Annotated in this window: 421 protein-coding genes, 3 tRNA genes and 2 riboswitches (1 of these 426 running past the window's edge); of the genes, 226 read left to right on the forward strand and 198 right to left on the reverse strand. The window is 52.9% G+C overall.

Features of this window, described 5'->3' with window-relative positions; translation table 11 throughout:
* Positions 1-288: 288 nt before the first annotated feature.
* Together AC3CB2_RS00530 and AC3CB2_RS00535 are read right to left on the reverse strand one after the other, a co-directional pair.
* Positions 289-1,056 carry an adenylate cyclase gene (locus tag AC3CB2_RS00530; RefSeq protein WP_352931573.1) on the reverse strand — a complete coding sequence of 256 codons (768 nt, stop codon included), beginning with the start codon at positions 1,054-1,056 and terminating at the stop codon, positions 289-291.
* A 211-nt stretch (positions 1,057-1,267) separates the two neighbouring features.
* Positions 1,268-1,975, reverse strand: a complete 708-nt coding sequence (locus tag AC3CB2_RS00535; protein WP_352931571.1) for a L,D-transpeptidase — start codon at positions 1,973-1,975, stop codon at positions 1,268-1,270.
* A 427-nt stretch (positions 1,976-2,402) separates the two neighbouring features.
* On the opposite strand from AC3CB2_RS00535, the gene AC3CB2_RS00540 reads away from it, so the two are divergent.
* Complete coding sequence (locus AC3CB2_RS00540) at positions 2,403-3,176, forward strand: protein phosphatase CheZ (protein WP_008552149.1); 774 nt, start codon at positions 2,403-2,405, stop codon at positions 3,174-3,176.
* Positions 3,177-3,336: 160 nt separating this feature from the next.
* Entirely contained in the window at positions 3,337-3,993 is a 657-nt protein-coding gene (locus AC3CB2_RS00545; protein WP_352931569.1) for a DNA-3-methyladenine glycosylase I, read from the forward strand.
* Between the two features lie 59 nt (positions 3,994-4,052).
* Here AC3CB2_RS00545 and AC3CB2_RS00550 read toward each other — a convergent pair whose 3' ends face one another.
* The 6 genes from AC3CB2_RS00550 to hisS form a co-directional block, all read right to left on the reverse strand.
* The gene (locus AC3CB2_RS00550; protein ID WP_352931567.1) at positions 4,053-4,886 is read right to left on the reverse strand and encodes a GNAT family N-acetyltransferase; all 834 of its coding nucleotides are present in this window, start codon (positions 4,884-4,886) and stop codon (positions 4,053-4,055) included.
* A 212-nt stretch (positions 4,887-5,098) separates the two neighbouring features.
* On the reverse strand, positions 5,099-6,445 hold the full coding sequence (locus AC3CB2_RS00555; protein ID WP_352931565.1) for a calcium-binding protein: 1,347 nt from the start codon (positions 6,443-6,445) through the stop codon (positions 5,099-5,101).
* A 314-nt stretch (positions 6,446-6,759) separates the two neighbouring features.
* A complete protein-coding gene (locus tag AC3CB2_RS00560) occupies positions 6,760-11,331 on the reverse strand; it encodes a calcium-binding protein (protein ID WP_352931564.1) in 4,572 nt (1,523 codons plus the stop codon).
* 257 nt (positions 11,332-11,588) lie between these two features.
* Complete coding sequence (gene hisG, locus AC3CB2_RS00565) at positions 11,589-12,554, reverse strand: ATP phosphoribosyltransferase (protein WP_352931563.1); 966 nt, start codon at positions 12,552-12,554, stop codon at positions 11,589-11,591.
* Positions 12,554-13,675 carry an ATP phosphoribosyltransferase regulatory subunit gene (locus tag AC3CB2_RS00570; protein ID WP_425328931.1) on the reverse strand — a complete coding sequence of 374 codons (1,122 nt, stop codon included), beginning with the start codon at positions 13,673-13,675 and terminating at the stop codon, positions 12,554-12,556. The genes hisG and AC3CB2_RS00570 overlap by 1 nt, the downstream gene beginning before the upstream one ends.
* A gap of 1 nt (position 13,676) precedes the next feature.
* Positions 13,677-15,197 (reverse strand): histidine--tRNA ligase, encoded by a 1,521-nt coding sequence (gene hisS / locus AC3CB2_RS00575; RefSeq protein ID WP_352931562.1) that lies wholly within the window; start codon positions 15,195-15,197, stop codon positions 13,677-13,679.
* Positions 15,198-15,457: 260 nt separating this feature from the next.
* Here hisS and AC3CB2_RS00580 point away from each other — a divergent pair, with 260 nt between their 5' ends.
* The 7 genes from AC3CB2_RS00580 to AC3CB2_RS00610 all read left to right on the forward strand — a co-directional run bounded on the left by AC3CB2_RS00580 (position 15,458) and on the right by AC3CB2_RS00610 (position 21,448).
* Positions 15,458-16,606, forward strand: a complete 1,149-nt coding sequence (locus AC3CB2_RS00580) for a glycosyltransferase (protein ID WP_352931561.1) — start codon at positions 15,458-15,460, stop codon at positions 16,604-16,606.
* 84 nt (positions 16,607-16,690) lie between these two features.
* Positions 16,691-18,196 carry a glycosyltransferase family 39 protein gene (locus AC3CB2_RS00585; RefSeq protein WP_352931560.1) on the forward strand — a complete coding sequence of 502 codons (1,506 nt, stop codon included), beginning with the start codon at positions 16,691-16,693 and terminating at the stop codon, positions 18,194-18,196.
* 81 nt (positions 18,197-18,277) lie between these two features.
* A complete protein-coding gene (locus AC3CB2_RS00590; RefSeq protein ID WP_352931559.1) occupies positions 18,278-19,075 on the forward strand; it encodes a ChbG/HpnK family deacetylase in 798 nt (265 codons plus the stop codon).
* A 219-nt stretch (positions 19,076-19,294) separates the two neighbouring features.
* The gene (locus tag AC3CB2_RS00595) at positions 19,295-19,984 is read left to right on the forward strand and encodes a Crp/Fnr family transcriptional regulator (protein WP_008552228.1); all 690 of its coding nucleotides are present in this window, start codon (positions 19,295-19,297) and stop codon (positions 19,982-19,984) included.
* Positions 19,985-20,064: 80 nt separating this feature from the next.
* On the forward strand, positions 20,065-20,478 hold the full coding sequence (locus AC3CB2_RS00600) for a group III truncated hemoglobin (RefSeq protein WP_008552085.1): 414 nt from the start codon (positions 20,065-20,067) through the stop codon (positions 20,476-20,478).
* 59 nt (positions 20,479-20,537) lie between these two features.
* On the forward strand, positions 20,538-20,966 hold the full coding sequence (locus AC3CB2_RS00605) for an acyl-CoA thioesterase (RefSeq protein WP_008552238.1): 429 nt from the start codon (positions 20,538-20,540) through the stop codon (positions 20,964-20,966).
* 32 nt (positions 20,967-20,998) lie between these two features.
* Positions 20,999-21,448 carry a group III truncated hemoglobin gene (locus AC3CB2_RS00610; RefSeq protein ID WP_352931558.1) on the forward strand — a complete coding sequence of 150 codons (450 nt, stop codon included), beginning with the start codon at positions 20,999-21,001 and terminating at the stop codon, positions 21,446-21,448.
* 30 nt (positions 21,449-21,478) lie between these two features.
* Here AC3CB2_RS00610 and AC3CB2_RS00615 read toward each other — a convergent pair whose 3' ends face one another.
* Positions 21,479-21,859 carry a hypothetical protein gene (locus tag AC3CB2_RS00615; RefSeq protein ID WP_008552208.1) on the reverse strand — a complete coding sequence of 127 codons (381 nt, stop codon included), beginning with the start codon at positions 21,857-21,859 and terminating at the stop codon, positions 21,479-21,481.
* A gap of 47 nt (positions 21,860-21,906) precedes the next feature.
* Positions 21,907-22,037, reverse strand: a riboswitch (SAM-I-IV-variant riboswitch).
* 284 nt (positions 22,038-22,321) lie between these two features.
* Here AC3CB2_RS00615 and AC3CB2_RS00620 point away from each other — a divergent pair.
* Positions 22,322-23,566, forward strand: a complete 1,245-nt coding sequence (locus AC3CB2_RS00620; protein ID WP_352931557.1) for a PQQ-dependent sugar dehydrogenase — start codon at positions 22,322-22,324, stop codon at positions 23,564-23,566.
* Positions 23,567-23,626: 60 nt separating this feature from the next.
* On the opposite strand, the gene msrA is transcribed toward AC3CB2_RS00620, so the two are convergent.
* Entirely contained in the window at positions 23,627-24,256 is a 630-nt protein-coding gene (gene msrA, locus AC3CB2_RS00625; protein ID WP_014284252.1) for a peptide-methionine (S)-S-oxide reductase MsrA, read from the reverse strand.
* 199 nt (positions 24,257-24,455) lie between these two features.
* Between msrA and AC3CB2_RS00630 the strand changes: the two genes are divergently transcribed.
* Entirely contained in the window at positions 24,456-25,001 is a 546-nt protein-coding gene (locus AC3CB2_RS00630) for a hypothetical protein (protein ID WP_352931555.1), read from the forward strand.
* 4 nt (positions 25,002-25,005) lie between these two features.
* On the opposite strand, the gene AC3CB2_RS00635 is transcribed toward AC3CB2_RS00630, so the two are convergent.
* A complete protein-coding gene (locus AC3CB2_RS00635; protein ID WP_008552220.1) occupies positions 25,006-25,473 on the reverse strand; it encodes a GNAT family N-acetyltransferase in 468 nt (155 codons plus the stop codon).
* Positions 25,474-25,756: 283 nt separating this feature from the next.
* On the opposite strand from AC3CB2_RS00635, the gene AC3CB2_RS00640 reads away from it, so the two are divergent.
* Positions 25,757-27,145 carry a sugar porter family MFS transporter gene (locus AC3CB2_RS00640; protein ID WP_352931553.1) on the forward strand — a complete coding sequence of 463 codons (1,389 nt, stop codon included), beginning with the start codon at positions 25,757-25,759 and terminating at the stop codon, positions 27,143-27,145.
* A 998-nt stretch (positions 27,146-28,143) separates the two neighbouring features.
* Here AC3CB2_RS00640 and groL read toward each other — a convergent pair.
* From groL to AC3CB2_RS00660, 4 genes are all read right to left on the reverse strand, one after another.
* Complete coding sequence (gene groL, locus AC3CB2_RS00645) at positions 28,144-29,796, reverse strand: chaperonin GroEL (RefSeq protein ID WP_008552213.1); 1,653 nt, start codon at positions 29,794-29,796, stop codon at positions 28,144-28,146.
* A 63-nt stretch (positions 29,797-29,859) separates the two neighbouring features.
* Positions 29,860-30,147 (reverse strand): co-chaperone GroES, encoded by a 288-nt coding sequence (groES, locus tag AC3CB2_RS00650; protein ID WP_008552275.1) that lies wholly within the window; start codon positions 30,145-30,147, stop codon positions 29,860-29,862.
* A 378-nt stretch (positions 30,148-30,525) separates the two neighbouring features.
* Positions 30,526-31,098 (reverse strand): hypothetical protein, encoded by a 573-nt coding sequence (locus AC3CB2_RS00655; protein WP_352931551.1) that lies wholly within the window; start codon positions 31,096-31,098, stop codon positions 30,526-30,528.
* A gap of 174 nt (positions 31,099-31,272) precedes the next feature.
* Entirely contained in the window at positions 31,273-32,679 is a 1,407-nt protein-coding gene (locus AC3CB2_RS00660) for a sigma-54-dependent transcriptional regulator (protein WP_352931549.1), read from the reverse strand.
* Between the two features lie 425 nt (positions 32,680-33,104).
* On the opposite strand from AC3CB2_RS00660, the gene AC3CB2_RS00665 reads away from it, so the two are divergent.
* The gene (locus AC3CB2_RS00665; RefSeq protein ID WP_054784414.1) at positions 33,105-34,532 is read left to right on the forward strand and encodes an EAL domain-containing protein; all 1,428 of its coding nucleotides are present in this window, start codon (positions 33,105-33,107) and stop codon (positions 34,530-34,532) included.
* Between the two features lie 44 nt (positions 34,533-34,576).
* On the opposite strand, the gene AC3CB2_RS00670 is transcribed toward AC3CB2_RS00665, so the two are convergent.
* The 9 genes from AC3CB2_RS00670 to AC3CB2_RS00710 form a co-directional block, all read right to left on the reverse strand.
* Entirely contained in the window at positions 34,577-35,932 is a 1,356-nt protein-coding gene (locus AC3CB2_RS00670) for a M16 family metallopeptidase (protein WP_352931547.1), read from the reverse strand.
* A gap of 13 nt (positions 35,933-35,945) precedes the next feature.
* Positions 35,946-37,355, reverse strand: coding sequence for a M16 family metallopeptidase (locus AC3CB2_RS00675; protein ID WP_352931545.1), 1,410 nt, complete (start codon positions 37,353-37,355; stop codon positions 35,946-35,948).
* A gap of 187 nt (positions 37,356-37,542) precedes the next feature.
* Positions 37,543-38,280 carry a hypothetical protein gene (locus AC3CB2_RS00680; RefSeq protein ID WP_208609042.1) on the reverse strand — a complete coding sequence of 246 codons (738 nt, stop codon included), beginning with the start codon at positions 38,278-38,280 and terminating at the stop codon, positions 37,543-37,545.
* A gap of 198 nt (positions 38,281-38,478) precedes the next feature.
* The gene (lspA, locus tag AC3CB2_RS00685) at positions 38,479-38,985 is read right to left on the reverse strand and encodes a signal peptidase II (RefSeq protein ID WP_352931543.1); all 507 of its coding nucleotides are present in this window, start codon (positions 38,983-38,985) and stop codon (positions 38,479-38,481) included.
* Positions 38,986-39,011: 26 nt separating this feature from the next.
* The gene (gene ileS / locus AC3CB2_RS00690; RefSeq protein WP_352931541.1) at positions 39,012-41,945 is read right to left on the reverse strand and encodes an isoleucine--tRNA ligase; all 2,934 of its coding nucleotides are present in this window, start codon (positions 41,943-41,945) and stop codon (positions 39,012-39,014) included.
* A gap of 338 nt (positions 41,946-42,283) precedes the next feature.
* Entirely contained in the window at positions 42,284-43,258 is a 975-nt protein-coding gene (locus AC3CB2_RS00695) for a DMT family transporter (RefSeq protein ID WP_014284265.1), read from the reverse strand.
* Between the two features lie 163 nt (positions 43,259-43,421).
* Positions 43,422-44,360, reverse strand: coding sequence for a DMT family transporter (locus tag AC3CB2_RS00700; RefSeq protein WP_352931539.1), 939 nt, complete (start codon positions 44,358-44,360; stop codon positions 43,422-43,424).
* A 24-nt stretch (positions 44,361-44,384) separates the two neighbouring features.
* Positions 44,385-45,386 (reverse strand): bifunctional riboflavin kinase/FAD synthetase, encoded by a 1,002-nt coding sequence (locus AC3CB2_RS00705; RefSeq protein ID WP_352931537.1) that lies wholly within the window; start codon positions 45,384-45,386, stop codon positions 44,385-44,387.
* Between the two features lie 233 nt (positions 45,387-45,619).
* Positions 45,620-46,066 carry a MaoC family dehydratase gene (locus AC3CB2_RS00710; protein ID WP_037037988.1) on the reverse strand — a complete coding sequence of 149 codons (447 nt, stop codon included), beginning with the start codon at positions 46,064-46,066 and terminating at the stop codon, positions 45,620-45,622.
* 280 nt (positions 46,067-46,346) lie between these two features.
* Between AC3CB2_RS00710 and AC3CB2_RS00715 the strand changes: the two genes are divergently transcribed.
* Together AC3CB2_RS00715 and AC3CB2_RS00720 are read left to right on the forward strand one after the other, a co-directional pair.
* The gene (locus tag AC3CB2_RS00715) at positions 46,347-46,730 is read left to right on the forward strand and encodes a response regulator (RefSeq protein WP_008552155.1); all 384 of its coding nucleotides are present in this window, start codon (positions 46,347-46,349) and stop codon (positions 46,728-46,730) included.
* Positions 46,731-46,908: 178 nt separating this feature from the next.
* Entirely contained in the window at positions 46,909-47,583 is a 675-nt protein-coding gene (locus AC3CB2_RS00720) for a protein phosphatase CheZ (protein WP_014284269.1), read from the forward strand.
* A 94-nt stretch (positions 47,584-47,677) separates the two neighbouring features.
* On the opposite strand, the gene AC3CB2_RS00725 is transcribed toward AC3CB2_RS00720, so the two are convergent.
* Complete coding sequence (locus AC3CB2_RS00725; protein WP_352931534.1) at positions 47,678-48,532, reverse strand: TIGR01459 family HAD-type hydrolase; 855 nt, start codon at positions 48,530-48,532, stop codon at positions 47,678-47,680.
* Positions 48,533-48,765: 233 nt separating this feature from the next.
* Between AC3CB2_RS00725 and mutL the strand changes: the two genes are divergently transcribed.
* A complete protein-coding gene (gene mutL, locus AC3CB2_RS00730; RefSeq protein WP_352931532.1) occupies positions 48,766-50,727 on the forward strand; it encodes a DNA mismatch repair endonuclease MutL in 1,962 nt (653 codons plus the stop codon).
* A gap of 99 nt (positions 50,728-50,826) precedes the next feature.
* On the opposite strand, the gene AC3CB2_RS00735 is transcribed toward mutL, so the two are convergent.
* The 3 genes from AC3CB2_RS00735 to AC3CB2_RS00745 all read right to left on the reverse strand — a co-directional run bounded on the left by AC3CB2_RS00735 (position 50,827) and on the right by AC3CB2_RS00745 (position 55,601).
* Positions 50,827-52,128: a porin gene (locus AC3CB2_RS00735; RefSeq protein WP_008552090.1), complete on the reverse strand. Its 1,302-nt coding sequence runs from the start codon at positions 52,126-52,128 to the stop codon at positions 50,827-50,829.
* An 870-nt stretch (positions 52,129-52,998) separates the two neighbouring features.
* On the reverse strand, positions 52,999-53,559 hold the full coding sequence (gene rsmD / locus AC3CB2_RS00740) for a 16S rRNA (guanine(966)-N(2))-methyltransferase RsmD (RefSeq protein ID WP_352931530.1): 561 nt from the start codon (positions 53,557-53,559) through the stop codon (positions 52,999-53,001).
* Complete coding sequence (locus AC3CB2_RS00745) at positions 53,556-55,601, reverse strand: pseudouridine synthase (RefSeq protein ID WP_352931528.1); 2,046 nt, start codon at positions 55,599-55,601, stop codon at positions 53,556-53,558. Before AC3CB2_RS00745 ends, rsmD begins: the two co-directional genes overlap by 4 nt.
* Before the next feature lie 602 nt (positions 55,602-56,203).
* Here AC3CB2_RS00745 and AC3CB2_RS00750 point away from each other — a divergent pair.
* Complete coding sequence (locus AC3CB2_RS00750) at positions 56,204-56,647, forward strand: hypothetical protein (RefSeq protein WP_037037981.1); 444 nt, start codon at positions 56,204-56,206, stop codon at positions 56,645-56,647.
* A 170-nt stretch (positions 56,648-56,817) separates the two neighbouring features.
* Here AC3CB2_RS00750 and AC3CB2_RS00755 read toward each other — a convergent pair whose 3' ends face one another.
* Both AC3CB2_RS00755 and AC3CB2_RS00760 read right to left on the reverse strand, forming a co-directional pair.
* Positions 56,818-57,510 carry a hypothetical protein gene (locus AC3CB2_RS00755; protein ID WP_352931526.1) on the reverse strand — a complete coding sequence of 231 codons (693 nt, stop codon included), beginning with the start codon at positions 57,508-57,510 and terminating at the stop codon, positions 56,818-56,820.
* 468 nt (positions 57,511-57,978) lie between these two features.
* On the reverse strand, positions 57,979-58,743 hold the full coding sequence (locus tag AC3CB2_RS00760) for a DUF7003 family protein (protein ID WP_352931524.1): 765 nt from the start codon (positions 58,741-58,743) through the stop codon (positions 57,979-57,981).
* A gap of 294 nt (positions 58,744-59,037) precedes the next feature.
* Here AC3CB2_RS00760 and AC3CB2_RS00765 point away from each other — a divergent pair, with 294 nt between their 5' ends.
* On the forward strand, positions 59,038-59,472 hold the full coding sequence (locus AC3CB2_RS00765) for a nucleoside deaminase (RefSeq protein ID WP_425328936.1): 435 nt from the start codon (positions 59,038-59,040) through the stop codon (positions 59,470-59,472).
* On the forward strand, positions 59,469-60,428 hold the full coding sequence (locus tag AC3CB2_RS00770; RefSeq protein WP_352931520.1) for a hypothetical protein: 960 nt from the start codon (positions 59,469-59,471) through the stop codon (positions 60,426-60,428). The genes AC3CB2_RS00765 and AC3CB2_RS00770 overlap by 4 nt, the downstream gene beginning before the upstream one ends.
* Before the next feature lie 11 nt (positions 60,429-60,439).
* Here the strand turns inward: AC3CB2_RS00770 and yddG are convergent, their stop codons facing one another.
* Complete coding sequence (gene yddG, locus AC3CB2_RS00775) at positions 60,440-61,330, reverse strand: aromatic amino acid exporter YddG (RefSeq protein WP_352931518.1); 891 nt, start codon at positions 61,328-61,330, stop codon at positions 60,440-60,442.
* A 235-nt stretch (positions 61,331-61,565) separates the two neighbouring features.
* Between yddG and AC3CB2_RS00780 the strand changes: the two genes are divergently transcribed.
* From AC3CB2_RS00780 to AC3CB2_RS00790, 3 genes are all read left to right on the forward strand, one after another.
* Positions 61,566-62,315, forward strand: coding sequence for a helix-turn-helix domain-containing protein (locus AC3CB2_RS00780; protein WP_352931516.1), 750 nt, complete (start codon positions 61,566-61,568; stop codon positions 62,313-62,315).
* Between the two features lie 121 nt (positions 62,316-62,436).
* Positions 62,437-63,066, forward strand: coding sequence for a MarC family protein (locus AC3CB2_RS00785; RefSeq protein ID WP_208609044.1), 630 nt, complete (start codon positions 62,437-62,439; stop codon positions 63,064-63,066).
* Between the two features lie 129 nt (positions 63,067-63,195).
* On the forward strand, positions 63,196-64,356 hold the full coding sequence (locus AC3CB2_RS00790) for a PLP-dependent cysteine synthase family protein (RefSeq protein ID WP_352931514.1): 1,161 nt from the start codon (positions 63,196-63,198) through the stop codon (positions 64,354-64,356).
* A 13-nt stretch (positions 64,357-64,369) separates the two neighbouring features.
* On the opposite strand, the gene AC3CB2_RS00795 is transcribed toward AC3CB2_RS00790, so the two are convergent.
* The 7 genes from AC3CB2_RS00795 to AC3CB2_RS00825 all read right to left on the reverse strand — a co-directional run bounded on the left by AC3CB2_RS00795 (position 64,370) and on the right by AC3CB2_RS00825 (position 72,400).
* Positions 64,370-64,990 (reverse strand): hypothetical protein, encoded by a 621-nt coding sequence (locus AC3CB2_RS00795; protein ID WP_352931512.1) that lies wholly within the window; start codon positions 64,988-64,990, stop codon positions 64,370-64,372.
* Between the two features lie 368 nt (positions 64,991-65,358).
* Positions 65,359-65,802, reverse strand: coding sequence for a VOC family protein (locus tag AC3CB2_RS00800; RefSeq protein ID WP_352931510.1), 444 nt, complete (start codon positions 65,800-65,802; stop codon positions 65,359-65,361).
* 491 nt (positions 65,803-66,293) lie between these two features.
* A complete protein-coding gene (locus tag AC3CB2_RS00805) occupies positions 66,294-67,223 on the reverse strand; it encodes a LysR family transcriptional regulator (RefSeq protein ID WP_352931508.1) in 930 nt (309 codons plus the stop codon).
* 570 nt (positions 67,224-67,793) lie between these two features.
* Positions 67,794-68,186, reverse strand: coding sequence for a DUF302 domain-containing protein (locus AC3CB2_RS00810; RefSeq protein ID WP_352931506.1), 393 nt, complete (start codon positions 68,184-68,186; stop codon positions 67,794-67,796).
* Positions 68,187-68,431: 245 nt separating this feature from the next.
* Positions 68,432-70,726, reverse strand: coding sequence for an FdhF/YdeP family oxidoreductase (locus tag AC3CB2_RS00815; protein WP_352931504.1), 2,295 nt, complete (start codon positions 70,724-70,726; stop codon positions 68,432-68,434).
* A 45-nt stretch (positions 70,727-70,771) separates the two neighbouring features.
* Complete coding sequence (fdhD, locus tag AC3CB2_RS00820) at positions 70,772-71,515, reverse strand: formate dehydrogenase accessory sulfurtransferase FdhD (protein WP_352931785.1); 744 nt, start codon at positions 71,513-71,515, stop codon at positions 70,772-70,774.
* A 39-nt stretch (positions 71,516-71,554) separates the two neighbouring features.
* The gene (locus AC3CB2_RS00825) at positions 71,555-72,400 is read right to left on the reverse strand and encodes a patatin-like phospholipase family protein (protein ID WP_352931502.1); all 846 of its coding nucleotides are present in this window, start codon (positions 72,398-72,400) and stop codon (positions 71,555-71,557) included.
* Positions 72,401-72,613: 213 nt separating this feature from the next.
* Here AC3CB2_RS00825 and AC3CB2_RS00830 point away from each other — a divergent pair, with 213 nt between their 5' ends.
* Positions 72,614-73,378, forward strand: coding sequence for a helix-turn-helix transcriptional regulator (locus AC3CB2_RS00830; protein ID WP_008549802.1), 765 nt, complete (start codon positions 72,614-72,616; stop codon positions 73,376-73,378).
* Between the two features lie 319 nt (positions 73,379-73,697).
* On the opposite strand, the gene purD is transcribed toward AC3CB2_RS00830, so the two are convergent.
* Entirely contained in the window at positions 73,698-74,978 is a 1,281-nt protein-coding gene (gene purD, locus AC3CB2_RS00835; protein ID WP_352931500.1) for a phosphoribosylamine--glycine ligase, read from the reverse strand.
* 123 nt (positions 74,979-75,101) lie between these two features.
* On the opposite strand from purD, the gene AC3CB2_RS00840 reads away from it, so the two are divergent.
* The gene (locus AC3CB2_RS00840) at positions 75,102-75,590 is read left to right on the forward strand and encodes a hypothetical protein (protein WP_014284291.1); all 489 of its coding nucleotides are present in this window, start codon (positions 75,102-75,104) and stop codon (positions 75,588-75,590) included.
* A gap of 71 nt (positions 75,591-75,661) precedes the next feature.
* Entirely contained in the window at positions 75,662-76,606 is a 945-nt protein-coding gene (ubiA, locus tag AC3CB2_RS00845) for a 4-hydroxybenzoate octaprenyltransferase (protein WP_352931498.1), read from the forward strand.
* Here the strand turns inward: ubiA and AC3CB2_RS00850 are convergent.
* On the reverse strand, positions 76,603-77,211 hold the full coding sequence (locus tag AC3CB2_RS00850) for a DUF6101 family protein (protein ID WP_352931496.1): 609 nt from the start codon (positions 77,209-77,211) through the stop codon (positions 76,603-76,605). The genes ubiA and AC3CB2_RS00850 overlap by 4 nt on opposite strands.
* Before the next feature lie 317 nt (positions 77,212-77,528).
* On the opposite strand from AC3CB2_RS00850, the gene AC3CB2_RS00855 reads away from it, so the two are divergent.
* The 6 genes from AC3CB2_RS00855 to lpxK are packed head-to-tail and all read left to right on the forward strand — an operon-like array spanning position 77,529 to position 83,020.
* The gene (locus tag AC3CB2_RS00855; protein ID WP_083417059.1) at positions 77,529-78,872 is read left to right on the forward strand and encodes a TldD/PmbA family protein; all 1,344 of its coding nucleotides are present in this window, start codon (positions 77,529-77,531) and stop codon (positions 78,870-78,872) included.
* Positions 78,859-79,653, forward strand: coding sequence for a 3'(2'),5'-bisphosphate nucleotidase CysQ (locus AC3CB2_RS00860; RefSeq protein WP_352931494.1), 795 nt, complete (start codon positions 78,859-78,861; stop codon positions 79,651-79,653). The genes AC3CB2_RS00855 and AC3CB2_RS00860 overlap by 14 nt, the downstream gene beginning before the upstream one ends.
* A 49-nt stretch (positions 79,654-79,702) precedes the next feature.
* Positions 79,703-79,945, forward strand: coding sequence for a DUF4170 domain-containing protein (locus AC3CB2_RS00865; protein ID WP_008550012.1), 243 nt, complete (start codon positions 79,703-79,705; stop codon positions 79,943-79,945).
* A gap of 48 nt (positions 79,946-79,993) precedes the next feature.
* Positions 79,994-80,692 (forward strand): lysophospholipid acyltransferase family protein, encoded by a 699-nt coding sequence (locus AC3CB2_RS00870; RefSeq protein WP_352931492.1) that lies wholly within the window; start codon positions 79,994-79,996, stop codon positions 80,690-80,692.
* A 21-nt stretch (positions 80,693-80,713) separates the two neighbouring features.
* Positions 80,714-82,003 carry a 3-deoxy-D-manno-octulosonic acid transferase gene (locus AC3CB2_RS00875; protein WP_352931490.1) on the forward strand — a complete coding sequence of 430 codons (1,290 nt, stop codon included), beginning with the start codon at positions 80,714-80,716 and terminating at the stop codon, positions 82,001-82,003.
* A 3-nt stretch (positions 82,004-82,006) separates the two neighbouring features.
* Positions 82,007-83,020 (forward strand): tetraacyldisaccharide 4'-kinase, encoded by a 1,014-nt coding sequence (lpxK, locus tag AC3CB2_RS00880; protein ID WP_352931488.1) that lies wholly within the window; start codon positions 82,007-82,009, stop codon positions 83,018-83,020.
* Here the strand turns inward: lpxK and AC3CB2_RS00885 are convergent.
* The 5 genes from AC3CB2_RS00885 to AC3CB2_RS00905 all read right to left on the reverse strand — a co-directional run bounded on the left by AC3CB2_RS00885 (position 83,017) and on the right by AC3CB2_RS00905 (position 89,142).
* Positions 83,017-83,238, reverse strand: a complete 222-nt coding sequence (locus tag AC3CB2_RS00885) for a DUF2093 domain-containing protein (protein ID WP_014284299.1) — start codon at positions 83,236-83,238, stop codon at positions 83,017-83,019. The two genes, lpxK and AC3CB2_RS00885, sit on opposite strands and share 4 nt — an antisense overlap.
* A gap of 167 nt (positions 83,239-83,405) precedes the next feature.
* A complete protein-coding gene (locus tag AC3CB2_RS00890) occupies positions 83,406-84,770 on the reverse strand; it encodes an MATE family efflux transporter (protein WP_041768116.1) in 1,365 nt (454 codons plus the stop codon).
* Between the two features lie 6 nt (positions 84,771-84,776).
* Positions 84,777-85,199, reverse strand: a complete 423-nt coding sequence (locus AC3CB2_RS00895; RefSeq protein WP_075700323.1) for a MerR family transcriptional regulator — start codon at positions 85,197-85,199, stop codon at positions 84,777-84,779.
* A gap of 146 nt (positions 85,200-85,345) precedes the next feature.
* Positions 85,346-87,124: a monovalent cation:proton antiporter-2 (CPA2) family protein gene (locus AC3CB2_RS00900; RefSeq protein ID WP_008549816.1), complete on the reverse strand. Its 1,779-nt coding sequence runs from the start codon at positions 87,122-87,124 to the stop codon at positions 85,346-85,348.
* A gap of 113 nt (positions 87,125-87,237) precedes the next feature.
* Positions 87,238-89,142, reverse strand: a complete 1,905-nt coding sequence (locus AC3CB2_RS00905; protein ID WP_352931486.1) for a monovalent cation:proton antiporter-2 (CPA2) family protein — start codon at positions 89,140-89,142, stop codon at positions 87,238-87,240.
* A gap of 218 nt (positions 89,143-89,360) precedes the next feature.
* Here AC3CB2_RS00905 and AC3CB2_RS00910 point away from each other — a divergent pair, with 218 nt between their 5' ends.
* Complete coding sequence (locus tag AC3CB2_RS00910; protein WP_352931484.1) at positions 89,361-90,110, forward strand: transglutaminase-like domain-containing protein; 750 nt, start codon at positions 89,361-89,363, stop codon at positions 90,108-90,110.
* A gap of 64 nt (positions 90,111-90,174) precedes the next feature.
* On the opposite strand, the gene tldD is transcribed toward AC3CB2_RS00910, so the two are convergent.
* The 3 genes from tldD to AC3CB2_RS00925 all read right to left on the reverse strand — a co-directional run bounded on the left by tldD (position 90,175) and on the right by AC3CB2_RS00925 (position 93,024).
* Positions 90,175-91,599 (reverse strand): metalloprotease TldD, encoded by a 1,425-nt coding sequence (gene tldD, locus AC3CB2_RS00915; RefSeq protein WP_008550088.1) that lies wholly within the window; start codon positions 91,597-91,599, stop codon positions 90,175-90,177.
* 116 nt (positions 91,600-91,715) lie between these two features.
* Entirely contained in the window at positions 91,716-92,399 is a 684-nt protein-coding gene (locus AC3CB2_RS00920; RefSeq protein ID WP_352931482.1) for a LysE family translocator, read from the reverse strand.
* 61 nt (positions 92,400-92,460) lie between these two features.
* Complete coding sequence (locus AC3CB2_RS00925; RefSeq protein WP_488393229.1) at positions 92,461-93,024, reverse strand: LysE family translocator; 564 nt, start codon at positions 93,022-93,024, stop codon at positions 92,461-92,463.
* A 247-nt stretch (positions 93,025-93,271) separates the two neighbouring features.
* On the opposite strand from AC3CB2_RS00925, the gene AC3CB2_RS00930 reads away from it, so the two are divergent.
* Positions 93,272-93,850 carry a DinB family protein gene (locus AC3CB2_RS00930; protein ID WP_352931480.1) on the forward strand — a complete coding sequence of 193 codons (579 nt, stop codon included), beginning with the start codon at positions 93,272-93,274 and terminating at the stop codon, positions 93,848-93,850.
* 91 nt (positions 93,851-93,941) lie between these two features.
* On the opposite strand, the gene AC3CB2_RS00935 is transcribed toward AC3CB2_RS00930, so the two are convergent.
* Complete coding sequence (locus AC3CB2_RS00935; RefSeq protein ID WP_050773929.1) at positions 93,942-94,424, reverse strand: invasion associated locus B family protein; 483 nt, start codon at positions 94,422-94,424, stop codon at positions 93,942-93,944.
* A gap of 593 nt (positions 94,425-95,017) precedes the next feature.
* Here AC3CB2_RS00935 and coxB point away from each other — a divergent pair.
* The 8 genes from coxB to AC3CB2_RS00975 all read left to right on the forward strand — a co-directional run bounded on the left by coxB (position 95,018) and on the right by AC3CB2_RS00975 (position 102,050).
* Positions 95,018-95,941 carry a cytochrome c oxidase subunit II gene (coxB, locus tag AC3CB2_RS00940; RefSeq protein WP_008549512.1) on the forward strand — a complete coding sequence of 308 codons (924 nt, stop codon included), beginning with the start codon at positions 95,018-95,020 and terminating at the stop codon, positions 95,939-95,941.
* Between the two features lie 82 nt (positions 95,942-96,023).
* Positions 96,024-97,616 (forward strand): cytochrome c oxidase subunit I, encoded by a 1,593-nt coding sequence (ctaD, locus tag AC3CB2_RS00945; RefSeq protein WP_008549500.1) that lies wholly within the window; start codon positions 96,024-96,026, stop codon positions 97,614-97,616.
* A 139-nt stretch (positions 97,617-97,755) separates the two neighbouring features.
* A complete protein-coding gene (locus AC3CB2_RS00950) occupies positions 97,756-98,688 on the forward strand; it encodes a heme o synthase (protein WP_008549593.1) in 933 nt (310 codons plus the stop codon).
* Between the two features lie 23 nt (positions 98,689-98,711).
* Positions 98,712-98,867, forward strand: coding sequence for a hypothetical protein (locus AC3CB2_RS00955; protein WP_008549643.1), 156 nt, complete (start codon positions 98,712-98,714; stop codon positions 98,865-98,867).
* 9 nt (positions 98,868-98,876) lie between these two features.
* Entirely contained in the window at positions 98,877-99,500 is a 624-nt protein-coding gene (locus AC3CB2_RS00960; protein ID WP_352931477.1) for a cytochrome c oxidase assembly protein, read from the forward strand.
* A gap of 56 nt (positions 99,501-99,556) precedes the next feature.
* Positions 99,557-100,447, forward strand: a complete 891-nt coding sequence (locus AC3CB2_RS00965; protein WP_014284313.1) for a cytochrome c oxidase subunit 3 — start codon at positions 99,557-99,559, stop codon at positions 100,445-100,447.
* Between the two features lie 147 nt (positions 100,448-100,594).
* Positions 100,595-100,990, forward strand: coding sequence for a DUF983 domain-containing protein (locus AC3CB2_RS00970; RefSeq protein WP_352931475.1), 396 nt, complete (start codon positions 100,595-100,597; stop codon positions 100,988-100,990).
* Positions 100,980-102,050: an SURF1 family protein gene (locus tag AC3CB2_RS00975; RefSeq protein ID WP_352931473.1), complete on the forward strand. Its 1,071-nt coding sequence runs from the start codon at positions 100,980-100,982 to the stop codon at positions 102,048-102,050. Before AC3CB2_RS00970 ends, AC3CB2_RS00975 begins: the two co-directional genes overlap by 11 nt.
* Before the next feature lie 72 nt (positions 102,051-102,122).
* On the opposite strand, the gene AC3CB2_RS00980 is transcribed toward AC3CB2_RS00975, so the two are convergent.
* Both AC3CB2_RS00980 and AC3CB2_RS00985 read right to left on the reverse strand, forming a co-directional pair.
* The gene (locus tag AC3CB2_RS00980) at positions 102,123-102,608 is read right to left on the reverse strand and encodes a peroxiredoxin (RefSeq protein WP_014284316.1); all 486 of its coding nucleotides are present in this window, start codon (positions 102,606-102,608) and stop codon (positions 102,123-102,125) included.
* A 193-nt stretch (positions 102,609-102,801) separates the two neighbouring features.
* Positions 102,802-103,659: a protein-disulfide reductase DsbD domain-containing protein gene (locus tag AC3CB2_RS00985; RefSeq protein ID WP_352931471.1), complete on the reverse strand. Its 858-nt coding sequence runs from the start codon at positions 103,657-103,659 to the stop codon at positions 102,802-102,804.
* Positions 103,660-103,853: 194 nt separating this feature from the next.
* Between AC3CB2_RS00985 and AC3CB2_RS00990 the strand changes: the two genes are divergently transcribed.
* The 6 genes from AC3CB2_RS00990 to AC3CB2_RS01015 all read left to right on the forward strand — a co-directional run bounded on the left by AC3CB2_RS00990 (position 103,854) and on the right by AC3CB2_RS01015 (position 112,275).
* On the forward strand, positions 103,854-104,447 hold the full coding sequence (locus tag AC3CB2_RS00990; RefSeq protein WP_352931469.1) for a YqgE/AlgH family protein: 594 nt from the start codon (positions 103,854-103,856) through the stop codon (positions 104,445-104,447).
* Between the two features lie 190 nt (positions 104,448-104,637).
* Entirely contained in the window at positions 104,638-106,044 is a 1,407-nt protein-coding gene (gene thrC, locus AC3CB2_RS00995) for a threonine synthase (RefSeq protein WP_352931467.1), read from the forward strand.
* A complete protein-coding gene (locus AC3CB2_RS01000; RefSeq protein WP_352931465.1) occupies positions 106,044-107,315 on the forward strand; it encodes a M16 family metallopeptidase in 1,272 nt (423 codons plus the stop codon). Before thrC ends, AC3CB2_RS01000 begins: the two co-directional genes overlap by 1 nt.
* A gap of 64 nt (positions 107,316-107,379) precedes the next feature.
* A complete protein-coding gene (locus tag AC3CB2_RS01005) occupies positions 107,380-108,027 on the forward strand; it encodes a GNAT family N-acetyltransferase (RefSeq protein WP_352931463.1) in 648 nt (215 codons plus the stop codon).
* A gap of 102 nt (positions 108,028-108,129) precedes the next feature.
* Entirely contained in the window at positions 108,130-111,018 is a 2,889-nt protein-coding gene (locus AC3CB2_RS01010) for an EAL domain-containing protein (protein ID WP_352931782.1), read from the forward strand.
* 198 nt (positions 111,019-111,216) lie between these two features.
* Entirely contained in the window at positions 111,217-112,275 is a 1,059-nt protein-coding gene (locus AC3CB2_RS01015; protein ID WP_352931461.1) for a D-alanyl-D-alanine carboxypeptidase family protein, read from the forward strand.
* Positions 112,276-112,290: 15 nt separating this feature from the next.
* Here AC3CB2_RS01015 and AC3CB2_RS01020 read toward each other — a convergent pair whose 3' ends face one another.
* From AC3CB2_RS01020 to ispH, 5 genes are all read right to left on the reverse strand, one after another.
* On the reverse strand, positions 112,291-112,578 hold the full coding sequence (locus AC3CB2_RS01020) for a PilZ domain-containing protein (protein WP_208609051.1): 288 nt from the start codon (positions 112,576-112,578) through the stop codon (positions 112,291-112,293).
* 264 nt (positions 112,579-112,842) lie between these two features.
* Complete coding sequence (locus tag AC3CB2_RS01025; RefSeq protein WP_352931459.1) at positions 112,843-113,772, reverse strand: diacylglycerol/lipid kinase family protein; 930 nt, start codon at positions 113,770-113,772, stop codon at positions 112,843-112,845.
* Between the two features lie 23 nt (positions 113,773-113,795).
* Positions 113,796-114,248, reverse strand: a complete 453-nt coding sequence (gene rnhA, locus AC3CB2_RS01030) for a ribonuclease HI (RefSeq protein WP_041768129.1) — start codon at positions 114,246-114,248, stop codon at positions 113,796-113,798.
* Complete coding sequence (locus AC3CB2_RS01035) at positions 114,245-115,210, reverse strand: homoserine kinase (protein WP_352931456.1); 966 nt, start codon at positions 115,208-115,210, stop codon at positions 114,245-114,247. Before AC3CB2_RS01035 ends, rnhA begins: the two co-directional genes overlap by 4 nt.
* Positions 115,211-115,212: 2 nt before the next feature.
* Positions 115,213-116,208 carry a 4-hydroxy-3-methylbut-2-enyl diphosphate reductase gene (ispH, locus tag AC3CB2_RS01040; RefSeq protein WP_352931454.1) on the reverse strand — a complete coding sequence of 332 codons (996 nt, stop codon included), beginning with the start codon at positions 116,206-116,208 and terminating at the stop codon, positions 115,213-115,215.
* A 210-nt stretch (positions 116,209-116,418) separates the two neighbouring features.
* On the opposite strand from ispH, the gene AC3CB2_RS01045 reads away from it, so the two are divergent.
* The 6 genes from AC3CB2_RS01045 (at position 116,419) to AC3CB2_RS01070 (ending at position 123,477) form a co-directional block, all read left to right on the forward strand.
* Complete coding sequence (locus AC3CB2_RS01045; RefSeq protein ID WP_008549995.1) at positions 116,419-117,006, forward strand: hypothetical protein; 588 nt, start codon at positions 116,419-116,421, stop codon at positions 117,004-117,006.
* A gap of 122 nt (positions 117,007-117,128) precedes the next feature.
* A riboswitch (glycine riboswitch) is annotated at positions 117,129-117,223 on the forward strand.
* 195 nt (positions 117,224-117,418) lie between these two features.
* Positions 117,419-118,561 carry a glycine cleavage system aminomethyltransferase GcvT gene (gene gcvT / locus AC3CB2_RS01050; RefSeq protein WP_352931453.1) on the forward strand — a complete coding sequence of 381 codons (1,143 nt, stop codon included), beginning with the start codon at positions 117,419-117,421 and terminating at the stop codon, positions 118,559-118,561.
* 69 nt (positions 118,562-118,630) lie between these two features.
* Positions 118,631-119,002: a glycine cleavage system protein GcvH gene (gene gcvH, locus AC3CB2_RS01055; RefSeq protein ID WP_008549930.1), complete on the forward strand. Its 372-nt coding sequence runs from the start codon at positions 118,631-118,633 to the stop codon at positions 119,000-119,002.
* 166 nt (positions 119,003-119,168) lie between these two features.
* Positions 119,169-120,518, forward strand: a complete 1,350-nt coding sequence (gene gcvPA / locus AC3CB2_RS01060; RefSeq protein ID WP_008549942.1) for an aminomethyl-transferring glycine dehydrogenase subunit GcvPA — start codon at positions 119,169-119,171, stop codon at positions 120,516-120,518.
* Positions 120,515-122,104, forward strand: coding sequence for an aminomethyl-transferring glycine dehydrogenase subunit GcvPB (gene gcvPB, locus AC3CB2_RS01065; protein WP_008550097.1), 1,590 nt, complete (start codon positions 120,515-120,517; stop codon positions 122,102-122,104). The genes gcvPA and gcvPB overlap by 4 nt, the downstream gene beginning before the upstream one ends.
* 188 nt (positions 122,105-122,292) lie before the next feature.
* Positions 122,293-123,477, forward strand: a complete 1,185-nt coding sequence (locus AC3CB2_RS01070) for a glycosyltransferase family 61 protein (protein WP_352931450.1) — start codon at positions 122,293-122,295, stop codon at positions 123,475-123,477.
* Positions 123,478-123,499: 22 nt separating this feature from the next.
* On the opposite strand, the gene AC3CB2_RS01075 is transcribed toward AC3CB2_RS01070, so the two are convergent.
* A complete protein-coding gene (locus AC3CB2_RS01075; protein WP_352931448.1) occupies positions 123,500-124,429 on the reverse strand; it encodes an alpha-1,2-fucosyltransferase in 930 nt (309 codons plus the stop codon).
* Between the two features lie 212 nt (positions 124,430-124,641).
* Between AC3CB2_RS01075 and AC3CB2_RS01080 the strand changes: the two genes are divergently transcribed.
* Together AC3CB2_RS01080 and tyrS are read left to right on the forward strand one after the other, a co-directional pair.
* A complete protein-coding gene (locus AC3CB2_RS01080; protein ID WP_352931447.1) occupies positions 124,642-125,340 on the forward strand; it encodes an HAD family hydrolase in 699 nt (232 codons plus the stop codon).
* Positions 125,341-125,573: 233 nt separating this feature from the next.
* Positions 125,574-126,845, forward strand: coding sequence for a tyrosine--tRNA ligase (gene tyrS, locus AC3CB2_RS01085; RefSeq protein WP_352931445.1), 1,272 nt, complete (start codon positions 125,574-125,576; stop codon positions 126,843-126,845).
* Between the two features lie 45 nt (positions 126,846-126,890).
* On the opposite strand, the gene AC3CB2_RS01090 is transcribed toward tyrS, so the two are convergent.
* A complete protein-coding gene (locus AC3CB2_RS01090; protein ID WP_352931443.1) occupies positions 126,891-127,298 on the reverse strand; it encodes a cytidine deaminase in 408 nt (135 codons plus the stop codon).
* Between the two features lie 153 nt (positions 127,299-127,451).
* Between AC3CB2_RS01090 and AC3CB2_RS01095 the strand changes: the two genes are divergently transcribed.
* Positions 127,452-128,339, forward strand: a complete 888-nt coding sequence (locus tag AC3CB2_RS01095) for a DUF4261 domain-containing protein (RefSeq protein ID WP_352931441.1) — start codon at positions 127,452-127,454, stop codon at positions 128,337-128,339.
* A 135-nt stretch (positions 128,340-128,474) separates the two neighbouring features.
* On the opposite strand, the gene AC3CB2_RS01100 is transcribed toward AC3CB2_RS01095, so the two are convergent.
* On the reverse strand, positions 128,475-129,572 hold the full coding sequence (locus AC3CB2_RS01100; RefSeq protein WP_008549896.1) for a site-specific DNA-methyltransferase: 1,098 nt from the start codon (positions 129,570-129,572) through the stop codon (positions 128,475-128,477).
* Between the two features lie 428 nt (positions 129,573-130,000).
* Positions 130,001-131,221, reverse strand: a complete 1,221-nt coding sequence (locus tag AC3CB2_RS01105) for a glycerophosphodiester phosphodiesterase family protein (protein WP_352931439.1) — start codon at positions 131,219-131,221, stop codon at positions 130,001-130,003.
* Between the two features lie 325 nt (positions 131,222-131,546).
* Between AC3CB2_RS01105 and AC3CB2_RS01110 the strand changes: the two genes are divergently transcribed.
* Complete coding sequence (locus AC3CB2_RS01110) at positions 131,547-133,025, forward strand: AMP nucleosidase (protein WP_352931780.1); 1,479 nt, start codon at positions 131,547-131,549, stop codon at positions 133,023-133,025.
* Positions 133,026-133,243: 218 nt separating this feature from the next.
* Positions 133,244-133,633 carry a tautomerase family protein gene (locus AC3CB2_RS01115; RefSeq protein WP_352931437.1) on the forward strand — a complete coding sequence of 130 codons (390 nt, stop codon included), beginning with the start codon at positions 133,244-133,246 and terminating at the stop codon, positions 133,631-133,633.
* 48 nt (positions 133,634-133,681) lie between these two features.
* Here the strand turns inward: AC3CB2_RS01115 and mutY are convergent, their stop codons facing one another.
* The gene (gene mutY / locus AC3CB2_RS01120; protein WP_352931435.1) at positions 133,682-134,734 is read right to left on the reverse strand and encodes an A/G-specific adenine glycosylase; all 1,053 of its coding nucleotides are present in this window, start codon (positions 134,732-134,734) and stop codon (positions 133,682-133,684) included.
* Positions 134,735-134,871: 137 nt separating this feature from the next.
* On the opposite strand from mutY, the gene AC3CB2_RS01125 reads away from it, so the two are divergent.
* Positions 134,872-135,408 carry a DUF721 domain-containing protein gene (locus AC3CB2_RS01125; RefSeq protein ID WP_014284340.1) on the forward strand — a complete coding sequence of 179 codons (537 nt, stop codon included), beginning with the start codon at positions 134,872-134,874 and terminating at the stop codon, positions 135,406-135,408.
* Between the two features lie 34 nt (positions 135,409-135,442).
* On the opposite strand, the gene AC3CB2_RS01130 is transcribed toward AC3CB2_RS01125, so the two are convergent.
* Positions 135,443-135,934, reverse strand: a complete 492-nt coding sequence (locus AC3CB2_RS01130; RefSeq protein ID WP_157039167.1) for a hypothetical protein — start codon at positions 135,932-135,934, stop codon at positions 135,443-135,445.
* A 509-nt stretch (positions 135,935-136,443) separates the two neighbouring features.
* Between AC3CB2_RS01130 and AC3CB2_RS01135 the strand changes: the two genes are divergently transcribed.
* From AC3CB2_RS01135 to AC3CB2_RS01165, 7 genes are all read left to right on the forward strand, one after another.
* Positions 136,444-137,085, forward strand: a complete 642-nt coding sequence (locus AC3CB2_RS01135; RefSeq protein WP_008550064.1) for a DsbA family protein — start codon at positions 136,444-136,446, stop codon at positions 137,083-137,085.
* Positions 137,086-137,178: 93 nt separating this feature from the next.
* A complete protein-coding gene (gene smc / locus AC3CB2_RS01140; RefSeq protein ID WP_352931432.1) occupies positions 137,179-140,637 on the forward strand; it encodes a chromosome segregation protein SMC in 3,459 nt (1,152 codons plus the stop codon).
* 196 nt (positions 140,638-140,833) lie between these two features.
* Positions 140,834-141,208 (forward strand): AtpZ/AtpI family protein, encoded by a 375-nt coding sequence (locus tag AC3CB2_RS01145; protein ID WP_008549670.1) that lies wholly within the window; start codon positions 140,834-140,836, stop codon positions 141,206-141,208.
* A gap of 52 nt (positions 141,209-141,260) precedes the next feature.
* Positions 141,261-142,028 carry a F0F1 ATP synthase subunit A gene (locus AC3CB2_RS01150; protein ID WP_008549614.1) on the forward strand — a complete coding sequence of 256 codons (768 nt, stop codon included), beginning with the start codon at positions 141,261-141,263 and terminating at the stop codon, positions 142,026-142,028.
* Positions 142,029-142,101: 73 nt separating this feature from the next.
* Positions 142,102-142,329, forward strand: a complete 228-nt coding sequence (locus AC3CB2_RS01155; protein WP_008549639.1) for a F0F1 ATP synthase subunit C — start codon at positions 142,102-142,104, stop codon at positions 142,327-142,329.
* Positions 142,330-142,429: 100 nt separating this feature from the next.
* On the forward strand, positions 142,430-142,981 hold the full coding sequence (locus AC3CB2_RS01160; RefSeq protein WP_014284344.1) for a F0F1 ATP synthase subunit B: 552 nt from the start codon (positions 142,430-142,432) through the stop codon (positions 142,979-142,981).
* An 11-nt stretch (positions 142,982-142,992) separates the two neighbouring features.
* Positions 142,993-143,478, forward strand: coding sequence for a F0F1 ATP synthase subunit B family protein (locus tag AC3CB2_RS01165; protein WP_008549616.1), 486 nt, complete (start codon positions 142,993-142,995; stop codon positions 143,476-143,478).
* Between the two features lie 103 nt (positions 143,479-143,581).
* Here the strand turns inward: AC3CB2_RS01165 and AC3CB2_RS01170 are convergent, their stop codons facing one another.
* Both AC3CB2_RS01170 and AC3CB2_RS01175 read right to left on the reverse strand, forming a co-directional pair.
* Complete coding sequence (locus AC3CB2_RS01170; protein ID WP_352931429.1) at positions 143,582-144,568, reverse strand: hypothetical protein; 987 nt, start codon at positions 144,566-144,568, stop codon at positions 143,582-143,584.
* 141 nt (positions 144,569-144,709) lie between these two features.
* Positions 144,710-145,375 (reverse strand): helix-turn-helix transcriptional regulator, encoded by a 666-nt coding sequence (locus AC3CB2_RS01175; protein ID WP_352931427.1) that lies wholly within the window; start codon positions 145,373-145,375, stop codon positions 144,710-144,712.
* Positions 145,376-145,452: 77 nt separating this feature from the next.
* Between AC3CB2_RS01175 and AC3CB2_RS01180 the strand changes: the two genes are divergently transcribed.
* Complete coding sequence (locus AC3CB2_RS01180) at positions 145,453-146,085, forward strand: hypothetical protein (RefSeq protein ID WP_352931425.1); 633 nt, start codon at positions 145,453-145,455, stop codon at positions 146,083-146,085.
* A 54-nt stretch (positions 146,086-146,139) separates the two neighbouring features.
* On the opposite strand, the gene AC3CB2_RS01185 is transcribed toward AC3CB2_RS01180, so the two are convergent.
* On the reverse strand, positions 146,140-146,817 hold the full coding sequence (locus tag AC3CB2_RS01185) for an SDR family oxidoreductase (protein WP_054784464.1): 678 nt from the start codon (positions 146,815-146,817) through the stop codon (positions 146,140-146,142).
* 170 nt (positions 146,818-146,987) lie between these two features.
* Here AC3CB2_RS01185 and AC3CB2_RS01190 point away from each other — a divergent pair, with 170 nt between their 5' ends.
* Both AC3CB2_RS01190 and AC3CB2_RS01195 read left to right on the forward strand, forming a co-directional pair.
* The gene (locus AC3CB2_RS01190; protein WP_352931423.1) at positions 146,988-148,469 is read left to right on the forward strand and encodes a ubiquitin-like protein; all 1,482 of its coding nucleotides are present in this window, start codon (positions 146,988-146,990) and stop codon (positions 148,467-148,469) included.
* A gap of 210 nt (positions 148,470-148,679) precedes the next feature.
* Entirely contained in the window at positions 148,680-149,063 is a 384-nt protein-coding gene (locus AC3CB2_RS01195; RefSeq protein WP_352931421.1) for a hypothetical protein, read from the forward strand.
* Positions 149,064-149,388: 325 nt separating this feature from the next.
* Here the strand turns inward: AC3CB2_RS01195 and AC3CB2_RS01200 are convergent, their stop codons facing one another.
* Genes AC3CB2_RS01200 through AC3CB2_RS01210 form a run of 3 tightly spaced genes read right to left on the reverse strand, consistent with a single transcriptional unit; the run spans position 149,389 to position 151,952 of the window.
* On the reverse strand, positions 149,389-150,078 hold the full coding sequence (locus AC3CB2_RS01200; protein WP_352931419.1) for a hypothetical protein: 690 nt from the start codon (positions 150,076-150,078) through the stop codon (positions 149,389-149,391).
* Between the two features lie 39 nt (positions 150,079-150,117).
* Positions 150,118-150,771, reverse strand: coding sequence for a ribonuclease HII (gene rnhB / locus AC3CB2_RS01205; protein WP_352931417.1), 654 nt, complete (start codon positions 150,769-150,771; stop codon positions 150,118-150,120).
* A gap of 53 nt (positions 150,772-150,824) precedes the next feature.
* A complete protein-coding gene (locus tag AC3CB2_RS01210) occupies positions 150,825-151,952 on the reverse strand; it encodes a PA0069 family radical SAM protein (protein WP_425328930.1) in 1,128 nt (375 codons plus the stop codon).
* 113 nt (positions 151,953-152,065) lie between these two features.
* Between AC3CB2_RS01210 and AC3CB2_RS01215 the strand changes: the two genes are divergently transcribed.
* From AC3CB2_RS01215 to AC3CB2_RS01230, 4 genes are all read left to right on the forward strand, one after another.
* The gene (locus AC3CB2_RS01215; protein WP_352931415.1) at positions 152,066-152,659 is read left to right on the forward strand and encodes a glycosyltransferase family protein; all 594 of its coding nucleotides are present in this window, start codon (positions 152,066-152,068) and stop codon (positions 152,657-152,659) included.
* Between the two features lie 23 nt (positions 152,660-152,682).
* Positions 152,683-153,381, forward strand: a complete 699-nt coding sequence (locus AC3CB2_RS01220) for a ceramidase domain-containing protein (protein ID WP_352931413.1) — start codon at positions 152,683-152,685, stop codon at positions 153,379-153,381.
* A 100-nt stretch (positions 153,382-153,481) separates the two neighbouring features.
* Positions 153,482-155,806: an NADP-dependent malic enzyme gene (locus AC3CB2_RS01225; RefSeq protein WP_352931411.1), complete on the forward strand. Its 2,325-nt coding sequence runs from the start codon at positions 153,482-153,484 to the stop codon at positions 155,804-155,806.
* Between the two features lie 120 nt (positions 155,807-155,926).
* A complete protein-coding gene (locus tag AC3CB2_RS01230; RefSeq protein WP_352931409.1) occupies positions 155,927-156,421 on the forward strand; it encodes an Mpo1 family 2-hydroxy fatty acid dioxygenase in 495 nt (164 codons plus the stop codon).
* A 25-nt stretch (positions 156,422-156,446) separates the two neighbouring features.
* Here AC3CB2_RS01230 and AC3CB2_RS01235 read toward each other — a convergent pair whose 3' ends face one another.
* Positions 156,447-156,617 (reverse strand): hypothetical protein, encoded by a 171-nt coding sequence (locus AC3CB2_RS01235; RefSeq protein WP_008549495.1) that lies wholly within the window; start codon positions 156,615-156,617, stop codon positions 156,447-156,449.
* Positions 156,618-156,725: 108 nt separating this feature from the next.
* On the opposite strand from AC3CB2_RS01235, the gene AC3CB2_RS01240 reads away from it, so the two are divergent.
* Positions 156,726-157,637, forward strand: coding sequence for a LysR substrate-binding domain-containing protein (locus tag AC3CB2_RS01240; RefSeq protein ID WP_352931407.1), 912 nt, complete (start codon positions 156,726-156,728; stop codon positions 157,635-157,637).
* Between the two features lie 62 nt (positions 157,638-157,699).
* Here AC3CB2_RS01240 and glyS read toward each other — a convergent pair whose 3' ends face one another.
* Entirely contained in the window at positions 157,700-159,937 is a 2,238-nt protein-coding gene (gene glyS / locus AC3CB2_RS01245; protein ID WP_352931405.1) for a glycine--tRNA ligase subunit beta, read from the reverse strand.
* A 341-nt stretch (positions 159,938-160,278) separates the two neighbouring features.
* On the opposite strand from glyS, the gene AC3CB2_RS01250 reads away from it, so the two are divergent.
* Complete coding sequence (locus tag AC3CB2_RS01250) at positions 160,279-161,313, forward strand: hypothetical protein (RefSeq protein WP_352931403.1); 1,035 nt, start codon at positions 160,279-160,281, stop codon at positions 161,311-161,313.
* Positions 161,314-161,323: 10 nt separating this feature from the next.
* Here the strand turns inward: AC3CB2_RS01250 and AC3CB2_RS01255 are convergent, their stop codons facing one another.
* The 5 genes from AC3CB2_RS01255 to AC3CB2_RS01275 form a co-directional block, all read right to left on the reverse strand.
* Positions 161,324-163,600 carry a glycoside hydrolase family 3 C-terminal domain-containing protein gene (locus tag AC3CB2_RS01255; RefSeq protein WP_352931401.1) on the reverse strand — a complete coding sequence of 759 codons (2,277 nt, stop codon included), beginning with the start codon at positions 163,598-163,600 and terminating at the stop codon, positions 161,324-161,326.
* Between the two features lie 312 nt (positions 163,601-163,912).
* Positions 163,913-164,869, reverse strand: a complete 957-nt coding sequence (locus AC3CB2_RS01260; protein WP_425328929.1) for a glycine--tRNA ligase subunit alpha — start codon at positions 164,867-164,869, stop codon at positions 163,913-163,915.
* Between the two features lie 287 nt (positions 164,870-165,156).
* Positions 165,157-165,357, reverse strand: a complete 201-nt coding sequence (locus tag AC3CB2_RS01265; protein WP_008549797.1) for a hypothetical protein — start codon at positions 165,355-165,357, stop codon at positions 165,157-165,159.
* Between the two features lie 72 nt (positions 165,358-165,429).
* Positions 165,430-166,290 (reverse strand): S49 family peptidase, encoded by an 861-nt coding sequence (locus AC3CB2_RS01270; protein ID WP_352931399.1) that lies wholly within the window; start codon positions 166,288-166,290, stop codon positions 165,430-165,432.
* 195 nt (positions 166,291-166,485) lie between these two features.
* The gene (locus tag AC3CB2_RS01275; protein WP_352931397.1) at positions 166,486-167,481 is read right to left on the reverse strand and encodes a uracil-DNA glycosylase; all 996 of its coding nucleotides are present in this window, start codon (positions 167,479-167,481) and stop codon (positions 166,486-166,488) included.
* 391 nt (positions 167,482-167,872) lie between these two features.
* Between AC3CB2_RS01275 and AC3CB2_RS01280 the strand changes: the two genes are divergently transcribed.
* Positions 167,873-169,552, forward strand: coding sequence for an electron transfer flavoprotein-ubiquinone oxidoreductase (locus AC3CB2_RS01280; protein WP_014284365.1), 1,680 nt, complete (start codon positions 167,873-167,875; stop codon positions 169,550-169,552).
* Positions 169,553-169,636: 84 nt separating this feature from the next.
* Here the strand turns inward: AC3CB2_RS01280 and nadC are convergent, their stop codons facing one another.
* The 4 genes from nadC to AC3CB2_RS01300 form a co-directional block, all read right to left on the reverse strand.
* Positions 169,637-170,500 carry a carboxylating nicotinate-nucleotide diphosphorylase gene (nadC, locus tag AC3CB2_RS01285; RefSeq protein WP_352931395.1) on the reverse strand — a complete coding sequence of 288 codons (864 nt, stop codon included), beginning with the start codon at positions 170,498-170,500 and terminating at the stop codon, positions 169,637-169,639.
* Positions 170,497-172,131, reverse strand: coding sequence for an L-aspartate oxidase (locus AC3CB2_RS01290; RefSeq protein WP_054784479.1), 1,635 nt, complete (start codon positions 172,129-172,131; stop codon positions 170,497-170,499). Before AC3CB2_RS01290 ends, nadC begins: the two co-directional genes overlap by 4 nt.
* Positions 172,132-172,241: 110 nt before the next feature.
* Positions 172,242-173,363 carry a quinolinate synthase NadA gene (gene nadA, locus AC3CB2_RS01295; RefSeq protein ID WP_054784480.1) on the reverse strand — a complete coding sequence of 374 codons (1,122 nt, stop codon included), beginning with the start codon at positions 173,361-173,363 and terminating at the stop codon, positions 172,242-172,244.
* 316 nt (positions 173,364-173,679) lie between these two features.
* Positions 173,680-174,372, reverse strand: coding sequence for a hypothetical protein (locus AC3CB2_RS01300; RefSeq protein ID WP_014284369.1), 693 nt, complete (start codon positions 174,370-174,372; stop codon positions 173,680-173,682).
* A 322-nt stretch (positions 174,373-174,694) separates the two neighbouring features.
* Between AC3CB2_RS01300 and AC3CB2_RS01305 the strand changes: the two genes are divergently transcribed.
* Positions 174,695-175,957, forward strand: coding sequence for an MFS transporter (locus tag AC3CB2_RS01305; RefSeq protein ID WP_352931392.1), 1,263 nt, complete (start codon positions 174,695-174,697; stop codon positions 175,955-175,957).
* Between the two features lie 107 nt (positions 175,958-176,064).
* Entirely contained in the window at positions 176,065-177,084 is a 1,020-nt protein-coding gene (gene acuI / locus AC3CB2_RS01310) for an acrylyl-CoA reductase (NADPH) (RefSeq protein ID WP_352931390.1), read from the forward strand.
* A 165-nt stretch (positions 177,085-177,249) separates the two neighbouring features.
* On the opposite strand, the gene AC3CB2_RS01315 is transcribed toward acuI, so the two are convergent.
* The 5 genes from AC3CB2_RS01315 to ygfZ all read right to left on the reverse strand — a co-directional run bounded on the left by AC3CB2_RS01315 (position 177,250) and on the right by ygfZ (position 182,026).
* Complete coding sequence (locus AC3CB2_RS01315) at positions 177,250-178,413, reverse strand: cell wall hydrolase (RefSeq protein WP_008549839.1); 1,164 nt, start codon at positions 178,411-178,413, stop codon at positions 177,250-177,252.
* Positions 178,414-178,921: 508 nt separating this feature from the next.
* The gene (locus tag AC3CB2_RS01320; RefSeq protein WP_352931387.1) at positions 178,922-179,947 is read right to left on the reverse strand and encodes an NUDIX hydrolase; all 1,026 of its coding nucleotides are present in this window, start codon (positions 179,945-179,947) and stop codon (positions 178,922-178,924) included.
* Between the two features lie 20 nt (positions 179,948-179,967).
* Positions 179,968-180,492, reverse strand: a complete 525-nt coding sequence (locus AC3CB2_RS01325; RefSeq protein WP_352931385.1) for a tyrosine phosphatase family protein — start codon at positions 180,490-180,492, stop codon at positions 179,968-179,970.
* A complete protein-coding gene (locus AC3CB2_RS01330; RefSeq protein ID WP_352931384.1) occupies positions 180,492-181,133 on the reverse strand; it encodes a YfbR-like 5'-deoxynucleotidase in 642 nt (213 codons plus the stop codon). Before AC3CB2_RS01330 ends, AC3CB2_RS01325 begins: the two co-directional genes overlap by 1 nt.
* Before the next feature lie 50 nt (positions 181,134-181,183).
* Positions 181,184-182,026 (reverse strand): CAF17-like 4Fe-4S cluster assembly/insertion protein YgfZ, encoded by an 843-nt coding sequence (ygfZ, locus tag AC3CB2_RS01335; protein WP_352931382.1) that lies wholly within the window; start codon positions 182,024-182,026, stop codon positions 181,184-181,186.
* 323 nt (positions 182,027-182,349) lie between these two features.
* Here ygfZ and AC3CB2_RS01340 point away from each other — a divergent pair, with 323 nt between their 5' ends.
* Both AC3CB2_RS01340 and AC3CB2_RS01345 read left to right on the forward strand, forming a co-directional pair.
* Complete coding sequence (locus AC3CB2_RS01340) at positions 182,350-183,612, forward strand: BtaA family protein (RefSeq protein ID WP_352931380.1); 1,263 nt, start codon at positions 182,350-182,352, stop codon at positions 183,610-183,612.
* Positions 183,613-183,639: 27 nt separating this feature from the next.
* A complete protein-coding gene (locus AC3CB2_RS01345; protein WP_352931378.1) occupies positions 183,640-184,380 on the forward strand; it encodes a class I SAM-dependent methyltransferase in 741 nt (246 codons plus the stop codon).
* 69 nt (positions 184,381-184,449) lie between these two features.
* Here the strand turns inward: AC3CB2_RS01345 and AC3CB2_RS01350 are convergent, their stop codons facing one another.
* Positions 184,450-185,115 (reverse strand): hypothetical protein, encoded by a 666-nt coding sequence (locus AC3CB2_RS01350; protein WP_208998114.1) that lies wholly within the window; start codon positions 185,113-185,115, stop codon positions 184,450-184,452.
* 171 nt (positions 185,116-185,286) lie between these two features.
* On the opposite strand from AC3CB2_RS01350, the gene AC3CB2_RS01355 reads away from it, so the two are divergent.
* Positions 185,287-185,919, forward strand: a complete 633-nt coding sequence (locus AC3CB2_RS01355) for a LysE family translocator (protein WP_352931376.1) — start codon at positions 185,287-185,289, stop codon at positions 185,917-185,919.
* 65 nt (positions 185,920-185,984) lie between these two features.
* On the opposite strand, the gene AC3CB2_RS01360 is transcribed toward AC3CB2_RS01355, so the two are convergent.
* From AC3CB2_RS01360 to AC3CB2_RS01375, 4 genes are all read right to left on the reverse strand, one after another.
* Positions 185,985-186,260 (reverse strand): hypothetical protein, encoded by a 276-nt coding sequence (locus AC3CB2_RS01360; protein ID WP_014284380.1) that lies wholly within the window; start codon positions 186,258-186,260, stop codon positions 185,985-185,987.
* A gap of 263 nt (positions 186,261-186,523) precedes the next feature.
* Positions 186,524-187,003 carry a TIGR02301 family protein gene (locus tag AC3CB2_RS01365; protein WP_352931374.1) on the reverse strand — a complete coding sequence of 160 codons (480 nt, stop codon included), beginning with the start codon at positions 187,001-187,003 and terminating at the stop codon, positions 186,524-186,526.
* A 184-nt stretch (positions 187,004-187,187) separates the two neighbouring features.
* Positions 187,188-187,601 (reverse strand): NUDIX hydrolase, encoded by a 414-nt coding sequence (locus tag AC3CB2_RS01370; RefSeq protein WP_352931372.1) that lies wholly within the window; start codon positions 187,599-187,601, stop codon positions 187,188-187,190.
* Positions 187,598-188,107, reverse strand: a complete 510-nt coding sequence (locus AC3CB2_RS01375; protein ID WP_054784490.1) for a hypothetical protein — start codon at positions 188,105-188,107, stop codon at positions 187,598-187,600. Before AC3CB2_RS01375 ends, AC3CB2_RS01370 begins: the two co-directional genes overlap by 4 nt.
* An 86-nt stretch (positions 188,108-188,193) precedes the next feature.
* Here AC3CB2_RS01375 and AC3CB2_RS01380 point away from each other — a divergent pair, with 86 nt between their 5' ends.
* The gene (locus tag AC3CB2_RS01380) at positions 188,194-188,961 is read left to right on the forward strand and encodes an SOS response-associated peptidase (RefSeq protein ID WP_352931370.1); all 768 of its coding nucleotides are present in this window, start codon (positions 188,194-188,196) and stop codon (positions 188,959-188,961) included.
* A gap of 50 nt (positions 188,962-189,011) precedes the next feature.
* Positions 189,012-189,782, forward strand: coding sequence for a 3-oxoacyl-ACP reductase FabG (gene fabG / locus AC3CB2_RS01385; RefSeq protein WP_352931368.1), 771 nt, complete (start codon positions 189,012-189,014; stop codon positions 189,780-189,782).
* 5 nt (positions 189,783-189,787) lie between these two features.
* Here fabG and AC3CB2_RS01390 read toward each other — a convergent pair whose 3' ends face one another.
* Positions 189,788-191,200 carry an FAD-binding oxidoreductase gene (locus AC3CB2_RS01390; protein ID WP_352931366.1) on the reverse strand — a complete coding sequence of 471 codons (1,413 nt, stop codon included), beginning with the start codon at positions 191,198-191,200 and terminating at the stop codon, positions 189,788-189,790.
* A gap of 174 nt (positions 191,201-191,374) precedes the next feature.
* Here AC3CB2_RS01390 and fabI point away from each other — a divergent pair, with 174 nt between their 5' ends.
* From fabI to AC3CB2_RS01420, 6 genes are all read left to right on the forward strand, one after another.
* Positions 191,375-192,187, forward strand: a complete 813-nt coding sequence (gene fabI / locus AC3CB2_RS01395; RefSeq protein ID WP_008549566.1) for an enoyl-ACP reductase FabI — start codon at positions 191,375-191,377, stop codon at positions 192,185-192,187.
* A 198-nt stretch (positions 192,188-192,385) separates the two neighbouring features.
* Positions 192,386-193,012 (forward strand): histidine phosphatase family protein, encoded by a 627-nt coding sequence (locus tag AC3CB2_RS01400; protein ID WP_014284387.1) that lies wholly within the window; start codon positions 192,386-192,388, stop codon positions 193,010-193,012.
* 180 nt (positions 193,013-193,192) lie between these two features.
* Entirely contained in the window at positions 193,193-194,284 is a 1,092-nt protein-coding gene (aroC, locus tag AC3CB2_RS01405; protein WP_008549804.1) for a chorismate synthase, read from the forward strand.
* A gap of 814 nt (positions 194,285-195,098) precedes the next feature.
* Complete coding sequence (gene ribB / locus AC3CB2_RS01410) at positions 195,099-196,418, forward strand: 3,4-dihydroxy-2-butanone-4-phosphate synthase (RefSeq protein WP_008549825.1); 1,320 nt, start codon at positions 195,099-195,101, stop codon at positions 196,416-196,418.
* A 40-nt stretch (positions 196,419-196,458) separates the two neighbouring features.
* Positions 196,459-197,007: a hypothetical protein gene (locus AC3CB2_RS01415; RefSeq protein ID WP_352931363.1), complete on the forward strand. Its 549-nt coding sequence runs from the start codon at positions 196,459-196,461 to the stop codon at positions 197,005-197,007.
* 155 nt (positions 197,008-197,162) lie between these two features.
* Positions 197,163-197,900, forward strand: coding sequence for a class I SAM-dependent methyltransferase (locus AC3CB2_RS01420; RefSeq protein ID WP_008549847.1), 738 nt, complete (start codon positions 197,163-197,165; stop codon positions 197,898-197,900).
* A 28-nt stretch (positions 197,901-197,928) separates the two neighbouring features.
* Here the strand turns inward: AC3CB2_RS01420 and AC3CB2_RS01425 are convergent, their stop codons facing one another.
* The 3 genes from AC3CB2_RS01425 to AC3CB2_RS01435 all read right to left on the reverse strand — a co-directional run bounded on the left by AC3CB2_RS01425 (position 197,929) and on the right by AC3CB2_RS01435 (position 200,015).
* Positions 197,929-198,219, reverse strand: a complete 291-nt coding sequence (locus AC3CB2_RS01425; protein WP_352931361.1) for a DUF1330 domain-containing protein — start codon at positions 198,217-198,219, stop codon at positions 197,929-197,931.
* 53 nt (positions 198,220-198,272) lie between these two features.
* The gene (locus tag AC3CB2_RS01430; RefSeq protein ID WP_075700524.1) at positions 198,273-198,596 is read right to left on the reverse strand and encodes a hypothetical protein; all 324 of its coding nucleotides are present in this window, start codon (positions 198,594-198,596) and stop codon (positions 198,273-198,275) included.
* A 153-nt stretch (positions 198,597-198,749) separates the two neighbouring features.
* Positions 198,750-200,015: a class I SAM-dependent RNA methyltransferase gene (locus AC3CB2_RS01435; protein ID WP_352931359.1), complete on the reverse strand. Its 1,266-nt coding sequence runs from the start codon at positions 200,013-200,015 to the stop codon at positions 198,750-198,752.
* A gap of 357 nt (positions 200,016-200,372) precedes the next feature.
* Here AC3CB2_RS01435 and AC3CB2_RS01440 point away from each other — a divergent pair, with 357 nt between their 5' ends.
* Entirely contained in the window at positions 200,373-202,439 is a 2,067-nt protein-coding gene (locus tag AC3CB2_RS01440; protein WP_352931357.1) for a methyl-accepting chemotaxis protein, read from the forward strand.
* 64 nt (positions 202,440-202,503) lie between these two features.
* On the opposite strand, the gene AC3CB2_RS01445 is transcribed toward AC3CB2_RS01440, so the two are convergent.
* The 10 genes from AC3CB2_RS01445 to AC3CB2_RS01490 form a co-directional block, all read right to left on the reverse strand.
* Positions 202,504-203,235: a TlyA family RNA methyltransferase gene (locus tag AC3CB2_RS01445; protein ID WP_352931355.1), complete on the reverse strand. Its 732-nt coding sequence runs from the start codon at positions 203,233-203,235 to the stop codon at positions 202,504-202,506.
* Between the two features lie 34 nt (positions 203,236-203,269).
* Complete coding sequence (locus AC3CB2_RS01450; protein ID WP_162097434.1) at positions 203,270-203,416, reverse strand: hypothetical protein; 147 nt, start codon at positions 203,414-203,416, stop codon at positions 203,270-203,272.
* A 50-nt stretch (positions 203,417-203,466) separates the two neighbouring features.
* Positions 203,467-204,069: an SCO family protein gene (locus AC3CB2_RS01455; RefSeq protein WP_008549517.1), complete on the reverse strand. Its 603-nt coding sequence runs from the start codon at positions 204,067-204,069 to the stop codon at positions 203,467-203,469.
* 29 nt (positions 204,070-204,098) lie between these two features.
* Positions 204,099-204,572 carry a copper chaperone PCu(A)C gene (locus tag AC3CB2_RS01460; RefSeq protein WP_208982312.1) on the reverse strand — a complete coding sequence of 158 codons (474 nt, stop codon included), beginning with the start codon at positions 204,570-204,572 and terminating at the stop codon, positions 204,099-204,101.
* An 87-nt stretch (positions 204,573-204,659) separates the two neighbouring features.
* Positions 204,660-205,073, reverse strand: coding sequence for a hypothetical protein (locus tag AC3CB2_RS01465; protein WP_037036970.1), 414 nt, complete (start codon positions 205,071-205,073; stop codon positions 204,660-204,662).
* Between the two features lie 38 nt (positions 205,074-205,111).
* On the reverse strand, positions 205,112-206,467 hold the full coding sequence (locus AC3CB2_RS01470) for an MFS transporter (RefSeq protein ID WP_352931351.1): 1,356 nt from the start codon (positions 206,465-206,467) through the stop codon (positions 205,112-205,114).
* Positions 206,468-206,629: 162 nt separating this feature from the next.
* Entirely contained in the window at positions 206,630-208,531 is a 1,902-nt protein-coding gene (gene dxs, locus AC3CB2_RS01475) for a 1-deoxy-D-xylulose-5-phosphate synthase (protein WP_008549556.1), read from the reverse strand.
* Between the two features lie 782 nt (positions 208,532-209,313).
* Positions 209,314-209,565, reverse strand: coding sequence for an exodeoxyribonuclease VII small subunit (locus AC3CB2_RS01480; protein WP_008549902.1), 252 nt, complete (start codon positions 209,563-209,565; stop codon positions 209,314-209,316).
* Between the two features lie 35 nt (positions 209,566-209,600).
* Entirely contained in the window at positions 209,601-210,521 is a 921-nt protein-coding gene (locus AC3CB2_RS01485; RefSeq protein ID WP_352931774.1) for a histone deacetylase family protein, read from the reverse strand.
* Positions 210,522-211,120: 599 nt separating this feature from the next.
* The gene (locus AC3CB2_RS01490) at positions 211,121-212,110 is read right to left on the reverse strand and encodes an L-threonylcarbamoyladenylate synthase (protein WP_352931349.1); all 990 of its coding nucleotides are present in this window, start codon (positions 212,108-212,110) and stop codon (positions 211,121-211,123) included.
* 324 nt (positions 212,111-212,434) lie between these two features.
* On the opposite strand from AC3CB2_RS01490, the gene AC3CB2_RS01495 reads away from it, so the two are divergent.
* The 5 genes from AC3CB2_RS01495 to AC3CB2_RS01515 all read left to right on the forward strand — a co-directional run bounded on the left by AC3CB2_RS01495 (position 212,435) and on the right by AC3CB2_RS01515 (position 218,277).
* A complete protein-coding gene (locus AC3CB2_RS01495; protein WP_014284402.1) occupies positions 212,435-214,213 on the forward strand; it encodes an acyl-CoA dehydrogenase in 1,779 nt (592 codons plus the stop codon).
* A gap of 71 nt (positions 214,214-214,284) precedes the next feature.
* Positions 214,285-215,022 carry a crotonase/enoyl-CoA hydratase family protein gene (locus tag AC3CB2_RS01500; protein WP_352931346.1) on the forward strand — a complete coding sequence of 246 codons (738 nt, stop codon included), beginning with the start codon at positions 214,285-214,287 and terminating at the stop codon, positions 215,020-215,022.
* A gap of 54 nt (positions 215,023-215,076) precedes the next feature.
* Complete coding sequence (locus tag AC3CB2_RS01505) at positions 215,077-215,943, forward strand: SDR family oxidoreductase (RefSeq protein WP_054783092.1); 867 nt, start codon at positions 215,077-215,079, stop codon at positions 215,941-215,943.
* Between the two features lie 292 nt (positions 215,944-216,235).
* The gene (locus tag AC3CB2_RS01510) at positions 216,236-217,219 is read left to right on the forward strand and encodes an HlyD family secretion protein (protein ID WP_352931344.1); all 984 of its coding nucleotides are present in this window, start codon (positions 216,236-216,238) and stop codon (positions 217,217-217,219) included.
* 8 nt (positions 217,220-217,227) lie between these two features.
* Complete coding sequence (locus AC3CB2_RS01515; protein WP_352931342.1) at positions 217,228-218,277, forward strand: FUSC family protein; 1,050 nt, start codon at positions 217,228-217,230, stop codon at positions 218,275-218,277.
* Positions 218,278-218,394: 117 nt separating this feature from the next.
* Here AC3CB2_RS01515 and AC3CB2_RS01520 read toward each other — a convergent pair whose 3' ends face one another.
* Complete coding sequence (locus AC3CB2_RS01520) at positions 218,395-219,396, reverse strand: DnaJ C-terminal domain-containing protein (RefSeq protein WP_041768919.1); 1,002 nt, start codon at positions 219,394-219,396, stop codon at positions 218,395-218,397.
* A gap of 172 nt (positions 219,397-219,568) precedes the next feature.
* Complete coding sequence (locus AC3CB2_RS01525; RefSeq protein ID WP_352931340.1) at positions 219,569-219,955, reverse strand: RT0821/Lpp0805 family surface protein; 387 nt, start codon at positions 219,953-219,955, stop codon at positions 219,569-219,571.
* A gap of 201 nt (positions 219,956-220,156) precedes the next feature.
* Between AC3CB2_RS01525 and pdxH the strand changes: the two genes are divergently transcribed.
* Entirely contained in the window at positions 220,157-220,783 is a 627-nt protein-coding gene (pdxH, locus tag AC3CB2_RS01530) for a pyridoxamine 5'-phosphate oxidase (protein WP_425328935.1), read from the forward strand.
* A 368-nt stretch (positions 220,784-221,151) separates the two neighbouring features.
* Here pdxH and AC3CB2_RS01535 read toward each other — a convergent pair whose 3' ends face one another.
* Positions 221,152-221,322, reverse strand: coding sequence for a hypothetical protein (locus AC3CB2_RS01535; RefSeq protein ID WP_008549913.1), 171 nt, complete (start codon positions 221,320-221,322; stop codon positions 221,152-221,154).
* A gap of 566 nt (positions 221,323-221,888) precedes the next feature.
* On the opposite strand from AC3CB2_RS01535, the gene AC3CB2_RS01540 reads away from it, so the two are divergent.
* The gene (locus tag AC3CB2_RS01540; RefSeq protein ID WP_352931338.1) at positions 221,889-222,614 is read left to right on the forward strand and encodes an HAD family hydrolase; all 726 of its coding nucleotides are present in this window, start codon (positions 221,889-221,891) and stop codon (positions 222,612-222,614) included.
* Positions 222,615-222,802: 188 nt separating this feature from the next.
* Positions 222,803-223,735 (forward strand): DUF1499 domain-containing protein, encoded by a 933-nt coding sequence (locus AC3CB2_RS01545; RefSeq protein WP_352931336.1) that lies wholly within the window; start codon positions 222,803-222,805, stop codon positions 223,733-223,735.
* A 305-nt stretch (positions 223,736-224,040) separates the two neighbouring features.
* On the opposite strand, the gene AC3CB2_RS01550 is transcribed toward AC3CB2_RS01545, so the two are convergent.
* Together AC3CB2_RS01550 and AC3CB2_RS01555 are read right to left on the reverse strand one after the other, a co-directional pair.
* On the reverse strand, positions 224,041-225,234 hold the full coding sequence (locus AC3CB2_RS01550) for a MalY/PatB family protein (protein WP_352931334.1): 1,194 nt from the start codon (positions 225,232-225,234) through the stop codon (positions 224,041-224,043).
* Between the two features lie 62 nt (positions 225,235-225,296).
* Positions 225,297-226,214 (reverse strand): MBL fold metallo-hydrolase, encoded by a 918-nt coding sequence (locus AC3CB2_RS01555; protein WP_352931332.1) that lies wholly within the window; start codon positions 226,212-226,214, stop codon positions 225,297-225,299.
* Between the two features lie 341 nt (positions 226,215-226,555).
* Between AC3CB2_RS01555 and AC3CB2_RS01560 the strand changes: the two genes are divergently transcribed.
* From AC3CB2_RS01560 to AC3CB2_RS01605, 10 genes are all read left to right on the forward strand, one after another.
* Positions 226,556-227,524: a metal ABC transporter solute-binding protein, Zn/Mn family gene (locus AC3CB2_RS01560; protein WP_352931330.1), complete on the forward strand. Its 969-nt coding sequence runs from the start codon at positions 226,556-226,558 to the stop codon at positions 227,522-227,524.
* 1 nt (position 227,525) lies between these two features.
* Positions 227,526-228,350 (forward strand): metal ABC transporter ATP-binding protein, encoded by an 825-nt coding sequence (locus AC3CB2_RS01565; protein ID WP_054783099.1) that lies wholly within the window; start codon positions 227,526-227,528, stop codon positions 228,348-228,350.
* A 9-nt stretch (positions 228,351-228,359) separates the two neighbouring features.
* The gene (locus AC3CB2_RS01570; RefSeq protein WP_352931328.1) at positions 228,360-229,595 is read left to right on the forward strand and encodes a metal ABC transporter permease; all 1,236 of its coding nucleotides are present in this window, start codon (positions 228,360-228,362) and stop codon (positions 229,593-229,595) included.
* A complete protein-coding gene (locus AC3CB2_RS01575) occupies positions 229,595-230,536 on the forward strand; it encodes a metal ABC transporter permease (protein WP_352931326.1) in 942 nt (313 codons plus the stop codon). Before AC3CB2_RS01570 ends, AC3CB2_RS01575 begins: the two co-directional genes overlap by 1 nt.
* A gap of 303 nt (positions 230,537-230,839) precedes the next feature.
* Positions 230,840-231,967 (forward strand): extracellular solute-binding protein, encoded by a 1,128-nt coding sequence (locus AC3CB2_RS01580; protein ID WP_008549908.1) that lies wholly within the window; start codon positions 230,840-230,842, stop codon positions 231,965-231,967.
* A gap of 177 nt (positions 231,968-232,144) precedes the next feature.
* On the forward strand, positions 232,145-233,230 hold the full coding sequence (locus AC3CB2_RS01585) for an ABC transporter ATP-binding protein (RefSeq protein ID WP_352931324.1): 1,086 nt from the start codon (positions 232,145-232,147) through the stop codon (positions 233,228-233,230).
* Positions 233,223-234,557, forward strand: a complete 1,335-nt coding sequence (locus AC3CB2_RS01590; protein ID WP_352931322.1) for an ABC transporter permease subunit — start codon at positions 233,223-233,225, stop codon at positions 234,555-234,557. Before AC3CB2_RS01585 ends, AC3CB2_RS01590 begins: the two co-directional genes overlap by 8 nt.
* Positions 234,554-235,393 (forward strand): ABC transporter permease, encoded by an 840-nt coding sequence (locus AC3CB2_RS01595; protein ID WP_008549831.1) that lies wholly within the window; start codon positions 234,554-234,556, stop codon positions 235,391-235,393. Before AC3CB2_RS01590 ends, AC3CB2_RS01595 begins: the two co-directional genes overlap by 4 nt.
* Before the next feature lie 23 nt (positions 235,394-235,416).
* On the forward strand, positions 235,417-235,905 hold the full coding sequence (locus AC3CB2_RS01600) for an SRPBCC family protein (RefSeq protein ID WP_352931320.1): 489 nt from the start codon (positions 235,417-235,419) through the stop codon (positions 235,903-235,905).
* A 57-nt stretch (positions 235,906-235,962) separates the two neighbouring features.
* Positions 235,963-236,679, forward strand: coding sequence for a hypothetical protein (locus AC3CB2_RS01605; RefSeq protein WP_352931318.1), 717 nt, complete (start codon positions 235,963-235,965; stop codon positions 236,677-236,679).
* A 21-nt stretch (positions 236,680-236,700) separates the two neighbouring features.
* On the opposite strand, the gene AC3CB2_RS01610 is transcribed toward AC3CB2_RS01605, so the two are convergent.
* Entirely contained in the window at positions 236,701-237,285 is a 585-nt protein-coding gene (locus AC3CB2_RS01610; RefSeq protein ID WP_352931316.1) for a tetratricopeptide repeat protein, read from the reverse strand.
* A gap of 484 nt (positions 237,286-237,769) precedes the next feature.
* On the opposite strand from AC3CB2_RS01610, the gene AC3CB2_RS01615 reads away from it, so the two are divergent.
* From AC3CB2_RS01615 to AC3CB2_RS01650, 8 genes are all read left to right on the forward strand, one after another.
* Positions 237,770-239,137 carry an ATP-binding protein gene (locus tag AC3CB2_RS01615; protein ID WP_352931314.1) on the forward strand — a complete coding sequence of 456 codons (1,368 nt, stop codon included), beginning with the start codon at positions 237,770-237,772 and terminating at the stop codon, positions 239,135-239,137.
* 163 nt (positions 239,138-239,300) lie between these two features.
* The gene (locus AC3CB2_RS01620) at positions 239,301-240,320 is read left to right on the forward strand and encodes a PstS family phosphate ABC transporter substrate-binding protein (protein ID WP_352931312.1); all 1,020 of its coding nucleotides are present in this window, start codon (positions 239,301-239,303) and stop codon (positions 240,318-240,320) included.
* A gap of 198 nt (positions 240,321-240,518) precedes the next feature.
* Entirely contained in the window at positions 240,519-241,907 is a 1,389-nt protein-coding gene (pstC, locus tag AC3CB2_RS01625; protein ID WP_054783106.1) for a phosphate ABC transporter permease subunit PstC, read from the forward strand.
* Positions 241,900-243,747, forward strand: coding sequence for a phosphate ABC transporter permease PstA (gene pstA, locus AC3CB2_RS01630; RefSeq protein ID WP_352931310.1), 1,848 nt, complete (start codon positions 241,900-241,902; stop codon positions 243,745-243,747). Before pstC ends, pstA begins: the two co-directional genes overlap by 8 nt.
* Before the next feature lie 52 nt (positions 243,748-243,799).
* Complete coding sequence (pstB, locus tag AC3CB2_RS01635; RefSeq protein ID WP_050773927.1) at positions 243,800-244,603, forward strand: phosphate ABC transporter ATP-binding protein PstB; 804 nt, start codon at positions 243,800-243,802, stop codon at positions 244,601-244,603.
* Positions 244,604-244,638: 35 nt separating this feature from the next.
* Complete coding sequence (gene phoU / locus AC3CB2_RS01640) at positions 244,639-245,343, forward strand: phosphate signaling complex protein PhoU (protein ID WP_352931308.1); 705 nt, start codon at positions 244,639-244,641, stop codon at positions 245,341-245,343.
* Positions 245,344-245,564: 221 nt separating this feature from the next.
* Complete coding sequence (phoB, locus tag AC3CB2_RS01645) at positions 245,565-246,260, forward strand: phosphate regulon transcriptional regulator PhoB (protein WP_008549923.1); 696 nt, start codon at positions 245,565-245,567, stop codon at positions 246,258-246,260.
* A 77-nt stretch (positions 246,261-246,337) separates the two neighbouring features.
* Positions 246,338-246,808, forward strand: a complete 471-nt coding sequence (locus AC3CB2_RS01650) for a GNAT family N-acetyltransferase (RefSeq protein ID WP_352931306.1) — start codon at positions 246,338-246,340, stop codon at positions 246,806-246,808.
* A 98-nt stretch (positions 246,809-246,906) separates the two neighbouring features.
* Here the strand turns inward: AC3CB2_RS01650 and AC3CB2_RS01655 are convergent, their stop codons facing one another.
* Positions 246,907-247,467, reverse strand: coding sequence for a GcrA family cell cycle regulator (locus tag AC3CB2_RS01655; protein WP_352931304.1), 561 nt, complete (start codon positions 247,465-247,467; stop codon positions 246,907-246,909).
* Between the two features lie 817 nt (positions 247,468-248,284).
* Between AC3CB2_RS01655 and AC3CB2_RS01660 the strand changes: the two genes are divergently transcribed.
* From AC3CB2_RS01660 to AC3CB2_RS01670, 3 genes are all read left to right on the forward strand, one after another.
* Positions 248,285-249,487, forward strand: coding sequence for an aspartate aminotransferase family protein (locus AC3CB2_RS01660; RefSeq protein WP_352931302.1), 1,203 nt, complete (start codon positions 248,285-248,287; stop codon positions 249,485-249,487).
* Positions 249,484-250,422: an ornithine carbamoyltransferase gene (gene argF, locus AC3CB2_RS01665; protein WP_008550068.1), complete on the forward strand. Its 939-nt coding sequence runs from the start codon at positions 249,484-249,486 to the stop codon at positions 250,420-250,422. The genes AC3CB2_RS01660 and argF overlap by 4 nt, the downstream gene beginning before the upstream one ends.
* Positions 250,423-250,544: 122 nt before the next feature.
* The gene (locus AC3CB2_RS01670) at positions 250,545-251,531 is read left to right on the forward strand and encodes an Hsp33 family molecular chaperone (RefSeq protein ID WP_352931300.1); all 987 of its coding nucleotides are present in this window, start codon (positions 250,545-250,547) and stop codon (positions 251,529-251,531) included.
* A 109-nt stretch (positions 251,532-251,640) separates the two neighbouring features.
* Here AC3CB2_RS01670 and AC3CB2_RS01675 read toward each other — a convergent pair whose 3' ends face one another.
* Both AC3CB2_RS01675 and AC3CB2_RS01680 read right to left on the reverse strand, forming a co-directional pair.
* The gene (locus tag AC3CB2_RS01675) at positions 251,641-252,990 is read right to left on the reverse strand and encodes an anti-phage deoxyguanosine triphosphatase (RefSeq protein ID WP_352931298.1); all 1,350 of its coding nucleotides are present in this window, start codon (positions 252,988-252,990) and stop codon (positions 251,641-251,643) included.
* A gap of 53 nt (positions 252,991-253,043) precedes the next feature.
* The gene (locus tag AC3CB2_RS01680) at positions 253,044-253,694 is read right to left on the reverse strand and encodes an alpha/beta family hydrolase (protein ID WP_352931296.1); all 651 of its coding nucleotides are present in this window, start codon (positions 253,692-253,694) and stop codon (positions 253,044-253,046) included.
* Positions 253,695-253,826: 132 nt separating this feature from the next.
* Between AC3CB2_RS01680 and AC3CB2_RS01685 the strand changes: the two genes are divergently transcribed.
* Positions 253,827-254,675 (forward strand): sterol desaturase family protein, encoded by an 849-nt coding sequence (locus AC3CB2_RS01685; protein WP_352931294.1) that lies wholly within the window; start codon positions 253,827-253,829, stop codon positions 254,673-254,675.
* On the opposite strand, the gene AC3CB2_RS01690 is transcribed toward AC3CB2_RS01685, so the two are convergent.
* Positions 254,672-255,544 carry a transporter substrate-binding domain-containing protein gene (locus AC3CB2_RS01690; protein ID WP_352931292.1) on the reverse strand — a complete coding sequence of 291 codons (873 nt, stop codon included), beginning with the start codon at positions 255,542-255,544 and terminating at the stop codon, positions 254,672-254,674. The genes AC3CB2_RS01685 and AC3CB2_RS01690 overlap by 4 nt on opposite strands.
* A 241-nt stretch (positions 255,545-255,785) precedes the next feature.
* Between AC3CB2_RS01690 and AC3CB2_RS01695 the strand changes: the two genes are divergently transcribed.
* Entirely contained in the window at positions 255,786-257,828 is a 2,043-nt protein-coding gene (locus AC3CB2_RS01695) for a glycosyltransferase (RefSeq protein WP_352931290.1), read from the forward strand.
* An 11-nt stretch (positions 257,829-257,839) separates the two neighbouring features.
* On the opposite strand, the gene AC3CB2_RS01700 is transcribed toward AC3CB2_RS01695, so the two are convergent.
* A complete protein-coding gene (locus tag AC3CB2_RS01700; protein WP_352931288.1) occupies positions 257,840-258,286 on the reverse strand; it encodes a DUF1810 domain-containing protein in 447 nt (148 codons plus the stop codon).
* A 253-nt stretch (positions 258,287-258,539) separates the two neighbouring features.
* Between AC3CB2_RS01700 and AC3CB2_RS01705 the strand changes: the two genes are divergently transcribed.
* From AC3CB2_RS01705 to apaG, 4 genes are all read left to right on the forward strand, one after another.
* Entirely contained in the window at positions 258,540-259,358 is an 819-nt protein-coding gene (locus AC3CB2_RS01705; RefSeq protein WP_008549589.1) for an ion transporter, read from the forward strand.
* 360 nt (positions 259,359-259,718) lie between these two features.
* On the forward strand, positions 259,719-260,525 hold the full coding sequence (locus tag AC3CB2_RS01710; protein ID WP_352931286.1) for an ion transporter: 807 nt from the start codon (positions 259,719-259,721) through the stop codon (positions 260,523-260,525).
* Between the two features lie 180 nt (positions 260,526-260,705).
* Positions 260,706-261,332, forward strand: coding sequence for a CDP-alcohol phosphatidyltransferase family protein (locus AC3CB2_RS01715; protein ID WP_008549886.1), 627 nt, complete (start codon positions 260,706-260,708; stop codon positions 261,330-261,332).
* Between the two features lie 108 nt (positions 261,333-261,440).
* Positions 261,441-261,833 (forward strand): Co2+/Mg2+ efflux protein ApaG, encoded by a 393-nt coding sequence (gene apaG, locus AC3CB2_RS01720; protein ID WP_050773922.1) that lies wholly within the window; start codon positions 261,441-261,443, stop codon positions 261,831-261,833.
* A gap of 79 nt (positions 261,834-261,912) precedes the next feature.
* Here apaG and AC3CB2_RS01725 read toward each other — a convergent pair whose 3' ends face one another.
* Positions 261,913-262,326, reverse strand: coding sequence for a tellurite resistance TerB family protein (locus AC3CB2_RS01725; protein ID WP_037037084.1), 414 nt, complete (start codon positions 262,324-262,326; stop codon positions 261,913-261,915).
* Positions 262,327-262,592: 266 nt separating this feature from the next.
* Between AC3CB2_RS01725 and AC3CB2_RS01730 the strand changes: the two genes are divergently transcribed.
* Together AC3CB2_RS01730 and AC3CB2_RS01735 are read left to right on the forward strand one after the other, a co-directional pair.
* Positions 262,593-264,254 (forward strand): lysine--tRNA ligase, encoded by a 1,662-nt coding sequence (locus AC3CB2_RS01730; RefSeq protein ID WP_352931284.1) that lies wholly within the window; start codon positions 262,593-262,595, stop codon positions 264,252-264,254.
* Between the two features lie 33 nt (positions 264,255-264,287).
* Positions 264,288-265,064, forward strand: coding sequence for an SGNH/GDSL hydrolase family protein (locus AC3CB2_RS01735; RefSeq protein ID WP_352931282.1), 777 nt, complete (start codon positions 264,288-264,290; stop codon positions 265,062-265,064).
* Here the strand turns inward: AC3CB2_RS01735 and AC3CB2_RS01740 are convergent.
* Genes AC3CB2_RS01740 through AC3CB2_RS01750 form a run of 3 tightly spaced genes read right to left on the reverse strand, consistent with a single transcriptional unit; the run spans position 265,002 to position 267,767 of the window.
* Positions 265,002-266,174, reverse strand: a complete 1,173-nt coding sequence (locus AC3CB2_RS01740) for a calcium:cation antiporter (protein ID WP_008549892.1) — start codon at positions 266,172-266,174, stop codon at positions 265,002-265,004. The genes AC3CB2_RS01735 and AC3CB2_RS01740 overlap by 63 nt on opposite strands.
* 36 nt (positions 266,175-266,210) lie before the next feature.
* Entirely contained in the window at positions 266,211-267,107 is an 897-nt protein-coding gene (locus tag AC3CB2_RS01745) for a thermonuclease family protein (RefSeq protein ID WP_352931280.1), read from the reverse strand.
* A gap of 15 nt (positions 267,108-267,122) precedes the next feature.
* The gene (locus tag AC3CB2_RS01750; protein WP_352931278.1) at positions 267,123-267,767 is read right to left on the reverse strand and encodes a S24 family peptidase; all 645 of its coding nucleotides are present in this window, start codon (positions 267,765-267,767) and stop codon (positions 267,123-267,125) included.
* Positions 267,768-267,976: 209 nt separating this feature from the next.
* Here AC3CB2_RS01750 and AC3CB2_RS01755 point away from each other — a divergent pair, with 209 nt between their 5' ends.
* Positions 267,977-268,318: a DUF952 domain-containing protein gene (locus AC3CB2_RS01755; protein WP_352931276.1), complete on the forward strand. Its 342-nt coding sequence runs from the start codon at positions 267,977-267,979 to the stop codon at positions 268,316-268,318.
* Positions 268,319-269,422 carry a quinone-dependent dihydroorotate dehydrogenase gene (locus tag AC3CB2_RS01760; protein WP_352931274.1) on the forward strand — a complete coding sequence of 368 codons (1,104 nt, stop codon included), beginning with the start codon at positions 268,319-268,321 and terminating at the stop codon, positions 269,420-269,422.
* A gap of 50 nt (positions 269,423-269,472) precedes the next feature.
* Here the strand turns inward: AC3CB2_RS01760 and AC3CB2_RS01765 are convergent, their stop codons facing one another.
* Positions 269,473-270,819 (reverse strand): MATE family efflux transporter, encoded by a 1,347-nt coding sequence (locus AC3CB2_RS01765; protein ID WP_352931272.1) that lies wholly within the window; start codon positions 270,817-270,819, stop codon positions 269,473-269,475.
* Positions 270,820-271,047: 228 nt separating this feature from the next.
* On the opposite strand from AC3CB2_RS01765, the gene AC3CB2_RS01770 reads away from it, so the two are divergent.
* A complete protein-coding gene (locus AC3CB2_RS01770) occupies positions 271,048-271,887 on the forward strand; it encodes a histone deacetylase family protein (RefSeq protein WP_352931270.1) in 840 nt (279 codons plus the stop codon).
* A gap of 157 nt (positions 271,888-272,044) precedes the next feature.
* Entirely contained in the window at positions 272,045-272,608 is a 564-nt protein-coding gene (locus AC3CB2_RS01775) for a TetR/AcrR family transcriptional regulator (RefSeq protein ID WP_008549477.1), read from the forward strand.
* Between the two features lie 17 nt (positions 272,609-272,625).
* Here the strand turns inward: AC3CB2_RS01775 and AC3CB2_RS01780 are convergent, their stop codons facing one another.
* Positions 272,626-272,898: a DUF6460 domain-containing protein gene (locus tag AC3CB2_RS01780; RefSeq protein WP_008549654.1), complete on the reverse strand. Its 273-nt coding sequence runs from the start codon at positions 272,896-272,898 to the stop codon at positions 272,626-272,628.
* A gap of 286 nt (positions 272,899-273,184) precedes the next feature.
* Here AC3CB2_RS01780 and AC3CB2_RS01785 point away from each other — a divergent pair, with 286 nt between their 5' ends.
* Together AC3CB2_RS01785 and AC3CB2_RS01790 are read left to right on the forward strand one after the other, a co-directional pair.
* A complete protein-coding gene (locus AC3CB2_RS01785; RefSeq protein WP_352931268.1) occupies positions 273,185-274,165 on the forward strand; it encodes an alcohol dehydrogenase catalytic domain-containing protein in 981 nt (326 codons plus the stop codon).
* 74 nt (positions 274,166-274,239) lie between these two features.
* Positions 274,240-276,024, forward strand: coding sequence for a GNAT family N-acetyltransferase (locus tag AC3CB2_RS01790; RefSeq protein WP_352931266.1), 1,785 nt, complete (start codon positions 274,240-274,242; stop codon positions 276,022-276,024).
* 10 nt (positions 276,025-276,034) lie between these two features.
* On the opposite strand, the gene AC3CB2_RS01795 is transcribed toward AC3CB2_RS01790, so the two are convergent.
* The 6 genes from AC3CB2_RS01795 to AC3CB2_RS01820 all read right to left on the reverse strand — a co-directional run bounded on the left by AC3CB2_RS01795 (position 276,035) and on the right by AC3CB2_RS01820 (position 284,093).
* Positions 276,035-276,940, reverse strand: a complete 906-nt coding sequence (locus tag AC3CB2_RS01795; RefSeq protein ID WP_352931264.1) for an AEC family transporter — start codon at positions 276,938-276,940, stop codon at positions 276,035-276,037.
* A 230-nt stretch (positions 276,941-277,170) separates the two neighbouring features.
* Complete coding sequence (locus AC3CB2_RS01800) at positions 277,171-279,384, reverse strand: 3-hydroxyacyl-CoA dehydrogenase NAD-binding domain-containing protein (RefSeq protein ID WP_352931262.1); 2,214 nt, start codon at positions 279,382-279,384, stop codon at positions 277,171-277,173.
* 15 nt (positions 279,385-279,399) lie between these two features.
* Positions 279,400-280,608: an acetyl-CoA C-acetyltransferase gene (locus tag AC3CB2_RS01805; RefSeq protein ID WP_008550053.1), complete on the reverse strand. Its 1,209-nt coding sequence runs from the start codon at positions 280,606-280,608 to the stop codon at positions 279,400-279,402.
* Positions 280,609-280,631: 23 nt separating this feature from the next.
* Positions 280,632-281,270 carry a glutathione S-transferase family protein gene (locus AC3CB2_RS01810; protein ID WP_352931260.1) on the reverse strand — a complete coding sequence of 213 codons (639 nt, stop codon included), beginning with the start codon at positions 281,268-281,270 and terminating at the stop codon, positions 280,632-280,634.
* A 100-nt stretch (positions 281,271-281,370) separates the two neighbouring features.
* Positions 281,371-283,167 (reverse strand): acyl-CoA dehydrogenase C-terminal domain-containing protein, encoded by a 1,797-nt coding sequence (locus AC3CB2_RS01815; RefSeq protein WP_008549911.1) that lies wholly within the window; start codon positions 283,165-283,167, stop codon positions 281,371-281,373.
* 245 nt (positions 283,168-283,412) lie between these two features.
* Positions 283,413-284,093, reverse strand: coding sequence for an ArsR/SmtB family transcription factor (locus AC3CB2_RS01820; protein ID WP_352931258.1), 681 nt, complete (start codon positions 284,091-284,093; stop codon positions 283,413-283,415).
* A 134-nt stretch (positions 284,094-284,227) separates the two neighbouring features.
* Here AC3CB2_RS01820 and AC3CB2_RS01825 point away from each other — a divergent pair, with 134 nt between their 5' ends.
* On the forward strand, positions 284,228-284,548 hold the full coding sequence (locus tag AC3CB2_RS01825; protein WP_352931256.1) for an NIPSNAP family protein: 321 nt from the start codon (positions 284,228-284,230) through the stop codon (positions 284,546-284,548).
* Positions 284,549-284,578: 30 nt separating this feature from the next.
* Complete coding sequence (locus AC3CB2_RS01830; RefSeq protein WP_054783130.1) at positions 284,579-284,887, forward strand: antibiotic biosynthesis monooxygenase family protein; 309 nt, start codon at positions 284,579-284,581, stop codon at positions 284,885-284,887.
* Between the two features lie 142 nt (positions 284,888-285,029).
* On the opposite strand, the gene AC3CB2_RS01835 is transcribed toward AC3CB2_RS01830, so the two are convergent.
* Positions 285,030-285,476, reverse strand: coding sequence for a MerR family transcriptional regulator (locus tag AC3CB2_RS01835; RefSeq protein WP_008549503.1), 447 nt, complete (start codon positions 285,474-285,476; stop codon positions 285,030-285,032).
* Positions 285,477-285,954: 478 nt separating this feature from the next.
* On the opposite strand from AC3CB2_RS01835, the gene AC3CB2_RS01840 reads away from it, so the two are divergent.
* From AC3CB2_RS01840 to AC3CB2_RS01850, 3 genes are all read left to right on the forward strand, one after another.
* Positions 285,955-290,478, forward strand: coding sequence for a peptidoglycan-binding protein (locus AC3CB2_RS01840; RefSeq protein ID WP_352931254.1), 4,524 nt, complete (start codon positions 285,955-285,957; stop codon positions 290,476-290,478).
* A gap of 157 nt (positions 290,479-290,635) precedes the next feature.
* The gene (locus tag AC3CB2_RS01845; protein ID WP_008549954.1) at positions 290,636-291,565 is read left to right on the forward strand and encodes a sulfite exporter TauE/SafE family protein; all 930 of its coding nucleotides are present in this window, start codon (positions 290,636-290,638) and stop codon (positions 291,563-291,565) included.
* Complete coding sequence (locus AC3CB2_RS01850; protein ID WP_352931252.1) at positions 291,562-292,347, forward strand: TIGR02186 family protein; 786 nt, start codon at positions 291,562-291,564, stop codon at positions 292,345-292,347. Before AC3CB2_RS01845 ends, AC3CB2_RS01850 begins: the two co-directional genes overlap by 4 nt.
* A gap of 118 nt (positions 292,348-292,465) precedes the next feature.
* Here AC3CB2_RS01850 and pdeM read toward each other — a convergent pair whose 3' ends face one another.
* Both pdeM and AC3CB2_RS01860 read right to left on the reverse strand, forming a co-directional pair.
* Positions 292,466-293,137, reverse strand: a complete 672-nt coding sequence (gene pdeM, locus AC3CB2_RS01855; RefSeq protein ID WP_014284459.1) for a ligase-associated DNA damage response endonuclease PdeM — start codon at positions 293,135-293,137, stop codon at positions 292,466-292,468.
* A gap of 68 nt (positions 293,138-293,205) precedes the next feature.
* Complete coding sequence (locus AC3CB2_RS01860) at positions 293,206-295,734, reverse strand: ligase-associated DNA damage response DEXH box helicase (RefSeq protein WP_352931250.1); 2,529 nt, start codon at positions 295,732-295,734, stop codon at positions 293,206-293,208.
* A gap of 446 nt (positions 295,735-296,180) precedes the next feature.
* On the opposite strand from AC3CB2_RS01860, the gene AC3CB2_RS01865 reads away from it, so the two are divergent.
* From AC3CB2_RS01865 to AC3CB2_RS01875, 3 genes are all read left to right on the forward strand, one after another.
* Positions 296,181-296,573 (forward strand): DUF6841 family protein, encoded by a 393-nt coding sequence (locus tag AC3CB2_RS01865; protein ID WP_008549914.1) that lies wholly within the window; start codon positions 296,181-296,183, stop codon positions 296,571-296,573.
* A 259-nt stretch (positions 296,574-296,832) separates the two neighbouring features.
* Complete coding sequence (locus AC3CB2_RS01870; RefSeq protein WP_352931248.1) at positions 296,833-297,456, forward strand: 2-hydroxychromene-2-carboxylate isomerase; 624 nt, start codon at positions 296,833-296,835, stop codon at positions 297,454-297,456.
* A gap of 143 nt (positions 297,457-297,599) precedes the next feature.
* Positions 297,600-298,124 (forward strand): hypothetical protein, encoded by a 525-nt coding sequence (locus AC3CB2_RS01875; RefSeq protein ID WP_352931246.1) that lies wholly within the window; start codon positions 297,600-297,602, stop codon positions 298,122-298,124.
* Between the two features lie 59 nt (positions 298,125-298,183).
* Here AC3CB2_RS01875 and AC3CB2_RS01880 read toward each other — a convergent pair whose 3' ends face one another.
* Positions 298,184-299,053: an acyl-CoA thioesterase gene (locus tag AC3CB2_RS01880; RefSeq protein ID WP_352931244.1), complete on the reverse strand. Its 870-nt coding sequence runs from the start codon at positions 299,051-299,053 to the stop codon at positions 298,184-298,186.
* Between the two features lie 69 nt (positions 299,054-299,122).
* Complete coding sequence (locus tag AC3CB2_RS01885) at positions 299,123-300,088, reverse strand: alpha/beta hydrolase (RefSeq protein WP_352931242.1); 966 nt, start codon at positions 300,086-300,088, stop codon at positions 299,123-299,125.
* Positions 300,089-300,292: 204 nt separating this feature from the next.
* Between AC3CB2_RS01885 and AC3CB2_RS01890 the strand changes: the two genes are divergently transcribed.
* A complete protein-coding gene (locus AC3CB2_RS01890) occupies positions 300,293-300,697 on the forward strand; it encodes a secondary thiamine-phosphate synthase enzyme YjbQ (RefSeq protein WP_014284466.1) in 405 nt (134 codons plus the stop codon).
* Positions 300,698-300,710: 13 nt separating this feature from the next.
* Here AC3CB2_RS01890 and AC3CB2_RS01895 read toward each other — a convergent pair whose 3' ends face one another.
* The 3 genes from AC3CB2_RS01895 to AC3CB2_RS01905 all read right to left on the reverse strand — a co-directional run bounded on the left by AC3CB2_RS01895 (position 300,711) and on the right by AC3CB2_RS01905 (position 303,226).
* Positions 300,711-301,073, reverse strand: a complete 363-nt coding sequence (locus AC3CB2_RS01895) for a hypothetical protein (RefSeq protein ID WP_054783136.1) — start codon at positions 301,071-301,073, stop codon at positions 300,711-300,713.
* A 147-nt stretch (positions 301,074-301,220) separates the two neighbouring features.
* Entirely contained in the window at positions 301,221-302,933 is a 1,713-nt protein-coding gene (locus tag AC3CB2_RS01900; protein ID WP_352931239.1) for a sodium:solute symporter family transporter, read from the reverse strand.
* The gene (locus AC3CB2_RS01905; RefSeq protein ID WP_352931237.1) at positions 302,930-303,226 is read right to left on the reverse strand and encodes a hypothetical protein; all 297 of its coding nucleotides are present in this window, start codon (positions 303,224-303,226) and stop codon (positions 302,930-302,932) included. Before AC3CB2_RS01905 ends, AC3CB2_RS01900 begins: the two co-directional genes overlap by 4 nt.
* Before the next feature lie 472 nt (positions 303,227-303,698).
* Here AC3CB2_RS01905 and AC3CB2_RS01910 point away from each other — a divergent pair, with 472 nt between their 5' ends.
* The gene (locus AC3CB2_RS01910) at positions 303,699-304,373 is read left to right on the forward strand and encodes a response regulator (RefSeq protein ID WP_014284470.1); all 675 of its coding nucleotides are present in this window, start codon (positions 303,699-303,701) and stop codon (positions 304,371-304,373) included.
* An 81-nt stretch (positions 304,374-304,454) separates the two neighbouring features.
* Here AC3CB2_RS01910 and AC3CB2_RS01915 read toward each other — a convergent pair whose 3' ends face one another.
* Positions 304,455-307,988 carry a PAS domain-containing hybrid sensor histidine kinase/response regulator gene (locus AC3CB2_RS01915; RefSeq protein WP_352931235.1) on the reverse strand — a complete coding sequence of 1,178 codons (3,534 nt, stop codon included), beginning with the start codon at positions 307,986-307,988 and terminating at the stop codon, positions 304,455-304,457.
* 400 nt (positions 307,989-308,388) lie between these two features.
* Here AC3CB2_RS01915 and AC3CB2_RS01920 point away from each other — a divergent pair, with 400 nt between their 5' ends.
* The 5 genes from AC3CB2_RS01920 (at position 308,389) to AC3CB2_RS01940 (ending at position 312,634) form a co-directional block, all read left to right on the forward strand.
* Positions 308,389-308,874, forward strand: coding sequence for a hypothetical protein (locus AC3CB2_RS01920; RefSeq protein WP_208609078.1), 486 nt, complete (start codon positions 308,389-308,391; stop codon positions 308,872-308,874).
* A gap of 534 nt (positions 308,875-309,408) precedes the next feature.
* Entirely contained in the window at positions 309,409-310,515 is a 1,107-nt protein-coding gene (locus AC3CB2_RS01925) for a two-component system sensor histidine kinase NtrB (protein WP_014284473.1), read from the forward strand.
* A 52-nt stretch (positions 310,516-310,567) separates the two neighbouring features.
* Positions 310,568-311,170 carry a response regulator transcription factor gene (locus AC3CB2_RS01930; RefSeq protein ID WP_014284474.1) on the forward strand — a complete coding sequence of 201 codons (603 nt, stop codon included), beginning with the start codon at positions 310,568-310,570 and terminating at the stop codon, positions 311,168-311,170.
* A 173-nt stretch (positions 311,171-311,343) separates the two neighbouring features.
* On the forward strand, positions 311,344-311,679 hold the full coding sequence (locus AC3CB2_RS01935) for a response regulator (RefSeq protein ID WP_352931232.1): 336 nt from the start codon (positions 311,344-311,346) through the stop codon (positions 311,677-311,679).
* Positions 311,680-311,914: 235 nt separating this feature from the next.
* A complete protein-coding gene (locus tag AC3CB2_RS01940; protein WP_008549988.1) occupies positions 311,915-312,634 on the forward strand; it encodes a Crp/Fnr family transcriptional regulator in 720 nt (239 codons plus the stop codon).
* Positions 312,635-312,790: 156 nt separating this feature from the next.
* Here AC3CB2_RS01940 and hemN read toward each other — a convergent pair whose 3' ends face one another.
* A complete protein-coding gene (gene hemN / locus AC3CB2_RS01945; protein ID WP_008549883.1) occupies positions 312,791-314,140 on the reverse strand; it encodes an oxygen-independent coproporphyrinogen III oxidase in 1,350 nt (449 codons plus the stop codon).
* A gap of 216 nt (positions 314,141-314,356) precedes the next feature.
* Here hemN and AC3CB2_RS01950 point away from each other — a divergent pair, with 216 nt between their 5' ends.
* From AC3CB2_RS01950 to ccoS, 9 genes are all read left to right on the forward strand, one after another.
* Positions 314,357-315,460 (forward strand): AbrB family transcriptional regulator, encoded by a 1,104-nt coding sequence (locus AC3CB2_RS01950; protein WP_352931230.1) that lies wholly within the window; start codon positions 314,357-314,359, stop codon positions 315,458-315,460.
* Between the two features lie 359 nt (positions 315,461-315,819).
* Positions 315,820-317,475, forward strand: coding sequence for a cytochrome-c oxidase, cbb3-type subunit I (gene ccoN / locus AC3CB2_RS01955; protein WP_008549666.1), 1,656 nt, complete (start codon positions 315,820-315,822; stop codon positions 317,473-317,475).
* Positions 317,476-317,489: 14 nt separating this feature from the next.
* A complete protein-coding gene (ccoO, locus tag AC3CB2_RS01960; RefSeq protein WP_054783139.1) occupies positions 317,490-318,224 on the forward strand; it encodes a cytochrome-c oxidase, cbb3-type subunit II in 735 nt (244 codons plus the stop codon).
* Positions 318,225-318,234: 10 nt separating this feature from the next.
* Positions 318,235-318,393, forward strand: coding sequence for a cbb3-type cytochrome c oxidase subunit 3 (locus tag AC3CB2_RS01965; RefSeq protein ID WP_037037069.1), 159 nt, complete (start codon positions 318,235-318,237; stop codon positions 318,391-318,393).
* Positions 318,393-319,268 (forward strand): cytochrome-c oxidase, cbb3-type subunit III, encoded by an 876-nt coding sequence (gene ccoP, locus AC3CB2_RS01970; protein WP_008550041.1) that lies wholly within the window; start codon positions 318,393-318,395, stop codon positions 319,266-319,268. The genes AC3CB2_RS01965 and ccoP overlap by 1 nt, the downstream gene beginning before the upstream one ends.
* 168 nt (positions 319,269-319,436) lie before the next feature.
* Entirely contained in the window at positions 319,437-320,837 is a 1,401-nt protein-coding gene (gene ccoG, locus AC3CB2_RS01975; protein ID WP_008549705.1) for a cytochrome c oxidase accessory protein CcoG, read from the forward strand.
* A gap of 123 nt (positions 320,838-320,960) precedes the next feature.
* Positions 320,961-321,488: a FixH family protein gene (locus AC3CB2_RS01980; RefSeq protein WP_008549714.1), complete on the forward strand. Its 528-nt coding sequence runs from the start codon at positions 320,961-320,963 to the stop codon at positions 321,486-321,488.
* A 12-nt stretch (positions 321,489-321,500) separates the two neighbouring features.
* On the forward strand, positions 321,501-323,720 hold the full coding sequence (locus AC3CB2_RS01985) for a cation-translocating P-type ATPase (protein ID WP_352931227.1): 2,220 nt from the start codon (positions 321,501-321,503) through the stop codon (positions 323,718-323,720).
* Positions 323,721-323,728: 8 nt separating this feature from the next.
* The gene (gene ccoS / locus AC3CB2_RS01990; protein ID WP_008550004.1) at positions 323,729-323,917 is read left to right on the forward strand and encodes a cbb3-type cytochrome oxidase assembly protein CcoS; all 189 of its coding nucleotides are present in this window, start codon (positions 323,729-323,731) and stop codon (positions 323,915-323,917) included.
* 147 nt (positions 323,918-324,064) lie between these two features.
* On the opposite strand, the gene hemA is transcribed toward ccoS, so the two are convergent.
* A complete protein-coding gene (hemA, locus tag AC3CB2_RS01995; RefSeq protein ID WP_008550049.1) occupies positions 324,065-325,342 on the reverse strand; it encodes a 5-aminolevulinate synthase in 1,278 nt (425 codons plus the stop codon).
* Positions 325,343-325,676: 334 nt separating this feature from the next.
* Here hemA and AC3CB2_RS02000 point away from each other — a divergent pair, with 334 nt between their 5' ends.
* Positions 325,677-326,150 (forward strand): response regulator, encoded by a 474-nt coding sequence (locus AC3CB2_RS02000; RefSeq protein WP_014284480.1) that lies wholly within the window; start codon positions 325,677-325,679, stop codon positions 326,148-326,150.
* 182 nt (positions 326,151-326,332) lie between these two features.
* On the opposite strand, the gene AC3CB2_RS02005 is transcribed toward AC3CB2_RS02000, so the two are convergent.
* The 3 genes from AC3CB2_RS02005 to AC3CB2_RS02015 form a co-directional block, all read right to left on the reverse strand.
* On the reverse strand, positions 326,333-326,515 hold the full coding sequence (locus AC3CB2_RS02005) for a hypothetical protein (RefSeq protein WP_041768163.1): 183 nt from the start codon (positions 326,513-326,515) through the stop codon (positions 326,333-326,335).
* A gap of 532 nt (positions 326,516-327,047) precedes the next feature.
* Positions 327,048-327,122, reverse strand: a tRNA-Thr gene (locus tag AC3CB2_RS02010).
* A gap of 32 nt (positions 327,123-327,154) precedes the next feature.
* Positions 327,155-327,229 (reverse strand) — tRNA-Thr (locus AC3CB2_RS02015).
* 190 nt (positions 327,230-327,419) lie between these two features.
* Here AC3CB2_RS02015 and AC3CB2_RS02020 point away from each other — a divergent pair.
* From AC3CB2_RS02020 to AC3CB2_RS02055, 8 genes are all read left to right on the forward strand, one after another.
* Positions 327,420-327,635, forward strand: a complete 216-nt coding sequence (locus tag AC3CB2_RS02020) for a hypothetical protein (protein ID WP_352931224.1) — start codon at positions 327,420-327,422, stop codon at positions 327,633-327,635.
* A 306-nt stretch (positions 327,636-327,941) separates the two neighbouring features.
* Positions 327,942-329,231, forward strand: a complete 1,290-nt coding sequence (murA, locus tag AC3CB2_RS02025) for a UDP-N-acetylglucosamine 1-carboxyvinyltransferase (protein WP_008549851.1) — start codon at positions 327,942-327,944, stop codon at positions 329,229-329,231.
* 205 nt (positions 329,232-329,436) lie between these two features.
* Positions 329,437-329,883 (forward strand): DUF2948 family protein, encoded by a 447-nt coding sequence (locus AC3CB2_RS02030; protein ID WP_014284483.1) that lies wholly within the window; start codon positions 329,437-329,439, stop codon positions 329,881-329,883.
* A gap of 130 nt (positions 329,884-330,013) precedes the next feature.
* Positions 330,014-331,309: a histidinol dehydrogenase gene (hisD, locus tag AC3CB2_RS02035; RefSeq protein WP_014284484.1), complete on the forward strand. Its 1,296-nt coding sequence runs from the start codon at positions 330,014-330,016 to the stop codon at positions 331,307-331,309.
* Between the two features lie 31 nt (positions 331,310-331,340).
* Complete coding sequence (locus AC3CB2_RS02040; RefSeq protein WP_008549968.1) at positions 331,341-331,850, forward strand: UPF0262 family protein; 510 nt, start codon at positions 331,341-331,343, stop codon at positions 331,848-331,850.
* A 2-nt stretch (positions 331,851-331,852) separates the two neighbouring features.
* Entirely contained in the window at positions 331,853-332,284 is a 432-nt protein-coding gene (locus AC3CB2_RS02045; RefSeq protein WP_352931221.1) for an arsenate-mycothiol transferase ArsC, read from the forward strand.
* A gap of 172 nt (positions 332,285-332,456) precedes the next feature.
* Positions 332,457-332,675, forward strand: coding sequence for a translation initiation factor IF-1 (gene infA / locus AC3CB2_RS02050; protein ID WP_008549604.1), 219 nt, complete (start codon positions 332,457-332,459; stop codon positions 332,673-332,675).
* A 78-nt stretch (positions 332,676-332,753) separates the two neighbouring features.
* Positions 332,754-333,389: a Maf family nucleotide pyrophosphatase gene (locus tag AC3CB2_RS02055; RefSeq protein WP_008549727.1), complete on the forward strand. Its 636-nt coding sequence runs from the start codon at positions 332,754-332,756 to the stop codon at positions 333,387-333,389.
* Between the two features lie 9 nt (positions 333,390-333,398).
* Here AC3CB2_RS02055 and AC3CB2_RS02060 read toward each other — a convergent pair whose 3' ends face one another.
* Positions 333,399-333,758, reverse strand: a complete 360-nt coding sequence (locus AC3CB2_RS02060) for a hypothetical protein (RefSeq protein ID WP_008549628.1) — start codon at positions 333,756-333,758, stop codon at positions 333,399-333,401.
* A 382-nt stretch (positions 333,759-334,140) separates the two neighbouring features.
* Here AC3CB2_RS02060 and yacG point away from each other — a divergent pair, with 382 nt between their 5' ends.
* From yacG to paaE, 8 genes are all read left to right on the forward strand, one after another.
* Positions 334,141-334,338 carry a DNA gyrase inhibitor YacG gene (yacG, locus tag AC3CB2_RS02065; RefSeq protein WP_008549890.1) on the forward strand — a complete coding sequence of 66 codons (198 nt, stop codon included), beginning with the start codon at positions 334,141-334,143 and terminating at the stop codon, positions 334,336-334,338.
* Between the two features lie 344 nt (positions 334,339-334,682).
* Positions 334,683-336,281 (forward strand): bifunctional metallophosphatase/5'-nucleotidase, encoded by a 1,599-nt coding sequence (locus AC3CB2_RS02070; RefSeq protein ID WP_352931217.1) that lies wholly within the window; start codon positions 334,683-334,685, stop codon positions 336,279-336,281.
* Positions 336,282-336,471: 190 nt separating this feature from the next.
* Entirely contained in the window at positions 336,472-337,368 is an 897-nt protein-coding gene (locus tag AC3CB2_RS02075; RefSeq protein WP_352931215.1) for a PaaX family transcriptional regulator, read from the forward strand.
* A 129-nt stretch (positions 337,369-337,497) separates the two neighbouring features.
* Positions 337,498-338,481 (forward strand): 1,2-phenylacetyl-CoA epoxidase subunit PaaA, encoded by a 984-nt coding sequence (gene paaA / locus AC3CB2_RS02080; protein ID WP_008549981.1) that lies wholly within the window; start codon positions 337,498-337,500, stop codon positions 338,479-338,481.
* A 13-nt stretch (positions 338,482-338,494) separates the two neighbouring features.
* Positions 338,495-338,782 (forward strand): 1,2-phenylacetyl-CoA epoxidase subunit PaaB, encoded by a 288-nt coding sequence (gene paaB / locus AC3CB2_RS02085; RefSeq protein ID WP_014284492.1) that lies wholly within the window; start codon positions 338,495-338,497, stop codon positions 338,780-338,782.
* A gap of 7 nt (positions 338,783-338,789) precedes the next feature.
* Positions 338,790-339,548, forward strand: coding sequence for a 1,2-phenylacetyl-CoA epoxidase subunit PaaC (gene paaC / locus AC3CB2_RS02090; RefSeq protein ID WP_352931213.1), 759 nt, complete (start codon positions 338,790-338,792; stop codon positions 339,546-339,548).
* Between the two features lie 14 nt (positions 339,549-339,562).
* On the forward strand, positions 339,563-340,072 hold the full coding sequence (gene paaD / locus AC3CB2_RS02095; protein ID WP_014284494.1) for a 1,2-phenylacetyl-CoA epoxidase subunit PaaD: 510 nt from the start codon (positions 339,563-339,565) through the stop codon (positions 340,070-340,072).
* A 26-nt stretch (positions 340,073-340,098) separates the two neighbouring features.
* Positions 340,099-341,181, forward strand: coding sequence for a 1,2-phenylacetyl-CoA epoxidase subunit PaaE (gene paaE / locus AC3CB2_RS02100; RefSeq protein WP_352931211.1), 1,083 nt, complete (start codon positions 340,099-340,101; stop codon positions 341,179-341,181).
* Between the two features lie 94 nt (positions 341,182-341,275).
* Here paaE and AC3CB2_RS02105 read toward each other — a convergent pair whose 3' ends face one another.
* Entirely contained in the window at positions 341,276-341,701 is a 426-nt protein-coding gene (locus AC3CB2_RS02105) for a PACE efflux transporter (protein ID WP_352931209.1), read from the reverse strand.
* A 102-nt stretch (positions 341,702-341,803) separates the two neighbouring features.
* Between AC3CB2_RS02105 and AC3CB2_RS02110 the strand changes: the two genes are divergently transcribed.
* Positions 341,804-342,301, forward strand: a complete 498-nt coding sequence (locus AC3CB2_RS02110; protein ID WP_075700481.1) for a MarR family winged helix-turn-helix transcriptional regulator — start codon at positions 341,804-341,806, stop codon at positions 342,299-342,301.
* A 34-nt stretch (positions 342,302-342,335) separates the two neighbouring features.
* Here the strand turns inward: AC3CB2_RS02110 and AC3CB2_RS02115 are convergent, their stop codons facing one another.
* From AC3CB2_RS02115 to AC3CB2_RS02130, 4 genes are all read right to left on the reverse strand, one after another.
* Positions 342,336-344,846 (reverse strand): protein kinase domain-containing protein, encoded by a 2,511-nt coding sequence (locus tag AC3CB2_RS02115; RefSeq protein WP_352931207.1) that lies wholly within the window; start codon positions 344,844-344,846, stop codon positions 342,336-342,338.
* Between the two features lie 433 nt (positions 344,847-345,279).
* Complete coding sequence (locus AC3CB2_RS02120) at positions 345,280-345,855, reverse strand: hypothetical protein (protein ID WP_352931205.1); 576 nt, start codon at positions 345,853-345,855, stop codon at positions 345,280-345,282.
* Positions 345,856-346,032: 177 nt separating this feature from the next.
* Entirely contained in the window at positions 346,033-346,650 is a 618-nt protein-coding gene (locus AC3CB2_RS02125; RefSeq protein ID WP_352931203.1) for a glutathione S-transferase family protein, read from the reverse strand.
* A 205-nt stretch (positions 346,651-346,855) separates the two neighbouring features.
* Positions 346,856-347,758, reverse strand: a complete 903-nt coding sequence (locus AC3CB2_RS02130) for a LysR family transcriptional regulator (RefSeq protein WP_352931201.1) — start codon at positions 347,756-347,758, stop codon at positions 346,856-346,858.
* Between the two features lie 137 nt (positions 347,759-347,895).
* On the opposite strand from AC3CB2_RS02130, the gene AC3CB2_RS02135 reads away from it, so the two are divergent.
* Entirely contained in the window at positions 347,896-348,471 is a 576-nt protein-coding gene (locus AC3CB2_RS02135; RefSeq protein ID WP_352931199.1) for a cytochrome b, read from the forward strand.
* 46 nt (positions 348,472-348,517) lie between these two features.
* Here AC3CB2_RS02135 and AC3CB2_RS02140 read toward each other — a convergent pair whose 3' ends face one another.
* Complete coding sequence (locus AC3CB2_RS02140) at positions 348,518-349,066, reverse strand: sugar O-acetyltransferase (protein ID WP_008549638.1); 549 nt, start codon at positions 349,064-349,066, stop codon at positions 348,518-348,520.
* Positions 349,067-349,243: 177 nt separating this feature from the next.
* On the opposite strand from AC3CB2_RS02140, the gene AC3CB2_RS02145 reads away from it, so the two are divergent.
* On the forward strand, positions 349,244-349,777 hold the full coding sequence (locus tag AC3CB2_RS02145; RefSeq protein ID WP_352931197.1) for a hypothetical protein: 534 nt from the start codon (positions 349,244-349,246) through the stop codon (positions 349,775-349,777).
* A 14-nt stretch (positions 349,778-349,791) separates the two neighbouring features.
* On the opposite strand, the gene AC3CB2_RS02150 is transcribed toward AC3CB2_RS02145, so the two are convergent.
* The gene (locus AC3CB2_RS02150) at positions 349,792-350,421 is read right to left on the reverse strand and encodes an NAD(P)-dependent oxidoreductase (protein WP_352931195.1); all 630 of its coding nucleotides are present in this window, start codon (positions 350,419-350,421) and stop codon (positions 349,792-349,794) included.
* A gap of 67 nt (positions 350,422-350,488) precedes the next feature.
* Here AC3CB2_RS02150 and AC3CB2_RS02155 point away from each other — a divergent pair, with 67 nt between their 5' ends.
* On the forward strand, positions 350,489-351,079 hold the full coding sequence (locus tag AC3CB2_RS02155) for a TetR/AcrR family transcriptional regulator (protein ID WP_352931193.1): 591 nt from the start codon (positions 350,489-350,491) through the stop codon (positions 351,077-351,079).
* Between the two features lie 12 nt (positions 351,080-351,091).
* Here the strand turns inward: AC3CB2_RS02155 and AC3CB2_RS02160 are convergent, their stop codons facing one another.
* The 4 genes from AC3CB2_RS02160 to paaG are packed head-to-tail and all read right to left on the reverse strand — an operon-like array spanning position 351,092 to position 354,311.
* Positions 351,092-351,703 carry a TetR/AcrR family transcriptional regulator gene (locus AC3CB2_RS02160; protein WP_008549518.1) on the reverse strand — a complete coding sequence of 204 codons (612 nt, stop codon included), beginning with the start codon at positions 351,701-351,703 and terminating at the stop codon, positions 351,092-351,094.
* 13 nt (positions 351,704-351,716) lie between these two features.
* A complete protein-coding gene (gene paaK / locus AC3CB2_RS02165; RefSeq protein ID WP_352931191.1) occupies positions 351,717-353,030 on the reverse strand; it encodes a phenylacetate--CoA ligase PaaK in 1,314 nt (437 codons plus the stop codon).
* Positions 353,031-353,064: 34 nt separating this feature from the next.
* Positions 353,065-353,496, reverse strand: a complete 432-nt coding sequence (paaI, locus tag AC3CB2_RS02170; protein ID WP_352931189.1) for a hydroxyphenylacetyl-CoA thioesterase PaaI — start codon at positions 353,494-353,496, stop codon at positions 353,065-353,067.
* On the reverse strand, positions 353,496-354,311 hold the full coding sequence (gene paaG, locus AC3CB2_RS02175) for a 2-(1,2-epoxy-1,2-dihydrophenyl)acetyl-CoA isomerase PaaG (RefSeq protein WP_352931187.1): 816 nt from the start codon (positions 354,309-354,311) through the stop codon (positions 353,496-353,498). Before paaG ends, paaI begins: the two co-directional genes overlap by 1 nt.
* A gap of 362 nt (positions 354,312-354,673) precedes the next feature.
* Here paaG and paaN point away from each other — a divergent pair, with 362 nt between their 5' ends.
* Positions 354,674-356,338, forward strand: coding sequence for a phenylacetic acid degradation protein PaaN (gene paaN, locus AC3CB2_RS02180; RefSeq protein ID WP_352931185.1), 1,665 nt, complete (start codon positions 354,674-354,676; stop codon positions 356,336-356,338).
* Between the two features lie 75 nt (positions 356,339-356,413).
* Here paaN and iolG read toward each other — a convergent pair whose 3' ends face one another.
* The 6 genes from iolG to AC3CB2_RS02210 all read right to left on the reverse strand — a co-directional run bounded on the left by iolG (position 356,414) and on the right by AC3CB2_RS02210 (position 364,038).
* On the reverse strand, positions 356,414-357,406 hold the full coding sequence (gene iolG, locus AC3CB2_RS02185; RefSeq protein WP_008549805.1) for an inositol 2-dehydrogenase: 993 nt from the start codon (positions 357,404-357,406) through the stop codon (positions 356,414-356,416).
* A 134-nt stretch (positions 357,407-357,540) separates the two neighbouring features.
* Positions 357,541-358,365: a 5-deoxy-glucuronate isomerase gene (gene iolB, locus AC3CB2_RS02190; protein WP_014284512.1), complete on the reverse strand. Its 825-nt coding sequence runs from the start codon at positions 358,363-358,365 to the stop codon at positions 357,541-357,543.
* Positions 358,362-359,270: a myo-inosose-2 dehydratase gene (gene iolE, locus AC3CB2_RS02195; RefSeq protein ID WP_014284513.1), complete on the reverse strand. Its 909-nt coding sequence runs from the start codon at positions 359,268-359,270 to the stop codon at positions 358,362-358,364. Before iolE ends, iolB begins: the two co-directional genes overlap by 4 nt.
* Positions 359,271-359,275: 5 nt before the next feature.
* Entirely contained in the window at positions 359,276-361,108 is a 1,833-nt protein-coding gene (iolD, locus tag AC3CB2_RS02200; protein WP_352931183.1) for a 3D-(3,5/4)-trihydroxycyclohexane-1,2-dione acylhydrolase (decyclizing), read from the reverse strand.
* On the reverse strand, positions 361,105-363,018 hold the full coding sequence (locus tag AC3CB2_RS02205) for a bifunctional 5-dehydro-2-deoxygluconokinase/5-dehydro-2-deoxyphosphogluconate aldolase (RefSeq protein WP_488390218.1): 1,914 nt from the start codon (positions 363,016-363,018) through the stop codon (positions 361,105-361,107). The genes iolD and AC3CB2_RS02205 overlap by 4 nt, the downstream gene beginning before the upstream one ends.
* Before the next feature lie 168 nt (positions 363,019-363,186).
* Positions 363,187-364,038, reverse strand: coding sequence for a MurR/RpiR family transcriptional regulator (locus AC3CB2_RS02210; RefSeq protein ID WP_008549568.1), 852 nt, complete (start codon positions 364,036-364,038; stop codon positions 363,187-363,189).
* A 341-nt stretch (positions 364,039-364,379) separates the two neighbouring features.
* On the opposite strand from AC3CB2_RS02210, the gene AC3CB2_RS02215 reads away from it, so the two are divergent.
* The 5 genes from AC3CB2_RS02215 (at position 364,380) to AC3CB2_RS02235 (ending at position 368,906) form a co-directional block, all read left to right on the forward strand.
* Positions 364,380-365,306, forward strand: coding sequence for a sugar ABC transporter substrate-binding protein (locus AC3CB2_RS02215; RefSeq protein ID WP_008549715.1), 927 nt, complete (start codon positions 364,380-364,382; stop codon positions 365,304-365,306).
* A gap of 120 nt (positions 365,307-365,426) precedes the next feature.
* The gene (locus tag AC3CB2_RS02220; RefSeq protein WP_075700498.1) at positions 365,427-366,533 is read left to right on the forward strand and encodes an ABC transporter permease; all 1,107 of its coding nucleotides are present in this window, start codon (positions 365,427-365,429) and stop codon (positions 366,531-366,533) included.
* Positions 366,534-366,535: 2 nt separating this feature from the next.
* Positions 366,536-367,315 carry an ATP-binding cassette domain-containing protein gene (locus tag AC3CB2_RS02225; protein WP_008549691.1) on the forward strand — a complete coding sequence of 260 codons (780 nt, stop codon included), beginning with the start codon at positions 366,536-366,538 and terminating at the stop codon, positions 367,313-367,315.
* A 201-nt stretch (positions 367,316-367,516) separates the two neighbouring features.
* Positions 367,517-368,629, forward strand: a complete 1,113-nt coding sequence (locus AC3CB2_RS02230; protein WP_352931178.1) for a Gfo/Idh/MocA family protein — start codon at positions 367,517-367,519, stop codon at positions 368,627-368,629.
* A 201-nt stretch (positions 368,630-368,830) separates the two neighbouring features.
* Positions 368,831-368,906 (forward strand) — tRNA-Phe (locus AC3CB2_RS02235).
* Positions 368,907-369,001: 95 nt separating this feature from the next.
* Here the strand turns inward: AC3CB2_RS02235 and AC3CB2_RS02240 are convergent.
* Entirely contained in the window at positions 369,002-369,463 is a 462-nt protein-coding gene (locus AC3CB2_RS02240; protein WP_352931176.1) for an Lrp/AsnC family transcriptional regulator, read from the reverse strand.
* Positions 369,464-369,576: 113 nt separating this feature from the next.
* On the opposite strand from AC3CB2_RS02240, the gene AC3CB2_RS02245 reads away from it, so the two are divergent.
* Both AC3CB2_RS02245 and AC3CB2_RS02250 read left to right on the forward strand, forming a co-directional pair.
* Complete coding sequence (locus tag AC3CB2_RS02245) at positions 369,577-370,719, forward strand: amidohydrolase (protein WP_352931174.1); 1,143 nt, start codon at positions 369,577-369,579, stop codon at positions 370,717-370,719.
* A 14-nt stretch (positions 370,720-370,733) separates the two neighbouring features.
* Positions 370,734-371,903, forward strand: coding sequence for a diaminopropionate ammonia-lyase (locus AC3CB2_RS02250; RefSeq protein WP_352931172.1), 1,170 nt, complete (start codon positions 370,734-370,736; stop codon positions 371,901-371,903).
* 17 nt (positions 371,904-371,920) lie between these two features.
* On the opposite strand, the gene AC3CB2_RS02255 is transcribed toward AC3CB2_RS02250, so the two are convergent.
* From AC3CB2_RS02255 to AC3CB2_RS02275, 5 genes are all read right to left on the reverse strand, one after another.
* Positions 371,921-372,685: an ABC transporter ATP-binding protein gene (locus AC3CB2_RS02255; RefSeq protein ID WP_352931170.1), complete on the reverse strand. Its 765-nt coding sequence runs from the start codon at positions 372,683-372,685 to the stop codon at positions 371,921-371,923.
* A complete protein-coding gene (locus tag AC3CB2_RS02260; RefSeq protein WP_352931168.1) occupies positions 372,682-373,737 on the reverse strand; it encodes a FecCD family ABC transporter permease in 1,056 nt (351 codons plus the stop codon). The genes AC3CB2_RS02255 and AC3CB2_RS02260 overlap by 4 nt, the downstream gene beginning before the upstream one ends.
* Complete coding sequence (locus AC3CB2_RS02265) at positions 373,737-374,726, reverse strand: FecCD family ABC transporter permease (protein ID WP_352931166.1); 990 nt, start codon at positions 374,724-374,726, stop codon at positions 373,737-373,739. The genes AC3CB2_RS02260 and AC3CB2_RS02265 overlap by 1 nt, the downstream gene beginning before the upstream one ends.
* 9 nt (positions 374,727-374,735) lie before the next feature.
* Entirely contained in the window at positions 374,736-375,659 is a 924-nt protein-coding gene (locus AC3CB2_RS02270; protein WP_352931164.1) for an ABC transporter substrate-binding protein, read from the reverse strand.
* A gap of 149 nt (positions 375,660-375,808) precedes the next feature.
* The gene (locus tag AC3CB2_RS02275) at positions 375,809-377,086 is read right to left on the reverse strand and encodes an MFS transporter (RefSeq protein WP_352931162.1); all 1,278 of its coding nucleotides are present in this window, start codon (positions 377,084-377,086) and stop codon (positions 375,809-375,811) included.
* A gap of 465 nt (positions 377,087-377,551) precedes the next feature.
* On the opposite strand from AC3CB2_RS02275, the gene AC3CB2_RS02280 reads away from it, so the two are divergent.
* The 10 genes from AC3CB2_RS02280 (at position 377,552) to AC3CB2_RS02325 (ending at position 388,587) form a co-directional block, all read left to right on the forward strand.
* Entirely contained in the window at positions 377,552-379,111 is a 1,560-nt protein-coding gene (locus AC3CB2_RS02280) for a glycosyltransferase family 39 protein (protein ID WP_352931768.1), read from the forward strand.
* A 2-nt stretch (positions 379,112-379,113) separates the two neighbouring features.
* A complete protein-coding gene (locus tag AC3CB2_RS02285; RefSeq protein ID WP_352931160.1) occupies positions 379,114-380,097 on the forward strand; it encodes a glycosyltransferase family 2 protein in 984 nt (327 codons plus the stop codon).
* Positions 380,081-380,860 (forward strand): ChbG/HpnK family deacetylase, encoded by a 780-nt coding sequence (locus AC3CB2_RS02290; protein WP_352931158.1) that lies wholly within the window; start codon positions 380,081-380,083, stop codon positions 380,858-380,860. Before AC3CB2_RS02285 ends, AC3CB2_RS02290 begins: the two co-directional genes overlap by 17 nt.
* Positions 380,861-380,990: 130 nt before the next feature.
* Positions 380,991-381,884, forward strand: a complete 894-nt coding sequence (locus tag AC3CB2_RS02295) for a GNAT family N-acetyltransferase (RefSeq protein WP_352931156.1) — start codon at positions 380,991-380,993, stop codon at positions 381,882-381,884.
* A gap of 14 nt (positions 381,885-381,898) precedes the next feature.
* Positions 381,899-382,348: an ABZJ_00895 family protein gene (locus AC3CB2_RS02300; protein ID WP_352931154.1), complete on the forward strand. Its 450-nt coding sequence runs from the start codon at positions 381,899-381,901 to the stop codon at positions 382,346-382,348.
* A 185-nt stretch (positions 382,349-382,533) separates the two neighbouring features.
* Positions 382,534-384,123 carry an FGGY-family carbohydrate kinase gene (locus AC3CB2_RS02305; protein WP_352931152.1) on the forward strand — a complete coding sequence of 530 codons (1,590 nt, stop codon included), beginning with the start codon at positions 382,534-382,536 and terminating at the stop codon, positions 384,121-384,123.
* 29 nt (positions 384,124-384,152) lie between these two features.
* Positions 384,153-385,793 (forward strand): signal transduction protein, encoded by a 1,641-nt coding sequence (locus AC3CB2_RS02310; protein ID WP_352931150.1) that lies wholly within the window; start codon positions 384,153-384,155, stop codon positions 385,791-385,793.
* 172 nt (positions 385,794-385,965) lie between these two features.
* Complete coding sequence (locus tag AC3CB2_RS02315; protein ID WP_352931148.1) at positions 385,966-386,961, forward strand: LacI family DNA-binding transcriptional regulator; 996 nt, start codon at positions 385,966-385,968, stop codon at positions 386,959-386,961.
* Positions 386,962-387,230: 269 nt separating this feature from the next.
* Positions 387,231-387,698, forward strand: coding sequence for a nuclear transport factor 2 family protein (locus tag AC3CB2_RS02320; protein ID WP_083416553.1), 468 nt, complete (start codon positions 387,231-387,233; stop codon positions 387,696-387,698).
* A 100-nt stretch (positions 387,699-387,798) separates the two neighbouring features.
* Positions 387,799-388,587, forward strand: a complete 789-nt coding sequence (locus tag AC3CB2_RS02325; RefSeq protein ID WP_352931146.1) for a trypsin-like serine peptidase — start codon at positions 387,799-387,801, stop codon at positions 388,585-388,587.
* Here AC3CB2_RS02325 and AC3CB2_RS02330 read toward each other — a convergent pair.
* The 4 genes from AC3CB2_RS02330 to AC3CB2_RS02345 form a co-directional block, all read right to left on the reverse strand.
* The gene (locus AC3CB2_RS02330) at positions 388,584-389,252 is read right to left on the reverse strand and encodes a DUF6058 family natural product biosynthesis protein (protein ID WP_352931144.1); all 669 of its coding nucleotides are present in this window, start codon (positions 389,250-389,252) and stop codon (positions 388,584-388,586) included. The two genes, AC3CB2_RS02325 and AC3CB2_RS02330, sit on opposite strands and share 4 nt — an antisense overlap.
* An 88-nt stretch (positions 389,253-389,340) precedes the next feature.
* On the reverse strand, positions 389,341-389,466 hold the full coding sequence (locus tag AC3CB2_RS02335) for a hypothetical protein (RefSeq protein WP_352931142.1): 126 nt from the start codon (positions 389,464-389,466) through the stop codon (positions 389,341-389,343).
* 94 nt (positions 389,467-389,560) lie between these two features.
* A complete protein-coding gene (locus tag AC3CB2_RS02340; protein ID WP_352931140.1) occupies positions 389,561-391,897 on the reverse strand; it encodes a hypothetical protein in 2,337 nt (778 codons plus the stop codon).
* 114 nt (positions 391,898-392,011) lie between these two features.
* The gene (locus AC3CB2_RS02345; RefSeq protein WP_352931139.1) at positions 392,012-392,185 is read right to left on the reverse strand and encodes a hypothetical protein; all 174 of its coding nucleotides are present in this window, start codon (positions 392,183-392,185) and stop codon (positions 392,012-392,014) included.
* A 123-nt stretch (positions 392,186-392,308) separates the two neighbouring features.
* Between AC3CB2_RS02345 and AC3CB2_RS02350 the strand changes: the two genes are divergently transcribed.
* From AC3CB2_RS02350 to AC3CB2_RS02365, 4 genes are read left to right on the forward strand one after another with little or no spacing between them, the layout of a single operon-like run.
* A complete protein-coding gene (locus AC3CB2_RS02350; protein WP_008549619.1) occupies positions 392,309-393,910 on the forward strand; it encodes a peptide chain release factor 3 in 1,602 nt (533 codons plus the stop codon).
* A gap of 14 nt (positions 393,911-393,924) precedes the next feature.
* Positions 393,925-394,968 (forward strand): class I SAM-dependent methyltransferase, encoded by a 1,044-nt coding sequence (locus tag AC3CB2_RS02355; RefSeq protein WP_352931137.1) that lies wholly within the window; start codon positions 393,925-393,927, stop codon positions 394,966-394,968.
* Positions 394,969-394,971: 3 nt separating this feature from the next.
* Positions 394,972-395,670: a pseudouridine synthase gene (locus AC3CB2_RS02360; RefSeq protein ID WP_352931136.1), complete on the forward strand. Its 699-nt coding sequence runs from the start codon at positions 394,972-394,974 to the stop codon at positions 395,668-395,670.
* Between the two features lie 59 nt (positions 395,671-395,729).
* Positions 395,730-396,185 carry a hypothetical protein gene (locus tag AC3CB2_RS02365; protein ID WP_352931134.1) on the forward strand — a complete coding sequence of 152 codons (456 nt, stop codon included), beginning with the start codon at positions 395,730-395,732 and terminating at the stop codon, positions 396,183-396,185.
* A 44-nt stretch (positions 396,186-396,229) separates the two neighbouring features.
* On the opposite strand, the gene AC3CB2_RS02370 is transcribed toward AC3CB2_RS02365, so the two are convergent.
* The 4 genes from AC3CB2_RS02370 to AC3CB2_RS02385 form a co-directional block, all read right to left on the reverse strand.
* The gene (locus tag AC3CB2_RS02370) at positions 396,230-396,634 is read right to left on the reverse strand and encodes a hypothetical protein (protein WP_352931132.1); all 405 of its coding nucleotides are present in this window, start codon (positions 396,632-396,634) and stop codon (positions 396,230-396,232) included.
* A 93-nt stretch (positions 396,635-396,727) separates the two neighbouring features.
* Complete coding sequence (locus AC3CB2_RS02375; protein WP_352931130.1) at positions 396,728-397,618, reverse strand: AraC family transcriptional regulator; 891 nt, start codon at positions 397,616-397,618, stop codon at positions 396,728-396,730.
* Positions 397,619-398,048: 430 nt separating this feature from the next.
* Complete coding sequence (locus tag AC3CB2_RS02380; protein WP_352931129.1) at positions 398,049-398,387, reverse strand: hypothetical protein; 339 nt, start codon at positions 398,385-398,387, stop codon at positions 398,049-398,051.
* A 372-nt stretch (positions 398,388-398,759) separates the two neighbouring features.
* Positions 398,760-400,244, reverse strand: a complete 1,485-nt coding sequence (locus AC3CB2_RS02385) for a DUF1963 domain-containing protein (protein WP_352931127.1) — start codon at positions 400,242-400,244, stop codon at positions 398,760-398,762.
* Positions 400,245-400,564: 320 nt separating this feature from the next.
* Between AC3CB2_RS02385 and AC3CB2_RS02390 the strand changes: the two genes are divergently transcribed.
* From AC3CB2_RS02390 to AC3CB2_RS02400, 3 genes are all read left to right on the forward strand, one after another.
* Positions 400,565-401,197 (forward strand): hypothetical protein, encoded by a 633-nt coding sequence (locus AC3CB2_RS02390; RefSeq protein WP_352931125.1) that lies wholly within the window; start codon positions 400,565-400,567, stop codon positions 401,195-401,197.
* Between the two features lie 112 nt (positions 401,198-401,309).
* Positions 401,310-401,996, forward strand: a complete 687-nt coding sequence (locus AC3CB2_RS02395; RefSeq protein ID WP_008549642.1) for a potassium channel family protein — start codon at positions 401,310-401,312, stop codon at positions 401,994-401,996.
* Positions 401,997-402,209: 213 nt separating this feature from the next.
* The gene (locus AC3CB2_RS02400; RefSeq protein WP_008549612.1) at positions 402,210-402,530 is read left to right on the forward strand and encodes a carboxymuconolactone decarboxylase family protein; all 321 of its coding nucleotides are present in this window, start codon (positions 402,210-402,212) and stop codon (positions 402,528-402,530) included.
* Positions 402,531-402,693: 163 nt separating this feature from the next.
* On the opposite strand, the gene AC3CB2_RS02405 is transcribed toward AC3CB2_RS02400, so the two are convergent.
* Positions 402,694-404,508 (reverse strand): ABC-F family ATP-binding cassette domain-containing protein, encoded by a 1,815-nt coding sequence (locus tag AC3CB2_RS02405; protein WP_352931123.1) that lies wholly within the window; start codon positions 404,506-404,508, stop codon positions 402,694-402,696.
* Positions 404,509-404,893: 385 nt separating this feature from the next.
* Between AC3CB2_RS02405 and AC3CB2_RS02410 the strand changes: the two genes are divergently transcribed.
* From AC3CB2_RS02410 to AC3CB2_RS02425, 4 genes are all read left to right on the forward strand, one after another.
* Positions 404,894-406,480 (forward strand): peptide ABC transporter substrate-binding protein, encoded by a 1,587-nt coding sequence (locus tag AC3CB2_RS02410; protein ID WP_008549809.1) that lies wholly within the window; start codon positions 404,894-404,896, stop codon positions 406,478-406,480.
* Positions 406,481-406,585: 105 nt separating this feature from the next.
* The gene (gene oppB / locus AC3CB2_RS02415; RefSeq protein ID WP_008549535.1) at positions 406,586-407,509 is read left to right on the forward strand and encodes an oligopeptide ABC transporter permease OppB; all 924 of its coding nucleotides are present in this window, start codon (positions 406,586-406,588) and stop codon (positions 407,507-407,509) included.
* 11 nt (positions 407,510-407,520) lie between these two features.
* Positions 407,521-408,648, forward strand: coding sequence for an ABC transporter permease subunit (locus AC3CB2_RS02420; RefSeq protein ID WP_014285051.1), 1,128 nt, complete (start codon positions 407,521-407,523; stop codon positions 408,646-408,648).
* A 9-nt stretch (positions 408,649-408,657) separates the two neighbouring features.
* Positions 408,658-410,268 carry an ABC transporter ATP-binding protein gene (locus tag AC3CB2_RS02425; protein WP_083416550.1) on the forward strand — a complete coding sequence of 537 codons (1,611 nt, stop codon included), beginning with the start codon at positions 408,658-408,660 and terminating at the stop codon, positions 410,266-410,268.
* 76 nt (positions 410,269-410,344) lie between these two features.
* Here the strand turns inward: AC3CB2_RS02425 and AC3CB2_RS02430 are convergent, their stop codons facing one another.
* A complete protein-coding gene (locus AC3CB2_RS02430; protein ID WP_352931766.1) occupies positions 410,345-410,791 on the reverse strand; it encodes a DUF2000 domain-containing protein in 447 nt (148 codons plus the stop codon).
* A gap of 140 nt (positions 410,792-410,931) precedes the next feature.
* On the opposite strand from AC3CB2_RS02430, the gene AC3CB2_RS02435 reads away from it, so the two are divergent.
* Positions 410,932-411,426, forward strand: coding sequence for an Lrp/AsnC family transcriptional regulator (locus tag AC3CB2_RS02435; RefSeq protein ID WP_352931120.1), 495 nt, complete (start codon positions 410,932-410,934; stop codon positions 411,424-411,426).
* Positions 411,427-411,466: 40 nt separating this feature from the next.
* Here the strand turns inward: AC3CB2_RS02435 and AC3CB2_RS02440 are convergent, their stop codons facing one another.
* Positions 411,467-412,534, reverse strand: a complete 1,068-nt coding sequence (locus tag AC3CB2_RS02440; RefSeq protein ID WP_352931118.1) for a dipeptidase — start codon at positions 412,532-412,534, stop codon at positions 411,467-411,469.
* Between the two features lie 198 nt (positions 412,535-412,732).
* On the opposite strand from AC3CB2_RS02440, the gene AC3CB2_RS02445 reads away from it, so the two are divergent.
* On the forward strand, positions 412,733-413,047 hold the full coding sequence (locus AC3CB2_RS02445) for a cupin domain-containing protein (RefSeq protein ID WP_352931116.1): 315 nt from the start codon (positions 412,733-412,735) through the stop codon (positions 413,045-413,047).
* A 51-nt stretch (positions 413,048-413,098) separates the two neighbouring features.
* On the opposite strand, the gene trhA is transcribed toward AC3CB2_RS02445, so the two are convergent.
* The gene (trhA, locus tag AC3CB2_RS02450; RefSeq protein ID WP_352931114.1) at positions 413,099-413,743 is read right to left on the reverse strand and encodes a PAQR family membrane homeostasis protein TrhA; all 645 of its coding nucleotides are present in this window, start codon (positions 413,741-413,743) and stop codon (positions 413,099-413,101) included.
* A gap of 378 nt (positions 413,744-414,121) precedes the next feature.
* Here trhA and AC3CB2_RS02455 point away from each other — a divergent pair, with 378 nt between their 5' ends.
* Entirely contained in the window at positions 414,122-415,588 is a 1,467-nt protein-coding gene (locus AC3CB2_RS02455; RefSeq protein ID WP_352931112.1) for a helicase HerA domain-containing protein, read from the forward strand.
* 7 nt (positions 415,589-415,595) lie between these two features.
* Here AC3CB2_RS02455 and AC3CB2_RS02460 read toward each other — a convergent pair whose 3' ends face one another.
* The 3 genes from AC3CB2_RS02460 to AC3CB2_RS02470 all read right to left on the reverse strand — a co-directional run bounded on the left by AC3CB2_RS02460 (position 415,596) and on the right by AC3CB2_RS02470 (position 417,898).
* Complete coding sequence (locus AC3CB2_RS02460) at positions 415,596-416,459, reverse strand: hypothetical protein (RefSeq protein WP_352931764.1); 864 nt, start codon at positions 416,457-416,459, stop codon at positions 415,596-415,598.
* Between the two features lie 241 nt (positions 416,460-416,700).
* On the reverse strand, positions 416,701-417,591 hold the full coding sequence (locus AC3CB2_RS02465) for a DMT family transporter (RefSeq protein ID WP_352931763.1): 891 nt from the start codon (positions 417,589-417,591) through the stop codon (positions 416,701-416,703).
* 19 nt (positions 417,592-417,610) lie between these two features.
* The gene (locus AC3CB2_RS02470) at positions 417,611-417,898 is read right to left on the reverse strand and encodes a hypothetical protein (RefSeq protein WP_352931110.1); all 288 of its coding nucleotides are present in this window, start codon (positions 417,896-417,898) and stop codon (positions 417,611-417,613) included.
* Positions 417,899-417,972: 74 nt separating this feature from the next.
* Here AC3CB2_RS02470 and AC3CB2_RS02475 point away from each other — a divergent pair, with 74 nt between their 5' ends.
* On the forward strand, positions 417,973-420,156 hold the full coding sequence (locus AC3CB2_RS02475; RefSeq protein WP_352931108.1) for a malate synthase G: 2,184 nt from the start codon (positions 417,973-417,975) through the stop codon (positions 420,154-420,156).
* Between the two features lie 61 nt (positions 420,157-420,217).
* Here the strand turns inward: AC3CB2_RS02475 and AC3CB2_RS02480 are convergent, their stop codons facing one another.
* The 4 genes from AC3CB2_RS02480 to AC3CB2_RS02495 all read right to left on the reverse strand — a co-directional run bounded on the left by AC3CB2_RS02480 (position 420,218) and on the right by AC3CB2_RS02495 (position 423,991).
* Positions 420,218-420,880, reverse strand: a complete 663-nt coding sequence (locus tag AC3CB2_RS02480; protein WP_352931106.1) for a DUF1906 domain-containing protein — start codon at positions 420,878-420,880, stop codon at positions 420,218-420,220.
* Between the two features lie 133 nt (positions 420,881-421,013).
* Positions 421,014-421,682 carry a DUF1906 domain-containing protein gene (locus AC3CB2_RS02485; RefSeq protein ID WP_352931104.1) on the reverse strand — a complete coding sequence of 223 codons (669 nt, stop codon included), beginning with the start codon at positions 421,680-421,682 and terminating at the stop codon, positions 421,014-421,016.
* Between the two features lie 123 nt (positions 421,683-421,805).
* Complete coding sequence (locus AC3CB2_RS02490) at positions 421,806-423,266, reverse strand: ATP-binding protein (RefSeq protein WP_352931102.1); 1,461 nt, start codon at positions 423,264-423,266, stop codon at positions 421,806-421,808.
* On the reverse strand, positions 423,263-423,991 hold the full coding sequence (locus tag AC3CB2_RS02495; protein WP_014285066.1) for a response regulator: 729 nt from the start codon (positions 423,989-423,991) through the stop codon (positions 423,263-423,265). Before AC3CB2_RS02495 ends, AC3CB2_RS02490 begins: the two co-directional genes overlap by 4 nt.
* Before the next feature lie 274 nt (positions 423,992-424,265).
* Between AC3CB2_RS02495 and AC3CB2_RS02500 the strand changes: the two genes are divergently transcribed.
* Entirely contained in the window at positions 424,266-425,264 is a 999-nt protein-coding gene (locus AC3CB2_RS02500; protein ID WP_352931100.1) for an EF-hand domain-containing protein, read from the forward strand.
* 76 nt (positions 425,265-425,340) lie between these two features.
* Here the strand turns inward: AC3CB2_RS02500 and AC3CB2_RS02505 are convergent, their stop codons facing one another.
* Positions 425,341-426,927 (reverse strand): SulP family inorganic anion transporter, encoded by a 1,587-nt coding sequence (locus AC3CB2_RS02505; protein ID WP_352931098.1) that lies wholly within the window; start codon positions 426,925-426,927, stop codon positions 425,341-425,343.
* A gap of 1,220 nt (positions 426,928-428,147) precedes the next feature.
* On the opposite strand from AC3CB2_RS02505, the gene AC3CB2_RS02510 reads away from it, so the two are divergent.
* Together AC3CB2_RS02510 and AC3CB2_RS02515 are read left to right on the forward strand one after the other, a co-directional pair.
* Positions 428,148-429,320, forward strand: a complete 1,173-nt coding sequence (locus tag AC3CB2_RS02510; RefSeq protein WP_352931096.1) for an aminotransferase — start codon at positions 428,148-428,150, stop codon at positions 429,318-429,320.
* 198 nt (positions 429,321-429,518) lie between these two features.
* Positions 429,519-430,541, forward strand: a complete 1,023-nt coding sequence (locus tag AC3CB2_RS02515) for an asparaginase (protein ID WP_352931095.1) — start codon at positions 429,519-429,521, stop codon at positions 430,539-430,541.
* A gap of 38 nt (positions 430,542-430,579) precedes the next feature.
* Here the strand turns inward: AC3CB2_RS02515 and AC3CB2_RS02520 are convergent, their stop codons facing one another.
* The 6 genes from AC3CB2_RS02520 to AC3CB2_RS02545 form a co-directional block, all read right to left on the reverse strand.
* On the reverse strand, positions 430,580-431,950 hold the full coding sequence (locus AC3CB2_RS02520) for a TIGR03808 family TAT-translocated repetitive protein (protein WP_352931093.1): 1,371 nt from the start codon (positions 431,948-431,950) through the stop codon (positions 430,580-430,582).
* 19 nt (positions 431,951-431,969) lie between these two features.
* Positions 431,970-432,968: a methylmalonyl Co-A mutase-associated GTPase MeaB gene (meaB, locus tag AC3CB2_RS02525; RefSeq protein ID WP_352931091.1), complete on the reverse strand. Its 999-nt coding sequence runs from the start codon at positions 432,966-432,968 to the stop codon at positions 431,970-431,972.
* A 175-nt stretch (positions 432,969-433,143) separates the two neighbouring features.
* Positions 433,144-433,464 carry a heavy metal-binding domain-containing protein gene (locus tag AC3CB2_RS02530; RefSeq protein WP_008549564.1) on the reverse strand — a complete coding sequence of 107 codons (321 nt, stop codon included), beginning with the start codon at positions 433,462-433,464 and terminating at the stop codon, positions 433,144-433,146.
* Positions 433,465-433,647: 183 nt separating this feature from the next.
* Positions 433,648-434,499, reverse strand: coding sequence for an SDR family NAD(P)-dependent oxidoreductase (locus AC3CB2_RS02535; RefSeq protein WP_352931089.1), 852 nt, complete (start codon positions 434,497-434,499; stop codon positions 433,648-433,650).
* A gap of 284 nt (positions 434,500-434,783) precedes the next feature.
* Positions 434,784-436,949: a methylmalonyl-CoA mutase gene (gene scpA / locus AC3CB2_RS02540; protein WP_352931087.1), complete on the reverse strand. Its 2,166-nt coding sequence runs from the start codon at positions 436,947-436,949 to the stop codon at positions 434,784-434,786.
* Positions 436,949-438,943: a methylmalonyl-CoA mutase family protein gene (locus AC3CB2_RS02545; protein ID WP_352931085.1), complete on the reverse strand. Its 1,995-nt coding sequence runs from the start codon at positions 438,941-438,943 to the stop codon at positions 436,949-436,951. The genes scpA and AC3CB2_RS02545 overlap by 1 nt, the downstream gene beginning before the upstream one ends.
* A 749-nt stretch (positions 438,944-439,692) precedes the next feature.
* On the opposite strand from AC3CB2_RS02545, the gene AC3CB2_RS02550 reads away from it, so the two are divergent.
* On the forward strand, positions 439,693-440,394 hold the full coding sequence (locus AC3CB2_RS02550; RefSeq protein ID WP_008549561.1) for a LuxR C-terminal-related transcriptional regulator: 702 nt from the start codon (positions 439,693-439,695) through the stop codon (positions 440,392-440,394).
* A 122-nt stretch (positions 440,395-440,516) separates the two neighbouring features.
* On the opposite strand, the gene AC3CB2_RS02555 is transcribed toward AC3CB2_RS02550, so the two are convergent.
* Positions 440,517-440,906, reverse strand: a complete 390-nt coding sequence (locus AC3CB2_RS02555) for a hypothetical protein (RefSeq protein WP_008549768.1) — start codon at positions 440,904-440,906, stop codon at positions 440,517-440,519.
* A 381-nt stretch (positions 440,907-441,287) separates the two neighbouring features.
* On the opposite strand from AC3CB2_RS02555, the gene AC3CB2_RS02560 reads away from it, so the two are divergent.
* Both AC3CB2_RS02560 and AC3CB2_RS02565 read left to right on the forward strand, forming a co-directional pair.
* Complete coding sequence (locus AC3CB2_RS02560) at positions 441,288-442,676, forward strand: dipeptidase (RefSeq protein ID WP_352931083.1); 1,389 nt, start codon at positions 441,288-441,290, stop codon at positions 442,674-442,676.
* Positions 442,677-442,774: 98 nt separating this feature from the next.
* The gene (locus AC3CB2_RS02565) at positions 442,775-443,356 is read left to right on the forward strand and encodes an LOG family protein (protein WP_352931081.1); all 582 of its coding nucleotides are present in this window, start codon (positions 442,775-442,777) and stop codon (positions 443,354-443,356) included.
* A gap of 33 nt (positions 443,357-443,389) precedes the next feature.
* Here AC3CB2_RS02565 and AC3CB2_RS02570 read toward each other — a convergent pair whose 3' ends face one another.
* Positions 443,390-444,253 carry a DMT family transporter gene (locus AC3CB2_RS02570; protein WP_352931079.1) on the reverse strand — a complete coding sequence of 288 codons (864 nt, stop codon included), beginning with the start codon at positions 444,251-444,253 and terminating at the stop codon, positions 443,390-443,392.
* A gap of 231 nt (positions 444,254-444,484) precedes the next feature.
* Positions 444,485-445,147, reverse strand: coding sequence for a haloacid dehalogenase type II (locus AC3CB2_RS02575; protein WP_352931077.1), 663 nt, complete (start codon positions 445,145-445,147; stop codon positions 444,485-444,487).
* 566 nt (positions 445,148-445,713) lie between these two features.
* Between AC3CB2_RS02575 and AC3CB2_RS02580 the strand changes: the two genes are divergently transcribed.
* Positions 445,714-446,583 carry a branched-chain amino acid aminotransferase gene (locus tag AC3CB2_RS02580; RefSeq protein WP_075698209.1) on the forward strand — a complete coding sequence of 290 codons (870 nt, stop codon included), beginning with the start codon at positions 445,714-445,716 and terminating at the stop codon, positions 446,581-446,583.
* Positions 446,584-446,630: 47 nt separating this feature from the next.
* Here AC3CB2_RS02580 and AC3CB2_RS02585 read toward each other — a convergent pair whose 3' ends face one another.
* The gene (locus AC3CB2_RS02585; RefSeq protein ID WP_352931075.1) at positions 446,631-447,845 is read right to left on the reverse strand and encodes a YbfB/YjiJ family MFS transporter; all 1,215 of its coding nucleotides are present in this window, start codon (positions 447,843-447,845) and stop codon (positions 446,631-446,633) included.
* Between the two features lie 236 nt (positions 447,846-448,081).
* Here AC3CB2_RS02585 and AC3CB2_RS02590 point away from each other — a divergent pair, with 236 nt between their 5' ends.
* The 5 genes from AC3CB2_RS02590 to AC3CB2_RS02610 all read left to right on the forward strand — a co-directional run bounded on the left by AC3CB2_RS02590 (position 448,082) and on the right by AC3CB2_RS02610 (position 451,913).
* A complete protein-coding gene (locus AC3CB2_RS02590) occupies positions 448,082-448,681 on the forward strand; it encodes a superoxide dismutase (protein WP_008549597.1) in 600 nt (199 codons plus the stop codon).
* Between the two features lie 141 nt (positions 448,682-448,822).
* Positions 448,823-449,431 carry a TetR/AcrR family transcriptional regulator gene (locus AC3CB2_RS02595; RefSeq protein ID WP_014285085.1) on the forward strand — a complete coding sequence of 203 codons (609 nt, stop codon included), beginning with the start codon at positions 448,823-448,825 and terminating at the stop codon, positions 449,429-449,431.
* The gene (locus AC3CB2_RS02600) at positions 449,406-449,711 is read left to right on the forward strand and encodes a hypothetical protein (protein ID WP_352931073.1); all 306 of its coding nucleotides are present in this window, start codon (positions 449,406-449,408) and stop codon (positions 449,709-449,711) included. Before AC3CB2_RS02595 ends, AC3CB2_RS02600 begins: the two co-directional genes overlap by 26 nt.
* The gene (locus AC3CB2_RS02605) at positions 449,698-450,858 is read left to right on the forward strand and encodes an aromatic ring-hydroxylating oxygenase subunit alpha (RefSeq protein WP_352931071.1); all 1,161 of its coding nucleotides are present in this window, start codon (positions 449,698-449,700) and stop codon (positions 450,856-450,858) included. The genes AC3CB2_RS02600 and AC3CB2_RS02605 overlap by 14 nt, the downstream gene beginning before the upstream one ends.
* Entirely contained in the window at positions 450,855-451,913 is a 1,059-nt protein-coding gene (locus AC3CB2_RS02610; RefSeq protein ID WP_352931069.1) for a 2Fe-2S iron-sulfur cluster-binding protein, read from the forward strand. Before AC3CB2_RS02605 ends, AC3CB2_RS02610 begins: the two co-directional genes overlap by 4 nt.
* 1 nt (position 451,914) lies before the next feature.
* Here the strand turns inward: AC3CB2_RS02610 and AC3CB2_RS02615 are convergent, their stop codons facing one another.
* From AC3CB2_RS02615 to msrB, 4 genes are all read right to left on the reverse strand, one after another.
* Complete coding sequence (locus tag AC3CB2_RS02615) at positions 451,915-452,298, reverse strand: hypothetical protein (RefSeq protein WP_008549520.1); 384 nt, start codon at positions 452,296-452,298, stop codon at positions 451,915-451,917.
* Positions 452,299-452,345: 47 nt separating this feature from the next.
* Positions 452,346-452,762, reverse strand: a complete 417-nt coding sequence (locus AC3CB2_RS02620; RefSeq protein WP_352931067.1) for a hypothetical protein — start codon at positions 452,760-452,762, stop codon at positions 452,346-452,348.
* A 172-nt stretch (positions 452,763-452,934) separates the two neighbouring features.
* Positions 452,935-455,028: a S9 family peptidase gene (locus tag AC3CB2_RS02625; RefSeq protein WP_352931065.1), complete on the reverse strand. Its 2,094-nt coding sequence runs from the start codon at positions 455,026-455,028 to the stop codon at positions 452,935-452,937.
* A gap of 297 nt (positions 455,029-455,325) precedes the next feature.
* Positions 455,326-455,733, reverse strand: a complete 408-nt coding sequence (gene msrB / locus AC3CB2_RS02630) for a peptide-methionine (R)-S-oxide reductase MsrB (RefSeq protein ID WP_014285092.1) — start codon at positions 455,731-455,733, stop codon at positions 455,326-455,328.
* A 258-nt stretch (positions 455,734-455,991) separates the two neighbouring features.
* On the opposite strand from msrB, the gene AC3CB2_RS02635 reads away from it, so the two are divergent.
* The 3 genes in view from AC3CB2_RS02635 to AC3CB2_RS02645 are tightly spaced (each overlapping or abutting the next) and all read left to right on the forward strand, a layout consistent with a single transcriptional unit that may run on beyond the window.
* The gene (locus AC3CB2_RS02635; RefSeq protein WP_352931063.1) at positions 455,992-458,340 is read left to right on the forward strand and encodes a putative monovalent cation/H+ antiporter subunit A; all 2,349 of its coding nucleotides are present in this window, start codon (positions 455,992-455,994) and stop codon (positions 458,338-458,340) included.
* Positions 458,340-458,756, forward strand: a complete 417-nt coding sequence (locus tag AC3CB2_RS02640; protein ID WP_008549641.1) for a Na+/H+ antiporter subunit B — start codon at positions 458,340-458,342, stop codon at positions 458,754-458,756. The genes AC3CB2_RS02635 and AC3CB2_RS02640 overlap by 1 nt, the downstream gene beginning before the upstream one ends.
* Positions 458,756-459,126 carry the 5' portion of a Na+/H+ antiporter subunit C gene (locus AC3CB2_RS02645; protein ID WP_008549842.1) on the forward strand. The gene runs 7 nt beyond the window's last position, so 371 of the gene's 378 nt are visible here — the first part of the coding sequence; its start codon is at positions 458,756-458,758; its stop codon lies off the right edge, out of view. Before AC3CB2_RS02640 ends, AC3CB2_RS02645 begins: the two co-directional genes overlap by 1 nt.

The following is a 459,126-nucleotide window of genomic DNA, read 5'->3' on the forward strand; positions in this document are numbered from 1 at the left end:
TTGATTCCCAATGCACGTATGAGTTGATTTTCTGCCTTTCACAGTTTCAGGCAACTCCTGAAAAGGAATATGTTAAGTCAATGATTTCAGAGGTGAAAATCTACTAAGTTCTACCGTCTCCCCAAAATCGAATGGATTGGCTGAGGGGCAATGCAAGCCTCTGTAGTTCAGCAAATTGAAGCTGCACAAAAGGCACCCACCGAAAGGCTAAATTGCAAGTGGGCGACAACTGATCTCGGCGCAGATCATGTCTATGAGAAGTCTATGCTGGCGACATCTGCTTTATATTTACTCAGCCAGTTTGTCCCGCGCTGACTTCATTTTGCAGATCACGTTGCCGCCCAACTCGCCCTCAATATGGCGCAACTCCTTTGCAATCGCTGGAGGCATAGCATCCTCTGTGATTTCAGGAGGTGTGGTGGATGCAACAACTGCCGGAGTGTCCTCGGCAAAAACGAGGCCGGTCTCATGCGCCAGTAGCAGCAGGCTGAGGATGCTAGCAAAACAACCCAGAGCGATGGCAGCAAGCGTATACCGGTTCAGCGGGCTGCTCTGATCCTTCAGACAATCTTCCAGAACCACGCGGATCTGGCTGATGTCTTCTGAGTTGAGCGGTTCATCAAGCAGCTCAATGGGTGACCGCTCTTCAGCAACAGTCTCGGAAGCACCACTATCTGTTGAGGTCTCTGAAGGAACAGCCGGCTGCAAACACTCAAACACCGGCACATAGCCCATATCAGGCAGCCGGATCTGTACATGGTGCGCGTTAGGATTCTCTTCGTTGTAGGCACGCAGAAGTGTCCGTAAACGGGATATGTTCACACGAACAATCGGGTTCTCTCGCGGATTGAATCCATCAGGCAGATTAAAAACCTTCTGGCCAATAATCTGTTCCTTCAGATCATCTTCCTGCCGGGAGAGTTTGCGTTCAACAAGAAACGTAAGAAGTGCTGTCAGCTTCGGGCTTCGCCTGAAGTTGGGGCTGGACAAAATGCTGGAAAGGGTCGCAACCACTTCGTCTTTGCTGGTGACTAGTCCATTCTTCTTGGCACTCATGCGCAGCACTCCCAAAACACATCGGTGTGGCCTGGGGGAAAAGCTCTCCCTCATTCAGATGGTAGCGACGGCACATTCATTGGTCCGGTGCCTGCATTCAAACAGGCCCGTCTTTTATGCTGCTTTGCCTATAGCTGGGGTAAGGCAAGCAACTTGAAGTTGTTGCCTTATCTTATGTTCCACGAGACAGGAATGCAACAAAGGCACATACCTAGCGGACATAGACCTTTGCGCCAACAGGAACCATGTTGTAGAGCTCCGCCACATCTTCGTTGCGCATACGAATGCAGCCGGAAGAAACAGCTTGCCCAATTGTCCACGGCTCGTTGGAACCGTGAATACGGTAAAGCGTAGAACCAAGATAAAGAGCACGTGCACCCAATGGGTTACGCGGACCACCCGGCATGTAACGCGGCAAGTTTGGTTGGCGTTTCAGCATCTCTGCCGGCGGGCGCCAATCTGGCCATTCCCGCTTGCGGGTTACCTTGTGAACCCCCGCCCATTCAAAGCCCGGTCGCCCCACACCAACACCATAACGACGCGCTTTTCCATTGGCCTGCACCAGGTAAAGATATCGTGATGTGGTATCAATGACCACGGTACCAGGTGCATAAGAGGTGTTGTAGCTGACGGTTGTCGGCAAAAACTGCTTCGGAATACGGCGACTGTATCGGTTAGACGTCGTGCGCTTCTTCTTCTGCTTGGCCGAACCACGCAGGTTCTGAACGGCCTTTGCCTGAGAGCGTGGGATTTGCACAACCCATGGATTGGAAAGGTCCGGACTAAGCACAAGAGGAGGTGCAGACGCACGTGGTTTGTACTCTGCCTGTGCAGCTGTACCCAACGCGCAAACCAATCCAGCCGTACTCAACAGGGTGACAAGCCAGCCTGCTTTACCTTTTACCGATGCCCCGAACATTCCACGCTCCTTTGGTCCTTGCCAATGGCCCGATGCCTGCGGGAAAACCTAGAACTTGCAACTCTAGCAATCGTTAAAATTATCAATGTTATTTATGCGAGTTCAAACTAAGGTTAACCGATTGTTACCGAGTTGTGCGGCGAAAACGCCAAAATTATCCTTAAAAATCAATGCTGATAAATCTAAGGTAATAATTAACACTCTAAGAAGTATGTGAGAGATAGCCCGAGTGCAGGATTGCGAATCGTACCCATTAAAACCTATGGGTGCATGAGCGCGTCTGTGACCGGGAATGCTGTTTAATATCTGTAATTTATGGCCTCCTTTCGCAAACCTGTGCCAGTTTGCAAAAAGGTAAGGCGGCAAACAAAGAGGGCGCATCGTTGGGCAGGAAAAGCAGCGATGTGGCTTTCAGTAAGAAGCAGTTATGCTTCATGAGTTCGGGGTTGGGATGTCAGTTGTAAGAAAAACCTTTCGTGCGGAGGCTCAGTTCGGAGCGCACAATGCACGTGCCGAGATTGGATCGCCAATCCAGGATAATGGTGAGGCCGCGCGCCACCAGCAGGTGATGGAAGAAATAGCCAGCCTGAAGGAAATGCTGAGCTCGCCAGACACAGACCCACAGGAACTCTCGCGCCGCGTTGCGGAAGAGCTGCGTGAAGAGATCGGCGAAGCAGCCAAGCTCAAGCGCGAGCTGGACGCCATCTACGAAGCCATTGCCGAAACCAAAACTGAAATTGCTGCCCTCCACAACAAAGCCAGCGTCGATAACGACGAACGTGGCCGTGTAACGCTGGAGCTAGGCGCGATCGTTTCTGGTACAGAAGGGGCGACTGAACAAATCCTGTCCGCAGCCGAAGTCATCGACCAGAGCGCAGCCACCGTTATGCCGATGGTTCCATCTGAGCACGAAGGTCTGGTTACCGATATTCACGAGCAAGTGGTGTCCATCTTCGAAGCCTGTAACTTCCAGGATTTGACTGGCCAGCGCATCAGTAAAGTGGTGAACACGCTTTCCTTCGTGGAAGAGCGCATCATCCGCATGATCGAGATCTGGGGCGGCATTGAAAGCTTCAAGGAAATCAGCGATCGCATCAATGCGGAAAAAGAAGGTGACGACTCAGCTCTTCTCCATGGTCCGGCTCTGGATGTGGAAGCAGGCACCGTCACTCAGGATGACATCGACGCCCTGTTCGACTGATCCTCTCAAAAAAGATAGATGCAGATGGCTTGCTATTTCGGCAAGCCAATGCTTTATATGAGAACATAACATAAACATTTTGGCGCGTTTTATGAGCAGGCAGATACCTGTTTGTGGTGATACCGATGCGCAAAGAAAAATTGACAAGAAGGGCAGGGCAATGGACCAGAGCTCAGAACCGATTGCTGAAGGACTGATCCGCGGAGAAGACGGCAAGGACCGCTGCTGGTGGCATGGCGGAGACCCGTTCTATCAGGCCTATCACGACAATGAATGGGGCCATCCGGTCACCAACGACATTCGTTTGTTTGAGAAGATCTGCCTTGAAGGCTTCCAGTCCGGCCTATCCTGGATTACTATCCTGCGCAAACGCGAAAACTTCCGCGCTGCCTTTGCTGGTTTTGATTTTGAGAAAGTCGCGAAGTTCACGCAGAACGATATCGAACGTCTTGTGAAAGATGAGGGCATCATCCGCCATCGCGGTAAGATCACCTCCACCATCAACAATGCCAACCGTGCCTTGGAAATGCGCGAAGAGTTCGGCTCCCTCGCGGCTTACTTCTGGAAGTGGGAACCAACCCCGGATCAGCGCCCGGACGTTTGCGATTATGCCAACCTGCGCCAACTGGGTAAAACGGGGATCTCAACAGCCATCTCCAAAGACCTCAAAAAACGCGGCTGGTCCTTCGTCGGCCCAACCACCGTCTACGCCTTCATGCAAGCTATGGGAATGGTCAACGACCATCTGGAAGGCTGTTGCTGCCGCGAAGTGGTGGAAGCCAAACGAGAAGCCTTGGAACGTCCTGTAAAGGCGTAAAGAGCATTATAAGGCCAACGGGCAAGCAGGAGGGGATCTCTCCCCTCTGACACCGCCTGTTAGGCATCTTCCTCAGGGCGCTCATAAGTCCCCTGAGGCGGAAGAATAGCCATTACGAGCGTCTCACGATGCTCAAACCCGCAGCGCCGGTAAATCCGTCCCGCTGGGCCATCACTGAAAGCCTGCAGCACCGGCACAGTTGCTGGATACTCCGCTTTCGCCCAATCCACACCTACAGTCACCAAAGCCGCACAGATACCGCGCTTGCGATGGCTTGGACGTGTCTCAACCTCCTGAAACCGCGAAACAACCGCATCACGGTAAATGCCCAGATCTGCGACCAGCAGGTCTCCATCGAACGCGCCAAACCAGTTCAGCGATCCTTCCTGAACCTGACGACGACGCGCTTCAAATCGGGTGCGCGTGTACGACCCAAAACTGTCGCGATCATAGCCTTGCTCAACAGCTGTATCTATCTGAAGGGCAATGACCTGCTCCCAATCTTCCTCAGAGATGATTGGGCGGATCACGATCCCATCTGGAACTGCAGATCGGTTGAGCGGTCCGGTCAGACTCAGAACATCCATCTGCTCAAGCTCATACCCAAGATCCGTGAAAGCCGAATGCTCCGCTCCGATTATCATATCCGGCGTATCCCAACCAAACATGGTATGCGCAGCCTTCGGAAAATCCTTACGGAACTGAGCGATCTGCGCTTCCGGATCCACCTTATCACCCCGGAAGAAAACCATATTCCCCGACCAGCAAAAAGGCTCCTCTGGCATGCGCAGAACAATCCGGTCCGGATGAGCCTCAATCTCACTCACACCCCGCCCAACAAGAAGATTGCTCTGCACCCCCAGTGTCTCCGCCAAATCCCGTTCATCACGCATACCGCTTACCTTCAATCCATTACTCGAAATCAAAACATAGCTATTGAAATCCCTCAGGCTTATCAAGAAAAAGCCCACCCATCCGCCAAGTCCCCCAACCGCTGTTACCCACCAGCCACTCCCCACAAGCAGCTATGCCATTCCGGCTCGCCCCACAAAAAAAGCCCCGGCGCATCACGCCGAGGCTTCGCAAAGAGGCTGTCGCCAATCACTTAGATGAAGTCGAAGTCATCTGCATGAAGATCTGCAACAGAAACGTTCTGAAGAGTTATCGAATTGTCATCATCGAGTTGAATGATGGTGTCAGCACCGAATTGGCTCGCTGCTGCAATTACATCAGCATAGCTGTCGAAGCTACCCTCGGTGAAACGGATCGTGTCATCTGAACCAGCACCAGCAGTGAAGTCTGTGATGGTGTCGTGTTCAAAGTTGGTTTCAAACAGGAATGTATCATCGCCGTCACCACCTGTAAGGGTGTCGTTACCGCCATAACCCCAAAGTTTGTTGTTGCCGGCATCTCCAATAATGATGTCATCGAACTTGTCTGTTCCCATGACATTTTCAATGGAAATATAGGTATCGCCAGCAGCATCGCCAGTGTTGTTAGCCTGATCTGCAAGATCGACTGTTACTGCAGCTTCAGACCAGCGATAGCGAACAGTATCATTACCGGAACCGCCATCGAGATAGTCAGAACCGGACCCGTAAGCGTTCAGCCAGTCGTCGCCGCCACCGCCTTCCAGATGGTCGTCACCATCAAGACCATAAAGGCCGTTATTATTGTCGTCGCCAATGATTGTGTCATTATGTTCAGATCCGAATACTTGGCTTATGTTCGTGAGCTGATCACCTTCGGCATCGCCACCGGACATCTCACCAGTCGCCAGATTGACTGATACTGCTTCGGCAGAATTGTTGTATCTGATGGCATTACGACCACCACCGCCATCGATAATATCGATGCCAGCGCTTCCGTAAATCTCTTCGTCTGCATCAGAGCCGACGAAAGTGTCGTCTTCATCAGTACCAAAGTACCTGAGGCTTCCATCTTCATGGACTTCGAATTTTGGCAATGTCGAACCATCATCAAACACAAACTGACCAGCCAAGATTTGATTGCTCACACCATTCTCAATTGTCAGAACATCTGCAATCTCATCGAAGGGCTGGTCTGGATTTGATGGATCAATAAGGTAAATCTTCAGATCTTTGTTATCAGGTCCGCCGGCAGCAATCCTGATGTTATCCATTGTTATGCCGGCACCAAACTTCACGACATCACTGCCCAAAGTATCCTTAATAACGTCTTTGTCATAGCCTCTGTCGAAGAAGTAAGTATTGTGCCCGGCACCACCAGACAAAATGTCATCCCCAGTGCCACCATCCAGGTAATCATCTCCTTCTCCACCACTTAGGCTGTCATTCCCAGCTTCCCCGTAGAGTGTGTTGTTACCAAATGCCATATGTATGGTGTCATTGCCTCCAGCAGCCCAGACAATGTCATCTTCAGGGCTGTTACTGGAAAAGTTGTCATCGTATTTTCCGAATTGGAATTTCATGGCCACAATCCTAGAGTTTCATAAAGTTTTATAAATGTGCAGGCTGCACATAATATTTATGCAGCTCATGATTGCGTATGGCTGACCCTGAGTTAGATAAGAAATGCAAATGCTCAGTCTTGTTGATTTGAAGAATTATTAAAGCTCACAATAACTTATAGGGAAGTTTCTTTCGCATGGTGCATCGCAATTTGGGATGTAAAGACTATTCAAAACGGCTGGAGAGGTTCTCGTCTTAATTTACAGTATGTGGTTAAGAAAAAGCCTCGGCACTGTAGTGCCGAGGCTTCGAAGTTGAGTGCTATACGCAAAAATCAAGAGACAAATGCGAAGTCATCAGCATGTAAATGCGAAACGTTGACATGTTGGAGAGTGATTGAGTTGTCCTCATCAAGTTGAATGACTGTATCTAAGCCTTCCTGACGAGCAGCAGACATCACATCCTCGAAGCTCTTAAACACACCATCTGAGAATTGTATGATGTCTCGTGAGCTTTCACCAACATGAAAATCGATGAGTGTGTCATTTCCGAAGTTGTCTCCGAATATGATTGTGTCATCTCCATAACCACTGGTGATAATGTCGTTTCCAGTTCCACCATTAATCTGGTTATCACCATCAACGCTATCAATGACATCATCTCCACCAAGGCCGTTAATGGTGTCATTGCCATTCGTGCCCCAAAGGATTTCACCTTCATCACTTGCGGTTTCCAGAAGCTTTTTGTGAATGTCTTCCCAGTTCCAAACAGTGCCGTCTGCGAACTGCATCTCACCAAACTGTAGTTCGCCTGGAGTGCTGGTGAACGCGGTCGTGATGACTATGCTACCACCGTCTTTGAAGGTGTATTGGAGGCCAGACCAGCTGCTTTCAGTATTACCCAGTCGCTCTATCGCGACTTCATCTGGTGAAATGCCTTCTCCAAATACAATCTTGCTGTGTGGGTTCAACACACTACTTGTACGGATTGTATCATTGCCATCTCCAAGGTCATAATGGAATGAAACTTCACCGCCGATGTACTCAAGGATGTCATCCCCGGTTCCACCTTCAACTTTTACAAAGTTAGACAGCGTCGGTGATGGAAGCGTGTAGAACTTGTCGTTTCCAGCTCCACCTATAAGCGTGCTATTCCCGTCATGATTGGCTGAAATGACATCATCGCCATCACCTCCATCAAGGGTGTCATTACCAGCGCCGCCGCTAAGCTGGTCGTTCCCGGCGCCGCCTTTGATGATATCATCTCCCTCTCCACCAGAGAGGTAGTCGTTGCCTTCGCCACCGAAGATTTGATCGTCTCCTGCACCACCGTTGATATTATCATCATCGGCGCCACCAGAAATGTGATCATCTCCGTCGCCACCACTAAGTATATCCTTGCCATCTCCTCCTTTGACGGTGTCGTTGCCGTCTCCAGCAAAAATGAAGTCTCTTCCAGCCCCGCCGTCAATTACATCATCGCCTGCAAGGCCTTTGATAATATCACCGTCAACCGTACCATTGATGGTGTCATTACCTTCGGTCACTCCATGATCTACAGCGTGGGCTGGTGCACTGTCGATGAGCTTTTGGTTGACGTCGTCCCAAGTCCAGACTGTTCCATCAAGAAACTGAATTTCGCTGAACAACAGCTTTTCTGATGATTGGAAAAAGCCGTTTTCAAGAAGCAATGTACCACCATCGCTGAAAGTAAACTCAATTGAGTCACTTCCCGCATACCTTAACAGGACTTCATCCGGCTTTACTCCCACAAGCATGAGCTTGCTGTTGGGGCCTGCAAGTCCACCTGCATGAATGATGTCATTGCCATCGCCGATGCCATATTGAACTATGATATCGCCACCAAAGTAATGGATGGTATCGTCACCATTTCCGCCGCTTATGATTGATGAGCCCTGTATGTGATAGAGGGTATCATCGCCATTACCGCCATGAAGTTGGGCACTTCCTATACCGTTGGCTGCGAGGACATCGTCACCATCACCACCATCAAGGTAGTCATCTCCTTTACCGGAGCTGAGTTGATCATTCCCTGCGCCACCTTTTAGGTCGTCGTTTCCATCTCCTCCTGAGAGGACATCATCACCTGCTCCACCATAAATGGTGTCATCTCCGCCCATGCCATCAATGATGTCATTACCGGAGGTTCCTCCAACAACATCGTTTCCGTCACCAATGTGCTCTTGAAGCTTCAGGTTGATGTTCTCCCAGTTCCAGACCGTACCATCAGCAAACTCGATCTCACCGAAATCTGAGCGCAAAGTGTATCGGTCCATGACCTGACCCAGATGCAACGTTCCGCCATCTTTAAAGGTCAATAGAAGACTGGTTGAGGTGGCCGACGTCCGTGTGATTACAACCTCATCTGGCAAGATACCCTCGCCAAGAACCAACCTATGATTTTCATTCTTCAGTTTTTCTGGGTACCAAAAATCAACAACGTCATTCCCGTCCCCTAGGTTGTAGTGAAGAGTGACATCTGCCAGCGAGATATCAAGTTTATCATCGCCTGTACCAGCATTTACAACTGCAGACCCATACCTGACAAAAATTGTGTCATCACCGCTCCCGCCAATGATCTGGTCTACTCCATCAGTGTCGCTGTGAATTGTATCGTTGCCATCTCCTCCATCGAGGATGTTATTGCCCGACCAGCCGGTTAGTTTGTCTTCACCAACGCCGCCTTCCAAGTGGTCATTTCCTTCTCCGCCGAAGAGATCGTCGTTTCCTTCACCTCCAATGAGATGGTCGTTACCGGAATGACCGAGAATCTCGTCATCTCCGCCGAGGCCGTGGATTGTGTCATCACCCAAGGTTCCTACGAGATAATCGTCTGCATCACTGGCATTTTCATAGAGCATCTTATTGAAGAACTCCCAGTTCCAGACAGTGCCGTCTGAAAACTGAAACTCACTAAAGTTGAGATGTGTTGGCCCATAATAGAAAACGTTTTTGATGAGCAGTGTACCGCCGTCCTTAAAGGTTAGCAGAAGGCTGAGATCATCGCGGCTATTACCATTTGCATCGGTGCCTTCTCCGACACGCATAACAGTTACTTCATCTGGTGAGATGCCAGAGCCAAAAATGATCTTGTGATTTTTATGGTGTGTCTTTTCTGGATACCACAAATCGACAATATCATTGCCATCACCAAGGTCATAATGAACTGTAACTTCAGCAGTTGAAACGTTGATTGTATCATCACCTTCTCCACCGGTGATAACGGATGTGCCAGTTACTGCATAAATGGTGTCATCTCCGCTTCCACCGAGGATCTGATCTTCACCATAAGTGATGCTAAAGAAGGTGTCGTTGCCGTCTCCCCCATCAAGGATGTTGTTACCAGCGGAACTACTCAGCTTATCGTTGCCGGCACCACCTTCAAGGTGATCGTCCCCGTCATGTCCTTGGAGTGTGTCATTTCCTGCACCGCCAATGAGATGATCGTCACCGGAGTAACCGTCGATTTTGTCGTCACCACCCCGGCCATCAATCACGTCATTGCCCAAGGTTCCAGCGAGTTCTTCACCTTCATCCCCTGCGTTTTCAAAGCGCATCTTGTTGAAGCTTTCCCAGTTCCAGATAGTGTCATCTGAAAAATGGAGTTCTCCGAAGGCAAAGCCATTCGGTCCATAGAAGAAAGCTTCCTTGATGAGCAATGTACCGCCATCTTTGAACGTCAGCAGGAGATCAAGATTGTCGCGTTCATCACCGTACTTGTCTGTGCCTTCTCCTTGACGCGTAACTGTAACGTCGGCTGGGGAGATACCTGGGCCAAAGACAACTTTGTCATTATAAGAAGCATCTACATCGTGGTTGACATGAATGATGTCGTTGCCATCGCCAAGGTCATAGCGGAAAGTGGTGGTGCCTTCACCGTAATGGAACGCATCGTCTCCGGCGCCGCCATCGAGATAATCGTCACCATTACCGGCTTTCAGGACGTCGTTTCCATTGCCGCCAAGGATAGTGTCGTTGCCATCACCGCCATCAAGGGTGTCGTTGCCGCCGTAGCCCCAGATTTTGTTGTCGCCAGCATCGCCGGTGATGTGGTCATCATAGCTATTGCTACCCATGACGTTTTCGATGGAGACGTAGACATCACCAGCAGCGTCTCCTGCATTGTTTGACTGATCAGTCAGGTCGACAGTGACGCCAGATCGGGACCAGCGATAGCGTACCGTGTCGTTTCCGGAACCACCATCAAGGTAGTCTGCACCTGAGCCATAGGCGTTGAGCCAGTCATCACCGCCACCGCCTTCCAAATGGTCATTACCGTTTTGTGCAAACAGGTTGTTATTGCCATCATCGCCAATCAGAACGTCGTCATGGTAAGAGCCAATGATAGACTCGACGTTCGAGATCTGATCGCCTTCAGCGTAACCACCAGAACCTTGGCCTGTTGCAAGATTAACGGTCACACCCGCGTCTGACAGGAGGTAGTTGATGATATCAGTACCGCCCTTACCATCAATTGTATCAGCGCCTTCACTGCCGTAAATTTCATCTCTGCCAGAAGTTCCGACAAAGGTATCATCCCCATCGGAGCCATAGAGTTTTAGTCGGCCGTCACTTTGAACTGTAAATTTCGACAGAGTGGTCCCATCAGAAAACTCAAACCGTTCGATGCCATGATCGTTTGCGATCCAGTTGTCGAAGTAGAAGACATCGGCAATCTCGCTCAGTGGCTGGTTTGGGTTGGCCGGATCGATAAGATAAAAAACCAGATCGCCACCTTCTAGGCGAATCTTGAAATCACTCAGTGTGAGGTCACCATCAAAACGAATGGTGGTGATGCCAGGAGCTCCCCCAAAGTAGTCCTTGCCTACACCACGCTTGAAACCGTAGCTGTTGTCGCCTTCGAGAGGCATTTTATCTGCAGCCATCTGTTTTCCTCGAGTTTCATAAATATTTAAATATATGCATTGCGCACATCGAAGATATGCACCCCAAGGTTGTGTCTAGGTGACTCAGAGATACTGCGAAGTTTACATAAATTGGATGGATAAGTATTTTGAAACTACTGTAACTAAGCAGAAGAAACATAAACGCGCAGATTTCTCCTAAGTAACGCAAATCAACGCAATAAAAAACGCACCCCGGTCAGAGGTGCGTTTTCAAAGATTTCTCAGTGATTTAAGGATTAGCCTGCGACTTTTTGTGCCAGAGGCTCAAAAAGCGGGTTTGCCGTGTGGAAGACATACTCCAGCGGCGTCACCGTCACCATTTGTGCCCCTTCCTCGCGCAACTTATCCGCACATTCGGGAACTCTGGAAGCAGGGCAGTGCAGGATCAAAGAAGAGCCTTCGATTCCAAACGGAGCCACACAGCCAAGCCCTGCCACTTTCTCCAGAACACCTGCCGGATTGGTAACAACAGTCCGCATCTCTTTGAAGTTGTGAGCGTTGTCCTGCGCGGTGATACGGTCCAGCATCAAGCGAGCTGCTTGAAGCGCTTTTTCATCCCAGTTCGCTGTTCTGGACGCCACAAGGTGCGCCTGAGATTTGGCGATGACACCATCCTCAGGGATTTTCAGATTGTTGGCTTTCAACGTGGAACCGGTTGAAGTGATGTCGACAACCAGCTCTGCAGACCCTGCCGCAGGCGCTCCCTCAGTCGCACCCGCACTCTCGACAATGCGGTAATCCGCAATGCCTTTTTCGGCAAAGAACTGCCGCGTATGGTTCACATACTTGGTTGCAATGCGCAGACGGCGACCATGCCGCGCCCGAAAATCTGAAGCAACATCAGCAAGATCGGACATGGTGGACACGTCAATCCAGGCCGTTGGAACAGCGATCACAACATCCGCATGCCCAAAACCAAGAGCGGTGATGATGTGGGTCTTTTCCTCCGGGCGGTCGATGTTCTCGTTGACCAGATCCGTTCCGGTGATGCCAAAGTGAACGGTACCAGCTGCAATCTCACGGGCGATCTCGGAAGCTGAAAGGAAAGCGATCTCAACACCGTCCACGCCCTTCAGCGTACCACGATAGTTACGATCACCACCTGGACGCTTCACCTTCAAGCCAGCCCGCGCAAAAAATGCATGGGTCATTTCCTGAAGGCGGCCCTTGGAAGGAATAGCAAGAATAAGATTAGAGCTCATCAGTTTGCTCCCTCACCAGCGCGGTCCAGCCAGATTGTAAAACCAACAGCAGGAACAGTGCTTGGCGCGCCAAGACGTTCAACCAGCTTGTTGTATCGACCACCACCGATCACCTGTCCCAGATGTTCACTGGATTCATGATGAATTTCAAAGACAAAGTCGGTGTAATAATCAAGACGGCGCCCGAAATCACCGGAGTATTCCAGTGCTGAGATATCTATGCCACGCTCTGCCATAAGGTCCGTACGCTTGGCTAGACGCTCAATGGAAGCATCCAGATCAAGGCCTGTTTCTTTGGCAAAACCATGCAAAGTTTCAACCGCTTTGGCTGGCGGAGGACCAGACACGTTGAGATACTCGGTCAAACGATCAATCACGTCTTTGTCGATACCAGAACCGGCAGAAAGCGCAGCCTGCTCCATGAAGCGTTCAGCAATCTCATGAGCTGTACGCCCGCCAACGGCAGAAATGCCCGCAAGCGACAGCACATCTTCAACCACGGCCACAGCAGCTTCCGGGTCACGCCCTTCAAGAGCTGCAAGGAAGCCCAGCTTGGCGTCCGGTTTCGCTTCAGAGCCACCCATGCGGTTGATAACCTGATCAAGGCGATCACGCTCACCAAACACATCGCGCAAACGACGCTGCCAGACCTTTGGAATCTCAAGGGCTTGCAGAACAGCCGTAAACAAGCCCTCATCACCTACGCGAATACGGGGGGAGGACAAACCAAGGCTGGCAGATGCCTCAAGAGCAAGCGCCAGCATATCAGCGTCTGCTTGCTCCTGATCCGTACGGCCAATGGATTCAACACCAGCCTGCATGGTTTCACCCAGTTGCCCAGGTCGATGTCGGAAAACTTGTCCAACATAGGAGAATGCCGCAGTACGACCCGCTTCACCTGTTTCCAGATAATGTCGAGCAATCGGAATGGTAAAGTCAGGACGCAAGCAAAGCTCTTGTCCATCTTCTCCTGTAGTCAGGAAAAGGCGCCGCCTAAGATCTTCACCAGCCAGATCCAAAAAGATATCGGCTGGCTGTAAGATTGGCGGGGTAGCCTCTTCATAACCGGCATCCCGAAAAAGCTGGCTCAAAGCCATGCTGCGGTTATCCCCCAATGTCATATTAGTTCTCGCTTTGGTTTTTGCGATCTTCTTCTTGAGCAGCCAGAAGCTTCTTCACTTCTGCAACAAGCTCATCCCGTTTCACAGCAAACTGTGCAGGACGGCTCTCGCGCCAGGTTTTGTTATCTTCAATCTCAGCAGAAAGGCGTTTGCCTTCAATGAGATCTTTGATCTGTACTTCGCCTTCTTCACGCTCCTGAGAGCCCTGAATGATGGCACAAGGTGAGTTGCGCTTATCAGCGTACTGCAGCTGCTTGCCAAACTGTTTAGGATTACCCTGGTACATCTCAGCGCGGATGCCCGCTGTGCGCAGGTCCTGAACCATAGCCTGATAATGCGCAATGGAATCAATGTCCTTGTCCATCACACACACAACCACAGGACCAGCAATCTCTTCCTGACCAAGCTTGCCAAGAGTAGTCAGCGCAGCCATCAGGCGAGAAACACCAACGGAGAAGCCAGTAGAAGGCACTGGCTGGCTCATAAAGCGGGAAACAAGACCATCATAACGGCCACCACCGCCCACAGAACCAAAGCGCACAGGACGACCTTTCTCGTCCTTCACTTCAAAAGTGAGTTCGGCTTCGTAAACCGGGCCAGTGTAGTACTCAAGACCACGCACGACAGAAGGATCGATCAGCACACGGCCATCGGTGTAACCAGCTGCGTCAAACAGCTTACCCATGGTTGCCAGCTCTTCAACACCTTCAGCGCCGGTTTTGCTGTCTGCGATCAAACCGCGAAGGTTCTCGATGGTCTGGTCGGTGGTTTCTCCACCAGCTTCCACAAAGGCCAGCACTTTTTCCGCTTCAGCGTCTCCAAGGCCAGCACCCTTTGTAAAGTCGCCGGAATCATCCTTGCGGCCTTCACCAAGCAGGGCTTTCACACCGTCAACACCAAGGCGATCCAGTTTGTCGACAGCGCGCAGAACAGTCAGACGAGTTTCTGCATGTTCGTCACCGGCAAGACCGATCACTTCCATTACACCGTCCAGAACCTTGCGGTTGTTCACGCGGATCACATAGTCACCACGAGAAATGCCGAGGCGTTCCATTGTGTCAGAAGCCATCATGCAGATTTCAGCGTCTGCAGAAACAGAAGGCGCACCAATGGTATCCGCATCAAACTGCATGAACTGACGGAAACGACCTGGCCCAGGCTTCTCGTTGCGGAACACGTATCCAGCACGATAGCTGCGGTAAGGCTTTGGCAGGCTTTCGAAATTTTCCGCCACATGACGGGCGAGGGGCGCGGTCAGGTCATACCGCAGGCTCATCCATTGCTCGTCATCATCTTGTAGCGAAAACACACCAGCATTCGGACGATCTTGATCCGGCAAGAACTTGCCGAGAGCATCAGTGTACTCGAACATTGGAGTTTCCACGGGCTCAAAGCCATAAAGCTCATAGGTCTGTTTGATAACAGAGATCATCTGCTCCATTGCCAGCAGTTCTGCTGGACCGCGATCTACAAATCCGCGCGGCAAACGAGCTTTGAGCTTGGCACTTTTCTTTTTTGCCATGAGGCCGTCTCATCCATGAAATAATTAGGTGGTTGCAAAAGCTACCCGTAGAAGTTCTTCAGAACACTCTAAGGTAAGTATGCTGTTGTCAGTCTCCTAGCCCATTGAGCAGGGGAGAGCAAGGCGCGAAGGGGACGCAATCCGGCGCAAATTTCCCAATCAATACTTGCAATAGCGTCAAGAGCGGCTAAGGTCGCCCGAAAAAATGGAAGGGCCATTCTCTCAAGTATGAGAAGGAAGGTCTGCACACTGGAGAAATCATGGTGTCAAACACCAATAGTGAACAAACTGAAATCAGCAAATCCGATGCCCGCGTTACCGGACCGGCAGAGCTAACCGTTGTACTCCCAACCTATAACGAGAGCAAAAACGTCCCGATCGTAGTTGAGCTGCTGGATAAAGCGCTCGCTGGCGTAGCTTGGGAAGTTATTGTTGTTGATGATAATTCTCCAGATGGAACCTCACAAGTCACCGCAGACATTGCGCAAAAAGATCCACGTGTGCGCATCATCCAGCGTATTGGGCGTCGCGGTCTGTCCGGTGCATGTATCGAAGGCATGCTGGCCTCCAGCTCCAAGTATGTAGCTGTGATGGATGCTGACCTTCAGCACGATGAAAGCCTGCTGCCAAAGATGTTGGAAGCGCTCCGTTCTCAAAACTTCGATATCTGTGTGGCATCGCGCCATGTGGAAGGTGGGGATGTCGGAACCGGTCTGTCCTCCGTCCGTGCATGGGGCTCCAACCTCGCCAACAATCTGGCACGCAAGTTCCTGAAAGTGGAACTGTCAGACCCAATGAGTGGCTTCTTCATGCTGCGCCGGGACCGGTTTGTAGAACTGGCACCGCGTCTGTCGTCTCAGGGCTTCAAGATCATGTTGGATATCGTTGCCAGCGGAAAAGGCGCTCTGCGAGTGAAGGAACTCCCCTTCGTCTTCCGCGAACGCCAGCACGGCGAGAGCAAGCTCGATACGCTGGTAACAATGGATTACCTCGGTCTGCTGGTCTCCAAACTCTTTAATGACACGATCTCCGTTCGCTTCCTCATGTACTCTATGGTTGGTGGAACCGGTGTCGTCGTTCACCTCATCGCCCTGAAGATCCTGCTGGCTCTCTTCGGTCTGCCATTCGGTGTTGCACAGCTGATAGCGACCTTTGTGGCGATGAGCTCGAACTTCTTCCTCAACAACCGTCTGACCTATCGTGACCGTCGTTTGAAGGGGCTTGCGTGGGTCAAAGGTCTGTTCACATTCTATGTGATTTGTAGCTTTGGTATTTTGGCAAATGTTGGTGTGGCAGAACTCATCTACACGAACAAGCCAATCTGGTGGTTTGCTGGTGCAGCAGGTGCCATCATGGGTGCGGTCTGGAACTACATTGTTTCCAACGCGCTCACATGGCGCAAAGGCTAAACACATCTGCGAGAAGCAAGGACTGTTCTTTGCTTCTCCATATGCTGACGACCAAAACAGATGCTCTCAGAGGAATGCACATAGATGCAGGATAACACCGCAGGAAAGCCCCTGAGCTTTTGGTTGCGCCCAACCAACCTCATTCTGATTGTCGCCGTCCTGTCTCTGGCACGGTTAGTGACCGGCATGAATGTGGATCTGGTTGAGGATGAAGCCTACTACCGCTTGTGGGGGCTATACCCGGCTCTGGGGTACTACGATCATCCGCCAATGGTGGCTTATTGGATCTGGCTCGGTCAGGCGCTGTTTGGCGACACGGCTCTGGGCGTGCGGTTCATCAGCATCTTATCCGCGGCCATCGGTTCTCTTGTCCTCTGGCGAACAGCCAAGATCCTGTACGATGTGCATGTCGCTGGTTGGACAGTTCTATTCTTCAATGCCAGCCTTCTAATCGGCGTCGGCTCTCTCCTCGCCACTCCAGACGCGCCCTCGGTTTTCTTCTGGGGTCTAGCTCTTTGGGGCATGGCGGAACTGTCAGTCTCGAAGAACGCAAACTGGTGGATCCTGGTCGGTATCTTTGCTGGTCTGGGTCTCCTCTCTAAGTATTCCGTGCTTTTCCTTGGCGCAGGCATCATCCTCTGGCTGATCTGGGTGCCTGAAAACCGCAGATATCTGCTGTCGTGGCAACTGTGGCTTGGAGGTGCACTAGCCATCGCAATCTTCTCTCCAGTGCTCTACTGGAACTCCCAGCATGAGTGGATCTCCTTCGTAAAGCAGTTTGGTCGGTCAGTCCCTGAAGGCTACTCAATCAAATACATCGGTGAGTTTATTGGTGCCGTTGCAGGCTTGCTCAATCCGTTGGTCTTCATCATCGCAATGGTCGGAGCATGGCGCGTTATCCGCCTGATGCTGAAGCAAGATAATGCTGCCAGTTTGTTGGTGCTGACAGTTCTGCCGTTTCTGATCTATCTGTTCTTCCATTCGCTTCATTCTCGCGTGCAAGGCAACTGGCCTGCACCGATGTACCCGACACTGGCTCTGTTTGCAGGCATCGCAGCAGCTTATCCGCCTGCGAATGTCGGTCGCTGGTTCAAGGCTCTGGCACCAACCGCTGTGGGGCTTGGTGTTGTCCTCGCTGCTTTGGTTTACGTGCATGCGTTCACACCGCTGAATACATCCCTTGGCCGAAAAGACCCAACCCACCAGATGCGTGGGTGGCAGCAGGTTGGAGATGAAGTTGCGCAGTTGGCGAAGGCCAATGACATCGATTGGGTTGCAACCACCAGCTATGGTTTGACTGGTCAAATGGCGAACGCACTCAAGACTTCAGGCCTTAAAGTCTATGGAATTCCTGAGCGAATGCGCTATGCAATGATTCCCGATAATCTCCAAAATCCTGAAAACAGCGACATGCTCTATGTCACCGAGGAAAGAAGAGATCGCTCTCAAAAGCTGAAAAACAACTTCAATCAGGTTGAGCTGCTGGAGACCATCCCCCGAGAGAATAAGGGATTATTCGGAAAAACAGCTATTGAAAATGTACGGATCTATCGGTTGTCAGGAGCCAAAGAGCCCCTGAAATCCAACTGAGAGGGCTGAGATTCCGTTGCGTTAAAATTGCAGGCTTTGTTAAATGTACTCCTGAACCTTTTGGATTGGGAGATCCGCGCGATGAAGCGCATCCTCTTGACGAGTCTGGAATTTGGGCAAAGCTACGGAGTTGATCGAGCGATCTGCGATTTGATTATCGCAGGCCGCCTCTCTGCCGTCGGTTGCGTTGTTACCGGAGAGATGTGGTCAAGAGAGTTCTATCAGCTCCGCGATGTTGTGGCCTGGGCCGAGCATGAAACCATGGTCGGCCTCACAGTGACCCTCACAAAACCTGCAGCGCCTTTGACTGACTTTGGCCGCACAGTGTTCGGAGATGCCTTCCCGGCAAACTGGTGGTATGCAATCCGCAGTCCCATGAAGATGCTGCCTGAGGAGGCGATTGCAGCCGAGATTGCGGCACAAGTGGACCTGTTCGAGGAGGTCTATGCCCGCCCGCCAGCCTTCGTTGCCATTCAGGGCAATCTGGCAAAACACCCAGCCGTGCATTCTGCGCTGATCACGGTGCTCAGCATGATGACAGGCCGGGAGCCTGCGCTTGTGCTGCCTGCCGGAGTTTCCAGAACTGGCAATGCCATTGCAAAGCGCGCCATCAAAGCAGGGTTGGAGACAATTTTCTCCGGGCCAGATCTACCGATGGCTGATGAGGATACGGATCTGCGGGATTTCTTCTGGCATGGAATCAATGAAGCCCAGGATTCCGCGATGATCTTGTGTCGCCCGTCTTATCCAGAAGAACAGGCGCAACCCGTCAAAAAGAAAAACATGCGTCAGAGCTCGTCTCGTGAAAACCAGCTCAAGTTCCTGATTAGTGAGGAATTTCCGTTTCTTTTGATGGAAAAAGATATCTTCTTGTTCTAAGAACGATCTCTCCCTGCGGTTGAAGAGATCGTTCCTTTTGAATTTGCCATAAACGTTGGGGTATTTATGAACACCCCTAATTTGCCTAAAACTAAAGAATATCTCTGTGACTTCGGTCACAAAATGGCCGCATGATAGACCTAATTAAAATCATCAATTATATTGATGCAGCTTAAACTAAAAAACTGAATCAACGGCGCGTCAGGACCTTGTGGCAAGATGACAAAGTTCAAAGAACTCCTTCAAAACAGCTTTTCACTATCGGGTTTGGCAGAGGAGCATGCACATGGTCTCTCTGAAATTGCCCAGCCTATGTCATTGAAATCTGGTGCAGTTCTCTTCAAGGCTGGCGATCCGGGCAATGGATGTTACGCAATCATCGAAGGCAGCATGAAGGTCTCCGTTGTCTCGTTGGATGGCAGTGAACAGCTGCTGGCCGTTTTGGGGCAGGGGTCTCTGGTTGGTGAAATTGCCTTGCTTGATGGCAGTGAACGTTCAGCCACAGTGACTGCTCTGAAGCCGAGTCAGCTTGCATTTATCTCCAAAGCTGCATTTTATCGTTATGCGGATGAGAACCCCGCTGTGTATCGCCACATGCTGCAAATCGTGGCGACTCGCTTGCGCCGGTCCAACGATGCTCTTGCCGCTCGTTCTTTCCTTCCGCTCAATGGTCGCGTTGCTCAGACCCTGCTGCAACTCTCTGAAACCTTTGGCAAAAAGGTCGACAGCAATAAGATCCTCGTGCACTACAAGATCTCTCAGGCAGAGATCGCCAATATGGCTGGTGGTGCCCGTGAGAACGTGAGCCGTGTGCTCAACGTCTGGAAACGCGAAGGCGTAATCAGTCGCCTCTCTGGATATTACTGCCTCGAAAAGCCAGAGGTGCTACGAGCTGCCGCAGAGCTTTAAACTCGGTATTTGAGTAAAAGTGACCCAAAGTAACAACAAGGGCATGAGCTTTGTCCCTGCAAGGCTCCTGAAACACCGAGATGACTTATCAGCACTTTGACATTCGCCCACTAGACGAATGCACTCCAGTTCACCCTGACCTGACACACGATCAGGTCCGTGCGCTGGTCGCCAATCATTCAGAAAAACTTCGTCAGAATGATACACTGGCAAACGTCTACCAGAGCAACATGAAATGCGACTGGGAAGACTATGAAGCGCAGGCCGTTCGTTTCTGGTGCTCCGCTCTCATGAAAGACCAGAGCTACTCCGGTCGCCCAATTGGCAAGTATCGCGGTTCTGCAAAGCAGGTATGCGGTGATGATATTGCCAGCTGGTTGAATTTATTCGAAAATGCCGTCGAAGAATGTGTTGCTGAAACCGCTCGGGCCAATACCATGAAATGTGCGACCCAGGTTGTTGATTGCTTCCATATGGCGATGATCCCTTCTTGAGTAGTTGAGCTTCGCCATGCATAGCATTTCCCCTGATGGATCGACGGAGCTTTAGAACTATGAATGATACAAGAGACGCTGTCGAAGAAGAGCAGCCAGTAGGTGAGCTGACCACACGCACAATGGCGATGCCGGCAGACACCAATGCATCTGGCGATATCTTCGGCGGTTGGGTAGTCTCTCAAATGGATATTGCGGCTGGTATTGCTGCAAGCCAGTGCGCCATGGAGCGCGTTGTGACTGTTGCGATCGACAGTATGACGTTTATTCGCCCTGTAAAAGTCGGCGATGTGATGTGTGTTTACTCCCGTGTCCTCCGTGTTGGCAGAACCTCAATTACGCTGGCAATCGAAGCCTGGGCATTGCGCCATCGTTTTGGTTACCGCGAAAAGGTGACAAATGCTCAGTTCACCTTTGTTGCCGTGGATGATAACGGTAAGCCAATCGAGATCTCTGAAGAGCAGCGTGCAAAGTACAACAACGCTTAATCAGCTCACTGGTCAGGAAGAGGAAACAAGCTGTGTCATCCAAAATTCCCGTTATGTCAGCGCGTGAACGGACACCGCTTGATCCTTCCATCACACCAGCACAGATCAACCTGCTGGTTGAAAGCTTTTATGGCAGAGTACGCCAGCATGAGACGCTGGGGCCGATCTTCCTAAAAGAAATGGGCGAGGACTGGGGGCCGCATCTGCACAAGATGAAGCATTTCTGGGCCTCCGTTTTGCTGAAGACCGGATCATACAAGGGCAAACCGGTTCCGGCTCACGCAAAAATCACAGGCGTGACCACGGAGAACTTCCATGAATGGATGGATCTGTTTGAAGAAGAAGTTCATGCGATCTTCTCTCCCGAAGCCGCACCTCTTTTGCTGGCGACTGCACAGCGCATAGCTCAGAGCCTCTGGCTGGCAATGTTTGCAGATCCGTTTGCAACGCCTCCTGCCAAGTTTGGCACGCGCGCCGCTTAAACATCATTTACTGATTATAGGTCAGCTTGCTTAGCTCGGGAATTTCTTTTTCGAGCGAAGCGCGTTTTGTCTGAAGTATTCACGCAGCGCTTCCAGCTCGTCAGGGCGCCGGCGCACCGTATCAGCGAACAAACGCTCATCAACGACCGTATGGCATCCTTCAGCCCACAAACGCAGCAGAACTGCAAAACGATCAGAACGCTCTTCTGTGGTGAGGGGAGTGTTGGCCTGACGCGTTGAGTTGGAAAGCAGACGGCTACGCAGCCCTTTTTCCAGGATCAGACAATCAAGCAGATAGGCAGCGGTAAACTCGTCGGCAAGATGAGCGACGGCTTCCCTCAAGGATTGAGGCACATATTCAGATACATACGATTGCCATGCAGACTGAGGCTGACTAGCAAGATCAAACATTAAATCCTCCATCGGTTTCCCGAGGAGGACTGGCGCAAAATCCATTGAAACTACCGCTTGGTTGTTACGAATGATGAAGACGACGTCCTCAGTTCGAAACCACATCCCTTTCGGCGGAGACCACCTTGCCCGGTTAGGCAGGTTGGCGAGGGCGCCAGCCCTTCTCTTGATGATGCGTAGGATTTGGCACGAAAATGAGGCAAATGCAAGTGGGCACCTTTCCTTTGTTCTTTGTCCACACTTTCAAACTTACGTTATGTCGTATTCTAGCACCACAAAACGCAACTTCCGCTAAGTGAATATCTTCAATTTTTGTGGTTCTATAAACCGAGTTCCCGTCATATCTGAGTATTCTCCTCAGACTTTGAATGAGCGCATAGTGACAGCTCACTCAGCAGAACATTCCGAATAATGCGATAACTTTTCTCAGTCAAATTTCTAGGCCGTTATGGAGGAAAACCCATGTGCACCACGAAACCTGTTCTCTATGGAGTCCTGTCAGGGTGCGCTTATGCTTTGCTGCTAACCACTTCATTAGCAGCAACAAAAACCGAAACCGTTGATGGTGTCGCTACCGAGTATGTCGAGCAGGACACCGACGACCAGAAAACTCTGGCCCGCAACACCGGTGTGGTGGTGATGCCTCCAGGCTTTCGCATCGAACCTTACGCCGTTGTGCCGGATGCGCGCCATATGGCAGTCGCGCCAGATGGTAAAACTGTTTTTGTTGGCACAACCACAGATCGAGTCTGGGTGGTGACGCAGGATGAAGACACCAAAAAAGCTGCTGAAGTCCGTCAGTTTGCTCCAAATCAGTCCTTTGTCATCCCCAATGGTGTCTGCTTCACCAAAGATGGCTCACTGATCCTTGCCGAGCAAAACCGCGTTTTGAGCTTTCCAGATGCTTTAGAGAACAAAGAGCAGGGCAAACCTGCTGTGAAGGTGCTTGTTGGTCAGGGAATGCTCATTCCTCCTTCTGAAGAAAGCTACAATCACTCCGCCCGTGTATGTGATCAGGGGCCGGACGATCGTATCTACATCTCTCTTGGACAGCCCTACAACGTACCGCCCAAGATGAAGCTGAAGCTCTATGACAGTCTCGGCATCGGCGGCATCATCTCCATCACCACCGATGGAATGGATCGCCAAGTCTACGCCACTGGCATCAGAAACTCCGTAGGCCTGGAGTTCCATCCAGACAGCGGAAACCTCTGGTTCACTGACAATCAGGTCGATGGCATGGGCGATGACATTCCACCTGAAGAGCTGAACAAAGCCACAGAACCCGGCAAGAACTACGGCTTCCCATGGTATGGCGGTGGAACCGTTAGAACCCCGCACTACATCGATGAGCCCGTACCAAGCGGTGTGGTCGATCCTGAAGTCGAGCTGGATGCGCATGCAGCCAGTCTTGGTATGACGTTCTATCAGGGGGATATGTTCCCTGATGAGTACAAAGGCGGCGTCTTCATCGCGCAGCATGGCTCATGGGATCGTTCCGTGCCCATTGGCGCCCGCGTGGTCTTCGTTCCAATCAACGCGCAGGAAGAAGCTGGAGAACCCAGCATCGTTGCAACTGGTTGGATTGACGCCAGCGGTGACTATCTGGGTCGCCCCGTTGATGTGGTTGAGCTGGGCGATGGTTCCCTGCTGATCTCAGATGACTCTGCAGGCGGCATCTATCGCATGTATTACGAAGGTAACTAGGCCTAAAACAAATAAGACCAGAGGAACCCCTCTGGTCTTCTCATCTTCTATCGTAAGCCCTTAGTGCTCACCGGGGATACCTTTGTAGGCATTCGGTCCCCAAACCTCTTTAACGCGCTGGTCACGACCACAGCGATAGCGGTAGTACTTGTAGCGGATCGGGTTCTTCTCATAGTAATTCTGATGGTAATCCTCTGCGTCGTAGAACGTGGACGCGGTGCGGATAGGCGTTACAATCGGACGGTTTGTTTCACCGGACTTCTCAAGTGCCTTCTTGGAAGCTTTCGCTTTCTTCAGCTGGGCAGGGGAGGTTGCAAAGATGGTTGTCTGATAGCTTTCACCGCGATCGCAGAACTGGCCACCAGCGTCTGTTGGATCAACAGAATGCCAGAAAGCAGTCAGCAGCTCTTCGTAAGACACCTTCGCCGGATCAAACTTCACTTCCAGCGCTTCAATATGGCCTGTGCCACCAGCAGAAACCTGCTTGTAGGTCGGGTTCTCTGTACGGCCACCGGTGTAGCCGGAGGTGGTCTCAAGAACGCCATCGATCTTGTCAAAATCAGACTCGATGCACCAGAAGCAACCGCCTGCAAAAATGGCAGTCTCGGTTTTCGCAGCGTGGGCAGGCTGGCTCACAGCATAAAGCAAAGGAAGAACGGCAAGGGCTTTCGCAGCTTTGCGTGCAATCATCTCAGATCCTTAAATCAGGTCATGCATTGGAATTGCCAAAACCCTAGCAGCGGCCAGAGCACAACGGAAATGAAGTCACATCAACAAAACGTCAGGTCTTGAGAGCACTAAGTTTAAGCAATTTGAGAGCTTGAGTAACGGATTGTCATATGAAAGCGTAAGCTCGGAGAAGTAGCGCACCTATCTTTCGGATATTAGAATGCCCTTGGAGTTTCACCACGCCTCGTTATGGAAGTTTTTTTTAGGGATCACGCTTGTTACTGGTGTTTTGCTTGCAAGTCTATTTTACTTAGTCACTGAAAATCCCGAGCTGTTGTCTTTCGACTTCAGTGGGTTAGAGAGTAGGCGTCGAGGCGATCGTTACTTGTTGCTTTTGTGCTTGCTCGGTCTTCCTTTCTTCTTGATCGTTTCGGTACTCCGGATCCGAGTAAATAAAATGCCTTACCTCAAGATCACTGAGCAGGAGTTCGTTTTATGCTCTCTCTTCTTAAGACGCTCAGTTCTAAGAAAAGCAATTCTGGATGTGAAGATAATGCGACTGGGCGGTAGGTCTGGATTTTGCCTGAGTGTCAAACAGAACGATAAGAAGGTGTTTTCAAGTTTGGATTGGCTCCTCCTAACTTATAATTTCAAGAAGCCAATTAAAGGATATTCGCCAGTTATTTGGGATATCTATTTCCAAGGTGATGCAAACTCTGTTGTGGTTGCTTTGATGAAACCATCGCCGCAACCTAACGAAGTTTAGAGCACTACAGCTCGCAGGACATGTTCCACCCTGTCACGTTAAAGCCCGCCTTGTAGTAAGTGCGGATTGCGCCGTGGTTGTCTGGGGCGACCCGAAGCCCTATCCGCGAAAGACCCTGTTCCTCAAACATCGTCTTCAGCACTTGCAGCGCCTTGGAGGCATAGCCTTTGCCGCGATGTTCCGAGTACACCAGAAAATCCATGATGAACGCGGAGCCGTCATCGTGAAGCGTGTACCAAAGAAAGCCAACCTCAACTTCGCGCCCTTTGGTCTTGTTGAGGATGCTTAGCAGCTTGTTACGCTCATTGCTTTTGCCAGCAGGAAAGGCTTGCTCCAGGCTCTCCTTGGCTTTCTTCAGGGCAGCCTGCTCATCCATCTTGCGATTGGCCATCAGGTCCTGCGCATATTCAGAGATGGAAATAATCTGAAACTCATCAAAGCGGTCGGCGGGGAAGTCCTGAAGAACAATCATGGTAAGTCCTGGTTGGCAAAAAGGGGAGCGCTTCAAAATATCCTGCGCTGATCATGCATCACTGAGCTTAATCGAAGGCAAATACACCGCAAAGCGCAATACTGTGATTTCTAACAGGCGCTGATCAGCAGCAGTCATCTGTCTGGTAACCTCCAAAGCTTGCCGTGAGATGGCGAAGTGTTATTGGGGCCTTTCGAAAACCAATTCAATTCAGAGCTGCAAATCCTCCGGTTGGTTAGAGACCGTCACCTATACTCTGCGTTACTCTTGAAAAGGATTGCGCATGATTATCCTCCTGGCGTGTATCGCGGTGCTCTGTGGGTTGCTCTATGGCTACAACGAGGGCGTCATTGCGGGCGCGTATCAGCCAATCAAAGCGGAGTTTGCGTTCTCTGCGTATTGGGGAGGCCTGTTGGTTGCGTCCCTGTCCATTGGCGGTCTCATCGGCGCTTACCTGAGCTCCTACCTCAGTGACAGGTTCGGCAGGCGATCAACTGTCATGATCGCAGCCTTGTTCTTCATCACCGGTGCGGGCTTGTCTGGTGTCGCACAAGACCTTTTCATCCTCACATTCGCTCGTTCTCTCATTGGTATGGGGATCGGCCTGTCCTCCATGGCTGGCCCGCAATACGTATCCGAGATCGCACCGCGTAAAATCCGGGGCCGAATGCTGGGTGCGTTCCAGTTCATGATCTCTTTCGGCGTACTGATCGGTTACCTCACCAATCTGGTAACGCTGGATCTCGGCTACACCGCTGAAATCATCAACCGCTGGCAGTTCATGTTCCTCCTCTCCGCAATTCCGGCCGCACTGCTGCTCTTCGGCATCTGGAGCGCTCCCGAAAGCCCAAGATGGCTGGTCATGGCAAACCGCTCTGCTGAGGCGGAAGCGGTCTTTGAAAAGATCGAGCCAAATCGAACCGTTGAGTGGGTCAAAGGTAACGTCAAGCGCATCGAAGAGGACCTTGCCGAAGTCGCAGACCAAAAGGGCGGCTGGCTGGACCTCATAAACCCACGCAATCGTCCTATTACCAGCTTCTGTGTCTTCACTTTCCTGTTTCAGCAGCTCAGTGGCATCAACGCCGTCATCCTCTACGCGCCGGAACTGTTCGGTGACCTCGGCTTTTCAGCTGAGGCCAGTCGTCTGTCTGCAACCGTGGGGCTCGGCTCTGCCTTGGCGCTGGCCGCTGCGGCGAGCCTGCTTCTGATTGACCGAGTCGGTCGCCGCCCACTCATGGTCTACGGCTTACCCGCCTGCGCCTTCTCCCAGTTCCTGATCGTTGGCGGTTTCATCATGGGCGATGGCATCGGCACGGCTCTTTCTGTCACAGGCCTGTGCCTCTATGTAATCTCGTACTCCCTCTCCATGGGGCCATTACCATGGGTCTATATGTCAGAGGTCTTCCCGAATTATCTGAGGGCTAAGGGAATGGTCGTCGCGGTGACGGTGAACTGGGTCTTCACCTTCCTGGTGGTGTTTGTCTTCCCCAAGTTCAATCAGCTCTTCTCCATCACAGAGATCTTTCTCTTCTTCGGCATCTGCTGCTGTATCGGCACTGTGTATGCCGTACGCCGCGCACCAGAGACCAAAGGCGTCTCACTGGAGGATATCTACGACCTCTTCCATAAACGCGGGGGAGCGTCCGCTGAGGGCTCTGTGGCAGGAGAATAAAACAACAAGCACCAAAAGCACCGCATGACCTGTCATGCAGTGGGGAAGTTAAGTCCCCGAAGAACGGGGTGAGCAAGGCAAGCAGGCAATGCCTGCGCATTGTAAGTAGGTGAGTTTCTTCGGCATTGGCTGCTCGCCTCGCCCGGGCGTTTTTGTATGAAACAAGATCTCCACCGAAAGGCATTGGGAGCAGGTGCCTACCCATCAGGATCAGCCCTCACAAAACATAAAGCTTTGATCAGAACCTCCCCCTCTGAGCAGTTGCTATCTGGAACAGTTTGACCTGTCCATGACAGCTGCAGCTGCCAGTGTAGACGCCCATCGGGTGACCAGCTTCCGCTTGGTCCCTGCACTAAAGACTTTCAAGGGGTGTTTCAACGGACCCGCCAGATGATGCGTTACTTCACCCGGTAGCCCCGCCCAGCCCACGCCGCACTGACGGTCGGTCCGCCAGCTGCCCGTTTACGTGAACATGAGATAAGTATGCAGGAGACAGAGGAGAGGGGGATAAGATTCTGGATGATAACAAGTAAATTGGGGGAGGTTCAGTGTCTTAATTAATAAATTTGAGTATTGTTGCCATTGTGATCGATTAATAGCATCTGCCATGCGAGGTAAAGTCATTCATAGGTTGCGTAAATATGATTTTTCTAGCTCGATGAATACATTTTAATGTGGTGGTGATATTATGTCATATGCAGATATTTTGCCTATTTGGTGGAGTTTCTTGTGGCGTTCTCTTGTGGTGGGGATTCTCGCAGGGTTCGTCGCGGGTTTCATTGCAGGTTTACTGGCAGGAATCTTCGGGTTCTCTACTGGAGAGGCAGCAGGTGGCCTAGCTGGTCTTATTGTGTGGTTTCCGGTTAGCTTGTGGTCTTTAAAGGCTGCTTTGAGAAAACACAGTTTTATAGCAGCGCATTAGTTTTACGGCAGGTCTGGCAACAAAAAAGGGCGCCCCAAGGGACGCCCTAATTCTCATAGACTTATGAGGGTTTGGCTTAGAAGCCCATGCCACCCATGCCACCCATGCCGCCGTCCATTGGAGGCATTGCTGGGCCAGCGTCTTTCTTAGGAAGTTCAGCAACCATTGCTTCAGTGGTGATCAGCAGGCCGGAAACGGATGCTGCGTCCTGAAGAGCGGTACGAACAACCTTAGTTGGGTCGATGATACCAGCTTCGATCATGTTGACGTATTCTTCAGACTGAGCGTTGAAACCGAAGGTCTCATCAGCAATGTTGTCCTGAATCTTGCCAACAACGATGGAACCTTCAACGCCGGAGTTTTCAGCGATCTGGCGCAGTGGAGCTTCAAGAGCGCGCAGAACGATCTTGATACCAGCTTCAATGTCAACGTTCTCGGAAGATACTTTCTCAACAGCAGCTTTAGCGCGCAGCAGAGCAGTACCACCACCTGGTACGATACCTTCTTCAACAGCAGCGCGGGTCGCGTTCAGAGCGTCGTCGATGCGGTCTTTTTTCTCTTTAACTTCTACTTCGGTTGCACCGCCAACGCGGATAACTGCAACACCGCCAGCAAGCTTAGCAAGACGTTCCTGCAGCTTTTCACGGTCGTAGTCGGAAGAGGTTTCTTCGATCTGAGCTTTGATCTGAGCAACGCGTGCTTCGATGTCAGCTTTATCGCCAGCGCCGTCAACAATGGTGGTGTTCTCTTTGGAGATGTTCACCTTGTCTGCAGTGCCGAGCATGTCGATGGTTACGTTTTCCAGCTTGATGCCCAGATCTTCAGAGATCACGGTACCACCAGTCAGGATTGCGATGTCTTCGAGCATTGCCTTACGACGGTCACCGAAGCCAGGAGCTTTAACAGCAGCGATTTTCAGGCCACCGCGCAGCTTGTTCACTACGAGAGTTGCAAGTGCTTCACCTTCAACGTCTTCTGCAATGATCAGCAGTGGACGGGAAGACTGAACAGCGCTTTCCAGGATTGGAAGCATTGGCTGCAGGTTGGAAAGCTTCTTCTCGTGCAGGAGAATGAGTGGCTTTTCCAGGTCAGCAATCATCTTTTCAGCGTTGGTGACGAAGTATGGAGAAAGGTAACCGCGGTCGAACTGCATACCTTCAACAACTTCAAGCTCAGTCTCAAGGGACTTAGCTTCTTCAACGGTGATAACACCTTCGTTGCCAACGCGCTGCATTGCTTCAGCAATGTCTGCACCGATCTGAGTGTCGCCGTTAGCGGAGATGGTGCCAACCTGTGCAACTTCGTCAGAAGAAGAAATGGTCTTGGAACGTGCAGTCAGGTCTGCAACAGCAGCAGCAGTTGCCATGTCAACGCCGCGCTTCAGGTCCATTGGGTTCATGCCAGCAGCAACGAACTTAGCACCTTCTTTAACGATAGCCTGCGCCAGAACAGTCGCAGTGGTTGTACCGTCACCAGCGATGTCGTTGGTTTTGGAAGCAACTTCACGCACCATCTGTGCGCCCATGTTTTCGAACTTATCTTCAAGTTCGATTTCCTTCGCAACAGAAACACCGTCTTTGGTGATGCGTGGTGCGCCGAATGCTTTATCCAGAACAACGTTACGACCTTTAGGGCCGAGGGTAACTTTTACAGCGTTTGCAAGAATGTCGACGCCTTTAAGCATCTTCTCACGAGCGTCAGAACCGAACTTGACTTCTTTTGCAGCCATTTGTTTGTCTCACTTAAATTCTTGTAATTACAGAAGGAACGAGGGTTTGCTCGATGGCTTTAATTAAGCCAGAACGCCCATGATGTCGGATTCCTTCATGATCAGCAGGTCTTCACCGTCGATCTTAACTTCAGTACCGGACCATTTGCCGAACAGAACGCGGTCGCCAGCTTTAAGGTCGATAGCGATCAGCTCACCGTTGTCCTTGCGTGCGCCAGGACCTACTGCAACTACTTCGCCTTCCTGTGGCTTTTCTTTTGCAGTGTCAGGGATGATGATGCCACCAGCAGTCTTTTCTTCAGACTCGATACGGCGAACGACAACACGGTCGTGTAGCGGACGAAACTTCATAATTGGCTCTTCCTCTCATACGCGAGCGTCCCTTTTAGGCAACGCCCGGACGCGAAGGTTAAAAACTTTGAGAGTGGGTGAAACCTTGCGGCCCCACAGTGATTAGCACTCCCAAAGGCAGAGTGCTAACAACCGGGAAATGATGTAGTTTCACGCCTCTGTATAGTCAAGGAGAGAGCAGCAAAAAAATAATCTGAACGGCAAAAAATATAGGAATACTGCGAGAATTTGGGGGTAAGCTGGGTGCAAGTTCAACCCAGATTAGACCAATGGACTGTCGCATAGGGAAAGTTCGCAGGAACCCGGAATCAGGCAAAAGAAAAGCCGGCTTCAAGATCAAAGCCAGCTTTTGAATGGTCTGTGTAAGGCTTAAGCCAATCAGTTCTGAAGAGCTGCCTCTGTCATGGAGAACGGAAGCTCAAAGCTGCCGGACTTATCAGAGTTTTCGTCATTAAACCGAACCTTCAGCACATACTCACCTGTCTGCAAGCCAGTCAGGTTGAAGCTGAGGGAAGTCTGATACTCACGGATCTGGTTGAAGCTTTCAGAATGCAGGGTGGTGAACCCGTCCTGAGATGCCAGTACCTGACCAGTGGTGTTGCGCAGTTCAAAATCCACGCTCAGATCAATCGCATACTTGCCGCCGGTCTCCTTGTAGGAAAAGCCAACAGGCTCAGCATAAACGGTCAACGGATCTCCGCTCTGGAACTCGGCAGTTTCCAAAGGCGTGTAAGAACCGTAACTCTCGGCTGGCATTGCAATGAATTTAGCTGCGGTAAAAGCGAGTGGCTGCTGCTGCCAGGCAACGGCATATGCATCTTGTGCAGCTTTAAAGTCAGCGCTCAGCGCCGTCGCTTCTTCAGCAGATGCGGCGCTACCCAACAAAGCAACCGCAAAGATGGAACAGGTCGCAGCTTTTGCAGCTGACATCCCTTTCACTGTAAATGGCATTCTTAGCCCCCTAGAGCCAGCAGAACACAAAATCTGCGGCACTCACCTGATTCTTGGCGGTGGTATAACTCTTAAATCTAAGGGAGACAATACTGCCCCAATTCCTGAGGCAGCTTAGATATGCGTCGTGAAGACATTCCTCATGCAATGGTTAAGCAATTACCACGCAAACCATCACGCGTTGGCGCGCTCAGCCCAGGACTGCTTCTTGCGATAAATGGTAGAAGGGCTGATTTCCAGCGCCGCTGCAGCAAGCGCAATATTGCCGTCAAACGTCTCCAGCGTCGTCTCGATAATCTGCTTCTCCTGGAACCAGAGCGGCTCGATGGAACGACCCATGCTTGGGGCTGGTTCAGCAGTGCCAAAGGCGATCTCGGAGAGTACTGGCACAGTCTGCTCACGCAGCAACGGGGAAAGCATGAGTTCGGTGACTTCATCGCCGTCATTCATCACCACAAGCTGGCGAATGACATTCTCCAGCTCGCGCACGTTGCCTGGCCAGTTATGTTGGAGCAGAAGTGCTTCAGCATACGTTGAAAAGCGCTGAAATCTGCGGTTTTCCTCTTCTGCATACTTCTTCAGGAAGGTGAGGGCGAGGGACGGAATATCCTCCCGGCGCTCACGAAGAGCTGGCAAACGGATCGGCAATACATGAAGGCGATAAAACAGATCTTCACGGAAGCGACCAGCTGCAATTTCAGTCTTCGGATCTCTGTTCGTCGCACAGATCACGCGCAAATCCAGCGAACGAGTCTTATGCTCGCCAACGCGCTGAATAGAGCCGGTTTGCAGGAAGCGCAGCAGCTTGCTCTGCAGGCAAAGTTCCATCTCACCGATCTCATCCAGGAACAGCGTTCCACCGTCGGCAAGCTCGGCCGCACCGGCTCTGGCTTCATCTGCTCCGGTAAAGGCACCACGTGCGTGACCGAAGATTTCAGACTCCATCAGATTGGCTGGAATCGCTCCACAGTTGATTGCGACAAAAGGCCCAGATTTCCGCGCAGATCTGGCGTGAAGCGCCTGTGCACACAGTTCCTTGCCTGTACCTGATTCCCCGGTAATGAACGCCGGCGCACTGGATGTCGCCATCCGTTTGATCTGCGCATAAACGCTCTGCATACGGTTGGAAGAGCCAACAAACCCTTCAAACTGAGAGGAGGTGCCCGATGCTTCACCAGAGACAATCGCATCCGAACCAGTAGATGCTGTCACGGACGGCGATGGTGCAGTGGATTTGAAGACACCGAGGTGCGCCTCAAGCTTCTCCAGAAGCATTTCGCTGGTGTAAGGCTTGGTCAAAAAGTCATGCGCACCGTTGCGCATAGCATTCATGGCACGGCTCACAGAACCTTTGGCGCTCACAGCGATCAACACCGCGCGTGGAACGGCAGCAACGATCTCTGAAAGCTCAGCTTCTCCGCCAATGCATTCAAGGTCGACAATAACGATATTGATTGGGGTATGCCGCAGAAAAGCGACCGCATGCTCTTTGCTGGAAAGAATATGCGCAGGTTGTCCGCTGGTCACGTACTTCGACAAAGCGCTGCTGGTTTTGCGAGCCTCTGTGCGATTGGTGTCCACGACACAGGCGTTCAAAAACCTATTGTTAGCTTTGGGGGATCCCATTGGCAGGCAACCTCAAAAATCAATACATCAGGTCGAAAATCATTCGACACCCTGAGTTTGTGCAAACAGGGTAAACAAACCCTTTTCGTTTTTGAGGTTGGTTGCATTATGCAGTTAATTTCTACTGCCCAGAACGCTTCAGGCAACTTTCTCGCCTGATAAAATTCACCATGAGGCGGAATCACACACCCAAGTTCAGCTCGTGATTATGACGAAAATCGTATGCATTGATGATATATGTAGCTTGATTGTCATTCTTGCGGGGACAACACGGGTTTTCCCTAGAAATATGATGGGTATAGGGTTCGAAGGGCCTCGGTAAATGCGGCAAAATTCAGGTATGTATTCTCTGATTCGGACCAACAGGTACTCTTGAGGTTATGACGCGCTTGGCGAACATTTCCATTTTGTTTTCTATTTCGGCCATTGCAGCCTCTTGCGGCACAGTGATGGTCTATCTTTTTGCGCGTCCCGTTGGCGAAGCCATCACCGTTTCTTTCACGGCGATGTGCACCATGATCTTCATCCATTTCATGCTGACCCGCTCTCAGGAAAAATCCGCTGTATCTGAAGCCGTTAATCGCTTGGAAGAGCGTATCGCGGTCATCGATGATGATGTTGGAAATCTCGAAGGCCGTCTCACCGGTGTCGAACACAACATCCCGCGCCGTACCCGTGAAGAGATTGATCCGCTGTTCGCAGAGGTCGAAGTCATTGGCTCCCTCGTAAAGCAGATGGCGGAAGCCATGGCGGATATGGAAACCCGCATCGAGGATCAGGGCATTGCAATTGAGGACCAGCGCACCAAACAGGCCATGCTGCAGCCTCAACCAGCGCAGCGTCTGGCATCTCCTCAAGCGACGGTAGCCAAGGAACCATCTGTCGATCTGGCAAGTCAGGCAGCTGCTGCCTTTGCGAGTGCAGCAAGCAAGCCAATGGCCTCACCGCAAGAAACATTTGCTGAAACCCGCGCACCAGAGATGAAGCGTCCGGCCGCACCGCGTATGCATCATCCAAATGCAGCACTAGCTGAGGAAATTCGCGCCAGCATCGAAGCGGGCAGGGTGGATCTGTACCTCCAGCCAATCGTGACTTTGCCGCAGCGCCGCGTCCGCTACTACGAAGCGTTGACCCGTCTGCGCAAAGCCAATGGGGACACGCTGGAGCCAATTGAGTTTCTGCAGGAAGCTGATCGTACCGGCCAGATGCCAGCGATCGACAACATCCTGCTGTTCCGTTCTCTCCAGATCCTCAAGCGCTTGGCAACACGCAACAGAGAAGCAGGCCTGTTCTGCAATCTGTCACCAAGCACGCTCATGGATGAAAACTTCTTCCCGGGCTTCCTGGAGTTTGTGCGCGCCAACGACACGTACTCTGACCTGCTGATCTTTGAGTTCTCGCAGGCCGATGTCGCTGTCATGAGCGCGATTGAGTACGAAAGCCTCGCAGCACTTGCAGAACTGGGCTTCCGCTTCTCCGTAGACCGCATCACAGATCTGCGCATGGACTTCCGCGCACTGGCAGATCGAGGCTTCCGCTTTGCCAAGCTGCACGCATCCCGCTTGCTGTTGCATGAAGATGATCTGGCCAAGAGCAACATCCACCCGGCAGACTTTGGCAGCCTATTACAGCGCTATGGCATTGAGCTGATCGTGGATCACGTGGAAAGTGAAAGCGCTGTACTGGAGCTGCTGGAAATGGACGTCCGCTGTGCACAGGGCTTCCTATTCTCACCACCTCGTCCGGTACGTGCAGATGTTCTGCAGGGGGCTCCAAACCCACGCCCATTAAAAAGAGAGGCGAGCTGATTTTCATCAACTCGCCTGCTGCAATTTCTCGATTTCTCTCAGGATCAGTTTAGCGGCTTGCCAACTGTAACGAATGTTGGCTCGATGCCATCAAACATGTCCCGCGCAACTTCGCGAACACCTTCCAGCGTGACCGCTTCAACCATCTCATTGCGCTTGTCGATGTAATCGATGCCAAGCCCCTGAGTTTGAATGCCTGTCAGCTGGCGAGCAATGCTGCTGGAGCTGTCAAAGTTAAGCGCATAAGAACCGGTCAGGTAAGACTTGGCTTCCTCAAGCTCAGCAGGAGTAGGACCAGTCTGCGCCATGCGCTCCATCTGCGCTTTGATGATATCAATCGCTTCGCCAGCTTTATCCGCACGTGTGCCTGTGGAACCCATCAGCAGAGCAGCGTGCTGGTAAGGAACCAGATAGGAACCGACAGAATAAGCAAGGCCACGCTGCTCACGGATCTCGTTGTAAAGCCAAGAGGAGAACGTGCCGCCACCCAGAATGTGGTTCATTACGAACGCAGACATGAACTTAGGATCATGACGCTTGTAACCCGGCAGAGCGAACTGAATGGATGTCTGCGGGCTTTCAAAGTCCACATGCGCATTGTTGTCCGTTACAGGTTCCACATTTGGAATCTCAACAAGATCACCGCTTTCAGGCAAGTCCGCAAAGACTTTGTCCAGAACCACAGCCAGCTGATCTGCGCTGATTGCACCAACAACGCCGATCTTCAAAGAATCCTTTGCAAAGATCTTCGCACGCTGTGCCTTCAGGTCATCAGAAGTCAGCTTGGAAACGGTGTCCTCAGTGCCACGGCTAGGGCGGCCATAAGGATGATCCGGGAAGATGGTCTTGGACAGGGTCAGACCCGCCAGCGCATCAGGGCGTTTCAGGCTGCGACGAATACCAGAGATGGTCTGTGCTTTCATACGCTCCAGCGGAACAGCATCAAAGCGAGGCTCATTGACCGCAAGGCGTAGCATCTCAAAGGTATGGTCTTTGTTCGCCTGCAAGCTCTGGAAGGAGCCATAGAAGAAATCACGACCTGTGCTAAAGGAAAGGCTCATGGTCAGGTCTTCAAGGCGCCCCTGAAAAGCCTGAGAATCCAGATCGCCAGCACCTTCATCAAGCATTGTGCTCAGCAGGTTGGTCACACCAAGTTTGGCATCTGTGTCCTGAGAGCTGCCACCTGCAAACGCAAAATTCAGCGCAATGATTGGCACAGTGTAATCTTCCACCAACCACGCTGTGATACCGCCAGGGCTCTTGACCTCTTTGATCTCGATCGCCTGACTGCTCTGCGCAAAGCTGGCAACGATCAGGAATGACAAGGCCATCAGAGCAAACAGGCTTGCTGTCAGTCGGGAAGCGGAGGCAGAAGCTGCCATAAGAACTTTAGCTTTCATGGAGCGTCCCCTCTCACTCTACGGTTTCAGCTTGAGCAGCTGGCATCAGATAGCTCGCCACGCTGGTTTCAGTAAGGTACTTCTGCGCAACGGCCTGAACCTGTTCAGGTGTCACCTTCGCAACCCGTGCAGGCCATGTCTGTACTTTGTCGACAGAACCACCTGTTGTCAGTGCAGTGCCAAAAATACGCGCCAGAACATCCTGCTTGTCTTGGGCATAGATTGCAGAGGCCAGCATAGAGCGCTTGGAGCGTTCCACTTCCTCAGCTGTGACACCGTTTTCCAGAAGGTCATTCACGATAGAAAGCGCCTTCTTCTCCAGTTCCTCCAGAGAAACACCATCCTTCGGTGAGGAATAGAGAATGAGACGTGTGTCATCCAATGCAGTGGACTGATACCAGGCACCTGCGCTGGTTGCCATTTCGCCCTCAATCACCAGCTCTTGGTACAGGCGGCTGTTAACGCCACCACCCAGAATGTCAGAGAGAACTTCCAGAGCTTCAGATTCAGTTGGCTCTGCAGTGGTCGAGCTCGGAACGATCCAGCCATGCTGCAGGCTTGGCTGAGCAACCTGATCACTCTGCAGGCTCACCTCACGGTTACCCGGTACGATCTGCACATGCGGACGGTTACGAGGACCCGGCTCTGCACGTTGTTCCACTTTGCCGTAGGTCTTCTTAGCAAGGTCCAACACGTCTTCAGAAGTCACATCACCCGCCACAATCAGAATTGCATTGTTCGGGGTGTAGTACTTATCGTAAAACGCGATTGCATCATCTTTGTTCAGGCTTTGGATTTCATCCTTCCACCCGATAACCGGAATACCATAGGGGCTGTTTGGAAACAGGACCTGATCAAAGGTTTCGGAAAGACGAGCTGCCGGGCTGCGATCCACGCGCTGCGAGCGCTCTTCCAGCACCACGTCGCGTTCCGGGTTAACCTGCTTCTCGGTCAGGATCAGGTTGGACATGCGATCGGCTTCATAGCTCATCACCATCTCCAGATGCTCTTTGGCAACCTGCTGATAGTAAGCGGTGTAATCCTGAGAGGTAAATGCGTTTTCCTGACCACCCACCTGGGCAACCATCTTGGAGAACTCACCTTCCGGTGTATTCTTGGTTCCCTTAAACATGAGATGTTCTAGAAAATGCGCGAGGCCCGATTTACCGGGTTCTTCATCAGCAGCACCAACGCGGTACCACACCATATGCGTTACGATAGGTGCACGGCGGTCTGGGATAACAACCACTTGAAGGCCATTGTCGAGCGTGCTTTGAGAGACATCGGTTCCACCGATGCGTATTTTGGAGAAGTCTTCGATTGAAGCTTTCCCTGTTGTATCCGCAGCCACGGGCAATACTGGGCTTGCGAAAACAACGAGACTTAAAGCGAGGGCTTTAAGCGTGAGAGATCGACCAGTCACGTAGGGGGCTCCCTTTAAAATGAGCAGGACACAGCTGCCCTACCTATAGCGTGATTGTGGTTAATCTCCTCGTGAATTATTCGTAATCTATTGCAGCTATAATGAAAAAAGCGCGAACATCGTCGCGCTTGCTTCATAATTTACTAAGGCTTTCAGCGGGCCTTTAACGCCCTAAGAGAGGTCTCTCTTACTGCTTGCTCATGTCGATGCGAGCACCGTCTTCAATTGCAGCCGCTTCACGCTTCTTGCGCACAAGCTCGCTCTCATCCACTTCCGGTGTCGCAAAGGCTACGCCTGCAACAGGAGTGGAATATGCGACTGGCGGCTCAGTCAGATACTTGCGGGTAGGCTTACAGGTAGGATCTTCAGGCGAACAGATTGGAGCTTCCACATCCTTACCGCCAAGCTGCTTTTTCGCTTCCTGATACTGTCTGCCAAGGGCAGCCAGTTCTGCTGGGCTCAGCTTATCGCCATCAAGCAATTCCTGCTGACGCTTTTCTGCAGCAAAATCGCGAGGACGCGCAGAAGCCTTCAGTACAGCAGGGTGACCACGCATCTGCTCAACGCTGAGCGGCTGACCTGGCTCGACCTTGTAGAACGCACGGATCTCTTCCAGCTCTTCCTTGGAACGATCAACTGGCCAGTTGCTTGCAACTTCAGAAAGTTTGCGGCTGTCCGGCTGAGGCAAGTTGCCAGCCTGTGTCGGCATAACAAGCGGTGCACGCTCTTTGTACTCGATATCTGTATTGTGCTGGGATTCCAGACCAACGACACTTAGAACACCTGAAACCAGGTTTGTATCAGTGGTTTCTGTGCCATCGCTGAAGTCACCATTTCCTGTCATACAGGCAGATAGTGCGAGAGAGAGCCCGCAAACAAAAGAGGCGCGAACGACGAATTTTTTGCTACGGCTTTGCAATTTCATTACCCTTGTTTCCCGATCACCATCAAAGCGGCGTTTGACAGGCTTCACGGGTCATATGACAGCCTGCGAAATCTGTAGTCCTCATAATCCAGTGATGCCACCTTAAAACAGGAATCACGAAACCATGAAGGCCCTAAGTGTGTAGTTATGCCCAGAAGCACCCGATCTTCCCCACATATAATTGGGAATTAGGCAGTTTTAGGGCCGGCTATCCTTATTTTTGCCAATAAATAAGGTGTCGAGCAGCAACCCGGCGGCGCCAATAACAATCCACGCATCAGCAAGATTGAAGACGTACCAGGAAAAATCCCCAACGTGGAAATAGAGGTAATCGACGACCTGGCCATAATAGAGGCGGTCAAAGCCATTACTCAGCGCACCGGATAAAACCAGCCCGAGGCAAACGGCTTCCAGACGGTTGATCGCCCGCGCACTCCAGAACCAGATGAAAACAGAAGCGGCAACTGTAAAGGCAGCCAGCCCCCAGCGACCAATCTCGGTTGTCTGCTGGAAGAGGCCATAAGAAACGCCTTTGTTCCAGACCAGTACCAAATCAAGAAACGGGCCAACGGAAATTGGAGGAATGCCTCCAACTGAAAAGTGGCCGACAGCCCAGAATTTTGCGATCTGATCAACGACCAGACCGACAATGGCAAGAAGCAGGACGAGGGAACTGTGATGTCCCCAAACTTTTAGTTTCTTCAAAGCAATTCCCTCGTCACTTTGTTTGCTTAAACAGCAGCGCTATCCAGCTCGCGCATTGCATTCGCATCGCGCAGAGTCAGCTCTGGATACTCACCATCTGTTCCAACTTCTGGCAGGATCTTCCAGGAGCGGGCACACTTGTTACCCTCTGCAAGGCCCGGCACCACGCCAACACCAGCGACATCTTCCAGAACAAACGCACCTTCAGGAGCACCGTCTGCAGAAAGGTTCAGCTGGGAAGTGATGGCGATTTCAGCCATATCCAGACCGTTCAGCGCACCCATCAGGTCTGCGTCAGAAACGAAGACGGTTGGGTGGGCTTCCAGAGAAGAACCGATCCGCTTTTCACGGCGTTCGATCTCAAGAGCACCGGTGATCACACGGCGAACCGCACGAACCTTCTCCCACTTCGCTGCCAGCTCATCGTTTCTCCATGCAGAAGAAACAGCAGGGAACTGCTGTAGGTGAACGGAAGTGGTCGCTTCACCGTAACGGTAGCCCCAGCTCTCTTCCATGGTGAATGGCAGGATTGGCGCCAGCCACATGGTCAGATGACGGAACAGCTGCTCGATCACGTACAGAGATGCCTTACGCTTCTTGGAAGACGGTGCATCGCAGTACAGCGCATCCTTACGGATGTCGAAGTAGAACGCAGACAGTTCAACAGTCATGAAGTTGAACAGAGTGGAGAACACGCGCTTGCTGTCGAAGGCCATGTAAGCATCACGTACCAACACATCCAGCTCAGCCAGACGATGCAGCATCAGCAGTTCCAGCTCTTCCATGTCAGTAAGAGCAACCTCTTCGCCTTCATAGTGACCGAGAGAACCGAGCATGAAGCGCAGGGTGTTACGCAGCTTGCGGTAAGCATCAACGTTGGTCTTGATGATCTCAGGGCCGATACGCTGATCTTCCGCATAATCAACGGAACCAACCCACAGACGCAGGATGTCAGCACCGTACTGCTTGATCACGTCCTGAGGTGCGATGGTGTTGCCCAAAGACTTGGACATCTTGCGACCGTCTTCAGCCATGGTAAAGCCATGGGTAAGAACAGCGTCATATGGCGCATGACCACGGGTGCCACAGCTTTCCAGCAGGGAAGAGTGGAACCAACCGCGGTGCTGGTCCGTACCTTCCAGATAAAGAACGTAGTCGTCACCACCCAGACCCTTACGCTTCGGGCTCAGGTCTTCACGGCGCTCCATGCAGAACGCGTGAGTGGAACCGGAGTCGAACCATACGTCGAGGATGTCATCGACCTTCTCGAAGTCGTCAGCTTTGTAGCCTTCACCAAGGAAGCGCTGCGTTGCGCCTTCCTCAAACCACGCATCCGCGCCTTCATTCTGGAAAGCTTCGAAGATACGTGCGTTGACTGCATCGTCCTTCAGAACTTCACCGGTTTCTTTGTTCACGAACACAGTGATCGGCACACCCCATGCACGCTGACGGGAAAGAACCCAATCAGGACGGGCTTCGATCATCGCATTCAGACGGTTCTGGCCGGTTGCAGGCACGAAACGTGTTTCAGAGATCGCTTTCAGAGCGCGAGAACGCAGAGTGTCACCCTTCGCTTCTTCAGAGAGCTCTTTGTCCATGTAAACAAACCACTGAGGCGTGTTACGGAAGATCAAAGGAGCTTTGGAGCGCCAGGAATGCGGGTAGGAGTGCTTCACGCGGCCACGAGCCATCAGGCCGCCAACCTCAACAAGCTTCTCAATAACGGCTTTGTTAGTGGAGCCTTCCTTGCCTTTACGGTCAAGGATGTACTTGCCTTCAAACAGCGGCACGTGTGGGTAGTAAGAACCGTCTGGCTGAACGGTCATTGGAACCTGTTCAGTACCAGCCTTCGCAAAGGCTTCACGGTTGTCCAGGAACATCTGGAAGTCTTCCTGACCATGACCCGGTGCGGTGTGTACGAAACCGGTACCAGCATCGTCAGTTACGTGATCACCAGCCAGCATCGGCACGTTGAAGTCGAAGTAGTCGCCAGCATCTTCAGCACCGCGCAGCGGGTGCGCGCAGTATTCGATGGTGCTCACATCAACGTCAGATACACGCTCATAAGCATCAACACGGGAAGCTTCGAAAACAGACTCGGCAAGCTTGTCAGCAATGATGAACTCTTCGCCAACCTTCGCCCAGTTGTCTTCAGCAGCTTCAGTCACCTTGAAGATGCCGTAGCTGATGTCTTTGGAGAAGGAGATCGCGCGGTTTGCAGGGATGGTCCATGGAGTGGTTGTCCAGATCACCACCTTCTTGCCGATCAGCGCTTCATTGCCGGAAACAACCGGGAAGGTCACCCAGATGGTGTGGGAAGTATGGTCTTCATACTCCACTTCCGCTTCAGCAAGAGCAGTCTTCTCAACGATGGACCACATGACAGGCTTGGAACCACGGTACAGCTGGCCGCTTGTCGCAAACTTCATCAGTTCGTTCGCGATCACAGCTTCACTGTCGTAGCGCATGGTCAGGTATGGGTTGTCCCAGTCGCCTTCAATGCCAAGACGCTTGAATTCTTCGCGCTGAACGTCGATCCACTTGTCCGCGAAGTCACGGCATTCCTTGCGGAACTCGTTGATCGGCACAGCGTCTTTGTTTTTGCCCTTTTTGCGATACTGCTCTTCGATCTTCCATTCGATCGGCAGACCATGACAATCCCAGCCAGGAACATAGTTCGCATCAAAGCCCTGCATCTGCATGGAGCGGTTGATGATGTCCTTGAGGGTTTTGTTCAGCGCATGGCCGATATGGATGTTACCGTTTGCATATGGAGGGCCATCATGCAGGATGAACTTTGGGCGACCAGCGGATTGATCACGCATCACCTTGTAAAGATCCTTGTCTTTCCATTTATCAAGGATCTTAGGTTCATTCTTTGGAAGGCCTGCCCGCATTGGGAAATCAGTTTTGGGCAGGTTGAGCGTTTCCGAATAATCGCGGCTCGTAGTATCGGTCATTTGGCAGTCCGCTTATGTGGGCATCTGTTTGCCCATAGGCATTTGGTAAAGCGCAGAGATTTGCGCAAGCTTGAAAGTCCCGCCACCACGGTGACGGTTGGAGGTCTCCCGGTACTTCAGGGCGCCAGCGGGCGTCTCAGCTGAAGGCCGGGCCAATAATTCGAAATTGGCACACCTTGAAAGAGGTCAAAGGAGCAGTCCTGTTATCTTCAAACTTGGCTAACATAATGAGTGCTTTTAGCAGCGCTTATGTAAGGAATAAAGAGCCTCTAACAACAAAGCTCAATATTCTCAAGACCAAGAGTAATTTTCCTGAAGGCCGAAGCTAATGCGCCGCGTCAATAATGGCGTTTGGGGGAACTGTCGACCAGCTCCTCACTCTCCGCCTGGCGCTTCGCTGCTGTCCGCTCACGGTGTGCAATGTAAAGCCCGCCGCTTGCGATAAGCGCAACACCCAACCAGACAAACATGTCCGGAATATCGCCAAACAGAACAAAGCCCACGATGGTCGCGCTGATGATCTCCGTATAACTCAGCGGTGCAAGCACAGAGGCTGGCGCGCGGTCAAAGGCGAGCACAATGCAGCCATGTGAGGCGAAGGAGATAATGCCCATCAGCACGAACAGAGGCAGGTGAGTAAGATCCGGTGTGGTCCAGGCCGCAGCCTCAAACCCAAACAGGCTTGCGATAACCACCAGCGGGGTCAACGTCAAAACACCAGCCACGCCAGTCGCAAACTGAATGCCGAGCAGTGACGCACTGCCAGAAAGCTTGCGCGTCAAAACAAGGTAGGCTGCAAACGAAGTCGCTGCTGCCAGCGGCAACAGGGAAGGCCAGCCTAAAGCACTGGAGCCTGGACGAATAATGATAAGCGCGCCCACCATGCCGACAACCACAGCAGACCACCTGCGAACACCCACTTTCTCCTTAAGCACCACAGCAGAAAGCACTGTCAGGATCATTGGCTGCACAAAGAAGATCGCAATCGCATCTGCCAGCGGCATGTACTTGAGAGAGCTGAAGAAGAAGATCGAACAGATTGCCAGACATGCACCGCGGATCAGCTGAATGCGGTTAACTTCCTTCATCAGCGAACCAAACGAGCGCCCCATGAAAACAGCGATCAGAAGAACAATCAGCGCCTGACAAAGAAAACGGCCAAGTGATACCTCAACCGGAGAGATAAAACTGCTCAGATACTTGGCAGTACCATCCATAAGCGGTGCCAGAGACATACCGGCGACCATAAACAGGATGCCATGCAGCCCGGCATTGGAACTATGACTGTCTGTCGAGGCGGTTGTTGTTGTCATGTTGCTCTCGGAAAATGGGGGATACGCTGACATATCAAAGCCAGCGATCAGGGTAAGGGCCTATATTGACGCACCAGCTATTCTTTCGCGCAAGAAAAAGAAAGTATTCGTCAAAGTCTATTCAGTGCAGTTATCTAAAGAGTATCTGTTCCGCCACTCAACATTATGAGGGCGACGGTTTCCGCTCCGCATTCGCCAGTATCAGCCCACTGCAGACAAGCATCCCGACGCCAACCCAGACAAACTCATCCGGAATTTCGTTGAAGACCAGATAACCAATTGTGGTTGCAGAGATAATTTCCACGTAGTTGATAGGAGCCAGAACAGAAGCCGGGGCTCTTTCAAAAGCCTTGACCAGCAACACATGCGCAAACAGGCCCGTTCCACCAAGGCAGAGTAGAAAAATGGTCGGAAGCGTGAAATCTGCTTCCTGATCAGCAATCACCAGATCACCGCCAAAGCCAGTCAGCCATGCGTAAAAGATAATCGGCAGGATGAACAGGCTGCCCGCAAAGCCAGTTGCGAATTGAATGGCCAGTTGAGAGGCTTGCCCGGAGAGCTTACGTGTCAGCATCAGATAGCAGGCAAATGTAAACGCGGCCGCCAGAATAAGCAGACTTGCTGGTTGGAACACGCCAGTCCCCGGCCGCATGATGACGAGCACACCGGCAAATCCAATCAACACCGCCAACCACCGCTTAGCGCCAACTTTCTCCTTCAGAAACACTGCCGACAAAACCACCAGAATAACCGGCTGCACAAAGAAGATTGCAGTCGCATCAGTAAGTGGCAGGTACTTCAGTCCAAAGACGATGAACACCGATCCAACGGCTAGCAAAAGGCCTCGGCAGAACAGGGGCAGGGTGGTTTCCTGCAGCAGACTGCGCCAGCTCCGTTTCTGAAAAGGGGCAATCGCCAGAATAATGACAAGCTGCACAGCAAAGCGGAAGAAGGCGACGGTTAAAGGTGAGAAAAACTCAGAAAGATACTTCACCACGCCATCAGTGCTCGAAAGGATGAGCAACCCGAACATCATCAACAGCACGCCGTGCAACACATTGTCAGAGCTGGCAGCGCCAGCCCGCGTAGCCGCTGATGTCATACTAGGTCTTTCTAAAGAGTGAGATTATCCGTCGGTGTTGAGCATTTGGTCTAGATGAGAAAGTGGTCGCATCGAAGCAATCATCGCCCGCGCTTCCGCACTATCCTGATCCATCTGCGCAATTAAGCCGTCAATACCGTCAAATTTAAGTTCAGGACGGATAAACCCGATGAAGCAAACGGTGACGAGCTTTTCATAAAGGTTGCCACTATAATCAAACACATGCACTTCGAGCAGCGGTGCTCCGTCATCAAAAGTCGGTCGACGCCCAAAGCTGGCAACGCCGTCATGCATCTCGCCGTCAATCTTGATCTGAACGGCGTAAACGCCTTCCTTCAGCTCACAATTGTCAGCAAGCTTTAGATTAGCAGTCGGATAGCCCAGCTCACGACCACGTTTTTCACCATGCTGAACAGTCGCTTCCACAAAATAGCGATATCCAAGCAGACCATTGGCAACCGCCAGGTCGCCTTCACCAAGAGCTGCGCGAATACGGCTGGAGGAAATCACTTCACCACCTTCATCGCCTTCTGCACCAACAATGGTCACTGCAAACCCATGAGCCTCGCCTGCTTCGCGCAAAAACTCAGGTGTTCCCTGACGGCCTTTGCCAAAGTGAAAGTCATAGCCGGTGATGCTCTGGGAGATCCCAAGGCGATCCACCAGAATGTCCTTTACAAAATCCTCAGCAGCCATGCTGGCGAACTCTTTGGTGAACGGCAGCTCAATCACACCATCCAGATGCTCCGCTTCAAGAATCTCGGCCTTGATATGGCTCGGTGTCAGACGAAACACAGGTTGTTCAGGGCGGAAGAAGGTACGCGGATGCGGTTCAAACGTCATGGCAAGCGCAGGAACTCCGCGCTTTGCTGCTTCATCACGTGCCAGATCAAGTACAGCCCGGTGTCCACGATGCACACCATCAAAATTTCCGATCGCAACAACACCGCCGCGCAGCTTGTCAGGAAACTGCGCAAGGTCGGTAATATGCTGAAAAGAATGCGCCTGCTTGATCGGCTCACCCATGAACTGTACTTCCCGCTAAAGCGTATCCCGATAGGAGGCTCCGGTTTTCCTATGAGAATACGCATGAAAATAAAGATTTAGAGTTTGCTGCACAAAAGCCCAGTGCGCAACATACTCCAAATTTCCAGAATTTTGCGAGACGGTGCCGTGAGAAGCCCGTCCCGTCAAGCTCTTCAGATAAGGTTTGACGGGCCGGACACAAGAAACTGCAAGTTCTTCGCAGGAATTTCAGCTTAAAGCGGAATATCCATATCGGCGCGGGCAGGGACTTTCACCATAGCTTCCCCTTCCAGAACCACCTTCCCATCCACAAGACACTTGCAGTCCAGACGGGCTCTGCAGCCTTTGTCAATCAGCTCGGCAACGCTCACGCGAACCTCAATATCGTCGCCGATATACACAGGCGCGCGAAAATTTAAAGATTGAGACAAATAAATTGCACCTGGGCCCGGTAATCGCGTTCCAAGTACGGCTGAGATAAGGCTCGCGGTGTAAAGACCGTGCGCGATACGAGTTTTAAAAGGGGTCTTTGCTGCAAAATGCTCCGACAAATGGATAGGGTTTCTGTCACCGGAAACCTCTGCGAATCCTACGATGTCTTGAGAGCTGACGTGCTTAACGAATACTTCGGTCATGCCGACTGATAGGTCTTCATAAGCAAGCGGACGAAGGCTGAGCATAGTGTTTCCTCGGATTAACCACAGGCAATATTGCCGGTAAAACGCGCAGAAACGCTAGTAAGCGGACCTCTAAAAAACAATTAGGCTTTTAGCATTATTGAAATCGTATTGGAGAAATTAACCTAACTATAACGTAGGGCGGTTAGTTTCGCGAAAGTTGAATTGGTGGGGACCCCTTTTATTGGAAGGACACCTGCGTCCAGTGTGACCTAAAAATGTCGTGGTCGCCGTGAGTATAGCAGAGAGGCAACGACAGCCTCTTGAGAATATGGAGTTGTACATGGCCCTTGATCTTCAGATGCCAATTTTGGTTGTCGATGATTATAAGACCATGATTCGAATCATTCGGAACTTGTTGAAGCAACTTGGCTTTACGGACATCGATGATGCGGCTGATGGCACTGAGGCCTACGAGAAAATGAAGCAGCGCCGTTATGGCCTGGTCATCTCGGATTGGAACATGGAACCTATGACTGGCTATGAGCTGCTGAAGCAGGTCAGACAGGATGCGGCTCTGTGTAAGACGCCATTCATCATGGTTACAGCTGAGTCTAAAACGGAAAACGTGATCGCTGCTAAGAAGGCAGGGGTTAACAACTACATCGTTAAGCCGTTTAACGCGCAAACTCTTAAAGGCAAAATCGAAGCGGTTTTCGCTGACTAATTTTGCATTGCGCGCACATTGAAGAATTTGGGCTGGGGTGAGGACGCCATATCGATTGCGCCCCAACCCTTTCGTGCACCCAACTGACCGGTTACAAGGTCGGGTAGAGCTCCGGCCTGGCAGATATTTTGTCTGCTGGAGGAGACGTTCCCTACTCAAATAAAGGGAAAGTGTAGTTTTGACCAAAATTGATATTCAGCAACTCATCGATTTTCTGGAAGAAAGCCGTGAGAAGTCTAGCGAAGTCACCTTAACTGACGTTATGGGGCTGGCTGAGGTTATGACAGGTTCAATGGGGGACATCATTGAACACATCCAACCTGCAGTAACCATGGAACTGGCAGAAATCGGCGAAGAAATCGCGCGGATGAAAGCCGAAATCAGTAAACTTCGCGTCGCAGATATGAGGGATAACCATATCCCTGAGGCTGGCCGGGAGCTGGATGCGATTGTTTCCTCAACAGAAGAGGCAACACATTCCATCATGGAAGCTGCCGAAGCCATTATGGCTGCAGATCCGGAAGACACTGAAGCTTACCAGGACACGGTCAACAATCAGGTGATGGAAATTTTCCAGGCCTGCGCATTTCAGGACATCACAGGGCAGCGTATTTCCAAAGTTGTCAGCACACTAAACACGATTGATGAGCGCGTCTCTAACTTCGTTGAGCGTTTGCGTCTTGAGCAGGAAGCTCAGGCGGAACATCAGGGCGAAGAGACTGATGAAGAGCGCCGCAAGCGTGAGCTGATCCTTCACGGTCCTCAGCACAAAGGCGAGGGTGTCTCTCAGGACGAGATCGACGCAATGCTCGGCGATGTGCAGCAAGATGACATCGACAAACTGTTTGCCTGATCAAATGCGATAAGTTTGCCTGCGGACACGGACCGCAGAAATAAAAGACAAAAGCAGTTTGCTTGTCCTCAACAAGGCGCAAACTGCTTTTTTATTACCAACTCAGGCGGCCCATAAAGTTATGTGCCCGCAGGCCTTCAGCCTCGAGCATCTTCACCACAGCCTCCGAGTTTCCTTCAAGATCAGCCGCATGAATGCCGTCAGTCAAAAACAAAGCACTGATGCCTTGCGCATTTGCGCCCTTGATGTCTGTCGGAAGTCCATCCCCAATTGCCAATATCTCATGGGTTTCAATTGGTTTACCTACATGAGCATTGAGCTCTGCTCGAGCCATATCGTAGATCGGATGAAATGGCTTGCCGGTGATAACCACGCGTCCACCCATATCTTCATAAAGCTTCGCCAGTGCACCGCCGCACCAAACCAGCTTGTCACCTTGCTCGGCCACGATATCAGGATTAGCGCAAATCAGAGTGAGATCCAGCTTCAGCAAATCTTCAAAGTGAGAACGGTAGTCCTCCGGTTCTTCTACACGTCGATCATTCAAACCAGAGCAGACAATAATGTCAGCTTCTTTCGGCTCTACAAAGTCAAAGCTAACACCATGAAACAGGCTGTGATTCTTCTTTGGCCCGATATGATAGACCTTGGCATGATCAATCGCTCTCAAGTCGGCCTGAACCACATCCCCGGATGAGACAATCGAGTCGTAGCAAGAACGCGGTACTCCCAAACTACGAAGGTGCTCTTCAATCTCGTTGGCTGGTCGCGGTGCGTTTGTAATCAGCACCACAGGTCTGTCGTAGTTTGCTTTGTAAGTCTCAAGAGCCTCAATCGCAGCTGGGAAAGCACTCATCCCATTATGTAAAACACCCCAGACATCACATAGAATACCGTTGAACTGATCTGCGATCTGGCTGAGGCCAGTGATGGGGGATTGTTGCTGCATGGATGTTCTCTTGGAGGAAGTTTGATAGTCTCTTGAAAAAAGAGCAGACTTGAGCCAAATCCTCATAGCCTGAGCAGCTGGCAACGACAAGTAGTTACTATCACTGCTCACCCTGTATCATTATGGGCGTAATCGCTGTCACAAATGCAGATCGGATGCGCCATATAAATGCACTCCCGAAACTCAGAGGGTTTTCGGTGACGAAAGCAGGGCAATTGAACAACGGAGCGGTTATGGCGGTAAGACAACTTAGCGATACGACGATCAACAGAATTGCTGCGGGTGAGGTAATTGAGCGGCCTGCAAGCGTCGTCAAAGAGCTGGTTGAAAATGCAGTTGATGCTGGTGCAACGCGGATCGAGATTGTTACTGCAACTGGTGGTAAAAGCCTCCTGCGCATAACCGATAATGGCGCAGGTATGACCAAGGAAGACCTGCAACTCGCTGTCCGCCGTCACTGCACATCCAAGTTGCCTGAAGATGACCTCATGGACATCCGAACCATGGGCTTTCGCGGAGAAGCGCTGCCATCCATTGGCGCGATCTCCAGATTGGAAATCACAACCCGCCATGCATCGGAACCCCACGCTTGGAAAATCGAAGTAGAAGGTGGACAGAACAGCGAAGTCGAACCAGCAGCCTTGAATGCAGGGACACGTGTTGAAGTCAAAGATATCTTCTTCTCTGTTCCGGCTCGCCTGAAGTTCCTGAAATCGGATCGTGCTGAAGCCACAGCGATTACCGAAATCATCAAACGTATCGCGCTCGCAAATCCAACCATCCGCTTCACCCTTTCTGGTTCCGATCGCAGACAGCTTGAACTACCGGCGTGCACTGGGGACGATGCAGACCTTGCGCGTATTGGCCAAATCCTCGGTGCAGAGTTCACAAAGAACGCAATGGAAATCGAGGCTTTGAGGGAAGGAATACATCTTTATGGATATGCTGGTCTCCCTACATTCCATCGCGCCAACTCTCAGCACCAGTTTTTCTTCGTGAATGGCCGCCCTGTGCGCGATAAGCTCCTACTCGGTTCTCTTAAAGCAGCTTACTCAGACGTTCTCTCAAGAGACCGCCATCCTATCGTTGTGCTGAACATCGACCTAGATCCGCATCAGGTAGACGTGAACGTACACCCCGCTAAAGCTGACGTGCGTTTCCGTGACGGACAACTCGTTCGTGGATTGCTGATTGGCGCACTTAAGAACGCGTTTGTTCAGTCTGGGTTTCGTGCATCTACGGCGAACACACAATCTGCGATCAATGCCATCCGTCCAATGGGGCAGGGGGCAGGTTTCAACGTCCATTCAGGCGCTTCTGCACATACCCAACAAGGTCACAGGGAAGCAGCACAAAACTACTCTTGGCAACAATCAGCCTATCGCCCTGAAGAAAGCTCCCCCTCAGTCTGGAGCGCTGCCGATATCCCGGAAGCTGGAGTTCAGGAGACACAACTGGGCCTGATGGAGGCAACTGCGCCTTATACAGCTTCGCCAGAGCCATCCATGGGACAAGATTCTGCCGGCGTACCAGGACATCAAGCCTATAATCTCGTCGATGCGCCATCAGCGGATTCACGCGCACATGCGCATGAGCTGCCAGAAGACAGAGAAAGCTTCCCACTCGGGGCAGCACGAGCACAAATCCACGAAACCTACATCGTATCGCAGACGAAAGACGGTCTCGTTATTGTGGATCAGCACGCCGCACACGAACGCCTTGTCTACGAACAGCTCAAAGAAGACCTCGCAAAGCGGGATGTTCCAAGACAAATGCTCTTGATCCCGGAGATCGTCGATCTCCCAGAAGATGATGTTGCCCGTCTGGAAGAGCGAGCTTCTGAACTGGAAGAAGTGGGGCTCGTCCTGGAACGTTTTGGTCCTGGAGCAATCGCTGTCAGAGAAACTCCGTCCATGCTGAAGCGGTTGAATATCAATGCTTTGGTGCAGGATTTAGCGGATGACTTTGCTGAGTACGACAGTTCAACACGCATCAGAGAAAAGCTGGATCTGGTTGCTGCAACGATGGCATGTCACGGCTCGATTAGAGCAGGCCGCCGCATGCGTCCCGAAGAGATGGACAACCTGCTCAGAGACATGGAAGCGACACCGAAGTCCGGTCAGTGCAACCACGGCCGCCCAACATGGATTGAGCTAAAGCTTCACGATATCGAACGCCTTTTTGGGCGTCATTGATTTCATAATGAAAAACCAGAAGAGGCGGATCAATGATCCGCCTCTTCCAGTTCGTATTCTCGACTACACTAAGTAATCGATGGGTTCTGACATGTGGCCTCAGAAGTCCCTTTGAACACGGAGAAGGATGGAGATGATATCCTGCTGACCTAGCGGACGAGTTGGGTTACCGCCGTTAACGGTTGTGTCTGGATACAGGTCACCCAATCCAACGTTACGGTAAGCAACTTCTGTACCGATTTCGAAGCCGCTAACTGGTGTCCAGCCGATCTTACCGACAACATCCCACTGGTTCTGGTTCCAAAGGAACTTAGAGCGAGCGTTGGCGAAGGAAGCCTGGATAGCTGCGTTCCATTCAGGTGAGAAGTCTGCCTGGAAACCCCAAGCAATGGACCAACCGGTAGCAATACCGTCTTCACCATCTGTAAGGGAAGTTGCATCCCAGATGACGTTCTGCCAGTCACTGTTTACGTAACCGAGTGCACCTTGAGAGAAGGTTGCCTGAACCACACCCTGGAAGCCGGAGAGATAATTGGTGAAGAATGGTAGATTAAATTCTACACCACCACCGACGGCCCAACCGAGAAGACCGGAAGGATAAGATTCAAGATAGCGAACTTCTGTCAGAGCACCCATAATCTGGGCAGAACCCCAACCTTGGTCCAAACGGATGTTTGCGACCAGATCTGGGAAGCGCATACCGCCGTAGCCCTGGTTAAATCCTGTAGAGTTAAGATACTCACCAGTAAAGAGGTTCTGCTGGCGAGCGGTTCTGTCTTCTACAGACCAACTGGTTGAAAGGCCATTGCCAAGGTCAAATGTGTAACCGGCAAGCCAGAGGTTTTGGTCAGAGTATGCAACGGTGGTGATCGCACCATATGCATAACCGGTCCAGAAGTCATAGAAGGATTGCGCACGACCAATGGTCATACCGCCAAACTGTACGAACGCATAATCAAGCGTCATAACAGTGTTGTCCTGCTCAACCCCAAACGAGCCGACTGGGTTGTTCACGTTAGGAACGGAGCTGTCATCCTGAATAAAGCCAGGAGTATCAACTGTTCCAAACAAATCGATGTAAGCGCGAAGCAGACCGTATTCTGTTTGAGTTCGTGCGTCCATGCGGAGGTAACCACGTGCACGAGTGGAGGTTGAATTTCTTGTCCGCTCGGACCAGTCGCTTGGGCCAGCTCCAAAGTTGTTGAAGCGGTATTCAGCACGAACACGACCGCGAATTCTCAAACAGGTATCAGTGCCTGGAATATAAAAATATCCAGTACCGTAGGCGTCACAGATCTGGACGTATTCTACGGGCTCCGGCGCAACGGGAAGATCGGCTGCAAGGACCGGAGTGGCACTCATCATAAGCGCTGCTGCGGCGCTAGTTGTAAAGTGGCGCATAATTCGACTCCTAAATCGGGTTGAAACCCACTCCTCAAACAAGGTTAATTGACAAAACTACTTAAGGCGGCCCAAATGCTGCCTAAGCAAAACTGATTTTATTTTTGTGTACGCGAATTCCCTGCAGCAATTGATGCCAGCACATCCTTATCGATGCAATAATAACTCTAAAAATAACCTAGAGTTATCAAAGTAATCGAAACCGCTGTTTCATTCCTGCAACGCTTTTATCCAAAACTAGGTAGATGTAACAAAGATGAAATCGGGGTCGATCTCCGTGAATTAAGTGCTTGTTATTGTTTATTAAAAGTTTGTTTCGCAGATTCCTTGGCCTTTTTATATGCAATCTGCGTCATTCGAATCAAAGACTCGCTGAACGCCAAATTTGGAAAATTCAGGCTTTCCCTCATAAGTATAGTGATAGTAATGACAAGTATTCGTTTTTTGCGTTGGTTTGGGGAATTCTGCGTTCTTTTGAGGTGTGACGCGTTGCTAAGTGAACTGTGAACCCGATCCCCTTAAATCCCAGATATCTCGGAGCCAACCAGCTCACCGAGGATAACTCCTCCAGCCACAACCGCTGAAAACCACCTCGACACCCGTGTCAGACAGCCTCCGCCGCCACCTCACTCAGCTGCGCCCCAACAATCCACCCATCACCGTGAAGCTTCACCCCGCGCCACACCACCCAGCCCAAACAAAAAGGCCCTCCCGAAACCACGTCGGGAAGGCCTTCTTCTACTCTTTATATATAAGGGCGGTCTGAACGAGCACGCACCGCACTCAGCTCCATGTCCGCAGCCGGCTCAGAATCTCCACATCAAGCTCAGACCCGAACCCGTGACCGGAACCCCTTGCCGAGAGGTCGCTCTACAGGCCCACGTACCGCACAATCAGGATCTGGCTGTCACCGGCGTGGCGTACGTCCAACCCTTCGAACCCTTCAGGGATCACCGGCGAAACGCTCGCATCTTCTTCCCAGATGCACAGCGCACCTTCATTGAGCCAGCCACCGGTTGCGGCACTCGCCAGAGCCTTTTCGCCCAGCTCCTGCCGATAGGGGGGATCCAGAAACACCAGATCGAACGGCATCATGGTGCCAGCATGTCCCAGAGAAGTCGCATCGCGGCGCAGGATCTTCGTGGCACCCATCAGACCGGTGGTCTCCACATTCCGGCGGATCAGACCGCGCGGCTCCACGGCGTCCTCAACGAACACGCAGTATTTGCCGCCACGGCTCATCGCTTCCAGACCAAGAGCACCTGTGCCTGCAAACAGGTCCAGCACGCGGGCATCCTGAACCGGATTGCCATAGGCATGAGTGAGCACATTGAAGATGGTCTCTCTCATCCGGTCAGTGGTTGGCCGCGTATTCTGCGTCTTGGGTGTAGCGAGCGCTGTTCCCCGAAATCGTCCAGCAACAATTCTCACGAGTTTCTGCCACCTTTATGTCCGCGAGGCGCACCACGATCACCGCCTGGGCGACCACCACGTCCTTTATCTCCGCCAAAGCTCTTGCCAGAACGAGGGCCCTTGCTGAAGCCGCGCTTGTCGCCATCACGACCACCGTCACGAGGGCCCTTGCTGAAGCCGCGCTTATCGCCATCACGGCCACCGTCACGAGGGCCTTTGCTGAAGCCGCGCTTATCGCCATCACGGCCACCCTCACGAGGGCCTTTGCTGAAGCCGCGCTTGTCGCCATCACGGCCACCATCACGTGGGCCCTTGCTGAAGCCACGCTTGTCGCCATCGCGGCCACCCTCACGAGGACCTTTGTTGAAGCCGCGCTTTTCACCATCACGACCACCGCGTGGGCCTTTGTTAAAGCCGCCGCGTTTTTCATCAGATGGAGCATCATCGCGGGAGCGACGGTTGGAGAAGCGGCGCTCGCCCTCAGTTGGGCCAGTATCACCGGTGTACTTCGCGTTTTCTGCCGGGTTGAAGCGGCCACCGCGACGGTCTTCACGGCTTGGCGCATCTTCAGCAGAACGCTTGGTGCCACCATGCGCCAGATCAAAACCGCCACGCTTGGTGCGGGTGCCAAAGCGGCGCTCTTCTGGCTTGCGCTTTTCGTCGTTACGACGGTTGTCGCCATCCTCGAAGGAAGGTGTGTAGGTGTCTACGGTGCCGTCAGCGCTGAACACGCGGCGCGGCTTGCTGTCGCCACCACGCTCATTGCTGCCATAGCGGGAAGGGCCCGCCTTGCGGTCACGATCGCCAAACGGCTTACGATCTCCACGGTCGCGGTCGCCAAAGGATTTACGCTCGCCGCGATCGCCAAACGGCTTGCGATCACCACGGTCGCGGTCACCAAAGGATTTGCGTTCGCCGCGATCGCCGAACGACTTACGCTCGCCGCCATCACGATCACCAAAGGATTTCCGGTCGCCGAAGGTTGGCTTCACGCCAACGCGTTTACGGTCACCAAATGGGTTGCGCTCAGAACTTTCACTGCCACCATCGCGCTTGTCTTCGCCATGGCGCATCGGCTTCTTGTTGTGCTTGGCAAGAACAGCTGCTGCATCTTTCGCGCTGATCCAGCCACCACCAGCACCACCGGAAGATTTCTTTTTCTTCTTCATCTCGGCTTTTTTGCTGGTGCGGGCATCCATCTGGTTGATGATTGGTGCATCAAAATCAAGATCAGCTTCAGAAACCAGACGCTCGCCCAGCTGGTCACGCAGCACGCGGCCACGGATTTCCTGCAGCTCGCCCTCACCAAGGTCGCCCAGCTGGAACGGACCGAAGGAGATGCGGATCAGACGGTTCACGGAAAGGTCCAGATGTTCAAGAATGCGCTTCACTTCGCGGTTCTTGCCTTCACGCAGGCCAATGGTCAGCCAAACGTTGTCGCCTTTTTCAGTGTCCAGCGTCGCTTCAATAGCGCCGTACAGAACACCGTCAATGGCAACACCATCTTTCAGGGCATCCAGCTGCTCTTGAGTCACCTTACCAAACGCGCGCACGCGGTAGCGGCGCAGCCAGCCGGTTGCAGGCAGTTCAATCACGCGGGAAAGGCCGCCATCATTGGTCAGCAGCAAAAGACCTTCAGTGTTGATGTCCAGACGGCCAACAGTCACAACGCGTGGCATGTCTTTTGGCAGAATGTCAAAAACAGTCTTACGACCTTCAGGGTCTTTGTTGGTGGTAACAGTGCCCCGAGGTTTATGGAAGAGCCACAGACGGGTGCGCTCACGGGTTGGCAGAGGTTTGCCATCCACGTACACCTTGTCTTTTTGGGTCACGGTAAAAGCTGGTGTGTCCAGCACATTGCCGTTCACGCTCACGCGGCCGGCTTCAATCCATGTTTCTGCTTCACGGCGTGAACACAGGCCAGCACGTGCCATCGCCTTGGCGATACGCTCACCAGTAACGGTTACTGTCTGTTCCTGTTTCTTTTTGCCGGAGGATTTCTTGGTCTGCTCGCCGGATTTGCGGGGGGAGCTTTTTGGGGTTTTACCGCTGTTTTTCATTGGCTCTTGCCCGGCGAACCGGGGCCTTTAACTTTCTACACTCTGTACAGATACACTGGATAAGCTCGCATAGGCGTCACCGCCTTGGCTGCCCAGCAGTCTGTCAGATGCCACACAATATTCGAATGTCGTCAAAGCGCATTCCGTTTGATTGGTTCAATCAGAAGACAGGAATTCGCTCAAAAAAAGAAGTCGGAGCGTGCTGCGTGGATGTTTTCGGGACGCAAACATGCTCTGAAAACGGTCATAACCTAAGCAGAGCCCATTGGCAAAGGGGCAAAAGCAGACTCGCGAACTTTTTTCTGCTTTTGTTGGGCTACAGCGTATCTGCGGGAGAGTGAGGAAGTCTCATATGGCGAGGGCTTAAACGCGGACTTAGCTGCCGTTCGCTGCACAGCGAGAACTCAGGCCATTGAGAGCGGTTGCTAGCGTCGAGGGCCATTTGCTGCCATTTGAATGGCACAAGCTTGGGGTGAGAGTTGGGTAACTGGTCAGACACTTAGGAGCAAGAAATTCATTTTTATAAACGTTGTATTTCATAACCAGCCAGCTTACTGATAGACGGCGAAAATAGAAAGCTGGTCAATACGCAAAGGGCATTTGTGAGATACACAACTTTAGAGGCTACCCAAAAGGTCAACCGAATACTAGCATTACCGGCTTCTGGAAGTGAGCAGGACTGGGCTATTGAGCTCGCAAATGGTGAACGGTTGGAAGAATTTATTGCTGCTATCGAAAATGATGACTGGAGTGATGATGAGAAATTTGCGATTTGCTCACTAGTAGTTTCTTCTTTTGAAGATTTTGTACTACTCCGACGAGATTCAAGCGGTGTTGATGATCTATACGACAAAGTAATGAAGTATGAAAAACGAAGCGATTTAAACATAATATATAGTGATGCAGAGATTGCTGTTTGGAAAAGGATACACTCAGCTATCAACCAAGATAAAGATCTCTATAGTGCAATAATTGAATACTGGAAGATTGAAGAGGAAAGTAGCCAGATATTTTCTTTAACTCCTTTATTCCGCAGTTTTTTCTAAAATCGGCTTTGAACGAAGTAGCTCAACGTAAGAGCATAACCACCTCTATTCTGATATGGGGCCTTAGCTACCATTCGAGCAATTCCATCAAAGGTTGGGCACAGATTAATTAAACCCTGACACTATGGCTTTTTGATCAGAAAATTGCTGTAGCGAAGATATGGCCCGATCTAATTTTTTCTCACTTCAATGTCTGCTTGTTCAAACTTTATTGGATCAAATGGTATCTCTCCGGCTATTCTCAAAGATCTACTGAGTTCTTCGCCAAACGAATGAGCAAAAGCCTCGCGTTCGGAGCTAGGTTTGGAAAAATATAAATTTCTGGCAACTTTCTGATCAAAATCAAGTGCCGTTTGTCCGTCGAGGACATCTTGATGGTAGTGAGCTAGGTGACCGAGTTCATGAAGCAAGGTTCGGTAAAGTATAGTATTTCGTACCCCTTGCGCTCGCAGCTCTGCTTCGAAATGTCGTTTTGTCTCAATGAAAACATGTCCGTCAGCGATTAGGCGTTCGTACTCAGCACGGTCTTCCAATGGCATACGCTTCGACCATTTTAACGTTGTACCAAGCTCCTGAGCTTCAAGTATGATAGCCGTACCATGATATTTTCCGAAATCCGCAAAGTATAGAAACCGACCCCAAACAGGTTTTTGCTGGCGCTGTTTTCGGGTTGGCTGCCGGAACGCAATGATGTCAGGCAAGACCTGTGATAGATTAATAGATGATCTCAGCAGTTTGCTCACATCAAGGGGAGTGCATCCGTATGTGAAGCCTTCGCGAGGTTCTTCATACAATGCTCTAATTTTGAAACCGCCAATGTCTATTTCTTGCGTATCTGTTGTTTTGAGACGCTCGTAAAACATCGAGTAATTTCCATGCTTATCTTGCCAGCTTTCTGGAACTCTCATATCGTTCGATTTAGAATAGCCCGACCACGAAGTGCCTATGTTCCGGTTGCGTCGCTCTGGCCGCCAAACACTGCTCATTCACATGTCCCCGATACTTTTATCTAAACAGACAATAGTTCGGGCAATCCTTGGATGCAAAAATAATCCAATTAGCCATGGGCTACCGTTTGGAAAGGTGGCCGCAGGGATATACTGGGTATCACCGGAGGGCCAACAGCGGACATTCAGGCCTTTCAGCCAACAGTTGAAATCAACTTTGCTAAACTATTAAGCTATGACCGCAGAATGCTATTTCGTCTCGATCTGAACGATTAAGAGATTTCCCTGGATGCCAAACCTTACCAGTCAGGTTAGGTCGCGAGAGTTGCCAGTTTAAGTCCAATGTCTTGAGTATTGCTGCAAGATACGCGAAGCGCCACTACCTTAAAGGCTCCCTCCTTCAGGCCAGTTTTTCCAATGATTGTTCAAAGGCTCCTCTGCGGAGTACAGCTCTGGTGCATTCCATTCGAGAACGCTTGCAAGCATCCGAAAAGTTTTAGTCTGGCTTGGAGCTTGCCCATTGACCAAGTCGGGATGATGCCACTCGTCCAAGAGCATGATTTGCTTCATTTCTGGAGGAACACTAACGCTACGTTCGGCTTTCGTTGCTAGAAGTGCTTCGCGATGATCATACTCAAGGTAGCGGCAGAGCTCAAATACTGCAGGTTGTTCTTCCTCTAATATAACGTGCTTGGCAGCATAGGCACTTACTTGAGGAATTTCCAAAGATAGACCGCGCAGGATGATCTCACCTTGTTCTGCGACGAACTCCGGATTGCGTTCATCTTTCCAAGCCTCGTTTGAGATAGGAGAGAACTTCCTCACCTCCCAGTGTGGATTATTTTTCAGATAGTTATTGTATGCTTCTTCGGACATGTAGTCTGATGGTTTATCTCTATCATGCAACTTACTTCCGATAGTAACTATCGACAGATCTGGGTGACCTGCACGCGGTGAAAAGCCGAAAAGCTCAAAGACAGCAGCCCAGTGTTCATCAGACCTGAACAGAGACAACCTTGATGCTGCAAGATAGACATAGCCATTATCCAGCATAGGGAAAATGAAAGCTTCGGCAGATTGGTCAAACACACCAAGGATTGCCTTAGCTCTAAGCAGACTCGTTTGACGTTTCTGAAAGTTTCTGAACATGCTCAAAACTTGACACTCACTGTACCGGATACCAAGGCAATAGCAGTCTCAACGAGATGAAACGCATGTGCCAGATTAATACGTTTCTAGCACAGTCGAAAACAAGCCTTTTGATCACGTTCACAAATGAGGGCGCTTTAGCATTCAGAGTAGAAGCAACTCTTGCTCAGGCAAGTCAGGAGGAGCTGTTTTATCTCTTGTTTTGCATATCTTTGTCCGCAAACCAGCTTCCCCTTTTCTGCAAATGGCACTAGCTTGGCGCTCATGAAGACGCCCACATTGAACTCAACCTTTATGGATATGGCACTGGACGAAGCCCGCGCGGCAGAAGCGCGAGGGGAGGTGCCCATCGGCTGTGTTGTGGTCAAAGATGGCAAGGTGCTTTCCGCTGCAGGCAACCGCACTTTGGAGCTGAACGATCCAACTGCCCATGCCGAGGTGCTGGCCATTCGCGAAGCTGGCAAGCAGCTGAACTCCCAGCGTCTGGAAGGCTGCGATCTTTACGTCACGCTGGAACCATGCCCAATGTGCGCCGCTGCGATCTCGTTCGCCCGCATCCGCAGGCTCTATTATGGAGCAGGGGATGTAAAAGGCGGCGGCGTAGACCACGGCGTCCGCTTCTACTCCTCCCCAACCTGCCACCACACCCCCGACGTCTACTCCGGCCTGGCCGAAACCGACTCCGCCGTCATGCTAAAGACGTTCTTTCAGGGGAAGCGAGAAACATGAACGAAACTTCTTCTCTAGAGGAAATGTTCCAACAACTTATGAGAGAAAGTTGGGCTGAACATGGTGTTGAGTTTTCTTCAAAAACACGACTAGGCGTCAATGTAAGTGAAGGTATTGAGCATTCAATCAAACGAAACGCCGCAAAAAAGCTACAGTACTTTGATTTCTGGTTAGCAATCTTGGATGAGCACATTAGCTGGTTTGTTAGCTTATTTACGGTGATTACATCCGAAAAAAGAGAAAATAAGAAAGCAAATGATTTTGAGAGAGCTACTCTTGCTATTACGAGCAAAATAGTCAGTGATTCCTTAGCGCTACGACATTTATCTACTTTAGGGTTTGATAATGCTTCGCGCCCAATCTTACGATCCCTATGCGAATATTTGGAAGTTTTTGTAGCAATCCTTCATCAGCCATCTTTCGCTGATGAGTTTGTGAAAAGTGAAACCCCAGAGAGTGCCAAAACATTTTGGGCGGAACACCTAAGAGGTGGGAAAATAAGGAAAAAAGTCACTAGAGCTTGGGAGGATTTTTGCGGTGAACAGAATAGTGAAACTGCGACAACGTTTGCCAACTGGGGGCGTAGTTCAACCCCTATCTTGTCTGGTACGGCTCATCCAAGTTTTGTGGGAGCTGTTTTTTCCGCAATTCCGCTCGACTCTCATAACGGCAAAGATGATTTGCCGGGTACATTTGGACTTAAAGCAGATGCCAGTGTCGACACAATATCAATATTTTTAACGTTTGCCTTTCCAGTATTACTATTAAGCCATGATTTTCCATTCTCGGGCTTCAAAGGTCATATTGAACGCTCTTTCGATGAAAATGATGAACTTCACAAGCATATACGATATGGTCGAGGAGTTCTAACAAACCTCATTATGTCGATAAATCAACCAGATACTTATGACTATCTTCGGCCATGCTTCGATCTAAGTATCTGGCCAGAGAAGTGAGGCGTAAACGCTTAAGCCACTCGCTTCGCTGCAATCAAGGAACCGCCTGCAATCGCCAATGCAGCGATAATCACGTTGGCTTCCAGAGTGCCTTCACCGAATAGGATCAACAGCAGCGTTGAGATCAGCGGGGCGCCGTAGGCAAGCACGCCGAGCAGCTGAACGTTGCCGTGTTTCACGCCAAAATCCCAAGTATAAAAAGCAACGCCAACAGGCCCCAGGCCGAGGCCGAGAACAGCAATAATCTGCAGCGGATCTGCTGGAACTGCTGTGGTCTCCCAGAGAAAATGCGAGAGCCAGCCAAACGCAGCGGTCAGGGCACAATAGCCGATCACCGCATCTGAAGAGGTGTTCTTGATCAGGCGGCTTAAAACGGAATAGCTGGACCAGATAAGCGCACAGCCCGCAGCGGCCAGATAGCCAATGAGATACTCCCACTGCAAGTTGCCAGCAGTATCCTTCCATCCAAGCAACACCCAGTATCCAGCCAGCGCCACAAGCGCGCCAGAAACATGCCACCGCGTGATGGTTTCCCCCGGCAACAGCGCAGAAAATAGCACGATGAGCAGCGGCCAGATGTAAGCGATCAGCCCAGCCTCAACTGCAGGCGCATTCTGCAGGGCTACGAAGTAAAGCGCATGGAAACCAAACAATCCACCAACTCCGAGCAACCAACCGGACAAAGGCAACTTGAATGCAGACCGCAAATCAGCCTTCCCACTGAGCAGCTTGCCGGAGAGTGTGAGCGTCGCAACGGTGAACGTCATCGCCAGCAACTGAAACGGCGGGAACTGATCTCCTGTCAGCTTGGTCAACACCGCAAGGGTGCCCCACAAAACAATGGAGATGCTCCCGATCATCGTCGCAGCGCTGGTCTTGCCCGCTGAGTGGTTCTGTAACATGCAAATAGTCCGCTTAGTTAACAAAGGTCTGGCGCCGCACCTGTCGCACGCCATCACCGCTAGGCCGAGGCTTCTCAGCAAAGCAGGCCAGATCTTGCCCCATTTCCTGCTTATTGGAATTAGGCAAAACAGGAAATAGATTTTCTTTTTGAGATTTGTGCGCCTACGCTGTATCCCTTAGCCATCAACAGGCTTAGTACGTTCAGATAAGAAAGTTGAGACCCGGAAGAAAGAGATGTCGTTTCAAGCTGTAATCCGCGAATATAACCGGCTGGAACTCGGGCACCGCCACGCGTTCGCGCAGGCTGTTATTCCGTTGCAGGGCGAGATGGATATCGAGATCGGTGGCCAGTTCAAAGAGTTGAAGGTCGGCTCCGTCGGCCTCATCGCGCCGGAAACCCTGCATGACAGCGAAACCACCTCCGGCAGCCGCTTTCTCATCATCGACGTCAGCGACAAAGCAGCCATCACCCAGTTCTTCCGTAATGCCAATGACAGTCATCTGGAACTGTCACCGCTTGCGCTCAAGTACCTCAACTTCGTTGCCTCTCTGACAGATACCTTCGCCGCAGACGCAACCGGCGCATCCACCATCCTCAACACCGCTCTGGAACTGGCAACCGGGCAGGGCTCCGACCTTGCCAATCAAAACATGACCAGTGCCCGTCTGTTGAGTGTGAAGGACCAGCTGCCCGCGCCCGTCAAAATCTCCGAGCTTGCGAAGGAAGAGGGCTTCTCGGTCAGCAGCCTGCAGAAGAACTTCAAAGCCTCCTTCGGCAAGTCCCCGAAGCAGGTACAGCTGGAGATGCGCCTCAACAAAGCGTTGGGCCTGCTGCGCTCCTCCAACCAGACCATGGCTTCCATCGCCTATGAGGTTGGCTATGAGAACGCATCGTCCTTCACCAACATCTTCAAAAAGCACTTCGGCCTGACGCCATCTCAGTACAGAGCCCAGTACCGCGCATCCCTGACGCGCCATAACTGATCTCCACCAGAACACTCAATCATTACAGTCCTTTAAGTTGTCACCTCTCGGTGCGATCAGTATGTTGCATGCTTTCTTCAGTATCACCACTGCGTGCAAAGCCAACAACAGAAAGCATCTAATGACTGAAACTGCTCTGATCACCTACGTCGCAGCGCTGTTCTCCATGATGAACCCCATCGGAAACACCGGCGTCTTCGCGGGCATGACAGCGGACCGGGACGCTGCCACCGCCCGCCGTATCGCATGGACCTGTGCCGGCGCCATCGCACTGACACTCCTCACCGTCACCTGGACGGGTGGCATCCTTCTCAAGTTCTTCGGCATCACCGTGCACGAGCTGCGCGCTGCGGGTGGCGTAATCGTTCTGCTGATCGCGCTGTCCATGCTGCGCAGCGATAACAGCCACCGCCAGACCCCGCAGGAAGCCGCATCCGCAGCAGAGCAGAACCACATCGCCGTTGTGCCACTGGCCATCCCAATCGTTGCCGGACCGGGCGCTATCGCCACAGCCATCGTCGCCGCTGAACGTCATTCCGGTATCTGGGCCAAGATTGATCTCTCCATCGCAGCTGTTGGTCTCGCTCTGTTCACCGGCTTCCTGTTCTCCGTCTCCAAGCCAATCGCCAACAAACTGGGCGAGTCCGGCATGGGCGTTGTCACCCGCCTCATGGGCATGGTGCTTGCTGCAATCGCCATGGGTATGCTCGCCGATGGCGTCAAAGGCATGATCCCCGCATTGGCGAGCTAAATGCCTACGGAAAGGCTCGCCTAACCGAGCCTTTCCCCTCTGAAAACCCGATGATTTTCGCCACAAGCTTTACCCTCTGTTTCGCACAGCAGGGATCGGTCCATCCGGCAAAGAGTACAGAAGCTATACTTGATCCAGCGAGGCACCATCCGCCTCCAAAACAACAGATCAGGTGCTTCCATGCTGGAGTTCAGCAGCCACAAAAATCATCGGAATCCCTCAGGCCGGGCATGGGCACTGCAGGCCATCAAGAACATTGAGGCAGATTATCAGCGCTCGGCTGATACGCACTTGATCAAGCTGAACATTCCCAAACTCACCAAAGCGGGCATTGATCTTTACCTCAAGGATGAAAGCACCCATCCCAGTGGTAGCCTCAAACATCGGCTGGCCCGCTCACTCATCCTCTATGGCATCTGTAATGGCTGGATCAGGGAAGGCATGCCTATCGTGGAATCCTCCTCCGGCTCCACGGCAATCTCGGAGGCCTATTTCGCCCGCCTCATCGGCAATCCCTTCATTGCCATGGCACCCAAAGCAACCGCCACCGGCAAAATCCGTGAGATAGAGGCGCTGGGCGGTGAGGTGCATCTCGTTGAGCCCTATCAGATCTACAGTGAGGCGGCGCGATTGGCGAAGGAACTTGGCGGACACTACGTGGATCAGTTCACCTACGCGGAGCGGGCAACCGATTGGCGCGGCAACAACAATATTGCCCAAAGCCTGTTCTCACAAATGGAGCTGGAGCGCTTCCCCGCTCCCAAATGGATCGTCATGAGTGCCGGAACTGGCGGCACATCGGCAACCATTGGCCGCTACATCCGCCTCCATACAGAGGACTATTCCAAGACACAGCTCTGTGTCGTTGATCCTGAAAACTCGGTGTTTCATGAGTACTACCGCAACCGCGATCCCCAAATCGTCCGCAACAAACCCTCGCTTATAGAAGGGATCGGCAGACCAAGGGTAGAACCTTCCTTCATGCCGGATGTGATCGACAGAATGATCGACATTCCCGATGCAGCCAGCATCGCCACCATCAGATGGCTGGAAGGGGTCATCCTGCGCAAATGCGGCGGCTCAACAGGCACAAATCTCTATGGTGCTCTGGCTCTGGCCAAGGAGATGATGGAAAACGATCAGGAAGGTTCCATCGTCACCCTCATCTGCGACAGCGGCGAGCGCTATCTGGATACACTCTACAACGACGACTGGGTCGCCAGCAAAAACCTCGACCTGCTCCCCTACATGCACAAACTCATCGACTTCGCCGAAATTGATAGCATCTAGTGAGGGAGCTGCCTTACCCACTGAAGAAAGTTGATCTACCGAAGCTATACAGAAGATGTTTGGTCTCCGGTTCAGTTTCACTGATCCTGCATTGCTCCCAAAGTTTCTGATTATGATCCCCTATCATGGATCCATACGTTATCTCATCAAAACATTGTTCTTTGAAATTTTCACGAAGAGATTCTGCATTCAACAAGACAATGTGTTTTCGGGCAATAGTGAGTGGAAATGGATGTAGTCGAACTATCAGACTAGCCTGCATAAGACGTTTTGTGATCGCAGAGGAAGGTGTTGCTGCATCATTGATATCGATACCTAGATGCGGTGCTAGCTCTACGTTTTTGATGTCTGCGTAACCTTCCAAGATTAGCACCCAAATATCGACGTCTTCAAAGCTGCTGGGTTCGTGAGAAGTAAATTGCCCTTTCGCGTCAGCCATAACCTGCGTAAACAGCGGAGGGTTTTTGTATAGTTCACCGTCTTGCCAAAACACAAAGGTCGAAGGATTGAGTTTCTTTTCTAAGATAGCCAAACTACCAAATCTCATCGATGCAACAGAGAACAAAAAAGCAAGAGTTATGAGCAAAAAATAAAAGCCGATTAATCTCTTTGCCCACCATTTAAAACGTATCATTCCTACCCGCTCCCAGGCCCATTATGCCTAGCCCTGTCAAAAGGCGCTGTTTGTTTAATTATCAGTACTCGATCTAGGGATAAGGTTTGTAGCCCAAATAACGAGCCGCAACCATGCGGATATAGAAGTGAGCATGTCCGCGTAACAAGCTCTGCCTCTTTAGCTGTGCCTAGAAGGAACAGAACCGCCTATCACTGGAATCAGATGCCTAGCGAAGGACGAAACGTACTCTCAGCCATAATTGCGAATTTTCATAGTAAACTATTGGCGTTTTACTTAGTGCAAGTTAGCCAAGCACGCTGACTTCAGATCCAGCCAGCGTGCTGAGTGGTAAAAGCCGATAGCCCTAAGACTGCTCGGCCGTTGCATTAAGGCATTTGATAGAGCCCCAAAGCGTTTCCGAATGGGTCGGCGAACTCGGAGTATGTCACGACCTCAGGTATCTCCACGGCTTCTCCCGTGTCGATTTTTAGCGCCGTGCGCGCGTTTTGGCTCGCTGCCATATCCTCCACCATAAAACGGACGATAGCGCCGCTTGGCTGCGTGTCATCTACCTCAAAGACTTGGAACCAAACCCCCGGCGCTACCTTGAACTCCACAATACCGGGAACAGGTCTGAGCACCTCAGTGTCAGGGCCAAGAAACTTGGCGTACCACGCCTCTGCTTCCGCCAGTGAAGGCACCGGCACCCCAACAGTCACCTCCTGAAACGGCTCCGCCGAAACAGCGCTTGCAAACGCAATTGAGGCAACAAAACCCAGAGCAAACCGACGCACAACAGCGCCTTTACCCTGCAATGAATTGAACAACATAACGACTCTCCATAACATAAATATAGCTACTATACTTTATGGACATAATACCACATGTCAACATCTCCTCTTTTGACCTCGGAGTTTTGAGAGTGTCATTGGAACTGAAACGCACTCCTTGAGTAAAAGGAGGTAACGTAGTCCTTTGAGATATCGTGATGGCTGGAAAGTGTAATTCTGCGCGAACGCGGTGGATCATAAGGCGCTAACCTTTCCGTGGCTTATGCATTGGCCAGGGAGAGGATGGAGCATGATTAGGACGGCACTACCGTCATCCCTACATGTACAAACTCATCGAATTCACCAAAATTGGCAGCATCAAGTGGGGAAGCAAAATTTCATTCACAGCTGTCGACAGATAGGTTTGATCTGCTCAGGCAAGCTGTTGCCAATGCTTGCCTGGATACTGGCCGGGAAGGATAGCTTGAGTTTCATTACGGCCATCTGTCGGAGCATAGTGTTTTCTAAGTGGCCGTGTTGTCCAACGCAACTTAATGTACATCTGTCCCTAAAGCTGCTTCAGCTATAATCCACTGGCAAAACTGCTCAACTTCAGGTCTGCGTCGGGCTTTGGGTAGTGTAACGATATGGTAGTGTAGATCTGAGGTTACGGTCTCAATGAAGCAGCGCTTAAGTTGTCCGGAGGAAAGCGCATCTGCGACCAGCGACGAGCGAACAAGCGCAAAACCTTCGCTTCGCTGGCAGGCAGCTAGCATATCAGGAAATGCATCAAATACCGGACCATATTCAATTTTGCGGCGGATCCCTTCCTCAGCGAGTGAGACACCGTATAGTTGCTGAAACCAGCGCTCCCAATCGAGAACAGTGTGCCGAGCTCCAGCATATTGAAGCAATGGTGCGACGGACATTGCATTCTGATTAGGCAATTCTTGAGCCAGTTCTGGTGAACAGACAGCAAACTCTTCTTCAACACCGAGTTTAGTTGCGGATAAAGCTTTATCACCTGCTCCAAGCCATACCGCGGCATCGACTTTCCCCGAGTTGAGGTCAGCCCGTCGATACTCAAGGATCATGTTCAAGCTGATCGACGGAAACAAATTGAAGAATCTTTCAAGTCGAGGTGCCAACCATTGCGTGCCAAATTCGGGTGAGACTGAAATCACGATACTCTGTGTTTTATCGGAGTTCTGTGCCTCTTTGAATGCATCCCAAATATCGCCCAATCCGGTTTCTACCTTAGGAAGAAGTTTTTGTCCGAGGGTAGTAAGCTGTACGTTTGGCCGATTGCGAACAAAGACCGGGGCGCCAATATGGGTTTCCAACTGTGATATCTGATGACTAACGGCTGTTTGAGTAAGCCCCAAAGCTTCGGCCGCGCGGGTGAAGTTTCCAAGCTGGGCGACTGCTAGAAAAGCACGAAGGCATTGGAGAGGAGGTACCGCATTAGCTGGAATTATCATGAAAATCCTTCATAGTACTTTTAAATATGTTTCATTTCCATGATTGCTGTTTACATGGGCATATGACGACATGTTCATTCTTCAGTCAATCTACCGCATCATGAGAAAATTTGCTGTTGGTCAGTTGCGAGAGCCTGTCCAGCCGTTACCTCCTGAACGCAACGACCTTCGTCGCGACGTTGGGCTTCCAGAAAATTGCAATGAAACGCCGCATTGGTGGGAGCTTTAATGCAACAAGCTGACACCAAATCAACCCATCTCTGCAATGCAAGAATGGTTAAGTTGGGTGCCTGGCACTAAATCGTCATGGGATACTGGTGCACTCTACGAGAATATAGCAGATCAGGCACCTATTGTGTGCGCTGTTGGCGTGCTGGATTGGTCTCTGGTGAGGGACGCCAGTACGTGCCAACTTATCCGTGGGAAGTAAGAGGCAGTTCAATCCTACGGAATATTGCGGTGCTTGAATGACTTTAGGAAAGTAAAGATATCAGTCTTTCTGGTCTTTACATATCCAGGGTCATTCTACAGACCCTGGAATAGACTGAAGTTTTTGACGTGAAGTCTCGATTATTTGGCAGCTTTGGAGGTTAGCTTCGCCAAAACACCGCGCATTTTCTCGATTACTGGGGATTTATCGACATTATCCAGATCCTTCATTGTTTCTTTCGGATCTTCATAAGCCAACCAGACTTGCCCTTCGGAATCCTCATAGACCTGCACTTTGAGTGGCAGGAACAGACCTGCCCGCGGATCGATTTCCATCGCAGGTGTGCCAAGAGCCGGATTACCGAAAATCAGCAACTGGTTCGCTGGAATAGACATGCCAACTTTTTCGGCTCCCGCTGCATGATCAACACGAGCAAATATTGTTGCCCCTGCCTTTTGAGCAGTAGCCTCCAGTGCATCTATAGCTTCTTGCACTGCCTTATTGGTGTTGACCTTGATAATATCTTGAGCCATGGCGGGATACAAACTTCCAAGTATTAGAGCTGAAGCCAGAAACAAACTACGCAAAGCATCATCCTTCTTGTGAAACTAATTCGACTTGGGGGACATGAAGTTAAATGCAACAGAAGCCCAACATAAGCTCCAAGCTGAAGAAATGGAGACTTTCCCTTACTGGAGCATATTTATTTAACTACAGAAATATTCTGACTACATATAAATTATTTTCACATGATCGTGCTTCTCTCAAAACAACACAATCACCCCCGCCGACGAGATTTCGACAGCGTCACCGGAATAGCCTTGCTTGTGGGAGTGTTGGATTGGTCGCCCGTGGAGTACACTGGAACGAGCACGTTCACCTCTGGGAAATAAGAGGCAATGCAGCCCTCAGGGATGTCGTAGGGCACCACCTGAAAATCCAGGGCACGGCGGTTGCGGCCATCTTCGCTAACAGTGCCAATATCAACCTTTTCGCCTCTGGAAACACCAGCACGGCGCATGTCGATCGGGTTCATAAACACCACTTTACGCCCGCCAGAAATGCCGCGGTAACGGTCATTCAGCGAGTAAATGGTGGTGTTGAACTGATCGTTGGAACGCATGCTCTGCAATGTGAAGGTAAGCTTCGGCGCCTTGGAGGTCAGCTGAGCAGCGGTAGCCAGCGGAAGGGAGTAACCGGAAAACTCAGCCTTACCGGATTTCGTCGCCCACCGACGGTCGGCAATCGGGTTGGCCAGATAAAAGCCGCCTGGTGTCCGAACTTGACTGTTGAACCCGGCAAACTCCGGCAGCACCTCTTCAATCTTCTCGCGAATACGGTCGTAGTTCTCAATGAAATGCGTCCAGTTCACCACCTTGTTGCCAATGGTCGCTCTGGCAAGCCCGGCAATGATGGCAGGCTCGGACATTAAGAGATCAGAGGCAGGTGGATTAACTCCGGCGGAGCTATGGATCTTTGAGAGCGAGTCTTCCACGGTCACAATCTGATCGCCAGACCGTTGCTCATCATACTCCGTGCGCCCAAGGCTCGGCAGAATGTAGGAGAGGGAGCCAGTCATCAGATGGCTCCGGTTCAGCTTGGTCGCAATGTTAATGGTCAGGCGACACTTGCGAATGGCTTCTTCTGTCAGGCCTGTATCTGGGGCAGAGCGGGTGAAGTTGCCGCCAAGGCTCATGAACACCCGCAGCTTGCCTTCATTCATCATCTTGATGGCTTCAACCGAGTCCACGCCCGCGTGCATTTCCGGCTCAAACTCAAACACATCCTGCAGAGCCAGCAAAAACTCCTCGGATGGGTCAGAGGTAATGCCCATCCGCCGGATGCCTTGCGTGTTCGCATGCCCCGGCATCGGGCAGGCACCTGCGCCCGGCTTGCCAACATTACCGCGAATGAACAACAGGTTCATGATCTCGCGAATGGTCGCCACAGAGTGCTTGTGTTGGCTGATGCCAGTGCCCCACGTAATAATCGGACGATCCGCCTGCACATAGAGCAGCGCAGCCTTCTCGATTTCATCGCGGGTCAGACCAGATTGATCCTCAATCTCTTTCCACGGTGTCAGCTCCAGCGCTTTCTCATAGCTCTCAAACCCACCGCAGTTCTCTTCAATAAACACACGGTCGATGATGCTATGGGTGAGGATACGCTCGTTATCCCACGCCAGAATGGCCTTCACCATACCGCGCACAGCAGCCATGTCGCCGCCCAGCTTGGGCGTGAAGAAGTGGCTGGCGACGGGGCGAGAGCCAAAACGCACCATCTCCAGCTGGTTCTTCGGGTCCGCATACCGCTCCAGCCCACGCTCGCGCAGCGGATTGAAGGACACAACCTGCGCCCCCCGCTTGGTCGCATCGCGAAGAACAGGCAGCATACGTGGATCCGTCGCGCCCGGGTTATGGCCAAACACAAAGATCGCATCCGCCTTGGCGAAGTCTTCCAGCCGAACCGTCGCCAACCCGCACCCAATCGCTTCCTCCAGTGCAATACCACTGGCCTCGTGGCACATGTTGGAGCTGGAAGGGAAGTTGCTGGTGCCGTAAATGCGGCCAAACAGCTGGTAGAGGAAAGCCGCTTCATTGCTGGCGTGCCCGGAGGTGTAAAACACAACCTCCTTGCGATCTTTAATTGCCCGCAGTTCAGCGCCAATCTCCTTGAAAGCCTCAGCCCAGGTGATCTCGTTATAGCGGTCCGTAATCCTGTTGTAGCGCAAAGGGCAGGTCAGGCGGCCCTGATCCTCAAGATCGAAGTCAGAAAACGTCTGTAACTCGGAGACGGTGTACTCTTGAAAGAACGACTCAGTGATCCGCTTCTCGGTCATTTCCGCGGCCACGGCCTTCACACCGTTCTCACAAAATTCGATGGAAGTTGTTTTTTCCGGGTCCACCCACGCCACACCGGGGCCAATAAACCCGTCAGGCTGGTTGGTTTTTAAGACTGTTTTGATTCCCGAAGTGAGCGACGTGTTTTGCAACAGAGCCTGACCACAGCTCCACACGGCACCCCAGCCACCAGCGGGAGCTGTTGATTTCTTTGCAATAATATTGTCGGACACGCCGGACTCCTCAGGCTCTTAAACGCCCACGAACTTGATGAGTCGCTAGCTGTAGCGTGTGAAGCTGTATCCACGGTTGCAACTAAACAGATTTAAACAATTCTCTCGTGCCAGCTTAACGGCCAGATCGCTAGGCGTGGCCATAACGGCAAGCGTGCCCACACGGGCGCTGACAGCCTTCTGCACCAGATCAGAGCTACACCGGCTGGTGGTGATGACAAGATCGACCGGCTCACCACTGCGCGCTCCGGCTCCAAGCGCCTTGTCCATAGCGTTATGGCGACCAATGTCCTCACGTACAGCCAGAATGTCCTCACCACAGCACACGGCAGCTGCATGCAAGCCGCCACCGTAAATGTCGTTGAGCGTCTGCTTGGACTGCATCGCCTCAAACATGGCGCTGATGCTCTCTGTTTTGGGAGCTGGCTGCGGAGAAAGGGGAGTAAGCGCACGCAATGCCGCGCGAATGCTATCAAGACCACACAGCCCACAGCCGGACGTCCCGGTCAGCAGGCGTTTGCGTTTCACAGCGGTGAAGAACTGCTCGTCTTCAATTTCCAGATTGACGCTGATGCCTTCCTCGCCATGTTCATGCAAGGCAATGGATTGCACATCCTTGATACCGGAGACGATGGACTCACTGATCGCAAATCCTACGGCGAAGTCTTCAAGATCTCTGGGCGTGGCCATGAACACAGCAAAGCCCTCTCCGTTCAGCGTGACCGCGACCGGAACTTCAGGAGGTAGCTTTCTGCCGTCATTGATAGGTGTTTGCCACTCAGGGTCCACAATAGACAACCCAGACTCCACTTCTTTCTATTCTTCTTATCAGGAGATTAGGTAGTTCTCGATCTTCTGGTCAAGCTCAACCTTCACACTATTCCTTAACCCAGCGCTATCTTCCAGAATTTCCCGCGCTTTTAAGAAATCAAGTACCTGATATTGCTTGATATTCGGGAATATGGAAAGGTCCGGTGCCCGTATTCTCAATTTTTCCTGAGAAATGGTCTGCATCAGGATCTGGGTGGCACCAAACACACTTTCAGTCGCGCTGGGCACAGCGCGCTTCTCATCCTTCTTCGGTGTACCAACCACATCCACGGCGATCACGATGTCACAATCGCTGGGCAGCACGTCAAAGGGCAGGGGGTTCACCACCCCACCATCAATCAGCACCGTGTTGTTCAGGTGTACAGGCTTGAAGACAAATGGAATGGCGATACTGGCAGAAACCGCGTCTACTAGGTTACCTTCCGCAAAGCGCACTTCCTCTGCCTTGTAGTAATCTGCAGCAATGGCTTGAAATGGGATGGAAAGCTCAGAAAAGTCCTGCTTCAGAACATCTCCGACAAAGACTTCCAGAACACGCTTGGAATCGAACTGGCCAAAACTGGACTTGCCGCCAATCAGGTCGGCAAATCGTTTGGGCATGCTCACTTCTACCAGCTTGCCCAGCACCTTCTTCCACTCGCCAAGTGTCTCCAGCGTGTACTCCTCAAGCTGGTCACCGCTCATCCCACCAGCATATCCGGCGCCAATCAATGCACCGATAGAAGTGCCCGTAATGGCATGAGGGGTGAGGCCCATATCATCAAGAGCTTGCAAAACAGGAATATGGGAGAGACCGCGGGCGCCTCCGCCACCAAGGGCAACGCCGATCTTGGGAGTACTCATTGATAGCCTGTTCCTTTGATATCTATAATAAAAATATAGGTGTTCCCCTCAGCTTTCCAATTGAAAACCGAGAAGAATACAGTGATAATCACCGCGACGAACATAGATAAACAATAGATGGGCGTTGGGGCAAACATATCATTTTATTTGGCGGCAGTTGAGTAAGGCTCGACTGGCTGATGTGTAGCGGGGCTCCAATCTTGCGGTGTTACGATGAACTATTCCATGGGCTATCCGGCGGGCTTTGACCGAAATCTCCTGCAGTTTTCTCAAGAGCTATGGAACTGTTCATCTCTGCAAGCGCGCTGGGAAGAGCTCACCCGATTTGCTGAAAAGCTCGGTTTTGAAAAAGGCGCCTACATCATCGTGCCCAAGATTGAAGGCCGTGTTGAGGATCGCCAGCCAATCTGCCTGTCCAACCATTCGCAGGACTGGGTCGAGCACTACAACTCTCATCACTACTATTTCAAAGACCCGGGTATGGACCACTTGCTCAGCGGCAGGAAGGTCGATCAGCTCTGGACGGACTATACCGTTCGGCCAACGAGCAAGGTGGATAGCGACTTCTTCAATGATGTTCGCTCCGCTGGGCTGAAGTTTGGGGTTACGATCCCTCTGGAGTGTTCCAACAAGCATTTGGTCGGTGGGGCCAGCTTTGCCTCATGCGAACGCACCCAGCTGGGCTTCGATGCACAGATGACCTCCAACTATCCGGTTCTGAAGGGTGCGGTGCACCTTTTCCATACCTATGCGCAAGAACCCGAAACCCTAAGCGAGTTTTTTGGTTTCACGCCGCGGGAGCATGAATGCCTGCTGTGGTTGACGGCGGGGAGGGCAAATAAAGAAATCGCCCATATCCTGAATCTCTCTGAGAAAACTGTAGAACACCACATAAAACGGGCCTGCAAAAAGCTTAGAGTGACCAACCGTACGCACGCTGTGGCTCGAGCAATGACCTTTCAGTTGCTTTCACCTTAGGCCTATGCAACTTTAAGGCATCAGGGAAAATCCCCCATTGTTATGAGTTGTGCATTTATGCATACTCACATTTGCTAGAGGTTGCACTTTAGCTCCTGCATGGCACTTTTTCGCCTCGTGCAGTTGTTTGTGGTAGTTTATCAATTTGATCTGTTGGTCTGGGCACAGGCTGTCGTGGCCCGGCCGAATAGTGTAGATAAATACAACTCCTCCGAAGCCAGCTTCGGAGGATTTTTTTTGGCCAGACCCATGCCAAAAACAAAAAAGAGCGGCCCTGCAGCCGCTCTCTTCAAAACTTATAGGTCAAAGCTGAACCGGATCAGCCCTGCTGCTCACGTTCAACAGCGCGCCAGCCAATGTCTTTGCGGTAGAACCCTTCCGGCCAGTCGATCTTTTCAATCGCAGCATAAGCTTTCGCCCGTGCTTGAGAAACGGTCGCCGCCCGTGCGGTGATGTTCAGAACACGGCCACCATTGGACAGCAGTTTCTCATCAGCAACCACGGTGCCTGCGTGGAAGATCTCCACGTCTGGGTCAGCCGCAGCTTCCACCAGACCTTTGATCTCAGTCAGCTTCTCATAGGAACCTGGGTAGCCTTTGGAGGCCATAACAACAGTGATCGCAGGATCACTATGCCATTCCGCATCAACCAGATCCAAAGTACCTTCCGCACACCCAAGCAGAATTGGCAGCAGGTCGGTCTTCAGGCGCATCATCAGCACCTGACACTCAGGGTCACCAAAGCGAACGTTGTATTCAATCAGCTTCGGACCATCCTTGGTGATCATCAGGCCAGCATAAAGCACGCCTTTGAACGGGCAGCCCTGCGCCTTCATATCAGCGATGGTTGGATGGATGATCTCTTTCATCACCCGGTCCATCATCTCTTCGGTCATCACAGGGGCAGGGGAGTAAGCACCCATACCACCAGTGTTCGGGCCTTCATCACCATCAAACGCACGTTTATGGTCCTGCGCAGTGGCCAGTGGCAGCGCATTCACACCGTCAGACAGAACGAAGAAGCTGGCTTCTTCACCCTCAAGAAACTCTTCAACAACAACCTCTGCACCTGCATCGCCAAATGCACCATCAAAGCAGCTGTCGACTGCGTCCATTGCTTCCTGCTCGTTCATGGCGATGATCACGCCCTTACCAGCAGCAAGGCCATCTGCCTTCACAACAATCGGAGCGCCTTGCTCACGAATGTAGGTCTTGGCAGCATCTGCGTTGTCAAAGCGGCCATAAGCAGCGGTTGGCACATTCGCGCGGGCACACATGTCTTTAGTAAAGCCCTTGGAGCCTTCCAGCTGCGCAGCGGCAGAAGAGGGACCAAACACGCGCAGACCAGCATGGGTCAGGCTGTCGGAAAGGCCATCAACCAATGGTGCTTCCGGGCCAATCACGACAAAGTTGATGTCATGCAAACGGCAGAACTCGATGACACTACGGTGATCAGTCAGGTCCAGTGCAATACATTTGGCAAACTGTTCGATGCCTGCGTTGCCCGGAGCAACAAACAGTTCATTGAGCACAGGAGATTTTGCCAAAGACCATGCCAGCGCATGTTCACGCCCGCCAGAACCGATCAGCAGAATATTCATGAGAGGTAGACCCTGAAATTAAGAAGGGAACAGGTTCCCGAGTTGTGCGTCTAGATTGTGATGCAGCGTGTAGCATGAGTAACGCTGTCAGTAAACGAACAACAGCTCCGGAGAGACCCAAAAATGCCTCGTCCATCAGTCGAATTGCTGCTGGTTACACCGCTGTTTATGAATGAGTTCTTCGAGCTGCTGGCAAAATGGGGAGAGCAGGACACGCTCTCAGAGCCAGTTCTCTCGCTGGAAGAAACCGCCCGCCGCCTGCTGGTGGACCCAAGTGCAGGGCAGGCCTGGTTGATCAGAAGCACAGGAAAAAGCCTCGGATTTGTGCTCGTCAGCTATCGCTATAGCGTGCGGGCAGGTGGCAAGGTCGGGTTCATTGAGCAGATTGCTCTGGCCCCGATTGAGGGAATAGAGCGGCTGTTGCCCTCCATATTGCATGAGCTGGAAGACGATCTGGCACAAAAGTCTGTCGTTAAAATGGAGGTTTCGCTCAAGAAGCCTCAGGGAAAGACCAGAAAACGGTTCTTCGAAGAATTTGGCTTCTTGACGCAAAGTGTCGATCTGTTGGAAAAGACCATTCACTACGAAGAGGAATTCCCTCTTAGCTTTTAAAGCGAACTTGGAGTGTGCCGTGTCATCCTGATGAGATGCGGAGAAGCTCCGGTCATGACGGTGAGGTGGCAATGTTCAATACCAAAGACACTGGACCAGTTGCTGATGCGATAAAGCGTCATTGGGTTGATACTCGCCTGCCTGCGGGTCTTCGCCCGTTTGCCCGCCTTGCAAGATGGGAACGCCCGATCGGCTGGTACCTGCTCATGTGGCCATGCCTGTGGTCTTTGGCTCTGGCTTCAAATGCAGCTGGCGCACCGATTCCAAACATCTGGTATGCCATCTTGATGTTCATCGGCGCAGTGGCAATGCGCGGTGCTGGCTGTACATATAATGACATTGTCGATAAGGACATCGATGACAAGGTAGAGCGCACACGCTCCCGTCCCATCCCGTCCGGTCAGGTCACCAGCAGGCAAGCCAAGATCTTCATGATCCTGCAGGCTCTGGCGGGGCTCATTGTTCTTCTGCAGTTCAACACCTTCACTATCATTTTGGGCATGTCGTCCCTTGCCATTGTGGCGGCCTACCCATTTATGAAACGCATCACCGACTGGCCACAGTTTGTGCTGGGCCTTGCATTTTCATGGGGTGCTCTGATGGGCTGGGCAGCGGTCTTCGGCAGCTTGTCACTGGCACCCGTGCTACTTTATTGCGGCGGTATTGTCTGGACCATCGGTTACGACACCATCTACGCGCATCAGGACAAAGAAGACGACGCTCTGGTCGGAGTGCGTTCAACGGCACGTCTGTTTGGTGAGAAAACCCGTCAGGCTCTGGTCATTCTCTACGGAGCCACTGTGGTTCTGTTTGCAGGTGCATTCGTTCTGGCTGGCAGCGGTCCACTAGCGTTTGCAGGGCTGGCTCTTGGAGCCTTCCACCTGTTCAACCAGATCCGTGTGCTGGACATCGACGACGGGGATCAGTGCCTTGAGCTGTTCAAGTCCAACTCCACCTTCGGTCTGATCCTGTTTATCGGATTGGTGCTGGACGGTCTGGCCGCCTATTACATCTAAGAGTTCCGGCGACGCAGGGATGTAAAGCGGCGAGAGCTTGCAAAAACCTTCTGCAGCTTCGTCGGCTTACCAGTCTCACGTCCCACAAGAAACCGCGGGCGACGTCCTGTGAGCGCACGCAGTTTTCTGCGTGGCAGCGGCTCCCCTTTGGAACAGGTGTTTAGTCCAAGGCGCGCAAGTTTGGACGTGCCATCACTGTCGATGGTCAACAACGGCAGCGCCAAAGCATCCGACCACGCTTCCCAGCAATCCGCTGTCAGTTCCATATCAGTGCCGGTCAGAAGCGGAATGCTCAGCGCATGGTCCCGGTGCAGCAGAACCACCTGATACTCAAGATCATCAGTGATCTCGTTGACCGTCACCTTGGCTGCAATGCCTGAGTAAGAGCCGAGCGGAACCGACAGGGTAAGAGGCAAGCCCCCCATCTCCCGGCGGATCAGCACCTTGTCCGGATCAATGCGAATATCGGATCTGTTAACACCCGGTGTTTCAAGAAGATCATCTGGCAGGTCCGCTTGCATACGAAACGGCAGCGAGACACGCACACGATTAATGTGGTTGTCGTTGCTCGCAAGACCCAAAAACTGCGATTTGTAGTTGATCACGGAACTGCCCCTCCCTCCACAGGTGTGGAGGTTTCAATTCATCTTCTTTTCAAACTAGAGGAAAATTACAGGGTAGAATCTGCGTAACTTCTTAACTCGAATGGTTAAAAAACTCTGATTTTAAAGAGGCTTAGCGAATCTCTTCCGAACTTGGTAAAATTCTAACTATCTTTAGGTGGGTTTATCGGTAGGGCAGGGAACTGCAGGCAGAACCCCGCAATTTCTGCGTACAGCCCCGCGATTCTTGGCAGGTGTGCTTGCTCTTATGTCAGGCACGCCCTAAACACGAAGAGCAAGACAACAGGAGGTCCGCGCGAATGTCTGACGCAATTGCCAATTCAAAACTTGAAGAACAGGCAGTCAGCTTGGTGGAAGCTGCAAAAGCAGCTGGAGCCGATGCAGCAGACGCAATCGCAGTTACGGGCATGTCACTGTCTGTCTCCGTGCGCGAAGGTAAGGTTGAAAACACCGACCGCGCAGAAGGCAACGACGTGACACTTCGCGTCTTTGTTGGCAAACAGGTCGCCAGCATCTCTTCCAACGCCAGTGATGACCCAGCCGAACTCGCTGCTCGCGCAGTGGAAATGGCAAAAGTCACTCCGGAAGACCCATATGCTGGCCTTGCCGAACCTGAGCGCCTCCTGAAAGAAATCCCGCAGCTGGACCTGATCGACCCACGTGAAGTGAGCCCGGATGAGCTGACCAAAACTGCTCTGGATGCGGAAGCCGCAGCGCTCGCTGTAGAGGGCGTATCTAAATCCGGTGGTGCTGGCGCAAGTTGGGGCCTCTCCGGCATAGTGCTAGCCACAAGCCACGGCTTTGTCGGCGCCTACCAACGCTCCCGCTCCGGTTTCTCCATGACAGCTATCGCGGGCGAGGGTACTGGCATGGAGCGCGACTACGAATTCGATTCCCGTACTTACTGGGATGACCTGATGTCTGCGGAAGAAGTTGGCCGCATCGCAGGCGAGCGGACAGTTCGCCGCCTCAATCCACGCCAGCTGGAAACCCGCAAAGCACCAGTGGTTTACGAACCACGCACCGCACGCTCCTTGCTTGGTCACTTTGCTGGCGCAATCAACGGCGCATCCATTGCCCGCGGTACCAGCTTCCTGAAGGATAAGATGGGCCAGCAGGTGTTCGGCAAAGGCATCACCATCTCCGATGACCCGTTTAAGGCCCGCGGTGGCGGAACCGCTCCGTTTGATGCAGAAGGCACCGGCGCTGAGTATCTCAACATGATTGAGGACGGTATTCTCGGTCATTGGTTCCTGGATGGCTATGCAGCCCGTGAGCTCGGCCTGACCTCCAACGGTCGTGCACGCCGCTCCGGTTCAAGCACATCTCCGGGTGCAACCAACCTGACCTTACAGGCTGGCGAGAAAACACCGGAAGAAATCTTAAGAGATATCGGCGAAGGTTTGCTGGTGACAGACTTGATCGGTCACGGTGCAAACGGTGTAACAGGCGACTATTCCCGCGGTGCCTCCGGTTACTGGGTCGAAAACGGCGAAATCGCCTACCCAGTGAGCGAGATCACCATTGCAGGAAACCTGAAGGATATGTTCCTGAACCTCACACCGGCATCTGATCTGGACGAGCGATATGCAGTGGCAACGCCAACAGTGGTTATCGAAGGACTGACGATTGCCGGAAGCTAATACAAATAGCCTGCAGGAAGATCTGGAGCTGCTGGTCACAGCAGCTCTGCAGGGCGGCAAGATCGCCCTTTCTTATTTTGGAAACTCACCAAAAAACTGGACCAAAGAAGGCGACTCGCCGGTATCTGTCGCAGATATCGAAGTTGACCAGTTCTTGGCTTCCAAACTGCGCGAAGCACGCCCGAATTACGGCTGGCTTTCGGAAGAAACTGAAGACGATCTAGCCCGCAAGGATCACGAAACCGTCTTTATCGTTGATCCGATCGACGGAACTCGCGCGTTCCTCAATGGTCGCGATGAATGGTGCCTGTCTCTGGCCGTGGTCAAAAATGGCCGCCCCACCGTCGGCGTCATCTATTGTCCGGTTCGCGATGAGCTTTACACCGCAGTCAGTAGCGGTGGCAGTTACCTCAATCAGGAAAAGATCCGTGTTTCCAACCGTCCATCTGTCACCGGATCCTATATTGCCGGACCGGTCAGCTTCCTTGAAAAGGAAGGCGTAAAAAGCGAGCAGATTCGTTTTAGCCCTTATCTGGGCTCACTTGCCTACCGTTTTGCACTGGTCGCCTGTGGGAAATTGGATGCCGGTTTGGCCCGCGCCAGAGCCCGTGATTGGGACCTTGCCGCAGCGGATTTAATCATAAGCGAGGCTGGTGGGCAGTTAGTAGACTTGTCTGGATCAACGCTCTACTACAATAAAACTAGAACAAATCACCCCGGACTAGTGGCATCTTCTGCCAAATTGTTTAAAAGGCTTCAGGGAATATCCGTAGAGGATTAATCCTTACGGTATTCGGTCGGACTGTTTGTGGAGAAGGTGAGCGAACACCATGAGTGCTCAAGAAGAAAACCAACAGCTACTTCACCTCGTGTTTGGTGGCGAATTAGAAGATATCAGCAATGTTCGCTTTAAAGATCTTAAGGATCTGGACATTGTAGGAATCTACCCGAACTACGCTGAAGCACACGCAGCGTGGAAAGCAAAGGCGCAAAGCACTGTAGATAACGCCCTGATGCGTTACTTCATTGTACACATGCACCGTCTGCTTGATCCGGGCGCAGAAACCAAGTAAGTACTGCGCCTCCCGGGAATTCCGCCCGAAACCAAATGGGCCTGTGAAATGTTGAAAAAACTCGGCAAACACCCGCTTGTGATGAAGCTGGTGGGCTATGCCATGGCGTATTATCTGCTCTTCGTGCGCAAGAGCAGTAAGTTCACTCTCGATCCTCCGAACTTCTACGAGGATCACGAGGACACTGTTCCATACGTTGTGTCCATGTGGCACGGTCAGCATTTCATGATGCCCTTTGCGCGCCCAAAAGACTGGGATGTGCGGGTGATGATTTCCCGAAGTGCTGATGGCGAAATGCAGGCGATTTGCGCATCAAAACTGGGGCTCGGTCTCATCCGGGCCGCTGGTGCGCAACGCGCCAGCCAGATCAGTAAACGTGGCGGCATGCGCGGCTTTATCGAAGCTCTGCGTGCGCTGAAAGAAGGTGGCAACGTCGCTATGACGGCGGACGTGCCAAAAGGTCCTTCTCGTAAAGCAGGTAAGGGCATCGTCCAGCTGGCCAAACATTCTGGTCGGCCACTCCTGCCAGTTGCAATCGCGACAAGCCGTCATTATGACCTTGATACTTGGGATAAGGCTTCCATCAATTTGCCGTTCAGCCATATTGCGCTATGCTTTGGCGAGCCTATTCAGGTTCCGGCTGATGCAAGCGATGAACAGCTTGAGGAAATTCGTCAGCTTCTGGAAACCAGAATGAACGAGACGACTGACAAAGCTTACGCAATCGCCAAATCAGGCAAAAAATAATTACTGGCAGAACTGGGGCCCATGAGTTCAGTGATCTTCAGAGTCTATCAAGGTCTCGGTCGTCTGGCCGCGCCTCTGCTCGTTGGCTTGTACAAGCTGCGCGCCCGACAGGGCAAAGAAGATCAGAACCGCAAAGGTGAACGCTTCGGCGTTGCCTCAAAGGATCGTCCAGCTGGAAACCTTATCTGGATCCACGCGGCCAGCGTTGGCGAAGCCAATGCCGTTTTGCCACTGGCCAAGCAAGTGGTTGATGGCGGGTCGCATGTCCTGCTCACAACTGCAACGCTGACATCTGCGCAAGTGGTAGAGGCATCGGCCCCAGAAGGCGTGATCCACCAGTTCGTCCCCTATGATACCCGCGGCAACATCAAACGGTTCCTAAACCACTGGGCACCGTGCCTGGCCATCACTGTTGAATCTGAGATCTGGCCTGCGACCTTCCATGAGTTGGAAAAGCGCCAAATTCCGCTGATCATCGTCAACGGACGCATGTCAGAGGGGTCCTTTGCCAATTGGAACCGTGTTCCATCCTTCGCGCACTCCGTTTTTGGCACTGTAGATTGTGTGCTCGCGCAGTCTGATGATGACGGCGCCCGCTTTAAACAGCTTGGTGCCATCCGAGTAAAGGCGACAGGCAACATCAAGTTTGATGGCAACATTCCGGAATGTGACCCGGTCGAACTCGCTGACTTCAAAGATCAGCTCGAAGGTCGTCCAAGATGGCTCGCAGCCAGTACACACCCAGAGGAAGAAGCGGAAATTGGTAAGGCTCATCTGGAGCTGAAGCAGAAGTTTGATCGCCTGCTCACAATCATTGTTCCTCGCCATCCGGTCCGGGCCAAAGAAATCCGGGATGAGCTGGAGCAAATGGGCCTCGTGTGCACACAGCGCTCAAGAGGTGAGGCTATCACCAACGCAACAGACATCTATATCGCGGATACGCTTGGTGAGTTGGGTCTGTTCTACCGCGTAGCTCCAATTGTCTTCATGGGCGGCTCTTTCGCTCCAATCGGTGGACACAATCTACTTGAACCAGCTCAAATCGGCTGTGCGATCCTCTCTGGTGTTCACACTCAGAATTTTGCTTGGATCTATCGCCACTTCTCTAAAGAAGAGGGCGTGCTTCTGGTGCACAATGCAAGCGAGTTGGCCGCACAGGTCGAAGATTTGCTTCATAAGCCTGAAGAGGTTCAGCAGCGTGCTGAAAAGGCGAAAGCTCTGGTAGAATCCGGACGCGGTGCGCTCGCTGCAACACAGCTTGAGCTGCAACAGTATCTTCCGGTGAAACCAACAGAAATAGGGGAGGCTTAAGCTATGAACGCTCCCGATTTCTGGTGGACGTCAAATGGAACGTGGCAAGCAAAACTCTTGAGCCCACTAGGTGCGCTCTATGGCTTCTTGGCAGCACGCCGCTTCAGGTACAATCCGCGTTACAAAGCCAAGCAGCCAGTGATCTGCATCGGCAACTTTACAGCTGGCGGAACGGGCAAAACACCTTTTGCTCTGGCGTTGAATGCACTGCTGCGAGAAGCGGGCCATACTCCAGGTTTTCTCCTGCGTGGTTACGGCGGCACCAACAAAGGCCCGCTGCTAGTTGAGGCTTCCAATTATGCAGCTGCTGAAGTTGGAGACGAAGCCCTCTTGTTAGCTCGTCGTGGTCCAACGGTAATCTCAGCAGATCGCGCTGCGGGTGCGAAGCTTCTGGAACAGCAAGACATCTCCGTCATCATCATGGATGATGGCTTTCAGAACCCGTCCCTGCACAAAGACTTCTCCATCGTGCTGCTGGATGCCAAAACCGGTATCGGTAATGCCAGATGTATTCCAGCTGGCCCGCTCAGAATGCCATTTAAGAAGCAACTGGGACGCGTCAGCCTGTTGATGGTTGTGGGTGAGGGGGATAAGAGCAAGCTGCAACAGGAAGCCGCCCAGCAAGCCGGTATCGACCTGATGCGCGCTGCTATCCGTCCCGTCTCTGCGGATGCACTGGAAGGGGAGCGGGTACTGGCTTTTGCAGGTATTGGCCGGCCTGAGAAACTCTTTGCCAGCTTGAAGGAAGCGGGAGCTGAGGTCGTTGAGACCATGTCCTTCCCGGACCATCACTACTTTACAAAGGAAGACGCGCGCCTGATTTTGCGCGTGGCAGAAGCACAGGATCTGCTGCCGATCACCACAACCAAGGACTATGTGCGTTTGGATGGCCGCGAAGAGCAATCCATTGCGCGGCTTGCAAATGTTGCAAGCGTTTTGGAAGTGGAGATGAAGATTGAAGATCCAGACGCCCTGCTCGAGCGCCTGAAACCAGTGCTTGGATCAACGAAGGTTTAAGCCTTCAGATCATTGCTTTCATAAGCCTGCAGGGCAGCATCTGCATCCACATAGGCTTCTTGACGGGAAACACTCCAGTACTTGAGCTCTTCAAGCATGATCGTTTTGCCAGTGATCGCACACTTCACAAAGTTACCCGGTGCTTTCACCTGATAATCACCATCCATGTAGCGGATACGTGCTTCTGTTGGAATGCGCGGTTGTTCAAAACGGTTCATTATTTCTGCATCCGGAATTGTTTCATTTCTCTCTTCTTACCGCTCAAATTCTAAAAAGGCTACCGCGTATCTCCGAAAAATAGAGACGCAGTTTTTTGGTCAAATATGCCTTTTGAAACGGCAAAGCGGTAAGTCAGGATATCTTAAGCAATGAATTCTGGCAGCAATTAAGCTGCTGCCAGTTTTTCCCTGCGAATTTTTTCGATGGTCCGCCAGCACACATACTGCGCAAGAAAGGCAAAGACCACGCCACCAATGGCTTGTCCCGCCAACACACCGTTTGCCTGATAGAAGTAGGCACCAGCAATGGTGAATGGAATGGTGCCCAGTGTTGCTCTGCCCCAGTTGAACAGCATGGAGTAGATTGGGAAACCGAGGTTGTTAAAGACTGCATTGGTCACAAACAGCGCTGCGTTGAACAGGAAGCCAGCAGCAGCAAAAGTGCAGAAGAAGAACACCAGCGAAGCACTGTCACCCTCCGCATTGAAGAACTCAACCAGAGGCTCTTGCAGCATGAATAACAGTGCCCAGGCAGCCAGCGTGTAGACCACGATCAGCAGAAGAGAATCCTTCACGATCTTACTCAGGCGATCAAACTTCAAGGCTCCAAAGTTCTGCCCAATGATCGGACCAACAGCACCGGAAAGGGCAAACAGCGCACCAAAGGCCACAGGGATGATGCGGCCAACAATTGCAAAACCTGCAACGGCGCCATCACCAAACTGAGCCATCTCAGCAATGATCCAGGCGTTGCCAGCTGGCGTTGCGATGTTCGTCAGCATGGCAGGTGTCGCCACCTTAAACAGGTCAACCGTATCACTCACAGCCTCTGAAATTTCCGGACGGCCGATCATGTTGTGTTTCACAATCAGGATGTAAAAACCAACCCCAACCATCACTGCGCGGGAGATGACGGAGGCAACAGCTGCGCCTGTGATGCCCATATCAAATCCGAAGATCAGGATAGGGTCGAGAACTGCCGTAACAAACCCGCTGGAAAGCGTCACAAACATCGCACCGCGTGCATCGCCAACAGATCTCAGCAGAGCTGAAAGCACCATGGCCCCAACAAGCAATGGCATGGAGGGAACAACGATGTAAAGGAAGTGCAGCGTGTATTCGAGGGTGCGTCCACTCGCGCCAAGCAACATCGCCAGATCATCCAGAAACGCCAGACTACCGGCCACAACAGCCAGCGAGATCAGCGTGGAGATGATCAACGACATACTAACGAGCCGGTTCGCGCTTCTGGCATCCCCTTGTCCAATACGGCGGGCAACAGAAGCACTGGCGGCGATGGAAAGCCCGATGCCGATAGCGGAGTTGAAGAACATCACTGTACCGGCGTAACCGATAGCCGCGGCCAGCTCTTCAATACCCAGCTGTGCGATGTAAAAAAGATTAGCGAAATCAACGAGGAAAATAGCAATCAATCCGACGGAGCCGGTAGATGTCATTACCAGCACATGGCGCATGGTCGAGCCATAGGTAAACTTCGCATCCCGTGCGCCGGATCTAGTTGGTCTGGACATAAAAACTCACTTTTCGCGATGCTGATAGCAATCGCAGGAGAGGGCCTCAATGACCCTGCAATCATGTATTTTGCCGCTGGAACAATGAACCAGCATCTTTTTCAGTTCACTTTGCAGGCTTTGCAGACGAACAATTTTGTCTTCAACCTCAGCAAGGTGAGCCCGTGCGATCTCGTCTGCGCCCTCGCAGTCATCTTCTGGATGTTCCTTGAGCAGCATAAGGCTCTCGATCATCTCAAGAGAGAAACCAAGATCACGTCCATGACGAATGAAAGACAGTCGGTTCAGGTGGTCTTCGCCGTATCGACGCTGGCCGCCCTCTGTCCGCGGAGGCTCCGGCAGCAGCTTCTTCTGCTCGTAAAACCGGATTGTCTGGACTTTAACGCCAGCCTTCTTCGCCAGATCACCGATTGAATATTCACCAGCCATATCGAACCATAGGGATTAATGTGGACCTCGTGGGAATGCAGTGCCACAGATCACGAAATGTAGAAAAGAGGATGCAATGCACCCTCGCTCTAAATGTGCTTCAAATCAATAGAGGTCAAGAGTAGTGCGCTGATATCTTGACTAAATTAATCAGGTTTTTCTGATTTGCCTTCGTCACGTGGAGTGCGTTGATGCAGCATATCAGAACCGGCCAGATCACCACCAGCCAGCTGCATTGTCAGCCGCTCATCGTCCCGTTTGCGAACATCATCCTCAACCTCATCAATTCGGTCCGCTGGCAAACCAAGGTACTCAAGTGCCTTACGGCCAAAGGTGAGGCTGGACTCGAATGTCTCGCGGATCTGGTAGTCAACGCCAAGGCGGGTGAGATCCAAAGCATGCGCCCGATCCGTTGCACGGCAATACAAGGCTGCATTCGGAAACGCGGATCTGATCTGCAAAATGGCCTGCTTCATCACGCGGTCATTCTCAATACACAGTGCAATCAAGGTCGCGTTCTCGCCTCCAGCAGCCTTCAAAACATCAGGCCGCGTTGCATCACCATAATAGACCTTGTAGCCATACTGACGCGCGTAGTTGATACGGTCCGGCTTATTATCGAGAGCCGTCACAGAAATGCCTTCAGAAGTGAGCATCTGCGCAACCATCATACCGAAGCGACCAAAGCCAACGATCAGAACGCTCGGGCAAGCATCTTCAAAAGTCTCGATCTTGTTGGTAGTGTCGCCATGCTTCTTCATGCGTTCAGCGACGAAGTCCAGGCCAACAGCGCCAAGCGGTGTCAGCAGCATGGTCAGGATCACAACGGCACTTAAGATATTCGCTGTTTCTTCCGGCAAAATGGCCGCAGCGGTCGCCGTTGAGAACAACACAAAGGCGAACTCTCCACCTTGAGGCAGGGTAACGGCTACACGAAGTGCGTCAGAGTTGGAAGATCCAAACAGGCGGGAGAGCCCCCAGAGTAACACACCCTTGGTGATCATAAGCAGGACCACGGCAGAAACGATGCGCTGCCAATTGGCGACAATCAGATCCAGCTCGAGCGCCATGCCCACCGTCATGAAGAACAAGCCCATCAGCATGGATCGGAACGGCTCAATATCGGCTTCCAGCGTGTGTCGATAACTGGACTCTGCCAGCATCACGCCGGAAAGGAACGCACCGAGAGCCATGGACAATCCCACAAGGCTCATCAGGCCCGCACTGCCTAGTGCAACCAGCAAAGCGGCTGCAATCATCAACTCACGGGCACCAGATGCGGTCAGAAGCTGGAAAAGGGGAGAGAGCAAGAAGCGTCCGGCAAAGATCACGAAACCAACAGCGGCAATAACCGTAATCACCTGCATCGCAATGGAAGCTTCTTCTACGTCCGCTTCGGCAGGGGCCAGAATGCCGACCATAGCGAGCAAAGGCACAATGGCCATATCCTGAAGCAGCAAAATACCAAAAGCCCTTTGACCATACTTGGTGCTTAGATGCCCACGCTCCTGCAACATCTGCAAGGCGAACGCGGTAGAAGACAAGGCAAGGCCAAGACCGGCAATGAGAGCCACCTGCCAGGAAAGGCCAAACATCAAAGCACCCAATGTCAGCACAAGGCCGGAAATCAGCACCTGCGCTGTGCCGAGGCCAAAGATGTCTCGCCGCATAGTCCATAATCGGGCGGGCTCAAGCTCAAGCCCGATCACAAACAACAGCAGCACCACCCCAAGCTCCGCAAAACCCAGTATTCGCTCAGGCTCATTGAAGAAGCTGATGCCATAAGGGCCAATCGCCATGCCGGCTGCAAGGAAGCCCACAACCGCGCCAAGTCCAAGCCGTTTGGTAATTGGAACGGCGATGACGGCTGCGGAGAGAACCACAATGGTTTCAATAAAAAACGGAGGGACGTGAGCTTCTGCCATTGGCACCCTAAAAACAAAAATTCAAATACTGAAACAGACTTTGCTGATTTCTGTCGATTCTGAGGGAAATACCTTAATTGTATCTAAGGGAAAATGTAGTTTTCCGTATAAAGCTAGTCTGATGATGGCTTATGTGTTGAAGTTTTTTCAGAATTGTCCGCCTGCTCCTTCTCAGCCTGTTTTTCAGCCTCTGCCAACCGCCGTGCTGGCTCGTTCAGGGCCGTGGATTCGGACTTTGGTTTGATCAGTGGTTTCACTGGCACTTCTGGCAGTTTGAATTGCTTGTAACCAGAGTAAAGCCCACCAACCTGTTGCAAGGCCAGCAGCTCCGCATCACGGCGGCGAACATCAGCAAGAATTTCGTGAGTGTGATCCTCGTCTTCTCCAAGCTCCTCCAGAATCTCACGACCAAACTCCAGAGCTGACTCCAGCGTTTCACGCAGCTGATAATCCGCCCCGGCCGTGACCAGTTGAATGGCATGGCGCCGGTCATGAGCGCGTGCAAATATCTTGGCGAGCGGAAACTGAGTTTTGGTCATGCGCACAATCTGACTGGTCGTCTCTGCACGTTCCGTACACACCGCAATCACACTGGCATTTTCCGCCCCTGCTGCCCGCAGAACATTCAGTCGCCGACCATCTCCATAGTAGATCCGATAGCCAAAGCGCGAAGCCTCCCGAATGTGCTGGGCATCCATATCCAGAACAGTCACAGTTGAGCCCTGTGCAATCAGCATCTGGCTGGCAAGCTGTCCAAAACGTCCAAATCCAATCACCAGCACATTGGTACGCCCGCCTTCTGTATTGGGAACATCCGGCTTCACCGGCTCCGGCCTGAGCTTCACCCCAAACCACTGCGTCAGCTTCACACTGAGCAACGTGAAGGCCATGGTGAAGGAGATAATCGCGGAGAGCAGGCTGCTTTGATGCGGGTTCAGCAGGTCAACGGCAACGGACGCGGAGAAGATAACAAAACCAAATTCCCCCGCTTGCGCCAGCAACCCGCCAATCTGCAAACTGTTCTCTGACGTATGACCGGATATGCGGGTCACGGTGAAGATGCTCAGACACTTCAAAACCATCAACCCGAAGCTGCAAGCCAGCACCATCACCCAGTTTTGGAAGACAAAGTTCATATCAATGGACATGCCCACCGTGATGAAAAAGAAGCCCAGCAACAAACCACGAAACGGTTCAAGATCCGCCTCCAGCTCATGGCGGAAGGAGCTTTCTGCCAACATCACCCCGGCTATAAAAGCCCCAAGCGCACTGGAAAGACCTACAGCTTTCATCAGCGCTGCGGCTCCCAGCACAGTCAGCAGTGCAGAGGCCGTCATCATCTCTCTGGCACCAATGCGGGCAAACAGGCGAAACAACGGTGTCAGCAGATATCGCCCAACAGCAACCAGCAAAAGCACGGTGGACGCCATAATCAATGCCGTCTCCCAACCGGGCCGTTGTCCCGTATCAATCGGAACCGGCGCCACGATCGCCATCAGTGCGAGTATGGGAACGATCATCATGTCCTGAAACAACAGGATCGCGATGGACGTCTGCCCCATGGGTGTGGTCCGGTCCCCACTGCCTTGCAGAATTCGCAAGGAAAGGGCGGTTGAGGAGAGGGCGAGGGAAAGCCCGATTATGAGTGACTTCTGCCAGGTTAGCCCAGCAAAATAGATCGCCAGACCAATCAGAAGAGCAGAAAAGCCAACTTGTGCTGACCCAGAGCCAAAGATCTCTCGCCGTAATGACCACAGCCTACCGGGATTAAGTTCCAACCCAATCAGAAACAGCAGCATCACCACGCCGAGCTCACCGATAGGGCGAAGTTCATCCGGTGTGCTGAAAGGGCTGCCAAGATACTGCCCAATCCCCCAGGGGCCAAGAATAACGCCGGCAATCAAGTAGCCCACAATCGTCCCAACCCGGATCAGCTTGGCAAACGGCACCACCAGAATCGCCATGCTCAAAAACAGCATGATGTCTGCGACAAAATCCAGTTGGTGGAGTGAGATCATGAAAGAGGGCGGCTCATTATTATTTTTGCAGGAAAAGCTACAGACCCATCGTAAATTCGGCTTCAACACAATGCAGACAAGCTAAGGCAAATCTTCAGGACCCTTAACGAACTGCAATTTCCGGTGTTCAGGTTGTATTGAAAAAAGATGCAATTTAGCCCTTGAACCTACAGTGACTAGAGCCTTTACAGTCGATTCATTCTCGATTGGAGGCGCAAATGCTGGATAAACCGAACATTCAATTAGATGTCCTGCTCAAGGAAACCCCACTGCTAAACTTCCGGGCGCCAACCATCCGCAAGCTTGTAGATCAGCGCAAATGGAAGGATTTGTCACCCTTTGACCGGGCAGGCGCTGTCTATGATTTTGTCCGCAACGAAATCATGTTCGGCTACAACAAGGCCGACAATATCCCCGCCAGTCAGGTGCTTGCCGATGGTATCGGTCAATGCAACACCAAGGGCACACTGCTCATGGCCCTGATGCGTGCTGTTGGTATCCCTTGCCGCCTGCATGGCTTTACCATTCATAAAGAGCTGCAGCGTGGTGTGGTGCCAGAACTGGTCTACAAAATCGCACCAGAGAACATCCTGCATTCCTGGGTGGAGATCTGGCTGGGAGACCGCTGGATCAATCTGGAAGGCTTTATTCTGGATGAGGCCTTTCTGACAGCGCTGCAAAAAGAGTTTGCCCCAAACCGCCAATCCCTGTGTGGTTACGGTGTCGGCACCAACTGTCTCAGTACGCCTCAGGTCGATTGGCAGGGACAAGACACCTACATTCAGAAAACCGGCATCAACAATGACTTCGGAACCTACGACAGTCCCGATGACTTCTATGTAGAGCATATGCAGGCGTTTTCACCGGTGATGAAAGTGCTTTATGAAAACGGCATTCGCCATGTGATGAACTGGAAAACCAACCGCATCCGTGCCGGTAGAGTGCCTGCTATCCCATTGCGAAACTAAAGAAAACCAAAAAGAAAAGGGGCATTGCTGCCCCTTTAAAATTCTTGCGCTGGTCTGAAACCAATCAGGTCGCTGTGCCACCAATAGTCATCTCATTGATGCGCATGGTTGGCTGGCCCACGCCCACCGGCACACCCTGACCAGCCTTGCCGCAAGTACCGATACCCGGATCAAGCTTCAGGTCATTACCAATCATGGAAACGCGTGTCAGGGCATCAGGACCGTTTCCGATCAACATCGCACCTTTCACAGGAGCTCCGATCTTACCGTTCTGAACGCGATAGGCTTCTGTGCAGGAGAACACGAACTTGCCGGAAGTGATATCAACCTGACCACCACCAAAGGAAACGGCATAGATACCGTCCTCAAGGCTCTCAATGATCTCTTTTGGGTCTTTATCACCAGCTTCCATAATGGTGTTGGTCATGCGTGGAAGTGGCTGATGTGAGAAGGACTCACGGCGGCCATTACCAGTTGGCTCAACACCCATCAAACGCGCGTTCTGGCGATCCTGCATGTACCCAACAAGAATACCATCCTCGATCAGAGTCGTACGGCCAGTTGGTGTGCCTTCATCATCAACAGAAAGAGAACCGCGACGCTTGGCAATGGTGCCATCATCAACGATCGTCACACCTTTTGCGGCCACTTGCTGTCCCATCAGGCCAGCAAAGGCAGAGGTCTTCTTGCGGTTGAAGTCACCCTCAAGACCATGGCCAACCGCTTCATGCAGCAGAATGCCCGGCCAGCCGTTGCCAAGCACAACATCAAACGTACCTGCCGGAGCCGGGATCGCTTCCAGATTGACCAGAGCCTGACGCAGGGCTTCATCAACCGCATGCTGCCAGCTGGTTTCAGCAACAAACTCACCAAACCCTTCGCGGCCACCAGAGCCATAGGATCCAGATTCCTGCTTGTCGCCATCACCAGCCACAATGGAAACGTTGAGGCGAACCAGTGGGCGTACATCGCGAATGCGGTGCCCATCAGCGCGCAAAATATCAACGGTCTTCCAGCTGCCAGCCAAAGAAACAGTTACCTGCTGAACGCGCGGGTCTTTCGCACGCGCATAGGCATCAATCTCCTGCAGCAGCTGAACCTTCTCAGCAAAAGTCGGACTGCCAATCGGATTTTCATCCGTGTAAAGCTTCTGGTTGGTGCGGGTCGGTGGCGCTGCATACGTGCCGGAATGTCCGCTTTGCACGGACGCCACAGCATCAGCCGCACGTTTCAACGCTGCTTCGGAAATGTCGTCGGAATGGGCATAGCCAGAGGCTTCACCAACAACAGCGCGCAGGCCAAAGCCCTGACCGGTGCTGAAGCTGGAAGATTTCAGGCGTCCGTTATCGAACACCAGGCCTTCGTTCTGGCTGTACTCCAGATAAAGTTCCCCATCATCGGCGCCTTTCAGCGCTGCCGCAGTGATCTGGCGCGCTGTCTCCTCGTCCAGTCCTGAGGTCTGGAGAAGATCAATCGGTTTATCGCTCATGGGTAAAACTCCGAAATAAATGGATTTGCTCTGTTGTGGCGAACAATCCGTGCACTTTCAAGGCTTACTCGTCAATAAAGGGGGAGGGAAGCCCATCGCTCCCAAGTATTTGAGGGTCAGTGCAAGAAGGCAAGCACCAAACCGGCACAAACCAGAACCGCACCGGAAACCCGATCAAGCCTGAACTTAGCCGATGGTGCGGACATCCAGTTGCGCCAATACCCGCCAAGAATAGCAATCAACCCATCAATCAAAACCGCCATCACCAGATAGGTCGCGCCCATAAGAGCAAGCTGCGGATCTGGAGGGGAGGCCTTGTCGATAAACTGCGGAAAGAAAGCCGCCATGAACAGCAGGGACTTCGGATTGGAGAGGCCAACCAGAAAGCCGATTTTCAAGTGCTTACGCCCATGGCTCTCTATTTTGTCATGCCGCCCGGCACGCAGCCAGCTGGAGATCCCAAGAAAGATCAGGTAGGCAGCACCCCCCAACTGAATGATCTCAAACGCATCAGGATACGTACGCACCACCCAGGAAAGACCCAGAATAACGGCAAGAATCTGTACTGCTTGAGCGATGGTCATGCCAGCCATGACAATCAACCCGGTTGCTGTGCCTTCTCGTGTCGATTTCGCCAGTATCATCATTATGTTAGGGCCGGGAATGGCAAGCAGTATGAAGGTTGCAGCAATAAACCCAAGATAAAGGCTGATAGTCATCATCTGGATCCAATACCCAACGTGATGTTCCTGAAGGCAGCTGGCGCAGAGCAAACTGCTGCACGGAGATGCTACCAACATGCATAAGTTCCGCAATCAAACCCTTGGGATTTCTGCAAGAGTTTTAAGCAAGCTCTCTGTTTCATCTGAAAACCAGCAGGCCCATCAGAAAAACACCCGCCGTCAAAAGCACACCGCTGTTAAACCGCTTCAGAATGTCTTCAATCCGCGGCGACCGGATCAGGCGCTCCACCAGCCCACCACCAAGAACGAGCGGCAAGTCCAGACAAGTGGCGATGAGCAGGAAAGTGGTACCAAGAAGAACAAACTGGCCATCAACGGGATGAGTATGATTGAGGAAATGAGGAAACAGAGCTGCGAGGAAGATGAGGGTTTTGGGATTGGCAATGCTGATGGTGAAACCGGTGAGAAAGTCTGAACCTTGTCCGCTGGGCTCCTGGATTTTTCCATCCGCAGCCCGCCACCTGCGGATGCCCAGATAAATCAGATAGGCTGCCCCCAAAACGGTCACAACTTCAAACACATAAGGATAGCTCACAATCAGCCAGGAAAGCCCGAAGGAGACCAGTATCACCTGAATGGCTTCAGCGGCTTTTACGCCAATGAGGGTAAAGAGCCCAGCAAAAGTACCACCTGATGCGGATCTGGAAAGGATCAGCATTTTGCTGGCGTCAGGCACGGACATAATCATTAATGTCGTGACAACAAACGCGATATAGACATGCATCGCTATGGGCACGGCTCACCTGCAAGGGGCTGTTTTTCTATTCTGACGGGCCGATGTAGCCGCAATCAATCAGAATGTGCCTTCATAAAAAACTGCCTATCGAATATAGGGTGCAAAAACCCTTTGCCCGGCCCGCACCTTTTTAGGAAAACTAAGAGGGCTCTCGGTTCGATGGCGTTCTATTTCAATGCAATAAGATAATGTAATGACGACACCTCAATACTTTAAAGCGCAGGCAAGGAACAACGCTTGGGCCAACTACCGGCTCCTCACCAGCTGTCAAAACCTGTCAAAAGAAGAGCTGACCGCAGAGCGAACCAGCTTCTTCCCCTCCATTTTGATGAGCTTGAACCACATCCTCACCGTCGACTGGTTCTATATCAGTGCTCTGGAAGGAAAGCCACTCGGCATCCGTGCTTTTGATCCTGAGTATCCATTCGACGAACTCGCACCGCTTTTCGAGGCACAAAGAAAGAGCGATACCAAGCTGATCGATCTTGTTGACGCTCTGGAGCCATCTGATCTTTCGCGAATGCTCGTGCTGCGAGAAGATAAACCGTTGAGTGAACAAGCGGACCGGATTCTACTGCATCTCTTCCAACATCAGATCCACCACCGCGGGCAAGTGCATGCCATGCTGAGCGGAACCTCTGTCAAACCTCCGCAGCTGGATGAGTTCTTCCTGGGCAATGAGATGGAACAGGCAGTCCGAAAAGACGATTTTGCAGCTCTGGGCTTTACCGAGACTGATATCTGGCCGATGCCTGAAAAGCAGAAGGGCTAAGAAATGGGATCAATGCGGCCCTGAAAAGACAAAAGCCGAAGCGATCAACATCACATCGGCTTTCAGCTTACTTTTAAAAAGGGGCGAGGGCTTATGGAAGAGCCGCAATCGCTTCTTTCAAACCAGTCAGGGAAATCGGAATACCGATGCCTTCTTCTGGTGTTTCAAAGATAATGAAGGTCGCAGTCTGGCCATTGGTCAGCTTGTCGATCAGGTCTTTTTCCAGCATCGCTTCAGAAACACAGCCGCTTGGAGCTGGCAGGCAGCGGATGAAAGGCATACGGCCAACATCTTTGCCATCAACATTCAGGCCAAGCTGCATTGGCAGCAGAACACCCAGTGGAGCGAGAATGCGCAAAACGGTTGCTTGCTGGTCAGCCGTCTTAAGAATGATCGCTGTCAGGCCCACGGTATCGCGCGCAGAATCTGTAACGCTTTGAATAAGAGCACACTGCTCGACGTTGGATCCCGGAGAAGTGGCGCAACGCTGCTGCCAATCACCAAACTCGCCCTTCAGTTCGCCGAGTGCCTGTTGCGCATAGCCTGCACCGGAAAACCCGACGGTGCCCGCCATTGTCATCGCAACTGTTAAAGTCAGCGTGCGTAAAAACTGCTTCAAAAAACCTTCCTCCAGTTCACTGGCTACGCAGTGCCTGTCTCCTCAACCAGCCGGCGAGGGGTGCTTCCCTAAAATATTGGAATACCGCTCCTGATGTCAAAGCGCAAACTGGCATTATTCGCTGTCCACTTAACTGACGGGGAAGGAGGGTTCCGACTCACTTTGTTCACGCCGAGGTAACGATCCTTTTTGCCGATAAAGTGACGATTTGGTGTGTGAAATTAGACGCGTGGATAGAAATGATCGATTTTCTTTATAGGGGAAAGTAACTAGGTGAAAACACTGGAGCGGGCTCAAAATCCCATTGCATCTGCGGATTTCTTATGTTTTTTGTCACCCACATTGATCAAAGTCAAATGATACTGCGACTTATAGTCGCTATAACCTAAGGGGAATCGCGTAGAAACCCTTATTGGGTTAATATGTCGCAGGGATTCACGCAGGTGTGAGGACTGGTCGGACGGGCCAAAGTGGGCACCCCACGTGCGTGAACAAGAAGAGGATTGCCGTTTCGGCGGCATTAAGAGGGACAGGGAGCGCAAGACGTGATGAAGCTCTTGAAGCATCACCTGGCGGCCGTTGCTGCGATTGTAGCAATTGGACTGACGGGTTTTATGGCAGGTGCGGCCAGTGCTGCACAGCCAACGCCGTGGCAGCTGGGTATGCAGCCTGCGGCGACAACAGTGATGGAAGACATTCGCTGGTTTAACGATTTTACCCTTATCATTATGGCCGGCGTGACAGTATTTGTAGCAATTCTGCTGCTTGTTGTGATGATCCGGTTCCGCAAGAAGGCGAACCCAACGCCATCTCGCACTTCACACAACACCATGATCGAGGTTGTCTGGACCGTTGTTCCAATCCTCATTCTGGTGATGATCTCAGTTCCGTCTTTCCGTTTGCTCTTCAAGCAGCTTGATATCCCTGAATACGAAATGACCATCAAGGCTACTGGCTACCAGTGGTACTGGGGTTATGAATATGCCGACGAAGGCATGGAAGACGTATCTTTCGATGCGTTGATGATTCAGGATGACGAGCGCGCTGGCATCATGGCTGAAAAAGGCCTGACAGACGCAGAACTTCCTCGCCTCCTTGCAACGGACTACAACATCGTTGTTCCAGTCGACACCACCGTGCGTGTTCAGGTGACAGCAGCTGACGTGATCCACTCATTCGCTGTTCCTGCATTTGGCATCAAGATCGACGCCGTTCCATACCGCCTCAACGAAACCTGGTTCCGTGCTGATAACACCGGCATGTTCTACGGCCAGTGTTCTGAGCTTTGCGGTAAGGACCATGCGTTCATGCCAATCGCCGTTCAGGTCGTGACCAAAGAGCAGTACCAGGCCTGGGCCGAAGCTGCGAAGTCCGACATCGACGAAGCGAACACACTTCTCGCAAAATTGATTGCTGATGAGAAGAAGGTTGCTGCCACCGCAGCCACTGACGTGAAGGTTGCGTCCCGTTAATCGGGACCACTGATTTAGCCGAGTATGCGCGCGTCAAGGGCTGCTGCGCATACGAGCAAGAACTTTACGAGGGAGCACAACTATGTCTGCGTCTGAAACGCATGCACATGACCATCCAACCGGATGGGTGCGGTGGGTCTACTCCACCAACCACAAGGATATCGGTATCCTTTACCTGATCTTCGCGATCATGGCTGGCATCATCGGCGGTCTTCTTTCCATCGTTATGCGTATGGAACTGCAAGAGCCGGGAATGCAGTACTTCGCAGATCCTCACATGTTCAACGTGTTCACCACAGCGCACGCGCTGATCATGATCTTCTTCATGGTTATGCCAGCGTTGATCGGTGGCTTTGCGAACTATTTTGTTCCGATCATGATTGGCGCGCCTGACATGGCGTTCCCGCGCATGAACAACATCTCCTTCTGGCTTCTGCCACCAGCATTCATCCTGCTGCTCATGTCCCTGTTCGTACCGGGGCCTCCAGGTGCAAACGGTGTTGGCGGTGGCTGGACCATCTATCCTCCGCTGTCCACCTCTGGTCAGCCTGGTCCTGCAATGGACTTTGCAATCCTGTCACTTCACGTTGCAGGTGCTTCCTCCATTCTTGGCGCGATCAACTTCATCACCACCATCTTCAACATGCGTGCCCCAGGCATGACCATGCACAAGATGCCACTGTTCGTATGGGCAGTACTGGTGACTGTATTCCTGCTGCTGATCTCCCTGCCTGTTTTGGCTGGCGCGATCACCATGCTTCTGACAGACCGTAACTTTGGCACCACCTTCTTTGAAGCTGCTGGTGGCGGTGACCCAATCCTGTTCCAGCACTTGTTCTGGTTCTTCGGTCACCCTGAAGTGTACATTCTGATCCTGCCTGCATTCGGCATCATCTCCCACATCATCTCTACCTTCTCCCATAAGCCAGTGTTCGGTTACATCGGCATGGCATACGCGATGGTGGCGATTGGTGTTGTTGGCTTCGTCGTGTGGGCGCACCACATGTTCACCGTTGGTCTGTCTGCTGACACTCAGGCATACTTCCTGTTCGCGACCATGGTGATTGCGGTTCCAACAGGCATTAAGATCTTCTCATGGATCGCGACCATGTGGGGTGGTTCCATCGAGTTCCGCACGCCAATGGTTTGGGCAATCGGCTTCGTATTCCTGTTCACCGTTGGTGGTGTAACCGGTGTTCAGCTGGCAAACGCAGGTCTCGATCGCGCTCTGCATGACACCTACTACGTTGTGGCTCACTTCCACTACGTTCTGTCTCTGGGTGCTGTGTTTGCGATCTTCGCAGCCTGGTACTACTGGTTCCCAAAAATCTCCGGTTACATGTACTCCGAGTTCCTCGGTAACCTGCACTTCTGGGTGATGTTCATCGGCGTGAACCTGGTGTTCTTCCCGCAGCACTTCCTTGGTCTTGCTGGTATGCCTCGTCGTTACGCTGACTATCCGGATGCATACGCGGGCTGGAACATGGTTTCCTCCTATGGATCCTACATTTCCGGCATTGGCGTGCTCATCTTCTTGTGGTGTGTTGCTGATGCATTCCTCAAGAAGCGTGTAGCTGGCGACAACCCATGGGGTCAGGGCGCAACCACTCTGGAATGGACACTGTCTTCACCTCCTCCATTCCACCAGTTCGAGATCCTTCCAAAGATCAAGTAACTGGCCTGAGATTACCGGGGGCGGTCAATGCCCCCGGTGCTAGCCGAAGCACAAGACCCGGAAGTGCTCCAATGTTCCGGGAATGAAGCCAAGAACGCTAAAACAGCACAGGCTTCTCCATCGCGACAGAGGTACAGGCATGACAATGCTGGATCAGACTCAAGGACTTCAGGAAGACGCTACCGATCTGGGTGGTCGTGGCAGCGTTTCTGATTACATCGCGCTGCTCAAGCCGCGGGTAATGTCCCTTGTTGTGTTCACAGCAGCTGTTGGCCTTGTCATGGCGCCGGGCAACCAGCACCCATTCCTCAGCTTCATTTCTATTCTCTGCATCGCCATAGGTGGTGGTGCATCTGGCGCGCTAAATATGTGGTGGGATGCAGACATTGATGCTGTAATGTCCCGCACCAAAAAGCGCCCAATCCCTGCTGGTAAAATCACGCGCGAAGAAGCCTTTGCATTCGGCATGGTGCTTTCTTTCGGTTCCGTCTTGACCCTCGGTCTGGTCGCGAACTGGGTTGCAGCTGGCCTGCTGGCATTCACTATTTTCTTCTACGTTGTCATCTACACAATGTGGCTCAAGCGCAGCACACCGCAGAACATTGTGATCGGTGGTGCAGCTGGAGCGCTCCCTCCAATGGTTGGTTGGGCAGCAGTTACTGGCGACGTTACTCTGGTCAGCATCGCGCTGTTCATGATCACTTTCACTTGGACACCTCCACACTTCTGGGCATTGGCGCTGGTTAAAAACGGCGACTATCAGGAAGCCGGTGTTCCAATGTTGCCGGTCGTTGCTGGTGAAACCGCAACCCGCCATCAGATCGTTCTCTATTCCCTGCTGCTTCTGCCAGTTGGCATGTCTCCATACTTCCTGGGCTTCGCATCGGCCTTCTTCGGTGTTGGCTCTGCGATCCTTGGTCTGGTGTTCCTTGGCTACGCAATCCGCGTCTGGAAAGTGCGCGAAGGCGATGCAGCTAAGAAAGCAGCAATGTCTCTCTTCAAGTTCTCACTGTTCTATCTCATGCTGATTTTCGCTGGGTTGCTCGCTGAGAACATGATTGGTCTGGTCTAACGCACAACAGAAAAGAGAAGAAAATGAGCAAGCAAAAAGCAGTTCTTTCTGAAGAGCAAATCAAGACCCGTCGTGGCCGTTCTGTGGCGCTTGCAGTCACTCTGGCTGTACTGGTCGCCATGTTTTACGTCGTCACCATCGTAAAGCTCGGCCCGGGCATCATTGATCGCCCGCTGTAAGAGACGCTGATGACTGATCAAAATTCAGAAACTGCAGAACAGGCAAAAGCGAAACGCAGCAACGCAACAGTTGCTGTGATTTGTGCTGGCGTGTTCTTCGGAATGGTTGGTCTGTCCTTCGCTGCTGTCCCGCTTTACCAGCTCTTCTGTCAGGTGACGGGCTATGGTGGAACCACCCAGCGTGCGGAAGAGGCATCCGAAACAATTCTCGATCGTGAGATCATCGTGAGCTTTGACGCCAACGTCGCTCCGGGTCTGGATTGGGACTTCAAACCGAAACAGAAGAAGGTCCGCGTGAAGCTCGGTCAGATGACTGAGATCATGTACGAAGCCAAAAGCCTTGCGCAGCAGGTTTCAACCGGAACCTCCACCTTCAATGTGGCCCCTTTCGAAGTGGGGGGCTACTTCAACAAAATTGATTGCTTCTGCTTTACCGAGCAACCGCTCCAGTCAGGAGAGTCAATCGATATGCCGGTCGTGTTTTTCATCGATCCGGAACTGGACAAGGACGAAAGCCTGAAAAACATCAAGGAAATCACCTTGTCCTACACATTCTTTGAATTGCCGAAAGACGGCGAGGAAGAAACAGCTGCAGTGGCTTCTCCAAGCGACGCGGCCACTGACAAGCTTTAGGTCGCGAGACGGATCTGCTTTAGCAGAAGCGACCTTTTTGAAATGGGGAGAAAGATATGGCTGGTGCGAAGAACCACGATTATCACATTATCGAGCCAAGCCCATGGCCCTTCATCGGGTCTGTTGGAGCGTTGGTTATGGCAATTGGTGCCATTGCGTTTATGCGGATGGGCGAAGGCGGTATCAACTTTTCGTTAGACCTTTCCTACTGGAAAGGCTGGACTGACTTTCAGCCTATCGGATTCACATTAAGCGGTTGGGCGCTGTTTGCCATTGGTCTGGCAATCGTTCTCTACACCATGTTTATGTGGTGGCGTGATACCGTGCGCGAGTCCCGCGAAGGTCATCACACCCGCGTTGTGTCTTTGCACCTGCGTTACGGTATGCTGCTGTTCATCCTGTCCGAAGTTATGTTCTTCGTAGCATGGTTCTGGGCATTCTTTGATGCATCCCTGTTTGCAGGCGAAGCAGCGCAGTTTGGCCGTGTTGAGCATACTGGCGGTGTATGGCCTCCACAGGGCATCGAAACCTTCGATCCATGGCACCTGCCTCTGCTGAACACTCTGATCTTGCTGCTGTCCGGTACAACAGTGACCTGGGCACACCACGCTCTGGTTCATGGTGATCGCGAAGGCCTCAAGTGGGGTTTGATTGCAACCGTAGTCCTCGGTGTAATTTTCACCATCTGTCAGGCCTACGAATACTCCCATGCAGCCTTCGGTTTCTCTGAGAACATCTACGGCGCAACCTTCTTCATGGCGACTGGTTTCCATGGCTTCCACGTGATCGTGGGCACCATCTTCCTCGCTGTGTGCATGTTCCGCGCTCTGGCTGGTCACTTCACCACCACCAAGCACTTCGGCTTCGAAGCTGCTGCATGGTACTGGCACTTCGTGGATGTGGTCTGGCTGTTCCTGTTCGCAGCAGTTTACATCTGGGGCGGCTAAGCAGCCGGCATTAGCCAGGAGTAGGTCTGGATCTCAGGCCAAAAAAATCGAAAAAGATAAGGGCGGCGCAAGCCGCCTTTTCTATATGTATATGACCTAGGTGTCTGCTGTGCGTTCTCACGGGCACCCTTGGATCCGAGGCTCCACATGAGTGAGAGGAAAAAGACAAAGGCCTTTCAAGGCCTTCCCGCCAATCCATTGTCCGTCGGCCTGCGCGGAAAGTGTCCAAGATGCGGGGAGGGGCCATTGTTTCAGGGCCTGCTGAAACTACGGGCGTCCTGTTCCAGATGCGGTCTGACCTATGACTTTGCAGATTCTGGAGACGGACCAGCAGTCTTTGCCATTCTCATTCTGGGGTTTATTCTTGTTGGTGGTGTGCTGTTTGTCGAGTTTGCGTATCAACCACCATTATGGCTGCATATGATCATATGGGCACCCGTCACTGTGGTGTTGAGCATAACGCTTTTGCGCGTTCTCAAGGGCCTGTTGATCGCGTTGCAGTACAAGAACAATGCAGCGGAAGGAAAACTTGATGATCGCTGAGAGGGAGGTTGGCGATGTATCACCTGATGCAAAGCCTGCACGCAAAAACGATGTCGAATGGCATGAGGAGCCTGAGCCGGTTCCGGAAAACCCATCACAACACACAAAAAATAATAAAGATAACGCCGTGACTGATGATCAATTAGAACATGACGATGAAGAGGCTGGAAATGCTGACGCGAGCAAGTCCAGACTCATACCGTTTCTGAAGCGCTACTGGATCTTGCACCTATGCGCTGCAATCGGCCTGGCCATTCTAGCGAATCTGAGCTTGTGGCAGTTTGACCGGCTGGACCAAAAAGTTGCGCTGATCGAGCGTGCTGAGGTACGTGCAAAAGAAGCGCCTGTCGCTGCACCTGGGCCAGCTACTTGGGAAGGGCTGTCCAGTGATGAGATCGACTACATGCCAGTCGAAGTCTCAGGACAATTCATCATTGGTGAGCTGTTCTACTTCGATACGTTGACTAAGCCGAAAGGCCCGCTGGGAGGACAGGGATATTTCGTCTACGCACCGTTCATCACCAATGATGGATGGACTGTGTTGGTCAATCGAGGCTTCGTACCGATTGATCGCAAGGACTTCAGCACCCGTCTGGGCTCTGCCCCGCCACGTGGACAGATGACCATCACGGGCCTTGCGCGCCGCGCTGAGGTGGCAAGCATGTTCTCAGCTGAGCCAAACCTGAGCACCAATGAATGGTATGTCCGCGAGCCAAAGGCCATGGCAGAAGCCATGGGCATGTTGGCTGATCAGACTGCGCCATACACCATTGACCTGCAAGAGACAGTGAGCGTCGCCGGTGATCTACCACAGGCAGGGGAGACACGCATGACGTTCTCCAACAACCACCTGCAATACGCGTTCACATGGGCAGGTCTGGCTCTCACCTTGGTGGGCGTCTATTTCGCATTCCTGATCAAGGCTTGGTTCAATCAGGATAAGCCTGTCACAAAAGACGATGATGAGGACGAAGACGACGACTACGACGCGGAAGAAGAGAAGCGAAAAGCGGATCGTTACAAGATGATCTCGGATGCTGCTCGTCGACCTCGCAGGTAGCTTTAAGTTCTTTGGGAAGACTAACAAAAAAGGGGAGCATGGCTCCCCTTAAACGTTTTTGGGCTGAGCCCCTTAAAGCTGAGAGAGAATATTCTCTGCAGAAGAAATCGTAGCTTCGCCTGGAGCTTCCTCTATATTGAGGGAAGACAGCACGCCGTCCTTCACAATCATGGAATAGCGCTTGGAGCGGATGCCCATGCCAAACGCGGATGCATCCAGCTCAAGGCCGATTGCCTTGGTAAAGTCCGCACTGCCATCTGCAAGGAACAGGATCTTATCGTCTGCACGCGTGTCACGTGCCCATGCGCTCATCACAAATGCGTCGTTCACGGAAACCACAGCGATGGTCTCAACACCCTTGGCCTTAATGGCTTCTGCATTGTCGATGAAGCCTGGCAGGTGGTTCAAGTGACAGGTTGGTGTAAATGCACCCGGAACCGCAAACAGCACCACAGTTTTACCGCCGAACAGCTCTTCACTGGTGACATCAACTGGACCATCTGCACTCATGGTTTTGAATGTGACAGTTGGCAGCTTATCGCCCACTTGAATGACCATGGAAAACTCCCCAATTTGCTCGTTTGAGGCGTACCTTTGAAAGTGCTTGGGCTTTCAGATCAGATACGCTCAGGACTCTGGATGACAACATAGCAGACCTTTCAACTTAAGGTCTGCATCTGAAAAGAAACGGGCTTTAGTTGTAGCCGCGAGCTCTTCGTTTCGCAAATACAACTAAAGCCCTTAGAAAAGCTTAGTTTGAAGCTGTGGTTTGAGGAACAGAGACATTCTGCGTTTCCTCAAAGGCTCCGTCTTTGGTCACAAGCGTCAGGCGCAGCTCAAGCTCGCTGACATCCTCTGGCAGGCCAATGTAAGGCAGCGTCCAGTGGGCCTTGCCCTTCTTCACAGAAGTCAGCTTTGGCACGCCATGGTAGGAGCCGGCAGGACCCTCAACAAAAAGCTCTGGGGCTTTTTCTTTGGCAGGCACTTTCGCGCTGATTTCAATCTGGCGCTCTTTGCCTTCACCAACAACCTTGATCTCAGGAAACTGGCTTGGCAGATCACCTTGTGCAATTGGCACCTGCGCAAACGCATCGTTGACCAGCTTGTCAGCAACTTCATCTTTCATGGTTGCCGCTGGAAAAACGAGAGAAACCTCAGCCTGCCCAGGAATGCAGATATCCTTACAGATGCCAAAAGTCAGGTTTGCATTCAAAATGGCCGGACGTGCATCGTCCATCCGTTTGAGCAGCACAGGCAGCACCACTTTCTCTGAATAGATCAGAGATGTGGAAAATCCGTCAGAGTAAGCCTTGGGCGCCGGGAACATCAGCTCCGCGCTAGCTATATTGACTGAATTAACAAAGCTGGCTTCTGTCGGGATACCGGCTTCGCCCGGGTATCTCCAGTAGGTATGCCAGCCATCTTCAAGGCGAAATTCAATCCCGCCGCGATACAGGCCATCAGGTGTTGGCTCGCTCGCACGAATAAGACGGACAGCGCCACCTTGAACAATTACCCATTCAGACACACTTGATGACAAGGCGCTTGAAACAGAGGCGGATAGCACCGCAGCAGCGATGAGGGTCGATTTGAAGAATCTAGAAATCATAGAGTCTATTTAAACGGTCCCTTTTCGAATTCCCATTAAGATTGCCTCTCAGACAATCAATGATCCGTGAACAATCCCATGTTTTTCTCACTGATCATTGATCACCGGAAAAATCCGTGAGTACCTATAATATAATTGCCTCTACACTCAAGTAAGAGGCAATCCGTTCGAAGCATGAGGAGAGCGCCCCCAACATGTCTGGTGAAAAACCGGGTTACATTGACGGACAATATCTCATTGCCATGCCCACAATGGAGGATGGCCGTTTTGCCCATTCCGTCATCTACGTGTGCGCTCACTCTGAAGAGGGTGCGATGGGGATTGTGCTCAACCAGCCGGCCCCTAACATCACATTTGGGCAACTTTTAGGTCAGTTGAACATCATTGATGATGAAGATGATGACCAGCTGGCAATCGACATTGCAGACCGCAAAGTGTACCGCGGTGGCCCGGTTGATGCTGGTCGTGGTTTTGTTCTTCATTCCGATGATTACTTCCTAGAAGAAACCAGCCTCAAGATTGAAGAAGGGGTTGTCCTGACAGCCACCGTAGAGGTGTTGCGTGCAATCGCAGCAGGCAAAGGCCCCAAAAAGTCCCTTCTGGCACTTGGCTATGCAGGCTGGGCGCCCGGCCAGTTGGAAGCAGAGTTGCAGGCCAATGGTTGGCTCACCTGCCAAACAGATCCTTCGCTGATCTTTGAAGGTGAAGGTGATCAGAAGTGGCACAATGCTCTTGAAATTCTTGGTATTGATCCAGGAATGCTGTCCAGCGACATTGGTCACGCATGATCTTACGTGCCTAAACGAGATTTCGCCGTGCAACTTCTTAAAATTTCTGCTATTTCCCTGTGCGCACTTGAAACACAAATGCGACTGATTTGGGAATCTGTGTTTGGGTTCCAGCTGAAAACCTGAAGAATACCAATAGGGTACGGCACGAAACTACTCTGATTCAGGTTAAGCGAGAAGGGATGTAACGGTGAGATATGTAAGTACGCGCGGCGATGCACCAGAACTCGATTTTTCTGAGGTGCTGCTCACGGGATTGGCACGCGACGGCGGTTTGTATCTACCAAAAGAGATCCCTCAATTATCTACTGAGGAAATTTCAGGATTTGCTGGAAAGCCTTACAGCGAGGTTGCGCTCAAGGTGATCGCGCCTTTCGTTGGCGACTCCATTCCGCATGACGATCTGAAGCAGATGATTGACGAAGCTTATGCAAGCTTTGCGCATAAGGCAGTCACACCTCTCGTCCAGACAGCCCCAAACACATACGTCCTCGAACTCTTCCACGGCCCGACACTCGCATTCAAAGACGTTGCAATGCAGCTGCTTGGTCGCCTGATGGATTATGTTCTAGCGCAGAAGGGTGCTCGCGCAACCATTGTTGGCGCTACTTCTGGCGACACTGGTGGCGCAGCGATTGAAGCATTCCGCGGCCGTGAGCGCACCGACGTCTTCATTCTTTTCCCGGAAGGCCGTGTCTCTCCTGTTCAGCAGCGCCAGATGACCACTGCGAAGGAGCAAAACATCCACGCACTGGCAATCAAAGGCAACTTTGACGACTGCCAAGGCATCCTGAAGGATCTGTTTAACAACTTCTCCTTCCGTGAGCGTGTTGGCCTGTCTGGCGTAAACTCCATCAACTGGGCGCGCATCGTTGCGCAGGTGGTCTATTACTTCACCTCCGCAGTATCTCTGGGCGCACCGCACCGCAAAGTGTCCTTCACCGTTCCAACCGGCAACTTTGGTGATGTGTTCGCTGGCTACGTGGCACAGCAAATGGGCTTGCCGATTGAAAAGCTGGTGATTGCGACCAACACCAACGACATTCTGGCACGTACGCTGGAAACTGGTCGTTATGAGACACGCGGCGTGGTGGCAACCACTGCACCTTCTATGGACATTCAGGTGTCTTCCAACTTCGAGCGCCTGCTGTTTGCGGCGAACGACAAGGACAGCGCCACTGTGAAGAGCCAGATGGACAGCCTTAAGCAGTCCGGTGGCTTCACTCTCTCCGAAAAAGCCCTAGGTTTTATCAAGGAGAAGTTCTCTGCGGGTCGCGCAAGTGAAGAAGACACTGCACAGACCATCACTGATACGCTTAAAGAAAGCGGCTACTTGCTTGACCCGCACACAGCGGTCGCAATCCATGTAGCCAAAGAACACAATGACGGCGTAACTCCGATGATCGTGCTGTCGACAGCGCATCCGGCCAAGTTCCCGGCGGCAGTAGAAAGTGCATCAGGTATCCATCCTGACCTGCCAGCCCACCTGTCTGATCTGATGGAACGCGAAGAGAAATTCTCTGTTCTTCCGGCAGATGCTCTGGAAGTTGCGAAATTCGTTGAAGGCAGTGCACGTGCCGTGAAAGCAGGCGTTTAATGGCGGTCAAACTAACAAAACTAGAAAATGGCCTGACTGTAGTTACTGATCAAATGGAGTACCTCAAGACAACAGCTCTTGGGGTATGGGTGAAAGCTGGCTCCCGCTCAGAAGGCGAGCAGGAGAACGGCATCACACACCTGCTTGAACACATGGCATTCAAAGGCACCACCAAGCGGAATGCCCGCGAGATCGCCGAGGAAATCGAAGCTGTTGGCGGCGAGATGAATGCCTCCACAAGTGTTGAGCATACAAATTACTACGTGCGCACACTGGCCGATGATGTGCCTCTAGGACTGGATATTCTCTCCGATATCCTACAGGACTCCATCATCGACGCTGATGAGCTCGCACGTGAAAAACACGTTATTCTTCAGGAGATTGGCGCTGCACAGGACACGCCTGATGATCAGGTCTTTGATGTTCTGCTGGAAACCGCATGGCCAAACCAGCCGCTTGGTCGCCCGATCCTTGGAACTCCGGAAACCGTAAACGGCTTCTCTGCTGATGCAATCCGCCAGTACGTTGAACGCAAATACACCGCGTCCGACATGGTACTCGCCGCAGCAGGTGCTGTGGAGCATGAAGCGCTTGTCGATCTGGCAAGAGCCAACTTCTCCAAACTTTCTAACTCTGCACCGGATGAAGACAATCTGGCTCAGTATGTGGGTGGTGAAGGCGCGATTGAGCGCGACCTGCAGGAATTGCAGATCATCCTCGGTTTCGAAGGCCTGCCTTACGAGCACGAAGATTATTACGCCGTTCAGGTGCTGGCTTCCATCCTTGGCGGTGGCATGTCCTCGCGCCTCTTCCAGGAAGTGCGTGAAAAGCGCGGCCTTTGCTACTCTGTCTATGCCTTCCATTGGGCCTTCGCAGACACTGGCTTCTTTGGCGTGCATGCTGCAACCGGACCGGAAGACGCCGCTGAACTGACAGAAGTGCTTGTCGATCAGCTGAAAGAGATCGCAAAAGGTGTTTCTGAGAAGGAAGTGTCCCGCGCTAAAGCACAGCTGCGCTCCGGCTTGCTGATGGCTCTGGAAAGCCCAGCAGCACGTGCAGGACAGCTGGCGCGTCAGGTGATGATCTACGGTCATCCGGTTGCGATCGAAGAGCTGGAGAAGCGCCTCAACGCCGTTTCTGCTGATCGATTGCAGGTGCTGGCTGAAAAGCTGTTTGCCACCGACAATCCCACATTTGTGAAGGTTGGACCGAAGGCACCTATGCTAAATTATGCTGAACTAAAAGAGCGTTTGGCTGGCATCAAGGCATAAGCCTGTTGCATTTCAGGCTACGCTTTCTGCATAATGGAGCTCTAGTTTAGAGGGGAGAGAAGCTGTGTCATTTTTTAAAACAAGCACATCTCCCCAATCCCTTGCGACACTGACCACCCAGCGCCTCTATCTTCGTGCTCCTTCCATGGCAGACTTTGCCCAATGGGCCGACCTTCGCGCACGCAGCAGAGATTTTCTGCAGCCATGGGAACCGACATGGCCAGCTGACGACCTGACCAAGGCATCCTTTCGCAAACGCATCCGTCGCTACAATCGCAACATCCGCGAGGGCTCTCACTATCCGTTCTTCCTGTTCAATCGGGATACGGATGAGCTACTGGGTGGCCTGAACCTCTCCAATGTCCGCCGCGGTGTCGCGCAGGCGACCTCTTTGGGCTATTGGATGGGCGCTCAGTTTGCGGGCAGTGGGTACATGAAAGAGGCGGTCACACGGGTCTGCTGCTTCTGCTTCAATGATCTGCATCTGCACCGCATCGAAGCTGCCTGCTTGCCCTCCAATGAAGTCTCCAGAGCACTTTTAACAAAGGTCGGATTCTCTGAATTAGGTTATGCACCTTCCTATTTGTTCATCAACGGAATGTGGCAAGACCATATTTTGTTTGGCAAAATCCGGGATTCTGCGCCTTTACCAGCCAAAGTGCTGCCACAATCAGAGGCAGATGGGGATAAATTGCCTGTAACACATGCTTGAACCATGAAACTGGCGCCTTGACGATGTAATGATCTTGGCAAGGAATTCAGTTAATTTTTCGTTATCGTGGAGAAGCCGGTGTCAGGGACTTATTGTCAGCGCATGCAGAACGTTATTCAGGCTGTTCTGTTAAGTGCTCTCCTGCTCATTGTGGTTGCATCACAAGCTTTAGCTTTGGAGGCGATTGTCGTCCCGAAGGACGTTGATGCACTCGATCTGACCGGCTCTGTCGATATCTATCCAAACACCAGTAAAAGCATTCAGGTCTCCACCGCTCCAGACTCAGATGGCATCGTCCGCCGCATCGAGGTGCGCTCCGTTGATGATACTGCCAGTTCCTGGGCTGTGTTCGCGCTCTCCAATCCTGGTGAAGAGCAGATCGATCGCTTGCTTGTTGCGCCGTACTACAAGATGACCGGCGGCGGTGTGCTGGTGCCAGACCTTGGTCAGCGCCGTATCGTTTCCCTGACACCAAGTCAGGGCATCCCGCCAATCCGCGAGCGCAGCACCGAAGCCGACATCTACCGTATTACGCTGGATCCGGGCGCAAACGTAACTTTCATCGCGGAAGTGAACACCCCAAGTCTGCCGGAAATTCGTCTTTGGAAGCCCGAGGCCTACAAGGACAACATCAACGCATACACGCTTTATCGCGGTATTGTGCTTGGTATCGCAGGCTTGCTGGCACTGTTCCTCACCATCCTGTTTGTGGTGAAGGGAACCGTCCTGTTCCCAGCAACAGCAGCGCTTGCATGGGCTGTTCTGGTCTATTTGTGTATCGACTTCGGGTTCTGGAACCTAGTCTTCGGGCGAACGCTAGGGGATGACCAACTTTATCGAGCGGTCGCGGAGATCAGTCTGACAGCCGCTCTTGTGGTCTTCCTTTACGCCTATCTCGGCCTTAACCGCTGGCACATTCATTACACGCACCTTGCCATTGGCCTGTTCATCACCGTACTCAGCCTGTTTGGTTTGGCTCTTTGGGATCCAACCATCGCAGCGGGTATCTCGCGCATCCTGATGGGTGGTGTGGCCATTGCTGGCTTCGGCGTCATTCTGATGCTCACCGTACGTGGGTTTGAGCGCGCGATTATGCTGCTGCCAACATGGTTCCTATTCCTCGCTTGGCTGTTTGCAGCATGGATGGCAACAACCGGTATGCTGCAGAGCGATCTGGTGCAGCCAGCTCTGGCCGGTGGCCTTGTTCTCTTCGTTCTGTTGCTCGGCTTCACAGTCATGCAGCACGCCTTTGCGGGCTCTGGTCTCTCTCACTCCGTGGTGAGCGATGTTGAGCGCCGCGCACTGGCTCTGACAGGCTCCGGTGACATCATCTGGGATTGGGATGTTGATCGCGACAAGATCCACACCAGTGGCGGTCTTGAAGAAGCGCTTGGCATCAAACCGGGCCTTCTGGATGGACCTGCACGCCTCTGGCTTGAAATCCTGCATCCGCAAGACCGCGACCTGTTCCGTGGCACACTGGACGCTGTGATCGATCACCGCCGTGGCCGCGTCAATCAAGCGTTCCGCCTGCGTGGAGAAGATGGTCATTACCGCTGGTTCAAGATGCGCGCTCGTCCGGTTCTGGGCTCAGATGGTGAAGTCATCCGCTGCGTTGGTACGCTGCTGGACATCACCTCGCAAAAGACTGCGGAAGAGCGCCTGATGCACGATGCTGTGCACGACAATCTGACCGGCCTGCCAAACCGCGAACTGTTCATGGACCGTCTCGTCGCTGCATTGGCTCGCTCTAGAGCAGAAGGCAGCGGCAACCCAACCGTAATCCTGATCGACCTCGACCGCTTCAAGCAGGTCAATGACAGCATCGGACAGACCGCCGGTGACTCCATGCTGCTCACTGCGGCGCGCCGCTTGTCCCGTTTGATCAAGCCACAGGACTCCCTGTCTCGCATCTCCGCAGACACCTTTGCAGTTCTGATGATCTCTGAGCAGGACGCAACCCGTATCGCTTCCTTTGCAGATGAGCTGCGCAAGTCTCTGCGCACACCGGTCACCTTTGGCGATCAGGAAGTGTTCCTGACGGCCTCCATCGGGGCCTCCATTTTTGATGGCGGCCCTGAAAAGGCGACAGACCTGATGCGCGATGCTGAGATTGCACTCAACCACGCCAAGCGCCTTGGTGGTGACCGCATTGAGATCTTCCGTCCAACGCTGAAGCCAGTGGCAAGCAATACACTAGCGCTGGACAACGACCTGCGCTCTGCTCTTGAGAAAGATGAGATCAAGGTTGTCTTCCAACCAATCGTGCGTCTGTCCGATAAGACCACAGCAGGCTTCGAAGCATTGGCGCGCTGGGAACACCCAAGCCGCGGTCTGATCCCGCCGTCCGAGTTTATTCCAGTTGCTGAACAAAGTGGCCTGATCAATGAGCTAGGCCTGCGTGTGATGGAAAAGGGCGCGCGTCAGTTGGCACAATGGCAACGTGAGTTCAAACACGCTCTGCCGCTGTTTGTTTCCGTAAACATCTCAAGCCGCCAGCTGCTGAAGCCTGATCTGATCAATGATGTGAAAGCCGTTCTGGCACGCACCGCGCTCACTCCGGGCTCTCTGAAGCTCGAACTGACCGAGTCTCTGGTCATGCAGAATCCAGAGTTCTCTGTGCAGGTTCTTGAGCGCCTGAAAGGTTTGGGGGCTGGTCTGTCTCTGGATGATTTTGGCACCGGCTACTCATCCCTGAGCTACTTGCAGCGCTTCCAGTTCGACACTATCAAAATCGACCAGTCCTTCGTCCGTCCAAACGGCCAGAGCGCGCGCCCTGTCATCCTGCGCACCATCGTAGCGCTGGGGCATGACCTTGGCATGGAAGTGGTTGCTGAAGGCGCAGAAACTGAATCTGATGCGCTGGAACTCTTCCAGCTGGGCTGCGAGTACGTGCAGGGCTTCCACTTCGGTCAGCCAATGCGTGCTGCGGAAGCTGGCCGCATGCTGAAAGAGCAATTTGCTCAGCAGGACCGCAGCAACCAAAGCTAACACGGGCAGTCAAACCCAAAAGCTCCGAGTGGTTACAAGCTAATTTTGTGATTACTCGGCTTTCGCGGCATTGCTGGAGAAATTTTGATCAATCACCTCTGTGTATTCTCTGAATAACTCAGGCGGTGACACACTCGAGGCAATTTTCTAAGGGCATCTGGTCCGGCTCTCTTTTCCCTATCTGAGTTTAATAGCTGCATGTTTTGTTTTGGTAATGCGTGTCGAAAAGTTCACGCCGCTCTGGGCCTGATCCTGATTTCATATGGTAGCCTCACACCAGCAAGTGCCACACCATCCTTGCTGTTGAATCTGGATACGCAGAGTGTGCTCTATGCGGAAGATGCTGGCGACCCGTGGTATCCGGCCTCAACAACCAAGCTGATGACAGCGCTTGTAACCTTTGAGGCGCTCGCCAATCGGGAAGTTGACCTTGAAACGTCCGTGGTGATGTCGCCATGGGCAATGAGGCAGGCCTCTTTAAAGTCGGGCCTGAAGGTGGGAAGCGTAATGACTCTCCAAGATGCCATTTATGCAGTGCTTGTCGGGTCAGCCAATGATGTTGCTGTAGCACTCGCAGAGAGCGTTGCTGGCAGTGAAGAGGCTTTTGTGCAGCGGATGAACGCTACAGCACGGCGCCTTGGCATGACGGCCAGCCATTTTGCCAATGCCAATGGATTGTTTGAGGCCACCCAGCAAACATCCGCGCGTGATCTGGCTGTACTGGGGCGAGAAATCTACCTCGGTTACCCCCAGTACCACGACGTGTTTGCCACATCAAAAGTGACCATTGATGGCAAGGCAATCACATCCTTCAATGAGTTGCTCACAAGGCTGCCGGGAACCGTTGGCATGAAGACCGGCTTTGTCTGCTCCTCGGGCCGCAACATCGTTGCACTGACAGACCGGGGAGGGCAGCGCTATATGGCCGTCGTACTCGGAGCAACGACTGGGCGAGAACGCAGCGAACGGGCTGCCAAGCTTCTGACAGAAGCAATGACTGGAGAGTTGGAGCCAAATGGTCAGCGGCTCAAGGATATTGCGAATGATCTGCAACAGCAGCCTGAAGACATGCGCAAAAGACTTTGCACCAGTCAAAGCAAGGCCTACGAAGAGCAGCAGAACAAACGCTACCCAATGGGGATCGGCAAGAACAGGAGCTACTTGAAAGCACGTTCAGAGCACAAAAGCTACAGCATCCGTACATGGAAGGTAGCGATCGGTTTCGGTAGCCCTCTGCCAATGCCTAAACCACAGTAGCTCATCCAGCTATGCTCACAGACGAGCAGGTTTGGACGTAAACTTGATGCCTGCTTCTTCGCAATGAAGCCAGACAATCTTGCCCGTGAACGAAAGCTTTCGGGCGGGCACCTGAATCTTCACGGTAGACCCTGAAGTCAGCTTGCCCGTGTTGACCAGCAAACGGCATCCGCCATTGCTGATGTCCTCAATCACACAGGATCGGTTGAAGTTGTCTGTAAACAACACTGCAGGCCAGTGGCAGGAATGCCGTTTATGGCCTCTGTTTTCTATCTCTAAAAGTTTCGGTCGAGGCAACATCATGAGACCGCCGGCCTTTACGTCAAAAATGCAATAACTAGAATCGTTAGTTTGGAAACTTACATACGCACTATCAATTATATGTTGCGCAGATGTTAACGCGTGGCCGGCAGCGCACATTGCTTAAGCTACTCATTTCACGAGTTAAATTGGAAAAGTTTCAACTCTAAAATATGTAAGGGTGACGTTCAGGTTATAACCTGCGGGAAGCACTACGTAAATTTGAGGTTGTAGCCATCAAATGAAGCGCAGAAGGGAAAGACTGTTCTAGTTTCCGCAGATCACAGTCAGTTCACAATCACCGACAGAAACTTCAAGCGGTGTCCCGCCAAATGGCTCCCCATCAATCTGAACAGCCGCAGCGCGATAGGCCTCAATGCGAGCTGTTTTGATGGTCCGGCACTCAACATTGCGAGACTTTACCACGGTGCCAGTAAGTAAGCGGCATGCGTATTTGAAAAGCGCCCAGGCTCCATCCTCTTTAAAGGTGAGCAGGTGCAACTGCTTCTCTAGTATAGAAGCCTCAGACACCACTAAGTGTTTTCCGGCGTAATAGCGGCCATTGGTGATCAATGCCATGGCACATTGCAGCTCTTCACCATCCGCCCGCACCTTAAAGCTGCCTTTGCGGCGGGAGAACGCCAGCTGAGCAGCAATGAAGAGAGAGGCGAAGCGACCATAACGACGCTTCAGGCGCAAGGGCACAACATGTACCACTTCTGCATCAAAGCCCGTAGAGGTAGATAGGAAAAACGGTCGCCCATTGGCATAGCCGTTGTGCAGTTTCTGTGTCTTCCCGGCAATGATGGCCTTGGCGATCTCTTTCGGCGCGCTCGGCACGCCCAGCTCATGCGCCAGCACATTGGCCGTACCAAAGGGAATGATTGCCAGATGCGGCTTCATTCCCCGTCCCAGCATGGCGGAAGCAGCTTCACTGACGGATGCATCACCGCCAGCAATCGCCAGAATATCGGTGTTCAGGTCTGGATCAGCACACGTCTCGGCAATTTCACTGGCACGGTTGGTCAGCTTCAGCTCCACCTTCATCCCAGCCTCTTCCAGACACTTCACGATCTCCGTGATGCGCTGAAAGCGGAAGGATGTGGCCGTTGGATTGGCTAGAATAAGCACACGCTTGGCTTTGCGAGGCTTCTTCTCGGGTTTATCCAGCCGGGAGTGAGGAAGCGGGCTTTCCATGCGTGCGTCCGAACCTTCCCGACTTACTTGGACTTCTGAAAGGGCTTCATACCCTTTCGTGCCAGCTCATCAGCGCGTTCGTTCTCTTCGTGTCCGGCATGGCCTTTCACCCAGTGCCAGGAAACATCATGACGCTGTGCAGCCGAATCCAGCTGCTGCCAGAGATCTGCATTCTTAACCGGAGAGTTGGAGGCCGTCCGCCAACCTTTACGTTTCCAGTTGTGCATCCACTGCGTGATGCCGTTCTTCACGTAAGAACTGTCGGTATAAAGATCCACTGCGCAAGGCCGCTTCAGGGTTTCCAGTGCCTGAATAGCCGCCATTAGTTCCATACGGTTGTTGGTCGTGGCCGGCTCGCCGCCGCACAGCTCTTTCTCGTGCTCGCCAAAGCGAAGCAGCACACCCCAGCCTCCAGGCCCGGGGTTGCCGGAGCACGCTCCGTCCGTCCACGTCTCAACACGTTTGGTATCGCTCATTTATCCAGCCCGTATGCACTCGCATTGGATACGCCACGATGGAACCTGAGTTTGCGCAGGTATTCAAGTGGATCTTTTGGAACAACCAGCGCGCCTTCCGGCACAGACAGCCAGTCATAAAGACGTGTCAGCAGGAAGCGCAGCGCAGCACCGCGGCACAGCAACGGCAGATTGTCGAACTCCAACTCGCTGAACGGACGCACAGTGCGATAACCTTCCAACAGCGCACGCGCTTTTGTCACGTTGAACATGCCATCCGGCTCAAAGCACCACGCATTGATGCAGATCGCCACGTCATAGGCGAAGGCATCATTACAGGCAAAGTAGAAGTCGATCAGGCCGGAAAGTTCCTTGCCCAGATAGAATACGTTGTCCGGGAACAGATCCGCGTGAATCACACCGCTCGGCAGATCCTTAGGCCACAGCGCCTGCAACTCATCCAGCTCAGCTGTCAGCTCTTCAGCAAGGCCCGCCTTCACCTCGTGCGCACGGTCGCGGCTTGCATCCAGCAAAGGTGCCCAGCCATCAACGCTCAGGGAGTTCGGGCGCTTGATTTCAAAGTCAGCGCCTGCCAGATGCATCCGTGCCATGCCTTTGCCCAGCTCAGAGCAATGCACCAGCTGCGGTTTGCGTACCCACATACCATCAAGGAATGTGACCATGGCGGCAGGACGTCCTGCAAGCTCACCCAGCATCTGCCCATCGCGATCAATCAGCGGGGTAGGGCAGTTGAGGCCTTTCCCGGCGAGATGTTGCATCAGGCCCAGAAAAAACGGCAAATCATCAGGATTAACGCGTTTTTCGTAGAGCGTCAGGATGTAATAGCCCGTCTCCGTATGAACCAGATAGTTGGAGTTCTCAACGCCTTCGGCAATGCCCTTGTAGGAGAGCAGAGTGCCAATGTTGAAACGGTCGATGAAGGCGCCCAGCTCTTCATCGGAAACATCGGTATATACAGCCATAACTATTCTGCCGCGCTTGTTCCGCTAGGTGCAGGAGCAGCCCGTAACTCTTTCGGTAGATTGAATGAAATGTCTTCTTCAGCAGTTGTAACGGTTTCCAGTGTCACATCAAAATGCTCACGGAAGGCTTCAACAATTTCTTCAACGAGGATCTCAGGAGCAGACGCACCAGCAGTGATGCCAATGGTCTTCACACTTTCAAAGTCACCCCAGAAAATCTCGGAGGCGCGCTGGATCAGGAATGCCTTTTCGCAACCAGCCCGCTCACCAACTTCGCGCAGACGTTTGGAGTTGGAGGAGTTCGGCGCGCCAACAACAATCATCGCATCGCATTTCGGTGCAATTTCCTTCACCGCATGCTGGCGATTGGTGGTCGCATAACAAATGTCATCCTTGTGCGGCTTCGCAATAGTCGGGAAGCGCTCTTCAAGGATTTCGACGATCTCTTTGGTGTCATCAACAGAAAGTGTGGTCTGTGAAATCCAGGCCAGCTGACGATCTGTCTTTGGCTCAAATGTGCGTGCATCTTCCGCAGTCTCAATCAGAGAGACACGTCCACGCGGCAACTGACCCATAGTGCCAACGACTTCCGGATGGCCTTTGTGGCCGATCAGAAGAATTTCACGCTCGCGTCTGTCATGCAAAATTGCTTCTTTATGTACCTTGGAAACCAGCGGACAGGTCGCATCAAGGAAGAAAAGATTACGCAGGCGCGCAGCTTCCGGAACGGACTTAGGTACACCGTGAGCGGAGAAAATCACAGGACGATCATCAACCGGGATCTCATCCAATTCCTCAACAAAAACAGCACCTTTGTTGCGCAGACCCTCAACAACATACTTGTTGTGAACGATCTCGTGGCGCACATAAACAGGAGCGCCATACTTCTCCAGAGCGAGGTCCACGATCTGAATCGCGCGGTCAACACCGGCACAAAAGCCGCGTGGAGCGCAAAGTAAAATTTTGACCGGTGCCTTCGGGGAGGGCGTAACCTGCATGATGTATTCCTGAATTTTGACTTTGAGCAATTGAAGGATGTTGGCTGTCTCTGTCAAGAAAAAGAGTTTTTAATCGGGCATCAAGCGCTGATTTTCTCCAATATTCAGCCTGTCAGCTTCCTCCAATGTGTTTCAGGTGACTGATGTATCTCGCCATTTGCGTTTGCGGCTGATATAGAAACAAAAACTGCAGATAAATTTGGGATTCGTATGGTGGGCAATTTATTGGCAAAATCACTGCTCAAAAACACAGGACGGGCAATTCTTCTGGCAGCAATCGGTGCATCATTGGCAGGCTGCGGAAGCTTCATGTCATCAGATGCTGAGCTGGAATCTTCTTCAGCAAATCCGCCTGCAACAGAGAAGACTTTTGATCTGTCCGTGCTACAGGCACCTGCCTTATGTCCCGCCTTGCAGGAACTTTCAGGAACAACCATCCTGACCAAATACCCACGCGGCAAAGAGAAGACACCTGAGAATCTCAGCTATCAGGCAATCATCACCGATTGGGCACGCACCTGTAAAAAGTCCGGCCAGAACTCAGCGATGAAACTGGGTATCGCGGGTACAATTACACCCGGTCCAACGTGGAAAGGGGGCGAAGTACTGCTTCCTGTGCGTGTAGCAGTCACACAAGATGTGGATGGCGGAGAAAAAACAATCTACTCCAAACTCTTCAGCGTTCCTGTCACTTTAGGGGCCGGATCGCCGTCTGCGACATGGGCATTTGTGGAAGAAAATATTATTCTTCCGAATGAACCGGGACAAAATGTCGTCTTTGGATTCGACGAAAAGTAAAAAATAGGTTAGTAAGGGTTCACAGCTTGGCGTCATAGTGTCGCGCCAGCCTTTCTCAGGGGCACGTTGCAGCCGTTGAGAAGGAATACATTCGCCGGTTCTGAGAGGAGGGCTGGCGAGTGCAGAGCTGTGCGGGAGAGAATAAGCCACCCATTGGGTTATCGCCGAAGGAGCAACCGCCCCGGAAACTCTCAGGCAAAAGGACCGCATAGTAAGCAACACTCTGGAAAGCAGTGCCGAGCGCGCTATCCGTATGGATCGCACGTTAAGGCTCTCACCGAAGGAGTAATCGCTCTGGTTTTTGTAGCTGCCAGTGCGGGAAATCTCTCAGGTTCTCGAGACAGAGGGGGCGTACTTGATCATTCCAAAGGGAATGGTCTTTGACGTGTACGCCACTGTCTGAGGGGACCATATGGCTGAAGCTACAGACCTGCTGAAAACACCGCTTTTCGATCTACACAACGAGCTTGGCGCTAAAATGGTGCCGTTCGCTGGCTATGATATGCCAGTACAATACCCGCTCGGCGTTATGAAAGAACATCTCTTCACCCGTGAAAGCGCAGGCCTCTTTGACGTGTCCCACATGGGACAGGCTTGGCTCGTAGGCCCTGACCACGCAACCACTGCTGCTGCATTGGAAACGCTCGTTCCATCCAACATGAAGGAACTGAAGCCGGGTAAACAGCGCTACACGGTTCTGCTCAACGACAACGGTTGCATCATCGATGACCTCATGGTGTCTCGCCCGCTTGCGGCTGAAGACGACGGTCGCCTGATGCTTGTTGTCAATGCAGCTTGTAAAGACAACGACTACAAAATCATCGCAGCTGCTCTGCCGGACAACGTGAAGCTTGAGATCGTTGAAGACCGCGCACTCATCGCAATTCAGGGTCCGAAAGCCGCTGAAGTGATGGCTCTGCATGCACCGGAAGCTGCTGAGATGGGCTTCATGGAAGCGCGTCCACTTGAGTTTGACGGCATTTCCGTGATTGCGTCCCGTTCCGGTTACACCGGTGAAGACGGTTACGAAATCTCTATTCCTGCTGGCGCTGCTGAAGCTGTCGCGAAAGCATTGCTCGCTGATGAGCGTGTAGAACCAATCGGCCTTGGTGCACGCGACAGCCTGCGCCTTGAAGCTGGCCTTTGCCTCTATGGTCACGACATCGACGAAAACACTACACCCGTTGAAGGCAACATCACCTTCTGCATGCAGAAGCGCCGCAAAGAAGCGGGCGACTTCCCTGGTGGTGAGCGTGTGCTCAAGCAGTTGGCTGAAGGTACCGAAAATCTCCGCGTCGGTCTGCTGCTTGATGGCCGTGCTCCGGCACGTGAAGGCGCAGAAATCCGCGTACCGGGTTCAGAAGAAGTTATTGGCCGCGTCACATCAGGTGGTTTTGGCCCAACACTCGGCGCGCCGGTGGCGATGGGCTATGTCCCATCCAAACTGGCAGAAATTGGCACAGAAGTTGAGCTTGTGGTCCGTGGCCGCGCACTCAAAGCCAAGGTAGCTGAGATGCCGTTTGTAGCACAGCGCTACTACCGCAAACCAAAATAATTCCGGTGAGGGCAGCGGGCTGCCCCAATCACATTTCAATCGACAAACGACAGTGTAGGGAACGCTTAAATGAGCACATATTTCACAAAAGACCACGAGTGGCTGAAGGTTGAGGGAGACGTAGCAACCGTCGGCATTACTGAGTTCGCACAGAGCCAGCTGGGCGATGTTGTGTTCGTCGAACTTCCAGAGAACGGCAAAACCGTTGCTCAGGATGATGAAGTAGCCGTCGTGGAATCCGTGAAAGCTGCATCTGAAGTATATGCACCGCTGGATGGTGAGATCACAGAAGGCAACGAGCTTCTTGTTGATGAGCCTGCAAAGGTAAACGAAGACCCAGAGGGCGCTGCATGGTTCTTCAAAATGAAGCTCGGAAATGCTGCACAGCTTGAAGCCCTGATGAGCGAAGCTGATTACAAAGCATTTGTAGAAACGCTTTAAGGCAAAGCGTACTCCCGAAAAGCCCGACCGGTTTTCGGAATAAGAATACGCAATAAGCCAAAGCCGTTCAGCCCCTGCCATGTCGGGCAACCTCATGGCAGGAAATGGCAGAAGCCCTATTTGCTTTTGCTGCAATGTGCATCAGACAATCTGATGGAGAGGGAACATGCGGTATCTTCCGCTTTCAGACAACGACCGCGCCGACATGCTGGCGCGTATCGGTGTAGACTCAATCGATGAGCTATTTGCCGATATTCCAGAGGCCGTTCGCCTTGAAGAACTGACAACCTTGCCACGTCGCAAGACCGAGATGCAGGTGGAGCGTCAGCTCTCTGCAATGGCAAACAAGAATGTCAGTGCCGGATCACTCCCGTTCTTCGTCGGGGCAGGGGCGTACAAACACCACATTCCTGCTACCGTTGATCACCTGATCCAGCGTTCCGAATTTCTGACCAGCTACACCCCGTATCAGCCAGAAATTACACAAGGTACGCTTCAGGCACTCTTTGAGTTCCAGACTCAGGTTGCAAACCTGACCGGAATGGATGTTGCTAACGCGTCCATGTACGACGGATCCACCGGCACTGCAGAAGCTGTGTTGATGGCTCACCGCGTGACCCGTAAGAAAAAAGCGGTTCTCTCCGGCGGTCTGCACCCACAGTACCGTGAAGTGGTTGAAGGCGTTTCCGCCAAGCTTCCGGGCGCATCCGTTGTTGCGCTGCCTGCTGACCCAATGGGCACAGAAGACATTCTGGCTCAGATCGATGATGAAACCTCCTGTGTGGTGGTTCAGTCTCCATCCTTCTACGGTCAGCTGATTGATCTGAAGCCGATTGCAGAAAAAGCACACGCCCACAAAGCGCTGCTGATTGCTGTGTTCACTGAAGTTGTCTCCCTTGGCCTTCTGGAAAGCCCAGGCGCTCAGGGTGCAGACATCGTGGTTGGCGAAGGCCAGTCCATCGGTAACCCACTAACATTCGGTGGCCCTTACGTTGGTCTGTTCGCAACTCGTCAGAAGTACATCCGCAACATGCCGGGTCGTGTATGTGGTGAGACCGTGGATGCGGAAGGCAAGCGCGGTTTCGTGCTGACCCTCTCCACACGTGAGCAGCACATCCGTCGTGACAAAGCGACCTCCAACATCTGCACCAACTCTGGTCTGTGTTCTCTGGCATTCACCATCCACATGACCCTGCTGGGCGGAAAAGGCCTCGCACGTCTTGCACGCATCAACCACATGAGCGCAGTCGCTCTGGCAGATGCTCTTGGTGCGATCGATGGTGTTGAAGTGCTGAACTCCTCATTCTTCAACGAGTTCACCATCCGCACACCAAAGAACGCGCACGAAGTGATTGAAGCACTGGCTGCAAAAGGCGTTCTGGGCGGTGTACCTGTCTGTCGTCTGGACAAGTCCGGTGGTGACATCGACAACCTGATCGTTGTTGCAAGCACTGAAGTGAACACCGATGAGGACCGTGCAGCCTATGCGCAAGCTCTGAAGGAGGTGCTGGCATGACTATGAACCATCAGGGACGCCCGACACGCGCAGGTGAAGCTGGCCCTCCAATGCCGCACCAGACCTTTACTGGTAACCGCGCACTGGACATGGAAGAGCCGCTCATCTTTGAAATCGGCCACATGGACAACTGCGGTGTGGATCTGGACGAGCCAATGGACTTCGTTCCACGCCTCGGCAACCACATGCGCAGCGAGCCAGTAGACCTTCCAGCTCTGTCCGAGCCGGAAACCATGCGCCACTATGTTCGCATGTCCCGCAACAACTATGCGATTGACTCAGGTCTGTACCCTCTGGGCTCCTGTACCATGAAGCATAACCCGCGCCTCAACGAAAAGATGGCGCGTCTGCCTGGCTTTGCAGACATTCACCCACTTCAGCCAATCTCTACCGTTCCGGGTGCTTTCGAGCTGATCTCTGAACTGGCAGACTGGCTGATGGAACTCACCGGCACCAACGCTGTGGCAATGAGCCCGAAAGCAGGTGCCCATGGTGAGCAGTGCGGCATGATGGCCATCAAGCACGCAATTGCTGCCAAAGGTGAAGAGCGCTCCATCGTTCTGGTTCCGGAAAGTGCCCACGGCACCAACCCGGCAACTGCTGCACTCGTTGGCTACAAGGTTGTATCCATCCCGGCACGTGAAGACGGCACAGTGGCTGTTGAAGCTGTGATCGAGAAGATCGAAGCACACGCAGGTCAGGTGGCAGCTCTCATGCTCACCAACCCGAATACCTGTGGTCTGTTCGAGCCAGAAGTGATTGAGATTGCAAACGCAATCCATGAAGCTGGTGGCTATTTCTACTGTGATGGTGCAAACTTCAACGCGATTGTTGGCAAGGCCAAGCCGGGTGATCTCGGCATCGACGCCATGCACATCAACCTGCACAAAACCTTCTCCACGCCACATGGTGGTGGTGGTCCAGGTTCTGGTCCGGTTGTTCTGTCTGATCGTCTGGCACCTTACGCTCCACTTCCATTCATCCGTAAGAATGGTGAGGAACTGGAAGTCGTAGAAACCAACGACCAGCTGAACGAAGGCGAACAGCCATTTGGCCGTATGACCGCGTTCTTCGGTCAGATGGGCATGTATGTACGTGCACTTTCCTACATGCAGTCCCACGGTTCCGATGGCCTGAAACAGGCATCTGAAGATGCAGTGCTGAACGCAAACTACGTGCGCGTTGGCCTGCAGGACCTGATGACCCTGCCATACGGCGTCAAACCTTGCATGCACGAAGTCCTCTTCGACGACAGCTTCCTCAAAGACACCGGCGTTTCCACGCTGGACTTTGCAAAAGCAATGATCGACGAAGGCTACCACCCAATGACCATGTACTTCCCACTGGTCGTAAGTGGTGCAATGCTCATCGAGCCAACCGAAAGCGAAAGCCGCGCGTCTCTGGACCTGTTCGTCGCAACCATGCGCGATCTGGTGATGAGTGCAAAAGCTGGTGAAAAAGACCGCTTCGAAGGTGCTCCGTTCCTGGCTCCGCGCCGCCGCTTGGATGAAACCGGTGCAGCGCGTAAACCAATCCTAAAATGGGTGGCTCCAGAACCAACCAAGGTGGAACCAGAACTCGCGTAACAACGCGTTTTCTGTAAAACTTACAGCCCGGCTCTTGCAAAAGACGCCGGGCTTTTTCTTTGCCAGAATTCTAATGGCGTTCCCCTGACCACATCCTCAAAAATTAATAGATCAGAATACGTGGATACTGAGCACTCCCCCGTCAGTATACGGTCATGCATGCTCCGCAAAGAATGGGTGAGGTGGGTATGCGTAAAGCACCAAAATGGCGCAGTTGGATGCCAACAAGCAGGCAGCTTAGGTTCAAGCTGCAATCAACCCTCGCCAGAGCCTTTCCTGCAATCGGCTACCGCTATAATTATTTTCCAGATAATGCTGCGCCGGGGCTGTCTCCGCATAAGCACCTGCTCACCATGGATGAGCGCAGCTCCCGGGACCTACCTCAGCAAGTGCAGGCATTCTTTACAGAACATGGCGCGCTTGAACAAAGCCGCTATCCTTTGCCGATCACTCCATCAGGCCACACCCAGCTCAGACTGCATAAACTGGCTGACACGCTAGTTCTCGGCAGCACAGGCGCCACGGTCTTGAAAAGCCAGCACCGCCAGATAGAAGCTGCCGCCCCCAACACCATGCGGTTTGCGCGCCTCAAAGATCGAACGATCCAAAGTGCGGCGGTCAACATGCTCGGCATGGCAACGGGCTATCGTCACTACTACCACTTCCTCTGCGATGTAGCGTTTCCACTGCTGTTTCTGTTGGAGCATCTGGAACCTCGTACTTTCCCTCTCAAAATCCTTCTGAGAGAAGATCTGCCGGAGTTTCAGCGAGAGTTTTACGAATTTCTGGCTCAGGATACGCCGCTCCTCACGCTGGAAGAGTGCAAGGCAAATGAGCGCATACACTGCAAAACCCTCTACCATTGCTCTCCCGCCATGAACTGTGAGTTCCGGGCACCAGCCAGCGAGCAGGCGGCCTCCATGGTCGCGACGCACTATCTTGCAGCCTACGGGCTCGATATGCACAAGGTGCCCACTCAAAAGCTCTACATTGCACGCAATGACGCAAAAACACGGCGTATCCTCAATGAGACAACGCTTATCGAACAACTTGAAGCACGCGGCTTCCAAAGTGTGGTGCCCGGCAAGCTGACACACAGAGAACAGGTGAAACTTTTCAGCAGCGCTAAGATCATCGTGGGTACACACGGCGCAGGCCTCACTAACCTGCTCTTCACGCAGGCAGGTGGCAAGCTCGTGGAGATCTTTCCAGCCGACTACATTCAAAGTGCTTATGCATGGCTCTCGCATGTCAGAGGTTTGGAATACGCCCCCGTGATCGGCGAGATGAGTGGAGCCCATCAACACTTCACCCTACCGCAAACTGCGATCGGGCAGATTCTGCATGAAGTTGATGCCTTGGAGTTCGCCTAGCGATCTAACAGAGACATAGACCTTACAACCGCTGCCAATGCGGCGGAACGATTAGGCTGTCATCTATGTTTGGGTTCTTGAACCACTTGAGCGGTGCAATCACATGCTTCTCTTCATTCCCATTGAGAAACGCCGCCCACCAGCTGAACGTGCTGTTCGCCGTCACGATATGATCGCATGAAGACATAACCATCAGATCTTCATGATCTTTTCCATCCTGCATCGGATCAGCAAAGTAGACGTTCTCTTGCTGAGGAACCACCTCGCGTGCCCGTTCAGGACTGTCTGAAAAAACATAAAACGTCAGCCCGGGCACACGCGCAGTCAGGAAATCCATCGCGCCTTTGTAGTACCCCGCAGAGCACAAACCGAAGTTCTGCAAATTATGCGCCTGACTGTAATCACCATACCGCACATGCAGCGCAGCTGAGGGACCGGACTTGATCCGCTGCAACAGCTTCAAACGCTCCAGAACCATGGGCTTCTTCAGGATGATCTCATCACGCAGCTGTTCCATGATTGAGAACGGAATCTCCCAAGTCTGCCAGTACCCATCCAGATAGGCACTTTGCTTCAGCGCTGGTGTTTCACCGTCTTGCAACAACTCATCCTCACGGATGTAACGCCGCTGATAAAACGGATAGAACTTACGGCACAGCTTAACCGTCTGCCCAAACGACTGGGCAGGCCAGAGCACGGCTGACATCTCGGATTCAGTCGCAGATAAGCCCTGTGTCTTGAACAAGTTAAGGCAATAGGAGCGATTGAAGTACTGGTCGTACTCACTGCGGTCGAAGCGCAGTTTCATCCCTGTTTCAAGCGCGATTTTTCGCCCAAGAGCATACTGAAAAAGCTGATTTCCAATGCCCCCGCGGATACGGACAATCAATGTTGGCTTGAGCTTGCGTCGCCGCGCAGCTCCCGATCTTCGCACCTGAGAAGCAACTGACATACGTCCCCCGCTACACAAATCAGCTTGTTTACCTGTCAGCCTAGCGGAGCTTTGGCAAAGGCTCACTACTAGGTTTTTGGGAGTAAATCTCTGCGGAGCACCCGTTTACCAGCTCGTCCTACAGGGATAAGTTGCAAGACCAAATCATGTCATCATCAAAACGCCATGCTTGCTGGCAACACTGTACCCGATATAACCAACTGGATTTGTTTATGAACTACGATTTGCTCATTTGGGATTGTGATGGCTGTCTGATCGACAGCGAATGGATTGGGTGCCAGGTTGAGGCAGAAGGCTTCACCAAAGCCGGATACCCCATCAGCACAGAAGATATGATCGCGCGTTTCTGCGGTGTGTCCGCCAACGAAGTTTTCAGTCAGGTGGAAGCTGAGATTGGCCGGGATATCCGAAAACATGAAGCGCTCATAAATCAGGATGCTGCTCTCAAAGCAGCCTTTGAGAAAGACCTTCAACCAATCAAAGGCATCCACGAAGCATTGCATGAGTTGGACAAACTGTTCCCGAACATGAAGATGTGCATTGCCTCAGGCAGCTCCATGGAACGACTGGAGCACACGCTCAAACTGACTAATCTTCATGAGCGTTTTGAACACAGATACTTCTCGGCAGATCTAGTTGCGAAAGGCAAACCGGCACCAGATGTGTTCCTCAAAGCAGCCAGTGAGATGGGCGTTACTCCTGCCAAGTGCCTCGTCATCGAAGACAGCCACCTGGGCCTGAAAGCAGCCAATGCCGCCGGCATGGACGCCCTCGGCTTCACCGGCGCCACCCACGGCACCCAAAATTTGCACAGCAGACTTGAGCAACAAAACCCTCTGGCAATCTTCAATGATATGAGAGAGTTAGCGGGTCTGATGCAAAAGCTGAATCTGCTCAAAAACACGGTCTGAGAATGCTTGATCAGCATAATCTGCCAAAACATTCTTGACAGCAGCGGTAGGTTGCGGTCATACACTTGGGCATGAGCAAGAACCTGACTATCATTTCTGCAGTTTATTATTATGCGACCGACATATCGGCGGCCGCGTTCCTATAAACTCATGTAAAATTGAGGTCAGAACCAAAAGCCGCCGCGTAGGCGGCTTTCGTGTTTTAGCTCTCCTGCGCGGCGCAGGAGAGAATTATGAAACACACTGTTGTCGATACCACCCGTTGCTTCCGCCCCAAATCCGAAGCTCTTCAGCTGCTGATTGATCGTGGCTTCCTGCATCAATGCACAGACCTTGAGGCGTTGGATGAAAAGCTGCAGGCAGGCCCTATCACCGCATACGCTGGATTTGATGCGACAGCAGATAGCCTGCATGTCGGTCACCTGCTACCGTTGATGGCCATGCGTTGGTTGCAGAAAACCGGCCACAAGCCAATCCTGCTGATTGGTGGTGGCACAACGCGCGTGGGTGATCCAAGTTTCCGCAGTGAAAGCCGTCCGCTGCTCGATGATGCGCAGATCTCTCACAACCTCGCTGGCATCCGTGCGACCGTGGAACGTCTCTTTGATCTTTCAGAGGGGCAGGGGCAGATCGTCAACAACGCGGAATGGCTGGACGAGTTCCGCTTCCTCGAGTTCCTACGCGACTTCGGTACCCACTTCACTGTCAACCGCATGATGACCTTCGACAGCGTTCGCTCCCGCCTGGAAGCGCAGCAACCACTATCAGTCCTCGAGTTCTGCTACATGATGCTGCAAGCAGTTGATTTCGTTGAGCTCAACCAGCGCTTCGGCTGCTCACTGCAGATCGGTGGCTCTGATCAATGGGGCAACATCGTCAATGGTGTAGACCTCGGTCGCCGCTCTGGCAGTCAGCTCTTTGGCTTCACACTGCCACTGCTGACAACAGCCTCTGGCAGCAAAATGGGTAAGACGGCAGAAGGTGCGGTATGGCTCAACCCATCCCGTCTCTCCAGCTTCGGCTTCTGGCAGTTCTGGCGCAATGTCGATGATGCCGATGTCCCACGTTTCCTGAAGCTCTTCACCGATCTGCCATTGGGCGAAATTGACCGGCTGTCCTCACTGAAAGGTCAGGAACTCAATGAAGCCAAGAAAATACTGGCAACTCAAGTCACCGGCATCGTCCACGGTCTGGCCGCAGCAGAAGCCGCTCTTCAGCAAGGCGAAGCTCTGTTCAACGGTCAGGAAGACCTGACCCAGCCAACCCACGAACTGCCTCTGGCTCTGCTCGCCAAGCCGCTTGGCCTGCTGGACCTACTGGTAAAACTCGGCTTCGCCACCACAAACAGCGAAGCCCGACGCCTCATCCGCGGCGGCGGCGTCCGCCTGAACACATCTATTGTGTTGGAAGAAACTCGAATGATTTCCGAAGGCGACCTAAAGCCAGGTGAGAGGCTGAACTTAGCGGTTGGCAAGCGCCGTAAGGCTCTGGTGGAGTTTGTGTAAGCAAACTTGATGCGGTCAGATCTGAGCTGACCGCTGAGCCAAGAACTACAGTTCTTCCCCATTCACCATCGACCAATGATGCGGCTGCAGTTCTCGCAGACTTTTGAAGATCAACTGATTGTCCGTGTTGGAGATGGCTGCGAGAACGTCTCCACCCCAATGGACAAGCCGTTCCTGACAAATCCCGCAGGGTGTCAAAACAACAAAGGGGCTGTTCTCATCTTCACGGTAGATACAAAGAGAATGAGTAACGGCCTCATTCAGCTTATGAGCCTCCAAAATAGCGCCAACTTCCATACAGAGAGACAGCCCGTCATTTTTGGTGTCCGGTGCTACACTGGTGAGGATCTTTCCACTGTCAGTCCTGACGGATGCCGCTCCTCCCCAACCAGTAGGATAACGCCGTTCAATCAGCAGCTTGGCTTCATCAAATAATGTTTGTTCAATGGTCATTCTGCCACGCTAAAGCTTCTGCCCCTATCAATCAAATCATGTTCTACAGATCTTGAGTAGGTCCTTATGATCTCACCGATTTTGTAGATTGCACTATGATATCAAGGTGCAACTATTGCTCTGATTTTAAAGATATTTCACTGAGGGGATAGTATGAGCTTATTTCTTACATATTTGGCATTGGCACAGCCAATCGAGCTGACGGCAGCCGAGATGTGCCAGAGCACGGCGCGCACATACCTTGATCAACCGCTCCACATTGAGTGCCCCGTAGATGACAGTGATGGAAAAGATGCTAGCTTTGTTTATGTAAATGGGCTTCCTGTTGCCATAATGAATATAGGGTTCCCGCTGCCTGCTGATGCCTACGAAGAAGCAGTGGCAATTGACAAGCTTTGGCCCGAAGCTGGAGCAACTCTGGCTGAGAGTAAATCACATATCGTTTTATCTGCTCTTGGTTCCCCCAAGGAGCATCTGGAAGTTTTAAGCGCAGCGAAGACAATGACGCTCTTTGCAGCGTATCTGAGTGAAAAGCTACCTGTAACAGCGCAGATCGGCGTTGAGGGAAAAACAGTTATCTCGCCAGAGAAGCTAAAAACCTATGCCCAATCACTTGCTCAAGGTGAAGTGCCTTTGTTTGCATGGACTTCCTTAATGTTCTTTAACGGAGGCATGACCAGCGATGGGAAGCAAAAAGCGATAATGGCAACAAATGGTTTTCGTCCATTTATTGGCAGGGAGATTGAAACCTCTGCATCTGCCAATCTGACACCTGACAAAGTTGATTTCGTTTTGAATCTCGGTGTTTACCTCATCAAAAACGGCCCGGTAATTAATCACGGCGACACAGTTGGTGGAACAGCTGAAGAGAAGATCAAGGTTGTTCATAAACCTCAGGGATACAGACCGGAAACTCCATCGTTGCACGTTGTGTTACCTGATGCGGATGTAAGTGAGTTGGAAGGTGTTGGTGCAGAGGATCGGGCGGCTCCTCCTCCGCCTCGCAAATCTCTTTGGCCGTTTGGCAAACGCAAGGGGTAAAGCAGGCTTCTGCCAAGTGACAAAAAAAACCCCCGCCGGTGAGGGCAGGGGCCAAGTCATATGGATATGAAGCAGGATCAATGATGAACCCTGTAAAACAGCCAGACCGTTTGCCTGGCTGAAAGAGCTGCAGCGTTAGCGAGGCATCTGAGAACGAACCACCTGACGCAGAGCGTCTACCGGTTCAAGAGCCTTACCACGCTTGACGTGCCAGAATGTCCAGCCATTACAGGCTTGCTGGCCTTGGACGAGCGCACCCACTTTGTGGATCGATCCTGAATGCTCGCCGCAAATCAAAGAACCATCAGCGCGAACTGTGGCTTTGAAACGTCCCCGGGCATCGGTCAGTTCCGCGCCCGGTGTCAACAATCCGGTTTCCAACAGGTTGCCAAACGGAACTCGTGGAAGAGCACGTTTGCCTTGTGTCATCGCCAGAAAATCGTCGTTGGCTGGTGTTACCCGGTCAATCCGTTCAGAAGCTGCCTTGATGTAGGCATCTTCACGCTCGCAGCCCACAAAGTGGCGGCCAAGCTTTTTGGCAACAGCACCGGTGGTGCCAGTTCCAAAGAACGGATCAAGGATCACATCACCCTGATTGGAAGTGGAAAGCAGCACACGGTAGAGCAGGCTTTCCGGCTTCTGTGTTGGATGCACTTTGTCGCCGTTGTCGTCCTTCAAGCGCTCATGACCAGTGCAGATAGGCAGCACCCAGTCAGACCGCATCTGAAGGTCGTCGTTAAACGTCTTCATTGCATCGTAGTTAAAGGTCGGCTTGCTCTCCTGTGAAGGGCAGGCCCAGATGAGCGTCTCATGAGCATTCGTAAAACGCTTGCCACGGAAGTTCGGCATCGGGTTTGTTTTCAGCCAAACCACATCATTGTTGATCCAGAACCCAAGGTCCTGCATCACCGCGCCAACGCGGAAAATGTTGTGATATGAACCGATAACCCAGATGGACCCGTTTGGCTTCAGCACGCGGCGAACCGCAGTGAGCCATGCACGAGTGAACTCATCGTAAGCTTTAAAGCTGGAGAACTGATCCCAGTGATCATCGCAGGCATCTACCTTTGAATGATCAGGTCTGTGCAGATCTCCGCCCAGCTGTAGGTTGTAAGGGGGATCGGCAAAAACCACATCCACGCTGTTGTCTGGAAGCTTGTTCAAAGCCTCGACACAGTCACCCTTAATAATCGTATCAAGCCACTCTGGCTTGGTGGAAGTATGGGGTGTCATCAGGGACACCCCTTCTTTACGCTTTACTCTCATTGCGACGCAGCACCTCACGCAATTTCTGAGTGCTATGGTTACCGGATATGGTAAACCACTGGTTAACGGTGGATATCTTTTATTCTTTTAGAATCAACGCTTTATTTACAGATTCGAATATTTGTCTCGAAGTTAACTCCCATTAATATTCGGTCGCGGATTCCCTTGGGGTAGAGGTTTATGAGGAGTTAAAATGGCGAAAATGGAGAGCTAAAATATTTTTTGAGAGTCAAGCTTTTTTGCTGGCTAAAACGAACAAGGTAAACGCACTGCGGGGACAGCGGGCAAATCGGTTAATCAGTGTGGCAGAGCTCCCGTTACGGACAGCGCAAAAAGAAAGCGCGCCATAAAGGACGCGCTTCCCAAATTGCAAATCAGTGTGGGGAGAGGGGGGCTTACTCAATCCCCATGCAGTTGGCGTAGAAGGTAACTGTCGCTGGCCAGTCAGAGAACACGCCGCTCACCTTCACGTCCTGCGCCAACACATCCAGCAGCTCGTAAACGCTGCCTTCGCTGGTGATCGCATCATTGATGCTGCGGTAGTACCAGCCACCCTTGTTATGCGACAGCAGGCCAGAGCGCTCCAGCGTCCAGGCAAAGATCTTGATACCAGCCTCATTGGCAACCTTCGCATAAGCGGAAGGAACGATCTTGCCGTCTTCCAGCGTAACGAGCATCCAGAGAGGTGGAGAGATGTAGTTGACGCCCATCTCCTTCAGTTCAGCCATGGATGGTTTGAAGCTGCTCGGATCGGAGGTATCAAAGCCCTGCATGCGGAAGCGGCCATCAAGGAACACCGCCTGCTTGCCAAACTCTGGCTCATTCTTGATCCAGTAAAGCACATCATCAAGGAAGAAGGACTGAGGGTACACGTCAGAGGCTGGAACACCAGCTTCTTTATACTCATCAATCAGCTTCTGAGCGTAATCTTCCTGACTAAACCCATCAAACGGCATCTTGACGCTTGGACGCTTCAACTCCGGCGTAAACTTGACACCTTGTGCCTTGAACAATTCAATGGACTGAGCATGGGTCATCAATGTTCCGCCATTACCAGCCGCCGCATAAAGGTCAGTGCGCCAATCCGCAGTTCCCTTTAGAAAGTCCTCAACTGTTGTGGCTGTTGGATCAGAAGCATCCATCTTGCCCTTCAGGCCTTCAAACTCAGCCAGAGTGATCTCAGAGGTCCTGCACTCAGCAGTCGCTTTCTCACCACCCGCAGCAGCAGTGAATGGTGTCATACAGGTGCCAGCCAGATCTGTTGCCAGAATATTGGTGGTGGTTGCCAGATCGTTCTGGGAGTGACGGCAGACCAGCTGTTTGTCTTTGGTGAAGGTAACATCACACTCCTGCACACCGGCGCCCATCACTGCAGCAGCCTGATAAGACTCTAACGTATGCTCTGGAAACTGCAGCGGTGCACCGCGGTGGCCAATGGAGAAGCTGGAGGTGGTGGCAGGGTTGCCAATGCAAGCCCGCAGCTTTTCCTTCAGCGGGCTCTCCTGCATCTGCTCAACGAGAAAAGCAGGGCGAGGACCCAGCTGTGCAGCCTGCGCGCTTGCAGTAAAACAAGCGCCTGCTATCAGCCCAAGCGCGGCGGTTCGAACAAAGTGCATAAAAAAGATCCCTCCCGATCATTGAATGCTTTTGTGGTGTGATGCTGAAAAGAGCGTTGCACTCTTCCTCTGAAATCACACCTTTTAATTGGGATGTAGTTTTACAGAATAAACTGAAGGAGATAAGGGTAAATATGTAGCTAGATATCGCAATTCTGTGCGCAGAACTGGATCTGACGCTGCGTGAAAATATCCTCACTCACTAAAAAATAAATCATATTTGTCTGCGGATTGTCTTGACCCTGTCGTAAACATCCCTCAGATATATAGTGACACGAAAGAGGAGAAACCGAACGTGTCGACTATATCCGATAGCGACGTTGTGATGGAAACCCGTTCCATCCGCACGCCTGAAGCAATTCCCCCACGATCCTTTAAAGATGCCGCTGAAGCTGTTGAGCACCTGATCTTCCTGTTTGATCGGGCAACGGACTTCTTGCGCGAGAATTTTAAGTCTGCCGCTCAGGGCAGCATGCCGACAAACCGGGTCAGAGCTTTTTATCCGGAACTTCGTTTTGAAATGTCCAGCCACGTCCGTGTGGACACCCGTCTGTCCTATGGATTTGTAGCAAGACCTGGCAAATACAAAACCACAATCACCCGGCCTGATTTGTTCAGGCACTATCTGGAACACCAGATCGATCTGCTGATCAAAAACCACGGCCTCGAAGTTGAGATCGCTGAGAGTGATCAGCCAATTCCGCTGCACTTCGCATTCTATGATGGTGCACACGTTGAAGGCGCACTGCCAGACAGTGCAGAACGCACACTGCGTGATGTGTTTGATGTGCCGGATCTGGCGGTTATGGATGATGCCATCTCCAACGGCACCTACCGTGCCAAAGATGGCTTTGAGCCTCTGGCCCCATTCACCGCACCGCGCGTGGATTACTCCCTGCATCGCTTGCAGCACTACACCGCAACCGCACCGCGCTACTTCCAGAACTTTGTGCTCTTCACAAACTATCAGTTCTACATTGATGGCTTTGCGCAGATGGCGAAGGAACTGATCAACGATCCAAACAGCGGCTATGTTGCCTTCGTAGAACCGGGCAATCTCATCACCTACGCGGGTGATAAGGAGCCTCGCGAAGGTGTGGCACCGCCACGTCTGCCGCAGATGCCAGCCTATCACCTGCTGCGGGAGGACAACTCCGGTATCACCATGGTGAACATCGGTGTCGGTCCATCCAATGCGAAAACCATCACCGACCACATTGCGGTGCTTCGCCCACATGCCTGGTTGATGCTGGGTCACTGCGCTGGGCTCAGAAGCAGCCAGCAGCTTGGTGATTATGTGCTTGCACATGGTTACGTCCGCGAAGACAAAGTGCTCGACGCTGACTTGCCAACATGGGTTCCGATTCCACCACTGGCAGAAGTGCAGGTCGCGCTGGAAGATGCAGTTGAGAAAACCACCGGTTACAGCGGGTATGACCTGAAGCGCGTCATGCGCACGGGCACCGTGGCCTCCATCGACAACCGCAACTGGGAACTGCGTGACCACCGTGAGCCGGTACAGCGCTTCTCCCAGTCCCGCGCTATTGCGTTGGATATGGAGTCCGCAACCATCGCCGCTAACGGCTTCCGCTTCCGCGTTCCTTACGGAACCTTACTCTGCGTTTCTGACAAGCCACTGCATGGTGAGCTGAAACTGCCGGGCATGGCGACGGACTTCTACCGTAAACAGGTGGATCAGCATCTGGAAATCGGCGTGAAGACCATGGAGATCCTGAGAGAGATGCCACTGGAGCGCCTCCACTCTCGAAAACTCCGCAGCTTCATGGAAACCGCTTTCCAATAAGCACCACTAGGCAGCGACAAGAATAAGAAAAGCCGGGCATCGACCCGGCTTTTTGCTGTAAAGAAGCGTTTGCTGCCCCTGAGGCCGTTTCTCTACAACAACTAATCTGATTGCTGACTTGGCCTCATATGTCCAGGCGCGATAACCTGCACCGATTTTCCCAATCTAATTTTCAGTAGCTTTTAGTCATCCTATCAAATCAAAGAATGAGATTTATTATGCCATTTAACAAGATCCATGTACCCAAAGTGCTGTCTACCCAAATGTGTCGCTCAATCAGCGAACAGCTGCATGAAAGTCTGGTTGCAACATGCGGCGTTAATCCCAGCGATGACTTCACTTTGGTTTCTCGATACGAACCAGAAGATATGATGTTCCACCCGACTTTCCTCGGGAACAGAGACCCTAAAGCAACCATCGTGATTGAGATTGCATTGCTAGGCGGGCGTTCTGATGAGCAGAAAGAACACCTTTACAAAGACATGCGCCAACGTCTCTCGAACATCGGCTTTGAACCCAACAACTCCATCATGTTCTTGATCGAAAACAACTCGATTGATTGGTCTTTCAGTGGAGCTGGTTCCGTAAAAACAGTGCTGGGACTGTAAAGCCAATTAGCCGTACTTTCCGGCTTCCCTGTTTTGGCAAATGGCTTCTTAAATCAAACCACCCGCCTTCAGCGCTTTCTTCATCACCGTAGGCAGAGCTTCGCCTTCAAGCTCGTCGGGTGCGGACCACCAGTAGCCCTCTGGCTCCGCGTAGTTCGCTGGAGCCTCTGCCTGCCAGACGCTCATTTCCAAATGGAAGTGGGTGAAGGTGTGCTTCACGTCTTTGGCTGTCCGCACCCACTCCGCTTGAATTGGGGCGGCTGTCAGATCTTCCAGCGCAGCGTCATCGGACCAGTGTGTGGTGATTGGCTCACTCATCCCGGCAAGAAGGCCTTTGTCCTCTCGCTTGCGGAGCAGAATGCGTCCCTTGTCATCACTCAGCAGGAAAGCCATACCCCGCCGTGTCGGCTTCACCTTCTTCGGCGCTTTGCGCGGCAGCGTGTCTGCAATGCCTTGCTTGCGGCCTTCGCAAACGTCCATCCACGGACAGATGCCGCAGGCCGGTGACTTGGGAGTACAGATGGTGGCGCCCAGATCCATCATGGCTTGCGCAAAGTCGCCGGGGCGATCATGCGGCGTCACCTCAGCCATCAATGGCTTCACCTCAGCCTTGAGGGCAGGGAGCTCAGTCAGCAATGCATGGCGGCGCGAAAGCACCCGCTCCACATTGCCATCCACCACCGCAGCATGCCGCCCAAACGCAATCGTGGAGATCGCGGCGGCAGTGTAAGGACCCACGCCAGGCAGCTTCAAAAGCCGCTCTTCTTCCTCGGGAAAACGTCCATTGTGATGCAATTGGACATATTTTGCACACTTATACAGATTTCTTGCACGGGAATAATAACCAAGCCCAGCCCATGCTTTGAGGATATCTTCCTCCTCCGCATTGGCCATATCTGCAAGTGTTGGCCATGTCTTTATGAAGAGTTCGAAGTAACTTTTTACCGCCGCGACAGTAGTCTGCTGAAGCATGATTTCGGAGAGCCAGACATGGTAAGGGTCTGGTTTTACACCGGAAAGTATATCAGCAGGGGCTGTTCGCCATGGCAGTTGGCGAGAATTTCTGTCATACCAGTAAAGAAGAACTAGATTATCTTGCATGGTTTTGTGGGTTAACCTTGGTTTTGATCCCTAAATAATTGGGGTTCCCTTGGTAATTCATGGTACCGCGAAAAACGGGACTAAATTAAAACTAATATAAAGCAATGGTCATATATGTGCCTTAATCTAATGGCGTGATGAAGACGATGAAAGCAACTGCGCAAAATCGGGTTCCCAAAAGATCGAGCCATCAGCTAAACGAGCTGATCGGTAAGACGATGCACCCTGTCGCGCGCAAACGCGGATTTGCCAGTGCTGATCTTCTCGCCGCTTGGCCCGAACTTGTCGGCAAGCAGTATCACGGAAAGGTACAGCCCGGTAGGCTTGTCTGGCCAAGAACCAAAAGCTCCGATGGAGAGCCGGTCGCCGAACCTGCAACCCTTCTTGTTCATGCTGATGGTCCCACTGCTTTGTTCTTCACCCATGAAGCGCCGCAACTGCGTGATCGTATAAATGCCTTTTTGGGCTGGAATGCGGTTGGCCGCATCAAGGTTGTGCAGCGCCCCGCCCTCAGAACCAAGAAGATCACGCCCAAGCCATTGCGCAAGCTCTCCGAGATTGAAAACCGCCGCATTGAGCAAAAGGTGGCGCATGTTTCTGATGAGCGTTTGAAAAACGCATTAGAGAAGCTTGGCAAGAACCTCATTGCCCGCACACCTGCAGGCAACTCCTGATCCCTCAGCACGTCTGTTATACGTTGGAAAGTGATTACTGGCTCACTACCAGATCATGACCCTTGGCTGTGTAACCCAGCAGCAGGTCAGGGCGTTCCATCAAAAGATAGGCCGTGGTGGTTTCCTGCGCATTACGCAGCTCAATGGTGTCCCCATTAACCGCCCAGGCCGTCACACTGCTCAACTCTTCATTGGAGCAACCGCTTGTCGCCGCCAGTCCTGAAGGCAGGCCATGGGCTGCCGCAGAAGGGGACGCCACAGCGCCCGCAGCGGATTTGCTAAACTGCACACGACACGGCGCAACGCTGTTTCCGTTGCCTTCGCTCACCACCCAGTTCGTAGAGGTAAGCGCGCCCAGATCTGCTGTGCCCGTATAGATAATGTTTTGTGCTGCAGGTATAGCTGTTGTTTCAATCGTCGTTTCTTGAGTAGTTGTAGGTATAGCTTCGACGAAATCTTCAGATACAGAGGCTTGGCAGGCTATCAGTGGAGTGCTGAGAAGCATTAAGGTAGTCAAGCGCTTCATGGTGTATCCGTATATCTTGTTAGTGAGTTTGGTAAATCTTTAATAACTCATTAATGAGGCAAAAACAAAACAACGCGAAAAATTATTGCTGTTTTCCATGCATAAATTCTGTGGGTATGTATTAGCAGTGCAAATTTAATCATGGCAGATATCTGGAGGCAGATTTCGCCAGTTTGCCGCGAAACAGCGGAAGTCCTTTGTTTTAAACGAAGAAAATCGATTTCTCCCCTGACGCATACGTCAAATTGGCCGCCTTACCAAAAATTAATATGACTACTCAGGATATTCAGTAGCTTCTGACAAGTATTTGCCATAGTTTCCTGAAAACCAATTGTTGCTGAAAAGCGAGTTGTGGGCAGGTGCCGCAAACGGCAGGTGTTCACCAGCTTGTGATCAGAGGTCTAAGGGCAGGAGAGGTTATACTCGCACCCGGCCTCTGGCTACCACTGCGATAAAACGTGGTGGGTTAGTAGACAGGGCAACACATAGATAACTTGGGATAGGAAAACGTGACACTCTCTCGCCGTAAGTTTCTCGAGCGCACCAGCGCTCTGACAGCAGCTTCTCTCGCATTTGCCGCTATGCCAACTGTTGCCTCTGCACAGAGCTACTCTGAATCAGACCTGAACCAGGTTGGCCCACTGGGCGAGAAAGTTATTGGCAGCCCGGACGCGCCAGTCACCATCATCGAATACGCCTCTCTGACCTGTGGCCACTGTGCGAACTTCCACAACACCACATATAAAGAGCTGAAGAAGAAATACATCGACACCGGCAAGGTGCGTTTCATCTTCCGTGAATTCCCGCTGGATACAGTCGCTGCAGCTGGCTTTATGCTTGCGCGCTGTGCACCGGAAGACAAATACTTCGACATTATGACCCTGATGTTCGAACAGCAGCGCAATTGGGCATTCACCAATGATCCGTACTCCGCCCTGTTGAATATGGGTAAGCAGATCGGTTTCACTGAAGATGCTGTAAAGGCTTGCTTGACGAATCAGGAAATACTAGACGGAGTAACCAAGGTTCGTGACTACGGTTCAGAAAAGCTGGGCGTAGATTCAACACCGACCTTCTTTATCAACGGTGAGAAAGTAAGCGGAGCACTCTCTATTGAGGAGTTCAGCAAGTACGTGGATAAGAATCTGTAAGCAAAGCGGGCAGCCCTCAGGGCTGAACAACCTGCTCGCAGATCTATGCGCGTATGATCGCTTACACCCTGTTGTAAGAGTAGGGGGCGCTCTGTGAAGTTCCAGCGCCTCCGCGTCCTTGGGTTCAAATCCTTCGTCGAGCCCATGGAGTTTGTCATTGAAGACGGCCTGACAGGCATTGTCGGGCCCAATGGCTGCGGTAAATCCAATCTCGTTGAAGCGCTGCGCTGGGTTATGGGAGAAAACTCCTATAAAAACATGCGCGCCTCCGGAATGGATGACGTAATCTTCTCCGGCTCTCTCAACCGTCCGGCACGAAACACCGCAGAAGTCACCCTGTTCCTCGACAATTCTGACCGCACCGCGCCTTCCGGCTATAATGACAGTGATACGCTGGAGGTAACCCGCCGCATTGAGCGTGAAGCGGGCTCAGTCTACAAAATCAACGGCAAGGACGCCCGCGCCCGCGATGTGCAGCTGCTCTTTGCAGATGCTTCCACCGGCGCACGCTCCCCAGCCATGGTCCGTCAGGGCCAGATCGGCGAGCTGATCTCATCCAAGCCAACCTCCCGCCGCAAGATCCTGGAAGAAGCCGCGGGCATCTCCGGCCTGCATAGCCGCCGTAAAGAAGCTGAAATCCGACTGCGCGCTGCGGAGACCAATCTGGAACGTCTGGAAGATGTGGTCGTACAGATTGAAGGTCAGCTCGACGGCCTGAAGCGTCAGGCCCGGCAGGCCACCCGTTATCGCAACCTGTCCTCCGAGATCCGCAAGGCTGAAGCGACCATCCTGTATCTGCGCTGGCATGAAGCCACGGCAGCGCTGGATGCTGCCCGCAAACAATATGCAGAAGCCGAAATCGGCATGCGCGACATTGCTGGCCTACAAGCCTCCACCGCCAAAGAACAGGCACTGGCCGCCCACGAAATCCCTAAGCTGCGTGAAGCCGCAGGTGGCGCCGCCGCCGCGCTCCAGCATCTCATCATCGCCAAGAACGATCTGGAATCTGAAGACCGCCGCATCAAAGAAAAGCTGGTCGACCTTCAGGCCCGCCTTGCTCAGATGGAGCAGGACATCGAACGCGAAGCCCAACTCGCCAGCGAAAACGCCAGTCATCTAGAAGAGCTGGAAGAGGAAAAGCAGGAGCTTCTTGAAGCCGCTGAGACCATGGACGAGCGCGCTGCAGAAGCGGAAGAGCTGGTCCTGATCGCAGAAGACAACCTCGATGCCAGCGAGATGAAGCACTCGCGCATCACGCAGGACCACGCCAGTCTCCTCGCCAAACACACGCAGCTGGAAAACCAGATCTCCGGCATCCGCCAGAAAACCGCGCGCTTTAAAGAAGAGGCAGATCGCTTCAAAGGCCAGTTGGAAGCTGTCGAGGCAGATATTAAAGCGGCCAGCGGCCCAAGCGACAAACGCGAAGAGCTGGAAATGGCTCTGGAAGAGTTGGCAGAGGCGGAAGAAAGTGCTGTTGAAGCGGAAGAGCTGCTGGCAACAGCCCGCGAGACAGAGAACAACTGTCGCAATCCATTAAATGAAGCGCATTCAGCTCTCTCCAGATATGAGACGGAAGCCAAAACCCTTCAGGCGGTCCTATCCGCTGGTCAAAGTGGCGATTGGACACCCGCTGTAGATAAGATGAGTGTCAGCCCAGGCTGGGAAACTGCGCTGGGAGCTGCGTTGGGTGAAGACCTTGATGCGGCAATGGAAGATGCTGCGCCGGTTCACTGGAGCCTGAACGCACAACAGGACAGCGACCCAAGTCTGCCTGCTGGAGCCGAACCACTCTCTGCTTATGTAGAAGCACCGCAGGAACTGGCTCGCCGACTGGCTCAGGTCGGTCTCGTCGATGCTGAACACGGCTCAGCTTTGATGAAACAGCTCAAAGTCGGTCAAAGGCTGGTGAGTAAGCAGGGTGACCTTTGGCGCTGGGATGGCTTGATCGTCGCAGCAGACGCTCCAACTCCAGCCGCACAACGCCTCGCCCAAAGAAATCGCCTTGCCGAACTGGAAGACCTGGTGGAGCAGACCAGAGATCTGGTGGAAGAGAAAAAGGCGGCTCTGGAAGAGGCAACCGAACAACGCCGTCGGGCCGAAGTCGCCGAGCAGGACATGCGCCAGAAACTGCGCCTTGAGCAATCCCGCATCGTGGCTCTGCGCGAGGAGCTCGCCGCTGCTGAGCGCGCTCTGACAGAACTCTCCGTGCGCAAAACAACGCTGGAAGAACAGCTCCGCCGCGCCAACGAAGATTACGAAGAGACTGCTGCTTCCCTTGAAGAGGCCGAAAGCGCTCTCGACGAGCTGCAAGATATCGAAGGCATTTCAGCTGAACTGGAAAATGCCGCTAAAGACGTCTCCAACTGCCGCAGCAAACTGGCTGAAGCCAAAGGTGCAACCGATGCCCTGAAGCGGGAAGGGGAGCTGCGCGCCAAGCGTCTGGAAACCATCGAGCGCGACCGCCAGAACTGGGTCCAGCGGGCTCAGAACGCGGACAAGCAAATCTCCGTCCTCCGCCAACGCCGCGATGATGCGGCCGAAGAGCGTCTTATCCTGCTGGAAAGCCCGGAAGAGATCGAGCTCAAGCGTCAGGATTTGCTGAGCAATCTGGCAACAGCAGACGATGCCCGCAAGGCAGCTGACGACAAACTGGCCGAAGGTGAAAAGCGCCAGCTGATCGCGGATCAGAAAGCCCGCGAAGCCATGGAAGGCCTTTCCGGTGCCCGTGAGCGAAAAATCCGTGCGGAGGAACGCCTCGAAGCGGCAAAGGAACGTCGCAGTGAAATTGAGCGCCGCGTGGATGAAGCGCTGGAAGTGAATGTCTCCCGCTTGCATGAGATGGCAGGCCTGTCTCCGGAAGCACCTCTGCCAGATGCCGAAGCTGCTGAGCGCAAACTCGATCGCCTGAAAGCGGAGCGTGAACGACTGGGTGGTGTAAACCTGCGTGCCGATGAGGAAATGCAGGAAATCACGGAGCAAAGAGACACTCTGATCACCGAAAGAGACGACCTGATTGAGGCAATCAGGAAGTTGCGCACAGGAATCATGAATCTCAATAAGGAAGCGCGCGAGCGACTCCTGAGCTCTTTTGATCAGGTCAACGACCACTTCAAGCGTTTATTCACACACTTGTTTGGCGGCGGCACCGCAGAGCTGAAACTGGTGGATGCGGAAGACCCGCTGGACGCTGGTCTGGAGATCTTTGCCCGCCCGCCAGGCAAGAAGCCACAGACCATGACGCTGCTTTCAGGTGGGGAGCAGGCACTCACCGCCATGGCGCTCATATTCGCAGTTTTCCTTACGAATCCGGCTCCAATTTGCGTTCTGGACGAGGTTGACGCTCCGTTGGATGATGCCAACGTGGAGCGATATTGCGCTTTGCTGGAGAACATGGCGCAGAACACAGAGACCCGATTCACGGTCATCACACACAACCCGATCACCATGGCGCGCATGTCCAGATTGTTCGGTGTAACCATGGCTGAAAGAGGGGTTTCGCAGCTCGTATCAGTAGATCTTGAGACGGCTGAACGATTCACAGAAGAGGCCTAAAATAGGGTACAATACGGCCTTGAAAGTATCCTTTATACGTATTCTCTGTTAGAAACTCTGAAAAATACTTAAATATCAGTTATTTAGCTTAAGTAGCTCTAACCTTGACAGTGCAGATCACGAGCATTATGGTGCCCCCGACTTTCAGGGGCGTCCGTGTCTTTGAGCTATCTGCTGCTATGAAGGAAGAATGTTGATGTCTCCTGAAGAGAATAAGCAGAAGAAAAAAGACATGAAAGAAACTGATCGTCACCTGTCTGAGCGGCTAGAAAAGCTTGGCAAAACGCTGGATACACACTTGGACGAAGCCTCTGCTAAAGAGGAACCGAACAAGACCGGCGCGATGGCGGGCCTATCACAGGCTTGGAAGATGTCTTCCGAGTTTATTGCTGCGATCTTTGTCGGGGGGGCACTCGGCTGGATGGCGGATAGCTGGCTCGGGACCAAGCCGTGGGGGATGATTATTCTCCTGATGCTTGGCTTCGCAGCGGGAATATTAAACGTCCTTCGGGAGGCGGGCAAAGTCGCTCCACCTGAAAGACGGATGAATTCTGGCAAGAAGCAGGACTAACTAATTCATCGCGCTCTTGCGCTCGTAAATTGGCACTTCAGGGGTACTACCTGTGGCTGGAAATTCAGGCAACGCGATCGATCCGATCCACCAGTTTCATATCTCCAAGATCTTTCCTGTGGAGATTGGCGGTGTTGATTTCTCCTTTACCAACGCTTCCTTGTTCATGGTTGTCACCGTCGCTGTAGCGACCTTGTTCCTCGTTCTGTCTACCAACAGACGTGGTCTGGTCCCTAGCCGCGCTCAACTCATGGCGGAAATGTCCTACGAGTTTGTTGCTGCCACATTGCGAGGATCAGCAGGAAATGACGGAATGCGGTTCTTCCCGCTCGTCTTCTCCCTGTTCATGTTCGTCTTCGTTGCAAACATGCTCGGGATGTTCCCATACTTCTTCACCGTTACAAGTCAGATCATCGTGACATTTGCACTCGCAATGCTCGTGATTGGCACTGTAACGATCTACGGTTTCTTCAAGCACGGTGTTGGCTTCCTTAAGCTGTTCGTCCCAAGCGGCGTTCCAGCAGGGGTTGTTCCTCTCGTCTCCGCGATTGAAGTAATCTCTTTCCTTTCCCGTCCAGTTAGCTTGTCCGTTCGTTTGTTCGCAAACATGCTTGCTGGTCACATCACTCTGAAGGTTTTCGCAGGCTTCGTGGTAATGCTCACTGGTGCAGGTGCTGTCGGCATCGCATCCGCGGTCTTGCCTCTGGCTCTCACAGTTGCCATCACGGCTCTTGAGTTCCTTGTGGCCTTCCTTCAGGCCTACGTCTTTACCGTTCTTACCTGCATGTATCTTGCAGACGCGCTTCATCCGAGCCACTAAGTAACGTGTAGAATCCGGGTATCAAACCCAAAACAAAGTCATAGACGAATTTGCTAGTTTAGGAGCACTTGTCATGGAAGCAGAAGCAGCAAAATACATTGGTGCCGGTATCGCCTGCCTTGGTATGGGTGGTGCAGCTCTCGGTCTTGGTAACATCTTCGGCAACTTCCTTGCCGGCGCACTGCGCAACCCATCTGCTGCAGATGGACAGTTCGGCCGCCTCATCCTCGGCTTTGCTGTGACCGAAGCTCTCGGCATCTTCTCCCTTCTCGTCGCACTTCTGCTGCTGTTCGCAGTATAATCGACAGAAAGATTAGAGCGTTTTATGCGTGACGGTTCTTAAGCCTTAAGAACCGTCTCCAAACCATAAAGCGTTACGAAGAGCGTTCACGGAGAAGTTGATGTCGAATACTCAAGGCAACCTGAATACAACTGCCGAAGTTGGCATTGTAGAGGATGGCGGTAGCTTTCCTCCGTTCGACAGCACGACTTTCCCGTCTCAGCTGTTGTGGTTGGTTCTTTCCTTCGGCGTTTTCTACTGGGTAATGTCGAAAGTGGTCCTGCCACGCATCGGCGGTATCCTCGAAGATCGTCGCGATCGCATCGCAGGTGACATGGCTGAAGCATCCCGTCTCAAGCAAGAGACAGATGAAGCCATCGCATCCTACGAAAGTGCTCTTGCCGACGCGCGCAAAAAAGCCACCACCATGGCTCATGATGCACGCTCAAAGGTAAAAGCAGAAACAGAAGGCGCCCGCGCAGCAGCTGAAGAGCAGCTGGCAGCTAAGCTTTCCGAATCTGAACAGAGCATCTCCAAGATCAAAGCTGAAAGCCTGTCACATGTTGGCGAAATCGCCGCTGAGACAACAGGCGAGCTTGTGAAGGCACTTATCGGTGGCCGCGCTCCAGCAAAAGCTGAAGTTGCCAAAGCCGTTGATGCTGCACTTAAGTAAGGGGTGACAGAATGTTCGATGCAAGCCTTTGGGCACTCGTTGGTCTCATCCTCTTCTTTGTCCTGCTGTGGTACCTGAAAGTACCTGGCAAGATTGGTGCAATGCTTGACCAGCAAGCGGACAACATCAAGCAAGAGCTTGAAGGCGCCCGTAAGCTGCGTGAAGAAGCTCAGGCTCTGATGGCCGAGTACCAGCGCAAGCGCAAAGAGGCTGAAGCCGAAGCCGAGCAGATCGTTGCTGACGCAAAAGTCGAAGCTGATCGTCTGGCTGATGAAGCCAAGGCAGCTCTCGAAGAGATGATTGCACGTCGCACCAAAGCAGCTGAAGCGAAAATCGCTCAGGCTGAAGCAAATGCGATTGCAGAAGTTCGCTCCCGCGCTGCAGATGTTGCAGTTCAGGCAGCTGAAACCATTGTCGCTTCCAGCGCTGCAAAAGCAGAAGTTCAGGATAAGGTGCTCAAGCAGAGCATCAAACAGGTTTCTGATAGCCTGAATTAATCCTCAGAACTTCTGAAAAGAACACCAAAAAGGCTTCCGATTTTCGGGAGCCTTTTCTTTTTGTCTGGGCATCAAGCCGTTTCAGTCTTTCCCGGTAGTTTCCTTAGACGTGCCATTCAGCCAGACCCAACCGTTCAGAACTATCAACCTTGATTGGCAGCGGGCTATCATCAGGTTGGTGCATCAAGACAACATCCGCCTCTGTACAATGCGTCAGCATTGCGATGATGTTGCCGGTGCTGAAAGCATCCGCATGAATGGTGTTGCCCGGAACCAGAATGCCGCTGCCATGCGGTACAAGGAAGTTGGTCATGGCGAACTGATCTTCTTCAAGCTGCTTCCCGATTGTAATGACAATCTCGCTCTGCTCTGATGCTGGCATGAACACATGCGGAAAATCATGTGTCTCAATAAAGAAGCCATTGGCCACATCCAGTCTGTACTGCGGATAGGCTTTCCCAAACTCATATTCAACAGCATTTAGGTTTCCATCAAACTTCAGCGGAATGGTCTGTCCTTCATCGAAGATCCTCACGCCAAATGCTGCTGCGATATCATCACGGTTTGGGCTTGCTGGCGTGACGAGAGGAATTTCCAGGCTCGTCTCAGCAGATGCGAAGAGACCGCTCGCACCAAAGACGTTCCCAGGTGCTGGGACCTGTACCGTGGACGCATCCAGCCATCGCCCTTCGGTCTTCAGATAAGAACTGTCAGGAAGTGATTTGATAGCATCAGTACTCGAAGTAATAGCCTTATGCGTCTCAGACGTTTCCTGAGCCGGACTAGCGTTGGTAAGAAACGGGGCACGCGCTGAGAGCACAGCATCTTTGCCGCTCTCGACGACACTGTGCAAAGCGTGTGTGGTCATACCAAGTTTGTCACCCACCGTGCGATGAACAGAGACGGCAGCCAGACTTGAATCAACCTGATGCTCGGGGATCGCTGGGTTGTACTTGACCGTGATACCGAGATCCCCAAGATACCGCTCCTCATAGCTGTCTTGAAGATCAGCGGGCCTGTTCGCTTGCTGAACGGCTTGAGGCTGTATTGGAACATTCACCTGAGGGGCTGCACTCGTGATAGTAGGCATATCGCTCTCCTTAACTTAGAGTTGTAACTTCGTCAGAATGCGAGCTGCGACTAAAACCCGATGTGCTGAAATGAACATCAGAACGGGAAAGTGACCTAAGGGCATTCAACTCTGCGTTATTGGCGGGGGAGTGCTGGCTTCCTACAGCGTCGCCAGATAGTCGGTGAACTCCTTGCCCCGCTCAAAGGCAAACGTGTCTTCCTGAGCAGCAACATCGCTCATCAGATCCACCCGGAAGTTCCGAAAGTCCCCGCGCGTCTCACACCAGCCTGTCAGCAACCAGGAGCTCTCAAAGGCAGTGAGGCCCAGTGGCCGGACGCAGCGCTGTGACGTGTCTCCGGAAAGCGAGGTGTATGTGAACCCGATGAAGGTCCGGTCATGGATAGCTGAGCGCAGCACAGTCATCTGATCGCCAGACTTTGTATCAGTCTTTGCCTTCACAGCAAGAAGCGGCCTGTCGACGCTCTCAGGGCTTTCCTGATGCGCACCGCTGATCTTGCCCAGCACACGCTCTGCTGCGAGCCGGAGTGGCGTATCACCCCGTGCAGTGACCATCCGCAGGCCTAGCACCACTGCATCCATCTCATCCCGGTCAAAAGCGAGGGGAGGGAGGAAGTAGCCATCCTCCACCTGATAACCCAGTCCGCCTTCACCGCGGATAGGCGCGTCCATGGATTGCAGCGTAGCAATGTCTCGATAGATCGTGCGCACAGACGTGCCGAAACGCTCTGCAATCACCTCAGCAGAGACGGGCCGTGTTCGACCACGCATGAAATCCAAAATTTGAAACAGCCTGACACTGCGCATGAATGCCCCTGACAGAAAGTGTCACTGGCCTATCTTAGTGTGTGGATCGCAGTAAAGAAACACGGGCACTTACAAAAATGCTTTTAAAACAAAACTCCACCGCATCCGTCATGGGCTTCGCACAGTATTCCAAAAAAGCGGAGATCGAGCCTGCCGAACTGGTCGCCGCAGCTCGAAACTGGCAGAAGTCCTATCTGGCCAAACAGGACGGCATTCTCATGCACGCCTTTGTCGGCAATCTGGCCGGAGAGTTCGCAGACGTGATCCTGGCCAGCGATGCAGCAGCCTTTGCCAATATGTCCCAAAACTTCAGCAATGACGAAAGCTCCAGAACCTTTCACAGCATGCTGGATGAAAGAACCATCAAGCTCACCCAGATCCGGTTGCTCGACAACGCCTTTCAGGTTCCAACCGGCTTTTCCTCCATCGAGATCGGCAAACTTGCGTTAAGTGGCGTTGACGGAGAAGAGGAAATGCTGGCCTCTGCGGCTCAGCTCAAGAGCAACTACCTCTCCCGCTTCCCGGAGGCGAAAGCTCACGTGATGGGACACATCAACGGCGATAACTATGCCGAGGTTGCTTTTGCCGAGAACATTGGTGCGGGCAGAGAGATTTGCTACGGCTATCTGCAGGATGAGAGCGGCCAGAACTTCCTCAAGCACTTCGATCAAACCAGCTTCGATCTCGATTTCTGGTTCGTGCTTGCGTAACCTCATCACCGCAGGAGGGCTCCCTCACCAGAGGGGGCTTTCACTTTGAGGCGATTACTCCTCGTAAATCATCTTCCGGGTCATGCCGCCATCAATGGTTAGCGTCTGACCCGTCATGAATCCGGCCTCACTCAAGTAAAGCACTGCCTCCGCAATGTCTGCCGGACGACCAACCCGTCCAACCGGATGCTGCGCATGATCCCGCTCACTCAGGTCAGCTCCATCTGAGATCCATCCCGGCGCAATCGCATTCACCCGCACCTTGGGACCAAGCGACATCGCCAACGCCTGCGTCAGCGAAAGGATACCGCCTTTTGCTGCCGCATAGATGAAATCACCGGGCTCAGACATAAAAGCGCGGGTAGACGCCATGTTCACGATGCTCGACCCTTCTGGCATCAGCGGCAAAGCCCGGCGGCTCATCAGAAAAGTCGCTGTCAGATAGCTGTCCAAGGTTGAGCGCCAGTCATCCATGGTGGCTTCCTTCAGCCCCAGCTGCAGACTGGTAGCATGACCGCCATTGTTGACCAGCAAGTCCAGCTGCGGCCATCCCAGAGAGCTGAATGCCTCATCAACCGCGCTCTCATCGCTGATATCACAGAGCACATCCATAGCGCCGGAGCTGCCTTCATTGAGGTCAAAGCTCGCCACTTCCCAACCCTTCTTAAGAAGCGCTGCGCAGATACCAGTCCCAATCAACCCCGCGCCACCGGTAACAATTGCTCGTTTCATAACGATGACCTCATATCTCGTCTCACTCAGCATACGCGCCAAGCTCTAAAGCGAAAGCCTGAAGCTGTGGAGTGATGAAAAATACTTATCGATAAAAATAGACTTACTGTTCTATTTGTAATTTTAGGAATCTGATTTGGCTTCAAAGCGGTGCGCATCTGCAATTGCTCATGAGCCTGAAAATACCAATGGAGAGTGCCTTGTCCGGCTTCACCTGCAACACCTCTTTGTCGCGCAAGCTCAGCACCTTCATCACCACGTTCATGGTCGCCGCCTTCGTCTGGACTGCACCGGCGCTCGCCATGCAGATCTTCGTCAAGACGCTGACGGGAAAGACAATCACGCTGGACGTGGAGCCATCTGAACCTATTGAAAACGTAAAGGCGAAAATCAGGGACAAGGAAGGCATTCCAGAGGACGAGCAACGCCTCATCTTTGCGGGCAAAATGCTGGAAGACGGCAGAACGCTCTCCGATTACAACATCCAGAAAGAATCCACGCTCCATCTGGTGCTGAGGGAAGCACACAGCGACACAAACCAAAGCGCAGCCGCCGCTGCTGCTGAACTCTCCGTCGCTCGCACTTCACTCATCCTTGGCAACCAGCCAGCCTTCTCACCAATGCTGGACCGCCGCTCGAAAGCTCCTGCAATGCGGCTGGGTGAGCTGGCCGTCAACGCCACGCAGGAGGAGCAGGATCTGTTCTTCATGACGAGCCTCAACCGTGTGAAGGCAGGCGTTCAGCCATCGCCTCTTCTGGCGTTGTCGCAGATGGCAGACAAAGACGAAACAACCCCAGCCCATCAGCAGCTCATGGCTTACGCCCCCTCAGCTGAGCAACAAGCACAGCCTGAGCCGGAACCCTTCACGGCTGTTCCGTTTGAGGCGAACTACGATGTCTGGCTGCGGGTTTCCGGCAACCGGGGCAAAAACGGTTCCAGTTACTCCAGCTTCTGGATCGGCCACGTCGGCGCCCATGCGTTCGTGACGCCCAACCTCATCGTTGGTGGCCTCATCCAGTTGGACTGGTCCAGCACCAGCGACAGCTCCATCGGTCAGGATGGCCGCGGCGGGGGCTGGATGATCGGTCCTTATGCAGCAGCCCGTTTCCTCAATGAGCAGCTCTATCTGGAAGTCAACGCAGCGTGGGGCAGGGGCAGCAATGAAATCAGCCCGATCGGAACCAACAACACCAGCAGCTTTGACAGCTACCGCTGGCTGATCAACTCCAAGCTCTCCGGTCCAATCGACTACGGCAACTGGCGCTTCACGCCGGAAGTGGGCATCAGTTACTTCCGCGAACAGGCTGACGGCTTTACGGATCCGGACGACAAAAACGTCCCGTCCCAAACCAGCGCACAGGGCGAAGTGCTGTTTGGACCAGCCATTTCCTATAGCTACCAGTTGGACGAAACCACATGGCTCCAGCCGAACCTGCGCGTAACAGGCCGTTGGAACTTTGCAGTCGAGAACCCGGAGAGCATCGCCAATCCGGTTCTGGAAACCGGTGATCTCCGCGCCAGAGTTGATGCAGGCATCACCGGCGTCTTTGCCAAAGGCATCGCTTTGAAACTCAACGGCTACTACGACGGCATCGGCACTTCCAACTTCTATAATTATGGTGGCGACTTTCGCCTGAATGTTCCGTTCTAAGCATCACTTCCATTCAGGAAATTCAGCAGTCGCGCAAGAGAGTTTGCTCGTGTGCCTGAAGAAACTGCCGGGCTGCCGAACATCCCGGAAGTTTCTGCCGACTCCAGCACGAATCCGCTATCAGAGGTCTTGTTTTTCTGCGGGTTCTGATGGCATGTAACTTGCATCTTTGATCACCAGTTATTGCTTGCCCAATGAGTTTCAGATCAAATGATGAATACAATTAATTCTGCTGCGCCCACTCCAACGCTGATGAACACGACCCGGCAAAGTCAGGAAGCAAAACAGCCTGAAAAGCCAATGCCGGAAATCACAATGGACTTCAGCGAAACCCGCATCCTGAAGCACTTCTTCGCACCTCGCACGCCGAAGGAAGAAGCAGCCCACGCCGAAGTCAAAAGCGCCATTCTGGAACTTCAGGAATACGAGCGTTACCTGAAAGACTTTGAAAAGATCGTCGATCCGGAAACCAAACGCGCCTTCAAGGACGACCCTGCCGGAGCCGTCTCCGAAATAGTATCCGACAGCCCGGGCACTGGCGGCTCCTACCAACAATACGGCAACCTGCAACTGCGCGTAGAGCTGACGATTTAGCCAGCTGACGAACTCTTGCCATCGGAGCATCTGGTCAAATGATAGATCCCGCCAGTTTTCCCCTTACCAAAGCTTTGAGCCCACATAATGCAAGTCAACAGGTTGCTGCTAAGGCACAACCAACTGATGCCAATGAAACACGCAGTTTCATTGGGCTGGCGAATACAGAGATGGAGAGGTTCTACACGAAAGGTGCACTCATCAAGCTATCTGAGAGCTCTGCATCGGCTGAGATGATCGACGTTCAGCGAGTGCTCCTGCAAACCCAGGAGGTTTGGCAAAAGCACTTCGGATAGACAGCTGTAAGCAGATAACAATCTAAAGCTCACGGATGCTCTTTGCGTGGCTTTAATCTCATGGCCTTGTAGAAGAACCAGATCACTTGCGCTCCCAGCAGAAATGCAAAAACTTTCATGAGTGCAAATGGGTAGAGAGACAGCGCAAGCAGGTCTGCAAAAATGTTTCTGCGGTTCAATGTTTTCAGGCCTGTTTCACTCGCTGCCTGAAGAGAATAACCAAAGCCATCAAACTGGAAGAAGACACCCAGATATTCCAGTTTACTCGCGGGTGTTGGACGGTGATGACCGCTGCACGCTTCAGCAACGTCAGCTGATTGCGTTCTGCCCAGTGGTTCTCCGTTGAAGGTGTACTGTAGGTAACTGGAATCTGTTGGCCAGTTGGAGCCGCAATCGACAAGTCGTTGATTTGGAAAGACCTTAAACGCCCCGGTCGCTCTTTGATATTCCAGAAAGAAGCCGGAGATAAACCCACGTTCGCGATGATAGATCTGCACACGATTCCACATTGGCAGGCGGGTCACAATGAAGTCGCCATCAACGGACAGCTTGCTATCCGAAATGAGCGGCAGATCAACATGGGTCAATTTACTCCCACCATGAAACCAGGAAATGCCAGCAATAACCGAGGCAAGCACAACAGAAAGGAATGAGTAGACTATGAAGAAGCGCGTGAGCTTGTTTGAGAGCAACTGATTTAGATCGCCGGATGTCATCATATCACTCTGCAAGCCCCACCTGTTTTCAGGCTGACCTGACTACCCCTCAATCATCTCTCGGATAGGTCGGAAAGAGCAACGGTGTAGGGGGGTGACGCCATGGGCGGCGAGGGCTTCCTGATGTTGTTTGGTGCCGTAGCCTTTGTGCTTGGCAAAGCCGTACTCCGGGAAGTACTTGTCCATCTTCACCATCAGCCGATCTCGGGTTACTTTGGCAACGATGGAGGCTGCAGAGATGGCGAGACAGCGACCATCACCCTTGATCATCGCTTGCCCTTCCTGAGGCAGATGATGCGGAACGTCCTTGCCATCAATAAAGAACCGTTTGACCGGAACAGAAAGGGAGCGCGCGCAGGTGCGCATGCCTTGCAGCGTTGCCTCACGAATGTTCAGGCGATCAATGGTCTGCGCACTTTGAACACACACACTCACATCAGCCACCTCAAGGATCTGCTCAAAAAGCTCCTCGCGCTTGGCCTCTGTCAGCTTTTTGGAGTCGTTCAGTCCCTCTGGCAGATTGTTGTAATCAAGGCTGGCGGCAGCCACCACCACAGGACCAGCCCATGGTCCGCGTCCGGCCTCATCAATGCCAGCAAAGCGCCCTTGCAGGTCTTGCTCAACAGAGCGCTCAAAACGCAGGTCCGGAGCATCAGGAAAGGCGATATCAAAGAGGGAATTTGCAAAATACGACATGCCCCTCTTTGCCACGCAGACCGGTCGCTTTCAACCGCAACAACAAGCCTCATCTACAGCAATGAGAGCTGCACACCGCCGCAAGTTGGTTTGATGAAGTGATCGCAAGAGAGCTTGAGGGATCGGGAAGATAATCCCTTGTTCTTGCATGCCAGCTGAAACCGTTTCGCCAACTGATCTGCATAGGGTCCTTTGCCCTTGAAACGCTGCGTCCACTGCGCATCGTAATCCTTGCCACCCCGCATGGAGCGCAGCAGGCTGAGCACACGGCGATAACTGCCCGGAGCTTCCCGCAAAAGCCATTCCTTGAACAGCTCAGAAACCTCGCGCGGCAAGCGCAGCAAAATGTAGCTGGCCTCCGTCGCCCCATGTTCCTTGCAGATCTCCAGAATGCTCTCCAGCTCATGATCCGTCAGGCCAGGAATAACCGGTGCTGCCAACACAGCAGTTGGAATACCCGCATCAGACAGCGCTTTGATCGCTTGCAGGCGCCGCGTTGGTGTAGACGCGCGCGGCTCAAGACTGCGGGCAATCTTCCGGTCTAGAGTTGTCACTGAAATTGCCACCTTGGCCAGATTGCGCTCAGCCATCTCCGCAAGGATATCGATATCCCGCATCACCAGAGCAGACTTGGTGACGATGGTCACCGGATGCCCGGTCTTGTTCAGCACTTCCAGAATACCGCGCATGATTTTCTGGGTGCGCTCAATTGGTTGATACGGATCTGTGTTGGTGCCAATGGCGATTGGCTTAGGCTGATAGGAAGGTGCACCCAGCTCTCGCTCCAACACCTGCGCCGCATTGGGCTTGGCAAACAAGCGGCTCTCAAAATCCAATCCCGGCGAAAGCCCCATATAGGCATGGGTTGGCCGCGCAAAGCAGTAGATGCAGCCATGCTCACAGCCCCGATAGGGATTGATGGAACGATCAAAAGGCAGGTCCGGCGACGTATTCTTGGTGATCACATGCCGCGCAGCTTCCGTCTGAACCTCGGTCTTGATTGGCGGAAGTTCATCAATTGTTCCCCAGCCATCATCCACCAGTTCCCTGCTTTCTGCCTCAAACCGTCCAGCCTTGTTGGAATGCGCAGCCCGTCCACGGCCTGTCATGTTGACTGGCAAAGCAGAACCCAGCGGATCTGTCGCGTCTGCCTCGACCCTGTGATTTTGTGCAGTTGACATGGGGCGTGCACTTTCATCTTCTTATGAGAACATAAGTGGAACATTGCTCAAAATATCTGGATTTGCAAGCCTTTACTTTCCCATACTCTGGCAAATCACTGTAAGCTGTTGGAATGATTAGCGCACTTATTCTCAGCAAGAACAGCGAGCACCAACTGGTGCACACCTTGTCCGCTCTGGTCCCGGCCTCGGCAGAAGGCATCCTGAAAGAAGTCGTCATCGCAGACGAAGGCTCCATCGATGGAACCGAGGTCGTCGCTGATGCCTCTGGCGCGCACTTCATCGATGCCAGCGCTGATCCCGCATCCGCTCTGGAAGAAGGGGCAAAGAAATGCGCACGATCCAGCTGGGTGCTGCTCATCCGCCCCGGCGCAATCCTGCAAACCGGATGGCAAACAGAAGCAGCCGCTTTCATAGAACGGGCTGAACGGGTCGGCAACGGGGATAACTTGATCGCGGTGTTTCCAAGCCAGACAGAGGAGTTCGGCACCGCGGCACAAATCAGGCAGAAGCTGATCAACGCAAAACATCGTGCGCTCAAGTCGTCCGCACATGCTCTGCCCATGCTCGTGCACAAAGAGCACCTGCAAAAAGTGTTAGAGGAGGGTTCCGCCAAAACCCGGCAACAGCAGATCCAAAAAATCTTGAGGGCTAGCCGGGTCCATTGGTTGAACGGTACAGTGGTCTTTCAAAGCAGCACGAGGTAACCCGGTACCAGCTCGGAGGTCTCATGGATTGGAACCAGCACCTGAACCAATACTGCGAAAGAACCTCCGCTGCCTTCTGGTCTGAGCCACTCAATGCCATTAGCAATGTTGCATTTATCATTGCCGCGCTATTTGCCCTTCAAATCTGGCTCAAAGCACGCAGCAACGCAAAAAATACGCATGTAACGCAAACCAACGCACAAGATAACGCAGCGCTGGTTCTCATCGCTTTACTGGCCATCATCGGTATCGGGTCGTTCCTGTTTCACACCTTCGCAACCCTCTGGTCCATGCTCGCAGATGTGATCCCGATCGCGATCTTCATGCTGGTGTATTTTTATCTGGCCACGCGACGCTATATGGGTGCCAACCTATTGATATCACTGGGCGCAACGCTGCTCTTCTTTGGGGCAATGGCATTCGGCCCAAGGCTGGTGGAAGGCATCATCGGCCCCACAGCCGGTTACTTCCCAGCCCTCGTCGCTATCCTGCTTTTTGCGGGCCTCACCCGCAGCAAAAACCGGCAGACATCCAACGCGTTGCTGCTGGCAGGCATCGTCTTCGCGATATCGATGGGATTCCGGATTCTGGACGAGCCAATCTGCTCAATTTTGCCAGTTGGGACACATTCCTTGTGGCATATTTTGAATGCTACCGTTTTGTTTATTCTAATTCGCGCATTTATACGCTTTAAGACGTACTTAGACGGTGCAGAATCCTAGGCAATGGTCTAGGTTTTGCCAAACTGCGACATCTGAACCGGAAGTCATAATGATTCCCGGTGGCGAGCCGCTCATTCACTAGGTCAGGCAAGAATAGACGATGACGGACAAAAAACGCCCTACCTCCGGCGAACTCGATGAACAAGCGCTCTTTTACCACGAGTATCCGCGCGCGGGTAAATTGGAAATTCAGGCAACTAAGCCATTGGGAAACCAGCGAGATTTGGCGCTTGCCTATTCTCCGGGCGTAGCTGCTCCGTGTTTGGAAATCCATAAGAACGAGTCAAAGGCAGCCGACTACACTGCACGTCAAAACCTCGTTGGGGTGATCTCAAACGGGACTGCGGTACTGGGTCTGGGCTCAATTGGTCCTCTGGCATCCAAGCCGGTGATGGAAGGTAAAGCCGTCCTCTTCAAAAAATTCGCAGGCATCGATGTGTTCGACATCGAGGTTGATGAAACCAACGTTGATAAGTTCGTAGATGCAGTTGGCGTTTTGGAGCCAACCTTCGGCGGTATCAACCTGGAAGACATCAAGGCGCCAGAGTGTTTCCAAATTGAGAAACGCCTGCGCGAAAAGATGAATATCCCGGTCTTCCATGATGACCAGCACGGCACAGCGATCATCGTTGCAGCGGCTGTTCGCAACGGCATGGAACTGGCTGGCAAGAAACTGGAAGAGATCAAGGTCGTCGCTTCTGGTGCAGGCGCAGCAGCGCTGGCATGCCTCAACCTGCTCGTATCTTCTGGCGTAAAGCGCGAGAATATCTGGGTCTCCGACATCGAAGGCGTTGTTTATGAGGGCCGCGAAGCCCTTATGGATGAATGGAAATCTGTCTTCGCGCAGAAAACCGACAAGCGCACACTTGATGATATCATCGAAGATGCTGACGTCTTCATCGGCCTGTCCGCAGCTGGTGTTCTGAAGCCGGAGATGGTCGCTAAGATGGCGAAGCGTCCTCTGGTGATGGGTCTTGCCAACCCGAACCCGGAAATCATGCCGGAAGATGCGCTGGCTGTTCGTGACGATGTTGTCATGTGCACAGGCCGTTCCGACTACCCGAACCAGGTGAATAACGTCCTCTGCTTCCCTTACATCTTCCGTGGTGCACTGGATGTTGGCGCAACCGCCATCAACGAAGAAATGAAACTGGCCGCAGTGGAAGCAATTGCAGGTCTGGCACGGGAAGAACCAACCGATGTGGTCGCTAAAGCCTACGGCGGCGTCACCCACACATTCGGCCCGAATTACCTCATCCCATCCCCGTTCGATAACCGCCTGATCCTGCGCATTGCACCAGCTGTTGCAAAAGCCGCCATGGACACCGGCGTCGCAACCCGTCCGATCGAAGATCTCGACGCCTACATGGACAAGCTGAATCGCTTCGTGTTCCGCTCCGGTATGGTGATGAAGCCTATCATCGCGCAGGCAAAAGCTGACAAACAGCGCGTTATCTATGCTGACGGTGAAGACGAGCGCGTCCTGCGTGCTGCTCAGGTGGTGATCGAAGAAGGCCTGGCAACCCCAATCCTGATCGGTCGTCCTCAGGTTCTGGAAAACCGCTGTGAGCGCTTCGGCCTCCGCATTCGTCCGGGAACAGATTTTGAGTTCGTAAACCCGGAAGACGATCCACGCTATCGGTCCTACGTTGATACTCTGGTGCAACTGGTTGGCCGTAAAGGCGTAACTCCTGAAGCTGCTAGAACCATCGTGCGTACCAACACCACCGTGATTGGTGCACTGGCGTTGCATAGGGAAGAAGCTGACGCGCTCATCACTGGCCTTGAAGGCCGCTTCGATAAGCACCTGCGCGACATCAACAACATCATCGGATGTTCTGATGGCATCAGAGATTTCTCCACGCTCTCCCTGCTGATCAACACCAGCGGTGCATACTTCCTGGCAGACACCTACGTGACAGAATGCCCATCTGCTGAAGAGATCGCTGAGATTACTCATCTGGCATCCGAGCAGATCAAGCGCTTTGGTATCACCCCACGTGTTGCACTGCTCTCACACTCCAACTTCGGCTCCCGTCCGTCCGAGACCTCCAACAAAATGCGGGAAGCCCTGCAGATGGTTTGGAAACAAATGCCTGATCTGGAAGCCGAAGGTGAGATGCATGGGGATGCCGCGCTGAAGCCGGAAATCCTGAAACGCTACATGCCAGATGCGCATATCTCTGGCCCTGCCAACCTGCTGGTGTTCCCAACACTGGACGCTTCCAACATTGCACTGAACCTGATCAAGGCAATGACAGACGCACTCCATGTTGGTCCGATTTTGCTGGGCGCGAAGAAAACCGCGCACATCATCACACCATCCGTGACCTCACGCGGCATCGTAAATATGACAGCGCTTTCAGCAGTTGATGCGCAATGTCGTAAGGAAAATGCTGGGGTTTGCCTGGCACCGCATAGCTAAAACAACTCCTTCGGCGGGCAGTGGTTAATATGCCCGCCGAAGTTTTGTCAGCTTGATAATACCTTCCCTGTACGGCATGCTATCTGCATTGATGCTGCTTGATATTACGGGGAGGGTAATATGAGCTTTTCAGAAGCGACCGGGCGTCGCATTGATCGCCTGTTAGGCGAGTATGGCGAAAGCCACCAAAATCATAAAAACAAAGCAATTCACTGGATCTGTGTGCCGATCATTTTCTGGACGGTCACGGCACTGTTGTGGTCTGTCCCAACACCAATCGGATTTTCAAACATCTCACCATGGTTGAACTGGTGCACGATCGGCTTGGGGCTGTCGATCATCTACTACCTGTCACTATCCATCACACTGGCCATCGGCATGGCGGTGTTCTCAGCATTGATGGTCTGGATCAACATGACCTATCAGCAGTTTGGGCTTGGGATCCCACTCTGGCAGACGGCATTGGCAGTGTTTGTGATTGCTTGGGTCGGCCAGTTTATCGGCCATCATATTGAGGGGAAAAAGCCTTCCTTCTTCAAGGACTTGCAATTCCTGTTGGTTGGACCTGCCTGGCTGATGCATTTCATTTATAAAAAAGTTGGCATCCCGTACTGAGGGACAAAGTAAAAAAACGCTGCTTTTAAGGCAGCGTTTTTTCTGGGTTGATGTAAACATCACCAATTTCGCGGGTATCCATCCGCTGAAGAGCAGGGTGTGCAAGCGGATCAGCACAGTATGGTTTGGAGCCAGCTGGGGCTTTGGATTTACGCTGGGACTTTCCGCGCAACAGATCTTTTAAAAGATTTTTCATTGTCATTTCCTTTGTAACTTTATGGAGCGACAATGCGTCAATTGCGTTGCAAGTGCTATCTGGAATAACTAAACCCCGGTTTAGATTTACTGCTCGGAACTGTTCTCGATGAAAAATCTCAATCAGGTCAGCCTCGCCGGCCTCCGTGTTGTGGAAGCCGTTGGACGCCTGGGATCCCTTAAAAATGCAGCAGAAGAGCTGGGTATCACGTCCGGTGCTGTCAGCCAGCAACTGCACAAAACCGAGCACCAGCTGGGCCGTTCGTTGTTCACACGCGAGACCGGCGGACTGAAACTCACCAGCCTCGGTACAGAAATCTGTCGCGAACTCACATTGGGCCTGAAGCAGATCTCGGAAGCTGTCGCTCTGGCAGACCGGGATAGGGAAGAAAGCCTGTTCCTGTCAGTTGCACCGCTTCTCGCTGAAAAGTGGCTCGTCTGGCGCCTGAGCAGCTTTATGAAGGCCAACCCGGACATCAACCTCCGGCTGGATGCCAACGACCAACTCGTCAATCTCAACCATTCCGACGTTGATGCCTGTGTCCGCGTCCACAAACGCGCACCAGATGATGTCTATTCCGAGCGCCTCTGCGAACACTTCATCTATCCGGTCTGCTCTCCTGAAGTCGCTGAACGTCTCAAAGAGCCCAAAGACTTGCTTAATGAAGTGATCATTCGCGACTACAACTCCTATTATCGCTGGAGTGACTGGCTCGCCCCCTTCGGCCTGAAGGAAAGCCAGCTGCCGAAAGGCCATGGCTTCTCCAACGCCTCCTTGTGCATGGACGCTGCCATCGCTGGTCATGGTGTCTTCTTGGGTTGGGATACTCTGGTCGCCAATGCCGTGAAGCAAGGCCAGCTCAAGATCCCGTTTGACCACCGCTGTTCAACTGGCAGGTCCTATTGGTTCATTTGCAGGGAAGGGGCACTTCGCAGCCCAAGCGTTCGGAAACTGCGCGATTGGCTCAAGGAAGAGATCGCGCAAACGGCTGTTGAGTACGACAAAGCCGTCAAAACATAGCCTACAAAAAAGCCCGGTAACTCAACAGAGTTCCGGGCTTTTGAATGTCTTATGAAGTGTGCTTAGCCAGCGATCTTCGAGAAGTCTGCGACCTGATGAACAGCGGCACGGATTTCTGAAAGGATCTTCAGGCGGTTCTCACGAACCTCAGGCTTCTCAGCATTCACGTGGATGTTGTCGAAGAAGCCGTCAACCGGACCGCGCAGCTTGGCAAGAGCCGCCATCGCACCAGAGAAGTCAGCTGTATCCAGCAGAGGCTTGATCTCAACCAGAACGCTATCCAGCGCTGCAGCAAGGTCTTTTTCTGCCTGCTCTTCCAGCAGAGCAGCGTCAGGCTTGCCTTCAAAGGTCTTGCCGTCTTTCTTCTCTTCTGCACGCAAAATGTTAGCCGCACGCTTGTAACCTGCCAGAAGGTTCGCACCATCTTCGCTGCCCAGCAGCCCAGCCAGAGCTTCCGCCTGCTTAACAATCAGCGCAATATCGTCCTGACCACCACGTGCCAGCACAGCGTCGATTAGATCGTGACGCACACCCTTGTCCTTCAGAACCACCTTCATGCGGTCCGCGAAAAAGCCAAGCAGGTCATCAATCAGCCCGGTTTCCAGAGAAGTCTCAGGGATTTTGTCGGAAACGTTCGCCAGAACAACATCAGCAGCTTTGGAAACCATGGAGAAGATGTCTTTGACAACGCCTTCGCCAGTTTTACCTTTGCCGATAAATGGAAGATCGGAAAGCGCGCTCTCACCACGAGCAGCAGCAATGTCAGCCAGATTACGACGCAGGCTCTGAACCAGAACATCACGCAGTGGCAGACGAAGGTCGTTTTCCAGCACAAGACGGATAACACCCAGAGCAGCACGGCGCAGGGCAAACGGATCTTTGGAGCCGGTTGGCTTCTCATCGATCGCCCAGAAACCAGCCAGAATGTCCAGCTTGTCGGCTAGAGCAACAGCGATGGAAACTGGTGATGTTGGAACATCATCAGAAGCGCCCGCCGGCTTGTAGTGGTCTTCAATCGCCTGTGCGACAGCAGCATCTTCGCCCTGTGCTTCAGCGTAGTAACGACCCATCAGACCCTGCAGTTCAGGGAACTCGAAGACCATCGCGGAAACAAGGTCAGCCTTTGCAAGACGTGCGGCACGCTTGGTCTGCTCAATGTCAGCACCAACCAGCGGAGCGATCTCAGCAGCAAGGCGCTCAAGACGATCAACGCGAGCTGCCACACTGCCCAGCTTCTCGTGGAATACGATGTCCTGAAGCTTGGAAACGTTGCTTTCCAACTTGGTCTTCAGATCAGTTTCCCAGAAGAACTTCGCATCGGACAGACGCGCGGAAACAACCTTCTCGTTACCGGCGATGATCTTGGTACCACCGTCTTTCGCAACAATGTTTGCAGTCAGCGCAAACTTGTTGGAGAGGTTGGAGGTTGCCGGATCACGCAGAACGAAGTTTTTCTGGTTCACCTTGATGGTGAGCTGGATCACTTCGTCAGGCAGCTGAAGGAAGCTCTCGTCGTAAGAACCGATGAGAACAGTTGGCCACTCGTTAAGGCCTGCCACTTCTTCAAGAAGGCCAGTATCTTCAACCAGTTCAAGGCCAAGTGCCATCGCTGCGTTTTTCGCATCTGTATCGATGATGTCTTTACGACGGTCCGCATCCAGCACAACTTTGGCGGCTTCCAGCTTGGACATATAGTCTTCCAGGCGGCGCACTTCGATTGCCTCAGGTGCCATAAAGCGGTGACCGTAAGTGGTCTGACCGGATTTAATGCCATCAACTTCAAACGGAATGACTTCCGGCTCTTCGGTCTCAGGACCAAAGGTGCAGACGATGGAATGCAGCGGACGCACCCAGCGCAGGTTGCCGGAGCCCCAACGCTGAGACTTAGGCCAAGGGAAATTGCGAATGATGTCAGGCATCACGTCAGCAACAATGTCCTCAGTCTTGCGGCCAGGCTTTTCGATAACAGCGACGTAAAAATCACCCTTCTTAGGGTCATTGTGAACTTCAGCTTCTTCGATAGAAGAAAGACCTGCGCCGCGCAGGAAACCAGCCAGTGCTTTTTCAGGCGCGCCAACGCGCGGGCCTTTACGCTCTTCACGGGTTGCTTTGGAGCCAGCAGGCAAGCCGGCAATGTGCAGGGCCAGGCGGCGAGGAGTGGCATAAGCCTTCGCGCCTTCATAGGTCACACCTGCTTCAACAAGAGCATTGGTCAGGAGGGATTTCAAATCCTCAGCCGCACGACGCTGCATGCGGGCAGGAATTTCCTCGCTAAAGAGTTCGAGGAGAAGATCTGGCATTGGTGAACGACGCCTTTAACTGGTCAATCAATCGCAAATTTCTAGAGTGCGTAGTGCCTAGCAATACTAAAGGGCATTGTCACCCCCAATAGGCAGCGCACCACGGGAATTGAGCAAAAAACTGCAGAGGAGGACCACCCATCAACAGGGGTGTGTACAGCTCTCCGTCGCCAAAGGCGATCTACGTTGGAAAGGGTGTATGGGTATACATTGAATTTTCAATGAGTTGAAAGGAGGTAATACTTATGCATGTGGAGTTAATAGTAGAATGAAGTCAAATAAAACAGGGATGTCGTGAAGGTAATTGCGTTGTAACCTCGATGAACTTTGAGAGAAAACTAATGGGTGCGGGTATGAGTGAAATGTTGATTAAGGAGATACGTTTCAGAAATAGTGAAGATCTGACTTGTCGAGTTCTCCCACCTGATGTGGTCAACGCAGAAGGAATGCTGTCACGAGAAGAGCGTAGTCTTCTCTACTTGTTAGCGCGAGATCATTATCGTGGAGATGGAGTGCTGATTGACGGCGGGAGTTTTTTGGGCTCTTCAACAGTTTCACTGGCTCACGGTATTCGGGACAATACACATTCTCAAAATGATATGAGCGTGTTCCGTTGCAAACCCATTCAAGCTTTCGAAATTGGTTTTCTTCCCCGTCTCAAGAACGGTAAGGAGAAGTTTAAAGAATGGGGAGCCTTCAAGTATCGGTTTGGTGACTCTTTCATACCAAGGCTCGAGCAAAACATCGAAAACTACTCAGATCTAATTGATCTTCATGTTGGTGACCTGGTTGACTTCAAGTTCCCTGCAACTCCCATTGAAATCTGCTTCATTGACGTTGGTAAGTCGGTGCAACTAGATGACTATGTGAATAAGAATTTCTTGGCTAATCTAATTCCAGGTAAGTCAATTTTAGTCAATCAGGATTTTTATTTCGACCGGTTGCCTTGGATAAAAGTAACGATGGGGTATCTGAAAGATTACTTTGAGTGGATCGGGCAGGTTAGAACGTCTGTGGTCTATAAAAATACAAAAAAAATACCACAAGAAGTGCTGTCATATAATCCCTTCCGTAATGGTACACTAGATGAGTGTATAGCGTATCATGACAGCCATGTGTTTCCCGATGATCAAAGCCCTATAACCTTATCGCGTTTAGCTTTATCTAGAGCACTTCTGATTGCGTTGAAATCTACAAAAGAGTTGGCTCTAGCAGACCTCAAGGATTTTGAGAGGATACATGCAAATGTGCTCTCAGACGGGAAGCATGGAGACGACGCAAGAATGCGCTATGAAAGAACTGTACGGCAGATCTCCAATGGAATGATCCTCAAACAGTGGGGGTATTATCCGTCTTCAGAGTTCCAACCCGCTTAGTAACCAAGGCCTATTCAACTAGTTCAGCAACTTCACCAAGTTCGCCAAACAATTTCAGTTCTTGTCGCAGGCTATTGGGATCCTGACTGGAGCCACCGACAATCACGTCATAAAGGATGCGTTCCACCACCATCTGGTTCCGATCACCATCAAAGATAGCGAGCTCCTCAATGGGGACTGTGATTGTCACGCGTCGGCTCTCACCCGCTGGAATAGGAACCCGCTGAAACCCTTTCAGTTCCTGCTTGGCTCGTTCCACTGCAGAACCCTTGGGTGCTATGTAGACCTGCACAACCTCTTCGGCATTCACCTGACCGATGTTGGCAACAGAGACCTGCACCTGAATGCTTCCGCCCATCAGCTCTTCAGGCCGGGAGACTTCAAGCTCAGAATAGTGGAACTGGGAGTAGCTTAAACCAAAACCAAATGGATACGCCGGTGTTACATCATCCTTATCCAGCTTCCTGTAGCCATGCCAAAGATCATAGATCACCTTGCGCGCATTGCGGTCAAAGTCGGGGAGGTCGCTTTCGCGGCGGGGGATCACAAAGGGCAAGCGGCCGCTCGGTGAGATTTCGCCGGACAGAATATGAGCAAGAGCGGTTCCCCCCTCCATGCCGGGATACCAATGCAGCAGGATGGCAGCAGGTTTGTCTTCCCATTCATTCATCAAAATCGTGCCGCCACCCATAACAACAACAACGCAGTTCGGATTGACCGCACACACTTGTTTGATTAGCTCCACATCATGCGGTGGCAAACGTAAGCTGGAGCGATCACCGGCGCCGTAACCGTCCTCAACCGCACTGGAACCCTCAGATTTCCCAGTTGATCCTCCACCACCGAACGATCTGAGGAACTGCGAGGCAATCTGCGCTTCTTCACGATTACGTGGCTGCGGCAAAACCCCATGGAACTGAGCAGCCAAACCCGCTGAAACCCATTCTCCCTCACTGCTGTGGTCGTTCCCGACAACCAACACCACAGCATCAGCGCGCCTGGCAATTTGCAAGGCGCGATTGATGTTCTGGCCCCGGTCCTGCCAGATGTCTACCTTGTGCTTGTAATAGGCCCGCAGACCTGCAAGTGGGGTGATGACATGAGTCGGCTGTGTATCACTGGTGCCTTTGTCTCCTGTGTTCGCTACGCTTGCCAAACGGCCAATAACACCAATGCTTTCAATGTCTTTCAGGGGGAGGAAGCCGCCCTCGTTTTTCAGTAGAACAATCGACTTTTCAGCCGCCTCCTGTGCGACAGCACGGAACTCCGCACATCCAACGCGCTTTTTCTCGTAATTCCCTTTTCGCAGAACACGCAGTTGCTGCAAGATGAGCCGATAGCACGCATCATCCAGCGTGGCTTCACTCACCTCGCCAGTCTCAATCAATTCTGGCAGGCTCTGGTGGTAATGAAGCTGGAAGGGCATCTCTAGGTCAACACCGGCGTTCGCTGCTTCTTTGGCGTGCCGAATACCGAAGATGAAATCACTCAGCACAAAACCTTTGAAACCCCAGTCGGATTTCAAGAGCTGTGTCAGCAGCTCCTTGTTATGACCGCACAGTTCTCCATTGATAGAGCTGTAAGAGGTCATCATCGCCGCTGCGCCCGCCTCGACAGCCTTTCGAAAATGCGGGAGGTACATTTCATAGAAGGCACGCTGCCCAATTGTCACGTTCAGTGAAAGTTTGGACTGCTCCATGGATGCCAAGGCAAAGTTCTTCACGCACGCCATGCCATGCTGCTGAACGCCGCGGACGAGCGCCGTCCCCATGGCTCCTATCAGGAAGCTGTCTTCCCCATACGACTCCTGCGAGCGCCCCCAAGCCGGATGACGCATCAGGTTCAAAGGGACACCACCAAACAGTGTCCCCCCAAACGCACGCATCTCATAGCCTATGACCGCACCAATCCGCTGCTCCAGCTCAGGATCAAAGGTTGCCGCGCGGGCTATCGCTGCCGGAAAGGTGGTTGCCCCTTTCATTACAATCCCGCGAGAACCCTCTGTGTAATGGATACCTGGCAAATGATGTTCTGGCAAAACGCCTGCAGCCCACGGACCTGATTGAGAACCGCTTTTCATCATCTCGCGAATGCCAGGCCAGAACGCTTTGTCACCATCACGCATAGCCAGTTTATCGTCTCTGCTTAAGCGAGACACGATCGCCCTAGCAATCTGCTCATCAGAAAGGTTTTGCGTAGAAGAAGGTTGCTCTACCGGCTTTGGAGGCGATTGAGAGGGAACAGCAGTGTCGCCGTCTTGAAGCACCTTGGTACTTTCAACAGTCATGGAAGTCAGAACTCCGCGAATGCACCCCAATTTAGGTCAGCGGCTAAAGATACGCGGTGATACAAACATCAGGCAGCTTGATACGTCAGAACTTTAACAAGCAACTCTGGAACTCAGGCCTCTGGCAACAGGGGAGTCGATTTGCAAATCAAACAGGATATCATTTGAAAATATCCAATTGGTAGCGGTTCTGAAAACCTACCGATTTTCAGCAGTCATCTTTCAAGGAGTCATAGGAGAGAAAGGGCTGATAACGAAAAATGCCGAGGCATTTCTGCCCCGGCATTTGAAAATTCATCAGGTAGACTAGGATCAGCCTTTGAAGCCAACACCACCAGCTTCAGTCTGCAGGAATGCAGCACCACACGCTTTGGAAAGCTCACGAACCCGCAGAATATAGCTCTGGCGCTCGGTCACGGAAATCACACCACGCGCATCCAGCAGGTTGAATACGTGAGAGCATTTGAGAGCTTGATCGTATGCAGGCAGAACAACCTTCTGAAGGCCATCGCCAGCTTTTTCCATGGCTTCAGCACTTGCTGCCAGCAGTCGCTTACATTCGCGCTCATGGTCTGCAAAGTGACGGAACAGCATTTCAGTGTCGGAATGCTCGAAGTTGTGTCGGGAATATTCCTGCTCAGCCTGTAAGAACACGTCGCCATAGGTGACTTTTTCGTCGCCTTCCAGACCGTTGAAGTTCAGGTCATAAACGTTGTCAACGCCCTGAACGTACATTGCGATACGCTCCAGACCGTAGGTCAGCTCACCGGAAACCGGCTTACACTCAAAACCTGCAACCTGCTGGAAGTAGGTGAACTGAGATACTTCCATGCCGTCACACCAGCATTCCCAACCAAGGCCCCATGCGCCCAGTGTCGGGTTTTCCCAGTCATCTTCAACAAAGCGAACGTCATGGATGTCTGTGTCGATGCCGATTGCGCGCAGAGAAGCCAGATACAGTTCCTGAAGGTTTTCAGGAGATGGCTTCAGCAGAACCTGAAACTGATAATAGTGCTGCAGACGGTTTGGGTTTTCACCATAACGACCATCGGTAGGACGGCGGGATGGCTGAACATAAGCAGCTTTCCATGGACGTGGACCAAGGGAACGCAGTGTCGTCGCTGGGTGAGAAGTACCCGCGCCAACTTCCATGTCGTAAGGCTGCAAGATAACGCAGCCCTGATCGGCCCAGAATCTCTGGAGGGTCATCAATAGACCCTGAAAGGACTTGGTTGGCTGCATATGTGCCGGAACGGCTTCACTAGACATGGGAGTGTTTCCTGAAAATCCAAAATGTACTGCGCTAAAACCACGCAAAATCCAAGTTGGGGCACAGGTGCCACGTCAAACAGGGAAGGTCAAGCATTCCAGAGGGATGTTTCTCTGTTTACCGCGTATTTAACAGGCTGAACGCCAGTTGTGCCCAATGATGTCGCAGCAGCGACAAATCTCGCGGTGGCAGCGCTAAGAGAAAGGGGGAGTAGTCGAGAACGACCGCTAGCCCGCAGACCAGATGTCATGCGGGCGCAAAGGGTGCAACTACAGAGCTGATGCTCTTAGTAGTTGCTTGTAGGGCGGTATTTGCCTGTGACCGGATCCTGAACCAGACGTGTGTATGCTGGATCAACCGGACGCTTGCGAGCAGTTGCATAGGCAGGCTGTTTTTTGAATGCCATGTTGGAAATTTCCTTCTTTACGGCTTTGTAAAGAGCATATCCACCTGCAATCAAAGCAACAGTTCCCAATACCTCAGTCATCTGCATTTTCCTTCCATCACTTATGTGAAGCATTGTTATTTATGGCAATTTTGGCAATCCTATGGAGATTGCTCAAAGACCAAACTTTGCCCAAAGGCTTTTTTCTTCCAGGGTAGCAAGTGCGGCAGCTGGAAGCGTACCTGCTGCTTCATTCAAACCACCCTTAAGGCTTGCGCCCGGGATAAAGCGGCCAAGAAAACGCTTCTTGGTGCCAACAACTTTCACTTTCGTTTCCTTGCCGTACCGCTCATGGATTGTGGAGTGAAGATCACCCAGCCCATCTACAAGGCCAAGGTCGCGTGCCTTCGCTCCAGTCCAGAACAGACCGGAAAACAAGTTGTCATCATCGCTCAACACGTCACCGCGACGGCTTTTCACCATATCGATGAACATCTCATGGATCTCGTGCTGCAAGGTCTTGAGGTGCTCAATGTCCTCTTTGACCTCTGGTGCAAACGGATCCAGCGTCACTTTCTTCTCACCGCTGGTGTAAACGCGGCGCTGAACGCCAGCTTTTTCCAGAAGCTCGGTGAAACCGAAACCGGCAGAAACAACGCCGATTGAGCCGATGATGGAGGCTGGATCAACGATGATATCATCACCAGCCAAAGCAATCATATAGCCACCAGAGGCGGCAACATCTTCAACGAAAACAAGTACCTGTTTGTTGTTCCCATCCGCCAGCTGGCGAATGCGTTTGAAGATGAGATGTGACTGAACAGGAGAACCACCAGGTGAGTTGATGGACAAAGCAACAGCCGGAGCTTCTTTAAAGCTAAAGGCCGTTTCCAGCGCGTCTTCGACACCGCTCAGGTTCAAACCTGATTTCAATGGAGACGCAGCTCCGATAGCACCACTCATACGGACGACGGGAACAACAGGTCTTACTTTTCCCCACTTGCCCGGAAGGTAGCTGCGCAGCTTCTTCAACAACTCAAAATTCTCCTTTGCGTCGATAACTTGTCTGTCGCTGGGTGACCCAGCTTCATCCAATATAGGCAGCAATCGTCAGGAGAGAAGAGCAATAGCCAAAAGAAATGGCAATTTACGCAATAAAACGCAACTGTGTGATCTCTATAACAAAACTACACCTCAAGAACTAAGAGAGTTCATGTGCAGCACTGGGGATTACTCGGTTGTTTCAAGCTCAGCACGAATCTGGAGCATGTCCCGCCATGCATAGCGTTTTTCCGCTGGGCTGCGCAGCAGATAGGCAGGGTGGTAGGTTGCAATAGCTTTCCGCTGAGTGCCTTCACCGTTATAAGTCAGCCACTTACCGCGCAACTTGCGAATACCATCACGGGCACCGCTCAGCGTCTTGGCAGATGCTGCTCCCAGGAACACCACGATCTCAGGATCAACCAGTTCAATCTGACGCTGAATAAACGGACGGCAGATCTCGGTTTCATGCGGGGTAGGGGTGCGGTTCCCCGGAGGGCGCCAAGGAACAACGTTGGCAATGTAAACGTTGGAGCGATCAAGTCCGACAGCCTTGAGCATACGGTCCAGCAAATGGCCGGAACGCCCAACAAATGGAACGCCCTGAATATCCTCTTCACGTCCCGGTGCTTCGCCAACAAACATGACACGGGCCTTGGAGCTGCCATCACCAAACACAAGGTTCTTGGCAGTCAGGCGCAGATTGCAACCCTCAAAACCGGCAAGGATCTTGCGCAGCTCATCCAGCGACTGAGCAGAGCTTGCAGCACTTCTGGCAGAGCCAACCGTTTCAGCATTGGGCACAACAGCATTGTCAGCAGCATTTGGCATGACGGTCTGCACGGCAGACTCTTTGGCCGCCCGCTGGCGCTCCAAAATCTGCCTCGCTTTCATCTTGTCATCAGCCGAAACGCCATTCTCACGCAGATTACGTGCCATCTCAGCAGGAGAAACACTAAGGTTCTTCGGCTGGGATTGTGTTGGCTCCGGTGAAGCAAAGGAGTTGGCTGGTGCAAAGTTCTGCTGAGGAGCCGGGCGTGCCTGTGCCTGTTTCTCCATCTGAGCCTGGGTTTGCGCAAAGCGATCAACCGGAGCATCTTCCATCGCGCAGTCGACACCGACAGCACTCAGGAACTCCAGATAAGCCTCCAGCTCGGCGGCATTTGCGACAGGAACTTCAGACATAGCCATTTTCTAGTTGTGGCACACAGGAAGGTGCAGATGAAAGGGAGTAACTCTTTTGCAATGCACCATAGTTGGGCAGCAGCCCGTTTAGCCCTATATTCTATATGAGAGCGCACGTGTCCAATAGAAAAACGTAAATGCGCTAACTCAATTGGGAACAGTGTAAAGTCATGCACGTAGATTTGGGGAAATCACAATAAATCCTTGCTGTGAAGGAAGCTTTTTTTATTGGGGTACGCCACGTAATGCACCTTAAAACGCATTGCGCTATAGTATCCGGTCAATTACACAGAGACTAAATAAAGTTTTGACACTTGAGGGGCGTGGAATTAATGCGCTGCCACATCATTTGACGCGAAATGAAGTGGATAAAGTGTAGAGGGAGAATAATATGTCTGAAGGGGAAACTCTGGCAGAACGCGAATCCATGGAATTCGACGTTGTAATTGTGGGTGGCGGTCCTGCAGGTCTGTCAGCAGCAATCCGGATCAAACAGCAGGCTGCGGAAAAGGGAGAGGACGTCTCCGTTGTTGTGCTGGAAAAAGGATCTGAGATTGGTGCGCACATCCTGTCTGGTGCTGTGATTGATCCAATCGGTATTGATCGCCTGATCCCGGATTGGCGCGAAGACGAAAGCGCTCCGATCAAGACACCGGTAACCGCAGACCACTTCAACCTGCTTGGCCCTGCCGGTTCCCTTCGCCTGCCAAACTTCCTGATGCCAAAGCTCATGAACAACCATGGCAACTACATTGTGTCTCTGGGCAATGTATGTCGCTGGTTGGCAGAAAAAGCAGAAGCGCTCGGCGTGGAAATCTATCCAGGCTTCGCAGCAGCTGAAGTGCTTTACGATGATGCGGGCAAGGTGATTGGTGTTGCAACGGGTGATATGGGCGTTGCTCGTGATGGCTCTCATAAAGATGGCTACATGCGCGGCATGGCTCTGCTCGGTAAATACACGCTGATCTCTGAAGGCGTTCGTGGCTCTCTGGCCAAGACCTTGATCGACAAGTTTGATCTGGACCGCGACAGCGATCATCCGAAATACGGCATTGGTATCAAGGAATTGTGGGAAGTTGACCCAGCCAAGCACAAAGCTGGTCTGGTGCAGCACTCCATGGGTTGGCCGCTGGATGGCAAAACCCAGGGCGGTTCGTTCCTCTATCATCTGGAAGACAATCAGGTAGCCGTTGGGTTCGTTGTGAACCTCAACTACCAGAACCCGTACATGTCTCCGTTTGACGAGTTCCAGCGCTTCAAAACCCACCCAGCAGTGAAGGACGTTTTTGAAGGCGGCAAGCGCATCTCATATGGCGCACGTGCGATCTCCGAAGGGGGATATCAGTCCGTACCGAAACTGTCCTTCCCAGGTGGTCTCATCCTCGGATGTTCCGCTGGCTTCGTAAACGTGCCACGCATCAAAGGCTCTCACAACGCAGTGCTCTCCGGCATTCTGGCTGCTGACATCGTTGTTGAATCTCTTGGTCGCGGCGAAGCGAACGAAGAGCTGGACCAGTACGATATCGCATGGCGCAATTCCGAAATCGGTAAGGATCTCTGGAAGGTACGCAATGTTAAGCCGCTGCAGACCAAGTTCGGCAGCTTGATGGGCATGGTCTTCGGTGGTCTGGATATGTGGACCAACGAGCTGTTCGGCTTCTCCTTCTTCGGCACCGTAAAACACGGCAAGACCGACGCTGCGAGCCTGAAGCCAGCCAAAGATTGCAAGAAGATCAACTACCCGAAACCAGACGGGAAGATCTCCTTCGACAAGCTGTCTTCTGTCTTCCTCTCCAACACCAACCACGAGGAAGATCAGCCGATCCATCTGAAGCTGCGCGATGAAACCTTGCAGAAGCTTTCTGAGCACGATGTTTATGATGGACCGTCGAACCGTTATTGTCCCGCTGGTGTGTATGAGTGGGTGGAAGAAAACGGCGAGCCACCACGCTTCCAGATCAACGCGCAGAACTGCGTGCATTGTAAGACCTGTGACATCAAAGATCCGAACGGCAACATCACCTGGACCGTTCCGGAAGGCACTGGCGGACCGAACTATCCAAACATGTAAGCTGTTGGATAACATCAGAACAAGAAAAAGGCCCGGTCATCAGATCGGGCCTTTTCAATTCAACTTATCAAACGCTCTGGCGATCTAGCCGATCTCGATATCGAGACCCAGATCCAGAATTGGCGCGGAGTGCGTAATCCAGCCGGAAGAGATGATATCAACGCCAGCCTCGGCGATCTCCTGAACGGTGGAAAGCGTAACGGTACCAGACGCTTCCAGCACAGCCTGACCATTGTTGATCTCAACGGCCTGCTTAAGCAGGTCAGGGCCCATATTGTCTAGCATCACCACATCTGGCTTGGCTGTCAGCGCTTCTTTCAGCTGGTCCAGCGTGTCCACCTCAACCTCGATGCGCACAAGGTGACCAGCAAAGGCACGTGCGCTCTCAATTGCGGGAATAACACCGCCAGCAACTGCAATGTGATTGTCCTTGATCAGGATCGCATCATCCAGACCAAACCGGTGGTTCATGCCGCCGCCGCAACGCACCGCATACTTCTCGAAGCTACGCAGACCCGGAGTGGTTTTTCGGGTGCACACAATCGTTGCGTTGGTATGCGAAATTTTGCGTTGAAATGCGTTTGTGGCCGTTGCTATGCCGGAAAGGTGGCTCAAAAAGTTCAGCGCCACACGCTCAGCTGTCAAAAGCGCACGAGCAGGACCATGAATGCGGGCAATGATGGTACCCGGCACCAATTTATCCCCGTCCTGCGCTAGCACGGTAACATTGAGGTTCGGGTCCACCTGACGAAACGCAGAAAGAGCCAGATCAATGCCAGCCAGCACGCCGTCTTTACGAGCCGCAATCACACCGGTCGCCATTGCCTCAGCTGGAATGGTTGCCTGCGAGGTGATGTCACCTGCGCGGCCAAAGTCTTCCAGCAAGGCGGCCTTAATAGCGTCATCGACCATGATCAGGGAGAGTTCAGGTAAGGAAGAAACACTCATAGCATGTCTTCCTCTGCAACAGCCTTCTTGCCAAGGTCGCTGGCCACAGCATCAGCGGCAAGCTTCTCGATCTGAGCAAGCTTCACATAAGAGCGCTTGGCAGCCTCTGCCTTCTGCGGGAAGTCAGAGCGGAAGTGTCCGCCACGGCTTTCTTCACGAAGCAGAGCAGAGCCGGTGATCAGCTTAGCCGCAATCACCATGTTGAGGATGGAGTCACGGCGACACAGCTTCTCGGCATTGTGCAGGCGGGCTAGCGTTGTGGTCAGGCCTTCCGCATCACGCACAACACCAACATTGCGGGACATGAGGGAGCGAACCAGAGACACCACTGCACGCTCCTGAGGATTGCGCTTGGAAGCCTGATCTTCGCTGTCATCAATCTCCGCCCAGGCATGAACGCGGTGATGCGGCATGAGCGCCTGAATATCTTCTGCAATGCGCGCCGCAAACACAACAGCTTCCAGCAGAGAGTTGGAAGCAAGACGGTTTGCACCATGTGCGCCCGTTGCAGCAACTTCACCGGCAGCCCACAGATTGTCGACGGAGGTACGGCCAGAGGCATCAGTCAGCACGCCGCCCATATGGTAGTGCGCAGCCGGAGCAACCGGGATAAGACCGTTGATCGGATCAATGCCAGCTTTCTGACAAGCCGCATAAACGCGGGTGAAATGCTCAGGGAAGCTCGCGCCAATGGCTTCACGGCAATCAAGGAATGCACCGCGACCAGCAGCAATCTCCGTGTGGATCGCACGAGCCACAATATCACGTGGTGCCAGTTCCAGATCCGGATGAAGGCCTTCCATAAAGCGGCGGCCATCATTGTTAACGAGGATCGCGCCATCTCCGCGGATTGCTTCACTGGCAAGCGGGGCAGGATCCAGATCAACATCCAGAGCGGTTGGGTGGAACTGAACAAACTCCGCGTCAGAAACCAGCGCACCGGCACGAGCCGCCATGGCAAGACCATGACCGTTTGCCTCACCCGGGTTGGTGGTGGTGGAATAAAGATGCCCAACACCGCCGGATGCCAGCACAACAGCCTTTGCCGGAATGGTGATGCGCTGTGTACCGCCACGACGACGCGCGGTGATACCGGTAACATAACGGCCTTCGGTGATCAGCTGACAACCGATGTAACCTTCAATGATGCGGATAGACGGTGTCTTGTAGGCCGCATCAACAAGTGCCTGCATGATCGCTTCACCAGCCATGTCGCCGCGCACACGCACAACACGATGGCTGGAGTGAGCAGCTTCACGGGAAAGCGCCAGCTTGCCTGCAAGGTCTTTGTCAAACGGAACGCCATAATCCAGCAGATCGTGAATACGGTCAGACGCTTCACGGGTCATGCCTTCAACAACAGCTTCTTCGCAGATGCCATCACCGGCAGTCAGCGTGTCCTGAGTGTGGGCAGAGTGGTGGTCACCCTCAGCCACAGCAGCTGCAATGCCACCTTGCGCCCACGCAGAAGATGTGCCGCCGCCGATTGGAGCGTTGGTCACAATGGTCACTGGCCGAGGCGCAAGTTTAAGCGCACAAAACAGGCCAGCAAGGCCGCCACCTAAGATAACAACATCATCCACGCCGTTCAGAGCAACAGCAGGGGCGAGAGAAGAACCGAACTGAGACATTTCAGAGATTATTCCAGACTATGGGGACCTGATCTAAAAGGCCCGCTGCCTTTTTTGCAGGCAGCAGGGTGCACTGAAGACTTTTCAATAAGCCAGCTACACGAAAGCCTCTAGTTCTTCAAGTTGATCATGCGTTCTACGGAGGCACGGGCGCGATCGGCCACACTTTCATCAACAATCACCTCACCGGACATGTCGAGCAGACAATCCAAAATTTTGGTCAGGGTGATGCGCTTCATGTGTGGGCACAGGTTACACGGACGAATGTAGTTGACGCCCGGAGTGGACGCCGCAACATTGTCTGCCATGGAGCACTCGGTGATCATCATCACCTTCTCAGGGCTGTTGTCCTTCACCCAGTCGATCATGTGAGAGGTGGAGCCTGCAAAATCAGCCTCTGCCACCACTTCCGGCGGACATTCTGGGTGCGCGATGATCTTTACGTCCGGATCAATCGCGCGGTAATCGCGCAGCTCTTCAGCGGTAAAGCGCTCATGTACCTCACAGGAACCTGCATAGGTCAGCACGTCCACATCAGTCTGGTTGTTCACGTTCGCCGCAAGGTACTGATCCGGGATCAGCAGAACCTTGTCGGTGCCCATGGCCTCAACAACCTGAACAGCGTTGGAAGAGGTGCAGCAGATATCGCACTCAGCTTTCACATCAGCAGAGGTATTCACATAGGTGATGATCGGAACACCCGGATTGGCTTCGCGCAGCTTGCGCACATCTTCGCCAGTGATGGATTCAGCAAGAGAACAACCGGCATCCATATCCGGGATCAAAACGGTCTTCTCAGGGGAGAGGATCTTGGACGTCTCTGCCATGAAGTGCACACCGCACTGCACGATGACCTGAGCTTCTGTCTTCGCAGCTTCTTTCGCCAGCTGCAGGCTGTCGCCAACAATGTCAGCCACACCGTGGAAGATGTCCGGTGTCATGTAGTTGTGCGCCAGAATGACAGCGTTGCGCTCTTTCTTCACTTTGTTGATCGCAAAGATCAGCGGTGCAAGCGCAGCCCATTCGATGGCCGGAATAAAGTCCTTCACCTTCTCATAGGCTTCAGCGGTCGCTTCAGCCACTTCAGGTGTGTAGGCAAGGTCTGGTCGCTCCAGAGGCGCATAGCGCTCGTTTGCTGGCACGCCAGCCTGAACAGCAGCACCATCAATGCCGGCAGCAATGTCTTTGACAGCCGGGCTGTCTGTTTCAGCGAATGTAGTCGTGGCGGACATGCGCTATCCCTTGTTCTGCCGGTCTTTAGCCGGATTATACTCAGTGTGAGTATAAGGGATCTATAAAAAAACACGGCTAGAAAGCCGATGCCAACCCTTATGCTCATTTTGAGTTTTTATAGACCTCTTGCCCGCCAACGACAACCTATTCTTTTGCCGAATGCATATAACCCCTGCGTTTAAGCTGGAAATAAGCTTACAAAATAGCCACTTAATTTGTTAAATTTGCAGGGTACAAACAACAAAAGCCCGGCGGTTCTGCTCTTTTACAAGAACCGCCGGGCTTTAAAACGCACGTTAGAGCAGGGGACTGCTCTTACTTGGCAGGGACATAGCTGGATGGGTTGCCATCAGCGCCCTGATTGACCATGTAGTACTGGTTTTCGCCGGTGTCGAACACGAGGAAACCATCCTGATCAGCAGGCTTGGTCTGAGTGCCCCATGGAGACTGGATGGTCACTTCAGCAGCTGGCTCATAACCAATCGCGGACATACGAACCATCTCAACAGGAACAGTCTTCAGCGCACCGGTCAGGCCAGCGTCTTTTGCGTTAAACAGCGCCAGCACTTCCGGAGCCATGTCCAGACGCTTCACAAGGCGGGTGTTCTTCGCAGCAACTTCTTCCAGACCAACCATCTCATACTTGGAATCGAAGGTCTCTTTGCCGATCACGTAAAAATCAGGGCCGGTCTTGCTCATCTGCAGCGCAACAACAGAGCCAACATTCTTCGCGATGTAAGCATCGTCGTAGCTGGTGGAATCAACAGAGCCCAGAGGGCCGCGGATCGCTTCTGGCAGGTCAGCCAGCTTGTCACCAGTGATCTTCCAGCCAAGGATCGGACGGTCCTTGATGTAAAGCTCTTTGGATGGTGCGTGCTTTTCAACGCGTGCGGTCAGCTCTTCCTGGCTCTGAACATCGTCCTGAGCAGATGCAGCCAGAGGTGCGCTTACAGCAAAAGCGAGCAGGCCCGCTGCGAGTGTTTTTCCGAAAGAAAATGAGTAGGTCATGGTCGGCCCCTAAATGTAGATGGGGGAATTAGGTCAGGAGCCAAATCAAAGTCAAGCGTCTCTGCGAGTTTCGCTAGGAAATTGAAATATATTAGTATTCTCACATATGCGCTTGTTTACATCTGTGATTGTATCTCGCTAAAATACCTTAGGGTCAAAAACTCATTCCAATTACTGATGGATGACCTAAGTAATTTCAATTATTGCAGAGTGTGATTTTGGATTACACCTGATTACTCCCCCGCTGCTCAGCGAAAAATACCGACCTCATTGATCCGGCAACCAGTCGTACACCCGTCTGGAGGCAGGAAAGGAAGCTGCAATGTCCCAAGCGACCCAAGCTGGCGCCAACGCCTCTGTCCGGCGTGGACCAAACGTCCCGCTTATCATCATCAGTGGATGTATCATCGGGATTCTGTCCTTCGGACCACGCGCGACGCTAGGCCTGTTTCTGACACCCATGTCCTCTGAGTTCGGCTGGGGCAGGGACGTCTTCGCCTTCGCTTTGGCGCTTCAGAACCTAATTTGGGGAGCAGCACAGCCTTTCGCTGGTATGATGGCAGACAAGTTCGGCACTGGCAGAACACTGGTGCTGGGCGCGATCATCTACGCCATTGGCCTCTACCTCATGAGCCTGTCAGACACACCGCTCCTGCTGCAGGTATCTGCCGGTGTTCTTATCGGCCTCGGCGTTGCTTTCACCTCATTCTCTCTGGTGCTGGCAGCCTTCGCGCGCTCCGTTCAGCCAAAATACCATGGCATCGCCTTTGGCATGGGCACAGCAGCAAGCTCCTTCGGTCAGTTCCTCTTTGCGCCTCTTGGCCTCGGCCTGATTGAAAACTTCGGGTGGTCAAGTGCGCTGGTCTACATGGCAGCTCTCATCGCCATTGTGCCGCTCTTTGCCTACATCCTGCGCGGACGCTCCGCAGCTCCTGCTGCTGGCAGCTCCGCAAACCCGCAGGACAACCTGACCCTGTCTCAGACATTGGGTCTGGCCTTCAAAACCAGAGACTACATCCTGCTGGTCTTCGGCTTCTTCGTCTGTGGCTTCCACGTGGCTTTCATCACCGTGCACATGCCAACCTTCATCGTGGATCAGGGCTTCGATGTGTCTGTCGGCGCATGGGCGCTGGCACTGATCGGCCTGTTCAACATCGTGGGCTCCATGTCTTCAGGCATTCTGGGTGCACGCTTCCCGAAGCAATATCTGCTCTCCTTCATCTATCTGGCCCGCGCCATCGCCATCATGCTCTACATCACCCTGCCGATCTCGGAGATGTCGACGCTGATCTTCGCAGCCACCATGGGCATTCTGTGGCTCTCGACAGTGCCGCCAACATCCGGCCTCGTTGCGGTGATGTTCGGCCCGCGCTACATGGCAACCCTGTTCGGCATTGTGTTCTTCTCCCACCAGATCGGCTCCTTCCTGGGCGTCTATCTGGGCGGCGTGCTCTATGAGCAGAGCGGCAACTATGATGCCATCTGGTGGCTGGGAATTGCACTGGGCATTTTCGCGGCGATCGTGCACTGGCCAATCCGCGAGCAATCCGCCACCGCAGGGCGACTGGTCGCCAAGCCTGCGTAAGGCCCCCAATAGTCGAACTAGCTAGGTTTCTCAGCGTGTTACACCGCAATATTGCCTAGCGTTATTTTCTTGCCTTATGGCCCTCCTTCTGCCAGCTTTCATGCAACATGATTTGGCGAGAAGGATTGGCCATGAGCGAGTTTGATGCCCTTTGGATTGAAGCAGACGAAAGCGGTCGTAAACCGCTGCCTGCCAAGTGGAATAAGGTCACAGTTGACCAGCTCTCTGAAGGCGATGTGACAGTCAAAGTCACGCACACCACCATCAACTACAAGGATGGTCTGGCCCTGGCAGGCGCACCGGGCATCACCCGCAAGTTTCCGATGGTGCCGGGCATCGATGTGGTTGGTGAAGTGCTCTCCAGCGAAAGCGACCGTTTCAAGGCTGGCGATCAGGTCATTCTCAACGGCTATGGCGTTGGCGAAGTCCACACTGGTGCTTACGCGCAGGTCGCCCGTCTGAAGTCTAAATGGCTGCTGCATCGTCCGGAAGAACTCTCCGCCGCCCGCGCCGCTGCAATCGGCACCGCTGGCTACACAGCCATGCTCTGCGTTATGGCGCTGGAGAAATACGGCCTCACACCTGACCACGGCCCAATTGCCGTCTCCGGTGCATCCGGCGGCGTTGGCTCTGTTGCCATCAGCCTGCTGTCCAAGCTCGGCTTTGAAACCATTGCCTTCACGGGCCGGACAGAAGAAGCCGACTTCCTCAAAGGCCTCGGCGCAACAGAAGTGCTTGACCGTGCAGAACTGGTGGAGAAGGGCAAGCCATTCGGCAAAGAACGCTGGGCAGGTGCAGTTGATGTGGCAGGCAGCCACACACTGGCAAACCTGCTGGCGCAGACCAACTATGGCGGTGCTGTCGCAGCCTGCGGTCTGGCACAAGGCATGGATCTGCCAGCATCCGTTATGCCGTTCATCCTGCGCGGTGTTGCGCTGCTGGGTGTGGATTCTGTGATGGCGCCAATGGCTTTGCGTGAGCAAGCTTACCGCCGTCTGGTGCAGGATCTCGACCTGACCAAGCTGGACACCCTTTCCGAGACAATCAAGCTGGCAGACGTTGAAGAACGCGCCGCCAAGCTGCTGAAGGGACAAGTCCGCGGTCGTACCATCGTGGAAGTCGAATAGCGTTCAACCGCTGCGTATCGCCGAAAAGTGGGAGCCGGTTTTCGGATAAAGATACGCGAATACAGGAGCTTCAAGCAAAGAAAAAACCCGCATCAGTGGTCGCTGATGCGGGGTTTTTATTGGAGCGATCAGGCTACCAAACTTGCCTAGACCAGGAGGAGGGGATTAGCTCCACCCGCCTTTGTAGGTCTTGTAGAAGATGTGCTTACCAATACGCTTTTTACGCTGCATGGTTGGAGCCCAGTTCGGACGAACATAAGTCGCGTGATAGTGCGTGGAAGCGTCCACGGCTGGGATGCTCACTTCACCATTCACGATCTGCTGCGCGATCTTCTTCGCTTTTGCCCATGGGCCAGCTTCAGTCACGCGCTCAGGAATGCCGTCACAGGCAAAGGAGAACTGACAAGCGTTCTTCATGCTCTTGTTCTGATAAACCACACCGCAAACCGTGTTCGGGTAAGCAGGGTTCTTCAGACGGTTAAGAACAACCTGTGCCACCGCAATCTGACCGTCACGCGGCTCACTGCGGGCTTCAAAGTAAATCGCTTCCGCCAGACAGCGCATTTCGGTTTTGGAGTTCTTCACCGAGCTTGGCAGCTGGCGCATGTACCACCAGTGCGGATTGGTCTCGGAGTAAGACGCCAGTTCCTTGTCAGAAAGTTGCGGCTTGCCGGAAGGCGTAATGGACACCTGCGGCTTGTTCAGCAGCGCATCAAACGGAGCTTTGTCTGTCTGTGGTGTTGCTGGCGCATAAGCGGTTGCCAGCGCAATTTCGTTCTGCTTGGCAATGGAAAGCGTCTCAGGCTGCTTTGGAGCGGCTTTGGCCATCGCAATCTGCTTGCGCGCTGCCAGTGCAGCCCGGCGTGCGGCTTTGCCAAGTGGAGAGTTGTCGGTCTGATCCTGTTCAGGAAGACCTGCCAGCGCATCCCCGCCATAATGACCGTTGAAGGCCATCTGAGGAAGCTGGGAAACAAATCGATCCGTGCTCTTTGGTTTGCCTGCGTTCTGGATGAAGGCAACAACGCGGCTCGGCAGGTTGGTGATTTGCATATCACCCTTGCCGGTGCGGTTCACCGCATAACGTTGTGGTGCTTTCTCCTCAGCAGGCACGAAGTACTTCGCGAACTTCTGGCTGTCTCCTGCAGAGACAGACTGAAGCCACCGCGGTGTATCTTCGTCGAGAGTTCCGGTGAGTGCCGGAATATCCTGCAACGCAACTGGAGATGCAGCAAAGGTTCCAACTGCAAGCCCTGCAGCTAGAATAGGGTACTTAAAGTACATGAGGACAGCACGGCGTCCTTCATTCTTCTTCATCCCATGGCCCGACATACGCAATCTACTCCAAATCAACGCCCAAAACTCAGCGCTTCTCAGTCCCTGAAAAGGGAACCCCAAACTCTGAGATCGACAGGATGAAGAAGCCCGATAAAATCACTCCCACCCGTCAATTTTCCGGATGAGCGCATTTTTCGCTTTTAACCTTGATATAAAGTTAAGCCCGCCAAAACCCCAGTTATTCTGCCACAGTTCACGCCGCTGACAGTCAGCATATGGTTAATATGCAGGGGCAGTACTCACCAAAAAACTAGGGCTATTTCATGTCTGGGTGGATTTTTCAGCGGGCCAAAAATCATAGGAAATAAAAGGCGTCATGCAGAAAATGACACCTGTGATATCTTGGAGCGGCTGTAGGATATCAACACAATCAAAATCTTAACAAGATTAACCATAAGGCCTCTCGTTGAATCCACAACTCCGTTTTTCCTATGAAATTCTGCCGAGAAAAAATTCAAAAAAATTGTAGATAACGTAACGTCATTTAAGGCGAAAATGTGAATCAGAGTAGGCTGACCCGCAAACCTGGAGCAGGGCGCTCCTTCAAAATGTCCCGTCGGAACCGGTAAAGCGCTGCCGGACGCCCGCCCGTAGCGGTTGAAGTTCCCCCAGTTTGCTCAACCAGTTGTCCTGTTTCGACAAGGCGGCGGAAGTTCTGTTTATGCAAATGCCGACCGGAAATAGCCTCCACAGTCTGCTGCAAATCAGTCAGCGTGAACTCCGGCGGCATCAGTTCGAAAACAACCGGGCGATACTTCAGTTTGGCACGCAAACGGGAAAGGGCAGTGGCCAGAATACGCCGATGATCATGAGCAAGGCCTTCGCCAAGGTCGGGCAGGGTGCCACGCTCAAGGGCTGTCGGCTGCTTGTCACGCAGGGCTTCATAGATCAGCCCAGAGCCATAAAGCAGCTCATAGCGATCCAGAACGCGCTCTTCATCCCATTTCAGCGAACCAACGCCAAATGCAAGTTGATAGCGATCCTTCCGGCTGAGCTCCTGATAGGTGCGGGCATCATCATCTGGCCTCTTGCTGAAAGCTTCCATGCTGGGGTGAATGATCTCCTCCAGCATCTTCGGCTGCCCACCGCGCCAGTCCTCCCATGGAAAGAAGTCATACCAAGGACGCCACCGCGCACCTTGCGCGGCCAGAAGCTTTTCTGACTCTGGCGTTTGGCGTGTCAAAGCCAGATAGCCAACTGAGACCATATGCGGCTCACCCGCTTTTGCCAGTGAGTAACGTCCCCGGTCTCCAAACGTATAAAGCTGCTCCACGTGACCAATATGAAGAGCCGTCTGCTCCTCAACAAAAGCACGCAGGCCCAGTTCAAAGGTGCGGTGAACACGCGGATCAAACGGACCCGACGGCAAACCGGAACGTTCGTCCTGCACTTTCTGCGGCACCGTCAGAACAAACGGTACTTTGTCCTTCACGGAAACGATGACAGCATTCAGACCAATGCCGAGCTGAACAGGCTCCATGCCAGCACCCGGGCGGGCTGCATCTCCTGTTTCCATCGCATTGCTCATCAAAGTCTGCTCCGTGTTCATTAGGCAAGTTCAGCAAGGGCAGCAGGTTCAAGGAAGAACTGGTTGCCCTCAAAGGTTTCAGCACCGCGGCCAATCTCTTTGATAGATTGTATCATGCGCCCATTTCGCTGCAAAAGAGTGTCTGCCAATGAGATAAGAAGCGGATTTGGTGTCGCTACAGGAGAAACCTTGCGCAAATGCTGCGCCAGTGCGCGCTCATCAGCCTCCGGCAATGCTGCACAGGTGATGATGTAGGCCGCAGCTGTCGACCGGCTCACCCCAGCCCAGCAATGCACCAGAAGCGAACCGTTTGCTTGAGCCTGCTTGGCAAAGGCCAGCAAACGCTCCACATGCTCCATCTGAGGAGCAATCAGCCCGTCACGTTCCTCTGCAATATCATTGAACTCCAGAACCAGATGATGCGCTGGCTTAGGCTCCACAGGCAAAACCACATCTGTGCCCGGGGAAACGAGAGAAAGCACGTGAGTTGGTGCTGCAACATGCAATGTGTCTTCCAGCTTGGAAAGGGGACACACATGCAGCATCAGCGGCCTCCGATAGCTTTACGAGCTTCATTCAGCTCAGCAAACCGTGCAAGGAAAGCTTCCTGCGCATCCTTAGTCGGCAAAGGTTTGATGCTCTCCGCTAACGCGTCCAGCTGCGCAGCGCTCACTTTGGCTGGCTTTCCGAAAATCTTGTCAGCCTCTTCCTTGCTGAACCCCGCCAGATGGATCGCCTCAAGATAAGCGCTGATGATATCAGCTTTCTTGGCGAGCTTGGCAATGCTGGCTGGCAGATCAGCAGGCAAATCAAAGGCCCGGTGAATGGCATGATGCAGGCGTTCTTCAACCACCTTATAGGTGCCACCCATCACGTTCTTGAAGGGCGAGATCATATCGCCGATCACATACTCCGGGGCATCATGCAGCAGGATCGCCATGCGCCACTGAATGTCCAGATCAGGCTTCAGCATCAGCGCAATCTCTTCCACCACCACGCAGTGCTGCGCAACGGAGAAGGCGTGATCGCCGATCGTCTGCCCATTCCATCGCGCCACACGGGCCAGCCCATGAGCAATGTCAGAGAGTTCCACATCCAGCGGAGAAGGATCGAGGAGATTCAGTCTCCGGCCAGAAAGCATCCGTTGCCAGGCACGGGGAGAAGATGAGGAAAGCTCTGCACACATATGTCAATCAAGCCAGTCGTCGGAGGTATCTAGGTTTCTAGCAATATCTCTTAGTCAGATGAAGGCCAGTTGAAGGTTGCCCACGCCTGAATGGAAGGGGAAAGCATAACGCCATCACACATCAGAGGCACACCCGCGTCCATCGCCGCCTTCGCACGGTCCAGACGCAACATCGCCAGCCCCGCGGTACCAGCAGAAGAACCCAGCGATCCCACACTCTTCTCACCTGCCAGAATGTCTCCACCAGCAGCCGGTAGCTCGCCATCTGCGGAAACCTTGATGATGCGCTTACGGGCAGTGCCGCGGTGCTTCATGCGGGAAACAACTTCCTGTCCGATAAAACAGCCCTTGGAGAAGGCAACGCCATTCAGGCTGTCCATGTCCGTATCATGCGGGAATACGTCAGCCAGCTGGAAATCCTGTCCACTTTGCGGAATGCCAAGACCAATCCGATGCGTATGATAATCAGCCTCAGAGGCCGTCTCTTCAACCTCACCAGTCGCGATATAGCGCAGGCCTATCTCTGCAAGGCGCGGATCCCGCGGTTTGTCTGTAGGCAGATCATCGCCCCACTCAGCAACCACATGAACAGCTTCATCAGCAGGCTCAACAGTCACCTTAGCGCGCAGCTTGTAGAAGGCGAGGCGCTTGGCAAATGCATCCAGCTCATCAGCACTCACGTCAATCAGAAAACCATCCGTGCTCTCATCTGCAAACACAAAGAAGTCCCAGAGGATCTTGCCCTGCGGTGTCAGCAAAGCGCCAAATGCACTGGAGGTCGCGCTGAGTTCGCTCACGTCACAGCTGACCAGATTTTGGAGGAACTCCTTGGCATCATCGCCAAAAACCTTCACGAGCCGACGCGAAGTGAGAATGGTGCGTTCAGATGCCATGGGCCTGTCCTTCCAATGAATAAAACAACAAGAGTGTTTCATAACCCATCCGCCTGCCTCACACCACGGAAAAAGAATTGTTTCTGTGGGTGAACCAGCACTTGATGAGACCACTCTTCCGCGCGCGTTCGTGGCGATGTTTTCTGAAATGATAAGGCTGGTAAAGAGAAAACCAAAGGCCTTGAGGTGTTTATCTGATCAATCCAGTAATCCCAAATTTCTGGCGGGTTTCTGCAAATATCCATGATGTTTTGACGTCGCAAAACTGTCGTCTGCGTGAACTAACTCTTGCTTCACATTGATTTCAGTTCTTGATTCTGGAGATGCACGTGACATCAACTATCAGGCAGTCAAAGAAACGTTTGGATCGTGCAGTACATCGCTCAAAGCTGATCTCCATGGAAGGCGTGCTGGAACGCCTGTTCACTTTTGCTTTTAAGGGGCTGGTCTACCCGCAAATCTGGGAGGATCCCGAGGTGGACATGCAGGCTCTGCAACTAAAGCCCGACTCCAGAATGGTCACCATCGCTTCGGGCGGTTGCAACGTCATGTCCTATCTCACGGCCAATCCGCAGCAGATCACTGCGGTCGACCTCAACCGCGCCCATGTCGCCCTCAATCGCCTCAAACTCACCGCCCTTCAGGAGTTCCCCGACTACGCTACCTTCTACCGCTTCTTTGGCGAAGCAGATGAGAAGGCAAACATCGCGGCCTATGAGAAGTACCTGAAACCTGCCATCGATCCCGAAACCATGGCCTATTGGGAGGGCAGGGACATGACCGCATGGGGCCGCAAGCGGATCACCCTCTTCTCGCGGGATCTCTACCACCACGGCATGCTCGGCTACTTCATCGGTCTCGGCCATCTCATTGCGAAGGTCTACGGCGTCGATCTAACCAGGATGGCAGAGACGCAGAATGTAAAAGAGCAACGGTCGTACTTTGACAAAACGCTGGCCCCGCTCTTCGACAAGCGCCTGATCCGCTGGGCAACCTCCAAAAAGATGTCGCTCTACGGTCTCGGCATCCCACCTGCACAGTACGAAAGCCTTGCAGCAGAGGGCGGGGGCAATATGGCCGGAGTGCTCAAACAGCGTCTGGAAAAGCTGGCCTGCGATTTTCCCATGGAAGAGAATTACTTCGCATGGCAAGCCTTCACCCGTGGCTATGCCCCATCAGAAAGCAGGGGCGGAACCGGTCCATCAGGTCCTCTGCCGCCCTATCTGAAGCCGCAGCACTTCCCGGAAATCCGTAAAAGAGCCTCCCGCGTGCGCGTTGTTAATCGGTCTTTCACAGAGCATCTGGATAATCAGGATGCAAACAGCCTTGATGCCTACGTCCTGCTGGATGCACAGGACTGGATGACAGACAGGCAGCTGAACGATCTATGGGCAGGAATATCCCGAACGGCAAGAACAGGCGCACGCGTCATCTTCAGGACAGCTGGCGAGCCAAGTATTTTGCCGGGCCGGGTGCAAGACGGAATACTGGGGCAGTGGACCTATGAGGCAGCGGAAAGCGCGCGCCTCAACAAGCTGGATCGCTCCTCCATCTACGGTGGTTTCCACCTCTACATCTATAACTGACAAGAATAAGTATGTGAGGGAAGTGAAATGGCGAACGAAAAGTCCTCAGCCTCACTGATGGATAAAATCTATAAGAACCAACGGCATTTTTATGATCTGACCAGAAAGCATTACCTTCTTGGCCGCGATCATCTCATCAAACACCTCTCAGCGCCGCGGGGCAGCACGGTGTTGGAGCTGGGCTGTGGCACCGGGCGCAACCTTATCGAAGCCGCACGGGCCTATCCAACCTGCCAGTTCTTCGGCGTCGACATCTCCTCGCAAATGCTGAAGACGGCAGAGGCAAACATTCACAAAGCCGACCTGTCTCACCGCATCCATCTGGCCCAAGGGGATGCAACCAGCTTTGATCCTTTTGAGAAGTTCGGCATCGACACGTTCGACCGCGTGTTTCTCTCCTACTGCGTCTCCATGATCCCGCCATGGGAAGAGGCCCTGCGCAACGGCACCAAGCTTCTTGCAAAAGGCGGTCAGCTCTCAGTGGTGGACTTCGGTCAGCAGGAACGTCTGCCTAGCCTGTTCAAGTTGATGCTGGAGAAGTGGCTCGGCAAGTTCCACGTGTTGCCGCGTGAAAACCTGCAGGATGTGCTGCACGATATCGCGCAGGACCAACGCGCCAAATTGCGCTTCCTGCCCCTCTATCGCGGCTATGCCTATTACGCCGAGCTCGACAGCAGCTTCTATACGCGCTTCATGGAAAAGCCGGAGCAGATGGACCTGCTGGAAGCGGAAAACGAAAGCCATCGCGAAATCCGCAAGGCCGGATAGTCAATCGCGCAAACAAAAAGCCCACCAGAACCTCTGATGGGCTTTCATCAAACAGTCATCGGAGCAGCTTTAGTCTCCGGCAATAAAGCTGCGGACGTCGCCATTCTTGGAGATGCCAAGGCGATAGAAGGTCCATGCGCCATAATCCAGCATCTCGTAGTAATCAGCTGCAGTAACGATTTGGTACATTTCAACCTTTTGAGAAGGGGTCAGGTCGTGCAAAGGATACCGGGCAAAATAGGGCCAGACATAGGTTTCTTCCTCCGTGCCCTCATTCAGTCGCAAGTAACCAGCGGTGACGATATCCAGCAGGATCGCGAGGATCTCGTGCCCCTCACCATCACCAGAGCTGTCCTTCAGAAAACCGACGGGATCACGAACCGGTGTAAACGACAGTTCCGGCGGCTGCTCCTGCTTGGCAAACAGCGGTGCCAGCGCAGAAACGTCACCACTGCGGGCGATCTTGATCAGCGCCGCGCGCGTCACCTTCACAGCCTCCGGCAATCCTGTATCATCATAAAAGACTTCCAGCTTTGGCAGAGGAGGTTCTTCAGCAAACTCGTTGTCCAACGCATCTTCAAGACTGGTATCTCTGTTGAAATCTTCGTCCAACAGCGGAAATTGCTCAGCCTTGGGGCGCTGAATGCGAATCGTTTCGGTTTTGATTGCCTGTGTTGCAGCCATAGCCGGGGCTGAGGCGCAAAGTAACCCTATGATGAGTAGGCGAAAATACATGAAGTGCTCCGAAACGGACGAGGGGCTTGTGTTTTGCCCCCTAGTTTAAGGGCTTGTAGGGAATCAAGGAAGAAACGACAGAATGCCTATGCACAAGCTAGAGGGCCTTTAGAGAATTTATAGGAAGATCTGACAGGTCTTCTGCGCAGTTTGGAAGTTTGGATTAAAGCGTTGAATATAGAACTCTTCATTACGGGTATGATCATCGGGCTCATCACGTCCGCGCCGATTGGGCCTGTAAACGTGCTGGCGATCAGAAGGGCAGTGCACTACGGCTTTCTGCCAGGCCTTATCGCTGGCTTCGGTGCCGTGCTTGCTGATGGCGTATTCGCCACCGCTGCGGCCTTCGGTGTGACAGCAATCTCAGAGTTTGTCGCAAGACACGAGTTCTACATCCAGACCATCGGCGGTCTCTTGCTGATCATCTTCGGTGTCGTCGTGTTCCGCTCTCATCCGCACCTGAAGGGTGGCAGTGATGGCGGCCCAACCGTGTGGCGCGGTATGATTGTCTCGTTTGCCATGACGGTCACCAATCCCGGCGCCATCCTCGGCTTCATCGCGATCTTTGGCTCATTGGGAGAACACGCTCCGGAGAAGGGCGACTACATCGGCGCGCTTGCGCTCGTACTTGGCGTGCTGAGCGGAGCGCTCTTGTGGTGGGCGTGTCTGTCCGCTCTGGTCTCAAAGCTACGCAACCGCATGAATGACAACTGGCTCTCCGCCATCAACCACGGCGCGGGCGTCGTTCTTCTCGTCTTCGCCGCGATCATTCTGGCAAAGGTTGGTTACGAGCTGTTCTGCTAAACGCTACCCCGTGAATCAAAAAAGCCCCGATCAATCGGGGCTCTTTGAAAATCAGCTAAGCTGGATTAGTGCAGTCGGCGCTCTAGAGAGTAGTCACCGCGCTCAACGCGCTGTGGCAGTTCCTGCGCGAATTTGGAAACGGCTTCTTCTCCGTAAAGAGAAACCAGATCCATCATGGCAGAGAACAGCGCTGCATGCGCAAGAGCTGTACTGTCGATGCCGTGAGATAGACCATCCTCCCAAGCTTCCTGAATGAAGCTCAGAGCCAGTCGGCGGATGTCTGCATCAGATGCATCGATCTCTTCTGTGAATTCGCCGGCGATAGCGTCGTCCTTGATCATGCTGGCTCTCATGTCCCTCTATGTGCTGCTTCTTGTTATTTGCCGTTACATGTAACGGGCAAACGAAAACAAATGAAGCGTCGCATGCCTTATCTGTTAAACGGACGTTAACACGCGAAACGGCAGGAACAACCGACTCACTGATGTTTTGGTAAACTCGTCCAGAGCTTCTGTAAGTTATGGTTAATATTTGTGGCAAAGCCGAGTTATCCAAAAAACACGCAATAATTGTCTGTGGAAAATGGTTGCAACCGGCTTTTTTATCAATCGCGGCTGTACTTACCCGTGACTTCTTGGGTGATAATTACACCTTCGTTCGCGAATCTGCGAGAGGCCTCAATCGCCGCTGGAGTGCAGGTTTGATAGACCGAGGCGAATCCCCGATAGCTCTGATTAAACCGCTCAACAAGCCGTCTGCGGCGCAGCTCGTTTTGCACCTCTGCACCCAGCAAAGAGTACATGCGCTGGCGCCATTCATCGGCTTCGTCATGGCCGCAGAGCGGGCGTAGATAATGAAGCGCACCCAGAATTTCTGAAAGGCGGATGAGCTGCTGCTCATAAGGCGGCTCTTTCAACTCTGGCTGAGCTGGCTTGCCCGGAGATTGTGGTGAACTTTGTGCAAACGCGCTGGGCGCCGCGGCAATACTTAAAAGCATCAGGCCAGCACAAACCCCACGGCCAAGAGACCGAGCAGGGGCCACACAGGACCGCATCCAGGCTTTACGTTTTGCAAGTTCAGTCAAGCCACATCTCACAGCATGCTGGTTGCTTCAGATTCTGTAAGGATGGCGGTCTCCCCGCGCTCTGTCCACTATGGAACCTTGGGGATTTCCTGTTTTCCCTTGTTGCAACTAGCGCTGGTAGAAAGATGTGACAGCGTATTCCCGAAAAGTGGTTCCGGTTTTCGGACAAGAATACGCGCAAGCTCTAACTGCATCTTAGAAGGTTTAGAATGTGCTGTTGCATTCCTGGGGCCAAAGGCAGGTTCATGGAATCTTCCCATGTGTACCAGCCCAGCTCGGACGCATCAGAGCTCGCCTTCTCTTCACCTTCCACCTGACTGCAGGTGAAAACATGAATGCGATACTGCACCTTGCTGTCTTCAGGGGAGGGGTAGGACACCGTCCATGTTTTCAGGTCAGTTGCAACCAGAGAGGTCTCTTCTTTAAACTCTCGCTGCGCCGCCTCTTCAAGGCTTTCGCTGGCCATAACCTTGCCACCTGGAAAACTCCAGAGGCCTTTGGACGGGGATTGAGCTCGCTTAACGAGCAACACTTTATTGTTCTGGACACAGGCAACGCTGGTTGCCTCGATGTATTCCGGAGATATTTTCTTGCTCATGAAAACAGGGCGTCGACATCCGCTTGAGTGCTTTCCTCAGTGCTGATTGTCTCATCCGGCAAGTGACCATGGATGATAGACCCTGCCTGTGAAAGCAGCGGTCTGATGACGGTAACGGCCTTATCCTGAACGATTTGCAGCAGTTCACCTGTGACTTCAGCTGAGCCAAGCATCTTTTGAAGTGAGATCACTTCCTGATCAATCTCGGCAATACATTTCTCAAGCGCGTTGCGCAGCCGTTCTTCAACAGCTCCATACGCGCGAATAGCCAGTTCTTTTGCTGAAAACTTAGAGGCACTGAAATGTGTGATATAGTCTGCCGGTTCCCATGCCAGAACATCTTCTGCGCAATCGGGAATGTCAGGAAGCATTTCAAGAAGCATGACCACTTCATTGAAATGGTTGAGATAGTCAGTTGCAAGGCCCGTGGATGGATTGATGTTTGCATGCGTCAAAAGCTCAGGAGAAAGATCTCCTATGCCAATTTTATCGCAGTACATATCCATTGCAGCCTCCCAGCTTCCTATCTGTCGCGCGGAACCTATCTCTCGATTGGTTGCAATTTTACTAAAATGTGAACAGAGTAATCTGCATGTGTGGTAGATATAGCCTGTCAGCGTCTCCGGAAGAAGTCAAAGCGTTGTTTGAATACATCGAACAGCCCAACTTTCCACCGAGATACAACATAGCACCGACTCAGCCAATTGCACTCGTAAAACACGAAAATGGTGGGCGCCACTTTGGGTTAGCGCGTTGGGGCCTCGTGCCTTCATGGGTCAAAGACCCCGCAAGTTTCACGCTTTTGCTCAACGCCAGAGCAGAGACTTTGGAAGAGAAACCCTCGTTTCGTGCCGCCGTTCGTCACCGCAGATGTCTGATCCCTGCAAACGGTTTTTACGAGTGGCAACGCAAAGGTGCGGCAAAGCAGCCCTACTGGATCGCGCCAGCAGATGGCCGCCTTTTAGCCTTCGCTGGCCTGTGGGAAACCTACTCCCATCCGGATGGCGGAGACATTGATACCGCTGCTGTAATCACGGTTGAGGCCAACAATACGGTAAAGCCAATCCATCATCGTATGCCTGCAATCATCCCTCAAGAGCACTTTAATGACTGGTTGAGTAACGGAACTGTGATGTCCAGAGACGCAGTTAAATTGCTGCAACCTGTGGATGAAGGTCTCCTGATTGCCACTCCGGTGTCCACGCGCGTCAACAGCGTGGCAAATGATGATCCGTCTTTGTGGGATCGTGAGGTCATCACCGTCCCACCTCAGCCACCCCAACCAGCCGCAAAACCCAAACCACGGAAAAAGGCTGCTGGTGGCTCTTCAGGAAACAGCGGTCAGTTAGATTTGTTTTAGGCTCTGCTCAACATACTCAGTCTCACATGAATGATCTGGAAGGACTGAGGATGCTTGCATCGCTAAAAGGGAAGTCTGTCATCGTCACCGGCGGTTCCAAGGGGATCGGCCTTGGCATCTCTCTGGCCTTTGCTCGTGCCGGTGCCTTTGTCACCATCGCCGCCCGCGGAGAGGAAGCCGGTGCCAATGCGGTGAAGGAGCTCGCTTTGATCGGCGGGGCAGGACAGTTTCTCCAATGTGATGTGACGGACTGGGATGCCGTTAAAAGCACCGTGGATGAAACAGTCAAACAAGCTGGACTGGATATCATCTGCGCCAACGCTGGCATCTTCCCAAAGCAAAGCATTGAGGAAATGGAGCCCGAGCAATGGGAGCTGGTGCAAAACACCAACCTGCGCTCCGCATTCTACTGCACCAAAGCAGCGCTTCCACATATGAAAGAGACAGGGCAGGGACGGATCATCCTGACCTCATCCATCACCGGCCCTGTAACCGGTGATCCCGGCTGGTCCCATTATGCAGCATCAAAAGCAGGCCAACTCGGCTTCATGCGCACCGCTGCGCTGGAACTGGCACCACATAACATCACCATCAACGCGGTGCTGCCCGGCAATGTGAAGACAGAAGCACTCGATGATCTCGGAGATGGCTATTTAAAGAAGATGGGCCAGATGGTCCCACTCGGACGACTGGGCGCCCCGCGCGAAGTGGCCAGCGCAGTTCTGTTCCTCGCCAGCGATGAAGCCTCTTACATCACTGGCCAGCAGATCGTCGTCGACGGAGGACAGGTGCTCCCGGAAGGATTGGAAGCACCTGACTAATATTGTTAGAGCACGCGCCCCGGATTGAACATGTTGGTTGGGTCAAGCGCTGCTTTAATAGAGCGCATCATGTTCATCTCAGTTGCGCTCTTCACTTCAGCCAGCAGATCCCGTTTCAAGATGCCAATGCCATGCTCTGCAGAGATGGAGCCGTTGTAGCTGGCAACAATGCCATGCACCACGCGGTTCACATCATCCCACTTGGCAAGGTACTCAGCCTTATCGGCGCCCTTTGGCTGCGTGATGTTAAAGTGGATGTTGCCATCGCCCATATGCCCGAATGGTACAGGACGACATCCCGGTACGGCCTCTTTAACAGCCGCAATCGCTTCTTCCAGAAACTCCGGCACCTTCGCGACAGGAACAGAGACGTCATGCTTGATGGAGCCACCCTCAAACTTCTGCGCCTCTGACAGACCATGCCGCAGCCGCCAGAAGTCAGCAGCCTGCGCCTTGCTTTGCGCCAGCAGTCCATCCCGCAACAAGTCAGCTTCAAACGCTTCGGTGAAGATGGTCTCTGTCAGGCTGGCAATGTCGATGTCCTTGGTGCCCGCAGAGATCTCGATGAGCACATACCACGGATGCTGCTCCTCGAACGGATAGCGGGACTGCTCCATATGCTCACATACAAACTGCATGCCCGATTGCGGCATTAGTTCAAAGCCAGTGAGCATGTTCCCCGCGTGGCTTTTTGCCAATGAAAACAGGGAGAGGGCCTTCGCAGGCGAATCTAGCGCGACCAGAGCAACCTCGACTGACGCCGGGGCTGGGTATAATTTGAGGCTAGCACCCGTAATGATTCCCAAAGTGCCCTCTGAGCCGATAAATATTTGTTTCAAATCGTAACCAGTATTGTCTTTGCGAAGGGTCCGAAGTCCCTCCCAGACCTCACCATTTGCGAGCACAACTTCCAGCCCGAGAACGAGGTCGCGGGTGTTCCCGTAGGACAATACAGCGGTACCACCGGCGTTGGTTGCAATGTTGCCGCCGATCTCACAGGAGCCTTGCGAAGCGAGCGTCAAAGGAAACAAACGATCATGTTTTTCAGCCGCATCATGGATGGCTTGTAATGTGATCCCTGCATCTACAACCATCGTATACCCTTCAGGGTCGATGTGGCGAATTTTATTTAATCTAGAAAGGGATAGCACGATTTCACTGCCATCTGGATTGGGGATTTGGCCCCCCACCAAACCAGTGTTTCCTCCCTGCGGAACCACCTTCAGGTCATGCTGTGCCGCAAGCTTCACACACTCTGCAACCTCGGCAGTGGAACCGGGCCGCAAGACCATGGGTGTGGCCCCTTTGAACTTGTCTCTCCACTCAACGAGAAAAGGGGCTTTGTCGCTGTCGCTGACAAGCACATGTGCGGCCCCGATAATGCTCTCAAACGCGTTCACCAAATTTGGAATAGTCATTTTTCTGTCGCAGTGTTGGAAGTTGATCTGGCTTTCACTATCAGATAATGGGAGCGCAAGAACACGTCCATGTCTGATTGGACTTTTTTCGATGGCTTGAAGCCAAATGAACAGTGTGCCATAGCATTTTTAATCTGTTCGCCAGATAAAGTGATATTCACTCAGGAGAAAAACATGGCAGAAGCGCAAGGATTGATGGCCGGCAAACGTGGTCTCATCATGGGACTGGCCAACAATCGGTCCATCGCTTGGGGTATTGCGACAGCACTACACGATGCCGGAGCTGAAATCGCACTCACCTATCAGGGTGAAGCGCTGAAGAAGCGCGTTGAACCATTAGCAGAGAAGCTCGATGCACTTGTTGTAGGTGATTGCGACGTTACGAACGAAGCAAGCATTGATGCAGCATTTGAAGTTCTAGAGCAAAAATGGGGCAAGATTGACTTCGTCATTCATGCGATCGCTTTCTCTGACAAAGAAGAGCTGACTGGTCGTTATCTGGACACCAGCGCTGACAACTTTGCAAAGACAATGCAGATCTCCTGCTACTCGCTGGCATCCGTTGCCCGCCGTGCAGAGAAGTTGATGACCGAAGGCGGTTCCATTGTAACTCTCACCTACTACGGTGCTGAGAAGGTTATGCCAAACTACAACGTCATGGGCGTTGCAAAGGCTGCATTGGAAGCAAGCGTGAAGTACCTCGCAGTTGATCTTGGTCCAAAGAAGATCCGCGTCAATGCGATCTCTGCTGGCCCGATCAAAACACTGGCAGCAGCTGGTATCGGCGACTTCCGCTACATCCTCAAATGGAACGAGTACAACGCACCACTGCGTGAAACCGTCTCCATCGATGATGTCGGAAATTCTGCGCTTTACCTCACATCCGATCTGTCCCGCTCCGTCACCGGTGAAACTCACCACGTTGACAGCGGCTACCACGTGATCGGCATGAAGGCGGTTGACGCTCCGGACATCTCCGTCGTCTAAGCGATCAAAGCTTATCAGTTTGAGAAAAGGCGCTCTTCGGGGCGCCTTTTTTGCGTTCAGGGAGCCGGTAAAGCCACGTATGACTTTAATCAAGAATGTGTGCATAACTGTTGTCTCTCAATGAGGAATGACACATCTACCTCGTAAGAAGCCGTTACAAATCGGTTGCCGACTAAACTATTGCCAAAGGCCCATGGAATGACAGGTTCGTTGATGCCCCTCGCGAAGATAACACCAACTCCGCTGCTTTATGTGCGTCACGGACAAACCGACTGGAACCTGGAAGGGCGCATGCAGGGCGGTCAGGATATCCCGCTCAACGACACTGGCCGCAAGCAGGCCCGTCGCAATGGCATGGTGATGAAAGACTTCCTCGTCGATCTCGGCAAAACCCCTGATGATTTCATCTTTGTCTGCTCCCCGATGATCCGCGCACGCGAGACCATGGAGATCCTGCGCAAAGAAATGGGCTTGGATCCCAACGACTACAAAGTTGACGAGCGCCTGCGCGAGATCACCTTTGGCAACGTGGAGGGAATGACAGTTCCTGAAATGATGGTTGAACGTCCCGAAGTCATCCGCATGCGCCGTGAAGACAAATGGGGTTACGTTCACCCGGAAGGGGAGAGCTACAAAATGGTCTCTGACCGCATCGCCGAATGGATGTCCGAGCAGAAAGACCCCATGATTATCGTCGCCCACGGCGTGGTCATGCGCGTCTTGCGCGGCCTGCTCTGCGGTTATGCTCCAGCCGAAATCCCAGATCTGGACACCCCGCAGGATCAGTTCCTGCTCTGGCGCGATGGATCAGAAGCCTGGATCTGAAGAACAAGCTCAAAATCTGCCTGTTCTTTTGGGAAATTGACGCAAGTGCTGCAAGGCTCTCAATTGACCTCTTGCGAGAACCCTCCTAAAACCACTTTAATTTCCAGAGTACGTTCCGTTCGATTGAAGAGAGTCGACGAATGTGGGCGTGCTCATGCTCTAAAAGTGAACCACTAGAACATGTCCCACAACACCTTTGGTCATCTGTTTCGCGTAACGACTTGGGGCGAGAGCCACGGACCAGCGCTTGGCTGCGTTGTCGATGGTTGTCCGCCTCTGCTCCCAATTACAGCAGAAGAGATTCAGGTGTATCTGGACCAGCGCAAGCCGGGACAAAACAAGTTTACGACCCAGCGCCGTGAGCCGGATCAGGTGAAAATTCTCTCTGGTGTAATGGTGGATGAAGACGGCGTGCAGCGCACGACCGGCACACCCATCTCCCTGATGATTGAGAACACCGACCAGCGCTCTAAAGACTATTCTGAGATCAAAGAGCGCTACCGTCCGGGCCATGCTGACTATGCTTATGATGCAAAGTACGGCATCCGTGATTACCGTGGTGGTGGTCGTTCCTCCGCTCGCGAAACCGCAGCGCGCGTTGCAGCTGGCGGTCTTGCTCGCAAAGTCATTCCAAACATCCTGATCCGTGGTGCTCTGGTGCAGATGGGCCCGCACAAGATCAATCGTGACAACTGGGATTGGAACGAGGTTCACAACAACCCGTTCTTTTGCCCGGATGCAGAAGCAGCAAAGTTCTTTGAAGAGTACCTCGATGGTATCCGCAAAGATGGCTCTTCCATTGGCGCTGTGATCGAAGTGGTTGCGGAGCATGTTCCAGTCGGTCTGGGTGCACCACTTTACGGCAAGCTCGATCAGGATCTGGCATCCGCCATGATGTCCATCAACGCTGTGAAGGGCGTTGAGATCGGCAATGGCTTTGAAGCGGCTTGCCTTACTGGCGAAGAAAACGCTGACGAAATGCGCATGGGCGAAGATGGCAAGCCGGAGTTCCTCTCCAATCAGGCTGGCGGTGTCCTCGGTGGCATCTCTTCTGGCGCGCCAGTGGTGGTTCGCTTTGCAGTGAAGCCAACCTCTTCCATCCTCACACCACGCAAATCCATCACCCGCAGTGGGGAAGAGGTGGACGTGATGACCAAGGGCCGTCACGACCCGTGCGTTGGCATTCGTGCAGTACCAGTTGGTGAAGCCATGATGGCGTGCGTTCTGGCCGATCACGTCCTGCGCGACAGAGGTCAGTGCGGTGAGCGCTAAAATGAATCTCAACCTCTGATTTCATTCTGATTGAAAGGCGCTGGCAAAACCGGCGCCTTTTTTGTTGCTCCCCGCGCTTATGCAAGATGGCCCTGAGACGTGTGATGGTGAAAAAATCTTATCCCCCTCGCTCAGTTATGCGCTCATACTAATCCCATGCCCACGTGACGGGCAGCTGGCGGACCGTCCGTCAGCGTGTCGTGGGCTGGGTGGGGCTGTCAGGAGAGGTAACGCATCTTCTGGTGGTCCGGTGGCACCGATTTTCAGGCGTGACTGCATGGTCTGAGAGGAAGGGCCCAAGCCTGAAGGGCATCACGCAGTGGCATTTGCTGGTCAGAGCAGCACATGTCAGGGGTAGCGGACCTGTTCGGATACGGAAACTTATCTGAGCAAAGCCACTATCCTTCCGGGAAACCGGCTATCATGTCTTTCAGGATAAGAGGCGATGTTGGCCATACCAAAATGCCCGGGCAAGGCGCGTAGCCAATGCCGAAGACTCTATTACTAACTCAATGCGCAGGTATTGCCTGCGGCCTTGCCCCTCCCGACCTTCGGGAATTCTAGCTTCACCACTGCATGGGATGCCATGTGGTGCTATTGGTGCTTGTTCGGTTGCATCAAGAGGTAGGCAGGGTGAGGGAGCCTGGCTCAGCGCAGATACACAAAGCTGCAAACCGTTTATTCACCTCAACAGAGCACTTGCATACGACCTAGGTAGAAAGCGGTAAGCTTTTTTCCATTTGCCCCTTGATTTCCGAGTTTAAAAGCGCGATTTCAGTATCACTGAAAATTGCAAGGCCAAGGGGCTAGGATTATGCGCTTGACTGAATGGCTGGAAGACAATGGTGAAAGCAGAAGTGCATTTGCACGTCGTGCTGGTTTGTCTCCTGCATCTGTAACCGCACTGTGCAACGACCCAAGCGCATGGATTTCTCGGGAGATGGCCCAGAAGATCGCTGAGGCGACGGGCCATCAGGTGACCCCTAACGATTTTCTCGGACTAAAAGAAAACAAGGAGTACGTCGTGTCTCAAACAAGAGTAGCCGAAGCCCTGCGCGCGTTCGAAAACGGCGAGATGGTTGTTGTGACCGACGATGACGATCGTGAAAACGAAGGCGATCTCATTGTAGCGGCCAACATGATCACCCCGGAACAGATGGCGTTCATCATTCGCCATACCTCTGGCATCGTCTGTGCTCCGATGACGCTGAAAGAAGCTAAGCGCCTGCACCTTGAGCCTATGGTCGCCAACAACGACGCTCCACTGGCAACCGCCTTCACCGTTTCCGTCGATTACGCTCCAGGCCTGACCACAGGCATCTCCGCAGAACAGCGCTGTGCCACCGTTCGCGGTCTTGCCAATCCAAACGCCGGCGCGGCTGACTTCGTCCGCCCAGGCCACATCTTCCCGCTGGTCGCCAAAGAGGGCGGCGTCCTCATGCGCTCCGGCCACACCGAAGCGGCGGTTGACCTATGTAAGCTGACCGGCCTGCCGGAAGTTGGCGTGATCAGTGAGCTGGTCAACGACGACGGCACCGTAAAGCGCGGTGAACAGGTGGAAGCTTTTGCAAAAGAGCATAACCTAAAGATGGTCTCCGTTGCGGATCTGATCGCATGGCGCCAGCGTCACGAAAACCTCGTCAGCCGTATCGATGAGTTCGACGTAGACACCACAGCGGGCAAGGCACGTGCCATCGTGTATTCTACTCCGTTCGACAATGTTGGCCACTTGGCGCTGGTTTACGGCGACATCCGCGATGGTCAGGATATTCCTGTCAGATTGCATCTGGAAAACGTTCTCGATGACGTTTTTGGGCAAACCAAACCTCTGGAAGCAATCATGGAAGACTTTGCGGAAAGAGGCCGAGGCATTATTGTTTACCTGCGTGAAGGTGCGGTAGGCGTTGCCAGCAAGTCCAACCGTCATCGCGATGGTCTGGAAGCGGCTGAAAATGAGCAGCATGAGTCTGCACAGGGCCGCTCTGAAGACTGGCGCGAAGTTGGCCTTGGTGCGCAGATCCTGAAAGATCTGGGTGCAAACTCCATCCGCGTTATCGCTTCACGGGAGCGCCACTATGTTGGCCTTGAAGGCTTTGGCCTGAAAGTGGAAGCAACGGAAACCCCGGCGGACTAACAAGCTTAGCCCCCGGCGCAATATGGAGAGTGGCGGGGGCATGTCTCAGTTTGATCTTGACCCATGGCAGGAAGAGCAAAGCTCGGCTGAACCATTCACACTGGGATACAAAAAGGGCACAGGGGAACCTGTCGTCTATGGCAGCCTCCTCCTTGGCGCTGCCTTGCTGGGAACCGGCATCGTCAGCGGGTCACTCATCCCGGCACTGGCCTCACTTCCCGTCTTCCTGAGCGTTTACTGGCATTACCCGTTTATAGACAAACGTCCTCAAATGGCGGCCAATGACACCGGCCTGTATCTGGAACGCCTTGGTGTTGTGCGCTGGTCAGCCATCTCCGAACTGTCCATCTACACAACTGCTGTTCGCACGATGGAATTCAACCAGTTGCGTATCCAGTTCAACCGCCCGTTAGAAGAGTGCTTCGTTCAAAAAGAGCCGCAATCCCTGACCCGATTGGCCATGCGAAAGAACTGGCGATTGAAGCAAGCCAAGTCGAATACGCCAGTACTTGAAGTGGATTTGCATTTGCTCGCATGTGACCCTGAGATCCTGCTGCAAAGAACTAGACAGTTCTGGCGAGGAGCATGATGTTTATCTGCAACACAGATCTATAAACAATCATTAGGCAGATTAAATACCTCATAAATCTTCGTTTAGCCGTAAATCCGCCTATCCTGTTACAAGACGTTAACACTCTTAACCTAACTTTTATTAGGAAGGACAGGACCCGGAAGGCAATGATCATGCAGCTAAATCGCACGGATATGGAGAGCAACACCTGCAGCTTTACTAGTCTGGACAAAGATTGGGGAGCTGATGATGATTACCTGTTCAACTTTGCCTGCACACCAGGCGGTAGCGTTTTGCAAATCGCCTGCGGTACAGGAGCGCTGTCCAACGCTCTCTCGCAGCAGGACGTAAACGTTGTTGGGGTCGACCGAAATCCGAAGAAAATCGCACAAGCTGTGAAGCGTACAGATGCAGTGACATGGTTAGAGGCAGATGCCCGAACGGTTCACCTCAATCAGAAATTCGACCGCATCATTATCACCGGAAACGCTTTCCAGGCCTTCGCTACCAACACCGATCAGATCCTTGTCCTCCAGACCATCGCTTCCCACCTCAAACCAACTGGCAAATTCGCATTCGGCATGGAAAACCCGAAGTCGCGTCCTTGGGAGAAGTGGGGCCAGAAGAGCAAACCAACCATGGTACGCTCGGTAGCAGGGCAGCGCGTATCGCTGTGGCAGGATACGTCCGGACCAGACAAAAACGGCCTTGTCCATATGCAGACCCACTACGACAGTGATGGTCAGCATTACTCAAAGAACAACATGCGCCGCTTCGTGCACCGCGACCATATCCGCCATCTGCTGGAAGCTGTCGGCCTGCACGCAACAGCCTCCTATGGTGATTGGTCCGCTCTGAACCTCAACGATGCTGCACCTTACATCATCGTCAGCGGCGGTCTGAGCAACTAGTCGGCATTACCGATTAGCCACCAGTCAATCAGATGCCATCAATAATGGTCAGGCTGCACTTGGCAGCACCATGACGGATCTTGGCAACAGGGGCATACTCTGGGCTGCTAAGAAAAGCCTGCGCTTTCTCCATGCTGGGAAACTCAACAATAACCAGCCGGTGCGGCGTCCATAGATCGCTCTCGATCACATCCATATCACCACCACGGGCCCGGTAAACACCACCATAGCTTTCCGCAATCGGACGTGCCTGAGCCTTGTAATCCTCGTAGGCGATGGGATCTTCAATTTTTGTATCAACAATGACGTAAGCTGGCATACACTTCTCCTGTAACTGGAAAAGAGCCTATCTGATTTGGTTGTGCTGTAAAATTACGCGGCAGACTTAGTACCATTATCTTTAGGTGAAGACTGCCCTTTGCCCTGACGCTTCTTGAAATAGCGCGGGCGCGTTCGTCTGATGATCTTCTTGAACCGCCCGCTGGATCGCACTTCAATCCAATGCAGAGCCTGATTGAGCCAGATAAAGTTCTTCCGGTGCCGTCGCACAAACTTCGCAAATCGGCGACTACTGGCAATCAACAGCACAGCACCTAAGGCAAGCAAAGGCACACCCGTTGGAATAGGGGTCCACACCGTCAGCAGGCCCAGTACAATGCAAATGATAGCAGCAAAAACCGAAAGGCCCTTGATCAATAGCTCGACCACCCGTTCACGTTACCAACGCGGCAAAGTATACGCACAGGTCGTGAAGCTTCGGTAACACGTGCTTTCAATGGGAGGGGAGGTAATCAAAATTCAGGGAAGACGGCAAACTGTAGGTAACCCGCCGCCTTCACAAAAAAGCGCTTAAGCGCTGCGCTCCAGCAGCGCAACCACTTCCACATGAGGGGAGTAGAGGAACTGATCAATCGGCACCACGCGTTTGATCTCATAGCCACCGTCCAGCAACTCACGCATGTCGCGGGCAAAGCTGGCAGGGCTACAGGAAACAGCAACGATCTTCTTCACTGGAGACTTAGCCAACTCTTGCGCCTGTGCAAGTGCACCAGCACGCGGCGGATCAAACACAACGCCGTCATAGCCCTTACCGAAGTTGTCCAGTTCCTTGGCAACGATAGGGCGGCGGAACAGATCACGGCGCTCAGTGGTAACCTTCTTAAGCCCCTTGGCACGACGCAGACCCAGATCAAGGGCTTTCAAAGAGGAAGCCTCTCCCTCCACCGCATGCACATTGGCAAACTGACCAATCTTGAACGTGAGCGTTCCAGCACCGCAGAAAAGATCCGCTACACGCTTGCAGCCCTTAAGGCCTTCTGCAAGCAGATCACCCATGGTGTTTTCTGCACTAAGAGCCGCCTGAATAAAGCCACCAGCAGGGATTGGAACGGCCACACCGCTCATATCCAGCAGAGGAGGACGGATCTCGATGATTGTCTCGCCATCAACGGTCAATCGAGCAAGGTCATTCTCAACAGCTCCCTGAGAGAGCTGCAGGTAATGCTTGTCCTTGTTCTTGCCAAGGCCAGTAATCGCCACATCAAGACCGCTCTGCGTGGTGGTCACGGTGAACTTCAGCTCACCTTTGCGCGGCAGCACCTCTCCTGCAAGTCTGCGCAGGCCCGGCACGGCCTTCATGATTTCGGGTGCAATCACCGGACATTCTTCAATGTCCACGAGACGATTGGACTTTGCAGTGTGATAGCCAAACAGAACTTTATGTCCTGCCTTAACCGCCGCAAACACGGCACGACGGCGACTACCCTTGTCGCAGACAATAACATCCTCAACCGCGCTCTCGATGCCGCGGGAGGCAAGGGCGTCAACCACTTGCTGTCTCTTGAAATCTTTGTAGGAAGCCTCATCCATATGCTGCAGCGAACAGCCACCACATGTGCCGTAATGCTTACACACCGGCGCAACTCGATGCGCACTTGGCTCGATAACTTCTTTCAGTTCCGCACGTGGTCCCTGCACCTTGGCGCTCACAAGCTCGCCTTCAAGGGTATAGGGAATAAAGATCTGTCCGGCTTCGCTCTCAACAACGCCATCTCCTTTATGGGCAAGGCGGGCGACACGAAGGGTTTCTACAGTGGCTTCAGGCTTCTTAGACATGGCACTGCGTTTACAGCGCTGCAGGGACACATGCAATGCTTGATCTCATGAAGTTCAGCGATCCGCGTCTGAGCCAGCGAGAGTCGATTCTATCTCTTGCATCTAATCTAGAGGAAATCTTGCTGTGTGACGCAAGGGTAATGTGGAAAATCGACGTAGAGGCACCTCGATAAGCTTTTTCTTTTCTGTTTTTCAGATGAATCTACTGATGCTTTTAAAATGCTCTCAAAAATAAACTTTTTGTTTTCTTATTTGATCGATTTCCCAGCTGAATGCGAGTTGCATGCATGAAGACATACAGTCTAGAGCTGCAAACTTCCCAATAAAAATATCGGCAATGTTCAGCAGGAGTTTTCGATGCCGTCCATGAAATTAAAAGGGAAACTGACATTTTGGGTTGTTGTGATTGCGCTGGTATCGATGATTGCCTCGTCGGGCTCCGTCCTGTTCATCAGTGCTGGTGTGATTGAAGAGCAAGCGATTAAGCTCTCCAACGAAATTGCAAAGGAAAGCGCTGCAGCTGTTAAAGCTGAACTGGACCAATCCTTCGCAGTGGTCAGAAACACAGCAAACTCCCTTGATGTGCTCAGAAAGAGCGAGAGCGCAGACCGCGTTGCTTCTGCTGACATCCTGAAAAGCGTCCTTCAAAGCAACAGCCAGTTGATCGGCAGTTGGGCAGCCTGGGAGCCGGATGCATTTGACGGCAAGGATCAGGACTTTGCAGGCAAGCCGTATCACGACAAAACCGGACGGTTCATCCCGTACTGGTTCCGTTCCGGTGGCCAGATCGACCGCGAAGCACTTGTTGACTACGACAAGGATGGGGCAGGGGACTACTACCTGCTCGCTCAACGAAGCGGAACAGAAGTCATTCTGGAGCCGTACACCTATTCAGTCGGCGGTGTTGAAACTCTCATCACATCCCTTGTTGTGCCGGTGGATGGGTTTGGCGCAAGAGATGGTGTTGCCGGTGTAGACATCGCACTCTCTGCCATTCAGGAAAGACTGAACGAGATGCGCCCCTATGAAGAGGGATACCTCACCTTGGTCAGCTCCTCCGGCACCATCGTCTCCCACCCTGATAGTGAGCTTGTAACAAAATCTGCCAGCTCCGCAGGGTTCTCGGAGGCTGTTCTGGAGCCGCTAAGCTCAAAGTACACCAGCATTCTTCCGAACACCTCAGTCCGAGGCGTAGAGATGCTGCAGGTTGGTGTTCCGATCAGCATTGCGAAAACGGAAAAACCTTGGCTACTGGTCATCACCATCCCGCGCAGCAAGATCCTTGAAGCATCAAACCACATGTTCTCGCTGGTTTCTGTTCTGGGCGCAGTGCTTGCAGTGCTGGCAGCTCTTGGCGCATGGATCTTCGCCAACTCTCTGAGCAAGCCGATTTCCTCACTCACCCATGTTATGGGAGAACTGGCATCAGGCAATCTGGAAGCTGAAATTCTGGAGCGTCGTCAGAAAGATGAGATCTCCGACATGATCACCGCTGTGCGCGTCTTCAAAGACAATGCGATCAAAGTCAAAGAGATGGAGGCGGACAAGAAGGAGCAGGAAGCCAAACGCATCGCAGCTGAAAAGGCGACCCGAACAAAGATCGTCACCGACTTTGAAAAGAGTGTCGGCAGCGTTGTCGAAACGGTTTCCTCAGCAGCATCCGATATGAAGTCTCATGCAGATGTTCTGGAACCAGCAGCCAACAAAGCCCAATCCCGCGCGCAAGCTGGAGCAAGCGCAGCCGAAGCGACATCGGTCAACGTACAAACCGTCAGTTCCGCAGCAGAAGAACTGACGGCCTCCATTCGCGAGATTGGCGTTCAGGTTGATCTGGCCTCCAGAACTGTTGCTGTGGCGGTTTCCAAGTCAGAACAAACCAACGTGACGGTTCGTGGTCTGTCCGAAGCTGTGCTCAAAATCGGTGAGGTGATCGACATTATCAACGCCATTGCTGATCAGACCAACCTTCTTGCACTCAACGCCACCATTGAGGCGGCCCGTGCCGGTGAATCTGGCAAAGGCTTTGCTGTTGTGGCCAACGAGGTGAAAGACCTCGCCAACCAAACAGGCCGGGCCACCCAAAGCATTGCTGAGCAAATCAGCAGCGTTCAGGAAGCCACACAAGGTGCGGTTGATGAGATTGCCGGCATTTCTAAGACGATCAGCGAACTGGATGAAGTGGCATCCAACATTGCTGCCGCTGTTGAAGAGCAGGGTGTCGCCACAAGCGAGATTGCCCGTAGTGCAGAGCTGGCGTCCAACGGAACCAGAGAAGTCTTTGCCAATGTGAATGACATCGAAAAGGCAGCCGAAGACACCAGTACCTCGGCCTCCAGCGTGAAGAAGGCGTCTGTAGACCTGACTGAACTTGCTGATGAGCTTAAAGGTCGCGTCGAAGGGTTCGTCTCCCAACTGCGTGCTTAAGCCAGAAGAAAACAACAGCCTCTCTCGGACCATTCAGGTGTGAGAGAGGCTTTCAGAATGTGAGCTACGATTGCTTCCGGCAAGCTATCAGGTACTCAACATTCCCGTCTCCACCTTTGATGGGGGAGGTGGTAATTCCCAGAACTGACCAACCGGGTTGGTCGTTCATCCACTCTTGCAGCTCAACGGAGATTTCTTGTGCAATCTCTTCTGAAACAAGACCACCTTTACCAATCCGCTCACGCCCAGCTTCAAACTGCGGCTTAACAAGGAACACGCCAACAGCTCCATCAGCAGCCAGTTCCAAAGCAGGAGGAAGGGCAAGCTTCAACGAGATGAAACTCACGTCAGAAACCAGAAACTCCGGATGCTGTCCTTCAAGATGCTCAAGGGTGAGCTCCCGCGCATTCAGCCCGTCTTTGCGGATCACGCGCGGATCATTGGAGATCTTCTCAGCCAGCTGATCATGGCCCACATCAATCGCATGCACCACCTTCGCATCGTGCTCCAACAGAACCTGAGTAAAGCCGCCAGTTGAGGCCCCGATGTCCAGACAGATCTTATCAGCAGGATCGAGTGCGAAATGCTCCAGCCCTTTGATGAGCTTCAGAGCGGCGCGAGAAACATAAGCAGAGGCAGGATCATCAATGGAGACTTGCGGGGTACCAATAACCTTCTGAGATGGCTTCTTCGCAGGACTGCCGTCCACCATAATCGTATTGCGCAAGATCGCATCACGTGCCCGGGCACGTGTTTTAAAATAGCCATGTTCGACGAGGTATTGATCAAGCCGCATATGTCACCTGACTGGGAAACTCAGAAAGCTCAGCTTATAAGCCGAAGCAACCAGCCAGTGCATTTAACAGTTTGTCAGAGAAAAGCAAATTGCCATAGCGCATCCAAAGGAATGCAGTGGCCGCGATCAGCAGTAGTCCAATGGCGGCTGTGCCTGCATAGAGAGCTGCATGATCTTTCATATCTTCATCCAAAAAAGGGTGCCTGAACTCTCAGACACCCTAAACTTATCTTAGCTACCAAGCAACTTTCTGATTTTAGGAAGTGCTGTTTCTTCTGGTTCCTGATAGCTGATGGTTCCCACGAAATCCAAATCACCATTCAGCATGTAAACCGCTGCAGTGTGGTCCATGGTGTAGTCACCGTCATCCAGAGGTACTTTTCTCGCATATACGCGGTAGTCTTTGACGACTTTTTTAACCTGGTCGACGGAGCCAGTCAGTGGAACAACGCGAGTGTCAAACGCTGCAACATAATCTGCAATCACGTCTGGTGTATCGCGTTCAGGATCAACGCTGACGAAAACGAAGTTCAGATCGTCCGCCTTAGGGCCCAGATTCTCAATCCAACCCTGCATGTCAGAAAGGGTTGTTGGGCACACATCAGGACAGTACGTGAAGCCGAAGAACATCAAGGTTGGTTTGCCATTGAGGTTCTTGTCGGTAAAGACCTGACCTTTGCCATCAACCAGCTCAAACGGACCGCCAATCTGCACAGTCGCGGCCTGAGGCACGTCGTCCTGTACAAACTTCATTACCGTCACAGCAGAAACTGCGGCAACGAGAACGGCAACAGCAGCCCACGCTCCATATCGAATTGTTTTCGCAACGTTCATCTTATTCCACCCGTGCACAGTTCAATTGGTTAGTGGTGCATTTTGCCGGACTTGGCACCCATCTTCATAACTGGGAAAGTTACGTCTACTGGACCGGCTTTTTCGAATTCCAGAGTAACATTGAGCTCTTCGCCCATTTTGAATGGCTGGTTCAGGCCCATGAACATCACGTGGTAGCTACCAGGCTTCAGCTCAAGGGTTTCGCCTGCTGGGATAACAACGCCTTCGTCGAGCTTGCGCATTTTCATGACGCCATCATTCACGGCCATCTCGTGAATTTCAGTGCGCTTGGCATAGTTGGACACTGCACCGGTCAGGCGCGCGTCTTCGCTGCCATTGTTGGTGATGGTCACAAATGCTCCGCCACCTTTTGCTTTTGGTGGGGTAGCGCGTGTCCAGGCATCTTTGATTGTCAGGTTGCCATGCTGAATGCTTTCCGCAAGAGCAGCAGAACCGGTGAACGCAACAAGAGCTGCTGCAACAAGAAGAGCACGTGTTTTCATAATTTCCATCCAAGGAATAGCTCTCTACCTGTAAATATAGGCAGTAGAGGACAGTCAAATCAGGTTTTGTTGATCGGAAAAGAAAAACTAGACGACTGGAGGAGCCCGGATGAGGAAATTATGACCGCGGAGGCTTTTTACATTTCCTAGAGCACTTTCAAGGGAGAGAGAACCGACAACCACGAGGGTAGGGCTCTGCCAGTTCTCGGGCTCTATCGAAAAATAAGTCGCCTGCTTGGACGTATGCGGGCACATGTACGTGCAATCGCAGCCTATTCCCAGCGGATTTTCGGTATGAGTCGAGCCTTCGATCTTGGCAATATGCGAGCCCCCTGAAGGGGCACACAATTGCATGAGCGCAGCAGCAGAAGGATCAGCCGTTGCGCCGGAAAAACTCAGGACAAGCAGCAGTACTCGGGCCAGCATCGCAACGCTGGCAAGCAAGACAAGCGGGTGTCGCTCGCTTCTGAGTACATGTAATGTATTACGCGGCTTGACCATGGGTCTTTCTTAGTTGCTTCCGTCGAGTGTGTCTACACTTAGCCAGAAGGGAATCTGGAATTATCCTGAGTCTCATCAGTTGTAGGCGGATTCTCACCCTCATCATTGCGATTTGGCAAATCATCCGTTTCTTCTGATGGTTCTTCCTCCTCTTCCTGTTCATAGGCAGGGAACTCTTCAGGCGGAATAACGTAAGGATCTTCGATATCTAGCGGATCAGGTGTAAGCACGGCACCCATGTTGGAAGTTGCTCCGTATTCGAAGTCTGTCTTCTCCAGAGCCTCATCGGCAGGACGGATGAACAGGCGACTGATAACGAAGAGCGCCAAGGCCACTTCAACAAGCGCGACCCAGACAAATAGCCCTTCCGGACCGATACTGTACATCAAGCCAGCTGCAAGGGTAGGGCCGATCATTGAGCCGATTCCGTTCGACATCAGCACGCCGGAGGACGTCTCAACGTAGTCTTCAGCTTCCACATAGTCGAAGGCGTGCGCAGCAACAATCGCATAGGTCGGCTGACTGGCCATGCCCAGCATCAGGAAGATGGTGAAAGTTCCCCAAAAGTTCCCGCTCTCAAGGATAAAGAGCAGCAGGGATGCTGCAGCAGCAGTGAACCCGAGCAGCAAGATGATGATACGACGATCCATACGGTCTGATAGACGACCTATCGGCCACTGCGTGATCGCGCCACCCAAAACGATTGCGGCAGCAAAGTAGGCCGCTTCGTTGGTGCTGTAACCAATCTGCTTGGCGTACAGAGGTGCAAGCGCCCACATGGAGCTGTTGGCGAGGCCGATGAGCAAACAACCAATCAGCGCCACAGCTGACGTCTGATAGAGATTGATCGGGCGGAACCGCACCAGCGTAATCGGCGCTGGCTGTACCGCTTTGGTAAGTGCGACTGGAACCACTGCGATGCTGACAAAGATGGACGCAATCGCAAAGGGTACGAAAGTGCTGATGTCAAAACCAACAACCATCAGCTGGCCACCCATGGTCGCACCCAGATAGCAGATGATGTAGAGCGACATCACTGTGCCGCGGTTCTCGTTGGTTGCCTGGTCATTCAACCAGCTTTCGACAACCAGCAAGATACCGGCAAAACACAAACCGGTAATGACGCGAAACAGCGCCCACGCCAGCGGATCCAGAAGGATCGGGTGCAACAGGGCTGCACCAGACATCAACGATACCAGCGCAGCAAACGCACGAATATGACCAGCTCGTAGGATCAGGAACGGGCCAAACACACACCCGATCACAAAACCGATGTAAAAACTGGACGAGATCAGACCGATCTGGAGGTCTCCGAACCCGGCTAAATCAGCTCTGAGGGGGATAAGCGTCGAGGAAAGTCCATGCCCTGCAAGAATGAGGGCCGTAGACAACATTAAGGACGCAAAAGTTGCAAGCAGCAGGATCATGCGCGTACCAGCCAACAATGTAAAACTGGAGTCACATTACATGCCATGTGCAAAAAGAAAATAAGAAGGGCAGCCGAAGCTGCCCCTCAATTATCTTTTTCGCTGAGTTATGAACAAAAATGAGTAGTTCTAAACAAGCCTTAACGGCAAATCCTCAGCTTTACCAAGGGTTTCAAAGACGCGATGTACAATCCCTGATGCGTCTAGTCCTGCATCTTTGTACATGGCTTCCGGCTTCGCGTGGTCCTGGAAAGCATCCGGCAGGATCATGCTGCGTACCTTGAGTGAGCCATCCAGCAAGCCATTGTCAGAAAGGAACTGCAGCACCTGACTGCCGAAGCCTCCGATGGAGCCCTCTTCGATGGTAATCAGCACGTCATGCTCTTTCGCAAGGCGGCCAATCATGTCGGTATCGAGCGGCTTGGCAAAGCGTGCATCTGCCACCGTGGTGGAGAGACCAGCTGCATCAAGAGTATCCGCTGCCTTAAGCGCTTCCTGCAGGCGACCGCCCAAGGAAACCAGAGCAACGCGAGAGCCCTCTTTCACGATGCGGCCTTTGCCGATCTCCAGTGGAGTTCCAATCTCTGGCAAATCAATGCCAATGCCTTCACCGCGTGGGTAGCGGAAGGCAATCGGGCCTTCATCATAAGCTGCAGCCGTGGAAACCATATGCACCAACTCAGCCTCATCGCCCGGAGACATGACAACCATGCCCGGTAGACAGGAGAGGAAAGCAGTGTCAAAGGAACCAGCATGCGTCGCGCCGTCAGCGCCTACGAGACCCGCACGGTCAATCGGGAAGCGCACTGGTAACTTCTGGATCGCTACATCATGGACAACCTGATCGTAGCCACGTTGAAGGAAAGTGGAATAAATCGCACAGAACGGCTTGTAGCCTTCTGAAGCCATACCCGCTGCGAACGTCACTGCATGCTGTTCAGCGATGCCCACGTCGAACATACGGGTTGGGTGAACCTTTTCAAACACGTCCAGACCAGTACCATCTGGCATTGCTGCGGTGATACCAACGATCTTCTCATCTTTGTTCGCTTCTTCAATCAACGCATTGGCGAAGACGCGAGTGTAGGACGGAGCGTTTGGTTTTGGCTTGGACTGCTCACCAGTCACAACATCAAACTTGGCAACCGCATGGTACTTGTTGCTGGCGTTCTCAGCTGGCAGATAGCCCTTACCCTTTTGGGTCACCACGTGAACAAGGATTGGACCTTCTTTGGCATCACGAACGTTTTTCAGTACTGGCAACAGGTGGTCAAGGTTGTGTCCATCAACCGGGCCAACATAATAAAAGCCAAGCTCCTCAAACAGAGTACCACCCGTAAAGAAGCTGCGTGCAAACTCTTCAGCCTGCGCTGCTTTCTCCTGCAACGGTTTTGGAAGCGCGCTCGCCACCTGCTTGGCCGCTTCGCGGAAGCCTGTGTAGGTCTTGCCGGAAACAAGACGTGCAAGGCTCGCGGAAAGAGCGCCAACTGGCGGAGCAATCGACATATCGTTGTCGTTCAAAATAACGATCAGACGGGAGTTCAATGCACCAGCGTTGTTCATGGCCTCATAAGCCATGCCAGCTGACATCGCGCCATCACCAATAACGGCAATCACATTGTTGTCGCCACCAGCAAGATCGCGGGCAACAGCCATACCGAGACCGGCAGAAATAGAAGTAGAGGAGTGGCCCGCACCAAATGGGTCATACTCACTCTCAGAACGCTTGGTGAATCCACTCAACCCACCGTCCTGGCGCAAGGTACGTATACGTTGTTTGCGGTCAGTCAGGATCTTATGTGGGTAACATTGGTGCCCCACATCCCAGATCAGGCGGTCTTTGGGCGTATCGAAGACGTGGTGGAGCGCAACAGTTAGCTCAACAACACCCAATCCGGCCCCTAAATGGCCCCCGGTGACAGAAACAGCATCAACCATCTCCTCACGCAGCTCTTCAGCAACTTGTTGAAGGCGGTCTTCCGGGACCTTTTTGAGATCAGATGGATTATGAATTTGATCTAGCAGGGACATCTGGGTCTTCTTGAGTCTTTTGACTATCTGGCAGCTTAACACCTATGGAACCGACCATGGTATATGTTCCAAATTATGGCCGGGACAAGTGTCTTCCGTAATTGATCACGATTATAGCAAGGCTGCCCACTGTGCAATTGCCTGTCATGAATAATTGATCTTTTATGCTAGGTCCTTTTGTAGGGATGTCCCTAAGAATCCCCTGTCAATAGGGGATGAGAACGTATTTTTTTTCATTTGCTAGTACAAATTGCGCTTTTGTCACCCCATGGGGTGATGCAATCTGCGACGAAACGTCCTATGTCGAATGTGTGGTCGATGGGGCCACGTGCACAGTGATCGACTTGGGGCTACGGTTTTCGTAGCCCCCTTTTTTTTGTCTGTGCCAATAACCCGCGATAAATGAAGAATACTTACCAATTTAAACTAGACCGTCCGGTCGGTAATACGATCAATGATGATCTTTGTATTCTCTGCCCTGAAACAATATTCTGTGAAATATCTCCAGTTAAGTATTGTTCCAATTAAAACTTCACAGTCCCATAGAATAACAAGTGTGTGTTGTGCTCAGTAATTTTTGTTCAATTTTATTTAGTAGGCTAAATAATTAATTATCACGAAATTTTTATCAGCGAAGTAAATCGGTGTTCTGGATGTTTCACAGGCAAACAAAAACCCCGCTCAAGGCGGGGTCTGTTGAAAAAATGAACGCGTGTACTAGAGCGTAAATTCTAGTTACTACTGATAAAACTAGAATTTCTGTTCTGGACTAGCTGAATTTCTTAGTTATCCAGCGCTTCTGTACCAACCGCGTTTCCAGAGGTGTTCATCTGGATTTTTTCCACCTTCTCTTCGGCAGCTTTGAGCAGGCCGTCGCACTTTTCACGCAAAGCTTCGCCGCGCGCATAAAGCTCAATGCTCTTCTCCAGCGGTACGTTACCTTGCTCCAAATTGCGAACAATGGTTTCCAGCTCAGCTAACGCTTGCTCAAAGCTAAGATTTTCAATGGAACCGGCTGCTTCTTCTGTCACCAATATGTCCTCGCTCAGTTGGGAACAGGGGCTCCCAATTAGTAATCCATCAATGTCATTACATGAGCAGCAGCGGATCGCGCAAGGCCTTCCAGATCATACCCACCTTCTAATAGGGAAACGACGCGGCCCTCACAGCAATCATCCGCGATCTCGATGAGCTTGCGAGTCGCCCACGCAAAATCCAGCTCTGTGAGGCGCAGTCCACCCAGTGGATCACGCTCATGCGCATCAAAGCCAGCCGAGATAATGATGAGGTCTGGAGAAAATTCCCGGATACGAGGCAAGATCGCGTAATCCAAGGCTTCACGGAACTGCGTGCCATCATCGCCCGCTGTCAGTGGTGCATTGACGATGTTGTTGTGCTCACCGGTTTCATTCACGGCACCAGTTCCCGGAAACAGCGGCATCTGGTGTGTGGAGGTGTACATCACTGTAGGATCGGCCCAGAAGATCTCTTGTGTGCCATTTCCATGGTGAACGTCAAAATCCATGATGGCCACACGTTCAAGCCCGTAAACATCTTGCGCATAGCGTGCTGCAATCGCAGCATTGTTGAACAGGCAGAAACCGGAGGTAACCGCTGTCTCTGCATGGTGCCCCGGAGGTCGGCAGGCAGCAAAGGCATTGGAAACGCGCTTACTCATCACTTCATCGACACAGCGAGTGGATCCGCCAACAGCTCGCATCGCAGACTCCCAACTACCAGGGGAAAGGTTGGTATCCGGTGCAAAATCAACGAGCCCCTCTTCAGGATTCATATTGTGGATGGCGTTGATGTAGTCGGAGCTGTGAACCCGGGCAATATCCTGAAATGTTCCAAACGGTGCGATTTCGCGATCCAGCATAAAGAACCGCTCGTTCTCAAGCATGCGATCAATAGCCCGCAAGCGGTCAGGCCGTTCCGGGTGACCAAGTGGAGTAAGGTGATTTAAAAAAGCCTGATGGTGCAGCAGCAAAGTACTCAAGATATTGAACCCGTAAAAAATGAAATCAGGTACACAACCGACAGCCAACTCTAAAGTGAAGGCACCTAAATCCAATCCTGTGAAAAATTGGGCGAATTAAATATACCACTCCACAATGCGGAGTGATCTGTCAATTGCGCAACCCTTCAGTTTATCTCGGCAATTGGGATGAGGTGCTGACATATGACCATGTTGATGCCGCTATGGAATGCTCCAGAGAGCGGTCATGGAGACAAGAAAAATCCGGAGTGCGTGTACGACACGCAGCCCCGGATTAAAGGTGCGAGCAATCTGTGTTGCTCGTGGGGGAGGTCCGCTGCATCTCTAAGAAATACATGACTGTAATATTGAGCTAATTCTTGAAATTTGCACGCCGTTTATTCGCGTGCTCCATGAATTCACATTGAGTGAAATGAGAAAAGGTTAATACCTATTCTTTATGTGTTGCATAAATACAAGGAATTCTACAATAAACCCAAAGTATTCAGGGGGAGTTATCCTGTGCTCTCAACGGCTTGCAGGAGAAATTTGTAGGCAAAATGCAAAGAAGAGTGCAGAGCGCTGTCTGTTTTCAGCACTCTGAAAGCGTTTTAATCGCGTGGTGCTGCGGCACGTGCAAGCCGGTCGTTAATAGCTTCACCCAGTCCATGATGAGGGATTGGCATGACCGCAATTTTTCCGTTTTCACCCAGGTCTGCTTGGCGCAAAGCAGTAAACAGACGAGCTGCTGCTTCGGTCAGATCCTCTGAGTCGCTTAGGGGAACCAGCTTGGCCGCCTTGTCTGAGCCTTCAGGCAGCGCACTGCCAAAGGTAATCAGCGCTTCACCAGCTGCTACATCCTCCGCATTCAGGCGAATATGGGAGTTGGGCGCATAGTGAGAGGTCAGCATGCCTGGCGCCATTGGCGCACTGTCATCAGTCCCTGCACGCACCAGTTTCTCACCAAGAACGGCTTCGACATCCTCACGTGCAAGGCCACCTGGACGCAGCAGAGTAGGGCGGTCACCAACCAGCGAGACAATGGTTGATTCAACACCCACCGGCGTCGCACCTGAATCGATGATGTAAGACAAGTGATCTTTAAGATCGTTGATAACATCTTCCGCCGTTGTGCCGCTGATCCGGCCAGACAGGTTCGCTGAAGGCGCCGCCAAAGGCAGGCCCGTCCGCTTGCACAGGGCGCGCATAACAGCAGAGCGTGGCACACGAAGCGCAATGGTCTCCAATCCCGCAACAGCCAGATCAGAAACCGGACTGGTTGGCAGCTTCGGCAGCACAAGGGTCAATGGCCCCGGCCAGAATGCTTCTGCCAGCTTCAAAGCGCGGTCATCAAAAAACGCGTGGATTTGTGCCGCTTCCAGACTGTCGACATGTGAGATCAGGGGATTGAAACTAGGTCGACCCTTAGCCTCATATATGCCGGCACAGGCCTTTCCGTTGGTGGCATCGGCTGCCAGTCCATAAACCGTCTCAGTAGGTATGGCGACCAGCTTGCCATCGCTCAGCGCATCGCAAATATCCTGAAAAATTTGCGTGTCTTCCAACTGGGTATCAGATGGGTTCAAGCGCCAGAGTTTCATACCTTTTCTTTCTTACTAAGACGAATGTAGGGGGCTACCTGCCTTTAAGGGATGCTTGACGTATAGGTTAATCGCACTACTGTCCCAAACAGGAAAAATTTCTGTAGCGGCCTTTTGATAGGCAAAAGCCAATTCGTCAAGTCGCTATAGCGTGTTCCTGAGACGAAGCGCCGGTTTTCGGACAAGGATATGCGCGAAACTACGCGTATGTCCGCTGAACAGCCGCCGATAATCGGTAAGGAACACCGCAAATGCACATCTCTGAAGCCGCTTGCTGGCCCTATATGCAAGGCAGGCCGCTTCAGAAGGGGAGGAAGATAAAAAATGTATCGTGCACCACTAAGTGAAATTGCATTCACGCTGAAAGAAGTGGCAGGACTGGGACAGCTACAAGCGCAGCCGGGACAGGAAGAGCTCTCAGATGACCTGATCGAAGCTATTCTGGGTGAAGCTGCAAAGTTTGCAGAAGAAGAGATTGCACCACTCAATCGGGTTGGAGACGAGAACCCGGCTCAGCTGATTGATGGCAGCGTCAAAACTTCACCGGGTTGGAAAGATGTGTACACCCGTTGGCGTGAGGGCGGATGGAACGCGCTGACTGGTGATCCGGAGTTTGGCGGACAGGGCCTTCCAAACATGCTCCACGTGGCAGTCTTCGAGATGTGGAACGCTGGCAGCATGGCATTCACCCTGTGCCCAACCCTGACTACAGGCGCTGTGGAGGCCATCGAGAAGCACGGTTCTCCTGAGCTGAAAGCCAAGTACCTTGAAAAGCTCACCAGCGGCGAGTGGACAGGCACCATGAACCTGACCGAGCCTCATGCAGGTTCTGACCTCAATGCCCTGCGTGCAAAGGCAGAGCCTGTTGGGGATGGTTCCTACAAGATCTCCGGCCAGAAGATCTTCATCACATATGGCGATCACGACATGACCGACAACGTGATCCATCTGGTGCTGGCCCGCTTGCCAGATGCGCCAGCTGGCACACGCGGTATTTCTCTGTTCGCGGTTCCAAAGTACTTCGTCAATGATGATGGCAGCCTGGGCGAGAAGAACGATGTCACCGTTGCTGGTGTAGAACACAAGCTCGGCATTCACGGCTCACCAACCTGCACCATGTCTTATGGTGACAACGGTGGTGCAATCGGTTGGTTGATTGGCGAAGAGAACCGTGGTTTGGCATGCATGTTCACCATGATGAACAACGCCCGCCTCGCAGTTGGTGTTCAGGGCCTCGGCATTGCAGAGCGCGCTTTCCAGGAAGCGCTGGCGTACTCTCTGGACCGCAAGCAGGGACGTGGTGTTGGGTCAAAGACCGATGGTATGGACCCAATTGCAGTACATCCGGACATCAAACGCACACTCCTTTCCATGAAGTCACAGACACAGGTTGCCCGCGCGATCTGTTACGCATGTGCCCATGCGCTCGACATGGCCAAACTCGCTCCGGATGCGGAACAGAAGAAGTTCTGGGCAGAGCGTGCCGGCCTGCTCACTCCAATCGCAAAAGCACTCTCCACCGACTTCGGTGTGGATGTTGCTTCACTCGGCATTCAGATCCACGGTGGCATGGGCTTCATTGAAGAAACCGGTGCAGCACAGCACCTGCGTGATGCCCGTATTGCTCCAATCTATGAAGGTACCAACGGCATCCAGTCCATCGATCTGGTGATGCGTAAGCTGCCGATGTCCGGTGGTGATCAAGTGCGCAGCCTCATCTCCGAAATCAAGGAGATCGCTGCAAGCGTGAATGCAGATAACACCGGTGAGCTGGGTGATCTTGGTTCCAAACTGGATGCAGCAGTTGCTGACCTTGAAACTGCCACCGAATGGATGTTGGCAGCTCAGGCAGACGGCAAGGTCTCTGAGGCTCTGGCAGGCGCCACACCATACCTGCGTCTGGCTGGCATCACGCTGGGGGCTGGCCTGCTGGCCAAAGGTGCACTTGCATCCAAGAGCGCGCCAGAAGCACTCAAGAAGCCGCGTAACCTCATGGCACGCAGCTTTGCGGAAACCGTTCTGGGTGAGAGCGCTCCGCTGAAAGACGATGTAACCCGTGCAGCTGAAGCAATCCTTGCATTCGACGCTGCTGAACTTGCCTGAAATTAAAACAGGCCACCGCATTTTAAAGGTGAGGCCGTACAGGCCTCACCCAGTTAGTTTGGGAGGGACATATGATCAGTATTGAACGGGACGGCGCAGTCCAGATCATCCGCATGGACCGCGTAGAAAAGAAAAACGCACTGACACAGGCCATGTACATGGACATGGCAGAAGCACTGAAAACCGAAGATGAAGGCATCCGCTGCCACGTGATGCTTGGTCGTCCAGGAGTTTTCACTGCAGGCAATGACATTGCTGACTTCCTGAAAGCCGCTATGTCTGGTGACGGACTGGAAGCAGGCGGTGTTGGCAAGTTCCTCGGTGCGCTACACGAGCCATCCAGACCAGTGATTGCAGGCGTTGATGGCCCAGCTATTGGCGTTGGCACCACCATGCTGTTCCACTTCGACATGGTCTATGCGACCGAAAACGCACTCTTCAAAACCCCATTCACTGATCTGGGTATTATTCCGGAAGCTGGTTCGACCCTGATCGGCCCGGAAACCATGGGTTATCACAAGGCGTTTGAGCTGCTGGCATTAGGCGAAAACTTCACTGCTGAAATGGCTAAAGAAGCTGGCTTTGTAAATCACGTGGTCTCTCCAGATGAGTTGGAAGAGCGTGTCATCGGCATGGCACAGAAAGTGGCTGCCAAGCCGCAAAACGCACTGCGTATCTCCAGAGAGTTGCTGCGCGGCAAGCGTGAGCCTCTGGAAAAGCGCATCTATGAGGAAATCGGCCTCTTTGCAGAGTTGCTGAAGTCCGATGAAGCGCGTGAAGCCTTCATGAAGTTCATGAGCAAAGCTTAAAGCATTAGGAGGCGGTGCTCAGCACCGCAGTCCATCTCAGAAACTGGGGGGAACATGGGAAGTCTGAAGGGTAAAACGCTGTTCATTACCGGCGCGTCTCGTGGAATTGGGCTCGCGATTGGCAAGCGTGCAGCGCAGGACGGTGCGAACATCGTAATCGCCGCGAAAACCGCAGAACCACATCCGAAACTGGAAGGCACGATCTATACAGCCGCCAAAGAGATTGAGGATGCCGGAGGTCAGGCACTTCCGCTCGTGGTTGATGTGCGCAGTGAGGAAAGTGTCGATAACGCCATGAAGGCCGCTGCTGAGAAGTTTGGCGGCATCGATATCGTGGTCAACAATGCCAGTGCGATCAACCTGACACCAGTTCAGAAGATCGACATGAAGCGGTTTGATCTCATGCATCAGATCAACACCCGTGGAACATTGCTCTGCTCAAAGCTGGCTATTCCTTATCTGAAGGAAGCAGAAAACCCACACATCCTGATGCTCTCGCCTCCGCTGGATATGCAGGAAAAATGGTTCAAGAACCACACGCCATACTCCATCGCCAAGTACGGCATGAGCCTTGTCGTGCTGGGACTGGCAGGAGAGCTGCGCTCCAAGAAAATCGGCGTAAATGCACTTTGGCCAAGAACCACCATCGCAACCGCTGCGGTTCAGAACCTTTTGGGCGGAGATATGATGGTTCAGGCAAGCCGTACGCCAGACATTCTGGCAGATGCCGCGCACCTGATCTTCACCAAGCCATCCGGCGATACCACAGGTAACTTCTTCATTGATGACACATTGCTGGCAGAAAACGGTATGACCGACTTCGACAAATACCGCGTCAATCCAAAGGTCAACCTGCAACCAGACTTCTTCGTCCCGGATGACAGTGAAGCCCCGGCCAGCCTGGCAGCAATCGAAGCTTAAGCAGCTATAAGACACATTAGATCAGTTTGAGAGGGCATCGTGTTTGATTACACGGTGCCCTTTTGCAGGAGGTCTGTAGATGTCTGCTGGGAATGAAAAGTGCGGGTTTCGCGATCAGAGCAAAGGTTACTTTTGTGTTTGCTAGCTAGTTAGAATCTGGAGGGGGAATCTCAAAAAACGGAATGATATGCTTTCTCGTGCTTCCTTAACGGTGCTTTGATCGGGGCCTAAGTCGGCGTTTCGGGAGTAAGTTGCCGAGGTCAGCCTGATGCTGGGAGTACGGAGATAAGAGGTGGCCGTTGGCATCTTTCAGTTAAGTGGGCCAATCAAGGTAATCATAAGCATATTCGCTTTGATAAGCGCTTATATCATCTGGGATTACTTCTTAACGTACACAGCAGACGCCTACGTTTCAGCAGACGTCGTCCTTGTCGCTCCCGAGATTTCTGGCTTTGTAACTGAGGTTCCTGTGGATCGGAACAGACGGGTCATAGCCGGAGAGTTGCTCATGCAAATCGATCCGGAACCCTTCGCCCTTGCAGTCCAGCAAACACGGGCGGAAGAGGCAAGAGCACTGGCAAATCTGAGGCGCTCGGAGGTCGAGGTTCAGGTCGCTGAGGCCGCAGTAACAGCAGCGGTTGCCAAAGTTGCAAACCTCGCAGCTCAGCAGCAGCGCTTTGAAGAGCTGACCAACAGTGGTTTTGTTACCCAGCAACGGCTCGATAACATCAGTCTATCTCTTGAAGAAGCAAACGCGGAAACCGATAGTGCGCGCGACATGTTACGCGCAGCAGCACATCAGGTAGAGGTGATGCGGGCCACTTACGAGGCAGCTCAGGCGGCAACCGCTCTTGCTCAATATAACCTGCGCAAATCTTCACTGACCTCTCCAGTTGATGGAATAGTGAGCGAGTACTCGGTCAATCCTGGCAATTATGTTCTGGAAGGTGTGCCGCAATTAGCGCTGATTACAAATACAGACTGGCGGATTATAGCCAATCTGGTTGAGCGCCACGCCGCACGATTGAAGCCGGGGCAGACAGTCTATTTTCAAGTCTCCAGCGATCCCTATCGCATTCATAAAGGCACAGTTAGATCCATAGGTCGCGGAGTGTCGCGCATGGATGAAAACCCTCGGGTTCTTCCCTTCATTCCGCTGACCACGGCCTGGGTTCGACTATCCCAACGATTTCCCGTTGAAATTGATATGGGGGAATTTCTCTCAAATCACAAACCGATGCACGGCGGTGATGCGCGCATCTTCCTATTCCATTGAGGGGCGAAATGAAACTGGACTATTACAACGGCTTTCGAACCGCCCTGATCATTACGTTGGCCTCAGTGCTGGCACTGGTTCTGGATGTGGATGATCCATGGTGGTCGGGTATGCTGGCCCTCACAGTCGCCAATGCCAACTGGAGCAATGCCTGGTTTCAGGGAGGCCAGCGCATAATCGGTATCTATATCGGAATGATTGTTGGATACCTTTTTGTCATCCTCTTCAAAGATGTACCCATTCTGCAAATGGCAAGTATTGGTGGTTTGGCTGCCCTGGCGGTGTACAAGCGTCTGGCAAGCCCCGACTTCAACATCGCATGGCTACTGGGAACTATCAGTGCGATGCTTGCGCTCTACATTTCCGTTGTTGAAGTTGATCAACTGTTTTCGATCATGACGGATTGGGGGGCTGCAGCAACCATCGGCATCGGCAGTGCAACGATCGTCATGTATAGTCTCACAAAGGACAGCCCCATTGGCATTGGAGCAGGTCCTATCACAATCCGTCAGCTAGATGATGTTGAACGCAGTTGGGTCACAGCCCTTTGCATAACTGCGGCTGTTGTTTCTGTTCTGGCGCCAGTTGTTTACGTCGGCCATGATCTGGTTGCCATGCTGCAGATCACCATAACAACACTGATTGTGCTTTACGGGCCGGCTGAAGATGTCAAAAAACTTGCCCTAAACAGAATGGCTGGCTGCCTCCTCGGTGGAGGGCTAGGGCTGCTGTTTGTTGCATTGGGTCTCGAGACATTCTTCTGGTGGCTGGCCATTTACGCAGGAACCCTGTTCCTTGTCTGCTCACTTCATCACAGCACCAATTACTGGGCATATTCAGGAACGCAGGCCGGATATGCATTTATCGTCGCAGCTTTAGCTTCTGCTGGACCAGTCAACGACATTGAAGGCGTTCTGGATCGGCTCGTTGGTATATATATTGGTGCTTTCCTAAGCATCGCCGTGTTGTTTGCAGTGCGTGTTTGGCAAGGAAGGCAGGTGCATGACATCAAGCGGTTGGTGAGTGAGAGTGAAGGCGGGACCGGTGATAGAGTGTGACTTGGCAAACGCGCAGTATGAAGCGTTGCGTAGCGTCATAGATTGTCAGCTCAGATAACTGTCAAACCTAGCGGCAAAATAAAAGGCGGGGTGACCCGCCTTTGTTGTATGTTCTGATCAGTCGAACTCTGGTCCGCGAGCCGTGTAGGGCTTCACTTCTTTCCAGGCGCGCATCAGGTTTTCCAGCTCTTCGTCGGTCTGTTCTGGCAGAACAATCTCAAGCCCAACCAGAAGATCACCGTGGCCACCTTCCTTCTTCGGCAAACCCTTGCCTTTCAGGCGCATGGTTTTGCCGCTGCTGGTGTTGGCTGGAATTGTCAGGTTCACTGCACCGCCCAGTGTTGGAATGCGCACCTTTCCACCCAGCACAGCTTCATAGAGGGTGAGAGGAACATCCACACGGATATCCGCGCCATCCACTTTGAACAGCTTATGGGTAGAGATGCGAACTTCCACCAGCGCATCGCCAGCCTGTCCGCTCTTGGCAGAAGCAAAGCCCTGACCCTTTAATCGGATCTTGTCGCCGCTCTGCGTGCCAGCTGGAATTTTCACATTCACAGTCTTGCCGCTTGGCAGCTTCACTTGAACCTTGCCGTGATTGGCCAGATCTTCAAGCGTTACACGGGCGATCAGGTTGGCGTCTGCACCCTTGGTTGGGCCTTGATGGAAGTGAGATTCACCGCCACCACCTGCACTGCGACGTTTGCCGCCGCCAAAGCCGCCGAGGATGTCATTGAGAATGTCGTCAAAGCCGCCGGCATCCTGCGGGCCGCCGCCACCGTGACCATCACCAAAGCCCTGCTCGAAGCGGAAGCCGCCACGACGTCCTGCATTGCGGAAACCGGAGAAACCTTCAAAGCCGCCAGCACCGCCACCCGGGCCGCCATAAAACTTAGGCTTACCTTCAGCGTCGATCTCACCGCGATCAAACTGACCGCGCTTATCTTTGTCGCCCAAAATCTCATAGGCTTGGTTCGCTTCTGAAAAGCGCTCCTTGGCCTTTGGATCATCTGCATTCTGGTCTGGGTGATACTTCTTGGCCAGCTTGCGAAACGCTTTTTTGATCTCTGCCTCACTGGCATTTTTGCTAACACCAAGAACAGAATAGGGATCTCTCATCGTCATCCATCAAATAGAAATTGGGGCAGTTTACAACTCACCCATTACATAACCATGCAAATGAAAACAAGCAAGCAGCCGCAGCCGAACTTAGCTAATCAGAAGTGAGTATTTCAGCGCTTTTAATGTGTTGGCTTACTTCACGTTTTGCAAAGCTTAGGTGAGGAGCACGTTATTGGGCAGGAGCTGCGTCAACCTGGAACGGAGCCAGCTGGACAATCTTCATTTTGTGATTGGTGTCCGGGCAGCTGCGACCCTGATACGCACGCACACCGCCAACAGTGTTTGCGCTGGTCACAAAATCAGTACAACCGGCAATGCTTCCGGTCTTATCAACAGACATCAGGGAAGTAATTGTGCCACTGTTGCCGCTGACCGGATTGGTCCAGGCCATAGGCGCAAAACTACGGTCACCTTTTCCACCCTCATTCAGAGCTTCCTCGATGGTATCCGTAATAACCGTACGGTCAGTGCGGTGGATTTCGCTATCCGCGACCTTTTGCTTGGTATCAACCGTCTCAGTCAGGTTGAGAGGTTCTTGATACTCACTGTTATTCACCGATATGGACATCTGAGTGCAGGCAGGAAGCAACAGCAAGATCGCAGCCGAGACAAAACACGACTGGCGTAAACGAGTTTTCTTGCTATACAAAACTGCCATATTACTACTAGAGCCTCAGGTTGAAGCCGCTGCTTTTACGAGTTCCGGTTCATCCACAGTGTGAGGATCCTAAAGGGACTATTAACTATGAATGGTGACATCCAAAATCTGGAAGAAAAGTTTACAAATAGTTACTCCGAAAGCGTAGAGGTTCCTTTTCAACTATTTGGCGACTGGTTGGCCCTTGCTGAAAAGAGCGAGCCCAATGATCCTAATGCCATGTCAGTTGCGACTGTAGATGAGAATGGCATGCCTAATGTACGGATGTTACTCCTTAAAGGTTACAGTCCACAGGGATTTGTGTTTTATACAAACTTTGAAAGCACAAAAGGTCAGGAAATTCTTGCTCACCCTAAAGTAGCTCTATGTTTTCACTGGAAAAGTCTGCGCAGACAAGTGCGTGTACGCGGCAATGTTATCCACGTAACTAATGAACAGGCAGACGAATACTATAACTCACGGCCACGAAAAAGCCGCATTGGTGCGTGGGCATCCAAACAGTCTCGCCCTCTGGAGAGCCGTTTTGCGCTCGAAAAAGAGGTCGCTAAGTACGCTGCTAAGTATGCTGTCGGTGATATTCCGCGTCCCGAGTACTGGAGCGGTTGCATTTTGCAACCATTGGAAATCGAGTTCTGGCACGACCGCGCGTTCCGTCTACATGATCGATTTGTCTTCAAAAGAGACAGCGCAGACGCCGAATGGGATAAGGTCCGTCTGTATCCTTAATACATACTAATTTGATCTGGAGACGCACCACACAGTTGGTGCGTTTCTTGTTTTTGGAGCTCTCTCAGGCGTCCTATGGGCGTTGGCTGTTCGGAAGGGGAAGGCCTGCAGGTGCACTGCACCAAAAAAGTAGCTCGTGACCTGAAACTGAACGACAGGCAAAAATTAAGGCGGCTCGCAATCCTGCGGGTCGCCTTCTTTAAGTAGATGACTGAATGTTCGTTAGATCATTAAGCCTCTTTGAAGCCATGCCAATCTAGGTCATGACTATGGGATGCAGCTGTTACCAATGTGATTGGAATACATAATCAATCAATTTGCTTCGTGCAAAACGGAAGCCGAATGCCTGATCTGCAGCCCCTGACGCATCAGTCAGTCGGAAGAGGATATTCTTCCTGAACCTTTGGCTGATAAGACTCTTTCTGCTTACCTGAACAGCAGTTTGCAGCGTTGACAGCCTGAATGCCGACTGGACGATAAAGCTTGTCCAGGTCAGGTTTTACGTTTTTGTTTTGTTGCTCAGTGGTTCCGAAGGCCATTTTAGTCCGTCCCCTTGGGACAAGTTGTGTTGCAGAAATTGCGATGCTTACCCGGAATGAGTAGCCGGATAACCCGATATAAGCGTCAGCTCATATGCAGGAGTGATACTCAAATCGGGCATGAATATGTTAGCGCCAAAAAAACTAAAAAAGCCAATCTAATTTAGAGGGGGGAATTTCCCAATAATCTCAGCAATTTGAATGCATGAAACATGCCGTTAACTATTTGCCTGAGATGTATTCTGGAAATTTGCTATATTATACAAAAGGATAAGGTTTTGGGTTGTGAGTTGATTAAAATTATCGCCACTAAACCATTAATGTATCAGGCCATTTTGGGTGACATTTGGCCGCAATTTCCCCGAATACGAAACTGACAAAAAACTGTGTATTTATTATGCGACTAAGCTTGTGGCCGATTGATTAGCGCCGTTCATAGTGATTGGTGCTCGTAATACTCTGTATAAGTGCGTAGATTGAGCCGCTTGCAAATAACACCTCTGTTCAGGCTAGGCCTGAAGACGGTCTCCCATAAAAGCCGTCAACTGCGCTAAAGGAAAATGATAATGAACGTGCGCGCCGTTTTGTTTGATCGCGATGGAACCCTGATTGATTTCAATAAGACATGGGGCACCGTGCTCCAGCATGTTCTGATGGATCTTGCGGGCGGGGATGTAAAACTGGCCACCGAGCTTGGCCATCTCGTTAAGTTTGATTACGTCAGCTGTGCCTGTGAGCCGGGCAGCCCGATCCTGACCAATCCACCAAGCGGTTACAGCGAGCCATGGGCCAACCATCTTGGCGTTGAGTTCAACCGCGCATTTCTGGATCGGATCGAAGACCTCATTCTGGAACATGCCGCTGAGTGCGTTGCAGCATTTGATGACACCACTTCATCCATCAAAGCACTGGCCGCAGCCGGTTTGCCAATCGGTCTGGCAACCAACGGCACCGAAGCCAGCGCCATCGCCCAGCTGAAGCGTCTGGGCATCTTCGACTACTTCACCTTCGTCGTGGGTTACGACAGCGGTCATGGTGAAAAGCCGGAGCCGGGCCAGCTGTTCGGCTTTGCTGAGCACACCGGCATTGAGCCGCAGCACATCGCAATGGTAGGGGACAGCCTGCACGACATGCACGCCGCGCAGAACGCAGGCATGCTGCGCGTCGCAGTCACCACAGGTGCTCTGACTGCAGAAGAGCTGAAAGACCACTGCGACCATCTGCTGGATAGCCTGACAGATCTCGTGAATCTTGTTGGCCTTAAGTCAGCAGGTGAGGGCGCAGCAGCCTGATCCTTGAGTTTGATCGCGGCGGACCACCCGTCGCGATCCTCTCAAAAGCTGCGCGAAAATAATAAAGGCATTCAACCCTCGGTAATTCTGGACTGCTATAATCTGGTATCGCGAAGTAAAGAGCTGTAACCTGCCTGACGAACGGGTAAGTTAAACTCTGAGCTGCAGATCGAAGAGAGTGGGATAGAATGACACTGCAACTGCCTTTAAGACATTCTCGCACTGCCATGCGCAGCCGGCGCATTGGCGCCATTGCGATCCCGTTTCTCATTCTCTCCGTTGCTGGTCATTACTTCGAGCTATTCAACACAGAAGTGCTGCTCGTCCTCTTTGTCATCGGCTTCTTCATGGGGGCGACAGCCATCGTGCTGGCTGCCATTGCTGTGGTCGATCTTTGGAAGGATGGCGGTAAAGGCTTCGGCAACTGCTTCCTGGGCACATTCTACGGATCAATAGTCCTGACCCCGCTATTCATCGCAACGCTGGGGCTCTACATGTTCCCACCGCTCAACGACATCTCGACAGACATGGAAGATCCGCCCGCATTGGTAGCAGGTGATCGCATTGATGATGAGATTGAGCAGGATAAGCAGTTGATGCAAAAGGCCAGCTATCCGGACATCGTGCCTCGCCGCTTCCGCTTGCCACCACCAGAGCTGCACAATGCTGTCTCCAGCGTAGCCTCCAGCATGGGCTGGAAAACCGTCTATGAGCTGCCAGCAGGCTTTCCGGATGAGCCAACCTATCTGCTCATGGAAGCGCGTATGCCGTACTTCTCTTTGAAGGATGATGTCGCAATCCGCATCCAGCCAGACCGTGTCGGTACGCTGCTAGATATCCGCTCCGCTTCCCGCTTCGGCAGTCATGATTTCGGCACGAATGCCCGCCGGATCAGAGGTTTTCTGGCAAGTCTGGATAAAGTCCTGCTGCAAAACTACGGCATCACAGCGCGGGTAGAAGAGCCAGAATTGGTATTGCAGGAAGAAATAGAGTTCGACGAGCCACAAATCACAGAGCGTGCACCGCTTCTGGAAGTTCCGCTGGAGCTGCCACCTTCAATTGCATCCATGTTGAAAGAGCGTGGCTCTGCACCAATCCCAGCTCAAAAACCGGCGCAGTAAGCGAACCCTCAGCACCGGGATAGCCCGGACTGCTCGCTATGCGTGATTTGCTTGAGAAAGTAGCCCCAGAAACAACATAACCAGCGCCGGGGAAGCACTGGTTATGAAAGCTTGCGTGAACAACGAGTACCGCTTTAAGGCTATCGCGAAACTCGAAGAGTTCTTAAAGCCGGGGAAGCCGTCGAACTCTGTGAATCTAATATGACTCAATTAATAGCATATGTGTGTGATTATTGTCACGCGCGCACAAAAAAATACGCCCAGAAACGGGCGTATCTTTGATAACTCAAATTATCGCTTTGAAATCAGGCGTTTGCCTGCATGCGAAGATCTGCAAAAACATCTTCCAAACGTTTGATTGCTTCTTCAACTGTCGATTTTGGACAGGCCAGATTGAATCGCAGGAAGGTTTCGCCGCCTTTTCCAAACGTGCTGCCGATGTTGACCGCAATCTTTGCCTGCTTCTGGATTCGGTTCACGATCTCATCAAACGGTAGGTCCACATCTTTAAAGTCGACCCATTCCAGATAGGTGCTGGCCATGCGCATCACCTTGGCGCCCGGAATAGCCGCTTCCAGTCCTTCAATCAGCAGCTCCTGATTGGCTGCAACATAGTCACACAGCTCTGTAAGCCACTTTTCGCCGTGGTTGTAAGCCTCAGTGGTTGCCTGAGAGCCAAGCGGAGTTGAGTGCACACCACAAGCGGTGCAGACCTTGCGATAGGCATCACGCAGCTCTTTGTTGCTGATGAGACAAGCCGCAGTCGCAAAACCGGCAAGGTTGAAGGTCTTGGAAGCGGAGGTGAACGTAATCGTCCGCTCTGCAATCTTCTCTGAAAGGGTGGCTGTTACAACGTGCTTGGAGCCATCCAGAATGAGATCGTGGTGGATCTCGTCGGAGATGATCAGGATGTTGTGCTCAAGACAGAACTCACAGATGCGGGTCAGTTCATCAGCCGTCCAGACACGACCACCCGGATTGTGAGGGCTGCACAGCAACAGGATCTTGGTGCGCTCGTCAATCTGGTCCTTCAGATTGTCGAAGTCCATGTAATAAGCGCCATCACGCTCAATCAGCTGGCTCTCAACTAGGCGGCGGTTGTTGTCGCGCACGGCGCGGCCAAACGCGTGGTAAACCGGTGAGAACACCAGCACGCCATCGCCTTCTTCCGAAAACGCCTGAATAGCCATGGAATAACCAGCCACAACGCCCGGCACGGTGGTGATCCAGTCTGCGGAAACGTCAAACTGATGGCGACGCTTCATCCAGGAGATGATCGCCTCTTTATAAGGCACGTCATTGCCATAATAACCGTTGATCCCGTGCTCGGCAGCACGTGCAACCATATCGTTCACGGCCTGAGGCGGGCGGAAATCCATATCCGCAACCCACATAGGCAAACCGTCATCACTGCTGATGCCGTAGCGACTTTCCATCTCATCCCATTTCAGAGAATGAGTGTTTCTGCGATCGATCTTCTTATCAAAAATACTGGTCATTACGTCTCGAAAAGTTGGAGAGATCGGTTTCTCTGGGGTGTCGTGACAGCGTGTAGGTTTGGCTATGCCGTCTCACGCAGCGTGAATTTTGCGGAGAGTGTAACCTTACCATTGCACAAGACAACCCCTTGCGCGATGAGATCATCCAGTTGTGCAAGTACATTGAGCGCCGCAGCGCCATGCAGCTTTGGATCCACGTCTGTGTAGATGGCTTTCACCATGGTCATGACATCATCATCCCCGGCGCGCAGACGCTCCATAATAGCGTCAGAGCGCATCTGGCGATGTTGCTTCAACTGGGCAAGAAACACTTTCGGGTTGTTCACTTCACCGCCGTGAGACGGGAAGTAACGTGTCTCGCCACGTGCCATCAGCTTGTCCAGTGACTTCATGTAGGCATTCATGGAGCCATCCGGCGGCGCCACAATGGTCGTAGACCAGGCCATCACATGGTCACCTGGCAGCATCACACCGTGGTCGGGCAGGGCAAAAGACAGGTGATTCTCGGTATGCCCCGGGGTCGCAACCACCTCAATCACCACACCATCAACAGAGATTTTGGCCCCATCTTCCAGCTCTTCATCCGGCGCAAAGTCTTTTTGGGAGCTCGCATCCATCGGAGTTTCATCCATGTCTTCGAAGGAAACTGCACGTCGGTGCGGGCCGCAACCCATCACAGGTGCGCCGGTCTTTTCTTTCAAAGGACCAGCAAGAGGGGAGTGATCCACGTGCGTATGGCTCACAAGAATGGCCTTCACAGGACGACCATCAATCGCTGACATCAGGGCGTCCAGGTGCTCCAGATCCATCGGACCCGGATCGATGACAACAACCTCGTATTTGCCAACGATGAACGTGTTAGTGCCTGCAAACGTTAGGGCACCTGGGTTGTTGCAGGTCACCCGCGACAGCTCGTCGGTGATTGCAACAAGCTTGCCGTGTTGTGCATCAAACTCGCGATTGAAATCCATCTTGCTCATCTCAGGTCCCTCCCATTGCTCCTATAAATAAGCCTTTGGCAAATAAGAGGCAATGGCAACTAGGCCTGATTGATGGTCGACTTTCTGCTCACTTAAAACGCTCCATGAGAATGGCAGCGAAACAACAAATTTCAGAAAGCTTCATTTTTTTATTGCTATTAAGAATGAGTTGCAACTAGACTGTGTGAAGAAACAGGATACCTGCGGAAGATCTGGTGGTATCTATATTTTAAAGAGCTCAGGGCGAAGATATTGGCCAAGGACAAAGCGGCCAGATCGGAGAACTGCAAAAGATGAAGAGCCGGTACGTTTGCTCAAGTCGTTTTAGAAAGTTGGACTTTATGCGCTACTTTAAAGCTGCTGCACTTGCAGTCACACTGATGATCTTCGCAGGCCTCTCCAGCCTGTCAGCGGCCTTTGCAAAAACTCCAATCAACGCCGTAGCAACCGTTGGCATGGTGGCTGATGCGGTCCGCGCTGTCGGTGGTGATAACGTCAACGTCGAAGCGCTTATGGGAACCGGCATCGACCCACACTCTTACCGCCAGACCCGCTCCGATGTTGTAAAGATGGGTCGCGCAGACGCCATCTTCGCAAACGGTTTGTTTCTGGAAGCGCAGATGGAAGATCTGCTGCTGAAGCTGCAAAAGCGCAAGCCGGTCTTCTTTATTGGTGAGACCATCGACTCCGCAAAACTGGAAGGCTCAACGGCCTACACAGGCCGCTATGACCCACACGTCTGGATGAGCCCAACGCTCTGGAAAGGTGCAGTTGATGGCGTCACAGAAGCATTCATTTCTATCGATCCTGAAAACGAGCAGGAATACCGCGACAACGCAGCAGCTTACCTTGTGCAAGTGCAGGAACTTGCTGACTATGGCGACAAAATCCTCAAAACAGTCCCGCAGGAGCGCCGTGTTCTTGTAACCGCGCATGATGCGTTCACCTATCTTGGCCGCGACTTTGATCTGGAAGTGGTCGGTGTTCAGGGCATCTCCACCAACTCAGAAGCTGGCCTGCAGCGCATCGAAGAACTTGTGGACCTTCTCGTAGATCGAAAAATCACAGCAGTGTTTGTTGAATCGTCAGTATCAGAGCGCAACGTGCGTGCCCTAGTGGAAGGTGCTGAAGCCAAAGGCCACAAAGTGGAAGTTGGCGGTGAGCTCTTCTCTGATGCGATGGGGCAGTCCAACACCTATGAAGGAACGTATATCGGTATGATCGACCACAACATGACGTCGATTACCCGCGCTCTGGGCGGTGAAGCTCCTGCGCGCGGCATGCAGGGTAAACTTGGAGCAGGTCACTAACATGCACGACAGAAGTTCCTCCGGCCTGCACCTGTTGCACGATACCGATGCAGGCAAAAACATAAGACCTGAAGATCTGCCATTCACTGTGCAGGGCATGACAGTTGCGTACCATCACAAGCCAGTTCTTTGGGGCGTTTCCTACTCTGCCCCAAAAGGATGCCTCACAGCGATCATCGGTCCCAACGGCGCAGGCAAGTCCACATTCCTCAAGGCAGCGCTAGGCCTGATCCCGAAGCTCTCTGGTGAAACCAAGGTATTCGGTGAGCCAATCGAAAAGGCCCTGAAGCGCATTGCCTACGTCCCGCAGCGCTCAGCCGTGGATTGGGACTTCCCGGCAACAGCCATCGATGTGGTGATGATGGGCCTTTACGGCCAAATCGGCTGGTTCCGCTGGCCATCCCGCAAGCATCGCCAAAAGGCAATGGACTGCCTGAAATCCGTTGGTATGCAGGACTTCGCCAACCGCCAGATCGGCCAGCTTTCAGGCGGCCAGCAGCAGCGTGTATTCCTTGCCCGTGCACTGGCACAGGACTCTGAAGTCTACCTGATGGATGAGCCGTTTGCTGGCGTGGATGCGGCAACAGAAAAAGCAATCGTCGCCGTGCTTCGTCAGCTTGTTGCTGATGGCAAAACCGTACTCGTCGTACACCATGATCTTGAAACCGTGCGCGACTACTACTCCCACATTCTGCTGCTTAATGGTCAGCATGTGGCGGACGGTCCGGTCGAAACAACCTTCACCCCGGAAAACCTGCAGAAAGCGTATGGCGGACGCCTCGCCAGCACTCAGCTGGACGGCCTCTCAGAAGCATCAGGCGCATAAGGCAAAGCCATGGAACAGTTCTTTGCCGCCCTCACTCTGTCTGCAGGCTACAACACAGCACTGGTCTGCATCGGCGCTGCCCTTCTGGGCGCGGCCAGCGGTGCAATCGGCGTCTTTGTTTTGCTCAGAAAACGCACGCTGGTCTCTGATGCCGTCAGCCACGCAACGCTTCCCGGCGTAGCGCTCGCTTTTATCATCGCTCAGGTCTATTTCGGCTCTGGCCGTTCTCTTCCTGTGCTCCTGTTCGGCGCGGCCTTGTCTGCCGGCATCGGCGTGCTGGCAGTGGACTGGATCAAAACCCACACCCGCCTCACAGAAGATGCCGCCATCGGCACCGTGCTCTCCACCTTCTTTGCGGTCGGCATGGTCCTGCTCACCATCATCCAGTCCATGTCCATCTCAGGGCAGGCGGGTCTGGAGGGCTTCCTTCTCGGCGCAACCTCCGGCATGCTCAAGTCTGAGGCACTAACAATCGCCGTAGCAGCAGCCCTTGTTGGCCTTGCCGTTGTGCTGCGCATGAAAGAATTCTCGCTGCTTTGCTTTGACGAAGGCTTTGCAGCAGCCAGTGGTTACAATGTCCGTTGGCTCGACCGTACCCTTCTTCTCTTGCTTCTCGGCATCGTGGTGATCGGCCTCAAAACCGTTGGCCTCGTGCTCATCATCGCTCTGGCCATCATCCCGCCCGTTGCTGCCCGTTTCTGGACAGACCGTGTACCGGTGTTGGTTGCCATTGCAGCAGGAATTGGCGCCTCGGGAAGCTACATTGGAGCTGCTCTCTCAGCCAGCGCACCAAACATGCCAACTGGCGGTTTGATCGTGCTGGTGCTCTTCAGTTTCTTTGTGGTTTCCCTCCTTGTCTCGCCCGTTCGCGGTGTGCTCGCCGCAGCGCTCAAGCACTACCGCTTCCAACGCATCGTGCACTTGCGTCAGGGCTTGCTCGCCATCGCGCACAACGAGCCGGTGCTTGAGCCACTGACCCGCTCCATCCTGCGCAGAGGCGGGTTTATGAGCGGAGACGGCCAGCCAACCGTGAAAGGTCAGTCAGAAGCACGCCTGATCGAGCGTGATCAGAAGCTCTGGAACCTCTACCGCGAAATGCACCCGGAAGAGTCCCATGCGCTGGCCGACTGGTCCCTGAAACCAATCGGTGAAGTCCTGCCTGCTGATACCGTAAAGGTGCTGGAACAGGAACTCAGCCCCCATGTGGTGCACCCTGAAGACAATGGCAAAGGAGGAGCAAACTGATGGATATCTTCCTGCAATTTGACCTCCCAAGCATCCTGTTGGGCTCTCTGGCAGCGCTGGCCTGTGGTCTGCTCGGCAACTTCCTCGTCCTGCGCAAGCAAGCGCTCATGGGCGATGCAATCTCTCACGTGGTGCTGCCCGGCATCGTGCTCGGCTTCCTGTTCTCTCATGAGACTGGCTCCTGGGCCATGATGATCGGAGCAGGAGTGGCAGCCATCTTCGCGGTGCTGCTTATCGAACTCATCCGCCGTATCGGCAATGTGGAACCCGGCGCTGCCATGGGCGTGGTCTTCACCACCATGTTCGCAGCTGGTGTTGTCATTCTGGAGCAGACCGGAACCGCAGGCGTTCACCTTGACGTAGAGCACGCTCTATACGGCAATCTGGAAAGCGCCATCTGGCTGGATGCCTACACCCTCTCAGATCTTTGGAACTGGCAGGTACTGTCCACGCTACCGGAGAGCATCAAACAGCTGTTCATCGTCAACTTGTTGGTGATCGGCTTCATCGTGCTGTTCTTCAAGGAGCTGAAGATCTCCAGCTTCGACCCGCTGCTCTCCGCCAGCCTCGGCTTCTCGCCAAAATGGCTCGGCCTGTCGCTCATCGTGATGGTGGCCATTGCAGCAGTTGCAGCGTTCAGCGCAGTGGGTTCTATCCTTGTGATCGCCATGTTCATCTGCCCGGCGGCCACAGCGCGTATGCTGACCGATAACCTGAAGACCCAGCTCTTCATCTCAGGCATTGCCTCACTGTCCGCTGGCCTGTTCGGTTACCTGCTCGCAGCCTTCGGTCCGGGCCTGCTGGGCTACGAGTTTTCGGTCTCCGCTGCCGGTATGATTGCTGTTGTCGCTGGTCTGCAGCAGGTGCTCGCCATGTTGTTCGCGCCGCACTACGGCGTCGTCATGCGTCGCCGCCGGCAAAGGGAGCATGTCAGCGCCTGAAAGAGCCTGTAGACTTCGACAATGAAAAGGGAGTGCCCCAAAAGGCGCTCCCTTTTTTAGTTTGCCAAATAAATAACAGATTGAAATTACCTAGAGTTTTTCGCTCAACTTATAGAAATACAAATACAATATTGCGTAGCTCGCTAATAATGAGCTACGCTCGATAAGTTAATATACGTAAATTGTCATGGGTCTGTCACAGGTTGCAGTTAGCTGCCTAGGTGATGGAACCAGAGAGGTGTCGAATCTCTGCATCGCACCTTGGTTGCTATTAGAATTTCTTAGTCTCTTGAGGGCCCGTTAATGTCTATCTCTCGTCGTTCAGTACTGAAAGGCACTGCTGCAGCGTCCGCCGCTGCTGTTGCTGCTCCTGCAATTTTGAAGGCCTCTGATGCGCTGGCATCTTCTGGTCAGGTGAATGTGTTCGCATGGGGCGACTACGTTCAGGACAATATGATCAAGAAGTTTGAAGGTGACACAGGGATTAAGATCAACCTGTCCACCTTCGGCTCCAACGATGAAGCTGAGCAGAAGCTGAAAGCAGCTGGCGGCAAAGGCTTTGACGTGATCTTCCCGTCCATCACCAACGGTGCGAACTACTACCCGGATGACCTGCTGGCCCCTCTGGACGAAAGCAAGCTCAAGGTGGATGCCGTTGTGCCGTCCATGCTGCGCGACAGTGTTAAGCTCGGCGGCACCTACCGCGGCAAGCGCATGCTGCTGCCATTCGACTGGGGCACAGAAGCCATCACCTTCGACAGCACCGTCTTCCCACTCTCTAACGATGAAGTCTCCTTCGGCTCTCTCTGGGCTCCGGAAGCCAAAGGCAAGGCTGCATTCCGTCAGAAATCCGCTCTAATCGGCACGGGCCTGTACCTCGACGCAATCGGCAAGGTGAAATCCAACCGTATGCTCGACGTGTACAAGACCGAAGAAGACGCCCGCCGCGTCTGGGATGAAGTTGCCAAGTTCATCATCGAGCGCAAAGAAAACATCGCTGCGTTCTGGAACAACGCAACCGAAGCCACCAACGCCTTCAAACAGGCAGGCGCGTCCATCGGCCAGACATGGGACACAACTGGTCTGCTGCTCAGCCGTGAAGATGCAAAGTGGAAGTACCGCATGCCAAAAGAAGGCGGCATGACCTGGATGGATTCCATGGGCATTCCAAGCGGTGCTGAAAACACTGAGCAGGCCTACGCCTTCATCAACGCCATGCTTGATCCGGAAATGGCTGGCATGTTCAGCGCAAACACCGGCTACAACTCCGCTGTTGTAGGCGCCGCCAACCATGCAGGCGAAACCTACAAGAAGCAGTTCCTGGAGATCTACAACAACGACACCCTCGCGAACCTGTGGTGGTACCCGGCTGATACGCCATGGTTTGCACCGCTTCGTCAGGAGTACGTGGACAAGATCACCAACGCCTAACGGTGTTGGCAGCAAAGCGCGGCATCAGCCGCGCTTTGCATATCAGCTTGCAATCGCTGCGGTGGCACAAACACCGTTTTTGCAAGGAAGGAACTGCGCTCTGGCACGGCCAGAAGCCGAGCGGAAAACCTCAGGTTTCCATCCCTGAAAACCATAAGATAAAGCAATAGGCCCTTCATGCATGGCAATGATGTAATTCTCGAAAACCTCTCCATGAGATTTGGCGATTTTGTCGCCGTTCAGCCCACGAACCTCAAAATCAATGCTGGTGAGTTTTTCTCTATCCTCGGCCCGTCCGGCTGCGGAAAAACAACCATCCTGCGCATGATCTCCGGCTTCCTCAGTCCCTCTCAGGGCCGAGTCGTCATTGGCGACAAAGACATGTCCGGCATTCGAGCCAATGCCAGACCCACCGCTCTGATCTTCCAGAACCTCGCGCTCTTCCCGCTCATGAGTGTACGGGACAACATCGCCTTCGGACTGGAAGCACGCGGCATTTCCAAAAAGATCCGCCACGAAAAAGCGCAGGAGCTCCTGTCCCTCGTCGCGCTGGACGGGCAGGGCGATAAACTGCCGACAGAACTCTCAGGTGGTCAGCGCCAGCGTGTGGCCATTGCCCGTGCTCTCGCAGTTGAGCCATCCGTGCTCCTGCTTGATGAGCCGCTTTCCGCGCTGGACCTGAAGCTGCGCCAACATATGCGCGCTGAGCTGAAAGAGCTGCAGCGTAAAACCGGCGTCACCTTCATCTACATCACCCACGATCAGGGTGAGGCGCTCACCATGTCAGACCGTGTCGCCGTCATGAACCACGGCGTGGTGGAACAGGTCGCCACCTCTGACGAAATCTACGCCCATCCTGTCACCCCATTCGTCGCCAGCTTTGTGGGTGAGCAGAACGTCTTCAAGGGCAAGGTCGTTGGCAAAGAAGGCGACTTCGCCGTTCTGGAAACCTCCCAAGGCAAGCTGTTCGGCCACAACGCACATGGCTTGAACGAAGGGGAGGAGGCCATCCTGTTCGTTCGCCCGGAACGCGTCACGCTGGAAGAAAAGGATGGCCAGCAAAATGGTCTGTCTGCAAAACTGGAACGCCGCGATCTGGAAGGACCGTTTGTGAACCTGCACATGCGGGTAGGAGATCAGCCAATCGCTGTCCATGTCACCAACGTGGAAAAAACACACCAGCCACTCGGCTCTGATCAGAACCTCTGGTTCGCAGCACAGGATGCTGTTGTGATGCGTCCAGGAGAGCTGGCCAGTGAATAGTCTGATCAAAAGTTACGGCAAAGGGCTCACGGCTCTTTTCATGGGGCTAGCAGCGCTCTGGATCGTGCTTCTCATCGTCCTGCCCCAGTTCTCCATGATCGAGCGTGCCTTCACTTATGAGGACAGAGGCGGAGCCGCGGCCACTTTGGCGCTGGAAATTGATCGGGCTTATGAAGAAGTGTTCCAGATCAACACCTCGCTGGAAGAGCTGGACGCGGAAAAAGATGCGGTCAATGCAGGGGAGGCAACAGCCAAACCGCAGGACGGCGCTTCGTCTCTCAACCCGTTTGCCAAACCAGAACCCTCCACCCCTGGTGGTGCATCTGGTCTGAACCCATTCGCTGAGGAAAGCCCGGCACCGTCAAACGATGCCACCGGCCTCAATCCATTTGCAGAACCTTCCGGCAATGACACCACCGGCCTGAACCCGTTCGGAGCCCCATCGTCTGGCGGGGCAACAAGCGTGACCCGTACGATTGCTGAAATCGAAACTGAAGTAGAACCGCTTCTTGCCAGAAAAGGCGAGCTGGAAGCAAAGATCGCCACACTGGAGGCCGAGGAGAAAGCCACCAGCGAAAGTGTTGGACTGGATACTTCGTACTCTCTCAAAAACTTCACGATGATGAGTTCGATCCACTTCCAGATCTTCCTCGCAACCATCGCCTATGCGCTTTGCGTCACCATTCTGGCGTTCATCATGTGTTACCCGGTGGCTTACGCTGTCGCCACAACAACCAGCCGCAACAAACTCGCCATCCTGATGATTGGTCTGCTGATCCCCTATGCGATCAACGAGCTGCTGCGCATCTTCTCGTGGATCATGATCCTGGAGAAGCAAGGCATCCTGAATGGACTGCTCGATCTGTTGGGTATCATCAATCTGGAGGCTGGCGAGGGCTTCCGCTTTGTCGCATCAAACGGCGCAGTCTTTACGGTGATGGTCTACGCCTACGTGCTCTTCATGGTTTTCCCGATCTACAACACCATCGACACGCTGGACAAAAACCAGATCGAAGCGGCGCGTGATCTCGGCGCCTCCACATGGCGCATCCATTGGCGCGTGGTCCTGCCACATGCCAAACCGGGCATTGCTGTTGGCGCGATCATGACCTTCATGCTCTCTGCTGGCTCCATCGCGGTGCCAAGCGCTGTGGGTCGTGGCCTCCATCCCGATTGGTTCTCTCAGGTGATCTACCGCCGCTTCTTTGAGGCTGACAGCTGGAACCAGGGTGCCGCCTATTCTCTGGCACTACTGGTGGCCTGTATCGTCTTTATTCTGTTCAATATGTGGGTCTTCCGCGTCGGTATCCGGGACATCGCGAAATGACGGCAACAACTCTTGAAAGCACCGGCGTGACAGAAACAGCTAAAACACCAATCGATTGGGCGTCCGCCGTCTTGAACGGCTATCTGGTGATTTTCTTCGCCTATATGTTCCTGCCGATGATCTTCATGGTGATCGCAGCCTTCAACTCAGCGCCAACCCCTTCGGTCATTGACTGGCAGGGCTTCACGCTGGATTGGTTCCGCGCTCTGCCACAGGATCAGCGTTTCATTGATGGGCTTGTGCACTCGCTTATCATCGCCGTGGGCGTGATTGTCATCTCCATCCCGCTGGGCCTTGCAGGCGCATTGCTGCTCACCCGCCTGCAGTCTCAGGCAACAACCTTCCTCTACACCGTGCTGGTCTCGCCCATGCTCACACCGGGCATCGTGCTTGGTGCAACCACGCTCATCTTCTGGCGGGATGCATTTGGCGTGGAAGGCGGCCTGTTCACCGCAACCATCGCTCAATCCAGCTTCATTGCTTCCTACTGCATGCTCATGTTCATGGCCCGCTTGCAGCGTCAGGACATCGTGCTGGAAGAAGCGGCACTGGATCTGGGAGCGTCCTCGTTCTTCGTGTTCCGCCGCATCACGCTGCCCTTCCTGATGCCAACTATTTTGACCGCATCCGCCATCGCGTTTTTGCAGTCTATTGAGAACTACAACACCACCTTCTTTGCCATTGGCCCAAGCTGGACCCTTGTGACAGAGATTGGCGCGCGCATGCGCTTTGGTATATCCCCTGTCATCAATGTCATCGGTGTTCTCTTTGTAGCAATTACGATAATTGCTGCTACAGTCTACGTGATGGCAAGCCGCAGGAAGGGACGCGGCTGACAGATCTATTTTGGGGGGAAGCAATGACATCAGGCGAAATGGGTGTCTTGGAGCAATTTTCATTGTGCAAGGCAGAGGTGCTTCTGCCTGCCTCTGCTCAAAGCGCCTATGTGTGTTTTCTGGAGAAAATTGATGCCTGGTGGCCTGCGGAATACAGGTTCTCCCCGGATGGTGTTTTAGGCATAGAGCCGCTGGTCGGCGGCTCGTGCTTTGAAGATGTGGAAGACGGCAGACGCCTGCACTGGGGCACCATTCAGGAACTGGAAGAGGGCAATAAGATCGTCCTTGCCTGGCAGATCTCTCCCAAACGCCTGCTCATTGAAGACCCGCAAAAAGCTGGCATCGTGACAATTCAGTTTTCAGATGTTGAGGGTGGCACCCAGCTCAAACTGGTGCATAGTCACTTTGAGCGCTATGGAGATGGCTGGCGGGAGTACCTGCGCGCTATGAACTCCAGTGCCGGGTGGGCCTACTGCCTGAACAAGCTGAAAACCGCCATTGTGAAGATCTAGGCACCTCGCTCAAAGCGATGCCTGTACTCCAATGAAACGACGCATTTAGGAGCCTTCATGAAGCTCAAGTTCCGTTGCCTGCCAGAACTTCATGGCCACATTCCAGAGCCGGTTGAGGCAAAATCAGCGCTTCCAGAGTGGTTGAAGGACATCCCCTCAACCGTGGAAAGTGAGCTGCTGGGCAACGAGCAGGTGCGCACCCTCAAACACTGCCCACCCATCATTGACGGCTTCTCCACCGGCATCCTCTTTAAGCTGCCTTGTGATGTGACAGTCAAAGACGGTGAGTTCTCATGGCATTGGCCCAAACCGGTCTCACCAAAAGCCCAGCAAACCCGATCCCCCATAGGCTTGCATGTGCCGGAACAGGCAACTGGGGCACCGCTGGGCACGAACCCGGGCGACTTCATCATCAAGCTCAACAACTTCTGGAGCATCGAAGCACCGGAAGGCATCTCACTGCTCTTCACTCATCCCCTCAATCGCGAGGAACTGCCGTTCAGAACGCTGGCAGGCGTGGTGGATTGTGACCGCTTCAAAGGTGGTTTCGTGCACTTCCCGGCACTCTGGAAGAACCCGGAGTTTGAAGGTACGCTCAAAGCTGGCACCCCAATCGCACAGGCTTTCCCGTTCAAGCGGGAAGCAATGGAGCTGGATTGCGCACCGATGGATGAGGTTGAATTCGAAACCCATCTGGACACGCAAAACAAGCTGCAGGCCGAGCCGGGCCATTACCGCAAGTCTGTCCGCGCCAAACGCTCCGTGGATGCGTAAAGGTGAGGGGGCTTCAAATCTCTAAGGCAGCATAGCCTTTGAGTTGAGCGGCACACGGCCAAACGATCCTTGGCTCATAATCTTCAGCAGTTCAGGGCGCACTGGTGGGTTGTTGGCAAACAACCGCCGCAGCATGCTGATGCCTTCCTCATCGCCCATCATCTGCATGGCCTCAGCCGCACCCAGAATGTTCTCCGCATCATTCTCAATCTCAGCCCGTTTCTGGAACGCCTGCAATGCAAGGTCGGGCACTTCCATGTGAAGCGCAATGCGCGCCAGATTCAGCAATCCATCACCGTCATCAGGATAGGCGGCTGTATACTCGGCAAAGTCATTAAGGGCGGTGTTGAAATCTTCCATGTCCAGACAAGCCGCAGCCCGCTCAAACATTGCGCCTTGGTGCTGCGGTGAAAATTCCAGTGTCTTTTCAAAGTTCTCAAGGGCTTGAACATTGTTGCCTGCACGGCGGCGCACAAGGCCCAGATTGTACCAGAGGCTCGGGTTTGTCTCGTCTTCTTCCAGCATGAGAAGAATATACTTCTCCGCTTCTGGCCAGTTTTCCTGCGAAATTGCTGCTTCCAGTTTTTCGAGAATCTCTTCCATCATCAGCCCTTCATTCCGTGCCCTAAAGCCTTCCCCAGCAAGCAAATTGCCTTCGCTCTCAGGTCCGTCCGCAGTACCTATTTAAAGGCGCAGGCCATTTAAATACAATTACCAAAGGTAAGAGAGAGATGACACTTCGCTTCAATTGGGCTCTAAACGCAAAAGATGAGAGTTGCGTGACGTTGAACCTGCCTCAAATGAAGCTTTGCCGATTAATTATTATTCCTCAGCTTCTCTTCTGCTTGATTTGTTAAACCTGCTAAATATATAACCGCGCCAACGCGTCGAAAATGTCTGAGTGGATCTACGCTATTTCCTAAGTGGACCGAACCTCCAAGATCCTTGGTTTCGCTACGTCTCCTTGTGGGGAAATTGCAAAAATGAGCAGCCGCCGTCGCGAGAATGTCATGCTGACCCTGTTAAATTCTCGGTCAGTCTGAAAGAAAAAACAATGTAAACGCGCAGCGGCGTTTAGAGAGTGGCACGTATGTCCCTGGATACTGACAAGGAAGAAAAGCAGGTAAATCAGGAGCCGTTGAGACTGGGTCTCAACAGGCAGGCGATTTATCGCAAAACCGTCGATGTACGCTGGATCCTTCTGGCAGCCGCAGGCATTTTTGCTGTCTTCTCTGTTGCCTTTCAGGTGCCCATCTGGGCCTCCTTCTTCGCCTACGCTCTCATCTTCATTCTGGTTATCGGCGGCGGCATGAAAAGCCGCACCAAGGTCAAAGCACCCAGCGGTGTCAGCCGCAAGGAAGCCAGCGAAATCGTGGATCGCGGCATGAAGTCCGCCGTCAACGCACTGCCGGACCCGTGTTTCGTCGTCGACTACCGCGGTACCACCCAGTACGTGAACCTCGCCGCACAGCGCCGCTTCGGCACCATCGCAGTGGGAGATCCTTTGTCCTTCCGCATCCGCGCGCCGTCCCTGCTGGAAGCGCTGGACCGTGTCTCCAATGGCGGTTCCACAGAAGTCATCGACTGGACTGAGAAGGTGCCAATGGAACTCTGGCTGGAAGCACACATCGCACCGCTCTGGTCTGTCTCCAGCGGAAACCTTGCCGTCCCACGCGGACGCCCGGGTCTCATCCTCGTCGTCATCCGCGACCTGACCGAAGCCCGCCGTCTGGAGCGCATGCGTGCCGACTTTGTCGCCAACGCCTCCCACGAGCTGCGCACACCGCTTGCCTCCCTCACAGGCTTCATTGAGACCCTGCAGGGACCAGCGAAGGGCGACCCGAAGGCGCAAGACCAGTTCCTCGGCATCATGCTGGATCAGGCAGAGCGCATGCGTCGCCTCATTGATGATCTGCTGTCTCTGTCCCGCATCGAGATGAAAGTGCACGTCCAGCCTGAAACCCTCGTGGACCTCGGCCTGATCATGCGCCACTCCGTGGAATCGCTGCTGCCCGTCGCCAAGGAAAACGGTGTCGAGCTGAATGTTACAGTGCCCGATGAACCTGCCGAGATTCGCGGTGAGAACGACGAGCTGGTGCAGGTCTTCAACAATCTGGTCGAAAACGCCCTGAAATACGGCTCCAGCGGTGGCCGAGTCGATGTCACATGCCGCCCGGACCCTGATTCCACCGAGACACCACACTGGATCGCAGAGGTTCGTGACTACGGCCCGGGCATCGATCCGGAACACCTGCCGCGATTAACCGAGCGTTTCTATCGGGTTGACGTGGTCACCTCCCGTCAGATGAAGGGCACAGGCCTCGGTCTGGCCATCGTAAAACACATTCTCACTCGCCACAGAGCCCGTCTGGAGATCGAGAGCAAGCCGGATGAAGGCGCCTGCTTCCGTGTGTTCATACCCGGTGCCGTTATTTATGACGAAAATGAACTCGATTAAAAATATCTAGTAAAATCAAACTCTTGCGATGTCATAAAACTGATACTCAACGTTCATATAACCATCACAGCCAAACGCTAGGTTACAGCCAGCTCACAGCCGGGGCGCTGTGAGGTGAACGTAATTAATCAGTTTTAAAACCAAGACTCCCAGGAGACTTCAGGTGAAAATCAAGGCATTCGCAAGCGTCGCAGCGCTCGCTCTCGCAGGTACCATTGCTGCAGGTTCCGCACAGGCTCGTGATCAGATTCAGATCGTTGGATCCTCCACTGTTTTCCCATTTGCAACAGCAGTAGCTGAGCAGTTTGGTCAGAAAACAAACTTCAAAACACCAGTTGTTGAATCTACGGGTTCCGGTGGCGGCATCAAGCTCTTCTGTGAAGGCGTTGGCGAAAACACACCTGACATCACCAACGCTTCCCGCCGCATGAAGGCAAAGGAGCTGGTTAAGTGTAATGAGGCTGGCGTAACCCCGGTTGAAGTCACTGTAGGTTTCGACGGCATCGTTCTGGCAAACTCCAAAGCTGGCGCTCAGCTGGACCTGACCCTTGATCAGGTGTTCCTGGCTCTGGCGAAAGAAGTCCCAGTCGACGGCAAGCTGGTTGCAAACCCATACCAGAAGTGGTCCGACATCGACCCATCCCTGCCAAACACCAAGATCGAAGTTCTCGGTCCTCCTCCAACATCCGGCACTCGTGATGCATTCGCTGAACTGGCAATGCAGGGTGGCTGTAAGAAAGTTGCAGGCGCTGCAGAACTCGGCCTGAAGAAAAAAGCATGTCACGAAGTTCGTGAAGACGGTGCTTACATCGAAGCAGGTGAGAACGACAACCTGATCGTTCAGAAGCTGGAAGCAAACCCGAACGCACTCGGCATCTTCGGTTTCTCCTTCCTCGACCAGAATGCTGACAAAATGCAGGGCGCAAACATCAACGGTGTTGCTCCTACTTTTGACGCGATCGCAGCTGGCGACTACCCAGTGTCCCGTTCCCTGTTCTTCTACATCAAGAAAGAGCACGTTGGCGTCATCCCAGGCATCGCAGAATACCTGGCTGAGTTCACCAGCGAAGACACCTGGGGCGACGAAGGTTACCTGGCAGACAAAGGTCTGATCCCACTGCCAGCAGCTGACCGCGCATCAGTTTCCAAGTCTGCATCAGCTCTGACACCACTTGCATTCTAATTGCAAAAAATCAGAGAGCGGTCAGCACCTCAGCTGACCGCTTTCACGCATCCGCAAAAGGTCGACAGCGCATTCGGGTGCTTCCAAACAAACACCATGAATTCGCTATAACAGTTACAGCGTGTTTCCGCATAACAAGCCTGATCTGCAGGCAGAAATACGCTCTGACAGAAGAGCCAAATAAGGCGACGCAATCAAATGTTCTGGACTTACGCTGCCCTTCTTCTACTGGTCTTCGTAGCCGCTAACGTCTATGGGCGCTTCCGGGCTCTGCAAGTTGCTGGTCACCAGTTGTCCGTGCTTCACTCTCGGCCAACTTACCACGGTGGGTATCTGGCAATCCTGTCCACACTTCCGGCATTTGTGCTCCTGATTGCATGGGCAGTCGTTGAGCCGCGCATGCTGGACATGATGGTCATCAGCGCCAATGCCGAGGTGATTGAAGGACTGTCCAAACCAGAACTTCAGGCATTCCTGCGCGATGCCCGCGCCATCGCATTCGGCGGCATTGTTGCCTTCTCCGATGCTGGCAAGGAGCAAGCTGCTGAGGTGTTCGCCTCACTCGCTCAAACCTCCTTTGTCCTTAAATCAGTTCTTATGGTTGGCCTTGTGCTTGGCGGTCTGTGGTACGGCAACCGTGCCATTCGCCCCACAATGCGGGCTCGTCATTTTGTAGAGCGCACCGTCATGGGATTGCTGATCCTGTGTTCCGCTGTTGCGATCTTCACCACCATCGGCATCGTGCTCTCACTGATCTTTGAAAGCCTGATGTTCTTTCGCCAGATCCCAATTCTGGACTTCGTCTTCGGCACCCACTGGAGCCCGCAAAGCGCGTTTGAAGGGGCTGGTGCGGAACACGGCGAAGCGAACACCAAGATCTTCGGCGCAATCCCGCTTCTGGTCGGCACCATGCTGATCACAGCAATCGCAATTATTGTGGCTGCACCAATCGGCTTGCTCTCGGCGATTTACCTCTCTGATTACGCAAGCACTCCGGTCCGCGCCATCGCAAAGCCAGTTCTGGAAATTCTGGCTGGTATCCCAACAGTGGTCTACGGCTTCTTCGCTGCGCTCACCGTGGCACCATTCATCCGCGGCTGGGGCGAAAGCATTGGCCTGTCAGTCAGCTCAGAAAGTGCTCTGGCCGCTGGCCTTGTCATGGGCATCATGATCATCCCGTTCGTCTCCTCTCTTTCTGATGATGTGATCAACGCCGTGCCCCAGTCTCTGCGTGATGGCTCTGCCGGTCTGGGTGCCACCAAGTCCGAAACAATCCGCCGTGTGGTTCTGCCAGCGGCGTTGCCGGGCATCGTCTCGGCGCTGATCCTCGCCATCTCCCGCGCCATTGGCGAAACCATGATCGTGGTGATGGCAGCAGGCCTTGCCGCCAACATGACAGTGAACCCACTGGAAGCAGTAACAACCGTGACCGTGCAGATCGTCACCTTGCTGGTCGGTGACCAGGAGTTTGACAGCGCGAAAACACTCGCAGCGTTTGCTCTCGGTCTTCTCCTCTTCTGCATCACACTTGCTCTGAACATCTTCGCTCTGCGCGTCGTGAAGAAATATAGGGAACAGTATGATTGATATCGCTCAGGACACTGCCGGTTCCGCAATTGGCGGACGTGTCAAAGGCATTCCTTCCGGCGTCCATACGACAGACGAAGCTCGCAAGCGCCTGAAAAAGCGCTACAGCATGGAAGCGCGCTTCAAGGCTTACGGCATCGGTGCCATTGCATTGGCCGCAACCTTTCTGGTTCTGCTGCTCTTCACAATTGTCGGCACTGGCCTGCCAGCTTTCACCTACAACTACGTGAGCGTGCCGCTGAACCTGAGTGCTGAAAAGGTTGATCCAGCCAATCCGGCAGGCGCCAGCTATAACAAGATCATCCGTGATGGTCTGAAGGCTGAGCTGCCATTTGCATCCGACCGCAAAAACCGCCGCGTGCTTTACTCGCTGGTGTCCTCCGGCGCCAACGTCATCCTGCAAAAGCAGGTGGTCGCCGACACATCCATGCTGGGTGGAACCGGTCCAGTCGCTATCCCGCTTTCAGATTTCGCAGACCTTTATGTCAAAGGCCTGATCACGCAGAAAAACGAGATCGCCACAACAAGCGCAGCAACCGTTTCCGGAACCGAAGGGCAGGTGACCATCACCGCCGAGAAGCCGGAGTTCGGTGCACTCATCGCCGCGCTCAAGTCCTACTACGAGAACGAAATCACACTGCTTTCAGACAAGATCGAAGCCCGTGGCCGTTCTGAAGTCAGCGTCAACACCAAGATCACAGGCCTCCAAACCCGCCTGAAAAGTGAAAAAGATCCGCTGGTTGTGCAGCGCCTGACGTCTGAAGTTGAGAGCAACAGAGAAGCTCTTGAGAAAATCAAGTCCACTCTGGAAACTCGCAAAGCTGAACTGGCCGTTCTGCAGGGTCATCTCGCCAATGTTGAGAACGGCGGAACACTCAACAACAAGATGCCAAGCTTCTTCGTGAACGTGAACGGCGGCACCATCAAAGCGGAGAAGGTCACGCCAACCAGCGTCACTGGCACCGCCTTCATCCCGCTCAGCTCCGATGCCGCCGCCGCTGCTGGTCAGTGGGGCGTTGAAGAGCTGGAAACACCGGAAAGCTTCCGCAAATTCTCTGACAAAGAAATCGCTTACACTGATTATCTGGTCTCCAAAGGCTCCATCGAGAACCAGTGGAACTCCATCTTCTTCAAGTCCGGTGCAAGCCGTGAGCCTGAGATGGCGGGTATCTGGGGTGCAGCTGTTGGTTCCTTCTGGACCATGCTCGTTACCTTGTCTCTGTCGTTTCCGATTGGTGTGGCTGCCGCGATTTATCTGGAAGAGTTCGCGCCAAAGAACCGCTGGACCCATCTGATTGAGGTGAACATCAATAACCTGGCAGCGGTTCCGTCCATTGTGTTTGGTCTGCTCGGTCTGGCGGTGTTCCTCAACGTCTTCGGCTTGCCGAGATCTGCGCCGGTCGTCGGCGGTATGGTGCTGGCGCTCATGACCCTGCCAACCATCATCATCGCCTCCCGCGCAGCCCTTCAGGCCGTGCCGCCGAGCATCCGCGAAGCAGCGCTGGGTGTCGGAGCCTCCCGCTTGCAGGCAGTGTTCCACCATGTGCTGCCACTGGCAATGCCGGGTATTTTGACCGGAACCATCATCGGCATGGCGCAGGCTTTGGGTGAAACTGCACCACTTCTCATGATCGGCATGGTGGCCTTCATCGTTGATATCCCGGCAAGTCCGGTGGATCCGTCGACCGTACTGCCGGTTCAGATCTTCATGTGGGCAGACTTCCCCGAACCTGCCTTCCAGCAGAAAACCTCTGCTGCGATCATGGTGCTGCTCGGCTTCCTGATCTCGATGAATGCAATCGCAATCGTCCTTCGTAAACGTTTTGAGCGCCGCTGGTGATTTGAAAGGCAAGATCATGGCATTGGAAATGACCACAGACACCGAGAGTGCAATGGATACAACAATAAGCGCCCCACCAGCCGTATCCGCTGAAGGCGAAACGCTCAAAATGCGTGGCCGTGACGTGAAAGTGTTTTACGGCGACAAGCAGGCTCTGCACGGCGTGGATCTGGATGTACGCAAAAATCAGGTGACAGCGCTGATCGGTCCATCCGGTTGCGGCAAGTCCACCTTCCTGCGCTGCCTCAACCGCATGAACGACACCATCGACATCTGCCGCGTGGAAGGTGACATCCTTCTCGACAACGATGATGTCTATGACCCACGCATTGATGTAGTGGAACTGCGTGCCCGCGTTGGCATGGTGTTCCAGAAGCCGAACCCGTTCCCGAAGTCCATCTTTGAGAACGTGGCCTACGGCCCTCGCATTCACGGCTTGGCGCAAAGCAAGGCCGATCTGGAAGAGATTGTCGCCAGCTCCCTGCAGCGCGCCGGTCTGTTTGAGGAAGTGAAAGATCGTCTGGATGAGCCGGGAACCGGCCTCTCCGGTGGTCAGCAGCAGCGCCTGTGCATCGCGCGTGCAATCGCTGTGTCTCCGGAAGTGATCCTGATGGATGAGCCATGTTCCGCGCTTGACCCGATCGCCACCGCAAAAGTGGAAGAGTTGATCGACGAACTGCGCCAGAACTACACCATCGTGATCGTAACCCACTCCATGCAGCAGGCGGCACGTGTTTCGCAGCGCACTGCATTCTTCCACTTAGGAACACTGGTGGAAGAGGGGCTGACCAACGACATCTTCACCAACCCCAAAGACCAGCGCACGCAGGATTACATCACTGGCCGTTTCGGTTAAGAATAATAGGCAAGGAGGTCTAAGGAGATCATCCGATGAAAGATCATATCGTCTCGTCCTTCAATGAAGAACTGAAAGAGTTGGCCGGACGTGTCGTCGAAATGGGCGGCCTCGCAGAAACACTTGTACATGATGCCGTCAGCGCACTGCTGAGACAGGACCGCGAGCTGGCAACCCGCACCATTGCCGCGGACAGACGCCTCGACAACATGCAGGCCGAGTTGGAAGAGCTGTGCATCTCCGTGATCGCACGCCGCCAGCCAATGGCAAGCGACTTACGCGACATCATCGCCGCCATGCGCATCTCCAATGATCTGGAGCGCGTTGGCGATATGGCCAAGAACATCGCCAAGCGGACGCTCGCAATTGAAAGCGAATTCAACAACAAACAGTTGGCGGTTGGCGTAGAACACATGTCCGATCTGGCGCTGGAACAGCTTAAAGCCGTTCTGGATGCCTACACTTCCGGTGATCTGGAAGTCGTCCAGCGCGTGCATCTGCGTGACGATGAAGTAGATGCGCTCTACACCAGTCTGTTCCGTCAGTTGCTCACCTACATGATGGAAGACCCACGCTCCATCACCATGTGCGCCCACCTGCTGTTCTGTGCAAAGAACATTGAGCGCATCGGTGACCATGCGACCAACATTGCCGAGAACATCTACTACATGATCTCCGGAAATCAGCTTCCGGTTGATCGACCAAAAACGGACGAACTGGCAGACAGCAGCGCTGTCTGAGACGTGCTGCTCTCTGGGAAGCTGCAAGCCCGGAAGGCGACCACGTTGAACAAAGGTTTGGAGTGTCGGGTTCATTACGCGGCACTTCATGTGTCAAATCAGAGGGCGGCTTCGCGTTTCTGATAAGAAAAGACGCAACTACAAAAGGTTAAAGTGGTTTACATGCACAGTGATGACGGTAAACTGCTTTACAACAGAAGGTGCAAAGAGAGCACTAGGGTATGCCTAAGATACTGATTGTAGAAGACGAAGAACCGTTAAGCCTGCTGCTGAGATACAATCTCGAAGCGGAAGGCTACAATGTCGACGTATGCGCAAGAGGAGATGAGGCGGAACTCCTGCTGCAAGAAAGCCAGCCGGACCTGCTCTTGCTGGACTGGATGCTGCCCGGCCTCTCCGGTATCGAGCTTTGCCGCCGTCTGCGGGCACGTTCAGAAACCGAACGCATGCCAATCATCATGCTCACGGCACGAGGTGAAGAGTCTGAACGCATCCGCGGGCTGGCAACCGGAGCCGATGATTACGTCGTCAAACCTTTCTCCATCCCGGAGCTTATGGCCCGTGTACGAGCGATCTTCCGCCGTGCTCTGCCGGAAGTTGTCTCCACCATGCTCAAGTCCGGCGATATTGAGCTGGACCGCGAAACCCACCGCGTCCGCAGAACTGGCCGCGAAATCCACCTCGGCCCAACCGAATTCCGCCTGCTGGAGTTCCTCATGAGCGCCCCAGGCCGCGTCTACTCCCGCGAGCAACTGCTCGACGGCGTGTGGGGACATGATGTTTACGTGGATGAGCGCACTGTCGACGTCCATGTGGGCCGCCTGCGTAAAGCCATCAACAAAGGCCGCATGAAAGACCCGATCCGCACCGTCCGCGGTGCCGGTTACGCGTTCAACGACCAGTTTGCAGTCGGGTAACTGATCTCTGCTATATGCGCATTGTGAAGCTGCATCTCTGATCCGGAGGTGCAGACTAAAAACAATGCGGATAACAAATGAAAATCAAGACGGTTGATAGAGCAACCGCTCATATCTACGACAATCTCTGCCAGGCTTACGAGGCAGAGTTCTCACCTCTCACGCACAAACAGCCTGACGCCAACGGTCTGTTCGCCAAGGACACGCTGCTGGAAGGCAACATCACCGGCTATCTGGTGTACAGCAACGACCTCCCGGCCGGACTGGCCGCCATCAAGCAGGATGAGCAGGAGGGGTTCGAAGTCTGTGAGTTCTACGTCGTGCCTTACTACCGACGACATAAGCTGGGCCTGCAGTTTGCCAGCGCGCTGTTTGATCAGATGCCCGGCAACTGGCAGATCAAACAGATCGAAGGCGCTGACCACGCCACCGCCTTCTGGCGCGCAGTGGTAAGCGACTACACATTAGGCCACTATCAGGAAGACAGCTACAACGACCCGTACTGGGGCAATGTCACCCGCCAAACCTTCAGCGCGCAGAAGCACTAGGCCTCAACCACAGGCGGGATAGTCGTTACATTACAGGCATCCAGACAGCAAAAAGCCGGGCACTGGACCCGGCTCATAACGCTTGCTTTCAGTCTGTTTTAGCTGGCGCGGCGGTTGCGGCGGTCGCTGACTGGCTGATAGGCAATGCTGCGGTGATGCGCGCAATACGGTGTGCCTGCATCTGACTGACGACCGCAGAAGTAGAAGTCTTCAGAACCCGGATCGCCAATTGGCCACTTACAGGTGCGTTCGTTCAATGTCAGGATGGATGCGCGTTCGGAAACCGGAATAAAGATTTCTGCGACTGGGACGGGAGCGATTTCGGTCTCGATCGTTTCAATTGGCTCAACTTTAAGAGCGGTGGCGCCTGCCACTGTTGGCTGAACTTGTCGAGGAGTAGGAGAGGGAGCTGCTGCTGCGACCGCTTCGGTCACTGTCGGTTTGATTGGAGAAGCTGTTCTTGCCGCTGGGGCAGTTGCCTTTCTCGTCTTGGTTGCACCGCCCCCTGATTTAGCACGCCCTGAAAGCCCGAGCCGGTGAACCTTACCAATTACGGCATTTCGGGTCACATTGCCTAGTTCTCCAGCGATCTGGCTTGCGCTTAACCCGTCTGCCCAAAGCTTGGTTAGTAACTCTACACGTTCTGCTGTCCAGCTCATTAAAGGCCCCCGTCTTCCTTCAGTGGCGCGCAAAACAGTATTCGCTCAGCTCGGACGTATCCGAATTTGCCGCTAACCTGAGCGTGTGTGCTTGCAGCGATCAGTAACTACGAGATGGTGTATAACTCTTATCGCACAGTACTATATCGGCGTTCCTACGAGCAATAACCTCAAAGAATTGAGGTGGGGAAGACTCTGGTTTTCCCCAGAATTGCCGTACTACTACTTACCTATAACAGCCTTCTTGTGGTGGGAGAAGATTATCAATCTAAAGAATAGGAGCTGTTTGTTAAACCAAGTTCCACCGCATTCTTTCCAACACAAAGTAAGAGCTGATAGCGTTACCCCGTTGATATTTAATACATATATTTACCACTGAAAAACAACTAGTAAAAAACACTAGTAAACTACAAATTGCAGTGCAGATGCACTCGCCGAATGACACCTTCATATGACGCGGTACACGCTAGAGGTGTATTGAATAAACCTTAAGAGATATGGAAAAAAACTGGCCAGTGAAGAGGGGATTAGACCTCTACTCCATCATTTAAAAATGCCACAATGTGCCCTTCCTCAGGTAGCAGACCAACCGGAATGCACCGATAGGAAGCACAAAAAGCCGGCTGCCCATTCCTGAACAGGAGTAAGGTATTGCTGGCAATACGTGTTATTGACTGCCCTGAGGGAACGCGGTTTATATGTCGCTTCCCTTACAACCGGACACCTTCGGGTGTTGAATGAAGCGCCAGATGGCGTTTTTTGTTTTTGTAATAACCAAGATTTTTGAGCCCAGAGCTCAATCCATGAGGAGTGAGAAATGACGACTTCGTCGCTAATGCAGACTTATGCACGTTCAGACCTGGCGTTTGAGCGTGGGGAAGGTGTCTGGCTTTATGCGGCTGATGGTCGACGATACATGGATTGTGCCTCGGGTATCGCCGTCTCCGGCTTGGGTCATGCGCATCCGAAGCTCGTTGAGGCGCTGAAAGGCCAGGCTGAAAAGCTGTGGCACGTCACCAACCTCTACACCATTCCAGAGGGTGAAAAGCTCGCAAAGCTGTTGACAGACAACACCTTTGCTGACGTTGTGTTCTTTACCAACTCCGGTACGGAAGCAACTGAAGGTGCCATGAAGGCAGCGCGTCGCTACCACTTTGCCAAGGGCAACCCGGAAAAGAACCGCATCATCACCTTTGAAAATGCGTTCCACGGCAGAACCATGGCAGCTCTGGCTGCTGGTGGTCAGCAAAAGTATCTGGAAGGCTTCGGTCCAGCACCGGAAGGCTTTGATCAGGTGCCAGCTGGCGATTTGGAAGCAGTCAAAAAGATTGTTGGCCCGCAAACCGCAGCCATCATGCTGGAGCCTGTTCAGGGCGAAGGCGGCATCCGCTCCATGGATCCGGCTTTCTTGAAAGGCCTGCGCGAGATCTGTGATGAAAACGACCTGCTGCTGATCTATGACGAGATCCAGACGGGTGTTGGCAGAACCGGCAAGCTCTTTGCCCACGAATGGGCTGGTGTTGCACCAGACCTGATGGCGATTGCAAAAGGCATCGGCGGTGGCTTCCCGATGGGGGCGTTCCTCGCAACCAATGAAGCGGCCAGCGGCATGGTGCCGGGCGTGCATGGCACAACATTCGGCGGCAACCCGCTGGCGATGGCTGTCGGCACCGCTGTTATGGAAACCGTCCTGGAGCCGGGCTTTCTGGAAGCCGTTCAGGAAAAAGGCCTGATGCTAAAGCAAAAGCTTGCCTGCATTGTAGACCAGCACGGCGACGTGTTTGAGCTGGTGCGCGGTGAAGGCCTGATGCTTGGCCTCAAATGTAAGGTGCCAAACACCCAGCTGCTGGTTCACATGCGCAACAATGGCTTGCTGCCGGTTGGTGCGGGAGACAACGTGCTCCGCATTATGCCGCCAATGACCATCACCGCTGAAGAAATTGACGTGCTCGCCCAGAAAATTGAAGCCGCTGCTGCGGACATGGAAAACGAGCTGAAAACTGCCGAGACTGCCAAATGACTACACTGACAAAACCACAGCACTTTCTCGATATCAGTGATTTTTCAAGTGACGAACTTCGTCACATCATGGATGTCTCCAAGCAGATCAAATCCACCCGCAATGGCGTTCATCGCGGGCAGGGGCCTCTGGCAGGCAAAGTGCTGGCCATGGTCTTCGAACAGCCATCCACCAGAACCCGCATCTCCTTTGATGTGGGCATGCGTGAGCTTGGCGGCGAAACCCTGATGCTGACCGGTGCAGAAATGCAGCTTGGCCGTGGCGAGTCCATTCCGGACACCGCCCGCGTCCTGTCCCGCTTCGTCGACATGATCATGATCCGCATGCTGGACCATGATGCCGTCAGAGAGCTGGCAGAGTATGCAACCGTGCCTGTCATCAACGGTTTGACCAAGATTTCACATCCTTGCCAGATCATGGCAGACATCATGACCTTCGAAGAACACCGCGGAAGCATTAAGGGTAAAACCGTTTCCTGGGTGGGTGACAGCAACAACGTTCTTTATTCTTGGATCGAAGCGGCATCCAAATTTGACTTCAAAATTAACGTTGCCGCACCAAATGAACTGACAGTACCTCTTGAATGGATCGAAAAGGCCTATACATCCGGTGCTGAACTTTCAGTAACAGACGATCCGTTTGCTGCTGTTAAAAACAGTGATTGTGTTATCACCGACTGCTGGGTTTCCATGGGTGACAGCGATGCTGAAACCCGTCACAACATGCTGGCTGCCTATCAGGTGAACGAACGCCTGATGAGTGAAGCCAACGATTCAGCCCTGTTTATGCACTGCCTGCCTGCACATCGTGGGGAAGAAGTGACAAATGAGGTGATCGACGGCCCGCATTCTGTGGTATTCGACGAGGCAGAAAACCGACTCCACGCCCAAAAAGGCATTATGGCGTGGTGCATGGGTGCATCGCCTCAAGGATAAAGCATATCGCTGAAAAGTGGCTGCCGGTTTTCAGGTGACGATATGCGCAAGCATAGTGCATATCGCTGAAAAGTGGTTGTCCGGTCTTCAGTCGAAGATATGCGCAAGGATAAAAGAACAAGATGACAAATACACCTGCTCAACCGACCGCCGCCGGCGTTGACGCTGTCGTTCCATTTGCTGTTGAAGCACTGGACGTTCGCGGTCGGGTTATCAATATGGGGCCGGTGCTGAACTCAATGCTGGCGCGGCACAAGTACCCTGCGCCAGTAAACAAGCTGCTGTCAGAGGCAATTGTCCTGACATCCATGCTTGGCAGTACCCTCAAGTTCGAAGGTCGCCTGACCCTGCAAGCCCAGACAGACGGTGCAGTCTCCATGCTGGTGGTAGACTTCAACGCACCAGACGGCCTGCGCGCCATGGCTCAGTTTGACGAGGCAAAGGTTGCTGAAGTCGCAAGCAAGGATGGCTTCAAGCCAGACCAGCTGCTCGGCAAAGGCCATCTCGCCTTCACCATCGATCAGGGCGCCCATACCAGCCGCTACCAGGGTATCGTGGTTCTGAACGGCACCACTCTGGAAGAAGCTGCGCATGAGTACTTCCAGAAGTCCGAACAGATCCCGACATTCGTTCGCCTCGGCGTTGCTGAAGTGCTGACCAAGGCAGAAGAAGGGGGTGCAGAGCACTCCTGGGCTGCTGGCGGCATAATGGTTCAGTTCCTGCCACAGTCTCTGGATCGCCTGAGACAGGCAGACATCCATCCGGGCGATGCTCCGGAAGGACACGAAGCTCATCAGGTCGACGAAGACGACGCATGGGTCGAAGCACGCTCACTGGTTGAGACCGTGAAAGATGACGAACTCATCGATCCGAGCCTCACCGTTGAAGGTCTGCTCTACCGTTTGTTCCACGAACGTGGTGCATCCGTCTTCTCCCCGCAGAGCATGGCAGACAAATGCACCTGCTCTGAAGAAAAGATCACTGCCATGATGCAGAACTTTTCTGAGGCAGACAAAGCCGAGATGAAAGCGGAAGGCACCGTCCACATCAAGTGCGACTTCTGCTCCAAGGATTACGAGCTGGACGCCAACAAGGTGTTCAAGGACTAATCCTTTCAGAAAAAGCGTAAATAACGCAAACGAACGCAATAAAAAACGCTGTCAGAAATCCTCTGACAGCGTTTTTCTTTAACCTATTGAAACTGAATGGGTTATGCCGCTAAACACGATCAAAGATCGACCCCATGCGCGGACTGAACAGCCGGTCATAGGTTTTCAGCAACATCATGTCTGTCATGCTAGCAACGTAATCGCAGATGATCCGTGAACCATCTTCAGCCTCTTTGAAGTCCGCATAAACATCTTCCGGCAAGAATGCCTTGGGTTCGCTCATCAGCGTCTCAAAGACAGCAACCACCATGGTCTGCCCTTTAAACTCAAGGTGCTGGACGTTCGGCGCCTGAATAACCCGTTTAAAGACAAAGCCTTTGAGTGCATCCAGAACCTTCGCATGGCCTTCCGGTAGAACAGCTTTGTACTTCAAAAGCGGCTCGCTGAAGGCCTCTTGTTCCTTGATCTGAACAGCCACAATGAAGAAGTGAACCAGCTTACCGATGAACTGCTTTCGCCGATTGGCATTGCCAAACAGCCCTGCAATCATCTGCTCATAAGGATCTTTAGAATACTTACCCGGATTGCTGGAAGCCAGATCTTCAAGGAATGCAGAACAGTTGTCTTTTGAGATATCCTCCCGGAACTGCTCCTCGCGCACCAGCCCCAAAGCAATCGCATCTTCAAAGTCATGGACCCCATAAGCGATGTCATCAGCCAGATCCATGATGGAGCAATCCCATGATTTAAAACGGGATTTCGCGTGCTTGCCGTCTTTACGCGCAAAGCTGCAGAACAGCGAGCGATCCTGCTCAGAGAGCGGCTCCAGCACCCAGTCGACGATTTCTTGTTCCCCATCCATAAAACACTTGGGCGGAGCTGAGCGTTTCCTGTCGATCAGGCTCACTGTTGAAGTGTTGGGGCTAAGCTGCGGGGATAAATCGGGATTATGCACGCGGGAAAACGCCACCGGGTACTTCATCATGCCCAGTAATGCCCGCCGTGTCAGATCCGCCCCATGCTTGGCAGACATCTTCTCCAGCCGTGAAACAATGCGCAGGGTCTGGCCGTTGCCCTCGAACCCACCATTCTCCCGCATGCAGTAATTCAGCGCCACTTCACCCCCGTGCCCAAACGGAGGATGTCCAATGTCGTGGCAATAGCTGATTGTTTTAACAAGGCTTTCTTCAGGGATGTAGTCATAGGCTGGATGATCTTTGAAGAACGCCCGAAACTGCCGCGTGATGCCGGAGGCAATCTGCGCCACTTCCAGAGTGTGGGTCAGGCGCGTGCGATAAAAATCGCTGTCGCCCAGATTGAGGATCTGGGTTTTCCCCTGCAGGCGGCGAAAGGCATGAGAGTGAACAATGCGGGCATAATCTACATCATAAGGCGTTCGCGCATCATCCGACTTGGGAACCCAGCCACTCTGACGAGCAGTCCAAACAACATCACTCACTTCAATACCCCACACAAAAAGCCCTGCGAGGTAAGCGCAGGGCAGAAAAAAGCTTAAGCTATCAGGCTCTTAAGGAACTCGGCGGTCTTCGCAGCAGACTGCTCGATATTGCCGTTCCACGTCGCGGGAGAAGCCCCGCGCGGTGCCAGATCATGGTTGCCATCCTCCAGCCAGTCAATACTGATTGTCTCAGGAAGATCAACAGCTTGCACCTCACTCTGGTTCCCCATCTGATCCCGGTCACCCTGCGCAATGAAGATCGGCCGCTGTGCATTTTGCAGCGGCTCCATACGCCAATCTGCCAGATCAGGTTTCCCAATGGCATGAAAGGGATAGCCCAGACACACAACGCCCAGAACCCGCTTCGGAAGGCTCTCACCACCCGCCAGCATCGCCGCAACGCGCCCACCCATGGACTTCCCACCAATCAGAACCGGCCCCTCAGCGCTTTCCAAAATCAGCTGCACAGCTTTTTGGTACTCGCCAATCAGCTTGTCAGCTCTTGGTGGAGGCGATTTCTTCCCTGTTTCCCGACGCTTAGCCATATAGCCAAACTCAAACCGAGCCACAGCAATACCATTCACAGCCGCCGCTTCCGCATACCGGTTCATAAAATTGGCATCCATCGGCGCACCCGCACCATGAGCCAACACTAGAGTGCCAAGGCACTCACCTTCAGGACGTGTCCATAAAATCTCAGTCATGACGCTATTTTAACGCCTCTTTCACATCAAAAGTGACAGGAAATTTACTTGTCCCCGTCTTCAATAAGGCCCATATTCAAATTAGCTAATATAAATGCGTAGAACCTACGCGAAAATAGAACGGAATACATTATGGAAGAAGGCGTCATTCGCCTGGGAATTTTTGCAGGAGCGTTCCTTGTGTTCGCACTGCTGGAAATCTTTATCCCCCGGCGCTCAGAGAGCCAGGAACGGCCACAGCGCTGGTCCACCAATCTTATCTTGTCGGCAATCAACACACTGATGCTGCGCTTTGCCCTGCCTTTTGCTGCAGTTTCAACGGCTTACTGGGCGCAGATGCAGGGCTTCGGTCTGGTTCACTGGCTGGCGCTAGATCCTATGCTCGGAGGGATCATCGCATTCTTTGCCCTCGATTTCGCCGTTTGGGCCATGCATGTCGCAAGCCACAAAGTTCCGTTCCTATGGCATCTGCATAAGGTGCATCACACCGATCCGCGCTTCGATGTCACCACCGCACTTCGCTTCCACCCGCTGGAAATTGCCGTCTCCATGCTTTGGAAAGTGGTCGTGGTCGCCTTGCTTGGTGCACCTGTTCTCTCTGTTGTGATCTTCGAGGTGGTCCTTAATGCGGCTGCCATGTTCAACCATGCCAACATCAAGCTCTCGGAGAAAGCTGATCGTGTGCTGAGATGGGTGATCGTAACGCCCGACATGCACCGCATTCACCATTCAACCCGCCCAATCGAAACCGATAGCAACTACGGCTTCAACTTCCCTTGGTGGGACCGGTTGTTCTCCACCTATGTCCATGATCCCAAAGGCGGGCAGGAGAACATCACGTTTGGATTGAAAGAGTTTCAGGGCAAGGAGCCGCGCCAGTTAGGCTGGGCATTGCTGTTGCCTTTCAAGGCCCTAACCCATGTACAAGGCTGGCTGTCCAGCCGTGTCAACAAAGATGGTACGCCAAAAGCAGGGCACTAGAAAAAACCGCGTGGGAAATATCTGAGATAAAGTTCCCCTAATCGGCCATTGGATTGAAGGCGGGTAAGACCAAGATTGATCGCATTCAACATCTTGGTATTGCCTGCCTTTGTTGCAATCGCCAGCCCGCCACTGAAGTAACTTGGGTCCAGCCACGACCCCCCAGCAAACTTGCAGCACCCGTTGGCCTTCTGCGTATCCAGCCAGAACGACAACCGCATCCCATCGCCGAACAAGGCTTCTACCTCGGAACTCACAAGAGCGTTTCGTGCAAGTTCTTCATTTTCAAAGGGAACTGCAACCGCATCTGTAAAGAAACGCTCCAAAAACGCTTCATGCCGAGATCCCTGAACCACCGCAACCCGTTTGCCGCCCATTGTTTCAGGCAGAGGCTCCAGAGTGCTGCGCTTGCTGGTCACAAAGCGGCCCGGAAACCGCATGTAAATCTGTGAAAAGGAAAGCTTTTCAAGGTTGTCCGGTGTCATGCTGACGCCAGCAATCACTGCATCAGCCTCACCATTGGCCACGGTATTGGCCAGATGATTAAACGGCAGGATCTTCAGGCTACAAGCCGTTTTCAGGCTCTGGCAGATCTCACGGGCAAGATCCACGTTGTAACCCATCAAACGCTCTTCACTATCGCGGAAAATGAAGGGCGGAAAATCATCGGCTGCAATGAAGCGAATACGCTCCGGTGCCTTACCAGTTGTCGCTAAGCCAGATTGTCCACCTGAGAACAGTGGGATTGTCACAGAAGAGGGAGCTTTTCGCGAGTTTACTGCATTTTCAGAGCCATCGTTTCCCGCTCCCAACAAGGGAGAGCTCTGGGAAATCGCCCATGTATCAGTGCCATATGCATTCTGTGCCATGGCATTTGACGCCGCGAAAATGAGCGGCTGGGCACTACAGAAAATCAGCAATATGAAGAATAAAGGGAAACGCAAAAGCTATCCAATCCAGTTTGCAACAGAGCGTAAGCCTAACGGGAAATTCTCAAGGAGATACTAAGTGAATGTCTGCGAGAGGGAAAGGCCTGTAGCCGGAAACCAGCCTCATGGATTAACAGGGGCGGAAGTATCATGGGGAAGTCGGGAACACTCTGATAACTCAGTGAGTAACGAGCCGTCGAGGTCAGTGCAGCAGGCAAACACGCTGCGCTCTCTGGCGCTCTCCATCAGCCGTATCGACAGCATGCGCTCCGCCGAAGCCGGACAAGCTCTACGAAGCCGCATGACGACCATCACACCACTGGACGTTCCTTCCCATTCACAGAAGTCATCACCAGTTGTTCGAACCATCTCAGGTGCCTCTGATAAAGAACGCTATGTCCCAGAATTTCTGCGTTTACGCAATGCTTTAGAGCGAGATGTCTTGCTGCAATGCAACTGCTCTGATGCCTTGATTGATTTTGCAAAATCCCGATGCTCAACCGAAGATAAATGCGTCAGCAGCTATCTGATTGATCAGGGATTTCTGGATGCCTCCGTGTTTTATTGGGGCATCTCCGGCAAAATGAACATCCGCTACGCTGCAGATGGCAGCCTCTCTGCCATTGCTCCCATCTCGAGCAAGTTGAAACCCTTTGAAACAGAAGGCATTTTGTTTGTACCAGCACTGGACCTGAACCAGAAAGTTGTCTTCGCCGCCGCTCCCTTCGGCCATCAGTTGGAGGCCTTTGAGCGGGCGCTTGGATACTTTGATGAAGCCACCAGCAAAATTGTCATGGTAACGCCTGAGTACCAGAAGGCACTCACCATCACCACAGCCAGCTCTAACGCCTTGGCGCAAGATGATCTTTCCATGTCAGCGGTTCATCGTTTCATGCCGTCACAGCGAAAGCTTCTCACGGTCTCGCCAATCTTCTTCCTCAGCACAATCGGCTTTGCATTTGATGTGTTCTACTGGACCTTGTTCATACTGCTGACGCTCTCTCTCGGAGCCATCGGATTGCTCAGGATTGCCTCCTTCTTCACCTACTCCGACAAACAGGATTTTGTGGTCCCAGAACTTGAAAAGTGGCCGCATTACACCGTTCTGGTCCCACTTTACAAAGAGTCAGCTATTTGCCGCCAACTGGTTGATGCATTGGATGCATTGGATTACCCAAAAGAGGCGCTCGATGTTATCTTTCTGGTGGAACAGGATGATGAACTCACGCAAAAGAACCTCCGCAAACTTCTGCGCAAATCCATGCGGATGATCATCCTTCCTCCTGGCAAACCTCAAACCAAACCACGAGCACTTTCAGTTGGCCTAGCTGCCACAAAGGGCGAGTTTGTCACGGTTTTTGATGCAGAAGACCGTCCAGAACCGCAGCAGCTTAAAAAAGCGATCTGCCAGTTTGCATTGGAAGGACACGACGTTGTCTGCCTGCAAGCCTCGCTATCCATCGATCACGCTAAAGAAGGTTGGCTCGTGCGCCAATTCGCCTTCGAGTATGCCGCTCTGTTTGATGTCTTCCTTCCGTTCCTCTCACGCAAAAACCTGCTGCTCCCGCTAGGTGGAACCTCCAACCATTTCCGTGTCAGCGCGCTTCGTAAAGTCGGGGGATGGGATCCCTTCAACGTCACCGAAGATGCGGATCTCGCAGTTAGGTTTGCTAGACAGGGCTTCAGAACGCGTACCTTGAACAGCTCCACTTATGAGGAAGCGCCGCTCACGCTCAAAGCATGGCTACATCAACGCACTCGTTGGCACAAAGGCTGGATACAAACACTTGCCGTCCATCTCAGAAACCCACGATTGACCTATAAGCAACTGGGCGCAAAGAACTTCGCCCTCCTGCTGCTGACCTTCTTTGGCGGTATGCTGTGCCTCTGGGCCGCTCCATTGACAGCATTGATGTTTGCTGAAGTCCTTTGGGGTGTCCACCAAACCGGCCTGCAAGCCTTCGATGCTTTCAGCATCTACGCACTCTTCTGCTTCCTGTTCGGTTTGGGGGGGACTGTCGTGACTGTCCTTCAAGGCAGCGCAAAGCGGGGCTTCAGACCTCGCGGCTGGGAGATCGCAAGCATTCCTCTCTATTGGGTACTTGGCTGCATTGCCTCCTACAAAGCCCTGTTTGAGTTCATCGTCAAACCGCATTACTGGCGAAAAACCGAGCACGGCATCGTTCGGCACCGTGGAAAAATCAAGGATGCAGAAGGAGCCTAGCTCAGCGGATGCTAAGAAGGTTTCCAAGGGATACCGAGTGCAACGACCGTAAGCTCACAGGGCTGGCCCTCATAAAACTGGGTGAGCACCTGATGAAACACTGTTGGATCATCTGCCGCATATGCAAACAGGGTGGCACAGCTGCGCACCTTCATGCTGTCAATCTCACCAAGGATCTGGCGAGAGGTAAGGTCGGAATGCTGAAGCAACAACTGGCAACATCCGCGCAAACGTGAGGCGAGGAGGGTATAGGCAAGATACCGTCGTGCTTCATTAAGGTCTTCAATCCCATAAAAGTGCGCCGTTGAGGAGCGTCCGAGTTGGCGAAGTTGCGGGAAGATGAACCAGATCCAATGACTGGTCTTATGGCCTTGTATCAACTCCTGAACCACCTGCTGAAACACCGGCTCTTGCCCAATAATAAACCGGGTAATGTCGTCCTTAACGGTTCTGACCATGGGGTTTCCTTCGCTTGGTTGCAGCTTAACAGAAAACACTGCGAGTATGACTACACAGCGAAAACACTAAAACATTCAGTGCACAGCCGGAGCTAAGGCGGTGTAAGTACCTAAGAGTGGACTACATTTTTACCACACTGAGTAATCTGCTGTTTGCTGTCCTGATAAGTTTCACATTGCAAGAACATAAAAAACATCTGGTTTCGGAGTTCTAATTGACCTTCCCTAACGTAATGTTCTGGGTATATGGACGATGCGAGAAAAACTTCGTGCGATCATCGAAAGCAAGGCTTGGGAGTACACAATCATATCCATTATCGCGTTGAATGCGATAACACTAGGGATAGAAACCAGCCAGACTGTTCAACAACATTACGGCCCAATTCTCCGCACATTGGATGACATCGTAGTGGGCATTTACGTGGTTGAGATTTCTCTTCGCGTATATGCATATGGCTTACGGTTCTTTCGAGGAGCCTGGAACCTCTTTGATTTCATAATCGTAAGCATTGCTCTTGTTCCAACCACCGGCCCAGCTGCTATACTGCGCTCACTCAGGATCCTGCGTATCCTGCGCCTGATCTCAGTTGTGCCATCACTCAGACGCGTAATCGGAGGGCTGGTTCTGGCATTGCCCGGTATGGGTTCAATCATGCTGCTCCTGTCTCTCGTCTATTATGTCTTCTCCGTCATGGCCACGCAGCTCTATGGCGAGACCTTCCCTGAATGGTTCGGCACAATTGGCGCTTCAGCCTATTCACTGTTCCAGATCATGACGTTGGAGGGTTGGAGCGATGCGATTGTGCGCCCGGTCATGGATGTTTATCCAAACGCCTGGATGTTCTTCATCCCCTTCATCCTCACAACAGCGCTGACTGTGTTGAACCTGTTCATCGGCGTCATCGTGGCAGCCATGGAGGAGGAGCATGAAAAGGAGATGGAAGAACACCATCACTATGTGCGCATGGAAGCCAGTGAGATCATGAAAGAACTCAGAACACTGCGGCAGGACGTGGCAAAGCTGAGACGCAACCGTAAGGCCAGCCACAAACAGAAAGTCGAAATGACTTAAGCGCAAAGATACGACCGCCGGTTGTCAGAACAAGCGGCGGTCTCAACGCCACGTTATCGAAGTTAAAACGACATCTTTCATACCAACCCTCTCATATTTCTCAAAGCATCAGCCTCTAAGTGGGTTGCTGTCGCAATATCTACAGAATTTGAACAAATTTGTGTAAGGTCTTGTGGAAACGAGCAACCCCATGAAAACTATAAGCTAAATTTGGTGGTGTTGTTTTGCCTTTACTACCTCTAGTTCTTGGCGATTTCTTCATCTCTGCACGCCATTATTTTGCTGGCCCCTTTCAACTTGAAGCCATCAGATAAATACTTAGGGTGGGCCCAAATACGTATTGTGAGGTCAAGTGTCGAAATGCGGGCGAAGTTGCGATCCATCATTGAAAGCCGCCAATGGGAATACACAATTATTAGTATAATCGCGTTGAATGCTATTATCCTGGGGTTGGATACAAGCATGTCGCTGATTGCGAATTACGGCATGATCCTGCGGTTTCTGGACGAGTTGATCCTCGCAATTTTTGTCGTAGAGCTGACTTTGCGTATCATCGCGTTTGGCCCGAGTTTCTTCAAAGGCCCTTGGAACCTCTTCGACTTCTTCATCATTTCCATTGCGCTTGTGCCGGCAACCGGCCCGGCAACCATCCTGCGTTCTCTGCGAATTCTCAGGATCTTACGCCTGATCTCGGTGGTCCCATCGCTGCGAAGCGTCATCGGCGGCCTCATCCTTGCGCTGCCAGGCATGGGCTCTATTGTTCTGCTCATGGGGCTCGTGTTCTATGTCTTCTCCGTCATGGCGACACGGCTATACGGCGCAGTGTTTCCGGAATGGTTCGGTTCCATCGGCGCTTCAGCCTATTCTCTGTTCCAGATTATGACGCTGGAAAGCTGGAGCATGGGCATTGTGCGTCCGGTGATGGAAGTCTTCCCGAATGCGTGGATGTTCTTCATTCCGTTCATCCTGTGCACGGCCTTCACGGTGTTGAACCTGTTCATCGGTATAATCGTTGCAGCAATGCAGCAGGAGCACGATAAGGATCTAGAGGAAGACCGTATCAACGTGCATGAAGAAACACGCCACGTTTTGCATGAACTTAAAGATCTGAAGGTTGAACTGCTCAGCGAGCTGGAGCGCATCCGAAAGGACCACAAGAAAGGCTGACCCACACTCAGGTCTTTGCAGTGAAAGCTTCTTTCCCTTCAAAGGCGTGCTAGCACCGCATTTGCGATCAAGTCCTGTTGAAGTAATCTTGATCGCAGCGCGTGTGGATTGCGGGTTTGCTAATATAGGCACCTGCGCAAAAAAGGCCTAAGACGAAAAGCATATCTGATAGGATACGATATGTTTGATGCAAAACTCCGCGGCTATATAGATCCCCCACTCAACAGAATGGGAAAAGCACTGGCAGATCTTGGGATTACGGCAAATGCTGTAACCTTGGTTGGCCTCGGCTTTGGTCTTGCTGCAGCTGCGGCGGTGGCTGCCGGTCAGTTCTATACTGCACTGCTGTTCATTCTACTCAATCGCTTCGCCGATGGGTTGGATGGGGCAATTGCACGCGCGGCCGGATCCACCAATCTAGGCGGGTTTTACGACATCACATTCGACTTCATCTTCTACGGTGCCATCCCGCTCGCCTTCGCGTTTGTTGCCCCTGAACAGAATGCCCTGGCCGCAGCCGCGTTACTTTTCAGCTTTTACATTAACGGTTCCACATTTCTTGCATTTGCCACTCTCGCACAAAAGCTGGGTATGCAGACCACATTGCGCGGTAAGAAATCCTTCTATTATCTGGGAGGGCTGGCTGAAGGCTTTGAAACCATTGGCGTCTTCGTCGCATTTTGCCTGTTTCCCACTTACTTCTCATGGGTTGCGTGGACTTTTGCTGCGATTTGCACACTTTCGGCCATTTCTCGCGTTTTCATGGTCAGGCATATGGTTTTGAACCACCCAGATCCCTCGGTGTAAGATCGTTGCTCTTGCGAAGATCGGGGTGAAAAGGCTAGACTTATTAAAAATAGGATGCGTACTGCTGTTGTAATTGCAGCGGAATTTTCCTGAAATATGGGTTGTGCTATGTATCGTGCCGTTACCCGAAATATACAGATCACTGTGGAACCGTATTATCTTGCTGAGGAGTCTACTCCCGAAGATGAGCAGTTCTTCTGGGCCTATACGGTCTCGATTGAAAACTTCAGCTCTGAAACCGTGCAGCTGCGCTCGCGTCACTGGCATATTATCGACGCCAATGGTCACACGCAGGAGGTCAACGGAGCAGGGGTCGTTGGGGAAGAGCCAATCATTGAGCCCGGCGGCTCATTCCAATACACGTCCGGCTGCCCTCTCAACACCTCCTCAGGGATCATGACAGGCAACTACCGTATGCAAACGGACAAAGGCGAGTTCTTTGCAGTGAAAATTCCGGCGTTCTCGCTGGACCTGCCGGATATGGTCAAGACAGTGCATTAAGGCTCTGTCTGCGTCATTCCCTCAGGGCGAGGGAAGACTTGCGGGCAGTCGTGCCGCCCGCCTTCCATAACATGTTGACTTACTGAGTACGGAAACGTGCCTGTGCGCCGCGCTCAATGGCAGCGATGGTCAGTTTGTCCAGCTTTAAGTGGTCGCGCAGCAACTGCAGCATGCGCACTTCTTCAGGGCTTACACGAAGGTCAGCCGCTGCAATCTCAACACCAAGTGCATAAGCTGTATCATGCAGTTTGGTTGGCAAAGATTCAGCCACAAGCGCCAATGTTGCGTTCATGCCGTTTTCGCCGGAAAGACGCTCAGCGCACTGCTGAGTGATCTTGATCAGGTCATTGTCATCAAAGTCTTTGAAGACAGGGAGAATGCCCACAATATCGCCAAGCTGACGCAGCTCTGCATCGCTCATCGCGCTATCAGCGGCAGAAACCATCACCATCACATGAATGAGAGCTTCTTCTACGCTCAGTAATCTATCTATTGTACCCATATCTCCCCAAAGCAAAAAGCTTTGCCTCTTGGTTTGCTTTAGTTTTTTGCTATGCCAAATCGTACGGCAGCGGTTAATGACTGCAAAGGTAAGGGGGCTTCCTGCCTCATACAAGGGGTTACAGCCGAAAACCCGAGAACTGTCATTGACGTGGGCGCCAGTTTTACATAAGTTCGCGCAGCTTTCCGGCATTAAATATAGCTGGTGAAAGCAAAACTCAGTTACAATTTAATCTCCAAATACGGATCTCAAAATCCATGTCTACGAACAGTTTGCCTCAACTCGATCTCAGCCCAGAACTTATCGAGGCGGCACAGGTATCTAAAGCCTGGCCGTTTGAAGAAGCACGCAAACTGGTCAAACGGTTGGAGAAGAAACCCAAGACCGGGCCGGTCTTGTTCGAGACCGGCTATGGTCCATCTGGTCTGCCTCACATGGGCACCTTTGGCGAAGTTGCCCGCACCACCATGGTGCGCACCGCTTTTCGTTTGCTCACGCAAGACAAGATCCCGACCAAGCTGATCTGCTTCTCAGATGATATGGATGGCTTCCGCAAAGTGCCAACCAACGTGCCTAACCAGGAAATGATGGCGTCATTTCTTGGCAAGCCACTAACCAGCGTGCCGGATCCATTCTCTAATGAGTACCCAAGCTTTGCTGCTGCTAACAACGCAAAGCTGATGGCATTCTTGGACAAATTCGGTTTTGAGTATGAGTTCGCGTCTTCCACCGAGTACTACAAGTCTGGTGTGTTCGACAAAGCGCTCCTGCGCATGCTGGAAGTCTACGACAAGATCATGGCGATCATTCTTCCAACACTGGGAGAAGAGCGTCAGGCAACCTATTCACCGTTCCTGCCAGTTTGCCCGCGCACCGGGATTGTTCTTCAGGTGCCAATGGTGGATCGCAATGTCGAAAAAGGCACTGTGACCTACATTGATCCGGAAACGGAAGAGCGTGTGGAAGTGCCGGTAACCGGTGGCGCCGTAAAGTGTCAGTGGAAAGCCGACTGGGCGCTGCGTTGGTACGCGCTGGGCATCGACTATGAGATGGCTGGTAAGGACCTGATCGACAGTGTGAATCTGTCTGGTAAGATCTGTAAGGCTCTGGGTGGTCCAGCTCCGGAAGGCTTCAACTATGAGCTCTTCCTGGATGACAAAGGCCAGAAGATTTCCAAGTCCAAGGGCAACGGCCTGACTATGGAAGAATGGCTCCAGTATGCCTCTCAGGAAAGCCTGTCTCTGTTCAACTTCCAGAAGCCAAAGACGGCTAAGAAGCTGTACTTTGATGTGATCCCGAAAGCGGTCGACGAGTACTGCACCTTCCTGTCCAAGTTTGACGGCATGGAAGCAGCGCAAAAGCTGATGAACCCGGTCTGGCACATCCACTACGGCAACCCACCGAAGGAAGAAATGCCGATCTCCTTCGCAATGTTGCTCAACCTCGTTTCTGCATCTAACGCAGAAAACAAGGACGTGCTGTGGGCGTTCATCTCCCGCTACGCACCGGGTTCTTCTGCGCAAACGCATAAGATGCTGGACGAGCTGGTTGGCTATGCAATCCGCTACTACGACGACTTCGTAAAGCCTACGAAGAAGTTCAAGGCACCGGATGAAGTTGAGATCGAAATGCTCACAAAGCTGGACGAAGTGCTGGCTGGTTTGCCTGCTGATACGGACGGTGGTGACATCCAGAATGCAATTTACGACATTGGTCGTAATATTGAGCGTTACCAGAACACAGCCAAGCCGGGCCCAGACGGTCGCCCAGGTGTCGCGCAGACCTTCTTCTCCGCGATTTATCAGGTACTTCTGGGGCAGGAGAAAGGTCCTCGCTTCGGATCCTTCATCGCTCTCTACGGTATTCCAGAAACCCGTAGTTTGATTGCAAAAGCACTTGCAGGAGAGCTTGCAGCGTGATGAATTAGCCCCCTCAAACGAGGGGGCTTTTTTATGTCTTTTCCCAGCTGGCTTACTTGGGCACTTTTACCCGTCTATATTGTCGAAGGTTTGCGCGCACGCGCCAACTCCGTGCGTTTTGCACCTGCTCCGGGTCCTCAATCCGGCGAAATCGCTGGGCAGGGCAAACAGATCAACCTGCTTGTCGTCGGAGATTCCTCCGTTGCAGGTGTCGGCCTTGATCACACCACAAATGGTCTGACCTACAAGCTGGCCACCAAACTCTCAGAAATCAGCGGCCAGCCCATCAAATGGCGGGCTGCGGGCAATAACTCTGCAACATCAGCACAGCTGAGGGATGTAGTTGTGCCGAACCTGCCGGATGAGGACTACACTCACGTTTGCATCAGTATCGGCTTCAATGATCTGAAGAACTTCAAATCCGGCCGTGCTTGGAAGAAGGGCTTTGGCGAGTTGATCTACGCGCTGCGCACCAAGTACCCGAATGCGCGCCTTTACTGGCCCAACCTCATGTCTCCCAACTACGTGCCAGCCCTCTCAAAAGCGCTGGCAGGTGTTCTGGAGCCGCGCCGTCAGATGATCAACCGTGTCGGCACACAGCTCTGCTTTGAGCGTGGAGCTATCTCTATGGCAGCCATACCGGAAATCACCAGCGCTGCCTTTTGCGAGGACGGCGTGCACGCGACATCGCTGGGCAACCAGATCTGGGTGGACCACATGGTCGCTGATCTTCTTGAGCGCGGCCTCCTAGGGTTGGAAGATAAGGATGAAGTAGAAGACAAACAGAACCAGATGGACAGCGCCCTGTAGGGCGTTCGTTCGGGTCCCTGTGAATGTGATCATGCTCAGGATCAAAGTCAGGAGCAGCAGGATCATATCTGTGTCCTTCACACCCAGCACAATGTGAATGTCAAAGATCCCGGCTGCGATCAAAACTGCCGGGACAGTCAACCCGATGGTTGCCAGCGCCGATCCAAGGCAGATGTTGACCGACCGCTGCAGCCTGTTGGCCAGCGCCGCGCGGAAACTGCCAAGCCCTTCTGGCGTCAGAACCAGAAGCGCCACAAGAACACCGCCAAAGGCAGCAGGCATGTGGAAGCTGGCGATGCCAAAGTCCACCAGAACCGCAAACTTCTTGGAAAGCAGCACGATCGGCAACATGGTCAGGATCAGGAACATCGCATGATAGCCGGTGGAGTAAATTTCCAGATCATGATGATGGTCATCCTCATCATGAGCGTGCTTGTCATCCTCCACTTCATCCTTCGCCATCAGAAACGACAGAGCCACACCGGAGTGCGGTTTGGGCTGAATGAAGAAGGACTTATGCCGGATACTCTGCGTCGCAAGAAATACTGCATAAAGCAGGCTGATCATCACCGCGAAGGAAATCTGCTGTCCGGTGGAAAGAGATGGGTCTGCGGTGGAAGTGGTGTAACGGGGTAAGATCAGAGAAAATGTTGCAAGCGGAATGAGAACTGAAAGGAAGGAGCGGGCACCTGTGGTGTTGAAGGGCTGTTCTCCATACTTGAGGCCGCCCAAAAGAAGACTGATACCCACCATGCCATTCAATACGATGTTGAGCACCGCGAGCATCGTATCGCGTGCCAGAGGCTCATTGGTGCCACCTGTCAGCATAATGGAAACAATGAGCGAGACCTCAATGCCGATCACCGACAGGGTCAGGATCAGTGTCCCGTAGGGTTCCCCCAGAATAACGGCCAGACAGTCCGCATGGCGCACCACGCCAAAGGCGCACCACAGCATGACGCTGAAAAGCCAGATGAAGCAGAAGATCTGCACGGCAAGGCCCGCCGAGGGCTGCAACAGATCCGCCCCAGCCAGAAAGAAAAAGGCTGTGGTTGCAGCTCCTGCCAGAAAACAGGCTTCTCGTTTTAGTGTACTCCAAAACCCTGACATTATACTTTTGTTCTCCAAGGCCCTGTAAAAAATGAATTATTCCGTTGCAGAGGTCTCCGCAGTGACGTCTTCGCGTGGACGCCAGATGATGGCAGGTTCTCCCTCCATCACCAGTGGTGTCTCGGAGGTGCTGTCGTCCGCAAGCTCTTCCCATGAGTTCACCAATGTGGCTGACACATCATCACTCAGCTGCACCAGCTTGGAACGCCAGATACCCTGTTCAGCCCGCCGCGCCTTCGCAGCAACGTCTTTCAGGGCTTCAGGGGCATCGCGCTCAGCCTTTGCCCAGCCATTCTCAATCAGCCAAGTGGCAAGATCATGTTTGCCCACGTTGCAGGTTGCAGCATAATCATCCCCTTGCATGGGCTTCATGTCAGAGCAGGTGACACGCTTCTGGCGGATGAAAGCACGCAAAGCCGTCCGTGCTCTGATCCCGCAAGGCCATCTTTCACCATCTTCACTGGGGCATGTTGTGCTGAGAGGAACAGCTTGGACGTGATGAAGCGAAATCCGTTTCTTTTTATCGCTTAGCGTGGCTCCATCCACCGCAACAGGGCGATAGAGCACCAACTCCTTTGGAGGAGGCTGCTTGGACTTGCGCGGTATCTTCACGTGAGCAACACGTTGTAGAGTAGCTGTCACCGCAGGAGGAGGCGTGCGTGTGCCACCCACATTGCGCAATCCATCAGGATGTTTAGGCGGTGTTTTGGGGATCTTGGCCTCGGCAGCAAGGCGAGCAGCTTCCAGAGCCGCCAGTTCCTTCTGCTTTTCTTCAGCGCTTGGCTTATGCTCAACCGGGAAAGAGGAGGGGCGATAGAGGGTGCGTGCGTTTCCACGCAGAGCAGTTTCTGCATTGTGCTCAACAAGCGCATAAAACCCGACGCCAAGAAGCGCCACTCCAAAAAGAAAACACGTGGTCTTGGTAATCCGCATAAGCACCCTGTCTGCTTATTGGCTCACCCACAAAACCCTTGCTGTCCAGACCAGATCCGCAACTTGAACAACCCTTGGTGTGTCATCCGGGGTGTGCCGTCGAAATTCAATGCGCTCATTCGTTTGCCGTTGCAACGGGCCGCAATGTAAATCTCCGGTTTTAGTCGCTATCAAAACATGATCATTTCGCCGCAAAGAGCTCTCGGGAGAGACGATGAGTATTTGTCCTTCCCTGTAGTATGGTTCAAAACTATTACTCGAAACTTCCAATGCGAAGAATTTCTCACTCTGAGAACTGGGAAAAATGAAGCTATCGCAGAATTTATCTAGCTGAAAACCCGAGAGATCCTCAAGATCCACCTCTCGTAACTCATCACTCGTGCATAAATACGCTGGAAATGACCGGAAATATGTACCGGTGATCTCTGTTTTGTCTTGCAGCAATCCGGCAAAGTCCACGAAGGTCATTTGAGTGACTTCGAGCACCTTGGCGAGCGACTCCGTTGACGGCCAGCGTGGGCGACCATCAGCAGCAAAGCGCTTGGAGGGATTGAAGGAGGTCGGATCGAGTCCCGCACGGCGTGCAAGGCCAGAGGGTGTCAGTTGATGCCGCTCAGCCACTTTATCAAGCGCTGCCCAAAGGTGCTCGTGATCTAACATTCATCCTCCAACAGCGGAAACAACCGGACATAAACCGTACAGATTTGCAAGAAAAACAGCCTTGTTCTGCACCTCTTAGAGATCTTGTATGTGGTGAATAAAATCCTATTGCAAGCACTAGTCGAAAGAGAGGGGTTGCCAGCCACCGATTTGTGGATGTATGAGCATGGCTTCAGTTGAGTAGACGTCTCTCCTGAAAGGCAATTCCCATGTCCCTCATATTCAAGATCGCCCCCAAGGCGCTTTGGCAAGAAGCTGAAGCCGCCGGTATCTTTGCGGGTGCTCCGATCGATCTGGCCGATGGTTACATCCACTTCTCCAGCGCTGAGACCGTGAAAGAAACCGCTGCACTGTACTTTGCGGGACAAACCGACTTGCTGCTGATTGCCGTTGAGAGCGAAGACTTCCCGGAAAATGAAATGAAGTGGGAAGCCTCCCGCGGTGGTACGCTCTTCCCGCATCTCTACGGCGAGTTTCCTGTCTCTAAGGTCAAGTGGGTCAAACCATTGCCATTGGACGCTGAAGGCAATCACCAGTTTCCGGAGCTTTAAATGTCGATTGAAAACCTGATCAACAAAGTGGGCATTCGGGCACTGCATTGTCTGGATCCTGAGACCTCACACAACGCAACCATCAAGATGCTTGCCTCAGGCCTGGCACCAACGTTCGGACAAGTCGAGAACAAAGCAATTGAGTACAAGCTCGGTGATCTGACCTTCAAGAACCCGGTCGGTATGGCTGCAGGGTTTGATAAGAATGCAGAAGCCATCACACCACTCATGAAGCTCGGCTTCGGGCATGTTGAAGTGGGCACGGTGACCCCACAGCCGCAGGAAGGAAATCCAAAGCCTAGGAATTTCCGCCTCAGCGCAGACCGCGCCGTGATCAATCGCTACGGCTTCAACAATGACGGTCACGATGTGGTCTACGAGCGCATCCGCAAAGCAGGTCGTACGCCGGGTGTTCTGGGCATCAACGTGGGCGCCAACAAACTTTCCGAAGATCGCGTCGCCGATTATGTGCTTGGTGTAAAGCGTTTCGCTGAACTGGCAGACTACCTGACGGCCAACATCTCCTCTCCAAACACACCTGGCCTGCGAGACCTGCAGGAAAAAGATGCTCTTGCGCACCTGCTCTCTGCCATCGTCAACGCACGTGACGAGCAGGAAGACCATCTGGGCCGCAAAGTCCCGGTCATGCTGAAGATTGCACCGGATGTGACGGAAGAAGCGCTCAAGGAGATTGCTGAGGTTGTCATGACCAACAAGGTCGATGGCATGATTGTCTCCAACACCACCATCGCCCGCCCATCTACACTCAAAGATCAGCAGCAGGCAAAGGAAGCTGGCGGTCTGTCAGGCGCCCCATTGTTCGAACGCGCAACCATCGCTCTGGCTAAAACCAGACGCGCTGTAGGGCCAGGCCTACCTCTCTTTGGTGTTGGGGGAGTAGATACGCCAGAAAAAGCGGCTGCGAAGATCTTTGCAGGGGCAAACCAGATCCAGCTGTACTCCGGCATGGTCTATGAGGGACAGACGTTGGTGAAGAAGATCAATCAGCATCTCTCCCGTCTGGTCGCAGCCCGCGGTGTTTCCAACCTGCAGGAGCTGGTCGGCATCGACAACGACATCTGGGCAGACAAAACGCTCGACTAAAACAATCAAGGCGAGGCACATTTCAGCAGCCTCGCCTCTTAATCTTGTGATCAGTTAGCCGTATTGGAAGCTGGCTGCAATGCGCTAAAATACTGCCGTTCACGCACGACGCACAGATAGCTCAGCGTCAATCCACGTGCACCGAAGAACACCAGCAACGAGAACCAGAGCCCGTCGTTTCCATAGATCGGAAACAGCAGATAGTAGCTGGCAAGGAACAGTATGGTTGAAACCACCACAGAGTTCCGCATGTCCTGAGACCACGTTGCGCCAATAAATATTCCATCCATCTGGAAGGCCAAAGTGCCGATGATTGGCGTCAGGACAGCCCAGAACATAAAGGTCCGCGCTGTCTCTCGCACTTCTGCATGAGTGGTGAGCAGGTCAATGACGACACCGCCGGTCAGCCACAGCACCATTGCTGCGCCGAAGGAAAGCCCAAAGCCCCAGCCGATGGAAAGTCGCAGAGCCTTGCGGAACGCCGTGCGTTGCTTGGCACCAATCGCTTGCCCAACCACCTGTTCAGCAGCTGACGCTGTACCATCCAGAAAGAACGCCGCGACCAGAATGAACTTCTCCAGAACCGCATTCGCTGCCAGTACCACTTCACCCTGAGCCGCACTGCGTGAGGTGAAGAAGCCAAAGGCAAACAGCATCACCATGGACCGGATCATGATATCCCGGTTCAATGCCAGCATCGGCTTGAGTTTTTCCCAGATGATAATCTGAGAGAATGTCGGCAGCGGTGCACCATTCAGCTCGCGCTTGATCAGATAGAGCCCCAGACAGAAGGTCAGCATCTCCGCAATGAAGGTCGCCACAGCAACACCTGGAATGCCCCAGTTGAACCCAAGCACAAACACCACAGAAAGCACCATATTGGTGACATTCAGGAAGGTCTGAATAAGCAGCCCGATGCCGGCCTTGCTCAGCCCAAGGTACCAGCCAAGGATGGAGTAGTTGGCGAGCACAAACGGGGCAGAAAACGCACGGATTGCAAAATAGGTCGCCGCAGCTTCCTGAACCGCTTCCGTACCGCCAATGATCGGCAGGCCAAAACTCAGGATCGGCCATTGCAAGAAGATAACAATGACACCGCCAATCAGCCCCAACAGTAGAGCCCGTGCCAACACAGCCCGCATCTCATTGCCATTGCTGGCGCCAAGGGCCTGTGCTGCCAGACCCGTTGTACCTGCACGCAGGAAGTAAAAAAATGCGCCGATCACATCAAACAGGATCGTGCCCACAGCCAAACCGCCCAGCAAAGCAGCATCATGCAGCTGCCCGATCACTGCAGTATCAACCAACCCCAGCAATGGAGTGGAGATATACGCCAGGGTCATCGGAACAGCGAGCGCAAGGAAAGAGCGGTTTGTCACTTTGAAATTTGTAGACACGGAGAAACCTTTAAACGCACGAGAGCAATGCGGGCCTGCAGCTCAAATGGGCTTGGGGAAATTGATTTCTCTATGCTCATATTGGTTTGTTCTGTTTTTGTCCATATTTATAATCTTGTGAGATCAGTTAGATTGGCGTGAAACAGAGAAGGTGTTGCTCTCGTGAGACTACCAATTGTGCATCATCCCGCCTACACAGCGGACATTCCGGAGGACCATAGGTTCCCCATGAGAAAGTATGCCGAGGTCGCACGGTGGCTGAAAGAGACAGACCCGCAAGGCGCTCTCTATGACTTCCATGAGCCAGATCCAATCTCACGCGATGATCTGCTGCGCGTTCATGCAAGGGAGTATGTGGATCAGGTGCTGAGCTGCACCGTACCGCACGCTATTGCCCGTGAAATCGGCTTTCCCATGACTGAGAGCGTCTCCTTCCGTGCCCAGTGCGCAACAGGTGGATCCTTGCTGACGGCCATGCTGGCGCTGGAACATGGCGTGGCCTGCAACACCGCGGGAGGCTCTCACCACGCCCGCATTGCGCAGGGGGCTGGCTTTTGCGTCTTCAACGATGTTGCAGTCGCGGTGAGGGCAGTGCAGGCCATGCGCATGGTCCGCCGCGTACTGATCATCGATCTGGATGTGCATCAGGGGGATGGCACTGCCGATATCTTCGCCCACGACACCAGCGTCTTCACCCTCTCACTCCATTCAGAGAAGAACTACCCCGTCCGAAAGAAAGCCTCTACGCTGGATGTGCCGCTGGAAGACGGCATGGAGGACGACGAGTACTTGTCAATTCTGGAAGATACTCTCAAACGCGTGCTCACCACGTTCAAAGCAGATCTGGTGTTCTTCAATGCCGGTGTTGACCCTCACCATGACGACCGTTTAGGCCGCCTTGCCCTCTCCGATGAAGGGCTGCGAAAACGAGAGGAACTGGTCTTTAAACTGGTAAGGAATGAAGGTCTTCCACTTGCAGGTGTGCTGGGAGGTGGTTATTCGTATAATCTTAGACTATTGGTTAACCGGCACTCAAACCTGTACCGCGTGGCAGCGAAGTACTTATAATTCAAAAACAAGTCCTTTTTATATAAAATTTTAGTAAAATATAAAATTCCACCTTTAAGAACTGAATAGGTAAATGTGTCTTGCCATTTTATGAAAAATGCGCAGTATCCCCTCCGTAAAGTGCAAATAAAATGCCTCGGAAGGCTAGGAGACACATATGGGTGTTGTGGTCACCAATAGAAGCGTTGTACTGGATACTGCGGATTACATGATCCGGGAAAGCGGACTGTTGGGCTTGGATGTTGATCAGCTTGCCAGTTCCACCGGAACCAGCGAACAGGACATTTCTGAAATGTTCTCCTCAGTCAATGGGGTAGAGCGCGCTGTTCTGCAAAGATACATCGACCGCTTCCTGCAGATCCTTGGTGATCCTTCCACACAGACGCTGCACTTCCGCAGAGCACTGGACACTTACATCGCAGCTTTCCAGGCTGGCATGGCAGACGGTGGCGAGCTGTTCCTGTCCGCAGTGCTGGGCGATAAGGATGAAGAGCTGCCGGAAGACCTGCAAGAGCTTGCAGCAACCTTTGCTCGCCGTGCCCGTGTATGGCTCGCAGACCTGTTGGAATACAGCGGCAACTGGTCCTCAGAAGAAGCTCTGGTAAAGTCGGACTTTGTTCTGGCAGCACTGGAAGTGGCTGTTCTGATCGGCAACACCAGCGAAGATCCGGAGATCTTCGACAACCTGTCCGTCAACATTCACAATATCTGCATGCAGTAAGTTAAGAGCAGGCGCGGTTATCGTCCGCGCCAGTTCATCAGCCGTGAGATAAACCACAGCGGCACCACCACAATGGCTCCGAGGAAGAAGTAGGAGCCAAAGCGCTCAATGGCCGAGAAGCCCATATTCCAGATCCGGATAAAGAAATCCTGCACGGAGTAGATCAGGGTCAGCGGCGAAAAGTCCAGCGCAGACAGCACAATCCCGACAATCAAAGATAGAAAAATCAGCCGAATGAGCACGCGTCCCGGCGTGTCTCCAAGAAAACGGTTGAACTTATCGTTTGACATCAAAATCTCCGCAATAGCCGTGCTCAAAAAGGGCAGTGGACGTAAAACCCAGGCAAAGGACAGGGTAATCGCAAACTGCTTTACAATGCTTTGATCCCTATATAGGCACCCAACCTACTCTTTCATATGGGGCGATGCCAAATTTTCTATTCCATTCCATATACGCAGTAATCGGTCTTTCCTTTAAGTGCGTCTTCCTTACAGTACCTCCAAAACAAGAGGATGGCCGCCGGAGCGCTTATCGTGTGCGCCTAAAGGCTGGCAGAGAAGATCATAGGATACACCCATGAAAGCTGTGACCTACCACAAAGAGACCGACGAGTTCGTGCTGGCTGACGTGGAAAAGCCCACCCCTGCACGAGGTGAAGTGCTGGTAAAGGTGGTCGCCACCGGCCTCAATCCAGTTGATGCAAAGATCAACAAATGGTGCGCCGCTGCTCACGATATGAGCGACAGTTGGGTGCCCGGTCTGGACGTGTCCGGCATCATCGAACAGGTCGGTGAGGGTGTCACAAACTGGGCTGTGGGTGATGCAGTTCTGTATCACGGCAACATGTTCAAGCCCCACGGCGGGTTTGCAGAATATGCTGTCACCGATGCTGAGGCACTCGTCAGACACCCGGATGTGGACCCGGTCATAGCCGCAGCAACTCCATGCGCAGGCTGGACTGCATGGCGTGCCCTCGTGGATAAGCTGGACATCGAAAACCGCAATACTCTGCTGGTCATGGGTGGCTCAGGCGGTGTAGGAAGCTTCGCTATTCAGATCGCCAAACACTTCGGCACTGAGAAAATTCTGGCGACGTGTTCTGAGCGCAATCTCGACTACGTGCGTTCCCTTGGTGCAAGCCGCGCAATCGACTATGGCTGGGAAGATGTGATTGGCATCGCTTTTGAAGAAACTGGACGGCAAGGCGTTGACGTAGCGCTTGATACAGTTGGCGGCGACAACGACATCACCGCTGCAAGCTGTCTTGGTTTTGAAGGGGAGATGGTCGAACTCGTCAGCACCGTGCGCCCTGCGGCCTATGACAATGCGTTCCTGAAAGGCCTCAGTTTCCACCAGCTTAGTCTGGGCTCGGGGCTGCGCGCAGGTCCAAAGGCCAAAGCCAATCTGGTTAAAGCAGGCACAGCCTTTTCAAAGCTTCTGGAAACTGGTGAGATCTCTGTACCAAGGATTAGACAGATCAGTCTTGAAGATGTAGGGCTTGCTCTGAAAGACATGAGAAACCAACGCACCGTCGGCAAGATTGTGTTGAAGATCTAGGTAGTTATCCAATATCTTCCCTCCATCGGAATCAAATGAGGCTGGCCTGTCCAGCCTCACCGGCGGAGGCAGGGATGAGTGAGTTTGTAATCTACGCAGCAGAGCCCCAAGACGCAGAAGACCTGGCGGCCCTGCGCGTAGAAGCCATGCGCGAAAGCCTTGAAGCGCTGGACAGGTTTGATCCTGATGTGTTGCGGTCTGGTTTCCATCAGAGTTTTGCACCTGCGTCGACTTTCAAAGTCGTGCGGGGAGTAAAAACTCTTGGTTTTTACACTCTGCTCGATCAGCCAACTCATCTTGAGCTGGATCATCTTTATTTGCTGCCAGAAGCTCAAGGCAAAGGTATTGGAACAGCGATAATCTCGCATGTTAAGGCAATTGCGTGCAACGCTGAGAAACCCATACACCTTGATGCTGTTCATCTAAGCAGAGCCAATGACTTTTATATTCGCCATGGTTTCCGCTTGATCCGAACTGAGGATCTCGACAACTACTACGAACTCCCTCTGGAACATATCAAACCGGGAACGCCAACGTTCATCCTGAAGCACGCAAAGCCCGAAGATGCAGAACAACTCGCTGATCTGCGCCACGAGGCCATGAAAGACGAGTGGGCTGCCAACGGCCTCACCAACTATCCCTTGGCCCGCAGCCACTTCTTCGAAGACTTCAAGCCCGACGCCACATGGAAGATTGAGTTGGAAGGGGAAATGCTGGGCTTCTATGCATTCCATTCCCATCCAGACCATTTCTATCTGGATATGCTGTTCTTGCGCCCGGCAGCGCAAGGGAAAGGGATTGGCTCAAAAATACTTCGTCACCTGAAAGAGATTGCCACCAAAGCTGGTAAGCCAATACGCTTGGATGCGCTCAGGATAAGTCGATCCAATGAGTTCTACCAGACCCATGGCTTCTCTGTGATCCATTCAGAAGGCTACGAGAACATTTATGAGTTCACGCCCGAACCTGCCTTCCAACTTGAAATAGCTTCTCAGGATGACTTCGAAGAACTCCAGCACATTCGCTACACATCCATGAAGGAAAGCGCGGAAGCCAATGGCTTGTTTGATCACGACAAAGCCCGCGAGGTGTTCCTAAGCGAGTTCGCACCTGAAAAGACGCTGAAAGTCCAACGAAACGACAAAATCATCGGCTTCTATGTAGTCTTGACCCTCCCGGATCACCTCTATCTGGATATGTTCTACCTGCTGCCTGAAGCACAAGGTCTCGGCATTGGCTCCAAACTCCTGAACCAGATCAAGGCACAAGCGGACAAGCAAAGCAAACCCATCCGCCTCGACGCCCTCCGCATCAGCCCCGCCAACGCCTTCTACCAGCACCACGGCTTCCACCTGACTTACTCCGAGGGCATCAACAACTACTATGAGTATACTCCGAAGTGTTCATCTTGGCGCATAGTACCTGCTGCTGCAGCTGATTTTGACCTGCTCGCAGACCTCCGCCATCTGGCCATGAAAGACAATATGGAAGCCAATGGCATGTTCGACCATGAGCTCTACCGGCAATATTTCAAAGACAGCTTTGACCCTGCCTCTACATGGAAGATCATTGAGAACGATAAGGTTCTGGGCTTCTACGTTTTGTGGGACAAACAAGACCATCTCTATCTGGAGCGTCTTTACTTCCACCCGAATGCACAAGGTCGCGGTATCGGAGCAGAGATACTTACCCTCCTGAAACAACAAGCCGCCACCCAAACCAAACCCATCCGCCTCGACGTCCTCCCCCAAAGCCGCGCCAACCCCTTCTACCTCCGCCACGGCTTTGAGCTGATTGAGGAGAGGGAAGAAGAGAAGGTGTATGAGTGGAGGGTAGAGGGTTCCAAAGAACTCACTTAATGGTCTCACCCTATCCCGCAAACACAAAGAACCACCAGAGGCTTGCTGTGGCTAGGGAGAGGGGGACGCCGATGCCGATGGTGGCGGCGACCAGTTCGCTTTCCAGGTTGTACTGCAGGGCGATCAGGCTTGCGCCCAGCATGGGGGGCATTGCCATTTCCAGAAGGGCGATGCGGGCGATGTTGTTTTCCAGCTGCCCAAGGCCAGCATAAACCAGATACAGGAACAGCGGCGCCAGAACCAGGCTGAAGGTGAGGGCGAGGCCAATAGGTGCCCATCGCCCTTTTAAGTGCTCAACTCTCAAGGCAAAGCCAACAGCTGCAAGAGCCATAGGCGTCAGCGTGTCGGCCAGAGTACCGACCACATCATCAATCCAGACCGGACGGCCCAGATGGTTGGTCGCAAGCGCAACAATGATCGCCCAAAACGGGGGAAACGTGAGAATGCGCCGAACGATCACAGGCAGTTCAAAAGCACCGGCACTGGCAACGGTTGCAATGCTGATCCCGAGAATGGAGAGGGCAAGGTAAGACCCGAAGAGGTCGATCACCAGCCCGACGCCGAGATACTGGCTACCTGCAAGGGCTGAGATCATCGGCAGGCCGACAAAGCTGGTGTTGGCCCATCCGGCAACCAGCAGAAGCGCGCCAATTCTTTGCCACGACCACTTGAAATACTTGCCAATGGGAACAAAGAACAGAATTGCAAAGCCCACGCCGATCCACGGAGTGGCGGCTGCAAACCACCAGTCGGCTGAAACGGTAACCCCATGCACATTCTTGATGGCCATGGCAGGCAGCGCAACGTAGATGACCCAGCCGCCAAACACCTTCGTTGCTGTGTCAGGAAGCGCTTTGGTGAGCCGCAGAACAATCCCGATCACAAGGCAAAATACGATGAGAACAATCTCGGCCATGGGGCATCATGCCTGCGTTATGAAAACAACCTTCCTCTTCAGCAAAATAGAAGAGCAAGTTAAACGCGGCATGAAGGAACTCATGAACACCGCCCCGATGCCGTAAACGCTTCCTAAAGCTAACGACAGGCAAAGAGAGCTCTCCCAATAAAAACGCCGGTGAGATGTCTCCCACCGGCGCTTCAAACTTAAACCAGAGGGCTGAGCGGTAAAGCCCAGCCGGGTCTGTATTACTCAGCAGCTTCCGCCACAGCCTCTGCAGGAGAGAACTTACCGTAGTAAGTCTCGCCAGCTTCTGCCATTGCGCGCAGCTGCTTGTTAGGTGCGAAGCGGTCGCCCCACTTGGCAGCCAGCTTGTCACAGCGTTCTACGAACTCTTTGGTGCCGATGCCGTCGATGTAGGACAGTGTGCCACCAGAGAACGGTGCAAAGCCGAAACCGAGGATAGAGCCAACGTCTGCTTCACGAACGTCTGTCAGGCAGTTCTCTTCAAACACGCGTGCGGTTTCAAGAGCCTGAATGCCAAGCAGACGGTCCTTCAGTTCTTCAACCTCGAACTCATCAGCGGACTTCGCTGGGCCGGTGATCTCGGTGATACCAGGCCACAGAGCCTTGTCTTTGCCTTTGTAGTCGTAGAAGCCCTTGGTGTTCTTACGGCCATGACGCTCATGCTTCACAACCATCGCATCAAGGATCTCATCGAATCCGCTGGATGGGTACGCATCACCAAGGTCTTTCTTGGTGGCTTCCTTAATCTTCCAGGCAAGGTCCAGAGCAACTTCATCACCCAGAGACAGCGGACCAACAGGCATGCCTGCCATCTTGCCAGCGTTCTCAATCATCGCTGCCGGAACACCATCGGAAAGCATCATGATGCCTTCGCGAACGTAAGTGCCAACAACGCGGGAGGTGTAGAAACCACGGCTGTCATTCACAACAATCGGGGTCTTCTTGATCGCCTTCACGTAGTCCAGAGCAACAGCAGTTGCCTTGTCCTCGGTTTTCTCACCCAGAATGATCTCAACAAGCATCATCTTGTCTACTGGAGAGAAGAAGTGAATGCCGATGAAGTCTGCTGGACGGGAAGATGCTTCTGCCAGAGACGTGATCGGAAGAGTAGAGGTGTTGGACGCGTAGATCGCGGAAGCTGGCATTGCTGCTTCTGCTTGCTCGGTCACAACGCGCTTCACTTCACGGTCTTCAAACACAGCTTCAATAACCAGATCCACGTCAGACAGCGCGCTGTAGTCGGTGGTCGCAGTGATCAGGCTGAGCAGCTTCTCTTTCTTCTCAGGCGTAGATTTCTTACGCTTGATAGCCTTGTCCATCAGGTCTGAAGAGTAGGACTTACCCTTGTCAGCAGCTTCTTGAGACTGGTCGATCAGAACAACTTCCAAACCAGCTTTTGCTGTCACGTAGGCAATGCCAGCACCCATCATGCCTGCGCCAAGAACGCCAACCTTCTTCAGGTTGCTTTCCGGTACACCTGCTGGACGGCGTGCGCCTTTGTTTAGCTCCTGCATGGAACCAAACAGGGAGCGAACCATGGCAGCTGCTTCCTTGCTCTGCAGAACATGCGCAAAGTAGCGGCTCTCGATGGTCAGGCCAGTGTCGAATGGAACCATCAGGCCTTCAACAACGGAGTGCAGCATGTAGCGTGCGCCCGGGTAGTTGTCATAGGTGTTCTGACGGTAGATCGCGTTCGCTGCTGGCCAGAACTGCATACCGGATGGGGAGTAAACCTTACCGGTTGGGATCTTGAAGCCCTTCTTGTCCCAAGGCGCGACTGGGTCAACGCCTTCAGCAAGCATCTTCTTGGCTGCATCAACCAGCTCAGCTTCAGGAGCAACATCGTCAATCAGCTTCAGACGCTGGGCCTTCTTTGCATCAAGGTTCTGACCCATCAGCAGGAACTGCAGGCCGCCCTGAAGATCAGGCACCATGCGCATCACACGCTGCGTACCACCAGCACCTGGGAACAGACCCACCTTAACTTCAGGCAGAGCCATTTTCAGGCTTTCTTCAGCACCGATACGCTTGTGACAGGCCAGAGCCAACTCGGTGCCACCACCCATGGAAACGCCGTTGATTGCAGCCACATATGGCTTGCCGGAGGTTTCCATTTTGCGGAACACGAGTGAAAGCTTACGAGTGCCTTCAAACAGCTCTTTCGCAGCACCTTCAGGATCAACGCTCTGGCGCTTCTTGTAATCACCAAGAGCCTTGCCGATCATGGAAAGGTCAGCACCAGCGGAAAACGCTTTTTTGCCGGAAGCAACAACAACACCTTTGATGGCGTCATCAGCAGTGATGTCGTCGATGACTTTGTCCAGCTCATTAATGACGGACTCGTCAAACACGTTCATTGGCTTTTCAGGCGAGTCCCATTTCAGAACTGCAAAGCCGTCGGCATCGGTTTCAAGGGTAAAGTGTGTGTATGTCATTGTCGTTCTCCCCCCTTAAACGCGCTCAATGATGGTCGCAGTACCCATGCCTGCACCAATACAAAGAGTAACAAGAGCCGTGTTCTTGTCCTGACGCTCCAGTTCATCCAGAACTGTGCCAAGGATCATTGCGCCGGTCGCACCCAGTGGGTGACCCATCGCAATCGCACCGCCATTCACGTTCATAATGGAGTGGTCAATTTCAAAGGCCTGCATGTAGCGCAGAACAACAGAAGCAAACGCTTCGTTCAGCTCAAATAGGTCGATATCGCCAATTTCCATGCCTGCATTTTTCAAAAGCTTCTCGGTCACATCAACCGGACCGGTCAGCATCAGGGCAGGGTCAGAACCGATATTGGCAAAAGCTTTAATGCGTGCACGGGCTTTAAGGCCAATCGCATCACCAGCTTCTTTCGTACCCATCAACACAGCCGCCGCACCATCAACGATACCGGAGGAGTTACCAGCGTGGTGCATGTGGTTGATTTTCTCGATTTCAGGGTGAGCCTGAATGCCAACAGCGTTAAAGCCGCCCATGTTGCCCATCATCTCAAAAGATGGGTTCAGACCAGCCAGAGACTGCATGTCTGTTTGTGGACGCATGTGTTCGTCATGGTCCAGAATGGTCAGGCCGTTGATGTCGCGTACAGGCACAACAGAGTTCTTGAAACGACCTTCGTCCCAAGCCTTCTTCGCGCGCTTCTGGCTCTCAACTGCATAGGCGTCCACGTCATCACGGTTGAAACCGTACTTGGTGGAGATCAGGTCAGCGGAAACGCCCTGAGGCATGAAGTAGGCAGGAATAGCCACCTGCGGGTCTGCAGGCCATGGACCACCGGAAGCGCCAAGGCCAACGCGGCTCATCGCTTCAACACCACCAGCAACAACCAGCTGGTTCTGGCCGGACATGACCTGAGAAGCACCCATGTTCACCGCATCAAGACCGGATGCACAGAAACGGTTGATCTGCATACCAGGAACGGAGCGGTCATAATCTGCTGCGAAGACAGCTGCACGCGCGATGTCAGAACCTGCATCACCCACTGGGTCAACACAGCCAAGCACAACGTCGTCTACAAGCTTGGTGTCAAGCTCATTACGGTCTCTGATGGCTTCAAGAGCGTTCGCTGCAAGGCGCGCTGTCGAAACTTCATGCAAGGAGCCGTCTTTCTTGCCGCGCCCGCGTGGGGTGCGAACATGATCGAATATAAGGGCGTCTGCCATATTGTCCTCCGCGAAAAAATTGGTCAGGCTGGTGTAGGCAAGGGGTGGCCGGGCATCAGGTCATAAGGGGCTACCCAATGGGGCAGGGCCTTAATCCGCTCAAGCCATGCATTCACATTTGAATAAGGGCCGAAGTCCACACCAATCTCTTCTGGCCAAAATAAGTATCCGCACACCGAAAGGTCTGCGATTGTTGGGCGATTTCCAACAAGGAAGTCTGTGTCCGCAAGGCGCTGATCCAGCACCTTCAAAGCGGCGATGGCCCGGCCTTCAAAAAAGCGGGTCACATCAGTCTCACCGGTTTTCACCATGGCTCGCATGTAGCGCAGGGTCGCCACATAGCTGGTCAGCTTGTGGTTGTCCCAGAACAGCCAGCGCAGGATTTCCCGGCGTTCTTCCTCGTTCTCCCATCCAAATGTGCCAAGCTGCTGGGAAAGGTACTCCAGTATCACGGCAGACTGGGTCAGCCGTGTCTCCCCGTGCCGGAGCACAGGAATTTCTCCCATCTCATTCTCTTCACTGCGGAACTCAGGATCGCGGGTGGCACCATTAAAAAAATCGACCCACACCGGGGTCCATGATACCTGGGAAAGCTCCAGCATCAGCGCAACCTTGTAGGCATTGCCGCTCTGCGCAAAACACTGAAGTTCATATTCCGCCATATCGCACTCCTAAAATCTGTCAGTTTAATATATCAGATCGAGAATAGGGCAGGACAAGAGCCCAAGAAAGATCCCGGGCTCTCGAATTGCGATAAAGTGATTAGAACGCTTCCGCGTCCAGGCTCATCATGGTTTCAGAGCCAGTGGAGATGCGTGCCAGATGCGCTGAAGATTCAGGCATCACGCGTTCCATGAAGAAAGTGCCAAGGGTCAGCTTGGTTTTCAGCCAGTCTTCCTGACCGTTCGCACCGTCCTTGATCTTGCGGTTCGCAGCAATCGCGATCTTGGTCCACATGTAACCAAGAGCCACCAGACCAAACAGGTGCATGTAATCGGTAGAACCGGCACCCGCATCATCCGGGTTCTTCATAGCGTTCTGCATGAACCACATGGTCGCGGCCTGCAGGTCTTTCAGGGACTGCTTCAGACCCTTCATGTAAACGCCAAGCTCTTCGTCGCCTTCGTGTTCTTTAATGAACGCGCCGACTTCCTTGAACCATGCCTGGATTGCACGACCGCCGTTTGCTGGCAGCTTACGGCCTACAAGGTCAAGCGCCTGAACACCGTTAGCACCTTCATAGATCATGGCGATACGAGCGTCGCGAACGAACTGCTCCATACCCCATTCCTGAATGTAGCCGTGACCACCATAAAGCTGCTGAGCCATAACGGTGTTGTCAAAGCCCTTGTCAGTCAGGACGCCTTTAACAACAGGTGTCAGCAGACCCATGATGTCGTCAGATGCCTGCTTTTCAGCATCATCCTGAGACAGGTGGGACACGTCACCATGCAGAGAGGTCCACATGTAAAGCGCACGTGCTGCTTCGTTGAAGGAACGAATGGTCATCAGCACACGGCGGACATCCGGGTGAACGATGATTGGATCAGCTTGTTTTTCCGGATTTTTAGGTCCGGTCAGCGAGCGTCCCTGAATACGGTCCTTCGCGTAGGTCACAGCGTTCTGGTAAGCCACTTCAGACTGAGCCAGACCCTGAATACCAACGCCAAGGCGTGCTTCGTTCATCATGACGAACATCGCACGCAGGCCTTTGTTCTCTTCCCCAACGAGATAGCCCACGGACTCATCATAGTTCATGACACAGGTCGCGTTGCCGTGGATGCCCATCTTCTCTTCGATGGAACCAACGGACACACCGTTCATCTCACCCGGATTTCCGTCCGCATCCAGCTTCTTCTTCGGCACGACGAACAGGGAAATACCCTTGGTGCCTTCTGGGGCACCTTCGATACGTGCCAGAACAAGGTGGACAATGTTCTCGGAAAGGTCCTGATCACCAGCGGAGATGAAGATCTTAGTGCCGGAAATCTTGTAGCTGCCATCGCCCTGTGGTGCTGCTTTTGTGCGCAGCATGCCAAGGTCGGTACCGCAGTGTGGTTCGGTCAGGTTCATAGTACCTGTCCACTCACCAGTCACCATCTTCGGCAGGTAGGTGTTTTTAATTTCGTCGTTTGCATGAACAAGCAGAGCTGCCATCGCACCGGCGGTCAGGCCAGGGTACATCGCAAACGCCTGGTTTGCGGAACACAGGTACTCATTCAGAATAACAGAAAGGGTCGCAGGCATGCCCTGTCCGCCGTACTGCTCTGGAATGGACAGACCGCCCCAGCCAGCTTCCACGTAAGACTGGTAAGCCTCTTTGAAGCCTGGAGGTGTTGTCACGGTTCCATCATCATGGCGGGTACAGCCAATCTTGTCGCCGCTCTGGTTCAGTGGCTGCACGATCTCTTCAGAGAACTTTGCGCCTTCTTTCAGGATAGCTTCAACAAGATCCGGCGTTGCCTCGGCGAACCCTGGCAAGTTGGAATGTTTCTCGTAGCCCAAAACGTCCTTGAGCAAAAAGAGGGTATCTTCAACGGGAGCACTATAACTCGGCATCTCAATTTTTCCTTCCGACCAACCCTAGAGGCATGGCTTTAACGTTTGCGTAAACGTCAACTTGTTTCGGAATATAGAGCGCCCTCGCGCCTGCGGCAAGTTATACCCAAGTGTAATTTCTTAGGGGCAGGTACGTATCCGCGGAATCCTGCGGGTTCCCACCTGATAACTTCCCTGTGAAATCTCAGTGTGCCTTGCCTCTAGCACTATGAAAGTGACGGGTAACCTTTGTCTGCCCTTCAATTTTAAAGGGAAAATATGGCGTGAAAGCGAGAATCGCCGTCTCTGGAAAACTCGATGATACGACTGCCCTCAACACGCTTGGCCCAACCTTGATCCAGAAAGAACGAGAGCAGGGAAGTGCCCGCAATCCCCGCCAGATGCGAGCGTCGCGCACTCCAATCCAGACAGGATTTGCACAAAGGCCGACGTTTTGTCTCCTTCTCAGGAAGCACCACGCCCAGCTCGGTTAAGAACGAGCGCCCGTCACCCGTCAAGTGTAGCTGCTCGCCATCCTCCACGAGGAAATCCCGCGCCAACAAGCTGTCATAAGCCTGCACACCATACTCACCCGCCAGATGGTTGTAGCAAACCCGTGCTTTACGCAGGGCAGGTTCCTTGGGGCCGGTGCGCACGCGCGTCATCCCGGTGCGCATGGCAATTCCGCTCATGGCCTCCAGCAGAGCTGCCACATCACCGTCCGCCAAACTGTAATACTTGTGCCGCCCCTGTTTGCGCAGGCTCACCAGCCCGGCCTCGGCCAGACGGCTCAGGTGAAAGCTGGAGGTTTGTGGTGTCACACCAGCCTCCTGGGCTAGCTCACTGGCGGTGAGGGCAACGCCAGTCATCAGAGCCTGCAACATGTTTGCCCGTGCCGGATCTCCAATCAGCGCGGCGATCCCGGCAATGTTTGGTCCTTCTTTCATGTGCGGCTCCATTCGTGAAACAGTCTCCGGACTATAGCACACACAAAGAAGTGATAGTTCGATCACGATCGAAACAACACCGCATTTCGCCTTGCTACACCTTCAGTATCACTAAAACGAACCGGAGACCTGTGATGCTTACATGTATCATCCGCTATGAGATTGACCCGGCAAAACGCCAGGAGTTTCAACAGTATGCCCGCAATTGGGGGCAGGCGATCCCACGCTGCGGTGCAGATCTGATCGGCTATTATGCTCCTCATGAGGGCTCCACCACACTAGCCTATGGCATCTACAATGTGCAAAGCCTTGCTCACTACGAAGAGTACAGAGCCACCCTTGCCAAAGACCCGCTGGGGCGCGAAAACTATGAGTTCGCAATGAGAGAGAAGTTCATCCTGAAAGAAGACAGAACCTTTCTCACTCTGGCATCTGCTCCACATGCCAAGCCTTGATCGCCATTCTAATCAATGAAAGTTCCCAGCATGATTGCCGTTATCTTTGAAGTTGAGCCCTTCGCAGACCACAAAGCCAGCTATCTGGACATGGCCGCCTCCATTAAGCCGGAACTGGAGAAAATCCCGGGCTTTATCTCCGTGGAGCGCTTTCAGAGCCTCACCAATCCTGAGAAAATTTTATCACTGTCATTTTTCGAGGATGAAGAGGCCGTGCTGCGCTGGCGTGCTCAGGAAAAGCATCAGGAAGCACAGCGGAAGGGAAAAAACGAATATTTCCAGAAGTATCGCATACGCGTGGCGAGCATTTTGCGAGATTATGGCTTGGATAACAATTAAATTAAGAAACAGCACAAGCACGAGAGAGTTTCAATAGCTGAATTTTATTGAATGTATTCTCTGGGAATATATCGAAGCGCTGAAACAGAGCTGCCAAACAAAAAAGGTGGGGTGTGTGCCCCACCTGTTCGAGCTTGAAAAATCAGCTCTTTTTCTCTCGCAGCATACCTTCGACAATCGTCACGGTGCGCTGCAGATCTTCAATCGCTTCATCGATATTGGCGCGCTGGCCTTCCAGAACTTTAATCTGTTCCTGGAACCGTCCAAGAGCGACCTCCAGCTGCGTGACCTGACCGTCGCGCAGATCATAAAGGTCCAGCATATCGCGAATTTCGGAGAGCGAAAAACCGACCCGCTTGCCCATCAAAACCAGCTTCAGGCGTGCGCGATCCCGACGGTTATAAATACGATTAAGCCCGTCACGCTTAGGATTCAGGAGTCCCTTATCCTCGTAAAACCGAAGAGTGCGGAGTGTAACATCAAATTCTTTTGCCAGATCACCAATTGAAAACTGGGTCTTCTTTCCCTTACCCAGCTCATTGGCAACAACATCAACAATCATCTCATTGATATGTAGGGCTTCGCTCATCTGCTTGACCTGTTCTTTTTTGCTTCCGCGACACTGCCGGTAACCCGCGACATGTGTACATGAGTACATGCTAAATGATGCACCGCGCAATTTCTATCAAGTTTATACATTGGCAGGAACACGTAGGTCTAGCAGAAGCCGCTTGATAACCCTTAATTCGGGTAAATCGGAACACGAATTATTTTCATGAGTTGGTTCCGTAACCCCTAAAAATGCATGGTATCTGCCCGATAACAGCCATAATTCACATTCCTTAAGGGCTCTTCACGCAGAATTCGACCTATTAACCCACTATTTACCCTAACGAGTAAAAAAATAGTCCCACGAGTTTTGAGACCGGTGCAAAACCGCAAAGTGATTCGTTCCTTGACCTATTCATGCACTGCGTAAGGCAGTTGACGTTGATTGAAAAATTTGGATTAGGGCAAGTGAACAGGACACCGCGCGGGACCGGACAGTTTTATGGGGCCCTTCAGGCATGTCTTGGAATAAACCAGAATTTGGAAAATCCGCTTCAGACACGTCCTTTGGTGAAGGGCTGGATGCAGACCACATTAAGTGGTTGGAGGAAAGTGGAATGGCGCAACGAAATCCTGCAGCAGCAAGGCATGCGACCCACTCTCCATATGCTGACGAGTATGGTGGCGCGAGCCAGCAACCCTACGGGCAACCTCAGCCAACCTCTCAGGAAGAGGCGATGAATGAAGTGGCTCAGGCATTAAGCCGCCTGATGCATGCAGAACAAGGCCGTCCGTCCCGTGGCTATGGCGAACCACAGCCACAGCCACACGCACACAATCCGCGCCCGCGCGATCCGTGGCACCGCTCTGATCTGAGATCTGGACTGGACCAGTCCACCAGCCCGCATGCCTACAAAGACCAGTATGATCCGTCCGTGGATCAGCACCTGTATGCGCGCGCTGGTATCTCCCGTGATCCGCTGTCACATCCGCGCCCGCCAGTCATGCGCCGCAACGAGCAGCCTGCCATGCGCCCTGCGCCAGAGATGGGCGACGCTTATGCGCCGCGCCATCCTGCTGAGCCGTACGCCGAACCTGCTCCTATGCCAATGCGCTCTGAGCAGCCATCTGCCTACACACCATCTCCGTCTCCACAGGAGAAGATGGAATGGGCTGCCCCAACCGCAAAGCAGGAAGAGGCACCAACCGCAGAAAATTCCAAGGTCAAGCGCATCAGCTCTGTTCTGGATGCACTGAACGCTCTGGACGAGCGCCTCAACTCCCTTGCTCATAACGAGAATGAAAAAGGGAAGGGCATGCCGTCCAAGGCTGAAAGCAATGCATCTGTTCGCCAGCCTGAGCCAGCACCGCAAGAGCCGTCCTGGGCACCCGCTACGCAAGACTTTAGCCGCCCGCCTGTGACCCAGATGGAGCCGCGCTTCAACACCGCTGGGGCACCTCATGGTGTGCAGCCGCAGCACGCGCCGCAACCTGCCATGCAACAGCCGGAAAAATCTGCGGAGTATTCCGAGCTCAACACAATGATCGACGGCCACTTCAAGCATTTGGCCGAACAGCTCGACAACATGCGTGAGCCGGACGAAGCACGTTTTGAAATGCTTCATGACGGTATGCAAACCCAGCTCAACAGCCTGCGCGATGAGATGATGGATCGGACCTCCGACAATCGCGCACAGCTTTCAGAAATCATCGGCCGTCTGCGCGATGAGGAAGGCAATGGCCTGCTGCTTAAGGAACTGCGCCACGAGCTGGAGCAGATGAAGGCGTCTCTGTCTCGGTCTGACATCGAAGACAGCCTCAACGCTCTGGGCATGGCCCATGCCTCCATCCAGTCCCGCCTGCAGGAACTGGCAGAAAAGAACGTTGACCCGGCGATTTATGAAAGCCTGTCTCAGCGCATGGCAGAAGTGGAAACACAAATCCGCCAGCTCCCACGTGTGGACCAGCTCAACTCGCTTGAAAACCGTTTGTCCTCCATGGGCGATCGTCTGGAAGATGTTCTGCACCGCTCCGGTACTGCTGGCCTTGAAGTTGTGCGCGAAGAAGTAGCACAGCTCAGAAAAGTTATTGACCGCCTGGACTCCGGTCGCATGATCCATGATGTGGATCAACGCATCCGCTTCCTGACTGCACGCATGGATGAGCTGGACCATTTCTCCGCTATCCAGCGCGATATTCAGTCCCGCCTCAGCAGCGTTGAAACACGCATGCCGGATGGTGAAGTGATCGACCGCCTGCATGGCCGACTGGACTCCATCTCCAACATTCTGGCTGAAGGCCCGGAAAACGCTAGCAACAGTGATCAGCTGAACCGTCTGGAAGAGCGTCTGTCCAACATTGGTCAGCAGCTGGACCGCATGGAGCGCAGCCCGGAAACTTCAACCGGCTTTGATCAGGCGTTCACATCCATCGAAGGCCGTCTCGATCACCTTTGCAACAAGGTGGATGACATTGAGGTTCGCCTCGCTGACACCTCCTTCGAAGTTGCTTTGAACGAGAACGAAAGCGCAGCGCTCGCCCGTCTTGAACAGCGTGTGATGACGCTAACCCAAATGGTGGAAGACAGCGCCCATGGCGGGTCTTCTGACAAAGCTCTGTCCATGATCCGCGCCGAGATCGCAGAACTGCGCGGCCACATTGGCGCGCTGGCAACCAATGGCGATATCGAAGCTCAGCTGCAGGATCTGGCAGCAACCATCTCCAGCCCATCTGGCCTATCTTCTGACGTTGAAATTGACCGTCTGGAACAGCAGATCGCGGACTTGTCCCATAAACTGGATATGTCACAGAGCCAGTTCGGTTCCATCGGCAATATTGAACAGGAACTCAAAGGCCTGCACACCGACATGGTGGACAAGGCCCAGCAGATCGCTCAGGACGCTGTAAAAGCGGCCACTGACAATCTGGCACTTGGTAACGGCGAGCATCAGGGCGAAGCTGTTGAAGCAGCAATCTCCGCTCTTCGTCTTGACCTGCAATCCCTGCTGGAAGCTTCCGGCCAGAAGGGCGATGTAGACCAGCATGCGCTGCAAGACGTGCGCGATGTTCTGGGCACCATCTCCAACCGCCTGGAAAATTTGGAAAGCATCCGCGCCGCCATTGGCGACACTGAGATTTCCGAGGAACACCAGAAGCTGGTTGGCGACAAGCAGATCAGCAGCATTCTGGGCGCCTTCAACATGGGCCGCAAAGGCAATACGGCTGCACAGTCAGCTGTAGCCTCTGAGCCGGAAGAACCACGCAACCGCAAGGCAGACTTCATCGCCGCTGCACGCCGGGCCGCCAAAGCAGCTGCTAAGGAAGCAAAAGAAGCGAAGAAGGAAGACGCTAAGCCAGCATCCGGCAAGAGTAAAGCACCGGAGCGGGCACGTCGCCTGCGGGATTACATCAGCCCAAACCGCACCAAAAATGTTGAGGTGCCTGAAAGCCTGCGCGCCAAAAAGGCAGCCGCAACCGCTCAGGTTCTCAGCAAGCTTCAGGTCGCTGAAGAGCCGATCTCTCTAAGCGCAGAAGATATGGTTCCTGAGACAGAAACGGCTGTTAAAGAACCAATCAATCTGTCCGCAGAGCCAGTTGAGCTGGGCAAAGCTGAAAAGCCAGCCAAAGGCAAGAAGAAGGAAAGCAAATCCAGCCGCCGCCGCGCGATCATGCTGGCCGCTGCTGCAATTGTTCTGACCATCGGCGCTTTCCAGGTGTTCAAATCCGGCGTCTTCTCCAGCACTGATGGCGTGGACACTGCCGGTTCTGAAACACCGCCAAGCATCATGGCGCCAAACGCGGAAATGCCAGGCAAAGACAACACCTCTCTGCTGAGCGGTGGCGTTGATGCGGTGGCAGCACCTGACGTTCTGAGCAGCGCAACAGGTGTGCCATCAGAAACAGAGTTACCGTCACCTGTCAGCTCCACAAGCATCTGGCAGTCCGGCTCCGCCACAGCGCCGTCCGAACCAACCAAGGAACTGGTCTTCGGTCAGGCAACGGATATTGGCCCGGCAGCTGGAAACGCCCAGCCAACCCAAAAGGTTGCGCCGGAAGTTGCCGCTGACCCAATCACCACTGCGAGCGTTCCCACTTCTCCGCAAGCATCGGCGACGAGCTTTGGTGAGCACGTGACGCCAATCATCCCGCAGCCGCCAATCCAGCAGGTTGCGCCAAACCAGTCCGCCTACGATCTGCCATACGCCATCGGTCCGATGGACCTGCGTTCCGCAGCCGTCTCCGGTGATGCTGCCGCGCAGTTTGAAGTGGCGCGTCGCTACACCGAAGGCAATCTGGTTCCGGCAAACCTCGGTTCCGCCGCTGAATGGTACCGCAAGTCCGCCGCACAAGGTCTGGCCCCTGCGCAGTATCGTCTGGGCAGCTTCTACGAGAAGGGCCGCGGTGTTGTGAAAGATCTGGCTCAGGCTCGCGATTGGTACTCACTGGCCGCAGCTCAGGGCAACATCAAAGCCATGCACAATCTGGCCGTGCTCTTCGTGGAGGGCATTGATGGTGAGCCTGACTACACATCCGCCGTCAAATGGTTCCGCATCGCAGCGGACCATGGCGTAGCAGACAGCAAGTTCAACCTGGCAATCCTGGCAGCCCGTGGCCTCGGCATGGAGCAGGATCTGGTCGAAAGCTACAAGTGGTTCGCACTCGCTGCCCTGCAGGGAGACGAGGATGCAGCTGGCAAGCGTGATGAAGTTGCCGCCAACCTCACCAAGCGCCAGCATGCAGAAGCACTGGAAGCCGTCGCGACCTATCAGATGAAGCCGGTCGACCCTGCTGCGAACAAAGTTGTGATCCCGACCGAATGGTCCGGCAAGCCGAAAACCACCGTTTCACAGGCGGGTTCTCCCACTGTGAAGAAGATGCAGCAGGCGCTGCTGAACATGGGGTACGATCCAGGCAACCCGGATGGTGTAATGGGACCAAACACGCGCCGTGCAATCAAAAGCTTGCAGGCTCGTTTAGGAATGGAAGCAACGGGTGAACCGGACCAGCGCCTGATGACGGCACTGGCCTCTCAGACCATATAATTTAGCGTTACTAGGGGATTTCTGGTTAGATTTGCACTTGCTGCTCCGCGTAGATTGACAGAGCGTCTGGAATGGCGCTTAACACTCTACAATGTTGTTGGATAAATGGTGACTCGGGGCGCGCTGTCAGGTCACCTGTGTTACCCGCGGTGCCATTTTGCAGATCTATCTACCCATCGCAGAACTGCCGATTAATGTCTTCATGATTTTCGCCATGGGCGGAACCGTCGGGTTCCTCTCAGGGCTGTTTGGCATTGGGGGCGGCTTCCTCCTCACACCGCTGCTCATCTTCTCCGGAATTCCGCCAGCAGTCTCCGTTGCAACCGTCACCACACAGATCGTCGCCAGCTCTGCATCCGGCGTTCTGTCCTACTGGCGCAAAGCGGGCATCGACTTCAAACTGGCAGGTGTCCTCCTGTGTTCCGGTGTGATCGGCTCGGCCCTCGGTGTCTGGATCTTCGGCATCCTGCAAAGACTTGGGCAGCTGGATCTGGTGATTTCACTGGCCTACGTCACCTTCCTCGGCACCATCGGTGTGCTGATGCTGGGTGAATCCATGAAGGCCATCATGCGCCGCAAGAGCGGCAAGGAACCCGCCGGACGCAGACCGGGGCAACACAACTGGGTTCATGGCCTGCCATTCAAAGTCCGTTTCCGTCGTTCCAAACTCTATGTGAGCGTCATTCCGATCTTCGGCATCGGCAGCTCCATCGGGTTCCTCGGTTCCGTCCTCGGCATCGGCGGCGGCTTCATGATGGTGCCTGCGCTCATCTATCTGCTGCGCGTACCAGCGAACATCGTGATCGGCACGTCCCTGCTGCAGATCCTCGCCACCATGGCCGTGGCAACCTTCCTGCATGCCATCAACACCCAGTCCGTGGACATCGTGCTCGCACTAACGCTCATGATCGGTGGCGTCATCGGCGCCCAGTTCGGCGCTCAGGTGGGGCAGGGCATGCGCGGCGAACATCTGCGCCTTGGCCTCGGCCTGCTGGTGCTGCTTGTCGGCCTGCGCTTTGCGTTCAACCTTGTTGTGGAACCGGAAGACCTGTACTCCGTCAGCGTGATTGAGGAGCCAGTCAAATGAGGCTCGCACTCCAATCCCTGACCACACTGCTGACCGTCACGCTGATCGCATTCTCTGCTGCCGCGCCAGCCCTCGCTGAGAAGCTCGTCTCAGCCGTCTCCTCTTCCCGCGTGGCCATCACCTCCAACTTCACCGGAACGCAGATCCTCGTCTACGGAGAGATCGCCAGAGACGCAGAAACCGTCTCCAGAACCGGCAATCAGGATGTGGTGGTGGTCGTAGAAGGTCCGCTGGAGCGTGTCACCACCTGGCGCAAGGATCGTATCCTCGGCCTCTGGATCAATGCCACCTCGCAGACGTATATCGCCGTGCCTAGCTTCTACGCTGTTCACGCCACAGATGACCTGCGCAACATCGCCTCTGAAGACTGGCTCAAGCAATACCGCATCGGATTGGAAAACCTGCCGCTCGCAGCCCTGGGCACCCGTGCTCCGGCCACTGAGCGTAAGGCGTTTAAGGAAGCCTTCCTGCGCGACCGCGTGCAGCACGGCCTTTATTCGCAGATGTCCAAGTCCATCAACTTCCTGAGCCCGACGCTGTTCTCAACCACGGTTGACCTGCCAGCCACCATTCCGACAGGCGACTACAAGGTAACAACCTTCCTCTTCAGTGGGGGCGTGCTACTGGACAGTCAGGAGCAAGTGCTGACCGTGGCCAAGATCGGCTTTGAGCAGGTGACCTTCAACCTGTCTCGCCAATACCCAGCCGTCTACGGCGCGCTGGCCATCATTCTGGCCCTGTTCACCGGCTGGATCGCAGGCGTAATCTTCAAGAAAGACTAAGGCGTATCGCTGAAAAGTGGCCACCGGTTTTCAGATAAAGATACGCAAAAACAAAGGCTAGAGCGCTTAAGAAAAGCAGATAAAAGAAAAGGCCCTCAACTCAGAAGGGCCTTTTTTGTTAGTCGCTTAACAGCTTGGAAGCCGTGAACGGGAACAATCGCCCGTTGCCCAGCATGAACACCGAGAACCGCTTCTGCGCAAATACGTCAGTAAAGGCTGTGTCCATCACATTCAGGCCACCCGTCAGGGCACCAAAGGCTGGCAGCACAAGGCGGTTGCCATTGGTTGCAAAACAGGCTCTGCGAATGGTGCGACCCATGCGGCGCACTTTGGCTGCCGGATGCAGGTGTCCGCAAATCTCGCCACGCTCAGCGCCTTCCTTGGGCTCATGGCGGAAGCTGAGGGAACTGATGGACAGTTCCTCATAGCGCTCACCACAAATGTGGCTGGCAATCTCAGGGTCGTGGTTGCCGGTGATCCAGATCCACTCACGCCCCAGCTGCATGGTTGCCAGCATGGCAAGATAGGCCGCAGGCATGCGCTCGGAGCTTTCGCTGTCATGGAAGCTGTCACCCAGACAGATGACACGGCTAGGATTGAACAGATCGATCAGAGCTGCCAGCTTTTCCAGCGTGGCAGCCGTGTCATAAGGGGGCAACATAAGCCCCTTACTCTTGGCAATACTAGCTGCTTTTTCCAAGTGAAGATCCGAGACCACGAGGGTCCGTTCTTCTGGCCACCACAGGGCTCCACTGTCGTGAAGGCCAACAAGTTCTCTTGCGAGAGACAAGTCATGGCATACAGGAATAGGTTGACGATAACTCGGTTCTACTCGTGGCTGCAACTGACTGTTAAGTCTCACAATTGGGCCTCCAGTATCAAATCATCCGCTGCATCCGCCAGCAGCGCCTCAGTCGCACTTCCGAATATAGGCTCTTTACCAATCTCAAGAAGAACCGGAACAGCCAATGGGGAAACACGACCCAAAGCACTATGCGTGATTCTTTTGTCGATACGAGAAAGAAAGTGACCTAAACGAGAGATATCCAGAAGTCCTGTTGCTGCATCCGTCCATGTTGCTTGTAAAAGCAAATGATCGGGTTCGTGTTCGTGCAGTACGTTATAAATAAGATCCGTATTTATAGTTATCTGCCGCCCGGTTTTCTCTTTACCGGGGTGGCGTCTTTCCACAAGACCAGAGATCATGGCACAATTTCTAAAGGTACGTTTCATCAAACTACTTTCAGCAAGCCACGCTTCAAGGTCGTCTCCAAGCATATCTTCTTCAAACAGCTCATCCAGCCGCAGGCGCCCGCTCTTAATCGCCAGCCCCATATCTCGCAGACCCCAAAGGGCCAGAGAGTACTCCGTGGCCACAAACCCCAGCGGGTGCAGGCCAGCGCGCTCAAGGCGGCGTGTCAGCAGCATACCAAGCGTTTGGTGAGCCAATCTGCCTTCAAACGGATAGCACACCAGATAGTGTTTATCGTTCCGCGGAAAGGTCTCTACCAGTAGACGTTCATAATCTGGTAACTGTGATTTATCTTTTTGTAGCTCCAACCATTCGCGAACCTGACCGGGCAAAGATGACCAAGTGTTAGGATCAGAGGCAAAATGTCGAACGCCTTCAGCTAGATAAGTACTGAGAGGGAATTTGCCCCCTTGATAGCTGGGGATCTTCGGATCCTGTGAGGAACTGCGAGATACATAGGCCTCACTTTCCTTAAGGCCTTCAAACTTCAGCACTTGCCCGGCAAACACGAATGTATCACCCACCGCGAGCTGCTCAATGAACCACTCTTCAATCTCACCCAGCATCTTGCCGCCAAATCCCAAGGGGCGTTTGCTGTTGGGGCCACGTGGCTTCACCTGCCGCACTTTAAGCGTGGCCGCATCTAAAATGGTGCCGGAGTTGAGCCGGTACTGCTGGGCAAACTGAGGGTGAGAAACGCGAAACAGCCCCTCCTTGGTCGGGCGCAGCTTGGCATATCTGTCATAAGCCTTCAGCGCATAACCACCAGTGGCCACAAATTCCACGGCCTTCACAAAAAGATCATAGTCCAGATAGCGGTAGGACTGGCTGCTGATCACTTCCTCATAGAGCTTTTCAGGCTCAAAGGGAGCTGCACAGGCAACGCACATGATGTGCTGGGCCAGAACATCCAGCCCGCCCTGACGAAGGGGAGGGGTATCCTGCTCTCCAGCCTCTGAAGCTTCCAGCGCTGCTTGACACTCAAGCACCTCAAACCGGTTGGACGGCACGAGGATCGCCTTGGACGCCTCATTCATACGGTGATTGGCACGGCCAATGCGCTGTGCCAGACGGCTGGCACCCTTGGGTGCACCCACATTGATCACCAGATCGATGTCACCCCAGTCGATGCCCAGATCCAGCGAGGAGGTACAGACAACCGCCTTCAGCTGACCTGCCGCCATATGCGCTTCCACCTTGCGGCGTTGGCCCACATCCAGCGAGCCGTGGTGAAGAGCAATCGGCAGCGTCTCTTCATTGATGCGCCAAAGCTCCTGAAACAACCGCTCAGCCTGAGAGCGCGTGTTCACGAACACCAGTGTGGTGTTGTGGGCTTTGATCTCCTCATAAATCTCCGGCAGGGCGTAAATGCAGGAATGGCCGGACCACGGTAAACGCTCCTGCGTCTCCAAAATGCTGATATGCGGCTTGGCCCCACCCTTGGCCTGCACAATCTCCGCGTGGTGAACCTGTTGCGACAGCGGTTGCTCCACCAGATACGCCCGCAGATCATTCGGATGTGCAATGGTTGCGGAAAGGCCGATACAACGCAGGTTCGGCGCCAGCTTGCGCAAGCGGGTCAACGCCAATGCCAGCAGATCGCCGCGCTTGGACGTCACCAACTCATGCAGCTCATCCAGAATGACATACTGCAGATCAGCAAACAGCCGCTCTGCGTTCTTGTCAGACAGCAGAAGTGAGATCTGCTCCGGTGTGGTCAGCAAGATGTCCGGTGGAATACGCTTCTGCCGCTGCTTCTTATGGCTTGGCGTATCACCAGAGCGGGTCTCCAGCTTGATGGAAAGGCCCATCTCCTCAATCGGCACTTCAAGGTTCCGGTGAATGTCCGTCGCCAGAGCTTTGAGGGGAGACATATAAAGCGTGTGCAATCCGCCTGAGCCTGAGGACGCAGCTGCCCCCGGCTTTCGCTTCTCTGCCTTCGTGCGCTGGTGCAGATCCACCAGACTGGGCAGAAAGCCCGCAAGGGTCTTACCGCCACCAGTGGGCGCGATCAAAAGCGCGGAATTGCCAGAGGTCACCTTCTCAAACAATTCCAGCTGGTGTGCACGTGGTGCCCAGCCACGGCTGTCAAACCAGCTGGTAAAGACGGAAGGAAGGTGAGTGGTATCTGCCAACAACGAAATGTCCGATCCTGAAAACAGTTGAGCGCACTTTGCCACCAATGACCACATGTGCCAATCAGAAATGGGGCAAACCGAGAACATATTCAGTGTATCTCCGAAAAGTGGGCACCGGTTTTCGGATAAAGATACGCGTGAAACAACAGCTAAAGCAGCTCAAACGGTTAGGTTTTAAGGAGAGTTACTTTAGCGCAAGCCCGCGGGGAGGGGGATAAATCGATACTGCTCAACTCAGGACTGTCAAACCATGAGATTTATTCTGTGATGTGGTTGGGGAACGGGCATAAAAAGCGGAAAATACCCATGAATTTTGTTTCCTTCTGAAAAAAGGACTGGCAAACTAAGGCCTATCCACGGCATATAAGGGAAAACGGGCTTCAGAGCCCGACCTACGTGAAAAATGCTGGCACATCAATAAGCTGGGAAAAGGGGCAGTCACTATGAGTGTTCAGGACGAAACAGAACTAATGCTCTCCGAGTTGTTTGATAGCTATGCAGATGCCTATGAGGACTATGACGCCGGGCAGATCGCGGATTGCTTCGCGTTTCCATGCGTGATCTGGCAGCTGGAAGAAGGCCACGTCTTCAATGACAAAGCCGAACTCTGCGAGAACATCGAAGCGCTCCTCGAAGTGCACCGCGAGCATTATGTGACCTCTTCCATCTACGAAGTTGTCTCCTCCCATATTTCTGGCTCCACCGCGAGCGTCAGCCTCGACTGGCAGCAGGAAGATGACGAAGGCGAAACCATCTTCGATTTCACCTGCCACTACCTGCTCATCAACATCGAAGGCCAGTGGAAAATCGCAAGCATCGTGAACGAGCCTGCCTGATTGAATTCCTCTCAGGAATGAAGAATGAAGCTCCCATCCTTCAGGTTTGGGGGCTTTTTTGCATTTGAACGCACCAAAACCATAAAGAACGCAAACCAACGCACAAAAGAACGCAAACGGGATTTGGAGTGTGCAAACGGATATTTGCAGGCCTCATACGTAATGCGCGTTTTTGTGAACGCTTGTGCAGGGCTTACCCATTGAAATCCGGCTTTTTTTGCAACAGGATAAGCTCGACTGTATACAGTGGGGAACAATCATGACAGCACAGATCGATTACTTTTACACGCACCTGTCACCATGGGCATTTCTGGGCCATCAGGAGTTCCTGCGCATTGCGGAAAAGTATGATGTCACCGTGACCTTTCGCCCGGTCAACCTTGCTGTGTTGTTCCCGCTCACCGGTGGCCTGCCACTGGGTAAACGCCATCCGGCCCGCCAGAAATACCGCTTCATCGAGCTTCAGCGCTGGGCAGAAAAGCGTGGTGTGACAATGAATTACAAACCTGCCCATTTCCCAACGGACATCGCGCTGGCGGACTCCATCGCAATTCTGCTGCAGGAGCAAGGCGGCCCAGTTGGTGCTTATTCCCAGAAAGTGTTCGAAGCCGTCTGGCAAAAAGACCTTGATGCTGCCGGGGAGAACGTCCTCTCTGATATCCTCAAAGAGCTTGGCCTTGATGCGGATAACTTACTCGAAGCGGCAAAATCCGCCGATATGCTGGAAGCCTACACCGTCAACTCCCGCATGGCAGAAAAAGCAAATGCCGTCGGTTCTCCAACCTATCTGCTCAACTCCGAGCCATTCTGGGGACAGGATCGTCTCGAACTGCTGGAAGATGCGTTGAAAAGTGGACGCGGCCCTTACGAAAGCCTCGAGTAGTCCCCATTTCACTCCTATGTCTGATCGGATGGTCAAGGCGCTCTGATTGCTGCTAAACTGAAAGCCATACCTGCCAGCAGGTGTGGCACTGCAAGCATCTGACACCTTAACTCATTGATTTGAAACAGAGATGGGAAGAAGTCGTGAAACAGTCTTATCTGGCCAGTGGAATTCTCGCCCTCGCAATTGCGATGGGTGCACCAAGCGCATTTGCTGAAAGTGAGCCGGAAGTCCCCGTTCGCTTCGAAATGCAGGAGACGGATAACGGACTGCTGCGGCTCGACACCCGCACGGGGATAGTTTCCCTATGCTCCAACAAAGGCGACAAACTTGTCTGCCAGCCCTCCATCGACGGCATTAAAGTCTATGAGGACGAAATTACCCGTCTGGAAGCAGAAAACGATAAGATGCGTCAGGAACTTAGACGTATCTCCGAAGCACTTGCTATCTTGACCGAAGATGCCAGCATCGCCGCCATCAAACCCGAAACCGGCCTAGACCTCTCCCTCGCCAAACCCCAGGAAGAAGGCTGGTTCGGCAAAGAGGAAGAGCAAAAACTCAATGAGGCTCTGGAGTTTACCGAAAACGCAATGCGCCGTTTCTTCTCTGTCGTCGAAGAAATGAAGGACGACTTTCAGAAAGATGAGCAGTCCGGCTCTGCTAACTGAGCGGGCATAAAAAAACCGCCTTCACAGGAAGGCGGTTTCTAATTCCTTGATCACAAAGCTTATTGGCTCTGCAATGCCACCAGAGCAGAGCGGAAATCTTCAGTCAGCGGAACAGTCTTACGGCTGTTCAGGTCCATGCTGATGGACACCTGATCACACACCGCAGCCAGTCGCTTAGTCCGCGCTTCAAACAAATGATGGCGGATTGTAAACGTGTTTTCCTGCACACTGGTCAGCGTAGAAATCACCTGCACCATATCACCCAGCTTCAACGGGCTGATCCAGGAAAGCTTCTGCTCCAGAGCCACACGGCCATACTCGTTCTCATCCAACCACGCCGTATTCATCGGCGTCCGCTCCCAAACATGGGCAGCAGCATCAGAGAAGCAGGAAAGTGCAAATGCATCTTCCGCTTTCTGCTCAGCGTTCAGATGACGCGGCAGAACAGTAGAGCGACCAGTAATCATCGCACCGCTCTTCAGCAAATCATCAACGGTCGGCTTACCGGAAAACGGGCTAGGAGAGATGCCACGTGGAACCGCTGGCTTGGAGATGTTCTCTTCAACGTCTTTAAAGCGAGCACGAAGCTGCTTTGCAGAGGAAGGGTTTGGCGTGTAGCCGTCAATTGCGGTCGCGCAGATTTCCCCGGTTGAGCCTTCAATCATTTCATGCACAACGGAGAGCATGTGAGGGCCATCGAAAGCCACGTAAGACTTAACTGTAATCAACGATGCAGCAACCAACTCTGCATGATAACGTACATGCCGAACCCGGCGCGCACCAACCAGTGCTTCGCTAAATCCGGTCAGCATTCTAAATTGACGGTCAGCTTCTTCAAACTTGGAGAAGTAAAACTGCACGTTCAGATGGTCGTTCTCGTCGCATTCCCATGTATTCACAAACGAGAGAAGTGTTTCTAAGCTTGCCATATCCAACCCTTTGTGCAGCCTCGGTCCATAAGCGCTACTGCGATACCCCACTAATTATTAACAATTAGCTCAGGTCGAACCGAATTTCGTCCGAAAAAAACTATCTATCCTTTGGGTGCTCAGCTTGGCAAGAGCAAGATCAAAACTTTGAAAAACATGACATCCATGGGGATAAACCTCAAGTGAGGCGTCCACTCCAGCCGATTTCAACCTGAACGCGAGAAAACAAGTATCATCCAGTAGGGGATCTTCTGTACCTACACTTAGCAGTGTCGGCGGCATCCCTTCCAGCCGGGCATAGAGCGGGGAAATCTGAGGATCTTCTGGGCTTTCCTCTCCCATCAAAAAGTGCTTTCCAAACATCCGCATATCCCGCGTGGTTGGAAACAGAACTTCATTTCCCCACAAACGAGCAGAGGGCGTCAGGCCGATATCATACCAACCTGCTAGTAAAACCAATGCTTTAAAGGGAACCATACCGTGTTTATCACGCAGTCGTAGCGCTGTTATCAGGGCCAGAGTTGCCCCCGCGCTTTCCCCTGTCAGGCCAAAGCTACTCCATCCAAATCTGCTTGCCCCTTCATTCAAAATCCAATGACAGGCCGCCTCACAATCATCCGGCCCCTGCGGAAAAGGACACTCCGGTGCAAGCCGATATTCAACGGAAACCACGTCTAATCCGGTGTTTGTCGCCATCTCTTCGAGATAGGGATCCTGAAAAGCGGCCGAACCAAAAACAAATCCACCACCATGAAAATGAACAATAACGCCCTTTGATGAATTTTCGTCAGCTCTGAACAAGCGCAGAGAGATTGGCCCGTGTGGTCCTTCAATCTCCAGCTCCTCTGCATTCTCGGAGTAGGTAGGGATCGGAAAGGCACCCAGCCCTTGCAGGCGGCGCTCACGGGTAACAGAAGGGGGAAAACTCCATTGATCAGGGAGCGCTCTCAGCTGCTCTGTCATTTCCTTGTTAAATGCCTTTGCTTCTGCGGCAGCCTCTTGACTTATCGACAGAGGGGCGAAATTCTCAGCCATGTAGTTTCTCCGGAAGCGACAATAAACAGTTGCCAATATGTTTGTTATAGAAGTTGTCGCGCAATCTCGCGTCAATGACAACGACACGATCTTAATTAACTAATAATAAGGGGATGGGTTTCCAGCATGTCGGGTTGGTCGAAAACAAAGAATAGCTGCGAGGTCTGGACAATTGACAGTGGCCAGACGCAACTCTCCCAGTCCATGGGACGACTGGTCTTCATGACACAAGGTCTCGGCTTTTATGAAGTCACCAACGAGATCCGCGAGTGGGCGAAGTCAGTCCAGCTCAAGGATGGCCTGCTCACCTTGTTTGTCCGCCACACCTCTGCATCCGTCACCATACAGGAAAACGCCGACCCAACCGTCTTGCAGGACCTGCAAAAGGCCCTTGCAAACGTAGCGCCGGAAAATGGTGGCTGGCTTCATTCCTATGAAGGCCCGGATGATATGCCCGCCCACATCAAAACCATGCTGACTGGAGTTTCCTTGCAAATTCCAGTGGTTGATGGGGATCTGGATCTGGGCACCTGGCAGGGTATTTATCTCATCGAGCATAGAAGAGCGCCACACAGACGCTCAATGACCCTGCATTATCTTGGCTCATAACTCCAGTTTCGGATCAGTCTGAGAAACTGGCAACAACGCTGACAAACCAAAGCCCCAAAGCAACCACCATCGCGCGCTTGGAATACTCATGGTAGGCCGTACGCAATGCATCGCTGTGCAGTCTGTTGGGGTCTTGGCTGCTGCTGTCCTGGCTTTTGATCAGAGCCCAGGCATCATCGCCATCATTCTTGTTGAATGGCATATTCCAGGCTTTGTAAACAAGAGCAGCACTCAAAGCGATTGCAAGCATAGCGCCTGCGCGAAATGAACTGGCCGGATCAAAGCTGAGCGCAGCCATAATGAAAAGCACGCCAAGGCAGTAAAATCCGCAAATACGGGCAACGCTGGCACGGGCAGCACGTTGTAAAGCGTCCATAGGTTTCTCCTAGGCTTCTATTGGAGATAAACTATAAACGCAGCTCTATTGAATTCGACTTATCGCAAGTTGTAAACTGGAATTGGCGTAAATGGACTGCAAACGCGCCCCAGTAGTTGTAATGGTTTGATTAGAACTTTCTGAAAATTACGTCTTAATCTCTATGAGTTCTTCTGGTTCATCATCGTCAGAATTCTCAGGGATATCTATCGTAAGATCTCGTTCATTTGGTTGCTCGAGCAAACTTGCGAGATGAAAATGGCGTTCATCTTCAGAAAAAGTGACGTAACTGAGTGAAATGCCAACCACAAAACTTAAAAACGCAGCAAGCAAACCGCCCATCTCCGCTGGGAAGCCAAACCAGAACCCTGTCGATCCGCTCTTAACTGCAATTGCATAAAGAACAGTCGCCAGACTGCCTGCCAGCATTGCACTGTAAGCTGCGGTCGCATGGAAGCGGCTCCACCAACATGAGAGGATCAGAACTGGGAAGAAGGTGGCGGCTGCAAGTGACAGCGCAAAAGCCAACATATCCAGGAAGAGTAGGCTTTCGCTGTAGGTGAGATAGGTGACAAAGGCACAAACACCCAGCACCACTAGGCGCGCCAGCACGATTTTCTGGCTCAATGAAGCTTTTGGCAAGGCAAAGGTTTCAATCAAATCTCTGGAGATGCTGGTGGACAGAGCCATCAATAAAGCAGAACTGGTTGCCAGTGCCGCTGCGACAATGCCAGATCGGATCAAAGCTGCGATCAGACCGCTCTGGCTGCCTTGATCAAGCGCATTGGGACCAAGCAGACTCTGCAGTCGTTCATCAGCCAGAAGCAGAAAGTAGGCTGAGCCGATCACCATCAATAGAAGGAGGAAAGAAAGGGAGTATCCAGCAGCTCTCCTCGAATCCGATGAGCTCTCCGTACCCTGAAACTTGCTGAGCAGATGTGGTAAGCTCGCCATTCCAACAGCAAAGAAAAGCGCTGTTCCGATCAAAGGCCACAGGCCACCTGCATAGGGGCCTTGGGTCAGGAACCAACCAATCCTAGTGTTTTCGATATCGATAATCGCAGCGAGTTGCGTGTTCAATGATGTTCCAACGACACTCGTGAACTCAGCCCCCTCCGCTACGAGAGGAGCGGTGAGCTGATCCAGAACAAGCAGGATGACAGGAGAAAAGCAGGCAAACACCATCAGCACGCCCTGTAGCGCCTGCGTCCACACAGCGGCACTGACACCACCCAAGACCACTGAGATCAGCAGCACAGCTGCAAAGAGGAGAATGCCGGTTGTTGCTGCTGCTCCAAGAGAGGTGGCAAGTACTTGGCCCCCAATAAGCATTTCAGCACACAATAAAGGAACAGCCACCAGAACAAGTAATCCACTTGCTACCAATCGAACCAGATTGCTTTGCAAGCGCACACCCAGAAACTCAGGAATGGTCGCAGAACCAAACTTTCTGAGCGGCGATGCAAACAAGACCGCGCACAGAACCAGACTGCTCACCCACCCGAGAATGATTGGAAAGCTCACATACTCTGGTAGGAAGATCAGGGAGAGAAATAGCGGAAAGAAACTCCCACCAACAAAACAAGCTGCCAAGGTAATGCCGGTCAGCCCTGCCGGTACATTTTTACCACCCCAGTGAAACTCAGTGAGCTTCATGGTTCTGGCAAGGATACCAACCATGGCAAACACCAGCAAAGGCAGCAGGGCCATCAGTGCTTCGATCAGCACCACGACAACACCAGCTTTCTCCATCACGGCCAAGAGACCTGTCAGTAGGAACAGGGCCAGAGCAAATAGGGAAAGTGCAAGCGGAATGCCTTTGTATTGCGACGGATGAGGATCAAGGCTTGAAAGACTCATGACTTGCCTCCCTGACGTTTGGAAGCGCCAGTGCTGCCTTCATCAAGCCGATCTTGTGCACTGCAGAACCAGGAGATCAGAATGCTGGCGACAAAAAACAGAATGCATCCCCATACATAGCTGTTTGAAAGAGAACCAAAAAGTCCATTCAAAGCCTCTTGGGATGCGCCTTGCCCCGTAGATAGAGCGCCGTAGTAAATCGCCAGACAGAAGAAGATGAGCCAGAGTGTGAGGGTTGCGGCCATGAGCGCACGAGTTTTGGTCCAATAGGCGACTCTATTTGGTGTACGCACTCCCACCTCCAGTAATGCTTACTCAACGTATACATACTCTACAGTGCCCAAAGCGAACCGCTAGACTAAAATTCTACTACCTAATACTAATCCCCAATCCTCGAAGCACTGAAAGCAGAAAAACATCGACAATTTGCGACCCATACTTTGGGCGCAACTATTGAGATCTGTGCATGCCTTCTTGCAATATCTTAATGATTACTGGTTGTTTTGTCGTAAAAGTGCATGAGATGGGTGAAAACAATCAACTTCATGCTTGCCAGCACCTCCTTGTTTCGCATAATGCTTTTGTATAGGGGGTTGCGATCAATGAGACTCTGCGGAGTTCACTGGTTGTGAAAAATCTATCGTGGCGTTTTGGGAGAGCTGCGAAATTCTCGCTCATGCTCCTGAGGCGTCGAAAACTGTATGTCTGATGATCGTATTTCGATGAGACGGATCGAAGACCATTGGAAACAGTCCACGACAAGAAATGGAGGAGCACAGCGTGCACAACGCGGTCCACCGCTTTATTATCGCTGATGACCACCCGCTGTTCCGTGGTGCAATGCGTCAAACAATCGAGAAGCAATTCGCGTCGGTAAAGATTATTGAGGCTGGGAGCCTTGATGAAGTTACCGCAGCTCTCGATCGGGAGGAAGACGTAGACATGATCCTTCTGGATCTGTCCATGCCGGGCATGCGAGGGTTCTCTGGTTTAATGTACTTGCGTGCTCAATATGTGGGTGTGCCAATTGTCGTCGTTTCAGGAACAGAAGATCCGACCACAATTCGCAGTGCCATTGAGTTTGGCGCGTCCGGGTATATTCCAAAGTCACTTGGTATTGATGTTATTCAGGATGGTGTTTCTGTTGTTCTGGAGGGAGGCGTTTGGATTCCACCGGACATCGACCTGAACACCGTTGATGAAGCAACCAAAATGGCTCAGCGTCTTGCATCTCTGACACCGCAGCAGGTGCGCGTGTTGATGATGCTTTCGCAAGGTTTGCTGAACAAGCAGATCGCCTACGAACTGTCTGTATCTGAAGCGACTGTCAAAGCACACGTTTCTGCAATCTTGCAGAAGCTGGGCGTTGAAAGCCGCACGCAGGCAGTGATCGCAGCGGCGAAGATTGAAGCTGGTCAATGGCAAAGTATTGCTGGCTGATCAGGCTTTGATATGAATTACGAAAAAAGGCGCTCTCCGGAGCGCCTTTTTTGTTGGGCTGATGATGGAAACGATCGCTGATCAGCCATCCCCAAGCGCCGCTTTACAGCGCATCAGATGGGCACGAAGAACGGCAGGCTTGAGCGGCTTATGGATCATCTCCATATCCTTGTCAGTTGCTTCCGCGCGGACCTCAGCTGTTCTGTCAGCTGTGATCAGCATAGCAGGGAAGTGGACACCAAACTTCCAGCGCAAATGCACCACTGCTTCAATGCCGGTGCCCTGATCCAGATGGTAATCCGCCAGAATGATGTCTGGCTGTGTTTTGCTGGAGTAGATCACTTTAGCCGCTTCTTGCGCATTTGGAGCCGTAACCACATTGCACTTCCATGTGCGCAGCAGCGACTCCATGCCCTCCAGAATCTGCGGTTCATTGTCGATAGCCAGAACATTAAGCCCTGCCAGCTGGCTGACGATAGCCCGCGGCTGTGCCTGCTTCTCAGCCACCGGCACACTCATGGCTTCTTTAATGGCGACAGAGAAGCGGGAGCCTTTGCCATCCTGTGATTTGAGCGCAACGTTCAAACCCAGCACCTTGCTGATCCGCTCAACAATGGAGAGGCCAAGGCCGAGGCCGGATGCAATGCGAGCCCCATCATCAAGACGGCGGAATTCTTTGAAAATCAGCTCCTGCTGTTTCTCCGGAATACCGATGCCGCTATCATAGACCTCGATGTTGGCCATGTTGTTCTTCGTCTTACGAACCCCAACGACAACGCCGCCCTTCGTAGAGTACTTCAGGCCGTTGGAGATCAGGTTCTGCAACAACCGGCGCAACAGGCGACGATCGGAGCGGACACAGACATCTGTACTCCGGATCTTGAGTTTCAGGCCTTTTTCTTTAGCTATTGGCGTGAACTCAACCCGCAACGGATTGAGTATGTCATCAAGACGGAAAGTTGAAATCTCAGGCTTGAAGGCCCGCGTATCAAGCCGCGAGATATCCAGCACAGCACCGATGATCTCTTCCACGGACTCAAGAGAGGCCTCAATATTGCTTACCAGCTTCCGGTCCTCAGGATCGCCATCCGTGAAACGGTCAGTGAGGGTGGAAGAATAGAGCCGTGCAGCATTGAGCGGTTGAAGAATGTCGTGGCTGGCAGAAGCGAGGAAGCGGGTCTTGTCCTGATAGGCTAGCTCCGCAGTCTTCTTCGCTGCTTCCAACTGCTCATTCACCTTGGTCAGTTCTTCTGTACGGTCCCGAACACGCTGCTCTAGGTTCTCATTTGCCCGTGCCAAAGCCTCTTCTGCCAGTACACGCTCTGTGATGTCCGTGTAGCTGGTCACCAAGCCGCCGTAGGGCATTGGGCTTGTCCGCACTTCCAGAACCGTACCAGCGCTGACCAGATGCTCCTGATAGGTCTCCTGTCGGTTGATGAAGTTGTGCATGCGCAGGCCGACGATTTCATCGACGTCGCCATCTCCAAACTCACCAGCTTCAGCGATATGTCGGATCATCTCCTCAAGCGATGTCCCCACCTGACCAAACTTGGCGGGCAACATCAGCATCTCACGATACTGCCGGTTCCAGCAGATCAGGCGGAGATCCTTGTCATAAACGGAGATACCCTGGCGAACCTGATCCAACGCGATCTGCAGAAGGTCGCGGTTGTATTGAATGGCTTCAGTCGCATCATCGAGCAGTTTGATCGCTTCCTGAGTACCCGGATCACGGCGCTTCAGCAGCAAAGACAGAACAAGGCGGGCAGAGGCTGAACCGATCGCGCTGGCGAGCAATTGCTCGGAGAACCTCAAAATGACAGCATCGGCTTCTTCTTTGCTGTCGATCGTGATGCGGTGTTCAGCAGCATACGTATCAAAGGAGCGCTGCGTCCGTTCTTCGCCCACATAGCGGGAGATGGTCGCCTGAAGATCACCTACAGTGATAGTAGTGCGCAGCTTCCGCAAAGCAGGGGCCTGCGTGATACCGGTTGGCACAAAAGTATTCGCTTGAATGCGCTCAATGGCGGTTGGCTGACGGGTCAAAGAGAAGACCACATAAAATACAAGACCGGCGACAAGGCTCCACAGCACACCATGAACGAATGGATCTACATCCAGATAAAGCAGCGCTTCTGGCTTGAGGATCTCAATGCCAAATGGGCCGTTGTTCAAAATGGTGGCGCCAAAGATGTTCTCCCGCGCAAATACCGGCAGCAGCAAGGTGTAAAACCAAACTGTGAAGCCAGCAATCATGCTCGCAATTGCTCCGCGTGCATTCGCTCTGCGCCAGATCAGGCCACCAATGAAAGAAGGTGCAAACTGCGCAATGGCTGCGAACGAAAGTAAACCAATGCTGGAAAGAGCAGCACTGTCACCGGCAACGCGGTAGTAAACATAGCTTCCCAGAATGACGAGGAAGATGGACATGCGCCGAATGCCCAGAACCAACTGGCTCATATCCTCACCAGAGGTGGAGATGATCTCATCTTCACTGCGTCGCCGCAGAATGATCGGCATCACCAGATCGTTGGAAACCATAATCGACAGCGCAACAGTGGTCACGATCACCATGGCCGTTGCGGCTGATAGGCCACCGATGAACACAAGCAAGGTCAGCCAGTCAGCATCATACGCACGAGGTAGGGCCAGCACGAACATGTCCGGATCAACTGTGTTGCCCAGAATGGTCAAGCCGGCAAGAGCGATAGGAACAACAAACAGGTTGATAGCAATTAGGTAGCTTGGAAACAGCCACGTTGCCCGCTTCAATTCCGCTTCGCTGTTGTATTCAGTCACCGTCACATGGAACTGGCGCGGCAGCAGAACTATAGAGAATAAAGAGAGCAGCGTGATCACCGCCCACTTGCTGGCATTGATGTTCGTGAACAGATCCTGAGAGCTGTTGGTGTTGGCAAAAGAAGCGTGCAGCAGATCCCATGGGCCATCAAAGAGCATGAAGGTGACCCAGATACCAATTGCGAGGAAGGCCACCAACTTGACGACCGCTTCAGTCGCAATGGAAAGCATCAGGCCTTCCTGGTGTTCAGTCGCATCAATATGGCGGGTACCAAACAGCCAGGTGAACACCGCCATGAAGATGGCGATCATCAGTGTTTCATCACCAAAGATGGAGATCTCAGCATCATCCAGCGACAGCAACGGGTGCAGCACAATAGTGCCCACTGAAAGATCCAGTGCTTTCAGCTGCAATGCGATGTAAGGGATCATGCCGATGAAGGCGATAAGCGTAACGATCGCGCCAACCATTGGGTTCTTGCCATATCGGGCGGCAATGAAGTCAGCAACGGAAGTGATCTTCTCCGCCTTTGCCAGCTGGATGACCCGCAGGATCAACGGGTAACCAAAAGCAAACATCAAAATGGGGCCGAGGTAGATGGCAATAAACTCGAAACCATTTCGGGAAGCAGATCCGACAGATCCAAAAAATGTCCATGATGTACAGTAGACCGACAGCGAGAGGGCATAGATCAGTGGCCGCCCTCTGGTCTTCTTAACGCGGGTTTTTGCGACTTTGTCACCGTAGCTCGCGATAACAAATAAGAGCAGTATATATGCCAAAGCGACAAGGACTACGATCCAACCTTGAAGCATGCTTCCCCCGCCGGACTGGTGCGTCCGTTACTTCCATTAAATGTTTTTTGTCTCTCAATATTGCACAGTTGACCGATCTTTTGCGAAAGGCAAGAGTTCAATACGAGTTATTGCGTCTTTGTAACTGTAGAATTTTCTGACCTCGACGAAAGGCTATGAGTTGGGACAACAACGCAATTCTACAAAAGAGAACAGGCAAGGGGCCTTTGAAAATATTGAGAAAGTTTCTCTCGATAGTCCAAGCTGGCTGAAGCGCCTTTATGCGTTCTTCTTTTATAGATCCGACCTTGATACCCTTGATAAATTAAAGGGGTATTTAGGGCGCAGTGCGGCCTACCTCACACATAAGAATGTTCAGGAATATTCGCGTTCTCGTGCCGGCGTTCATTGGAAAGCTTTGTTGGACGAAGAAGAGTTCCAGCAAGCCTTGGAAAGTTCCCGCTGGAACTCGTTTTCAATCACTGTTGAACTGGTTGGCGAGATGGCACTCATTGTGCTGCGCCAGAAAACCAGAATAGACCCGCAGGATCTGGCCGGAATGATTGGCCAGTTGCTTAAAGAGATTATCGTCGAGCATCAGGAAGCCTCGGTTTGCTCATCGCAGGAGTGGAACGCGGCAGCACTCAACATGCAAACCAAAATGCGAACAGACGCCTTGGTGCCTTCCAGAAATGTAGCGGACATTGCGGCTATGCATGTCTCTAAGATTTTCTGCAGTCTTCCAATCCATAAACGGTTGCACGGTCACGACGAGCTGCTGCTGCTGAATGGTCTGCGTTTGAACCTGCTGCAGCTGCAACATGAGTTCTCTATCCGCGCAAATTGCAAGGCCCTGTCAGAACTGGCGAAAAACCATCAGATGCGCTCGCCAGATCCCGATTTATGATTAGCGAAATATTATTTCAAACAGCACTGACGACTCAAACAACTGCCTTCGATACCGTGTGTTTTGGAATGAAAACCGCCTGCATCGGTGGAAAACCTAGGCTTTGGGGAAGATATATCCTGCGACATATACGCGCCGTATAGGTGAACACGCTTACTACTTTTGGTTTACTCTATTTAGTCTTATTCCAAATTTGGCAATGATTTTGCGCGAGCACCTGAGAATTGTAAAATAATATTTTCCGTAAACTAACCTAAGGGTTCTCAGGGTTTTGTAGCGCTTGTAAGGCCAATCGGTAGGCATGCATGCTGTGTTTGAGACCTCTTACAGCTCTAAGTTTGCACGCCTAGGTTTAGAGAACGCATGTCTCCTACTTAATATATCAACAAATTTAAGGGAATTAATCGTTAAATCAGTCGCAGGCTAGGTGATTGACCTAGCTTAGGCCATGGGATAGCTGATTAGTCAAAATACCCATCTAGATACCCGATTAGATAAGCGTGCGGGTACGCTTACAACAACTAGGAAACTACTATGGTCTCCTCTTCATGCTTGCACAGTGTTCTGGATACAGCCGTTAATGGCATCATTGTCATTGATGATAACGGAACGATCCTAATCTATAACCGTGCTTGCGAGAACATGTTTGGCTACAAGAGCGCCGAAGTGGTTGGCAAAAATGTCAACACGCTGATGCCGAGCGCCGTTGCTGAACAGCATGACCAGTACATCCAGAATTACCTGAAATCCGGTGATGCGAAGGTTGTTGGTATTGGTCGTGAAGTTGTCGGTCGCCATAAGGACGGCACCGAAATTCCAATAGAGCTCTCTGTTGGCGAAGCGCAGACGGAAAGCGGGCACCAGTTCATTGGTGTTCTGAAGGATCTTCGCGCCACGAAGGAATATGAAGAACGCCTTCGCGTGCTTCAGTCCAACCTAGTGACGATGACCCGTGTGAATGCCCTCGACGAAATGGGCGCTGCAATTGCGCACGAAGTCAACCAGCCTCTCACTGCTCTGATGCTCTATCTGCAAACCGCCGCTCGCAGAGCGCGCGCAGCAGAACAGCCAGATGATGCCATGATCAGCTTGATGGATAAGGCAGTCGTTGAAGCAGAGCGGGCAGGGCAGATCATTCAGCGCATGCGCAACTTTGTTGAACGGCAGGCGCCACAATGCATCGGAACCGGGCTGGCAACACTGATTGATGATTGTCTTGAGTTGGTTCGTGTGGGCCACGAAGCTGATGATGTGGAGTTCATCTCTACTTTCGTGGACTACGATTACCAGCTTGAGTTGGACTCCGTACAAATACAACAGATTCTTGTAAACTTGATCCGAAATGCAGGGGAAGCCGTAAAGGATCAACCTGTTAAGCAAGTAGTTGTCTCTGTCGAACGTGACGAAGACAATGTGTTTGTTAAGGTTACGGATACTGGACCAGGCCTGGATGAGGAAGCAGTGTCGCACCTTTTCAAGGCCTTTACTGGGACAAAGCGGCGCGGTTTGGGTATTGGACTTGCGATTTCTCGTAGTATAGCCCAAAACCATGGTGGCGATTTACTTGTAGAACCATATGAGGAAGGTAAAGGTGCAACCTTCACTTTGCGGCTCCCGGTAAACTCAAAAGCAACGAGCTGAGCTGAAGCTGTTGTTTAGAACAACAAGAATAAGGACCTGAGCAATCATGACAATGCCGTCTGTGATCCATATTGTTGACGATGACCCAGCGGTTCGCGACGCGCTTTCTCTACTGTTTGAAACAGAAGGGTTTCGCGTAAAATCCTTTGCGAACGCTGAAGAGTTTCTTGGTGGGGTAGAAGAAGAGACGCCAAACTGCGTACTTCTTGATGTTCATATGCCAGGACGGTCAGGTATTGATATTCTGAAAAGCCTGAACGGCGAGAACTTCCCAGCACCGATCTTTATTATTTCCGGTCAGGGCGATATTCCAATGGCTGTCGAGGCGATCAAGTCTGGCGCCTACGACTTTATTGAAAAGCCATTCGACGTAGAATCCATCATCTCTCGCGTTCGTGAAGCAGTTTCCAGAACTGCACAGGCGAGCGGTGCGAACACAATGACCTTCCCAGGTGCAGAAACTCTGACACCTCGTGAGCGTCAGGTTCTGACCGAAATCACAGCAGGATCTTCCAACAAAGAAGCTGGCAGAAACCTCAAGATTTCTCCACGTACTGTTGAAGTTCACCGTGCGCGCATCATGGAAAAACTTGGTGCACGTAATGCTGCGGACCTCGTTCGCATCGTCCTCACTGGTGAACCTCCAGCTGCTTGATGTAGCGCAAACTAATAGGGAATGACCGGCTATACTTTCGGCCAATCTTGTTATTCCCGCGTGTTACTACGCATTACAAGACCCCGGCGCTTGTTTATGGTGGCTGGTGAGACAAAGTGCTGCACCTATTGTGCTTTGTCTCTCGAGCTACGAGAACAACGCTGGGGTTTGTTGTGATCTATATCGTTGAAGATGATGTATCTGTACGCGATGCAATTGCGGAAATGTTTGAGAGCCTTGATCTCACATGCACCGCGTTTGCAGACGGAGAATCGTTTCTCTCAGATGCATCACCGCGTGTAGATGACACTGTTTTCGTTGACCTGCACCTGCCTGGACTCGCCGGATCTGACCTGATTGAGAAGGTTGCCGCTTTGGATGAGGCGCCACAAATTGTCGCAATCAGCGGTCAGCCTCTTTGGAAGATCACGCGGGAACTGCCAAAAATTAGCTCAACACCAGTTGTTCGTAAGCCATTGAAAGAACAGGATTTATTGGATTTCGTGTAAACTTGATCTAACGCAAAAATTCATTTGTTTCAGATCAAATTACTGAAATATGAACCTGCTCCATAAGTTTTAATGCGTATTTAGGCGTTGCATTCTAATCAGTAAATCTGCATCAACAGGTCAGGCAAGCAATGACGGATGCTTGTCATGGCCAAGAGGCATTTAGAGAATAAACGAATAGTTCTCGCTACTTGCCCAGGCACGATGTTTGCGGAGGTATCCGCGAGGAGGGATTATGGTATCGGCCACATTGACAAAGCTTAGCGACCTTGATGGCCAGGCACCATTCAACGGTTGTCAGGAAAACTTCAGGCAGCCAGAAGTAATGGAAAAGCATTTGGGTCGTAAGCAGCGCTTGTCCGCGCACGATGTACTTTTCTATGAAGGTGATAAGGCAGAGCGCCTCTATGAAGTCGTTCGTGGAGTGATGATGCTCTACAAATTGCTTCCGGATGGTCGCCGCCAGGTGGTCTACATTCTGCGCGAAGGGGATATGCTCGGTTTCTCCAACCGCGACTTCTTTGATTGCACCGCAGAAGCTCTGACCGAAGTTGAGCTTCAGGTCTTTGAAAGCCGTGAGATCTCTACCTCTCCGATGATGCAGCACTACGTAAACCGTTGTCTGCTCTCTCAGATGGAGATCCTCCACGAGCATACCGTTCTGCTGGGCCGCAAGTCTGCTCTAGAGCGCGTTTCTACCTTCCTAATGAGCTTGGTGCCAAACCGTGGTGGACACGGCTGCACAGGCCCAAATGAAGAAGGTAAGCCAGATACCAAAACCGTTGCTCTGTCCATGACCCGTCAGGAAATTGCAGATTACCTTGGTCTGACCATCGAAACCGTTAGCCGCGTGATTTCTCAGCTGAAGCGTCGCGGTCTGATCAAAGTCGAAAAGCAGGACAGCATCCACATCACCAACATTTGTGGCATCTGTCAGCTGACTGGTATGCACTAAGCTGAGCTTAGGTGCAGGGCGCTCACTATAGAGCGTCGATAACAAGATAAGGAAACAGGCGCTGCACTCTCAGCGCCTTTTTTGTTGTCAGCATGTCTGCATAAAAGAAAAGCGGCCCGTTAAGGCCGCTTCTTTCATTCCGGTATGTCGTCGCTTTTAAACTGCGACAGAGTGCCGTGCCTGCTGGGTGGCTAGGTAAGTGTCAAACGCGGCAGCAACCACGCGTACATACCGCCGGCCTGCATCTGTCACAGTCACAACAGTGCCTTCCAGCGTCGCCACACCGTCTGCAATCATCTCCTGCATGTCCGCTGGGATGCTGGCGAACTCGCTAACTGGCAGGCCATGCTTTTCAGCGGTAGCTGCGTAATCGACCTCATAGTAGGTCATTAGCTGCATAATGATCTCTGCGCGGCACAGATCGACCTTATCGACAGCAATGCCCTTCTTGATCGGCAGAACATCATCAACCACCATACGCTCCCATTCGCGAGCAGATGGAGTTGTCTGAATGTAGCCCTGTGGCAGGAAGCCGATGGAGCTGCAGCCAAAACCGATCAAGGTGTCAGCAGTATCTGTTGTGTAGCCCTGGAAGTTGCGGCGCAGACGGCCTTCCTTCAGAGCAATCGCCATTTCGTCAGTTGGCAGAGCAAAGTGGTCCAGACCGATCACTTCATAGCCAGCTTCAACGAGCGCATCGCGGGAAACATCAGAAAGGCGGATGCGTTCATTCGCACCCGGCAGGTTTTCTTCTTTGATCAGCTGCTGATGCTTCTTGAACCACGGAACGTGCGCATAACCGAACAGAGCAACACGGCCAGGTGCAAGTTCCTTGGTGTATTCAACAGTCTCGCGGATCGTCTTTTCAGACTGCCCCGGCAGACCATACATCAGGTCGAAGTTGATATCGTGCAGCCCAACATTGCGAAGAGCAGTCACTGCTTTCTTCACTGTGTTGTAAGGCTGGATACGGCCAATCTGCTTCTGAACGTCTTCATCGAAGTCCTGAACACCCAGACTGGTGCGTGTGATGCCAGCCATCTTGAGGGTTTCGGCCAGATAGTCGCCAACTGTTCTTGGGTCGAGCTCGATTGCGTGCTCAATATCCTCTGAGAAGACAAAGTTGGCTTTTAGCTTGTCGACGATCTTTAGGAAAGCTTCACGAGGTACAAGGCTTGGAGTGCCGCCACCCCAATGGATATGGTGAACCTCACGACCTGTGCCCAAACGCTTCAGCACAAGGTCGATTTCTTTGAGCATCAACTCCACATACGCAAGCACCGGCGCCATCTTGCGCGTCGCCTTGGTGTTACATCCGCAGTAATGGCACATTTCCTGACAAAACGGCACATGTAGATACAGCGACAGTGGGGTGTCACGAGGAATACTCTCCAGCCATTCTCCATAGAGAGATGGTGTCACTGCTTCACTGAAGTGAGGGGCAGTTGGATAGGAGGTATAACGAGGTACGTTCAAAGACGCATATTTTTGCTCTAGATCGGTCATGACGCTACCATACGCAAATGGACTAATTGAACTTTGATCCCTGTCAACAACACTGAGTTTTTAAAAAACTCAAGTCCCTTCAAGCAATTCGCAGCTGTTTGCGAACAGTTCTAAACTCTATGATTGAAATAATATATTGATTGATTGAATCAAGATTGATCATATGAATTTCGCTTTGTACCTCTGCTGTAATGACCCGCGCAGAGAGGTAAGCTAGTGAGTAAAAACGACATTCTGACATTACTAGGAGTTTTGGCGCTCGGCGGAGCAGGGGCTGCTGCGTTTGAGGCACTGTCACTACCTGCCGGTTTTCTCGCTGGACCGATGGTAGCTGTTGTTCTCGCCAAATCTATTTCTCTTCCCTTGCTCAAAGACAACAGCTTCACATTCCCAAGCGGCCTGATCTCTGCCAACTACATCTTCATCGGTGCGGCGATGGGATCCGCTGTCTCACCTGACTTCTGGGCAGGTGCTGCCTTATGGCCGCTCTCCATGTTGGCACTGGTTGCTGTCGTGAGTGGCATTACGTCCTGCGTTTACCTCTACACCTATAAAAAATGTAGCTGGGGTCGGGATGAAGCCTTCTTTGCAGGTCTGCCGGGAGCGTTGGGAATGACTGCTGCTCTTGCGCAGGAGAGGGGAGCGCCCATGGATCGCATCATGATCGTCCAACTCGTACGCCTTTTTCTCCTGATCGCAGTCCTGCCTCTGATCATCTCCAGTGTCGTTGAGAGCAAAGAGGTCATCTTTTCTGAGACAAATGATGTAATGAGCCTGAGAGATGGGCTTCAACTTGTCCTTGCATTGCTGATCTGCGCAGTCTGCGGGTATGCTGCTCTCAAGCTAAAAGCGCCGGCGGGAATGCTGACCGGTGCTTTTTTTGCCAGTGCCGCTCTCAACTCAACGGGTATGCTAGAGTTCGCGCTTCCGGTATGGCTGGCGACGCCTTGCTATATAATAATGGGCACCAATGTTGGCCTCTACATCGGTAAGATGGATCGCAACACCTTAAAGCCAATATTGGGCACGTCGTTTATCGTGTTTGCCATCAGCCTTTCGGTCGCTTTGGGCGGAGCTGTGGTCACCTCATGGGCTCTCGAGATCTCCTTCGATAAGGTCTTTCTGTCATTTGCGCCCGGTGGCATGGAGGCCATGCTTCTCATCTCGATCTTGCTGGATATCGATCCGGTGTTTGTGGCCACTCATCAGTTGGCCCGCTTCATGGGGCTTCTGGCCTTCATGCCGATCGTCACAAGATATGTACTGGGGCCTGTTTCTGCTGGTCAGGCAGATGAGGCGAGGGCGCAGAGTGCGACCTAAGACGCATATCGCAGCGGTGCTTTTGTGCGCTGCAGAATTTCGCGAGGAACTTATCCAGCTCACCATGATTCTATGTATGCGTGCCTACGCTGATTTACCTATCAAAATACGCTAATTTATACCGAGCCCGCCAAAACACGCTTCAAGCTGCGCCAAAACAACGCATCTCGGGCTAATTATATGTAATATATGACGAAAACCCCAAAATAAGGGGTGTACTTGCGAATTAGAGTAATTTTATTTTTTTTGTTCGAGTTCTTTTTGACATGTATCAAGGGCGGGGCAATTTGCCACCCATAGAACTACGGTCAGGTAGTCCTATCTGGACGAACTTGTTTACTTTATATGGGGCGAACATCATGGGTGAGCGGAAAGTCAGATATCTGTCGCTCGAGGAAGGCGGATTTTCCCTCCTTCTTCTCGCGGTAGCGATTTTCTGTCTGGTCATTGCAGGGAAAACCTGGGATCAGGTCTTGGCATTTCATACCGCATTGATTGCACTAGCATCATTGGCCGGTATTTTCTTCATTTTTCGCCGATACTTCGACGGAAACAACACGCCTGCACCGCTGGAAATTAACGGTAAGCCAAACTACAATATGGCTCCTGTTAAATTTGCAACGTGGGCATCTGTTTTCTGGGGTATCGCGGGCTTCCTGGTAGGTGTGATCATTGCATCTCAGCTGGCATTCCCAGCTTTGAACTTTGACCTGCCATGGATCAATTTCGGGCGTCTTCGTCCGCTGCATACTTCAGCTGTTATTTTTGCATTCGGCGGTAACGTTCTTATCGCGTCTTCATTCTACGTTGTGCAGCGCACCTGTCAGGCCCGTTTGCCTGGTACAATCGCCCCATGGTTTGTAGTCCTCGGTTACAACCTCTTTATCGTTGTTGCAGGTACCGGTTACCTCCTCGGCGTAACTCAGGGTAAAGAATACGCTGAGCCAGAGTGGTATGCAGACTGGCTGCTGACCATCGTTTGGGTTGGCTATCTGCTCACCTTCCTCGGCTCCATCTGGCGTCGTAAAGAGTCCCACATCTATGTGGCAAACTGGTTCTACCTCGCGTTCATCGTAACAATTGCAGTTCTGCACCTGTTCAACAACGCATCCCTGCCAGTAAGCATCTACTCTACTAAGTCCTACATCGTTTGGGCTGGTGTTCAGGATGCGATGGTTCAGTGGTGGTATGGCCACAACGCAGTGGGCTTCTTCCTGACAGCTGGCTTCCTGGCGATCATGTACTACTTCATTCCGAAGCGTGCTGAGCGTCCGGTATACTCTTACCGTCTGTCCATCGTTCACTTCTGGGCACTGATCTTCCTGTACATCTGGGCTGGTCCTCACCACTTGCACTACACCTCACTGCCACAGTGGGCGTCTACTCTTGGTATGACCTTCTCCATCATCCTCTGGATGCCGTCCTGGGGTGGTATGATCAACGGTCTGATGACCCTGTCCGGTGCTTGGGACAAGCTGCGTACTGACCCTGTTCTGCGTATGATGGTTGTGTCTGTAGCGTTCTACGGCATGGCGACCTTCGAAGGTCCTCTCATGTCCATCCGCGCTGTGAACGGCCTGTCACACTACACTGACTGGACTGTTGGTCACGTACACGCTGGTGCACTCGGCTGGGTTGGCTACATCTCCTTCGGTGCTCTGTACTGCCTGGTTCCTTGGCTCTACAACAAGAAGGCTCTGTACTCTCTGCGTCTCGTTAACTGGCACTTCTGGATCTCTACTCTGGGCATCGTGTTCTACATCTGCTCCATGTGGGTATCCGGTATCATGCAGGGCCTGATGTGGCGTGCGTACGATGAGCTGGGCTTCCTTGAGTACTCCTTCATCGAAACAGTGGATGCGATGTATCCGTTCTACGTCATGCGTGCATTCGGTGGTCTTCTCTTCCTCTCTGGTGCTCTCATCATGGTTTACAACCTCGTGATGACAGTTCGTGCAGGCGAAGAAGTTGAAACCGAAGCTGCAGGCCAGCCTGCAATGGCGCCAGCGGAATAATCGGGAGATCACGAATGTCTGCTTGGAAAAAACACCAAATCTTCGAGAAAAACTCGCTGATCCTGATTATTGGCATCGTCATCATGATCTCAATCGGCGGTCTCGTTGAAATCGTTCCTCTTTACTACCTGAAGAGCACGATCGAAAAAACTGAGGGTATGCGCCCTTACACCCCGCTTGAGCTTGTTGGACGTAACATCTACGTGCGTGAAGGCTGCTACGCTTGTCACTCACAGCAGATCCGTCCAATGCGTGATGAGCTGCAGCGTTACGGCAACTACTCCCTGGCAGCGGAATCCATGTACGATCGCCCATTCCAGTGGGGTTCTAAGCGTACTGGTCCTGACCTCGCTCGCGTAGGTGGCAAGTACTCTGATGAGTGGCAGCGTGATCACCTGGTTGATCCACGTTCCGTATCTCCGACTTCTGTAATGCCTGGCTACCCATTCCTGATGGACGCTAAGCTTTCTACAATCGAGATCGAAAACCACCTCAAAGTGAATGCACTCTACGGTGTTCCTTACACTGAAGAGCAGATCGCAAGCGCTAAAGTAGACCTCTTAGCTCAGGCTCAGCCTGATAGCGATGCGGCAGAAGGCTTCGAAGAGCGTTACCCAGGTGCTCTCATCCGTGACTTCGATGGCAATGCTAAAGAAGTGACTGAGATGGACGCACTGGTGGCTTACCTTCAGATGCTTGGCACACTCGTAGACTTTAGCCTCTACGACGAAAAAGCAAACTTGCGCTAAGGAGGCGATGATGGACGCGACTTACACCGCCCTCGCACACTTCGCGCAAACTGGTGGTCTCCTCTATTTCATGGCCATTTTCGCAGGTGTAATTCTTTACGCTTGCTGGCCAAGCAATGGGGAGCGCTTTAACGATGCTTCACAGATCCCGCTTCGGGAGGACGACTAATGGCTGAACATAAAAAGGAAATTGACCAGGTATCGGGTGTCGAAACCACTGGTCACGAATGGGATGGCCTGAAAGAGCTGAACAACCCGCTTCCGAAGTGGTGGCTCTACATGTTCTACGGCAGCATCGTGTGGTCAGTGATCTACTGGGTCCTGATGCCAAGCTGGCCGCTGGTCAACGGTTACACAAAGGGTCTTCTGGATTACAGCCAGCGTGCTGTTGCGACTGAAGAGTTCAATGTAGCTGCTGCAGAACGCGCCGAAACCGGTAAGATGCTTCTTGAAGCGTCTTTGGATGAGATCCTCAACACACCAGAACTGCTCGAGTATGCGAGTGCTCAGGGTAAAGTGGCATTCGGTGACAACTGCGCACCTTGTCATGGCACCGGCGCAACTGGCTTTGAAGGCTATCCAAACCTTCAGGACGACAGCTGGATCTGGGGTGGCGATCTGGACACTCTGGCAACCACCATCTCTTACGGTGTTCGTTCAGAACATGACGAATCCCGCTTTGCAGAAATGCCTGCATTTGGTCGTGATGAACTGCTCGAAAAAGAAGAGATCGTTCAGGTTGCCAACTATGTTGGTTCAGTTGCAGGTCTTCCAACGCAAGACGGCGTAGATCTGGAAGCTGGTAAAGTTATCTATGAAGAGAACTGTGCAGCTTGTCATATGGACAATCTTAAGGGTGATATAGAAACAGGGTCTCCAAACCTGACGGCACCTACTTATCTCTATGGCAAATCTGTAGATGACATCATTGCGCAGGTAAATGCACCGCGCCACGGTGTGATGCCTGCATGGATCGATCGTCTGGGTGAAACAACAGTCAAGTCTCTGGCTGTGTACGTTCACTCTCTCGGCGGCGGTCAGTAAACTCTCTTTATTCGCTAAAATAAAAAACAAGCGAGGACGCGCAAGTGCCCTCGCTTCACTTGCACAAATACATCGCCAACTGAGGAAGACGTTATGTCTAGCCAAGTTGAACCCATCGATAACGAAGAGGATGAGTCCTGGTTTGCGTCAGCTGCCAAAGTTTACCCCATGGAGGTAAAAGGCCGTTTTCGTAAAATCAAATGGGCAATTCTCTTTATTACCCTTGGAATTTATTACTTTACCCCCTTCATTCGTTGGGACCGGGGACCTTTGCTCCCGGATCAGGCTGTTCTGGTCGATTTTGAACGTAAAAGAGGTTACTTCTTCTTTCTCGAAATCTGGCCTCAGGAAGTCTATTACCTTGCCGGATTGCTCATCATTGCATCTGTTGCCTTGTTTCTGATGAACGCAATCGCAGGTCGCCTCTGGTGCGGTTACCTTTGCCCGCAGACGGTTTGGACCGACCTTTTCTTCCGCGTAGAAAGCATGATTGAAGGCGATCGCCGCAAACGGATCGCACTGGACAAGCAGCCTTGGAATGCTGAAAAGATTCTCAAAAAGGGAACAAAGCATTTTATCTGGCTGATGATTGCCTGGTGGACTGGCGGGGCGTGGGTTCTTTATTTCGCTGACGCACCAACCCTTGTTTATGACCTGGCAACCGGACAGGCAGCAATGTCTGCATATGTCTGGATCGGCATTCTGACCTTCACCACCTATTCGCTGGCAGGTCACATGCGCGAGCAGGTCTGTGTTTACATGTGCCCTTGGCCACGTATTCAGGCCGCTCTGACTGATGAGCACGCGCTGAACGTAACTTATCGTTACGACCGTGGTGAGCCACGTGGTCACCTCAAAGAAAGCAAGAAACGTCTGGCAGAAGGTTTGCCAGCTGGTGACTGTATCGACTGTAATCAGTGCTTCTATGCTTGCCCAACCGGTGTTGATATCCGTAAGGGCGCGCAGCTCGACTGTATTCAGTGTGGCCTGTGTATCGATGCCTGTGACTCAATCATGACCAAAGTTGGCAAACCAACTGGCCTGATTGCGTATGACACCGACATCAACATTGAGCGCCGTGAGAAAGGTGAAGAGGCAGTCTATCGCCTGATCCGTCCACGTACCGTGATCTACACTGCAATCATTGCTGCGATCGCCGGTGTAATGCTGTACATGCAGCTCAACCGCTCCATGACAGACCTGTCCGTCGTGCACGACCGTAACCCGCTCTACGTTCAGCAGAGTGATGGCGGTTTCAGAAACGGCTATGCGCTCCGTCTCCTGAACAAGCACAACAAGGAACAGGCGTTCACTCTGAGTGTTGAAGGCATGCCAGCAGGTACAACACTTGAAGTGGTTGGCATTCATAAGAGTGCTGCGGACCTTACCAAGGACACGCAGATAACCCTGACAGTGGATGCGGACACCACACGCTCTGTTCGTGCGCTTGTATTCTCACCAGCAGGTGTTGAGCTTCCAGGTTCTAAACCGATGAGCTTCAAGCTGATCGACAGCGAAACTGGTGAAACCACTGTTGTGAGTGACTTCTTCCGGGCACCGGGCAAATAGAAGTCCTTTGAGGTAAAACTACCTATTTAAACTTGCGTGATGAGGGGTACGCCCCTTATCACTTACATGGTCATAATGGCGAGACTCTCCCCATCATAAGAGCCGCCAAGAAGGAGCTAGGATATGACAATGGCTGTAGACCACAAGTCTCCGCGCAAACCTAGGCAGATTACTGGCCGCACGGTTCTGTTCAGCCTCATCGCATTCTTCGGTGCAATTGCTGCCATGAATGCCGTGATGATCTATATCGCGATTGATACATTTCCTGGGCTGGAAGTGGATAGCTCCTATAAAGTAAGCCAACGCTACAACAAAGAAATTGCCAAGGCGAAAGCTCAGGCCGCACTCAACTGGAGCGTAGATGCCGTCATTGAACGCAATGGCGATGGCTCCGCACACATCCGGGTAATTGCAAAAGACAAAGCTGGCGCACCAATTACTGGCGAAGCCGTCACCGTAAAACTGCATCGCCCAACAATCACCGCTGCTGATCAGGATCTTGTTTTGTCCGAACGTTCAGCTGGTGAATATGTCGCCAATGCATCTGGTGTAGGTGCTGGCCATTGGAACGTCATCGTAGAAATCGCAGATCGAAACGATAAAGCACTGCCGATTTTCCGTTCCAAAAACAAGACTTTCTTCGCTGAGTAAGGCGGTATTGCTATGTCTGCGCCTGAGAGGGATTGGGCTGCATTCGTAACAAATACGGACGATGGCAAGGCTCATATGGACCTTGCTGTCGACGGTATTACGTGTGCTGCATGTATGTACGAAATTGAACGCGGCCTCCAGAAGCTGGATGGCGTTGAAAAAGCACGCGTAAACCTGTCATCTCACCGGCTCTCCGTAGATTGGGATGAGGACAAGACAAACCCGTCTCCGATCGTCGATATGCTGCAAAAGCTTGGATACAAGGCATATCCCTTTGATCCGGCACAGGTAAAATCCCGTGGCGATGCTGTTGGTAAAGAGATCCTGCGAGCCCTCGCGGTCTCCGGCTTTGCCGCAATGAACATCATGCTGCTGTCGATCTCTGTCTGGTCCGGCAATGCCTCTGATATCGATCATGAGACCCGCGCTTTCTTCCATTGGATCTCTGCGCTGATCGCACTGCCAACCGTGGTCTACTCTGGACGTATTTTCTTCCGCAGTGCCTATATGGCAATCAAGACCAGCCGCCTGAACATGGACGTGCCGATCACGATCGGAGTGTTGCTCGCAACAGGCCTTTCAGTATGGCAAACCATTTCGGAGGCTGAGCACGCCTATTTTGATAGCGCCGTGATGCTCCTGTTCTTCTTGTTGGTGGGCCGTTACTGCGATCATTTGATGCGCAGAAAAACGCGTTCTTTTGCTGAAAACCTCGCGACTTTGAAAGCAGAGAGTGCTGCGAAGATTCAAGAAGACGGCAGCACACTCGACGTACCACTCTCCAAACTGGCTGTTGGCGATCGTGTGCTTGTCCGCGCTGGTGAGCGCATCTCTGTAGATGGTCGGATCGCAACAGGCACGTCTGAAGTGGACCAGAGCCTGATAACAGGTGAAACTCTGCTGCAAGCAGTCGGGGAAGGGGATCTCGTCTACGCAGGTACTATGAACACATATGGTGTCCTGGAGATTGAAGTCACCGCAGCCGCCAAAGGTACATTGCTGGATGAGGTGAATAAGCTTCTCGAAACAGCAATGGAAGGCCGTTCCAAGTACGTTCACATCGCAGATCGAGCCTCTCAGCTTTATGCGCCTGTGGTCCATGCAGCCGCATTGTTGACGCTGATTGGCTGGATCATGCTTGGCATGGCGTGGCAGCCAGCGCTGGTCATCGCCATCTCGGTTCTGATTATCACATGCCCGTGTGCGCTCGGCCTTGCCATCCCTGCAGTACAAGTTGTTGCCAGCGGATTGTTCTTCAATGAACGCGTCTTGCTGAATGCTGGCGATGCCATCGAGCGCCTCGCAAGTGTCGACACCATCGTGTTCGACAAGACAGGCACGCTAACCCTTCCGGAAGCATCGCTCTCACAAAAGCATGGGCTCTCAGCAGAGCAGTTGGAGCTGGCAGGTCGTCTGGCATTGTCTTCTTCACATCCACTGTCTCAGGCTATTGCAAGAGCCACTGGCGCGCAGCAAAGCTTGCCAGATGCGAAGGAACTCGCGGGTAAGGGTGTTGAAGCACAGATTGATGGCCTGCAGGTGAAGTTAGGTTCTCCGGCATTCTGCAATGTTTCGGAAGAGCAACTCACTCAGGCGAAAGAGCAACATCCGGATGCGTCCTTCGTAGCGTTTCAGATGGGAAATGAAACAGCTCATCTTCTCCCTGTGGGCCAGTTTATGCGGGAAGGGGCGGTTGAGACCATTCAGAAGCTGAAAGAAGCTGGCTTTGCGATTGAGATCCTCAGCGGTGACCATGCAGGTGCAGTGAAGCATGCTGCTGATCTACTCAGCGTTGAGAGCTGGAAAGCAGGTCTGAAACCTCAGGACAAGATTGACCGCATTGAAGAGCTGAAAGCGCAGGGCAAGAAAGTGCTGATGGTCGGTGATGGTCTTAACGATGCGCCATCCCTGGCAGCTGCAAACGTCTCCATCTCACCGGTATCTGCTGTTCACGTCAGCCAGGCCGCAGCTGATGCTGTGTTCCTAGGAGATAGTCTTGCTCCAGTCATGAGCGCTCTGAAAATCTCTCAGAAAGCGCGCTGGGTAATGAACCAGAATCTTGCCATCTCTGTCATCTATAACCTGATTGCAGTGCCATTTGCGGTGCTAGGTTTTGTCACACCTCTCGTTGCAGCCTTGGCTATGTCGGGTTCTTCGATTATCGTGACGCTAAATGCAGTACGCCTGAGAATGATTGCAGGCACATCATCCCAGCCGAGCCAGGAGGCCTAAGCAGCACTATGGAAGTCTTAATCTACCTTATCCCGGTTGCGTTGGTTCTTGGTGGCGCAGGTTTGGTAGCGTTCCTATGGTCTCTGCGTGCAGGGCAGTACGATGATATGGAAGGGCCGAAGTGGCGTATTTTGGATGATGGTGATCTGCAGGAAAACAGCACACCTGTGGAAGCCGCCAAGCGCAAGGCGTCCTAATCAGTCATCAGCTGTATTTAGCAAAAAGATCAGATCAATGAGAGGCTTGTAAGCGATCCGCTTCAGGCCTCTTTTTTGTTGGTGAGTGAGGGCAACAAAAAAGGCCGACTAAAGAGCCGGCCTTTTGATGTTTCTATGCGTTGGTGCTTAGCCGCCAGCAAACTGATAAACAGCCTGACCTTGTGCAGCGTCCAGCTCTTCTTCGGCTGGAGCGTCGGTGAATGGCAACTCAAGGGTCTGCCATACATCAACCAGTGCGTCGCGCAGGTGATCAATCAGGGCGTCGTTATGGACAGGGCCTGGAGTGATACGCAGACGTTCTGTGCCGCGTGGAACGGTTGGATAGTTGATTGGCTGAATGTAGATGCCATGCTTATCGAGCAGAAGGTCGGTTGCCTGCTTACACAGATCAGGGTCAGCCACGAGGACTGGAATGATGTGTGTGTCAGAAGGCATCACAGGCAGGCCTGCTGCTTTCAGCACGTCCTTGGTGCGCTGTGCCTGACGCTGCTGGCCTTCACGCTCAACACCGGATTCTTTCAGGTGCTTGATGGAAGCTGTTGCAGCTGCAGCAAGTCCTGGAGGAATAGCAGTGGTGAAAATAAAGCCCGGAGCATAAGAGCGAACCGCATCAATGATGGTCTGAGAAGCAGTGATGTAACCACCCATCACACCAAATGCTTTCGCCAGTGTACCTTCGATGATGTCGATACGATCCATCACACCATCACGCTCAGCAATACCTGCGCCGCGTGGACCGTACATGCCAACAGCATGCACTTCGTCGATGTAAGTCATCGCATTGTACTTGTCAGCAAGGTCACAAATGCGCTCGATCGGTGCGATATCGCCATCCATGGAATACACGGATTCGAACACGATCAGTTTTGCGCGGTCATTACCAGCAGCCTTGAGCAGATCTTCAAGGTGCTCAAGATCGTTGTGACGCCATACCTTCTTGGACGTACCTGCGCCGCGAACACCCGCAATCATGGAAGCGTGGTTCAGCTGGTCGGACAGGATCAGACAATCAGGCAGCAGTTTAGCAATGGTGGAGATGGAGGCTTCGTTGGAGACGAAACCACTTGAAAACACCAGAGCGCCTTCTTTGCCGTGCAGGTCAGCGAGTTCTTCCTCAAGCTGTACCAGAGGGTAGTTCGTGCCCGAGATGTTACGTGTACCGCCTGCGCCTGCTCCCATGCGCTGAACGGTTTCTGTCATGGCTTCAATCACTTTAGGGTGTTGACCCATACCCAGGTAGTCGTTCGAACACCAAATGACGATTTCACGGAGGTTTTGATTTTCTTTACGCCAGAGTGCGTGTGGGTGACGCCCTGCAATGCGCTCGAGATTAGCAAATACGCGGTACCGTTTTTCATCCTTCAAAGAAGCAATCGCCTCATTGAAGATATTTTGGTAGTCCATTTTTTGCCCCTTATATTGCGGCGGTATTATTCGGCGATACTTTAGAGTTAGCCTAAACTTAGCGATAATCCTTATCCCTGTCGAAGGACACATTGACGCGGTCCATGGAAATGCGGATTTATCAAAGGATATTTTCACCTAACGCATATCAGCCTATCTATATCGCAGAGACAGTCTTTGACATAGAACTATAATTGGGCAGTCTTGCAATTTGTTATGTTCTCTGCCACACCTTGTAACTAATAACTGAATTTCTGTTCTAATTAAATTGGGTTGCGTCAAGTGACCGGGGCATGACTGCGTGAGTATAGACCTCTCATCCTTATCATTTCTGGTGGTTGAAGATAGTGCGTACATGCGCACGATTCTGCGGACAATGCTCCAGGGGTTTGGTGCCCGTAAGATCGTAGAGGCGGAAGACGGTGCGTCAGGCCTTGAGGCGATGGATCGCGCGAACCCGGATATCCTGATTCTCGACTGGGTTATGCCAATCCTCGACGGTGCGGATATGGTTCGTATGATCCGTACCCAGAACAATCCATACGCCTATATCCCAATCATTATGGTCACCGCGCACACAGAGCGCAGCCGTATTATTGAAGCTAGAAAACTGGGTATACATGAGCTGCTCTGCAAGCCGATCTCGGCAAAAGCGCTCTACCAGCGCATCGCTTCAATCATACTGCAGCCAAGAGACTTTGTGAAAACAGCTGGTTACTTCGGTCCAGCACCGCGGGAAATCCGCGGGCACAAGAAAAACTGGGATGGCAACAAGGTTCTGACAGACGCAAACTCTGCAATGGTCTGATCAGCTTTCCCAAAAATCTATGAGATTTGAAGTGCCTCCTCGGAGGCGTCAGCCTGCCTCCAAGGTAGGTAGCCTGTAATGCGATCCATATACCCCTGACAGCAACTCCGATATTCGGAGAGGGATAGGTGGGTGCTAAGGCCGGATGTGCGGCGCGTGTAAAGAAATGAACGCGAAGAGCATTAAAGCGAGGAGAGGGCCTCGACTGCCTTTTCCCATTTTTCTGAGGGAAGGCTGGAAACTAGTCGAATAAGTTGCGCAAACTCTGCTTCTTCGAGCTGGTAGCGGAGCATCTGCAGCTCTGCCTCTGTAAACTTGCCGGTTGCAGCTGCGGGAACATCCGCTTCGATGACTGCCTGATCCATTTTCACCTCCTGAAACTCCAACAAAATGAAAATCAGTGGGCACTTGCACAAGAGCACGCGCAAGTGCGCTTGGGAGGCATATCCTCTTCCCCGGTTCCGCAAAAACGGATGTTGGAAAACTACCCCAATACGCCCCCAAGACCACAGAAACGTCGCAGGACCGCCGCCATATGTAAACCAACCCCAAGATGAAATTTGGTAGAATTGTGGCACGTTGTATCTGAGACACAGTGCCGTTGAGGCAGTCGGGGCACAGTCGTGCGCAGTGGAATTTTATTTCCATACGGTGATATTTAAGTGTCCTGCAAAGTTCAATTATTTCGCGGGACCTTTGGATTATCGATGGATTAGCGTTGATAAGTGCTCGCACGTATCTGGAAGACTTATGCGGATAGCAGCATCTGCTCACGGCAGAGTTGCAAGTTGTTCTAAAAATCTGTGATTTTTTAAAATCTGATTTCTCGTTTTGGGGAAATGCAAAAGCAAGAAGCCGCGACTTCAGCGCATAATTTCTAACAATGTAGAAGAAGAATGGTGCTGCCGGAGAGATTTGAACTCTCGACCTCTCCCTTACCAAGGGAGTGCTCTACCCCTGAGCTACGGCAGCGTGCCGAAATCTGTGCATCGCGATTAGAAGAATGGTGCTGCCGGAGAGATTTGAACTCTCGACCTCTCCCTTACCAAGGGAGTGCTCTACCCCTGAGCTACGGCAGCATCGCATAAATATGAAGCAGTTAAGCGCTTCCTATATCTTCCAAACCAGCGTATTTTGCAACGAGGTAAGTGCTCCGTGGGCGCTGCCCTCGGAACGAGGAGGCTTATGTCATAACCTTTTTAAACCTGCAAGAGGTTTTATTGGCAGTTCTGTGGAAACTGAATAACACAGCGAAATGAGAGCATTGCCATGCACTTGTCGTATATTAGGGCACTTGGCTTCAATCCCGACCTCGTGTACCTGTTGCGCATGACAGATTCAAAGAAAACAGAAGGCGAGGATAAGGCGATAAAGTCTGCATCCAAGCCAAAAAACGATCCGAAGGCTGATCGGTTGGCTGAAGCCTTGCGCGCAAATCTGCGCCGCAGAAAACAAGCTGCAAAGCGAAGCGCTGACGAAGATTGAGCTTGCTCGCCATGCGCGTTGGGGCGTGAAAAAGGGCGTTAAGCAAAAATCTAGCATTTTTCGCTAAATTAGAAATACATGTAAAACTCGTCAGAAACTGAAGGGTTTTGACGAGGTAAGACGCCGCGGACTTCGTATATCCTGCTAATTGCGAAATATCAGTAGGATCTATTGGGGAAAACCGTTGGGGAAGCAGCAGGGCGAAAGTGACGCCTTGTTTATGCCATAGCGCTGATGTTAGTGGGCACAATCAATTCCTCTTCAAATTTGCGTTTCCCTCTGCGGGCTTTATTGGGGTTATGAAATATGGACAAAATTCGTATTGTTGGTGGTAATCAGCTAAATGGTGTTATTCCGATCTCAGGCGCGAAGAATGCTGCGCTGCCTTTGATGATCGCGTCACTGCTCTGCGAAGATACACTGACACTCGAGAATGTGCCCCGCCTGCGCGATGTCGCGCTGCTCACACAGATTCTTTCCAACCATGGCGTTGATTACTCTGTAGATGGCAAGCGCGCTGGTCAGGACACAATGACTGGCCAGACCATTCACCTGAATGCAAGTAACATTGTCGACACCACTGCTCCTTACGAGCTGGTCTCCAAAATGCGTGCAAGCTTCTGGGTCATCGGTCCATTGCTCGCCCGCATGCACAGCGCGCGCGTTTCCCTGCCTGGTGGCTGTGCAATTGGTACGCGTCCGGTAGACTTCTTTATCGATGGCCTGAAAGCACTCGGCGCTGATATTGAGATGGACCGCGGTTATGTTCAGGCAGAAGCAAAAGGCGGCCTGAAGGGTGGTCGTGTTGTCTTCCCTAAAGTATCCGTTGGCGCAACCCACACAGTTATGATGGCTGCGACATTGGCAAAAGGCGAGAGCGTGATTGAAAACGCGGCTCAGGAGCCAGAAGTTACAGATCTCGCAAACTGCCTGATCGGTATGGGCGCTAAGATCGAAGGCGCTGGAACAGACACCATTCATATTCAGGGCGTGGATAGCCTCGGTGCACATCGTCACCCGGTTATTCCTGACCGTATCGAGACCGGCACCTATGCAATGGCTGTTGCGATGACAGGTGGTGAAGTCACGCTGGAAGGTGCACGCGGCGATTTGCTGGAAAGCGCGCTGGACGTTCTGCGCCAGACCGGTACTGAGATCACTGAAACCAACATGGGTCTCAAAGTACGCCGCAACGGTGCAGGTATCAGCCCGGTTGATATCTCCACCGAACCATTCCCAGGCTTCCCAACGGACCTGCAGGCACAGTTCATGGCGCTCATGACACGCTCCAAAGGCGTGAGCAAGATCACCGAGAACATCTTCGAAAACCGCTTCATGCACGTTCAGGAGCTGGCACGTCTTGGTGCCAAGATCACTCTGGACGGGCAGGTCGCTTCCATCGAGGGGGTGGAAACTCTGCGCGGTGCTCAGGTTATGGCAACCGATCTGCGCGCATCCGTATCTCTCGTGATCGCAGGCCTTGCTGCTGAAGGTGAGACCACAGTTAGCCGTGTCTATCACCTTGATCGTGGCTTTGAGCGTCTGGAAGACAAGCTCTCTCGTTGCGGCGCAGTCATTGAGCGCATCTCTGCTTAATCGTCAGAGCGCAAAAGATATGAACCCGGTCTGTTTCAGGCCGGGTTTTTTCATGGAGAATTTCTCAAAGAAGACGGACCGTACCTTCAAGCTTGAAATCTGCTGCGTTCATTCATAGATGTTTTTCTGTAAATTGTTGTAATAGTAAGGATGTCTCGCGCTTATGTACGGTGCGCGAGCCTAGGAAATTCTGCAAGGGATCGATATGGAACAGGTAAAACCGATGAAGCTGATGGCACTGGATCAGGAAGACTTGCAAGTCATCTCTTCCATGGTGCAGGACAGTGTTCTGAAACTCGCGGATATCAAATACTTACCTGGCGAACGTCGTCTGGTTCTCACAATGAATCGATACCTTTGGGAAACAGACGCAAACAACCAGAAGAGACGTATGCGGGCACGTTCCGTGCTCTCCATCTCTCGTGTTGATGCTGTCAAAGCACAAAAGATCAACCAGACAAACAAAGACATGGTCCTGTCTTTGCTCTGTGTGTTGTTTGAAGAGACAAATGCGCCGGCTGGTCAGTTGAAGCTTGAGTTTTCCGGTGGGGCTGCTATTGCAGCAAACATCGAATGCATCGAAGCACAGCTTGCTGATCTGGGCTCTGTCTGGGAAACCGATAACAGACCCGAACATCATCTGGAAGGCTAGTTGGAAAGCGCGGGATAGTTTCGTAAAATCCCGGCACAACTTAAAGGCTTGGACCGCAATTCGAAAAAAATGGAACATCACCTCAGAGGCAGTAGTGCTCTGAGAACAAAAGTAAATTGGGAACGATAACGTGGCGATAAAGCTCTCCTCAAAGTCTGAAGGTTTCGAAGAAGAAATTCGTGCCCTGCTTGGAAGCAAGCGGGAAACTTCAGAGGATGTGGATCATATCGTGCGCGACATCCTACATGATGTCGAAACGCGCGGTGATGCGGCCGTGCTCGAGTACACCAACAAGTTTGACCGTATGTCGGCCAAATCAATGGACGAGCTAAAAGTAACTGAAGCGGAGATCGAAGCAGCTGTTGCTCAGATCCCTGCTGAAACACTGGAAGCATTGCAGCTTGCCCATGATCGTATTCGTTCCCACCATCAAAAGCAGTTGCCGGAAAGCTACACCTATAAAGACGCAATCGGCGTAGAACTGGGTGCTATTTGGACCGCAGTGGAAGCTGTTGGCGTGTATGTACCAGGTGGCCTTGCCAGTTATCCATCCTCCGTTCTCATGAACGTCGTTCCTGCAAAAGTCGCGGGCGTTGAGCGGATCGTGATGGTGGTTCCAAGCCCGGACAACGTGCTCAACCCACTTGTGCTGGCTGCTGCCAAAATGTCTGGCGTCTCTGAGATTTACCGCATCGGTGGTGCTCAGGCTGTTGGTGCGCTGGCATATGGCACGGAAACAATCGCGCCAGTCTCCAAGATCGTTGGCCCGGGCAACGCATTTGTTTCCGCAGCAAAGCGCCGTGTATTCGGCACTGTCGGCATCGATATGATCGCGGGTCCTTCAGAGATTCTCGTGGTGGCAGACAAAGACAATAACCCGGATTGGGTCGCTGTTGATCTGTTGTCTCAGGCTGAACATGATCCGGTCGCGCAGTCCATTCTCATCACAGACAGTGAAGAACTGGCACAAGCCGTTGAAGAAGCTGTTGAGCGTCAGCTGACCACGCTGCCGCGGGCAGACGTAGCCCGTCAGAGCTGGAATGACTTCGGCGCCATCATCACCGTTGATAATCTGGACGATGCCATGGTGCTGTCCAACCGCTTCGCTCCTGAGCACCTTGAGCTCTGTGTTGATGATCCGGATGCGCTGCTGCCAAAGATGAGAAACGCTGGCGCTGTGTTTGTTGGTCGTTACACACCAGAAGCAATCGGCGATTATGTCGGCGGCTCCAACCACGTGTTGCCAACGGCACGCTCTGCTCGCTTCTCCTCTGGTCTTTCCACGCTGGAGTTTGTGAAAAGAACATCGCTCCTGCGCTGTAATCCGGAAAATCTGGCGCAGATCGGCCCGGCAGCCGTCACCCTTGCAGAGGTGGAGGGCTTGCAGGCACATGGACGTTCAGTCTCAATTCGCTTAAATCACTAGTCACTTGATCCAGTAGGGAAAAGATCGCTCGATGAACAAGGAAGTCCCTGTAAACGAAGAACAGAGACAACAAGGAGGAGAACGCCTCTTTGAGGTGGTTCTTGACCGGGATTCGATTGTGCGCGCCGACAAGGATGTCGAGCGCGAGCGGAAAATTGCGATCTTTGATCTGGTAGAGGAAAACATGTTTTCTCCGGTCGGGCCCGATCTGGGCCCGTACCGACTGGATCTTGCGATGATCAAGCGCAAGCTTGTGCTTGGAATTCGAGATGAAATGGGCAGCGAAATCGCAACTCATATCCTCTCGCTCACACCTTTCCGGAAGATTATCAAAGACTACTTCATGATCTGCGAGAGCTACTACGATGCCATTCGAAGTGCCTCTCCCAAGCAGATTGAAGCCATCGATATGGGGCGCCGCGGACTGCACGACGATGGTGCCTGCATATTGGAAGAGCGTCTGAAGGGGAAAATCACCATCGACCATCAAACCGCCCGACGCCTGTTTACGCTTATTTGCGCCTTGCAGCATCGGGGGTAAGGATGGCCGAGTTTATGTCACGGCCAAGTTCGATCCTGTTTATCTGCAGAATGAACGCCGTACGCTCCCCGATGGCAGAGGGGCTGACCAAGCTGCTGTATCCAAAACAGGTCTACACGCGCTCTTGCGGCGTCTTCGCAGGCGAGCGAGACCCCTTCGTGGACTCCGTGATGGACGAGCTGGGTATGGATCTGAGCAACCATCATCCCAAAACCTTTGAGGATCTGGCGGAAGACGGGTTCGACCTCATCGTGACGCTGGCACCGGAAGCTCACCACATGGCGTTGGAGCTGACACGTACCCAGCACGTTGATGTTGAGTACTGGCCCACAATCGACCCGACAGTGGCAACAGGCAGCCGTGCACAGATCATGGATGCCTATCGCGCGGTGCGTGACACACTGAAGCGGAAGATTGAACAGCGCATGCAATAAGCTGCTGAAAACGCTCTACGCGTGGCCTTTGCATGTGTTTTCCACCCAAAAACAAGAAATATGCGGTAAAACTCGTGAAACTGCCCTCCAAGAAATGGAGGTAGCCTGTTCACTTTTGACGAGTTATCCGGTAGGTTCCGCGAAAATTCCATTTAACAAATCAGGAATCCTAATGGCTAAAGAAGAAATGCTGGAGTTTCCAGGCGTCGTCGTCGAACTCCTTCCTAATGCGACTTTTCGTGTGAAACTTGAAAACGATCACGAAATCATCGCTCACACTGCTGGTCGTATGCGCAAAAACCGTATCCGCGTTCTGGCTGGCGATAAAGTGCTCGTGGAAATGACACCATATGACCTGACAAAAGGTCGTATCACCTATCGCTACAAGTAAGCGATCCACTGAGCGCGGGTTCATGATGAACCTGCCTTGGTTGAGCTCTGGTCTGTAATTCTATCGGGGAACTGGCATATGACCAAAGAACTGCCGCTAGTATTGGCCTCCGGGTCACCACGTCGTCTGGCGTTACTTCAGCAGATTGGTATTGAACCGGATTTCCTTCTACCTGCAGACATTGATGAGACGCCTGTGCGTGGGGAAAGCCCGCGCGCGCTGGCGCAAAGACTTGCACGCGGCAAAGCCGCCGCTGCTCGTGTCCTGATCGACCGGGATGAAGAAAAAGCACATTCCATCATCCTGGGGTCTGACACTGTAGTCGCAGTCGGGCGCCGCATCCTTCCTAAAGCCGAGAGCAAAGAGCAGGCCAGTGTCTGTCTCCAGTTGCTGTCTGGCCGTATGCATAAGGTCTACACCGGCGTATGCGTGAACATGCCGGATGGCGTGGTCCGCACCAAGCTGGTTGAAACCCGCGTCCGTTTCCGCCGTTTGTCTGCAAATGACACGGACAAGTACCTTGCTTCGGGCGAGTGGCGCGGGAAAGCAGGCGGATACGCTATTCAGGGCCTCGCAGGCGCGTTTATCGCCCGTGTGATTGGCTCATACCCAAGCGTGGTGGGATTGCCGCTGCTGGAGACCGCAAACCTTCTGCAGTCCGCTGGCTATCCGACACAGAAGACCTGGGACGAAGACGCTGTTCCTGCTGCCTAATCAGCAGGGCTAACGCGCAAACCCTCCAACAGTCTGCACATATCGCGGTGAAAGGCTCGCTAGAGCGTTTCGCAGCTCCTGTGTTGGCTTGCCATAAACGGTCATACCAGTTGGATGCAGCGTATCCATGAACTGCTTAGCGTAGGTGTTTGAAAACCACGTCAGATGTAGCAGGGCAGAGTTGCTGTCCTTGAAGCTTGTAAAGATCTCGCAGGATTGCCCGTCCTCACACAGGTACCAGACATAGGCTGTGGTATCACCTTGCATCTGCTGGACGGATTTCACCATCTCAACCATCAGTCCTTCAAAGACCTTTGGTTCTGCAGTGGCCAGGCGCGCTGTAAGGATCCAAGAAACTTCGTTATTCATTATACGCTTCCCCGGTTTTCGCGAGATACTTTCAAATAGATAAAGAACTCATGGCGTACCCCGACAAAGTGCTTCCGGTTGTTGGGCAAGGATACGCGCATACTTAAAAGTGCCTGCCTATGAGTAATCTTAGTCCGAACTTTAGCAGCTGCAAAGTTGTTTGCACCTAAACTGATTAACACCTTAAATTTAGGAGATAATTTGCAGTTGTGAAGAGGTGGCGAGGCCGTCTTTATTCCGAAATCGACAAAACCTCGGCAGTGACCTGACTTTATCTCTTGATGTCCCTGCAAATACTGGCTAGAGGCTCTGGCAGATGCTCCGCTGAGCCGGAGAGGTAAACAGCCATATCTGCGAAGACCCAAACCAGCAGTTGAGAGAGATGATGAAGAAGCCATCCGCAAAATGCCCGATCTGCGAAAAGCCGACGCAGGAAGCGACGAAGCCGTTTTGCTCAGACAGGTGTAAGCAAGTGGATCTCAACAAGTGGTTGAGTGGTCATTATTCCGTACCTGCAGTTGAGGAAGAGTTCAGTGAATCTGATATCTCTGACCTAGAAGATCCACGTATTCTGCATTGAGGATTTGGGGATAAATATTTCGAAAAATTGAAGATTTTTTCGACAATTTTTACGTATTTTCGGTGTTTTCTACCTGTGATTTGTTGAGCCAAGAAGTTGATATATTAAAAGGATTCTCAACAATCTTACCCCTTGCAACAGGTGCCGGATAGGTAAGCGATAAAAAAGTCAGGCTCTGAATTTTTTTTCAATTAGATGGCGAAATATATCTGCTTTAGTCTTGTGCCTGTCACAGTTATGGGCAATTGTACCGAGCGTGTTCTTGGGAGGTTTGCGCGGATATAGAGATTCTCGCGTAGCCGTCTCGTTAAATTGCTTGGGGCAATTGAAAAAAGGCAAGACCTATGAAAAAGCATCTCTTGGGCGCAACTGCGCTTTTGTTGTCTTTTGGTGTTTCTGCACCGGCTATGGCAGAATTTGATCTGACAATTTTGCACACGAATGATTTCCATTCCCGCATTGAGCCAATCAACAAGTACGACTCTACTTGTTCTGCAAAGGATGATGCAAAGGGCAAGTGTTTGGGTGGCACTGCTCGTTTGGAAACAGCAATTAAAGAACGCCGCGCTGCTGCGAAAAACTCCGTTCTGGTTGATGGTGGTGACCAGTTCCAGGGTTCTCTGTTCTACACTTACTACAAAGGTAAGGCTGCAGCTGAGTTCATGAACACTCTCGGTTACGACGCAATGACCGTCGGTAACCACGAATTTGACGATGGCCCAGAAGTTCTCCGTGGCTTCATGGACATCGTAAACTTCCCTGTACTGCTGGCAAACGCTGACTTCTCTAAAGAAGGCAAGCTGATCGGCGTTCTCAAGCCAACTTCTATCGTTGAGCGTGGCGGCGAGAAAATCGGTTTCATCGGCCTGACACCAGATGACACTCACGAGCTGTCCAGCCCAGGTGAGCACGTATCCTTCTACGATCCAATCGAAGCTGCAACCAAGCACGTTGCTGAACTTCAGGCGCAGGGCGTGAACAAGATCATCGTTCTGTCTCACTCCGGTTACGACGTAGACAAGAAAATCGCTGCTGCTGTTGACGGTATCGACGTGATCGTTGGTGGTCACACCAACACTTACCTGTCCAACACTTCTGACCGTGCTGAAGGCCCATACCCAACTTGGGTTGAAGCTCCAAATGGTAAGAAAGCTGCGATCGTATCTGCATACGCATACGGTAAGTTCCTCGGTGAGCTGAACGTTAAGTTCGACGACAACGGCGACGTGATCGAAGCTGTTGGTGAGCCAATCATCATGGACAAAGAAGTTGCTGAGAACGAAGCTATCAAGGCTCGTATCGCAGAACTCGCTGGCCCACTTGATGAAATCCGCACCGAAGTTATCGGCAACACAACTGCTGCGATCGATGGTGACCGTAAGTCCTGCCGCGCACGTGAGTGTGAAATGGGCGTTCTCGTAGCTGACGCTATGCTCGACGCAACCAAAGATCAGGGCGTTCAGATTGCAATCACCAACGGTGGCGGCCTGCGTGCATCCATCGACGCTGGTGAAGTAACCATGGGCGAAGCTCTGGCAGTTCTTCCGTTCCAGAACACTCTGGCGACTTTCGACCTTCAGGGTAAGTTCATCAAAGACGCTCTGGAAAACGGTCTGTCCAAGATCGAAGAAGGCGCCGGCCGCTTCCCACAGGTTGCTGGTCTGAAGTTCACCTTCGACGCTTCCAAGCCTGCTGGTGAGCGTATTGTTGAAGTGACCCTGGAAGACGGTTCTGCAATCGACGCAGAAAAAGTCTACAAAATCGCAACCAACAACTACGTTCGTAACGGTGGCGACGGCTACAAGATCTTCTCCGCAGAAGGTAAAAACGCATACGACTACGGCCCAGGCCTCGAATTCGTACTTGCTGACTTCCTGAAAGCACAGGGCGGTGCATACGAGCCAAAACTGGCTGGTCGCATCACCGACGCTACTGCAAAATAAGCAGAACTTGTTGAGCAGATGATTTGAAGCCGGAGGTTCTGCCTCCGGCTTTTTTCATGCCATCCTCTCGGGCATCAAAACCATCATTCTCTGCTGCGCTTCCTATTGTTCTTTGCAAACAGGGACTTGCATGAGGCGGCAGGAAGCCCTTACAACTATGTGGGGTCCAAATCTCAAGAGGCGCGTGGTCGTGGGCAATCTAGAGCAAGAGCAGCAAAAGCTCATCGACAGGTTCCATGCGCAAAAGCCAATCCGCTCATGGTCCATGATCATCTCCATCTTTGGTGACTGCGTTGCTCAGCGCGGCGGAGAGCTCTGGATGGGCAACATCACCGAGATCATGCAGATGATCGGCATCAACTCCGGTGTCGTCCGCACAGCCATGTCACGCCTTGCCTCTGATGGCTGGCTGGAACGCACCCGCATAGGCCGCAACTCCTTCTACCGCCTCACCAAAATGGGCCGTGAAGCCTTCGGTCAAGCCACTCCGCGCATTTACGCCCGAGGCCCCGCCAAGGGGAATGGCAGCTGGATCACAGCGATCCTGAGCGAAGGTGACGACCGGGCAGACCGCCGCGAGCAGCTGATGGAGCAAGGCTACGGCGTCATTGCACCCAATGTATTGATCAAGCCAGACAACGGGCAGGGCAATCCCAGATCCTCCGGCAAGGTTGTCTATATGCAGTCCAAGGCCCCAGCAGACAAAGCGCTGCAGCTGGCACGACAAGCCTGGAACCTGGACAGTCTGCAACAAGGCTACAGCGAGTTCATTGAGAACTACCGCGGTCTCCACGCATGCCTCTCAGAAGCTTCACGAAGTGAGCCGGGCATCTCGTCAGAAGACGCGCTGGTCATCCGCATCATGCTCATCCACGACCTGCGAAGGCTCGTTCTGAGAGACCCTGAGCTGCCTCTTCAGGCCTTGCCAGACAACTGGGCAGGAAGCATCGCCCGAGAGCTGGCGGCAGACATTTACAGCGCCTTGAGAGACCGCGGTGAGACCTGGCTTGATTCTAATGCCAAGAATGCAGAGGGCACTTTGCCGCCTCCTGAGCCTGCTTTTTTTGAACGGTTCCAACCTTTGTAATCATTAGAGAATTTAGAATTGTCCTAAAATGCGCCCTTAAATGTTACAGAAAAAACTTGTGAGAATGATATTCTGTGACATATTGAAGCGGAGACGAACATTGGTGTGCTCTTGGGAGGGACGTAACCTATGTACACGCAAGCATTGAACAACCCAGCTGTTGAAGCCGAGGTTGAGGACGAAGAGAAGCTTGCTGCTTTTCAAGCCCGTATTGACCGCGAAGAGAAGATTGAACCCAACGACTGGATGCCAGCAGCTTACCGCAAAACGCTGGTCCGCCAGATCTCTCAGCACGCGCATTCCGAAGTGGTTGGCATGTTGCCGGAAGGAAACTGGGTCACCCGCGCTCCATCCCTGAAGCGCAAAGCTATCCTGCTTGCCAAGATTCAGGACGAGGGCGGCCACGGTCTTTACCTCTATTCCGCCGCAGAAACCTTGGGTGTTTCACGCGAAGAGCTGGTGGATCAACTGCTCAGCGGCAAGGCCAAGTACTCTTCCATCTTCAACTACCCAACCCTCAACTGGGCGGATGTAGGTGCTGTTGGCTGGCTGGTGGATGGCGCGGCCATCATGAACCAGATCCCGCTCTGTCGTTGCTCTTTCGGACCTTACTCCCGCGCGATGATCCGCATCTGTAAGGAAGAAAGCTTCCACCAGCGTCAGGGCTACGATCTTCTCGTGGCCATGATGAAAGGCACTGCAGAACAGCAGGAGATGGTGCAGGACGCCGTCAATCGCCTATGGTGGCCAGCACTGATGATGTTTGGCCCTTCCGACAAGGACAGCAAGCACTCAGCAGCCAGCATGAAGTGGAAAATCAAGCGTTTCACCAACGATGAGCTTCGTCAAAAGTTCGTGGATGCGACAGTGCCACAGGCAAAGGTTCTGGGCATCACGCTGCCGGATCCGGACCTCAAGTTCAATGAGGAAACAGGCCATTGGGAACACGGTCAACCGGACTGGGACGAGTTTTACAACACCATTCAAGGCAATGGCATCTGCAACAAGCAGCGGATGAAAGACCGCATCAAGGCGCATGAGGACGGTGCCTGGGTGCGCGAGGCTGCGCAGGCGTACGCTGCAAAGCAAGCCGCAAAGAAATCAGCTGCTTAAGGGAGGGCGGAACATGAGCGAACAAGCAACACCACTTTGGGAAGTTTTTATCAGAGCACGCAATGGCATGTCTCATCGCCATGCAGGCTCCGTCCATGCAGCTGATGCAGAGATGGCACTTCAGGCAGCGCGGGATGTCTATACCCGCCGCGGTGAAGGCCTCTCCATCTGGGTTGTGCCATCAGCTGCAATCGTAGCAAACGATCCGGATGAGAAGGGCGAGATGTTTGAGCCGACAGCCTCGAAGATCTACCGCCACCCAACGTTCTACGAGCTCCCTGACGAAGTCGCGAACATGTAAGGAGGCCATGATGAAAGATCCGGCACTATTTACATACTGTATGCGACTGGCAGACGATTCCGCTATCCTGAGCCAGCGTTTGAGCGAATGGTGTGGCCATGCTTCTCACTTGGAAGAAGACATCGCACTCACCAACGTTGCACTCGACCTGATCGGCCATGCCCGCGAGTTATACACCTATGCAGGTCAGATCGAAGGCAAAGGCCGCGACGAAGATGACCTGTGTTTCCATAGGGTTGAGCGCGAGTTCACTAACCTGTTGCTTGTTGAACAGCCCAATGATGATTTCGCTTATGCCATCATCCGTCAGTTCCTGTTCTCCGCGTTCATGCATCCTTTCTGGGAAGCCATGATGAAATCGGAAGACGAGCTGTTGGCCGGTCTGGCAGCCAAGGCAGAAAAAGAAGCTGCCTACCATCTGCGCCATTCTGCTGAGTGGGTGATCCGTCTGGGTGACGGCACCGAGGAAAGCCACAACCGCATCAGTGATGCGCTGGAGTTCCTCTGGATGTACACCGGCGAGATGTTTGAGTGTGACGAGGTTGTATCATCGCTTGTTGCAAAAGGCATTGCCGTAGATCCCATGTCTATCAAGCACTTATGGGATGAGACAGTGAACACGGTATTGGTTCGCGCCAATCTGGAACGTCCAACGGAAAGCTGGATGCAGACCGGTGGCCGTAAGGGCGAACACAGCGAGCATCTGGGGCATATTCTGTCGCCAATGCAGTACCTGCAGCGCTCGTTCCCGCAAGCCCAGTGGTGATTGGGAGTTAACCCATGGCAGTTGCAGCGAAAATTTTGAGATCTGAACTGGACCAAAAAGCCTGGGATGCGGTGTGCGATGTACCGGATCCTGAGGTGCCGGTTCTGACCATTGAGGACCTTGGTGTTCTGCGCGATGTGCACGTGCAGGCGGATGGCTCTGTGCAAGTGACCATCACACCAACCTACACCGGTTGTCCGGCCATGAGCATGTTCGCTTTCGACATTGAAGCGGCTCTGCTCAACGCTGGATTTGACAAGGTAGAGGTGAAAACCGTCCTCAATCCGGCCTGGACCACAGATTGGCTCTCAGAAAAAGCGCGTGAAAAGCTAAGGGCTTACGGAATTGCGCCACCCAATGGCAAGGCCTCGCGTCGGGCTTTGTTCGGGGAGGAGCAAGTCCGTTGTCCCAAGTGCAACTCTGCCAACACCAGTCGTATTTCCGAGTTTGGCTCAACCGCTTGCAAGGCGCTGTACCGCTGCAACGATTGCTCTGAGCCTTTTGATTATTTCAAGTGCATCTGACCGGTTCAGGTGCAAGGGAGGAAACCATGTCGCCACGGTTTCATAGATTGAAGATCAAGTCAGTCCATCAAGAAACGGAGGAGGCCGTCTCCATCGCCTTCGAGATACCTGCGGACCTGAAGGAAGATTATTCTTTTATTCCAGGGCAGTACCTCACACTGCGCGAATTTATCAACGGTGAAGACACCCGCCGTTCTTACTCCATCTGCTCCTCTCCGAAGGACGATGACATCCGCGTTGCGATCAAGAAAGTGGAGGGAGGCCGCTTCTCAAGCTTCGCGCTCGACCACGTGGCTGTTGGCAACGAGATTGACGTGATGACCCCAATGGGCCGCTTCAATCTGCCACGAGGAACCACTGAAGATGCAAGGGTTTACGCCGCTTTCGCAGCAGGATCCGGCATCACGCCGATCATGTCCATGGTGCAGGCAGTACTGGAAGATGAGCCGAACAGTCATTTCTTCCTGTTCTATGGCAACAAGAACTCTCAGAGCGTGATCTTCAAGGATCAGCTGGATGACCTGAAGGACCGCTTCCTCGATCGCTTGAGTGTCTACCATGTTCTGTCCCGTGAGGAACAGGAACTGAGCCTCTTCAATGGTCGCTTAACATCTGAAAAGATTGAGGAATTCATCACCAAGACGGTCGGTGAAAACAGCATTGACCACGTCTTCCTCTGCGGTCCCGGCGATATGATCGAAGCGGCCAAGCAGACCTGTCAAAACCACGGCATCCCGCTGGAACACATCCATAACGAGCTGTTCGTTCCAGCAGACGGCGGTGATCCACACGCAGCACATAAAGCTAAGGATTCCAGTGCTGTAGACCACAACGCCAAAGTCTCCATGATTGTCGACGGAGCCCGTCACGACATCACCTTGGAGCCGGGTGAGACCATCATCGACGGCGCTCTGCGCGCAGGCATTGAGGCACCATTCTCCTGTAAGGGCGGAATGTGCTGCACCTGCCGTGCGAAGGTCGTTTCCGGTGAAGTCGACATGGCCGTGAACTATTCACTGGAACCATGGGAAATTGAGGCAGGCTACGTGCTCACCTGCCAATCCAGACCCAAAACAGATGATGTCACAGTCGATTACGACGACATCTGATCAGACAAACCGCCAGTTTGCGTTGGTTTGAAAGGAAAAGCCGGAATTTGCGTTATTCCGGCTTTTCTTGCGTTTATATGTCAGCGTTGCGATTTCAGGCGGCTCTAGGCGCGGGGACTGGGAACACCAGATCGTAAACCCAGTTATAAACGAAGGCATAGATCAGGAAGAACACCGCAAAGCCGATATCGAGTAGCAATGCCTGAATAAAATTCATCTGCAACCACCACATGATTGCGACAAGACCAAATCCAAGCAGGCCACCCTCAAACAGAAATGCGTGTACAATACGCACAAGGATGGTTCTTGGCTTGGTGCCGCGGTTGGCCACATACCATCTGTCAAAGAGCCAGTTGTAAACAAAGTTCCAGCCCATAGCGATCAGGGATAACATCAGTCCAAGGGCACCAACCTCTTGCAATGAGTGCCCCGTAATCCAGCTGCCAAATACTGCGACAACGGAAAGAGCAACCACTTCAAACAGCACTGTATGCCGGATTCTGTCCCAGAAACTTCTCATTTTACACCTGTCTTTCTAAGTAGCTTTCTGGATAGATATATTCAAACTATCTTTCTGGCAAGATTTAATTTAGAAAACCGGTAGAGTTGTGATGAGGATCTCATGTCAAAAGCCTACCCGATGGGCAAAGCCCTTGAGCTAATGCGCCAGAACTGGCCGGAAGCCGTCTCCGTTGAAACCGAGCTGTTTCTCAGCATGAACCGGTTCGCCGAAATCCTCGACCAGAACTGCACCAAAGAGCTGGAAGTCTACGGCCTGACCAATGGCGCCTTTGAGGTGCTGGTGGCTCTGCGTGGGCGTCCTGAGCCCTGGGAAATGTCCCCCAGTGATCTATACCGGGCTCTGCTGATGACATCGGGCGGCATGACCAAAATTCTCAAGCAATTGGAAGCTGATGGCCTCGTCACCCGCATCGACCATGACACCGACAAACGCAGCAAGATCGTGCGCCTGACAGAAGCGGGCAAAGCCACCGTCGAAAAAGCCATGGACAGCGTCATGGCCGGCGACCGCCGCGTGATCTACCAGAACCTCACCAAAGAAGAAGTCCAATCCCTCCGCGACACACTCCTCAACGTAGTCGTGAAGCTCGGGGTGTAGGGGTATAACACCCTCGCGGACAAAGCATCACACCCTACCCGGTACCACCCGGACCATCCTTCGCATAGTTGATCAGGGTTAGGGCCTGTTCAGCGGAGAGGCGGGTGGTGGGGTTGAGTTTGAGGAGGCCGATGATGGCTTCCTTCATGTTTTGCGGAACACCTGCCAGATGTCGTTCCAACAGAATGCGCAGCTGGTTGGAATCTGTGTTGGCACCATTGCGGAAGTCCGTCAGATCCTCCTTGAGAAGATTTGCAGTGCGGCTCCCGGCAACGGCCGTCACCAGCAAGATACCAGCGGACCACGCGTCGATCTTCTCGCTCAGGTTTTCCTTGTTGGGGCCGGGGTTCTTGGCTTCCGGCGGCATGATGTCCGGTGTGCCGCTCAGGTCGAACCCATCAGGCTCACCTTCGCCAGTGCCGGTTGCGACGCCTTCATGGGCGGTGGCAAGGTCATAGTCGATGATGACTGGCACCTCATCACCTTCCTCGCGGAACATGATGTTGTCGGGCTTCAGATCCTGATGGACGATGTTGCGCTTGTGCAGGAAGGACAAACCGTTCAGCAGTCCATTGGCGAACGCTTCGGCCTGTTCCTCAGGCATACCACGTTCCTCTGGGATACGCTCTGTCAGGTTTCCGCCCTTCAGCTTCTCCATCACCATGTAGGGTTCTTCCTGTTCAGTGATGCCAGTGCCTTTGATCTGGGGAATATTCTCGTAGCCCTTTGCCTCATCAAAATCTGCCAGTGCCGTCAGGATCTTCGCTTCATGTAAAAGCTGCGGAATGCCGATATAGGTCAACGGCTCTCCCGCTTCCACCTGCACCGCATTGGGTCGCTTCAAAACTGCATTTTCCATCTCCGGGAAGTCCTGAAGCACACCTGTTGCACCATGGGCAAGGACACCCGGCTGATCGTGCTCCCCATCGACGATAGGCGGCGGAACATGTTGGTTCATGCGCAGGCTGTGCCGTGTTGCGCGATAGCGGTTGCCATACTGGCGGGCGTCTCGTCCGCGCTGAGGCACCATTTCAATGCCTGTTGGCACACTGTCCGGTTCAATCACCAAAGTGCCATTGCGTTTTCTCTGAACGCGAATAGGGCTGCCTTCCTTGGGCTCGTCGCTATAGACCCGTTCCGGCTCCTGTGGCTCCGGCTCTTGCGGCTGTGGCTCAGGTTCCTGTAGCTGAGGCTGCTCTTCCGGCACAAAGTTCGGGTTGTTCTGCTGCATCAGCGCAAGAGCTTGCTCAGCTGTCAGACGCTCGCCCACCTCAACCCGCATCATGCCTTTGATGGCCATTTTGATGTGCTCAGGCGCAGTGCCTAACCGACGATCCAAAGCTTCATCAACAACAGCCTGATTGCCCTCGGCCTGTCTGGCTTCCTGCACCAACGCCTGCTGGCTTTGCTTGCCAATCACTGCTGCCGCCAGACAAAGCCCACCAGTCCATGAATCTGCCTTTGGCGTGATCTTGGCTAGATTGATCTGCTCGCCTTGCTTCTCCGGGGGCTGGATGTTCGGTTCGCCATCCCGCTCATAGCGGAACTCCTCATAATCATCCGTTGCAGCCGCAATCCCTTCTGTGGCTGAGGCTGCGTTGAAGTCGATGATCACCGGCTCAACACTGCCCTGATTGCGGAACATGATATTGTCGATCTTCAGATCCTGATGGATCACATTGCGGTTCTGTAGGAAGGAAATACCGGAGAGCAGCCCTTCTGCAAACTGATCCAGCTGCTCGGGGGGCAGGCCCTCGTTGGCGATACGATCATCCAGCGTGCCGCCCTTCAGGTTCTCCATGATCACGAAGGGCTCGCCGCCACCGGTCACGCCAGAACCTTTCACCTTGATGATGTTCTCAACGCCTTTGGCACCTTCAAACTCCCCAAGAGCGGACAGGATGGTTGTTTCGTGAATGATCGACTCCATTCCCAGAAACTGCTGGTTTTCTCCCTCACCAAAGCTGTAAGGGCGCTTGATGACAGCGTCTTCCATGTCGGGGTAGGTCTGCAGGTATCCCGTACCGCCACGGCCAAGAGCTTGTTGGGCTAATGCATCTCCCTGAAGCGGCGGTGTGATCTTGCCTTCCACATCAGTGGAGTATCTGGTCGGTGCGTAAACGGCGTGACGCACACCATCAAGTCCGGCACCATGAGCTGTCGCGATGGTACGAGGCACGGAGTAGGGATCAATGACCATGGTGCCATTGTCCTTGTACTCCACCTGCATCCGGCTGCCTGCCTTAGGCTGCTCATTGGGGCGGTTCTGCATGGGAACAGCCAGCGGTGGCATCATGGGCTGGCCCGGTTGCGGAGGCTGCTGGGCATCGGCATCGTTGACCCGCACCTCTGGTGGAGCCTGGTTCTCTGGTTGTCCAACGGGTCTCTCACCTGCCAGATCCGCTGGATCAAACTGCAGGTTCAACTCCTGCCCCATGGCCTGTATCCAGTTTTCATAATCCGGAGCAGGATTTTCATTGGGCTGTTGTTCGTTATTGTTGCCAGGAGCCATAAGCTTGCCCTTCTTGCCGACAATCTTAATCAACTGACCAATTATGACTCGCAGCGCTCACTGCAGAAATAATAAAACCAAGGAACACTATCTATTGTTATCAGCCCGATAACGCGCATAACGACTATCGATTCAAGTTTGCATCTGATCTGAGATGTATCGCTTGGCAGTCGGTGCTTTTTGGGCTTGGAGGAAGGGAGTAGGAATGTTGGAAGCACCGATACAAACACCCCGCTGCACCCTCGCCAAACCAACACCCACCGATAAACCAGATCTCATAAAGCTGTTCTCAATCTCAGGCACCCTGAAAATAGACAAGTACAAGGATAGGGAGGGCCTATGAGACCAACTACCCACCTACGTCAACCGCATGGCCCTCTCCGGCATTCACGGTGGCTATTTTCATAACAAAAGCACCCGCTGATATAGCCTACTAGCGGGGAGCGCTTTCTTAGGTCGAAGACACTTACTTAAACTTAGGAATTTTGGCTAACTGCTTATCTATGCACGAGGAGACATTTTCATCATCGAGATGTCCTGTTTTACAGAGTTTTTTGATGGCCAATGCCGTTTTAAGTTCCTCATAATTGGCATCAAGGGAGTTTGGTATACCAGAAACAACGAGGTAGCTGTCTTTCATACATTGAATGTTTTCAGCATAGGTGTTTTGCTTGGTCAGAGTTAAGCGGGCATGATACTTCTCAATATGCAAATGGCAGGTTTTGCCATTAGTGAACTCAATAATGAAATTTGCATCTTCCTTAGCAAATCCGAAGAATACATTCATATTGTTGAGTGGGCCTATAAAATGTAAAAGGTCTCTTATCTCATTTGGAACTGGATTTGGATAAGCGTATTGCTCAAAGTATACAAACAGTGCAGCTAGATATTGTTTTGAAGAGAAATTTTCTAGCAAGAGATCTTGTACTTTTGTGATCCTTACTTCGTCATTTTTCTTATTAATATTAGTGTTTACACCCGCAAACGCTTTATAGGGGGACGCTAGGATTAATAATAGAGCAAGCAATCGAAGAGTGGTCATTATCTCGATTTGTGTTGGTATTTTCTAAGTTGCTTTATTTGAACTCAAAACGTGATGCTGACAAGTTTCTTAAGGCGGTCAAGGGGCTAAATTCTTTTAGGGAACTAAAAAGATGACAAAACACCCGCTGATGACGTTCATCAGCGGGTGTTTTGTCCAAAACGGATAACTTATCGTCTACCCCAGCATTCCAGCTGCTTTCACAGCTTTCACGGAATCTCGTTCTTCCATCAGCTTTTGGAAAGCGTGGAACTTTGGAAAAGGCGTGATGTCGACCTGATCGCCTTTGAGCCAGGTGCTGACCACGTAAAGATAGGCGTCGGCAATGCTGAAGGTCTCACCGAGTACGTAAGGGCCGGCGACGATGTTCTCTTCCACATACGCGCAGCAGGCTGTCATGGTTTCCGGCACCTTGGCGCGCATGTCCTCCCAGCTGGATTCCTTATCCGCCCAACGGGCACCGCGCAGTTTATGGGCGTGGTTCACGTGCATGGTGGAGGCCAGATAGTACATGGCCTCGCGCATCTTGGCGGCTTTGTAAGGATCAGAGGGCTTCAGGCTCGCATCCGGCGCAAGGTCGGCAATGTAATCCAGCAGAGCACCGGCTTCCGTCAGAATACCGTGGTCGGTCACCAGAACAGGCACGCGGCCTTTCGGGTTCACTTCCAGCAGCTGCGGACGGCTGACCTCCGGGTTCTTGAAGTCGATTTTGTGCGTGGTGTACGGCACGCCGGATTCTTCAAGGGCAATGGCAACGGCAATTGAGATGGTGCCGGGAGCGTAAAACAGTTTCATAGATCACTTGCTTGGCTGAAATGATAGGATGCTTGCACACTATACGTAGCAACACCAACCTGCAATTGAGGTTATTGTGACCAGCACTTAAGCTGGCATCCTTTAGAGCGTATTCCCGAAAAGTGGTTCCGGTTTTCGGATAGGAATACGCGTTAAAACAAAAGGTTAGAGCTGGATGCGTGAATGCAGATGAACGCAACCTGCTCTAGCGCCGATAAAGCTCGCCCTGCATATCTGGCCGCAAATCCATCAGCGCATCTGCCAGAAAGTCCACAAAACGGCGGATACGCACGGTCTTACGCAAATCAGCATGCAGCACGATCCAGAGTGTTTGCCCAAACTCCAGCGGCGTACCAGGCACACGGCACAGGTCAGGAAAGTACTTCTCAAACACCACTGGTAGGGGAGAAATGCCACAGCCTTCCCGAAGCATCCGCAGCCGCATATATCCATCAGAAACGCTATGCCGCACATCTGCCTGAGGAAAGGCAGACTGTGAGATCCAGTTGCTGAACGGACCATTCTCCGGCCATCCGATCCACGACAGACCTGCGCCTTGTGGGCCAGCTTTTGCAAACGCAGTGTCGATGTAAGTCTTGCTGGCGTAAATGCCCATCGCCATAGGATAGAGCTTGCGGGCAACCACGTCGCCGCTCACATCATAGGCGGCTCGCAGTGACACATCCGTCTCGTCCTTGTTGATGTTCTCAACCGCAGAAGTCAGCCGCAGCGCCACCTGAATATCCGGATATGCCTCCTGAAAGCGACTGATAATCGGCGTAATCACATCATAGGCAAATGTGGGCGTAACGGAAAAGCGAAGCGTTCCGGCCTCGGTTTTGTCCAGCCCTTCCACCCGTTTGCGCGCATTGATGATCACCTGCTCGGCCTGTTCAGCAAACGGCAGCACAGCCTCGCCAGCCTCTGTCAGCTTGAAGCCCTTGGTGGAGCGCACAAACAACGCCACGCCATAACTCGCTTCCAGCGCCTGAATATTGCGGTTGACTGTGCCGTAATTGGTGTGAAGCAGCTCTGCCCCGGCCCGCAAACTGCCAGCCCGCGCCACGGCGAGAAAGGCGGGCATCAGCTCCCAATCAGAAGACTTCATGAATGTTCTAATGTTCCTCTCAAGTAACACGCTGTTGCGAATAGTAGCATTCTTGTTCTCGCCGTGTAACGTAAAATATGCCCCAGAATTGATCAGGAACTCGTAGGCAGGTTCCTTGAAAATGGATGGAGCATGCAATGACAACTCGATATCACCCGGTTTTGGTTACCTTGCACTGGATTGTCGCCCTTATGATTTTCATGGCACTGGTGGTGGGAGGCCCCATGCTGGCCGAAATGGATAACGCAGACCCGGAAAAGCTGACGGGCATGACAGGGCATATGATCTGGGGCATGACGGTTGGGGTGCTGATCATCCTGCGCCTCATCACCCGCTTTGTGACGAGCAAACCCCGCAAGGCTGACGCGGGCAACGCCGCCCTCAACACGCTCGCTGGGCTGGCGCACTGGGCGCTTTACCTGCTCATTGCAGCGATGGTTGTCTCAGGCCTGACCATGGCCATAAACGCAGATCTCTTCGCAATCGCATTTGGCGGCTCTGGCCAGGCACTCCCGGCAGACCTGATGATCTATCCGGCACGCGTCGCCCACGGAGTGATTGCCACCTTACTGAGCGCGCTGATCCTGCTGCACATCGGCGGATGGGCCTTCCACCAGTTTATCCTGAAGGATCGATTGTTCAGCAGAATGTGGTTCGGCAAGCGAAAAGTATCTTCCGAGGCAGAAGAAACGCCTCAGGCGCTGAAGGCCTGATAGAAACAAGAGATGGCTGCTGGGATACACCCCGGCAGCCGTTGCTTTACCCGCGAATGCGAGCGGGATTGCCCACCACGGTTGCCCCGGCAGGCACGTCCTTGGTCACCACGCTGCCAGCACCAACAATGGCCTCATCGCCAATTGTCACGCCCGGCATGATGATCGCAGCCCCGCCAATCCAGACGCGTTTGCCGATGGTCACCGGCTTGGCAACCTCCAACCCGGCACAGCGTTTCTCTGCATCCTTATGGTGCTGCGCGCAATAGATCTGCACATTCGGCCCCAGCATGGTCTGCGCCCCAATCCGCACCGTGGCGCTGTCCAGAATTGTGCAGCCTGCGTTGAGGAAGACCCTCTCTTCCAGATGAATGTTGACGCCATAGGAGCAATGGAACGGTGTTTCGATGATCGTGCTGTCCGTGGCACTGCCAAGCAAACCACGTAGGGCAGGGCTGATCAGCCCACGTTCACTTGGGTGCAGCGTGCGATGTTCATGCACGGCGCGATAGGCCGCCTGCCGCATTGCCTCTAGTTCATCATCAATGCAGGTGTACCACTCACCTGCCTCCATTTTTTCACGTTCTGTTTTCATGTGGGGCCATTCCTTGAGTCTTGCCGTAACTCTCGGAAAAATCGAAGAGTCTTGCAAGCAGCATTTTTACTGTCACCTGCATTTCGCCAAAGCCTAGGCAGCGCATCAGCGGAATTTGCTGGTTTGCTTCGCCATATAATGCGATATAGAACATAAAGTGAACAAATGGAGCTGGAGATGCAATGGCTACCTGGGTTCTATTGGAAGGAGAGGGACGGCCAGAGAAACATGTTTGTTGGCGGCTCGCTGCTGTCCTTCGAAGTCGCAATCTTGCTTTGGGAAGAGCTGGCAATGCCGCCATGCCTCATGTGGCAATGGCAGATTTTGCATAAAGCCTATGTGAGAGCATCTGGCGGAGAAGCAACAAAGGCGCTTGGCACCATCTCCTCTCAGATCGCTTACTGTCATTATGTTGGCTCGCTCACAGCGCAACCACCTGAAAGAGAAGAAATGAGAAAACCGAAATACATCTGGGGCCCTGCTGAAGGAGCAAAGATCGGCGATGGCAGAGGCATTGGCCGCGTCCCCGACAATCCCGAGATCTGCATGCGAGTTGACCGCTTCACCCAGGAGAACGGTGCGATAGGCTGGTACTATGTGGTGTCCGAAGGTCGGGAGTTCATCGAAGACGGACACCGTCTCAGTAAATGGGAAGCCGTTTTGGCGGCTGAAGAGGTCTATGACAGCAGCGGCATCTGCAAGGCCCTCTGATCTGACCGCACGCCTCAGGTGGAAATCCCCACGGCACGGCGAAGGTACTGCGCATCAGAAAGCTGGCGACTGAGAAAACCGGCGATGTCTGCTGGGTTAATCTTCAGCGACAAGCGCGGTTCAGATGCGGGGAAGTTCTCTTTGTAGCTGCCGGTTGCCAGCTCTGGAGCAAACGCGCTGGGCCGCACGATGGTCCAGTCCAGACCGCTCACCCGCACAAGCTCCTCCTGCAGTTCATGGTCTTTGAACACAGGCCGCAACAACGCACCAAACATGATCCGCTTCCAGAAGAAGTTGAGGTTCGCCCAGCTCTCATGCGCCCCAAGGGTGGACTGACAAACCAGCCGCTTCACCCCGTGCTTTTGCATGCCCAGAATGACATTGCGGGTGCCGTCTGACCGGATCGTGCTGCTGCGCGACATGCCGGCTCCCAGCGTAATCACCACCGCCTCATGCCCTTCAACTGCTGCTGCAACCTCCTCAGCAGAGGCTGCATTGCCTGCCAGAAACGTCAGGTTTTCATGCTCAATCTTCAGCTTGCCGGGTGTGCGGGCAAAGGCCGTCACCCTGTGCCCATCTGCCAACATCCTCTCTGTGGCGAGCCTGCCAACGGTGCCTGTCGCACCAAATATGATCGTTTTCATTGTCATGCCTTTCAAACTTTACATGGTGTCAAGTTGACATCATGTCAATCGCATCTATATTGACACCATGTCAAGTCAGAATATTCCCACCCGAGATCGTATCCTGAAGTCCACCTGGCAATTGCTAGAAGCAGGGAATGGCAATGCTGTGCGCATGTCAGATATTGCAAAGGCCGCCAAAATTAGCCGTCAGGCGCTCTATCTGCACTTTCCCAATCGCGCAGATTTGCTCACTGCCACAACGCGTTATCTGGATGAAGTGCACGATATCGATGCAAAGCTGGCCAAAAGCCGGAGTGCAGCATCCGGCACGGAAAGACTGGAGGCCTGGGTCGAGACCTGGGGCAATTACATCCCGACGATTTTTGGTGTGGCCAAGGCGCTCATGGCCATGCAGGAGACGGATGAAGAAGCCGCAGCAGCCTGGAATGACCGAATCCTCGCCATCCGCGATGGCTGCGAAAAGGCGGTGCAGGCACTGAAATCTGATGGCAAGCTAACGGATAAAATGAGCGAAGAAGAAGCAACCGATTTGCTCCTCACGCTCCTTTCGGTGCGCAACTGGGAACAGCTGCGTATCACCTGCAACTGGACGCAAGACCGCTACATAGACATGATGCAGCAGCTCACCGCGCAGGCATTGGTAAAATCAGATTAAGGGTAGGGGAGATCAGCTCGCCGCAGTTCCCTGAATGGAACGCGAGCCATTCAGCAGAAGCTGCACCACCAGATCCGCATAGCCTTCGCGGCTCAGGTCGCCCCCCGGTTTAAACCAGAGGTAAGACCAGTTGAGCATGCCAAACAGGCTCATGGTGACGGGCTTGATCAGCGCGTCGCCATCACCAAACTGCGGATTGGTGGCAGCCACAGCATCAGCAAAGATCGCAACCAACTTGCGCTCCAGTTCAATGATGTCCTGCTTCTTCTCGGTTGGAAGAAACGAAAGCTCGTTGATCTGCAGCTTGTGCTCTGAATCTGCGTCCTCATAGGCCATCATCAAAGCACGGCACAGGCTACGCAAACGCTCCAGTGGCTCTTGCTCCGCCTGACCGGCACTCTCCACCGCATCTACGAGCTCCTCAAGGTGCGCACTGATAATGTCAATCAGCAGCGTCTCTTTGTTCTCATAGTAGTGATAGAGCAAAGCCTTGGAGAAGCCGCAGATCTTGGCGATCTGCGCCATGGATGTTTTGTCGTAGCCATGCTGCGCGAAGGCGCGCGCCGATAACTTCAAGATGGATTTGCGTTTATCGTCATAATCCGCTGCTCTGGTGCGCGCCATTCTCAGTAGTCCGTTAGTCTTCTTTAGGCCGCAGGTCCACAACCCGCTTGGCCTTGCCTTGGCTTCGTTCTATGGAATTTGGCAGGCCCACGTCTACCCCAACCGAAATTCCGATGTTGTTTTTCACATGAACCGCCAGCTCTTTCGCACTCGCCAGACGATCTGCATCAGAGGTGGCATGGGCAGCCGCTTCCACCTTCACCATCAGCTGATCCATGCGACCTTTGCGGGCCAGCTCGATCTGATAGTGAGGGGAGAGACCATCACAGCGAAGCATCTGCTCTTCAATCTGGCTTGGGAACACGTTCACACCGCGCACGATCATCATATCGTCAGACCGTCCGGTGACCTTTTCCATACGCCGCATCTTGCGGGCGGTGCCCGGCATCAGGCGTGTCAGGTCGCGGGTGCGGTAGCGGATGATCGGCAGACCTTCTTTGGTCAGCGTAGTGAACACCAGTTCACCCTCAGATCCGTCGGGCAGAACCTCACCAGTCACCGGATCAATGATCTCAGGGTAAAAGTGATCCTCCCAGATGTGCAGACCATCCTTGGTATCAACGCACTCCTGCGCCACACCCGGACCCATGACTTCGGAAAGGCCATAGATATCAACCGCATGCATATCGAACGCCTGTTCGATCTCTTCACGCATGGAGTTGGTCCACGGCTCAGCACCAAAGATGCCGATCTTGATGGAGCTCTTGCGCGGATCCAGCCCTTCTTTGCGATACTCATCCAGAATGGAGAGCATATAAGACGGGGTGACCATGATGATCTCAGGCTTGAAATCCTCAATCAACCGAACCTGACGCTCTGTCATACCGCCAGACATAGGGATCACCGTACAGCCAAGGGCTTCAGCACCGTAGTGCGCACCAAGCCCACCAGTGAACAACCCGTAGCCATAAGCGATGTGCACTTTATCACCCGGCTTACCGCCTGCTGCGCGAATGGAACGGGCAACAACACCCGCCCAGGTCTCAATATCCTTTTTGGTGTAGCCCACCACAGTCGGCTTGCCTGTGGTGCCGGAGGATGCATGAATGCGGCATATGTCTTCCTCAGGAACAGCAAACATCCCGAACGGATAATTGTCGCGCAAATCCTGTTTGGTGGTGAAAGGAAACTTCGCCAGATCAGCCAGACTCTGCAAGTCATCGGGATGCACGCCAGCTGCATCAAAACTGTCTTTGTAGAACTTTACGTTCTCATATGCATGGCGAACTGACCAGCGCATGCGCTCCAGTTGCAGCGCTTGCAGCTCCTCCCGTCCAGCCGTTTCAATAGACTCCAGATCTGGCCTGCGTTCTTCAACCTCCAACATTTTCTCCTCCTCAAATGCTGGTCATCCAAATAAATTAGGTGCTTAACTCGATATGCGTCCCTTTGATGGTCCTCGAGTTTCCGCGAAATTCTGCAATGCGTGCGCCGTCCTGATTGCACACATGAATGTCGTAGACGCCGGATCGGCCTTGCACGGTAATTTCCTCGGCAGTTGCCGTCAGAACATCATCCTCAAAGGCCGGGGCGAGATAAGTGATGGAGCATTGAAACGCCACAACACGCTGGTTATGGCTGTTGCATGCAAAAGCAAACGCACTGTCCGCCAGGGTAAAAATGTACCCTCCGTGGCATGTCTTGTGCCCATTGGTCATGCGCTCAAGGATCTTCATAGAGATCACAGCACGGCCCGGTGCAATCTCATCCAGCGTCATGCCCAGAGCGCGTGTTGCTTCGTCTTCTTCCCACATGGAGGCCGCAACGGCCTCCGCCAATTCCTGCTTGTTCATTATCGCTTGCCTGAATACTTCGGGGCCCGCTTTTCCATGAAGGCAGTCACACCCTCCAGATAATCCGGCGTACGGCCCGCTTCGCCCTGATAATCCCGCTCCAGATCAAGCTGCTCATCCAGCGTGTTGCCTTCAGAGGCATTAAGCGCCTGCTTGATCAGACCAAGACCAATGGTCGGCCCAACAGAAAGCTCCTGAACCATGGCCGTGGCTTCATCCAGAAACGTCTCGGCAGAAGAGCACTTCCAGATCATGCCCCATTCCTCCGCCTGTGCAGCGGTGATCGGCGTGCCCAGCATGGCAAGCCCGCGCGCCCGGGCAGAGCCTACGAGACGGGGCAGGAAGTAGGTGCCGCCAGAATCCGGCACCAGCCCGATCTTGGCAAAGGCTTGAATGAACTTGGCTTTCTCTGAGGCAATCACGATATCGCACGCCATGGCGATGTTGGCACCAGCCCCGGCAGCCACACCGTTGACCGCACACACGATCGGCATGTTAATCGACTTCAGCTTGCGGATGAGGGGATTATAAAAATCACCGATGGTCTGGGTGAGATCCGGTGGAGGGGAGTCGGGTGTCGGCTTCACGCGGTCACCAAGATCCTGCCCTGCGCAGAACCCTTTGCCCGCCGCTGTCAGCAAAATAGCTCGGCAGTTCTCATCCGCGTCGGCTGCTTCCAGTGCGGCATAAAGCGCACGGTGCATCTCGTCATTGAACGAGTTCAGTTTGTCAGGACGGTTCAGTGTAATCACATGGTAGGTGTCTTTCACATCCACCAGAATGCTCTGCTCGGAAATGACGCTCGTCTCGCTCATGGTCTCTCCCTCCAATAGAGCGCGTTCCGTTTGATCGCTCCAATCAAACGATAAGAATTCGCTCATAAGAAATGTTAGAGCATGATGCGTGAATGCAAATGAACGCAACGTGCTCTTTGATCTGTCATCACTCCCCAGTGAACCACCGAATCTCCTTCAATGAACTTCCAAATTCATGAGGAGAGCCCTCTGGAAAACCTAATCACTTCGTAGGCTGGTCGATGGTTCTAGCAATTTTTGCTTGAAATGACTGACCGGTCGGTAAATTATTGTCTGGAAGTGAAACCGCTGTCAATTGGAATTCAACTCACACATTGGTCGAAGAAACACTGCGGCAGCCGCAGGTTTTTCGAGGAGGAACAATGAGTAACTTTTTTGAAGCACATAAAGACACGCTCTTTCAGGCAGTAAAGACAAGTAAATCAAGAGATTACTGGTCTGCTTACCCTGAGATCGCCTCTGGCAAGATCTATGGCGAAACAGCAAAAGACGATCAGCTTGCAGAATTTGAGGGGATTCTCGGCAAGCCATTTGCATTGGGCCAGCCAACCAACGGCAAGTGGACCGGCGCCGAAACGTCTCCCTATGGCAAGGAACTGGGCGTCACCTATGAAGATGTTGATCCGGCCGAACTGGTCAAAGCCTCGCAGGAAGCTGGTAAGAGCTGGGCCAAAGCATCCGTAGAAGAGCGCGTTGGCGTTGCGCTGGAGATGCTGAACCGCATCAACAAAAAGTCCTTCCTCATCGCCAACGCGGTGATGCACACCTCCGGTCAGGCGTTCATGATGGCGTTCCAGGCAGGTGGCCCACACGCGCAGGACAGAGGCCTTGAGGCCGTTGCCTACGCCTATGACGCGATGACCCAGACACCAACTGAGGTGACCTGGACCAAGCCGCAGGGCAAGCATGATCCAATCGTGCTGGACAAGAAATTCCGCGTTGTACCTCGTGGTGTTGCGCTGGTCATCGGCTGTGCGACCTTCCCAACCTGGAACACCTATCCGGGCATGTTCGCAAGCTTTGTCACTGGCAACCCGGTCATCATCAAACCGCACCCAATGGCGATCCTGCCAATGGCCATCTCCATTCAGATTGGCCGTGAAGTGCTGAAAGAAGCAGGCTTCGATCCAAACGTCCTGCTGCTGGCTGCAGATACCGCTGACGCACCAAAAGCCAAGGAACTGGTCACCGCTGATGCCGTGAAGATCATCGACTTCACCGGCTCCAATGCCTTTGGTGAGTGGGTGCGTGAAAACGCAGGCGATGCGCTGGTCTACACTGAAGAGGCAGGCGTCAACGCGATCACGATCGAGTCGACCGACAACCTGCGTGGCATGGCCAGCAACATCGCGTTCTCCCTGTCGCTCTATTCCGGTCAGATGTGTACCACACCGCAGAATATCTTCGTTCCGCGTGATGGCATTGAAACCAATGACGGCAAGAAGAGCTTTGAGGAAGTGGCAGACGCCATCAAGATCTCGCTGGACAAGCTCCTCGGTGATCCGGCCCGTGCAGCAGCGATCCTCGGTGCCGTACAGAATCCAGCCACGCTGGAGCGTATCGATGCGGCAGGCAAACTGGGCAAGGTGATCCGCTCATCCGAGCCTGTTGAAGGCATGAACGGTGCCCGTTCTGCGACACCAACTGTTGTTGCTGTCGATTCCAAGAACGAAGAAGCCTACATGCAGGAACGTTTCGGCCCGATCTCCTTCATCATCGCTTGTGATGATATCGACGATGCCATCGCCCGTGCAGCCGGTTCTGCAAAGAGCCATGGTGCCATCACCGCAGCGCTATATTCAACGGATGAAGCTGTGATTGATAAGGCCACCGATGCCTATGCCTGGGCAGGTGCACCGCTTTCTGTGAACCTTACTGGCAACATCTACGTGAACCAGTCAGCTGCTTATTCTGACTTCCACGTCACCGGCGCCAACCCAGCAGGCAACGCCAGCCTCACAGACGGCGCCTACGTCGCCAACCGCTTCCGCATCGCGACAGTGCGAAGACAGGCAGCCATGGCGTAAGCTAGACTTTTGAGACACTAAAAAAGGGCCGGTGCAATGCATCGGCCCTTCTCATATTCAAATCTGAAAGCAGACTTAAGCGTTTGCCAGCTCGCGTGCTTTTGCAACTTCAGCTGTTGCTGCTTCTGCCAGCTCAAGAGCCTTCAAACCGTCGAAACCGTTTGGAGAGATCTCGGAACCGCTGGTCAGCGCGTCAACAAAGGCTGTCAGCTCAATGCGGTAAGCTGCTTCATAGCGCTCCATGAAGAAGTCCATGAGAGGCTCAGCAGTGTAACCTTCACCGTTTGCAACAGTCACAGTAGTGGTGCGCATGTTCTCGGCAGAAACCATGCCTTTGGAACCGTGAACTTCCACGCGCTGGTCGTAGCCATAGGTTGCGCGGCGGGAGTTGGTGATGGTGCAGATCTTGCCGCTTGCAGTCTTCAAAGTTGCAGTAGCTGTGTCCACGTCACCAGCTGCGCCGATCTCTTCAGAAACGATCGCGCTGCCCATTGCGTTCACTTCAACAACTTCTTCGCCAAGCAGGAAGCGAGCCATGTCAAAGTCATGGATCATCATGTCTTTGAACAGACCGCCAGAGCGCTTCACGTAGTCGACTGGTGGCGGGGAAGGGTCACGAGAGGTGATCTGAACCATCTCAACGTCACCAATCACACCAGCTTCAATCTGGCGCTTCACTTCAGCAAAGTTCGGATCAAAACGACGGTTGAAGCCAACCATCAGCTTTGCGCCGGTCTCTTCAACGACCTTCAGGCACTCACGAACGCGGTCGCCATCCAGATGGATTGGCTTTTCGCAGAAGATTGCCTTACCAGCGCGTGCCGCCTGCTCAATCTGCTCAGCGTGCAAATCGGTTGGGGTTGCGATGATCACAGCGTCAATCGCCGGATCATTCATGATGGCGTCCAGACCATCAACGCGTGCACCAGTCTGAGCTGCGATTTCTTTTGCAGCATCTTCAAACGGGTCGTACACAGCCGCCAGTTTTGCATTTGCAAGCTGGCTCACAGCTTTTGCGTGGGTTTTGCCAATACGGCCAGCTCCCAACAGGCCAATTGAAACAGTCATAACTTATCTTTCACAACAGCGTTTATATCGCGCACTCCAGCAGAGTTGCCTGGTGGGTCTCCCAAAAGGAGGCGCGTTTATTAAACGCATGCTCCCGCTTAAGAATTTACGGGAACATGCGGATATCAAGTACCTCAGGCGTCCGCAGGTTTTGCGTCGCGCTGAGCAATCCAGTCGTGGTCAGGGTGGTTCTGGAAGCGCCATTTGCGCATCGGGCCAGCCATCACATTCAGGTAGTACATCTCGTAGCCATAAGGTGAGCCACATGGGTGGTGACCTTTTGGTACAAGCACAACATCCCCGCTGGACATCGCAATCGCTTCATCCAGCTCACCATCTTCAGTGAACACACGCTGGAAGCCGAAACCCTGCTCCGGGTTGAGACGGTGATAGTACGTCTCTTCCAGATAGGTCATTTCCGGGAAGTTATCTTCGTCATGACGATGCGGAGGGTAAGAGGACCAGTTGCCCTGAGGTGTGTAAACCTCAGTCACCAGCAGGCTCTCTGCAAAGTCCTGATCTTCCATGGCGATTGGGTGGATATAGCGGGTGTTGGCACCAACGCCGCGCTCAACGCTTGGAATGTCATCCGGGCCAATCACGCGGGCAGGGTAGCTGCCGTCCTTTGCAGGGGCAGTACATACAGCCAGTGTCAGCTTGGTAACAGCGGTTGCGCTCCACTCAGCTCCGGCAGGAACGTACACACACCATGGCTTGATGCGCTCAAACACGTTCTTACGCTCACCAAGGGTGCCAAAGTCCTGACCATCAGAGGTGATGGTCGCTTTGCCTTCCACGATAACCAGAATGGCTTCTTTGCCCTTCATCAGTTCCTTGGCGCTTGCGCCTGGCTCCAGATGATAAAGGCCAAAGCCAACGTAGCCCCAACCGGCGCTTTCAGGCGTGATGTCATGCACCTTGCCCTCTTTGCCATTAGGTTTTACGAGAAGCTTGCTCATGCGACTACCTTCTTATCAAGACCAGCGCTTACAGCCATCTCGCGCAGTGCTTTCAGGCCCATGCTCTGGTATGTGAACGGATTGCGCTGATCAGGATCCTGCTCTGCTTCAATCACCAGCCAGCCTTCATAGCCATGCTCAGCTGCAATCTTCAGCACAGGTTCAAAATCAACGCCGCCTTCTTTATCGCCAGGAACGGTGAATACACCGCGGCGCACGCCTTCTAGGAAGCTCAGGCGCTCGCCTTCAACCTGCTCACGGATGGTTGGACGAACGTTCTTCGCGTGCAGGTGACGCACACGAGCCATATGCTTCTTGGCAACTTCAACCGGGTCCGCACCACCAAACCATGCATGGCCAGTGTCCAGCAGCAGGTAGGTGTTCGGGCCGGTCACTTCCATAAAGCGATCGATCTCTTCACCTGTCTGTACCACAGTACCCATGTGGTGGTGGTAAACGAGGGATATGCCCTGTTCAGCGCAGTAAGCAGCAATCGCTTCCACATCCGCACCAAACTTTGCCCACTGCTCGTCAGCCAGCACAGGCTTATCTGCAAGCGCGGTGTCATCAGCACCATGGATTGCGTTGGAGGTTTCGCAGGTGATGCAAACCTTACAGCCCATAGCTTTCAGCAGGTCGAGGTGAGGCTGGATCGCCTTCTTCTCGTCTTCAACGCTGTGCGCTAGAAGGTTCAGAGAATGCCAGCCGGAAACAAAGGCAAGACCGTGTGGTGCCAGTGCAGCTTTCAGCGCTTCTGGCTCGGTTGGCATCTTGTGGCCTTTTTCGATGCCGTCGAAGCCGATTTCACCGGCTTCTTTAAGGCACTGCTCCAGAGAAATGTGCGCACCGAGAGTACGGTCGTCGTCATTGCTCCATGCAATTGGGTTGGTTCCGTAACGGATCATTGGCCTTAGTCCCCCAAACGCTGATTGGTCAGCGCGCTTTCGTAGCCCTTGCGAGCTTCATTTACTTCTTTTCTTTTTGATACTTCCGGCACAGCCACATCCCACCAATGGCCACCTTCCGGCATGGTTGGCAGCGGATCGGTGTCGATCACAATGCAGTAGGACTTGGTGCTGGCTTTTGCGCGCTCAAGAGCTTCGCCTAGCTCTTCAATGCTCTTAACGTGCTCAGAGGTTGCCCCCATTGCACCCGCATGTGCTGCAAAATCGATGTTGGATGGCTCAACGTGGTATGCGTCATCCAGAAGGTTGTTGAAGTTGTCACCACCGGTCGCCATTTGCAAACGGTTGATGCAGCCGTAACCGCGGTTGTCCAGCAGAACCACGATGATCTTGTGACCCAGCATGACGGAGGTCGCCAGCTCGGAGTTCATCATCATGTAGCTGCCATCGCCAACCATGACGACCACTTCATTCTCAGGTTTGGCCATCTTAACGCCAAGACCGCCGGCAATCTCATAGCCCATGCAGGAGAAGCCGTATTCCAGATGGTAACCACCCGGCTTGTCGGTCTTCCAAAGCTTGTGCAGTTCGCCCGGCAGGCCACCAGCAGCACACACAACAGTGGTGTCTGCGTTGGATGCGCGCTGAACAGCACCGATCACTTGCGCATCAGTTGGCAGCTCATTGCCACCATCAGGTGCTGCAGTTGCGTTCTCTACAGCTGCGAGCCATGTCGCACGGTGAGACGCACCATCGGTTTCAGCTTTCCAGTTGCCCAGGTTCTGGCTGAGAGCCTGCAGGCCAACACGCGCATCACACACCAGCGGAAGCGCGTTGTGCTTGCCACTGTCATAAGAGGCTGCGTTCAGCTGCAAGATACGACGACCCGGGTTCTTAAACAGCGCCCAGGAGCCTGTGGTGAAGTCCTGCAGGCGGGTGCCCACAGCGATGATCAGATCAGCATCTTCCGCAATTGCGTTCGCAGCAGCAGAACCGGTCACACCAATACTGCCCAGATTCAGCTCATGGTCCCATGGCAGAGCGGACTTACCAGCCTGCGTTTCAGCAACTGGTACGTTGTGTGTCTCAGCAAAGCTCTTCAGATCGTCCGTTGCCAGAGAGTAGTGTACACCACCACCAGCAATGATCATTGGTTTCTTCGCAGCGCGGATAGCAGCAACTGCAGTTTCGAGCTCCAGCGCATCTGGTGCAGGGCGGCGGAAGTGCAGGGTGCGCTCTTCAAAGAAGCTCAGCGGCCAGTCAAACGCTTCTGCCTGCACATCCTGACACATGGCCAGAGTTACAGGACCACACTCAACCGGATCAGTCATAACCGCCATAGCGCGCGGCAGAGCAGTCAGAAGCTGCTCAGGGCGCTGGATGCGGTCATAGTAACGGCTCACAGGGCGGAAAGTGTCGTTTGCGCTGACGGTGCCATCCTGGAAGTCTTCGATCTGCTGAAGCACAGGATCTGGCGCACGGTTTGCAAACACATCGCCTGGAAGCAGCAGAACCGGCAGGCGGTTCACGTGAGCCAGAGCCGCAGCGGTCACCATATTAGTCGCACCTGGACCAATGGAAGTGGTCACAGCCATCGCACGGCGACGGTTAGACGCTTTGGCATAGGAAATCGCCGCGTGGGCCATGCCTTGCTCGTTGTGACCGCGATAGGTCGGTAGCGTGTCTTGGGCGTGATAAAGCGCTTCACCAAGACCCGCCACGTTACCGTGACCAAAAATAGCCCAGACGCCAGCAATAAAGCTGTCTCCCTCAGGCGTTTTCTGGGCTGCTAGATAGCGAACCAGAGCCTGTGCGGCTGTTAATCTGATCGTACTCATGCAACTTCTTTCTTATCCGCTCGGGCCTGCTCCCAGACAGAACCGAGACCTTCAAATTTCGCAACCATGTTCGCAATGGCTTCTTCGTCAGAAATGTTTCCGCCAAGCCACTTCTCAGCCGCTTCAGCAAAAATAGTACGGCCTACAGCAAAACCTTTCACAAGGTCGTACTTGCCTGCAACCTCAAAGCTCGCTGCGAGCTCTTCAGCCGGTGCATCAAGGCCAAGAACCACAATACCGCGGCACCAAGGGTCATTCTTTTCGATCGCGTCACAAGCTTTCTGCCAGCCTGCGTCGGTCTTCAATGGCTCCAGCTTCCACCAGTCAGGGTAGACACCCAGATCATAGAAGCGCTGAATGATGGTCGCGGTGGTGTCATCATCAACCGGTCCAACCTTGGACGGGATGACTTCCAGCAAAAACTCCAGATTATTTTCGCGGCACGCATGTGCAAGGCGAAGAATCGTCTCTTCCTGACGCGCTTTCATCTCAGCGCTGTCATCAGGATGGTAGAAGCACAGCACCTTAACCACGTGCTCAACTGGCCATTCTGCCAGCTGGCTACCAAGGTCAGGACCAATCTCCAGCTCCAGCGGACGGGAACCCGGCAGTTCAACAGGGCGGCCAATCCAGAGACCCGTACCGGTTGCCTTGAACAGCGCTTCCTCACCAAGACGGCCATCACACAGAATGCCGTAGTCGTCACCACCTGCGCGAACCTGCTGAGCAGCTTTGAGGCAAAGCTCTTTGAACTCAGGGATCTTGTCTTCAGAAGCGCCAACTTTGGCAGCCATGTCTTCCAACTGAGAGCGATGGTCGAAGGCAAATACCTTCATGTTGGACCAGTCACCTTTACGGTTGGTCGCCCAGTGGATCTGCTCCAGCTTCTTGTCTTTGCGTAGAGCGTGCTCGGTGGACCCGTTCTCAAGGAACCACTGCAGCTCTTCCCAGCTTGGATAAGCCGGCGCACAGCCGTGACGGGATACAGCAAACGCACCACAAGCATTCGCGTAGGTGAGGGTGGTTTCCCAGGTCTCATCTTTCAGCCAGCCGCGCAGCAGGCCGGACATGAAACCATCACCCGCGCCAAGCACGTTGAACACTTCAATCGGGAAGCCCGGACCGGACTTGCCGTCATCAAGGCTCGCGCCAATCTCATCTTCAAACACCACGGCGCCCATAGGACCACGCTTACAAACAAGAGCAGCCTTGCTGACCTTGCGCACCGCGTTCAGGGCTTCAAGCGTATCGGTGGAACCGCCTGCGATATGGAATTCTTCTTCCGTACCCACGATCAGATCAAACAAGTGCAGGTGCTTTTGCAGCTCGGCAGTCACTTTCTCAGAGGCGATGAAGCGCTCTTCACCGTCACCGTGACCAGCAAGACCCCAGAGGTTCGGACGGTAATCAATGTCTAGAGCAGTGCGCGCGCCGTTCTCTTTCGCAAGACGCAGCGCTTTAAGTACAGCAGCTTCAGTGCGTGGATGCGAAAGGTGCGTACCTGTGACGGTCACACACCCTGCTTGGGCAATAAAGTCAGGATCAATGTCATCTTCGCACAGCGCCATGTCGGCACAGTTCTCGCGATAGAAGATCAGCGGAAACTGTTCTTTGTCGCGAATACCAAGAATAACAAGTGCGGTCAGACGCTCTTTGTCGGTGACAAGACCATCGACACAAACGCCTTCTTTAACCAGCTGCTCGCGAATGAAGCGGCCCATGTGCTCATCCCCTACGCGGGAGATCAGGGCAGACTTCAGCCCAAGACGAGCTGTTCCGACTGACATATTGGTTGGTGAGCCGCCGACATACTTATTAAACGAAGACATGTCTTCAAGTCGGCTGCCAACCTGCGTTCCATACAGGTCGACCGATGACCGGCCGATTGTGATGACATCAAGTGATTTCAACGGATTCTCCCAATCAGGTACTAGCATTTCCTGAAAGATTACATATTCCAAAAATAATCACAAGTGGAATGTATGTTCAAAATAGAATGAGCTTCATTCCAAAATTTGGAGAAGCTCTCTTCTATTTTCGGTGCTGTGTGGGCTTCCCTTTGATTCCTTAGAGATACTCTAGGAGAGGGAGGTCCACTTTCGCGCATCGCCAACTGCAACAGCGATAGAAGTTGCAAGGCACATGGTTGTGGAGAGTGAACGGAAAGCGCCGTGCTCTGCCTCATTAACCTCCAGAACGGTTGAAGAAACGCGGGCGATTGGAGACAGAACACTGTCTGTCAAAGACACCACCGCCACGCCGCGGCCAAAGGCTTTACTGGCAAACTCAACCACCTCTGGAGAGTAGGGGCTGAAGGTCGCCACAAACAATGCATCGTTCTCATTGATGAACTGAACGCGCTCTTCCAGAATGCCTCCCGTGTATTCCAGAAGATTGGTTCTGACGCCCATCTTGCCCAATGTATAGTGCAGGTAGCTAACCACTGGGTATGCACGTCTAAGTCCCAATAAGTGTATGTTTTCTGCAGCTGATAGCGCTTCAATGGTGCGTTCCAGCGCCACCGTATCCACCTGCCGCAGCAGATCATCCAGCGACTGTTTGGAGCGTTCCACGAAGTTGCCCAGAATGCTGCCAGGGGTGTTTGTTCCGCTTTCACGGATCTTGGTCAGGCGCTCTGTATACTCAGAGCTGCGGCCAACCAGTTGCCCCTGGAAGATCTGTTGCATCTGCGAGAAACCATCAAACCCCAGAGTCTGCGCAAAGCGTACAAGAGTAGACGGCTGCACGCCTGCAGCGCTGGCAATCTCCGCTGTTGTGCCAAGAGCGATTCTGTCCGGATTTGCTAATGCGTACCGTGCGCACTGCAAAAGTCTCTTCGGCATGCTCTCCGAAAGAGTACTTATTCTAGCCTTCAGGCTCTCGTAATCCGAGGGAATGTCTGGGCTAATTGCATCTAAATTCTGTGTCATGAAAAAAATCTATTCCAAAACTTGAAAAACCGCAATGTACGTTCTATAAATTTGGAATGAATTTTCCGAATTGAAAAAATTTGGATGAATTCTACGATTGTAGGGCCGGTAACACGCGCTCTGTCCATCTACCTTGTATCTTGCAGATCCGGCACGGATTTGCCGCAAACAGGCTTGCGTTGATATAAAAGGGGATGGGTGCTTTCGCCCGTGGGACGGCTGAGCACTACAATATATGCGGAGACGCATTCGAACTCTGGTGTTTATGGACGAGATACACACCGGACTTCTAGGGGAAACCCTGACTTAAAATTGGCATGCGCCAATCTTGGGAGGTTTATATGAAAAAGACTTTACGCGCGTTCGTAGCTGCTGCTGCGATCATGACTGCACCTGCTGTAATGGCTGCTGACATTATTGTTGTGAGCCACGGCCAGGCAAACGACCCATTCTGGTCTGTTGTTAAAAACGGTGTAGACAAAGCAGCAAAAGACAGCGGCGCAAACGTTTCTTACCGTGCTCCAGAAACTTTTGACATGGTGGCTATGAGCCAGCTTATCGATGCAGCCATCGTTCAGGAGCCGGACGGAATTGTTGTGTCCATTCCAGATGGCGACGCGCTTGGTCCATCCATCACCAAAGCAGTGGAAGCTGGCATCCCTGTCATCTCCATGAACTCCGGTAGCGACGTGTCCGCAAGCTTCGGCACCCTGCTTCACGTAGGTCAGGATGAGTTTGACGCCGGTAAAGCAGCAGGTAAGAAGCTTGCTGACATGGGCGGCAAGGTCGGCATCTGCGTCAATCAGGAAGTGGGCAACGTTTCCCTCGACCTGCGTTGTGAAGGCTTTGCAGCTGGCTTCGGTGGCAACGTGACCGTTGTTCCAACCAACAACGATCCGGCAGAAGTAGAAGCTAAAATCAAGGCAACTCTGGAATCCAACGAAGACATCGACACCATCATGGGTCTTGGTGCTTCTCTCGTGGGTGAGCCAGCAGTAGCAGCGGTTGAAGCTGTAGGACGCACTGGTGAAGTAAATGTAGCAACCTTCGACATGTCCGCAGGCTTCCTGCAGGCAGTTGTTGACGGCAAAGCAGCATTTGCAATTGACCAGCAGCAGTTCCTGCAGGGCTACCTGCCAGTTATCTTCCTCGCTCTCAATGCAGAGTACGGACTTATTCCAGGTGGCAACGTTCCATCCGGTCCAAACCTGATCACTGCTGACAAAGCAGGCCAGGTTGTTGAGCTGTCCGCCCAAGGCATCCGCTAGGACGTATCCCCGAAAAGTGAAATTCGGTTTTCGGGTAAGGATACGTGACTGGCTCTAAGGAGCTTTGCTATGGGAGGGGTGCACGCATCCCTCTCATCAATGCAAACTGAGGGAAATAAAATGTCCGATCTTGCTGTTGAGAGCGCGGACGAAAGAGTAAAAAAAATCTCGCTCATCTCCCGGCTCATGAAGCGTCCGGAACTCGGCGCTATTGCTGGCCTTGCTCTCGTAACAATCTTCTTTCTTTTCACTGCTGACTCCAAGATGTTCACCCTTGCGGGGATCATGAACTTCATGACGCCTGCTGCCCAGCTCGGCATTCTGGCAATCGGAGCGGCACTTCTCATGATCGGCGGCGAGTTTGACCTCTCCGTTGGATCCATGGTTGCGTTCACAGGGCTGATCTTCGGCGCGGCAATGGTCACCTTCGACCTGCCGTTGTTTGCAGCGATTATTGTCACCTTCATGGCGGCAGCTGCGATGGGTGCCCTCAACGGGCAGATCGTTATCCGCACAGGTCTGCCGTCCTTTATTGTAACGCTGGCGTTCCTCTTCATCTTGCGTGGTCTGTCTCTGGTTGGCCTCAAAGCTGCAACTGGTGGCTCCACCCAGCTCCGTGGCATCCGTCAGGAGTTTGAAGGCTCGTGGTTGGCTGAGTTCTTCAGCGGCGAAGCGTTTACACCTCTGTTCTACTGGTTGGCGGAATCTGGCTGGATCGACACCTTCAAATCCGGCAAACCAAAGGTCGACGGTGTTCCGGTTGATATCATCTGGTTCCTGCTGCTCGCTCTTGTGGCCACCTGGGTGCTCCTGCGCTCCCGTTATGGCAGCTGGATCTTTGCAGCTGGCGGCGACAGCAACGCAGCAAGCAACTCCGGTGTTCCGGTGCGCAAGGTCAAGATGTACCTGTTCATGTTCACCGCATGTTGTGCAGCGCTTGTCGCAATCCTCACCGTGATGGATGCAGGCTCCACCGATGCCCGTCGTGGCTTCCAGAAGGAGTTTGAGGCCATCATTGCAGCGGTGATTGGTGGCTGTCTGCTCACTGGTGGTTATGGGTCTGCGATTGGTGCGTTCTTCGGCTCCATCATCTTCGGAATGGTGCTGATCGGCCTCAGCTACACCAACATCGATCAGGACTGGTATCTGGTCTTCCTTGGTTCCATGCTGCTGATTGCGGTGTTGTTTAACAACATGATCCGCAAGCGCGTCACAGGGGAGCGCTGATCATGACATCACCTATCGTAGAGATGAAGAACATCGAAAAGCACTTCGGTTCCGTAATTGCTTTGGCTGGTGTTTCCTTCTCTGTCATGCCCGGTGAAGTGCATTGTCTGCTTGGTGACAATGGTGCAGGTAAATCCACCTTCATCAAAACCATGTCCGGCGTGCACAAGCCAAGTAAGGGCGAGATCTTCGTTGATGGTCAGAAACAGGTCTTTGAAAGCCCGCGCGATGCAATGAATTCTGGCATCGCAACGGTGCACCAGGATCTGGCCATGATCCCGCTCATGTCCATCACCCGCAACTTCTGGCTGGGTCGCGAGCCGGTCAAGAAGTTCGGACCAATCTCTTACTTTGATCACAAGTACGCTAACGAAGTGACCATGGAAGAGATGTCCAAGATGGGCATTAACCTGCGTGAACCGGATCAGGCCGTGGGCACACTGTCCGGCGGTGAGCGCCAGACAGTCGCAATTGCACGCGCCGTGTACTTCGGTGCGAAAGTCCTCATCCTTGATGAGCCGACCTCTGCTCTGGGCGTACGTCAGACTTCAAACGTGCTCTCGACCATGGATAAAGTCCGCAAGAAAGGTGTTGGCGTCGTGTTCATTTCGCACAATGTACGTCACGCCATGGCAGTGGGGGATCGCTTCACAGTGCTGAACCGGGGCAAAACCCTCGGCACTGCGAAGAAGGGCGAGATCACCGCTGAGGAACTACAAGACTTGATGGCTGGCGGGCAGGAGCTTGCCAGTCTGGAGGCATCATTGGGCGGCACCGTGTGATGCGTATTTCCGGGAACTAAACTCAGTTCTCGGTCCAGGCATACGCAACATACAGGTTGTTCAATGGCACATTGAGGAGCGGCATTACCCGATCATGCCGCTCCTTCTTTCTAGCAATGCTCCGTTTCAAAGCGCGTTCTGTGGGAACCAATTAAGAACAAGAACCCGCTTCGCTCTGGGAGCACTTTCAGGATTACTGAGATGGAAAAAATCGGCGTAGGTCTGATTGGAACCGGATATATGGGCAAATGTCATGCTCTGGCATGGAATGCCGTATCCGGTGTGTTTGGTGGTGAGCTCAAGCCAGAACTGGTAACGCTTGCTGAGGTGAATGAAGAGCTGGCAGCTGCACGCGCAAAAGACTTCGGCTTTGCCAAGTCAACGGGCAACTGGCGCGATATGCTGGCTGACCCTGATATTCATATTATCTCGATTACCACGCCGAACGAGTTCCACCCGGAAATGGCGATTGCAGCTCTGGAAGCTGGCAAGCACGTTTACTGCGAAAAGCCAATGGCGCCTTCCTTTGAAGATGCCCAGAAGATGCTCGAAGCATCCCGCAAGTCCGGCAAGAAAACCTTCCTCGGCTACAACTACATCCAGAACCCGATGATGCGCCGCATCCGCGACCTGCTCAACTCAGGTGAGATCGGGGACGTGCTTCAGATTCGTCTTGAGATGGATGAAGACTTCATGGCCAACCCGGATGATGAATGGGGCATCAAGAGTGGTGCAGCTTCTGGTTTCGGTGCTCTGGACGACTTCGGCGTACACACCATGTCTTTGCTTATGGCACTGGACCTGCGCATCGCTAAAGTCATGTGCCACATGACCAAGCCATACGCGACCCGTAAGGACGCATCCGGCAACGATAAGACCGTAGAAACCTTTGACGCTGCCACCGTGCTGTTTGAGCTGGAAAACGGCGGCAACGGCACATTGCAGCTCAACCGCTCCGCATGGGGCCGCAAAGGCCGTATCGCCGTACAGATCTTCGGCTCCAAAGGCTCCATCGTTTATGATCAGGAACGCATGAACGAAATGCACGTCTACAAGGCCGAAGGCGATGTCGCAGGACAGGGCTACACCACCATTCTGGCTGGTCCGGCTCATGAGCCATACGACCGCTTTATCCCAGCTCCAGGCCACGGCCTCGGCTTCAACGACCTGAAGATCATCGAAGTCAATGAGATCCTGAAGAGTCTGCAGGGGCAAGAAAGCCATTTGATCGACTTCGAACGCGGCATCTTCATCGAAGGCCTCGTTCAGTCCATGGCCAAATCCCACGAACAGTCTGGTTGGGTCACCGTTTAAAATCCATAGATATCGGAATGAAAAGGGCGCTCCACCAGCGCCCTTTTTTGTAGGGTGAATTCTTGCTTGCAAGGTCTTCAGCGAAAAAAAAGATTTAACCCCCTAAAAGCCTTTGGGAAAACTCTTTGAGGTGCTGGACAGACAAACTTTCCCATCCTATAAGACCCTCACCTCAGCGGGGCACACTGCCCAACGCGACAGGCCCGGATAGCTCAGTTGGTAGAGCAGCGGATTGAAAATCCGCGTGTCGGTGGTTCGAATCCGCCTCCGGGCACCACTTATCTCCTTGAAATTGTTAGATAGTAAGTCGCTAAACAATTGGTGTGTTGCTAGTTCGGCATATGGCTCCACCTGTAAGTCTAGCTCTCCCCATCAAACCGAAACCTTCACCCCTGTCTTAATCGGATCCATTGAAACGAAGGTTTTGAATTTTTTGATGTTTCCGTTTTTGAAGAAAATACGGCGGGTGAACTCTTCGTAAGCTGACATGCTTTCAACGACGACGACCAATACGAAATCAATCTCTCCCGTCACATAGAAGCATTGCTGGACTTCCGGGGCATCGCGGAAGATTTGCTTGGCTGCGTCGATATCGGTTGGTAGTTCACTGACCAGTTCTACCTCAACGAAAATGGTGATCGGCAGGCCCACCATTGCTGGATCAACCACAGCAACATTGGCAGCAATAACACCTTCTGCTTCCATACGCCGAATGCGGCGTTGGACGGAGGGGGCGGACAAGTTGACGGCCTCTCCAATCTTCTGCTGGGAGGTACGGTTGTCTGCTTGGAGTATGCGTAAAATGGCGCGGTCATATGAGTCGAGAGGTGTCATGTGAAAGATTATTGCATATCATGGGCTTATATTCAGCGCATTTTTCGCGACACATGAAGTATTCTTTCATTCGACCAATTGAACTACAGCATGCCGCCTCTCGGGAGTACTCCATGGCTGACTTTGCGCATCGTCTTCAGGCCCTTCGGCATGAATTTCATCAAAATCCCGAACTTGGCTTTCAGGAGGAGTGGACCAAGGCACGGATCGCGCGCCATCTGCGTGATCTGGGCATTGAAACCCATGAGGGCGTAGGTGTCGTTGGTGTCCTAAGAGCCGGTAACGGCCATAAAGCCATTGGCATACGTGCGGACTTTGATGCGCTGCCCATCACCGAGCTCAACGACTTTGCGCACCGGTCTCGCAATGAGGGCGTGATGCATGCCTGTGGCCATGATGGACACACCACGATACTCTTGGGGGCTGCGGAGCTTCTGGCCAAATCTCCTGAGTTTGATGGAACAGTTGTGCTCCTGTTCCAGCCCAACGAAGAGCATGGTCTAGGTGCGCAGGCCATGATTGACGAAGGTGTTTTGCAGCAGTTTCCAATTGATGAGGTCTATGGACTGCACAACCTGCCGGGAGAACCTGTTGGGCGGATATCTACCCGGGCAGGGGTGATCTGCTTCAGTGAAAGTCTGTTTGAGATCACGATCAAAGGGCAGGGCGGACATGCCTCAATGCCTCAGGCTGGTCGCGAAACAATGACCCCAGCTGCCGAGCTGGTTCTGGCGCTTCAAACTATCGTCTCCCGAAAGCTGCCACCGTCTTCTGGCGCTGTGGTTTCAGTAACAGAGTTTATCACCGATGGTCAGCGCAACGTCTTACCGGGTCACACGCTGCTGAAGGGAGAAGTCCGTGCTGCCTCTCCGGAACACCGAAAACAGGTCGAGACCCATCTGAGGCAGATTGCAGAGGGTGTTGGGGTGAGCCATGGTGTCGATGTTTCAGTGGAGTTCCGCACGGAGTTCATTGAAGCGATCAATGATGCCGATGCCGCTTCTCATGTGATTGAAACAGCCAGAACGATGGGGCTGGAGCATGACGGTGCGCGCCCTTCCATGACGTTTTCTGAGGACTTCGCAAACTTTGCTGCACAAGTTCCCGGCTGTTTTCTCTTGATGGGAAACGGCACGGAAGGCGCCCACGCCAAACCCTTGCACGCAGCTGATTATGATTTCAACGATGAGCTTCTGGAGACAGGAGCTCGGTTCTGGGCTGAGTTGGCAAAGCAGCGTCTCCCAAAAGGCAAGTAAGCAGGAGTATCCCTATGTCTAAAAGCATCTCATATACGCAGGGGTCTCCTGATTTTGGCCCGGCAGCATTCTCCGTTTTGCCCGAAACTGCTTTCGCTCAGGCGATTGCCGAGATCACCCAGTGGGAAGGATATACACCCAGCCCGTTATTTTTTCTGCCGTCTTTGGCGCAGGAGGTTGGGGTAGGGGCGATCCTCTACAAACATGAAGGTCCTCGCTTTGGTCTTGGAAGCTTCAAGGCCCTAGGCGGGGCGTATGCTGCATTGCGTGTGCTGCAGCGGGAAGTATCACGCCGCACCGGAGAAGAAGTCTCCCTCTCAGATATTCGTAACGGGCACTACGCAGATCAGGTGAGCAGCATCACCTTGGCATCCGCAACCGATGGCAATCATGGCCGGTCTCTTGCCTGGGGATGCCAGAGATTTGGTGCGCCCTGCAAAATCTACATTCATGCGGAAGTCAGCGAGGGCCGTGAGCAAGCGATGCAGGAGCTAGGTGCAGAAGTTATTCGCATCGATGGAGACTATGATGCATCCGTTGAAATGTGTCGGAGTGAAGCTGAAGCCGCTGGCTGGTTTGTTGTGTCTGACACATCCTGGCCCGGCTATACTGAGCCTCCGCGGGATGTAATGGCAGGCTATGGGGTCATGACCCACGAGATATTTAATGATCTAGAAAGCCCGCCGACCCATGTATTTTTGCAGGCTGGTGTAGGGGGCATGGCAGCTGCTGTTGCTGCCTCACTACGGCAGCACTGGAAGGCTGAAGCCCCAAAAGTCTGTATTGTTGAGCCGGACCTCGCTGCTTGCCTGTTTGAAAGTGCCAAGCAGCGGCAGGCCGCATCCGTTGAAATTGACGAAGAGACGATCATGGCAGGCCTGTCCTGTGGCGTTCCCTCTCCAATGGCCTGGGAAATCCTGAGCAGCGAATGCTCGCATTTCCTCACCATCAGCGATGACCTCATCGTCCCAACAGTGCGCCGCCTTGCACATCCCCATGGCAATGACCCTGCCATCCAGGCAGGCGAAAGCGGCGTCGCCGGCCTCGCCGCAGTGATCGAAGCCTCCAAAGACCCAGAGCTCTGTCATGAGCTGTACCTTACCCCAAACTCCAGAATCCTCCTGATCGGCTCTGAAGGCGTCACCGACCCTGAAATCTACACTCAGATCATGGAAGACAGCTAGCGATAGCTGTTTCCCTCTCAAACAGGTGTCACCACGGGTGTCTGAGACACGGGATCAGCATAAACGTTGGTTGCGATCTCATAAACGGAGCTGACCAGGGAGGGGCTGACCACATCGTGTGGGGTGCCTTCTGCGAAGAGGGCGCCGTTTCGCATGACGATGAGGTGGTCGGCATAACGGGAGGCCTGGGCGATGTCGTGAAGGACGACGACGACCGTGCGGCCCTGACTGTTGAGCTGCTGGAGCAGGTCCAGCGTCTCGTATTGGTAGCGAATGTCCAGATAACTGGTGGGTTCATCCAGCATGATGTAGGGCGTATCCTGAGCCAGACACATGGCGATGAAGGCACGCTGGCGCTGACCACCGGAAAGGTCTTTCAAAGCGCGATCCTTGAAGCTGTAAAGCCCGGATGTGTGCAGGGCCTCTTCAACAAATTCGACATCACGGCGACTGCGAATGCCCAGTATGGACTGATGCGGAGCGCGGCCATAACCAACCAGCTGCTCAACGCTGATGCCAGTCGGAACAACCGGGCTTTGCGGAAGAAAAGCAATCTGCCGCGCAACGGTTTTCGCAGGCAGCCGATGGATCTCCTTCCCATCAACGGTGATGCTGCCCGTGTTGAGCTTGTTGATCTGCCCAATGGTCTTCAGCAGCGTGGATTTTCCGCAGCCATTGGGACCGATCAAAGCCGCATAACTGCCCTTCTGAATGGTTAGATTGATGCTTTGAAGTGAAAACTCTTCGTAGCCAGAAGTCACGTTTGAAAGAACGATGCTCATGCGCTCTGTCCTTTTTGAGATCTGGTCATGATCCAGATGAAATAAGGGGCGCCCAGCATGGCGCTCAAAATACCTGCGGAAACCTCAATCGGCGGCGCAATGGCACGCCCGACAGCATCTGCCAGAACAACCAGCAAGGCGCCCACCAGTGCAGCTGTTGGCAGCAGCACACGATGTCTGCCGCCAACCAATGACCGGCTGATGTGAGGAGACATAAGGCCGATAAAGCCGATCACGCCCACAACGCCCACAGAGATACTGGCCAGCAACGTGGCAACACCCAGCAGCAACAGCCGCATCTTGTTGGTGCTCTGGCCCAGACCGCGCGCCGTCTGGTCTCCCAGTTGTTGCAGATCCAGTTGATAGGACAGCACCATGGTCAGACCCAGCAGACCGATCAGTGGCAACCAGATGGATTGCACATGTGCCCATGTGCGCGCCCATAATGAGCCGGTCAGCCACACAAGCGGATTGGAAATCTCCAGCGTGGCAGCGGTCACCAGCAGGTAATCAACGCCTGCATCACACACCATCCCAACTGCAATACCCACCAATGCAAGACGGGCAGGAGAGACCTGACGCAAGTGAGCTGCAAACAGAACAATCACGGCAGCAACGATGCCGCCCAAAGCTGCTGCCACGGGCAGGTAGGTGACGGGCATCTCAGGCAGGAACATGATCGTTCCCAAAGCTGCCAGTGCTGCACCAGAGTTGATGCCAATGATCTTCGGGCTCGCCAATGGATTTCGTACAATCGCCTGCACAATCACACCGGAAACAGCAAGGCTCGCACCGGCCATAAGGGCAATCAGAACGCGGGGTAAACGAGACTTCCAGATGATGTAAGTCTGCTTTGGTCCTTCAAGATCAAACAGGCTGTTGATGATGACATCCAGCGGAATGCTGACAGCGCCCATGCCAAGGCTGATCATGCTGGCAGTGATGCAGGCAATGAACAGAAGCAACTGAACGCGAAACGCTTTGGTGCTGCGATGGGTTTTAAAGTCCACCCGCCACTGTGGAGGCGCGGAGGTCTCGGAGAGCACGCTCATCAGTCAATCTCCTTGGCGGTGATGGTCAGGTAAAGGAAATAGGGTGCACCAATCAACGCCGAGACCACGCCAACGGCAGTCTCCTCAGGAAAGTTGATCAGCTTGGAAACGCCATCTGCAACCAGCATCAGGGTCGCGCCGCACAGCATCACGGCAGGAACCAATACACGGTGATCCGTTCCAAACCCGGCTCGGCATAAATGCGGAATGATGAGCCCCACAAACATCACAGGGCCAGCCACGGACACAGAAACGCCGGTCAAAATGGAAGCAAGAAGAATGCCGAACAGCAGAGTAAAACGTGGGTCAGACCCAAGCCCTTTCGAGGCAGCTTCCCCAAGCGCCATCAGATTGAGCTTGTGAGACATGAAGAATGTCATCACACCGGCAGCCAGACACCACACCAGAAGTGGCGTGGCCTGCTTCCAGCGCACATCGGCAATGTCACCGGTTGTCCATTGAATAACGGAAAGCGCCAGTTCGTCGTCCAGCGTAAACGTAAAGCGCACCAGCGCGAATGCGAAAGCACTGACAGCCACCCCGGAAAGGATCAGGCGCAGAGCACTGAGCGTGCCCTTCAATCCACCCGCAAGCGTCAGGGTCAGGCCACCAGCAAAGGCGGCACCCAGCACGGCCATGGTGTCGATGTTAAAGATCACGAGAGATGGAAACACCAGCCCGATAGCAATACCAAGAGCAGCGCCCTGGTTGATACCGAGGATGGAGGGAGAAGAAAGTGGGTTGCGCGTTGTGGCCTGCAGCAGCAACCCGGCAAGGCCCAGGTTAGCGCCAATCAACGCAGCAATCAGAGTACGTGGGGCACGGATGTCCCAGATTATGGAAAGGCTCTGCTCATCCAGCTGCGCAGACAGCGCGCTCAGAATCTGATCAAAGCCGATATCTTGCCGGCCACCTGTGGCAAGGGACAGCGCCGCTCCTGCGAGCAGCGCCATCCCCATAAGGCTCCAGTACATGGCAGTCAATGGCATGTGCGGATCTTAGTTCTGAACTTGCTTCATGATTTCAAGCAGATCAGTGGCGGTCATCTCTGCAGCCACCATGCCGCGCAGACGAGACCACACATGTGCTTCCACATGGAACACACGGTTGTTCTTCACGGCACTGATGTTTTCATAAAGCGCTTCACCCTTCCAGCCATCAGCAAAGGACGGTGTGGCGTAGGGACCAAGAATGAGAATATCTGGGTTCACTGCAGACAGCTGCTCCAGAGAGGTCTTCACATAGTTGGATTCATAAACCGCACCATTGGTTGACTTCATGCCGCTGGCAAAACCAAAGCCTTTCAGCAAGGAGCCATTGTAGGAAACAGGGGAGTGCAGCCACAGACCCTTGGCATTCGCCACACCAAACTGGATCTTGTAGTCGCCAGCATTTTTGAATTGCGCGCCAATCTCAGCCATCTCGGCCTTGTGCGCCTCAACGCGGGCTTTCATTTCATCGGCTCTGCCAACAGCAGCACCAATGGCTTCCAGCTGCGCAATCGCGGATGGGTAGTCGCCGCCAAGGCTATCAAACACGACGGTTGGCGCGATTTCAGAAAGACTCTCATAAGCCGCAGTGTGACGGGTCTTATCTGCAATGATCAGATCCGGACCCAGTGAGGCAATCACTTCAAGGCTTGGGGTTTTGCGGGTGCCAACTGAAACCCAGTCATGGCCAATCTTGTCGGTGTACGCGCTGATGATGCGATCACGCTTCTTGTCGTCCGCAACACCCACTGGCGCCACACCAACGGCAGCCAGAGCGTCCACAAAGCTGTACTCCAGTACAACAATGCGCTGTGGCTGATCAGGAACGGTGGTGGTGCCCAGCTCGTGCTTGACGTCTCGTGCAGAAGCACCAAAGGCAACAAGTGTGGAAAGGGCACCAGCAATGGCAGCGGCGAAAAGATTGGTTTTCATGAGCTTGACTTCTCAAAAGGATTAGCAAAAGCAACGGTTGTGTTCCGAGCTATTGTATACCTGATAATTATAGTCAAGTTTAAATAGGAGTTTTAACCTCATATTTATTCGTTAACGCAGGCATCCGGTGGATACCTGCGCAAAACCACTTAAGACGAAGGTTGCTCCGACATCTCGTCCACTTCCATTTCCTTGGCCACTTCTTCGTCCGCCAGAATAATCGTTTGCGGTGTCGCTGTGCGGGTTGGAGCCGAAGGAACAAACACACTCTTCTCGCTCTCCGCCACAGCAGAACGCTGAGTAAGGCGCCACAGGGTGAAGGCAAGAATGAGCGCATGAGCCGCAAAAGTGGATATGAACAGACCGATCGACCCGAACACGCTCATCAGCACACCGCCCAGAAACGGCCCGATCATGGACCCCACACCCAGCATCAGCAACAAGCCACCACTGGTCTGCATGGCATCCCCCGCATCCGCGTGGTCATTCGCGTGCGCAACCAGCACAGGGTAGAAGGTGTAGATCGCTGCACCAAAAATCACAGCAGACGCAATGGCAATATTGGCGCTGCTGGTATCAGCAAACAAGAAGATGCAGTCCGCCGCCAGAGCGACCATGGCAATCGCAATCACCACAAAGCGTCGATCCGTGCGGTCAGAGATCATGCCAATCGGCACTTGCGCAAAAGCACCAGCCAGAATGGAAGCACTCACAAACAGCGTAATACTGGCAATTGGCAAACCAACCTGACCACCATAAACCGCTGCCAGTGTGCCAAAACTGCCGTTGGAAACGCCTGTCAGCGTAACAGCAACTACGGCCACTGGAGAGTTCCGCCACAGCCGTTTCAGATCCAGCTTCACCTGCGCCAGTGGAGCTGGGGCAGGGGTGCGGGTGACCGCGGTAGGAATAAGCGCCACCACATAAAACATCGAGGCGATGACAAAGAACTCAAAGCCATCAATCGGCCCCATGGAAAGCACGACCTGACCAGCAGTGGTCGCAGCAAGGTTCACCATGGTGTAGGTGCCAAAGATCACGCCACGGTTGCCCGGGTTGGAGCGTTCCGTCAGCCAGCTCTCGACGATCATCGCCGCACCGGCAAAGGCAAAACCTGCCAGAGAGCGGAAAGCAACCCATGCAATCGGGTCAACCAAAAGGGACGAGGCAAGCACAGAAAGACACGCCAGCGATGCCATCACACCAAAGGCGCGAATATGGCCCGCACGCTGCACAATCTTCGGCACACTTAAGCAGCCGGTCACATAGCCAATCGCCCAGCCCGTACCAAGCAGACCGAGCGAGAGAGAAGAGAACCCCTCAAACGTACCACGTAGAGGCAAATGCATGCCGGTTACACCACCGGCAAAAAACAGAAAGGCGGATCCCAGCAGCAAGGACGCAATGGGAAGCAGGAACTGGCGCATGGCAACTACTCAGAAAATGGGCAGGTATCCCTGAAAAGACGAAGCCCCGAAAATCACAGTAGACGATAGAACCACACCCCCACCCAAAACGCGACAGCTTTCTTCACACACCCCTGTTTGAGAACACCTTTTCCCAAAATCCCCAAGCCCTCACGGAAACGCAGCGTAGGAAACGGGAAGATCATGAGAAGTAGATCGCGCCACTTGAGGGAAAACTCCTCACTCAAAGCGCTCTCCGCAATTTCAAGAAATGTGTGATTACTGCAAATATATCCGCCTACTTCGTCAAATTGATACTAAAAGGGCACAGAGATTTACCTCTTGCCTAAAAACTCTCCGCTCTATCGAAAAGAAACTAGAGACTCGTATGGCTCTCTGTTAGTTGTACCGACGGAAACTGCCATTTTTAGGCGAATTTATTGTTATTTCAGGCTCCGGTAATTTCACTGAGCCCAATTGGTTGTTATGGACGCGCACTACGTAAAGTCAGAGCTTGCTTCAAAAGGAAGCATTCTCGCTCCTCTTAATGTTGGATCAACTGGGCTCATCGTGGTGATCCTGGCAATGCATCTGGTGATCTACACCGTGATCCCATCTATGTTTGCCAGCAATCTTCCTTTGGATGCGATTGAGTCATTGTATTGGGGGAACGAGTGGCAGCTCGGCTACTATAAACACCCGCCAATATCTGCGTGGATGATCGACATCATCGTGCAACTCTTCGGGCGTTCTGACTGGATTGTTTTCGCTGCATCTCAGCTATGTACTCTTTTGGCTGTGCTGCCTGTACTCTTGATCGTGGGAGAGCGATACGGCGCGAAAGCTGTCGGTTATTCGACACTTGCTGTTTTCCTCACTCATTTTACAACACTGACCTCCATTGAATACAACGTCAACATGGGCTTCTTGCCATTTTGGGGTTGGATGGTCTTCACGTTTGTAAAAGCAGAAGAGAAAGATAGCCTTCTCTGGTGGGGATTGTTTGGACTGGTCAGCGCAGGGGGCATCTACGGAAAGTACATTGCTGGTGTGTTCCTGATGAGCGCAACACTTTGGGTTCTGCTGAAACGGCGGGACCTGTTGTTGCGACCGGGGCCATACTTTGCTGCCGCCATTTTCCTTATCGCACTTACACCGCATCTGATTTGGTTGGTAAACTCAGATTTCCTGCCAATCGAGTATGCGATGAACCGTTCTGAGAGTGAGGGAACCGCGTGGTATCAACACTTGCTGATGCCCCTAAAGTATCTCGTGGAGTTCATTTACTCTGTTGGCCCAATGTTGCTGGCCCTCGCAATCGGTGTTGGCTGGGCGCGACTGAAGACTGGCTTTGGTCCCGGTTTGAAAACTTTAACAGGGCGGGTTTGGTCTGATCCATTCCTGTTTGCTGTTGTTGGGCCTGTCGGTGTTATTGCAGCAATCTCACTTTTACTTGGAGCAGACATCAAGACCGCGTGGTCAATCCCGCTTGGTATCGTATTTGCGGGTCTCGTTGGTGTTGTTGCCAGCTCCTTGGAGCAAGAAAACACTTCATTCAAAGAACGTTTCCTGAGCGCATGGGCAGTCCTTTACGGCATCCTACTCATTGTTCTCATTGGTATCTTTGTTCTCTCACCTTTCGTGAAAAACAAACCAGCGCGTATGCAGCATGATGGCTCGGCGCTGGCTCGCTTAGCGGAAGAGCATTGGCACCGCCACGAAACCGAGCCGTTTGAGTATACCGTCGGCAGTCGTTGGCCGGGCGGAACTGTGGCTTGGTACGGAACGCACCGCTCGTCACTTTTCGAAAAAGCAGACCTCAAAATAGCGCCTTGGGTTGATGTTGAAGACCTCCAAAGCAAAGGCGCGATCTACGTCGATTACAGAGCCCCTAAAACCATGGTCGCTGGAATGTGCGTCACTGATCCGCAAAAGGTTCTTTGGCCCATGCCAAATGAGCGGACTTACAAAAAACACCCTGAGATCTGGATTGCCGTTTTGAAGCCGGCAACTGGTCCAAATGCAGTTATATGTGAGGGAGAATAATCATGAGTGACACCACCCTCACACTTGCTGTGCCGGTTTTCAATGAAGCTGAATCCCTTGAGGTCTTTCATAAGCGTCTTGGAAAAGTTGCTGAACAGCTGATCGATCAGTTCGGTCTGACTGTAGAGGTCCTCTACGTGGATGATGGCAGCTCTGATGGCAGTGTCGAGATTATGAACTGCCTGCCTAGTGCTCGTTTCAGCGTCAAGACAGTTTGCTTCAGCCGAAACTTCGGCAAGGAAGCCGCACTCGTTGCAGCGATTGAGTGCTGTAAAAAAGGGGCAATTGTCTTCCTTGATAGCGATGGCCAGCACCCACCAGAAATGCTGCCGGAGTTTGTGAGACGCTGGAAAGAAGAAGGTAACGATGTTGTCTATGCAGTGCATAACAAACGACAGGATCACCCGATCAAACAGAAGCTGGTTGGGATCTTTTATCGGCTCATCAATGCTGGTAGCCGTTTTGAAATCCCCGCCAATGCTGCTGACTACAAACTCCTGTCGCCGCGCGCTTTAGAAGCGTTGAAGGCTTGTCAGGAACGTATTCGGTTCTTCAAAGGCCTGTCCACCTGGATTGGATTTAAACAAAGCGCAATCGAGTATGAACCGGAAGAGCGCATATCGGGTACCACGAAGTGGAACTTCCTGAAGCTGCTGAGCCTGTCTTCTGAAGGAGTTATTTCATTCTCAACGGTACCGCTGCGGGCAACCATGTTCCTTGGTGTTGCCATCGCAATTCCATCATCGCTTTATGGGTTTTGGATTGTTCTGTCCGCCCTCATTCTTGGCAATGATGTACCAGGATATTCTTCGCTGTTTACTGCAACAGTGTTCCTCGGAGGATTGCAGCTCATCCTGCTGGGTGTGGTCGGGGAGTATGTTGGTCATATGCTGCGCGAAATTAAGCAGCGACCAATCTACATCATTGCGGAAGAAAGCAATCAACAAGCGAAAACACCAGAGGCCGCCGATGCGCTTGGTGGCTGACGATTACGCTTACACTTCGGAAATCAGCAAAAGTATTTTGTGGCTCTTGGAAAACGACAAAATACAAGGCACGTCCTGCATGGTGGTCACGTCTGCGTGGCCAAAAGACGTCGCAGCCCTGAAGGAGTTGAGTGAGCGCAGACCTGATATCCAGATCGGGCTCCATATCACTCTGACTGGGGATTGGCTCAAACCATCCTCATTGGCATTGAACTGGAATGCTTTCCCGACAATGCCGCAGCTCTTGCTTAAATCGCATTTGCGTCTACTGGATGCGGATGTGATCGAGAAAGAGATAGCCTCCCAGATCGAGTTCTTCCGGCGTGATTTTGGCAGACTGCCGGATTTTGTTGATGGACATGAGCATGTGCACCTGTTTCCTCAGATCCGGAACGTCTGTGTTAAAGCGTTGCATGACGCCGGTTTCAAAGGCTGGGTTCGCCAGTGTGGTGGTCCGCTCAAAGGTGTTCTCAAACGCCCTTATCGCATCAAGTCGCTGTTTTTGAACTACCTCAGCTGGTCGTTTAAACGGCAGGCTGATCGCTATGGGATTCGCTACAACAAAGACTTTGCAGGGATCTATGATTTCTCAATGAAGAGCGACTTCAGCAACCTGCTAGAGACATGGCGCCAGACCGGAACCGAAGAAAGCGTTTGCATGTGTCACCCCGGACCTGCCAACTCTCAGTCTGATACCCCAGATCCAATCGCCGAGTCCCGTGAACGCGAAATGCGCATTCTGTCAGAAGCGCAATCCACATAGCAATCCGGCTTGTAACAAGCTGCTTTGATGAAGGCGCACCCCACACAAACATTGAGCCCTCCCCCTCGAACAGAGTAGGTATTGAAACAGGCGCACCGTCCAAGGTGATTCACGGGATAAGGGGATTGGGGTGATTTTGTTTCAGAAGGCTTCGGCGTTTTCGATGGAGCAGTTGCATCGGGTGATGGTCTCGGCGTTTTCCGATTATGTCATTCAGATGGAAATGCCTCTGGCGGATTTTGAGAGGATGATCACCACCCGTGGGTTTGATCCTGAGCTGTCTTGGGTGGCGGTTGAGGATGAGCAGCTGGTGGGGTTCTGGTTCATCGGCAAACAGGCAGCTTACCCTGGCACGGTCTATGCCGTCTCAACTGGTACCGTACCAGAGGCGCGCGGAAAAGGTATTGCCAGTAAGCTCTTTGCCAAAGTTGAAGAGCATGCTCTGAAAGCTGGGTACGGTAAAATCCAGCTGGAAGTGATCACCAGCAACACGGCCGCTGTCAAAGCCTACGAGAAGCTGGGCTTTGCAACGGAAAGAAACTTCCAATGCTTCAGCCTGCAAAAGACTGCGTTTTCTGAACGTTCAACCACTGCTCAACCTGTCATTGCTTCATGGAGCGAACTGGAGCCACTGGCCTCTGAACTCTGGCAAAAGCCACCAAGCTGGCAGAACTCTGCTTTCGCAGTCAAAGCTCTGGGCGACGAGGCTACCTCCTACAAGATCGAGCAGGATGGAAAGCTCGCTGCCTATATCACCTTCACCCGCAAAACCGGCTCTGTCATGCAGCTTGCTGTTGCGCCGGAGCATCGCGGTAAGGGGTTTGCGTCAGCACTGATTGCCACTGCTTTCGCCAATGTAGAGAAGGAAGCGCTGACCTTCATCAACGTGGATGAAAGCGATGAGATCATCATGCAGGCTCTTCCAAAGCTGGGGGCAATAAAAACGCTGCAGCAATATGAGATGCACAGGCCATTGCAAACCGTGGCTGACCATGTTGAAGAGAACGAGCTGACCACGTCCTAAGCCGAGTATGATCCATGACCAAGCTGCACCGTTCTCTCTGGTTTTACCTCAGCTGGTTTATCGTGAGCTACACGGTGGTGCAGGTGGCCGTGACTCTGTTGGTTTTTCAATACGGTATCAAGCAGGCGGGCAATATGTTCATCGAACTTGGCCTGCCCGTGATCTTGACCAGCTTGATCTTTGTGCGCAACGAGCACAAGGCGCCAACCGGGGCGACTTATTGGGGGCTGTTCGTTGGCTCCCTTGCAGCCAGCCTTCCCATCTCTATGACAGTGCGCAGTTACCTGCTGGCGGGTGAGGGCGTTGTTGCTCCCGCCAGTCCGTTTCCCACGTTTGCTGGGGATGAGATGGGACTGTTCTTCATCATCGATCTGGTGATCCGTGCACTGGCCTTTGGCATCGGCTACGGCTTTTTTGCGCGATTGCTGAGTGATGCACAAAACCGCTCGAAAGAGCCAAACTAACCCACCCTGATCCAATCAAATCCTGAAAAGTCACGGCTGGTGGAACTGTCCGCCGGCCTGCTTTGCTGTGCCTGCCTATGAGAATTTTTGCATAAATCTCATTTGCTTTGCTCTTGCTAACACGAGTTAGCAGGTGTAGTTAGCAAAGGAGAAGAACAATCGCGAGTCGAAAAGGGAGGCCGCGTATGAAACAGACATGTTACGCTGGCATTGATGTCGGTTCTGCAAGCGCACGCGTCGGGCTCTTCAATGAAAAGGGCGAGAGGCTGGCCTTTGCGGTGCGGCCCATCAAGCAGTTTCATGGTCGGGCCAACTTCGTCGAACAGTCCTCATCAGACATCTGGCAACAGATCTGCGCCGCCATGAAGGAGGCGATGGCCACCGCTGGCGTTTCTGCTGATGAAATCCGATCGCTGGGCGTGGATGCCACTTGTTCGCTGGTCGCAGTCGGGCAGGGTGGTAGCTCGGTCTCCGTCTCCGAAAACGGAGAGGCCGATCAGGACATCATCATGTGGATGGACCATCGCGCCGCAGAAGAAACCGCCCAAATCAACGCCACCGGAGATGAGGCGCTCAAATATGTCGGCGGTGAAGTTTCCATTGAAATGGAACTGCCCAAGATCCTCTGGCTGAAAAACCACTATCCGGACCGCTATGAGCGCACCGTGCGTTTCTTTGATCTGGCAGACTATCTGGTCTGGCGGGCAACGGGCGCGGATGTAGCCAGCACCTGCACGCTGACCTGCAAATGGAACTATCTGGCCCATGAAGGCCGCTTTGCTGAAGACATGCTGCAAGCCGTCGGCCTGCATGACCTGCCGGAAAAAGTGCCGGAGAAAGTGCTGGATCTAGGCGCATCTGCCGGAGGTCTGACAGAACAAGCGGCCAAGGACCTCGGCGTGAATGCAGGCACACCCGTTGCTGCGGGTATCATTGATGCGCACGCAGGCGGTCTGGCACTCATCGGGGCGGAGCCGGATGGTGGACTTGCCATCATCAGCGGTACCTCCAATTGCCATATGATTGTCAATGAAAAGCCCGTCATGGTACCGGGCGTCTGGGGCCCATACTGGGGTGCCATGCTGCCGGGCTATTGGCTGGGCGAGGGCGGACAAAGTGCTGCTGGTTCTCTGGTCGAATGGACTATCCAGCAGTCTGATGCCTATGAGGAACTCAAAGCCGAAGCCGCCAAACAGGGCCTGCACGAGATCGCACTCCTCAACAACTGGGTGCAGGATCTGGAGGAGCGGGACGCAAATCCAACCCGTGACCTTCATGTGCTCTCTGATCATCACGGCAACCGCTCTCCACGCGCCAATCCGCATGCAAAGGGTGTTGTCTCTGGCCTCACACTGGAAACAGGCCGGGATGCTCTGGCCCGCCTCTATCTGGCAACGCTTCAGGCCATTGCCTACGGCACGCGCCATATCATTGAGGAAATGACCAAGGCCGGGCACAGCATCACCAAGCTGTTCATGTGTGGCGGGGCTACCAAAAACCCGCTCTGGCTCAGAGAGTATGCCAACATCACAGGGCGGGAAATTCAGCTGGCGGAAGAAGAAGATGCCGTCACGCTGGGGGCTGCCATTCTGGGCGCTGTGGCCTGTGGTGACTTCAAGGACATTCCATCGGCCAGCGCAAAGCTGGTGCGTGTTGGTGGGCTCATCAAGCCAGAAGGCAACACCGCTCAGTTCCACGCCGCCAAATATCAGGTCTACCTCAATCTTTACGACAACCATCAGCACCACAAGGCGCTCATGGAAAAAGCAATTTAAATATCAAAACAAGTTCAGGAGGACACCACGTGCTCAACCTGCCTCAGGCCCCGGCGCCTATCTCCGTAGCGGACAAGGAAATTCTTGTCGTCACCAATGCAGATCTTCGCGAAAGTGCCAACGTCACCTGTTGGCCAACCTATGAGGACTATGCGCAGCGACTGGAAACTGAGCTGACCGCGCAAGGTTTCAAGATGAAACGCGCCCATGAGTATGATGCAGCGCGCGGTCATGGCTTCATCTCTTCGCAAAAAGAAGGCTCTGAGCTGTTTGCGAAGATCGATCCGGAAGCTCCGCTCATTGTGTTACTCACCGCATGGCAATACTCGCACCACATCGCGCCATCCCTTGCCAAGCACAAAGGTCCGATCCTGTTGCTTGCCAACTTTGATGGCACATGGCCGGGTCTGGTGGGCATGCTCTGCATGGCTGGGTCTCTCACCAGTCTGGGTGTTGAGTATTCCCGCCTCTGGTCTCAGACTTTTGAAGATGACTTCTTCAAATCCGGTCTGGCCACATGGCTGAAAGACGGAAAACTCAGCCACGACACCTCTTATCTGCAAGATATCTCTGCAAACCATGCCCTCCTGCAAACACCAGCAGGGCAGGCCGGTCAGCAGGTTGGCGAGTACATCCTCAAAAACAAAGCAATCCTTGGCCTGTTTGATACCTTCTGCATGGGCATGATGAACGGCTATTTCCCGGTCAAAGCCCTCACAGACATCGGCATGCCGCTAGAAAGCCTCTCCCAGTCCGCCCTTCTGGTGGAAATGGAGAAGGTGCCTCAGTCCCTGCGTGAAGACTGCCTCAAGTTCTATGAGGACCGTGGCATGACCTTTATGTTCGGCAGTGATGATGCGACCGAACTCACCCGCGAGCAGGTGCTGGAACAATGCGCCATGATGATCGCCATGGCCCGCTTCACCACTCGCTTCGGCCTGTCTGCTGTTGGCGTTCAGTACCAGCAGGGCCTGAAAGACAGCTGCGCAGCCTCTGACTTTGCTGAAGGCGCCATCGGGTCCACCGAGCGCTTCCCGATCCCGGATGAAGACGGCTCCATCATCTGGGAAGGCAAACCAATCCCTTGCATCAACGAAGTGGACATGGGCACTGCCATCCCGCAGACCATGATGTGGCGCCTGCTGGATGCCATGGGCCTGCCTGCTGAAACCACTCTGCATGATGTGCGGTGGGGCAGCGAGTATGAAGGCACCTTCTATTGGGACTTCGAAATCTCCGGCTCCGTACCGTTTGAGCATCTCAAAGGCGGCCTTGCAGGGGCAACAGGCTATCGCCAGCCAGCCATGTACTTCCCGAAAGGCGGGTCCAGTATCGCAGGCCAGTGTAAGGCAGGAGCGTTCCTCTGGGCGCGCGCGCATTATGAGGGCACCCAAGTCATCATGCACATCGGTACTGGCCATGCGGTTGAACTGCCAGAAGACGAGTTCGAACGTCGCCGCAAGGCAACCACCTATGAGTGGCCTCTGATGAACTGCACGCTCGATGGTGTGGGCCGTGATGATCTGATGGCAGGGCACCAGTCCAACCACATCACTGTGGCTTATGTGCCGGAAGATAAACTGCAGGATGTGCTGCAGGCCTTCGTGGCTCAGGCGCTCACGCAGGGCATCAACGTCAAAATCGCAGGCTCTGCGAAAGATCTGCTTTAAACCCAGCAAAACAGAGTTTGAGCATCCCGTGGTGCTCAAACTCACGCAAAAGCTGCGGGATATCCACGGACACCACCCCGCACCTGCCATATTCTGCTTGGCAATTTGAGGAAGGCTGACTACCACTCGACAGTTAAGCGTACCTACAAAAATCAGGGCGAGAAAGCACGCAATGGCCAAAAAGCCAGATGAAATTGCAAAGGCGCTGGGCGTCTCCATCACCACAGTGCGATTGGTGCTGGGCGGCAAGGCGGAAAAGTACCGCATCAGCAAAGCCACCCAAGCCCGCATTCGTGAGTATGTGGAAGAGCATGGCGTCAAATTCGACCTGACAGCCCGCAGCCTTAAGCTGAAACGCACCAACACCTTCGGCCTGATCATTCCGCGCTTAGCCAACCCGTTCTTCGCCAAGCTTTCCGAAGAACTGGAACACCGCTGCCGCGAAACCGGCTACCAGCTCATCATCAGCTGCTCCAACTCCGATGAGGAGACGGAAAAGGAACTGGCCAGCGGCCTTGTTCAGCGAAATGTAGATGGCCTGTTCGTGGTATCTTCCACCTCTGGCAGCCAGCAGCATCTGGGCAAAACCATCTCCAAACCAATGGTGTTTCTGGACCGTGACTACGGCAACACCGATGCGCCCATCATCACCTCCAGCAACTTTGAGGGCGCTAAAGATCTCGCCGCCGCCATTGCCAAACACGCGGACGGAGAGCCGGTCTACTTCCTCATTGGCGGTAGCAATCAGCCAACCATCACCGAGCGTGCCCGCGGTTATCTGGAAGTCATGCCGCAAAATGCTGAGAAAGACTGGACCCTGCAATCTGCCCGCAACCGCACGCAAGATGGCGAGCAGATGATGCTGGAGCTCTGGGAAAAGCTCGGCAAAGCCCCGCAGAACCTGATGGTGTCCTCTCTGCCTGTTCTGGAAGGGGCATTGGCCGTTCTGCGCGAGAAGCTGGGGCATATCCCACCTCAGCTGCGTCTGGCCACCTTCGATGACAACAAGATGCTGTCCTTCCTGCCCAACGAGATCTGGTCGGTCAAACAGAACGAGGCAGAATGGGCCGAAGCGGCGTTGGAAGCTATGACCCAGACCATGAGCAGCGAGCAGGCCCACAGCAAAACCATCGCCACGCGTCTGATCCACCGGCCCAAAGATCAGTAATCCGTCACTATTTGTGGCGGAAATGCGGCGGGGAATTATCCCTCTGAAAACCATAGAACCGGAAGAAGGTCCTCATTCCGCTACGTAACCGTTATATTCCTTAGGTATGTAGTGCAGGCAAATGCGCTAGTCTGCCTGCGGCTATGGTACTCTTTGGAGACGAACTCGGGCTTATCCCTGAAACGCACACCAGATTTCGGCTTACGGATACGCGCGAAAACGAACAGTTAGAGCATCATCGGATGCCCTGACCAGCTGGGAGCATGTAGATGGACACTATTGGGCCAATCCAAAATCGCGTAAGTCGTTTCTTCATTGATGTCGACGACCGAAATTGGGAGTCCGTCGAAGGTGTCATGACCAGCCGTGTGCATCTGGATTACTCCTCCTTCGGTGCAGGGGAACCCGTGGATCTGACACCAGCCGAAATCACAACAGCCTGGAAAGAGCTGCTGCCCGGTTTCGACCAGACCCACCATCAGATCGGCAATCCGCTCATTGAATCCAAAGAGCAAAAGGCCAACGTGAAAGTCCACGCCACCGCCACCCATTTTATTGATGGCGCAGAGGGCGGTGACCTTTGGGTGGTCTACGGCACCTACAACATCGCACTGGTGCATGAAGGCGGGACGTGGAAGATCAGCCGCATCCAGTTCAACTTCAAGTTCCAGGACGGCAACATGGATCTGCCGGTCATCGCACAGGCCCGCGCTGACGCGAAAGCCAAAGCCGAGTAACAGGCAAACCGCAGACACCATTTAGCTCTGGGCGAATGCCCGCAAGCCGCCTATAAATGCAGGGATGTTTTCGCCGGTACAGGCTCAGCAGGATCTGCATATGCTTTTGAATGCTCTTTCCAAATGCGTGCTCAGCGCTGCACTTCTCATGGTGGCCCTGAGCGCTGGCCCGTCTTTGGCGCAGGATAAATCCAGCAAATCGGAAAAGTTCTTCCCCGGCATCATCGGTGAAGACAACCGCAAGATCATCGACAGCTGGGATAAGCCGTGGAACGCCATTGGCCGCGTCAATGTCGCCGGGTTCCGCTCCCGCTCCATGTGTTCCGGTACCCTGATCTCCGACCGTATGGTCATCACCGCCGCCCATTGCCTCTACAACGCCCGCACCGGCAAAGCTCATGTGCCGTCCAAGATCAACTTCGTAGCAGGCGTGCGCCGCGATAAGTTCATCGCCCACACCACTGCCGCCTGCACCCATCTGCTGGATGGCTATACCTTCACAAACCGCCCGACCTTGAAACACGCTGCAACCGATGTAGGCGTGATCATCCTTTCCAAACCGCTAGACGTGCCCCCCATGACAGTGATCAGCAAAGCGCCGGAAGTGACACAGAACCTTGACCTCACTAGCGCCGGATACGCCAGAGACCGTCCGTTCCTGCTTGCCGCCGATAAGAACTGCAAGCTCTACAAAGACCGCGGCAACCTCTGGCTCACCAGCTGCGACACCAACTACGGCGGCTCAGGTGGCCCAGTCATGGTGGAAGAAAACGGCCAACTCAAACTCACCGGCATCATGGTCGCCTCCGCCCAAAACAAATTCTCCATCGCCGTTCCAAAGAATGTCTGGGCACATTTGCTCGAGAAAACCACCTGCGAGGGAAACTAAGCCGCAACCCGCTCCGCCAGATACCGCTCCCGCACATCGATGATACAGCGCTGTCTCGAGGACTGACTTACCTCATGCGGGGCGAAGTCGGATTCGACGACGTCCAGAAAGTCCACGGTTTGCCGCAGTAATCCAAGGTGCTCTTTTGAGAACTGGTGAGGCTGAGCCTCTGTCATCTTCTCAATAAACCGCACGCCAGCCTGTTTCTGGAAGATTGTGTCCGGCTGACCGTCACGGGTGCAGATGCCATAGGTGCCATTGAGAAAGTGGCCCCAGGTACGCTCTTCCAGATCGCCATCAAAAGCAGCCATCACATCAGGATGCAGCGCGTGCAGGCGCGCGCCCAGCTCTCCGGCAAGAAACGCCTCCTTGGCGCTGCGGAAACGGGAGAGAAAGAACGCCTTGGCGGCCTGTTCCTGTGTCAGGCCAAAGCACTGCAGATCCTCAAACCAGCGCCGATGGCTCTTCAGGTGAAAGCGATAAAGCTCCCGTTCCTGATACTGCCCGAGGAAGGAAACACACAGTGAGCTGTTGGTGAAAAGATAGGAGGCAGCAGGCATCACCCGCCGCTCTAGCAGGCTCTGCCAGTCGGATGAAGACAGGCCAAGCAGATCAAGGAACACCTGTTCCTCATAAAACTCTGAGTAAAGATAGTTGAGCAGCACGATACGCTCCTGAAGCAAGAGATGGAAAACCCACCTCAAGCTCTAACCCACTTCACTTAAGCGATGTTTCGATAGAGATCGAACTAACTTACCCGGCCCGCACCTGGCTCAAAAACGCCTGCATCGCATCCTGCATCTGGTCCGACCGCTCGGACAGGTTGGCGATGGAGTGGTGGATCTCCTCCGAAAGCTCACCGGTTTTGCCCGCAGACACTATCGCCGCACAGATCTAGGGCGGGGTGTCAGTCACTGTTTCTGCCTGTTTTTGGAGCTTACTTGGGGGATATCCAGCGCCCTGAGATACATACTTAGCCCTTGATGGTCACGGTAACCTGTGTCGGCAGGTTATTGCGATAGTCGATGTTGGTTGAAAAACTGCCCTGATCGTCATAGGGAAAGCCATAGACCAGACTGTTTATACTGATCCCGTTCGGATTGTCTCTGCTCCAGTTGCGGTGGAGGAAGCCAGAGTATTCATTACAGTGCGCCACATCAGATGAACCCATTCCGGGGTAAAACTCATGTGGAGCCACCTGTTTGACATCACCTGTATCCACAAACGGATGGGTCAGCGGTTGGCCTGTGTTGACCACTTCGCCAACCAAAACGAAGAAACCGAGTTGAGACTGCCTGTAAATGCGAGTGGCCTTATACAGGGCCTTGGGGTGTGGCAACCAATTCAGCTCGACCTGAGCTGCTTTGTGCAGAACAATGGTTTGAGGCACAGAAAGAGCCGTTACAGAGCCGTCATTGAGCACACCCGCCAGATAGTAGGTGTAAGTTCCCTTATGAACGCACTTGTCCGCCGGACCTGTTTGCAGCGCCACAGGTTTCTTTGAGAATGCATAGTGAGTTGTATATTGCTGGGGTCCTACTGCATAAACATGCGCTTTCGCGATACCGCGATTCAGTGCAGAGACAATAATATTCTGAATGTTGGCAAGTGCTCTGGAGGCCAGCAATCCGCCATTTGTCTGTGCAAGCGCATCAGGGTCAGTCAAAAAGGCAAAAGTGCCACTACAGCCAAACACCATTTCACTGGGTGAATAACCTGAGTTTTGCAGTTTTTCAGGTGCTGGTGGCAACGACCCTCCGGCAAATTGCTTTTTAAAAATCGGAGGCTCCGGGAGTATGTGAAGAGGTCCGGCATTCTCGTAGAAATAAGGGAAATAGATGTTCAATACGGTTCCCTGAAACTCTCCTTTCTTTAATCCGGAAGCCTTAGAAAGCTGAGAATTGCTGTAGTTATTGGGGTCAACGGCATTTCCAACAAGTTGAAGTACCATATATTTCCGGCTGCCATCTCCCCATTGCCAGGTCGCTGCGATATCTTGCTTCTTGTTTTTTTCATCTACATACTTTTGGTCGGTGATTGCCCGTCCCTTGTTCGGCGATACGCAGTTGACGTGTCCTGTCCATAGCGTTCCGTAAGGAGATCCGTTTAACTGAGGAAACTGATAAAGAACAAAAGTCTCTGTCTCATAGTGTGTGAAGAAGTCCACGAGTGGCTGATCAAACCAGTTTGAAAGGGAGTTAAAGCTAAAGTCATTTACAGGCGGGTGCTTAAACGGGTTTTCGTAGTGAACGCTGTCGTCCTTGCAGGTAAATCCGGGTTGTTTATTCCAGTCTGCAATACTTATGCTTTTCAGGAGTTTATAATCCGATAGGTTCGCAGGAGCAGCGGGAACAGGGTCTCCCGTTCTGACGGCTGGCACTTCAGCGCGGTAAATGTTTAGTCCTGTGGCACAGGAGTTACGTGAATGATAGGCAGCAGGCTTGCCGCCTTGTTGCCAGCCAATTGAAATGGCATAGGCGTTTGCCTTTCCTTTTTTATCGAGAAGGAACCCGCCAAACACAGGGGGGGACACCGGGGTTTCACCGGTGCGGGATGTTTCTGCTACTGTGTAGAAATAGGACTTGTTCTCAAATGCATTTGGGGAGGATGGTGCCTGTAAGACCGGGGCCGCGTATGATAAGGCATCGGGAGCAGTTTTGGTGCTTAACAGATCCTGTGGCGCAATCAGTTGTTTGTTTGTGACATCAAGGCATTGATGAAACTCAGATGACGGCTTGAACGTGTCCTGAAAGCGCTTGATCAGTTCGTCCTGAGTGAGCGGGATGCCCACGTTGCTGAGAGGGAAGGGAGCCGGGCTGCTCTCCACCGTAAACGGCAAACTCAGCTGATCTATGTTTGTTATATCGATATCTAACTGATCCGCCACATAGTTGATTTCAAACAGTCCGAACCTTTCACCTGGATTTGTGGTCGGGGAAGGCATGGCCGGTTCATTGCCTGTCACGGATATTCCTTTGGTTTTACCATGAAACATCACCAGAACGCCTTTGGGCAGCGGCTGGCTATACGGAAGGTTGATAGTTACCGATAATGAGCCGGAGATATCGGGGGTGTTGACACAGTTTGTGCAAAAACCGTTCTTTATTGCATTAAAGGAGTGGTAACTCTTGCTTTGCGAATCCCAGTAGACCCAGCCATCCTCGTGCTTGCCATAGACCACATAAGAGAAATCACCTGTGGCTGTCCCGGCAGGTAAAGCAATGGTTATGGGAGGAAACTTTGAGGATGCAGAGGTCAAAGCAATATTTTCTTCAGGTCTTTCAGGTTGTGCGTTTCTGTTTTTACTCACGTGTGCCCCTCCTGCGCGACATGCTACAAAAACAAGTTATCCAGACGTATCTCAGCTTACTCTCACAATTCTCCGCGAGAGGTTAAACCGTGCCACCGGGTTCCTGGGGTGCATTTATGCGATGAAGGGGCCGTGGTCGAAGAACTTACCGGAATGGTTGCGCATTTGCAGGGCAGCCATGCCTTGCGGAAAAAGTTCAGGGAAGGGCTGGCATTGCGCAAGTACATTCTGTAAGACCCAATCCGACAAAAGTTTCAGCAGATTTTGCGCCTGCACGATGTCCTTCAAAAGCTCCGGAATTTTTCGGACCGGAGTTTGCCGGAAAGGACACTCAGACCTGCGCGTCAGATGGATACCCTCAAATCTGCGGTACATAGAATATGCAGGGGTTTGCCTGCAAAAGGAGGCTCTATGAGCACAGCAGGCACACAGGCCTATGAGGCACGCCGCACCTTCGCGATTATTTCTCACCCGGATGCGGGTAAAACCACACTCACCGAGAAGCTGCTTCTGGGCGGTGGTGCGATCCGTGCTGCGGGTCAGGTGCGTGCTCGTGGTGAGCGCCGCCGTGCCCGTTCTGACTGGATGAAAATCGAGCAGGAACGCGGCATCTCCGTTTCAAGTTCCGTGATGACCTTTGAGCGTAATGGCATCATCTATAACCTGCTGGATACACCGGGCCACGAAGACTTCTCTGAAGACACCTACCGCACGCTGACAGCCGTAGACGCCGCCATCATGGTGATCGATGCTGCAAAAGGTATCGAGAGCCAGACCCGCAAGCTGTTTGAGGTTTGCCGCCTGCGCGATATTCCGATCATCACCTTCGTCAACAAGATCGACCGTGAAGGCCGTCACGCACTGGAAATCCTCGACGAGATTCAGGAAGCACTGGCGCTGGACGTCACCCCGATGAGCTGGCCAGTGGGCATGGGCTCCGACTTCTTCGGCGTTTACGATCACATCGGCAACCGCTTCTTCACCTCCACTGAAGGCCGCGGCGGTCCGCTCGACACCATCAAAGACGTCAAGGGCCTCGAAGACCCTGAGCTGGTGGGTGAGCTGTTCGACAACATCCGCGAAGAGCTGGAAGAAAACGTAGAGCTGGGCGGCGCAGGCTATTCTGAATTCGATCAGGAAAGCTTCCTGGAAGGTCACCTGACACCAGTCTTCTTCGGTTCCGCTCTGCGTGATTACGGTATCGACCAGATCCTTGATTTCATCGCAGCCCACGCACCGTCTCCGCACTCTCAGCCAGCAACCGGTGGCCGAACCATCAAGCCAGAAGAAAACAAGGTCACTGGCTTTGTATTCAAGGTTCAGGCGAACATGGACCCGAAACACCGCGACCGCATCGCATTCGTGCGTCTGTGCTCCGGCACCTTCAAACGCGGCATGAAGCTCAAGCATGTGCGTGCAGGCAAGCCAATCACCGTGTCCGCGCCAATCTTCTTCTTTGCTGAAGAGCGCGAGATTGCGGAAAAAGCTTATCCGGGCGACGTGATCGGCGTGCCAAACCACGGCCAGCTGCGTGTGGGTGATACCCTCTCTGAGGGCGAAGAAATCCACGTCACCGGCCTGCCAGCCTTCGCACCGGAAATCCTGCGCCGCGTCCGCCTGACAGACACCATGCGCGTGAAGCAAATGCGTCGCGGTCTGGAGGATCTGGCAGAAGAAGGTCTGGTGCAGATCTTCAAACCAGCCATCGGCACCAACTGGATCGTCGGCGTGGTCGGCGTGCTCCAGCTGGACGTTGTGGTGGATCGCCTGAAAGCGGAATACCAGACCGAAATCGGCTTCGAGCCAGTCATGTACAACACCGCCCGCTGGGCAGAGTGCACCGACCCTCTCAAGCTGGACAAGTTCCTTGAGACCAACCGCGCGCACGTGGCTCTGGACCGGGACGACAAACCGGTTTACCTCTTCAAGAACGCTTGGGAAGTAAGTTACGTGGGCGAGAAAAACCCGGACATCAGCTTCCGCGAAACCCGCGAAATCGTACACACCTCTTAAAGGCAGACAGTCCCATGAAAGACCCGGCTCTCGATACGCTTCTTCTGCCTTTTGAAAACGGCAGCCTCGACTTCTTTGAAGACGGCAGCGCAGACCAGAAGGCTCTGTTCCTGCGCGCCCGCATGGGCTTTGCCATGAACGGGCTGGAAAAGTCCCGCGTGGTTTGCCAGCAGACCTTCGCCAGCGATAAGGACAGTCTGGAACGCGCAGGCTTTACGGTCACGCCAGACGTCTCCGGCACCTATCCGGTGGTCATGGTTCTGCCTCCACGCCAGCGCGACGAAGCCCGTGCCCTGATGGCGCAGGCCGTCAAAAGCGTGCGGGAAGGCGGCATTGTTATCGCCAGTGTCTCCAACACCGAAGGCGCCAAGACAGCGGAAAGCGACCTGACAAAACTGGCAGGTAATTCTGGCAAGCTCTCCAAAAACAAATGCCGTGTGTTCTGGGCGGAAGTCTCGGAAACCACCATCAACCAGCAACTGCTGGAAGACTGGAGCTGCCTGGACGCGCCGCGCGAAATTCTGGAAGGCTGCTTCGTCAGCCGCCCGGGCGTGTTCGCATGGGATCACATCGACAAAGCCTCCGAGCTGCTGATCAAAACCTTGCCGGACCGCCTGCCGGGCCGCGGTGCTGATCTGGGTGCAGGCTTTGGCTATCTCAGCTCTGAGGTGGTGAAGGTGAACAAGGTCAAAGCCATTGATCTGTATGAGGCTGAAAAGCGCGCGCTGGATCTGGCAGAGCAGAACCTGAAGGGCAAGACCGGCGAAGTTGCAACAGACTTCATCTGGCAGGACGTCACCAAGGGCCTCACCCGGGCTTACGACTTCATCGTCATGAACCCGCCATTCCATGGCGGTGGCAAGCAGGACCGCGCTGACATCGGGCAGGGCTTCATCAAAGCCGCCGCCAAGGCGCTGCGCCCCTCCGGTCACCTCTGGATGGTCGCCAACCGCCATCTGCCTTACGAGGCAACACTGGACAAGGTCTTTGCCTCCTACGAGATCGTCGCTGATCAAGGCGGCTACAAGGTCATCCACGCGGTGAAAGGGAATAGGTAGATCATGCGCCTTGTGAAACTGCTTGCAAATCTGGGATACGGCAGCCGCAAGGAAATGCAGGCTGCCATCCGCAATGGCTGGGTGACCGACAAAGACGGCACCCCCATCAAAGCCGATAGCAAGCTGCCGCACGAGGACATCCTGTTCGATGACGAGCCACTGGACCCGCCGGAAGGCTCCGTCATCCTGCTCAACAAGCCGTTGGGGTACACCTGCTCCATGAAGGATCATGGCCGTCTGGTCTATGACCTGCTGCCACCCCGTTTCCGCGCCCGCAAACCGGCGCTGTCCTTCGTCGGCAGGCTGGATAAGGACACCACCGGTTTCCTGCTCTTCACCGACGACGGTAAACTCCTCCACCGCATCATCTCCCCCAAGGCCAATGTAGGCAAAGTCTACGAGGTAGAGCTGGACCGCCCCATGACAGGCGGCGAGGCTGACCTGTTCGCCTCCGGAGACATGATGCTGGAAAGTGAAACCACCCCGCTCAAGCCCGCGGAACTGGAAGTGCTGAGCGAGACAACAGCACGGCTCACCCTCCATGAGGGCCGCTACCATCAGGTCCGCCGCATGTTCGCCGCCACCGGCAACCACGTCACAAAGCTCCACCGCGCGAGGCTCGGCAGCCTCACACTGGAAGGCGTGGAAGAAGGCACCTGGAAGCTCCTCTCTCAGGAAGAGATCGACAAGATTTTCGGTTAAGGCCGGGCGCTCATCACATTCAGCCTCACTCCGGCTCCAGATGAGACATGAGACCTTCCATGCGCAAGGTCATGTCTGCTGCCATCAGTGTGCAGCAGGTTTGGCCTTCAAACCAAAGGTCGATCATGCACCCGAAACTGAAACTGGCTGCAGCTCTTGTACTCAGCGGTGTCGCTCTGGCAGCTTGCCAAAGCCCCAATCAAAAACTCATTCATGAGAACATCAAGTCTGGCAAATACCCGCTGACCTACACAAAGAAGGTTGGCAAATACACCATGTCCTATGGCAAGCCAGACAAAACGCAGAACTGGCAGTTCCTGCTCAGCATCACCCCAACCACCAATCCATTCCGGGATCAGAAAGTGCTGGAAACGATCTTCGAGACGGTCACGCCCATGTGTAACTCTCTTCTGCCCAATGCCGATCCCAACAGGTTCGGTATCCTGAGCAAGAAGCCACTCGTGGATGAACGTACACAGACCGCCAAAATCCTGTTGTCCTGCAAAACGCGATAGAGTGAATGACAAGATAGAGCGCTGACACCGTTCCTCAGCGCTCATCATCGCCCAGCCTTCTCGCGCACCATGTTCAGATGCGCCAGAAACTTCTCCTCATAGGCCCAGGTGGAAAGCAGGTTGCCGAGTACTCTCTGGTTCGGTGTGCGCAGGCAGACCATGTAGAGCTGCGTGTCCAGTGCGGCCATCCACACCAGCGGAAACCACAGCAGCCAGCAGCTTATCTCGGCCAGCAGATAGCCCTCCGACTGGCCGTAGACCCAATCCGTAACCCAGTAGATCCCGAGAGCATAAGCAAACGTTAGTGCCGTCATCAGCACGCCAGCCAGCAGCCCCAGATACAGCCCCTTGCGCGCCCATAGCAGCAGGGACAGGTAGAAGCCCCACATCCTGCACAGGGTCAGGAGGCGATAGAACAACAGGCGCCTGAATATCCAGCCGAAGACCATGACCCTCTCGCGAACCAGCCAACACCACCGGAACCTAAGGCCACGCCTCTTAACCCCGCGATAAACCGCAGACGCAACTTGCGCACAACCGGCTTAAGAAAGCGGCCGCACCGGAATGCAGATCACCACTTCATGCGGCCCCATCTCACCGGTCATGGATGGGTACAGCTGGAAGCAGGGGATGTTTTCCGGCTCATACCCGCTCAGAGGCAACCAGTCGCCGAACATGTACTCCCACGCCGCCTGCGATTGATCATGGGTGATCACGAAATGCCCGCAGGCATAACGCCCGCCGCCAACCACCATCTTGCCCACTTCACCTTCCACATCCGCTGGCCCGCGCAAGGTCAGGCAGGAGCTGAAACGCATCAGCTCCGCATCAGTCACCTGCGGATCATCGTGGAACAGACACATCATCTCCGCCCCATGCGCCAGCCCCCGCGGACCAGCCCACGCCATCAGCGTGCCGAAGGCCTCACCAAAAATCTCAGGCCGCTCCTGAAAGTTGCCGGTGCGCCGCACATAAGCCACCGTGCGTGGCTCCAGCTTGCCCACTTCCACCTTGTCCGCCACCAAACCGGACCGTGGCCGCTCCAGAACCATGGTCTCATTGGCCCGCGCCTCAACCGAGGCTGTCGCATCCCGCCGCCATTGGCTGGCAGGCATGCCAAACCGCGCCTGAAACGAGCGCGCAAAGGTAGAAGGGGAGGCAAAGCCCATATCCAGCGCCGCATCCGTAATGGAAATCGACGGGTTCTGCTTCAGCCGCCGCGCCGCTTTCTCAACCCGCAAGCGACTGGTGAACTGGTTCACCGTCTCCCCGGTCATAGCCCGGAAAATGCGGTGAAAGTGATAGGGAGAAAAACAGGCCGCATCCGCAATCTGCGCCAGCGAAAGCTCCTCGCAGATGTTGCGCTCAATATAATCCATCGCCCGGTTGATCCGCTGCGTATAGATGTTCTTCTGCAAAGCCTCATGCCGCATAACCAGCCTCCCACGCCTGAGGAGAACGTACAGCATTCCCTGCAAAAGCACAGGCAGTTTTTGGGGCCGGACTAATGAAAATACACGGCGAAAACAAACAGTAATACATAAAGGGCACAGCTCGCTTGGGAAGGAAAAAGCCCCATCACCCTAGGCCATGCCTCACTCGCGAGCTTTGCAAATCTTGCTATGTTTGCATCCCACATGCGGCATCAACAGATGCTGGCCTGCGAATGCCACAACAGCACCGCAGACCAGCAGGGCACCCTTGGCGAGATGCGGGGTGTAAGTGCGTTTCACCTCAGGCACCAAAGCGTGTGATACGTGTGTATCAAACGCTTAAGCACAGTGATCCTGCACGAGACCTGCGCGATGGTCAGCCCATCACGATGATCGCATGATCACTAAAAAAGCCGATTGCCTGAGAGCGTCAGGAACCGGCTTTGTCTGGAAACGGCACTGTTGTGCTTTTGGGCTGCGGATGAGCGACCTGCTCCCGGGCGTACTCCTGAAAACTGCTGGCAGTGTTCGAGGAGGAGTACGCCTCAAAAATATGTCCGCAGCTTTTTTGAAGCGCTTCCAAGCGGTCGCGGAAGGCATAGTGCAAAGTGAACAAAGCATCTCGCTCACAGCTGTCCTGCATCCGCTCGCTCAGCAACAGCTGTTGCATATAGGCAAGGTTCTGCAAATCAGATGCAGCGACGATCACTTCGTCAATTTCATTTTGGAAAGTATTTGTGGCGCGACATGCGCAGGCGGAACTGGTCATTTCAATGCCCCTTGTATACGGCAGTTGAAGATCCGCACATCAGAAGGGCTTGTGACGGCCCACTGGCGAGCGGGAGGTTCACAACCTGATACAAGGCAGGCAGGCTTATTCCTTCCCGAAGGAAGTGTTGTATTCACCGTCCTCCCGCTCATAGCAAAGGGTTTGCGCCCTTCCAGAAAAAAGGCACAAAAAATCCGCTAGTTACGGGAGCGGTAACCGCTTGTATAGAGGTTGTGAAGCCTCACACATGAATGTGGAATGAAACACCCAACTTGTCAAATCGGCACTTCTGCCAAGGGTGTGGATTGCGAGATTGCCGGGAGCCTTTCAACGGGAGATTGGCGCTGAAGAAAAGGTTGTCACAACTGTTCATCAAGCTCCCTCGAACTCTGCTTCGACTTGTGAAAAATTGTTGTTTGAGAGATGAGTCGGATTAATCCAGAAGTAATACGCCCCTCCATCACCCCAATGCCAGTTCATCGCAACATCAGTTACAATCTGCATGAGGAGCAGTTCATCTGCCTGTCTGTCGAATGGGTCTGTTTGTATTCCATCATGAAATCCCCCCATTCGGTGAGGTCGACCTTCATCGAGTTGCCGCCACCAAGGTTCGAAATATTGTCTAACTGCAGTGGGTACGAGATGGTGAAATTTTGGATCTGTGTAATACTGAGTTACGTACTCCCAAAGATCAGAGTTTCTTGGCATGAATAATGTCCAATAAGAGTGATTGAACTCAAAGAGGTCAATTGTGTAATTGCCGCGAGAAACCCTACGCTGACCTACCTGCCAGGAAGAGTGCTTGTGTTTTTTTAAGCGTTTTTTGAGAGAAGACCAATTATTTGCTGGCAGATCATCATCTAGATCTTTTTCAGATAGCTTCTGTATTTCAGTTGATAGTAAATCGATACCTACCTCGCACCATTCCTGTTTTCGATACTGAGATAGTAGTAAATAGTTAGTAATTTTTCTTACGTTGGGATATTTTTCTATGAACTCAATTTGACGAGTCAGTAAATCTCGACGTAATGTCGCTCGTTTCAGTTCAGCTTGTATCTTTAGGGAGTTATCAACTTGAGATTTTGGGGTACCTGATTGGGCAATAATCTCTTTTACCTTCGCTAACTCCATCTTCATTTCTTTGAGAAAGCTTTGGTCTTTAATCTTCTGCTCGACATGCTCGGGTAATGAAATTTCTTCGACTTCGCTGATATACCTTCGCTCGAGGTTTGCCTTGATTTTTTCTAAGACCGAAACTGCCATCCGGTTTGTAAAAGGCTCAGGAACTTCTGGGTAGTGCTCGTTAAGTATTGAGGATCCCCCGTATAACACTTGAGCAAAATTTGTAGGCGTAGTTCGAGTATATCCTCCAACCTTTGTTGTTTGATTTGGGAACACGATAAGATCGACTGGCCATCGTCTCCAAACGGGCGGTATCTGTTCTCCTGTAAGTAAGTTTTTATATCTTCCTCCTGAATAGTCGCCAGTATCGACAGGACCTAAATCTTCTGGAAGCTGGCGTATGGAGCCGAGCTCTCGTGTATGCAAGATCTTAAAAGAGTCTGGAGTGCGCGGTAAACTCTCATTGGGGTGTAGAAAGAACAAAAGCCACCCCTCTCTCGGTCCGAGACCTCCCCACAAGTTCTTGGGTAAATCTTGGCAGCAGATTTGAGCGAGAAAGTGAAGTGGAACCTCACCTGCCTCAGGTTCTTCATGTGATACCGAGCGCGGCCATTGCACATCTTCCGGCATCATTGGCTGCCCACCTAACCAAGAGCGCGGTGCTTCATCAAAACGTGGAGGAATTTGGCGACGTAAAACTACTGTGACGTTTTCGGTGCTTTTAAAAGAGTTCATTCCCAGCGGGTTCCCATAATACATAATTAATATGCAGGTAGCATAATACCATGAGTTGTACATGTGGTGGAGTGCTCTTTAAAAGGTGTGCGTTAGCTTGACTTTGAAGTGGGAACTCTCGCGCCAATAAAACGTAATCGACTTAACGTTTAGGCTGGCAAGGTGCGGTTGGAAAATTGTCTTAGGAAATCTCTAATATGAAGCCAGATTTTGGTGCGAGATAGGTGTCTGGAACACTAGCTCTTGAATATTGGTTGCACAGGCGATGAACAAAACGGTGTGTGTTTTCGTGAGGTGAGATCTTGAATAATCCGATAGTTATGACAGTTCGCGATATTTCTAAGCTCGTTGAAGGAGCTCCAATTAAATCAGAACTTTTGGTCTATGTCCTTGCATTATGGGTATTTCAGCAATGCGAAGATATGTCAGGATATTGGCCAGATAAGTTGGTACCTAATGACCGCGCAGTTTGTAATCATGGTGAAGACAATTGGACTGGCGATGTGTGTGATGTCTTAGCCAAGTTGGGAGTGATGGAACCATCACATATGTCACACACCTTCATTACATCATGGCGTCCTTGGCATCCACTTGCTGTCAATTTTGATAGTACTGCTGTGTCTGACAATGAGTTGATTGCAGCTGTTTATTATACCAAGTATCAATTTGAACAGCGAGATGCCATGAAGCTTTGTCATCGGCCATTTCGTTTATCTGAGGAAGTTCAGTCTGTCCCTCATTTTAATTTACCTGAAGCATTGAGTAGGAAAGCTGACGAGATGTATATGCTTTGGGTGGGGCGGGTTGTGTCCACATTATTTTTAAAGCTTGGGCTAGCAAGCTTTGACAATGTAAATGGTTTCAAATTGGTCAACTCCATCGACCCGCTGAATGCTTTTGTCTACGAAGCCTTTATTGATTATGATGCATCGAAACTAGCGTTTCGGAATTGAAGTAAACTTCCCCCTCCCAAAAACCATGGGCTACCCCACCCTCAGGATTTCCCATTTTTTAGCAGTCATTTGCGAAAATTGACCGTAAATAACGAAGAACCTGGGGCTACCGGTGCGGTCGAAGCGGTTGAAGGATCTGTTTAATCATCGGGTTGAGGTGTTTCTCTTCAGCCAGATGATGCTCATGTTCGGGTCATTGATCCTGCCGGGGCAGACGCTGGAAGCCCATGTGTTCAGCGCGTTTTACATCTTCAACATCGCCACCGGTATGCTGATCACACTCAAGAAGACGCAGTTCTTCCGGCTGGTGGCTGTCCTGCTGGGCTGCTCGCTGGTGCTGGCGTTTCTGGATACGCCCATCTTCCCAACAATTGACCCGCTGGTCCCGCAGATCGCCATCTACTTTGCCTTTCATGCGGTGGTCGCCATTGTGCTGATTGACGAAATGCTGGTCACACAAGAAGAAAACTACCGGGTCGTACTGGGCGTGCTCAGCGGCTACATCTCCATCGGCATGGTCTCGTTCTTTCTCTTTATACTTATAGAGCACATGCACCCGGGTTCCTTCAAAGGCCTGCCCATTGAAAACATAGAGACCCGCTCGCAGGAAGAAGCGCTCATGTACGCCGCCTTCATCACCCTGATGACCATCGGTTACGGCGACATCGTGCCCTTAACGCCTATCGCCCGAAAAGCCGCCATGATTGTTGGGCTGGCAGGACAGTTCTACATGGTCGTGCTCACCGCAATCATTGTCGGCAAGTTCCTGAAGTTCAGACAGCCGCGCAAGAAAGATTGAACTGCCGGACGCCCACCACAAAACAGCGCCCGCGGCCTCTTCGAGAATAGCGCCTGCGGCCTCTTCAAAAATAGCGCCCGCGGCCTCTTCAAAAATAAAGAGTGAAAGCGACCCATCTGATCCTGATTAAAGCTGAACGGGTTTCATCGGCAGTTATTAAGCGCAGCCTGTTTTAATTGCCGGGAAACACCTGAGCCAACCGGAAGGTCGCCCATGCCAATGTTCTCCATGGACAATATGCGCAAGCTGAAGAAGTTCAATTCTTTGGCCACCGGGAAATCATGGAAGATGTTTATCGCCTTCAATGCGGAGGCCATGTCTGACGGTGCGATTTCCAAAAAGAACAAGCAGCTCATTTCACTCGCCGCCGCCCTCACCACCCAGTGCCCGTATTGCATCGAGATCCACCGCGAGAACGCCAAGGTCTGTGGCGCCACCGATGCAGAGCTCGCCGAAGTGGTTTTCATCGCTGCGGCCATCCGCGCAAGCAGCGCTATCACCCATGGTACGCACCTGATTGACCACGATGAGTAAGCCCGCGCAGGGGGATAAGGTCTGATCGGGTACTACGTGACCGTTTCGGGAAGAACGCAGAAATTCCCTGAAGAACGCAATTGAACGCACAAAACAACGCAACGCAAAAAAAGGCTCCGGATCGCTCCGAAGCCTTTTGAAATACTCTATTGATAAGAGAGAGTTAGCCCTCGTCGGCCAGCATCTCCAGCTCCAGCCACTCTTCTTCCAGCGCGCCAAGCTCCTCCTGAAACTTCCCGATCGCGTTCGTCACTTTATGAAAACGATCCGGATTGGTGGAAAACAGGTTCGGGTCTTCTAACTCCTTCTGAGCCTTAGCAATTTTCGCTTCCAGCTTTTCCATCTCACCCGGAATGGCTTTCAGACGGTGCGCCTGCGTGAAATTGAGGCCAGACTTCTTATCCTCCTTCTTCGCAGCAACAGGAGCAGGGGACTTATCCTCCTTCGCCGGCTTACCGGCTTTGGCCGCTTTACGCGCCTGCACCCCTTCACCGCGCTGGCGGACCATATCGGTGTAACCGCCCGCATACTCACCCCAGTTGCCGCTCTCATCTTCCATGGTGATCACGCTGGTACAAATGCGATCAAGGAAATCACGGTCGTGGCTCACGAGCAGAACAGTGCCGGGATAATCAGAAATCAGCTCCTGCAACAGGTCCAGCGTTTCAAGGTCCAGATCGTTGGTCGGCTCATCGAGCACCATCAGATTGGAAGGCGCAGCCAGTGCACGCGCCAGCAACAAGCGTCCCCGTTCCCCACCAGAAAGCACACGCACAGGGGTACGCGCTTGCTCCGGCTTGAACAGGAAGTCCTTGAGATAACTCATGACATGCTTGGAGGTGTCGCCCAGAATAACCATGTCCCCGCTGCCACCTGTCATGGCGTTGACGAGCGTGTCATTCGGGTCAAGCTTCTCGCGCTTCTGGTCCAGCGTGATCATCTGCAGGTTGGCACCAAGGCGCACAGTGCCCGTATCCGGAGCCAGCTCACCGGTCAGCATTTTGAGCAAGGTGGTCTTGCCAGCACCGTTCGGCCCCACAAAGCCGATCCGGTCTCCGCGCAAAATGCGGGTGGAGAAATTCTTGACGATCGGGCGCTCTTCGTAGGTCTTGCCGACGCCCTTGGCTTCAGAAACCAGCTTGCCGGAGATATCCCCCTCAGTGGCAGCCATCTTCACGGTGCCCTGCGGGCCCTTATGCTCCTTGCGCTTCTGACGCAGCTCAGCCAACTCCCGCACCCGGCGCATGTTCCGCTTACGACGCGCCGTCACGCCATAAACCATCCAATGCTCTTCCTGCCGGATCTTCTCGTTCAGCCTCGCCTGCTCTTTTTCTTCCTCTTCAAAGACCTTGTCCCGCCACTCTTCAAACTTGGCAAACCCCTGGTCCATACGGCGGGAGATCCCCCTGTCGATCCAGTAGGTTACGCGAGACAGGTTTTCCAGAAAGCGACGGTCGTGCGAGATCAGAACAATGGCAGACTTCATCTGCTTCAGCTCAGATTCCAGCCATTCAATCACGGGAAGGTCCAGATGGTTGGTCGGCTCATCCAGCAGCAAAATGTCCGGCTCCGGCGCCAGCGCCCGCGCAATCGCCGCCCGTTTTGCCTCCCCACCAGAAAGCGTCGCCGGATCTTCATCCCCGGTCAGGCCCAAAATCTCCAATAAGTATTTTGCCCGGTATTGATCATCGCCCGGTGCCAGTCCACCTTCTGCGTAGGCAAGCACGGTTGGATACCCCGAAAGGTCAGGCTCTTGCGGCAGGTAGCGAATTGTCCTCCCTGGCTGCAAAAAGTACTCCCCCTTATCCGGCTCTGTGAGCCCGGCGGCAATTTTCAGCAGTGTCGACTTGCCAGACCCGTTCCGACCAACTAAGCAGATCCGCTCGCCTTCCCCGACTTGCAACTCTGCACCCGAAAGAAGAGGGGTCGTCCCAAAGTTAAGGTGTATGTCTCGCACATGAAGAAGCGGTGGTGCCATTAAGCCAGTCTTTCCAGATTCCTGAAGCAGCGCATTTCAACGCTAGGAGTAGATTTGTTGCTAGTGCTCTACCACAAATGAGCCGAGGTTAAAGTTTTTTGCCACGCCTGTGAAAAAATGGGGGCGACAAACCTCGAGCGTCATAGTGACGCGATTGGAAAAGATTCAGCAACGGAACTTGAAATAAAAGTTCGCATTTGAGCTAAGTTTAGAAATAATAATTCCATAAACGTTTATTATTCAAATAAGAGATTAAAATAATCTCCGATTGCGAGGAAATTTTGATCCCTCGACACTTGCTATAATAACGCAACAGTGAAATGTTGCTGCGAACTGCCAGTCTCCAAATCTGGCGGAATGTAACTTGAGGAGAGGGGAGATCTGTATGATCAAGTCCATTCGTATGTCAGCGCTAGCTGCAGCTCTTGTAGCTGCTACTTCGCTATCTGCTGCGGCTGAAACCGTTTACAACCGTGGTAACTCCGCTGACCCGGAAACTCTTGACCAGCATAAGACATCTACTACCTACGAAGCTCACATCCTGCGTGATCTTTACGAAGGTCTTGTTGCTTACAACGCGAAGGGCGAAATCATCCCTGGCGCGGCGGCAAGCTGGACTGTTTCTGACGATGGTCTGACATACACATTCAAGATGCGTGACGACGCGAAATGGTCAAACGGCGACCCAGTTCTTGCTGGTGACTTCGTTTACTCTCTGCGCCGCATCATGAACCCAATGACCGGTGCGAAATACGCAAACGTTCTCTATCCAATCCTGAATTCCGAAGCCGTTAACAAAGGCGACATGGAAGGTGAGAAGCTCGGCGTTAAAGCAATTGATGACAAGACCCTTGAAATCAAGCTGCACGCTCCAACACCTTACTTCATCCAGCTTCTGGCGCACCAGTCCGGTCTTCCAGTACACCCTGCATCCGTTGAAAAGTACGGTTCTGACTTCGTTAAGCCAGAAAACATCGTAACCAACGGCGCATTCGTACTGTCCAGCTTCGTTCCTAACGATGCAGTGACCGCAGTTAAGAACCCACACTTCCATGATGCAGCAAACGTTGCTCTGGACAAAGTTAAGTTCTACCCAACTGAAGACCGTGGCGCAGCTCTTCGTCGCTTCCAGGCTGGCGAACTGGACACCAACAACGACGCTCCACTGGAGCAGATCGAATTCATCCGTAGTGAGCTGGGCGACCAGTTCAAAGTAGCGCCTTACCTGGGCACCTACTACTACGCGCTGAACCACGAATCCGAAGCTATGAAAGACCCTGATGTACGTCAGGCTCTGTCCATGGCAATCGACCGTGAGTTCCTGGCAGAAGACATCTGGGGCGGCACCATGGTTGCTGCATACTCCCTCGTGCCTCCAGGAATCGATAACTACGGCGAACCAGCATACTCTTCCTGGGCAGAAACTGACCTGCTCGACCGTGAAGAAGAAGCTAAGAAAATTCTTGAGTCCAAAGGTTACAACGAGAGCAACCCTCTGAAGGTTGAAATCCGTTACAACACCTCTGAGAACCACAAGAACACTGCTGTTGCGATCGCAGACATGTGGAAGCCTCTTGGCGTTGAAGTGTCCATGCTGAACACTGACACCAAGACCCACTACGCACACCTGCGTGACCGTGGTGATTTCGACGTTGCTCGTGCAGGTTGGATCGGTGACTACTCCGACCCACAGAACTTCCTGTTCATGACCGAAAGCGACAACACCGGCTTCAACTACGCTCGCTACGAAAACCCTGAGTACGATGCACTCATGGACGAAGCAGCAGTAACTGTTGACCTTGAAAAGCGCGCAGAAATCCTGAAGAAAGCTGAAACTATCTTCATGCGTGACCTGCCATTCCTGCCTTTGATGTACTACGGCTCCAAGAACCTTGTTTCCGATAAGGTTTCTGGTTTCGAATCCAACCTGTTGGACGTGCATCCAAGCCGCTTCGTCAAGATTAACAAGTAATCTTTAACGCGACAGAAAATGCCAGTCATGCAGGATAGCTCATGGCTGGCATTTTTGTGAACTATCGGTAAATAAAAACGATAAACAACTGGAGAAGCAAGGCCCATGTTACGCTATGTCCTGAGCAGATTGCTCAGCGCGATACCGACCTTGTTCTTGATCATTACCATTTCCTTCTTCCTTATGCGCGTAGCGCCAGGTGGCCCGTTCGATCTGGAACGTCCGCTGGAAGCAAAGGTCATGGAGAACCTGAACAAGATTTACAATTTGGACAAACCTCTTTGGGAACAGTACCTCATTTATCTCAAGAGCGTATTGTCCGGTGATTTTGGTCCAAGTTTCTTCTTCCGAGATTTCTCGATCAATGAACTTTTCGCCCAAAGTCTTCCAATCTCCATGCAGCTCGGTCTTTCCGCACTGGCACTTGCCTTGGCTGTTGGTGGGTTTTTGGGGGTTATCGCAGCACTACGCCAGAATAAAGGCGTCGACTACTCTGTGATGGCCGTTGCGACACTCGGGGTGACCATCCCGAACTTTGTTGTGGCACCAATTCTGACACTCATATTGGGTGTTCATTATGGCTGGCTTCCTGTTGGGGGCTGGGGCGGGGGCGCCTTCGTCAACATGGTTCTGCCTGTCGTAACACTGGCTCTTCCGCAGATTGCTGTTGTTGCACGCCTGACCCGTGGTTCCATGATCGAAGCACTGCGTTCCAACCACGTCCGTACTGCACGCGCCTACGGCCTTTCCGGATACACCGTCGTTGTCGTTCACGCTCTGCGTGGCGCGATCCTGCCGGTTGTTTCCTACCTCGGCCCTGCAGCTGCAGCTCTGCTGACTGGTTCCGTGGTTATCGAAACCATCTTCGGTATTCCGGGCATTGGACGTTACTTCGTACAGGGCGCTCTGAACCGTGACTACACACTCGTTATGGGTACCGTAGTGGTCGTCGCCTGTTTCGTCATTATCTTCAACCTCATCGTGGATCTGCTTTACGCAATGCTTGATCCTCGCGTGCGTTTTGACTGAGGACGTAGTTTATGAGTGTTACCTCCGACCAGCTGACAGAAGCCCCAAAAATGGGCCGCTCGCTGTGGGATGACGCCCGTGATCGTCTTCTCGCAAACAAAGCAGCAGTGACCTCTTTGATCGTGCTGGCAGTGATCACACTGCTGTCCATCATTGGCCCAATGCTGTCTCCGCACCCATATGATCAGGTTTATCGCGACTACGTGAAGACACCTGCGAGCCTGGAAGCTTATCCGAAGCAAGATGAGATCCAGCCAGCTTTTGAAAAGATCGTAAAGCGCGCTCGTATGACCGTCGAAAGCTATGAGCTGACCGATGGCAAGGTGACTGCAACCGTCACATCCCGCCGTAAGCTGGATGAACGGTACGCACGTTACTTCGACCGTTCCGACCTGTTCGAAAGCGCTGCAATCACCAACATCTCTGCTGACAAGAAGAGCGCAACTGTAACTGCTGATATTCAGTACATGCACTTCTACTTCGGTACCGATGCAAACGGCCGTGACATGCTCACCCGTACGTTGATTGCAGGTCGTGTGTCCCTGACCATCGGTCTGCTGGCAACCTTCGTTGCGATCAGCATCGGCGTGTTCTGGGGGGCAGCTTCCGGTTACTTCGGCGGCAAAGTCGATCTGGTGATGATGCGTGTGGTAGACATCCTCTACTCACTGCCATTCATCTTCTTCGTGATCATGCTTGTTGTGTTCTTTGGACGTAACTTCATCTTGATGTTCATCGCCGTGGGCGCGGTGGAATGGCTGGATATGGCGCGTATTGTTCGCGGTCAGACCCTGTCTATCAAACGTCAGGAATACGTTCAGGCAGCAGAAGCTATGGGTGTTGAAGGTGGCGGTATTCTGAAGCGTCACATCATTCCAAACACTCTTGGCCCAGTGGTTGTTTACATGACCTTGCTGGTACCAAAAGTGATCCTGCTGGAAAGCTTCCTGTCCTTCCTGGGCCTTGGTGTTCAGGAACCAATGACCTCTTGGGGTGTGTTGATCTCCGAAGGTGCGCGTAACCTGCAAGGTGCAGCTTGGATGCTGGTGTTCCCGGCAATCTTCCTCACCTCAACATTGTTCGCGCTGAACTTCATCGGCGACGGTCTGCGCGATGCGCTTGACCCTAAGGATCGATAAGAGGGCAGAATGAGCAAGATTAACGAAAACACTGTTCTCGAAATCGACAACCTGAAAGTTGATTTCGAAACCAACACCGGCATGGTTCACGCGGTTAAAGGCGTGAACATCCACGTGGATTCCGGCGAGACCGTCGCAATTGTGGGTGAATCTGGTTCTGGTAAATCCCAGACCATGATGGCAGCCATGGGTCTGTTGGCAGGCAACGGCATCACTCATGGTGAAGTCCGTTACCGTGGCAACAACATCCTCGGCTCCTCCATTCGCAAGCTCAACAAGATCCGTGGTGCAAAAGTCACCATGATCTTCCAGGAGCCGATGACCTCTCTGGATCCGCTTTACACCATCGAGCGTCAGCTCTGTGAGCCTATGGTTGAGCACGGTGAGTACACCTGGGCAACCGCGAAGAAACGCGCGGTTGAACTGCTCGAACTCGTTGGCATTCCTGAGCCAGCTCGTAAGGTGAAAGCATACCCATACGAGATGTCTGGCGGTCAGCGTCAGCGTGTCATGATCGCAATGGCGCTCGCAAACGATCCGGATATCCTGATCGCAGACGAGCCAACCACTGCGCTCGACGTGACCACGCAGGCTCAAATTCTTGAGCTGATGGCAGACCTTCAGAAACGCCTCGGCATGGCAGTTGTGTTCATCACCCACGATCTGGGTATCGTTGAGCGCATCTCCGACCGTGTGTACGTGATGAAGTCTGGTGAAGTTGTTGAAGAGGGCAACACCAAAGAGATCTTTGGTAACCCACAACACGACTACACCAAGATGCTGCTGGATGCAGAGCCAACCGGTTCTAAAGCTGTTGTACCTGATAGCAACCCGATTGTTCTGGATGCAAAGGACGTGCGCGTTGAGTTTGAAACCGAAACAGGTTTCCTCAAGCCAAACCACGTTCTGCGCGCTGTAAACGACATTTCCATGGAAGTGCGTGAGGGCCAGACCCTCGGTATCGTGGGTGAATCCGGTTCCGGTAAGTCCACTCTGGGCCGTGCTGTGCTTCAGCTTCTGCCAACCGCAGGTGGTCGTGTTGTTTACCTCGGTAACGACATCACCGGTGCAACCAAAAAGAAGATGCAGCCGCTTCGTAAAGAAATGCAGCTGATCTTCCAGGATCCATTCGGTTCCCTGTCTCCGCGTATGACCGTGGGCCAGATCATCACCGAAGGTCTGCTGGTGCACGAGCCTCAGCTCTCAGCGAAAGAGCGTGATCAACGGGCGATCCAGGCGCTTGAAGAAGTGTCCATGGATCCGGCAATGCGCAACCGTTACCCACACGAGTTCTCCGGTGGTCAGCGTCAGCGTATCGCGATTGCACGCACTATGATCCTCAATCCAAAGCTTGTTGTACTGGACGAACCAACCTCCGCATTGGACCGTACCGTACAGAAGCAGGTGGTGGAGCTTCTGCGTAATCTACAGAAAGAGCATGGTCTGACCTATCTCTTCATCTCACACGATCTGGCAGTGGTTCGCGCCATGTCCGACACCGTGATGGTGATGCAGAAAGGTGAAGTGGTTGAAAAGGGACTAGCAGAAGAGATCTTCTCCAGCCCGAAAGAAGACTACACCAAAGAATTGCTTGCAGCGGCGGCTCTGAAGCCAGCATAAGCTAGACAATCAGAGCTTCTGAAATAAGAAAACCCCGGTGCCATGCGCCGGGGTTTTTGCTTTAATCCTCTGAGGTTTACCTCAGCAGCTGTAATGACCCAACCAGTGATCGCACCAGTTTGCTGGGGCCACAAAGCCCGATCCCATCGATCTTCTCGCTCTTAAGGGCCTGTGTCGGCACCAGCGCTTCATAGTCTGCGAACGTATGAATGGATCTGGCAAAAGCAGGAAAGACAACCAGTGTCATCTCATCAAGGCGTGCAGCAGACTTCTCCAGGACCACGCGCATCTGATCGCCATTGGCCTGAAGAATGGGCACAGGACGATCTGCACTGTTCTTGAAAGATGCGCCGTCGCCGTCTGTGAGGGTGACACCACCAAGCCCTGCATTCTCAGTTCCGATCCCGACAGATATGGCGCCCACAGTGTTGGCGAGCAAGCCAACGGGCAAGTCAGGATCCACCACAACAGCAAGCCGCAAATCCTGCTCACCTCGCAACGGTTGCTTTTCGATTTGACTCATAAACATACTACCTCCTGTTCACAGGATAGTATCTGGACGAGTAGAGGCGATCTGATCTATTTTGACCGGTAATGAGTATCAAATCGGTAGGGTCTACCTGTATCTGCATCTAATTAGGTGGTTTCTACCTGAAATGGAGAATGTCGTTGGCGAAGAATGCAACGCAAAAGCAGGCTGTTCAGTTAGATGCCGCAGATAAGAAGATCCTGCGAGTTCTTCAGAAGGAAGGGCGTCTCTCCAACACAGAGCTTGCCGAAAAGGTTGGTATGTCCACATCGCCGTGTTGGAGGCGTGTCAGACGGCTGGAACAGGAAGGTGTGATCAGCGACTACTCAGCTCGGTTGGATCGCCGAACCCTCGGCTTTGGTGTACTTGTCATTGTCACCATCCAGATTGATGCACACAATGTGGAACAAGCCGTCGAGTTTGAAGAAGCAGTGCTGAAGCTTGAGCAGGTCATTGCCTGCTATTCTGTCGGTGGCGGAGTGGACTTCGTGCTTCAGGTTGTCTGTGAGGACCTGGACGCTTATGCAGAGTTCTCCATGAACACTCTGCGGCGCTTGCCGGGCATCAAAGCCATGGAGAGCAACTTTGTGCTGAAGGAACTAAAACCGCTCACCGGATGGCCAATCTAAGCGCACGCTTGTTAGAAAGGCCATCCACTATGAGTTTTGCTTAAATCCCAGCGCGCTCCAGCACACTGATCCAGTTTTTGTGAGCAATCTTGGCGATAAGCTCTTCACCGAAATCAGCCTTGCGGAATGCATTGATCAGGTTGGGCAGGCCAGCCACATCCTTGATGTCCTTGGCAACCAGACAACCGTCATAATCAGAGCCAAGAGCAACCCCGTCTTCACCCAGTTTGTTGATCAGGTAGTCTGCATGGCGCAGGATCACATCCAGTGGCATATCCGGGTTGAGCTGACCGTCAGGGCGCAGGAAGAACACAGCGAAGTTGATGCCCACCAGACCTTTGGATTCCGCAATCGCATCCAGCTGCTTGTCCGTTAGGTTGCGGCTCATCGGGCAGATCTTGAATACGTTGGAGTGGCTCGCCACGATAGGCTTGTCAGTGATCTTCGCCAGATCCCAGAAGCCCTTTTCGTTCAGGTGAGAAACGTCAAGCTGAATGCCACGCTGATTACACTGACGCACCAGCTCCTTGCCAACTTCAGTCAGGCCCGGACCAATGTCTGGACTATGCTCAAACTCCATCGGCACGCCATAGCCGAAGATCGTCTCACGGCTCCATACAGGACCAATAGAGCGAAGCCCGCGCTCATAAAGTAGCTCAAGAGCTTCAAAGTCCTTATCGATGCACTCAGCCCCTTCAACATGAAGCACCATGGCCAGTTGATCCGCATCCATCGCTTCCTTGATAGCACCGGTAGACCGGCAGATCTTCACCGCACCGTCGCCCTTTGCCTCCAGGTCTTCAGCGATATCCAGAAGCTTCAGCGTATATTCCAACGCTTCCTTCTGTGGCACCGTTTTGAAGTGCTCAGGGCTCTTGAAGTCGACCTCTTCACCTTCCTTCGGCTTGGCTCTGACAGATGGGGTGAACATGGCAAACAAACCACCGGCAAACCCGCCTTTACGCGCGCGCGGAAGATCAATGTGATCGTAGCTGGCCTCCTCAAAGAAACTGCGTTCCTTCGGCGTCTGAGACCGGCGCTCCAGTGAGAGGAGCGTATCGTTGTGGCCATCAAAGACCGGAACAAGGTTCGGGGCAGTATCTGTCATGAAGAACTCCGGGAAATAGAAATATCACTATGAAAAATGCCAATGCTGAAACACAGCTGGGATCTACGCAAACCCAGGGCTTCTGGCAGAAAGCTAGGTCACATTGGCGGAATTTGAAACTACACTGTTAAATATTAAACCCTTAAAATCAATAGGATGACTCCAACTTTCTGAGTGGTTTTGAGAGGGGAAGGCGCAATGACAACGATTATCAGAGGCTCTGACTTTACGGCAGACAAGGCGTGGGGTGCACAGCTCATCGCCAACATGAACGGCATCACAACGCGCCTGCATTGGATCGATAAACCATACAAATGGCACATCAACGACGGAGAGGAGGTCTTCGTGGTTCTGGATGGTACAGTTGAGATGAAGTACCGGCAGGAGGGAGAAGAACTCATCGCAATAATGCAGCCGGGAGACATCTTTTTCGCCGCTATCGGCACAGAACATGTTGCCCATCCGCAGGGCGAAGCGCGTGTGCTGGTGGTGGAGACGGAGGGAAGTGTCTGAACCAGCAGACAGGGAAGGGGCATGGCCCCTCCCACAAAGGATCACGGGGTGTTAAGCCAGTCCGGGCAGAGCCACATCCACCATGATCATGGCAAAGTGACAGGCCGCAGCAGAAAGCACGAAACCATGCCAGATGGCGTTCTGGAACGGCAGGTTTTTCCAGATGTAAAACAGTGTCCCAACAGTGTAGAGGCCGCCGCCGGTCACCAGCAGCGTAAAGCCAGCGACGGAAAGCTCGTTGTAAATCGGCACAACAGCGAAGAAACCAACCCAGCCCATCGCCAGATAAATCGGCACAGCAAGCTTATCCAACTGCCGCATACGCAGGATCTTGATGGCCGCTCCCGCAATGGCGCAAACCCAGATGCCAACCAGCATGGAGATGCCAAGCCATCCGCCCAGCACCATCAGGCACAGCGGCGTGTAAGTGCCTGCAATCAGGAAGTAAATCGCGGAGTGGTCCAGGCGGCGGAGCAGACCCAGCTTGTTGTCTTTTTCAAGGATGTTGTAGGTCGCAGAACAAATCAGCATGGCCAGAAGTGTGGCTGTATAAACGTAAATGCTGATTTGGCGGGCATAGTCGTCAGCCGCCCACAAAACCATCACAAAGGCAGTGGTAGCAGCTGCGCCAAAGGCAATTCCCAAAACATGGATCACGCCATCAGCCACTTTTTCCGCGTAGGTCTCTATTCTCATGCGCAGGCTGTCCCCCCGAATGCACCCGAACTATGTTGAACTACATAATGCCGCCCTTAGCATCTCAACTCAACTGAAACTACTGTGCAAACTGGTCAATATATGGGCATTTGACAGAGCAGGGCGGGTTGCCCCTTGGAAATCGGGCATATCCAATTGCCTCCATCCTTCAGATGTGGCATTGGCTCTCAGGACTTTACTGCCAATATTGCGCTGGTCTGATGGCCGCACCGACCACTTGTGGGAAAGCAAAAGAACGCGACTGCGGGCTTTGCTATTTCCGCAAGAATCATGGATTTTGGTGCGCCTCCCAGCACTCCGATATTGCCGGAACCACGGTTAATCACTGCCTTGAAACGGCACAACAAGAGATTTTGAATGACGGTCAGCATCGAAATGGGTGTCACTCCCCATGGTACCTCCAGTGTTGTCGATCTTGAAGAATTGCTTGCCACGCGACTGCTCGTCCAGGGGAACTCCGGCTCGGGTAAATCGCACTTGCTGCGTCGCCTTATGGAACAGAGCGCGCCTTGGGTTCAGCAGGTTGTGATCGATCCGGAAGGGGACTTCGTGTCGCTGGCTGATGAGTTCGGACACGTGGTGATTGAAGCGACCATGAATGATCGTGAACTCACCATGATCGCCGCCCGCGTGCGCCAGCACCGCATCTCTGTAGTGCTCAATCTGGAGCATCTGGAGCCGGACAAACAGCTCAAAGCTGCTGCGGCTTTCATGAACGGCCTGTTCGATTCCGACCGTCAGTATTGGTATCCTGTCCTTGTCGTGGTGGACGAAGCACAGCTCTTCGCACCTGCCGCCTCGGGTGACTTCGGTGAAGAAGCACGTCGTCTTTCCCTGATGGCGATGACCAACCTCATGTGTCGTGGCCGTAAGCGTGGTCTGGCTGGCATCATCGCAACCCAGCGTCTGGCGAAGCTCGCCAAGAACGTGGCGGCGGAAGCTTCCAACTTCCTGATGGGCCGTACCTTCCTTGACATCGATATGGCCCGTGCATCGGACCTTTTGGGTATGGATCGCCGTCAGGCAGAACAGTTCCGAAATCTGGAACGTGGCCAGTTCATCTCCCTCGGCCCTGCCATGACCCGCCGTCCGCAAAAAGTGGTGATCGGTGAAGTTGTCACCGGCAGCCGTGGTGGTTCTCCAAAGCTGATGCCAATGCCTAGCCAGCCCGTTGAAACCGCGGCTGAACTGATCTTCACCGCGTCTGACAATGATCCGGTGCTGCACAACAACCGCGTGGCTGCGCCTTCCGCAAAGGATGTAATGTTGCAGCTCTCCCAGACCGCTGCCAGCAACATGCAGGCGCAACATAGAGAGGTGGTTGAAGCCGAGCCGGAAGACCTCTTCAATTTGGAAGAAAAGAACCAGCAATATCAGGAAATCATCGCCAAGATCCTCGAAGATCCGGAAGCGGCCTTCGCGCCGGTTTCCCAGCTCTATCAGGATTTCCAGGTCCGCTGCCGCATTGAGCGCCTGAAGTCTCAGGACCTCGCCAAGTTCCGCAAACTTCTCTCCGTCGCCCGCGCTGGCGTGGACAAGAAGGAAGTGGAAGAGGGCGACTGGCAGCAGGCGGAGGTCATCGCTGGACAGCTTCCGGAAGAAATGCGCGGCGTCTATCTGCTGCTGGCAAAAGCCGCGTTTGCAGACGAGCCATGCCCGGAAGATCTGGAGATCGCAAAAGCCTACGGCACCCGCTCACCGGGCCGCGCTCGCTGGCTGCTCACCCATATGGAAGAGCAGGGTTTCATCATCTGTGCGAGTGATCTGCGCGGAAACCGTATTGTGACGCTGCCGGACATCGGCAAGCAAACTGCAACCAAATAAGCTGGGTCTAGCGGCCATCCGGCAAGGAATGGCCGCCCACAGGGCCTTCGATCTCATCAAAGAAGGTGGTCTCAGTGCTGCGCGAGCAGGTCGAGCACAAATGCGGTTTGGACGGCAGAACATACTTCAGGCAGCAGGCTTTGCGGCGCGGCGCATACTCAATCCGCCCCTCATGTTCGCGCTGTCGCCAGACAATCCCGCCATTGATCTTCTTCCCAAGGCTCGCCAGATAGGCCCGCATGATGCTGGCCACATCAGTGGGCTTGGCCCCGTGACGCCGCAGCACTAGAAACGGTGATGTGATCGAGATGGCAACGGTAGAATAAAATACTGAAGGCGCCACCTTCCGTCGGCCCAGCTCACGGTGGAAGACCTGAATGATTTCTTCAAGGCAAATGGAAAGCGCAAACAGCTCCGCCGGACCTTGATCCGGGTTCAGCTCAAAATCTTCTTCTGAAAGACGCGGGTCAAAGAACACCTCAACCCAAGGCCCTTTGCCATGCAGCACGAAACGCAGCTCATCAATGCGTGGAGCTCTTCCGGTCAGCAAGTAGGTCACGGAAATCCGGTTGAGCAACGTCTGACACATGGTTTTCAGAGCAAGACTGGCTGCAATCTTGGTGGTTGGGGCCCCCCGATCTTCCTTGATGAAGTCGATCATGTGTTTGGCAACCAGAGCAAAGTTGCTGTCAAAGCCAGAAAACTCACGCAGTTCCGCCGCCACCACGTGCTCAGTAGGCGCAGTGATTGCCCGCGCTGAAACCAGCTCGCCCCCATCAGGATGAGCAGCAGCAATCAGCCCAGAAAAGCGCGCCGGAATGCCCGCATGCTCTGAGGTGGGAATATCTGTAGGTGGAAGACCGGTAGACACAGCCAACGCAAACCTCTGGATGTACAATTGCGCTTTTGAGGCACCGTAATAATCGGATTTAGGCAAAGAGCGCGATGGAACTTATAGTTACGAGGCGTGCATGTCTGGCTGACAGGTGGCTGAACACGACACAACAACACTTTTGCGTTACTTAGCACAAAAACAAAGTCTACTAAAACAGTAGACTTTGCAGTCTGTGAGTAATGCACCTGTTATGTTGTAACGATCCTCTTATCGAAGATCAGGCTTTGGCTTTTGTGAACCGCTTCTCCCAGGCGAACTTCTCCGCAATCCAGATGCCACCCAGCACCAGTGCCAAAGCCGCACCGTGGTAGAATGCAAACACTTCACCCAGCAGAATAATCGCCATCACAGAAGCAAACACTGGCACCAGATTGACGAATACGCCCGCCCGGTTTGGGCCGATGAGCTCTACCCCGCGCATATAGAAAATTTGTGCGAGGAAGGAAGGGCAGAAGGAGATGTAAAGAATAACCAGCCAGCCTTGGAATGTTGGCCATGCCAGAGTTTCCTGACTGTACTCAATCGCCAGCATCGGCACGGAAACCAAAGCCGCAACAAAGGCCATCACCGCAAAAAAGGCGAGCGCAGGCACCTTGGGCCTGTTGCGCAGCGCAAGCGTATAGCCAGCGTAAAACACAGCAGCCACGAGCATCAACGCGTCACCCGGATTGATGTGCAGGTTCAACAGAACCTCAAGGCTTCCCTGACTGGCCACAACAAACACACCAAGCAGGGTCAGTAGAATGCCAATGAATTGGATCAACGTCACCTTGGACCCAAACAGGAAGTAAGCCCCCACCACAACGATCATCGGAATGGAGCCCTGCAAAATGCCCATGTTCACCGCGGTGGTGTTGTGAGCTGCCAGATAGAAGAGGCCGTTAAAACCAGAAAACCCAAAGGCAGCCATCAGGGCGATGCTGATCAGATGAGGGCGGATCTGCTCCCAAGAAGCCACAAGATCACGCCATGCAATCATGCTCATCAGCCCGGCCACAATCGCCCACCTCAAAAACACGATCACCATGGGTGACACGTGTCCCACCGCAAGCTGACCTGCCACTGCGTTGCCGCTCCACATGAGCGTGGTCAACACCAGAAGCAGCATCGGTCTGCTGTACAGGGAACTAAGGATAGGCATGTAAACTCACTGTCAAAAGGCGGGTGGGAGTACCCGCAGGAAAGGTGCAAACAGACTTCACCTTGCCCCAAATAAATGCAAGGCTATTTTCCGCAAGGGCTGTAGAGGTTTCGTCAAGTATGTACCAGTCTTCCATGGCTGCTTGCAAAACCTGCCGAAATACCACCAAAATCAAAGCCTTACTAAAGAGTACTCGACCAACCCAATCAATCACCTGTGTTTTGAGCAGTACGGTAACGAATTGATGCATTGAAACTTGAGATTGAATTTGCAAGGGTCTGGTCTGGAAAACTCAGCGGCAGGAAGTGACGGCATATCCTGCTAAAAATGACAAAACGAGGGGGACCCATGTCGCAAAGAGTAAGCGTTGCATCACTTCAGGTTTCACCGGAACTCTACAATTTCGTAGAGAAGGAGGCTCTTCCGGGCACCGGAGTGGCATCCGACCAGTTCTGGGAAGGCTTCGCGCAGATCATCAAGGATCTGACACCACGTAACCGCGAGCTGCTCCAGATCCGTGAAGACATCCAGACCAAGATCGACGACTGGCACAAAGCCAATCCGGGTGTGATTGATCTGGAAACCTACAAAACCTTCCTCAAAGAACTTGGCTACCTGCTACCGGAAGGTGAAAGCTTCGACGTTGATACAGCCAACGTCGACCCGGAAATCGCAGAGATCGCCGGTCCTCAGCTCGTTGTGCCTGTCATGAACGCGCGCTATGCCCTCAACGCCGCCAATGCGCGCTGGGGTTCCCTATACGATGCGCTCTACGGCACCGATGCCATGGGCTCCACACCTCAGGCCGGCGGATACGACGAAGCACGCGGTGCAGAAGTCATCGCCTACGCCCGCAAGAAGCTGGATGAGGCTCTGCCTCTGGATGAAGGCAGCTGGGCTGATGTCACCGAGTTCGCCATTATGGGCGGCTCACTGGCTCTGACGTTGGAAAACGGCGACATGGCAGGCCTGCAGGATCCTCTCGGGTTTGTTGGCTATGCTGGTGACAAAGATGAGCCAAAGTCCATCCTGCTGCAGAAAAACGGCCTGCACTTTGATGTACTGTTTGACCGCTCCAGCCCGATCGGTGCTGCTGACAAAGCAGGCATCAGCGATATCATTCTGGAATCCGCCATCTCCACCATCATGGACTGCGAAGACTCTGTTGCAGCTGTCGACGGTGAAGACAAAGCACTGGCCTATCGCAACTGGCTGGGCTTGATGAATGGCGGCCTTAAGGAAGAAGTTAGTAAAGGCGGCAAAACCTTCACCCGTGCCTTGAATGGCGATCGTCACTATACCGATGCACAGGGCGATGCTCTGGCGCTGAAGGGCCGCTCCCTCATGCTGGTGCGGAACGTCGGTCACCTCATGACCAATCCGGCGATCCTTGATGAGGACGGTAACGAGGTCTTTGAAGGCATCATGGACGCCATGGTGACGTCCCTCTGCGCGATCCACGATATCGGTCTGCGTGAAGGCGCAACAGCGCGCAACATGAACTCCGTAACCGGCTCCGTTTACATCGTGAAGCCAAAGATGCACGGCCCGGAAGAAGTCGCTTTTGCGGACGAGCTGTTTGGCCGCGTGGAACATGTTTTGGAACTGCCACGCAACACCTTGAAAATGGGTATCATGGATGAGGAACGCCGCACCACGGTCAACCTCAAGGAGTGCATCCGCGCTGCCAAGTCCCGTGTATGCTTCATCAACACCGGCTTCCTTGATCGCACCGGTGATGAGATCCACACCTCCATGGAAGCTGGCCCAATGATCCGCAAGGCGGACATGAAGCAAGCCACATGGATCAGCGCCTATGAAAACCACAATGTCGACACCGGCCTTGCCTGTGGTCTGCGCGAGCATGCACAGATCGGTAAAGGCATGTGGGCTATGCCAGACCTGATGCACACCATGCTGGAGCAGAAGATCGGCCATCCAAAAGCCGGTGCCAACACCGCATGGGTGCCATCGCCAACCGCAGCAACCCTGCATGCCATGCACTACCATCAGGTCTGTGTGCCAGCCGTGCAGGAAGAACTGTCTACCCGCGAACCTGCAAAGCTGGATGACATCCTGTCCATTCCGGTTGCCACCAATCCAAACTGGACACCGGAAGACATTCAGGCAGAAGTCGAGAACAACGCACAAGGCATCCTCGGTTACGTTGTGCGCTGGGTAGAGCATGGTGTCGGCTGCTCCAAAGTGCCGGACATCCATAACGTGGCTTTGATGGAAGACCGCGCAACCTGCCGCATCTCCTCGCAGCACATCGCCAACTGGCTGCACCACAATGTCTGCTCTGAAGAGCAGGTGCTGGAGATCATGAAGCGCATGGCTGCTGTGGTGGATGAGCAGAATGCAGATGATCCAGCCTACCACAACATGGCGCCTGACTTCGACAACTCCGTCGCCTTCCAGGCTGCATGTGATCTGGTCTTCAAAGGCCGCATCCAGCCAAGCGGTTACACAGAACCAGTGCTGCACAAACGCCGTCTTGAAGCCAAGGCAAAGTTCGGCGCATCAGCCTGATAAAACACCACCTGCGCAGTTCAGTAAGGCTGCGCAGGCTTCTTTCCTATATTGGCAGAGATTAGCTATCAGCCTTGGGCGTAAGGTTTGTGAAGCCTCCAAAGTCTCCATTGCTCAGATTGAGCGTGTCACTGTCAAATTCAGTGCCATGGATTTTGACACTATCACCTTGCAGGATGTTCCACTTCCTGCTCTTGCGAAATTCCTCATAATCCCGAAAGCCTTTGGACTGGCTGAGCCATGTCAGCTCAACAAGGCCATCTTTCAGTGCATGTTCGCTGACCAATCCGTTTCCATAAACACCTATTCGATAAGGATCGCCTGCCACCTTAAAGACGGACTGGATCGCCTGAAAATAGGGTTTGATGTAGTGGACATAGTCGTAATAAGAGGCATCGTAATCGACTGCAAAGTAGATGCCAGAGCCTTTCGGCTGCCTGATCACCTCCTGCGCAAGGTGCAGCGCCTGATGTGCCTGCTGTGAGCCCGTCGCTCCTGTGAAGGACGAGGGCTTGTCGTTGCTGTCCTCGTATACGGTGATGATAGAAAGGCCCGCAGCAATCAGCTGCTGGGCCTCAGTTGGCTTCAGTTGCTTCCATTTGGAAAATGAGTAGTAACGCCCAACGGCCTTGTATCCTTTCTTGGCGATCGCACTCGCCAGCACTTCTACGGTCGCTGCTGTATCAACGGCAGGTTCGGTCTTGATGCCTTTTTCGTCAGTCATGGCTTCTCTGCTTCTTATTGTTATGCAGAGTGTTGACGAACGTGAGAGAAAGGCCGTGAGAGCCCATCAGTTCCAATGGTTAGCGAAGTTATACGCTGCACATGGAAGGATGGGCAGAGAGGTGGTTTATGCCTCAGTTGGAGCAGGAGGGAGTTGCAAAACTGCCAAAGCCACCATAGGAGCCCCGGTTCAGATTAAGCGTGTCCTGATCGTACTGAGTACCGGCAATGGTTACATATGGACCCTGAAGGATGTTCCAGTCACCAGACTCTTTGTATTCCTGATAGCCATAGAAACCCGTTGATTGAGAAAGCCACGTCAGCTTCGCAAGGCCATCATTTTTGGCGCAGGAGCAAACGATCCCATTGCCATAAATACCGACATGATAGGGGTAGCCAAAGGAGGCAAACACCTCGTTGATCGCTCTCAGATATGGCCTGATGTAATGGGTGTAGTCATAACTTGAGGCATCATAATCGACAGCAAAATAGATACCGGTTTGCCGGGGCTGTTGGATGACTGCATCTGCCTGATAAAGCGCCCGCAGCGCTTGCTGGTTTCCAATGTCAGCTGAGAAATAAGAGGGAGCATCATTGTTGTCTTCGTAGACCACAAAGATGTCCATTTCTGCGGCGAAGAGCTCTGAGGCTTCTGCTCTGGTCAGTTGTTTCCAGCTGTACCGGGAGTAATAGCGCCCAACGGCTTTGTATCCGGCTTGTGCCAGTGTTGTGGCGGAAGTACCGGCATTTGAGGCTGTATCAAGTGCTGGTACCAAGAGTTTAGGGGAGATTTTATCTGTCATGAGCTCTGCTTTTTGTTGTTATGCAGAGCAGTGACGAAGCGGCTGGCAGACATGTGAGACAAAGCGTTCTGCTAGAGTAACAGAAGCTTTAATCTCACTTACAATGTATTTGGGGCTACGTCCTTAAAGCGGCAGTCTCACAATAGCGACGAGACCTTTTTCTTCGCCGTTCTCAAGACGAATGGTACCGCCCTGAGCGTGGATGATGCTGCGGGTGATCGCAAGGCCAAGCCCGATGCCGCCGGTCTCCTCATTGCGGGATTCTTCAAGGCGCACGAACGGCTCAAATACATCTTCCAGCCGGTTCTGCGGAATGCCCGGGCCTTTGTCAGAGATCCGGATCTCAGCATGGGCTTCATCAACACGGAAGCTCACCTCAGCTTCTTCGCCATACCGGATCGCATTGCCGATCAGGTTCTGGAATGCACGCTTCAAGGCTATCGGACGACACTTCAGAACCACGCGGCTTTGTGCCTCCACATTCACACGGTTGCCCATGTCCTCTTGATCATTGGCAATGCTTTCCAGCAAACCACCCAGATCAACAGAGCGCAGTTCTTCCTGTTTGGAATCCTCGCGAGTAAACGCGAGCGTTTCTTCCACCATCGCCTGCATCTCATCCAGCGTGGCGATCATGCGTTCGCGGTCTTCATCATCCTCAATGAACTCAGCACGGATCCGCAAAGAGGTGATCGGAGTGCGCAGATCATGACTGATCGCCGCCAACATACGAGTGCGGTCAGAGATGAAGCGTGTCAGTCGCTCCTGCATCTGGTTGAAGGACCGGGTCACAGCCCGCACCTCCGCAGGGCCAGCTTCTTTCAGCGGTTTTGCATCTGCCCCGCGTCCCAGATCATTAGCAGCGGTTTCCAGCGTCCTGAGCGGTTTGGTCAGGCGATAGACAGAGACCCAGACGATCAGAATGGTCAGCGCGGCCATGATAAAGATCGGCAGCATGATCGGTACAATGGAGGCTTTCGGTAGACGGAAGTTGCTCTCAATGTTCAGCCACTTGCCGTTCATCAGCTCAATAGCAGCAAACAGCTGTACACCTTTAAGCGAGAACCAGCGGTACTTCTTGAAGAAGTCATCCCGCCGGTCATGCATCGCCTGCATACTGCCATGAGGTGTCCGCTCCCGCCCTTCCGGTGGAGGAGGGCGCCCGTTATCTCGATATCTATCTTTGAAGTCCGGTGGGGCACGGTCATTGTAGACCACCGCAACGCGGGTCTGCCTGTCATGATCCAGCCGGCGTTTCAGATAGTTGGCAAGCAACTCTTCCATACGCTCATCACCGCCGGTGTCCGCCACAACGGGCGTATCACCAATGCTGAAGCGGGTCCGTGTGTTGGAAACCGTGCGCAAAATCTGCTTCTGCAAACGGGGAGGGGTTGCCTCCAGCAGCTTGACCACGTTGGCCGTCCGCCACAGCGCATTGTCACGGGCCAGATTAGCCAGCGCGAACTGACGCTCCCGGCCAAGCAGCACAAAGCTGACCACCTGCGAAAAGATCAGCGCAGCTAGCAGCAGCAGGATCAGCTGAGGCGCAAGGCGGCGAGGGATAAGGTATTTCAAAAACTTCATGCGGTGACTTCTTTGACTTCACCCGTAAAGGTGTAACCGCCCCCCCAGACAGTTTTGATCAATTCCGGATTTTTAGGGTCAATCTCGATCTTGCGGCGCAAGCGAGAAACCTGATTGTCGATGGACCTGTCAAAAACACCCAAAGAGCGTCCTGATGTCAGGTCCAGCAGCTGCTCGCGGGAAAGAACCACCCGTGGCCGCTTCAAAAACGCCAGCAACAACTGAAACTCACCGGAAGACAGCGGCACAGCCACCTGTTCCGGGTCGATGAGCTCACGACGTGCTGTGTCCAACATCCAGCCGTTGAATGCCAGTTTTTCAGTCTCAATGGGATCACGCTCCCGCGGCACGCTGCTCGCGCGGCGCAAAACAGCGCGGATACGGGCCAGCAGCTCACGCGGGTTGAAAGGCTTGGTCACATAGTCATCAGCCCCAATCTCAAGGCCGACAACACGATCCGTGTCCTCAGCCATGGCGGTTAGCAGAATAACTGGGGCCTGATTGGTCTCCACCAGATGGCGGCACAGGGAAAGCCCGTCTTCACCCGGCATCATGATGTCCAGCACCACCAGATCAATGGAGGAGTTCTTCAGAACCTTACGGGCGGCAGCGGCGCTTTCAGCCACAGTGGTACGCATATTATTCTTCGTCAGATACCGGGCAAGGCTCTCCCGGATATCACGATGGTCGTCGACGATAAGAATATGTGCTGTACTTTGAGACATGCGTCCTCGCTTTGTGCCCCGCCTCTCATGCGCGGTGAGAAACAATAGACTATGGGATGCCTAACTTATGCCGCAATCCCAAAGCCAGCGAAAGTGGCTGGGCACTCAAAAATGTATCAAACTGTCACAACCCGATACTCTGGTAAATCCTGTGACAAAACAACGTGTTTTCTGGTGTAGTTTTGCGACAGATGCCTCCTACGTTGTGTTCATCGAAGCACACTCACACAAACCTTCCCCTCGTTTTAGGCTTTGATGATTAGGAGAACACGACATGATGAATTTTAAAACTATTTTGGCTGGTTCTGTAGCTGCAATCATTGCTGGTACCGCTCTGTCTCCTGCCATGGCTGCTCCGGGTTTCGGTGGTGGCTTCGGCAAGAAAATGTCTTCCCAGTTCTTTACAAATTTTGATGCAAACAAAGACGGCTCTGTCACTGCTGCTGAAATTGAAACCAAGCGCAAAGCAGACTTTGCAAAAGCAGACACTGCTGGCGACGGCGTGATCACTCTGGAAGAATGGAAAGTCTTCGCAGCAGATCGCGCAGCTGAGCGCAGCAAAGACCGCTCCGTCCGCATCTTCCAGCGCTTTGACGTCAATGGCGATGGTCAGGTCACCCGCGAAGAGTTCCTCGCGCAGGCTGAACGTATGACTGCGCGCATGGACAAAATGAAAAAGCGCATGGGCGACCGTATGGCCAAGATGCAGGACGGCAAAGGCGGTAAAGGCGGCTGGGGCGATGGCCCTCGTGACGGCAAACCAGGCAAGGATGGCTGGCAGAAAGGCCCACGTGATGGCAAGCAGGGCGACGGCATGCAAGGCAAAGGCGGCTGGGGTGACGGCCCACGCGAGCAGGGCATGATGGGCTTCGGTAAGCACGGCGGCAAAGGCATGCGTGGTGAAATGATGCGCGCAATGTTCGCTAAGGTGGATCTGGACAAGAACGGCAAGATCTCATCTGAAGAACTGGGCAAGCTGGCCGACAAGCTCTTCGCAAACGGTCCGGTTGATCTGGCAGGCTTCAGAACAATTGCCGCTGAGTTCAAAGAGCCAATGTACGTCCGTTCCTTCCAGCGTCTGGATGCTGACGGTGATCTGAAAGTCACTCAGGAAGAGTTCTTCGCACCAACAGCAAACATGATGAAACGCATGGACCGCAATAACGACGGCGTCATCACATCAGCTGACTTCAAAAAGATGAAGAAGGATTGGCGCAAAGGTCAGAAGGACCGCAAAGGTGGCTTCGGTCACGGTCATGGTCAGCGCGGTTAAGTCCACCCGCAGTTGACCAATAAAAAAGGCGGAGCCAACAGCTCCGCCTTTTCTGTTTCAATATGTATCAGCAAGATCAGCTAGTCGCTGGTTTGGTCTCTTGCATCTCAGCATCATAGTCTACTGCAACACCGTAATGCGGATCTTCCAGAACCGCGACTTCAACCATGCTGCCAGCTTTGTGCAGCAGGTCCTTACAGTCCGGAGACAGGTGACGCAGATGCAGCGTTTTGCCAGCCTGCTCATAACGGGTCGCCAGTGCATCAATCGCTGCCAGACCAGAATGGTCCACCACGCGAGAGTTGATGAAGTCGACAATCACATCATCCGGATCAGACTGAGGATCAAAGATCTCCTGGAAACCAGCCGCAGAACCGAAGAACAGCGGGCCTTCCAGCTTGTAGATCTTCCAGCCATCGGAGTTGGTTGTTGTCTGCGCATCAATACGCTTGGAGGCATTCCACGCATACGCCAGTGCGGAAACAATCACGCCAACCACAACAGCCACAGCAAGGTCAGAGTAAACAGTCACACCGGTCACCAGTGCAATCACGATGGCATCAGTCCGTGGGATCTTGTGCAGGATCTTGAAGGTGTTCCACGCAAAGGTGCCGATCACCACCATGAACATCACACCAACCAATGCTGCTAGAGGGATCTGCTCAATCAGCGGAGCAGCGAACAGAATGAAGCTCAGCAGGAACAGTGCCGCTGCAATACCTGCAAGACGGGTACGGCCACCGGACTTTACGTTGATCATGGACTGACCGATCATCGCACAGCCACCCATGCCGCCGAAGAAGCCGGTTACAACGTTTGCAGCACCCTGTGCCACACACTCTTTTGAAGCACCACCACGTGTGCCGGTCATGTCAGCAACAAGGTTCAGTGTCAGAAGGCTCTCAATCAGACCAATCGCTGCCAGAATAACGGAGTATGGCAGGATGATCATGAATGTTTCCATGGTCAGCGGAACCATCGGAATGTGAAACTCAGGCAGGCCACCGGCGATAGGCGCCAGATCACCCACTGTCTGCACATTCAGGCCAAGGCCGATCACGATGGCAGAAACTACCAGAATACCAGCCAGAGGTGCAGGAATGACGTTGGTGATCTTTGGCAGGAACCAGATCACTGCCATGGTCAGAACCACAAGACCAAGCATCAAAGCCATATCCATGCCAGCCAGCCAGCTGGTTGCGCCGGTTGCCGCATCAACAGTCTGGAACTGACCCATCTGGGCAAGGAAAATCACGATCGCCAGACCGTTCACAAAGCCCAGCATCACCGGATGTGGCACCATGCGGATAAACTTACCCCAGCGCATAATGCCAAAGAAAACCTGCAGAATGCCCATCAGCACAACAGCGGCAAACAGGTACTCAACACCGTGCTGCACAACAAGAGAAACCATCACAACAGCAAGTGCGCCGGTCGCACCGGAAATCATGCCCGGACGGCCACCAAACACAGCAGTGATGATGCCAACAATAAACGCTGCATAGAGACCAACAAGCGGCTCAACCTTTGCAACAAATGCGAATGCAACCGCTTCCGGTACCAGAGCAAGAGCAACGGTAAGACCAGAAAGCAGTTCTACTTTGACAGTATTGGCTGAAAAGCCGGGCTTTGCGGGCGCGAGCGCCTCCGTGGACGAATGCAAGGAGCACCTCCAATGGGGTTATCGGTACTTTTTTGAATACGGGGCGAATCCTAGGCACGCACTGTGAAGTCCGTGTGAAACCAAGTGTTTTCGGTCAAGGACAAGAGCTTACAAGCTAGGACACCGCTAAAATTTGAGCGGCTTTTGTCTCCCTTTTGACGCGCTTATAAGCGAAACCCGCCAAAAACACCAGTCCCCCCACACATAATAGCTATGCGTGGGGTGGGAGTTTGACGCAGAGACATCTCCTGCTCTTTGCTGATGACCTCCCTGCGAGGTAGAGAATTTTGCCTTTGGATTGAAAAGCTTACTGCTTACCGGCGGAACTTGACGGGACGAGTTAACCAGCTTTGGAAACCATCCTAGCCATTGCAGTTTCCCCAACGTCATCCCGGGCGAAGCGCAGCGCAGACCCGGGACCCATACTCCCGGAGCCGGAGATTGGCTGAGGCCTCAGTAAGTCAGCAAGGCAAGGGGGTATGGATCCCGGCTCAATGGCCGGGATGACACCATGGGGCTAGTTCCGGGTCTCAAAAAACTTATCCCCCTCGCTTGAAACCATGCCCATACTAATCGCATGCCTACGTAACGGGCTGCTGGCGGAGCGACCGTCAGTTTGTCGTAGGCTGGGCGGGGCTAACGGAAGAGGTAACGCAGCTTTCGGTGGTCCGGTGAACCGAACTTCAAACGTGGCCGCATGGTTTGAGGGGAAGGGCCCAGGAATATAGGGTATCACGCGGTGATGGAGACACGAGCACCGGCAAGGAGACTTGCTTTTGCAAATGTGTCTGTCAGAGACAGAGGAACTGTTTGGGCATGGAAACGTGTCTGGATAAGCCACTGTCTTTCCGGGAAACCGGCTATCGTGCCTTATAGGCAAAAGAGGCGACGTTGTTCATCAAAAGAAAGCCCGGGCAAGGCGAGTAGCCAATGCCGAAGAAACATATCTAACAAACAGCGCAGGTATTGCCTGCCGCCTTGCTCATCCCGATTATCTCGGGAACTCCAGCTTCACCACTGCATGGGATGCCATGCGGTGCTATTGGTGTTTTCTCACTCACACCTGCCTCAAAGGTTCAGCCAGTTCATCTATTTCAGCTGAATTGCTGGTGCCTTTATGTGGAAATACGCAGAAAATGCATCTATTGCAGACTTTGCAGGATGCAGCCGGGCCGTTAGCTTGGCGTGATGCGATCCGCGGCATGTGAGGGAGAGACCTGATGAAACCAACAAACTCCATATTTACGGGACTGGAAACGACTGTCTTTGAGCGTATGTCCCGTCTGGCAATGGAGCATAAGGCCATCAATCTTGGCCAGGGGTTTCCTGATGTCGATGGCCCTCAGGATGTTCGGCAAGTGGCAGCGGATACGCTTCTGGAGGGGCCAAACCAATACCCGCCGATGCTGGGTGTACCTTCTCTGAGGCAGGCCGTCGCTGACAACAACAAGCGCTTTTACGATCTGGATGTGGACTGGCAGACCGAAGTGCTCGTCACCTCCGGCGCCACCGAAGCGTTGGCCGACAGCATCTTCGCATTGGTTGAACCGGGTGACGAAGTTATCCTCATCGAGCCGCTCTACGATTGTTATCTCTCACTGGTTAAACGGGCAGGCGCCACACCGGTTTTTGTCGAAGTCACCCCGCCAAGCTGGGAACTGCGCGAAGACGAGCTGCGCAAAGCCTTCTCCAGCAAGACCAAAGCCATCCTGCTCAACAACCCAATGAACCCAAGCGCCAAGGTCTTCAGCAAAGACGAGCTGCAACTGATCGCAGACCTGTGCCTTGAGTTCGACTGCTATGCCATTTGCGATGAAGTTTATGAGCACATCGTGTTTTCTGATGAGAAGCACACACCGCTTATGACCCTTCCGGGAATGCGTGATCGCTGCATCCGCATTGGCTCCGCAGGCAAAACGTTTTCTCTGACAGGCTGGAAAGTCGGCTACATCACTGCTGCTCCAAACCTGCTGGAACCAATCGCCAAAGCCCACCAGTTCGTCACCTTCACCACCCCGCCAAACCTGCAAAAAGCAGTAGCCTATGGGTTGAACAAAGATGACGACTACTACGCCTCTCTTGAAAGCGAGCTGAAAGCCAAACGTGACCTGATCTCTGGACCTCTGGAAGACATGGGCTTCCGCGTCCTCCCATGTGAAGGCACATACTTCGTCACCTGCGATTTTGCGCCACTTGGTTTCAAAGGCAACGATGTCGAGTTCTGCCAGAAGATGGTTGAGGAAGCCGGTGTCGCTGCCGTTCCGATCTCCGCCTTTTACGGCACTAAAGGCCCACAAACCTTTGTCCGTTTTTGCTTCTGCAAAAAGGATGAAGTGCTGAATGAAGCACTGGGCCGCCTGCAGGCATGGATGGGCGAAATGGTCGTTTCCTGAGGCTGCGAGGCCGGGCAACACCAGCGAATGCCCGGTTAACAACCTGCGCAACAAAGGCAAAATCACAAATGTAGCTCTGCCCTGAAAAATAGAGTATGCAGACACAATGAGCCGGAGCGGACCTGCCACGCAAGGACGACAGTCCGCTGCTGCGAACAATCATAGGGCCTGAGAGCCAATCCTTGGAAGTGTGAGTGAATGGATAATCCCGTACTCGTCGAAGTGACGCGAGGCAACACTGTCGAGAGCCGCCATCGTGGCTCAATCGCTATCGTTGATGCTGATGGCAAACTGGCGTTTGGTGCAGGTGATGTAGAGCAGGGCATCTTTGCGCGCTCCGCCATCAAAGCCCTTCAGGCAATCCCAATGGTGGAATCCGGTGCCGCAGAAGCGCTGAACTTTGACGATGCCGAGCTGGCTCTGGCCTGTGCCTCGCACAACGGTGAGGACGTCCACGCCAAGTCTGCCCGCATGATGCTGTTCAAAGCTGGCCTGACAGAACAAGACCTCATGTGCGGCCCGCAATGGCCAAAGCACATGGATGATTGTGTCGAGATCGTCAAAACCGATGACAGCCCATGTCAGCTGCACAACAACTGCTCTGGTAAGCACGCTGGCTTCCTGGCAATGGCCAAAACCCTTGGCATCTCGACCGAGAACTACATCGACTTCGATCACCCGGTCCAGGCGGAAATCCGCAATGTGCTGGAGCAGATGAGCGGTGGAGTTCTGGCCCAGGATGTCTGCGGAACAGACGGTTGTTCCATCCCGACCTACGCCATGGATCAGCAGAAAACCGCTCTGGCATTCGCCCGCTTCGCAACCGGTGTTGGCCTTGACCCGATCCGCGCCAATGCAGCGGAAGTGCTGTATGAGGCCTGCGTAAACGAGCCTTACATGGTCGCCGGTAAGAACCGCTTCTGCACGGAGATCATGGACATCTTCAAAGGCCGCGTCTTCGTGAAAGTGGGCGCAGAAGGGGTCTTCTGTGCAGCCCTGCCGGAACTCGGCTTTGGTGTGACCCTGAAGTGTGAAGACGGTTCTGTACGTGGTGCGGAAGTCATGATGGCAGCCACCATCAGATCACTGCTGGGCCTCTCTGAGGAAGAAGAAAAAGGCCTGCGCACCTGGGAACATCAGCAGCTGAAGAACCGCCGCGATATTCTCGTCGGCGAAGTTCGCCCGGTTGCTGACTTCAAACGTCTGCTGAACACCATTTGATTTTGGTAAGGGCAGGGAGGTCTTTTCCTGCCAGCTCCCTAAACTGGGCTTACAAGATTGTCTGTCACGCGAATGGAGCGTGGCAGATCCTCCGCAGAAAGGGCCAGATCACCGCTGGCCTGCTCATCCCATTTGAAGCCTGCGATATTCACGGGGCAACCTGCGATGATATTCTGGGAAATGAGAGCACTTTGATCATCCGCTGCAAGACTGACGGCAATGCCAACAGGAGCTGACCGAACAGTGTTCTGAGCTGCAATCAGGTTGCGCATATACGGCCCCCAGCCCAGATTGATACCAATAATCCGTGCATCCTCCACCACGTTGCCGGTCACACAGGTATCCGCCTCAACAGCAATGCCAACACCGAAGGTCGGATTGTCCTTCTCATAGGGTCCCGTACCTGTGATGGCCCGCAACACATTGTTGGAACACACGGCCAGACGCCCACCCTCTCGGAAGTTGGTGATCGAAATCCCGTTGGCGGCGGTCTCAATCAAGTTATTGCTGACAATGGCACCTTGGAAGCTGAACTCCACAAACAAGGCCACTTCGCCTGAGCGGTGACAGGTGTTGCCAAGGATCTGGACATTAGAGGCAGCATTGGCGCGGATCGCGGAGAATTTGCAGTCACTTACCTTGTTGCTGGAGATGGTGACACTATCTGCACGGAATACATTGATGCCGTTGCCGTTCTGCCCGGTCCCGCCGCTACTCGCACGGATGTTGGAAACCTGATTGCCCGATATGATCGACCCATCATGCCCCTCGGACCACCGATGCACCAGTATGCCGCCATTGCCGCAATCTGAAACGATGTTCCCCTCGATGTGTAGTGCGCTAGCATTGTAGCTGAGAAGAGCAACATCACTGTGTGTATGAATACGGTTCCCGATGATGGACCCAGAGCACTGTTCCAGCACCACACCCGACTTGCTGCTCTTGGTTATCTCACAGGACGTCAGGCTGAGCTGAGCGCATTGAGAGAACCACAAAAGAGCAGACACCTCGTCAGAAAGCGGTTGATCGCCACCATCAAAAATGAGGTCTTTGAGAGTAACGTCATCTGCCTGTACACCTTGCAGCAGCAAGCCGTGCCCACTGAACACCAGACGTGTATGACCGGACACACCACGCAGGTTCAAACCACCGGGCAGAGAAAGCCCGGAGACCTGATAGTCACCAGCACCCAGCTGAAGGATATGCCCTTGAGCAGTAGCCTCAGCCATCGCCGCTTGCAGCTCTTCTGACACATCGTGTTGAAAAGAAGGAGCGGGGAATTCAACAACAACCGGCTTTATGGGAGCAACAGCCTGCGCCTCCTGTGTGGCAACCAGTGTTCCGGCTCCTGCCACAACACCAGCACCAAGCAGGGTACGTCTTGAAAGCTTCTCTTGATCCTCTGCCATCACGTCCCCCAGTGCTTGATCAGATCCCGAACAGGCTCGCCAGCTTACTCGCCGCAGCAGTCGCTGGCAGATTGCCGGACTTCACCGCACTTTCAACATCCGGTAGTGCTGCTTTGATATCCGGGTTCGCTTTCAGGGCAGTCTGGAGCTTCTCATTGAGCAAACCCCACATCCACGCCAACTGCTGCTCTGCGCGCTTGCTCTCCCAGTCTCCACTAGCCTGCATTCGCTCTTTGAAAATACCCAGCTGGCTCCAAAGATCATCCAGCCCTTCATTGGCAAGGCCGGAGATAGTCAGAACAGGAGGTGACCAGTGCTTGGAGCGTGGCGCAAGAATATTCAGCGCAGCCCGATACTCAGAGGCAGCCGAACGTGCTCGTATCAGCCCGTCCCCTTCCGCCTTGTTCACGGCGATCAGGTCCGCAATCTCCAGCACGCCTTTCTTGATGCCCTGCAGCTCATCGCCAGCCCCTGGCAACATCAGAACAAGGAAGAAATCAACCATCTGCGCAACGGTCGTCTCAGACTGCCCGATGCCTACAGTCTCAACGAGGATCACATCAAACCCGGCAGCCTCACACAAAAGCATGCTTTCACGGGTTTTGGCAGCAACACCACCTAGCGTGCCAGCAGAAGGAGAAGGACGGATGTATGCATTACGATCAACAGCCAACTGCGCCATCCGGGTCTTGTCACCCAAAATGGAGCCGCCTGTACGCGTGGAGGAAGGGTCAACTGCCAGTACAGCCACTTTGTGCCCGGCAGCTGTCAGGTTGGAGCCAAACGTATCGATGGTGGTGGACTTACCAACGCCCGGAACGCCGGTCACGCCAATACGAAATGCATTTCCGGTGGAGCCCATCACCTTGGTCAGCAGGGCTTCTGCTTGCTCCCGGTGGGCAGGCTTCTTGGATTCAACAAGCGTAATGCCCCGTGCAAGCGCTGCGCGCTGCCCATTCAGCAGCCGCTCGGCAAGATCATCAATGTTGTCTCTGGAAGAAGCGAGGCGTGCATTCATTCAAATATGTCCGGTAAGAAGAATCTCTTCTGCCAACCTTGAACAGATGGCGCCCCTTTGCAAGTCAGCGACTTGGAGAAGTTGTGGGGCAGGGCAGTACCCTGCTCACACTTTAGTGCGTGTTCCCGAAAAGAAGTTTCCGGTTTTCGGAAACGAAGACGCTGACAAAAACGCGTTAGCGATAGGTAACAGCAGTACCGGTCGCGGTCACCATCAGCATGGAACCATTGCTGCCAACAGTCTCATAATCAATGTCGATGCCGATCACAGCGTTTGCGCCATAACGGGCCGCTTCCTCGGTCATCTCATGCAATGCAATCTGACGGGCTTTCTTCAGCTCATCCTCATAGGCGCCGGAACGACCACCGACAATATCGCGAATACCGGCAAACAGGTCTTTAAAAACGTTCGCACCCAGGATTGCTTCACCGTGAACAATGCCCTTGTAGTCGGAAATCTCTTTGCCCTCGATGGTGTTCGTGGTCGTAGTAAGCATATTTCATCCTCAAATGTGCGCTCCACCCTTGCGCAGAACACACGCCAAAAATCCCGATCCGCAGCAACAAGCCTAGATCGAAGTGCCCGAGCTCATAAACTTATGAGCGCTTAATTCATGTAGGAATGGATTAGGAAAATACCAGAGTTTGCAATGCTTGTTTCTCCAAATCAAACACGGCGCTTAAGAGATCTTCCCCGCTTTCTGATAGCTGATAAACTGTTCAGCATAGTCTGGATGCCAGCGGGAGAGAGCAGGGCGGTTTCCGATGATATCACCAGCTGCCCAGGAGACCCGCAGGTGATCGGTCTTTGAATCTACAGCGTTGTCCGGGCACAGAACGTAAAAGTCGCCCTCAACCATACGCTTAAGGAAGTAATCAACCGTCTGCTCACTAGTCCACGCATCTGCTGGCTTTTCCGGATACTGGGCCATGTTGATGCCTGTGTGAGTAAAGCCTGGCACAAACAAGTGAACTGAGATCGGGGCATTCGCCTCTCGCAGCTCATGGCTGAGCTGTTCACTGATGACTTTCACACCCGCTTTGGTCGTGTTGTAAGCTGGATTACCGGGAGGTGTTGTGATCCCTTGCTTTGAGCCGGTGTTGATCACAACAGCTGGACGATTTGCTTCCACCATGCGCGGCAGAAAAGCATGAACGCCGTAAATCACGCCAAACAGGTTCACGGAGATGAGTTTCTTCCAGTTCTCCAGCTCACCCCAGCTTGACGAAGGAATTTCGATCCCAGCATTGTTCATGAGAACGGCGACCTCACCAGTCTCAAAGGCTTTGTCCGCCAAAGCGTTCACTTGGCTCTCATTAGAAACATCCGTCGGAACGCCAATCACGGTAGCACCTTCAGACGCAACAGCACGAACCTCATCAACTACCGCGTCAAGTCGTGGTCCGGGAAGATCTGCCAGCACCACGCCAAGCCCACGCTCAGCAAATCGAAGGGCAGCAACTTTGCCCACACCACTTGCCGCACCTGTAACGACTGCCAAACCACCGAGTTCAAGAGCTTCTTTAAACATTGTTATTCGCCTGATGACTGGGAGTTCTAATATGGAAGGAGACCTGTTTCCTTCACCTCACCTATATGGGCTTGAAACATTAAGGGTTCATTGCAGCACAGCTCGCACGCTTTCTGTCAGCTGGACAGAGACAGCTGCCTAACATCGTGAGACCAGCGAATGATTTGGGGGAAAGCAGCAAACCTGTCTTGTCCTGCAACCTTTTGAGCAAGGCAGGCACAAAAAGAAAAGGCGAGAACAAGTGTCCCGCCTTCGCCAGAAATAATCATCAACTGCAGAGGTGTTTACTCAGCAGCCTGCTGCGGCTCGTAGCCCAGTTTTTCGTTCAGCTCGTGGATCAATCCTTCAGCAGCTTCTGAAATCACGGTCCCCGGAGGGAAGATCGCAGAAGCGCCGGACGCATAAAGCTCATCATAATCCTGCGGAGGCACAACACCCCCCACAACGATCATGATGTCCTCACGGCCTTCATCTGCCAGTGCCTTCTTAAGCGCAGGCACAAGGGTCAGGTGACCTGCAGCAAGGGAGGAAACGCCAACGATATGCACGTCGTTTTCAACTGCCTGACGTGCTGCTTCCTCAGGCGTTGCAAACAGCGGCCCAATGTCCACGTCAAAGCCAAGATCAGCGAAGGCTGAGGCGATCACCTTCTGGCCGCGGTCATGACCATCCTGTCCCATCTTGGCAACAAGAATGCGCGGACGGCGACCATCGTTTTCTTCAAACGTGTCAACCAGCTGCTCAATTTTGGAGATGCTCTCAGACATTTCACCAACCTCGCGCTTATAAACGCCAGCAATGGACTTGATCTCTGCCTTATGGCGACCAAACGCATTTTCCATGGCCAAAGACATTTCGCCAACAGAAGCCTTCACACGGGCTGCTTTCACGCAAAGGTCCAGCAAGTTGCCTTCGCCAGAACGAGCGGCATCTTCCAGTGCTTTCAATGCTGCCTGTGTCTCGTCTTCATTGCGTTCTTCACGCAAACGCTTCAGCTTCTCGATCTGCTTGGCGCGAACCTCTTCGTTGTCCACCTTGAGCACTTCAAGCTCATCTTCACGGTCAGGACGGAACTTGTTCACGCCCACGACAGTCTGGTGCCCGCTATCGATGCGTGCCTGTGTTTTCGCAGCAGCTTCTTCAATACGAAGCTTCGGAATGCCTTTTTCAATGGCCTTTGCCATACCGCCAAGGCTTTCGATTTCTTCGATATGCTTCAGCGCTTTGGCTGCCAGATCCGCAGTCAGGCGCTCAACATAGTAAGAACCGCCCCATGGATCGATGGTTTTCGTCGTCCCACTTTCCTGCTGCAGGAACAGCTGGGTGTTACGGGCAATGCGGGCAGAGAAGTCTGTTGGCAGCGCCAGCGCTTCATCCAATGCATTGGTATGCAGAGACTGCGTATGCCCCTGTGTCGCCGCCATTGCCTCAACAGTGGTGCGGATCACGTTGTTGAACACATCCTGCGCAGTCAGAGACCAGCCGGAAGTCTGCGAGTGCGTGCGCAGAGACAGGCTCTTCGGGTTCTTCGGCTGGAAGTTCTCCTGCATCAGCTTCGCCCAGATCAGGCGTGCCGCACGCAGCTTGGCAACTTCCATGAAGAAGTTCATGCCAATGGCCCAGAAGAAGGATAGGCGAGGGGCAAATGCATCAATATCAAGGCCAGCAGCCACACCTGCACGAGCGTACTCGATGCCGTCAGCAATCGTGAATGCCAGTTCCAGATCTGCGGTCGCACCCGCTTCCTGCATATGGTAGCCGGAAATAGAGATGGAATTGAACTTCGGCATGTTCTTCGAGGTGTAATCGAAGATATCCGAGATGATCCGCATGGATGGGGCAGGCGGATAGATGTAGGTGTTACGCACCATGAACTCTTTCAGAATGTCATTCTGAATGGTTCCGGAAAGCTTCTCCGAAGAAACACCTTGCTCTTCCGCTGCTACGATGTAGAGCGCCATCACTGGCAGCACAGCACCGTTCATGGTCATGGACACGCTCATCTTATCCAACGGAATGCCGGAGAACAGCGTGCGCATGTCATAAATGGAGTCGATGGCAACACCGGCCATGCCTACATCACCGGCAACGCGTGGATGGTCACTGTCATACCCACGGTGGGTCGCCAGATCGAACGCGATGGAAAGACCCTTCTGACCAGCGGCCAGATTGCGACGATAGAAAGCGTTGGAATCTTCAGCAGTGGAGAAACCAGCATATTGGCGCACGGTCCATGGCTGCTGAACATACATGGTTGGATAAGGTCCGCGCATGAAAGGCGGCAATCCCGGCCAGGTGTTCAGGTGCGTCAGGCCATCAAGATCCTGTGGGCCATACGCTGGCTTAACCGCAATGCCTTCCGGCGTGTCCCAAGTCGCTTGCGTATCAGTGGAAGCGGTGGCCGCGCTGTCGTTGTAATCTACCTGGGTGTAGTCAGGAAACAAGCTCATCAAATTGCCTCCACTTCATCAGCCAGCGAAACGCCAACCACTTCAAAACATGTCTTCAGTTCAGCAAGCATATCACAGCCTTGGTATATGGTCCCATCAAGGCCATTCTCGGTCAGTTCCGCCATCAGGTCCTTCGGGCGACCCGCCAGCGTCACGCGCTTGGCGCCAGCTGCTTTAAGCTCTTTCAAGACAGCAACAGCCTGTTCTTCGTAAACTTTGTCAGAGGAACAGATACACGCAATCTTCGCATCGCTGATACGGAAACAGGAGATCAGATCATCAAGGCTCTCAAAGTACTTGCCACCACCGCTGATGAACCCGCCAGCCGCATAAAAGTTGCTGGTGAATGTTGAACGGGCGGTATGTTGAGCCACAGGGCCCAAAGTTGCCAGGAACACCTTTGGTGGGTTGCCCTGAGTGTCCTTGAAGGCCTCAGCCTTGTCCCGAAGGCTTTCAAACGGTGTCCCCAGTCGTGTCAGCTTCAGGGCGTGACAGTCATTGTCACCCAGCTGCTTACGGCTTGCCTGAATATCGACCAATCCGGCACCATCACTCAGCGCTTTGGCAACAGCTTCAATCAACTGTCCATCGGGGCTGGGTTCCGGAAGGTCCTTACGGGTCGCGATCTCACCGATCTGATCCGTATCTGCCTTCAGGACTTCTACATCTGCCTCGCCCAGATTAGGGAAGGCACTTGTACCCGTCAGAGGGTGGCGTCCAGTAGCGACCAACTTATCCTCTTCCGCACGCGCTGCGGTAACATCAGCATAGATCACACCAGATTGCAGCGCTTCAAGAACACCGCCTTCTTTCTCAATCTTCTGGAAGTAACCCCAGGCCGCATTGGCCAGCTCTTCTGTACGCTCTTCAACAAGACCACTACCGGCAGCCGGATCGCTCACCTGCGCCAGATTGCTTTCTTCCACCAGAATAAGCTGGGTGTTGCGGGCAATGCGGCGTGCAAACGCGTTTGGCAGGCCAAGGGCGCTGGTGAACGGAAGCACGCTCACACTGTCAGCGCCGCCAATACCGGCAGCAAACGTAGCCACTGTGGTGCGCAGCATGTTCACCCATGGATCACGCTTGCTCATCATGCGCCAGCTGGTCTCCATATGAAGATGCAGCTTTTGCGATGGCATCTGCGCAGCATCCAGTAAGCGGGCCCACAACTGGCGCATCGCACGCGCTTTAACGATAGTACCAAACTGATCCGCGCTGGCACTCAGGCAGGCAGACACGTGTTTTGGCAGGTCTTCTGCAGGAATGCCGCCCTTTTCCAGTATGCGCATGTAGTAAAGCAGGCTGGAAAGAGTAAGGCCAAGCTCCTGAACACTGTTGGCCCCCGTGTCGTGATAACAACGGCCATCACCGCGCAGCAGGCTGCCCTGAATGCCGTTGTTGCGAGCGTATCCCGCAAGGTCCTGAGCGCGCTGCTCAAGGCGCTCAAAGGAGTTGCGAACCCGACCGGAGCTGACAAACACACTGAGAGGATCAGACACACCTTGAACAGTCAGTTGATTAGAAGGAACGCCCAGCCGTTTGCAGGTCTCAACCAGCAAAGCAAGAGTCGCGCTGCCTTCATAGCCACACTCAAGGCGGAAATCGATAAGATCAGGCTTCACACCATCAAGCAGTTTCAGCATGTCATCAATACGCTGAACGCTCAGTCCACCGCCAAGAATACGCGGAGAAGCAGGCAGAACCAGCTCAATGCCATCAGCCCCGCCTTCCAGGTCTTCCAGCATCTGGGCGTTGGCCTCGGAAATGACGGGATGATCACTGCGTTGAATGATCTTCCAAGGGCGAGAGCTCTCCCTCAATTGCAATGGAGCGCTGTCGGTGCGTCCTTGGTATAGCGGCTTGTTCTCGAGGCCACCTGCAATTGGTGTGTTTAGTGCATCCAGAGCGGCGCCTTTAAGGGCACGCAGAGCAGATGCTTCCCAGTCACTTTGTGTTGCTTCTAGGAAATCGCTCGGAAAATCAATGTTTTGCATGTCCATCCCATGTCCTTCTGGTAACTTTATACGAAGGAACCTTTGATGGTTTCAAGCTATGCGTTAGGACGAGATTGGAAAACAACTGGCCCAAACACTGCGTAAATTGCAGAACTACTGATGTGACAAAGGCTGGATAGATTTCGCATTAGCTTAATTTATCCTAAACTTGTCGCAATTGACCCTAGGGCATGTAACGCTGTTACTATTGCCGAGAGCTAAGCAGTAGTTTCGTACTCTTACTATAGATTTTTCGGAATTACTGCCAATTAGCTCCTAGGTAAAACTGTTGGAGTAGTGAGTTTTATGGGGCAACAGTGGGGGCACTATTTACAGGTGCTCTGAATACTTAGAGGTTAGTTGATCTACCTCCTATAATGAGAATGACGGTATTGCCGAGATTGCTGTAAGAACAAGTGGTCTGAGAGTAATACAAGCATACATGAGATGGTGACATCTTGTCAGCGCGAGGCAACTCAAAGAATTGCCCGTGACGAACAAAGACAGCGTTTAACAGGCGTGCGACCAACTACTCAATACGAGAGAAAAGGCCAAGGCCAAACTCCGTAAAGTCGCCCTCCTGCGCTGAGCCGCCATTCAAGACTGAGAGTTTTCGAATTTACCTGCGCAAACAATGGGTTTGCGAAAGTGAGTTGGCATGCCTCCGGTATGTCAGGTGGGCAAGTGCGTCTTCAATCCGGCGACACAAGAGCGAGTGCTGTGCGGATAGAAACGGGAAAGCAGGGCAAATGAACGATACTTCAGATATCGAAGCAAAGGTAAAAGCGATTTCAGAAGCACGGGCAGCGAAACCCGTTCTGGACATTGTGGAATCCTACCTAAGACGATTGGGAGCATCCCATATCCTCATCACTGGTCTTCCTATGCCAAACCGAACAATTGACAGTTTGGTTCATAGGTTCCGTTGGCCGGATGAGAGAAATGGCGGTGTTGAGCGGACAACCCTGAGCGCTGGCGATAGTGCTCTTATGCTCGGCCTGTCTGGCAACCGCCCGGTTGTCTGGTCAGTTTCCGGCACAGACACCGGCAATTCTGAGCTTTTTGCCGCAATAGGCGAGGGCGCCCGGGTCATGGTGATCCCGGTGGATGCGCTTCATCCATTCCAGGCAATGGTGGTCGGCGCTGGGCATCAGATCGCTGCTGAACCATACGATCTGGCATCACTGGAAATCGTCTGCTCCGCAGCTTTCCGCCGTCTGTTCGAACTGGGTGTAATTTCAGACCAAAGACCGGGTGATTTGTCAGCCCGCGAGCGTCGTGTTCTGGAACTGACAGCGTTGGGCAAGACAGCCCATGAAATCGCAGAGCTTCTGGAGATTTCTCAAAGAACAGTCCATGCGCACTTGCAGAACGCAAGCGCCAAGCTCAACGCATCCAACAAAACCCATACGGTGGTTGAAGCGTTGCGTTACGGTCAGATCAAAATCTGATAAAGCTTATCGCAGGCATAAGAAAAGCAGGCTCATTCCCGATGGGCCTGCTTCTTTGCTTATTAGGCACTCAGATTTGGAGCGCTTAAAAACTTGGCGTAATAGGATCAGTTACTACTTTGCTAGGTGATTTCAGCAAGTCCCGGCACACGGGCAACGATTTCATCCGTGAACTCCGGTCCAGCCTTTTCGCGAGTATACTCAACAGTCTCTTTCGCGACCTTCTGAATATCCTCAACAGTAAGCCCAAGGCTGGTCATTTCGTTCAAGGCAGCAAGCACACCAACACTGGCATTCATCTTACTGGCCAGACCGCCAAAAAGACCTTTGTTTTCGGTGGCTTCGTCGATGGCCAGAAAACCTTCCGCAGCTGGAAAGGCTTCCAGTAAAGTCTCGACTTCTTCTCTGGTGCTGTTCTTTGCAATGAAGTTCAGCATGATCCCTACAGCAGGTTCTACCTTTTCGGGATCCAACCCGGTTTTTTCGGTAATGCGATCAACAAGTATATGCATCGTGATCTCCAGTCCCCCAATAAATCTAATATAGTGACGATTGGGTCCAATGTTAGGGACAACGGAACAGGCTCATTAGCATTGGGTGATTTCATAAGTTCGAAATCTGGGCCTAATCCCGTGTGTTTCCAAAAAAGATTCTGCGTTGCTTGGCCTCTTGCGTGCCTTTGTTCTTCAAAGTATCGCCCACGCACCTTAAAAGAGTTTAACCGACCTGTTTAAACAGTCTGCCGAATTACAAGTGGTTACCAGGGCAAAGCCATAGCTTTGACTTTGGAAACTATGTTAGAGCTTCTTACAGCCTCATATCTACGCAGTGACCTGCGTACTATCCCATCCTACAGGTGATAAACACGAGCCTGCACTACAAAGGAATGAATCATGTCGAATCTCGACAAAGTCCTTGATCGTATTGATCAAAATTTGGATCAAAGTCTCGATCGGTTGTTTGAACTCCTGCGCATCAAGAGCATTTCTACCGATCCTGAATATAAGGGTGACTGCCGCGAAGCAGCTGAGTGGATGGCACGTGAGCTGACTGCAATTGGCATTCCTTCTGAGGTCAGAGACACCACCGGCCATCCAATGGTTGTCGGTCACCACGTAGCAGATGGCAAGCCGGGACCACACGTTTTGTTCTATGGCCACTATGATGTGCAGCCGGTTGATCCGATTGAACTTTGGAATGCTGATCCGTTTGATCCGCAGATCGTAACCCGCGAAGACGGCTCCAAAATGATCGTTGCCCGTGGCGCTAACGATGACAAAGGCCAGTTGATGACCTTCGTGGAAGCTGTCCGTGCCTGGGTTGAAGAAACTGGCGATGTGCCTATCAACATCTCGATTCTGCTGGAAGGCGAGGAAGAAAGCGGCTCCCCATCTTTGCAGCCATTCCTGGATGCAAACAAGGAAGAGCTGTCCAAAGATCTCGCCCTCGTGTGTGACACCTCCATGTGGGACAAGGACACACCAGCGATCTCTGTTATGCTGCGCGGTCTGGTTGGCGAAGAAATCACTCTTAAAGGCCCAAGTAAAGACCTGCACTCCGGTATGTACGGTGGTGCTGCACGCAACCCGCTTCATGTGCTGTCTGACATGATTGCTGGTCTTCGTGATGAAAACGGCAGCATCACACTACCAGGCTTCTATGATGATGTTCCGGAACTGCCGGAAGACGTCAAAGAGATGTGGCAGAACCTCGGCTTCTCAACCGAGGAGTTCCTCGGTGGTATCGGTCTGAAGGATCTGGGCGGCGAAAAAGATCGCTCCGGTCTGGAACAGATCTGGGCGCGTCCAACCTGTGAAGTAAATGGCCTTTGGGGCGGTTATACTGGCGCTGGCTTCAAAACTGTTATCCCGGCTGAAGCGCATGCAAAAGTATCCTTCCGTCTTGTGGGTGATCAGGACCCTGAGAAAATCAGAGATGCATTCCGCTCTTATCTGAAGTCTAAAACACCAGCAGACTTTGAGCTGGAACTGCACCCACACGGCGGCGATCGTGCTCTGCGCATGGATTTTGATGCACCTGCTCTGGCAAAAGGCCGCGCGGCTCTGTCAGCTGAATGGGATAAGCCAGCAGCACTGGTTGGCTGTGGTGGTTCTATCCCAATCGTGGGCAGCTTCAAGCGCACGTTGGACATGGACAGCCTGCTCATCGGCTTTGGTCTGGATGAAGATCAGATCCACTCACCAAATGAGAAGTATGAACTCAAGAGCTTCCACAAAGGCATCCGATCTTGGGCACGCGTTCTGGAAGAGCTAGCCAAGTAATCTGCTTTTGACCATCTTCAGTCCCGGACATCCTCTGTTCGGGGCTGATACCTCATAATTGAATATGTGTTTTGGGCTCGGCCGACTGGAGAATTGAAATGGCATCTATCTGCGTATTTTGCGGATCATCAATCGGGAAACGCCCGGAATATGAAGCAGCAGCGCGCCTGCTCGGTACTGAAATCGCTAAGCGTGGCAACCGTTTGGTCTATGGTGGTGCGGAAGTTGGCTTGATGGGCGTTGTTGCAAACGCAGCGCTGGAAGTGGGTGGTGAAGTGGTTGGCGTTCTGCCCGAAGCGCTAGCTGCAAAAGAACTGGCGCACAGATCCCTGACGGACCTTCACATCGTTGGCTCCATGCATGAGCGTAAGGCAATGATGGCAGACCTGTCAGACGCATTCGTCGCACTGCCAGGCGGCATTGGTACCATGGAAGAACTCTTTGAGGTCTGGACATGGGGGCAGTTGGGCTACCACAACAAACCATGCGGTCTTTACAACGCCAACGGTTTTTATGGCCGTATGCTGGCCTTCCTGGACTTCATGGAGGAAGAAGCGTTCATGAAGAAATCCCACCGCGACATGCTTCTGGTCGGCGATAATCCTACACAGTTGCTGGACCAGATTGAGAACTATCAGGCTCCGGCTGGTCACAAGTGGATCACCCGCGCTGAGACCTAAAAGCACCGTAAGTGCAGGACTGATCTTCGAGCGTTAGTCCTGCAAGTATCTTGGCAAGCGTGAAGGCTCGTTGGTCAGATAAAGAGCACCCAGCAAGAAGGCAAAGCCGATGGCTTGCCCTATGCCCAGTGGCTCTGAAAACAGCAGGTATCCAGTCAAAATGGCGAGGCCAAACTCAATAAAGCCAGTAGTGTAGGCTGTCTTGCGACCAGAACGATCTGAGCTTCCATAGGCAAGTAAAAGCTGCGGCAACAAACCCGCAATCAAAGCCAATCCCAAAATCGGCAATGTACTTGGAGCAGTGCTCACGCTTTGCCAAAGCTTCAACTCCACCAACGCAAATGGGACAGCAGTCACAACCGCCCCGGCAAAGATGCAGGCGGCGATGGAAAGGGATGGCAGATAACTCGGAGTTTTGCGACTAACCAGTTGCAGGCCGCCATAACACAGCGGCCCAATCAAACCGATTGCCACTGCAACAAAGTCTACCTTAGGCAAAGGTGTGGAAGCGATGATGATCAGCAGAGCGCCAAACACCAAGCCGAGTGTCAGCTTGTCACTGCCACGTAGTTTTGCCCCTCCAATAGCCCGCAAGATCACGAGCAGAGCAGGGTAGGAGAAGAACAGGCTGGCTGCGAGATAGATCGGCAGAGCGCTCAGAGCATAAAAGTAGCTCCATGCTCCCAGTCCCATGATCATCCCAAAAAGCACATACTGCCGGCTGCTCGGGCCGGATTTTAGTGCTTGAGGCAGATATGGAGCTAGCAGTACAGCAGGAAGGATATAACGCAGGAGAACAGCAGCACCGGGAGAAATGCCAGCAGAAAAGCCGATCTTGGCAAAGTAGGGAATGCTGCCAAAGCAAACCGCGCCCAGACCCAAAGCAATCAGGCTCACAATTCTGTGGCCAGTGCCTCCACTTTTAAATCCATGAAACATGAAGTGTAAGTAACGTCGACTGCTTCTGCTCTTTCAAAACTGCTGGCCTTAAAGCCGCCACAAATATGAAACCTGAGGCAGCTAAGAGCAAGTTTATTTGCCAGACCAACAGTGTTTGAGTTCAGATGGCCACAGAAAACCGCACTGCATGCTTGATTATGCCAGCCTGAAGTCAGCTGTGCTCAAGGTTTAGCCCAGAGCAGGCAGCCCGCTCAAATCCTTTAGAACTGCAGACGGAGAAAGATCAGCATACTCATCAGGCATCTGCGAGCGATTGATCCAGACTGTGCGCATGCCATACTTGGTGGCACCGGCAATATCCCAGCGGTTGCTGGACTGGAAGGAGATCGCTTCCGGATATAAACGGAAATGTGTTGTCACCAGATCATAAACGTCAGGATGTGGCTTGTAGGTTTGTACAGGATCAACAGAGAAAACCTCGTCAAAACAATCCGTAATGCCTGCATTTTTAAGCGCACCGTCCATCATCTTCATCGGTGCGTTGGAAAGGATAGCCAGCTTGGAGCCACGCTCACGCAGATCTTTCAGCAACTGCGGAACCTCCGGGTAGCAGTCCAACTCCCAGTAGGCGGCCAGCAGCTCATCGCGAGCACCTTTGTTGGCTTCAGGAACCAGCACAAATGCAGTGTCCAGTGCCTGAACAGTCAACTCCCAGAAATCAACGTACTGCCCCATCAAAGAGCGGACCCAGGAATACTCCAGTTGCTTCTCACGCCAGATGGATGAGAGTTTTTTGCCCTCAGGACCCACGGCACCCATATGCTTTCTGGCGGCGGCATGCACGTCAAAAAGGGTTCCATAGGCATCAAAAACATAAACTGAGTGGCTCATCTCTGCTCTCCGGCTCCACACCAAGCGTCAAGATTGGCAAATTCCAATCCCCCTAAGAAAGCGATGTGATGAGGTTTCGTCAAGGCATGGGAAATACGTGTTCCCTATGCTTTGGGTGCATAAATTTAACAATTGTCTCTTAAAAACAACATTTCACTCTCAAAACTCATGTTCACGCACAAAACAATTCCAGAATCTTTAGCCAGCTCTGCGGAAGGTTGCAGCAATCTCAAAAGTCCTTGAAACGTTAATGCGTTAAAACTGTGCAAAAGAACAATGAAGAGGCCTCACGCCCGCAAAATACAAGCTCGTCCCGGCTCGCAATGTAATTGCGTATTCTTGCCTGATATCTGGTTGCAACGACATTTAGTTGCGTTTCAAGCTTAATTTTGCCGCCCACGATAACTCTTAGGACTTCCGTATTGGGCATGATGTCTGCACTCAGGTGCTTTGTCTTCTTTGTCGAGAGTATGGTTGACCCCATTTGAATTCTCAGGTCGACTGACAAAAGATAATAGGGCGGGGCCTGTTTGGCTCATAAGCCGACTTTTGAGGAGAGATTTATTATGGCCGAAATGTCGAAGACTCGTACATGGGTTGAAGGCAAATGGTACGAGGGTAATCCGCCACTGATCGGTCCACGTACGCATTCTTTTTGGTTGGGCTCAAATGTATTTGATGGAGCCCGTGGTTTTGAAGGCGTCATGCCTGACCTTGATTTGCACTGCGCCCGCTTGAACCGCTCTGCTGTAAACCTCGGCATGAAACCAACTATGCGCTTTGAAGAGATGGTTGAGCTCGCCACAGAGGGCATGAAGAAGTTTGAAGCGGATGAAGCTGTTTACATCCGTCCGATGTACTGGGCTGAGAATGATGGTCCGGGCATCATTGATGGTGATCCTGAATCTACCCGTTTTTGCATGTGCCTGTTCGAAGCTCCGATGCCACCAAAAGGCGCGTCCAACAGCCTGACTTTATCTCCATTCCGTCGGCCAACAATGGAGTCCATGCCAGTTAACGCAAAAGCAGGCTGTCTCTATCCAAACAATGCTCGTGCATCTCGTGAAGCAAAATCTCGCGGTTTTGATAATGCGATCATGCTGGATGCCCTCGGCAATGTTGCTGAGCTGACCTCTGCGAACATTTTCATGGTCAAGGATGGTGAAGTGCTCACTCCTTATTGGAATGGTACCTTCCTGAATGGCATTACACGTCAGCGTATCATCAAGCTGCTCAGCAGTGCGGGCTACAATGTCCATGAAACCACGCTGACCTATAAAGACTTCTATGAGGCGGATGAGATCTTCTCTACCGGCAACTACGGTAAGGTTGTTCCAGTTCATAAACTGGATGATCGCACCATGGATCATGGTCCGGTAGCTGCCAAAGCAAGAGAGCTTTACTGGGAGTTCGCACACGCTAAAGTGCCAGCTTAAACCATAGCCAAAAAGCACGTTCTGAAGGGAGGCAATCGCCTCCCTTTTTATGCGGGTGTAAAGCGTTTAATGGTCAGCAGCGCTGCGAGGATAAGAGCACCAGCTGCAACGAGCGAGGCGAGTATGAAATCGCCGTTGAGCTTGTAAAGGTAGCCTGCGAAACTTGGTCCGAACATTTGCCCTAGACCAAAAGCAGCTGTCATCAAGCCAACAATCTGGCGTGGGTTAGAGCTGGCAATCCGGCGTGCCTCGACCAATCCAATGGATGTAATCCCGACAAATGTTCCCCCCAGCAGGATTGCGGCAGCTGAAAGACCAGCGATTGTAGGCATCAACACACTGAAAGCCACCCCAACGGCCTCCAGCGTACACGCAACCGCAATTGCTCTGCCATAGCCGATGCGCACACCCAGCTTTTCCCAAAAGAAGACGGATGGGATGATTGCCAGACCAACCAGCAGCCAACCAAGTGATTTCATGGGAGCAAGCTCTGGCGTCAGGCTGGCCAATGCGCCGAGGAACGTTGCCGTGATGACATAACCGAACCCGAAGCAGCCATAAGCAAAGATCAACCGCCAAGCGCTCAAGTTTAACGGTTTAGTTTTGGTCTCAGTTTGAGCAGACTGCATCGAAGCTTGTGGTGGCTCCTCTTTGCGAGGCGGCAGCAGAAAGGGAATGCAGAGCGAAAGTCCTAGACTTAAAACTCCACTGGCAATCCAAAGCTGAGAGGATGTCTCTAAGTTCGTTCCAAGCCACTCAATCATGAGCGAAGAGCCTGCAATGCCAATCCCGACGCCGGTGAAGTGGATCGGGAAAAGATGCAAACTGTGCTTTTCTGCAAGACGCTGCATGACAATGTTCGCGACAAGAACAAACGCATAAGCACTTGCCAAACCCGCCAGAAAGCGGACCACAACAAACCAATAAACACCAAGGCTGAACGCCATAAGGAACGTGACAACAGTGCTGGTGATTAACGCCATCATGAAGATCCGATAGGGACCGCCGGGCAGGGGAGCGCGTGCAGCCATCAACGCGCCAAGCAAGTAGCCGAGATAGTTGGAGGACGCTACGAACCCCGCATTCACCTCGTTCAAAGTGCCGTCCTGCAACATAAACGGGAGCACTGGCGTATAGACAAATCTTCCGATGCCCATGACGGCCGCCATGGCAAGGCAGCCGCCCACCGCTGAAAGGAACGCAAACTGGTCTTTTTCAGGACTGGTGGATGCTTTCATGAGTTTTTCGGAGGTATCTGTCACAAATTGATTCCTTATAACCCGCAGAAAACAGCCGTTTATAAGGCGAAAAAGCTCCTGCGATTCTCAACTTAGAAGTTCTACTTACAAAAAAACAAGAAAAATATTTGCAAATTATGATCTTCACCCGTTGCTCATACGCAAAAACATCACTATTTTGCACCATGAGTTGCAGCGTTGGTCGGTTGTAAAACTGAAAAGCACTGCGCCTAAAGTTTCCTTTCCCATGGAGGTATACCATGTCTTTTGCTCTTGAAGACCTGCCATACGCATACGACGCTCTGGCCCCTTACATGTCTGCTGAAACTCTCGAGTTCCACCACGACAAACACCATATGGCTTATGTGACCAACGGCAACAAGTTGCTCGAAGGTTCAGGTCTTGAAGGCAAAAGCCTCGAAGAGATCGTTAAAGAAAGCTACGGCACCAACGCTGGTCTGTTCAACAACGCTGGTCAGCACCTCAACCACCTTCACTTCTGGAAGTGGATGAAGCCAAATGGTGGCGGTTCTTCTCTCCCAGGCGTTCTGGCAAAGAAAGTTGACGAAGATCTCGGTGGTTTCGACAAGTTCCGCGCTGACTTCATCAACGCTGGTGTAACCCAGTTCGGTTCCGGTTGGGCATGGCTTGCAGTTAAAGACGGCAAGCTCGTAGTGATGAAAACCCCTAACGGTGAAAACCCAATTGTACACGGCGCAACCCCAATTCTTGGCTGCGACGTATGGGAACACTCCTACTACATCGATTACCGCAACGCGCGTCCTAAGTACCTGGAAGCGTTCGTTGATAACCTGATCAATTGGGAATACGTGGAAGAGCTGTACTCTGCAGCTGTTTAATCCCAAAGACAGATTATAATTAAGGCGGCCTTGTGCCGCCTTTTTTGTTTCGACTGCTTCGATTTTTTAAATTGTCACTATTGACAGCTTATTGATCGTTGCCTATCTCTATTCACGTCCGTTGAGTGAAAGCACATACCCATGCCGCGTCCGAGTGTTCAATCCGCCAGACTTAATGAGATCGTACAAGCAGCTGCAAAATGCGTTGCTCAATATGGTTTGGAAGGCGTGACGCTGGAACGCATTGCTGAAGAAACAGGACTGAAACGACCGCTTATCCGCCACCATGCGGGTAATCGGGAAGAGATAATAAACGCTGTTGTAACCCATGTTCTTGCAGGCTTTGCCGAAGTGACAACCATGTTCGCCAAAGCACTGCCTGAAAAACGTGGCTCCTACGCCGCTGTTGATCATCTGTTTGATGATCACGGCTATTCTGATCCTGCTGAGATGATGGTGTTCCAATCCATCGTGGCAGCTGCGGACAGGTTTCCGGCGGAATCAGAGGCTCTCCTGAAATGGGTGGGCGACTTTACAGCAGTTATAGTCGAGGCAATTAAACGAGACTTTCCTGAAGTGGAAACCGAAGCCGCCGAAACCGTTGCCCATGGTATCGTGGCGATCTACTTCAACGTTGATTCCTTGGCCCCGTTAAAGCCGCCACATGAGTGGAGGCGATATGCAAAAAATGCAGCATTGCTGCTTCTGAGGTCCTTGGAAACGAATGCAAGTACTCAAAGAGCTACTTAGAACAATAATCAGCTACAGCAAGTGGCGAACCATTTTCGCTCTGATCCTGATTGCCGCCTCACTTTACTACGGGTGGCAATGGGTCTGGGGTGCGCTTTTCCTTCTCTGGACGTTTAGAGCGTGGCGGACCAACTCCGTCTATGTTGTCGAGACCCTCACACGTGATGACCATCCGTTCCTGTTCTGGATCATCATCATCCTGTGGGCGACGCTATCGCTCTACCTCATCTTCGCAGATCTAATAATGATGCTAGGAGGCGTTCCCCATGTCTACTCATAGCAACGGTATGCCAGTCCTCCCAAAGGAGGCATACACCTCTCAGGAATGGTTTGACCGTGAGCAAGCACTGATCTTCTCTAAAACCTGGGCACTTGCCGGGTTTCAGGAAGATATCACAGAGCCAGGTCAATACATTTCAGTTCAGGCAGGCCTGAACAACATCTTCATCGTGATGGGAAGAGACCACCGCCTGCGCGCGTTTCACAACATCTGCCGCCACAGAGGCACGCAGCTTCTTCGAGCAGAAGGAAAAACGCAAAAGGCGATAACCTGTCCTTACCATGACTGGACTTACGACCTTGAAGGCAATCTGATCTCTGTGCCGGAGCAGGAAAAAGAGTTCCCTGGAATCGATCTGTCGTGCAACGGCCTGAAGAAAGCTTCGGTCGATATCTGGCGCGGCATGCTCTGGGTCCATCCGGATGAAAACGCACCGTCCATCGTCAACTGGTTCGGTGACGTAGAGCCATACCTCGCGCCTTATGATCCTGCAGGACTAATCGAGACGGAGGAGGGCTACTCAAAACACGAGATCAAGGCCAACTGGAAGATCATCGTCGAGAACTACATTGACGGCTATCATCTGGCGCACCTCCATTCTCATACGCTCAATATGTACGATCATTCCAAGATCGAATGTGAGTTCATCGGTCCACACTTTGCCTTCTGGGAGCCGTTGGCTGACTTCTATGCAGCTGAGGTGGAAAAGGTAACCCCGATGCCCCTCATCCCGGGTATCCCGAAAGACAGGTTGGGTGCTTGGGTGCCAATGCTGTTTCCCGGGATTGGGCTGGGTGAATCCGAGAACTCTTGGTCCACATTTCACATCACACCGGTAGCTCCAGACAGATCCATCGTTGAGATCCGCACGCGTGTAGCAAATGAGTCAACTTGGGCGTTCACGAAGGCGGCCATGGCCTCTGCATCGTTCTGGGATAAACATCTGGGAGCCAAATACAATGGTGACCCGAAGGTGGACCCGATGTCCTCCGGCGACTTCATGTTGGAAGATATCTACGCTTGCGAACAACAGCAAAAGTCATTGCAAAGCCCATACTTTGAGCATGGCCCGTCCTCTAAGCACGGCGAGAAACCGGTGAGAGACCATCAGTCCGTGGTCGCCAAGTGGATGGAGAGCGATCAGTGAGAAATGTTGTCTATCCGCTAAAGGTTTCTGAGGTTATCTCGGAAACCAAACAGGCGAAAACCATCAGGTTTGACGTGCCGATTGAGTTGAGAGATGAGTTTCATTGGCAACCCGGTCAGCACATCACCATCGAGCTGGAAGCAAACGGTGAGAAACTGCGGCGCCCTTTCACGATCTCCGCAGCACAAGGCAATGGCAGGTCACTGCAAATTACAGTGAAACCAAACCCTGATGGCATTGTCTCTAAATACCTATGCTCTGCAGTAAAGGCTGGTCATCAGCTCAATGTTATGCCACCGTTCGGAGGCTTTACGCTTGAGCCGCGTTCAGACCATCAGCGCACGCTCTACTTCTTCGCCGGAGGCAGTGGTATCACGCCTGCGATGGCAATGATCGAAGCTGCTTTGGAAGATGAGCCTCGTTCAAAACTATACGTGCTCTACGCAAACCGCTCTGCTGACGACATCATCTTTAAGGATCATCTGGAGCAGTTGGCTGAACGCTACCCAGCTCAGCTTGAAGTTAGGCATATTCTCTCAAAGCCGTCCATGTGGTCCATGTTCTCACCATGGAAATCAGGCCGGATCTCTAAGGACGTCATTCTGGAGTACCTTTCTGAATGCCGCCCGATAGCTCAGGACGCACAGTATTTCATTTGCGGTCCGGACTCCATGAACAATGACGTCCGTGGAGCTCTCCTGAACTGTGATGTCCCGGCTGATCGCATCCACGCAGAAAGCTTTGGTGGTGATATAGGCGCTCTGGTAGAGATTGCCAGCGTTCCGGCACAGCTTAAGCTCGATTATTACGGGGAGACCATTGAACTGGAAGTCGCAGAAGGTCAATCCATAATGAACGCCGTTCGCGCAGCAGGTTTGGAGCCACCATACTCATGCCAGTCCGGCATCTGCGGAGCGTGTAAGGCGCAGATTAAGAGCGGGTCCGTGCATATGCAGGCCAGAATGGCATTGGAAGACGCAGAGATCGCCAAAGGCGCAATCCTGACTTGTCAGTCATATGCAACGACGCCGGAGCTATCCGTTAGTTTCAAATAGGTCAGGAACCGAAGAGCTTATCAAAGAAGCTTTTCTCGTAGCCCATCTGGCAACGAGAGGTGATGATCTGATCTAGGACCCCATTCATCAGATAGAGGAAAGCTTCGCACTCGCTTTGAGTTGTGAAGCAAGCCTCTGTCGAAACGTTGTAGGGCTGGTTATCACTCAAAACACGCCCACCCACATTCGCCTGCCAAACATTGGCAGCGCCATGCTCAGCTGTGGCAATAGAGCAGTCATACTGCGTGCCTCTCACGCGCGGCATGATTGGTCCTGTACGCGGAATGAGCTGGCGTTCCAGATAATTAGTGCTGGGTGGTTGGCTGCAGCTCACAAGAAAGAGAGACGCCGCTGCAAAGCAGGCGAGGGGGGCAATCGTCTTCATGTACTCAACGCTTTCGGGCCTTAACGGCCTCTTCTGTCAATGTTGTTTTAAAACCAGCCAAAAAGTCCTTTGTAATAACCATGCTGGCAACTGGCACTGCGCGTGAGCTCCAAATAGCCACGCATAAAATTCAGATAAGCCTGACACTTCTCCATGGTCCTGAAACACGCCACACTAGAAATGTTCCGGCTCGGATCGCTGAAGTACCCTGTCACAAACGCCTGATAAACATTCTCAGCCCCATCCTCCTTCACTCGTATCCGACAATCATACTGCGACCCATAAATCCGCGGCGCCGACCGCAGATCATTCGGGATCAAATGATTGAAAGGATACAGCTTGTTGTTGACCTGAGCGGATGCATGCGCAGGTAGGAAGGCGAATAAGAGTAGAACGACAAGAACGGCACGCACAGGATGTTCCAGACTTTTATTGTTGTTTATGTCTTTAACATTGAGCGCCAAGAGGAGCTTTCACTCCTCATTAGACTTACAAATTCTAGCTCTTTCTTGGTTCCGGCATTCCTAACAGAGCTTTTCGAACTGAGAACAAGGTTAAGGTAAACTTGCAGCGTTATTGAATAGAAAAAAGGCGCCCCGGAGTGAGGCGCCTTTTTTGCTGAAAAACTTGCTGTTCTTAGGCTTTGCCGGTCTGCTTCAGGGCAAAGGCATAAACCAGTGCGACCTCCTTCAGGCGATCAAATCGACCGGAAGCACCGCCGTGGCCGGCGTCCATGTTGGTGCGTAGCATGGTGAGGCTGTCGTTGGTCTTCTTCTCACGCAATGTCGCGACCCACTTGGCTGGCTCCCAATAGGTCACGCGTGGGTCAGTCAAACCGCCAAGCGCGAAGATGGCTGGGTAGTCTTTGGCGTCCACGTTGTCGATTGGTGAGTAGGACGCGATGTAGCCATAAGCGCTCTTGTCGCGGATAGGGTCACCCCATTCGGGCCACTCAATCGGGGTCAATGGCAGAGTGTCGTCCAGCATGGTTGTGAGCACATCCACAAATGGCACTTCCGCGATCATTGCAGCAAACGCTTCAGGTGCCATGTTCGCACAGGCACCCATCAGCATGCCGCCAGCAGAGCCACCATGAGCAACGATCCGATCATGTGATGTGAAGCCTTCACTGGCAAGGAACTTGGCTGATGCGATGAAATCATAGAAGGTATTCTTCTTGAACTCACGACGGCCATTCTTGTACCAGGCATAGCCTTTGTCCTTGCCACCACGGATGTGTGCAATGGCATAAACAAAGCCGCGATCTACCAGAGAAAGCGCGTTAGTAGAGAAGCTGGCTGGAATGGAGATGCCGTAAGAGCCGTACCCGTAAAGCAGGCAAGGTGCACTACCATCCAGAACGGTGGATCGTTTGTAAAGCAGGGACACCGGGACCAGTGTTCCATCATGGGACGGAGCCATCAAGCGGCGAGTGATGTACTCTGAGGCATCATGGCCGGAAGGTACTTCCTGACGTTTGCGCAGAACGCGATCACGTGTTGCAAGGTCATAATCATAAACCTCGCTTGGTGTGGTCATGGATGAGTAAGTAAAGCGAATGGTACTGGTGTCGTACTCAAAACCGCTTGCCATACCAAGGCTGTAAGCTTCCTCATCAAACTCGATCACATGAGAAATGCCGTCGATGAAGCGATGCACCACAATGCGCGGCAAGCCATCAACACGTTCTAGCCAGACCATGTAGTCTTTGTAAACGTCATGAGACAGGATCAGACGGCCCGGCTTATGAGCGATTAGATCCACCCAATGTGATTTGCCAGGCATCGCCAACTGCGCCACGAGAGGCACGCTCACGATCTTGAAATCTTCCGCCTCTCCAGCATTGGTGAGGATCAACAGACGATCACCATTGTCTTCAACGGAATATTCAACGCCGGTCTCACGCTCAGCCACCAGCGTAGGCTTTGCCAAAGGATCATCAGCCGGGATCAGCCAGACCTCGGTGGTCTCATGATCTCCTGAACCAATGCAGATGAAGCGCCCAGACTGTGTTCGGCCAAGCCCAACGAAGAAGCTCGTGTCTTTCTCTTCATAAACCAGCGCATCCTCGGAGCGAGGTGTGCCCAGTTTGTGGCGGAAGAGTTTTGACGGGCGGTGGTTTGCGTCTACCTCAACATAAAACAGATACTGGCCGTCTTTGGACCAGACGCCCCCAGCACCAGTATCTGGAATGGTGTCTTCCAGATCTTCGCCAGTTGCGGTATCGCGGATCTTGAGGGTGTAGTACTCAGAGCCTTTATCGTCATAAGCCCAGGCTAGGTATGTGTGGTCGTCGCTGTGAGACGCGCCGCCAAACTTGAAGTAAGCTTTTCCTTCTGCCTCAAGGTCTCCATCTACCAGCACGATAGGGTCGCTGCCATCTCGCTTGCTGCGGACGAACTTGGGATGCTGCCCGCCTTCAACAAACTTGGTGGCATAGGCGTACTCGCCATCAGGGGAGGGAACCGAGCTGTCGTCTTCTTTGATGCGTCCTTTCATTTCTGCAAACAGAGCTTTTTGTAGCTCTTCAGTATCTGCCATTTCGCTTGTTGTGTAAGCGTTCTCGGCTTCCAGATACGCGCGGATCTCTGGATCAAGTACCTCAGGATCGCGCATAACCTCTTGCCAGTTGTCTGCGCGCAGCCAGGCATAAGGCTCGTTGCGGGTAAAACCGTGATGGCTGGTTTCGTGAGTGCGCATCTGAGCGCGTGGTGGAACTGGTTTATTCATTATACCTGACTGAGTTTTCGCAAATGATTTTGAGATCTAAGCTCTGCTGGCTCTGCATTTTAAGTGAGAACTGACATAAAGCCAGTTCCCGATTAAAACTTATCCATCAGAAGATATGTGCCGTATCGAAGGTATAAATTTGAAGGCGAAGCTTTTTACACCGATTATTTTCATGCTCATATGTCTATCGATGTGGAGCTGATAATATTGTTTCAGTGTAAATTCAGTTGTTCTTCCACAGCTTCAAAACGTCGCTCTTTCGCTCCGCGACAACACCTATCTTAGATTTTATCAAAACTACTCGTCAGGTGTGAATGTCATCGAAGTACCATTCATGCAGTAGCGAAGTCCTGTAGGTGGCGGGCCATCTGGGAAAACGTGTCCAAGGTGTCCTCCACAACTCGCGCAGCAGATCTCCGTACGCACCATGCCCAGGGTCGTGTCTTTATGCTCGGTTACAACGTCTGGCGCGACCGCTTCAAAGAAGCTTGGCCAGCCGCAGCCTGCATCAAATTTCGTGTCTGATTTGAATAACTTAGACCCACATGCAGAGCAGCTATAGGTGCCGGTTTCAAAGGTGTTCCAATAAGGACCGGTAAATGCACGTTCAGTACCTTTTTCACGTAGGATTCGAAACTGTTCTGGAGTCAGTTTTTCCCGCCATTCCGCCTCGGTCATGTCCTTAGGTGATTTTTTGTTAAACATGATAGAAATCCTTATTCAACGGGCTCAATGGTAGGGCCATGTTAAGTTTACCAAGACATAAACAAACAGCAGATGTCTAAAAGGCAAGTTACAAATAGGTGAGGTTAGAGTTTATTGAAACCTGACAAAACTAGAATGTGATGAACTTGCCCCGCATGGGTGGGCAGATTATGTCTTTGGAGTGGTCGGGGGAGCGTGTTTGGCAAATTCGACTCGGTCTTATAGGTTCAACCACGAAAATAATTCACGGAGTGCTACATGCCTTTATTCGGTGTCGAGGCAACGTTCTGGGCGTTATTAGGCCCGTTTGTTGCCGCTGCGCTTAGTCCCATTCTGGCAAAGACTCTGAAACACAATGCAACATGGCTTCTGGCCATTATCCCTGCATTGGCTTTCTTACAGTTTCTCTCATTCGTGCCGGGTCTTGCTGAAGGGCAAACCTACAAGGCAAGCTTGGAATGGGTTCCCACCTTTAACGTAAACTTCTCGATTTATCTGGATGGCCTGTCTGTCGTTTTTGCGCTTCTGATTTCAGGGATCGGCACATTCATTACGTTATACGCTGGTGGTTACCTGAAAGGGCATGAAAATCTCGGACAGTTCCTGTCCTACCTGTTCCTGTTTATGGGCGCTATGCTTGGCGTTGTCGTAGCCGATAACGTCATCACGCTGTTCGTCTATTGGGAGCTGACGTCTATAACGTCGTTCTTGCTGATTGGCTTTGATCATCTGCGCCGTGCCTCGCGCCGCTCTGCTGTGCAGGCGCTTGTTGTGACTGGCGGCGGTGGTCTTGCTCTGATGGCAGGTCTTATTCTTGCAGGCTACCAAGGCGGCAGCTTCGAGATGAGTGAGCTGCTGAACTCTGGAGATGTACTGCGCGAAAGCCCTTACTACACTGCGATCTTTATTCTGGTCGTACTTGGTGCCTTTACGAAATCTGCGCAGTTCCCGTTCCATTTCTGGCTTCCAAACGCAATGGAAGCGCCAACACCTGTTTCCGCGTACTTGCACTCCGCGACCATGGTGAAAGCTGGCGTTTACCTGCTGATGCGCATGCATCCGGTTCTGGGAGGAACCGAACTATGGATGACAGTTCTGCCAATCTTTGGCGGTATCACATTGCTGGTTGGTACCATCCTCGGTATTCGTCAGACAGACCTAAAGCTTGTATTGGCCTACACCACCGTTGCGTCTCTTGGTCTTCTGGTGATGCTGACCGGCACGTCTGATCAGATCGCTATTCAGGGTGCGGTTCTCTACCTGTTTGCACACTCTCTCTTCAAAGGTTCGCTCTTCATGGTCGTCGGTACGGTGGACCATGAAGCAGGTACACGAGACCTGCACAGAGTAGGGGGACTGTTCTCCGCGATGCCGATCACAGGCACAGCAGCAGTCCTTTCGGCTCTTTCTATGGCTGGACTGCCTCCACTCATCGGCTTTGTCGCTAAGGAAGTTCTCTACGACGGTACCTGGTACACCACCAACGGCGGGCTATGGACAGCCTTCGCCGTGCTGGGCAACGCTATGATGTTTGCATTGGCAGCAACTGTTGCCATCAAACCGTTCTTCGGTGCCAAGTTGAAAACGCCAAAAGCTGCTCATGAAGGGACAGTTCTGCTGATTGCCGGTTCAATCACTCTGGCTGTTCTAGGCTTGGTGGCGGGTGCCTTTGTGGCTTCTGTAGGTCATCAGCTCTTGTCGCCGATGACCTCAGCAATCCTTGGCCAGCCGTTTGATAAAGAACTGCATCTGTTCCCAACCTACCTGTCTCCTGCGCTGTACCTGTCTGTAGCAACCATCGGTCTGGGCATCATCATCTTCATGTACATGGATCGTCTCCGTGTCATCGTTGCTGATGTTTTGCGCACAATCGGATGGGGACCAGACAAAGGCTTCGATCAGGTTCTGGAAGCGATCATTCGCTTTGCGACGACGCTGACACAAATGGTTCAGACCGGCAGCATGGTCACCTATATGCGGGCGACGTTTACTGTGATCGCGTTGATGTTGTTTGTGCCAATGATCCTCACAGGCAACTGGCCAAAGCTGGAAGGCTTGGGAAGTCTCCACGTTTATGAGTGGTTCATCGCAGCCATAGCCGTCATTGGAGTCTATGCTGTGCTGACAGCACGCTACCGGGTAACTGCGATCGTCCTGCTTGGTATTCAGGGATTTGCGGTTGCGTTGATCTATCTGCTGTTTGGCGCGCCGGACTTGTCCTTCACCCAGTTCATGGTTGAAACACTTTCGGTAGTCATCCTCGCACTGGTCATGACACGACTGAACCTCAAGCCTACGGATGCTCGCTCGTCCCGTGGCAAGGCCTTTGACATCAGCATTGCTGTGTTGTGCGGTGCTGGCATCAGCATGCTTCTCATGTCCATTGTTCAGCTGCCGTTTGATCCGACACTCTCTGAGTTCTTCACCCAATATAGCCGCACGATCGCGCATGGTCGCAACATCGTGAACGTCATCCTCGTTGATTTCCGTGGTTTTGATACCATCGGCGAAATCTCCGTTGTGATGGTAACTGGCCTTGCGGTGCTTGCACTTATCAGAGTTCGTCCTAAATCAAATGGAAACTCGAATACGGAGAAAAATCGCTAATGAATACGCTCATATTCAGAACGGTCGCTCCGTACCTTTCAGCACTGATGCTGTTGTTCTCCGTCTTTGTGCTGCTGCGGGGCCATAACGAGCCTGGCGGTGGTTTCATCGGTGGCCTCATCGCAGTTTCCGCATTCGCCATTTACGGTATCGCTTGTGGCGTGTCGGCTGTGCGCCGCGCTATGAAGTTCCATCCAATGTCCATTGCTGCATCTGGCCTGTTTCTGGCAGTCCTGTCTGTGCTGCCGAGCATTTTCTTTGGTCAGCCAGCCATGACCAGCCAGTGGTTGGCACTGCCATTCCTAGGCACGGTGATCGATCTGTCGACTCCGCTGTTCTTTGATATTGGCGTGTATCTTGTTGTTGTAGGAGCGATCTCCTCTATCGCTCTTTCTCTGGAAGAAAGGGCAGACTAATGGAAACGCTTTTTGCTGTACTTGTAGGGGTACTCTTTGCAGGCTCAATCTATCTGCTGCTCTCTCGCAAGCTGGTCAGAATCCTGCTGGGCATCGCTATTCTCGGTAATGCAGTGAACCTGTTGATTTTCACCGCGGGTCGACTGACACGAGATGTGCCGCCAATCATCCCGGTCCATAGCTATCTCCCCGTAGAAGCAACGGCGAACCCATTGCCTCAGGCATTGGTGCTCACTGCGATCGTGATTTCCTTCTCTTTCCTCGCCTTCTTTTTGGTCCTCGGGTATCGGGCCTATCAGGAACTTGGAACAGATGATCTGCTGGAAATGCGCGTCGCGGAACCAAAAGAACACAATGAACCGCCGCTGGG

The sequence above is a fragment of the Pseudovibrio sp. SCP20 genome (genome assembly GCF_057774105.1).

Excerpts from the sequence above, each read along its gene's own strand:
- AC3CB2_RS02390 (WP_352931125.1), top strand. The coding sequence starts at position 400,565 with ATGACAGTTCGCGATATTTCTAAGCTCGTTGAAGGAGCTCCAATTAAA.
- fabI (WP_008549566.1), top strand. The coding sequence starts at position 191,375 with ATGGCAGAAGCGCAAGGATTGATGGCCGGCAAACGTGGTCTCATCATG.
- AC3CB2_RS01755 (WP_352931276.1), top strand. The coding sequence starts at position 267,977 with ATGTCCCTCATATTCAAGATCGCCCCCAAGGCGCTTTGGCAAGAAGCT.
- AC3CB2_RS01830 (WP_054783130.1), top strand. The coding sequence starts at position 284,579 with ATGATTGCCGTTATCTTTGAAGTTGAGCCCTTCGCAGACCACAAAGCC.
- ccoO (WP_054783139.1), top strand. The coding sequence starts at position 317,490 with ATGTCTGCTTGGAAAAAACACCAAATCTTCGAGAAAAACTCGCTGATC.
- AC3CB2_RS02405 (WP_352931123.1), bottom strand. The coding sequence starts at position 404,508 with ATGGCACCACCGCTTCTTCATGTGCGAGACATACACCTTAACTTTGGG.
- AC3CB2_RS02160 (WP_008549518.1), bottom strand. The coding sequence starts at position 351,703 with ATGGCGCGCACCAGAGCAGCGGATTATGACGATAAACGCAAATCCATC.
- AC3CB2_RS00885 (WP_014284299.1), bottom strand. The coding sequence starts at position 83,238 with ATGAACCGTTTTGAACAACCGCGCATTCCAACAGAAGCACGTATCCGC.
- AC3CB2_RS02605 (WP_352931071.1), top strand. The coding sequence starts at position 449,698 with ATGTCTACTCATAGCAACGGTATGCCAGTCCTCCCAAAGGAGGCATAC.
- AC3CB2_RS02600 (WP_352931073.1), top strand. The coding sequence starts at position 449,406 with ATGCAAGTACTCAAAGAGCTACTTAGAACAATAATCAGCTACAGCAAG.
- iolB (WP_014284512.1), bottom strand. The coding sequence starts at position 358,365 with ATGAGCAAGCTTCTCGTAAAACCTAATGGCAAAGAGGGCAAGGTGCAT.
- AC3CB2_RS01265 (WP_008549797.1), bottom strand. The coding sequence starts at position 165,357 with ATGACTGAGGTATTGGGAACTGTTGCTTTGATTGCAGGTGGATATGCT.
- AC3CB2_RS01375 (WP_054784490.1), bottom strand. The coding sequence starts at position 188,107 with ATGGATATGTACTGCGATAAAATTGGCATAGGAGATCTTTCTCCTGAG.
- paaA (WP_008549981.1), top strand. The coding sequence starts at position 337,498 with ATGTACACGCAAGCATTGAACAACCCAGCTGTTGAAGCCGAGGTTGAG.
- AC3CB2_RS01685 (WP_352931294.1), top strand. The coding sequence starts at position 253,827 with ATGGAAGAAGGCGTCATTCGCCTGGGAATTTTTGCAGGAGCGTTCCTT.
- AC3CB2_RS02030 (WP_014284483.1), top strand. The coding sequence starts at position 329,437 with ATGGAACAGGTAAAACCGATGAAGCTGATGGCACTGGATCAGGAAGAC.
- AC3CB2_RS02445 (WP_352931116.1), top strand. The coding sequence starts at position 412,733 with ATGACAACGATTATCAGAGGCTCTGACTTTACGGCAGACAAGGCGTGG.
- ctaD (WP_008549500.1), top strand. The coding sequence starts at position 96,024 with ATGTCTGCGTCTGAAACGCATGCACATGACCATCCAACCGGATGGGTG.
- AC3CB2_RS01595 (WP_008549831.1), top strand. The coding sequence starts at position 234,554 with ATGACGGCAACAACTCTTGAAAGCACCGGCGTGACAGAAACAGCTAAA.
- AC3CB2_RS00580 (WP_352931561.1), top strand. The coding sequence starts at position 15,458 with ATGGTGTCAAACACCAATAGTGAACAAACTGAAATCAGCAAATCCGAT.
- AC3CB2_RS02400 (WP_008549612.1), top strand. The coding sequence starts at position 402,210 with ATGCCAATGTTCTCCATGGACAATATGCGCAAGCTGAAGAAGTTCAAT.
- AC3CB2_RS01735 (WP_352931282.1), top strand. The coding sequence starts at position 264,288 with ATGTCTTTTCCCAGCTGGCTTACTTGGGCACTTTTACCCGTCTATATT.
- AC3CB2_RS01470 (WP_352931351.1), bottom strand. The coding sequence starts at position 206,467 with ATGTTGTCTACGGCCCTCATTCTTGCAGGGCATGGACTTTCCTCGACG.
- AC3CB2_RS00665 (WP_054784414.1), top strand. The coding sequence starts at position 33,105 with ATGACGCGCTTGGCGAACATTTCCATTTTGTTTTCTATTTCGGCCATT.
- AC3CB2_RS01080 (WP_352931447.1), top strand. The coding sequence starts at position 124,642 with ATGAACTACGATTTGCTCATTTGGGATTGTGATGGCTGTCTGATCGAC.
- AC3CB2_RS00710 (WP_037037988.1), bottom strand. The coding sequence starts at position 46,066 with ATGCTCAGCCTTCGTCCGCTTGCTTATGAAGACCTATCAGTCGGCATG.
- AC3CB2_RS01455 (WP_008549517.1), bottom strand. The coding sequence starts at position 204,069 with ATGAACGTTGCGAAAACAATTCGATATGGAGCGTGGGCTGCTGTTGCC.
- AC3CB2_RS01915 (WP_352931235.1), bottom strand. The coding sequence starts at position 307,988 with ATGCTTCAAGGTTGGATCGTAGTCCTTGTCGCTTTGGCATATATACTG.
- AC3CB2_RS00595 (WP_008552228.1), top strand. The coding sequence starts at position 19,295 with ATGACAAAGTTCAAAGAACTCCTTCAAAACAGCTTTTCACTATCGGGT.
- AC3CB2_RS01255 (WP_352931401.1), bottom strand. The coding sequence starts at position 163,600 with ATGACTGTTGAAAGTACCAAGGTGCTTCAAGACGGCGACACTGCTGTT.
- AC3CB2_RS01145 (WP_008549670.1), top strand. The coding sequence starts at position 140,834 with ATGTCTCCTGAAGAGAATAAGCAGAAGAAAAAAGACATGAAAGAAACT.
- AC3CB2_RS01340 (WP_352931380.1), top strand. The coding sequence starts at position 182,350 with ATGCACGTGACATCAACTATCAGGCAGTCAAAGAAACGTTTGGATCGT.
- tyrS (WP_352931445.1), top strand. The coding sequence starts at position 125,574 with ATGAAACACACTGTTGTCGATACCACCCGTTGCTTCCGCCCCAAATCC.
- AC3CB2_RS01195 (WP_352931421.1), top strand. The coding sequence starts at position 148,680 with ATGATGAATACAATTAATTCTGCTGCGCCCACTCCAACGCTGATGAAC.
- AC3CB2_RS01825 (WP_352931256.1), top strand. The coding sequence starts at position 284,228 with ATGCTTACATGTATCATCCGCTATGAGATTGACCCGGCAAAACGCCAG.
- AC3CB2_RS01660 (WP_352931302.1), top strand. The coding sequence starts at position 248,285 with ATGACGACTTCGTCGCTAATGCAGACTTATGCACGTTCAGACCTGGCG.
- AC3CB2_RS02595 (WP_014285085.1), top strand. The coding sequence starts at position 448,823 with ATGCCGCGTCCGAGTGTTCAATCCGCCAGACTTAATGAGATCGTACAA.
- AC3CB2_RS00605 (WP_008552238.1), top strand. The coding sequence starts at position 20,538 with ATGAATGATACAAGAGACGCTGTCGAAGAAGAGCAGCCAGTAGGTGAG.
- AC3CB2_RS00830 (WP_008549802.1), top strand. The coding sequence starts at position 72,614 with ATGAACTATTCCATGGGCTATCCGGCGGGCTTTGACCGAAATCTCCTG.
- msrB (WP_014285092.1), bottom strand. The coding sequence starts at position 455,733 with ATGTTTAACAAAAAATCACCTAAGGACATGACCGAGGCGGAATGGCGG.
- AC3CB2_RS01535 (WP_008549913.1), bottom strand. The coding sequence starts at position 221,322 with ATGGCCTTCGGAACCACTGAGCAACAAAACAAAAACGTAAAACCTGAC.
- AC3CB2_RS02495 (WP_014285066.1), bottom strand. The coding sequence starts at position 423,991 with ATGTCTCAAAGTACAGCACATATTCTTATCGTCGACGACCATCGTGAT.
- AC3CB2_RS02565 (WP_352931081.1), top strand. The coding sequence starts at position 442,775 with ATGGCATCTATCTGCGTATTTTGCGGATCATCAATCGGGAAACGCCCG.
- AC3CB2_RS02480 (WP_352931106.1), bottom strand. The coding sequence starts at position 420,880 with ATGACTGACGAAAAAGGCATCAAGACCGAACCTGCCGTTGATACAGCA.
- AC3CB2_RS00695 (WP_014284265.1), bottom strand. The coding sequence starts at position 43,258 with ATGACAACAACAACCGCCTCGACAGACAGTCATAGTTCCAATGCCGGG.
- AC3CB2_RS01925 (WP_014284473.1), top strand. The coding sequence starts at position 309,409 with ATGGTCTCCTCTTCATGCTTGCACAGTGTTCTGGATACAGCCGTTAAT.
- AC3CB2_RS01560 (WP_352931330.1), top strand. The coding sequence starts at position 226,556 with ATGCGCTACTTTAAAGCTGCTGCACTTGCAGTCACACTGATGATCTTC.
- AC3CB2_RS02555 (WP_008549768.1), bottom strand. The coding sequence starts at position 440,906 with ATGCATATACTTGTTGATCGCATTACCGAAAAAACCGGGTTGGATCCC.
- AC3CB2_RS02490 (WP_352931102.1), bottom strand. The coding sequence starts at position 423,266 with ATGAAGTTTTTGAAATACCTTATCCCTCGCCGCCTTGCGCCTCAGCTG.
- AC3CB2_RS01885 (WP_352931242.1), bottom strand. The coding sequence starts at position 300,088 with ATGGCTGAGAATTTCGCCCCTCTGTCGATAAGTCAAGAGGCTGCCGCA.
- AC3CB2_RS00540 (WP_008552149.1), top strand. The coding sequence starts at position 2,403 with ATGCTTCATGAGTTCGGGGTTGGGATGTCAGTTGTAAGAAAAACCTTT.
- AC3CB2_RS00800 (WP_352931510.1), bottom strand. The coding sequence starts at position 65,802 with ATGTTGTTCAATTCATTGCAGGGTAAAGGCGCTGTTGTGCGTCGGTTT.
- fabG (WP_352931368.1), top strand. The coding sequence starts at position 189,012 with ATGCTTGCATCGCTAAAAGGGAAGTCTGTCATCGTCACCGGCGGTTCC.
- AC3CB2_RS02590 (WP_008549597.1), top strand. The coding sequence starts at position 448,082 with ATGTCTTTTGCTCTTGAAGACCTGCCATACGCATACGACGCTCTGGCC.
- AC3CB2_RS01835 (WP_008549503.1), bottom strand. The coding sequence starts at position 285,476 with ATGAGCGAAGCCCTACATATCAATGAGATGATTGTTGATGTTGTTGCC.
- AC3CB2_RS02240 (WP_352931176.1), bottom strand. The coding sequence starts at position 369,463 with ATGACACCTCTCGACTCATATGACCGCGCCATTTTACGCATACTCCAA.
- AC3CB2_RS02530 (WP_008549564.1), bottom strand. The coding sequence starts at position 433,464 with ATGCTTACTACGACCACGAACACCATCGAGGGCAAAGAGATTTCCGAC.
- AC3CB2_RS01865 (WP_008549914.1), top strand. The coding sequence starts at position 296,181 with ATGAGTGTTCAGGACGAAACAGAACTAATGCTCTCCGAGTTGTTTGAT.
- AC3CB2_RS02155 (WP_352931193.1), top strand. The coding sequence starts at position 350,489 with ATGTCAAGTCAGAATATTCCCACCCGAGATCGTATCCTGAAGTCCACC.
- AC3CB2_RS01230 (WP_352931409.1), top strand. The coding sequence starts at position 155,927 with ATGAGCTTTTCAGAAGCGACCGGGCGTCGCATTGATCGCCTGTTAGGC.
- gcvH (WP_008549930.1), top strand. The coding sequence starts at position 118,631 with ATGAGCACATATTTCACAAAAGACCACGAGTGGCTGAAGGTTGAGGGA.
- lpxK (WP_352931488.1), top strand. The coding sequence starts at position 82,007 with ATGAACGCTCCCGATTTCTGGTGGACGTCAAATGGAACGTGGCAAGCA.
- AC3CB2_RS01315 (WP_008549839.1), bottom strand. The coding sequence starts at position 178,413 with ATGTCGGGCCATGGGATGAAGAAGAATGAAGGACGCCGTGCTGTCCTC.
- AC3CB2_RS00705 (WP_352931537.1), bottom strand. The coding sequence starts at position 45,386 with ATGGGTGAGCCGATCAAGCAGGCGCATTCTTTTCAGCATATTACCGAC.
- AC3CB2_RS02545 (WP_352931085.1), bottom strand. The coding sequence starts at position 438,943 with ATGCAAAACATTGATTTTCCGAGCGATTTCCTAGAAGCAACACAAAGT.
- AC3CB2_RS00865 (WP_008550012.1), top strand. The coding sequence starts at position 79,703 with ATGAGTGCTCAAGAAGAAAACCAACAGCTACTTCACCTCGTGTTTGGT.
- AC3CB2_RS02360 (WP_352931136.1), top strand. The coding sequence starts at position 394,972 with ATGCGCCTTGTGAAACTGCTTGCAAATCTGGGATACGGCAGCCGCAAG.
- AC3CB2_RS01320 (WP_352931387.1), bottom strand. The coding sequence starts at position 179,947 with ATGAGCAATGCGATGGAAACAGGAGATGCAGCCCGCCCGGGTGCTGGC.
- AC3CB2_RS02225 (WP_008549691.1), top strand. The coding sequence starts at position 366,536 with ATGACATCACCTATCGTAGAGATGAAGAACATCGAAAAGCACTTCGGT.
- AC3CB2_RS01280 (WP_014284365.1), top strand. The coding sequence starts at position 167,873 with ATGTCTGAAGGGGAAACTCTGGCAGAACGCGAATCCATGGAATTCGAC.
- AC3CB2_RS02280 (WP_352931768.1), top strand. The coding sequence starts at position 377,552 with ATGGACGCGCACTACGTAAAGTCAGAGCTTGCTTCAAAAGGAAGCATT.
- AC3CB2_RS02520 (WP_352931093.1), bottom strand. The coding sequence starts at position 431,950 with ATGGCAGAGGATCAAGAGAAGCTTTCAAGACGTACCCTGCTTGGTGCT.
- AC3CB2_RS02105 (WP_352931209.1), bottom strand. The coding sequence starts at position 341,701 with ATGAGAAGTTTCTGGGACAGAATCCGGCATACAGTGCTGTTTGAAGTG.
- AC3CB2_RS01795 (WP_352931264.1), bottom strand. The coding sequence starts at position 276,940 with ATGGCCGAGATTGTTCTCATCGTATTTTGCCTTGTGATCGGGATTGTT.
- AC3CB2_RS00975 (WP_352931473.1), top strand. The coding sequence starts at position 100,980 with ATGATCGCTGAGAGGGAGGTTGGCGATGTATCACCTGATGCAAAGCCT.
- AC3CB2_RS00585 (WP_352931560.1), top strand. The coding sequence starts at position 16,691 with ATGCAGGATAACACCGCAGGAAAGCCCCTGAGCTTTTGGTTGCGCCCA.
- AC3CB2_RS02210 (WP_008549568.1), bottom strand. The coding sequence starts at position 364,038 with ATGACACAGAATTTAGATGCAATTAGCCCAGACATTCCCTCGGATTAC.
- AC3CB2_RS00755 (WP_352931526.1), bottom strand. The coding sequence starts at position 57,510 with ATGTTTTACGAGCGTCTCAAAACAACAGATACGCAAGAAATAGACATT.
- AC3CB2_RS01125 (WP_014284340.1), top strand. The coding sequence starts at position 134,872 with ATGAAGACGATGAAAGCAACTGCGCAAAATCGGGTTCCCAAAAGATCG.
- AC3CB2_RS02475 (WP_352931108.1), top strand. The coding sequence starts at position 417,973 with ATGTCGCAAAGAGTAAGCGTTGCATCACTTCAGGTTTCACCGGAACTC.
- AC3CB2_RS01780 (WP_008549654.1), bottom strand. The coding sequence starts at position 272,898 with ATGTCAAACGATAAGTTCAACCGTTTTCTTGGAGACACGCCGGGACGC.
- AC3CB2_RS01650 (WP_352931306.1), top strand. The coding sequence starts at position 246,338 with ATGAAAATCAAGACGGTTGATAGAGCAACCGCTCATATCTACGACAAT.
- AC3CB2_RS02145 (WP_352931197.1), top strand. The coding sequence starts at position 349,244 with ATGCAATGGCTACCTGGGTTCTATTGGAAGGAGAGGGACGGCCAGAGA.
- AC3CB2_RS02365 (WP_352931134.1), top strand. The coding sequence starts at position 395,730 with ATGCGCAAGGTCATGTCTGCTGCCATCAGTGTGCAGCAGGTTTGGCCT.
- AC3CB2_RS02275 (WP_352931162.1), bottom strand. The coding sequence starts at position 377,086 with ATGCGCCAGTTCCTGCTTCCCATTGCGTCCTTGCTGCTGGGATCCGCC.
- AC3CB2_RS00600 (WP_008552085.1), top strand. The coding sequence starts at position 20,065 with ATGACTTATCAGCACTTTGACATTCGCCCACTAGACGAATGCACTCCA.
- rnhB (WP_352931417.1), bottom strand. The coding sequence starts at position 150,771 with ATGTCGTATTTTGCAAATTCCCTCTTTGATATCGCCTTTCCTGATGCT.
- AC3CB2_RS01895 (WP_054783136.1), bottom strand. The coding sequence starts at position 301,073 with ATGGACGCTTTACAACGTGCTGCCCGTGCCAGCGTTGCCCGTATTTGC.
- AC3CB2_RS02070 (WP_352931217.1), top strand. The coding sequence starts at position 334,683 with ATGAAAAAGCATCTCTTGGGCGCAACTGCGCTTTTGTTGTCTTTTGGT.
- AC3CB2_RS02215 (WP_008549715.1), top strand. The coding sequence starts at position 364,380 with ATGAAAAAGACTTTACGCGCGTTCGTAGCTGCTGCTGCGATCATGACT.
- coxB (WP_008549512.1), top strand. The coding sequence starts at position 95,018 with ATGAAGCTCTTGAAGCATCACCTGGCGGCCGTTGCTGCGATTGTAGCA.
- aroC (WP_008549804.1), top strand. The coding sequence starts at position 193,193 with ATGTCCCACAACACCTTTGGTCATCTGTTTCGCGTAACGACTTGGGGC.
- AC3CB2_RS01110 (WP_352931780.1), top strand. The coding sequence starts at position 131,547 with ATGGAAACCCGTTCCATCCGCACGCCTGAAGCAATTCCCCCACGATCC.
- AC3CB2_RS01210 (WP_425328930.1), bottom strand. The coding sequence starts at position 151,952 with ATGTCAACTGCACAAAATCACAGGGTCGAGGCAGACGCGACAGATCCG.
- AC3CB2_RS00855 (WP_083417059.1), top strand. The coding sequence starts at position 77,529 with ATGTCTGACGCAATTGCCAATTCAAAACTTGAAGAACAGGCAGTCAGC.
- AC3CB2_RS01980 (WP_008549714.1), top strand. The coding sequence starts at position 320,961 with ATGACAATGGCTGTAGACCACAAGTCTCCGCGCAAACCTAGGCAGATT.
- AC3CB2_RS01570 (WP_352931328.1), top strand. The coding sequence starts at position 228,360 with ATGGAACAGTTCTTTGCCGCCCTCACTCTGTCTGCAGGCTACAACACA.
- AC3CB2_RS01130 (WP_157039167.1), bottom strand. The coding sequence starts at position 135,934 with ATGAAGCGCTTGACTACCTTAATGCTTCTCAGCACTCCACTGATAGCC.
- AC3CB2_RS01745 (WP_352931280.1), bottom strand. The coding sequence starts at position 267,107 with ATGCGGATTACCAAGACCACGTGTTTTCTTTTTGGAGTGGCGCTTCTT.
- AC3CB2_RS00770 (WP_352931520.1), top strand. The coding sequence starts at position 59,469 with ATGAACGAAACTTCTTCTCTAGAGGAAATGTTCCAACAACTTATGAGA.
- AC3CB2_RS02040 (WP_008549968.1), top strand. The coding sequence starts at position 331,341 with ATGAACAAGGAAGTCCCTGTAAACGAAGAACAGAGACAACAAGGAGGA.
- AC3CB2_RS00655 (WP_352931551.1), bottom strand. The coding sequence starts at position 31,098 with ATGCCATTTACAGTGAAAGGGATGTCAGCTGCAAAAGCTGCGACCTGT.
- AC3CB2_RS02260 (WP_352931168.1), bottom strand. The coding sequence starts at position 373,737 with ATGAGCGTGCTCTCCGAGACCTCCGCGCCTCCACAGTGGCGGGTGGAC.
- AC3CB2_RS01670 (WP_352931300.1), top strand. The coding sequence starts at position 250,545 with ATGACAAATACACCTGCTCAACCGACCGCCGCCGGCGTTGACGCTGTC.
- gcvT (WP_352931453.1), top strand. The coding sequence starts at position 117,419 with ATGGCTGAAGCTACAGACCTGCTGAAAACACCGCTTTTCGATCTACAC.
- AC3CB2_RS01715 (WP_008549886.1), top strand. The coding sequence starts at position 260,706 with ATGTTTGATGCAAAACTCCGCGGCTATATAGATCCCCCACTCAACAGA.
- AC3CB2_RS01325 (WP_352931385.1), bottom strand. The coding sequence starts at position 180,492 with ATGCTGCATGTGTGTCCCCTTTCCAAGCTGGAAGACACATTGCATGTT.
- AC3CB2_RS02430 (WP_352931766.1), bottom strand. The coding sequence starts at position 410,791 with ATGAGTCAAATCGAAAAGCAACCGTTGCGAGGTGAGCAGGATTTGCGG.
- paaG (WP_352931187.1), bottom strand. The coding sequence starts at position 354,311 with ATGAGCGAGACGAGCGTCATTTCCGAGCAGAGCATTCTGGTGGATGTG.
- AC3CB2_RS00725 (WP_352931534.1), bottom strand. The coding sequence starts at position 48,532 with ATGCAGCAACAATCCCCCATCACTGGCCTCAGCCAGATCGCAGATCAG.
- AC3CB2_RS00935 (WP_050773929.1), bottom strand. The coding sequence starts at position 94,424 with ATGGCGGGCACCGTCGGGTTTTCCGGTGCAGGCTATGCGCAACAGGCA.
- rnhA (WP_041768129.1), bottom strand. The coding sequence starts at position 114,248 with ATGAGCGATACCAAACGTGTTGAGACGTGGACGGACGGAGCGTGCTCC.
- AC3CB2_RS01035 (WP_352931456.1), bottom strand. The coding sequence starts at position 115,210 with ATGGCTGTATATACCGATGTTTCCGATGAAGAGCTGGGCGCCTTCATC.
- AC3CB2_RS00545 (WP_352931569.1), top strand. The coding sequence starts at position 3,337 with ATGGACCAGAGCTCAGAACCGATTGCTGAAGGACTGATCCGCGGAGAA.
- pstB (WP_050773927.1), top strand. The coding sequence starts at position 243,800 with ATGGATACAACAATAAGCGCCCCACCAGCCGTATCCGCTGAAGGCGAA.
- AC3CB2_RS02290 (WP_352931158.1), top strand. The coding sequence starts at position 380,081 with ATGCGCTTGGTGGCTGACGATTACGCTTACACTTCGGAAATCAGCAAA.
- phoU (WP_352931308.1), top strand. The coding sequence starts at position 244,639 with ATGAAAGATCATATCGTCTCGTCCTTCAATGAAGAACTGAAAGAGTTG.
- AC3CB2_RS01790 (WP_352931266.1), top strand. The coding sequence starts at position 274,240 with ATGAGTGAGTTTGTAATCTACGCAGCAGAGCCCCAAGACGCAGAAGAC.
- AC3CB2_RS01000 (WP_352931465.1), top strand. The coding sequence starts at position 106,044 with ATGGCGGTCAAACTAACAAAACTAGAAAATGGCCTGACTGTAGTTACT.
- AC3CB2_RS01045 (WP_008549995.1), top strand. The coding sequence starts at position 116,419 with ATGGTGGGCAATTTATTGGCAAAATCACTGCTCAAAAACACAGGACGG.
- AC3CB2_RS01095 (WP_352931441.1), top strand. The coding sequence starts at position 127,452 with ATGAGCTTATTTCTTACATATTTGGCATTGGCACAGCCAATCGAGCTG.
- AC3CB2_RS02265 (WP_352931166.1), bottom strand. The coding sequence starts at position 374,726 with ATGCCATTGACTGCCATGTACTGGAGCCTTATGGGGATGGCGCTGCTC.
- AC3CB2_RS00715 (WP_008552155.1), top strand. The coding sequence starts at position 46,347 with ATGGCCCTTGATCTTCAGATGCCAATTTTGGTTGTCGATGATTATAAG.
- mutL (WP_352931532.1), top strand. The coding sequence starts at position 48,766 with ATGGCGGTAAGACAACTTAGCGATACGACGATCAACAGAATTGCTGCG.
- AC3CB2_RS01985 (WP_352931227.1), top strand. The coding sequence starts at position 321,501 with ATGTCTGCGCCTGAGAGGGATTGGGCTGCATTCGTAACAAATACGGAC.
- AC3CB2_RS01435 (WP_352931359.1), bottom strand. The coding sequence starts at position 200,015 with ATGTCTAAGAAGCCTGAAGCCACTGTAGAAACCCTTCGTGTCGCCCGC.
- AC3CB2_RS01215 (WP_352931415.1), top strand. The coding sequence starts at position 152,066 with ATGATTAGCGCACTTATTCTCAGCAAGAACAGCGAGCACCAACTGGTG.
- hemN (WP_008549883.1), bottom strand. The coding sequence starts at position 314,140 with ATGACCGATCTAGAGCAAAAATATGCGTCTTTGAACGTACCTCGTTAT.
- AC3CB2_RS02465 (WP_352931763.1), bottom strand. The coding sequence starts at position 417,591 with ATGCTGCTTCTGGTGTTGACCACGCTCATGTGGAGCGGCAACGCAGTG.
- AC3CB2_RS01025 (WP_352931459.1), bottom strand. The coding sequence starts at position 113,772 with ATGGAAAGCCCGCTTCCTCACTCCCGGCTGGATAAACCCGAGAAGAAG.
- hisG (WP_352931563.1), bottom strand. The coding sequence starts at position 12,554 with ATGAGCTCTAATCTTATTCTTGCTATTCCTTCCAAGGGCCGCCTTCAG.
- AC3CB2_RS01770 (WP_352931270.1), top strand. The coding sequence starts at position 271,048 with ATGAGAAAGTATGCCGAGGTCGCACGGTGGCTGAAAGAGACAGACCCG.
- AC3CB2_RS02640 (WP_008549641.1), top strand. The coding sequence starts at position 458,340 with ATGAATACGCTCATATTCAGAACGGTCGCTCCGTACCTTTCAGCACTG.
- iolG (WP_008549805.1), bottom strand. The coding sequence starts at position 357,406 with ATGACTGTTTCAATTGGCCTGTTGGGAGCTGGCCGTATTGGCAAAACC.
- AC3CB2_RS01250 (WP_352931403.1), top strand. The coding sequence starts at position 160,279 with ATGGGTGCGGGTATGAGTGAAATGTTGATTAAGGAGATACGTTTCAGA.
- AC3CB2_RS02615 (WP_008549520.1), bottom strand. The coding sequence starts at position 452,298 with ATGAAGACGATTGCCCCCCTCGCCTGCTTTGCAGCGGCGTCTCTCTTT.
- AC3CB2_RS01180 (WP_352931425.1), top strand. The coding sequence starts at position 145,453 with ATGCTTTTAAAACAAAACTCCACCGCATCCGTCATGGGCTTCGCACAG.
- AC3CB2_RS02485 (WP_352931104.1), bottom strand. The coding sequence starts at position 421,682 with ATGACAGATAAAATCTCCCCTAAACTCTTGGTACCAGCACTTGATACA.
- AC3CB2_RS02220 (WP_075700498.1), top strand. The coding sequence starts at position 365,427 with ATGTCCGATCTTGCTGTTGAGAGCGCGGACGAAAGAGTAAAAAAAATC.
- nadA (WP_054784480.1), bottom strand. The coding sequence starts at position 173,363 with ATGTCCGCCACGACTACATTCGCTGAAACAGACAGCCCGGCTGTCAAA.
- AC3CB2_RS01505 (WP_054783092.1), top strand. The coding sequence starts at position 215,077 with ATGGGAAGTCTGAAGGGTAAAACGCTGTTCATTACCGGCGCGTCTCGT.
- AC3CB2_RS01890 (WP_014284466.1), top strand. The coding sequence starts at position 300,293 with ATGGGACGACTGGTCTTCATGACACAAGGTCTCGGCTTTTATGAAGTC.
- AC3CB2_RS02055 (WP_008549727.1), top strand. The coding sequence starts at position 332,754 with ATGACCAAAGAACTGCCGCTAGTATTGGCCTCCGGGTCACCACGTCGT.
- AC3CB2_RS02580 (WP_075698209.1), top strand. The coding sequence starts at position 445,714 with ATGGCCGAAATGTCGAAGACTCGTACATGGGTTGAAGGCAAATGGTAC.
- paaD (WP_014284494.1), top strand. The coding sequence starts at position 339,563 with ATGGCAGTTGCAGCGAAAATTTTGAGATCTGAACTGGACCAAAAAGCC.
- AC3CB2_RS01710 (WP_352931286.1), top strand. The coding sequence starts at position 259,719 with ATGCGGGCGAAGTTGCGATCCATCATTGAAAGCCGCCAATGGGAATAC.
- AC3CB2_RS01105 (WP_352931439.1), bottom strand. The coding sequence starts at position 131,221 with ATGCACTTTGTTCGAACCGCCGCGCTTGGGCTGATAGCAGGCGCTTGT.
- AC3CB2_RS01940 (WP_008549988.1), top strand. The coding sequence starts at position 311,915 with ATGGTATCGGCCACATTGACAAAGCTTAGCGACCTTGATGGCCAGGCA.
- AC3CB2_RS00925 (WP_488393229.1), bottom strand. The coding sequence starts at position 93,024 with ATGTCCGTGCCTGACGCCAGCAAAATGCTGATCCTTTCCAGATCCGCA.
- AC3CB2_RS00680 (WP_208609042.1), bottom strand. The coding sequence starts at position 38,280 with ATGAAATTGCAAAGCCGTAGCAAAAAATTCGTCGTTCGCGCCTCTTTT.
- AC3CB2_RS01170 (WP_352931429.1), bottom strand. The coding sequence starts at position 144,568 with ATGCCTACTATCACGAGTGCAGCCCCTCAGGTGAATGTTCCAATACAG.
- AC3CB2_RS00930 (WP_352931480.1), top strand. The coding sequence starts at position 93,272 with ATGACGACACCTCAATACTTTAAAGCGCAGGCAAGGAACAACGCTTGG.
- AC3CB2_RS01730 (WP_352931284.1), top strand. The coding sequence starts at position 262,593 with ATGTCTACGAACAGTTTGCCTCAACTCGATCTCAGCCCAGAACTTATC.
- AC3CB2_RS00780 (WP_352931516.1), top strand. The coding sequence starts at position 61,566 with ATGTCGTTTCAAGCTGTAATCCGCGAATATAACCGGCTGGAACTCGGG.
- AC3CB2_RS02130 (WP_352931201.1), bottom strand. The coding sequence starts at position 347,758 with ATGAAGTCTTCTGATTGGGAGCTGATGCCCGCCTTTCTCGCCGTGGCG.
- AC3CB2_RS01260 (WP_425328929.1), bottom strand. The coding sequence starts at position 164,869 with ATGTCTAGTGAAGCCGTTCCGGCACATATGCAGCCAACCAAGTCCTTT.
- AC3CB2_RS01490 (WP_352931349.1), bottom strand. The coding sequence starts at position 212,110 with ATGAAACTCTGGCGCTTGAACCCATCTGATACCCAGTTGGAAGACACG.
- AC3CB2_RS01610 (WP_352931316.1), bottom strand. The coding sequence starts at position 237,285 with ATGATGGAAGAGATTCTCGAAAAACTGGAAGCAGCAATTTCGCAGGAA.
- iolD (WP_352931183.1), bottom strand. The coding sequence starts at position 361,108 with ATGAGTACGATCAGATTAACAGCCGCACAGGCTCTGGTTCGCTATCTA.
- ccoG (WP_008549705.1), top strand. The coding sequence starts at position 319,437 with ATGGAGGTAAAAGGCCGTTTTCGTAAAATCAAATGGGCAATTCTCTTT.
- AC3CB2_RS01810 (WP_352931260.1), bottom strand. The coding sequence starts at position 281,270 with ATGGCGGAATATGAACTTCAGTGTTTTGCGCAGAGCGGCAATGCCTAC.
- AC3CB2_RS00640 (WP_352931553.1), top strand. The coding sequence starts at position 25,757 with ATGATTATCCTCCTGGCGTGTATCGCGGTGCTCTGTGGGTTGCTCTAT.
- AC3CB2_RS02385 (WP_352931127.1), bottom strand. The coding sequence starts at position 400,244 with ATGAACTCTTTTAAAAGCACCGAAAACGTCACAGTAGTTTTACGTCGC.
- AC3CB2_RS02370 (WP_352931132.1), bottom strand. The coding sequence starts at position 396,634 with ATGGTCTTCGGCTGGATATTCAGGCGCCTGTTGTTCTATCGCCTCCTG.
- AC3CB2_RS00620 (WP_352931557.1), top strand. The coding sequence starts at position 22,322 with ATGTGCACCACGAAACCTGTTCTCTATGGAGTCCTGTCAGGGTGCGCT.
- AC3CB2_RS01330 (WP_352931384.1), bottom strand. The coding sequence starts at position 181,133 with ATGTGTGCAGAGCTTTCCTCATCTTCTCCCCGTGCCTGGCAACGGATG.
- AC3CB2_RS02515 (WP_352931095.1), top strand. The coding sequence starts at position 429,519 with ATGGATAATCCCGTACTCGTCGAAGTGACGCGAGGCAACACTGTCGAG.
- AC3CB2_RS02625 (WP_352931065.1), bottom strand. The coding sequence starts at position 455,028 with ATGAATAAACCAGTTCCACCACGCGCTCAGATGCGCACTCACGAAACC.
- AC3CB2_RS01165 (WP_008549616.1), top strand. The coding sequence starts at position 142,993 with ATGTTCGATGCAAGCCTTTGGGCACTCGTTGGTCTCATCCTCTTCTTT.
- AC3CB2_RS00965 (WP_014284313.1), top strand. The coding sequence starts at position 99,557 with ATGGCTGGTGCGAAGAACCACGATTATCACATTATCGAGCCAAGCCCA.
- acuI (WP_352931390.1), top strand. The coding sequence starts at position 176,065 with ATGATTTGGCGAGAAGGATTGGCCATGAGCGAGTTTGATGCCCTTTGG.
- AC3CB2_RS00555 (WP_352931565.1), bottom strand. The coding sequence starts at position 6,445 with ATGAAATTCCAATTCGGAAAATACGATGACAACTTTTCCAGTAACAGC.
- AC3CB2_RS00760 (WP_352931524.1), bottom strand. The coding sequence starts at position 58,743 with ATGTTCAGAAACTTTCAGAAACGTCAAACGAGTCTGCTTAGAGCTAAG.
- murA (WP_008549851.1), top strand. The coding sequence starts at position 327,942 with ATGGACAAAATTCGTATTGTTGGTGGTAATCAGCTAAATGGTGTTATT.
- AC3CB2_RS00875 (WP_352931490.1), top strand. The coding sequence starts at position 80,714 with ATGAGTTCAGTGATCTTCAGAGTCTATCAAGGTCTCGGTCGTCTGGCC.
- AC3CB2_RS01235 (WP_008549495.1), bottom strand. The coding sequence starts at position 156,617 with ATGAAAAATCTTTTAAAAGATCTGTTGCGCGGAAAGTCCCAGCGTAAA.
- AC3CB2_RS02535 (WP_352931089.1), bottom strand. The coding sequence starts at position 434,499 with ATGTTTAAAGAAGCTCTTGAACTCGGTGGTTTGGCAGTCGTTACAGGT.
- AC3CB2_RS00795 (WP_352931512.1), bottom strand. The coding sequence starts at position 64,990 with ATGATACGTTTTAAATGGTGGGCAAAGAGATTAATCGGCTTTTATTTT.
- AC3CB2_RS01815 (WP_008549911.1), bottom strand. The coding sequence starts at position 283,167 with ATGCCGAGTTATAGTGCTCCCGTTGAAGATACCCTCTTTTTGCTCAAG.
- AC3CB2_RS01615 (WP_352931314.1), top strand. The coding sequence starts at position 237,770 with ATGTCCCTGGATACTGACAAGGAAGAAAAGCAGGTAAATCAGGAGCCG.
- AC3CB2_RS02005 (WP_041768163.1), bottom strand. The coding sequence starts at position 326,515 with ATGGATCAGGCAGTCATCGAAGCGGATGTTCCCGCAGCTGCAACCGGC.
- pstA (WP_352931310.1), top strand. The coding sequence starts at position 241,900 with ATGATTGATATCGCTCAGGACACTGCCGGTTCCGCAATTGGCGGACGT.
- AC3CB2_RS01115 (WP_352931437.1), top strand. The coding sequence starts at position 133,244 with ATGCCATTTAACAAGATCCATGTACCCAAAGTGCTGTCTACCCAAATG.
- AC3CB2_RS01880 (WP_352931244.1), bottom strand. The coding sequence starts at position 299,053 with ATGGCAAGCTTAGAAACACTTCTCTCGTTTGTGAATACATGGGAATGC.
- AC3CB2_RS02255 (WP_352931170.1), bottom strand. The coding sequence starts at position 372,685 with ATGAGCATCGTTCTTTCAAACGTGACTTCTGGCTACGAAGAGTTTTCA.
- iolE (WP_014284513.1), bottom strand. The coding sequence starts at position 359,270 with ATGATCCGTTACGGAACCAACCCAATTGCATGGAGCAATGACGACGAC.
- AC3CB2_RS01460 (WP_208982312.1), bottom strand. The coding sequence starts at position 204,572 with ATGAAAACACGTGCTCTTCTTGTTGCAGCAGCTCTTGTTGCGTTCACC.
- AC3CB2_RS02425 (WP_083416550.1), top strand. The coding sequence starts at position 408,658 with ATGAGCAAGATTAACGAAAACACTGTTCTCGAAATCGACAACCTGAAA.
- AC3CB2_RS02020 (WP_352931224.1), top strand. The coding sequence starts at position 327,420 with ATGCACTTGTCGTATATTAGGGCACTTGGCTTCAATCCCGACCTCGTG.
- AC3CB2_RS01870 (WP_352931248.1), top strand. The coding sequence starts at position 296,833 with ATGACAGCACAGATCGATTACTTTTACACGCACCTGTCACCATGGGCA.
- AC3CB2_RS01550 (WP_352931334.1), bottom strand. The coding sequence starts at position 225,234 with ATGACCAGTATTTTTGATAAGAAGATCGATCGCAGAAACACTCATTCT.
- AC3CB2_RS02315 (WP_352931148.1), top strand. The coding sequence starts at position 385,966 with ATGGCCAAAAAGCCAGATGAAATTGCAAAGGCGCTGGGCGTCTCCATC.
- AC3CB2_RS00810 (WP_352931506.1), bottom strand. The coding sequence starts at position 68,186 with ATGGCTCAAGATATTATCAAGGTCAACACCAATAAGGCAGTGCAAGAA.
- AC3CB2_RS02435 (WP_352931120.1), top strand. The coding sequence starts at position 410,932 with ATGTCGTTGGCGAAGAATGCAACGCAAAAGCAGGCTGTTCAGTTAGAT.
- AC3CB2_RS01545 (WP_352931336.1), top strand. The coding sequence starts at position 222,803 with ATGACACTGCAACTGCCTTTAAGACATTCTCGCACTGCCATGCGCAGC.
- paaK (WP_352931191.1), bottom strand. The coding sequence starts at position 353,030 with ATGTTGGAGGTTGAAGAACGCAGGCCAGATCTGGAGTCTATTGAAACG.
- AC3CB2_RS01200 (WP_352931419.1), bottom strand. The coding sequence starts at position 150,078 with ATGATGACATCCGGCGATCTAAATCAGTTGCTCTCAAACAAGCTCACG.
- AC3CB2_RS00630 (WP_352931555.1), top strand. The coding sequence starts at position 24,456 with ATGCCCTTGGAGTTTCACCACGCCTCGTTATGGAAGTTTTTTTTAGGG.
- AC3CB2_RS02270 (WP_352931164.1), bottom strand. The coding sequence starts at position 375,659 with ATGAAAACCAATCTTTTCGCCGCTGCCATTGCTGGTGCCCTTTCCACA.
- yacG (WP_008549890.1), top strand. The coding sequence starts at position 334,141 with ATGATGAAGAAGCCATCCGCAAAATGCCCGATCTGCGAAAAGCCGACG.
- AC3CB2_RS01680 (WP_352931296.1), bottom strand. The coding sequence starts at position 253,694 with ATGACTGAGATTTTATGGACACGTCCTGAAGGTGAGTGCCTTGGCACT.
- AC3CB2_RS00905 (WP_352931486.1), bottom strand. The coding sequence starts at position 89,142 with ATGATCTCACTCCACCAACTGGATTTTGTCGCAGACATCATGCTGTTT.
- ygfZ (WP_352931382.1), bottom strand. The coding sequence starts at position 182,026 with ATGGCATCTGAACGCACCATTCTCACTTCGCGTCGGCTCGTGAAGGTT.
- AC3CB2_RS00990 (WP_352931469.1), top strand. The coding sequence starts at position 103,854 with ATGTCTGGTGAAAAACCGGGTTACATTGACGGACAATATCTCATTGCC.
- paaN (WP_352931185.1), top strand. The coding sequence starts at position 354,674 with ATGAGTAACTTTTTTGAAGCACATAAAGACACGCTCTTTCAGGCAGTA.
- AC3CB2_RS02375 (WP_352931130.1), bottom strand. The coding sequence starts at position 397,618 with ATGCGGCATGAGGCTTTGCAGAAGAACATCTATACGCAGCGGATCAAC.
- AC3CB2_RS00670 (WP_352931547.1), bottom strand. The coding sequence starts at position 35,932 with ATGAAAGCTAAAGTTCTTATGGCAGCTTCTGCCTCCGCTTCCCGACTG.
- AC3CB2_RS00530 (WP_352931573.1), bottom strand. The coding sequence starts at position 1,056 with ATGAGTGCCAAGAAGAATGGACTAGTCACCAGCAAAGACGAAGTGGTT.
- AC3CB2_RS01345 (WP_352931378.1), top strand. The coding sequence starts at position 183,640 with ATGGCGAACGAAAAGTCCTCAGCCTCACTGATGGATAAAATCTATAAG.
- AC3CB2_RS00745 (WP_352931528.1), bottom strand. The coding sequence starts at position 55,601 with ATGAAAAACAGCGGTAAAACCCCAAAAAGCTCCCCCCGCAAATCCGGC.
- AC3CB2_RS01565 (WP_054783099.1), top strand. The coding sequence starts at position 227,526 with ATGCACGACAGAAGTTCCTCCGGCCTGCACCTGTTGCACGATACCGAT.
- AC3CB2_RS02550 (WP_008549561.1), top strand. The coding sequence starts at position 439,693 with ATGAACGATACTTCAGATATCGAAGCAAAGGTAAAAGCGATTTCAGAA.
- AC3CB2_RS02410 (WP_008549809.1), top strand. The coding sequence starts at position 404,894 with ATGATCAAGTCCATTCGTATGTCAGCGCTAGCTGCAGCTCTTGTAGCT.
- hemA (WP_008550049.1), bottom strand. The coding sequence starts at position 325,342 with ATGGACTACCAAAATATCTTCAATGAGGCGATTGCTTCTTTGAAGGAT.
- groES (WP_008552275.1), bottom strand. The coding sequence starts at position 30,147 with ATGAAGTTTCGTCCGCTACACGACCGTGTTGTCGTTCGCCGTATCGAG.
- AC3CB2_RS01240 (WP_352931407.1), top strand. The coding sequence starts at position 156,726 with ATGAAAAATCTCAATCAGGTCAGCCTCGCCGGCCTCCGTGTTGTGGAA.
- AC3CB2_RS01585 (WP_352931324.1), top strand. The coding sequence starts at position 232,145 with ATGCATGGCAATGATGTAATTCTCGAAAACCTCTCCATGAGATTTGGC.
- AC3CB2_RS01555 (WP_352931332.1), bottom strand. The coding sequence starts at position 226,214 with ATGAGCAAGATGGATTTCAATCGCGAGTTTGATGCACAACACGGCAAG.
- AC3CB2_RS02440 (WP_352931118.1), bottom strand. The coding sequence starts at position 412,534 with ATGACAGATACTGCCCCGAACCTTGTTCCGGTCTTTGATGGCCACAAC.
- AC3CB2_RS01075 (WP_352931448.1), bottom strand. The coding sequence starts at position 124,429 with ATGTCAGTTGCTTCTCAGGTGCGAAGATCGGGAGCTGCGCGGCGACGC.
- AC3CB2_RS00825 (WP_352931502.1), bottom strand. The coding sequence starts at position 72,400 with ATGAGTACTCCCAAGATCGGCGTTGCCCTTGGTGGCGGAGGCGCCCGC.
- AC3CB2_RS00765 (WP_425328936.1), top strand. The coding sequence starts at position 59,038 with ATGGATATGGCACTGGACGAAGCCCGCGCGGCAGAAGCGCGAGGGGAG.
- AC3CB2_RS02045 (WP_352931221.1), top strand. The coding sequence starts at position 331,853 with ATGGCCGAGTTTATGTCACGGCCAAGTTCGATCCTGTTTATCTGCAGA.
- ccoS (WP_008550004.1), top strand. The coding sequence starts at position 323,729 with ATGGAAGTCTTAATCTACCTTATCCCGGTTGCGTTGGTTCTTGGTGGC.
- AC3CB2_RS02575 (WP_352931077.1), bottom strand. The coding sequence starts at position 445,147 with ATGAGCCACTCAGTTTATGTTTTTGATGCCTATGGAACCCTTTTTGAC.
- AC3CB2_RS00950 (WP_008549593.1), top strand. The coding sequence starts at position 97,756 with ATGACAATGCTGGATCAGACTCAAGGACTTCAGGAAGACGCTACCGAT.
- msrA (WP_014284252.1), bottom strand. The coding sequence starts at position 24,256 with ATGATTGCACGCAAAGCTGCGAAAGCCCTTGCCGTTCTTCCTTTGCTT.
- AC3CB2_RS00870 (WP_352931492.1), top strand. The coding sequence starts at position 79,994 with ATGTTGAAAAAACTCGGCAAACACCCGCTTGTGATGAAGCTGGTGGGC.
- gcvPB (WP_008550097.1), top strand. The coding sequence starts at position 120,515 with ATGACTATGAACCATCAGGGACGCCCGACACGCGCAGGTGAAGCTGGC.
- AC3CB2_RS02135 (WP_352931199.1), top strand. The coding sequence starts at position 347,896 with ATGACAACTCGATATCACCCGGTTTTGGTTACCTTGCACTGGATTGTC.
- AC3CB2_RS00980 (WP_014284316.1), bottom strand. The coding sequence starts at position 102,608 with ATGGTCATTCAAGTGGGCGATAAGCTGCCAACTGTCACATTCAAAACC.
- AC3CB2_RS02500 (WP_352931100.1), top strand. The coding sequence starts at position 424,266 with ATGATGAATTTTAAAACTATTTTGGCTGGTTCTGTAGCTGCAATCATT.
- AC3CB2_RS01220 (WP_352931413.1), top strand. The coding sequence starts at position 152,683 with ATGGATTGGAACCAGCACCTGAACCAATACTGCGAAAGAACCTCCGCT.
- AC3CB2_RS02355 (WP_352931137.1), top strand. The coding sequence starts at position 393,925 with ATGAAAGACCCGGCTCTCGATACGCTTCTTCTGCCTTTTGAAAACGGC.
- AC3CB2_RS00700 (WP_352931539.1), bottom strand. The coding sequence starts at position 44,360 with ATGACATCAGCGGCTACGCGGGCTGGCGCTGCCAGCTCTGACAATGTG.
- AC3CB2_RS01300 (WP_014284369.1), bottom strand. The coding sequence starts at position 174,372 with ATGACCTACTCATTTTCTTTCGGAAAAACACTCGCAGCGGGCCTGCTC.
- AC3CB2_RS00920 (WP_352931482.1), bottom strand. The coding sequence starts at position 92,399 with ATGTTGGTAGCATCTCCGTGCAGCAGTTTGCTCTGCGCCAGCTGCCTT.
- AC3CB2_RS02110 (WP_075700481.1), top strand. The coding sequence starts at position 341,804 with ATGTCAAAAGCCTACCCGATGGGCAAAGCCCTTGAGCTAATGCGCCAG.
- AC3CB2_RS01440 (WP_352931357.1), top strand. The coding sequence starts at position 200,373 with ATGCCGTCCATGAAATTAAAAGGGAAACTGACATTTTGGGTTGTTGTG.
- AC3CB2_RS01805 (WP_008550053.1), bottom strand. The coding sequence starts at position 280,608 with ATGGCAGACGCCCTTATATTCGATCATGTTCGCACCCCACGCGGGCGC.
- AC3CB2_RS01500 (WP_352931346.1), top strand. The coding sequence starts at position 214,285 with ATGATCAGTATTGAACGGGACGGCGCAGTCCAGATCATCCGCATGGAC.
- AC3CB2_RS01700 (WP_352931288.1), bottom strand. The coding sequence starts at position 258,286 with ATGGTCAGAACCGTTAAGGACGACATTACCCGGTTTATTATTGGGCAA.
- AC3CB2_RS01275 (WP_352931397.1), bottom strand. The coding sequence starts at position 167,481 with ATGTCTGAAGTTCCTGTCGCAAATGCCGCCGAGCTGGAGGCTTATCTG.
- AC3CB2_RS02560 (WP_352931083.1), top strand. The coding sequence starts at position 441,288 with ATGTCGAATCTCGACAAAGTCCTTGATCGTATTGATCAAAATTTGGAT.
- ispH (WP_352931454.1), bottom strand. The coding sequence starts at position 116,208 with ATGCAGGTTACGCCCTCCCCGAAGGCACCGGTCAAAATTTTACTTTGC.
- AC3CB2_RS01690 (WP_352931292.1), bottom strand. The coding sequence starts at position 255,544 with ATGGCACAGAATGCATATGGCACTGATACATGGGCGATTTCCCAGAGC.
- pstC (WP_054783106.1), top strand. The coding sequence starts at position 240,519 with ATGTTCTGGACTTACGCTGCCCTTCTTCTACTGGTCTTCGTAGCCGCT.
- yddG (WP_352931518.1), bottom strand. The coding sequence starts at position 61,330 with ATGTTACAGAACCACTCAGCGGGCAAGACCAGCGCTGCGACGATGATC.
- scpA (WP_352931087.1), bottom strand. The coding sequence starts at position 436,949 with ATGAGCTTGTTTCCTGACTACACCCAGGTAGATTACAACGACAGCGCG.
- oppB (WP_008549535.1), top strand. The coding sequence starts at position 406,586 with ATGTTACGCTATGTCCTGAGCAGATTGCTCAGCGCGATACCGACCTTG.
- AC3CB2_RS01100 (WP_008549896.1), bottom strand. The coding sequence starts at position 129,572 with ATGACACCCCATACTTCCACCAAGCCAGAGTGGCTTGATACGATTATT.
- AC3CB2_RS02245 (WP_352931174.1), top strand. The coding sequence starts at position 369,577 with ATGGCTGACTTTGCGCATCGTCTTCAGGCCCTTCGGCATGAATTTCAT.
- argF (WP_008550068.1), top strand. The coding sequence starts at position 249,484 with ATGACTACACTGACAAAACCACAGCACTTTCTCGATATCAGTGATTTT.
- AC3CB2_RS02510 (WP_352931096.1), top strand. The coding sequence starts at position 428,148 with ATGAAACCAACAAACTCCATATTTACGGGACTGGAAACGACTGTCTTT.
- AC3CB2_RS02350 (WP_008549619.1), top strand. The coding sequence starts at position 392,309 with ATGAGCACAGCAGGCACACAGGCCTATGAGGCACGCCGCACCTTCGCG.
- AC3CB2_RS00960 (WP_352931477.1), top strand. The coding sequence starts at position 98,877 with ATGACTGATCAAAATTCAGAAACTGCAGAACAGGCAAAAGCGAAACGC.
- AC3CB2_RS01415 (WP_352931363.1), top strand. The coding sequence starts at position 196,459 with ATGTCTCAGTTTGATCTTGACCCATGGCAGGAAGAGCAAAGCTCGGCT.
- ccoP (WP_008550041.1), top strand. The coding sequence starts at position 318,393 with ATGGCTGAACATAAAAAGGAAATTGACCAGGTATCGGGTGTCGAAACC.
- AC3CB2_RS01580 (WP_008549908.1), top strand. The coding sequence starts at position 230,840 with ATGTCTATCTCTCGTCGTTCAGTACTGAAAGGCACTGCTGCAGCGTCC.
- AC3CB2_RS00895 (WP_075700323.1), bottom strand. The coding sequence starts at position 85,199 with ATGGCTGGTGAATATTCAATCGGTGATCTGGCGAAGAAGGCTGGCGTT.
- AC3CB2_RS01930 (WP_014284474.1), top strand. The coding sequence starts at position 310,568 with ATGCCGTCTGTGATCCATATTGTTGACGATGACCCAGCGGTTCGCGAC.
- AC3CB2_RS01850 (WP_352931252.1), top strand. The coding sequence starts at position 291,562 with ATGAGGCTCGCACTCCAATCCCTGACCACACTGCTGACCGTCACGCTG.
- AC3CB2_RS01575 (WP_352931326.1), top strand. The coding sequence starts at position 229,595 with ATGGATATCTTCCTGCAATTTGACCTCCCAAGCATCCTGTTGGGCTCT.
- AC3CB2_RS01370 (WP_352931372.1), bottom strand. The coding sequence starts at position 187,601 with ATGAGCAAGAAAATATCTCCGGAATACATCGAGGCAACCAGCGTTGCC.
- AC3CB2_RS02150 (WP_352931195.1), bottom strand. The coding sequence starts at position 350,421 with ATGAAAACGATCATATTTGGTGCGACAGGCACCGTTGGCAGGCTCGCC.
- trhA (WP_352931114.1), bottom strand. The coding sequence starts at position 413,743 with ATGAGAATAGAGACCTACGCGGAAAAAGTGGCTGATGGCGTGATCCAT.
- AC3CB2_RS01420 (WP_008549847.1), top strand. The coding sequence starts at position 197,163 with ATGCAGCTAAATCGCACGGATATGGAGAGCAACACCTGCAGCTTTACT.
- AC3CB2_RS00590 (WP_352931559.1), top strand. The coding sequence starts at position 18,278 with ATGAAGCGCATCCTCTTGACGAGTCTGGAATTTGGGCAAAGCTACGGA.
- AC3CB2_RS01360 (WP_014284380.1), bottom strand. The coding sequence starts at position 186,260 with ATGATCAAGGACGACGCTATCGCCGGCGAATTCACAGAAGAGATCGAT.
- ccoN (WP_008549666.1), top strand. The coding sequence starts at position 315,820 with ATGGGTGAGCGGAAAGTCAGATATCTGTCGCTCGAGGAAGGCGGATTT.
- nadC (WP_352931395.1), bottom strand. The coding sequence starts at position 170,500 with ATGAGTGTTTCTTCCTTACCTGAACTCTCCCTGATCATGGTCGATGAC.
- AC3CB2_RS01775 (WP_008549477.1), top strand. The coding sequence starts at position 272,045 with ATGGGTGTTGTGGTCACCAATAGAAGCGTTGTACTGGATACTGCGGAT.
- AC3CB2_RS00785 (WP_208609044.1), top strand. The coding sequence starts at position 62,437 with ATGACTGAAACTGCTCTGATCACCTACGTCGCAGCGCTGTTCTCCATG.
- AC3CB2_RS02420 (WP_014285051.1), top strand. The coding sequence starts at position 407,521 with ATGAGTGTTACCTCCGACCAGCTGACAGAAGCCCCAAAAATGGGCCGC.
- AC3CB2_RS01175 (WP_352931427.1), bottom strand. The coding sequence starts at position 145,375 with ATGCGCAGTGTCAGGCTGTTTCAAATTTTGGATTTCATGCGTGGTCGA.
- paaC (WP_352931213.1), top strand. The coding sequence starts at position 338,790 with ATGATGAAAGATCCGGCACTATTTACATACTGTATGCGACTGGCAGAC.
- mutY (WP_352931435.1), bottom strand. The coding sequence starts at position 134,734 with ATGCAAGATAATCTAGTTCTTCTTTACTGGTATGACAGAAATTCTCGC.
- AC3CB2_RS02125 (WP_352931203.1), bottom strand. The coding sequence starts at position 346,650 with ATGAAACTGTTTTACGCTCCCGGCACCATCTCAATTGCCGTTGCCATT.
- AC3CB2_RS01495 (WP_014284402.1), top strand. The coding sequence starts at position 212,435 with ATGTATCGTGCACCACTAAGTGAAATTGCATTCACGCTGAAAGAAGTG.
- AC3CB2_RS01800 (WP_352931262.1), bottom strand. The coding sequence starts at position 279,384 with ATGACATACACACACTTTACCCTTGAAACCGATGCCGACGGCTTTGCA.
- AC3CB2_RS00635 (WP_008552220.1), bottom strand. The coding sequence starts at position 25,473 with ATGATTGTTCTTCAGGACTTCCCCGCCGACCGCTTTGATGAGTTTCAG.
- AC3CB2_RS01020 (WP_208609051.1), bottom strand. The coding sequence starts at position 112,578 with ATGATGTTGCCTCGACCGAAACTTTTAGAGATAGAAAACAGAGGCCAT.
- AC3CB2_RS02230 (WP_352931178.1), top strand. The coding sequence starts at position 367,517 with ATGGAAAAAATCGGCGTAGGTCTGATTGGAACCGGATATATGGGCAAA.
- AC3CB2_RS01750 (WP_352931278.1), bottom strand. The coding sequence starts at position 267,767 with ATGTTAGATCACGAGCACCTTTGGGCAGCGCTTGATAAAGTGGCTGAG.
- AC3CB2_RS00550 (WP_352931567.1), bottom strand. The coding sequence starts at position 4,886 with ATGCGTGATGAACGGGATTTGGCGGAGACACTGGGGGTGCAGAGCAAT.
- apaG (WP_050773922.1), top strand. The coding sequence starts at position 261,441 with ATGTATCGTGCCGTTACCCGAAATATACAGATCACTGTGGAACCGTAT.
- AC3CB2_RS01910 (WP_014284470.1), top strand. The coding sequence starts at position 303,699 with ATGGAGGAGCACAGCGTGCACAACGCGGTCCACCGCTTTATTATCGCT.
- AC3CB2_RS02060 (WP_008549628.1), bottom strand. The coding sequence starts at position 333,758 with ATGAATAACGAAGTTTCTTGGATCCTTACAGCGCGCCTGGCCACTGCA.
- AC3CB2_RS01540 (WP_352931338.1), top strand. The coding sequence starts at position 221,889 with ATGAACGTGCGCGCCGTTTTGTTTGATCGCGATGGAACCCTGATTGAT.
- gcvPA (WP_008549942.1), top strand. The coding sequence starts at position 119,169 with ATGCGGTATCTTCCGCTTTCAGACAACGACCGCGCCGACATGCTGGCG.
- AC3CB2_RS02455 (WP_352931112.1), top strand. The coding sequence starts at position 414,122 with ATGACGGTCAGCATCGAAATGGGTGTCACTCCCCATGGTACCTCCAGT.
- AC3CB2_RS01290 (WP_054784479.1), bottom strand. The coding sequence starts at position 172,131 with ATGTCTCAGTTCGGTTCTTCTCTCGCCCCTGCTGTTGCTCTGAACGGC.
- AC3CB2_RS00890 (WP_041768116.1), bottom strand. The coding sequence starts at position 84,770 with ATGTCCAGACCAACTAGATCCGGCGCACGGGATGCGAAGTTTACCTAT.
- AC3CB2_RS00840 (WP_014284291.1), top strand. The coding sequence starts at position 75,102 with ATGCCTCGTCCATCAGTCGAATTGCTGCTGGTTACACCGCTGTTTATG.
- AC3CB2_RS00735 (WP_008552090.1), bottom strand. The coding sequence starts at position 52,128 with ATGCGCCACTTTACAACTAGCGCCGCAGCAGCGCTTATGATGAGTGCC.
- AC3CB2_RS00900 (WP_008549816.1), bottom strand. The coding sequence starts at position 87,124 with ATGGCAGAAGCTCACGTCCCTCCGTTTTTTATTGAAACCATTGTGGTT.
- AC3CB2_RS01155 (WP_008549639.1), top strand. The coding sequence starts at position 142,102 with ATGGAAGCAGAAGCAGCAAAATACATTGGTGCCGGTATCGCCTGCCTT.
- AC3CB2_RS00970 (WP_352931475.1), top strand. The coding sequence starts at position 100,595 with ATGAGTGAGAGGAAAAAGACAAAGGCCTTTCAAGGCCTTCCCGCCAAT.
- AC3CB2_RS01390 (WP_352931366.1), bottom strand. The coding sequence starts at position 191,200 with ATGACTATTCCAAATTTGGTGAACGCGTTTGAGAGCATTATCGGGGCC.
- AC3CB2_RS01445 (WP_352931355.1), bottom strand. The coding sequence starts at position 203,235 with ATGCGGCTTGATCAATACCTCGTCGAACATGGCTATTTTAAAACACGT.
- dxs (WP_008549556.1), bottom strand. The coding sequence starts at position 208,531 with ATGTCCCTGCTAGATCAAATTCATAATCCATCTGATCTCAAAAAGGTC.
- AC3CB2_RS01760 (WP_352931274.1), top strand. The coding sequence starts at position 268,319 with ATGTCGATTGAAAACCTGATCAACAAAGTGGGCATTCGGGCACTGCAT.
- AC3CB2_RS01010 (WP_352931782.1), top strand. The coding sequence starts at position 108,130 with ATGCAGAACGTTATTCAGGCTGTTCTGTTAAGTGCTCTCCTGCTCATT.
- AC3CB2_RS01740 (WP_008549892.1), bottom strand. The coding sequence starts at position 266,174 with ATGTCAGGGTTTTGGAGTACACTAAAACGAGAAGCCTGTTTTCTGGCA.
- AC3CB2_RS01425 (WP_352931361.1), bottom strand. The coding sequence starts at position 198,219 with ATGCCAGCTTACGTCATTGTTGATACAAAAATTGAAGATCCCATCGCC.
- AC3CB2_RS02380 (WP_352931129.1), bottom strand. The coding sequence starts at position 398,387 with ATGACCAGTTCCGCCTGCGCATGTCGCGCCACAAATACTTTCCAAAAT.
- AC3CB2_RS02305 (WP_352931152.1), top strand. The coding sequence starts at position 382,534 with ATGAAACAGACATGTTACGCTGGCATTGATGTCGGTTCTGCAAGCGCA.
- AC3CB2_RS01655 (WP_352931304.1), bottom strand. The coding sequence starts at position 247,467 with ATGAGCTGGACAGCAGAACGTGTAGAGTTACTAACCAAGCTTTGGGCA.
- AC3CB2_RS02140 (WP_008549638.1), bottom strand. The coding sequence starts at position 349,066 with ATGAAAACAGAACGTGAAAAAATGGAGGCAGGTGAGTGGTACACCTGC.
- AC3CB2_RS01160 (WP_014284344.1), top strand. The coding sequence starts at position 142,430 with ATGTCGAATACTCAAGGCAACCTGAATACAACTGCCGAAGTTGGCATT.
- infA (WP_008549604.1), top strand. The coding sequence starts at position 332,457 with ATGGCTAAAGAAGAAATGCTGGAGTTTCCAGGCGTCGTCGTCGAACTC.
- AC3CB2_RS01705 (WP_008549589.1), top strand. The coding sequence starts at position 258,540 with ATGCGAGAAAAACTTCGTGCGATCATCGAAAGCAAGGCTTGGGAGTAC.
- AC3CB2_RS02325 (WP_352931146.1), top strand. The coding sequence starts at position 387,799 with ATGCTTTTGAATGCTCTTTCCAAATGCGTGCTCAGCGCTGCACTTCTC.
- AC3CB2_RS00955 (WP_008549643.1), top strand. The coding sequence starts at position 98,712 with ATGAGCAAGCAAAAAGCAGTTCTTTCTGAAGAGCAAATCAAGACCCGT.
- AC3CB2_RS02300 (WP_352931154.1), top strand. The coding sequence starts at position 381,899 with ATGACCAAGCTGCACCGTTCTCTCTGGTTTTACCTCAGCTGGTTTATC.
- meaB (WP_352931091.1), bottom strand. The coding sequence starts at position 432,968 with ATGAATGCACGCCTCGCTTCTTCCAGAGACAACATTGATGATCTTGCC.
- AC3CB2_RS01400 (WP_014284387.1), top strand. The coding sequence starts at position 192,386 with ATGACAGGTTCGTTGATGCCCCTCGCGAAGATAACACCAACTCCGCTG.
- AC3CB2_RS01305 (WP_352931392.1), top strand. The coding sequence starts at position 174,695 with ATGTCCCAAGCGACCCAAGCTGGCGCCAACGCCTCTGTCCGGCGTGGA.
- AC3CB2_RS02320 (WP_083416553.1), top strand. The coding sequence starts at position 387,231 with ATGGACACTATTGGGCCAATCCAAAATCGCGTAAGTCGTTTCTTCATT.
- AC3CB2_RS02250 (WP_352931172.1), top strand. The coding sequence starts at position 370,734 with ATGTCTAAAAGCATCTCATATACGCAGGGGTCTCCTGATTTTGGCCCG.
- paaB (WP_014284492.1), top strand. The coding sequence starts at position 338,495 with ATGAGCGAACAAGCAACACCACTTTGGGAAGTTTTTATCAGAGCACGC.
- AC3CB2_RS01900 (WP_352931239.1), bottom strand. The coding sequence starts at position 302,933 with ATGAGTCTTTCAAGCCTTGATCCTCATCCGTCGCAATACAAAGGCATT.
- AC3CB2_RS01070 (WP_352931450.1), top strand. The coding sequence starts at position 122,293 with ATGCGTAAAGCACCAAAATGGCGCAGTTGGATGCCAACAAGCAGGCAG.
- AC3CB2_RS01515 (WP_352931342.1), top strand. The coding sequence starts at position 217,228 with ATGAAACTGGACTATTACAACGGCTTTCGAACCGCCCTGATCATTACG.
- AC3CB2_RS01225 (WP_352931411.1), top strand. The coding sequence starts at position 153,482 with ATGACGGACAAAAAACGCCCTACCTCCGGCGAACTCGATGAACAAGCG.
- hisS (WP_352931562.1), bottom strand. The coding sequence starts at position 15,197 with ATGGCAAAAAAGAAAAGTGCCAAGCTCAAAGCTCGTTTGCCGCGCGGA.
- AC3CB2_RS02120 (WP_352931205.1), bottom strand. The coding sequence starts at position 345,855 with ATGACCACTCTTCGATTGCTTGCTCTATTATTAATCCTAGCGTCCCCC.
- AC3CB2_RS00570 (WP_425328931.1), bottom strand. The coding sequence starts at position 13,675 with ATGACATTGGGGGATAACCGCAGCATGGCTTTGAGCCAGCTTTTTCGG.
- paaE (WP_352931211.1), top strand. The coding sequence starts at position 340,099 with ATGTCGCCACGGTTTCATAGATTGAAGATCAAGTCAGTCCATCAAGAA.
- AC3CB2_RS02635 (WP_352931063.1), top strand. The coding sequence starts at position 455,992 with ATGCCTTTATTCGGTGTCGAGGCAACGTTCTGGGCGTTATTAGGCCCG.
- AC3CB2_RS01015 (WP_352931461.1), top strand. The coding sequence starts at position 111,217 with ATGTTTTGTTTTGGTAATGCGTGTCGAAAAGTTCACGCCGCTCTGGGC.
- tldD (WP_008550088.1), bottom strand. The coding sequence starts at position 91,599 with ATGAGCGATAAACCGATTGATCTTCTCCAGACCTCAGGACTGGACGAG.
- AC3CB2_RS01965 (WP_037037069.1), top strand. The coding sequence starts at position 318,235 with ATGGACGCGACTTACACCGCCCTCGCACACTTCGCGCAAACTGGTGGT.
- groL (WP_008552213.1), bottom strand. The coding sequence starts at position 29,796 with ATGGCTGCAAAAGAAGTCAAGTTCGGTTCTGACGCTCGTGAGAAGATG.
- phoB (WP_008549923.1), top strand. The coding sequence starts at position 245,565 with ATGCCTAAGATACTGATTGTAGAAGACGAAGAACCGTTAAGCCTGCTG.
- AC3CB2_RS02285 (WP_352931160.1), top strand. The coding sequence starts at position 379,114 with ATGAGTGACACCACCCTCACACTTGCTGTGCCGGTTTTCAATGAAGCT.
- AC3CB2_RS01190 (WP_352931423.1), top strand. The coding sequence starts at position 146,988 with ATGAGCCTGAAAATACCAATGGAGAGTGCCTTGTCCGGCTTCACCTGC.
- AC3CB2_RS01520 (WP_041768919.1), bottom strand. The coding sequence starts at position 219,396 with ATGAGAGATCCCTATTCTGTTCTTGGTGTTAGCAAAAATGCCAGTGAG.
- glyS (WP_352931405.1), bottom strand. The coding sequence starts at position 159,937 with ATGCCAGATCTTCTCCTCGAACTCTTTAGCGAGGAAATTCCTGCCCGC.
- AC3CB2_RS00560 (WP_352931564.1), bottom strand. The coding sequence starts at position 11,331 with ATGGCTGCAGATAAAATGCCTCTCGAAGGCGACAACAGCTACGGTTTC.
- AC3CB2_RS01600 (WP_352931320.1), top strand. The coding sequence starts at position 235,417 with ATGACATCAGGCGAAATGGGTGTCTTGGAGCAATTTTCATTGTGCAAG.
- ileS (WP_352931541.1), bottom strand. The coding sequence starts at position 41,945 with ATGACCGATACTACGAGCCGCGATTATTCGGAAACGCTCAACCTGCCC.
- AC3CB2_RS00985 (WP_352931471.1), bottom strand. The coding sequence starts at position 103,659 with ATGATTTCTAGATTCTTCAAATCGACCCTCATCGCTGCTGCGGTGCTA.
- AC3CB2_RS00615 (WP_008552208.1), bottom strand. The coding sequence starts at position 21,859 with ATGTTTGATCTTGCTAGTCAGCCTCAGTCTGCATGGCAATCGTATGTA.
- AC3CB2_RS01820 (WP_352931258.1), bottom strand. The coding sequence starts at position 284,093 with ATGAAAGAAGGACCAAACATTGCCGGGATCGCCGCGCTGATTGGAGAT.
- AC3CB2_RS01350 (WP_208998114.1), bottom strand. The coding sequence starts at position 185,115 with ATGTATTTTCGCCTACTCATCATAGGGTTACTTTGCGCCTCAGCCCCG.
- AC3CB2_RS01785 (WP_352931268.1), top strand. The coding sequence starts at position 273,185 with ATGAAAGCTGTGACCTACCACAAAGAGACCGACGAGTTCGTGCTGGCT.
- AC3CB2_RS01450 (WP_162097434.1), bottom strand. The coding sequence starts at position 203,416 with ATGAAAGATCATGCAGCTCTCTATGCAGGCACAGCCGCCATTGGACTA.
- purD (WP_352931500.1), bottom strand. The coding sequence starts at position 74,978 with ATGAATATTCTGCTGATCGGTTCTGGCGGGCGTGAACATGCGCTGGCA.
- AC3CB2_RS01185 (WP_054784464.1), bottom strand. The coding sequence starts at position 146,817 with ATGAAACGAGCAATTGTTACCGGTGGCGCGGGGTTGATTGGGACTGGT.
- AC3CB2_RS01605 (WP_352931318.1), top strand. The coding sequence starts at position 235,963 with ATGAAGCTCAAGTTCCGTTGCCTGCCAGAACTTCATGGCCACATTCCA.
- ribB (WP_008549825.1), top strand. The coding sequence starts at position 195,099 with ATGCGCTTGACTGAATGGCTGGAAGACAATGGTGAAAGCAGAAGTGCA.
- paaI (WP_352931189.1), bottom strand. The coding sequence starts at position 353,496 with ATGAACAAGCAGGAATTGGCGGAGGCCGTTGCGGCCTCCATGTGGGAA.
- AC3CB2_RS01840 (WP_352931254.1), top strand. The coding sequence starts at position 285,955 with ATGTCTTGGAATAAACCAGAATTTGGAAAATCCGCTTCAGACACGTCC.
- AC3CB2_RS01465 (WP_037036970.1), bottom strand. The coding sequence starts at position 205,073 with ATGGTCAAGCCGCGTAATACATTACATGTACTCAGAAGCGAGCGACAC.
- ubiA (WP_352931498.1), top strand. The coding sequence starts at position 75,662 with ATGTTCAATACCAAAGACACTGGACCAGTTGCTGATGCGATAAAGCGT.
- AC3CB2_RS01380 (WP_352931370.1), top strand. The coding sequence starts at position 188,194 with ATGTGTGGTAGATATAGCCTGTCAGCGTCTCCGGAAGAAGTCAAAGCG.
- AC3CB2_RS00910 (WP_352931484.1), top strand. The coding sequence starts at position 89,361 with ATGCTGGATAAACCGAACATTCAATTAGATGTCCTGCTCAAGGAAACC.
- AC3CB2_RS00535 (WP_352931571.1), bottom strand. The coding sequence starts at position 1,975 with ATGTTCGGGGCATCGGTAAAAGGTAAAGCAGGCTGGCTTGTCACCCTG.
- AC3CB2_RS00805 (WP_352931508.1), bottom strand. The coding sequence starts at position 67,223 with ATGATAATTCCAGCTAATGCGGTACCTCCTCTCCAATGCCTTCGTGCT.
- AC3CB2_RS01090 (WP_352931443.1), bottom strand. The coding sequence starts at position 127,298 with ATGACCATTGAACAAACATTATTTGATGAAGCCAAGCTGCTGATTGAA.